410 protein-coding genes, 1 tRNA gene, 4 pseudogenes and 3 riboswitches (2 of these 418 running past the window's edge) are annotated in these 458,986 nt (G+C 72.2%); of the genes and pseudogenes, 184 read left to right on the top strand and 231 right to left on the bottom strand.

Annotated elements, in window-relative coordinates; genetic code table 11:
• On the bottom strand, positions 1-388 hold the 5' portion of the coding sequence (locus tag RI578_RS30265) for an Asp23/Gls24 family envelope stress response protein (RefSeq protein ID WP_121746326.1). It extends 80 nt beyond the left edge of the window; the window shows 388 of its 468 coding nt (coding positions 1-388); the start codon lies at positions 386-388; its stop codon lies off the left edge, out of view.
• A gap of 87 nt (positions 389-475) precedes the next feature.
• Between RI578_RS30265 and RI578_RS30260 the strand changes: the two genes are divergently transcribed.
• Positions 476-1,240: a nucleopolyhedrovirus P10 family protein gene (locus RI578_RS30260; protein WP_310874035.1), complete on the top strand. Its 765-nt coding sequence runs from the start codon at positions 476-478 to the stop codon at positions 1,238-1,240.
• 85 nt (positions 1,241-1,325) lie between these two features.
• Here RI578_RS30260 and RI578_RS30255 read toward each other — a convergent pair whose 3' ends face one another.
• From RI578_RS30255 to RI578_RS30245, 3 genes are all read right to left on the bottom strand, one after another.
• Positions 1,326-2,129, bottom strand: coding sequence for an enoyl-CoA hydratase/isomerase family protein (locus RI578_RS30255; RefSeq protein ID WP_310874034.1), 804 nt, complete (start codon positions 2,127-2,129; stop codon positions 1,326-1,328).
• A gap of 158 nt (positions 2,130-2,287) precedes the next feature.
• On the bottom strand, positions 2,288-2,509 hold the full coding sequence (locus RI578_RS30250; RefSeq protein ID WP_003976983.1) for a helix-turn-helix domain-containing protein: 222 nt from the start codon (positions 2,507-2,509) through the stop codon (positions 2,288-2,290).
• A 335-nt stretch (positions 2,510-2,844) separates the two neighbouring features.
• The gene (locus RI578_RS30245; RefSeq protein ID WP_310874033.1) at positions 2,845-4,443 is read right to left on the bottom strand and encodes an ABC-F family ATP-binding cassette domain-containing protein; all 1,599 of its coding nucleotides are present in this window, start codon (positions 4,441-4,443) and stop codon (positions 2,845-2,847) included.
• A 298-nt stretch (positions 4,444-4,741) separates the two neighbouring features.
• Between RI578_RS30245 and RI578_RS30240 the strand changes: the two genes are divergently transcribed.
• A complete protein-coding gene (locus tag RI578_RS30240) occupies positions 4,742-5,155 on the top strand; it encodes a VOC family protein (RefSeq protein ID WP_310874032.1) in 414 nt (137 codons plus the stop codon).
• A 249-nt stretch (positions 5,156-5,404) separates the two neighbouring features.
• Here RI578_RS30240 and RI578_RS30235 read toward each other — a convergent pair whose 3' ends face one another.
• From RI578_RS30235 to RI578_RS30225, 3 genes are all read right to left on the bottom strand, one after another.
• Entirely contained in the window at positions 5,405-6,838 is a 1,434-nt protein-coding gene (locus tag RI578_RS30235) for a hypothetical protein (RefSeq protein WP_383560639.1), read from the bottom strand.
• 179 nt (positions 6,839-7,017) lie between these two features.
• Positions 7,018-8,145, bottom strand: a complete 1,128-nt coding sequence (locus RI578_RS30230) for an alpha/beta fold hydrolase (RefSeq protein ID WP_310874030.1) — start codon at positions 8,143-8,145, stop codon at positions 7,018-7,020.
• Positions 8,146-8,774: 629 nt separating this feature from the next.
• On the bottom strand, positions 8,775-9,473 hold the full coding sequence (locus RI578_RS30225; RefSeq protein ID WP_310874029.1) for a class II aldolase/adducin family protein: 699 nt from the start codon (positions 9,471-9,473) through the stop codon (positions 8,775-8,777).
• A gap of 223 nt (positions 9,474-9,696) precedes the next feature.
• Between RI578_RS30225 and RI578_RS30220 the strand changes: the two genes are divergently transcribed.
• The 9 genes from RI578_RS30220 to cobI all read left to right on the top strand — a co-directional run bounded on the left by RI578_RS30220 (position 9,697) and on the right by cobI (position 22,547).
• Positions 9,697-10,935, top strand: a complete 1,239-nt coding sequence (locus RI578_RS30220) for an anion permease (RefSeq protein WP_310874028.1) — start codon at positions 9,697-9,699, stop codon at positions 10,933-10,935.
• Positions 10,936-10,969: 34 nt separating this feature from the next.
• Positions 10,970-11,191, top strand: coding sequence for a hypothetical protein (locus RI578_RS30215; protein ID WP_310874027.1), 222 nt, complete (start codon positions 10,970-10,972; stop codon positions 11,189-11,191).
• A 155-nt stretch (positions 11,192-11,346) separates the two neighbouring features.
• Positions 11,347-11,488, top strand: a riboswitch (cobalamin riboswitch).
• Positions 11,489-11,616: 128 nt separating this feature from the next.
• Positions 11,617-12,582 carry a cobalamin biosynthesis protein gene (locus RI578_RS30210; protein ID WP_310874026.1) on the top strand — a complete coding sequence of 322 codons (966 nt, stop codon included), beginning with the start codon at positions 11,617-11,619 and terminating at the stop codon, positions 12,580-12,582.
• Between the two features lie 31 nt (positions 12,583-12,613).
• Positions 12,614-14,122: a cobyric acid synthase gene (locus RI578_RS30205; RefSeq protein ID WP_310874025.1), complete on the top strand. Its 1,509-nt coding sequence runs from the start codon at positions 12,614-12,616 to the stop codon at positions 14,120-14,122.
• Entirely contained in the window at positions 14,119-17,772 is a 3,654-nt protein-coding gene (gene cobN / locus RI578_RS30200) for a cobaltochelatase subunit CobN (RefSeq protein WP_310874024.1), read from the top strand. The genes RI578_RS30205 and cobN overlap by 4 nt, the downstream gene beginning before the upstream one ends.
• On the top strand, positions 17,769-19,775 hold the full coding sequence (locus tag RI578_RS30195) for a putative cobaltochelatase (protein ID WP_310874023.1): 2,007 nt from the start codon (positions 17,769-17,771) through the stop codon (positions 19,773-19,775). Before cobN ends, RI578_RS30195 begins: the two co-directional genes overlap by 4 nt.
• On the top strand, positions 19,775-20,374 hold the full coding sequence (gene cobO / locus RI578_RS30190; protein ID WP_310874022.1) for a cob(I)yrinic acid a,c-diamide adenosyltransferase: 600 nt from the start codon (positions 19,775-19,777) through the stop codon (positions 20,372-20,374). Before RI578_RS30195 ends, cobO begins: the two co-directional genes overlap by 1 nt.
• Entirely contained in the window at positions 20,368-21,819 is a 1,452-nt protein-coding gene (locus tag RI578_RS30185) for a cobyrinate a,c-diamide synthase (protein WP_310874021.1), read from the top strand. The genes cobO and RI578_RS30185 overlap by 7 nt, the downstream gene beginning before the upstream one ends.
• Positions 21,816-22,547, top strand: a complete 732-nt coding sequence (cobI, locus tag RI578_RS30180; RefSeq protein WP_310874020.1) for a precorrin-2 C(20)-methyltransferase — start codon at positions 21,816-21,818, stop codon at positions 22,545-22,547. The genes RI578_RS30185 and cobI overlap by 4 nt, the downstream gene beginning before the upstream one ends.
• Positions 22,548-22,558: 11 nt before the next feature.
• Here the strand turns inward: cobI and RI578_RS30175 are convergent, their stop codons facing one another.
• Positions 22,559-23,287, bottom strand: a complete 729-nt coding sequence (locus tag RI578_RS30175; protein ID WP_310874019.1) for a ZIP family metal transporter — start codon at positions 23,285-23,287, stop codon at positions 22,559-22,561.
• Positions 23,288-23,373: 86 nt separating this feature from the next.
• On the opposite strand from RI578_RS30175, the gene cobM reads away from it, so the two are divergent.
• From cobM to cobC, 6 genes are read left to right on the top strand one after another with little or no spacing between them, the layout of a single operon-like run.
• On the top strand, positions 23,374-24,234 hold the full coding sequence (cobM, locus tag RI578_RS30170; protein ID WP_310874018.1) for a precorrin-4 C(11)-methyltransferase: 861 nt from the start codon (positions 23,374-23,376) through the stop codon (positions 24,232-24,234).
• Complete coding sequence (cbiE, locus tag RI578_RS30165) at positions 24,231-25,466, top strand: precorrin-6y C5,15-methyltransferase (decarboxylating) subunit CbiE (RefSeq protein ID WP_310874017.1); 1,236 nt, start codon at positions 24,231-24,233, stop codon at positions 25,464-25,466. Before cobM ends, cbiE begins: the two co-directional genes overlap by 4 nt.
• On the top strand, positions 25,463-27,145 hold the full coding sequence (cobJ, locus tag RI578_RS30160) for a precorrin-3B C(17)-methyltransferase (RefSeq protein WP_310874016.1): 1,683 nt from the start codon (positions 25,463-25,465) through the stop codon (positions 27,143-27,145). The genes cbiE and cobJ overlap by 4 nt, the downstream gene beginning before the upstream one ends.
• Positions 27,142-27,756 (top strand): precorrin-8X methylmutase, encoded by a 615-nt coding sequence (locus RI578_RS30155; RefSeq protein ID WP_310874015.1) that lies wholly within the window; start codon positions 27,142-27,144, stop codon positions 27,754-27,756. The genes cobJ and RI578_RS30155 overlap by 4 nt, the downstream gene beginning before the upstream one ends.
• On the top strand, positions 27,753-28,673 hold the full coding sequence (locus RI578_RS30150; RefSeq protein WP_310874014.1) for a sirohydrochlorin chelatase: 921 nt from the start codon (positions 27,753-27,755) through the stop codon (positions 28,671-28,673). The genes RI578_RS30155 and RI578_RS30150 overlap by 4 nt, the downstream gene beginning before the upstream one ends.
• Complete coding sequence (gene cobC / locus RI578_RS30145; protein WP_399061880.1) at positions 28,645-29,727, top strand: Rv2231c family pyridoxal phosphate-dependent protein CobC; 1,083 nt, start codon at positions 28,645-28,647, stop codon at positions 29,725-29,727. The genes RI578_RS30150 and cobC overlap by 29 nt, the downstream gene beginning before the upstream one ends.
• Before the next feature lie 1,431 nt (positions 29,728-31,158).
• On the opposite strand, the gene RI578_RS30140 is transcribed toward cobC, so the two are convergent.
• The 3 genes from RI578_RS30140 to RI578_RS30130 all read right to left on the bottom strand — a co-directional run bounded on the left by RI578_RS30140 (position 31,159) and on the right by RI578_RS30130 (position 33,944).
• The gene (locus RI578_RS30140) at positions 31,159-32,115 is read right to left on the bottom strand and encodes an SCO1860 family LAETG-anchored protein (protein WP_310874013.1); all 957 of its coding nucleotides are present in this window, start codon (positions 32,113-32,115) and stop codon (positions 31,159-31,161) included.
• Between the two features lie 186 nt (positions 32,116-32,301).
• Positions 32,302-33,399 carry an amidohydrolase family protein gene (locus RI578_RS30135; RefSeq protein ID WP_310874012.1) on the bottom strand — a complete coding sequence of 366 codons (1,098 nt, stop codon included), beginning with the start codon at positions 33,397-33,399 and terminating at the stop codon, positions 32,302-32,304.
• A 44-nt stretch (positions 33,400-33,443) separates the two neighbouring features.
• On the bottom strand, positions 33,444-33,944 hold the full coding sequence (locus RI578_RS30130) for a hypothetical protein (RefSeq protein ID WP_310874011.1): 501 nt from the start codon (positions 33,942-33,944) through the stop codon (positions 33,444-33,446).
• 169 nt (positions 33,945-34,113) lie between these two features.
• Here RI578_RS30130 and RI578_RS30125 point away from each other — a divergent pair, with 169 nt between their 5' ends.
• The 5 genes from RI578_RS30125 (at position 34,114) to thpD (ending at position 38,884) form a co-directional block, all read left to right on the top strand.
• Positions 34,114-35,244 carry an aminotransferase class V-fold PLP-dependent enzyme gene (locus tag RI578_RS30125; RefSeq protein ID WP_310874010.1) on the top strand — a complete coding sequence of 377 codons (1,131 nt, stop codon included), beginning with the start codon at positions 34,114-34,116 and terminating at the stop codon, positions 35,242-35,244.
• Between the two features lie 329 nt (positions 35,245-35,573).
• Positions 35,574-36,089 carry a diaminobutyrate acetyltransferase gene (ectA, locus tag RI578_RS30120; protein ID WP_121746344.1) on the top strand — a complete coding sequence of 172 codons (516 nt, stop codon included), beginning with the start codon at positions 35,574-35,576 and terminating at the stop codon, positions 36,087-36,089.
• Between the two features lie 131 nt (positions 36,090-36,220).
• Positions 36,221-37,492: a diaminobutyrate--2-oxoglutarate transaminase gene (gene ectB, locus RI578_RS30115; RefSeq protein ID WP_310874009.1), complete on the top strand. Its 1,272-nt coding sequence runs from the start codon at positions 36,221-36,223 to the stop codon at positions 37,490-37,492.
• Positions 37,493-37,582: 90 nt separating this feature from the next.
• Positions 37,583-37,981, top strand: a complete 399-nt coding sequence (locus RI578_RS30110; protein ID WP_121746346.1) for an ectoine synthase — start codon at positions 37,583-37,585, stop codon at positions 37,979-37,981.
• Positions 37,982-37,993: 12 nt separating this feature from the next.
• Positions 37,994-38,884, top strand: a complete 891-nt coding sequence (thpD, locus tag RI578_RS30105; protein ID WP_310875899.1) for an ectoine hydroxylase — start codon at positions 37,994-37,996, stop codon at positions 38,882-38,884.
• A 106-nt stretch (positions 38,885-38,990) separates the two neighbouring features.
• Here thpD and RI578_RS30100 read toward each other — a convergent pair.
• From RI578_RS30100 to RI578_RS30080, 5 genes and pseudogenes are all read right to left on the bottom strand, one after another.
• Positions 38,991-40,084, bottom strand: a pseudogene (locus RI578_RS30100) (aminotransferase class V-fold PLP-dependent enzyme).
• A 47-nt stretch (positions 40,085-40,131) separates the two neighbouring features.
• Positions 40,132-40,857 carry a DsbA family oxidoreductase gene (locus RI578_RS30095; protein WP_310874008.1) on the bottom strand — a complete coding sequence of 242 codons (726 nt, stop codon included), beginning with the start codon at positions 40,855-40,857 and terminating at the stop codon, positions 40,132-40,134.
• A 75-nt stretch (positions 40,858-40,932) separates the two neighbouring features.
• Complete coding sequence (locus tag RI578_RS30090; protein WP_310874007.1) at positions 40,933-41,436, bottom strand: GNAT family N-acetyltransferase; 504 nt, start codon at positions 41,434-41,436, stop codon at positions 40,933-40,935.
• Positions 41,437-41,473: 37 nt separating this feature from the next.
• Positions 41,474-42,082, bottom strand: a complete 609-nt coding sequence (locus RI578_RS30085) for a DUF1349 domain-containing protein (RefSeq protein WP_310874006.1) — start codon at positions 42,080-42,082, stop codon at positions 41,474-41,476.
• 4 nt (positions 42,083-42,086) lie between these two features.
• Complete coding sequence (locus RI578_RS30080) at positions 42,087-43,616, bottom strand: aldehyde dehydrogenase (NADP(+)) (protein ID WP_310874005.1); 1,530 nt, start codon at positions 43,614-43,616, stop codon at positions 42,087-42,089.
• A 130-nt stretch (positions 43,617-43,746) separates the two neighbouring features.
• On the opposite strand from RI578_RS30080, the gene RI578_RS30075 reads away from it, so the two are divergent.
• The 10 genes and pseudogenes from RI578_RS30075 to RI578_RS30030 form a co-directional block, all read left to right on the top strand.
• The gene (locus RI578_RS30075) at positions 43,747-44,520 is read left to right on the top strand and encodes an IclR family transcriptional regulator (protein ID WP_310874004.1); all 774 of its coding nucleotides are present in this window, start codon (positions 43,747-43,749) and stop codon (positions 44,518-44,520) included.
• Positions 44,521-44,523: 3 nt separating this feature from the next.
• Entirely contained in the window at positions 44,524-44,994 is a 471-nt protein-coding gene (locus tag RI578_RS30070) for a GNAT family N-acetyltransferase (RefSeq protein WP_310874003.1), read from the top strand.
• A gap of 77 nt (positions 44,995-45,071) precedes the next feature.
• Positions 45,072-46,076 (top strand): hypothetical protein, encoded by a 1,005-nt coding sequence (locus tag RI578_RS30065; protein WP_310874002.1) that lies wholly within the window; start codon positions 45,072-45,074, stop codon positions 46,074-46,076.
• A complete protein-coding gene (locus tag RI578_RS30060) occupies positions 46,073-47,395 on the top strand; it encodes a histidine kinase (RefSeq protein ID WP_310874001.1) in 1,323 nt (440 codons plus the stop codon). The genes RI578_RS30065 and RI578_RS30060 overlap by 4 nt, the downstream gene beginning before the upstream one ends.
• Before the next feature lie 65 nt (positions 47,396-47,460).
• Complete coding sequence (locus RI578_RS30055; RefSeq protein WP_310874000.1) at positions 47,461-48,123, top strand: response regulator transcription factor; 663 nt, start codon at positions 47,461-47,463, stop codon at positions 48,121-48,123.
• A 64-nt stretch (positions 48,124-48,187) separates the two neighbouring features.
• Positions 48,188-49,642, top strand: coding sequence for a penicillin-binding transpeptidase domain-containing protein (locus tag RI578_RS30050; protein WP_310873999.1), 1,455 nt, complete (start codon positions 48,188-48,190; stop codon positions 49,640-49,642).
• Positions 49,643-49,781: 139 nt separating this feature from the next.
• The gene (locus RI578_RS30045) at positions 49,782-50,348 is read left to right on the top strand and encodes a SigE family RNA polymerase sigma factor (RefSeq protein WP_310873998.1); all 567 of its coding nucleotides are present in this window, start codon (positions 49,782-49,784) and stop codon (positions 50,346-50,348) included.
• Positions 50,345-51,202 (top strand): hypothetical protein, encoded by an 858-nt coding sequence (locus RI578_RS30040; protein ID WP_310873997.1) that lies wholly within the window; start codon positions 50,345-50,347, stop codon positions 51,200-51,202. The genes RI578_RS30045 and RI578_RS30040 overlap by 4 nt, the downstream gene beginning before the upstream one ends.
• Before the next feature lie 115 nt (positions 51,203-51,317).
• Positions 51,318-52,151, top strand: coding sequence for a pectate lyase (locus RI578_RS30035; protein WP_310873996.1), 834 nt, complete (start codon positions 51,318-51,320; stop codon positions 52,149-52,151).
• A 244-nt stretch (positions 52,152-52,395) separates the two neighbouring features.
• A pseudogene (locus RI578_RS30030) lies at positions 52,396-53,493 on the top strand (glycoside hydrolase family 43 protein); the annotation flags it as partial.
• Here the strand turns inward: RI578_RS30030 and RI578_RS30025 are convergent.
• From RI578_RS30025 to RI578_RS29955, 15 genes and pseudogenes are all read right to left on the bottom strand, one after another.
• Positions 53,463-54,605, bottom strand: a complete 1,143-nt coding sequence (locus RI578_RS30025) for a dienelactone hydrolase family protein (RefSeq protein WP_310873995.1) — start codon at positions 54,603-54,605, stop codon at positions 53,463-53,465. The pseudogene RI578_RS30030 and the gene RI578_RS30025 sit on opposite strands and share 31 nt — an antisense overlap.
• Positions 54,589-55,716, bottom strand: a complete 1,128-nt coding sequence (locus tag RI578_RS30020; protein WP_310873994.1) for a pectinesterase family protein — start codon at positions 55,714-55,716, stop codon at positions 54,589-54,591. Before RI578_RS30020 ends, RI578_RS30025 begins: the two co-directional genes overlap by 17 nt.
• Before the next feature lie 85 nt (positions 55,717-55,801).
• Positions 55,802-57,133 (bottom strand): polysaccharide lyase family 1 protein, encoded by a 1,332-nt coding sequence (locus RI578_RS30015; RefSeq protein WP_310873993.1) that lies wholly within the window; start codon positions 57,131-57,133, stop codon positions 55,802-55,804.
• Between the two features lie 42 nt (positions 57,134-57,175).
• The gene (locus tag RI578_RS30010) at positions 57,176-57,976 is read right to left on the bottom strand and encodes a rhamnogalacturonan acetylesterase (RefSeq protein WP_310873992.1); all 801 of its coding nucleotides are present in this window, start codon (positions 57,974-57,976) and stop codon (positions 57,176-57,178) included.
• Positions 57,977-58,076: 100 nt separating this feature from the next.
• Positions 58,077-59,441, bottom strand: a complete 1,365-nt coding sequence (locus tag RI578_RS30005; RefSeq protein WP_310873991.1) for a sugar ABC transporter substrate-binding protein — start codon at positions 59,439-59,441, stop codon at positions 58,077-58,079.
• 63 nt (positions 59,442-59,504) lie between these two features.
• A pseudogene (locus RI578_RS30000) lies at positions 59,505-60,545 on the bottom strand (polysaccharide lyase family 1 protein); the annotation flags it as partial.
• Positions 60,546-60,578: 33 nt separating this feature from the next.
• On the bottom strand, positions 60,579-62,108 hold the full coding sequence (locus RI578_RS29995) for a family 43 glycosylhydrolase (protein WP_399063215.1): 1,530 nt from the start codon (positions 62,106-62,108) through the stop codon (positions 60,579-60,581).
• Positions 62,109-62,146: 38 nt separating this feature from the next.
• Positions 62,147-63,007, bottom strand: a complete 861-nt coding sequence (locus RI578_RS29990) for a PmoA family protein (RefSeq protein ID WP_310873990.1) — start codon at positions 63,005-63,007, stop codon at positions 62,147-62,149.
• Complete coding sequence (locus tag RI578_RS29985) at positions 63,004-64,161, bottom strand: Gfo/Idh/MocA family oxidoreductase (protein ID WP_310873989.1); 1,158 nt, start codon at positions 64,159-64,161, stop codon at positions 63,004-63,006. Before RI578_RS29985 ends, RI578_RS29990 begins: the two co-directional genes overlap by 4 nt.
• The gene (locus RI578_RS29980) at positions 64,158-65,057 is read right to left on the bottom strand and encodes a carbohydrate ABC transporter permease (RefSeq protein ID WP_310873988.1); all 900 of its coding nucleotides are present in this window, start codon (positions 65,055-65,057) and stop codon (positions 64,158-64,160) included. Before RI578_RS29980 ends, RI578_RS29985 begins: the two co-directional genes overlap by 4 nt.
• Positions 65,054-65,989, bottom strand: a complete 936-nt coding sequence (locus RI578_RS29975; RefSeq protein ID WP_310873987.1) for a sugar ABC transporter permease — start codon at positions 65,987-65,989, stop codon at positions 65,054-65,056. Before RI578_RS29975 ends, RI578_RS29980 begins: the two co-directional genes overlap by 4 nt.
• An 89-nt stretch (positions 65,990-66,078) precedes the next feature.
• Positions 66,079-67,827 carry an L-arabinonate dehydratase gene (gene araD, locus RI578_RS29970; protein WP_310873986.1) on the bottom strand — a complete coding sequence of 583 codons (1,749 nt, stop codon included), beginning with the start codon at positions 67,825-67,827 and terminating at the stop codon, positions 66,079-66,081.
• On the bottom strand, positions 67,824-68,732 hold the full coding sequence (locus RI578_RS29965; protein ID WP_121746370.1) for a dihydrodipicolinate synthase family protein: 909 nt from the start codon (positions 68,730-68,732) through the stop codon (positions 67,824-67,826). Before RI578_RS29965 ends, araD begins: the two co-directional genes overlap by 4 nt.
• Complete coding sequence (locus RI578_RS29960) at positions 68,729-69,397, bottom strand: GntR family transcriptional regulator (RefSeq protein ID WP_310873985.1); 669 nt, start codon at positions 69,395-69,397, stop codon at positions 68,729-68,731. The genes RI578_RS29965 and RI578_RS29960 overlap by 4 nt, the downstream gene beginning before the upstream one ends.
• A 194-nt stretch (positions 69,398-69,591) precedes the next feature.
• A complete protein-coding gene (locus RI578_RS29955) occupies positions 69,592-70,191 on the bottom strand; it encodes a TIGR03086 family metal-binding protein (protein ID WP_310873984.1) in 600 nt (199 codons plus the stop codon).
• 139 nt (positions 70,192-70,330) lie between these two features.
• Between RI578_RS29955 and RI578_RS29950 the strand changes: the two genes are divergently transcribed.
• Entirely contained in the window at positions 70,331-71,548 is a 1,218-nt protein-coding gene (locus tag RI578_RS29950) for an MFS transporter (RefSeq protein WP_310873983.1), read from the top strand.
• Between the two features lie 55 nt (positions 71,549-71,603).
• Here RI578_RS29950 and RI578_RS29945 read toward each other — a convergent pair whose 3' ends face one another.
• Complete coding sequence (locus RI578_RS29945; protein ID WP_310873982.1) at positions 71,604-72,770, bottom strand: hypothetical protein; 1,167 nt, start codon at positions 72,768-72,770, stop codon at positions 71,604-71,606.
• On the bottom strand, positions 72,767-73,756 hold the full coding sequence (locus tag RI578_RS29940) for a 5-dehydro-4-deoxyglucarate dehydratase (protein WP_310873981.1): 990 nt from the start codon (positions 73,754-73,756) through the stop codon (positions 72,767-72,769). The genes RI578_RS29945 and RI578_RS29940 overlap by 4 nt, the downstream gene beginning before the upstream one ends.
• Positions 73,757-73,951: 195 nt before the next feature.
• Between RI578_RS29940 and RI578_RS29935 the strand changes: the two genes are divergently transcribed.
• The 6 genes from RI578_RS29935 (at position 73,952) to RI578_RS29910 (ending at position 80,091) form a co-directional block, all read left to right on the top strand.
• A complete protein-coding gene (locus RI578_RS29935) occupies positions 73,952-74,761 on the top strand; it encodes an NAD(P)-dependent oxidoreductase (protein ID WP_121746375.1) in 810 nt (269 codons plus the stop codon).
• A 271-nt stretch (positions 74,762-75,032) separates the two neighbouring features.
• Entirely contained in the window at positions 75,033-75,803 is a 771-nt protein-coding gene (locus tag RI578_RS29930; protein WP_310875897.1) for a DeoR/GlpR family DNA-binding transcription regulator, read from the top strand.
• A 109-nt stretch (positions 75,804-75,912) separates the two neighbouring features.
• Positions 75,913-77,283 (top strand): sugar ABC transporter substrate-binding protein, encoded by a 1,371-nt coding sequence (locus RI578_RS29925; RefSeq protein ID WP_310873980.1) that lies wholly within the window; start codon positions 75,913-75,915, stop codon positions 77,281-77,283.
• Positions 77,280-78,224 (top strand): sugar ABC transporter permease, encoded by a 945-nt coding sequence (locus RI578_RS29920; RefSeq protein WP_310873979.1) that lies wholly within the window; start codon positions 77,280-77,282, stop codon positions 78,222-78,224. The genes RI578_RS29925 and RI578_RS29920 overlap by 4 nt, the downstream gene beginning before the upstream one ends.
• On the top strand, positions 78,221-79,105 hold the full coding sequence (locus tag RI578_RS29915) for a carbohydrate ABC transporter permease (RefSeq protein WP_310873978.1): 885 nt from the start codon (positions 78,221-78,223) through the stop codon (positions 79,103-79,105). The genes RI578_RS29920 and RI578_RS29915 overlap by 4 nt, the downstream gene beginning before the upstream one ends.
• Positions 79,102-80,091, top strand: coding sequence for a zinc-dependent alcohol dehydrogenase family protein (locus tag RI578_RS29910; RefSeq protein WP_310873977.1), 990 nt, complete (start codon positions 79,102-79,104; stop codon positions 80,089-80,091). The genes RI578_RS29915 and RI578_RS29910 overlap by 4 nt, the downstream gene beginning before the upstream one ends.
• Positions 80,092-80,107: 16 nt before the next feature.
• Here RI578_RS29910 and RI578_RS29905 read toward each other — a convergent pair whose 3' ends face one another.
• The 5 genes from RI578_RS29905 to RI578_RS29885 all read right to left on the bottom strand — a co-directional run bounded on the left by RI578_RS29905 (position 80,108) and on the right by RI578_RS29885 (position 84,695).
• Positions 80,108-81,916 carry an ABC transporter ATP-binding protein gene (locus tag RI578_RS29905; protein ID WP_310875896.1) on the bottom strand — a complete coding sequence of 603 codons (1,809 nt, stop codon included), beginning with the start codon at positions 81,914-81,916 and terminating at the stop codon, positions 80,108-80,110.
• A 74-nt stretch (positions 81,917-81,990) separates the two neighbouring features.
• Positions 81,991-82,425 carry a lasso peptide biosynthesis B2 protein gene (locus tag RI578_RS29900; RefSeq protein WP_310873976.1) on the bottom strand — a complete coding sequence of 145 codons (435 nt, stop codon included), beginning with the start codon at positions 82,423-82,425 and terminating at the stop codon, positions 81,991-81,993.
• Positions 82,422-82,676, bottom strand: a complete 255-nt coding sequence (locus RI578_RS29895; RefSeq protein ID WP_310873975.1) for a lasso peptide biosynthesis PqqD family chaperone — start codon at positions 82,674-82,676, stop codon at positions 82,422-82,424. The genes RI578_RS29900 and RI578_RS29895 overlap by 4 nt, the downstream gene beginning before the upstream one ends.
• Before the next feature lie 28 nt (positions 82,677-82,704).
• Positions 82,705-84,561, bottom strand: a complete 1,857-nt coding sequence (locus RI578_RS29890; RefSeq protein ID WP_310873974.1) for a lasso peptide isopeptide bond-forming cyclase — start codon at positions 84,559-84,561, stop codon at positions 82,705-82,707.
• A gap of 23 nt (positions 84,562-84,584) precedes the next feature.
• Complete coding sequence (locus tag RI578_RS29885; RefSeq protein ID WP_310873973.1) at positions 84,585-84,695, bottom strand: keywimysin-related RiPP; 111 nt, start codon at positions 84,693-84,695, stop codon at positions 84,585-84,587.
• A gap of 442 nt (positions 84,696-85,137) precedes the next feature.
• Here RI578_RS29885 and RI578_RS29880 point away from each other — a divergent pair, with 442 nt between their 5' ends.
• Positions 85,138-86,364: a TerD family protein gene (locus RI578_RS29880; RefSeq protein WP_310875895.1), complete on the top strand. Its 1,227-nt coding sequence runs from the start codon at positions 85,138-85,140 to the stop codon at positions 86,362-86,364.
• Positions 86,365-86,414: 50 nt separating this feature from the next.
• Here RI578_RS29880 and RI578_RS29875 read toward each other — a convergent pair whose 3' ends face one another.
• Positions 86,415-86,993 (bottom strand): helix-turn-helix domain-containing protein, encoded by a 579-nt coding sequence (locus RI578_RS29875; protein ID WP_310873972.1) that lies wholly within the window; start codon positions 86,991-86,993, stop codon positions 86,415-86,417.
• Between the two features lie 117 nt (positions 86,994-87,110).
• On the opposite strand from RI578_RS29875, the gene RI578_RS29870 reads away from it, so the two are divergent.
• On the top strand, positions 87,111-87,584 hold the full coding sequence (locus RI578_RS29870; protein WP_310873971.1) for a hypothetical protein: 474 nt from the start codon (positions 87,111-87,113) through the stop codon (positions 87,582-87,584).
• An 11-nt stretch (positions 87,585-87,595) separates the two neighbouring features.
• Here RI578_RS29870 and RI578_RS29865 read toward each other — a convergent pair whose 3' ends face one another.
• From RI578_RS29865 to RI578_RS29850, 4 genes are all read right to left on the bottom strand, one after another.
• A complete protein-coding gene (locus RI578_RS29865) occupies positions 87,596-88,612 on the bottom strand; it encodes a 1-aminocyclopropane-1-carboxylate deaminase (protein ID WP_310873970.1) in 1,017 nt (338 codons plus the stop codon).
• Positions 88,613-88,635: 23 nt separating this feature from the next.
• Positions 88,636-89,283, bottom strand: coding sequence for a GntR family transcriptional regulator (locus RI578_RS29860; RefSeq protein ID WP_310873969.1), 648 nt, complete (start codon positions 89,281-89,283; stop codon positions 88,636-88,638).
• Between the two features lie 144 nt (positions 89,284-89,427).
• Entirely contained in the window at positions 89,428-90,894 is a 1,467-nt protein-coding gene (locus tag RI578_RS29855; RefSeq protein WP_310873968.1) for a PhoX family protein, read from the bottom strand.
• A 342-nt stretch (positions 90,895-91,236) separates the two neighbouring features.
• Positions 91,237-92,664: a hypothetical protein gene (locus RI578_RS29850; protein WP_310873967.1), complete on the bottom strand. Its 1,428-nt coding sequence runs from the start codon at positions 92,662-92,664 to the stop codon at positions 91,237-91,239.
• 313 nt (positions 92,665-92,977) lie between these two features.
• On the opposite strand from RI578_RS29850, the gene RI578_RS29845 reads away from it, so the two are divergent.
• On the top strand, positions 92,978-94,807 hold the full coding sequence (locus tag RI578_RS29845) for an endonuclease/exonuclease/phosphatase family protein (protein ID WP_310873966.1): 1,830 nt from the start codon (positions 92,978-92,980) through the stop codon (positions 94,805-94,807).
• Between the two features lie 22 nt (positions 94,808-94,829).
• Here RI578_RS29845 and RI578_RS29840 read toward each other — a convergent pair whose 3' ends face one another.
• The 3 genes from RI578_RS29840 to RI578_RS29830 all read right to left on the bottom strand — a co-directional run bounded on the left by RI578_RS29840 (position 94,830) and on the right by RI578_RS29830 (position 96,631).
• Positions 94,830-95,534 carry an antibiotic biosynthesis monooxygenase gene (locus RI578_RS29840; RefSeq protein WP_310873965.1) on the bottom strand — a complete coding sequence of 235 codons (705 nt, stop codon included), beginning with the start codon at positions 95,532-95,534 and terminating at the stop codon, positions 94,830-94,832.
• Positions 95,535-95,714: 180 nt separating this feature from the next.
• Positions 95,715-96,212: a DUF3618 domain-containing protein gene (locus tag RI578_RS29835; RefSeq protein WP_310873964.1), complete on the bottom strand. Its 498-nt coding sequence runs from the start codon at positions 96,210-96,212 to the stop codon at positions 95,715-95,717.
• Positions 96,209-96,631, bottom strand: a complete 423-nt coding sequence (locus tag RI578_RS29830; protein WP_310873963.1) for a phage holin family protein — start codon at positions 96,629-96,631, stop codon at positions 96,209-96,211. Before RI578_RS29830 ends, RI578_RS29835 begins: the two co-directional genes overlap by 4 nt.
• Before the next feature lie 155 nt (positions 96,632-96,786).
• Here RI578_RS29830 and dapA point away from each other — a divergent pair, with 155 nt between their 5' ends.
• Positions 96,787-97,707: a 4-hydroxy-tetrahydrodipicolinate synthase gene (gene dapA, locus RI578_RS29825; RefSeq protein ID WP_310873962.1), complete on the top strand. Its 921-nt coding sequence runs from the start codon at positions 96,787-96,789 to the stop codon at positions 97,705-97,707.
• Here the strand turns inward: dapA and RI578_RS29820 are convergent.
• The 12 genes from RI578_RS29820 to RI578_RS29765 form a co-directional block, all read right to left on the bottom strand.
• Positions 97,692-97,922 carry a hypothetical protein gene (locus RI578_RS29820; RefSeq protein WP_310873961.1) on the bottom strand — a complete coding sequence of 77 codons (231 nt, stop codon included), beginning with the start codon at positions 97,920-97,922 and terminating at the stop codon, positions 97,692-97,694. The two genes, dapA and RI578_RS29820, sit on opposite strands and share 16 nt — an antisense overlap.
• A gap of 244 nt (positions 97,923-98,166) precedes the next feature.
• Complete coding sequence (dapD, locus tag RI578_RS29815) at positions 98,167-99,156, bottom strand: 2,3,4,5-tetrahydropyridine-2,6-dicarboxylate N-succinyltransferase (protein ID WP_310873960.1); 990 nt, start codon at positions 99,154-99,156, stop codon at positions 98,167-98,169.
• Between the two features lie 109 nt (positions 99,157-99,265).
• Positions 99,266-99,805 carry a TetR family transcriptional regulator gene (locus tag RI578_RS29810; RefSeq protein ID WP_310873959.1) on the bottom strand — a complete coding sequence of 180 codons (540 nt, stop codon included), beginning with the start codon at positions 99,803-99,805 and terminating at the stop codon, positions 99,266-99,268.
• Positions 99,805-100,125 carry a multidrug efflux SMR transporter gene (locus RI578_RS29805; RefSeq protein WP_310873958.1) on the bottom strand — a complete coding sequence of 107 codons (321 nt, stop codon included), beginning with the start codon at positions 100,123-100,125 and terminating at the stop codon, positions 99,805-99,807. The genes RI578_RS29810 and RI578_RS29805 overlap by 1 nt, the downstream gene beginning before the upstream one ends.
• Before the next feature lie 98 nt (positions 100,126-100,223).
• Positions 100,224-100,556, bottom strand: a complete 333-nt coding sequence (locus RI578_RS29800; protein WP_055416328.1) for a metal-sulfur cluster assembly factor — start codon at positions 100,554-100,556, stop codon at positions 100,224-100,226.
• Entirely contained in the window at positions 100,553-101,023 is a 471-nt protein-coding gene (sufU, locus tag RI578_RS29795) for a Fe-S cluster assembly sulfur transfer protein SufU (protein ID WP_030868583.1), read from the bottom strand. The genes RI578_RS29800 and sufU overlap by 4 nt, the downstream gene beginning before the upstream one ends.
• A gap of 17 nt (positions 101,024-101,040) precedes the next feature.
• Positions 101,041-102,297 (bottom strand): cysteine desulfurase, encoded by a 1,257-nt coding sequence (locus RI578_RS29790; RefSeq protein WP_310873957.1) that lies wholly within the window; start codon positions 102,295-102,297, stop codon positions 101,041-101,043.
• Positions 102,294-103,058, bottom strand: coding sequence for a Fe-S cluster assembly ATPase SufC (gene sufC, locus RI578_RS29785; protein ID WP_310873956.1), 765 nt, complete (start codon positions 103,056-103,058; stop codon positions 102,294-102,296). The genes RI578_RS29790 and sufC overlap by 4 nt, the downstream gene beginning before the upstream one ends.
• 7 nt (positions 103,059-103,065) lie before the next feature.
• A complete protein-coding gene (locus RI578_RS29780; RefSeq protein ID WP_279565804.1) occupies positions 103,066-103,383 on the bottom strand; it encodes a non-heme iron oxygenase ferredoxin subunit in 318 nt (105 codons plus the stop codon).
• Positions 103,380-104,564, bottom strand: coding sequence for a Fe-S cluster assembly protein SufD (gene sufD / locus RI578_RS29775; protein WP_310873955.1), 1,185 nt, complete (start codon positions 104,562-104,564; stop codon positions 103,380-103,382). The genes RI578_RS29780 and sufD overlap by 4 nt, the downstream gene beginning before the upstream one ends.
• A gap of 59 nt (positions 104,565-104,623) precedes the next feature.
• Positions 104,624-106,045 carry a Fe-S cluster assembly protein SufB gene (gene sufB, locus RI578_RS29770; protein WP_121746398.1) on the bottom strand — a complete coding sequence of 474 codons (1,422 nt, stop codon included), beginning with the start codon at positions 106,043-106,045 and terminating at the stop codon, positions 104,624-104,626.
• Positions 106,042-106,803, bottom strand: coding sequence for a metalloregulator ArsR/SmtB family transcription factor (locus tag RI578_RS29765; RefSeq protein ID WP_310873954.1), 762 nt, complete (start codon positions 106,801-106,803; stop codon positions 106,042-106,044). The genes sufB and RI578_RS29765 overlap by 4 nt, the downstream gene beginning before the upstream one ends.
• Before the next feature lie 160 nt (positions 106,804-106,963).
• Here RI578_RS29765 and RI578_RS29760 point away from each other — a divergent pair, with 160 nt between their 5' ends.
• From RI578_RS29760 to RI578_RS29745, 4 genes are all read left to right on the top strand, one after another.
• Positions 106,964-107,752, top strand: coding sequence for an AAC(3) family N-acetyltransferase (locus tag RI578_RS29760; protein WP_310873953.1), 789 nt, complete (start codon positions 106,964-106,966; stop codon positions 107,750-107,752).
• Positions 107,753-108,165: 413 nt separating this feature from the next.
• A complete protein-coding gene (locus RI578_RS29755; protein ID WP_310873952.1) occupies positions 108,166-109,089 on the top strand; it encodes an ABC transporter ATP-binding protein in 924 nt (307 codons plus the stop codon).
• A complete protein-coding gene (locus tag RI578_RS29750) occupies positions 109,086-109,862 on the top strand; it encodes an ABC transporter permease (RefSeq protein WP_310873951.1) in 777 nt (258 codons plus the stop codon). Before RI578_RS29755 ends, RI578_RS29750 begins: the two co-directional genes overlap by 4 nt.
• A 55-nt stretch (positions 109,863-109,917) precedes the next feature.
• Complete coding sequence (locus RI578_RS29745; protein WP_310873950.1) at positions 109,918-110,925, top strand: COX15/CtaA family protein; 1,008 nt, start codon at positions 109,918-109,920, stop codon at positions 110,923-110,925.
• Here the strand turns inward: RI578_RS29745 and RI578_RS29740 are convergent.
• From RI578_RS29740 to RI578_RS29730, 3 genes are all read right to left on the bottom strand, one after another.
• Positions 110,912-112,066, bottom strand: a complete 1,155-nt coding sequence (locus RI578_RS29740) for an amidohydrolase family protein (protein WP_310873949.1) — start codon at positions 112,064-112,066, stop codon at positions 110,912-110,914. The genes RI578_RS29745 and RI578_RS29740 overlap by 14 nt on opposite strands.
• Before the next feature lie 98 nt (positions 112,067-112,164).
• Positions 112,165-112,518: a hypothetical protein gene (locus RI578_RS29735; protein WP_310873948.1), complete on the bottom strand. Its 354-nt coding sequence runs from the start codon at positions 112,516-112,518 to the stop codon at positions 112,165-112,167.
• 98 nt (positions 112,519-112,616) lie between these two features.
• Positions 112,617-113,570, bottom strand: coding sequence for a heme o synthase (locus tag RI578_RS29730; RefSeq protein WP_310873947.1), 954 nt, complete (start codon positions 113,568-113,570; stop codon positions 112,617-112,619).
• A gap of 373 nt (positions 113,571-113,943) precedes the next feature.
• Here RI578_RS29730 and tkt point away from each other — a divergent pair, with 373 nt between their 5' ends.
• Genes tkt through pgl form a run of 5 tightly spaced genes read left to right on the top strand, consistent with a single transcriptional unit; the run spans position 113,944 to position 120,543 of the window.
• Entirely contained in the window at positions 113,944-116,031 is a 2,088-nt protein-coding gene (tkt, locus tag RI578_RS29725; protein ID WP_310873946.1) for a transketolase, read from the top strand.
• A 34-nt stretch (positions 116,032-116,065) separates the two neighbouring features.
• Positions 116,066-117,184, top strand: a complete 1,119-nt coding sequence (gene tal, locus RI578_RS29720; RefSeq protein ID WP_310873945.1) for a transaldolase — start codon at positions 116,066-116,068, stop codon at positions 117,182-117,184.
• A gap of 4 nt (positions 117,185-117,188) precedes the next feature.
• Positions 117,189-118,712: a glucose-6-phosphate dehydrogenase gene (gene zwf, locus RI578_RS29715; protein WP_310873944.1), complete on the top strand. Its 1,524-nt coding sequence runs from the start codon at positions 117,189-117,191 to the stop codon at positions 118,710-118,712.
• Positions 118,709-119,764, top strand: coding sequence for a glucose-6-phosphate dehydrogenase assembly protein OpcA (gene opcA / locus RI578_RS29710; RefSeq protein ID WP_310873943.1), 1,056 nt, complete (start codon positions 118,709-118,711; stop codon positions 119,762-119,764). Before zwf ends, opcA begins: the two co-directional genes overlap by 4 nt.
• Positions 119,761-120,543: a 6-phosphogluconolactonase gene (pgl, locus tag RI578_RS29705; protein WP_310873942.1), complete on the top strand. Its 783-nt coding sequence runs from the start codon at positions 119,761-119,763 to the stop codon at positions 120,541-120,543. The genes opcA and pgl overlap by 4 nt, the downstream gene beginning before the upstream one ends.
• 128 nt (positions 120,544-120,671) lie before the next feature.
• On the opposite strand, the gene RI578_RS29700 is transcribed toward pgl, so the two are convergent.
• The 5 genes from RI578_RS29700 to RI578_RS29680 form a co-directional block, all read right to left on the bottom strand.
• The gene (locus tag RI578_RS29700; RefSeq protein WP_310873941.1) at positions 120,672-121,511 is read right to left on the bottom strand and encodes a carbohydrate ABC transporter permease; all 840 of its coding nucleotides are present in this window, start codon (positions 121,509-121,511) and stop codon (positions 120,672-120,674) included.
• Positions 121,508-122,878, bottom strand: coding sequence for a sugar ABC transporter permease (locus RI578_RS29695; protein WP_310873940.1), 1,371 nt, complete (start codon positions 122,876-122,878; stop codon positions 121,508-121,510). Before RI578_RS29695 ends, RI578_RS29700 begins: the two co-directional genes overlap by 4 nt.
• A gap of 6 nt (positions 122,879-122,884) precedes the next feature.
• Positions 122,885-124,213 carry an ABC transporter substrate-binding protein gene (locus RI578_RS29690; protein ID WP_310873939.1) on the bottom strand — a complete coding sequence of 443 codons (1,329 nt, stop codon included), beginning with the start codon at positions 124,211-124,213 and terminating at the stop codon, positions 122,885-122,887.
• A gap of 35 nt (positions 124,214-124,248) precedes the next feature.
• A complete protein-coding gene (locus RI578_RS29685) occupies positions 124,249-125,913 on the bottom strand; it encodes an alpha-amylase family glycosyl hydrolase (protein WP_310873938.1) in 1,665 nt (554 codons plus the stop codon).
• 147 nt (positions 125,914-126,060) lie between these two features.
• A complete protein-coding gene (locus RI578_RS29680) occupies positions 126,061-127,332 on the bottom strand; it encodes an ABC transporter substrate-binding protein (protein ID WP_310873937.1) in 1,272 nt (423 codons plus the stop codon).
• Positions 127,333-127,442: 110 nt separating this feature from the next.
• Between RI578_RS29680 and RI578_RS29675 the strand changes: the two genes are divergently transcribed.
• From RI578_RS29675 to RI578_RS29665, 3 genes are read left to right on the top strand one after another with little or no spacing between them, the layout of a single operon-like run.
• Entirely contained in the window at positions 127,443-127,958 is a 516-nt protein-coding gene (locus tag RI578_RS29675; RefSeq protein WP_310873936.1) for a PadR family transcriptional regulator, read from the top strand.
• A gap of 8 nt (positions 127,959-127,966) precedes the next feature.
• Entirely contained in the window at positions 127,967-128,722 is a 756-nt protein-coding gene (locus tag RI578_RS29670) for an ABC transporter ATP-binding protein (RefSeq protein WP_310873935.1), read from the top strand.
• Positions 128,723-128,773: 51 nt separating this feature from the next.
• The gene (locus RI578_RS29665) at positions 128,774-131,275 is read left to right on the top strand and encodes an FtsX-like permease family protein (protein ID WP_310873934.1); all 2,502 of its coding nucleotides are present in this window, start codon (positions 128,774-128,776) and stop codon (positions 131,273-131,275) included.
• A 36-nt stretch (positions 131,276-131,311) separates the two neighbouring features.
• Here RI578_RS29665 and pgi read toward each other — a convergent pair whose 3' ends face one another.
• The 11 genes from pgi to uvrC form a co-directional block, all read right to left on the bottom strand.
• A complete protein-coding gene (gene pgi, locus RI578_RS29660; RefSeq protein WP_310873933.1) occupies positions 131,312-132,988 on the bottom strand; it encodes a glucose-6-phosphate isomerase in 1,677 nt (558 codons plus the stop codon).
• A 92-nt stretch (positions 132,989-133,080) separates the two neighbouring features.
• On the bottom strand, positions 133,081-133,416 hold the full coding sequence (locus RI578_RS29655; protein ID WP_003976875.1) for an RNA polymerase-binding protein RbpA: 336 nt from the start codon (positions 133,414-133,416) through the stop codon (positions 133,081-133,083).
• Between the two features lie 207 nt (positions 133,417-133,623).
• A complete protein-coding gene (gene secG / locus RI578_RS29650; protein ID WP_079160504.1) occupies positions 133,624-133,860 on the bottom strand; it encodes a preprotein translocase subunit SecG in 237 nt (78 codons plus the stop codon).
• Between the two features lie 137 nt (positions 133,861-133,997).
• Positions 133,998-134,774 (bottom strand): triose-phosphate isomerase, encoded by a 777-nt coding sequence (gene tpiA / locus RI578_RS29645; protein ID WP_310873932.1) that lies wholly within the window; start codon positions 134,772-134,774, stop codon positions 133,998-134,000.
• A 5-nt stretch (positions 134,775-134,779) separates the two neighbouring features.
• Positions 134,780-135,997 carry a phosphoglycerate kinase gene (locus tag RI578_RS29640; RefSeq protein WP_310873931.1) on the bottom strand — a complete coding sequence of 406 codons (1,218 nt, stop codon included), beginning with the start codon at positions 135,995-135,997 and terminating at the stop codon, positions 134,780-134,782.
• Between the two features lie 141 nt (positions 135,998-136,138).
• Positions 136,139-137,146 carry a type I glyceraldehyde-3-phosphate dehydrogenase gene (gap, locus tag RI578_RS29635; protein ID WP_310873930.1) on the bottom strand — a complete coding sequence of 336 codons (1,008 nt, stop codon included), beginning with the start codon at positions 137,144-137,146 and terminating at the stop codon, positions 136,139-136,141.
• Between the two features lie 227 nt (positions 137,147-137,373).
• Positions 137,374-140,328, bottom strand: coding sequence for a M14 family zinc carboxypeptidase (locus RI578_RS29630; protein ID WP_310873929.1), 2,955 nt, complete (start codon positions 140,326-140,328; stop codon positions 137,374-137,376).
• A gap of 191 nt (positions 140,329-140,519) precedes the next feature.
• Positions 140,520-141,512 carry a DNA-binding protein WhiA gene (gene whiA / locus RI578_RS29625; protein WP_210963217.1) on the bottom strand — a complete coding sequence of 331 codons (993 nt, stop codon included), beginning with the start codon at positions 141,510-141,512 and terminating at the stop codon, positions 140,520-140,522.
• A complete protein-coding gene (yvcK, locus tag RI578_RS29620; RefSeq protein ID WP_310873928.1) occupies positions 141,503-142,594 on the bottom strand; it encodes a uridine diphosphate-N-acetylglucosamine-binding protein YvcK in 1,092 nt (363 codons plus the stop codon). Before yvcK ends, whiA begins: the two co-directional genes overlap by 10 nt.
• Positions 142,591-143,607, bottom strand: coding sequence for an RNase adapter RapZ (rapZ, locus tag RI578_RS29615; protein WP_310873927.1), 1,017 nt, complete (start codon positions 143,605-143,607; stop codon positions 142,591-142,593). The genes yvcK and rapZ overlap by 4 nt, the downstream gene beginning before the upstream one ends.
• On the bottom strand, positions 143,604-145,697 hold the full coding sequence (gene uvrC / locus RI578_RS29610) for an excinuclease ABC subunit UvrC (RefSeq protein ID WP_310873926.1): 2,094 nt from the start codon (positions 145,695-145,697) through the stop codon (positions 143,604-143,606). Before uvrC ends, rapZ begins: the two co-directional genes overlap by 4 nt.
• A 379-nt stretch (positions 145,698-146,076) precedes the next feature.
• Here uvrC and RI578_RS29605 point away from each other — a divergent pair, with 379 nt between their 5' ends.
• Complete coding sequence (locus RI578_RS29605) at positions 146,077-147,027, top strand: hypothetical protein (protein WP_310873925.1); 951 nt, start codon at positions 146,077-146,079, stop codon at positions 147,025-147,027.
• A 63-nt stretch (positions 147,028-147,090) separates the two neighbouring features.
• On the opposite strand, the gene RI578_RS29600 is transcribed toward RI578_RS29605, so the two are convergent.
• Positions 147,091-147,516 carry a Rieske (2Fe-2S) protein gene (locus tag RI578_RS29600; protein WP_310873924.1) on the bottom strand — a complete coding sequence of 142 codons (426 nt, stop codon included), beginning with the start codon at positions 147,514-147,516 and terminating at the stop codon, positions 147,091-147,093.
• Between the two features lie 258 nt (positions 147,517-147,774).
• Between RI578_RS29600 and RI578_RS29595 the strand changes: the two genes are divergently transcribed.
• Together RI578_RS29595 and RI578_RS29590 are read left to right on the top strand one after the other, a co-directional pair.
• Positions 147,775-148,839: a LacI family DNA-binding transcriptional regulator gene (locus RI578_RS29595; protein WP_310873923.1), complete on the top strand. Its 1,065-nt coding sequence runs from the start codon at positions 147,775-147,777 to the stop codon at positions 148,837-148,839.
• Positions 148,836-149,744, top strand: a complete 909-nt coding sequence (locus RI578_RS29590) for a carbohydrate kinase (RefSeq protein WP_310873922.1) — start codon at positions 148,836-148,838, stop codon at positions 149,742-149,744. Before RI578_RS29595 ends, RI578_RS29590 begins: the two co-directional genes overlap by 4 nt.
• A 34-nt stretch (positions 149,745-149,778) precedes the next feature.
• On the opposite strand, the gene RI578_RS29585 is transcribed toward RI578_RS29590, so the two are convergent.
• Positions 149,779-150,642: a helix-turn-helix domain-containing protein gene (locus tag RI578_RS29585; RefSeq protein WP_310873921.1), complete on the bottom strand. Its 864-nt coding sequence runs from the start codon at positions 150,640-150,642 to the stop codon at positions 149,779-149,781.
• Between the two features lie 101 nt (positions 150,643-150,743).
• Between RI578_RS29585 and RI578_RS29580 the strand changes: the two genes are divergently transcribed.
• On the top strand, positions 150,744-151,310 hold the full coding sequence (locus RI578_RS29580) for a YceI family protein (protein WP_310873920.1): 567 nt from the start codon (positions 150,744-150,746) through the stop codon (positions 151,308-151,310).
• A 169-nt stretch (positions 151,311-151,479) separates the two neighbouring features.
• On the opposite strand, the gene uvrA is transcribed toward RI578_RS29580, so the two are convergent.
• Entirely contained in the window at positions 151,480-154,515 is a 3,036-nt protein-coding gene (uvrA, locus tag RI578_RS29575) for an excinuclease ABC subunit UvrA (protein WP_310873919.1), read from the bottom strand.
• A 223-nt stretch (positions 154,516-154,738) separates the two neighbouring features.
• Here uvrA and RI578_RS29570 point away from each other — a divergent pair, with 223 nt between their 5' ends.
• Together RI578_RS29570 and RI578_RS29565 are read left to right on the top strand one after the other, a co-directional pair.
• A complete protein-coding gene (locus tag RI578_RS29570) occupies positions 154,739-155,425 on the top strand; it encodes a maleylpyruvate isomerase family mycothiol-dependent enzyme (RefSeq protein WP_310873918.1) in 687 nt (228 codons plus the stop codon).
• A 48-nt stretch (positions 155,426-155,473) separates the two neighbouring features.
• Positions 155,474-156,130: an MBL fold metallo-hydrolase gene (locus RI578_RS29565; RefSeq protein ID WP_310873917.1), complete on the top strand. Its 657-nt coding sequence runs from the start codon at positions 155,474-155,476 to the stop codon at positions 156,128-156,130.
• 79 nt (positions 156,131-156,209) lie between these two features.
• Here the strand turns inward: RI578_RS29565 and aroQ are convergent, their stop codons facing one another.
• The gene (gene aroQ / locus RI578_RS29560) at positions 156,210-156,683 is read right to left on the bottom strand and encodes a type II 3-dehydroquinate dehydratase (RefSeq protein ID WP_310873916.1); all 474 of its coding nucleotides are present in this window, start codon (positions 156,681-156,683) and stop codon (positions 156,210-156,212) included.
• Between the two features lie 104 nt (positions 156,684-156,787).
• Between aroQ and RI578_RS29555 the strand changes: the two genes are divergently transcribed.
• Positions 156,788-157,834, top strand: coding sequence for an LD-carboxypeptidase (locus RI578_RS29555; protein ID WP_310873915.1), 1,047 nt, complete (start codon positions 156,788-156,790; stop codon positions 157,832-157,834).
• 216 nt (positions 157,835-158,050) lie between these two features.
• Here the strand turns inward: RI578_RS29555 and RI578_RS29550 are convergent, their stop codons facing one another.
• From RI578_RS29550 to RI578_RS29530, 5 genes are all read right to left on the bottom strand, one after another.
• A complete protein-coding gene (locus tag RI578_RS29550; protein WP_310873914.1) occupies positions 158,051-159,049 on the bottom strand; it encodes a TerC family protein in 999 nt (332 codons plus the stop codon).
• 254 nt (positions 159,050-159,303) lie between these two features.
• Positions 159,304-161,346 (bottom strand): TerD family protein, encoded by a 2,043-nt coding sequence (locus RI578_RS29545; RefSeq protein WP_310873913.1) that lies wholly within the window; start codon positions 161,344-161,346, stop codon positions 159,304-159,306.
• A 95-nt stretch (positions 161,347-161,441) separates the two neighbouring features.
• Positions 161,442-162,020 (bottom strand): TerD family protein, encoded by a 579-nt coding sequence (locus RI578_RS29540; RefSeq protein WP_121746441.1) that lies wholly within the window; start codon positions 162,018-162,020, stop codon positions 161,442-161,444.
• A 140-nt stretch (positions 162,021-162,160) separates the two neighbouring features.
• Positions 162,161-164,305: an excinuclease ABC subunit UvrB gene (gene uvrB, locus RI578_RS29535; RefSeq protein WP_310873912.1), complete on the bottom strand. Its 2,145-nt coding sequence runs from the start codon at positions 164,303-164,305 to the stop codon at positions 162,161-162,163.
• 40 nt (positions 164,306-164,345) lie between these two features.
• Positions 164,346-165,221: an MHYT domain-containing protein gene (locus RI578_RS29530; RefSeq protein WP_310873911.1), complete on the bottom strand. Its 876-nt coding sequence runs from the start codon at positions 165,219-165,221 to the stop codon at positions 164,346-164,348.
• Positions 165,222-165,514: 293 nt separating this feature from the next.
• On the opposite strand from RI578_RS29530, the gene RI578_RS29525 reads away from it, so the two are divergent.
• Both RI578_RS29525 and RI578_RS29520 read left to right on the top strand, forming a co-directional pair.
• The gene (locus RI578_RS29525; protein ID WP_310873910.1) at positions 165,515-166,414 is read left to right on the top strand and encodes a glycerophosphodiester phosphodiesterase family protein; all 900 of its coding nucleotides are present in this window, start codon (positions 165,515-165,517) and stop codon (positions 166,412-166,414) included.
• A gap of 80 nt (positions 166,415-166,494) precedes the next feature.
• Positions 166,495-167,049, top strand: coding sequence for a methylated-DNA--[protein]-cysteine S-methyltransferase (locus tag RI578_RS29520; RefSeq protein ID WP_310873909.1), 555 nt, complete (start codon positions 166,495-166,497; stop codon positions 167,047-167,049).
• Positions 167,050-167,077: 28 nt separating this feature from the next.
• Here the strand turns inward: RI578_RS29520 and RI578_RS29515 are convergent, their stop codons facing one another.
• A complete protein-coding gene (locus tag RI578_RS29515) occupies positions 167,078-167,506 on the bottom strand; it encodes a VOC family protein (protein ID WP_310873908.1) in 429 nt (142 codons plus the stop codon).
• 120 nt (positions 167,507-167,626) lie between these two features.
• On the opposite strand from RI578_RS29515, the gene RI578_RS29510 reads away from it, so the two are divergent.
• Both RI578_RS29510 and RI578_RS29505 read left to right on the top strand, forming a co-directional pair.
• Positions 167,627-168,535: a pseudouridine-5'-phosphate glycosidase gene (locus tag RI578_RS29510; protein WP_310873907.1), complete on the top strand. Its 909-nt coding sequence runs from the start codon at positions 167,627-167,629 to the stop codon at positions 168,533-168,535.
• Positions 168,532-169,455, top strand: coding sequence for a PfkB family carbohydrate kinase (locus tag RI578_RS29505; protein WP_310873906.1), 924 nt, complete (start codon positions 168,532-168,534; stop codon positions 169,453-169,455). The genes RI578_RS29510 and RI578_RS29505 overlap by 4 nt, the downstream gene beginning before the upstream one ends.
• Before the next feature lie 78 nt (positions 169,456-169,533).
• On the opposite strand, the gene RI578_RS29500 is transcribed toward RI578_RS29505, so the two are convergent.
• Positions 169,534-170,328: a methyltransferase domain-containing protein gene (locus RI578_RS29500; RefSeq protein ID WP_310873905.1), complete on the bottom strand. Its 795-nt coding sequence runs from the start codon at positions 170,326-170,328 to the stop codon at positions 169,534-169,536.
• A gap of 233 nt (positions 170,329-170,561) precedes the next feature.
• On the opposite strand from RI578_RS29500, the gene RI578_RS29495 reads away from it, so the two are divergent.
• The gene (locus tag RI578_RS29495) at positions 170,562-171,689 is read left to right on the top strand and encodes a magnesium and cobalt transport protein CorA (RefSeq protein WP_310873904.1); all 1,128 of its coding nucleotides are present in this window, start codon (positions 170,562-170,564) and stop codon (positions 171,687-171,689) included.
• Positions 171,690-171,747: 58 nt separating this feature from the next.
• Here RI578_RS29495 and RI578_RS29490 read toward each other — a convergent pair whose 3' ends face one another.
• Complete coding sequence (locus RI578_RS29490; protein WP_310873903.1) at positions 171,748-172,380, bottom strand: uridine kinase; 633 nt, start codon at positions 172,378-172,380, stop codon at positions 171,748-171,750.
• A gap of 163 nt (positions 172,381-172,543) precedes the next feature.
• Between RI578_RS29490 and RI578_RS29485 the strand changes: the two genes are divergently transcribed.
• Positions 172,544-173,023 (top strand): anthrone oxygenase family protein, encoded by a 480-nt coding sequence (locus tag RI578_RS29485; RefSeq protein WP_310873902.1) that lies wholly within the window; start codon positions 172,544-172,546, stop codon positions 173,021-173,023.
• Positions 173,024-173,191: 168 nt separating this feature from the next.
• Entirely contained in the window at positions 173,192-174,682 is a 1,491-nt protein-coding gene (locus tag RI578_RS29480; RefSeq protein ID WP_310873901.1) for a glutamate synthase subunit beta, read from the top strand.
• Between the two features lie 122 nt (positions 174,683-174,804).
• On the opposite strand, the gene RI578_RS29475 is transcribed toward RI578_RS29480, so the two are convergent.
• Both RI578_RS29475 and RI578_RS29470 read right to left on the bottom strand, forming a co-directional pair.
• The gene (locus RI578_RS29475) at positions 174,805-175,080 is read right to left on the bottom strand and encodes a DUF397 domain-containing protein (RefSeq protein ID WP_310873900.1); all 276 of its coding nucleotides are present in this window, start codon (positions 175,078-175,080) and stop codon (positions 174,805-174,807) included.
• Positions 175,081-175,941, bottom strand: a complete 861-nt coding sequence (locus RI578_RS29470; protein ID WP_310873899.1) for a helix-turn-helix transcriptional regulator — start codon at positions 175,939-175,941, stop codon at positions 175,081-175,083.
• Between the two features lie 223 nt (positions 175,942-176,164).
• On the opposite strand from RI578_RS29470, the gene RI578_RS29465 reads away from it, so the two are divergent.
• From RI578_RS29465 to RI578_RS29455, 3 genes are all read left to right on the top strand, one after another.
• On the top strand, positions 176,165-176,806 hold the full coding sequence (locus RI578_RS29465; protein ID WP_310873898.1) for an ATP-binding protein: 642 nt from the start codon (positions 176,165-176,167) through the stop codon (positions 176,804-176,806).
• On the top strand, positions 176,797-177,249 hold the full coding sequence (locus RI578_RS29460) for a hypothetical protein (protein ID WP_399061800.1): 453 nt from the start codon (positions 176,797-176,799) through the stop codon (positions 177,247-177,249). The genes RI578_RS29465 and RI578_RS29460 overlap by 10 nt, the downstream gene beginning before the upstream one ends.
• Before the next feature lie 173 nt (positions 177,250-177,422).
• A complete protein-coding gene (locus RI578_RS29455; RefSeq protein ID WP_310873896.1) occupies positions 177,423-179,372 on the top strand; it encodes an ABC transporter ATP-binding protein in 1,950 nt (649 codons plus the stop codon).
• 21 nt (positions 179,373-179,393) lie between these two features.
• Here the strand turns inward: RI578_RS29455 and RI578_RS29450 are convergent, their stop codons facing one another.
• From RI578_RS29450 to RI578_RS29430, 5 genes are all read right to left on the bottom strand, one after another.
• Positions 179,394-179,579: a hypothetical protein gene (locus tag RI578_RS29450; protein WP_121746457.1), complete on the bottom strand. Its 186-nt coding sequence runs from the start codon at positions 179,577-179,579 to the stop codon at positions 179,394-179,396.
• Positions 179,580-179,734: 155 nt separating this feature from the next.
• Complete coding sequence (locus RI578_RS29445) at positions 179,735-180,424, bottom strand: DUF899 domain-containing protein (RefSeq protein WP_310873895.1); 690 nt, start codon at positions 180,422-180,424, stop codon at positions 179,735-179,737.
• A gap of 153 nt (positions 180,425-180,577) precedes the next feature.
• Positions 180,578-181,951: an amidohydrolase gene (locus RI578_RS29440; RefSeq protein ID WP_310873894.1), complete on the bottom strand. Its 1,374-nt coding sequence runs from the start codon at positions 181,949-181,951 to the stop codon at positions 180,578-180,580.
• Positions 181,951-183,837 carry an FUSC family protein gene (locus RI578_RS29435; RefSeq protein ID WP_310873893.1) on the bottom strand — a complete coding sequence of 629 codons (1,887 nt, stop codon included), beginning with the start codon at positions 183,835-183,837 and terminating at the stop codon, positions 181,951-181,953. Before RI578_RS29435 ends, RI578_RS29440 begins: the two co-directional genes overlap by 1 nt.
• 249 nt (positions 183,838-184,086) lie before the next feature.
• On the bottom strand, positions 184,087-184,908 hold the full coding sequence (locus tag RI578_RS29430; protein WP_310873892.1) for a nucleotidyltransferase domain-containing protein: 822 nt from the start codon (positions 184,906-184,908) through the stop codon (positions 184,087-184,089).
• A 194-nt stretch (positions 184,909-185,102) separates the two neighbouring features.
• On the opposite strand from RI578_RS29430, the gene RI578_RS29425 reads away from it, so the two are divergent.
• On the top strand, positions 185,103-185,516 hold the full coding sequence (locus RI578_RS29425) for a RidA family protein (protein WP_310873891.1): 414 nt from the start codon (positions 185,103-185,105) through the stop codon (positions 185,514-185,516).
• A complete protein-coding gene (locus tag RI578_RS29420; RefSeq protein WP_310873890.1) occupies positions 185,513-186,007 on the top strand; it encodes a GNAT family N-acetyltransferase in 495 nt (164 codons plus the stop codon). The genes RI578_RS29425 and RI578_RS29420 overlap by 4 nt, the downstream gene beginning before the upstream one ends.
• A 49-nt stretch (positions 186,008-186,056) precedes the next feature.
• On the opposite strand, the gene pip is transcribed toward RI578_RS29420, so the two are convergent.
• Entirely contained in the window at positions 186,057-187,022 is a 966-nt protein-coding gene (pip, locus tag RI578_RS29415; protein WP_310873889.1) for a prolyl aminopeptidase, read from the bottom strand.
• 55 nt (positions 187,023-187,077) lie between these two features.
• Positions 187,078-187,791, bottom strand: coding sequence for a uracil-DNA glycosylase (locus RI578_RS29410; RefSeq protein ID WP_310873888.1), 714 nt, complete (start codon positions 187,789-187,791; stop codon positions 187,078-187,080).
• A 150-nt stretch (positions 187,792-187,941) separates the two neighbouring features.
• Here RI578_RS29410 and RI578_RS29405 point away from each other — a divergent pair, with 150 nt between their 5' ends.
• Positions 187,942-188,538, top strand: a complete 597-nt coding sequence (locus RI578_RS29405; protein ID WP_310873887.1) for an RNA-binding S4 domain-containing protein — start codon at positions 187,942-187,944, stop codon at positions 188,536-188,538.
• Between the two features lie 23 nt (positions 188,539-188,561).
• Here the strand turns inward: RI578_RS29405 and RI578_RS29400 are convergent, their stop codons facing one another.
• From RI578_RS29400 to rpsA, 7 genes are all read right to left on the bottom strand, one after another.
• Complete coding sequence (locus tag RI578_RS29400; protein ID WP_310873886.1) at positions 188,562-189,020, bottom strand: DoxX family protein; 459 nt, start codon at positions 189,018-189,020, stop codon at positions 188,562-188,564.
• An 80-nt stretch (positions 189,021-189,100) separates the two neighbouring features.
• Positions 189,101-189,787 (bottom strand): class I SAM-dependent methyltransferase, encoded by a 687-nt coding sequence (locus tag RI578_RS29395; RefSeq protein ID WP_310873885.1) that lies wholly within the window; start codon positions 189,785-189,787, stop codon positions 189,101-189,103.
• Positions 189,788-189,877: 90 nt separating this feature from the next.
• A complete protein-coding gene (locus tag RI578_RS29390) occupies positions 189,878-190,825 on the bottom strand; it encodes an acyltransferase domain-containing protein (protein ID WP_310873884.1) in 948 nt (315 codons plus the stop codon).
• Positions 190,826-190,917: 92 nt separating this feature from the next.
• Entirely contained in the window at positions 190,918-191,298 is a 381-nt protein-coding gene (locus tag RI578_RS29385; protein WP_121746472.1) for a tetratricopeptide repeat protein, read from the bottom strand.
• 101 nt (positions 191,299-191,399) lie between these two features.
• Entirely contained in the window at positions 191,400-192,005 is a 606-nt protein-coding gene (gene coaE, locus RI578_RS29380; RefSeq protein ID WP_310873883.1) for a dephospho-CoA kinase, read from the bottom strand.
• Between the two features lie 71 nt (positions 192,006-192,076).
• On the bottom strand, positions 192,077-193,015 hold the full coding sequence (locus RI578_RS29375) for a PAC2 family protein (RefSeq protein ID WP_310873882.1): 939 nt from the start codon (positions 193,013-193,015) through the stop codon (positions 192,077-192,079).
• Between the two features lie 176 nt (positions 193,016-193,191).
• Positions 193,192-194,706 (bottom strand): 30S ribosomal protein S1, encoded by a 1,515-nt coding sequence (gene rpsA, locus RI578_RS29370; RefSeq protein ID WP_310873881.1) that lies wholly within the window; start codon positions 194,704-194,706, stop codon positions 193,192-193,194.
• A 225-nt stretch (positions 194,707-194,931) separates the two neighbouring features.
• Between rpsA and RI578_RS29365 the strand changes: the two genes are divergently transcribed.
• Together RI578_RS29365 and RI578_RS29360 are read left to right on the top strand one after the other, a co-directional pair.
• Entirely contained in the window at positions 194,932-195,912 is a 981-nt protein-coding gene (locus RI578_RS29365; protein WP_310873880.1) for a methyltransferase domain-containing protein, read from the top strand.
• 69 nt (positions 195,913-195,981) lie between these two features.
• Entirely contained in the window at positions 195,982-198,687 is a 2,706-nt protein-coding gene (locus RI578_RS29360) for an ATP-dependent helicase C-terminal domain-containing protein (protein ID WP_310873879.1), read from the top strand.
• A gap of 60 nt (positions 198,688-198,747) precedes the next feature.
• Here RI578_RS29360 and RI578_RS29355 read toward each other — a convergent pair whose 3' ends face one another.
• Complete coding sequence (locus RI578_RS29355) at positions 198,748-200,583, bottom strand: lytic transglycosylase domain-containing protein (protein ID WP_310873878.1); 1,836 nt, start codon at positions 200,581-200,583, stop codon at positions 198,748-198,750.
• A gap of 252 nt (positions 200,584-200,835) precedes the next feature.
• Between RI578_RS29355 and RI578_RS29350 the strand changes: the two genes are divergently transcribed.
• Complete coding sequence (locus tag RI578_RS29350; protein ID WP_310873877.1) at positions 200,836-201,690, top strand: DUF4184 family protein; 855 nt, start codon at positions 200,836-200,838, stop codon at positions 201,688-201,690.
• On the opposite strand, the gene RI578_RS29345 is transcribed toward RI578_RS29350, so the two are convergent.
• Positions 201,638-202,024 (bottom strand): hypothetical protein, encoded by a 387-nt coding sequence (locus RI578_RS29345; RefSeq protein ID WP_310873876.1) that lies wholly within the window; start codon positions 202,022-202,024, stop codon positions 201,638-201,640. The genes RI578_RS29350 and RI578_RS29345 overlap by 53 nt on opposite strands.
• 193 nt (positions 202,025-202,217) lie before the next feature.
• Entirely contained in the window at positions 202,218-204,944 is a 2,727-nt protein-coding gene (gene polA, locus RI578_RS29340) for a DNA polymerase I (protein ID WP_310873875.1), read from the bottom strand.
• Positions 204,945-205,203: 259 nt separating this feature from the next.
• Between polA and RI578_RS29335 the strand changes: the two genes are divergently transcribed.
• The 9 genes from RI578_RS29335 (at position 205,204) to RI578_RS29295 (ending at position 215,390) form a co-directional block, all read left to right on the top strand.
• Positions 205,204-207,483: an FdhF/YdeP family oxidoreductase gene (locus RI578_RS29335; RefSeq protein ID WP_310873874.1), complete on the top strand. Its 2,280-nt coding sequence runs from the start codon at positions 205,204-205,206 to the stop codon at positions 207,481-207,483.
• Positions 207,484-207,561: 78 nt separating this feature from the next.
• On the top strand, positions 207,562-208,050 hold the full coding sequence (locus RI578_RS29330) for a hotdog fold thioesterase (protein WP_310873873.1): 489 nt from the start codon (positions 207,562-207,564) through the stop codon (positions 208,048-208,050).
• 235 nt (positions 208,051-208,285) lie between these two features.
• Positions 208,286-208,750, top strand: coding sequence for a hypothetical protein (locus RI578_RS29325; protein WP_310873872.1), 465 nt, complete (start codon positions 208,286-208,288; stop codon positions 208,748-208,750).
• A complete protein-coding gene (locus RI578_RS29320) occupies positions 208,747-209,346 on the top strand; it encodes a Tat pathway signal sequence domain protein (RefSeq protein WP_310875894.1) in 600 nt (199 codons plus the stop codon). Before RI578_RS29325 ends, RI578_RS29320 begins: the two co-directional genes overlap by 4 nt.
• Before the next feature lie 287 nt (positions 209,347-209,633).
• Entirely contained in the window at positions 209,634-210,872 is a 1,239-nt protein-coding gene (locus tag RI578_RS29315) for a branched-chain amino acid ABC transporter substrate-binding protein (RefSeq protein WP_310873871.1), read from the top strand.
• A gap of 120 nt (positions 210,873-210,992) precedes the next feature.
• Positions 210,993-211,925 (top strand): branched-chain amino acid ABC transporter permease, encoded by a 933-nt coding sequence (locus RI578_RS29310; protein ID WP_310873870.1) that lies wholly within the window; start codon positions 210,993-210,995, stop codon positions 211,923-211,925.
• A 5-nt stretch (positions 211,926-211,930) separates the two neighbouring features.
• Entirely contained in the window at positions 211,931-213,754 is a 1,824-nt protein-coding gene (locus RI578_RS29305) for an ABC transporter permease subunit (RefSeq protein ID WP_310873869.1), read from the top strand.
• Positions 213,755-213,759: 5 nt separating this feature from the next.
• Complete coding sequence (locus tag RI578_RS29300; protein WP_310873868.1) at positions 213,760-214,677, top strand: ABC transporter ATP-binding protein; 918 nt, start codon at positions 213,760-213,762, stop codon at positions 214,675-214,677.
• The gene (locus tag RI578_RS29295; RefSeq protein WP_121746487.1) at positions 214,674-215,390 is read left to right on the top strand and encodes an ABC transporter ATP-binding protein; all 717 of its coding nucleotides are present in this window, start codon (positions 214,674-214,676) and stop codon (positions 215,388-215,390) included. The genes RI578_RS29300 and RI578_RS29295 overlap by 4 nt, the downstream gene beginning before the upstream one ends.
• A 67-nt stretch (positions 215,391-215,457) precedes the next feature.
• Here RI578_RS29295 and RI578_RS29290 read toward each other — a convergent pair whose 3' ends face one another.
• A complete protein-coding gene (locus RI578_RS29290) occupies positions 215,458-216,114 on the bottom strand; it encodes an ANTAR domain-containing response regulator (RefSeq protein ID WP_121746488.1) in 657 nt (218 codons plus the stop codon).
• A 105-nt stretch (positions 216,115-216,219) separates the two neighbouring features.
• On the opposite strand from RI578_RS29290, the gene RI578_RS29285 reads away from it, so the two are divergent.
• Positions 216,220-216,292, top strand: a tRNA-Leu gene (locus RI578_RS29285).
• 66 nt (positions 216,293-216,358) lie between these two features.
• On the opposite strand, the gene pyk is transcribed toward RI578_RS29285, so the two are convergent.
• Positions 216,359-217,795: a pyruvate kinase gene (pyk, locus tag RI578_RS29280; protein ID WP_310873867.1), complete on the bottom strand. Its 1,437-nt coding sequence runs from the start codon at positions 217,793-217,795 to the stop codon at positions 216,359-216,361.
• A gap of 214 nt (positions 217,796-218,009) precedes the next feature.
• Here pyk and RI578_RS29275 point away from each other — a divergent pair, with 214 nt between their 5' ends.
• A complete protein-coding gene (locus RI578_RS29275; RefSeq protein WP_310873866.1) occupies positions 218,010-219,815 on the top strand; it encodes a 5'-nucleotidase C-terminal domain-containing protein in 1,806 nt (601 codons plus the stop codon).
• Between the two features lie 23 nt (positions 219,816-219,838).
• Here the strand turns inward: RI578_RS29275 and RI578_RS29270 are convergent, their stop codons facing one another.
• The 5 genes from RI578_RS29270 to RI578_RS29250 form a co-directional block, all read right to left on the bottom strand.
• The gene (locus RI578_RS29270) at positions 219,839-221,251 is read right to left on the bottom strand and encodes a SidA/IucD/PvdA family monooxygenase (protein ID WP_310873865.1); all 1,413 of its coding nucleotides are present in this window, start codon (positions 221,249-221,251) and stop codon (positions 219,839-219,841) included.
• A complete protein-coding gene (locus tag RI578_RS29265) occupies positions 221,248-222,627 on the bottom strand; it encodes an aminotransferase class V-fold PLP-dependent enzyme (RefSeq protein WP_310873864.1) in 1,380 nt (459 codons plus the stop codon). Before RI578_RS29265 ends, RI578_RS29270 begins: the two co-directional genes overlap by 4 nt.
• A gap of 139 nt (positions 222,628-222,766) precedes the next feature.
• Positions 222,767-225,265 (bottom strand): aminopeptidase N, encoded by a 2,499-nt coding sequence (gene pepN, locus RI578_RS29260; RefSeq protein WP_310873863.1) that lies wholly within the window; start codon positions 225,263-225,265, stop codon positions 222,767-222,769.
• A gap of 145 nt (positions 225,266-225,410) precedes the next feature.
• On the bottom strand, positions 225,411-225,797 hold the full coding sequence (locus RI578_RS29255; protein ID WP_310873862.1) for a chorismate mutase: 387 nt from the start codon (positions 225,795-225,797) through the stop codon (positions 225,411-225,413).
• A 44-nt stretch (positions 225,798-225,841) separates the two neighbouring features.
• Positions 225,842-226,315: a GNAT family N-acetyltransferase gene (locus tag RI578_RS29250; RefSeq protein ID WP_310873861.1), complete on the bottom strand. Its 474-nt coding sequence runs from the start codon at positions 226,313-226,315 to the stop codon at positions 225,842-225,844.
• Between the two features lie 138 nt (positions 226,316-226,453).
• Between RI578_RS29250 and RI578_RS29245 the strand changes: the two genes are divergently transcribed.
• Together RI578_RS29245 and RI578_RS29240 are read left to right on the top strand one after the other, a co-directional pair.
• Entirely contained in the window at positions 226,454-227,353 is a 900-nt protein-coding gene (locus RI578_RS29245) for a hypothetical protein (RefSeq protein WP_310873860.1), read from the top strand.
• A 75-nt stretch (positions 227,354-227,428) separates the two neighbouring features.
• Positions 227,429-228,064, top strand: coding sequence for an SIMPL domain-containing protein (locus tag RI578_RS29240; protein ID WP_310873859.1), 636 nt, complete (start codon positions 227,429-227,431; stop codon positions 228,062-228,064).
• Positions 228,065-228,087: 23 nt separating this feature from the next.
• Here RI578_RS29240 and RI578_RS29235 read toward each other — a convergent pair whose 3' ends face one another.
• Positions 228,088-228,813, bottom strand: coding sequence for a VWA domain-containing protein (locus RI578_RS29235; RefSeq protein ID WP_310873858.1), 726 nt, complete (start codon positions 228,811-228,813; stop codon positions 228,088-228,090).
• Between the two features lie 152 nt (positions 228,814-228,965).
• Between RI578_RS29235 and RI578_RS29230 the strand changes: the two genes are divergently transcribed.
• Both RI578_RS29230 and RI578_RS29225 read left to right on the top strand, forming a co-directional pair.
• Positions 228,966-229,901, top strand: coding sequence for a rhomboid family intramembrane serine protease (locus RI578_RS29230; protein WP_310873857.1), 936 nt, complete (start codon positions 228,966-228,968; stop codon positions 229,899-229,901).
• Positions 229,902-229,914: 13 nt separating this feature from the next.
• Positions 229,915-230,817 (top strand): chitosanase, encoded by a 903-nt coding sequence (locus RI578_RS29225; protein ID WP_310873856.1) that lies wholly within the window; start codon positions 229,915-229,917, stop codon positions 230,815-230,817.
• Between the two features lie 116 nt (positions 230,818-230,933).
• Here RI578_RS29225 and RI578_RS29220 read toward each other — a convergent pair whose 3' ends face one another.
• The 3 genes from RI578_RS29220 to RI578_RS29210 form a co-directional block, all read right to left on the bottom strand.
• Entirely contained in the window at positions 230,934-232,397 is a 1,464-nt protein-coding gene (locus RI578_RS29220; protein ID WP_310873855.1) for a glutamate synthase subunit beta, read from the bottom strand.
• Positions 232,390-236,934, bottom strand: a complete 4,545-nt coding sequence (gene gltB, locus RI578_RS29215) for a glutamate synthase large subunit (RefSeq protein WP_310873854.1) — start codon at positions 236,932-236,934, stop codon at positions 232,390-232,392. The genes RI578_RS29220 and gltB overlap by 8 nt, the downstream gene beginning before the upstream one ends.
• Positions 236,935-237,361: 427 nt before the next feature.
• Positions 237,362-238,093, bottom strand: a complete 732-nt coding sequence (locus tag RI578_RS29210; RefSeq protein ID WP_310873853.1) for a VIT1/CCC1 transporter family protein — start codon at positions 238,091-238,093, stop codon at positions 237,362-237,364.
• Positions 238,094-238,328: 235 nt separating this feature from the next.
• Here RI578_RS29210 and RI578_RS29205 point away from each other — a divergent pair, with 235 nt between their 5' ends.
• The 6 genes from RI578_RS29205 to RI578_RS29180 are packed head-to-tail and all read left to right on the top strand — an operon-like array spanning position 238,329 to position 245,793.
• The gene (locus RI578_RS29205; RefSeq protein WP_310873852.1) at positions 238,329-239,858 is read left to right on the top strand and encodes an ADP-ribosylglycohydrolase family protein; all 1,530 of its coding nucleotides are present in this window, start codon (positions 238,329-238,331) and stop codon (positions 239,856-239,858) included.
• Positions 239,855-241,201, top strand: coding sequence for an ADP-ribosylglycohydrolase family protein (locus RI578_RS29200; RefSeq protein WP_310873851.1), 1,347 nt, complete (start codon positions 239,855-239,857; stop codon positions 241,199-241,201). The genes RI578_RS29205 and RI578_RS29200 overlap by 4 nt, the downstream gene beginning before the upstream one ends.
• Positions 241,198-242,406, top strand: a complete 1,209-nt coding sequence (locus RI578_RS29195; protein WP_310873850.1) for an ADP-ribosylglycohydrolase family protein — start codon at positions 241,198-241,200, stop codon at positions 242,404-242,406. Before RI578_RS29200 ends, RI578_RS29195 begins: the two co-directional genes overlap by 4 nt.
• Entirely contained in the window at positions 242,394-243,752 is a 1,359-nt protein-coding gene (locus RI578_RS29190; RefSeq protein WP_310873849.1) for an ADP-ribosylglycohydrolase family protein, read from the top strand. The genes RI578_RS29195 and RI578_RS29190 overlap by 13 nt, the downstream gene beginning before the upstream one ends.
• Positions 243,749-244,972 (top strand): CoA transferase, encoded by a 1,224-nt coding sequence (locus tag RI578_RS29185; protein WP_310873848.1) that lies wholly within the window; start codon positions 243,749-243,751, stop codon positions 244,970-244,972. The genes RI578_RS29190 and RI578_RS29185 overlap by 4 nt, the downstream gene beginning before the upstream one ends.
• Positions 244,969-245,793 (top strand): CoA ester lyase, encoded by an 825-nt coding sequence (locus RI578_RS29180; protein ID WP_310873847.1) that lies wholly within the window; start codon positions 244,969-244,971, stop codon positions 245,791-245,793. The genes RI578_RS29185 and RI578_RS29180 overlap by 4 nt, the downstream gene beginning before the upstream one ends.
• Before the next feature lie 88 nt (positions 245,794-245,881).
• Here the strand turns inward: RI578_RS29180 and lgt are convergent, their stop codons facing one another.
• The 11 genes from lgt to hisI all read right to left on the bottom strand — a co-directional run bounded on the left by lgt (position 245,882) and on the right by hisI (position 254,897).
• A complete protein-coding gene (gene lgt, locus RI578_RS29175) occupies positions 245,882-246,895 on the bottom strand; it encodes a prolipoprotein diacylglyceryl transferase (RefSeq protein ID WP_310873846.1) in 1,014 nt (337 codons plus the stop codon).
• Between the two features lie 125 nt (positions 246,896-247,020).
• The gene (locus RI578_RS29170) at positions 247,021-247,794 is read right to left on the bottom strand and encodes a thioredoxin domain-containing protein (protein WP_310873845.1); all 774 of its coding nucleotides are present in this window, start codon (positions 247,792-247,794) and stop codon (positions 247,021-247,023) included.
• Between the two features lie 86 nt (positions 247,795-247,880).
• Positions 247,881-248,696, bottom strand: coding sequence for a tryptophan synthase subunit alpha (gene trpA, locus RI578_RS29165; protein WP_310873844.1), 816 nt, complete (start codon positions 248,694-248,696; stop codon positions 247,881-247,883).
• The gene (gene trpB, locus RI578_RS29160; protein ID WP_310873843.1) at positions 248,693-249,976 is read right to left on the bottom strand and encodes a tryptophan synthase subunit beta; all 1,284 of its coding nucleotides are present in this window, start codon (positions 249,974-249,976) and stop codon (positions 248,693-248,695) included. The genes trpA and trpB overlap by 4 nt, the downstream gene beginning before the upstream one ends.
• A gap of 104 nt (positions 249,977-250,080) precedes the next feature.
• On the bottom strand, positions 250,081-250,254 hold the full coding sequence (trpM, locus tag RI578_RS29155) for a tryptophan biosynthesis modulator TrpM (RefSeq protein WP_310873842.1): 174 nt from the start codon (positions 250,252-250,254) through the stop codon (positions 250,081-250,083).
• A gap of 22 nt (positions 250,255-250,276) precedes the next feature.
• Positions 250,277-251,086 carry an indole-3-glycerol phosphate synthase TrpC gene (gene trpC, locus RI578_RS29150; RefSeq protein WP_121746507.1) on the bottom strand — a complete coding sequence of 270 codons (810 nt, stop codon included), beginning with the start codon at positions 251,084-251,086 and terminating at the stop codon, positions 250,277-250,279.
• Between the two features lie 117 nt (positions 251,087-251,203).
• Positions 251,204-251,662 (bottom strand): DUF2752 domain-containing protein, encoded by a 459-nt coding sequence (locus tag RI578_RS29145; protein WP_310875893.1) that lies wholly within the window; start codon positions 251,660-251,662, stop codon positions 251,204-251,206.
• A gap of 98 nt (positions 251,663-251,760) precedes the next feature.
• Entirely contained in the window at positions 251,761-252,012 is a 252-nt protein-coding gene (locus tag RI578_RS29140) for an HGxxPAAW family protein (protein ID WP_310873841.1), read from the bottom strand.
• Positions 252,013-252,192: 180 nt separating this feature from the next.
• The gene (locus RI578_RS29135; protein ID WP_310873840.1) at positions 252,193-252,834 is read right to left on the bottom strand and encodes a TIGR02234 family membrane protein; all 642 of its coding nucleotides are present in this window, start codon (positions 252,832-252,834) and stop codon (positions 252,193-252,195) included.
• Between the two features lie 96 nt (positions 252,835-252,930).
• Positions 252,931-254,430 (bottom strand): anthranilate synthase component I, encoded by a 1,500-nt coding sequence (locus tag RI578_RS29130; RefSeq protein WP_310875892.1) that lies wholly within the window; start codon positions 254,428-254,430, stop codon positions 252,931-252,933.
• Between the two features lie 29 nt (positions 254,431-254,459).
• Complete coding sequence (hisI, locus tag RI578_RS29125) at positions 254,460-254,897, bottom strand: phosphoribosyl-AMP cyclohydrolase (RefSeq protein ID WP_310873839.1); 438 nt, start codon at positions 254,895-254,897, stop codon at positions 254,460-254,462.
• Between the two features lie 81 nt (positions 254,898-254,978).
• On the opposite strand from hisI, the gene RI578_RS29120 reads away from it, so the two are divergent.
• Complete coding sequence (locus RI578_RS29120) at positions 254,979-255,614, top strand: TIGR03085 family metal-binding protein (protein ID WP_310873838.1); 636 nt, start codon at positions 254,979-254,981, stop codon at positions 255,612-255,614.
• Between the two features lie 65 nt (positions 255,615-255,679).
• On the opposite strand, the gene RI578_RS29115 is transcribed toward RI578_RS29120, so the two are convergent.
• The 11 genes from RI578_RS29115 to hisD all read right to left on the bottom strand — a co-directional run bounded on the left by RI578_RS29115 (position 255,680) and on the right by hisD (position 263,556).
• Positions 255,680-256,966: an MFS transporter gene (locus RI578_RS29115; RefSeq protein WP_399061753.1), complete on the bottom strand. Its 1,287-nt coding sequence runs from the start codon at positions 256,964-256,966 to the stop codon at positions 255,680-255,682.
• Positions 256,959-257,546 (bottom strand): helix-turn-helix domain-containing protein, encoded by a 588-nt coding sequence (locus RI578_RS29110; protein ID WP_310873837.1) that lies wholly within the window; start codon positions 257,544-257,546, stop codon positions 256,959-256,961. The genes RI578_RS29115 and RI578_RS29110 overlap by 8 nt, the downstream gene beginning before the upstream one ends.
• A gap of 4 nt (positions 257,547-257,550) precedes the next feature.
• Positions 257,551-257,757: a hypothetical protein gene (locus RI578_RS29105; protein WP_310873836.1), complete on the bottom strand. Its 207-nt coding sequence runs from the start codon at positions 257,755-257,757 to the stop codon at positions 257,551-257,553.
• Between the two features lie 66 nt (positions 257,758-257,823).
• A complete protein-coding gene (hisF, locus tag RI578_RS29100; RefSeq protein ID WP_121746513.1) occupies positions 257,824-258,579 on the bottom strand; it encodes an imidazole glycerol phosphate synthase subunit HisF in 756 nt (251 codons plus the stop codon).
• A complete protein-coding gene (locus RI578_RS29095) occupies positions 258,576-258,980 on the bottom strand; it encodes a RidA family protein (protein WP_121746514.1) in 405 nt (134 codons plus the stop codon). The genes hisF and RI578_RS29095 overlap by 4 nt, the downstream gene beginning before the upstream one ends.
• Entirely contained in the window at positions 258,977-259,702 is a 726-nt protein-coding gene (gene priA / locus RI578_RS29090; protein WP_310873835.1) for a bifunctional 1-(5-phosphoribosyl)-5-((5-phosphoribosylamino)methylideneamino)imidazole-4-carboxamide isomerase/phosphoribosylanthranilate isomerase PriA, read from the bottom strand. Before priA ends, RI578_RS29095 begins: the two co-directional genes overlap by 4 nt.
• Before the next feature lie 2 nt (positions 259,703-259,704).
• The gene (gene hisH, locus RI578_RS29085; protein WP_383556988.1) at positions 259,705-260,355 is read right to left on the bottom strand and encodes an imidazole glycerol phosphate synthase subunit HisH; all 651 of its coding nucleotides are present in this window, start codon (positions 260,353-260,355) and stop codon (positions 259,705-259,707) included.
• Complete coding sequence (locus RI578_RS29080) at positions 260,346-260,510, bottom strand: hypothetical protein (protein ID WP_031031034.1); 165 nt, start codon at positions 260,508-260,510, stop codon at positions 260,346-260,348. The genes hisH and RI578_RS29080 overlap by 10 nt, the downstream gene beginning before the upstream one ends.
• Positions 260,511-260,513: 3 nt before the next feature.
• Positions 260,514-261,107 carry an imidazoleglycerol-phosphate dehydratase HisB gene (hisB, locus tag RI578_RS29075; RefSeq protein ID WP_210959041.1) on the bottom strand — a complete coding sequence of 198 codons (594 nt, stop codon included), beginning with the start codon at positions 261,105-261,107 and terminating at the stop codon, positions 260,514-260,516.
• A complete protein-coding gene (locus RI578_RS29070) occupies positions 261,104-262,234 on the bottom strand; it encodes a histidinol-phosphate transaminase (RefSeq protein ID WP_310873834.1) in 1,131 nt (376 codons plus the stop codon). The genes hisB and RI578_RS29070 overlap by 4 nt, the downstream gene beginning before the upstream one ends.
• Positions 262,231-263,556: a histidinol dehydrogenase gene (gene hisD, locus RI578_RS29065; RefSeq protein ID WP_310873833.1), complete on the bottom strand. Its 1,326-nt coding sequence runs from the start codon at positions 263,554-263,556 to the stop codon at positions 262,231-262,233. Before hisD ends, RI578_RS29070 begins: the two co-directional genes overlap by 4 nt.
• Before the next feature lie 211 nt (positions 263,557-263,767).
• Here hisD and RI578_RS29060 point away from each other — a divergent pair, with 211 nt between their 5' ends.
• From RI578_RS29060 to RI578_RS42745, 5 genes are all read left to right on the top strand, one after another.
• Positions 263,768-265,345, top strand: a complete 1,578-nt coding sequence (locus RI578_RS29060; protein ID WP_310873832.1) for an oxidoreductase — start codon at positions 263,768-263,770, stop codon at positions 265,343-265,345.
• 92 nt (positions 265,346-265,437) lie between these two features.
• The gene (locus RI578_RS29055) at positions 265,438-266,463 is read left to right on the top strand and encodes a hypothetical protein (RefSeq protein ID WP_310875889.1); all 1,026 of its coding nucleotides are present in this window, start codon (positions 265,438-265,440) and stop codon (positions 266,461-266,463) included.
• Between the two features lie 11 nt (positions 266,464-266,474).
• A complete protein-coding gene (locus tag RI578_RS29050) occupies positions 266,475-267,215 on the top strand; it encodes an LON peptidase substrate-binding domain-containing protein (RefSeq protein ID WP_310873831.1) in 741 nt (246 codons plus the stop codon).
• A 13-nt stretch (positions 267,216-267,228) separates the two neighbouring features.
• Positions 267,229-267,732 carry a Cys-tRNA(Pro) deacylase gene (gene ybaK / locus RI578_RS29045; RefSeq protein WP_310873830.1) on the top strand — a complete coding sequence of 168 codons (504 nt, stop codon included), beginning with the start codon at positions 267,229-267,231 and terminating at the stop codon, positions 267,730-267,732.
• 110 nt (positions 267,733-267,842) lie between these two features.
• Entirely contained in the window at positions 267,843-267,917 is a 75-nt protein-coding gene (locus RI578_RS42745; RefSeq protein ID WP_383525684.1) for a 50S ribosomal protein bL37, read from the top strand.
• A gap of 17 nt (positions 267,918-267,934) precedes the next feature.
• Here RI578_RS42745 and RI578_RS29040 read toward each other — a convergent pair whose 3' ends face one another.
• The 4 genes from RI578_RS29040 to RI578_RS29025 form a co-directional block, all read right to left on the bottom strand.
• Positions 267,935-268,642, bottom strand: a complete 708-nt coding sequence (locus RI578_RS29040) for an AAA family ATPase (protein WP_310873829.1) — start codon at positions 268,640-268,642, stop codon at positions 267,935-267,937.
• Between the two features lie 34 nt (positions 268,643-268,676).
• The gene (locus RI578_RS29035; RefSeq protein ID WP_310873828.1) at positions 268,677-269,501 is read right to left on the bottom strand and encodes an ABC transporter permease; all 825 of its coding nucleotides are present in this window, start codon (positions 269,499-269,501) and stop codon (positions 268,677-268,679) included.
• Between the two features lie 89 nt (positions 269,502-269,590).
• A complete protein-coding gene (locus tag RI578_RS29030; RefSeq protein ID WP_121746525.1) occupies positions 269,591-270,565 on the bottom strand; it encodes an ABC transporter ATP-binding protein in 975 nt (324 codons plus the stop codon).
• 143 nt (positions 270,566-270,708) lie between these two features.
• The gene (locus RI578_RS29025) at positions 270,709-271,929 is read right to left on the bottom strand and encodes an NYN domain-containing protein (RefSeq protein WP_310873827.1); all 1,221 of its coding nucleotides are present in this window, start codon (positions 271,927-271,929) and stop codon (positions 270,709-270,711) included.
• Positions 271,930-272,165: 236 nt separating this feature from the next.
• On the opposite strand from RI578_RS29025, the gene RI578_RS29020 reads away from it, so the two are divergent.
• On the top strand, positions 272,166-272,330 hold the full coding sequence (locus tag RI578_RS29020) for a hypothetical protein (protein ID WP_310873826.1): 165 nt from the start codon (positions 272,166-272,168) through the stop codon (positions 272,328-272,330).
• A 91-nt stretch (positions 272,331-272,421) separates the two neighbouring features.
• Here RI578_RS29020 and dnaE read toward each other — a convergent pair whose 3' ends face one another.
• Positions 272,422-275,961 (bottom strand): DNA polymerase III subunit alpha, encoded by a 3,540-nt coding sequence (gene dnaE / locus RI578_RS29015; protein ID WP_310873825.1) that lies wholly within the window; start codon positions 275,959-275,961, stop codon positions 272,422-272,424.
• 283 nt (positions 275,962-276,244) lie between these two features.
• Here dnaE and RI578_RS29010 point away from each other — a divergent pair, with 283 nt between their 5' ends.
• The 4 genes from RI578_RS29010 to RI578_RS28995 all read left to right on the top strand — a co-directional run bounded on the left by RI578_RS29010 (position 276,245) and on the right by RI578_RS28995 (position 281,035).
• The gene (locus tag RI578_RS29010; RefSeq protein ID WP_310873824.1) at positions 276,245-277,582 is read left to right on the top strand and encodes a DUF2252 domain-containing protein; all 1,338 of its coding nucleotides are present in this window, start codon (positions 276,245-276,247) and stop codon (positions 277,580-277,582) included.
• Between the two features lie 86 nt (positions 277,583-277,668).
• On the top strand, positions 277,669-278,376 hold the full coding sequence (locus tag RI578_RS29005) for a hypothetical protein (RefSeq protein WP_310873823.1): 708 nt from the start codon (positions 277,669-277,671) through the stop codon (positions 278,374-278,376).
• A 94-nt stretch (positions 278,377-278,470) separates the two neighbouring features.
• Positions 278,471-279,271 (top strand): DsbA family protein, encoded by an 801-nt coding sequence (locus RI578_RS29000; RefSeq protein ID WP_310873822.1) that lies wholly within the window; start codon positions 278,471-278,473, stop codon positions 279,269-279,271.
• A gap of 78 nt (positions 279,272-279,349) precedes the next feature.
• A complete protein-coding gene (locus RI578_RS28995) occupies positions 279,350-281,035 on the top strand; it encodes an alkaline phosphatase D family protein (RefSeq protein WP_310873821.1) in 1,686 nt (561 codons plus the stop codon).
• Here RI578_RS28995 and RI578_RS28990 read toward each other — a convergent pair.
• Positions 281,020-281,676, bottom strand: coding sequence for a dienelactone hydrolase family protein (locus RI578_RS28990; protein WP_310875888.1), 657 nt, complete (start codon positions 281,674-281,676; stop codon positions 281,020-281,022). The genes RI578_RS28995 and RI578_RS28990 overlap by 16 nt on opposite strands.
• Positions 281,677-281,736: 60 nt before the next feature.
• Here RI578_RS28990 and RI578_RS28985 point away from each other — a divergent pair, with 60 nt between their 5' ends.
• The gene (locus tag RI578_RS28985) at positions 281,737-282,861 is read left to right on the top strand and encodes a mechanosensitive ion channel domain-containing protein (RefSeq protein ID WP_310873820.1); all 1,125 of its coding nucleotides are present in this window, start codon (positions 281,737-281,739) and stop codon (positions 282,859-282,861) included.
• Positions 282,862-282,885: 24 nt separating this feature from the next.
• On the opposite strand, the gene RI578_RS28980 is transcribed toward RI578_RS28985, so the two are convergent.
• The 5 genes from RI578_RS28980 to RI578_RS28960 all read right to left on the bottom strand — a co-directional run bounded on the left by RI578_RS28980 (position 282,886) and on the right by RI578_RS28960 (position 287,545).
• Positions 282,886-284,472 carry a Na+/H+ antiporter gene (locus tag RI578_RS28980; protein WP_310873819.1) on the bottom strand — a complete coding sequence of 529 codons (1,587 nt, stop codon included), beginning with the start codon at positions 284,470-284,472 and terminating at the stop codon, positions 282,886-282,888.
• A gap of 89 nt (positions 284,473-284,561) precedes the next feature.
• Positions 284,562-285,047 (bottom strand): GNAT family N-acetyltransferase, encoded by a 486-nt coding sequence (locus RI578_RS28975; protein ID WP_310873818.1) that lies wholly within the window; start codon positions 285,045-285,047, stop codon positions 284,562-284,564.
• On the bottom strand, positions 285,044-285,988 hold the full coding sequence (locus RI578_RS28970) for an RluA family pseudouridine synthase (RefSeq protein WP_310873817.1): 945 nt from the start codon (positions 285,986-285,988) through the stop codon (positions 285,044-285,046). Before RI578_RS28970 ends, RI578_RS28975 begins: the two co-directional genes overlap by 4 nt.
• 112 nt (positions 285,989-286,100) lie before the next feature.
• Entirely contained in the window at positions 286,101-286,694 is a 594-nt protein-coding gene (gene lspA, locus RI578_RS28965) for a signal peptidase II (RefSeq protein ID WP_310873816.1), read from the bottom strand.
• A gap of 68 nt (positions 286,695-286,762) precedes the next feature.
• Entirely contained in the window at positions 286,763-287,545 is a 783-nt protein-coding gene (locus tag RI578_RS28960; RefSeq protein ID WP_310873815.1) for a TraR/DksA family transcriptional regulator, read from the bottom strand.
• A gap of 594 nt (positions 287,546-288,139) precedes the next feature.
• On the opposite strand from RI578_RS28960, the gene ileS reads away from it, so the two are divergent.
• Positions 288,140-291,295 carry an isoleucine--tRNA ligase gene (gene ileS, locus RI578_RS28955; protein WP_310873814.1) on the top strand — a complete coding sequence of 1,052 codons (3,156 nt, stop codon included), beginning with the start codon at positions 288,140-288,142 and terminating at the stop codon, positions 291,293-291,295.
• Positions 291,296-291,495: 200 nt separating this feature from the next.
• Here the strand turns inward: ileS and divIVA are convergent, their stop codons facing one another.
• The 16 genes from divIVA to rsmH form a co-directional block, all read right to left on the bottom strand.
• Complete coding sequence (gene divIVA, locus RI578_RS28950; protein ID WP_310873813.1) at positions 291,496-292,698, bottom strand: apical growth/hyphal branching protein DivIVA; 1,203 nt, start codon at positions 292,696-292,698, stop codon at positions 291,496-291,498.
• 55 nt (positions 292,699-292,753) lie between these two features.
• Positions 292,754-293,038: a YggT family protein gene (locus RI578_RS28945; RefSeq protein WP_007448661.1), complete on the bottom strand. Its 285-nt coding sequence runs from the start codon at positions 293,036-293,038 to the stop codon at positions 292,754-292,756.
• 80 nt (positions 293,039-293,118) lie between these two features.
• Positions 293,119-293,760 carry a cell division protein SepF gene (locus tag RI578_RS28940; protein ID WP_310873812.1) on the bottom strand — a complete coding sequence of 214 codons (642 nt, stop codon included), beginning with the start codon at positions 293,758-293,760 and terminating at the stop codon, positions 293,119-293,121.
• Positions 293,761-293,889: 129 nt separating this feature from the next.
• The gene (locus tag RI578_RS28935; RefSeq protein ID WP_310873811.1) at positions 293,890-294,609 is read right to left on the bottom strand and encodes a YggS family pyridoxal phosphate-dependent enzyme; all 720 of its coding nucleotides are present in this window, start codon (positions 294,607-294,609) and stop codon (positions 293,890-293,892) included.
• Positions 294,610-294,615: 6 nt separating this feature from the next.
• Positions 294,616-295,344 carry a peptidoglycan editing factor PgeF gene (gene pgeF / locus RI578_RS28930; protein ID WP_310873810.1) on the bottom strand — a complete coding sequence of 243 codons (729 nt, stop codon included), beginning with the start codon at positions 295,342-295,344 and terminating at the stop codon, positions 294,616-294,618.
• A complete protein-coding gene (gene ftsZ, locus RI578_RS28925) occupies positions 295,341-296,549 on the bottom strand; it encodes a cell division protein FtsZ (RefSeq protein WP_310873809.1) in 1,209 nt (402 codons plus the stop codon). Before ftsZ ends, pgeF begins: the two co-directional genes overlap by 4 nt.
• Before the next feature lie 286 nt (positions 296,550-296,835).
• Complete coding sequence (gene ftsQ / locus RI578_RS28920; protein WP_310873808.1) at positions 296,836-297,630, bottom strand: cell division protein FtsQ; 795 nt, start codon at positions 297,628-297,630, stop codon at positions 296,836-296,838.
• A 25-nt stretch (positions 297,631-297,655) separates the two neighbouring features.
• Positions 297,656-298,750 (bottom strand): undecaprenyldiphospho-muramoylpentapeptide beta-N-acetylglucosaminyltransferase, encoded by a 1,095-nt coding sequence (gene murG / locus RI578_RS28915; protein ID WP_210958995.1) that lies wholly within the window; start codon positions 298,748-298,750, stop codon positions 297,656-297,658.
• 6 nt (positions 298,751-298,756) lie between these two features.
• Complete coding sequence (gene ftsW / locus RI578_RS28910) at positions 298,757-300,127, bottom strand: putative lipid II flippase FtsW (RefSeq protein ID WP_310873807.1); 1,371 nt, start codon at positions 300,125-300,127, stop codon at positions 298,757-298,759.
• Positions 300,128-300,203: 76 nt separating this feature from the next.
• Positions 300,204-301,619 carry a UDP-N-acetylmuramoyl-L-alanine--D-glutamate ligase gene (gene murD / locus RI578_RS28905; protein WP_310875887.1) on the bottom strand — a complete coding sequence of 472 codons (1,416 nt, stop codon included), beginning with the start codon at positions 301,617-301,619 and terminating at the stop codon, positions 300,204-300,206.
• 11 nt (positions 301,620-301,630) lie between these two features.
• The gene (gene mraY / locus RI578_RS28900) at positions 301,631-302,722 is read right to left on the bottom strand and encodes a phospho-N-acetylmuramoyl-pentapeptide-transferase (RefSeq protein ID WP_121746548.1); all 1,092 of its coding nucleotides are present in this window, start codon (positions 302,720-302,722) and stop codon (positions 301,631-301,633) included.
• The gene (murF, locus tag RI578_RS28895) at positions 302,722-304,137 is read right to left on the bottom strand and encodes a UDP-N-acetylmuramoyl-tripeptide--D-alanyl-D-alanine ligase (protein ID WP_310873806.1); all 1,416 of its coding nucleotides are present in this window, start codon (positions 304,135-304,137) and stop codon (positions 302,722-302,724) included. Before murF ends, mraY begins: the two co-directional genes overlap by 1 nt.
• 49 nt (positions 304,138-304,186) lie before the next feature.
• Complete coding sequence (locus tag RI578_RS28890; RefSeq protein WP_310875886.1) at positions 304,187-305,707, bottom strand: UDP-N-acetylmuramoyl-L-alanyl-D-glutamate--2,6-diaminopimelate ligase; 1,521 nt, start codon at positions 305,705-305,707, stop codon at positions 304,187-304,189.
• Positions 305,708-305,923: 216 nt separating this feature from the next.
• Positions 305,924-307,891, bottom strand: a complete 1,968-nt coding sequence (locus RI578_RS28885; protein ID WP_310873805.1) for a penicillin-binding protein 2 — start codon at positions 307,889-307,891, stop codon at positions 305,924-305,926.
• Positions 307,888-308,436 (bottom strand): septum formation initiator family protein, encoded by a 549-nt coding sequence (locus tag RI578_RS28880; protein WP_310873804.1) that lies wholly within the window; start codon positions 308,434-308,436, stop codon positions 307,888-307,890. Before RI578_RS28880 ends, RI578_RS28885 begins: the two co-directional genes overlap by 4 nt.
• Before the next feature lie 60 nt (positions 308,437-308,496).
• Positions 308,497-309,453: a 16S rRNA (cytosine(1402)-N(4))-methyltransferase RsmH gene (gene rsmH, locus RI578_RS28875; protein WP_310873803.1), complete on the bottom strand. Its 957-nt coding sequence runs from the start codon at positions 309,451-309,453 to the stop codon at positions 308,497-308,499.
• A gap of 428 nt (positions 309,454-309,881) precedes the next feature.
• Here rsmH and RI578_RS28870 point away from each other — a divergent pair, with 428 nt between their 5' ends.
• The 4 genes from RI578_RS28870 (at position 309,882) to RI578_RS28855 (ending at position 315,660) form a co-directional block, all read left to right on the top strand.
• The gene (locus RI578_RS28870) at positions 309,882-310,430 is read left to right on the top strand and encodes a carbonic anhydrase (protein WP_310873802.1); all 549 of its coding nucleotides are present in this window, start codon (positions 309,882-309,884) and stop codon (positions 310,428-310,430) included.
• A 271-nt stretch (positions 310,431-310,701) separates the two neighbouring features.
• On the top strand, positions 310,702-311,763 hold the full coding sequence (locus RI578_RS28865) for an AAA family ATPase (RefSeq protein ID WP_383558652.1): 1,062 nt from the start codon (positions 310,702-310,704) through the stop codon (positions 311,761-311,763).
• The gene (locus tag RI578_RS28860) at positions 311,763-313,127 is read left to right on the top strand and encodes a DUF58 domain-containing protein (RefSeq protein ID WP_310873800.1); all 1,365 of its coding nucleotides are present in this window, start codon (positions 311,763-311,765) and stop codon (positions 313,125-313,127) included. The genes RI578_RS28865 and RI578_RS28860 overlap by 1 nt, the downstream gene beginning before the upstream one ends.
• 142 nt (positions 313,128-313,269) lie before the next feature.
• Positions 313,270-315,660: a DUF3488 and transglutaminase-like domain-containing protein gene (locus RI578_RS28855; protein ID WP_310873799.1), complete on the top strand. Its 2,391-nt coding sequence runs from the start codon at positions 313,270-313,272 to the stop codon at positions 315,658-315,660.
• A 239-nt stretch (positions 315,661-315,899) separates the two neighbouring features.
• Here RI578_RS28855 and RI578_RS28850 read toward each other — a convergent pair whose 3' ends face one another.
• From RI578_RS28850 to RI578_RS28840, 3 genes and pseudogenes are all read right to left on the bottom strand, one after another.
• Entirely contained in the window at positions 315,900-316,301 is a 402-nt protein-coding gene (locus RI578_RS28850; protein WP_310873798.1) for a spore wall synthesis complex protein, read from the bottom strand.
• Between the two features lie 278 nt (positions 316,302-316,579).
• Positions 316,580-317,407 carry a methyltransferase gene (locus tag RI578_RS28845; protein ID WP_310873797.1) on the bottom strand — a complete coding sequence of 276 codons (828 nt, stop codon included), beginning with the start codon at positions 317,405-317,407 and terminating at the stop codon, positions 316,580-316,582.
• Between the two features lie 586 nt (positions 317,408-317,993).
• Positions 317,994-318,584, bottom strand: a pseudogene (locus RI578_RS28840) (SAV_6107 family HEPN domain-containing protein); the annotation flags it as partial.
• Positions 318,585-318,818: 234 nt separating this feature from the next.
• On the opposite strand from RI578_RS28840, the gene RI578_RS28835 reads away from it, so the two are divergent.
• Positions 318,819-319,448 (top strand): TetR/AcrR family transcriptional regulator, encoded by a 630-nt coding sequence (locus RI578_RS28835; protein ID WP_310873796.1) that lies wholly within the window; start codon positions 318,819-318,821, stop codon positions 319,446-319,448.
• Between the two features lie 489 nt (positions 319,449-319,937).
• Positions 319,938-321,437, top strand: coding sequence for an NAD(P)/FAD-dependent oxidoreductase (locus RI578_RS28830; RefSeq protein WP_310873795.1), 1,500 nt, complete (start codon positions 319,938-319,940; stop codon positions 321,435-321,437).
• A 40-nt stretch (positions 321,438-321,477) separates the two neighbouring features.
• On the opposite strand, the gene RI578_RS28825 is transcribed toward RI578_RS28830, so the two are convergent.
• The 6 genes from RI578_RS28825 to RI578_RS28800 form a co-directional block, all read right to left on the bottom strand.
• Complete coding sequence (locus RI578_RS28825) at positions 321,478-322,476, bottom strand: hypothetical protein (RefSeq protein ID WP_310873794.1); 999 nt, start codon at positions 322,474-322,476, stop codon at positions 321,478-321,480.
• 70 nt (positions 322,477-322,546) lie between these two features.
• A complete protein-coding gene (gene metF / locus RI578_RS28820; RefSeq protein ID WP_310873793.1) occupies positions 322,547-323,470 on the bottom strand; it encodes a methylenetetrahydrofolate reductase [NAD(P)H] in 924 nt (307 codons plus the stop codon).
• 106 nt (positions 323,471-323,576) lie between these two features.
• Positions 323,577-324,233 carry a thiamine phosphate synthase gene (gene thiE / locus RI578_RS28815; RefSeq protein ID WP_310873792.1) on the bottom strand — a complete coding sequence of 219 codons (657 nt, stop codon included), beginning with the start codon at positions 324,231-324,233 and terminating at the stop codon, positions 323,577-323,579.
• 312 nt (positions 324,234-324,545) lie between these two features.
• On the bottom strand, positions 324,546-324,911 hold the full coding sequence (locus RI578_RS28810) for an Rv2175c family DNA-binding protein (RefSeq protein WP_055416498.1): 366 nt from the start codon (positions 324,909-324,911) through the stop codon (positions 324,546-324,548).
• Positions 324,912-324,988: 77 nt separating this feature from the next.
• On the bottom strand, positions 324,989-326,203 hold the full coding sequence (locus tag RI578_RS28805; RefSeq protein ID WP_310875885.1) for an FAD-dependent oxidoreductase: 1,215 nt from the start codon (positions 326,201-326,203) through the stop codon (positions 324,989-324,991).
• Between the two features lie 109 nt (positions 326,204-326,312).
• Entirely contained in the window at positions 326,313-326,663 is a 351-nt protein-coding gene (locus RI578_RS28800; protein ID WP_310873791.1) for a hypothetical protein, read from the bottom strand.
• 52 nt (positions 326,664-326,715) lie between these two features.
• Positions 326,716-326,827, top strand: a riboswitch (TPP riboswitch).
• On the opposite strand from RI578_RS28800, the gene thiO reads away from it, so the two are divergent.
• The 7 genes from thiO to fxsT all read left to right on the top strand — a co-directional run bounded on the left by thiO (position 326,825) and on the right by fxsT (position 338,754).
• Positions 326,825-328,057 (top strand): glycine oxidase ThiO, encoded by a 1,233-nt coding sequence (gene thiO, locus RI578_RS28795; protein ID WP_310873790.1) that lies wholly within the window; start codon positions 326,825-326,827, stop codon positions 328,055-328,057. (Overlaps the previous riboswitch by 3 nt.)
• Entirely contained in the window at positions 328,054-328,254 is a 201-nt protein-coding gene (gene thiS / locus RI578_RS28790; protein WP_121746565.1) for a sulfur carrier protein ThiS, read from the top strand. The genes thiO and thiS overlap by 4 nt, the downstream gene beginning before the upstream one ends.
• 2 nt (positions 328,255-328,256) lie before the next feature.
• Positions 328,257-329,054 carry a thiazole synthase gene (locus tag RI578_RS28785; RefSeq protein WP_310873789.1) on the top strand — a complete coding sequence of 266 codons (798 nt, stop codon included), beginning with the start codon at positions 328,257-328,259 and terminating at the stop codon, positions 329,052-329,054.
• 198 nt (positions 329,055-329,252) lie between these two features.
• Positions 329,253-331,199, top strand: coding sequence for a Stk1 family PASTA domain-containing Ser/Thr kinase (pknB, locus tag RI578_RS28780; RefSeq protein WP_310873788.1), 1,947 nt, complete (start codon positions 329,253-329,255; stop codon positions 331,197-331,199).
• Between the two features lie 192 nt (positions 331,200-331,391).
• A complete protein-coding gene (locus RI578_RS28775; RefSeq protein ID WP_310873787.1) occupies positions 331,392-333,317 on the top strand; it encodes a trypsin-like serine protease in 1,926 nt (641 codons plus the stop codon).
• Complete coding sequence (locus RI578_RS28770; RefSeq protein WP_310873786.1) at positions 333,314-334,330, top strand: MoxR family ATPase; 1,017 nt, start codon at positions 333,314-333,316, stop codon at positions 334,328-334,330. Before RI578_RS28775 ends, RI578_RS28770 begins: the two co-directional genes overlap by 4 nt.
• Positions 334,330-338,754, top strand: coding sequence for an FxSxx-COOH system tetratricopeptide repeat protein (gene fxsT, locus RI578_RS28765; RefSeq protein ID WP_310873785.1), 4,425 nt, complete (start codon positions 334,330-334,332; stop codon positions 338,752-338,754). The genes RI578_RS28770 and fxsT overlap by 1 nt, the downstream gene beginning before the upstream one ends.
• Here fxsT and RI578_RS28760 read toward each other — a convergent pair.
• From RI578_RS28760 to RI578_RS28745, 4 genes are all read right to left on the bottom strand, one after another.
• Positions 338,685-340,868 carry an aKG-HExxH-type peptide beta-hydroxylase gene (locus RI578_RS28760; RefSeq protein WP_310873784.1) on the bottom strand — a complete coding sequence of 728 codons (2,184 nt, stop codon included), beginning with the start codon at positions 340,866-340,868 and terminating at the stop codon, positions 338,685-338,687. The two genes, fxsT and RI578_RS28760, sit on opposite strands and share 70 nt — an antisense overlap.
• On the bottom strand, positions 340,865-342,064 hold the full coding sequence (locus RI578_RS28755) for an FxsB family cyclophane-forming radical SAM/SPASM peptide maturase (RefSeq protein ID WP_310873783.1): 1,200 nt from the start codon (positions 342,062-342,064) through the stop codon (positions 340,865-340,867). Before RI578_RS28755 ends, RI578_RS28760 begins: the two co-directional genes overlap by 4 nt.
• On the bottom strand, positions 342,027-342,197 hold the full coding sequence (locus tag RI578_RS28750) for a hypothetical protein (RefSeq protein ID WP_193776210.1): 171 nt from the start codon (positions 342,195-342,197) through the stop codon (positions 342,027-342,029). Before RI578_RS28750 ends, RI578_RS28755 begins: the two co-directional genes overlap by 38 nt.
• A 160-nt stretch (positions 342,198-342,357) precedes the next feature.
• A complete protein-coding gene (locus RI578_RS28745) occupies positions 342,358-342,678 on the bottom strand; it encodes a CU044_2847 family protein (RefSeq protein WP_310873782.1) in 321 nt (106 codons plus the stop codon).
• A 95-nt stretch (positions 342,679-342,773) separates the two neighbouring features.
• Between RI578_RS28745 and RI578_RS28740 the strand changes: the two genes are divergently transcribed.
• Positions 342,774-343,658: a deoxyribonuclease IV gene (locus tag RI578_RS28740; RefSeq protein ID WP_310873781.1), complete on the top strand. Its 885-nt coding sequence runs from the start codon at positions 342,774-342,776 to the stop codon at positions 343,656-343,658.
• A gap of 22 nt (positions 343,659-343,680) precedes the next feature.
• On the opposite strand, the gene RI578_RS28735 is transcribed toward RI578_RS28740, so the two are convergent.
• Positions 343,681-344,328: a sulfite oxidase-like oxidoreductase gene (locus RI578_RS28735; protein ID WP_310873780.1), complete on the bottom strand. Its 648-nt coding sequence runs from the start codon at positions 344,326-344,328 to the stop codon at positions 343,681-343,683.
• A 192-nt stretch (positions 344,329-344,520) separates the two neighbouring features.
• Between RI578_RS28735 and bfr the strand changes: the two genes are divergently transcribed.
• Positions 344,521-345,024, top strand: coding sequence for a bacterioferritin (bfr, locus tag RI578_RS28730; protein ID WP_310873779.1), 504 nt, complete (start codon positions 344,521-344,523; stop codon positions 345,022-345,024).
• 29 nt (positions 345,025-345,053) lie between these two features.
• Here the strand turns inward: bfr and RI578_RS28725 are convergent, their stop codons facing one another.
• Together RI578_RS28725 and RI578_RS28720 are read right to left on the bottom strand one after the other, a co-directional pair.
• Positions 345,054-345,287 carry a (2Fe-2S)-binding protein gene (locus tag RI578_RS28725; RefSeq protein WP_310873778.1) on the bottom strand — a complete coding sequence of 78 codons (234 nt, stop codon included), beginning with the start codon at positions 345,285-345,287 and terminating at the stop codon, positions 345,054-345,056.
• A 164-nt stretch (positions 345,288-345,451) separates the two neighbouring features.
• Positions 345,452-346,804 carry a class II 3-deoxy-7-phosphoheptulonate synthase gene (locus RI578_RS28720; RefSeq protein WP_310873777.1) on the bottom strand — a complete coding sequence of 451 codons (1,353 nt, stop codon included), beginning with the start codon at positions 346,802-346,804 and terminating at the stop codon, positions 345,452-345,454.
• Between the two features lie 163 nt (positions 346,805-346,967).
• Between RI578_RS28720 and RI578_RS28715 the strand changes: the two genes are divergently transcribed.
• The 3 genes from RI578_RS28715 to RI578_RS28710 all read left to right on the top strand — a co-directional run bounded on the left by RI578_RS28715 (position 346,968) and on the right by RI578_RS28710 (position 351,940).
• A complete protein-coding gene (locus RI578_RS28715) occupies positions 346,968-349,805 on the top strand; it encodes an N-acetylmuramoyl-L-alanine amidase (RefSeq protein ID WP_310873776.1) in 2,838 nt (945 codons plus the stop codon).
• A gap of 78 nt (positions 349,806-349,883) precedes the next feature.
• Positions 349,884-349,940 carry a trp operon leader peptide gene (locus RI578_RS42740; RefSeq protein ID WP_071528813.1) on the top strand — a complete coding sequence of 19 codons (57 nt, stop codon included), beginning with the start codon at positions 349,884-349,886 and terminating at the stop codon, positions 349,938-349,940.
• Positions 349,941-350,056: 116 nt separating this feature from the next.
• On the top strand, positions 350,057-351,940 hold the full coding sequence (locus tag RI578_RS28710; RefSeq protein WP_310873775.1) for an anthranilate synthase family protein: 1,884 nt from the start codon (positions 350,057-350,059) through the stop codon (positions 351,938-351,940).
• On the opposite strand, the gene RI578_RS28705 is transcribed toward RI578_RS28710, so the two are convergent.
• The 5 genes from RI578_RS28705 to RI578_RS28685 form a co-directional block, all read right to left on the bottom strand.
• Entirely contained in the window at positions 351,892-352,887 is a 996-nt protein-coding gene (locus RI578_RS28705) for a 2-hydroxyacid dehydrogenase (protein WP_310873774.1), read from the bottom strand. The genes RI578_RS28710 and RI578_RS28705 overlap by 49 nt on opposite strands.
• 114 nt (positions 352,888-353,001) lie before the next feature.
• Positions 353,002-354,030, bottom strand: a complete 1,029-nt coding sequence (locus RI578_RS28700) for a 6-phosphofructokinase (RefSeq protein WP_310873773.1) — start codon at positions 354,028-354,030, stop codon at positions 353,002-353,004.
• Between the two features lie 52 nt (positions 354,031-354,082).
• Entirely contained in the window at positions 354,083-354,760 is a 678-nt protein-coding gene (locus RI578_RS28695; RefSeq protein ID WP_310873772.1) for a response regulator transcription factor, read from the bottom strand.
• The gene (macS, locus tag RI578_RS28690) at positions 354,757-356,010 is read right to left on the bottom strand and encodes a MacS family sensor histidine kinase (RefSeq protein ID WP_310873771.1); all 1,254 of its coding nucleotides are present in this window, start codon (positions 356,008-356,010) and stop codon (positions 354,757-354,759) included. The genes RI578_RS28695 and macS overlap by 4 nt, the downstream gene beginning before the upstream one ends.
• A gap of 46 nt (positions 356,011-356,056) precedes the next feature.
• Positions 356,057-356,845 carry a lysophospholipid acyltransferase family protein gene (locus tag RI578_RS28685; protein WP_310875884.1) on the bottom strand — a complete coding sequence of 263 codons (789 nt, stop codon included), beginning with the start codon at positions 356,843-356,845 and terminating at the stop codon, positions 356,057-356,059.
• 178 nt (positions 356,846-357,023) lie between these two features.
• Between RI578_RS28685 and RI578_RS28680 the strand changes: the two genes are divergently transcribed.
• Both RI578_RS28680 and RI578_RS28675 read left to right on the top strand, forming a co-directional pair.
• Positions 357,024-357,827 (top strand): alpha/beta fold hydrolase, encoded by an 804-nt coding sequence (locus RI578_RS28680; RefSeq protein ID WP_310873770.1) that lies wholly within the window; start codon positions 357,024-357,026, stop codon positions 357,825-357,827.
• Positions 357,820-358,488, top strand: a complete 669-nt coding sequence (locus tag RI578_RS28675; protein ID WP_310873769.1) for a hypothetical protein — start codon at positions 357,820-357,822, stop codon at positions 358,486-358,488. The genes RI578_RS28680 and RI578_RS28675 overlap by 8 nt, the downstream gene beginning before the upstream one ends.
• Before the next feature lie 34 nt (positions 358,489-358,522).
• Here the strand turns inward: RI578_RS28675 and RI578_RS28670 are convergent, their stop codons facing one another.
• From RI578_RS28670 to RI578_RS28645, 6 genes are all read right to left on the bottom strand, one after another.
• On the bottom strand, positions 358,523-359,290 hold the full coding sequence (locus RI578_RS28670) for an endonuclease/exonuclease/phosphatase family protein (RefSeq protein WP_310873768.1): 768 nt from the start codon (positions 359,288-359,290) through the stop codon (positions 358,523-358,525).
• Positions 359,291-359,447: 157 nt separating this feature from the next.
• The gene (locus RI578_RS28665; RefSeq protein WP_031035803.1) at positions 359,448-360,401 is read right to left on the bottom strand and encodes an ROK family glucokinase; all 954 of its coding nucleotides are present in this window, start codon (positions 360,399-360,401) and stop codon (positions 359,448-359,450) included.
• Between the two features lie 54 nt (positions 360,402-360,455).
• Positions 360,456-361,010: a DUF5304 domain-containing protein gene (locus tag RI578_RS28660; RefSeq protein WP_310873767.1), complete on the bottom strand. Its 555-nt coding sequence runs from the start codon at positions 361,008-361,010 to the stop codon at positions 360,456-360,458.
• A gap of 57 nt (positions 361,011-361,067) precedes the next feature.
• Complete coding sequence (locus tag RI578_RS28655; protein WP_310873766.1) at positions 361,068-362,252, bottom strand: ArsA-related P-loop ATPase; 1,185 nt, start codon at positions 362,250-362,252, stop codon at positions 361,068-361,070.
• A gap of 182 nt (positions 362,253-362,434) precedes the next feature.
• Positions 362,435-362,875: an SRPBCC family protein gene (locus RI578_RS28650; protein ID WP_310873765.1), complete on the bottom strand. Its 441-nt coding sequence runs from the start codon at positions 362,873-362,875 to the stop codon at positions 362,435-362,437.
• Positions 362,876-363,040: 165 nt separating this feature from the next.
• A complete protein-coding gene (locus RI578_RS28645) occupies positions 363,041-363,838 on the bottom strand; it encodes a metallophosphoesterase (protein WP_310873764.1) in 798 nt (265 codons plus the stop codon).
• Between the two features lie 332 nt (positions 363,839-364,170).
• Here RI578_RS28645 and RI578_RS28640 point away from each other — a divergent pair, with 332 nt between their 5' ends.
• Positions 364,171-365,967 (top strand): AMP-dependent synthetase/ligase, encoded by a 1,797-nt coding sequence (locus tag RI578_RS28640; RefSeq protein WP_310873763.1) that lies wholly within the window; start codon positions 364,171-364,173, stop codon positions 365,965-365,967.
• A 102-nt stretch (positions 365,968-366,069) separates the two neighbouring features.
• Here the strand turns inward: RI578_RS28640 and RI578_RS28635 are convergent, their stop codons facing one another.
• Positions 366,070-367,212 carry a glycosyltransferase family 4 protein gene (locus RI578_RS28635; RefSeq protein WP_310873762.1) on the bottom strand — a complete coding sequence of 381 codons (1,143 nt, stop codon included), beginning with the start codon at positions 367,210-367,212 and terminating at the stop codon, positions 366,070-366,072.
• A 121-nt stretch (positions 367,213-367,333) separates the two neighbouring features.
• On the opposite strand from RI578_RS28635, the gene RI578_RS28630 reads away from it, so the two are divergent.
• Positions 367,334-368,572: a glycosyltransferase 87 family protein gene (locus RI578_RS28630; protein WP_310875883.1), complete on the top strand. Its 1,239-nt coding sequence runs from the start codon at positions 367,334-367,336 to the stop codon at positions 368,570-368,572.
• A 48-nt stretch (positions 368,573-368,620) separates the two neighbouring features.
• Here RI578_RS28630 and RI578_RS28625 read toward each other — a convergent pair whose 3' ends face one another.
• The 5 genes from RI578_RS28625 to RI578_RS28605 all read right to left on the bottom strand — a co-directional run bounded on the left by RI578_RS28625 (position 368,621) and on the right by RI578_RS28605 (position 374,041).
• Positions 368,621-369,814 carry a hypothetical protein gene (locus tag RI578_RS28625; protein ID WP_310873761.1) on the bottom strand — a complete coding sequence of 398 codons (1,194 nt, stop codon included), beginning with the start codon at positions 369,812-369,814 and terminating at the stop codon, positions 368,621-368,623.
• A 66-nt stretch (positions 369,815-369,880) separates the two neighbouring features.
• Positions 369,881-370,894 carry an NlpC/P60 family protein gene (locus tag RI578_RS28620; RefSeq protein ID WP_310873760.1) on the bottom strand — a complete coding sequence of 338 codons (1,014 nt, stop codon included), beginning with the start codon at positions 370,892-370,894 and terminating at the stop codon, positions 369,881-369,883.
• A gap of 214 nt (positions 370,895-371,108) precedes the next feature.
• Entirely contained in the window at positions 371,109-372,152 is a 1,044-nt protein-coding gene (locus RI578_RS28615; RefSeq protein WP_121747317.1) for a C40 family peptidase, read from the bottom strand.
• Positions 372,153-372,395: 243 nt separating this feature from the next.
• Positions 372,396-373,739 (bottom strand): NYN domain-containing protein, encoded by a 1,344-nt coding sequence (locus RI578_RS28610; protein WP_310873759.1) that lies wholly within the window; start codon positions 373,737-373,739, stop codon positions 372,396-372,398.
• Between the two features lie 62 nt (positions 373,740-373,801).
• A complete protein-coding gene (locus RI578_RS28605) occupies positions 373,802-374,041 on the bottom strand; it encodes a hypothetical protein (protein WP_031030820.1) in 240 nt (79 codons plus the stop codon).
• A gap of 157 nt (positions 374,042-374,198) precedes the next feature.
• On the opposite strand from RI578_RS28605, the gene RI578_RS28600 reads away from it, so the two are divergent.
• The 7 genes from RI578_RS28600 (at position 374,199) to RI578_RS28570 (ending at position 380,544) form a co-directional block, all read left to right on the top strand.
• Positions 374,199-374,972 carry a rhomboid family intramembrane serine protease gene (locus tag RI578_RS28600; RefSeq protein WP_310873758.1) on the top strand — a complete coding sequence of 258 codons (774 nt, stop codon included), beginning with the start codon at positions 374,199-374,201 and terminating at the stop codon, positions 374,970-374,972.
• Positions 374,969-375,250: an Lrp/AsnC family transcriptional regulator gene (locus tag RI578_RS28595; protein WP_055416531.1), complete on the top strand. Its 282-nt coding sequence runs from the start codon at positions 374,969-374,971 to the stop codon at positions 375,248-375,250. The genes RI578_RS28600 and RI578_RS28595 overlap by 4 nt, the downstream gene beginning before the upstream one ends.
• Before the next feature lie 80 nt (positions 375,251-375,330).
• The gene (locus RI578_RS28590; protein WP_310873757.1) at positions 375,331-375,651 is read left to right on the top strand and encodes a small secreted hydrophilic protein; all 321 of its coding nucleotides are present in this window, start codon (positions 375,331-375,333) and stop codon (positions 375,649-375,651) included.
• Positions 375,581-377,074 carry an ATP-binding protein gene (locus tag RI578_RS28585; protein ID WP_399061695.1) on the top strand — a complete coding sequence of 498 codons (1,494 nt, stop codon included), beginning with the start codon at positions 375,581-375,583 and terminating at the stop codon, positions 377,072-377,074. The genes RI578_RS28590 and RI578_RS28585 overlap by 71 nt, the downstream gene beginning before the upstream one ends.
• Positions 377,071-377,733, top strand: coding sequence for a response regulator transcription factor (locus RI578_RS28580; protein ID WP_310873756.1), 663 nt, complete (start codon positions 377,071-377,073; stop codon positions 377,731-377,733). The genes RI578_RS28585 and RI578_RS28580 overlap by 4 nt, the downstream gene beginning before the upstream one ends.
• Before the next feature lie 97 nt (positions 377,734-377,830).
• Positions 377,831-379,246 carry an SLC13 family permease gene (locus tag RI578_RS28575; protein ID WP_310873755.1) on the top strand — a complete coding sequence of 472 codons (1,416 nt, stop codon included), beginning with the start codon at positions 377,831-377,833 and terminating at the stop codon, positions 379,244-379,246.
• A 74-nt stretch (positions 379,247-379,320) separates the two neighbouring features.
• On the top strand, positions 379,321-380,544 hold the full coding sequence (locus RI578_RS28570) for a glycerate kinase (RefSeq protein ID WP_310875881.1): 1,224 nt from the start codon (positions 379,321-379,323) through the stop codon (positions 380,542-380,544).
• Here RI578_RS28570 and RI578_RS28565 read toward each other — a convergent pair.
• From RI578_RS28565 to RI578_RS28540, 6 genes are all read right to left on the bottom strand, one after another.
• A complete protein-coding gene (locus RI578_RS28565; protein ID WP_310873754.1) occupies positions 380,469-381,851 on the bottom strand; it encodes an aminotransferase class V-fold PLP-dependent enzyme in 1,383 nt (460 codons plus the stop codon). The genes RI578_RS28570 and RI578_RS28565 overlap by 76 nt on opposite strands.
• A gap of 162 nt (positions 381,852-382,013) precedes the next feature.
• A riboswitch (SAM riboswitch) is annotated at positions 382,014-382,130 on the bottom strand.
• 80 nt (positions 382,131-382,210) lie between these two features.
• On the bottom strand, positions 382,211-383,275 hold the full coding sequence (gene trpD / locus RI578_RS28560; protein WP_310873753.1) for an anthranilate phosphoribosyltransferase: 1,065 nt from the start codon (positions 383,273-383,275) through the stop codon (positions 382,211-382,213).
• Positions 383,276-383,418: 143 nt separating this feature from the next.
• Complete coding sequence (locus RI578_RS28555) at positions 383,419-385,056, bottom strand: cytochrome bc complex cytochrome b subunit (protein ID WP_310873752.1); 1,638 nt, start codon at positions 385,054-385,056, stop codon at positions 383,419-383,421.
• Positions 385,053-386,117, bottom strand: coding sequence for a Rieske 2Fe-2S domain-containing protein (locus RI578_RS28550; protein ID WP_310873751.1), 1,065 nt, complete (start codon positions 386,115-386,117; stop codon positions 385,053-385,055). The genes RI578_RS28555 and RI578_RS28550 overlap by 4 nt, the downstream gene beginning before the upstream one ends.
• Positions 386,114-386,923, bottom strand: a complete 810-nt coding sequence (locus RI578_RS28545; RefSeq protein WP_310873750.1) for a c-type cytochrome — start codon at positions 386,921-386,923, stop codon at positions 386,114-386,116. The genes RI578_RS28550 and RI578_RS28545 overlap by 4 nt, the downstream gene beginning before the upstream one ends.
• A 66-nt stretch (positions 386,924-386,989) precedes the next feature.
• Entirely contained in the window at positions 386,990-387,610 is a 621-nt protein-coding gene (locus tag RI578_RS28540) for a heme-copper oxidase subunit III (protein ID WP_029393865.1), read from the bottom strand.
• Positions 387,611-387,798: 188 nt separating this feature from the next.
• Here RI578_RS28540 and RI578_RS28535 point away from each other — a divergent pair, with 188 nt between their 5' ends.
• The gene (locus RI578_RS28535; RefSeq protein ID WP_310873749.1) at positions 387,799-388,200 is read left to right on the top strand and encodes a hypothetical protein; all 402 of its coding nucleotides are present in this window, start codon (positions 387,799-387,801) and stop codon (positions 388,198-388,200) included.
• Between the two features lie 89 nt (positions 388,201-388,289).
• Here RI578_RS28535 and RI578_RS28530 read toward each other — a convergent pair whose 3' ends face one another.
• The 4 genes from RI578_RS28530 to coxB form a co-directional block, all read right to left on the bottom strand.
• Positions 388,290-389,567, bottom strand: coding sequence for an Ig-like domain-containing protein (locus RI578_RS28530; protein ID WP_310873748.1), 1,278 nt, complete (start codon positions 389,565-389,567; stop codon positions 388,290-388,292).
• 129 nt (positions 389,568-389,696) lie between these two features.
• On the bottom strand, positions 389,697-390,095 hold the full coding sequence (locus tag RI578_RS28525; RefSeq protein ID WP_310873747.1) for a cytochrome c oxidase subunit 4: 399 nt from the start codon (positions 390,093-390,095) through the stop codon (positions 389,697-389,699).
• A complete protein-coding gene (ctaD, locus tag RI578_RS28520) occupies positions 390,092-391,828 on the bottom strand; it encodes a cytochrome c oxidase subunit I (RefSeq protein WP_310873746.1) in 1,737 nt (578 codons plus the stop codon). Before ctaD ends, RI578_RS28525 begins: the two co-directional genes overlap by 4 nt.
• The gene (gene coxB / locus RI578_RS28515) at positions 391,825-392,784 is read right to left on the bottom strand and encodes a cytochrome c oxidase subunit II (RefSeq protein WP_310873745.1); all 960 of its coding nucleotides are present in this window, start codon (positions 392,782-392,784) and stop codon (positions 391,825-391,827) included. The genes ctaD and coxB overlap by 4 nt, the downstream gene beginning before the upstream one ends.
• A 300-nt stretch (positions 392,785-393,084) precedes the next feature.
• On the opposite strand from coxB, the gene RI578_RS28510 reads away from it, so the two are divergent.
• Entirely contained in the window at positions 393,085-394,467 is a 1,383-nt protein-coding gene (locus RI578_RS28510) for an aminotransferase class V-fold PLP-dependent enzyme (protein ID WP_310873744.1), read from the top strand.
• Positions 394,468-394,488: 21 nt separating this feature from the next.
• On the opposite strand, the gene RI578_RS28505 is transcribed toward RI578_RS28510, so the two are convergent.
• Positions 394,489-395,463 (bottom strand): carbohydrate kinase family protein, encoded by a 975-nt coding sequence (locus RI578_RS28505; protein ID WP_121746605.1) that lies wholly within the window; start codon positions 395,461-395,463, stop codon positions 394,489-394,491.
• A 133-nt stretch (positions 395,464-395,596) separates the two neighbouring features.
• Here RI578_RS28505 and RI578_RS28500 point away from each other — a divergent pair, with 133 nt between their 5' ends.
• A complete protein-coding gene (locus RI578_RS28500; protein WP_310873743.1) occupies positions 395,597-395,809 on the top strand; it encodes a hypothetical protein in 213 nt (70 codons plus the stop codon).
• A gap of 113 nt (positions 395,810-395,922) precedes the next feature.
• Positions 395,923-397,455, top strand: a complete 1,533-nt coding sequence (locus RI578_RS28495) for a hypothetical protein (protein ID WP_310873742.1) — start codon at positions 395,923-395,925, stop codon at positions 397,453-397,455.
• A gap of 145 nt (positions 397,456-397,600) precedes the next feature.
• Here the strand turns inward: RI578_RS28495 and RI578_RS28490 are convergent, their stop codons facing one another.
• Entirely contained in the window at positions 397,601-397,957 is a 357-nt protein-coding gene (locus RI578_RS28490) for an iron-sulfur cluster assembly accessory protein (protein WP_053129615.1), read from the bottom strand.
• A 263-nt stretch (positions 397,958-398,220) separates the two neighbouring features.
• On the opposite strand from RI578_RS28490, the gene nadA reads away from it, so the two are divergent.
• Positions 398,221-399,405 carry a quinolinate synthase NadA gene (gene nadA / locus RI578_RS28485; RefSeq protein ID WP_310873741.1) on the top strand — a complete coding sequence of 395 codons (1,185 nt, stop codon included), beginning with the start codon at positions 398,221-398,223 and terminating at the stop codon, positions 399,403-399,405.
• A gap of 105 nt (positions 399,406-399,510) precedes the next feature.
• On the opposite strand, the gene RI578_RS28480 is transcribed toward nadA, so the two are convergent.
• The 5 genes from RI578_RS28480 to RI578_RS28460 form a co-directional block, all read right to left on the bottom strand.
• Complete coding sequence (locus RI578_RS28480) at positions 399,511-402,630, bottom strand: efflux RND transporter permease subunit (protein ID WP_310873740.1); 3,120 nt, start codon at positions 402,628-402,630, stop codon at positions 399,511-399,513.
• Positions 402,631-402,787: 157 nt separating this feature from the next.
• A complete protein-coding gene (locus RI578_RS28475; protein WP_121746610.1) occupies positions 402,788-403,471 on the bottom strand; it encodes a response regulator transcription factor in 684 nt (227 codons plus the stop codon).
• Entirely contained in the window at positions 403,468-404,697 is a 1,230-nt protein-coding gene (locus RI578_RS28470) for a histidine kinase (protein ID WP_310873739.1), read from the bottom strand. The genes RI578_RS28475 and RI578_RS28470 overlap by 4 nt, the downstream gene beginning before the upstream one ends.
• A gap of 226 nt (positions 404,698-404,923) precedes the next feature.
• Positions 404,924-405,208: a PspA-associated protein PspAA gene (locus RI578_RS28465; RefSeq protein WP_310873738.1), complete on the bottom strand. Its 285-nt coding sequence runs from the start codon at positions 405,206-405,208 to the stop codon at positions 404,924-404,926.
• Positions 405,209-405,228: 20 nt separating this feature from the next.
• Positions 405,229-406,020 (bottom strand): PspA/IM30 family protein, encoded by a 792-nt coding sequence (locus RI578_RS28460; RefSeq protein ID WP_310873737.1) that lies wholly within the window; start codon positions 406,018-406,020, stop codon positions 405,229-405,231.
• A gap of 271 nt (positions 406,021-406,291) precedes the next feature.
• Here RI578_RS28460 and RI578_RS28455 point away from each other — a divergent pair, with 271 nt between their 5' ends.
• The 3 genes from RI578_RS28455 (at position 406,292) to RI578_RS28445 (ending at position 408,865) form a co-directional block, all read left to right on the top strand.
• The gene (locus RI578_RS28455; RefSeq protein ID WP_310875880.1) at positions 406,292-406,930 is read left to right on the top strand and encodes a DUF3043 domain-containing protein; all 639 of its coding nucleotides are present in this window, start codon (positions 406,292-406,294) and stop codon (positions 406,928-406,930) included.
• An 83-nt stretch (positions 406,931-407,013) separates the two neighbouring features.
• Positions 407,014-407,715 (top strand): methyltransferase domain-containing protein, encoded by a 702-nt coding sequence (locus RI578_RS28450; protein ID WP_310873736.1) that lies wholly within the window; start codon positions 407,014-407,016, stop codon positions 407,713-407,715.
• 67 nt (positions 407,716-407,782) lie between these two features.
• Positions 407,783-408,865 carry a trypsin-like peptidase domain-containing protein gene (locus RI578_RS28445; RefSeq protein ID WP_310873735.1) on the top strand — a complete coding sequence of 361 codons (1,083 nt, stop codon included), beginning with the start codon at positions 407,783-407,785 and terminating at the stop codon, positions 408,863-408,865.
• A gap of 43 nt (positions 408,866-408,908) precedes the next feature.
• On the opposite strand, the gene RI578_RS28440 is transcribed toward RI578_RS28445, so the two are convergent.
• Positions 408,909-409,163 (bottom strand): hypothetical protein, encoded by a 255-nt coding sequence (locus RI578_RS28440; protein ID WP_310873734.1) that lies wholly within the window; start codon positions 409,161-409,163, stop codon positions 408,909-408,911.
• A gap of 183 nt (positions 409,164-409,346) precedes the next feature.
• Between RI578_RS28440 and RI578_RS28435 the strand changes: the two genes are divergently transcribed.
• The gene (locus tag RI578_RS28435) at positions 409,347-410,546 is read left to right on the top strand and encodes a bifunctional adenosylcobinamide kinase/adenosylcobinamide-phosphate guanylyltransferase (RefSeq protein WP_310873733.1); all 1,200 of its coding nucleotides are present in this window, start codon (positions 409,347-409,349) and stop codon (positions 410,544-410,546) included.
• Here the strand turns inward: RI578_RS28435 and RI578_RS28430 are convergent.
• Positions 410,535-411,272, bottom strand: coding sequence for a class I SAM-dependent methyltransferase (locus RI578_RS28430; RefSeq protein WP_310873732.1), 738 nt, complete (start codon positions 411,270-411,272; stop codon positions 410,535-410,537). The two genes, RI578_RS28435 and RI578_RS28430, sit on opposite strands and share 12 nt — an antisense overlap.
• A 161-nt stretch (positions 411,273-411,433) precedes the next feature.
• On the opposite strand from RI578_RS28430, the gene cobT reads away from it, so the two are divergent.
• Positions 411,434-412,507 carry a nicotinate-nucleotide--dimethylbenzimidazole phosphoribosyltransferase gene (gene cobT, locus RI578_RS28425; RefSeq protein ID WP_310873731.1) on the top strand — a complete coding sequence of 358 codons (1,074 nt, stop codon included), beginning with the start codon at positions 411,434-411,436 and terminating at the stop codon, positions 412,505-412,507.
• A gap of 440 nt (positions 412,508-412,947) precedes the next feature.
• On the opposite strand, the gene RI578_RS28420 is transcribed toward cobT, so the two are convergent.
• Positions 412,948-413,712 carry a hypothetical protein gene (locus RI578_RS28420; protein WP_310873730.1) on the bottom strand — a complete coding sequence of 255 codons (765 nt, stop codon included), beginning with the start codon at positions 413,710-413,712 and terminating at the stop codon, positions 412,948-412,950.
• A 60-nt stretch (positions 413,713-413,772) separates the two neighbouring features.
• Here RI578_RS28420 and RI578_RS28415 point away from each other — a divergent pair, with 60 nt between their 5' ends.
• A complete protein-coding gene (locus tag RI578_RS28415) occupies positions 413,773-414,555 on the top strand; it encodes an adenosylcobinamide-GDP ribazoletransferase (RefSeq protein ID WP_310873729.1) in 783 nt (260 codons plus the stop codon).
• Positions 414,556-414,563: 8 nt separating this feature from the next.
• On the opposite strand, the gene RI578_RS28410 is transcribed toward RI578_RS28415, so the two are convergent.
• Positions 414,564-415,346: an endo alpha-1,4 polygalactosaminidase gene (locus RI578_RS28410; RefSeq protein WP_310873728.1), complete on the bottom strand. Its 783-nt coding sequence runs from the start codon at positions 415,344-415,346 to the stop codon at positions 414,564-414,566.
• Between the two features lie 240 nt (positions 415,347-415,586).
• Here RI578_RS28410 and RI578_RS28405 point away from each other — a divergent pair, with 240 nt between their 5' ends.
• The 7 genes from RI578_RS28405 (at position 415,587) to RI578_RS28375 (ending at position 426,450) form a co-directional block, all read left to right on the top strand.
• A complete protein-coding gene (locus RI578_RS28405; protein ID WP_310873727.1) occupies positions 415,587-417,125 on the top strand; it encodes a leucyl aminopeptidase in 1,539 nt (512 codons plus the stop codon).
• Positions 417,126-417,526: 401 nt separating this feature from the next.
• Complete coding sequence (lpdA, locus tag RI578_RS28400; protein ID WP_193776216.1) at positions 417,527-418,915, top strand: dihydrolipoyl dehydrogenase; 1,389 nt, start codon at positions 417,527-417,529, stop codon at positions 418,913-418,915.
• 63 nt (positions 418,916-418,978) lie between these two features.
• On the top strand, positions 418,979-420,796 hold the full coding sequence (gene sucB, locus RI578_RS28395; protein ID WP_310873726.1) for a 2-oxoglutarate dehydrogenase, E2 component, dihydrolipoamide succinyltransferase: 1,818 nt from the start codon (positions 418,979-418,981) through the stop codon (positions 420,794-420,796).
• Between the two features lie 207 nt (positions 420,797-421,003).
• Positions 421,004-421,627, top strand: a complete 624-nt coding sequence (locus RI578_RS28390) for a GntR family transcriptional regulator (RefSeq protein WP_121746623.1) — start codon at positions 421,004-421,006, stop codon at positions 421,625-421,627.
• 430 nt (positions 421,628-422,057) lie between these two features.
• Positions 422,058-424,760, top strand: coding sequence for a pyruvate dehydrogenase (acetyl-transferring), homodimeric type (gene aceE, locus RI578_RS28385; protein ID WP_310873725.1), 2,703 nt, complete (start codon positions 422,058-422,060; stop codon positions 424,758-424,760).
• A 71-nt stretch (positions 424,761-424,831) separates the two neighbouring features.
• Entirely contained in the window at positions 424,832-425,872 is a 1,041-nt protein-coding gene (locus RI578_RS28380; protein ID WP_310873724.1) for a WYL domain-containing protein, read from the top strand.
• A gap of 56 nt (positions 425,873-425,928) precedes the next feature.
• A complete protein-coding gene (locus tag RI578_RS28375) occupies positions 425,929-426,450 on the top strand; it encodes a DUF4240 domain-containing protein (RefSeq protein ID WP_121746626.1) in 522 nt (173 codons plus the stop codon).
• Positions 426,451-426,493: 43 nt separating this feature from the next.
• On the opposite strand, the gene RI578_RS28370 is transcribed toward RI578_RS28375, so the two are convergent.
• Complete coding sequence (locus tag RI578_RS28370; RefSeq protein WP_399061669.1) at positions 426,494-427,330, bottom strand: peptidoglycan recognition protein; 837 nt, start codon at positions 427,328-427,330, stop codon at positions 426,494-426,496.
• Between the two features lie 244 nt (positions 427,331-427,574).
• On the opposite strand from RI578_RS28370, the gene RI578_RS28365 reads away from it, so the two are divergent.
• Positions 427,575-428,759: a MarP family serine protease gene (locus RI578_RS28365; protein ID WP_310873723.1), complete on the top strand. Its 1,185-nt coding sequence runs from the start codon at positions 427,575-427,577 to the stop codon at positions 428,757-428,759.
• Between the two features lie 3 nt (positions 428,760-428,762).
• On the opposite strand, the gene RI578_RS28360 is transcribed toward RI578_RS28365, so the two are convergent.
• Positions 428,763-429,257 (bottom strand): GNAT family N-acetyltransferase, encoded by a 495-nt coding sequence (locus RI578_RS28360; RefSeq protein WP_310873722.1) that lies wholly within the window; start codon positions 429,255-429,257, stop codon positions 428,763-428,765.
• A gap of 72 nt (positions 429,258-429,329) precedes the next feature.
• On the opposite strand from RI578_RS28360, the gene RI578_RS28355 reads away from it, so the two are divergent.
• Both RI578_RS28355 and RI578_RS28350 read left to right on the top strand, forming a co-directional pair.
• Complete coding sequence (locus tag RI578_RS28355) at positions 429,330-430,247, top strand: TIGR01777 family oxidoreductase (RefSeq protein WP_310873721.1); 918 nt, start codon at positions 429,330-429,332, stop codon at positions 430,245-430,247.
• A gap of 220 nt (positions 430,248-430,467) precedes the next feature.
• Entirely contained in the window at positions 430,468-431,871 is a 1,404-nt protein-coding gene (locus tag RI578_RS28350; protein WP_310873720.1) for an NAD(P)/FAD-dependent oxidoreductase, read from the top strand.
• A gap of 16 nt (positions 431,872-431,887) precedes the next feature.
• On the opposite strand, the gene RI578_RS28345 is transcribed toward RI578_RS28350, so the two are convergent.
• Positions 431,888-433,354, bottom strand: a complete 1,467-nt coding sequence (locus tag RI578_RS28345) for a regulator (protein WP_310873719.1) — start codon at positions 433,352-433,354, stop codon at positions 431,888-431,890.
• Between the two features lie 236 nt (positions 433,355-433,590).
• On the opposite strand from RI578_RS28345, the gene lipB reads away from it, so the two are divergent.
• The 4 genes from lipB to RI578_RS28325 all read left to right on the top strand — a co-directional run bounded on the left by lipB (position 433,591) and on the right by RI578_RS28325 (position 436,747).
• Positions 433,591-434,391: a lipoyl(octanoyl) transferase LipB gene (gene lipB / locus RI578_RS28340; RefSeq protein ID WP_310873718.1), complete on the top strand. Its 801-nt coding sequence runs from the start codon at positions 433,591-433,593 to the stop codon at positions 434,389-434,391.
• A 168-nt stretch (positions 434,392-434,559) separates the two neighbouring features.
• Positions 434,560-435,513, top strand: a complete 954-nt coding sequence (gene lipA, locus RI578_RS28335; protein WP_210958830.1) for a lipoyl synthase — start codon at positions 434,560-434,562, stop codon at positions 435,511-435,513.
• A 232-nt stretch (positions 435,514-435,745) separates the two neighbouring features.
• Entirely contained in the window at positions 435,746-435,961 is a 216-nt protein-coding gene (locus tag RI578_RS28330) for a hypothetical protein (protein ID WP_121746633.1), read from the top strand.
• An 81-nt stretch (positions 435,962-436,042) separates the two neighbouring features.
• Positions 436,043-436,747 (top strand): DUF4191 domain-containing protein, encoded by a 705-nt coding sequence (locus RI578_RS28325; RefSeq protein ID WP_210958828.1) that lies wholly within the window; start codon positions 436,043-436,045, stop codon positions 436,745-436,747.
• A gap of 123 nt (positions 436,748-436,870) precedes the next feature.
• Here the strand turns inward: RI578_RS28325 and RI578_RS28320 are convergent, their stop codons facing one another.
• On the bottom strand, positions 436,871-437,338 hold the full coding sequence (locus RI578_RS28320; protein WP_310873717.1) for an RDD family protein: 468 nt from the start codon (positions 437,336-437,338) through the stop codon (positions 436,871-436,873).
• Positions 437,339-437,591: 253 nt separating this feature from the next.
• On the opposite strand from RI578_RS28320, the gene glnA reads away from it, so the two are divergent.
• On the top strand, positions 437,592-439,001 hold the full coding sequence (gene glnA / locus RI578_RS28315; protein ID WP_121746636.1) for a type I glutamate--ammonia ligase: 1,410 nt from the start codon (positions 437,592-437,594) through the stop codon (positions 438,999-439,001).
• 221 nt (positions 439,002-439,222) lie between these two features.
• Positions 439,223-439,486 carry a hypothetical protein gene (locus tag RI578_RS28310; protein ID WP_310873716.1) on the top strand — a complete coding sequence of 88 codons (264 nt, stop codon included), beginning with the start codon at positions 439,223-439,225 and terminating at the stop codon, positions 439,484-439,486.
• Positions 439,487-439,627: 141 nt separating this feature from the next.
• Here RI578_RS28310 and RI578_RS28305 read toward each other — a convergent pair whose 3' ends face one another.
• Positions 439,628-439,942, bottom strand: coding sequence for a hypothetical protein (locus RI578_RS28305; protein WP_310873715.1), 315 nt, complete (start codon positions 439,940-439,942; stop codon positions 439,628-439,630).
• Positions 439,943-440,115: 173 nt separating this feature from the next.
• Here RI578_RS28305 and RI578_RS28300 point away from each other — a divergent pair, with 173 nt between their 5' ends.
• The 3 genes from RI578_RS28300 (at position 440,116) to RI578_RS28290 (ending at position 442,227) form a co-directional block, all read left to right on the top strand.
• The gene (locus tag RI578_RS28300) at positions 440,116-440,475 is read left to right on the top strand and encodes an arsenate reductase family protein (RefSeq protein ID WP_310873714.1); all 360 of its coding nucleotides are present in this window, start codon (positions 440,116-440,118) and stop codon (positions 440,473-440,475) included.
• Between the two features lie 58 nt (positions 440,476-440,533).
• Positions 440,534-441,430: a hypothetical protein gene (locus RI578_RS28295; RefSeq protein WP_310873713.1), complete on the top strand. Its 897-nt coding sequence runs from the start codon at positions 440,534-440,536 to the stop codon at positions 441,428-441,430.
• A gap of 98 nt (positions 441,431-441,528) precedes the next feature.
• Positions 441,529-442,227 carry a hypothetical protein gene (locus tag RI578_RS28290; protein ID WP_310873712.1) on the top strand — a complete coding sequence of 233 codons (699 nt, stop codon included), beginning with the start codon at positions 441,529-441,531 and terminating at the stop codon, positions 442,225-442,227.
• Positions 442,228-442,230: 3 nt separating this feature from the next.
• On the opposite strand, the gene RI578_RS28285 is transcribed toward RI578_RS28290, so the two are convergent.
• Positions 442,231-443,103, bottom strand: a complete 873-nt coding sequence (locus RI578_RS28285; RefSeq protein ID WP_310873711.1) for an alpha/beta hydrolase — start codon at positions 443,101-443,103, stop codon at positions 442,231-442,233.
• A gap of 97 nt (positions 443,104-443,200) precedes the next feature.
• Between RI578_RS28285 and RI578_RS28280 the strand changes: the two genes are divergently transcribed.
• The 8 genes from RI578_RS28280 to RI578_RS28245 all read left to right on the top strand — a co-directional run bounded on the left by RI578_RS28280 (position 443,201) and on the right by RI578_RS28245 (position 451,628).
• Complete coding sequence (locus RI578_RS28280; protein ID WP_310873710.1) at positions 443,201-443,659, top strand: MarR family transcriptional regulator; 459 nt, start codon at positions 443,201-443,203, stop codon at positions 443,657-443,659.
• A gap of 175 nt (positions 443,660-443,834) precedes the next feature.
• On the top strand, positions 443,835-444,866 hold the full coding sequence (gene glnII / locus RI578_RS28275) for a glutamine synthetase (RefSeq protein ID WP_310873709.1): 1,032 nt from the start codon (positions 443,835-443,837) through the stop codon (positions 444,864-444,866).
• 117 nt (positions 444,867-444,983) lie between these two features.
• On the top strand, positions 444,984-445,913 hold the full coding sequence (locus tag RI578_RS28270) for a DUF6891 domain-containing protein (RefSeq protein WP_310873708.1): 930 nt from the start codon (positions 444,984-444,986) through the stop codon (positions 445,911-445,913).
• A 333-nt stretch (positions 445,914-446,246) separates the two neighbouring features.
• Positions 446,247-446,873, top strand: a complete 627-nt coding sequence (locus RI578_RS28265) for a winged helix-turn-helix domain-containing protein (RefSeq protein WP_310873707.1) — start codon at positions 446,247-446,249, stop codon at positions 446,871-446,873.
• A gap of 69 nt (positions 446,874-446,942) precedes the next feature.
• Positions 446,943-447,977 carry an NAD-dependent epimerase/dehydratase family protein gene (locus RI578_RS28260; protein ID WP_310873706.1) on the top strand — a complete coding sequence of 345 codons (1,035 nt, stop codon included), beginning with the start codon at positions 446,943-446,945 and terminating at the stop codon, positions 447,975-447,977.
• Between the two features lie 52 nt (positions 447,978-448,029).
• Positions 448,030-449,307 carry a sensor domain-containing protein gene (locus RI578_RS28255; RefSeq protein ID WP_310873705.1) on the top strand — a complete coding sequence of 426 codons (1,278 nt, stop codon included), beginning with the start codon at positions 448,030-448,032 and terminating at the stop codon, positions 449,305-449,307.
• Positions 449,292-449,945, top strand: coding sequence for a response regulator transcription factor (locus RI578_RS28250; RefSeq protein ID WP_310873704.1), 654 nt, complete (start codon positions 449,292-449,294; stop codon positions 449,943-449,945). Before RI578_RS28255 ends, RI578_RS28250 begins: the two co-directional genes overlap by 16 nt.
• Before the next feature lie 144 nt (positions 449,946-450,089).
• Positions 450,090-451,628: a DUF1996 domain-containing protein gene (locus tag RI578_RS28245; protein WP_310873703.1), complete on the top strand. Its 1,539-nt coding sequence runs from the start codon at positions 450,090-450,092 to the stop codon at positions 451,626-451,628.
• A 71-nt stretch (positions 451,629-451,699) separates the two neighbouring features.
• Here the strand turns inward: RI578_RS28245 and RI578_RS28240 are convergent, their stop codons facing one another.
• Positions 451,700-452,131 carry a hypothetical protein gene (locus RI578_RS28240; RefSeq protein WP_310873702.1) on the bottom strand — a complete coding sequence of 144 codons (432 nt, stop codon included), beginning with the start codon at positions 452,129-452,131 and terminating at the stop codon, positions 451,700-451,702.
• A 132-nt stretch (positions 452,132-452,263) separates the two neighbouring features.
• On the opposite strand from RI578_RS28240, the gene RI578_RS28235 reads away from it, so the two are divergent.
• The 5 genes from RI578_RS28235 (at position 452,264) to RI578_RS28215 (ending at position 457,520) form a co-directional block, all read left to right on the top strand.
• Positions 452,264-452,773 carry a tetratricopeptide repeat protein gene (locus tag RI578_RS28235; RefSeq protein ID WP_310873701.1) on the top strand — a complete coding sequence of 170 codons (510 nt, stop codon included), beginning with the start codon at positions 452,264-452,266 and terminating at the stop codon, positions 452,771-452,773.
• A gap of 44 nt (positions 452,774-452,817) precedes the next feature.
• Entirely contained in the window at positions 452,818-454,749 is a 1,932-nt protein-coding gene (locus RI578_RS28230; protein ID WP_310873700.1) for a hypothetical protein, read from the top strand.
• Positions 454,750-454,818: 69 nt separating this feature from the next.
• Entirely contained in the window at positions 454,819-455,718 is a 900-nt protein-coding gene (locus RI578_RS28225) for a metal-dependent hydrolase (RefSeq protein WP_310873699.1), read from the top strand.
• Entirely contained in the window at positions 455,715-456,773 is a 1,059-nt protein-coding gene (locus RI578_RS28220; protein ID WP_310873698.1) for a PDR/VanB family oxidoreductase, read from the top strand. Before RI578_RS28225 ends, RI578_RS28220 begins: the two co-directional genes overlap by 4 nt.
• Positions 456,774-456,854: 81 nt before the next feature.
• Positions 456,855-457,520: a TetR/AcrR family transcriptional regulator gene (locus RI578_RS28215; RefSeq protein WP_310875878.1), complete on the top strand. Its 666-nt coding sequence runs from the start codon at positions 456,855-456,857 to the stop codon at positions 457,518-457,520.
• 1 nt (position 457,521) lies between these two features.
• Here the strand turns inward: RI578_RS28215 and RI578_RS28210 are convergent, their stop codons facing one another.
• Positions 457,522-457,878: a 5-carboxymethyl-2-hydroxymuconate Delta-isomerase gene (locus RI578_RS28210; RefSeq protein WP_310873697.1), complete on the bottom strand. Its 357-nt coding sequence runs from the start codon at positions 457,876-457,878 to the stop codon at positions 457,522-457,524.
• A gap of 65 nt (positions 457,879-457,943) precedes the next feature.
• Positions 457,944-458,986, bottom strand: the end of a protein-coding gene (gene pulA, locus RI578_RS28205; RefSeq protein WP_310873696.1) for a pullulanase-type alpha-1,6-glucosidase. It continues 4,375 nt past the right edge of the window; only the last 1,043 of its 5,418 coding nucleotides appear in the window; the start codon falls outside the window, past its right edge; its stop codon occupies positions 457,944-457,946.

The following is a 458,986-nucleotide window of genomic DNA, read 5'->3' as shown; positions in this document are numbered from 1 at the left end:
CCTCCAGGCCGGTCATCCGCTCCACCGCCGCCACCACGTTCTCCCGCACGTCCCCGGCGACGTCCGAGATCGACACGCCGTACTCGACGACGATCTCCAGATCGAGCGCGGTCTGCTTCTCACCGACCTCGGCCTTCACGCCGCGTGTCACTCCGGACTTGGTGCCGCCGGGCACCCGGTCGCGCACGGCGCCGAAGGTGCGGGACATCCCGCTGCCCATGGCGTGCACACCGGCGACGTCACGTGCCGCCATTCCGGTGATCTTCTCCACGACGCCGTCGGCGATGGTGGTGCGGCCCCGGTCGGCGGGGGCTCCCCCGCCGCGCCGGGTGCCCTGCCCACGCTGTGCACCGGTCTCGGTCGTTTCCTTCTCCGTCAAGTCACTCATCGCCGCAGTCCCTTCCGGTCCGTCCTTCTTCGACCACCGTAAGCACGGTTGCGCGATCCCGCGTCGTGGATGCGGCAGGCTGAAGGAATGACGACGGCGGACCGGTGGGCACGGACGGTGCGGGATCAGCTGGGGCTCGGCAGGTTGCTGCCGCTGGGCGGCCCGGGGGACGGCGCGTGGATCGCCGAGCGCGCGGCACGGGAGGTACTGCTGGCCGCCGCCCGGGACGTGACGGGCGCGCGTCCGGGCGGCCTGCGCATCGCGCCCGCCGGCCGGGACGACGCGCACGAACCGGCCGTACCGCCGCCGCCGAGTGCCCTGCCGCCCGGCCCGCTGCGGGTGACGGCCGACTTCGCGGCGACCGTCGATCCCGCGGCGACGGGCGAGCCGCTGCCGGCGACGGCCGCCCGGCTGCGCGCCGTGCTGACGGCGGCGGCGCGAGGGCTCGGTCTGACGGTGACCGACGTGGACCTGCGGGCGACGGCCCTGCTGGACGCGGCCAGGGAGCCGGATCCGGACGCGGCCATGGAGCCGGAGCCGGAACCGGCGCCTGGACGTGGGTCGCGGCGTCCCCCGGCCGCTCAGCCCGGCGACGGTGACGAGGGCCGCGCGGCCGGCGCCGCGTTGGCGGTCCCGGGCGTGGCCCGGCTGACGGCGACGCTGGGCCGTCCGGTGGACGTGACGGAGCTGCCGCGGGAACCGGCCGCCCTGGCGCGCCGCCATGTCCGGGTGGAGCTGGCGGTGGACGCGGACCACCGGGCCGTGGAGGTGGCCCGGCGGGTCCGCGCGGCGGTGTCGGAGGCCCTGGCGGACCGTCCGTCGGTCGCGGTGCTGGTGACGGCGGTCGGCTGAGCGGGCCCGTCCCGGGACTCTCCCCGAGCCACCCGGCCCGGCGGATCGTCGCGAGGGTCCCGAGCAGTCGTCCGCGGCGTCCGGACTACTCCCCGAGCCCGGCCAGGTCGCGCAGGCGGCGGGCCTGCGCGGCCCGCTCGGCGGCGCGCTGGGCCTCGTACTCCCGGTGCTGGGCGCCCTGGAGCAGCGCCTTGGTCTCGATGACGGCGTCGCGCGGCGCGGCGAGGACCGCCGACACCAGATCGCGCACGGCGCCGTCGAGCTGGTCCGCGGGCACGGCGAGGTTGGCCAGCCCGGTGTTCACGGCCTCCTCGGCCATGACGAAGCGGCCCGTCGCGCAGATCTCCAGCGCGCGGGCGTACCCGACCAGGGACACCAGGGGGTGCGTGCCCGTCAGGTCCGGCACGAGGCCGAGGCTGGTCTCGCGCATGGCGAACTGCACGTCCTCGGCGACGACCCGCAGGTCACAGGCGAGGGCGAGCTGGAAGCCGGCCCCGATGGCGTGGCCCTGCACGGCGGCGACCGACAGGATGTCGCTGCGCCGCCACCAGGTGAACGCCTCCTGGTACTCGGTGATGGTCGCGTCCAGCTCGGCGTCGCCGCCCCGCGCGAGATCGATGAACGACGGTTCGCCGTCGAAGCCCTCGGGGGTGAACGCCTGCCGGTCGAGCCCGGCCGAGAAGGACTTGCCCTCGGCCCGCAGCACCACGACTCGGACGGAGCCCGGCAGCAGCCGACCGGCCTCGGTGAGCGCCCGCCACAGAGCGGGGCTCTGCGCGTTGCGCTTGTCCGGGTTGGTCAGCGTCACCGTGGCGATCGCGTCGTCGACGGTGAGCCGCACGCCGTCCTTGTCGAGTACGGGAGCGGGGTCGTGGGCGTGCGAAGCCATGGGGTGCCTCCGAAAGGTGCGGTCGTCGTCCCCGCCGCGCGCCGGCTGCGACGCCGTACCACGGCAGAGCTAAGTGACTGCACAGTAACCACCCGGACGGTCGGACGACCGGCCGGGTGGCCACCTTCACTTTCGGAGTCGAGGGGCCGCCCGGAACATCAGGCCGATGTGGCCTTTTTGCCCCGGGTAGCCCCGCCACGCCCTCGGAGCGTGACACCCGACTCACTGAGCATGCGGTGCACAAAGCCATACGAGCGGCCGGTCTCCTCGGCCAACGCCCGGATGCTCGCACCGGCGTCGTACTTCTTCTTCAGGTCTGCCGCGAGCTTGTCGCGCGCGGCGCCGGTTACCCGGCTGCCCTTCTTCAGAGTCTCGGCCACCCGGTCCTCCTCATGGGAAGTGCGCTCTGGTCTCCTCATGATCACCCCTCCAGGGCTTCATGGCCACCCATTCGGCAAGGTCGATGAGACAAGGTTGTGACGACAGGAGCGAGTCCCCACATGCGGAATCCCTGATTCCAGAGGATCACGTCCGTACCGCCGAACGGGTTTTTCCGCGAAGTTCCAGGTCAGAAAGGCGTCGCGGCCGGACCCCCGGCGTCAGGGGGTCCGGCCGCGAAATCGATGTAGGACACACCTCGTGATGAGGAGATCTCACACAGATGGTGGATCACGGATCGGCCGAATGATCCATACCCAGTGGATCATCCATTCGATCAAGCCAGGGCGACGAGATCCGCGTAGTCGGCGCCCCACAGGTCCTCGACGCCGTCCGGAAGCAGGATGATCCGCTCCGGCTGGAGCGCCTCGACGGCGCCCTCGTCGTGGGTGACCAGGACGACCGCGCCCTTGTAGGTGCGCAGCGCGCCGAGGATCTCCTCGCGGCTGGCGGGGTCGAGGTTGTTGGTGGGCTCGTCGAGCAGCAGCACGTTCGCCGAGGAGACCACGAGGGTGGCGAGCGCGAGGCGGGTCTTCTCGCCGCCGGACAGGACGCCGGCCGGCTTGTCGACGTCGTCGCCGGAGAACAGGAACGAGCCCAGCGTCTTGCGGACCTCGACGAGGTCGAGGTCGGGGTTGGCGGAGCGCATGTTCTCCAGGACGGTGCGCTCGGGGTCGAGGGTCTCGTGCTCCTGCGCGTAGTAGCCGAGCTTGAGGCCGTGACCCTCGATCACTTGGCCGGTGTCGGGCTTCTCGACGCCGCCGAGGAGGCGGAGCAGGGTGGTCTTGCCGGCGCCGTTGAGGCCGAGGATGACGACGCGGGAGCCCTTGTCGATGGCCAGGTCGACGTCGGTGAAGATCTCCAGCGAGCCGTACGACTTGGACAGGCCCTCGGCCATCAGCGGGGTCTTGCCGCAGGGCGCCGGCTCGGGGAAGCGGAGCTTGGCGACCTTGTCGGACTTCCGCTCGGCCTCCAGTCCGGCCAGCAGCTTGTCCGCGCGGCGGGCCATGTTCTGCGCGGCGACGGTCTTGGTGGCCTTGGCGCGCATCTTGTCGGCCTGCGAATGCAGCGCGGAGGCCTTCTTCTCCGCGTTCTGCCGTTCGCGCTTGCGGCGCTTCTCGTCGGCCTCGCGCTGCTGCTGGTAGAGCCGCCAGCCCATGTTGTAGACGTCGATCTGGGAGCGGTTGGCGTCCAGGTAGAACACCTTGTTGACGACCGTCTCGACCAGGTCGACGTCGTGGGAGATCACGATGAAGCCGCCGCGGTAGGTCTTCAGGTAGTCGCGCAGCCAGACGATCGAGTCCGCGTCGAGGTGGTTGGTCGGCTCGTCGAGCAGCAGGGTGTCCGCGTCCGAGAACAGGATCCGGGCCAGCTCGATACGGCGGCGCTGACCGCCGGAGAGCGTGTGCAGGGGCTGGCCCAGCACCCGGTCGGGCAGGTTGAGCGCGGCGGCGATGGTGGCGGCCTCGGCCTCGGCGGCGTATCCGCCCTTGGTGAGGAACTCCGTCTCCTGGCGCTCGTACTGCTTGAGCGCCTTCTCGCGGGTGGCGCCCTGGCCGTTGGCGATGCGCTGTTCGTTGTCGCGCATCTTGCGGATCAGGACGTCCAGGCCGCGGGCGGACAGGACGCGGTCGCGGGCGAGCACGTCGAGGTCGCCGGTGCGCGGGTCCTGCGGGAGGTAGCCCACCTCGCCGGAGCGGGTGACGGTGCCGCCGGCGGGCTGGCCCTCGCCGGCGAGGACCTTGGTGAGGGTGGTCTTGCCGGCGCCGTTGCGGCCGACCAGGCCGATGCGGTCGCCCTTGGCGATGCGGAAGGTGGCGCTTTCGATGAGGACGCGGGCACCGGCGCGCAGCTCGATGCCGGAGGCGGAGATCACGGACAGACTCCAGGGCGGGTGGTTGGCGGGATGGGCGGCTGAGGACGTTTCCCGCCGTCTAATGCGCGAGGAGAATGGCCATGGGGCCAGTCTAACGGGGCCGTGCAACCGCTTTTGCCGGGATACGGAGTCCGCGGTCCCTTGTTCGGGGCTCCCGTGTTCGGGAGCGCGGGTCCGGGGCGTTGTCAGTGGGCGGTGCCAGACTGGGCGACAGGGCTGGATTCCGTGTTTTTCCGGGATTTGGGGATCTTCGCGGCATCCGCTCCTCCGGTTACCGGCTCACAAGGGAGTGATCGGCATGGCAGGCAACGACGGCGGGCGCCCGAGCGTCTACCCGACGCTGCTGTACGCGGACGCCAAGGCGGCGGTCCGGCAGCTCACCCAGGCCTTCGGCTTCACGGAACTGGCGGTGTACGAGGGCGAGGACGGCTCGGTGGCCCACGCCGAACTGGCCCAGGGCAACGGCGCGATCATGCTCGGCTCGAAGGGCACCGGCAGCCGCTTCGACGAGGCGATGAAGAACGCCGGTACGACGGGGGTGTACGTCGTGGTGGCGGACGTCGACGCCCATCACCGGCGGGCGGTGGAACACGGCGCGGAGATCCTCATGCCCCCGACGGACCAGGACTACGGCTCGCGGGACTACATGGCCCGGGACCTGGAGGGCAACATCTGGAGCTTCGGGACGTACGCGCCGGAGATCCGCGGGTAGCCTCCGGCGGTTCGCGGCGGGGTCGGTCGGCGCGGGGTCGGCGGTGTTCCGGGGCGCGGGGCGGGCGGCGGGCGGCCTCACGGGTCGGTGCACGGCCGCGATCGGTTCCCGGAGCCACGCACCGCGTAGTCGTCGCCCGTGGAAGCGTCCCCCCGGTTGTGGGGGGCCGGGGGACGTCTCGGGCGGTGGGGCCCCCGGGCGACCGGGGGCGAGGTGCCCCGGCCTCCGGCCGCGGGTGCCCGGGCGGGGTCAGCTGCCTCCGGTGTGGACCTGGAAGGCCGCCCTGCGTACCGCCTTGGCCAGGGCCGGGTCGGGGTGCGCGGCGGCGAGGGCGACCAGGACCTGCACGGTGCGGGGGTGGCCGACGGCCCGGACCTCGTCCAGCAGGGCCGGGACGGTGGGCTGCACCGCGGACTCCAGGTGCCGCACGAGCAGCGGGGCCTCACCGTGGTCGGCGACGGCGGCCGCGGTGTCGACCCACAGCCACGTGGCCTCCTGGCGGGTGAGGACCTCGTGGGCGTCCTCGGGGTCGGCACCGTCGTGCTCGGCCAGCCACAGCAGGGCGTACGGCCGCAGCGTCGGCTCGTCGAGGACGGCGCGGACATCGGGCTCGGCGGGGGCGCCGACGACGCGCAGCGCCTCGAAGGCGAGGCCGCGCAGCAGGGCGTCCTCGCCCCGGGCGCCGCCGAGCAGCTCGGCGACGGCGCTGCCGACGGGGCGGGCGGCGAGCCAGGCGCGGTACTCGGCGCGGGCGGCGTTCGGGCGGAGCTGGGCGCAGCCGCGGAGCATGTCCTCCGCCGACTGCTCGATGTTGCCGGCGGGGCTCTGCGCGGCGACGCAGATCTGCTCGAGCTTGACCCACACCGCCCAGCTGCCGAGCGGAGTGAGTGTGGCGTGTCCGTCGCCGCAGGTGAGGGCGCCGACGGAGGAGAGGGCGTGCAGGGCCCAGTCGAGGAGGGGGGCGAGCGGGGTGTCGGCGGTGGCGTCCGGGAGCGTCGCGGCGGCGGCCGCGGCGGTCTGCGGCGTTCCGGGTTCGAGACGGGGGCCGTAGGGCACTTCGCAGCGCTCGGTGCGCAGTTCGGTGACGCGCTGCTCCAGCAGGTCCAGGAGCTGCGCCACCGGGACGGGCCCGGCGGACAGCTGAAGGAAGGAGAGCACCTGGGGCATCGCGGAGATGACCTCGGCCACGGCGGCGGGCTCCTGCCCGTCGGGCTCGGGGTGGGCCAGCGACCAGGCGTCGAAGAGGGCGACCCAGCCGCGCAGTACGGCGCTGTCGTCGCGGTTCCAGGCGCGCAGCCGCCAGCCCGGGCGGGCGCTGCCGCCGTGCACCTCGACCAGTCCGGCGAGTCGGGCGGTGTCCCAGTCGGCGCGGACCTTGGCGGTGGTCAGGCCCAGTTCCCGGGCCGCTTGGGCAGCGGTCGGGTCGGAGAGGGTGGCCTTGCCGTCGGCGGTCGCGCTGCCGCGGCCGGGGCCGAGGGCGGAGTCGGCCCAGCGGGCGACACGGGCCGCGTCGGCCAGACCGGAGCGCGCCATTCTGGCCAGCTCCGACCGGGCCGGTGTGCCCTCCGGGGGTCGCGGCGCGGCGCGGCGCGGACGCCGCTGGTTCATCGCTGGAGGGGCGGCGGCCAGGGGTCGCGGGCGGACGAGTCGGAGCCTGGAGTCGCGCGGGATACGGGACGTCACGGGTGCAGTCTTCCGGTTGACGGTCCGAAAACCCAAACGGAATGCCCCGGCGGGCGTCCGGGGCGGCGGACGCACGGGGCCGGGACGGCGCCGGGGCATCGGAACAGGCCAGTGGTACGGCGCTAAACGGAACCGGAGCGGCGGGCGGTGGGCCGCGGTGCGGCGGGGCTGCTGCGGGGTCACACCAGTGGGGTCATGAAGCGGCGCAGGGTCTCTTCGTAGTCGTCGGGGGCGGCGTTCCACATGGCGCCGTGCGGGGCGCCCTCGACCGTGTGGAGGGCGACCAGGCGCGGGTGGGTGTCGGCGAGGCGGCGGGAGAGCCGCCACGGGGCCACCACGTCGTCGGGGCCGTGGAAGATCAGGGTCGGCACCGCCGGGCGGTGGAGGCCTGCGGTGTGGACGTCGCTGTCGGCGTGCAGTCCGGCGCGGCCCTGGGCGGCGCGGACGGCGAGCGGCAGCAGTGCGCCCGGGGTGCGGCGGGCGGCGGCCAGGGCGCGCAGGGTGGCCTCCCAGCTGAGCACCGGGGAGTCCAGCACGAGCCCCGCGATGCGCTCGCGTACGCCGGAGAGCGCGGCCGTGCGCAGGGCCATGGTGGCGCCGGTGGACCAGCCGAGCAGGACGACCTTGCGGGCGCCGTGGTCGACGGCGTAGCGGACGGCCGCGTCCAGGTCGCGCCACTCGGTCTCGCCGAAGTGGTGCAGTCCGTCCGGCGAGGACGGCGCGCCGACGTCGCCGCGGTAGGCGAGGGCGAGCACCGGCACGTGCCGGCGGCGCAGGGGGGCCATGAAGTTCATGGCGTGCTCGCGGGTGGCCCCCAGGCCGTGCGCGGCGATGATCCAGGTCGGGCGGGAGCCGGGCAGGAACCAGGCCGGGAGGGGGCCGAGTTCGCCCGGGACCTCCACGTCGGCGTACTCGAGGCCGAGGGCGGTGCCCGGGTTTCCGACGTACAGGTTCGGGGTGAACCACGCGCGGTCGCCGGCCGCGAGGGTGCCGTGTGTGACGCGTTCGAGGCGGCGGACGACGGTGTCGGCGCCGTGCTCGGCCGTGCCGAGGACCGGGCCGACCACCGCGTGCGAGCCGTCGCCGGCGAGGCCGTACCGGCCCGGGCGCAGCGCGGCCAGGTCCCGGGTGAGGGTGATCTGCCCGGCCGCGGTGCCGTGCACGGTGAGCCGGGGTTCGGTGGGCAGGGGCCGGCCGGGAGACGCCTTGAGCGCGGCGTCGCTGGCGAGCCGGCCGGCGGCGACGCTCGCTGCACCGGCCGCCAGGGCCGCGGTGACGGCGGCGGCCGTCGCTGTGACAGTGCGCATGGGGCCAGTCTCCTGTTGGAGTCCTTGGGCGGCCAGTGGGCGGGCGGCGGGGGGTGACGAGCCCCCGTCGGCCGCCCGGTCGGGCCCTGAGCCATGAGTCGGTCCCGCTGCCGGTACCCCCGAAGCAGCGCGGTACGCGCATCGCCGACGGCGGGTTCCGCCGCGGGGGCGTCGGCGGTGCGGTGCGCCGGGCGCCGGGCGCCCGGGGGCTCGCCCTCCCCACGCCGGAAAGCTCGGCTGCCGGCCGTCGCGCCGGCGATCGGTGGCCGGTGGCCGGTGGCCCGATCAGCTACCGGCGCCCGGCTGCCCGATCGGCGACCGACGGCCGACGGCCGACGGCTGACGGTCCGGTCGTTGGGGCGGCCTACGCCCTCCCGGACGCCCCCGACGCCGCGCCCCCGCCCACCCGAGGTCCCCCCGCCACCGACCACCGGCCCCCGCCCCCTGGCCACACGCGTCGACGACCGGCCGTCCCGTCGGCGCCCCGCGAGCCCGAAGCCCCGGGCCCAGCGGCCCGGCCCCCGCTCCCGTCACCGGACGTCCGCGAGCCCGAAGCCCCGGGCCCGGCGCCCAGCACCCCGCGCCCACCGCCGGACGTCACGCGGCCCCGCCCGGCAGCCAGCCGTTCGTCAGTCCCGCTCCCCGTACCCCCGTTGCCCGTACCCCCGGAGCCGTTCCGTCGCCTCCGTCAGTTGGTCGTCCGTCAGCAGTGACGGTGTGCGGCCCGGTACCGAGGAGGCGGTCAGCCAGAGGTGGCACATCCACTCCAGTTGGGCCGTGCGGTCGTAGGCCTGGTCGAGGGAGGTGCCGTAGGTGATCGTGCCGTGGTTCCGCAGGAGGCAGCCGGTGCGGTCGGTGAGGGCGTCGAGCATGTGGCGGGCGAGTTCTTCGGTGCCGTAGGCCGCGTAGGGGGCGACCCGGACGGGGCCGCCTAGGGCGGCGGTCATGTAGTGGACCGGCGGGAGTTCGGGGACCAGGAGCGAGACCGCCGTCGCGTGCACGGCGTGGGTGTGGACGACGGCCCGGGCGTCGGTGGCGCGGTACACGGCGAGGTGCATGGGCAGTTCGCTGGTGGGGACGAGCCTGCCGAGCACCTGCCGGCCGTCGAGGTCGACGCCGGTCGCGTCGGCCGGGGCCAGACGGTCGTACGGCACACCCGAAGGGGTGACCAGCACCGTGTCGCCCACGCGCACCGAGACGTTGCCGGAGGTGCCCACGACCAGGCCGTCCGCCACCGTTCGACAGGCTGTCGCGACGAGGGCCTCCCAGGCTTCCGCCCTGGCCCGTTCCTCGTCCGCGCCCACCCCTCCGACCCGCGAATACGTCACAGTCACCGTCTCCTTCGGGCACTTCCGCGCCCCTCACGAACCTCCGCCGACCGGCCTCGCGGCGATCCTGCCAGGCACGTATCCGGAGAGCATCGGGCCGGGCACGGAGAGGGAGGCGGCGGCGCCGGTTCCGGTCACCGTGACGCCCTGTCCAGTTCATCTTCCGTTCACTCTGGTTACCTACGTTCGTCCAGCCAATGACCTCGAACGATTGCCTGGGTAAATGGAAAGCTTCTCGCTGATCCTCGCGATTGTGGTGGTAACCGCACTCGCGTTCGATTTCACGAACGGTTTCCACGACACCGCGAACGCGATGGCAACGACCATTTCGACCGGTGCGCTCAAGCCCAAGGTGGCGGTGGCCATGTCCGCCGTCCTCAACCTTGTAGGCGCCTTCCTCTCGGTGGAGGTCGCCAACACGATCTCCAAGGGTCTCGTCGACGAGACCGGCATCCGTCCCGAGGTCATCTTCGCCGCTCTGGTGGGCGCGATCCTCTGGAACCTGCTGACCTGGCTGGTCGGGCTCCCGTCCAGCTCCTCGCACGCCCTCATGGGCGGTCTGATCGGTGCCGCGGTCGCCTCGGCGGGCGTCGGCGCGGTCAACGGCGACGCGCTCGTCACCAAGGTGCTGATCCCGGCGATCGCCGCCCCGCTCGTCGCGGGCCTCGCGGCGCTGCTCGGCGCGCGGCTGACGTACAAGCTCGGCCGCAAGGCCGACGGCAGGGCCGCCGCCAAGGGCTACCGCGCCGGGCAGATCGCCTCCGCCGGGCTGGTCTCGCTGGCCCACGGCACCAACGACGCCCAGAAGACGATGGGCATCATCACCCTCGCCCTGGTCGCCGGCGGCTCGCTCGCCCCCGACTCCGACCCGCCCATGTGGGTCATCCTCTCCGCGGGCATCGCCATCGCGCTCGGCACCTACCTCGGCGGCTGGCGCATCATCCGCACCATGGGCAAGGGCCTGACCGACCTCCAGCCGCAGCAGGGCTTCGCCGCCCAGACCAGCGCCGCGACGGTCATCCTGGCCTCCTCCCACCTCGGCTTCTCCCTCTCCACCACGCACTCGGTCTCCGGCGCGGTGATGGGCGCGGGCCTCGGCCGCAAGGGCGGCGTGGTGCGCTGGTCCACGGCCACCCGGATGTTCGTCGCCTGGGGCCTGACCCTGCCGGCCGCGGCCCTGGTCGCCGCGATCGCCGAGTGGGTCTGCGGCCTGGGTGACTGGGGCACCGCGCTCGTCGCGGTCTTCCTGGTCGCCTCCAGCGCCGCCATCTGGAAGCTCTCCCGGCGCGAGATCGTCGACCACACCAACGTCGTCGACGAGCCCGAGGAGGCCGGTGTGGTGACCACGGCGATGGCCGCCGTCTCCCCGCCCCCGGCGGGCGTGACCGAGGACCTGGCCGCGGCCGGTGCCCCGGGCTCCGCGTCCGACTCCAAGGCCCCCTCGGCCACCACCTCCGTCTGAGCCCGCGCCCCGGGTACGAAGGAAAGCGAACTCCATGAGCATCGACTGGGCAGCTCTCGGCTCCGTCTTCGGGGTCAGCCTCGTGGCCACCGTGGCCCTGGTGGGCCTGTTCACCCTCGGCATCGTCGGCCTCTCCCGCCAGGAGCGGGCGGCCGCACAGGGCGGCTCCGCGGCCCTCGCGGTCACCGGCGCGTACGCCTGCTTCGCGGCCTGCGCGGCCGCAGTGGCGTACGGCATCTACCTGATCGTCGCCTGAGCGACCACGCGCGGGCACCGCGCGCATCCCCTTGTGAGGCGGGGCGCGGGACGGACACCGACCGTCCCGCGCCCCGCCTCTTCTCGTGCCGGCGCACACCGCCCGTGTGTGGGGCTTCGCACACTCCCCCGCCGCAGGTCAACGCCAGGTTGACGGGTGTTCGCGGGCCGTGGTGGACTGCCGGAGCCAATACGGCGGCAGGAGAGGAAGCCCGGTGCGAATCCGGCGCGGTCCCGCCACTGTGACCGGGGTACAGCCCCCGGGAGCCAGGAACTCTCACCGCCGGTCTCTTCTAACCAGGGCGCGGACACCCTGAGTGAGGACATATCGCCATGCGCGGCTGCGGTTCCAGGCACAGCGGTCCCGGGTACACCGGTTCCGGGTACACCAGCGACACGCTCTCCCGCCCCACGGCCGGTTGAGCCGTGCGCGCCGAACGCGTCTTCGCGTACGGCGCCGCCGCCGGCCTTCTCGGTGACCTCCTCCTCGGCGACCCGCGCCGCGGACATCCGGTCGCCGCGTTCGGCCGTGCCGCCGGTGCCGTGGAACGGGTGCTGTGGCGGGACCACCGGGGCTGGGGCGCGCTGCACACCGCCGTGTGCGCCGGAGGCGCCGCCGCCCTCGGAACGGCCGCCACACGCGCCGTACGCCGCTCCCCCGCCGCCTCCGTCGCCCTGACCGGCGCCGCCACCTGGGCCGTCGTCGGCGGCACCTCGCTCGCCCGTGAGGCCCGCGCGATCGGCCGTGCCCTGGAGGCCGGCGACGTCGAGGCGGCCCGGACGCGGCTGCCGCACCTGTGCGGGCGGGACCCGCAGGCGCTGGACGCCGACGGGATCGCCCGGGCCGTCGTGGAGTCCGTCGCCGAGAACACCTCGGACGCGGTCGTGGGCGCCCTGGTGTGGGGCGCGGTCGGCGGAGTGCCCGGACTGCTCGGCTTCCGGGCCGTGAACACCCTGGACGCCATGGTCGGCCACAAGTCCCCCAGGTACCGGCGGTACGGCTGGGCCTCGGCCCGCCTCGACGACCTCGCGGGCTGGCCGGGCGCCCGGCTGACCGCCGTACTGACCACCGTGGCCGGCGGCGATCCGCGCGGCGCCGTACGGGCCTGGCGCGCCGACGCCGCACAGCACCCGAGCCCCAACGCGGGCCCCGTGGAGGCGTCGTTCGCGGGCGCCCTGGGCGTGCGGCTCGGCGGAACGCTCTCCTACGGCGGGCGGGTGGAGCACCGGCCCGTCCTCAACGGGGCGGCGGGACGCGCCGTCCGGGCCGGCTCCGGCGACATCGACCGGGCCGTCCGGCTCTCCCGGCGCGTGGGCTGGCTGGCGCTCGGCGTGTGCGCGGGCGCGCGGCTGATCGCGCGCGGGGCCGTCGGGAAGGGGCGTACGTCGTGAGCGGTCGCCTCCTCAAGAAGGGACGTACGTCATGAACGGTGGCCTCCTCGTCGCCGGCACCACCTCCGACGCCGGCAAGAGCGTCGTCACCGCCGGGATCTGCCGCTGGCTGGTGCGGCAGGGCGTCAAGGTCGCGCCCTTCAAGGCGCAGAACATGTCGCTCAACTCCTTCGTCACCCGCGAGGGCGCAGAGATCGGGCGGGCGCAGGCCATGCAGGCCCAGGCGTGCCGCGTGGAGCCGACCGCGCTGATGAACCCGGTGCTGCTCAAGCCGGGCGGCGAGCGCAGCAGCCAGGTCGTGCTGCTCGGCAAGCCGGTCGGCGAGATGAGCGCCCGCGGCTACCACGGCGGGCGGCAGCGGCAGTTGCTCGGCACGGTGCTCGACTGTCTGGCCGAGCTGCGGGGCACGTATGACGCGGTGATCTGTGAGGGGGCGGGCAGTCCGGCCGAGATCAACCTGCGCCGGACGGACATCGTGAACATGGGGATCGCCCGGGGTGCCGGGCTGCCCGTGCTCGTGGTGGGCGACATCGACCGGGGCGGGGTCTTCGCCTCGTGCTTCGGGACGGTGGCGCTGCTCGCGCCCGAGGACCAGGCACTGGTCGCCGGGTTCCTCGTCAACAAGTTCCGGGGTGACGTGTCGCTGCTGGAACCGGGTCTCGAGATGCTGCACGGGCTCACCGGACGGCACACGTACGGCGTCCTGCCGTTCCGACACGGGCTCGGCATCGACGAGGAGGATGGACTGCGCGTCTCCCTGCGCGGGACGGTGCGCGAGTCGGTCGTCGCGCCGCCGGTCGGCGAGGACGTGCTGCGGGTCGCTGTCTGCGCGATCCCGCTGATGTCCAACTTCACGGACGTGGACGCGCTCGCCGCCGAGCCGGGTGTCGTGGTGCGGTTCGTGGACCGGCCGGAGGAGCTGGCCGACGCGGACCTCGTGATCGTGCCGGGGACGCGCGGGACGGTCCGGGCGCTTCAGTGGCTGCGGGAGCGGGGGCTCGCGGACGCCATCGCGCGCAGGGTGGCCGAACAGCGGCCCGTGCTGGGCATCTGCGGCGGCTTCCAGCTGCTCGGCGAGCACATCGAGGACGAGGTCGAGTCCCGGGCCGGGCACGTGGACGGGCTCGGAGTGCTGCCCGTGCGGGTGCGGTTCGCCCGCGAGAAGACCCTCACCCGGCCGGTGGGCGAGGCCCTCGGCGAGCACGTCGAGGGGTACGAGATCCACCACGGGGTCGCCGAAGTCACCGGCGGCGCACCCTTCTTGGACGGCTGCCGGGTCGGCCAGACCTGGGGCACGCACTGGCACGGCTCGCTGGAGTCGGACGGCTTCCGGCGGGCCTTCCTGCGCGAGGTGGCCGCCGCCGCGGGCCGCCGCTTCGTGCCGGCCCCCGACACCTCGTTCGCCGCGCTGCGCGAGGAGCAGCTCGACCGGCTCGGCGACCTGATCGAACACCACGCGGACACGGACGCGCTGTGGCGGCTCATCGAGTCCGGCGCGCCGCAAGGACTGCCCTTCATTCCACCGGGAGCGCCCGCATGAGCACAGTGTTGTTGTTGTCGACCGCCGACACGGACCTCCTGGCGGCCCGCGCGTCGGAGGCCGCCTACCGGATCGGCAACCCGACCCGGGTCGACGTGACGGAGGAGCTGCCGGGGCTCGTCGACGGCGCGGACGTCGCCGTCGTACGCCTGCTGGGCGGCAAGCGCGCCTGGGAGGACGGGCTCGCCGCGCTGAAGGCCGCCGGCATCCCGACGGTCCTGCTGGGCGGCGAGAGCGTGCCGGACGCGGAACTGATGGCCGAGTCGTCGGTGCCGGCCGGGGTGGTGGCGGAGGCGCTGCGCTACCTCGTCGAGGGCGGGCCCGCCAACCTCACCCAGCTCGCCCGGTTCCTCTCCGACACCGTGCTGCTGACCGGCGAGGGCTTCGACGAGCCGGAGAAGATGCCGGAGTTCGGCGTCCACGGCTCACGGGCCATCGCGCAGGGCCGCCCGACGGTCGGCGTGCTCTTCTACCGCGCCCACCAGCTGAGCGGCAACACCGCCTTCGTCGACACGCTGTGCGACGCGATCGAGGCGCACGGCGCCAACGCCCTGCCCGTCTACTGCGGTTCGCTGCGCGGCGCGGACCCCGGGCTGTACGAGCTGCTGGGCCGGGCCGACGCCCTGGTCGCCACCGTCCTCGCGGCCGGCGGCACGCACGCCTCGCAGGCCTCGGCCGGCGGCGACGAGGAGGCCTGGGACATCGGGGCGCTGGCCGACCTGAACGTCCCGGTGCTGCAAGGGCTCTGCCTCACCTCCTCCCGCGCCGCCTGGGAGGCGTCCGACGCCGCCCTCTCCCCCATGGACGCGGCGATGCAGGTCGCGATCCCGGAGTTCGACGGGCGCCTGGTCACGGTGCCGTTCTCCTTCAAGGAGCAGGGGCCGGACGACGTACCGGTGTACGTCGCCGATCCCGAGCGGGCCGGGCGGGTCGCCGGGATCGCCGTGCGGCACGCGGCGCTGAAGCACAAGGCGAACGCCGACAAGAAGCTGGCGCTGGTCTTCACCGCGTACCCGACCAAGCACTCCCGCGTCGGCAACGCGGTGGGGCTGGACACCCCGGCCTCCGCGGTGCGGGTCCTGGACGCGCTGCGGGACGCCGGGTACTCCCTCACCGACTACCCGTCCGGCGGCGACGAGCTGATCCACCGGCTGATCGCCGCCGGCGGCCACGACGTCGAGTGGCTGACGGAGGACCAGCTGGCGGCGGCGCCCGCGCGGGTGCCGCTGGCCGACTACCGGGCGTGGTTCGAGAAGCTGGACCCGGAGCTGCGGGAGGGCATGCGCCAGGCGTGGGGCGAGCCGCCGGGTTCGCTGTACGTCGACGGGGACGACATCGTGCTCGCGTCGCTGCAGTTCGGGAACGTCGTGGTCATGATCCAGCCGCCGCGCGGCTTCGGCGAGAACCCGATCGCGATCTACCACGACCCGGACATGCCGCCGTCGCACCACTACATGGCGGCCTACCGCTGGCTGGACAACAGCTTCGGCGCCGACGCGATCGTGCACATGGGCAAGCACGGCACGATGGAGTGGCTGCCGGGCAAGGGCCTCGGGCTGAGCGCGGGCTGCGCGCCGGACGCGGTGCTGGGCGACCTGCCGCTGATCTACCCGTTCATCGTCAACGACCCCGGCGAGGGCACGCAGGCCAAGCGGCGCGGGCACGCGACGGTGGTCGACCACCTCGTACCGCCGATGGCGCGCGCCGACACGTACGGCGACCTGGCCAAGCTGGAGCAGCTGCTCGACGAGTACGCGCTCGTCTCCGACCTGGACCCGGTCAAGGCGCCGGCGGTCCGCGCGCAGATCTGGACGCTGGTCAAGGCGGCGGAGCTGCACCACGACCTGCACGTGGACGACCAGCCGGACGACGACGCGTTCGACGAGTTCGTCATGCACATCGACGGCTATCTGTGCGAGATCAAGGACGTGCAGATCCGCGACGGCCTGCACATCCTGGGCGGCGGCCCGGTCGGCGAGCCGCGTGTGAACCTCGTGCTGGCGGTGCTGCGGGCCTCGCAGGTGTGGGGCGGGCAGGCGAACGCGCTGCCGGGCCTGCGGGCCGCGCTGGCCGGGCACTTCGGGCTGGTGGAGAAGGAGCTGCTGGCCGAGCCGGGCGCGCCGGTGAAGGTGCCGGTGGAGCTGACGGACCTGGTCGAGGGGCCGTCCCGCAGCGCCGCCGACGCGATCGACCTGCTGGAGCAGCTGTGCCGGCGGATCGCCGAGGGCATGGAGGAGCGTGGCTGGGCGGTCGCGGAGAGCGCCCCGCTCGTGCGGGAGGTGCTCCGCACCGAACTTCCCGACGCCGTGGCCGTCCTGGAGTTCGCCTGCACCGAGGTCGTGCCGCGGCTCGCCCGGACGACGGACGAGATCGGGCACATCCTGCGGGCGCTGGACGGCGGTTACGTCCCGGCGGGTCCGTCGGGCTCCCCGACCCGCGGGCTGGTCAACGTGCTGCCGACCGGCCGGAACTTCTACTCCGTCGACCCGAAGGCGATCCCGTCCCGGCTGAGCTGGGAGGTCGGGCAGTCCCTCGCGGACTCGCTGATCCAGCGCTATCTGAGCGACACCGGCGAGTACCCGAAGTCCGTCGGCCTCACGGTGTGGGGCACGTCCGCGATGCGCACCCAGGGCGACGACATCGCCGAGATCCTGGCGCTGCTGGGCTGCCGTCCGGTCTGGGACGACGCCTCACGCCGCGTCACCGGCTTCGAGATCGTGCCCCCGGCCGAGCTGGGCCGGCCGCGCGTCGACGTCACGGTGCGCATCTCGGGCTTCTTCCGGGACGCGTTCCCGCACGTCGTGGGGTTGATCGACGACGCGGTGCGGGCGGTGGCGGAGCTGGACGAACCCGCCGACCAGAACTACGTGCGCGCCCACGCCGACGCGGACACCGCCGAGCACGGCGACCGGCGGCGGGCGACGGCGCGCATCTTCGGTTCCAAGCCGGGCGCGTACGGCGCCGGTCTGCTGCCGCTGATCGACGCCCGCAACTGGCGCTCCGACGCGGACCTCGCCGAGGTGTACGCGGTGTGGGGCGGCTACGCCTACGGGCGCGGGCTGGACGGGCGGGCGGCGCGCGGGGACATGGAGACGGCGTTCCGGCGGATCGCGGTCGCGGCGAAGAACGTGGACACGCGTGAGCACGACCTCGTCGACGCCGACGACTACTTCCAGTACCACGGCGGCATGGTCGCCATGGTGCGGCACCTGACGGGGACGAGCCCGGAGGCCTACGTCGGCGACTCGGCCACCCCCGACCAGGTGAAGACCCGGACGCTGGGCGAGGAGACCCACCGGGTCTTCCGGGCCCGCGTGGTCAACCCGCGCTGGATGGCGGCGATGCGGCGGCACGGCTACAAGGGCGCCTTCGAGATGGCGGCCACCGTGGACTACCTCTTCGGGTACGACGCCACGGCCGGGGTCGTGGACGACTGGATGTACGAGAAGCTCAGCGCCGAGTACGTCTTCGACCCGGAGAACCGGGACTTCATGAAGACGTCCAACCCGTGGGCGCTGCGCGGCATCACCGAGCGGCTGCTGGAGGCCGCCGACCGCGGTCTGTGGGCCGAACCGGACGCGGAGACGCTGGAGCGGCTGCGCGCCACCTATCTGGAGCTCGAGGGCGACTTGGAGGGCGACGAGAAGTGAGTACCCCGTTCCCGTTCACGGCCGTTGTCGGCCAGGACGACCTGCGGCTCGCGCTGCTGCTGAACGCCGTCTCCCCGGCGGTCGGCGGTGTGCTGGTGCGCGGCGAGAAGGGCACCGCCAAGTCCACGGCGGTGCGAGCGCTGTCGGCGCTGATGCCGGAGGTGGACGTCGTCTCCGGATGCCGGTTCTCCTGCGATCCGGACGCGCCCGACCCGGGCTGCCCGGACGGCCCGCACGAGCCGGGGGCCTTCGCGTCCCGGCCGGCGCGCATGGTGGAACTCCCCGTCGGCGCCTCCGAGGACCGGCTCGTCGGCGCCCTCGACATCGAGCGGGCGCTCGCGGAGGGCGTGAAGGCCTTCGAGCCGGGCCTGCTGGCCGACGCGCACCGCGGGATCCTGTACGTCGACGAGGTCAACCTGCTCCATGACCACCTGGTCGACCTGCTGCTGGACGCCGCCGCGATGGGCGCCTCGTACGTCGAGCGCGAGGGCGTGTCGGTGCGGCACGCGGCGCGGTTCCTGCTGGTCGGCACCATGAACCCCGAGGAGGGCGAGCTGCGGCCGCAGCTGCTCGACCGGTTCGGGCTGACCGTCGAGGTCGCGGCCTCGCGCGAGCCCGACCAGCGGGTGGAGGTCGTACGGCGCAGGCTCGCCCACGACGACGACCCGACCGCGTTCGCCGCGCGCTGGGCCGACGAGGAGGCCGCCGTACGGGCCCGGATCGTGGCGGCGCGGGAGCTGCTGCCCTCGGTGCGGCTCGGCGACGGGGCGCTGCGGCAGATCGCCGCGACCTGTGCCGCCTTCGAGGTGGACGGCATGCGGGCCGACATCGTGATGGCGCGGACGGCCACCGCGCTGGCGGCCTGGGCCGGGCGTACCGACGTACTGGCGGAGGACGTGCGGCAGGCCGCGCTGCTGGCGCTGCCGCACCGTCGGCGGCGCAACCCGTTCGACGCGCCGGGTCTGGACGAGGACAAGCTCGACGAGACGCTGGAGGAGTTCGGCGGGCCGGGCGAGGACGGCGACGACGATCCCGATCCGGGGCCCGGCGGTCCCGGTGGTGGGCAGCCGGAGCCCGACGACGCCCCGCAGGGCGATGGTGACACCGCCGCGCGGCCCGAGGCCGGTGAGGGCGGAGAGCCGCAGCCTTCCGGCGGCGGTGCCGGTGAGCAGTCCCCCGCGCGTGCCGCCGAGCCGTTCCGCACGAAGGTGCTGAGCGTGCCCGGACTCGGCGAGGGCGCCGCCGGGCGGCGTTCGCGGGCGCGGACCGAGCACGGGCGGACCACCGGGGCCCGCCGGCCCCAGGGTGCGCTGACCAAGCTGCACCTGGCGGCGACGGTGCAGGCGGCGGCGCCGCACCAGCGGGCGCGGGGCCGGTCGGGGCGCGGGCTGGTGGTGCGCCGGGACGATCTGCGGCAGGCGACGCGTGAGGGGCGTGAGGGCAACCTCGTGCTGTTCGTCGTGGACGCCTCCGGGTCGATGGCGGCCCGGCAGCGGATGAGCGCCGTGAAGGGTGCCGTGCTGTCGCTGCTGCTCGACGCCTACCAGCGGCGGGACAAGGTGGGGCTGGTGACCTTCCGGGGTTCGGCCGCCGACGTCGCGCTGCCGCCGACCTCGTCGGTGGACGCGGCGGCGGTCCGGCTGGAGTCGCTGCCGACGGGCGGGCGGACGCCGCTGGCGGCCGGGCTGCTGCGCGCCCATGAGGTGCTGCGGGTGGAGCGGCTGCGGGACCCGGCGCGGCGGGCGCTGGTCGTGGTGGTGACGGACGGGCGGGCGACGGGCGGCCCCGAGCCGGTCGCGCTGGCCGGGCGGGCGGCGCGGCTGTTCGCGGCCGACGGGGTCGCCTCCGTCGTCGTGGACTGCGAGTCGGGGCCGGTGCGGCTGGGGCTGGCCGGGCAGCTCGCGGGTGAGCTGGGCGGTACGGCGGTGACGCTCGACGAGCTGCGGGCGGACTCCATCGCCGGTCTGGTGAAGGACGTTCAGGGCAGCAGGAGGGCCGCGTAATGCCGCAGGGCAAGCCGAGTGTCGTACCGGACGACGGGCTGACGACGCGTCAGCGGCGGAACCGTCCGCTGGTCGTCGTGCACACGGGTGTGGGGAAGGGCAAGTCGACCGCCGCCTTCGGGCTGGCGCTGCGGGCCTGGAACCAGGGGTGGCCGATCGGGGTGTTCCAGTTCGTCAAGTCGGCGAAGTGGAAGGTCGGCGAGGAGAACGCGCTGCGGGTGCTGGGCGCCAGCGGTGAGGGCGGGTCCGTCGACTGGCACAAGATGGGCGAGGGCTGGTCCTGGGTCCAGCGCGACGCGCAGATGGACAACGAGGAGAAGGCCCGGGAGGGCTGGGAGCAGGTCAAGCGGGACCTCGCCGCCGAGACGTACAAGCTGTACGTGCTGGACGAGTTCGCCTACCCGATGCACTGGGGGTGGATCGACACCGACGAGGTCGTGTCCGTGCTCCGGGACCGGCCCGGGACCCAGCACGTCGTGATCACCGGGCGGAACGCCCCGGAGAAGCTGGTGGAGTTCGCCGACCTCGTCACCGACATGTCCAAGGTCAAGCACCCGATGGACGCGGGGCAGAAGGGGCAGAGGGGCATCGAGTGGTGACCTCGCCCTCCGTTCCCCGGCTGGTCGTCGCCGCGCCCTCCTCGGGCAGCGGCAAGACCACCGTCGCCACGGGGCTGATGGCCGCGCTCGCCGGGCGCGGGCTCGCCGTGTCGCCGCACAAGGTCGGGCCCGACTACATCGATCCCGGGTACCACTCGCTCGCCACGGGGCGGGTGGGGCGGAACCTGGACGCGTACCTGTGCGGGGCGGAGCTGGTGGCTCCGCTGTTCCTGCACGGGGCGCGCGGCTGCGACATCGCGGTCGTCGAAGGTGTGATGGGGCTGTACGACGGTGCCGCCGGGGAGGGTGAGCTGGCGTCCACCGCGCACGTCGCCAAGCTGCTGCGCGCGCCGGTCGTGCTGGTCGTCGACGCGTCGGCGCAGTCGCGGTCGGTGGCGGCGCTGGTGCACGGGTTCGTGAGCTGGGACCCGGAGGTGCGGGTCGGGGGTGTGATCCTCAACAAGGTCGGGTCGGATCGGCACGAGGCGCTGCTGCGGGAGGCGTTGGACTCCGTCGGGGTGCCGGTGCTGGGGGTGTTGCGGCGGGCCGCACGGGTGGAGACGCCGTCGCGGCACCTCGGGTTGGTGCCGGTTGCCGAGCGGGGCGTGGAGGCGGTAGAGGCCGTGGCCGCGATGGCGGCGCAAGTGGCCGACGGGTGTGATCTGGAGGCGTTGGTCGCGCTGGCGCGAGGGGCCGGGGCGTTGCCCTGTGCGGCATGGGACCCGGCCGAGGCGCTTGTTCCCTCGCCCCCGCCGCCCCTTCCCGTCCCGTCCCCGGGGGCTGCCGCCCCCGGACCCCCGCTTTCGGCCCTGGACGGGCCTCGTCCTCAGACGCCGGACGGGCTGAAGCGCGTCGCCGTTGCCGGCGGGGCGGCCTTCACGTTCTCCTACGCCGAGCACTCCGAGCTGCTCGCCGCCGCCGGGGCCGAGGTCGTCGTCTTCGATCCGTTGCGGGACGAGGAGCTGCCGGAAGGCACTCGGGGGCTCGTCATAGGGGGCGGGTTCCCCGAGGTGTACGTGTCCGAGCTGTCCGCCAACGAGCCGCTGCGCAAGGCCGTCGCCGAGCTGGCGTCGAGCGGTGCTCCCGTCGCCGCCGAGTGTGCGGGGCTGCTCTATCTGTGCCGGGAGCTGGACGGGCTGCCGATGTGCGGGGTGCTGGACGCCTCCGCGCGGATGTCGGAGCGGCTGACGCTGGGCTACCGGGACGCCGTGGCCGTCACCGACAGTGCGCTGGCCGTCGCGGGGACGCGGATGCGGGGGCACGAGTTCCACCGGACCGTGGTGGAGCCGGGGGCCGGGGCGGCACCGGCGTGGGGGATGCGGGCGCCCGAGCGGCGCGTCGAGGGATTTGTGGAGCGCGGTGTGCACGCGAGCTATCTGCACACGCACTGGGCGTCCGAGCCCGGTGTCGCCCGTCGGTTCGTGGAGAGGTGCCGGACGTCATGAGCAGCAGGCTGATCGGGGTGGGGGTCGGGCCCGGGGACCCCGAGCTGGTGACCGTCAAGGGGGTCAACGCGCTGCGGGCCGCCGAGGTCGTCGTCGTGCCCGTGATGGACACTGGGGAGCGGGGGCGGGCGGAAGCCACCGTGCTGCACTACGTGGGCGCCGAGAAGGTCGTGCGGGTCGTGTTCGCGCTGAACGAGCGCACCGACCGGGCCCGGCGCGAGGCCGCGTGGGACGCGGCCGGGGAGCGGGTCGCCGCTCTGCTGCGGGAGCACGGCAGCGTCGCCTTCGCCACCATCGGCGATCCCAACGTGTACTCGACCTTCACCTATCTCGCGCAGACCGTCGGCGACCTCGTGCCGGGCACCGTCGTGGAGACCGTGCCGGGGATCACCGCCATGCAGGACCTCGCGGCGCGGTCGGGTGCCGTGCTGACGGAGGGCACCGAGCCGCTGACGCTGGTGCCGGTCACCGCGGGGGCCGCCGTGCTCAAGGACGCGTTGAACGGGCCGGGCACGGTCGTCGCCTACAAGTTCGGCCGGCAGGCGGCCGAGGTCGCCGAGGCGCTGCGGGAGACCGGGCGGCTGGACGACGCCGTGTGGGGGTCGGCGCTCGGGCTGCCGGAGGAGTCCGTACGGGCGGCGGCCGAGCTGGACGGCGAGCCGCTGCCCTATCTCTCGACGCTCATCGCGCCCGCCCGGCGCGAGGGCGGGCGGGGCGGCAAGTTGTGAACCGGGGTTCGTCACTCCGCCACGCCCACCACCAGCCAGATGAACGCCGCGCCGGCGACCGTGCACAGCAGGGTCGAGCGGGCGGGATGCTCGTGGTGGGCCTCGGGGAGGATCTCGGCGGCGGCGAGGTAGAGCAGTACGCCGCCGAACAGGCCGAGATACGCGCCGAGTACACCTTCCGGGATCGAGAAGAGGAGGGTCGAGGCAGCACCGGCCACGGGCGCCACGGCGTCGGCGAACAGCATCGCGACCGCGCGGCGGCGGGCGTTCCCGTACAGGCTGGTCAGCGTGTAGGTGTTGAAGCCGTCCGCGAAGTCGTGGGCGATCACGGCCATCGCGACCGCCGCGCCCATGCCGCCGCCGACCTGGAAGGCCGCGCCGATCGCCACGCCGTCCATCGCGCTGTGCCCGACCATCGCGGCGGCGGCCGTCAGGCCCACCTGGGGCGAACGCTGCCCGAGCTCGTCGGCGCCGTGCGCGGCACGGCGGGCGGCCAGCAGGCGTTCCACCAGGTGCGCGAGCAGGAATCCGGCGACGAAGAGCAGCAGTGCCTCGGGCACGCCGAACACCTCGTCGCCCGCCGCCTGAAGCGCCTCCGGCAGCAGGTCGAGGCCGACCACGCCCAGCATCAGGCCGCCGGCCAGGCCCAGGACCAGGTGGCGCCGGTCGGTCACGCGCTGTGCCGTCCAGCCGCCGGCCAGCGTCATCAGGAACGCGCCGAGCGCGACGAAGACCGCCATGGGCCCTTGCTATCCGATCAGAGCGCGTATCCGTGCGCACGACAGCGACAACCGCAGTAAATATGCGTAGGAAAGGACCCCATCCCATGGCTTCCGTGGCTCCCGAGGCTTCCGTTGCCGGTGTTCCCGCGGCCGACGCCTCCCCCGGCAAGGTGACCATCGTCGGTGCCGGTCCCGGCGCCGCCGACCTGCTGACGTTCCGCGCCGCGCGTGCCATCGCCGAGGCCGATGTCGTGATCTGGGCGGCGAGCCTGGTCCAGGCGGAGGTCCTCCAGCACGCGCGCGAGGACGCGGAGATCCTGGACTCGGCGACGATGTCGCTGGAGGACGTCGTCGCCGTCTACCGGCGGGCACGCGAGGAGTGCCTGCGGGTGGCCCGCATCCACTCCGGCGACCCGGCGCTGTGGGGCGGCACGCAGGAGCAGCTCGACCGGTGCGCGGAGATCGGCATCGCGACCGAGATCGTGCCCGGCGTCTCCGCCTTCTCCGCGGTCGCCGCGCTCGCGCGGCGGGAGCTGACCATCCCGGAGGTCGCGCAGTCCGTCGTCCTCACCCGGCTCGGCGGCGGCAAGACGCCGATGCCGCCCGGGGAGGAGGTCCGCGAGTTCGCGAAGCACGGCACCACCATGGCGATCTTCCTGTCCGCGGCCCGCAGCGGCCAGCTGGTGCGGGAGCTGCTAGAGGGCGGCTACCCGACCGAGACCCCGGTGGTCGTCGCCTACCAGGCCACCTGGCCGGAGGAGCTGGTCGTGCGGTGCACGATCGGCACGCTGGAGGAGACGGTCAAGGAGCACAAGCTCTGGAAGCACACCCTCTTCCTGGTCGGCCCGGCTCTCGACGCGCACGGCACCCGCTCGCACCTGTACCACCCGGGGCACTTCCACGGCTATCGGAAGGCCGACCCGGAGGCTCGCAGGGAGCTGCGCACGCGGGGTGCGAGCACGTGATCACCGTGGTGGGGATGGGGGCCGGCGCGCCGCCCGGCGCGGACGTCGCCGCCGGTGCGGAGCTGGTCGTCGGCGGGCGGCGGCATCTGGACGCCGTACGGCTGCCGGAGGGGGCCGAGCGGGTCGTCCTCGGGGCGCTGGCGCCCGCCCTGGACACGGTCGCGGAGTACGTCGCGAAGGAGCGGGCGGTCGTCGTACTGGCCTCCGGGGACCCGGGGTTCTTCGGGATCGTGCGGGCGCTGGCCGAGCGATTCGGGCCGGAGCGGCTCGACGTCCGGCCCGGTGTCTCCTCCGTCGCCGCCGCGTTCGCGCGGGTCGGGCTGCCGTGGGACGACGCGGTGGTGGCCAGTGCGCACGGGCGGGAGCTGCGGACGGCGGTGAACGTGTGCCGCGCGCACCCCAAGGTCGCCGTGCTGACGGGGCCCGGGGCCGGTCCGGCGGAGCTGGGGGCCGCGCTGCGCGCCGACCCACGGGTCCTCGTCGTCGCCTCCGCGCTGGGGTCCGCCGAGGAGCGCGTAGAGCGGGTGACGCCCGCCGAGGCCGCCGTCCGTGACTGGGGGGCGGCGGTGAGCGTGGTGCTGTGCCTGGACGAGGCGCGGACGCTGGGGCCGGTGCGGACGGTCGCCGGGCCGCCGCGGCCGGAAGCCGCCGGGTGGGCGCTGGACGAGGCCGAGTTCGCGCACCGCGACTCGATGATCACCAAGTTCGAGGTGCGGGCACTGGCGCTGGCCCGGCTCGGTCCTCGCCCCGGTGACCTGGTCTGGGACGTCGGCGCGGGCTCCGGGTCGGTCGCCGTGGAGTGCGCGCGGCTGGGCGCCGCCGTCACCGCCGTCGAGAAGACACCGGACGGTGTCGCGCGCGTCCGCGCCAACGCCGCCGCGCACGGTGTCGACGTCCGGGTGGTGCACGGGGCGGCGCCTACGGTGCTGTCCGACCTGGACGACCCCGACGCGGTGTTCGTCGGCGGCGGCGGGCGCGAACTGCCCGTGATCGTCGCGCAGTGCGCGCGGCGGGCGCGGCGGGCCGTGGTCGTCGCCATGGCCGCGCTGGACCGGGTGCCGGCGGTCCGCGGGGCGCTGCTCGACGCCGGGCTGGAGTGCGACGGGGTGCTGTTGCAGTCGTCCCGGCTCGCGCCGCTGCCGGGGGACGTGACCCGGCTCGCGGCGACCAATCCCGTCTTCCTGCTGTGGGGCGTGAGGCCGCACAGCCGTACCGAAGGAGTTGCCCCTTGATCGGCCTCATTTCCGCCACCGCGGCGGGAGCGGCCGCGCGGGACCGGCTGGCCGCGGCGTGGCCGGACCGCACGCGCGTGTACGAGGGTCCCGTCGCGGACGCCGTACGGGCCGCGTTCGCCGAGTGCGAGCAGCTCGTGTGCTTCCTGGCCACGGGTGCCGTGGTCCGGCTCGTGGCGCCGTTGCTCGACGACAAGCGCACCGACCCCGGTGTGGTGTGCGTCGACGAGAGCGGGCGGTTCGCCGTGTCGCTGGTCGGCGGCCACGGGGGCGGTGCCAACGAACTCGCCCGTGCGGTCGGCGAGGTGCTGGGTGCCGAGCCGGTGGTGACGACCGCGACGGACGCCGTCGGGCTGGCCGGCCTGGACACGCTCGGGCTGCCCGTGGAGGGCGATGTCGCCGGGGTCTCGCGGGCGCTGCTGGACGGCGAGCCGGTCGCGCTGCGGTCGGAGGTGCGGTGGCCGCTGCCGCCCCTGCCCGTCGCCGGGGAGGGGGCGTACACGGTCCGGCTGACGGACCGTCTGGTGGAGTCGGCCGAGCGCGAGGCCGTCCTGCGTCCGCCGTCCCTGGTCGTCGGCGTCGGCGCCTCCAAGGGCGCGCCGGTCGAGGAGGTGCTCGGGCTGGTCGAGGCGGCGCTGCGGGACGCCGGGCTGTCCGCCGCGTCGGTCGCCGAGCTGGCCACCGTGGACGCCAAGGCGCAGGAGCCCGGGATCGTCGGCGCCGCCGAGCGGCTGGGCGTGCCCCTGGTGACGTACTCCGCCGGGGAGCTGGCGGGCGTGGAGGTGCCCAACCCCTCCGACGCGCCGCTGGCTGCCGTGGGCACGCCGTCCGTCGCGGAGGCGGCGGCGCTCGTGCGCGGCGGCGAACTCCTCGTGCCCAAGCGGAAGTCGGCGGCGAGCCCCGCCATGGCGACCTGTGCCGTGGTACGGCGGCCGGGGCGCGGGCGGCTCGCGGTGGTCGGGCTCGGGCCGGGCGCCCGGGACCTGGTCACGCCGCGCGCGCAGGCGGAGCTGCGGCGGGCGTCGGTGCTGGTCGGCCTCGACCAGTACGTCGACCAGATCCGCGACCTGCTGCGGCCGGGCACGCGCGTCCTGGAGTCGGGGCTCGGCGCCGAGGAGGAGCGGGCCCGGACGGCGGTCGAGGAGGCCCGGCGCGGGCACGCCGTGGCGCTGATCGGCAGTGGGGACGCCGGGGTGTACGCCATGGCCTCGCCCGCGCTGGCGGAGGCGTCCGACGACATCGACGTGGTCGGGGTGCCGGGCGTGACGGCGGCGCTGGCGGCCGGGGCGATCCTGGGGGCGCCGCTCGGCCACGACCACGTGTCGATCAGCCTGTCCGACCTGCACACGCCGTGGGAGGTCATCGAGCGGCGGGTGCGGGCGGCGGCCGAGGCGGACATCGTCGTGACGTTCTACAACCCGCGCAGCCGGGGCCGGGACTGGCAGCTGCCCAAGGCGCTGGCGATCCTCGCGGAGCACCGGGAGCCGGCGACTCCGGTGGGTGTCGTACGCAACGCGTCGCGGGCCGACGAGTCCAGCCGCCTGACCACGCTCACCGCTCTGGACCCGGCGACGGTCGACATGATGACGGTCGTGACGGTGGGCAACACCGCGACCCGGGAGATCGCCGGGCGCATGGTGACGCCGCGCGGCTACCGCTGGCAGGAGGAGCCGAAGTGAGCCGTGTCGTGCACCCCATCGAGCAGGAGTCCTTCCGGCGGCTGCGCGCCCGGCTGGACACCTCGCACTTCCCGCCGCTGACCCGGGCGGTGGTGGAGCGGGTCATCCACTCCGCCGCCGACCTGGAGTACGCGTCCGACCTCGTCATGGACGAGGGCGAGCTGGTCAAGGCGCACGCCGCGCTGCACGCCGGGGCGCCGGTCGTCGTGGACGTGGAGATGGTCGCGGCGGGGATCACCCGGCGCCGGACCGTGTGCCGGCTGAAGGACGCCGTCGCCGGTCCCGGGCTGACGCGTTCCGCGCACGCCATGCGGCTGGCGTACGAGCAGGTCGGGCCCGGCGCGCTCTGGGTGATCGGCTGTGCGCCGACCGCGCTGGAGGAGCTGCTCACCCTCGACGCCTCGCCCGCGCTCGTCGTCGGGCTGCCCGTCGGCTTCGTCGGGGCGGCCGAGTCCAAGGCCGCGCTGCGGGAGAGCGGACTGCCCGCCGTGAGCAACGTGTCCGAGAAGGGCGGTTCGGCGGTCGCCGCGGCCGCGCTGAACGCCCTGCTGTACCACCCCACTCCGTACGTCGATCCGTACGCCGATTCGCACTCCGAGGAGAAATCGTGACCACCCCCCCGCCCGCCCTGCTCATCGCCGGACACGGCACCCGGGACGAGGCCGGAGCCGAGGCGTTCCGCGACTTCGTGCGCGAGCTGGGCCGCCGCCACCCCGAACTGCCCGTCGCGGGCGGCTTCATCGAGCTGTCCCCGCCGCCGCTGGGCGAGGCGGTCGCCGAGCTGGTCGAGCGCGGTGTGCGCCGGTTCGCCGCGGTGCCGCTGATGCTGGTGTCCGCCGGGCACGCCAAGGGCGACATCCCGGCGGCGCTCTCCCGCGAGAAGGAGCGGCACCCCGGCATCTCGTACACGTACGGGCGTCCGCTGGGCCCGCACCCGGCGCTGCTGCGGGTGCTGGAGCGGCGGCTGGCGGAGGCGGTCGACCCGTCCTGGGACCCCGCCGAGGTGACCGTGCTGCTGGTCGGGCGCGGGTCGACGGACCCGGACGCCAACGCCGAGGTGTTCAAGGCGGCGCGGCTGCTGTGGGAGGGGCGCGGGTACGCGGCCGTGGAGACGGCGTTCGTGTCGCTGGCGAAGCCGGACGTGCCGGGCGGCCTGGACCGGTGTGTGCGGCTGGGGGCGCGGCGGGTCGTGGTCCTGCCGTACTTCCTGTTCACCGGCATCCTCCCGGACCGGGTCCGGCACCAGACCGAGGAGTGGGCCGCCGCGCACCCGGAGACGGAGGTCCGGTCGGCCGACGTGATCGGGCCGGAGCCGGAGCTGCTCGACCTGGTGTGGGAGCGCTACGAGGAGGCGGTGAAGGGCGATCTCCGGATGAACTGCGACTCGTGCGTGTACCGGATCGCGCTGCCGGGGTTCGAGGACAAGGTGGGACTGCCGCAGCAGCCGCACTTCCACCCCGACGACGACGGCCATCACCACCACGGGCACCATCACGGGCATGGACACGCACACTCCCATGCACACTGAGGCCGCCGGTCCTGATCTGCGGCACCACGGGGACACCGAGGTCCGCGACGACGGCTCCGCCCTGGTGGACCTCGCGGTGAACGTCCGCGCGGACACGCCCCCGGCCTGGCTGCGCGAGCACGTCGCCGCCTCGCTCGGCTCCCTCGCGGCCTACCCGGACGGGCGGGCCGCGCGGGCGGCGGTGGCGGCGCGGCACGGGCTGCCGGTGGAACGGGTGCTGCTGACGGCGGGTGCGGCGGAGGCGTTCGTGCTGCTGGCGCGGGCGCTGAAGGTGCGCCGGCCGGTCGTGGTGCACCCCCAGTTCACGGAGCCGGAGGCGGCGCTGCGGGACGCGGGGCACACGGTCGACCGGGTGCTGTTGCGGGAGGCGGACGGCTTCCGGCTGGACCCGGCGGCCGTCCCGGAGGACGCCGACCTGGTGGTGATCGGCAACCCGACGAACCCGACGTCGGTACTGCACCCGGCGGCCACGATCACGGAACTGGCCCGCCCGGGGCGGACGCTGGTCGTGGACGAGGCCTTCATGGACGCGGTGCCGGGCGAGCGGGAGGCGCTGGCGGGGCGTACGGATGTGCCCGGACTGGTCGTCCTGCGGAGCCTCACGAAGACGTGGGGGCTGGCCGGGCTGCGCATCGGATACGTCCTGGCGGCGCCTGAGACGATCACCGACCTGGAGCGCGCGCAGCCGCTGTGGCCCGTGTCCACGCCCGCGCTGGCGGCGGCCGAGGCGTGCGTGGCCCCCCGGGCCCTGGCGGAGGCCGCCCACGCCGCCCACCGCATCGCCGCGGACCGGGGCCATCTCGTCGCCGGGCTGGCGCAGTTCGCGGACGCCGGGCTGCGGGCCGTCGCCCCCGCCGAGGGCCCCTTCGTCCTCGTCCGCCTCCCGCACGCCGCCGCGGTACGCCACCGGCTGCGCGGCCTCGGGTACGCGGTGCGGCGCGGGGACACGTTCCCGGGGCTGGGCGAGGAGTGGCTGCGCCTGGCGGTACGGGACCGGACGACGACGGACGGCTTCCTGCGCGCCCTGGGGCGGACGGTGGCGGAACCGGCCTGACGAGGCGGCCGGCCCTGCCCCGGAGGCCCCCTCGACGCGCGCCGCCACGCCCGGCGCGCCTGCGCGGGCCCGGGACCCGCCCGACCCCGAACGCCCCGGGCAGGCCCCTGGCCCGCACGCCCGTGCGGTCACCGGCCACACGCCCGAGGCGGGCCGAGAGCCGCGCGACCGGGCCACATCCGGAGGCCCCCTCGACGCACGCAGCCACGCCCGGCGGGACCACCGGGGGCGGGGACGGAGCCCGCACAAGTCCGGCCCGCCCCGGCCCGGCGCGCCTGCGCGGGCCCGGGACCCGCCCGACCCCGAACGCCCCGGGCAGGCCCCTGGCCCGCACGCCCGTGCGGTCACCGGCCACACGCCCGAGGCGGGCCGAGAGCCGCGCGACCGGGCCACATCCGGAGGCCCCCTCGACGCACGCAGCCACGCCCGGCGGGACCACCGGGGGCGGGGACGGGGCCCGCACAAGTCCGGCCCGCCCCGGCCCGGCGCGCCTGCGCGGGCCCGGGACCCGCCCGACCCCGAACGCCCCGGGCAGGCCCCTGGCCCGCACGCCCGTGCGGTCACCGGCCGCACGCCCGAGGCGGGCCGGGAGCCGCGCGACCGGGCCACATCCGGAGGCCCCCTCGACGCACGCAGCCACGCTCGGCGGGACCACCGGGGGCGGGGACGGGGCCCGCACCGGTCCGGCCCGCCCCGGCCCGGCGCGCCTGCGCGGGCCCGAGACCCGCCCGACCCCGAACGCCCCGGGCAGGCCCCTGGCCCGCACGCCCGTGCGGTCACCGGCCACACGCCCGAGGCGGGCCGGGAGCCGCGCGACCGGGCCACATCCGGAGGCCCCCTCGACGCACGCAGCCACGCTCGGCGGGACCACCGGGGGCGGGGACGGGGCCCGCACCGGTCCGGCCCGCCCCGGCCCGGCGCGCCTGCGCGGGCCCGAGACCCGCCCGACCCCGAACGCCCCGGGCAGGCCCCTGGCCCGCACGCCCGTGCGGTCACCGGCCACACGCCCGAGGCGGGCCGAGAGCCGCGCGACCGGGCCACATCCGGAGGCCCCCTCGACGCACGCAGCCACGCCCGGCGGGACCACCGGGGGCGGGGACGGGACCCGCACAAGTCCGGCCCGCCCCGGCCCGGCGCGCCTGCGCGGACCCGGGACCCGCCCAACCCCGAACGCCCCGGGCAGGCCCCTGGCCCGCACGCCCGTGCGGTCACCGGCCACACGCCCGAGGCGGGCCGAGAGCCGCGCGACCGGGCCGCATCCCGAGCCACCGCCCCCCCCCCCCGGCGCGGCCTGCGGAGCCGCGCCCCCGTTCGGCTCCGGCCCCCCTCCACTCCGGCTCCGGGCCCGTAGCCCGCACCCGCCCAACCCCCGTCCGGCCCCTGCCGCCGCCCGCCCTGGCCCCCGGCAGGGTTCGCGCCGGCCTCCTGCGGTCAGCCGCGCCTGCGGCGGGTCATGACCAGGGCTCCGCCGCCCGCCAGGACCAGGGCGGCGGCGCCTGCGGCGATGTACGGGGTCGCCGAGCTGCCGCCCGTCTCGGCCAGGTCCGCCTCGGCGCGGGCGCCTTGGGCCTGCACGTCGGCCGCGGGTTCCGCGTCCGGCTCGGCGTCCTGTCGCGCGGGCGGCTCCTCGGCCTTCGCCGGCGGCTGCCCGGCCTCGGCCGCCGGGGCCGCCGGGGACTCGCAGGTCGCCTTCGCCAGGGTCACGGTGCCGTCGACCTCGGCGACGTTCAGGTCGAGGGGGTTGACGGACACCTTGAGTTCGAGCGCGGTGGCGGCGGCCGTACGGGACGTGGTCTGCGTCCTGGAGAGGTCGAGCCGTACCTCGCCGACGCCGGGCACCTTCACCTCCGTCGTCCCGCCGGTGGTCAGCGTGACCTTCTTGCCGAGGACCGTCACCGCGCCCAGCAGGTTCGCGTCGGCGACCGGCTTCTTCCCGGCCTCGCAGGTCGCCACGGAGGTGACCTGCTCGACCTCGACCACCGACAGCAGCGGCAGCCCGGGGACGTGGAGCCTGGCACGGGCGAGGTTGGTGTAGCCCTCGCTCTTCGCCGCGGTCGCCGTCGCCTTGGACTCGGCCACGTCGGCGCGCAGGACACTGAAGGGCTTGCCGCCGTCGACGCCGTCCAGCCGTGCGGTCAGCGCGGTCTTCTGGGCGGTCTCGGGCGCGTGCACCTCGTTGAGGGTGACCGCGAGCGGGACGTTCACGGTCTTGTTGAGCAGGGACACGTCGAGCCCGGTGCGCAGGACGGTGGCGCTCGCGCGGCCGTGGTCGCCGGTCGCGTGTGCGGTGCCCGCGCCGGCCAGCACGGCGGGACCGGCGGCCAGGGCCGTGGCCGCCGCGACGGTGACGAGGCGGCGTGCGGGCATGCGGAAGGTGTTGCCGTTCAAGGTGGTGGGACCCCCAGTGAGACATGCGTGCGGGACACGCATGAGCGACATGCTTGGGACCCGGAAAGAATGTCCCCGCGCACACCGAACCGTCAGCGATCCCGGGGCACTTCACCCCTTCGTGGGGTTTCCGCCTGCCTATTCGAATCTCCAGGCACGGTTGTTCCCCGACCTCACCCGCGTCGGCTAACCGACGACCCGCCCGTTCAGCACCACCCGGCGCGGAGCGGCGAGCACGCGCACGTCCGCGCGCGGGTCCTCGTCGAACACCACCAGGTCCGCCGGCGCGCCCTCGTCCAGGCCGGGACGCCCGAGCCAGCTCCGGGCGGCCCAGGTCGTCGCGGCGAGCGCCTCGACGGGCGGGATGCCGGCGGTGACCAGTTCCGCGACCTCGGCCGCCGCCAGGCCGTGGGCCAGGGAGCCGCCGGCGTCGGTGCCGACGAAGACCGGGATCCCGGCGTCGTAGGCGCTCCGTACGGTGTCGTAGCGGCGTTCGTGGAGCCGGCGCATATGGGCCGACCAGCGCGGGAAGCGGGACTCGCCGCCGTCCGCGAGCGCGGGGAAGGTGGCGATGTTGACGAGGGTGGGCACGATGGCGACGCCCCGCTCGGCGAAGAGCGGGATGGTGTCGTCCGTCAGGCCCGTGGCGTGCTCGACGCAGTCGATGCCGGCCTCGACCAGGTCGCGCAGGGAGTCCTCGGCGAAGCAGTGCGCGGTGACGCGGGCGCCCAGCCGGTGGGCCTCGGCGATGGCCGCCTCGACGGCGCCGCGGGGCCAGCAGGCGGACAGGTCGCCGAGGTCGCGGTCGATCCAGTCGCCGACCAGCTTCACCCAGCCGTCGCCGCGCCGGGCCTCCTGGGCGACGTAGGCGACGAGGTCGTCGGGCTCGACCTCCCAGGCGTAGTTGCGGATGTAGCGGCGGGTGCGGGCGATGTGCCGGCCCGCCCGGATGATCTTCGGGAGGTCCTCGCGGTCGTCGATCCAGCGGGTGTCGGACGGGGAGCCCGCGTCGCGGATGAGGAGGGTGCCCGCCTCGCGATCGGTCAGCGCCTGCTTCTCGGCGACGTCCTCGGGGACGGCCCCGTGCTGGTCCAGGCCGACGTGGCAGTGCGCGTCGACCAGGCCGGGCAGCGCCCAGCCCTCGACGGTGCGGACGTCGGCGGCCCCGGTGGGGCGGTCGTACGAGATCCGGCCGTCGATCACCCACAGCTCGTCGCGGACGTCCTCGTCCCGCGGCCCGACGAGCACCCGACCCTTCACGTGCAGCACCGTGCGATCGCTCATGTCCCGCACCCTAGACCGGCGCGGCGAGGTGTTCGAAGGCCCGGTCACCGGTCGCCCTCGCGATTGGCGGCGCGGGCGCGTAGCTCGGTCGTGTACCCGGCCGCGACGGCGCCCGCGACGGCGGTCAGGGCCAGGACGGCGACGCCGGGGTTGACGTAGCCGGGGATGTCGGCGGAGTCGTAGCCGTCGCCGTCGGCGGTCTCGCAGCGGAAGCCGAGGGGCAGGAGGGAGGCGTCGTAGTCGATCACTCGCCCGGACAGCTCCGGGGACCCGCCGGTACGGCAGGGCCGCAGCGGCGCGGAGCCGGTGCCGCCGTCCTCCGCCTCCATGACCGCGAACCCCACGCACAGCGCGCCCCAGACGTACAGCAGGGCGGCCGCCGCACCGGCACACCCCGCCAGCACGCGGAAGCCCCCGCCGGGGCGGACGGGCGCGGGAGCGGCCGCGAACGCCTCGGGGGCGGGGCCGGCGTACGTCCCGGGGCGGCGGGCGAGGACGACGGCGGTCACGACCGCGACGAGGACGAGCAGCAGGAGAACGGACACAGACCCGAGTCCACCAGGCAGACGATCATCATCGCTGTGGCGGAAGCCACAATTCCGGGCGTGGGGGTGTCGCAACGGATGCCCTCCGACGCGAGTGGCGGCAGGGGCCGTGGTTACTCTCGACTCCGTACGTGCCGTACACCTGCCCGTGAGCGAAGAGAGCAGCACAGTGACCCACCCCTTCCTGGACCTCGCCCCGCTGAGCGTCGGACGTTTCGCCGCGATCGAGGACCGGGTCGCGCGCCTGCTCGGCACCGGCCAGGACGTCGTGATCATGCAGGGCGAGGCGCTGCTGCCGCTGGAGGGCGCCATCCGCGCCGCCGCGGGGCCGGGCACCGTGGCGCTGAACGTCGTCACGGGGCCGTACGGGCAGACCTTCGGGAACTGGCTGCGGGACTGCGGCGCGACCGTGCACGACCTCTCCGTGCCGTTCCACACGGCCGTCTCCGCCGAGCGGATCCGCCAGGCCTTCACCGAGCACCCGGAGATCGACTTCGTGTCCCTGGTGCACGCCGAGGCGGCGACCGGGAACACCAACCCGGTCGCGGAGATCGGCGAGGTGGTGCGGGCGCACGGCGCGCTGTTCTACCTGGACGCCGTGGCCTCCGTGGGCGCCGAGCCGGTGCTGCCGGACGCGTGGGGCGTCGACCTGTGCGTCATCGGCGCGCAGAAGGCGATGGGCGGCCCGGCCGGCGTGTCGGCGGTGTCGGTGAGCGAGCGGGCGTGGGCGCGGATGGCCGCGAACCCCGGGGCGCCGCGCCGGTCGTACCTCTCGCTGCTGGACTGGAAGGAGCGCTGGATCGACGGTGGGCGCAAGGCGCTGCTGCACGCGCCGGCGCAGCTGGAGATGCTCGCGCTGGAGGCGTGCGTGGAGCGCATCGAGGCGGAGGGCCTCGGGACGGTGATGGCGCGGCACGCGTCGGCGGCGGCGGCCACGCGGGCCGGCGCGCTCGCCCTGGGCGGCGGTCTGGAGCCGTACGTGTACGAGGCCGAGGACGCGGCGCCGGTCGCGACGACGCTGCGGGCGCCGTCGGACGTCGACGCGTCCGAGCTGGTGGCCCGGGCCCTGGAGTCCGACCCGGCACTGCCGCTGGCCGCGGGCGGGGGCGCGCTGGCCGCGGAGATGATCCGCGTCAACCACTACGGTCCGGACGCGACGCGCGGGGCCGTGCAGGGCTGCCTGGCGGCACTGGGTGCCGCGCTGGCCGAGAAGGGACTGAAGACCGACCTGGAGGCGGCTCGGCGGGCCGTCGAGGACGCCTGGGACCGGCCGGCCGGACCCGACCTTTCGGAAGCATGAATTCAGCGGAATTCCCGAAGCTCACACAAACAGAATTAAGTAATTACACTCAGCACAGCTTCCCGTATTCTTCTGCCCGCTTTCCCGGGACCTAAACACAAAGATTTCGCGAACCTCGATCCTCGCATTTCGGGCACGTCTCCCACGGGTTACGCGATTGTGACCCGATACACATGCTGACCGTTTCGTGGCGTATGACCCGGTCAAACCCCCACATAACGCCGCTATCTCGCGCGGAAGCACGCGCCCGCGTGATAACACAGGACGCGTCCATACGTAACCCCCTCCGGCGATGCAATTTTGAATTTCGCTGGGTAAATTCAATTTGCATGACTGCCGCGCAAGCAGACCTGCAAATCGACCGTCCGAGAGTGGCCGACGGGGCCGCCCTGTGGCGGATAGCGAGGGATTCGAAGGTCCTCGACCTGAACTCGTCCTACAGCTATCTGCTCTGGTGCCGGGACTTCGCCGCCACGTCGGCCGTCGCCCGGGACGGGCACGGTGTGCCGGTCGGCTTCGTCACCGGGTACGTACGCCCGGACCGGCCGGACACGCTGCTCGTGTGGCAGGTGGCGGTCGACGAGGCGTACCGTGGTCGAAGGCTGGCCGCCGCCCTGCTCGACGGACTGGCCGCCCGGACCGTCGCGGAGTTGGGACTGACCACCCTCGAGACCACGATCTCGCCCGACAACACCGCTTCCCAGCGACTGTTCACCTCGTTCGCCGAGCGGCACGGCGCCCGACTTGAGCGCGAGGTGCTGTTCGACACGGACCTGTTCCCCGACGGGCCGCACGAGCCCGAGGTCCTGTACCGCATCGGCCCGCTGTCCGCGACCGCCGGCTGACCGACCGGCCTCCCGGACGGCCCGGCACCCCTGGCCGTCCGGCCCCCAGACTTCCCGGCCGGGACCGCACCGGTCCCCCGGACCCGTACGACCTTCCTCTCCCACCCTCACCCAACGAGGAGCGATTCGTCGTGACCATCACCCAGCCCGACCTCAGTGTCTTCGAGACCGTCGAGTCCGAGGTGCGCAGCTACTGCCGCGGCTGGCCCACCGTCTTCGACCGCGCGCTCGGCAGCCGCATGTACGACGAGGACGGCCACGAGTACCTCGACTTCTTCGCCGGAGCCGGTTCGCTCAACTACGGGCACAACAACGCCGTCCTGAAACGCGCCCTGATCGACTACCTGGAGCGCGACGGCGTCACGCACGGTCTCGACATGTCGACCACCGCCAAGCGCCGCTTCCTGGAAACGTTCCAGAACCTGGTGCTGCGTCCGCGTGACCTGCCGTACAAGGTCATGTTCCCGGGCCCGACGGGCACCAACGCCGTGGAGTCCGCCCTGAAGCTGGCGCGGAAGGTGAAGGGGCGCGAGTCGATCGTGTCGTTCACCAACGCCTTCCACGGCATGTCGCTGGGCTCGCTCGCCGTGACCGGCAACGCCTTCAAGCGGGCCGGCGCCGGCATCCCGCTGGTGCACGGCACCCCGATGCCGTTCGACAACTACTTCGACGGCACCGTCGAGGACTTCCTGTGGTTCGAGCGGCTGCTGGAGGACCAGGGCTCCGGTCTCAACAAGCCGGCCGCCGTGATCGTCGAGACCGTGCAGGGCGAGGGCGGCATCAACGTCGCCCGGGCCGAGTGGCTGCGCGCGCTGTCCGAGCTGTGCCAGCGCCAGGACATGCTGCTCATCGTCGACGACATCCAGATGGGCTGCGGCCGTACCGGCGCCTTCTTCTCCTTCGAGGAGGCGGGCATCACGCCGGACATCGTCACCGTCTCCAAGTCGATCAGCGGCTACGGCATGCCCATGGCGCTGACCCTGTTCAAGCCGGAGCTGGACGTCTGGGAGCCGGGCGAGCACAACGGCACCTTCCGCGGCAACAACCCGGCCTTCGTCACGGCGACCGCCACGCTGGAGGCGTACTGGGCCGACGGGTCGGCGATGGAGAAGCAGACCCGCGCCCGCGGCGAGCAGGTCGAGCAGCACATGATCGCCATCACCGAGGAGAACCTCGCCGACGTCAAGGAGTACCGCGGCCGCGGCCTGGTCTGGGGCCTGGAGTTCCACGACAAGGACCGTGCGGGCCGGATCGCCAAGCGCGCCTTCGAGCTGGGGCTGCTCATCGAGACGTCCGGCCCCGAGAGCGAGGTCGTGAAGCTGCTCCCGGCGCTCACCATCACGCCCGACGAGCTGGACGAGGGCATGAAGACCCTCGCGCGGGCCGTGCGCGAGACCGCCTGACACCACCATTGCTTCCGGCGCCTTCGGCCCGTGCGGCCGAAGGCGCCGGGGACCATTGCACACCCTTCACCTAGGAGGCATCGCAACACCGTGATCGTCCGTTCGTTCAAGGAGATCGAAGGCACCGACCGGCACGTGAAATCGGCGTCCGGCACCTGGGAGAGCAAGCGCATCGTCCTCGCGAAGGAGAAGGTCGGCTTCTCCCTGCACGAGACGATTCTGTACGCGGGTACGGAGACATCGATGTGGTACGCGAACCACATCGAGGCCGTCGTCTGCACCAAGGGCGAAGCCGAGTTGACCGACCGTGAGACGGGGAAGACGTACACCATCACGCCGGGCACGATGTACCTCCTCAACGGCCATGAGCGGCACACGCTCAAGGTCAAGGAGGACTTCCACTGCCTCTGCGTCTTCAACCCGCCCGTGACCGGACGGGAGGATCACGACGAGAACGGCGTCTACCCGCTGCTCACCGAGGAGGTGTGAGTCACCGTGACCATGACCACGAACGTCACCGATCTCTATCCCACCCGCGGCGCCACGGAGGTGGCGACTCCCCGGCAGGACCCGGTCGTCTGGGGCTCCCCGGACACGCCCGGTCCCGTCTCGGCCGGTGACCTGCAGTCCCTGGACCGCGACGGCTTCCTCGCCATCGACCAGCTCATCGGGCCGGACGAGGTCGAGGTCTACGCGCGTGAGTTGGAGCGGCTCACCACGGACCCGGACATCCGCGCGGACGAGCGCTCGATCGTGGAGCCGCAGTCCAAGGAGATCCGTTCGGTCTTCGAGGTGCACAAGATCAGCGAGGTGTTCGCGAAGCTGGTTCGCGACGAGCGGGTGGTCGGCCGGGCCCGGCAGATCCTCGGCTCGGACGTCTACGTCCACCAGTCCCGGATCAACGTCAAGCCGGGCTTCGGGGCCAGCGGCTTCTACTGGCACTCGGACTTCGAGACCTGGCACGCCGAGGACGGCCTGCCGAACATGCGGACGATCTCGGTCTCGATCGCGCTCACCGAGAACTACGACACCAACGGCGGTCTGATGATCATGCCGGGGTCGCACAAGACGTTCCTCGGGTGCGCGGGGGCCACGCCGAAGGACAACTACAAGAAGTCCCTGATGATGCAGGACGCGGGGACACCGTCCGACGAGGCCCTGACGAAGATGGCCTCGGAGTACGGCATCAAGCTGTTCACCGGCAAGGCCGGCTCGGCGACCTGGTTCGACTGCAACTGCATGCACGGGTCGGGCGACAACATCACGCCGTTCCCGCGCAGCAACGTGTTCATCGTGTTCAACAGCGTGGAGAACACCGCCGTCGAGCCGTTCGCGGCACCGATCCGGCGGCCGGAGTTCATCGGCGCGCGGGACTTCACTCCGGTGAAGTGACCCGCGTCTGAACTCGGGCAGGGGCCTTTTCGTGTGGGACGGGAGGCCCCTGCCCGATGTCGTCCCGGCCCGGCCGTCTCGGTCCGATCGTCTCGGTCCGGCCGTCTCAGTCCGCCAGTACGTCCAGCAACCGGTCGACGTCCGCCGCCGTGTTGTACACGTGGAACGCGGCCCGCAGATTGCCCGCCCGGTCCGAGACCTGGACGCCGGCCCGGCTCAGCTCGCCCTGCCGGTGGCCGAGTCCGGGCACGGACACGATCGCGGAGCCCGGCGCGGGCACCGGCTCGTGGCCGAGCGAGCGCACCCCCTGCCGGAACCGGTCGGCGAGGCCGGTGTCGTGGGCGTGCACGGCGTCCACGCCCAGTTCCTCGATCAGGGCCAGGGAGTGCCGGGCGCCGGTGTAGGAGAAGAGCGCCGGGCTCTCGTCGAAGCGCCGTGCGGAGTGCGCGAGTTCCTCGACGGGTCCGTAGCAGCTGTCCCAGGGATGCTCTCCCGACGCCCACCCGGCGAACAGCGGCGTGAGTCCGGCCGCCTCTCCCAGGTCCCCCGGTACGACGAGGAAGGCGACGCCCCGGGGCAGAGCACCCACTTGTAGGCCACGGCGGCCACGTAGTCGAAGTCGCCGGCGGCCAGCGGCAGCCACCCGTTGGACTGGGAGGCGTCGACCAGCGTCCGCGCGCCGTGCGCCCGGGCGGCGTCCCGCAGCGCCGCGAGGTCGGCGATCCGTCCGTCGGCGGACTGCACGGAGCTGACCGCGACGAGCGCGGTGTCCGGGCCCACCGACTCGGCGATCCGCTCCAGCGGCACGCTGCGCACCTTCAGGTCACCGCGCGTGTGCAGGGGGTTCACCAGGGAGCTGAAGTCGCCCTCCGCGGTGAGGACTTCGGCACCCGCGGGCAGCGAGGCGGCGACGAGCCCGCTGAAGGTGGCGACCGAGGCGCCGGCCGCGACCCGGGTGGCGGGCACCCCGACCAGGCGGGCGAAGGCGGACCGGCACGCCTCGACGTCGGCGAACATGTCGAGCGGCTGCCCCTCCGCCGCGGACGCCGCCGCGTCACGCATCGCGACGAGGGTCCGGGCGGGTAGCAGGCCGGTGCTGGCGGTGTTCAGGTACGTGGTCTTCGGGGCGAACTCGGCACGGACGAGGTTCTCGAAGCTCTCCATGGCACCACTGTGCGGCCCCTCGTCCTCCCCGTCCATCGCGTATTTCTACGCGGTTTCTCCAAGCAACGCTTATGCACGGGCTCTCACCTGGGGTTCTCGGCCCCCGGCACCGCACAGCCGTCGGGACCGCACGCCTCCGCGCCCCCGTCGTCGACCAGCTTCAGGGGCGTGCGCTCGCCCCACGCCTGGGTCAGCGCCCGGGCGAAGACCTCGGCGGGCTGGGCGCCGGAGACGCCGTACGCCCGGTCGAGCACGAAGAACGGCACGCCCGTGGCCCCGAGCCGCGCGGCCTCGTCCTCGTCGGCGCGCACCTCGTCGGCGTAGGCGGTGGGATCGGCGAGCACGTCGCGGGCGGCGTCCGCGTCGAGGCCGGCGGCCACGGCCAGCTCCACGAGCCGCTCGTCGTCGCCGAAGACGGAACGCTCGTCGGCGAAGTTGGCCCGGTAGAGCGCGTCCAGCAGCGCTTCCTGCCGGCCCCGCTCCTTGGCGAGGTGCAGCAGCCGGTGCATGTCGAAGGTGCTGCCGTGGTCGCGGCCCCGGGTGCGGTAGTCCAGCCCCTCGGCGGCGGCCTGCGCGCCGAGGTTGTCCTCACCGGCGTGCGCCTGCGCCTCGCTCATGCCGTACTTGGCGGTGAGCATCGCCAGCACGGGCTGGACGTCGCCCTTGGCCCGCCCGGGGTCCAGCTCGAACGACCGGTGGACCACCTCGACACCGGCACGGTGCGGGAAGGCCGCCAGCGCCTTCTCGAAGCGGGCCTTGCCCACGTAGCACCACGGGCAGGCGATGTCGCTCCAGATCTCGACGCGCATGTCTCGGCTCTTCTCCAGGTCGTACGGGTGCGGAGGCCCTCTCCACCACGTACGTGAACGTTCAAGCAGCGGGCCTCATTCCCTTGGTACGCGAAAACGCAGGGACAGGTGGTGGTCGCCCTCGGCGGGCGGGTTCTCCGGGTCGGGGAGCCAGCCCCGGCGGGCGTAGAACGCCTGGGCCCGCCGGTTGCCGACGTGCACGCCCAGGACGGCCGCCCGCCTGCCGTCGGCCCGCCACTGCTCGACGCAGGCCGTGTGCAGGGCGGTGCCGATGCCGGCGCGCCAGTGGTCGGGATCGACGTGGAACTGGAACAGCTCGACCGTGTCCGCCGGGCCCTCGCCGGGGACCCGGAAGGAGGCGATGCCGACCAGGCTTCCCCGCTGCACGGCGCACAGCACGTGCCCGTCGGCCCGCCCGGCGGCGCTGCGCCAGGCGGCGACCCAGTCGAAGCCGTCGTCGGGGAGCCCGTCCGGGTAGTACGTCGCCCGGGCCCGGGCGTGCAGGGCGGCAACGGTCTCCGCCTCGGCGGGCAGGACGGTACGGATCACCCGGCTTCCGGTCACACGTTCGTCGATCATGCAACGCAGGACGCGGGAGCCGGGCCTTCCGGTTGCGTCAGACGCCGTCGCGCAGGTCCGCCGGCCAGGCCGGGCGGAACTCCAGGTGGTCGTACGTCACCACGCACCCCTCCCCCGTCGGCGCCTGCGCCAGGAAGCCGACCAGCGCCGCGCCGGTCTCCTTCTCGTCGCCCAGGGTGAACAGCCGGACGAAGGTCCAGCGCTCGCCGTCGAGGGAGGCGTGGAAGGCGAAGGCCCGTCCGGTCCGGCTGACCCGCAGCCAGACGGAACTTCCCTGCACCGTGAAGGAGTTGCAGTCGTCGGAGTGCCCCCGGGTGACCACCGTGCAGACGGTGGGCACGTCCGGGGAGTACTCCAGGCACAGCTTGGCCCAGGCCCGCTCGCCGACGTGGACGTAGAGGACCCCGGCGTCGAAGGCGCCGTTGAACCCGACCGTGACCCGGGCGATCAGCTGGAAGTCCCCGTCGGGGGCGCCCAGCAGCCGGGGCGCGTCGGAGGCCGGCTCCAGTGCCTCCCCCGTCGGCGGCACGAACCGGTCCTGCCGGGGGCCGGCCGATCCGGTGAGGACGCCGTCCTCGTAGGACCAGCCGCCGTCGGGGCCGTGCGGGCGGAGGGGGAAGGGCAGTTCGGGAAGTTCGAGATGCATGTCCCTACCGCTCCAGAACCCCGTTGAACCGACGAGGCAGCCCCAGCGGATTCCCGTCCCGCAGCTCCGCGGGAAGCAGCGCCTCCGGCGTGTTCTGGTACGCGACCGGCCGCAGCCACCGCTCGATCGCGGTACCGCCCACCGACGTGGACGTCGAGGTCGTGGCCGGGTACGGCCCCCCGTGCTGCTGAGCCGCCGCCACGGCGACACCGGTCGGCCAGCCGTTGACCAGCACCCGCCCCGCGAGCGGCGTCAGCTCCGCGAGGATCTCCGCCCCGCGCCCCTCGCCCGCCGCCTCCTCGGCGGAGAGCTGCACGGTCGCCGTGAGGTTGCCGGGGAGCCGGGACAGCACGCCCCGCACCTCGGCCTCGTCCTCGTAGCGGGCCACCACGGTGACCGGCCCGAAGCACTCCTCCAGGAGCAGGTCGTGCTCGCCCTCCGCCGCCAGCCGCCCGGCCGGCACGGTCAGGAACCCGGCGGCGACGGTGTGCTCGCCGCCCGAGCCCGGCGTCACCGGGGAGTCCACGTCGGGCAGCGCCGCGCGCTCGGCGACGCCGGCGACGAAGTTGTCCCGCATGCGGTGGTCGAGCAGCACGCCGGCGTCGGTGTCGCTGACCGCGTCCGTGAGGGACTTGACCAGGCCGTCACCGGCGGCGCCCGCCGGCACCAGGACCAGGCCGGGCTTCACGCAGAACTGGCCGACGCCCAGTGTCATCGAGCCGGCCAGACCGGCGCCGATCGCCTCCGCCCGCTCGGCGGCCGCCGCCTCCGTGACGACGACCGGGTTCAGCGAGCCCAGTTCGCCGTGGAAGGGGATCGGGACCGGACGCGCGGCGGCGGCGTCGAACAGGGCGCGGCCACCGCGCACGGACCCGGTGAAGCCGGCCGCCGCGACCAGCGGGTGCCTGATCAGTTCGACGCCGGCCTCGAAGCCGTGCACCAGGCCGACGACGCCGTCCGGGATGTCGTGCCGGGCGGCGGCCCGGCGCAGCACCTTGGCGACCAGCTCGGACAGGGCCGGGTGGTCGGGGTGGGCCTTGACGACGACCGGGCAGCCGGCCGCGAGCGCGCTCGCCGTGTCACCGCCGGGGACGGAGAAGGCGAAGGGGAAGTTGGACGCCGAGTAGACGGCGACGACGCCGAGGGGCACCTTGTAGCGGCGCAGGTCCGGGACGGGCGGGGTCGCGGTGTCGTCGGGGTGGTCGACGACGACACCGAGGAACTCGCCCTCGTCGACGATGTCGGCGAAGGCCCGCAGCTGGTAGCAGGTGCGGGCGAGTTCGCCGGTGAGCCGGACCGGGCCGAGCGCGGTCTCCGCGTCGGCCGCCTCGACGAGGGTGCTCTCGGCCGCCTTCAGCTCGTCGGCGGCGGTACGCAGGAACGCCGCGCGGACGGTACGGTCGGCGAGCGCGTCCCGGGCGGCGTGCGCGGCGCGGACGGCGGCGTCCACCTCCTGGGCCGTGGCTTCCACCGCGACCTGTTCACGCTGCTTCCCGGTACGGGGGTCGACACTCCAGACTGGTGCTGCTGCCACCGCGGGTCCCTTCACGTGCTGTAGTGCTGTACCTGGGAACTCGTTCGATATACTGAACGCTGTCTCTACTGATGAATATGCTGTCGGAGACTATATCTTCAGCTTCTCGTCGAACGAAGGGGTCAGGGCGATGTCGGCTGTCGAGACGGGGGGCGGAGCGCAGGTCAAGTCCGCGGTGCGGACGGTTGAACTGCTCGAGTACTTCGCCGGACGCCCCGGTATGCACACCCTCGCGTCGGTCCAGGAGGCCGTCGGCTATCCCAAGTCCAGTCTCTACATGCTGCTGCGCACGCTGGTGGAGCTGGGCTGGGTGGAGACGGACGCGACGGGCACGCGGTACGGCATCGGCGTACGGGCGCTGCTGGTCGGCACGTCGTACATCGACGGCGACGAGGTGGTCGCGGCGGCGCGGCCGACGCTGGACCGGCTCTCCGACGACACCACGGAGACCATCCACCTCGCGCGCCTGGACGGCACCAACGTCGTCTACCTCGCCACCCGCCAGTCGCAGCACTACCTGCGGCCGTTCACCCGGGTCGGCCGCCGGCTGCCCGCGCACTCGACGTCGCTGGGCAAGGCGCTGCTGAGCACGTACACCGACGAGCAGGTCCGCAAGCTGCTCCCGGAGACGCTGCCCGCGCTGACCGAGCACACGATCACCGACCGGGAGAAGCTCATCGAGGAGCTGCGCCAGGTGCGGGAGCAGGGTTTCGCCGTGGACCGCGAGGAGAACACGCTGGGGCTGCGCTGCTTCGGCGTGGCGGTCCCCTACCGCACCCCCGCGCGGGACGCGATCAGCTGCTCGGTGCCGGTCGCGCGGCTGACGCCCGCGCACGAGCAGATGGTGAAGGACGCGCTGTTCGACGCGCGCGACCGGCTGACACTGGCCACGCGTAGGCTCTGATCCATGCACATCGCTCTGCGCGAGGTACACGACAGTGATCTGCCCGTCTTCTTCCGGCAGATGAACGATCCGGAGGCCCTGCGCATGGCGGCCTTCACCCCCGAGGATCCGGCGGACCGGGACGCCTTCGAGACCCACTGGAGAAAGATCCGGGCCTCGGTCGACGTCGTGCGGACGATCCTCGGCGACGGTGACGTCATCGGCAGCGCGGCGGTGTACGGGGAGCCGGGCGAGCGCGAGGTGACGTACTGGGTGGACCGGGCCTACTGGGGCCGGGGCGTGGCCACGGCGGCGCTGCGGGTCCTGCTGGCCGAGGTGCCGGACCGTCCGCTGTACGCGCGGGCGGCGGCGGACAACACCGGGTCGCTGCGGGTCCTGGAGAAGTGCGGCTTCGAGGAGAGCGCCCACGCCCGGGGGTTCGCCCCTGCCCGGGGCGAGGAGATCGACGAGGTCGTACTCCACCTCGCGGGCTGACCGGCTCCGCCGCGCGGCGGAGCCGGATCGTCGCCGCGCAGGAGGCGCCCGGGGTGCTCGCGCGGGAGCGTGGAGGCATGACGCAGACGCTCGCCTCCGCCCCCTCCCCGGCCGCCGCACACCCCGGCGCCACCCGGACCCGCCGGCTGCTGCGGGCGGTCGCCGTCCTCGCCTGCCTGCCGTACGTCGGGCTCAAGGTCGCCTGGATCGCGGGGAGTCGGGCCGGGATCCCGGAAGGCAGCGTCCTGCTGGACCACCGGGCCACCATGATCGCGGCCAACGGGCTCACCCTGCTGCTGGACAGCTGTGTGATCGTGCTGGCGCTGATGCTGACCCGGCCGTGGGGTCTGCGGGTGCCGGCGTGGCCGCTGGCGTTCCCGGTGTGGGTCGCCGCGGGGCTGCTCGCGCCGATCATGGCGGGGTTCCCGCTGCAGCTCCTGACGCGGGCGCTCGGCGGTGACACCGCCACCGAGTCCGGACCGGGGCGTGAACCCTTCCTCGACGCATGGGTGTTCGGCATCGTGTACACCGGGTTCATCGTGCAGGGACTCGCCCTCGGGACACTGTTCGTGCTCTACGCACGGGACCGCTGGGGGCGCCTGTGGCGCGGGCGGGTGTGGGAACTGCCGGTCGGCGTCGTCAGGACGCCGTACAAGGCCCTCGCCCTCGCCACGGCGGTCCTCGCGTCGTTCCCGCTCGCCGTCCGGCTGTACTGGGCGTGCGGCGGCACGGCGGGGCTCGGGGCCGGGGACCGCACCAGCGACTTCCGGGTGCTGGAGGGCATGCACGTCGCCTTCCTCCTCGCGGCCGTCGGCGGCACGCTGCTGCTCGCCTTCCACCGCGCCCGCGTGCTGCCGGTGACGGTGCCGCTGGCCGCCGCCTGGGTCGGGTCCGGTGCCGCGGCCTGCTGGGGCGGCTGGGTGCTGTTCGCCGCGCTGCTGCCGGTCGATGATCCCGCCGACCGCCCGGCACAGCTGATGATGCTCGCCTACGCTGGGCAGATGACCGTCGGTCTTCTCCTCGCCTCAGTCGGCGCCCACTTCCTCGCCCGGCGGTCGGCCACGTCCCGCACGCTGCCGTGACCGCTCTCGCCCGGCTCCTGTTCGGCCGGCGGGCCCGCCTGCGGTGGATCCACCTGATCCTCGGTGGCGCGCTCGCCATGCCGTACGTCCTCGTCGGCTCGGTCGTCGTCGGCCCGCTCGCCGGGGACGCGGACGTCTTCCGGTCGCTCTCCCTGCAACTGGCCTCGTTCGCCTTCGGGTTGCCGCTCGCCGCCGTCACCTCGCTGTTCCCGCTGACCCGCCCTCTGGAGTCCGGGGTCGTGCGGTGGCTGTGCGGGGTGGAGGCCGACCGGCTCGCCTACGGGCCCGCCCGCACGAAGGGCGAGAAGGGGCGCACGGCGACCTGGTTCACGCTGCACCTGGGGACCGGCGGGATCATCGCGGGGATGTCGCTCGCGGTGCCGCCGTTCGCGGCCGCGCTGATCGCGCTGCCCTTCGTGCCGGCCCTGCGCGACGAGCGGGCGGGCCTGCCGGGCGTCCTCCACCACACCTGGGCGCTCGCGCTCGCGCCGGTCGCGGGCGCCGCGATGCTGGTCGCGCTCGCCGGATGCGCCGCCGGGTGCGGCGCGCTGCTGGCCCGTTGGGCGCCCGCGCTGCTCGGCCCGTCCCCGGAGGACCGGGTCGCGGCGGCCGAGGCACGCGCCGCCGACCTCGCCGTCCGCAACCGGCTCGCGCGCGAGCTGCACGACTCCGTCGGCCACGCCCTGAGCGCGGTCACCCTCCAGGCGAGCGCGGCCCGCCGGCTCCTGGACACCGACCCGGAGTTCGCCCGCGAGGCGCTCGCCGCGATCGAGGACACCACGCGCCGCACGGTCGGCGAACTCGACGCCGTGCTGGGCGTCCTACGGGACGGCGACGCGCCCGGCACCGCGCCGGCGCCGACGCTCGCCGCCGACCTCGACGGCCTGCTGCGCCGCACCCGCGCGGGCGGACTGCGGGTGACGGCCACCGTCACCACCGACCCGGAGGCGCTGCCGCCGCTGGTCTCCCGCGAGGCGTACCGCATCGTGCAGGAGGGGCTGAGCAACGCGCTCAGGCACACGGGCGGGCAGGCCGCCGTGGCGCTGCGCGTCGACGTGCTGGACGATCACCTGCGGATCACCGTCGAGAATCCCCTCGGCGAGGCCGGCGGGACGGCGGACACGTCGCGCCGCCCCGGTGGCGGCCACGGCCTGCGCGGCATCGCCGACCGGGCCCGCCTGCTGGGCGGCGCGGCGGAGGCGGGCGACGTCGAGGGGACGTGGCGGCTCCACGTACGACTGCCGCTGAAGGGAACCGAAGGGAACCGTACGACCCCGCCCGGACGAGACCGTGAGACTTACTCGACAGACACCGCGTGACCCGCCAGGAAGACACCGCGCGACCCGCCCGAAAGACACCGCGTGACCCGCCCGAAGGAGACCGTGTGACCCGCCCGCCGATCCGGATCGTCCTCGCCGACGACGAGCGCATGGTCCGCGGCGCCCTGCGCGCCATCCTCTCCGCCGAGCCGGACATGGAGGTCGCCGGAGAGGCGGCCACCGGGGCCGAGGCCGTCTCCGTCGTACGGGAGACCCGGCCGGACGTGGTCCTCATGGACGTCCGCATGCCCGAGGTCGACGGCATCCGCGCCACCGAGCAGATCCTCGCCACGCTCGACGCACCGCCCCGCATCGTGGTCGTGACCACCTTCGAGAACGACTCCTACGTCTACGACGCGCTGCGCGCCGGGGCCGCCGGCTTCCTGCTCAAGCGCGCCGACGCCGACACCCTCGTCCAGTCCGTACGGCTGGTGGCGCACAGCGACACGCTGCTGTTCCCGGCGGCGGTACGGACGCTGGCCGCCGAGCACGCGCGCGCGAACCCCGCCCCGCCGGCCTGGGTGGCACGGCTCACGGAACGCGAGGGCGAGGTGCTGCGCCTGATGGCGACCGGGCTGACCAACGCGGAGATCGCCGAGCGCATGCGGGTGGGGCCCGCCACGGTGAAGACCCACGTCGCGTCGGTGCTCGCGAAGACCGGCACGCGGGACCGCACCCAGGCGGTGATCCAGGCGTACGAGGCGGGGTTCACCAAGCCCGTTTCATGAACGGAAGATGAGAAATCGGGGCGGACGGAACGATTCGCTCCCGCCCGTTCGTCCTCTCAGCGGGATGAACAAGACGATCAGGCGCGCCTCGGTCTTCACGCTGCTCCTGGTGTTCGCTCTGCTGATCAGGGCGACCTGGGTGCAGTTCTACAAGGCCGAGGCACTCGCGGACGACAAGGAAAACCGGCGGAACGCGATCGAGACGTACGCGGAGCCGCTCGGGAACATCATCGTGGCCGGCCGGTCGATCACCGGCTCGGCGCCGACGGAAGGCGGTGACCTCGCCTACAAGCGCACGTACGACAAGGGCAAGCTGTACGCGGCGGTGACGGGCTACGCCTCGCAGGCGTACGCGCCGACGCAGCTGGAGGGCATCTACCAGGACGTGCTCAACGGCACCGACCCGCGGCTGAAGACGGTGATGGACACGATCACCGGCACGCGGGCCGAGCCCGGCAACGTGGTCACGACGATCGACCCGGCGGTGCAGAAGGCCGGGATCGAGGCGCTGGGCGAGACCAAGGGCGCCGCCGTCGCGATCGACCCGGAGACGGGCCGGATCCTGTCGGTCGTGTCGACCCCGTCGTACGACCCGACGTCGCTGACCGACGCCAACTCCGCCGGTGAGGCCTGGGAGAAGCTCACCAGTGACCCCGACAAGCCGCTGACCAACCGCGCGCTGCGCCAGCCGCTGCCGCCGGGCTCGACGTTCAAGCTGGTGGTGGCGGCCGCCGCGCTGGAGGACGGGCTGTACGGGTCGGTGGACGAGAAGACCGACAGCCCGGACCCGTACACGCTGCCGGGCACCGTGACGGACCTGACCAACGAGAACCCGAACGCCCCCTGCGAGGACGCCACGATCCGCACCGCGCTGCAGTACTCGTGCAACAACGTCTTCGCGAAGATGGCCGTCGACCTCGGCCAGGACAAGCTGCGGGCGATGGCCGAGAAGTTCGGCTTCAACGACGAGTCGCAGGACGTGCCGGTGCGCGCCTACACGAGCGTGTACCCGAAGGACATGAACAGGTCGTCGACGGCCCTGACGGGCATCGGCCAGTTCGACGTGACGGCGACCCCGCTCCAGATGGCGATGGTCTCGGCGGCCCTCGCCAACGGCGGCGAGCTGGTCTCCCCGCACATGGTGTCGCAGATCACCGACAGCGGCGGCGACGTCCTGGAGGACCACACCGACCCGGGCTCGAAGCGGATCGTCTCCTCCTCCACCGCCGAGCAGCTCCAGTCGGCCATGGAGACCGTCGTCGACAAGGGCACGGGGTCGAACGCGCAGATCTACGGCGCGACCGTGGGCGGCAAGACGGGCACGGCCCAGCACGGCGAGAACAACAGCAAGACCCCGTACGCCTGGTTCACCTCGTACGCCAAGTCCGACACGTCGGACAAGGAGGTCGCCGTGGCGGTCATCATCGAGCAGTCCGACGCGGCCCGTTCCGAGGTCAGCGGCAACGGCCTGGCGGCCCCGGTGGCCAAGGCGATGATGGAGGCGGCGCTCAAGGGCTGACTCCCCCGGGCCGGTTCGGTCTGCCATACGGCGTTCGACGCACCGCACGGCCGGCGCGTCGAACGCTGCTACAGTTCCGGACCCGGGCCCGGCGCACGGCTGTTCGACGCCGGGGAAGCCGCTGCGAGGAGAGTCCGCCGTGGGGACAGTCGTCGACGACGCCGCCGCCGCGGAGTTCCACGCCTTCTTCGAGCGCCACTACGCCGAACTCGCCCGCCTCGCCCACCTGCTGACCGGTGAGCCGGACGCCGCCGACGACCTGGCGGCGGACGCGCTGCTGGCCCTGTGGCACCGCTGGGACCGGGTCCGCGCGGCCGACCGTCCGGTGGCGTACGCGCGCGGTGTCGTCGCCAACCTCGCCCGCACCCGCGTCCGCACCGCCGTCCGAGAACGCAGACGGGTCGCCCTGTTCTGGTCGCAGCGCGAGGAGAGGACGGAGGACCCGGACGTCGCCGGTGTGGTGGACGTCCAGGAGGCGCTGCGCCGGCTGCCGTTCCGCAAGCGGGCGTGCGTGGTGCTGCGGCACGCGTTCGACCTCTCCGAGAAGGACACGGCGCTCGCCCTGGGCGTCTCGGTGGGTACGGTGAAGAGCCAGACGTCGAAGGCGGTGGCCGAACTGCAGCGGTTGCTCGGCACGCAGTCGGTTCCGAAGCGGGTGCACGCGGCGATCGCGCGCAGCGGTGGGGCCGCGGGGAGGAACCGATGACCGGGCGGGGGGACGTGGACGAGGAACTGCGCGCCCGGCTGCACGAGGCGGCCGGGGCGCACGAGCCCGACCGGGCGCGCATCCTGGCCCGGGTCGAGCGCGGCATGGCGGGCCAGGGCCGGGACCGCCCCGGGCACTTCGGGGCGACGCGTCCGCCGTCGCTGGGCTGGGCGCGGGTGGCCGGTGCCACGGCCGCGGTGGCGGGCGTCCTGGCGGTCGGCGGCTACGCGGTCGCGTCCGCGCTCAAGGACGACGCTCCCCCGCAGCGTTCGGTCGCCACCTCGCCGACCCCCGCGCCGTCACCGGAGGCCGCCACCGGCCGGGCGCCCGCCCCGCCGGCCGGCCCGACGCCGAGTGCCCCGCCCGGGACGGAGACCCCGGACGCCCCCGCGTCCTCCCGGCCGCCGGCCGCGACCGGGAGCGCGACCGCCCGGCCGCCCGTCTCCGCCGTGGAGGACGGCCCGCTGTGGTCGGACGGCTCGGTGGACCCGCACAGCCACGAATTCTGGGCACAGAGCAACATCACCCTGAAGACCGGTGAACCGCTGACCGCGCTCACCGTCGAGCTGGTGGTGGCGCAGACCGGCGGGGTCACGTCCACCGGCGCCTGGCGGTCGCTGCAGGAGGAGGACTTCACGTTCACGGTCGAGGAGCGGGACGGTTTCCTCGTCCACCGGTGGACGCTCAAGCAGGGCCGAACGGTCCCGGCGGGCGAGTGGATGTTCGCCGGCCAGTACGACCACGAGCGCGGCGACCGGGACGCGGGCGGCGACCGCTACTCCGCGACGGCCACCGCCGGATCCGAACGGCTCTCGGTGCGGGGCGGCTTCGCACCCCGCGACGGGGGTTCGTGAAGAGCCGCGGCGTGAAGGGCGAGTCGTGAGAAACCTCTGAGGACGCGGCAACCCTTTCCTCACCGGTGGCGACCAGGAAGCGCGAAGATCCTCTCCCCACGCAAGGAACATGGGCATGACTGCACGAGCTGAACAGCGCGTCCGCCACCGCCGCCGGGTCACCAAGCGGCGGGCGGTGATCGCCGGAACCGCTGCCTTCGGCCTCACCGGTGCGGCGATCGTCACCACGACGATGCTGTCCACCGCGGGTGCCGCGTCGTCCTGGCCCGAGGACACCGGCAGCAAGCCCGTCTCGTCGACGATCCCCGTCAAGGGGACGTACGACGGCGGGATGAAGAAGTTCTACGGCACCGGCGCCCTGGGCGGCGACAGCCAGGACGAGGGCCAGGACCCGGTCTTCGAGCTGGCGGACGGCGCCACGCTGAAGAACGTCGTCATCGGCACCCCGGCCGCCGACGGCGTCCACTGCAAGGGCTCCTGCACCCTGCAGAACGTGTGGTGGCTGGACGTCGGCGAGGACGCCGCCAGCTTCAAGGGCACCTCGGCCTCGGCGGTCTACAAGGTGTACGGCGGCGGCGCGAGGAACGCCGACGACAAGGTGCTCCAGTTCAACGGCGCGGGCAAGCTCGTCGTCTCGAAGTTCCGGGTCGAGAACTTCGGCAAGCTGGTCCGCTCCTGCGGCAACTGCGGCAAGCAGTACCAGCGCACCATCATCATCAACGACGTGGACATCACCGCGCCCGGCCAGTCGATCGTCGGCGTCAACCAGAACTACGGCGACACGGCGGCCCTGCGGAACATCCGCGTGCACGGTGACGGCAAGAAGAAGATCGAGACCTGCGTCCGCTTCGAGGGCAACGACACCGGCAAGGAGCCCGAGAAGCTCTCCCCGGTCGGCCCGTACGGCAAGACGTGCGACTTCACCGCCTCGGACATCGCCTACGAGTGACCGCCGGGGCCCATCCCTGATCCGCCGGCCCGCCCCCCGGGCCGGTGCGCGCCGTCCGAGCCCCCACTCGGCCGGCCGTCGAACGCCCCCGCCGGTGACGACCGGCGGGGGCGTTCCCTTCCCGGGGCCCGGCCCGGCCCGGAACTTCCGCCCCCTGCCGTCCCGTTGACGTCCCGACTCCCACCGGTGACACTCCAAGGGCACACCATCCAACAGAACCCCTCAGACTCCCACAGGAAGTGTCATGCGCCGCCACACCGCCCGTCGCACGCTTCTGGTCCCCTTCCTCGCCCTCCTCCTCGCCCTGCTCGCCGCCCCGCCGGGCGCCGCCCACCCGGGAGGCCCGCCCGCGAGCCCCGCCGGGTCCCCCACGTACGCGGGATACCTCTTCGCCTACTTCACCGGCGAGGGCACCGCCGACGGCGAACAGATCCGCTACGCCCTCAGCCGCGGCAACGACGCCCTGCACTGGCGCGAGCTGAACGCCGGGAAGCCGGTGCTGACGTCCACCATCGGCGAGAAGGGGCTGCGCGACCCGTTCGTGATCCGCTCGCCCGAGGGCGACAGGTTCTACATGATCGCCACCGACCTGCGGATGTACCGGAACAGCAGCGGCAGCTGGGACGAGGTCCAGCGGCACGGCAGCAAGTCGATCATGGTGTGGGAGTCCACCGACCTGGTCCACTGGACCGACCAGCGCCTCGCGAAGGTGTCCCCGGACAACGCGGGCAACACCTGGGCTCCGGAGGCCTACTGGGACGACGAGCTGGACGCGTACGTCGTCTTCTGGGCGTCCAAGCTCTACGCCGACGACGACCCGGACCACACCGGTTCGACGTACAACAAGATGCTGTACGCGACCACCGAGGACTTCCGCACCTTCAGCGAGCCGAAGATCTGGAACGACCCGGGCTACTCGGTCATCGACTCGACGGTCGTCGAGCACGACGACACGTACTACCGCTACACCAAGGACGAGCGCGACCCGTCCTCCGGCTCGCCCTGCTCGAAGTTCATCACCGGCGAGAAGTCGACGTCCCTGACCGACACCTCGTACGACTTCGTCTCGGACTGCATCGGGCGCGGCGCGATGGACCGCGGCGAGGGGCCGACGGTCTTCAAGTCCAACACCGAGGAGAAGTGGTACCTGTTCGTCGACGAGTACGGCGGTCGGGGATACCTCCCCTTCGAGACCACCGACCTCGACTCGGGCGAGTGGACGCCGTCGGCCGACCACCAGCTGCCCGCGAGCCCGCGGCACGGCACGGTGATCCCGGTGACGCAGGCGGAGTACGACCGGCTGTTGCGCGCCTACCCGGCCGGTCCCGCGTCGGTCGTGGACGGCCGGTGACAGCAGATCGGCGTCGCGGTGGCCGACTCCAGCCATCGGAAGGCCTCGTCCTGCATGCGCCGCGGGAAGGCGTGGCCGACGTCCGGCCAGGTCTCGGTGCGCAGCCGGTCGGCGGCGCCCCGGGAGTGCCAGACGGCGCGCAGCCTGTCGTAGGCGGTGCGCACGCCCTCGGCGGTGAACAGGTGGTCCCGCTCACCGCCGAGGAACAGCATCGGCCTGGGCGCGGCGATGCTCGCCACGTCGGGGAGGTCGAGGTACCGGGCGAGTCCGGGGTGCAGCATGTGGAACGCCGACTGCCCGCGCAGGGCGTTGTTCCCGGGCACCATCATCTCCTTCAGCCCGGTCATCCAGCACACGCTCACCGCGGCGGCGACGGAGTCGCTGAGGGCGGCGGTCTGCCAGGCGCGGTAGCCGCCCATGGAGAAGCCGACGGTCGCGATCCGCCGGGCGTCCACGCGGTCGAGGGAGGCCAGGAAGCCGGCGGCGCGCTCGTCCTCGCGGGCCAGGAGCCCGGCGAGGGAACTGCCGAGGTGGAAGAGGCTGCCCGCCAGGGCCTGTTGCCGGGTGTAGGTGAGCGGTTCCCGGTCGCCCCAGCCCAGGGCGTCCGCACAGAGCACCACGTACCCGCGCCCGGCCAGTTCGTCACCGAGGAAGCGCCCGCCGAAGTGCCGGTCCGCCCAGTCCTCGGCGGCGGCGAGCCGGGAGTCGTCGTACCAGGGCCGGACCAGTTTCTCCTTGCCGATGTCGAAGCGGGAGCCGTGGTCGTGCAGGAGCAGGACGGCCGGGAAGGGCCCGGTGCCGTGCGGGGTGAGCAGGGCGCCGCGGACCCGTCCGTAGCGGGTGAGGGAGAGGGTGACCAGTTCCCGCGTGTATCCGTCGCCGTCCGAGCGGGCGGTGAACTCCGGGGCGTACGGCGTGTCGTCCTGCCGGTCGACGAGGAGGTGTTCCTCGACCGTCGCACGGGCCGCCCGCCGCCACGCCTCGAAGTCCCGTTCCGGTGAGGTGCCCCAGGCCAGCGGGAAGGTCAGTTCGTCCTTGAGCGCCGGATGGAAGCCGGGCAGCACACCGGAGGCGTCGTCGGACGGGTCACCTCCGGCGGTCATACGGCCGCCAGTCGCCGAGGTACGCCTCCCGGGTGTGCGACGCGGCCTCGGCGCGGGTGAGCCGGGGCCGGTTCTCCGGGACGGTGACCGCGGCGCCGGGGCCGGTGTTGCGGTACTCCCGGAACCGCTGCTCCTGCCAGGGGTGCGCGTCCCGCATGTTGGCGTAGGGGGCGACCGCGTCGATGCCCGCGCCGAGGTGGGTCTCGCGCACGGTGAGCATCGGGCGGGCGGTGGTGTCGGAGCTGGGCACCCAGGGGCGGGCCAGTTTGTAGTAGCCGTCGGGGGCCTCGCTGCTGACGCGGCCGCGCGTGACGAGGTAGCCGCGCGGGTTGGCGCCCGCCGTGGACGGCGCGAACACGAAGCCGTGGGGGGCGCCGGTCAGGTCGGTGCGGACCAGGGTGCGGAAGTGGCAGCCCTCGTACACGGCCGTCGCCCGGCCGAAGACGAAGTCGACGTCGCCCTCGGCGTAGCAGTGGGCGTAGTACTGGCGGGCGAAGAGCCCGAGGTCGCGGGTGTCGGCGTAGAGGGTGTCCTGGTGGCCGAGGAAGCGGCAGTGGTGGAACGCCGAGCGGTCGCCCTGGACCTTGATGGCGACGGCCTGGGTGCCGGTGAAGCCCGGGTGGTCGGCGCGCAGCCAGTCGTTGGCGAAGGTGATCCGGCGGGCGGTGAAGCCGTCGGCCCGCACGGTGGTGGTGGCGGAGCCGCTGGTGCCGTAGGTGCCGGAGCCGTCGGGTTTCGGGGTGCCGGCCGCGTTGTCGAAGACGATGACGGTGTCGCGCGGGTCCTCGGAGGCGCCGAGCCAGGTCGCCTCGGTGCGGTCGGCGTCGACGGAGACCGTCTCGCGGTAGGTGCCGGGGGCGAGGACCAGCGTCCAGCCGGGGCCCTCGGCGGCGGTCACGGCGGCCTGGACGGAGGTGAAGTCGCCGCGGCCGTGCGGGTCCACGTAGAGGGTCTTCGGGGTGCGGCGGGCGGCCGGTGAGCCGTACCGGCCGAAGGGGCGCGGGCGTGGCCGGGTGCCGGCGACGGCGGGGCCGGCCGCGAGGCCGAGGGCGGCGCCCGCGCCGGCGGTGGTCAGGAGGAAGCCTCTGCGGGACGGGGCGGGTCGGTGCATGCCGGTGCTCCTTCGGGTGCGCGTACGTGGCGGGGTGCGGGAGGGCCGGGGCGGTGCGGGCGCCCCGGCCCTCGGTACTGGGGCGTCAGCGCAGGCGGCCGGCGCCCGCGCCGTGGTCGACGACGAGGGGGACCGCCCAGGCCGGGAGGACCTTGGTGCGCAGGGTGGGCGTCCAGCCCGCGCCGGACCGCAGCGGCGTGTCCGGGTTCTCCGCGTTGTGCGCGGCGATCAGGTCGGCGGAGCGGCCGTTGACGCGGTTGTGCGCGGCGGTGAGCGGCGAGTCGTTCCACCGCTTCAGCACCTTGGCGGGGCTGACGCCGTCCGGCAGGGTGAAGGCGTTGTGCTCGGCGACGAGCTGGGACTCCTTGCCGACACCGAAGCTGTAGGCGTAGTCGTCGCGCGCCACGAAGTGGTTGTTGTAGACGTCGACCTGCCCGAAGCGCACCCGGGGCGCGCGCTCGACGAGGTCCTTGAAGAGGTTGTGGTGGAAGGTCGTCTTCAGGTGCCCGCGGTCGCCGGCTGCGGTGGACTCGCTGTCGCTGTTGCCGATCAGGATCGTCTTGTCGTGCTCGGTGAAGACGTTCCAGGAGGCGGTGACGTAGTCGGCGCCGCGCACGATGTCGAGCTGGCCGTCGTGCTGCTGGTACAGCATGCCGAAGTAGGTGGGCGCCGCGCTGTCGGGGTGCTCGCCGTCGGTGAAGGTGTTGTGGTCCAGCCACACGTGCGTCGAGCCGTACACGACGGCGCTGTCGTACTCGGAGTTCCAGTTGCCCTTGTCGCCGTCGGTGGGGTCCCACTGCGGGAAGCAGTCGACGGGGCTCTCGAAGGTCAGGTTGCGGACGATGACGTTGTCGACGCCCTTGATCTGGAGACTGGCGCCCTTGATACCGGCGTTCCGCCCGACGCCGATGATGGTGGTGTCGGCGGGGACGTTCGCCTTGATCGCCCGGTCCTGCTGGGCGGCGGAGGCACGGCGGAGTCCCTCGGGGCTGGCGTCGGGCTCGGCGCTCAGGTCGGTCTCCAGGCCCCAGTTCTCCGGGGAGTACTTCTCCAGGTAGGCGCCGAAGTCGTAGCCGGGCGCGGCGAAGGCGTCGCAGCCCTCGGAGACGGCGTCGATCGTGCCCTTCACCTTGATGATCCTGGGAGCGCTGCCGCCGGCGGCGAGGGCCGCCTTGAACTCGGCCCAGGTGGAGACGGTGTACACGTGCTCCGCGTCGGCGGCGGCCCCGCCGGTGGTGCCGGTGCCGTGGGAGGCCCAGCCGTCGTTGGCCGGCAGGGTCTGCCGGGCGGTGTCGCGGGGGTGGTGGCCGGGGCGGGCCTGCGCGGTGGCGGCGGTCAGGGTCAGTACGAGGGCGGTGCAGCCGACCAGCGCGGCGGCTCTTCGCGTGGCATGCCCATGCCATCCGGGTGTGTTCATGGTGCGGCTCTCCCTTTTCCGTGGTTCGGGGTGTGCTACGTGCTACGCGGTGGCCGACGCCGGCCAGTCGATCCAGGACTCGGGGATCTCCTCGTCCAGCCGGCGCACGTCCCGGCGCGCCAGGACCCGCGCGCGCGGCAGCTCCCGCGCGACGAGCCGGGCGACCGCGATCGCGCCGGGCGGGTTGAAGTGGGTGTTGTCCTGCTCGGTGGCGGTCCAGTTGAAGTACGCCTTGGTCCCCTCCACGCCGAGCCGCTGCCACAGCGCGAGCGACAGCGCCTGTACGTCGAGCAGCGCCACGCCCTCCTGTCGCGCGAGCGCCCGCATCGCCGCCGGGTACTCCCCGTGGCTGGGCCGCGCGTCGCCCGCCGCGTCGAACCGCCGCCGCTCGACGGGCGTGGCCAGCACCGGCCGCGCCCCGCGGGCCCGGGCGCCGTCGACGTACAGCCGCAGGTGGTCCTGGTACGTCGTCCAGGGCTCGGTGTAGCGGGCGGGGTCCTCCTTCTTCTCGTCGTTGTGCGCGAACTGGACGAGCAGCAGGTCGCCGGGCCGGATCGCGTCCAGGACGGCGTCCAGCCGCCCCTCGTCGACGAAGCTCTTGGAACTGCGCCCGTTCACGGCGTGGTTGGCGACGCCGAGTCCCTTGCGGAGGAAGAAGGGCAGCGCCATCCCCCACCCGGTCTCGGGCGCGGCGTCGGCGTACTTCTGCGCGGCGGTGGAGTCGCCGGCGATGTGGAGGGTGCGGGGGCGGTGTCCGGCGGCCTCGGCGGTGCCGGTGGCGGCGAACGCCAGGGGCAGAGCGGCGACGGCGGACGCGGTGACTTGTCTTCGGGTGAGTGACACGCCGGAGTGCCTTTCGAGAGGGGAGGAGTGACAGTTCCCCGCCGGGGACGGCCCGCGGCCCGCGAGCCACGGACCGTCCCACGGCGGGACCCGGGACCGGCTAGCCCATCTGCTCGTTCCACTCGGCCTGCGCCTCGTTGAGCTGCTCGGCCATCGTGTCCAGGAACGCCTTCGCGCTCATCTTCCCGAGCAGCACCTTCTGGAGGTTCGGCTCGTTGTCGGCCTTGGAGATCGTGTTCCAGTCCGGCAGGTAGTACGGCAGCTGGACGATGGTCGTGGAGCCGTCGTTCAGCGCCTCGGCCGCCAGCTTCGTCGGTTCCGCCTTCTGGATCCACGCGTCCTTCGCGGCCTCCGTGTGCGACGGCACCTGCCCCGCCGACTCGTTGAACTTCGAGTTCTGCTCGGGCGAGGTGGCGAACTCGATGAACTTCCAGGCGGCCTCCTTGTTCTTGGAGCTCTTGAAGACGCCGAGCCCGTCGACCGGGTTGGAGACCTGGACCCGCTTGCCGGAGGCACCGACCGGCTGCGGAATGCCGCGGAACTTGTCGACGCCGAGCGCCTTCACGTGGTCCTGGTAGGAGCCCAGGTTGTGGTTCAGCATGCCGATCGTGCCGGAGTCCCACTGGGCGACCATCTTGGCGAAGTCGTTGTTGACGTCGGCGGCCGGCGTGGCCTTCTTGTAGAGGGCCGCGTACTTCTCCAGCGCCTCGACGTTCTTCGGGTCGTTGACGGTGGTCTTCTTCTTGCCGGCGTCCCAGAACGAGGTGATGCCGGACTGCCCGTACATCGCGTCGAGCGCCTGCGCGATGGAGCCGGAGCCGCCGCGGATGGTGTACCCGAACTCGTTCTTGTCCTCGTCGGTCAGCTTCTCGGCGGCCTCGTAGAACTTGTCCCACGTCGTCGGCGCGTCCAGACCGGCCTTCTCGAACAGGTCGGTGCGGTAGTACAGGACACCGTTGTTCGCGGAGGTCGGCACCGAGAACAGCGTGCCGTCGCCGCCGCCGGCGGCCTTCAGGGACTCGACCATGTCCTTGTTGAGCTTGCCGCCGAGGGAGGACTTGGCGAGCCGGTCGTCCAGTGGCTCCAGGGCGTTCTGCGCCGAGAACCCGGCGAGCATCGCCGCGCCGACACCGCCGACGTCCGGCAGGCCGCCGCCCTGGATGGCGGTGTCCACCTTGGACTGGTACTCGGTGGCGGCGATCCCGACGTACTCCACGTCGATGTCCGGGTTCGCCTTCTCGAAGTCGGCGATGATCTCCTTCCAGACGGCCGTACGGATACCGCCGTTGTTGTCCCAGAAGACGATCTTTCCCTTGCCGCTGCCCTCGGCGCCCTTGTCGCCGCCCGCTCCGCTGCCGTCGTCACCGCAGGCGGTGGCGGTCAGCGCGAGCACGGCCCCCAGGGCTACGGCGGCGGAGGTCCGGCGCCCGCCTGTCCTTCTGCTGCTGCGATTGCTGGTCTTCATTGATCGGCTCTCTTCTTCTGGATCCGACGGAGCGGTGAACGGAGTGTGGGGGAGTCAGTGGGCACCGAGCTGCTTCTGCGGCCCGGAGAAGCGCTCGACCAGGGCCGGGACGGCGGCCGCCGGGTCGAGCCGGTAGTCGTAGAAGTCGCGCGGTTCGAAGGCGTCGCCCCACGCGTCGTGCCGGCCGGTCGTGCCCTTCAGGACCGAGCCGCGCTGCACCAGTTCCGCGGTGGCGTCCGCCTGGTAGGGGTGCTGGACCCCGTCGTAGTAGCTGTTCTCGATGACCATCCGCGTCGCGCCGCGCGCCCAGTTCCCGTACGTCCACAGCGGGTCGCCGTCGGCCACCTGGGCGGAGAGGTGGTTGTTGTACAGGTGCGCGTAGGCGCAGTTGTCGGCGGACGGATTGCGCTGTTTCGTGCCGGCGAACCAGTTGTGATCGATGGTGATCTGGGTGCGGACGTTGTCGGTCCAGCCGATGCCGAGCGCCTTGTTGTGGTTCTCGAACCGGTTGTAGGAGACGGTGATGTACTCGCTGTCCTTGCGGATGTCGAGCAGTCCGTCGCCCATGCGCGTGAGGCGGTTGTGGTCGATCCAGACGTGGTGGACGGAGTCCATCTGGATCGCGTCGAAGTCGGTGGTCTTGCCGTCCCAGTCGCCCTCGACGTAGCTGTCGCGGATGGTGAGATTGCGGATGATCACGTTGTGCGTGCCGGGGTTCAGGTGCAGCTCGCCGTGGACGATCTCGCCCGTGTCGCCGACGCCGATGATCGTCTTGTCGGAGCCGACCACGATGTCCGAGCCGAAGGGCGCGACGGCGATCGAGCCCGCCACCCGGATGACGTACGGCTCCTCGGCCGCCGCGTACTTCGCCAGCGCGGCCTGGTCGGTGACGGTGACGACCTCGCCGCCCGCGCCGCCGGTCGTGCCGCCGGCGAGGGAGGCGAAGCCGTGCGCCCTGTCGGCGAGGCGGGGTGAGCCCGTCTCGTGGGCCGGGGCGGCCTGTGCCTCGCCGGCCGTCCCGAGGGCCAGTGCGGCGACCAGACCGAGGACGGCGGCCAGGGTCCTGCCGGTTCCCGGCAAGCGCTTGCTACGGAGGTGCGTCATTGCGGCTCCCAACAGGCGTACGGGTGATGTGGGTCAGCGGGCTTCGATCCGGAACTGCGTGAAGGTGGCCGCGCCGGCGTCTCCCTGGCCGGTGGGCGCGAGCGCGAACAGGCCGAGCAGGGCGCCGACCCAGCGCCACGGGGTGGCGGCGAAGACCTGGCCGGTGGGGCGCGGCCCGTCGCCGAGGTCGTAGGAGAAGCGGCAGCGTCCGCCGGGGCCGGCCTCGATCCGCAGCCGTGCCCGGCCCTCGGGCGCGGGGCGGGGGTGGTCGGCGTCCCGGTCGGCCTCCGCCACCGACTCGGCGAACCGGTGCACCAGGTGCACGCTCCCGTCCGCGCCCCGCTGGAGCCCGATCCAGCGGTAGGCGTCGCCGAGCACCGCGAGCCCGGCCCGCGCGCCCGGCTCCTCGCTGCCCAGGCGCAGCTCCACCTCGATCACCGCGGGGTCGCCGGGCAGCCGCTGCGTGAGCACGTTCGGCACTTTGCGCAGGTCGTGCGCGTCGGCCGAGCGGACGCACGCCAGCCGCAGCCCGTCCCCGGAGTGCTGGGTGGCCCAGCCGTCACGGGGGTTGGCCGTCCACGACCACTGGCGGCCGAACCGTCCGCCGGGGAAGTCGTCGTCGGTCGCGGGCGCGGCGGGCGGCTGCGGTGGCAGCGCGGGGCGTGTGTGCTCGGTGACCGGGGCGCCGTCGTCGCCCAGGACCGGCCAGCCGTCCGTGCCCCACCTCATCGGCTGGAGGTGGACCACCCGGCCGTAGGCGCCGCGCTGCTGGAAGTGCAGGAACCAGTCCTCGCCGGTCCCGGTGCGGACCCAGCCGCCCTGGTGGGGGCCGTTGACGTCGGTGTCCTTCTGCTCCAGGACGACCTTCTCCTCGTACGGGCCGAAGAAGCCGCGGGAGCGGAAGGCGCCCTGCCAGCCGGTCTCCACTCCCCCGGCGGGGGCCAGTATCCAGAACCAGCCGTCGTGCTTGTAGAGCTTGGGGCCCTCCAGGGTGAACCAGCCGGGAAGGCGGTCGGCGTCGACGATCACCTTGCCCTCGTCGAGGACTCCGGTGCCGTCGGGGTGCATACGGTGGCCGGTGAGGCGGTTCTTGATCCCGGAGCGGGATTTGGCCCAGGCGTGCACGAGGTAGGCCTCGCCGGTCTCGTCGTCCCACAGGGGGCAGGCGTCGATCAGGCCCTGGCCGGCCTTGACCAGGTGGGGCGCGGTCCACGGGCCCCGGATGTCGGGCGCGTTGACCTGGAAGATGCCGTGGTCGGGGTCGCCCCAGAAGATCCAGAAGCGGTTGGCGTGGTGGCGCAGGGACGGGGCCCAGACGCCGCAGTCGTGACGGGGCGTCGCGAACGCCTCCGCAGGCTCCAGGCGGGTCAGGGCGTGCCCCACCAGGGTCCAGCCGACCAGGTCGCGGGAGTGCAGGAGCGGCAGGCCGGGGACGCGGCCGAAGCTGGACGCGGTCAGGTAGAAGTCGTCGCCGACGCGGAGGACGTCGGGGTCGGACCAGTCGGCGTTCAGGACGGGGTTGGTGTACGTCACCGGGGTCTCGGGGGTGGTCTCGGAGGTCACGGGGACGGTCTCGGGGGTCACGGGAGTGGTCTCGGGGGTCACGGGCTCACCGCCTTTCGTACGAGGGTGGCGGCGCCGTCGGCAGCGAGCCGGCCGTCGGCGACGACGGTGACGATCCGGCGGACGACGGTGTCGCCGGGGGCGACCGTCAGCCGTTCGTCGTAGGCGAGGGAGGAGCCGACGCCCGGGTACTCCTCGGTGCGCACGAACCACGGGTCGCGCCGGGTCTGCTCCGTGGCCCCGGCGAACACCAGCGACCAGGTGTCGCCGGTCAGGGCGAGCCAGTCGGCGCGGGTCCCGTGGATCTCCCGCTCGCCCTCGCGGTCGGCGGTGAACACCCTGGGGGCCGCGCTCTCCTTGCGGGCGCGCCAGAAGAAGCCGCCGTAGGCGGCGCCGGGGCGCCCGTTGGTGGCGGGGCTGCCGATGGTGAGCGGGTCCGGGGTGACGTTGGTGAGGGAGAACGTGAAGTCCAGCGCCCAGGCCGTGGCGGCGAGGCCGGTGGCGGTGAGTTCGGTGGCCGCGACGGTGCGGCGCTCGCGCAGCAGCTCGGTGCCGGCGGCGACCCAGCGCAGCTCCTCGACGAGGCCGTCGGGGTCGCGGAGCTGGAAGGCGATGTGCCGCTGGGCGCCGTGGTTGTCCAGCTCGGTCGGCCCCTGGTCGCGGACGTAGGTGCGCCCGCCCCAGAAGTTGTGCCCCTCGACGTCGGGAACGGCGACACCGACGCCGAGGTGATGGAGGTGGTCGGCAGGGCTGAACTCGGTGACAGCGGTGCCGGCCAGGGTGGTGACGGGGTGCAGGTAGGGGCGCGGGGAGAGCCGGGGCGGCAGTTCGGGCCGGGTGACGTACCGGGCGACGGGGCGGCCCGCCACCCGCAGCACCGGGGCGTCGTTGCCGGTCATCGGGTACTCACCTCGTATCGCGGGTGCTCCGTGCGCGGCGCCCAGGGCGCGCCCAGTTCGGAGTAGAGGGAGAGGGTGTCGGCGGCGGCGGCCACGAAGGAGTCGACGCCGGGGACCACGCGACGGCTCTCGCCGGGGACGCGGCGCCAGGCGGCGTCGGGCAGCGGCTCCGGGTCGGGGGCCAGGCGGATCGCCTCCACGACCCGCATGAAGGCGCCCGTCTCGTCGGGCGGGACCAGCAGTGCGGCGCCGGTGGTGAGGTGTTCGACCAGGTTCTCCAGCAGGTCGGTGCGGCCGTGGTGGTACTCCTCGGGGCCGTGGCCGCCGCGCTGGAGCAGGACGCGGTCCTGCTTGTACCAGAAGGTGATGCGGCCGCTGCTGCCGTGCACCAGGACGTACGGCTCGTCGGGCCGCTCCGCGCACAGGGTCGCGGCGACGGTGACGCGATGGCCTTGCGCGGTGGTGACGCGTACGCAGGAGGTGTCGTCGGCCTCGATGTCGTTGGCGTGCGCCAGCTCTGTCTCGATGCCGGTGACGTCCTCGGCGCGGGTGGAGCCGCCGAGCGCGAGGGCGGTGGCGACGGCGTGTGCGAGGGGGTTGGTCAGCGCCCCGTCGATCACGTCGGCGCCGTCCAGCCGCCGCCGCCCCGACCAGGGCGCCCGGCGGAAGTAGGCCTCGTCGCGCACCCACGCCCCGGCCCCGCCGATGCCCACCACCTCGCCGACGACCCCCTGGGCGATCAGCTCGCGGACGGCCGGCACGGCGTGCGAGCCCAGCGACTGGAACCCGACCTGGCAGGCGACGCCGGCCTCGGCGACCCCGTCGGCCATCCGGCGGAACTCGGCGTACGAGGGTGCCGGGGGCTTCTCGAGGAGCAGGTGCACGCCTTTGCGGGCGGCGGTCAGCGCGAGGTCGGTGTGGGTGGGGATCGGCGTGCAGATCACGGCGACCCGGGCGCCGGTGGAGTCGAGCAGGGCGCCGAAGTCGGCGGACTGCTCGGGGAGTTCTCCGCCGGCCTCCTCCTTGGACAGCGGGGTCAGCTCGCAGATGCCGGCCAGCCGGACCAGTCCGGCCCGCTCCAGGCGGCGGATGTTGGCGATGTGCCAGCGGCCGTGGCCGCGGGCGCCGGCGAGGACGACGGGAACCGGACTCATCCCTTCACCGCCCCCGCGCTGAAGCCGGTGATCAGCCACTTCTGGATGAAGGCGAACACCAGCACCACGGGCACGGCCGCGATGATGCCGCCGGCGGCGAGCGCGCCGAGGTCGACGCTGTCCGCGCTCATCAGGGTGTTGAGGCCGACCGGGATGGTCTGCTTGTCCTGGTTGTTGAGGAACATCAGGGCGAACAGGAAGTGGTTCCAGGAGTGCACGAAGGCGAAGGAGCCGACGGCGATCAGGCCCGGCCGCAGCAGCGGGAGGACGACGACCAGGAAGGCCCGCATCCGGCCGCAGCCGTCGACCCAGGCGGCCTCCTCCAGGGAGTAGGGCACGTTCTTGATGAAGTTGCTGATCAGGATCATCGACAGCGGCAGCTGGAAGACCGTCTCGGCGATGATGACGCTGCCCAGCGAGTTGATCATCTGGAGTTCGGCGAAGATCTCGAAGAGCGGGACCAGCAACAGCGCGCCGGGCACGAACTGGGAGCAGAGCAGGGCGAGCATGAAGGCCCGCTTGATCTTGAAGTCGAACCGGGCGAGGGCGTAGCCGCCGGCCAGGGCGACGAGCGTGGTCATCACCAGGGTCGCGAGCCCGACGTACACGCTGTTCTCGAAGAAGGTGCCGAAGCTCCGGTCGGTCCACACCTTCTCGAAGTGTTCGAAGGTCATCGGCCAGGGCACGAGCGAGGTGGAGCCGGCCGGGCGCAGCGCGAAGAGCAGGATCCAGTAGAACGGGATCAGGGTGAAGACCAGGTAGATGCCGAGCGGGAGATAGATCTGCCAGCGGGGGACCTCGTCCCAGGCGGGGCGGCGCTTCTTCGCCTGCCGCGGCGGCTCGTGGTCGGCCCGCGCGGGCGCGGGGGCGGGCGCGGTGGCCTCCTTGGTGATCACTTGTTCTCGCCTCCGAACTTGCTCAGCCGCAGATAGACGATCGAGCAGAAGAGCAGGATCACGAACGCGACCGTGGTGAGGGCCGACGCGTAACCGAAGTCGTGGGCGTCGACGCTGGTGTTGGCGATGTACAGCGGCAGTGTGGTGGTCACTCCCGCCGGTCCGCCGCCGGTCAGGGTGTAGAGCAGGTCGACGTTGTTGAACTCCCACACCGCGCGCAGCAGCGTGGACAGGATGATGGCGTCCTTCAGGTGCGGCAGTGTGATGTGCCAGAACTGCTTGATCCGGCTCGCCCCGTCGACCTCGGCGGCCTCGTACAGGTCCTTCGAGACGGACTGGAGGTCGGCGAGGATGAGGATCGCGAAGAAGGGGACGCCGCGCCACAGGTCGGCGACGACCGCCGCGGAGAACACGGTCGAGGTGTCCGACAGCCAGCTGGTGCCGTAGTCGCCGATGCCCATGTCGGCGAGGTAACGGGTGATGCCGGTCTGGGAGTTGTAGAGCAGCACCCAGATCGCGGAGGTCAGCACTCCGGAGACGGCCCACGGGGAGAAGACCAGGGCGCGCCCGATGCCCCGGCCCACGAAGGTCTGGTTGACGATGAGCGCCAGGGCCAGACCGAAGAGCAGTTGGAGTCCGACCTCGACGAAGACCCACTTGGCGCTGAAGACGAGGGTGTCCCAGAACATCGGGTCGTCGGTGAAGATCTTGACGAAGTTGTCGAAGCCCGCGAAGCCGTTCCGCCACGGCTTGGTGGGGTTGTACTCCTGCAGGCTGTAGTAGAAGACGCTGATGACCGGGTAGGCGATGAAGCCCAGCATCAGCAGGGCGGCCGGTGCGATCAGCAGGTACGGGAGCCTGCGCGGTGTGGCGGAGGCACGGCGCCGCCGGGGTGGCGCGGGCGGTTTCGCCACGGCTGCGGCTTGGGCCATGACAGTTCTCCGTTCTGGTACGTCGTGCTCGGGTCGTGCGGGAAGCGCTTTCTCCACGGGCAGGGGTGTGCGCGGTTCTGGCGTGCGGTTCAGCCGGCGTACGGGTCCTGCACCCTGCCCGGGCGGGCCAGGAACTCGAAGTCGCAGCCGGTGTCGGCCTGGGTGATCTGTTCGTTGTAGAGCGCGCCGTAGCCCCGCTCGTAGCGGGCGGGCGGTGGTGTCCACGCGGCCCTGCGGCGCTCCAGCTCCTCGTCCTCCACGTGGAGCCGCAGAGAGCGGGCCGCGACGTCGAGGGTGATCGGGTCGCCGGTGCGCACCAGCGCCAGCGGACCGCCGACGTACGACTCGGGGGCCACGTGCAGGACGCACGCGCCGTAGCTGGTGCCGCTCATCCGGGCGTCGGAGATCCGGACCATGTCCCGCACGCCCTGCTTGAGCAGGTGGTCGGGGATGGGCAGCATCCCGTACTCGGGCATGCCGGGTCCGCCCTTGGGTCCGGCGCCCCGCAGCACCAGCACGCTGTCGGCGGTGATGCCCAGGGAGGGGTCGTTGATGGTGCGCTGCATGGTCCGGTAGTCGTCGAAGACGACCGCGGGGCCGGTGTGCTTGAGCAGGTGCGGCTCGGCGGCGATGTGCTTGATGACGGCGCCGTCCGGGCAGAGGTTGCCGCGCAGGACGGCGACCCCGCCCTCGGCCGCGACGGGGTTGTCGCGGGGGCGGATCACGTCGTCGTGGTGGACGCGGGCGCCTGCGAGCTGTTCGCGCATCGTGTCGTGCGCGACGGTGGGCCGGTCCAGGTGGAGCAGGTCCGGGATGCGGGAGAGGAAGCCGGGCAGGCCGCCGGCGAAGTGGAAGTCCTCCATCAGGTACGTCTGTCCGCCGGGGCGGACGTTGGCCAGCACCGGCACGGTGCGGGCGATGCGGTCGAAGTCGTCGAGGGTGAGGGTGACTCCCGCGCGGCCCGCCATGGCGATCAGGTGGATCACGGCGTTGGTGGAGCCGCCGAGGCCGAGGACCGTGGTGACGGCGTCCTCGAAGGCGTCGGCCGTGAGGATGTCGCTCAGCTTGCGGTCCCGGTGGACGAGTTCGACGATGCGCAGTCCGGCCGCCGCCGCCATCCGGTCGTGTCCGGAGTCGACGGCCGGGATGCTGGAGGCGCCCGGGACCGTGACGCCGAGGGCCTCGGCGGCGGCGGTCAGCGTGGACGCCGTACCCATCGTCATGCAGTGGCCGGGCGAGCGGGCCAGGCCGCTCTCCAGCTCCTGCATCTCGCAGTCGCCGATGAGGCCGGCCCGCTTGTCGTCCCAGTACTTCCACATGTCGGTGCCGGAGCCGAGGGTCTCGCCGCGCCAGTGGCCGGGGAGCATGGGCCCGGCGGGCACGAAGACGGCGGGCAGGTCGACGCTGGCGGCGCCCATGAGCAGCGCGGGCGTGGACTTGTCGCAGCCGCCCATCAGTACGGCGCCGTCGACCGGGTAGGAGCGCAGCAGCTCCTCGGTCTCCATGGCGAGCAGGTTGCGGTAGAGCATCGGGGTCGGCTTCTGGAAGGTCTCGCTGAGCGTGGAGACCGGGAATTCGAGGGGGAAGCCGCCCGCCTGCCAGACGCCCCGCTTGACCGCCTGGGCGCGGTCGCGCAGGTGCACGTGGCAGGGGTTGATGTCGGACCAGGTGTTGAGGATCGCGATGACCGGCTTGCCGAGGTGCTCCTCGGGGAGGTAGCCGAGCTGGCGGGTGCGGGCGCGGTGGCTGAAGGAGCGCAGGCCGTCCGTGCCGTACCACTGGTGGCTGCGGAGATCCTCGGGGCGCTTGCGGCCGGTCTCGTCCGGTATGCCTGTCATATCGACCACCCCGCGGCGATGGCGGCGACCTCGGCGCGCTCGCTCTCGGGCAGCGGCTTGCTCGGCGGGCGGACCTCCCTGCGGCACAGGCCGAGGGAGGCGAGGGCCTCCTTGACCACGGTGACGTTGTTGGCGGAGCCGTTGGCGGCGCGCAGTTCCTCGAAGCGGCGGATCTGCTCCCAGACCTTCATCGCCGTCGCGTAGTCGCCGGATCGAAGCGCTTCGATCATGTTCAGCGAGACGGCCGGGGCGACGTTCACCAGACCCGAGGTGAAGCCGGTGGCGCCCGCGGAGAAGTACGAGGGCGCGTACGGCTCGGCCAGCCCCGCGACCCACACGAAGCGGTCGAGGCCGGCGTCGCGGGCGAAGGCGGCGAACCTGGCGGCGTCCGGGACGGCGTACTTCACGCCGATGACGTTGGGGCAGGCGTCGGCGAGTTCGGCGAGGCGGGCGCCGGTGAGCTGGGGGTTGCGGATGTAGGGGACGACGCCCAGCGCGGGCACGGCCTCGGCGATGGCGCGGTGGTAGTCGACCCAGCCGCCCTGGGAGACGTAGGGGTGGACGGGCTGGTGGACCATCACCATCGAGGCGCCCAGGTCGCGGGCGTGCCGGGCGGAGGCGACCGCGGTCGGCACGTCGTGGCCGACGCCGACCAGGATCTCCGCGCGGTCGCCGGCCTCCTCGATCGTCAGCTCGGTGACGAGGCGGCGCTCGGCCGGGGTGAGGGCGTAGAACTCGCCGGTGTTGCCGTTCGGGGTGAGGGTCGTGATGCCACCGTCGAGGAGACGACGCAGCAGGGCCCGGTAGGTGGCGGGGTCGACGGTGCCGTCCTCGGCGAACGGGGTCACCGGGATCGCCACCACGTCGGCCAGGGCCGTCCGCTGGGTCTCGAACGTCGCTGTCATGCCTGACCGTCCTCTTCCTGGGCCGCCGTCCCCGCCTCGGGGAAGGCCCGCTCGACGAACGACGCGATGTGCGCGTGCAGGGCGCGGGCGGCACCGTCCGCGTCACCGGCGAGGGCGAGGCGCAGGATCTCCTGGTGCTCGCCGGCCTCCCGTTCCCAGGAGGGATCGGCGGCCCAGGCGACGGCGGAGACGAGGGCCGCCTGGTCGCGGACCTCGTCGAGCATCCGGCCGAGCAGCGGGTTGCCGCACGGCACGTACAGGGCGCGGTGGAACTCCCGGTTGGCGAGGGACCGTTCGGCCGTGTCCGTGGCCTGGTCGGCCTGGGTCAGCGCATCGCGGGCGGCGTCCAGGGAGGCCCCTCGGCGCACGGCGCGCCTGAGGGCCTCGGGCTCCAGGAGCAGCCGGACGTCGTAGACCTCGCGCGCCATGTCCGCGTCCACCATGCGCACGGTGACGCCCTTGTACTGGCTCATCACGACCAGTCCGGTGCCGGCCAGCGTCTTGAGCGCCTCGCGCACCGGTGTCTTGGACACCCCGAACTGTGCGGCGAGGTCGGTCTCGACCAGGGCCTGGCCGGGCGTCAGCCGGCCGGTGAGGATGCGGCGTTTGATCTCCTCCAGCACGTACTGCGTGCGGGAGGGGATCGGCGTGGGCACAGAGGTCATGCGCGCCTCTCGGAATCTCGCGTCGGATGCGCGGGCCGGATGTCGCGTGCCGGATCCGGTGGGATCGCTCGCGTATCTGATCTCGCGTATCGCGTCTCATATATGACGTACGGAGTACGACGCGTTGAAGGTAAGAGGGGCGCGCGGCCACGTCAATGCTTCTGACAGAGGAAGTTGAGTTTGCGGTGCTGCACCTAGGCGGGGCGCGTCCAGCCCGGGTCGCGTCCGCTCAGTCCCACCGCCCGGTCCAGCAGCGGGGCGTCGTCGGGGACGGGGACGACCGGGCCGAACATGCCGGTGTCCCGGTCGGGCTCCTCGGCGGACGCGGCGAGCAGGCCGTACGCCACCTGGAGAGCGGCCGGGTCGGGCTCGTACTCCTGGCCGGTCGCGCGGGCCAGGTCCCAGCCGTGGATCACCAGCTCGTCGGCCACCACGGCACCGGCCACCTCGCCCGGCAGGTCGACGCCGCCGGCCCGGGTCATGCCGGTCCAGGCCCGCGGTGCGCGCCACGCCTCGGCAAGCTCACCGAGCGCCTTCGGCAGCTCCTCCCGCCAGCCGGGCCCGATGTCCGGCACGGTCGACTCGGGGCTGGTGTCGGTGGTGGCGCCCAGGTCCTTGCGCGCGGCGTCGCGGAAGGCGATGGCCAGGCCGGTCAGATGGCCGAGCAGGTTGCGGACCGCCATGTCCGGGCAGGGTGTCGGGTCCGCGAGCCGCGCGTCGCCCACGCCTTCGGCGAGGCGTGCCAGGACCCTGGCCTGCGGGCCGAGGTCGAGGGTGGTGGTGTCGTGGGTCATCGGTCGCTCCTCGGGACGCCTGGCCTGCTCTGTCGGAAGGTAGACCGATCACGCCCGCGAAACTCATCGGCCGCCGGGCCCGCTTCCAGGGCATCTGCCCGATGCCGGCCCGCCCGTCTTAGCTCCACGATGACCAGGCATGACGCCAAGGACCCCACATACGAGGAAGACGGCGCGCGGCGCCTGGCCGGTGGCCCGCGTCCTGCGCGACCGCGACGCGGGCCTGTATCTCGCCGGGGCGGTGGTGTCCGGCTTCGGCACCTCGGCGCTGTGGCTGGCCTCCGGCGTCTGGGTGAAGGACCTCACCGGCTCGGACGGGCTCGCGGCGCTGTGCATGCTCGCGATGTGGGCGCCGACACTGGCGGGCCCGGCGCTGGGCACGCTCGCCGACCGCGTCCGCCGCAAGCCGCTGCTGATCGCCACGAACCTGCTGTCGGCGGGCCTCCTGCTCGCCCTCTTCGCGGTGGACTCGCCGGACACGCTGTGGCTGCTGTTCGCGGTGCTGTTCGTGTACGGCGCGGCGGGCGTCGTCCACGACGCGGCCGAGTCGGCGCTGGTCGCCGCCGTCATCGACCCTCGCCTGCTCGGCGACTTCAACGGGCTGCGCATGACCGCGGGCGAGGGCATGAAGCTGGTGGCGCCGCCGGCGGGGGCGGGCGTCTACGCGGCGTACGGCGGCGCGAGTGTTGCGGCGCTGGACGCGGCGACGTTCGCGCTGGCCACGGGGTTGTACGCCGCCCTGCGGGTACGCGAGGCACCACCGCGGCGGCCTGCGGTGAACTGGCGGCGGCAGACGGCCGAGGGCGCCCGGTACCTGTGGGGGCACCCGCGCCTGCGCCCGCTCGTCGTCGCGGGCGGCGTCATGATGCTGTGCGCGGGCGTCTGCGGGCCCACGCTGTACGCCGTGGTCGACGCCCTGGGCCACTCCCCCGCGTACGCCGGTGTGCTGTACGCCCTCCAGGGCGCCGGCTCGGTGGCGGTAGGCCTGCTGGCCGGGCCCGCCCTGCGGCGACTGGGCGGGCGGCGGTTCGCTGCGGCCGGGGTCGCGCTGCTGGCGGTGGCGGTGGCGGCGCGGGCCGTTCCCCACGACGCGGTGGCCCTGGTCTCCAGCGCGGCGGCCGGAGCGGGGATGCCCGCGGTGCTGATCGCCGCCCTGACCGCCGTCCAGCACGAGACGCCGGGGGCGCTGCTGGGCCGGGTCACGGCGACGGCCAACTCCCTGATCTTCATACCGAACGTGCTCGGGCTGGCCGTCGGCGCGGCCCTGGTGGAACTGGCCGACCTCCGACTGCTGCTGCCCGCCCTGGGGGCCGTACTGCTGGCGACGGCGGTACCGCTCGCCCGACGACCGGCGTGACCTCACCTCGCCTGGGCACGCTCACCACCCCTCGGCACGCTCACCACACCCGCACTCACCGCTCCGCAAGCCCCGACCGCACCGCCTCCAGGTCGCCGTCCGACGCCAGCCCGGCGTGGTAGAGCCGCAGTTCCGTCGCGCCCAGCTCACGGGCGCGTGCCGCGTCCTCGGCGAGCGTGTGTGGTCTGCCGCCCATGCCGGAGACCACGGTGAGGTTGGCGGCGAGTACGGCCCCGGCGCGGTCCTGCTCGGCGAACGGCGTCAGCAGGCCCGCGCCCCCCGTGCAGGGCACGACCACACCGTCCGCGACGGACAGGATGTGCGCGGGGTCGACGCCGGCGTTGGCGCCGCAGTGGTACGAGACGGGGTCGGCGTGCAGCAGGACCCGGAAGCCGCCGGGCGCGGCGGCGCGTACGGCCGCGACCGCCGCCTCCTGGAGCGTGCGGGCGGTCTCGTCCCGCCACGCGCGCGTGGCGTTCGCCGGCGCCTCGCCGAGCAGCTTCTGCACGCCCGCCCAGCCCCCGTCCGACGGCGCCGCTCCCCGCCACACCGGTTCGAGCGCGACGCGTACGGCGGCGGCCAGTCCGTCGGGGTCGAGGCCCTGCCCGCCGTAGCCCGCCCGGCAGTCCGGGCAGAAGCACAGCGACATCAGGTACTGCCCGGCGTCCCCGAGGCCGACTCCGCCGGTCTTGTCGTGGGCGTGCAGGTGGGCGAGCCCGTACCAGCCGAGGGACTCCAGTTCGGTGCCGCGCGCCCCTGGCCGCACCGCCGCCTCGGCGGCCAGGGCGGTGAGGTACGCGCGCGTGGCGGGCTGCGCGATACAGGGCGCCCATGGGTAGCGATCGCCATAGGCGTTGACGACGGACGTACGCGGACGCTCGGCGCCGAGGCGGGAGTTGTGGGCGAGGACGACCCAGGTGTGCACGTCCAGGCCCGCGTCCGCGAGGGCGGCGGCGGCCTCGCCCCAGGCGTCGCCGGGCGCCCAGTCACCGGCCTCGTACGGGCGCGGGTCCCGTCCCTCCCAGCGGGCGTCGGGTGGGTAGAGGACGGCGGCGTACTCGGCGGTGATGACGCGGTGGCGCGGGTGGCGGGGGGTGAGGGCGCGGGTGGAGTGGTAGGCGGCGGCGAGCGTCACCTGCTCGACGCCGGTCCCGGCGATGCGCTCCGCCGCCGCCGGGTCCCCGTTGACGTCCCAGGGGTAGACGAACGCCGACGCCCTCACTTGCGGCCCTCCCCGTCCAGCAGCGCGTGACCCCGCTCGATCACCTGCGCGAGTTGCTTCACATGGCCCTCGGTCGGCTCCTGCAACGGCGGCCGCACCTCCCCCACGTCCAGCCCGCGCAGCCGTACGCCCGCCTTGACCAGGGCGACGGCGTACCCGCGGCCCTGTGCGCGCAGTTCGACGAAGGGGCGGTAGAAGCCGTCCAGCAGGCGGTGCGCGACGGCGTCGTCGCCCGCGCGGAGCGCCCGGTGGAAGGCGAGGGCGATCTCGGGGGCGAAGCAGAACACGGCGGAGGAGTAGAGGGTGACGCCGAGCGCGCGGTAGGCGAGCTGCGTCTGCTCGGCGGTCGGCAGCCCGTTGAAATAGAGGAAGCCGTCGCCTCGGGGCGCCTCGTCGTCTCCGGGACCCTCCCCGTCGCCGGGCACCTCGGTGCGCACGGCGCTGATGACCCGCTGCATGAGGTCGAGGTCGCCGAGCCCGTCCTTGAGTCCCACGATCCCGTCCGTGCGGGCGAGTTCGACCACGCTCTCCGGCGTGAACACGGCGTTGTCGCGCTGGTAGACGATCACCGGCAGGGAGGTCGCGGCGGCCACCTCCCGGTAGTGCCGCACCAGCCCCGCCTGCCCGGCGAGCACCAGGTACGGCGGCATGGCGAGCAGCCCGTCGGCCCCGGCCTCCTCGGCGAGGCGGGCGTAGCGCACGGCGAGGGCGGTGCCGTAGCCCGCGCCCGCCAGGACGGGCACCCGGCCCGCGGCCTCCTCGACGGCCGCCCGGACGCAGGCCTGGAACTCCTCCGGGGTGAGCGCGTGGAACTCGCCGGTGCCGCAGCAGGCGAACACGGCGGCGGCTCCGGCCTCGATCCCGCGGCGCGCGTGCGTGCGGTAGACGTCGAGGTCGACCTCGCCGTCGGGGCCGTAGGCCGTGACGGGGAAGAACAGCGGACCGCTGGGGGCGGTGAGCCGGGCGGCGAGAGGGGCTGAGGTCACGGGCGCTCCCCATTCCATATTCATGATCTGTGTCTATATTTCTGAACGCAACCACGCTAAGCCGCCTCGTGAACACCGTCAAGCAGGCGCCCCCTTGACGCGCGACCACCCGCTCTTTACCGTGTCCACACATATGAACTCCAGGTACGGATTCGTACAACTGTCGCCGCTTCAGGAAACCCAGGAGTCCCGAGGATGCCCGCTCCCCGCACCGTCCTGCTCACCGGCGCCGCCGGCGGCCTCGGCACCCTGATGCGGGACCTGCTCCCCGACCACGGCTACGAGCTGCGCCTGCTCGACCTGCGCCCGATCGAGGGCGAGCCGGACGCCGTGGTCGCCGACCTCGCCGACCGGGCGGCCGTGCGCGAGGCGGTACGGGGCGTCGACGCGATCATCCACCTCGCGGGCATCTCCCTGGAAGCCCCGTTCGAGAAGATCCTGAAGGCGAACATCGAGGGGACGTACAACCTCTACGAGGCCGCCCGCGAGGAAGGCATCGGACGTATCGTCTTCGCCTCCTCCAACCACGCCGTCGGCTACACCCCGCGCCCACAGGGCGACGACCCGCTCATCCCGGTCGACACCCCGCGCCGCCCGGACACCTTCTACGGCCTGTCCAAGTCCTTCGGCGAGGACCTCGCCCAGTTCTACTGGGACAAGCACGGCATGGAGACCGTCTCCGTCCGCATCGGCTCCTGCTTCCCCGAGCCGACCAGCGTGCGCATGCTCTCGGTGTGGATGAGCCCCGCCGACGGCGCCCGCCTCTTCCACGCCGCCCTGACCGCCGAGAACGTCGGGCACACCGTCGTCCACGGCTCCTCCGCCAACACCCGCCTGTGGTGGGACCTCACCTCCGCGCGGGCGCTCGGTTACGAACCGCGGGACGACTCCGAGCCGTACGCCGAGAAGCTCGTCGCCGAGCAGGGCGACCTCGACCCGGACAACCCGGCGCACGCCCGCCTCGGCGGCCACTTCGTGACCGACCCCCCGATCTGGCCGTACTGACCGGAACCGATCGATCAGGAGGCGGGCGGGCACCGAACGGGCCCGCCCGCCTCCGCACGCGGGCATCCGCACTGCCCGTTCTCACGCCCCGCCCCGCCGCGTGCCAGGTCCGAGACGGGCACCCGTCGGCCGGAACGGGCACAAGCGGGCAGTATCGGGTCCGCGACAGACCTGGTCAGTGCCGCACGGCCGCTGTAGAAATTCCCCCATGGCCCCCACGGGCCCGAACGGGCAAGGACACGGCGACGAGGCGGTGAGGCAGGTGTTCGGCATGGACACGAGGACGGCGGAGGAACGCCGGCACGAGATCGTGCGGCTCGCCCGCGCCACCGGCTCGGTCGACGTCACCGCGCTCGCGGCCGACCTGGGCGTCGCCAAGGAGACCGTACGACGGGACCTGCGCGCCCTGGAGGACCACGGCCTGGTCCGCCGCACCCACGGGGGCGCCTATCCCGTGGAGAGCGCCGGGTTCGAGACCACGCTCGCCTTCCGCGCCACCAGCCACGTGCCCGAGAAGCGCCGGGTCGCCGCCGCGGCGGCCGAGCTGCTCGGCGACGCGGAGACCGTCTTCGTCGACGAGGGCTTCACCCCGCAGCTCATCGCCGAGGCCCTGCCCAGGGACCGGCCGCTGACCGTGGTCACCGCCTCGCTGCCGGTGGCCGGCGCGCTCGCCGAGGCCGGCGACATTTCCGTCCTACTGCTCGGCGGCCGGGTCCGCTCGGGCACGCTGGCCACCGTCGACCACTGGACGACGAAGATGCTGGCCGGCTTCGTCATCGACCTGGCGTACATCGGCGCCAACGGCATCTCCCGCGAACACGGCCTCACCACCCCCGACCCGGCGGTCAGCGAGGTCAAGACCCAGGCGATCCGCGCCGCCCGCCGCACCGTCTTCGCGGGCACGCACACCAAGTTCGGGGCGGTCAGCTTCTGCCGGTTCGCGGAGGTCGGCGCCCTGGAGGCCATCGTCACCAGCACGCTGCTGCCCACGGCCGAGGCCCACCGCTACTCGCTGCTCGGGCCGCAGATCATCCGCGTCTGAGAAGCCGACTCCCTCCCCGCAAGCCCCGACCCACGCCCCTGGAGGACAGGCGCATGCCCTCCTCTGCCCCGTAACTCACCATTCCTCCCCATATATTCAGGAGCGATCCATGCGAACCCAGAGCCGACGGAGGCCGCGAGCCACGCTCGCCATGGCCGCCGCAGGGACGCTGCTCGCCCCGCTGCTCTCCGGCTGCTGGGTCGGGGCGGGCGGCGCCGGATCCGGCGGCAACGCCATCAACGTCCTGATGGTCAACAACCCGCAGATGGTCGAGTTGCAGAAACTCACCGCCGACCACTTCACCGAAGAGACCGGCATCAAGGTGAACTTCACCGTCCTGCCGGAGAACGACGTCCGCGACAAGATCAGCCAGGACTTCGCCAACCAGGCCGGCCAGTACGACGTCGCCACCCTCTCCAACTACGAGATACCGATCTACGCCCGCAACGAGTGGCTGCGACCGATGGACTCCTACGTCGCCGAGGACCCGGCGTACGACGAGCAGGACATCCTGGGGCCGATGCGCGAGTCCCTCACCGGCGACGACGGCAAGCTCTACGGCCAGCCCTTCTACGGCGAGTCGTCCTTCCTGATGTACCGCAAGGACGTGTTCGAAAAAGAGGGCCTGACGATGCCCGAGCACCCCACCTGGACCCAGGTGGCCGAGCTGGCCGCCGAACTCGACGGGGCCGAGCCGGGCATGAAGGGCATCTGCCTGCGCGGCCTGCCCGGCTGGGGCGAGCTGATGGCACCCCTGACGACGGTCGTGAACACCTTCGGCGGCACCTGGTTCGACCAGGACTGGCAGGCGCGGCTGGACTCCCCCGAGTGGGAGAGGGCGACGAAGTTCTACGTCGACCTCGTCCGCGAGCACGGCCAGTCCGGCGCCGCCCAGTCCGGCTTCGCCGAGTGCCTGAACAACATGACCCAGGGCAACGTCGCCATGTGGTACGACGCCACCTCCGCCGCCGGATCGCTGGAGTCGGCGAACTCCCCCGTCAAGGGCAGGATGGGCTACGCGCCCGCCCCCGTGGAGAGGACCGAGTCCTCCGGCTGGCTCTACACCTGGGCCTGGGGCATCCAGGATGCCTCCCGCAACGCCGACAAGGCCTGGAAGTTCGTCTCCTGGGCGTCCAGCAAGGAGTACGAGCAGCTGGTCGGCGACGAGATCGGCTGGTCGAACGTCCCGGCCGGCAAGCGCGCCTCGACGTACGAGAACCCGGACTATGCCAAGGAGGCCGCCGCCTTCCAGGAGATGACCCGGGAGGCCATCGAGGGCGCCAAGCCGAACGACCCCGGAGTGCAGCCGCGCCCCGCGCCCGGCATCCAGTTCGTCGGCATCCCCGAGTTCACCGACCTCGGCACCAAGGTCTCCCAGGAGATCAGCGCGGCCATCGCCGGACGCCAGTCCGTCGAGGAGGCCCTGAAGAAGTCCCAGCAGCTCGCCGAGAAGATCTCCGAGGAGTACGAGGGACGATGACCGCCACGACAACGGCCCCCTCGGCCGCACCCGACCACGCACGACCCACCGTCCGTCCGCCGTCCTCCCGGCTGCGGGCCTGGGCCACCCGGGCCCCCCTCCTCCCCGCCCTGATCTTCATGATCGTGGTCACCCAGCTGCCCTTCGTGGCGACCCTGGTGATCTCCTTCTTCGACTGGAACTCCCTCTACCCGGACGCCCGCACCTTCACCGGCTTCGGCAACTACGGCGACGTCCTGTCCGACCCGGCCCTGCGCAAGTCGGTGTGGACCACGATCCTGCTGACGGTGGCGGTGGTCCTGGCCAGCCTGGTCCTCGGCCTGGCCCTCGCCCTGCTGCTGGACCGCCGCTTCAAGGGCCGGGGCGTGGTCCGCACCCTGCTGATCGCCCCGTTCCTGGTGGTCCCGGTGGCGGCGGCCCTGCTCTGGAAGCACGTCCTCTACAACCCGGAGTACGGCCTGCTCAACGGCCTGCTGCACTACGTCGGCGGCCCGCAGCCGGACTGGGTCTCGAACACGCCGCTGCTCGCGGTCGAGGCCTCACTGGTGTGGCAGTGGACGCCCTTCATGATGCTCATCCTGCTGGCCGGACTGCAGAGCCGGGACCAGCAGCAGATCGAGGCCGCCCGGGTGGACGGCGCGAGCGACTGGCAGATCTTCGTCCACCTCACCCTCCCCCACCTGCGCCGCTACCTGGAGCTCGGCGCCCTGCTCGGCTCGATCTACATCGTCCAGAACTTCGACGCCGTCTTCACCATCACCTCCGGTGGCCTGGGCACGGCCAACCTGCCCTACACCGTCTACCAGAGCTTCTACCAGGCCCACGAGAACGGCCTCGCCTCGGCCGCGGGCGTCCTGGTCGTCATCGGCTCGATCATCATCGCCACCTTCGCGCTGCGCGTGGTGTCGTCCCTGTTCCGCGAGGAGGTCGGCCGCGCATGAGCGCCACCGCCGTACGACCCGCCGCCACCGGCACCACCGGCACCACGCCCGTACGAGCCCGCCGAAAGGCGGGTGCGGGTCTGGGCCTGGTGGCCTGGCTGGCCGGGATCGTCTTCTTCCTGCCCATCGCCTGGATGGCCCTGACCTCCTTCCACTCGGAGGAGGACGCGGCCACCAACCCACCGTCCTTCGCGGCCTCCCTCACCCTGGACGGCTACCGAGAGTTCTTCGGCGCGGGCGGCGGCGCCAGCCCCTGGCCCGCGCTGATCAACTCGGCGGTGGCGTCGGTCGCCTCCACCCTCCTCGTCCTCCTCCTGGCCCTGCCCGCCGCCTACGCCCTCTCCATCCGCCCGGTGAAGAAGTGGACGGACGTCCTGTTCTTCTTCCTCTCCACCAAGATGCTGCCGGTGGTGGCGGGCCTGCTGCCGATCTACCTGTTCGCCAAGAACACGGACATGCTGGACAACATCTGGCTGCTGGTCATCCTCTACACCTCCATGAACCTGCCGATCGCGGTCTGGATGATGCAGTCCTTCCTGGCCGAGGTCCCGGTCGCGATCATCGAGGCGGCCCGGGTGGACGGCGCGAGGCTGCCGACGATCCTGGCCCGGGTGGTCGCCCCGATCGCCCTCCCCGGCATCGCCGCGACGTCGCTCATCTGCTTCATCTTCAGCTGGAACGAACTGCTCTTCGCCCGGGTGCTGACGGGCGTGGTCGCCGAGACCGCCCCCGTCTTCCTGACCGGCTTCATCACCAGCCAGGGCCTCTTCCTGGCCAAGGTGTGCGCCGCGTCGCTCGTCATCTCCCTGCCGGTGCTCGCCGCGGGGTTCGCCGCCCAGGACAAACTGGTCCAGGGCCTGTCGTTGGGAGCCGTGAAATGAAGGCCGCCGTCATCGAGTCCGTGGGCCGTGCCGTCGTCGCCGAGGTCCCCGACCCGACGCCAGGGCCGCGCGAGGTCGTCGTGGAGGTCGCCGCCTGCGGCCTGTGCGGCACCGACCTGCACATCCTCCAGGGCGAGTTCGCGCCCAAGCTCCCCATCGTGCCGGGCCACGAGTTCGCCGGCGAGGTGGTCGGCGTGGGCGACCGGGTCACGGAGGTGGCGGTCGGCGACCAGGTCGCCGTCGACCCGTCCCTCTACTGCTACGAGTGCCGCTACTGCCGCACCGGCCACAACAACCTGTGCGAACGCTGGGCGGCCATCGGCGTGACGACGGCCGGCGGCGCCGCGAAGTACGCGGTGGCCCCCGTGGCGAACTGCGTGAAGCTCCCCGAGCACGTCCGCACCCAGGACGCGGCCCTGATCGAACCGCTCTCCTGCGCGGTCCGCGGCTACGACGTCCTCCAGTCCCGCCTCGGCGCCCACGTCCTGATCTACGGCTCCGGCACGATGGGCCTGATGATGCTGGAGCTGGCCAAGCGCACCGGCGCGGCCAGCGTCGACATGGTCGACCTCAACCCGGCCCGCCTGGAGACGGCCCGCGGCCTCGGCGTCTCGGCCTCGGCCGCGACCCCGGACGAACTGGACCGCCCCCAGGGCTGGGACCTCGTCATCGACGCGACCGGCAACGCGGCGGCCATCCAGGACGGCCTGGACCGGGTCGCCAAGGCGGGCACCTTCCTCCAGTTCGGCGTCGCCGACTACGCGACCCGCGTACAGATCGACCCGTACCGCATCTACAACCAGGAGATCACCATCACCGGCTCGATGGCGGTCCTGCACAGCTACGAACGCGCGGCGGAACTGTTCGCGAACGGCGTCCTCGACCCCGACGTCTTCATCAGCGACCGCATCCCCCTGGACCGCTACCCCGAGGCACTGGAGCAGTTCGCCTCCGGCGTCGGCAGGAAGATCGTCGTCACGCCCTAGTGGACGGCGTGCCGGTTCAGCACTCGCCGTCGTCCGAAGCCGGGCCACCGCCCAGGACGTGGGCGGTGGCCAGTTCCCGGTAGGCCGGGCTGGAGGCGAAGAGTTCGTCGTGCCGGCCGCCGGCCACCGTACGACCGTCCTCGAGGACGACGATCCGGTCGGCGTGCCGCACGGTGGCGAGGCGGTGCGCGATGACGAGCACCGCGCAGTCCCGGCTGACGGCGTTCAGCGTCCGGATCAGCGCCGTCTCGTTGACGGCGTCGAGGTGTGAGGTGTGCTCGTCGAGGAGGAGCAGTCGCGGCCGGGCGAGCAAGGCGCGGGCCAGGGCGACGCGCTGGCGTTCCCCCGCGGACAGGGTGCCGCCGCGGTCGCCCAGTCTGCCGTCCAGGCCCCCGGGCAGCCGCCGCACCACGTGCTCCAGCCGGGTCAGGCGTACGACACGGAGGACATCGTCGTCGGTGGCTCCGGGGTACGCGTAGGTGATGTTCTCCCGCAGGGTGCCCTCCAGGACGTGCGTGTTCTGGTCCACGAGGGCGATGCCCGCGCGGCACTCCCGGCGGCTCAGCTCCGCGGTCGGGCGGCCGTCGAACCGGATGGTCCCGGCGTCGGGTTCGTACAGGCGCGCGACCAGGGCGAAGAGCGTGCTCTTGCCGGCTCCGGAGCGGCCGACGAGTGCCACCAGTCCGCGCCGCGGCACGGTGAGGCTCGCCCCGCGCAGCACCGCCCGATCCGGGACGTAGCCGAAGCGGACGTCGGTCAGCTCCAGCGCGGGGGCCGGGAGACGCGGGGTGGCCGGTGGCGCGCCGGGGGCCGTGCGGCCGGGCGCCTCCGTGGACCGCTGGGCTTCCTGGGGCTCTTGGGGAAGGGCCAGGACTTCGTCGATCCGCACGCAGGCGCCCGTGCCGCGCTGGATCAGGCCGATGGCGCGGAACACCGAGGACAGCGGCATGACCAGGTACGACGCGTACAGCAGGAAGGCGACCAGGTCGCCGAGGGAGCCGGCGCCCCCGCTGCCGACCCGCATGCCGCCGACGACCAGGACGAGCAGGAAGGAACCCTGGACCGCGAGTTCGACGGCACTGCTCATGACCGCGGCCAGCTTCGCCGCCCGCACGCCCGACCGGTAGGCCGAGTCCACCCGTTCGCCGATGCGGCGCTCCTCGCGCTCCTCGGCCCGGTACACCCGTACCACAGGCAGGGCGCCGAGGGCGCGCTCCAGTTCGGCAGCGACGGCGCCCACGGAGGCCTGCATGTGCTGCGACGCCACCCGCATGCCCTTCAGGAGCGTGGTGACGACGGCCGCGGCGAGGGCGACCGTCAGCACGACGAGGAGCAGCAGCAACGGGTCCAGCCACAGCATCAGCAGCAGCGCCCCGGCCGAGACGAGACAGCCGGTGAGCAGGTCGACCAGTGCCTGGGACACGACGTCCCGCAACAGGGTGGTGTCGGCGGTGACCCGCGAGACCAGGTCCCCGCCGCGGTGCCGGTCCGCCTCGCGCATCTCCAGCCGAAGCAGCCGGGAGACGAGTCCGTGACGCACCATGCGGATCACGCCCTCGCCCATGCGGTCCAGCAGGAAGCGGCCGGCCGCTCCCGTGGCGGCCTCCGCGACGAAGAGTCCGCACAGCAGCAGCAGGAACGGCCACAGCAGCTCACCGCGGGCGCTGGAGTCCACGACGTGCTTGGCGACGAGCGGCTGGGCGAGTCCGAGCGCCGACGCGGCCAGGGTCAGCGCGGACGCCACCGTGATGCTGCGCCGGTGGCCGGACGTCAGGCGGAACAGGGAGGCGACCGAGCCCCGCGTCGTCCGGCTCGCGGACGGCACGCGGGACTCAGGTCCTCGGTCGCCGGGGCCGGGGCCGGGGCCGGGCGCAGCGTCGTCCGCGACGACCGTCTCGCTCACGTCCGCGTCCGCCGTGCCGGGGCCACCGTCACCAGCCGCGCGAAGTAGTCGTCCGGGACGCCCTCCCCCACCGGGCGGCCGTCGGCCTCGATCCAGGCGTGGGCGGAGAACGGCGGCACCTTGCGCACCCCGGTGCACCAGGTGGGCCAGGTGCCGTGCAGCCTGCAGAGCAGGGCCGCCCCCAGCGACCGCGGCAGGCAGCCGCGCGGCCCCGCGCAGCGCAGGCTCACCGCGCACAATGCCTCCCGGGCCGCCGCGGCCTGTGCGGGGGTGGCGGGCCGCCCGCCACGGCGTACCCGCTCCAGTACGGCGCGGATGTGCCGCGGCGGCAGGAAGGACAGGGCCAGCGCGGGGACGAGGACGAGACGGGCGGCCAGTCGCCGGGCGAGGGGGACTCCGGTGGGCCGGTCCAGGGCACTGGGCGTGGTCACGAGACCAGCCCCGCGGCCCGCAGGTCGCGCACCAGCGCCGTCACGTCCTGCTCGGCGCGGTCGCGGTCGATCTCGAACCGCGCGACCAGCGCCGCGGCGGCGGCCGCCTCGTCGCCGCCGTCCATGAGGGTGCGCACCACCAGTTCACCCGTGGGGTTGAGTTCCCAGTAATCCCCGGTGCGTTGGTCGAGCAGCACGGTTCCGTACTGGGTCTGCGCGGTGGAGACGTCGGTGTCGAATCGGAGCGTCATGGGAGCGGCACCTTTCTGCTGTCTCGCGTCATCCGGGGGCGGATTCAGGACGTGGGGCGCGGTCGCGGGAGCGCAGCCACACCTCGCCCGCGATGGTCGAGTAGAGGATCGCGTCGCGCAGGCCCGGCGCGGACGGCCGTTGCGCGAGCCGGCGCAGTTCACCGCCGTCCACCAGGCCGAGGTTCTCCAGCCGGGAGCCGGTCCACAGGGTCATCAGGTCGCCGCGGTGGCGACGCAGGCCGTCCGACGCGTCCATCGACGCCTCGGCCTTGTTGGCTCGTCGCAGGCACTCCTCGGGGACGACACCGCGCATCGCCTCGGTGAGCAGCGGTTTGTACCGCCACGGCGTGACCCGTTCGTCGGGCCGCACCGCGAGGCACGCCTCGATGACGCGGTCGTCCAGGTACGGTGACGCCATCGGAAGTCCCGCCCGGGCCGCCATCCGCTCCCACTGCCGGATGATGCGCGTGCAGGTGCGGATCAGCTCCAGGTCGGTGTGCAGGCCGCGGTCCGCGTGCAGCGACTCGGCCCGCGCGGCGGAGTCCAGCAGGGCCCGGCGGGCCAGCCGTTCCGTCTCGGCGGTCATCCAGGGGAACAGGCGGGGGGACATCCCCCAGCCGAGGCCGCCGGTCACCGAGGACTCGGGCATCGGATCGCGCAGGTGCCGGGCGGAGTCCGCCAGCCAGCGCGGGTAGGCACGGGAGTCGGCGAGGGCGCGCGCCGTCCCGCCGAGTGGCCAGTTCCACAGGGCCCGAAAGCCCCGCAACTGGCGCAGCGCGAACAGTGGGCGGGTCCGCAGCAGCCGGTGGTAGTACGCCTCCGAGCACCAGGCGACATGGTCGCCGCCGATGCCGGTGAGGTGCACCCGGCTGCCGCGCTCGGCGAGCCACGGCAGGTGCTGCAGGACGCGTGAGCGGTCCATCACCCCGATGGTCGGCTCGTCGAGCAGGTCGTCGACGCCGAGCAGGTCCGAGTAGACCAGGGCCGAGGCGTCCGCGTCCCAGACGACGTGGTCGACCTGAGGGAGGTGCCGCGCCGCCTGTCCGGCCCAGGCCAGATCGGTGTCCGCGGGGTCCCGTCCGGGCCAGGTCGCCGCCACCACGGACGCGTCGGAGCGGGCGGCCAGGAAGCAGACGGAGGTGGAGTCCAGCCCGCCGGACAGGTCGCAGCTGACCACGCCGCCCGCCCGGGTCCGGACGTCCACGGCCTCGGCCAGTGCCTCACGGACGGCCGGGGCACCCTGCGCGAGGGTGCGGGTGGGCTCCGGGGGCCGCCACCACCGTGTGGTACTGACCCTTCGTCCGTCGGCGGAGACGAGCAGGGCGTTCTCGGGGGAGACCGCCTCCACTCCCTGCCATACGGAGGTCTCGTACAGCGGGTGCGGCACCGGCCACAGGAGCCGGACCGCCAGCCGGTCGGTGTCCGGGCTGCTCCCCAGGGCCTCGGCGATCAGGTCCGCGCTCGTCGCGGCCACGTGGACACCACCGATGCGCGCGTGGAAGACGAGACGCAGCCCGGAGGCGGTGCCCTGCACCCGCAACCGCCCGCCGTGGGTGGCCACCAGGTGGAAGCTGCCCGGCAGGGACCGGGCCAGGACGTCGAGTTCGGTGAGGTCGCGCAGACGGGCGGCCCGGCGTTCGAGCTGTCGGCCGTCGGCCGGGCACCAGCCGACGGCGGCGAGGGCCGTCGCGCCCGCCCGGGCCGTGGTGATCTCCGCGCCGGACCACCGGCCGACCAGCCAGGGCCGGCCCGAAGCGTGGGGCAGGACGCGGGTTCCGGGGCGGCGGAAGAAGCGGGCCGCGGCGGCCGCCTCCTCGCAGTCTGGAAAGACCGCGAAGTGGGCATCGCCGCGACCCGGTTCCGCGCTCTCGTGCATGTCGGACATGCAGTCGCGCTACGTGCCGGCCGTCAGTTCTTGCTGAGGATCAGACGGTCGTTGCCGCTGCGCTGCAACAGCCCGGTCTTCTCGCGGAAGGACCCGAGCCGGACGAGTGTCGGGGCCTCGTACGTCTTCTCCATGCCATCACCTCGATGTGAGCGGTGCCGTCGGTCCTCCTTGCGGCCCGGCGGCGGGAACACCAGCTAGCGGGGCGGCGCACGGCACAGGCAAGACACTCAAAATAAGTCATATCGTCGGATTTTAAGGGGGTTGGTCCGGACGGCATACGCCCCGTCGGTCGCCCTCCCCGGAAATCAAGGGGGGTGGCGTAGGGAGGCGAACAGGCGGTGCACGCCCTCCGACCTGCCCGGCACGGTCGACGCACCGGACAGGGAGACCGCCGGAGCCGGGACGTGCGGTGCGGGGGCGCCGACCGGCGCACAGCGCACCGGGAACGCAACCGACGGGTCCGGGGTCCGGTCGGCAGACGGACCGCCCCCGCCGCCGGCCACCCCCGACCCGATTGGCCCCCGGGTAAGGGAACGGTAAAACGCCCTCGCTCGTTCACCCGGCATGACAGCTATGACCCCCGGCTCGAACATCCCCCTCTCCGCCGCCCGCGTGACGGTGGACGTCGCCGCGCCCGTGCGGCTCGACGTATCGGGCCTGCTGCTCACCGCCGACGGCAAGGTGCGCTCCGACGACGACTTCATCTTCTACAACCAGCCCACCGGCCAGGGCGTGACCTACCGCTCCGGCGGCGGCGCCGCCCCGGACGCGATCGTGGTCGACACCTCCGCCGTGCCGCCGGGCATCGAGAAGATCGTCGTCACCGCCAGCCCGGACGCCGCCGGGCAGTCCTTCCAGGGCATCGAACCGACCGCCACCATCCGCAACGCGGACGACAACTCCGTCCTCGCCACCTTCACGCCCCCGCAGCTCGGCACCGAGACCGCGCTGGTGATCGTGGAGGTCTATCTGCGCAACGGCGCCTGGAAGGCCCGCGCGGTCGGCCAGGGCTACGCGAACGGCCTGGCCGGCATCGCCACCGACTTCGGCGTCACGGTGGAGGAGCCCGCCGCCCCGGCCCAGCCCGCCGCTCCCGCGCAGCCCGCGCCCCCGGCACGGGCGCAGGCGGCCACCCCGCCGCCCCCGCCCGCCGCCGCGCCGACGATGCCCGCCGCTCCTCCCGCGGCACCGGCCGCCCCGGCGGCCCCCGCCCCGGGCGCCGGGAAGATCAACCTCGACAAGGGCCGGGTCAACCTCCAGAAGAACCAGACCGTCTCCCTGGTCAAGGGCGGCCGCCCGGTGCTGTCGCAGGTCAAGATGGGCCTCGGCTGGGAGCCGGCCTACCGCGGCAAGGACATCGACCTGGACGCCTCGGTCATCGCGTACGGCCCGCAGCGCAACCACATCGACAGCTGCTACTTCGGCAAGCTCCAGATCGTGGGCGGCGCGATCAAGCACTCCGGGGACAACCTCACCGGTGAGGGCGGCGGGGACGACGAGGTGATCACCGTCGACCTCGGCCGACTCCCGCAGGAGGTCAGCGGCCTGGTCTTCACGGTGAACTCGTTCTCCGGGCAGAAGTTCACGGAGGTCGCCAAGGCCTACTGCCGCCTCATCGACGCCGCGAGTGGCGAGGAGTTGGTCCGCTTCGACCTCACCAGCGCCGAGCCGCAGACCGGCGTGATGATGGCGAAGCTGATCCGCCAGTTCTCCGGCGAGTGGGAGATGACCGCCATGGGCGAGTTCGTCAAGTCCCGCACGGTCCGGGGCATGGTGAAGCCGGCGGCGAAGGCGCTGTAGCCCATCCGGACAGTGGGGCGCTCGCCACTCGGCGGGCGCCCCACCGCCCCTTACGCCCGCAGCCCGTCCCACATCAGCGACAGATACCTGCGGATCGACTCCCCGTCCTCCCCGCCCTCCCCGTCGGTCGCCCCGGCCGCCGTGGCCACCCCGTGCACCAGCCGCAGCACCTCGATCGGCTCGACGTCCCGTCGCAGCGTCCCCGCCTCCTGCGCCGCCCGCACCAGCCGCCCGGCCGCGCCCCGCAGGCAGTCGCCGCACGCCGTGTCCACCGCCGAGCCCCGGGCCGTGACGGCGGTGCCGAGCAACGCCCTCATCCCGCGGACCTGGATCATGCCGACGGCCAGCTCGTCCAGCCACTCCCGCAGCGCCTCGCCCGGCGCCCGGTCGCCCGCGACGATGTCCGCCCGCGCCGCGATCGCCTCGATCCGGTCGAGGTAGGCCGCCTCCAGCAGCGCCTGCCGCGTCGGGAAGTGCCGGTACAACGTGCCGGTCCCGACCCCCGCGCGCCTGGCGATGTCGTCCAGGGAGGCGCCTTCACCGTGCTCGGCGAAGGCCGCACCCGCGACCTCCAGCAACCGCTCACGATTGCGACGGGCATCCGCACGCATGGGCCTGACCTGCGCCATCCCACTACTCCCTGCACCCGGGGTCTTCCGCCGAACCCTACCGCCCGCCCGCGGGCCGCCGCCCGGCCCACCGAACGGAGGGAACCATTCCGCACCGGCCGGGTCTCCAGTCCAAGGATGACAGCCTTGTTGATGTTGCTGTTCGCGCTGTACGCGATCAGCGGTTGGGTGGCGGTCCTCATCGCCTTCGGTTATCTGCTGGGCGCGCTGGCGCGCACCCGGCCGGCGGACCTGATGCGCGACGAGGGGCCGCGGACGGTGCGACTGCTGTTCCCGACACCCGCCTACCTGCGCCTGGACCGGATCGCGACCCTGTGCCTGGTCCTCTTCGACCTGTGGGTCGTGTCCCTGATCCTGCTGCTCGGGCAGGACGGCATCTTCACCGAGGACTGGATGGGTTCTCCGGGCATGATGGACTCCACCGGCGCCTCCTTCCAGGACGACGCCGTGCACGGCCTGCTCACCGTGATGGGGTGGACGTGCGGTGTCACGGTCCTGTTCCGGTGGTGGACGGCCGCGGTGACCCAGCTGTGCCTCCTGTCCGCAGCGGCCTGGTGGATCGCCTCGTTCGAGACATGGTGGAGCGGCTGACGCCCCGCGGACTAGAACAGCGCGCTGTACGCGTTCAGCGCCGGCTGCCCGCCCAGGTGGGCGTAGAGGACGGTGGCGTCGCGGCCGATCTCGCCGCGGGTGACCAGGTCGACCAGTGCCGCCATCGACTTCCCCTCGTAGACCGGGTCGGTGACCATGCCCTCGGTCCGGGCGGCCAGCCGCATGGCCGCGAGCGTGGTGTCGTCGGGGACGCCGTACGTGCCCGCGTGGTACCGCTCGTCCAGCTCGACGTCCGCCTGGGTCAGTTCCGCCGACACGCCGATGAGCCGCCCCGTGCGGTGTGCGATCCGCGCGATCTGTTCCCGGGTGCGGTCGGGCCGGGCGGACGCGTCGACACCGATCACCCGCCGGGTCCGGCCGCCCGCCTCCTCCAGCGCGCGGAAGCCGGCGACCATGCCGGCCTGGGTCGAGCCGGTCACCGAGCAGACGACGACGGTGTCGAAGAAGACGCCCAGCTCCCGTTCCTGCTCGGCGACCTCGTACGCCCAGCCGGCGAAGCCCAGCCCGCCGAGCGGGTGGTCGGAGGCGCCGGCGGGGACGGCGTAGGGCTTGCCTCCCGCGTCCTCGACCTCCTTGAGCGCCTGTTCCCAGCTCTCCTTGAAGCCGATCCCGAACCCGGCCCGCACCAGCCGCACGTCGGCGCCGGCGAGCCGGGAGATCAGGATGTTGCCGACCTTGTCGTAGACGGCGTCGGGCCAGTCCACCCAGCTCTCCTGCACCAGCACGCACTTCAGTCCGGCCCGGGCCGCGACGGCCGCCACCTGACGCGTGTGGTTCGACTGCACCCCGCCGATGGAGACGAGCGTGTCGCAGCCTTGCGCGAGGGCGTCGGCGACCAGGTACTCCAGCTTGCGGGTCTTGTTCCCGCCGTAGGCGATGCCGGAGTTCAGATCCTCCCGCTTGGCCCAGAGCGTGGCCCCGCCGAGGTGTGCGGTGAGCCGTTCGAGCCGGTGCACGGGCGAGGGGCCGAGGAGCAGCGGGTAACGCTCGTACGAGGAAAGGGGCACGGTTGCTCCCGGATCGGTACGGATCAGTCGGAGTCGGCGAGTTCTGCGAGGCTCCGCCAGATGTCCGCCGTCACACGGAGCGCCGTCTCCGTGTCGCCGGCCGCGCAGGCCTCGATGAGCCGTTCGTGCAGCCCGGCCGAACGGCAGGTGCCGCCCTCGCCGAAGCGGCGGCGCTCCAGCCTGCGGATGAGCGGGGTGTAGCGGGCGACGGTGGAGGCGGCGGCCCGGTTGCCGGCGGCGCGGACGAGGACGTGGTGCAGTGCGTCGTCGGCGCGCAGGGCACCGTCGACGTCGCCGGCGCGGACGGCCGAGGCGAACCGCTCGTTGGCCGCGCGCATCGCGTCGAGGTCCGCCTCTCGGAGCCGGGGTACGGCGACGCGCGTGACCAGTTCGTGCATGGCGCCGACGACGGCGGCGGCGTCCCGCACGTCGGCGGCGACCACCGGGGTGACCCGGGTGTAGCTCTGCGGCTTGCTCTCCAGCAGCCCTTCGTCCACCAGCCGCGAGAACGCCTCGCGCACCGGGGCCCGGGACAGCCCCAGCCGCTCGGCCAGGTCGGCGTCGCGCACGACGGCGCCGGGTTCGATCTCCCCGGCGACGATGGCGTCCCGGATGGCTTCGCAGGCGCGGTCACGGAGCAGGGTGCGGGATACGGGGCGGATGGCGTCCACGACTGAAATGTTAGATGTCAACGCGCACCCGGACAAGGCTGCGGCCCGCACCTGCTCAGCACAGGTGCGGGCCGCGGTGGACCTCGGGGCCGGCGCTCAGGCCACTCGGGAAGGGCAGCGGCCAGGTCGTGTTGGTCCCCCGTTCTAACGCCGCTGCCGCTTCCACGGCCCAGTGATCGCCAGCAGGATGCCGGGGTCCTGGATATTGGCGTAGAGGGTCTTGCCGTCGGGCGAGAAGGTGACGCCGGCGAACTCGCTGTACTCGGGCTCCTCTTCGGATCCGACGTTCAGGTCGTTGCGGGCGATGGGGTACGTGCGCCCGCTGTCGGTGGCGCCGAAGAGGTGCTGGACGCCGTCGCCGTCCTCGGCGATGACGATGCCGCCGTACGGGGAGACGGTGATGTTGTCGGGGCCGTCGAAGGCGCCGTCCGCCGACGGGTCGGGGTTGACGCCGAGGAGGACCTTGAGGGTGAGGGTGCGGCGCTTGGGGTCGTAGAACCAGACCTGGCCGTCGTGCGGCCGGCCGGGGCTCTCGTCACGGGCGAAGGAGGAGACGATGTACGCGCCGCCGTCGGCCCACCACATGCCCTCCAGCTTGCGGGCGCGGGTCACCTGGCCGGCGCTGAACTGCTTGCGCACGGAGGTGCTCTTCGCGTCGCGGTCGGGGACGTCGATCCAGTCGACGCCGTAGACGGTGCCGGTCCTCGTCGCGCGGGAGAGGTCGTCGACGAACTTGCCGCCGGAGTCGAAGCACTTGAACGCCTGGAGGACCCCGGCGTCGTCGGCGAGGGTGCGCAGCCGGCCGCGGCCGTGCCGGAAGCCCTGCGGCGGGACCCAGCGGTAGAAGAGGCCGTTGGGGCCGGAGGCGTCCTCGGTGAGGTAGAGGTGGCCGCGCCTGGGGTCGACGACGACGGCCTCGTGGGCGTAGCGGCCGAGCGCCTTGATCGGCTTGGGGTCGCGGTTGGCGCGGCGGTCCTCGGGGTCGACCTCGAAGACGTAGCCGTGGTCCTTGGTCATCCCCTCCTCGCCGGCCTTGTCCTCGGTCTCCTCGCAGGTCAGCCAGGTACCCCACGGGGTGCTGCCGCCCGCGCAGTTGGTGGCGGTGCCGGCGATGCCGACCCACTCGGCGACGTGGCCGCCGCGGCGGACCTCGACGACCGTGCAGCCGCCGGCCGCGGCGGGGTCGTAGACGAGGCCCTCGGTGAGCGGGACGGGGTGGGGCCAGTCGTCGCGGTGGCCGCCGAGTTCGTGGTTGTTGACGAGGAGGGTGGTGCCGCGCGGGCCGTCGAAGGTGGCGGTGCCGTCGTGGTTGGACGGGGTGTACTCACCCGACTCCAGCTTGGTCCGGCCGCAGTAGGTGATGATCTCGTACCGGAACCCGGCGGGCAGGGCGAGGATGCCGTCGGGGTCGGGGATCAGCGGCCCGTAGCCGACCCCGCCGTGGTCGTGTCCGTGTCCGTGGCCTCTGCCGTGCTCCTCCCCCGCGCTCTCGGTGTCCGTGGAAGCGAGGGCGTTCGGGGCGGTGGCGAGGGCGCCGACGCTGCCCGCCAGCACGACCCCGGCGCCGGTGAGCGCGGAGCGACTGGCGAAGTCCCTGCGGGTGAGCGACATGGTGACTCCTGTGACGGTGGACGTGCCGGACGTGCCGTGGAGGGTGGCGGACCTCGGCCCGGCGACACGGTTCCGCCCGCGCCTGAACGGCGGTTGAACTACGCACGGCGCCCACGCGGCATCCCGCACAACCACGAACCCGCCCCCGCAACCGCGGGCACCTCCCGCCTATCCGCGGGCACCCTCCCGCCCAACCGCAGGCACTCTGCCACGTAACCGCGGGCATTCGTGCCGCCCAGGGCGGCACGGGTGGGCGCGGGCGGCACCCCGCAACGCCGGGTCGCGCCACCCACCCCCGCCCGGCTGACCGGCGTGGACCAGACTCCGCCCCGCGCCCCGGCGTCAGCCCCCCTGCTGCGACCGCGCCTTGAACGCCGCCTTACGCGCTTCCTTCGCGACCTTCTTGTCGGGATGCAGCCGCCCCATCGCCTCCAGGACGTCCGGCGTGGCCGGGTGCTCGACCCGCCACACCGTGTCGAAGAACCCGCTGTGCTGCCGGGCCAGCCCCTCCACCAGCGCACGCAGCTCCTCGGAGTTCCCCTCGGCCGCGAGCTGCGCCGCCACGGTGTCGATGGTCAGCCAGAAGACCATCTCCTGCGGCGGGGCGGGAACGTCCCCCGCACCGTGCTCGGTCAGCCAGACCCGGGCCAGGCCGCCCAGCTCGGCGTCGTCGAGGACCTCCCGCAACGCGGGCTCGGCCTCGGCGCCGACCAGGGACAGCGCCTGCTGGCAGCGCAGCCGGCGCAGGGGCGCGCCGGTGTCCGAGCCGCGTGCCGCCGCCAGCAGTTCCCGGGCCGCGACGAGAGCGCTACGGCCGGCCAGCCACAGCTCGGTCTCGGCGTGGGCCGCCGCCGGCGGGAAGGGGGCGGTGCCGTCGAGCAGCGCGTCGGCGCCCTTGTCGGAGAGGTCGCCGACGGCGGGTGCCTCGAAGCCGGCCTCCAGCAGCCGGGCGCGCAGTCCGTACAGCCCGAGCGGGGTGAGCCGCACCATGCCGTAGCGGGCGACGTCGGTCTCGTCGACGGGCGCCGCGGGCTCCTCGTCCGCGTCGGCCATCAGGGCCTCGTCGACCGGCTGGTACTCGACGAGGCCGATCGGCTCCAGCAGCCGGAACTGGTCGTCCAGCCGCATCATCGCGTCGGAGACCTGCTCCAGCACGTCGTTGGTGGGTTCGCCCATGTCGCTGGGCACGATCACGGACGCCGCCAGCGCGGGCAGCGGCACCGAGGCGTCGCCGGGGCGGTCCTCGCCGACGGTGAGCAGGTAGAGGTTGCCGAGCACGCCGTCGAGGAACTCCGCCTCGGCCTCCGGGTCCCAGTCGAGGGACGAGAGGTCGACCTCGCCGCCCTCGGCCATCGCGTCGACCAGGTCGTCGAGGTCGGGCACGCTCGCGTCGGCGAGCACCGCCTCCAGGGCGGTGAGCCACAGTCCGAGCACGTCCTGCGGGGAGCCGCTGGTGAGCAGCGCGACGTCCTCGCCCGCCGTGACGGTGCCCGCCTCCTCGTCGGTGATCTCGACGAGCCCGGTGTCCACGGCGATCCGCCATGCCTCGCTCGCGTGGGCCGCGGCGTCGTCCCCGCTCAGCCCGAGCTCCTCGGCCGCCGTCGGCAGCTGCTCCTCGACGAGCCCGCCCCCGGCGTCGACACGGGTGTCCGGACCGGCCCAGCGGGCCAGCCGGGCGGCCCGGGAGAGCACCGGCGCGGACAGCGCGTCGCGGGCCAGTTCCGCTTCGGGGCGCAGCCGTGCGGGCGGCAGGGTGGAGCTGTCTGACATCGGCTGTTTCTCCTCGCGCGCCTTGGCCGCCGTACGGCCATCCGGACGCCGTACGGCTCAACAGCTCAGCCTAGACGGGTTTCCACCCATGCCGCCCGGTTCATCTCCCCGACGGGTGGAGTACATGGCCGAAACCTTGACAACTGGCGTGGCCAAGCAGGAGATTGACGCGCGTAGAAAGCGGGGGGACAAGTGTTCACTCAGCTCCACGTGTGCCCTGCGACCCCTCGTGTCCCACCACCCTCGTCCCGTCGCGCCACACCCTCGCCCCACCCTCGTCCCGGCGCTCTTCCACGTCCCCGGAGGGATCACGTTGGCCAGCAAGTCCTCCGCGCGCCTCGCCGCGCTCACCGTCGCCGCAGTCTGCTCGGCGGCGTCCACGATCGTCCTCACCTCGCCCGCGCACGCCGACTCCGTGCGCGTCCACGACATCCAGGGGAGCACCCGGCTGTCGCCGTACGCCGGCGAGCAGGTCACGGACGTGGCCGGAATCGTCACCGGCGTCCGCGGCTACGGCTCCTCCAGAGGTTTCTGGATCCAGGATCCGCGGCCGGACGCCGACCCGGCCACCAGCGAGGGCGTCTTCGTCTTCACCGGCTCCACCCCGAAGGGCGTCGCCGTCGGTGACGCGGTCACCGTCTCCGGCACGGTCTCGGAGTACGTGCCCGGCGGCACCTCCTCCGGCAACCAGTCGCTGACCGAGATCACCCGCCCGGTGTTCACGGTCGTCTCCAGCGGCAACGCGGTTCCGGCCGCGACGACCGTCTCCGCCCGCACCGTGCCGCGCGCGTACGCCCCCGAGGGCGACGAGGCCGCGAACGGCTCGGTCAACGGCCTGCCGCTGCGGCCGGCGGAGTACGCCCTGGACCACTACGAGTCCCTGGAGGGCATGAACGTCCGGGTCGCCGACGCCCGCGTGGTCGGCGCCTCCGACCCGTACACGGAGCTGTGGGTCACGGTGAAGCCCTGGGAGAACACCAACCGCCGAGGCGGCACGGTGTACGGCTCCTACGACTCCCAGAACACCGGCCGGCTGCAGATCCAGTCCCTGGGCAAGCCGGCCGACTTCCCCGACGCCAACGTCGGCGACACCCTCGCCGGAACCACCGCGGGCCCGCTGGACTACAACCAGTACGGCGGCTACACGCTGGTCGCGAGCGAGATCGGCGCGCTGGAGAGCGGGGGCCTGGAGCGCGAGTCGACGCGCCGGCAGAGCAGTCGCGAGCTGGCGGTGGCGACGTACAACGTCGAGAACCTCGACCCCTCCGACGAGACCTTCGCCGCGCACGCCGACGCCATCGTGCACAACCTGGCGTCGCCCGACATCGTGTCCCTGGAGGAGATCCAGGACAACAACGGCGCCACGAACGACGGCACGGTGGCCGCCGACGCGACGGTCGGCAAGCTGATCGACGCGATCGTCGCGGCCGGCGGCCCGCGCTACGACTGGCGCGGCATCGACCCGGTCGACGGCGAGGACGGCGGCCAGCCCGGCGGCAACATCCGCCAGGCGTTCCTGTTCAACCCGGAGCGGGTCTCCTTCACCGACCGCGGGTCCGGCGACGCGGTCACCGCGACCGGGGTGACGAAGGTGCGCGGCAAGGCGGCGCTCACCCACTCCCCCGGTCGCGTGGACCCGGCGAACCCCGCCTGGGAGGACAGCCGCAAGCCGCTGGCCGGCGAGTTCGTCTTCCGCGGCCGCACCGTCCTGGTCATCGCCAACCACTTCAACTCCAAGGGCGGCGACCAGAGCCTGTCCGCCCAGTACCAGCCGCCCTCGCGCGGCTCGCAGACGCAGCGCCACCTCCAGGCGCAGGCCGTGAACACCTTCGTCAAGGCCGTCCTCTCCACTCAGAAGAACGCGGACGTCATCGCCCTCGGCGACATCAACGACTTCGAGTTCTCCAGGACCACGCGCATCCTGGAGGACGACGGCGCCCTGTGGTCGGCCGTCAAGTCGCTGCCGCGGAGCGAGCGTTACTCGTACGTCTACCAGGGCAACAGCCAGGTCCTCGACCAGATCCTGGTCAGCCCGTCGATCCGGTGGGGCGGGCGCCTGTCGTACGACAGCGTGCACGTCAACGCCGAGTTCCACGACCAGATCAGCGACCACGACCCGCAGGTGCTGCGGTTCCGTCCGTAACCGGCGTCCGGCGGGAGCGGGTTCAGCGGGGTACGAGGCCGAGGGCGTGGTCGTAGCGGTTGACCGTACTGCTCTTCAGGCCCGGCCAGTTGTGCACCCGCTCCCACCGTGCCGACGCCGAGCCGACGCCGTCGCCCGGTGCGGCGAGGGCGTCGACGTGGGCCTGGGCGCTCTCCCACTCGGCGTAGTTGAGGACGCGGGTGCCGTCGGTGCTGAGGTGGAAGTGGGCGGAGATGCCGCCGGGGTGCGGCTCCGGCTCGCTCGCCAGGGCCTCGAAGACGGCGTCCACCCAGGCGCGCTGCCGCTCGGGGTCGGGTCCCTCGAACTCGATGTCGACGATCACGATGCAGCCCGGGACGGGCGCCGGCCCGTCCTCGCGGGTGCCGCCGCGGTAGCGCCGGTACCTGCCGAGCCCCAGCCGCTCGATGCCGGGCACGGCGGTGTCGATCTCGTCGACGCGCTCCTGCCGGTGCGTCTTGACGAAGGCCTCGTACGCCTGCTCGCTCGCCCACTGCGAGTGGTGCAGCAGCGTGCTGCCGTCGTGGCCGGTGTAGACGTGGTAGCCCAGCAGGTCGTCGGCGGGCCAGGGGCGGCGCTCCCAGGTACGGGCGATGGCGTCGACCGTCTGCCGCTGCCGCTCGGGCGTGCCCACCCTCCAGGTACTGAAGAAGGGGGCTTGGACGTCGGAGCGGGCGAGTTCGGGGTGTGCGTCGGTACGGCGGGTCATGCCGGCCTCCACTGATCGGGGCGTCGGGTGCACGCACCACTCTCCGACCTCGACCAAGGTTGAGGTCAAGTGTCCTCCGGAAGGCACTCCGGCGCCGCTACGACGTACGTGACGAGCACCCCCGCCCCCACATGCGTGACGAGGGGCCCCGCCCCGGAGCCCCTCGTCACGCCCGCGCCCTCAGCAGTGCCCGTGACGGTGGCGGCGCCGCAGCACGCCCGCCGCGACCACCGCACCCGCCGCCGCACCGGCGACCAGCACCGCACGGGGATGCCCGAGCCCGGCCCGAACCGCACCGCGCGCCCGTCCCGGCACCCGCTGCTCCACGGTGTGCCCGGCCCTGTCCGCCTTGTCCTGCGCCGTACGGCCGGCCCGGCTCGCCCTGTCCTGCGCGGTGTGCCCGGCCCGGCTCGCCTTGTCCTGCACGGTGTGCCCGGCCTGTGCGGCGGAGCTGCGCAGCTGCACGGTCATGGCACCGGCCTTGTCCCGGAGGTCGGCGGCCCGGGCCTTGGCGCGGCCCTTCACATCCGCCTTCCCCGCCAGCTCCTCCACGGTGTCGCCGAGCTGGCCGCGGGTCTGTTCGATCTGCTGCCGCAGCTCGTCGGGCCCCTTGGCCCCGCCGATCGGCTGTGCGGTGGAGCCGCTCCTCGTGCCGTCACCGCTTGTCGCGTCGGTCATCGATGCGCCCTTTCCCTGATCTGGTCCACGTCGGCCCTGACGCTGCCGAGGGTCTCCTCGGGTTTCGGGGGCACGGCGCGGCGGAGCTGGGCGCGGCCCATCATGGCCAGTACGCCCGCGATCACGAAGAGCACCGCCGTCACGATGAGCGCCGCGGCCCAGACGGGCAGCGCCAGCGAGAGCGCGGCGGTGGCCGTTCCGGCCAGGGCGAACAGCCCGACGTACGCGATGGCGCCCGCGGCGCCCAGCATCCCGCCGCCACGCCCGGCCCGCTTGCCCTTCTCGGCCAGCTCCATCTTGGCGAGGGCCACTTCCTGGCGCACGAGCCGGGAGAGCTGTTCGGTGGCCTGACCGACGAGTTCACCCACGGAGTGCTGCTGCTCGTCGTGCACAGGCCTGGTGTGCATGGTCCCGGTCACGGTTCCGCCTCCTCTCGGTTCGGAGCACCCCGGGTACCCATGGCCGACCGGCACTACCCCTGCCCTCTCCCACTGCGGACCGCGCAGCACTCCTTACACATACCTCGTAGCAGATTTAAGTGGAGCTACACGATCTGCCCGCCGACACTACGTACATGACGACAGACGCCCGACCCCCCGCGCCCTTCGGCCGCGCCCTGTGCGCCATGGTCACGCCCTTCACCGAGGACGGCGCGCTCGATCTCGACGGCGCCCGGCGGCTCGCCGACCGGCTGGTGTCGCGGGGCTGTGACGGCCTGGTGCTGTCGGGCACCACGGGTGAGTCGCCGACCACCACGGACGCCGAGAAGGCGGCGCTGGTCACGGCGGTGCGGGAGGCGGTCGGGGACCGGGCGTCGGTCGTCGCCGGGGTGGGCACCGCCGACACCCGGCACACGGTGGAACTGGCGCTGGCCGCGGAGAGGGCCGGCGCGGACGGGCTGCTGGTGGTCACGCCGTACTACAGCAGGCCCCCGCAGGACGCCCTGGAGGCGCACTTCCGGGAGATCGCCGACGCTTCCGGCCTGCCCCTCGTCCTCTACGACATCCCCGGGCGCACGGGCACCCGCATCGAACCCGACACCCTCGTCCGCCTCGCCGGCCACCCGCGGATCGTCGCCGTCAAGGACTGCTCCTACGACCTCCTGGGCACCCAGAAGGTCCTGTCGCGGACGTCCCTGGCGTACTACGCGGGCTGCGACGAGCAGGTCCTCGCCCTGTACGCGGTCGGCGCGGCGGGGTACGTCAGCACGGTCGCGAACGTCGTGCCGGACCTGTTCCGGGCCGTCCTCGACGCCTTCGACGCGGGCGACACCGGGCGGGCCGCCCTGCTCCAGCGGCGGGCGATCCCCCTCGTCGAGGCGATGATGGCCGCGGGTCTGCCCGGCACGGTCACCGCGAAGGCCCTCCTCGGGGCACTGGGCCTGCCCGCGGGGCCGGTCCGCGCACCGCTGCGGCCCGCTGACCGCGAGACGACCGACGGGCTGTTGGCGGCCTACGAGGAACTGGTCGCCGCTTCCGATCAGCTCCAGGTGTAGCCGTCCCCGAGCAGCAGCGTGTGCTCCAGGACGTCCTCCGCCGGGTCGTCGATCTGCCCCACGTTGACGTTGAGGAGACCGACCCGGGGACCGTTGTGCGAACCGGAGGTGGTCTCGTCCGCCTGCGCGGCCCCCGCCGACCCCCAGCACACCAGCACCGCGGCGCCCGCCCCGGCCAGCCAACGCGCCACGGTCCTCGCCCGCTCGTTCGTCATACCAGGCTCCTCGTTTCGTCGGATCGGCGTCTGATCGGACACTTCGTCCACCCGTTCATCCGCCAAGACCACCGGAAGGTCACGGGAGGTCATCCGTACGTGCGGGGGGCGCGCGCAGCACGCGCCGTCACCGCGTTGGCGGAACACACCCCCGGAGCCGCGCCCGGAAACGACGACGCCCTCCCGACGGCCCGGCAGGGGCACGTCGAAAGGGCGGCTCGGCCGTCGGCGACCGGCTACGGCGTCAGTTGTGGCTGTGCAGGACGTCGTTCAGGCCGCCCCACACCGCGTTGTTCGGGCGGGCCTCGACCGTGCCCGTGACCGAGTTGCGGCGGAAGAGGATGTTGGAGGCGCCGGAGAGTTCGCGGGCCTTGACGACCTGGCCGTCGGGCATCGTCACGCGGGTGCCGGCGGTGACGTAGAGGCCGGCCTCGACCACGCACTCGTCGCCGAGGGCGATGCCGACGCCCGCCTCGGCGCCGACCAGGCAGCGCTCGCCGATGACGATCCGGACGTTGCCGCCGCCGGAGAGGGTGCCCATGGTGGAGGCGCCGCCGCCGATGTCGGAGCCGTCGCCGACGACGACGCCCGCGGAGATGCGGCCCTCGACCATGGAGGTGCCGAGCGTGCCCGCGTTGAAGTTGACGAAGCCCTCGTGCATGACGGTGGTGCCCTCGGAGAGGTGCGCGCCGAGGCGGACGCGGTCGGCGTCGGCGATGCGGACGCCCTTGGGGGCGACGTAGTCCGTCATGCGCGGGAACTTGTCGATCGAGGTGACCTGGAGGTGCAGGCCCTCGGCGCGGGCGTTGAGGCGCACCTTCTCGATGTCGTCCACGGCGACCGGGCCCAGCGAGGTCCAGGCGACGTTGGCGAGGTGGGCGAAGATGCCGTCCAGGCTCTGGCCGTGCGGCTTGACCAGGCGGTGGGAGAGCAGGTGCAGGCGCAGGTAGACGTCGTGCGTGTCGACCGGCTTCTCGTCCAGCGAGGCGATGACCGTGCGGACCGCGACCACTTCGACGCCGCGCCGGGCGTCCGGACCGACCGCCGCGGTCGCGCCGCCGCCGAGGAGTTCGGCGGCCTGTTCGGCGGTAAGGCGCTCGGTGCCGGACGGGCCGGGCTCAGCGGTCAGTTCGGGGGCCGGGAACCAGGTGTCGAGAACGGTGCCGTCGGCGGCGATCGTGGCAAGCCCGGCGGCCACGGCGCCGGTGGTGCGGGGAGCAGTCGTGTCGGTCATGAGGGCAACCTAACCGGCCGTCGCCCGCGGAAGCGAGCCGACCCCTCGGGCGTCTCGCGTGCCGGGCGGTACGGCACCGCGCGGGCGCCCGCTGCGAGGTCCGTCCCGGTCACCTACCGAGCACCCGCCCCAGCACGTCCCTCGCGTACTCCTCGTCGTACGGCGCCCCCGTCAGCAGTACCTGGAGGCAGATGCCGTCCAGCAGGGCCACCAGGGCGCGGGCCGTCACCGGGTCCGTGCGGCAGGAGAGGAGGTCGGCGACGCCCTCGGCCCACTCCGCGGCGACCGGGCGCAGGGCGGGGCGGCGCAGGGCGGCCAGGTACAGCTCGTACTCCAGCTCGACGCCGGTGCGGTCGCCGGCCAGCCACTCGCCGAGGACGCGGGCGAGTTCGGCGGGCAGGTCGGCCCGGGGGTCCGCCAGGGCCGGGTGCGCGGCGACCACCTTGGCGAAGCCCTCGTTCGCCTGGCGCAGGGCGGCGACCAGGAGCTCGTCCAGGGTCGCGAAGTGGTACGTCGTCGAGCCGAGGGGCACGTCGGCCTCGGCGGCGACGGTGCGGTGGCTGAGGCCGGCGATGCCCTTGTGTCCGACCACCCGGATCGCCGCGTCGATGATGCGCTGGCGTCGTTCCGGGTCGTAGCGGCGGGACATCAGTGCGCGCCGCCCAGGTTGAGGACGACCACGCCGATGATGATCAACGCGATGCCGGCGGCCTTGGTGACGGTCATCCCCTCGCCCATGAACACCACGCCGATCGCGGCGATCGCGGCGGTGCCCACGCCGGCCCAGATGGCGTACGCCGTGCCCACGGCGAGGACCTTCAGGGTCTGGGCGAGCAGCGCGAAGGAGAGCACGTACGCGAGCGCTGTCAGCAGTGAGGGACCCAGCCTGCTGAAGCCCTCGCTGTACTTCATGGCGGTGGTCCCGGCGACCTCGGCGGCGATGGCTCCGGCCAGGAGCAGATATCCCATGTGTACGAGCGTACATAACGTAGCCCCGAGAGGCTCCCCGGACACAGAAACGGCGACACCCGGTGGGTGTCGCCGTTTCTTTCGCGCAGTGGTGTGTCTCAGACGTTGAACCCGAGCGCGCGCAGCTGCTCGCGGCCGTCGTCCGTGATCTTGTCCGGGCCCCACGGCGGCATCCAGACCCAGTTGATCCGCAGCTCGTTGACGATGCCGTCCGTGGCGGACTTGGCCTGGTCCTCGATCACATCCGTCAGCGGACAGGCCGCCGACGTCAGGGTCATGTCGATGGTCGCGATGTTCGCGTCGTCGATGTGGACGCCGTAGATCAGGCCCAGGTTGACGACATCGATGCCCAGCTCGGGGTCCACGACGTCCAGCAGGGCCTCGCGGACCTCCTCCTCGGAGGCCGGCTTCATTTCCACGGTCTCACTCATGCCGTCGTCTCCTTCTCGGCGTCGGCGCCGTCCAGTGCCTGGGCCGTCGCGTCCTTCCAGGCCATCCAGCTCAGCAGGGCGCACTTGACCCGGGCCGGGTACTTCGAGACCCCGGCGAACGCGACCGCGTCCTCCAGGACCTCCTCCATCGCGTCGTCCGGCTCGATCCTGCCCTTGGACTGCATCAGCTCCAGGAAGGTCTCCTGGATCCGCTGCGCCTGGGCGAGGTCCTTGCCGACCAGCAGGTCGTTCAGCACGGAGGCGCTCGCCTGGCTGATCGAGCAGCCCTGGCCCTCGTAGCTGACGTCACTGATCGTCGTGCCGTCGTACTTCACGCGCAGCGTGATCTCGTCGCCGCACGTCGGGTTGACGTGGTGCACCTCGGCGTCGCCGTCCCTCAGACCACGCCCGTGCGGGTTCTTGTAGTGGTCCAGGATGACTTCCTGGTACATGGAGTCCAGCTTCATGCTCTTCGCTCGTCCCGTCAGCCGAAGAAGTTCCGTACGTGCTCCAGGCCGTCGACCAGTGCGTCGATCTCGGCCGGCGTGGAGTACAGATAGAACGACGCTCGCGTGGTCGCAGGAATTCCGTAGCGGAGGCAGACGGGGCGGGCGCAGTGGTGGCCGACCCGGACCGCGATGCCCTGCTCGTCGAGGACCTGGCCCACGTCGTGCGGGTGGATGTCGCCGAGCGTGAAGCTGATCGCCGCGCCGCGCTCCTCGGCCGTCGTCGGGCCGATGATGCGCAGGTCCGGGACCTCCAGCAGCCGCTTCACCGCGTACTCGGTGAGCGCGTGCTCGTGGGCCAGGACCTTGTCCATGCCGATCGAGTTGAGGTAGTCGATCGCCGCGCCGAGACCGACCGCCTGCGCGACCGGGGGCGTGCCCGCCTCGAACTTGTGGGGCGCCGGGGCGTACGTGGAGGAGTGCATCGAGACCGTCTCGATCATCTCGCCGCCGCCGAGGAAGGGCGGGAGGTCCTCCAGCAGCTCCTGGCGGCCCCACAGGACGCCGATGCCCGTCGGGCCGCACATCTTGTGGCCGGTGAAGGCCACGAAGTCGGCCTGGAGGGCCTGTACGTCCATCGGCATGTGCGGCGCGGCCTGGGAGGCGTCGATGCAGACCAGCGCGCCGACCTCCTGGGCGCGGCGCACGATCGCCTCGACCGGGTTCTGGGTGCCCAGGATGTTGGAGACCAGCACGAAGGAGACGATCTTCGTCTTCTCGGTGATGACCTCCTCGATGTTCGAGAGGTCCAGACGGCCGTCGTCCGTGAGACCGAACCAGCGGAGCTTCGCACCGGTGCGCTGCGCCAGCAGCTGCCACGGCACGATGTTGGAGTGGTGCTCCATCTCCGTGATGACGATCTCGGTGTCGGCGTCCACGCGGTAGGGGTCGTCGGCCCAGCCCAGCATGTTCGCGACCAGGTTGAGCGACTCCGAGGCGTTCTTGGTGAAGATCACCTCGTCGCGGGAGGGCGCGTTGATGAACTCCGCGACCTTGTCCCGCGCGCCCTCGTACAGTGCCGTGGCCTCCTCGGCGAGGACGTGCACACCACGGTGGACGTTGGCGTTGTAGCGCTCGTAGTACTCGCTGAGCGCGTCCAGCACCTGACGCGGCTTCTGGCTGGTCGCCGCGTTGTCCAGGTACACGAGCTTCCGCCCGTCGTGGACCTGGCGGTCCAGGATCGGAAAGTCCTTGCGGATCGCCTCGGTGTCGAGGAGGCCCGGCAGCTGTGTCACTCGGATGCGCCGCCCTTCGTGTATGCCTCGTAGCCCTCGGCCTCCAGCTTGTCGGCCAGCTCGGCGCCGCCCGACTCGGCGATGCGGCCGTTGGCGAAGACGTGGACGTGGTCGGGCTTGATGTAGCGCAGGATGCGCGTGTAGTGGGTGATCAGCAGGGTGCCGACCTCGCCCGACTCGTGGACGCGGTTGACGCCCTCGGAGACGACGCGCAGGGCGTCGACGTCGAGGCCGGAGTCGGTCTCGTCGAGGATCGCGATCTTCGGCTTGAGCAGCTCCAGCTGGAGGATCTCGTGGCGCTTCTTCTCACCGCCGGAGAAGCCCTCGTTGACGTTGCGCTCGGCGAAGGCGGGGTCCATGTTGAGGCGCTCCATGGCCTCCTTGACCTCCTTCACCCAGTGGCGCAGCTTGGGGGCCTCGCCGCGGACGGCGGTGGCGGAGGTGCGCAGGAAGTTGGAGACCGAGACGCCGGGGACCTCGACCGGGTACTGCATCGCGAGGAACAGGCCGGCGCGGGCGCGCTCGTCGACGGACATCTCCAGGACGTCCTCGCCGTCGAGGGTGACGGTGCCGCCGGTGATCGTGTACTTGGGGTGACCCGCGAGGGAGTAGGCGAGGGTCGACTTGCCGGAGCCGTTCGGGCCCATGATGGCGTGCGTCTCGCCCTGCTTCACGGTGAGGTCGACGCCCTTGAGGATCTCCTTCGTGGCGTTGTCGGCCTCGACGGTGACGTGCAGGTCTCGGATTTCAAGCGTTGCCATGGGTGCCTCAGGACTCCTGGGTGAGGGAGACGAGCACGTCGTCCCCTTCGATCTTTACGGGGTATACGGGGACGGGGCGCGTCGCCGGAAGACTGTCGGGCTTGCCGGAACGGAGGTCGAAGCGCGAGCCGTGCAGCCAGCACTCGATGTGGCAGTCGTCGACCTCGCCCTCGGCGAGGGAGACGTTCGCGTGCGAGCAGATGTCGTGGATCGCGAACAGCTCGCCCTCGGTGCGCACGACGGAGATCGGCGTGCCGTCGAGTTCCACCCGCTTCGGGGTGTCCTCCTCCAGCTCGCCCGCTCCACAGACGCGTACGAAGGTCATGCGACCGACGCCTCCAGCTCCTCTTCGATCTTGGCGAGCAGGCGCTCCTCGATGTCCGAGACACCGATCTGCTGGACCAGCTCGGCGAAGAAGCCGCGGACCACCAGGCGGCGGGCGTCGATCTCGGGGATGCCGCGCGCCATCAGGTAGAAGAGCTGCTCGTCGTCGAAGCGGCCGGTGGCGGAGGCGTGGCCGGCGCCGACGATCTCGCCGGTCTCGATCTCCAGGTTCGGCACCGAGTCGACCCGAGCGCCGTCCGTGAGGACGAGGTTGCGGTTCATCTCGTAGGTGTCGGTGCCCTCGGCCGCGGCCTCGATGAGCACGTCGCCGATCCAGACCGCGTGCGCGTCGTCGCCCTGCAGCGCGCCCTTGTAGACGACGTTGGACTTGCAGTGCGGGACGTTGTGGTCGACCAGGAGGCGGTGCTCCTGGTGCTGGCCCTGGTCGGTGAAGTAGAGGCCGAACAGCTCGGCCTCGCCGCCGGGGCCGGCGTAGGCGACGCGCGGGTGCAGCCGGACCAGGTCGCCGCCGAAGGTGACCACGAAGGACTTGAAGGTGGCGTCCCGGCCGATCAGCGCGTTGTGCTGGCCGACGTGCACGGCCTTGTCGTCCCAGTCCTGGACGGAGACGACGGTCAGCTTGGCGCCGTCGCCCAGGACGTAGTCGACGTTGGCGGCGAGCACCGCGTCACCGGTGTGGTCGATGACGACCACGGCCTCGGCGAAGGCACCCAGCTCGACGACCTGGTGGGCGTAGGCGGTGCCGCCCTCGCCGTGCACGGCGATGCGGATCGGCTCGGTGAGGACCGTCTCCTTGGGGACGGTGAGCACGCCGGCCTTCTCGAACGCCGAGTAGGCCTGGGCGGCGACCCGGTCCACGGGGGTGCCGGCCCTGCCGATGCGCGCGTCGTCACGGCCGACGGTCTCGACGACGACGCCCTCGGGCGCGTCGATGTCGACCTTCACGCCGTCGCCGGTGGCGACCGCGGTGCCGTCGTGCAGCCCGCGCAGCCGCTCCAGCGGCGTGAACCGCCACTCCTCCTCGCGGCCGTGCGGGACCGGGAAGTCCGCCACGTCGAAGGACGCGGGCGCGCTCATGCGCGTGGCGACGGTCGACTCGGCGGCCACCGCGATCTGGCCCGCGGTGGTGGACCCCACGGGGATGTTCTGAGCCTCAGCCATGGCTGTCGGTCTGCTCTCTTCCTACGTCAGAAATCTGGCGACTGCTTCGGGGGCGGGTCTTAACCGACCGCGCCTTCCATCTGCAGCTCGATCAGCCGGTTGAGCTCGAGGGCGTACTCCATCGGCAGCTCCTTGGCGATCGGCTCGACGAAGCCGCGCACGATCATCGCCATCGCCTCGAACTCGCTCAGACCGCGGCTCATCAGGTAGAAGAGCTGGTCCTCGGAGACCTTGGAGACGGTCGCCTCGTGGCCCATGGACACGTCGTCCTCGCGGACGTCCACGTACGGGTACGTGTCGGAGCGGGAGATGGTGTCGACGAGCAGCGCGTCGCACAGCACGTTCGACTTGGAGCCGTGGGCGCCCTCGCCGATCTCGACGAGACCGCGGTAGGAGGTGCGGCCGCCGCCGCGCGCCACGGACTTGGAGACGATGTTGGAGGACGTGTTGGGCGCCATGTGGACCATCTTGGAGCCGGCGTCCTGGTGCTGGCCCTCGCCCGCGAAGGCGATGGACAGGGTCTCGCCCTTGGCGTGCTCGCCCATCAGGTAGACGGCCGGGTACTTCATCGTCACCTTGGAGCCGATGTTGCCGTCGATCCACTCCATGGTCGCGCCCTCGTACGCCACGGCGCGCTTGGTGACCAGGTTGTAGACGTTGTTCGACCAGTTCTGGATGGTCGTGTAGCGGCAGCGGGCGTTCTTCTTGACGATGATCTCGACCACGGCGGAGTGCAGCGAGTCCGACTTGTAGATCGGAGCCGTGCAGCCCTCGACGTAGTGCACGTAGGCACCCTCGTCGACGATGATCAGGGTCCGCTCGAACTGGCCCATGTTCTCCGTGTTGATACGGAAGTAGGCCTGGAGCGGGATCTCGACGTGCACGCCCTTCGGCACGTAGATGAAGGAGCCGCCGGACCACACCGCGCTGTTCAGCGAGGCGAACTTGTTGTCGCCGACGGGGATGACGGTCCCGAAGTACTCCTTGAAGAGCTCCGGGTGCTCCTTCAGGGCCGTGTCGGTGTCCAGGAAGATGACGCCCTGCTCCTCCAGGTCCTCGCGGATCTGGTGGTAGACGACCTCGGACTCGTACTGGGCCGCGACACCGGCGACGAGGCGCTGCTTCTCCGCCTCGGGGATGCCGAGCTTGTCGTACGTGTTCTTGATGTCCTCGGGCAGGTCCTCCCAGGACTCCGCCTGCTTCTCCGTGGAGCGCACGAAGTACTTGATGTTGTCGAAGTCGATGCCCGACAGGTCCGAGCCCCAGTTCGGCATGGGCTTCTTCTCGAAGAGGCGCAGGCCCTTGAGGCGGAGCTTGGTCATCCACTCCGGCTCGTTCTTCTTCGACGAGATGTCGCGGACGACGTCCTCGTTGATGCCGCGCTTGGCAGAGGCGCCGGCCGTGTCGGAGTCGGCCCAGCCGTATTCGTACTTGCCCAGACCCTCGAGCTCAGGGTGAGCAGTCTCCGTGGGGAGAGTCATGCGGGGTTCCTCCCGGCCGTGCTTGCAGATGCGTTAGCGGTGTTCGTGGGCGCTTGCGCCGCGGGCGGCGGCGCGTGCGAAGTCTTCGGAATGAACGTGGTGCAGACCCCGTCGCCGTGCGCGATGGTCGCGAGCCGCTGTACATGAGTACCGAGCAGCTCGGCGAAAAATTCCGTCTCCGCCTCGCACAGCTGCGGAAACTGCTCTGCGACGTGGGCGACCGGGCAGTGGTGCTGGCACAGCTGCTCGCCCTGCTGGGGGTGGGGTGCGCTCCGCGCGGTAGCAGCGTACCCGTCCGCGCTCAGGGCCTTGGCCAGCGCTTCCGTGCGCTTCTCGGGCGGGACGGACTCGACCGCCTTGCGGTACGCGCCTCCCTGGGCGGCGATCCGGGCGCGGGCGAAGGCGGCGATCGCCTGCTCCCCGCCCTCCTGCCGGCCGATCCAGCGCAGGGCGTCCGCGGCCAGCTTGTCGTACGACTGGTCGAAGGCGTCCCGGCCGCAGTCGGTGAGCGCGAAGACCTTGGCGGGTCGCCCGCGCGTGCGCGTGCCGTAGATCCGCTGCTCACGGGCTTCGACCACGTCGTCGGCGACCAGCGCGTCGAGGTGGCGCCGGACGGCGGCCTGGGTGAGGCCCAGGCGCCCGGCGAGCTCGGCGACGGTCGACGGCCCGTGGTCCAGGACGGAGCGCGCGACACGGTTGCGGGTGGACCGCTCACCGGTCGCGAGTTCCTCCTGCGGAGCCTCGCCAACGTTTTTCACAACGCCATTGTTGCGTAATTCCTCCGGGGTCGGCAAGCCGCGTCCGGATCTTCGTACGGTGCCCTGCGTCACTTAGGTACACCTAACCTGACCTGCGGAAACGATCTTTGATCGATCAATCCGGTGGCGCGCGGGACCGGCCTGCGGGACACTCCCCGGCATGCCCACACCCCCTCCCACCGGCCCACTCGTCACCCGCGGCACGATCGCCGCCGGGCTGCGCGAGCTGGGTGTGCGGACCGACGACACCCTCCTCGTGCACTCCTCCCTCAGCTCCCTCGGCTGGGTCTGCGGAGGTCCGGTCGCGGTCGTCCAGGGACTGCTCGACGCGCTCGGCCCGGACGGCACGCTGGTGGTCCCCACCCAGACCGGCGACCTCTCGGACCCGGCCCTGTGGAAGAGCCCGCCGGTGCCCGAGGAGTGGTGGGCCACCGTCCGGACCGCGATGCCCGCCTACGACCCGCTGATCACGCCCTCGCGCGGGGTCGGGGTGCTGCCCGAGACCGTGCGCACCTGGCCGGGCGCCCTGCGCAGCGCGCACCCGCAGACGTCCTTCGCGGCCCTCGGCCCACGCGCCGCCGAGGTGGTCGCGGGGCACGCGACCGACTGCCGGCTGGGCGAGCGCAGTCCGCTGGCGACCCTGGAGCGGCTGGGCGCCCGGGTGCTGCTGCTCGGCACGGGCTTCGAGGCCTGCACGGGCTTCCACCTCGCCGAGTACCGGATTCCGTCCCCGCTGGTCGAGGTGGGGCGGCCGGGACCGGTGGGCTGGGAACGGGTCACCGAGGTGTCGATCACCTCCGACCGGTTCGACGAGCTGGGCCACGACTTCGAACGGGACCGGCCCGTCGTACGGGGACGGGTCGGTGCGGCCGTCACGCGGCTGTTCCCGCTGGCGGACGCGGTCGCCTACGCGGAGCGCTGGCTGCCGCTGCACCGCCCCCGCGAGTGACGGCCCGGGCGACCGGCCTCGAACGACGTGCCCGGTCGCCTGCCCGCCGCACCGGCACCGGTGAGCGGCCCGCGCGGGGGCCTCGCGAGCCCGGCACACCCCGCGAGGGACGGCTCACGAGCCTGAGCGCCGTACGCCGACGAGCGCCGCCCCCCGTACCCACCCGCGCCCGGACGCCACAAGCACCGCGCGTCCAACCCCCGCGGCAGCCCCTGCGTCCGCCCGCGTACGGCCACCTCAGTGCCGTAAGCCCACCCCCCGCGGCCGCCCGCACACGGCCCTGAGCGGCGTACGCCGTCCCGGTCCGCAAGCGTTCACCGGCCCCCACGAGCGCCCCCGTACGCCCACCCCTCCGGAGGAGATCCCGCACCCCCGCGCCTGAGTCCCCGGCCGCGTACCTAGACTCGTGACCCATGCGAAGCGAGCCCGTGGTCCAGGTCCAGGCCCTGGTGAAGCGGTACGGCACGAAGACCGCGGTGGACGGCCTCGACCTGGTGGCCCGGGCGGGTGTGACCGCCGTACTCGGCCCCAACGGGGCGGGCAAGACGACCACCGTCGAGACCTGCGAGGGTTACCGCAGGCCCGACTCCGGCACGGTGCGCGTGCTGGGCCTCGACCCGGTGGCACAGGGCTCCGAGCTGCGGCCCCGGATCGGCGTGATGCTCCAGTCCGGCGGCGTCTACTCCGGCGCCCGCGCGGACGAGATGCTGCGCCACGTCGCGAAGCTGCACGCCCACCCGCTGGACGTCGACGCGCTGATCGAGCGGCTCGGCCTCGGCTCGTGCGGCCGGACGACGTACCGCAGGCTCTCCGGCGGCCAGCAGCAGCGGCTCGCCCTGGCGATGGCCGTGGTCGGCCGCCCCGAGCTGGTGTTCCTGGACGAGCCGACCGCCGGCCTGGACCCGCAGGCCCGCCGCGCCACCTGGGACCTCGTACGGGACCTGCGCGGCGACGGCGTCTCGGTGATCCTCACCACGCACCACATGGACGAGGCCGAGCAGCTGGCCGACGACGTCGCCATCATCGACGCCGGCCGGGTCATCGCGCAGGGCTCGCCCGAGGAGCTGTGCCGCGGCGGCGCCGAGAACACCCTGCGGTTCTCCGGCCGGCCAGGACTGGACGTCGCGTCCCTGCTCAAGGCGCTGCCCGCGGACTCCGCGGCCGCCGAGCTGACCCCGGGCTCCTACCGCGTCAACGGCAAGGTCGACCCGCAGCTGCTCGCCACGGTGACCTCCTGGTGCGCCCAGCACGGAGTGATGCCGGACCGCATCTCGGTGGAGCGGCACACGCTGGAGGACGTCTTTTTGGAGCTTACGGGCAAGGAACTGCGCTCATGACGACGACGACCACCGGCACCTACACGCCGAAGCCCGGTGCCGCGCCGCTCGGCCGCATGATCGCGACCCAGGCCGTGCTCGAGACGAAGATGCTGCTGCGCAACGGCGAGCAGCTGCTGCTGACGGTGATCATTCCGACGCTGCTGCTCGTCCTGTTCAGCTCCGTGGACATCATCGACACCGGCGCCGGCGAGGCCGTCGACTTCCTCGCGCCCGGCATCCTGGCGCTCGCCGTGATGTCGACGGCGTTCACCGGGCAGGCCATCGGCACCGGCTTCGAGCGCCGGTACGGGGTGCTGAAGCGGCTGGCCGCCTCGCCGCTGCCGCGCTGGGCACTGATGACCGCGAAGACGATGTCCGTGCTGGTCACCGAGGTCCTCCAGATCATCCTGCTGGCGGTGATCGCCTTCGCGCTGGGCTGGTCGCCGCACGGCAACCCGTTCGCCGTGCTGCTGCTCCTGGTCCTCGGCACGGCCGCCTTCTCCGGGCTCGGGCTGCTGATGGCGGGCACGCTGAAGGCGGAGGCCACGCTGGCCGCCGCCAACCTGGTCTTCCTGCTGCTGCTCGTGGGCGGCGGGGTGATCGTGCCGCTGGACAAGTTCCCGGACGCGGCGCAGAGCGTGCTGGGGCTGCTGCCGATCTCCGCCCTGTCGGACGGGCTGCGGGACGTCCTCCAGCACGGGGCCGGGATGCCCTGGGGCGACCTGGGGATCCTCGCCGTGTGGGCGGTCGTGGGGCTCGCGGCGGCCGGGAGGTTCTTCCGCTGGGAGTAGGCGCCCGGACCGGAGACGGGACCCTAGTGAAAGCGTGCACAAGCGGCCGCCTACGATGGACGGCGTGCCAAACGTGACCCGTGCCGACGCCGCAGCCGCCGTGCGCAACCCGCTCGCCTTCATCGCCGCACGCTGGACCCCGGAGCCCCGGACGGTCCGCCGGGCGGCCCTCGCCGCGCTCACCATGGCGGTGCTCATCGTCGTCACCGGCGGTGCCGTGCGCCTGACCGGCTCGGGCCTCGGCTGCCCGACCTGGCCCAAGTGCACCGACGACTCGCTGACCACCACCAGTGAGATGGGCTTCCACGGCGTCATCGAGTTCGGCAACCGCCTGCTGACCTACGTGCTGTGCGCCGCGGTCGGCTGGGCGATCATCGCCGCGCGGTCGCAGAAGCCCTACCGGCGTGGCTTGACGCGGCTGGGCTGGCTGCAGTTCTGGATCGTGATGGGCAACGCGATCCTCGGCGGCATCGTGGTCCTGGTCGGCCTCAACCCGTACACCGTCGCGGCCCACTTCCTGCTGTCGACCGCGCTGATCGCCGTCGCGACCGTGATGTGGCAGCGCACCCGGGAGGGCGACGCGGCACCGCGCCCCCTGGTCGGCAAGGCCGTCCAGCAGCTGGTGTGGGCGCTGATCGCCGTCTCCGTGCTGCTGATCGCGGTCGGCACGGTGGTCACCGGGGCCGGTCCGCACGCGGGCGACTCCAGCGATGTCCCCCGGATGCCGCTCGACTGGGAGACGGTGAGCAAGGTGCACGCCGTCCTGGCGTGGGTCGTGGTGACGCTGACGTTCGCCCTGTGGTTCGTCCTGAAGGCGGTCGACGCGCCCAAGGGCCCGCTGGCCCGCACCCGCGATCTGTTCCTGGTGCTGCTCGCGCAGGGGGCCATCGGCTACGTCCAGTACTTCACCGACCTGCCCGAGGTCCTGGTCGCCCTGCACATGTTCGGCTCGTGCGTGATGTGGATCGCGGCGCTGAGGGTGCTGCTGGCGCTGCGCGAGCGGCCGGAGGAGACGGCCGGTGTGCCCGGCCCGGCGGCGGAGGCGACGCTCACACGGGCCTGAACGGGCTGACGTTCCCGGCGGGAGGCGCCGGTGCCTGCTCCAGGCCGTACACGCGTCCCGCGTTCCCCGAAGCGATCATCCCCGCCACCCGCTGCGCGTCCCCCAGGGACCACGCCCCCTCGGCCACCCAGGTGCCCAACACCCGTCCCAGGGCCTCGCGGAACAGCCGGGCGGCGACCACGTGCAGCTCGGGCAGGCCCTGGGCGCCGCTGGAGAACAGGATCTTGCCGAAGGGGGCCAACTCCAGGATCTCCGCGAGGACCGTCGCCGCGCGGGCGCCGGTGCGCACCAGGGCGGCGCCCGAGTCGGCGTAGACGTGCGGGAAGACGCCGGCGAGGTGGGCGGCGTGGCGGTGGTACGGGTAGCCGTGCAACAGGACCAGGTCGGTGCCGAGGCCGGCGGTGGCCCGCACGAAGTCCGTCAGCAGGACCGGGTCGGTGCGGTCGATGCGCAGGCCGGGCTCGCCGAGGCCCGCGTGCAGCTGGAGCGGCAGACCCGAGGCGACGGCGATCCACAGCAGGTGGCGCAGGAGTACCGGGTCGCTCAACTCACCGCCGACCTCGCGTCCCGTCAGCCAGCGGGCGGCGGCGCCGCGCACCTCCCCCGGGCCCGGCGGTTCCGGCGCGAGCGCCAGGCCGTGCCGTACGCCCGCGACGGAGGTGAAGGCGACCGCGTTCGCGGCGGCGCCGTGCACGGCCTCGGCGAGGTTGGCGAGGAAGGACTCGACGGTGCCGGAGGTGTCGGCGACCTGCTCGGCGAGCAGTTCGAGGCGCACGATCTCGTGAGCGTCCGCGTCCGCCGCGGACGCCATCTCGGCGGGGCCGGTGAGGTCGCCGGGCAGGCCCGCGTCGACCAGGTACGTCGTGATGCCGCTGCCGCGCAGCAGCCGGCGGTCGGCCTCCATGACGCCCAGTTCGCGGCGCCGGGCCAGATAGCGGGCGGGCGGGCAGTGCGGTTCCAGGCCCAGCAGGGGCGGGCACCAGCGGCGTACCGCGAAGCCGGTCTGGGTGTCGAAGAGGGTGGTGCCCGGCGCGGGCGGTCCCTCGGTGCGGGCCAGCCGGGCCTCGAAGGTGCCGAGGCCCAGCTCCGTTCTCAGGACGCCGTGGCAGTACTGGTCCACCAGGGACGGCGTTTCGATCATCCGGACTCCCCGTGCTGGGACCGTGCGCCGTGCGGCTCGTGGGCCTCGCGGCTCGTGCGCCTGACGGCTTCCTACGGTCCTAACGGGTGAACCCGGTCTCAGGTGTTGCTCGGGCCGCCCACCTGGATGCCCGCCATACGCGACCACTCGTAGGGGCCGGTCTCCACCTTGGCCGCGAACTCGCCGTCGAAGTCCTCGTGGACGGTGATCCCGGCCTTCTCCACGGCCTTCCGCGCCGTCTCGTAGGAGCGCGCGACCAGGTCGCCCCAGGCGCCGTCCGCGCCGACGAGCACGATCCGGGCGCCGCGCTCACCGAGGTAGGCCACCTGGCCCTCGGCGCCGCCGTGCGCCTTGGAGAAGGAGTCGATCCGCCCGGCCATCCGGGTCAGCCGGTACTCGGCCCACCGCTCGGCCCACCCGGCCTTCGTGTCAACCTGCTGCGTGTCTGCCATGACCAGGATGCTACCGACGGGTAGATCAAACGGCGACGGGCGGGGTGCGTGGCCTTGACCACGCACCCCGCCCGTCGGGGCCTTCTACAAGGAGCTGCTCAGCGCAGGAAGGGATCCACCGCGATCGCCAGGAACAGCACCGACACATAGGTGATGGACCAGTGGAAGAGCCGCATCTCCTTGAGCTTGCCGCCCGTCGCCTCGGACTTGGCGCGGTTCTGCAGCCCGTGTGCCTCCCACAGCCACATGCCGCCGGCCAGCAGGGCCACCGCCGTGTAGAACCAGCCGGTGTAGCCGAGCGGCGTCAGCAGCAGCGACACGACGACCATCACCCAGCTGTAGATGACGATCTGCCGGGCGACGACCTTGTTGGAGGCGATGACCGGGAGCATCGGCACGCCGACGCGCGCGTAGTCCTCCTTGACCTTCATGGACAGCGGCCAGTAGTGCGGCGGCGTCCAGAAGAACATCACCCCGAAGAGGATGATCGGCGCCCAGGACATCGAGTTGGTCACGGCCGACCAGCCGATGAGTACCGGCAGACAGCCGGCGATGCCGCCCCAGACGATGTTCTGCGAGGTGCGGCGCTTGAGGATCATCGTGTAGACGACGACGTAGAAGAGGAGCGCGCCGAGCGAGAGCCAGGCCGACAGCCAGTTGACGGTGAGGCCGAACAGCAGCGTCGAGACGATGGCCAGGGTGATGCCGAAGACGAGGCATTCCGCCGGGCTGACCATGCCGGTCACCAACGGGCGCTGCGAGGTCCGGTCCATCAACGCGTCGATGTCGCGGTCGATGTACATGTTCAGCGCGTTGGCGCCGCCCGCGGACAGGTAACCGCCGACACAGGTCAGCAGCACCAGCTTCAGATCCGGAACACCCTGCTCGGCCAGGAACATCACCGGAACGGTGGTGATCAGCAGAAGCTCGATGATCCGCGGCTTGGTCAACGCCACGAACGCCTTGACACGGGCCCCGAACGGCCGGTGACTCGGGCTCTGGCTCGTCCCGATAACCCCCGCAGGACGGGATTCAACGGCCGTCACGCACACCCCTGACAGAGACTCCCAGCAAGCCCGACCGTGTGAAGTGGCGGTAAAGGCTCGCGCGTACCACGCCACTTTAGACGTTGCCCATACCTCGGCCTTCGCGGGGGTGGGGTCGTGTTGAAGGGGGTGCTCCGACGTGCGTTCGGACGGTCGATTGAGCGGTCAGATGAGCGGCTCCGTATTCACTTGCCGAATGCGGTTTCGCCCAGTCGACAGGCGGATCCAAGAGAGTCCCGGCAGTCTGGATTCCAGCGGAAAAACGCACGTACTTACGGGGGTAGGCTCAACAACGGCCGGCCGACTCAGGACGCGCCGGCAGCCGGTGGGCGCCCACGTGCACCGGCATCCGACATGTGGAGAGGAGCCCTGACTCAGGGTGAGCACCAAGCCGACCACCACAGACCTCGAGTGGACCGAACTGGACCAGCGGGCCGTGGACACCGCCCGCGTCCTGGCCGCCGATGCCGTACAGAAGGTTGGCAACGGCCATCCGGGTACGGCGATGAGCCTGGCGCCCGCCGCCTACACCCTCTTCCAGAAGGTGATGCGGCACGACCCCGCCGACGCGAACTGGGTCGGGCGCGACCGTTTCGTGCTGTCCGCCGGCCACTCGTCCCTGACCCTCTACACGCAGCTGTACCTGGCCGGCTTCGGCCTGGAGCTGGCGGACCTGGAGTCCTTCCGCACGTGGGGCTCCAAGACCCCGGGCCACCCCGAGTACGGCCACACTACGGGCGTGGAGACGACGACCGGCCCGCTCGGCCAGGGTGTCGCCAACGCGGTGGGCATGGCGATGGCCGCCCGCTACGAGCGCGGTCTGTTCGACCCGGAGGCCGCCGAGGGCGAGTCCCCGTTCGACCACTTCATCTACTGCATCGCCGGTGACGGCTGCCTCCAGGAGGGCATCTCCGCCGAGGCCTCCTCCCTCGCGGGCCACCAGAAGCTCGGCAACCTGGTCCTGCTCTGGGACGACAACCACATCTCGATCGAGGGCGACACCGAGACCGCCGTCTCCGAGGACACCTGCAAGCGGTACGAGGCGTACGGCTGGCACGTGCAGCGCGTCGCCCCGAAGCCCGACGGCGACCTGGACCCGAACGCGCTCTACGACGCGATCGAGGCGGCGAAGCAGGTCACCGACCGGCCGTCCTTCATCGCCATGCGCTCGATCATCGCCTGGCCCGCCCCGAACGCCCAGAACACCGAGGCCGCGCACGGCTCGGCGCTCGGCGACGACGAGGTCGCGGCGACCAAGCGGGTCCTGGGCTTCGACCCGGAGAAGTCCTTCGAGGTCTCCGACGAGGTCATCGGCCACACCCGGCAGGCGCTGGAGCGGGGCCAGGCGGCCCGCGCCGTGTGGGAGAAGTCCTTCCAGCAGTGGCGGGACAACAACCCCAACCGCGCCGCCGAGTACGAGCGGGTCGCCAAGGGCGAGCTGCCCAAGGGCTGGGAGGAGAAGATCCCGGTCTTCGAGACCGGCAAGGGTGTCGCCACCCGCGCCGCGTCCGGCAAGGTGCTCCAGGCGCTCGGCGCGATCGTCCCCGAGCTGTGGGGCGGCTCCGCCGACCTGGCCGGCTCGAACAACACGACGATCGACAAGACGTCCTCCTTCCTCCCGGCGGACAACCCGCTGCCCGAGGCGGACCCGTACGGCCGCACGATTCACTTCGGCATCCGCGAGCACGCGATGGCCGCCGAGATGAACGGCATCGCGCTGCACGGCAACACCCGCATCTACGGCGGAACGTTCCTGGTCTTCTCCGACTACATGCGCAACGCCGTGCGGCTGTCGGCGCTGATGCACCTGCCGGTGACGTACGTGTGGACGCACGACTCCATCGGTCTGGGCGAGGACGGCCCGACCCACCAGCCCGTCGAGCACCTCGCCTCACTGCGCGCCATCCCGGGTCTGAACGTGGTCCGCCCGGCGGATGCCAACGAGACGGCCATCGCCTGGCGCGAGATCCTGCGCCGCTGGACGAAGGAGTTCGGCAAGGGCCAGCCGCACGGTCTGGCGCTGACCCGCCAGGGTGTGCCGACGTACGAGCCGAACGACGACGCGGCCAAGGGCGGCTACGTGCTGTTCGAGGCCGAGGGCGGCGACGCCGAGGTGGTGCTGATCGCCACCGGTTCCGAGGTGCACGTCGCCGTCGAGGCGCGCGAGCGGCTCCAGGCCGACGGTGTGCCGACCCGCGTGGTGTCCATGCCGTCCGTCGAGTGGTTCGAGCAGCAGGACCAGGGGTACCGGGACAGCGTCCTGCCCCCGTCCGTGAGGGCCCGTGTCGCGGTCGAGGCCGGGATCGGCCTCACCTGGCACAAGTACGTGGGGGACGCCGGCCGCATCGTTTCCCTGGAGCACTTCGGTGCTTCGGCGGACGGCAAGGTGCTCTTCCGCGAGTTCGGCTTCACTGCCGAGAACGTGGCCGCCGCTGCCCGGGAATCGCTGACCGCAGCCCAGCGCTGACGCTCACACACGACACGTAGGAGATGCATTTTCCATGACAGACGCACTCAAGCGCCTCTCCGATGAAGGCGTCGCGATCTGGCTGGACGACCTGTCGCGCAAGCGGATCACGTCCGGCAACCTCGCCGAGCTGATCGACCAGCAGCACGTCGTGGGCGTCACCACCAACCCGTCGATCTTCCAGAAGGCGATCTCGCAGGGCGACGGCTACGACCAGCAGCTCTCCGACCTCGCCTTCCGCAAGGTCACGGTCGAAGAGGCCATCCGCATGATCACCACGGCGGACGTCCGCGACGCCGCCGACATCCTGCGCCCCGTCTTCGACGCCACCGGCGGCAAGGACGGCCGGGTCTCCATCGAGGTCGACCCGCGCCTCGCGCACAACACCAAGGCGACGGTCGCCGAGGCCAAGCAGCTCGCCTGGCTGGTGGACCGGCCCAACACGCTGATCAAGATCCCGGCGACCGAGGCCGGTATCCCGGCGATCGCCGAGACGATCGGCCTGGGCATCAGCGTCAACGTCACGCTGATCTTCTCGCTGGAGCGCTACCGCCTGGTCATGGACGCCTTCCTGACCGGCCTGGAGAAGGCCAAGGAGCGCGGCCTGGACCTGTCGCAGATCCACTCGGTGGCGTCCTTCTTCGTGTCCCGCGTGGACACCGAGATCGACAAGCGGATCGACGCGCTCGGCACCGACGAGGCCAAGGCCCTGCGCGGCAAGGCCGCCGTCGCCAACGCCCGTCTCGCCTACCAGGCGTACGAGGAGATCTTCTCCTCCGACCGCTGGAACGCCCTGGAGAAGGCCGGCGCCAACAAGCAGCGTCCGCTGTGGGCGTCGACCGGCGTGAAGGACAAGGCGTACAGCGACACCATGTACGTCACCGACCTGGTCGCGCCCAACACGGTCAACACCATGCCGGAGGCCACGCTGGAGGCCACCGAGGACCACGGCGAGATCACCGGCAACACCGTCGCCGGCACCTACGAGCAGGCCCGCGCCGACCTCGACGCGGTCGAGAAGCTCGGGATCGGCTACGACGAGGTGGTCCAGCTGCTGGAGAAGGAGGGCGTCGACAAGTTCGAGGACTCCTGGACGGACCTGCTGAAGTCGACCGAGGCGGAGCTGAAGCGCCTCGCCCCCTCGGAGGGCTAAAACATTGTCAAGCAGCAACCCGCTGCGTGACCCCGCAGACCGACGGCTCCCGCGTATCGCGGGGCCGTCGGGTCTGGTCATCTTCGGCGTCACCGGCGACCTCTCCCGCAAGAAGCTCATGCCCGCCGTGTACGACCTCGCCAACCGGGGTCTGCTGCCGCCGGGCTTCTCGCTCGTCGGTTTCGCCCGCCGCGACTGGGAACACGAGGACTTCGCCCAGGTCGTGCACGACGCCGTCAAGGAACACTCGCGAACGCCCTTCCGTGAGGAGGTCTGGCAGCAGCTCAGCCAGGGCATGCGCTTCGTCCAGGGCACCTTCGACGACGACGAGGCGTTCGAGCGGCTGCGCGGCACCATCGACGAGCTGGACAAGGCGCAGGGCACGGGCGGCAACTTCGCCTTCTACCTGTCGGTGCCGCCGAAGTCCTTCCCGGTGGTCATCCAGCAGCTGAAGAAGCACCAGCTGGCCGACCAGTCGAGCGGCTCCTGGCGCCGCGCGGTGATCGAGAAGCCGTTCGGCCACGACCTGAAGTCGGCCGAGGAGCTCAACGCGATCGTCCACGAGGTCTTCGCCCCGGACCAGGTCTTCCGCATCGACCACTACCTGGGCAAGGAGACCGTCCAGAACATCCTGGCGCTCCGCTTCGCCAACACGATGTTCGAGCCGATCTGGAACCGGTCCTACGTGGACCACATCCAGATCACGATGGCCGAGGACATCGGCATCGGCGGCCGGGCCGGCTACTACGACGGCATCGGCGCCGCCCGCGACGTCATCCAGAACCACCTCCTCCAGCTGCTCGCGCTGACCGCGATGGAGGAGCCCGCCTCCTTCGACGCGGACGCGCTGGCCGCGGAGAAGACCAAGGTGCTCGGCGCGGTCCGGCTCCCCAAGGACCTGGGCCGGGACACCGTGCACGCCCAGTACGCGGCGGGGTGGCAGGGCGGCGCGAAGGCCGTCGGCTACCTCGAAGAGGACGGCATCGACCCGAAGTCGAAGACCGACACCTACGCCGCGATCAAGGTCGGCATCGACAACCGCCGCTGGGCGGGCGTCCCCTTCTACCTGCGTACCGGCAAGCGCCTCGGCCGCCGGGTCACCGAGATCGCGGTCGTCTTCCAGCGCGCGCCGCACTCCCCCTTCGACTCCACGGCCACCGAGGAACTCGGCTCGAACGCGATCGTCGTCCGCGTCCAGCCCGACGAGGGCGTCACCGTCCGCTTCGGCTCCAAGGTGCCGGGCACGTCGATGGAGATCCGGGACGTGTCCATGGACTTCGCGTACGGCGAGTCCTTCACGGAGTCCAGCCCGGAGGCGTACGAGCGCCTCATCCTGGACGTGCTCCTGGGCGACGCCAACCTCTTCCCGCGCACCGAGGAGGTCGAGCTGTCCTGGAAGATCCTCGACCCGATCGAGCAGTACTGGGACGAGCACGGCGCTCCGGCCCAGTACCCAGCCGGTACCTGGGGACCCGTCGAGGCGGACCACATGCTCGAACGAGACGGACGGAGCTGGCGCCGCCCATGAAGACGGACCTCACGGACACCACGGCCAGCAAGATCAACAAGGCGCTGGTGCTGGGACGCCGGGCGATCGGCACCCCGGCCATCGGCATGGTGCTCACCCTGGTCATCGTCACCGACGAGGAGAACGCCTACGACGCGCTGAAGGCCGCGAGCGACGCCGCGCACGAGCATCCCTCGCGCACGCTCGTGGTCATCAAGCGCGTCTCGCGCTCGCCCCGGGACCGTACGAAGTCCCGGCTGGACGCGGAGGTACGCCTCGGCGCCGACGCGGGCACCGGCGAGACGATCGTGCTGCGGCTGTACGGCGACGTCGTCGACCACGCCCAGTCGGTGGTCCTGCCGCTGCTGCTGCCGGACGCGCCGGTCGTGGTGTGGTGGCCGGTGAACGCGCCGCTGGACCCGGCCGGGGACCCGCTGGGCGCCCTGGCCCAGCGCCGGGTCACCGACACCTACGCCTGCGAGGAGCCGGTACGGGAGCTGGCCGCCCGCGCCGACGCCTACACGCCGGGCGACACCGACCTGTCCTGGACCCGCATCACGCCGTGGCGCTCGATGCTCGCGGCGGCCCTGGACCAGGTCGACTGCGAGGTGCAGGCGGTCGAGGTGGAGGGCGAGGAGTACAACCCGAGCTGCGAGCTGCTCGCGATGTGGCTCGCGGACCGGCTGGACGTGCCGGTGAAGCGCACCGCTTCCAACGGTCCGGGTCTGACGGCGGTCCGGATGGACACCGACTGCGGCCCGGTCGTCCTGGACCGGGCCGACGGGTCGCTGGCGAACCTGTCCATCCAGGGCCAGCCGGCCCGCGCGGTGGCGCTCAAGCGCCGCGAGACGGCCGAGCTGATCGCGGAGGAGCTGCGCCGCCTGGACCCGGACGACACGTACGCCTCGGCGCTGCGGTACGGGGTGGACCGGCTGAACGCGCCGGACGCCTCGGACGCCTCGGACAAAGGGGGCGCCGTCGCGGTCCCCGCTCCCGTCGAGACGGCTGCGAAAGCTCCCGCGAAGGACGCGGCGCAGGAGAAGACCCCGGTGAAGAAGGCGGCGGCGAAGTGAGCACTCCCCAGCTGGTCGTACACCGCGACAAGGAGCTGATGGCCGAGGCCGCGGCGGCACGGCTGATCACGAAGATCGTGGACGCGCAGGCCTCCCGGGGCAGCGCGTCCGTGGTCCTGACCGGCGGCCGCAACGGCAACGGCCTGCTGGCCGCGATCGCCGGGTCCCCGGCCCGGGACGCCGTCGACTGGGCCCGCCTGGACCTGTGGTGGGGCGACGAGCGCTTCCTGCCGGAGGGCGACCCGGAGCGCAACGTCACCCAGGCCCGCGAGGCGCTGCTCGACTCGGTGCCGCTGGACCCGAAGCGGGTGCACGCGATGCCGGCGTCGGACGGGCCGCACGGCTCGGACGTGGAGGCCGCGGCGGCGGCGTACGCGCGGGAGCTGGCCGAGGCGTCCGTCCCCGAGAACCACGCCGCGGTGCCGTCCTTCGACGTCCTGCTGCTGGGCGTGGGCCCGGACACGCACGTGGCGTCGCTCTTCCCGGAGCATCCGGGCGTACGGGAGACGGAGCGCATGGTGATCGGCGTCCACGGCTCCCCGAAGCCGCCGCCCACCCGCGTCTCCCTGACCCTGCCGGCGATCCGCGCGGCCCGTGAGGTGTGGCTGCTCGCGGCGGGCGAGGACAAGGCGAACGCGGTCGCGATGGCCCTGTCGGGCGCGGGCGAGATCCAGGCCCCGGCGGCCGGCGCACAGGGCCGCGCCCGCACCCTGTGGCTCCTGGACACGACGGCGGCTTCACAACTACCGAGGTCCCTCTACCCACCGGCATCGGCCTGACCAGCCCGTCCGGCGTTCGCGGACGAGGCCGTCCAGGCCGAAAGCGGGGGTCCGGGGGCGACAGCCCCCAGGAACGGGAACGGGAAGGGGCGGCGGGGGCGAAAACCCTCCCCGCCGCCCACCCCCCGTCACTTCACGGACCCCGCCATCACCCCCTGCACGAAATGCCGCTGGAACGCGAAGAACACCACCACCGGCACCACCAGCGACAGGAACGCCCCCGGCGCCAGCACATCGATGTTGCTGCCGAACTGCCGGATCTGCGACTGGAGTTCCACGGTCAGCGGCTGTGACGAGCTGTCCGCGAACAACAGCGCCACCAGCATGTCGTTCCACACCCACAGGAACTGGAAGATGGCGAGGCTGGCGATGGCCGGCTTCCCCACCGGCAGCACCAGCCGCGTGAAGATCCGCCACTCGTTGCCGCCGTCCATCCGCGCGGCCTCCAGCATCTCCTTGGGCATCTCGGCGAAGTAGTTCCGCAGCAGGAACACCGCGAACGGCAGCCCGTACGCCACATGGAAGAGCACGACACCCGGGATGGTCCCGAACAGGCCCAGCTGACCGAAGAGCTTGGCGACCGGCAGCAGTCCGATCTGCACGGGCACCACCAGCAACGCCACGACCAGCAGGAAGATCGCCTCGCGCCCCGGGAAGTCCAGCCACGCGAAGGCGTACCCGGCGAGCGCCCCGACGACCACGACGAGCACGGTCGTCGGCACGGAGATGAGCACCGTGTTCCAGAAGGCCTGGGTGATGCCCGAGTTGCCCAGCAGCGCGGAGTAGTTGTCGAGGGAGAGCTGGCCGGGGCTGGCCAGGGAGGTCCACCAGCCGCCCTTCGCCGTGTCCTCGGCGGACCGTAGAGAGGAGAGGAAGAGTCCGGCCAGTGGGGTCATCCACACCAGGCCGATGAGCACGAGGAAGGCCTGGACGATCCCGTTGCCCAGGTAGCGCCGGACGGCGTTCATCGCTGACTCCTCTTGAAGCGGCGGACGTTGAAGACCATGGCCGGGACGACGAGCAGCAGGAGCAGTACGCCCAGCGCGCTGCCGAGCCCCTGGTTGTTGCCGCCGCCGAACGACACCAGCCACATCTGCGTCGCGAGCACCGTCGCGTCCTCCTGCACGGGTCCGGGCGCGATGATGTAGACGAGGTCGAAGACCTTCATCACGTTGATCACGAGGGTGATGAAGACGACCGTCAGCACCGGTGCCAGCAGCGGCACGGTGATCCGCCGGAAGATCTGCCACTCGTTCGCGCCGTCCATCCGCGCCGCCTCCAGCGCGTCGCGCGGCAGCGACGACAGCCCGGCGCCGATCAGGACCATCGCGAACCCGGTCCAGATCCACAGGTACGCCCCGATGATCGCGGGCGTGACCAGCGCGGGCCCGAGCCAGGAGACGCCCTCGTAGGGCGGGGCGAAGTTCGACGCGGGCAGCTCGACGGCGTACGAGCCCTCGACCAGGTCCTCGAAGCGGAAGGAGCCGTCGGCCGCGGTGGTCGTGGTGGCGACCGTACGGCCGTCGCGCACGGCCTCGACCGTCATCTCGGGCAGCCCGTTCTCGCGCCGGTCGACCCGGCCCTGCTCCCCTCCCCCGCCGGGCGTGAAGTCCAGGTAGACGACACCGCTCACCTCACCGGCCGCCGCCTCGCGGCCCGCCGCGTCGTACGCGGGCTTCGTGCCGGACGGCAGGTCGTCGGGCAGTACGCCGACCAGGCCGAGCGCCACCGTGTCGCCGGGGGACACGCCCGCACTCGTCCGGTACGAGCCGTCCGCCGCCTTGACCAGGCCGCCACCGGTCTGTCCCTCGCGGGCGCGGGCGCCCGGATAGGTCGACGTACCGGCGAAGGCGTCGTGCACGCCGGTCACGGCGGCGTTGAGGACGCCCTTGTCCGGGTCGTGGTCGTAGGCGAGCCGGAAGATGATGCCGGCGGCGAGGAAGGACACCGCCATCGGCATGAAGAGGAGCAGTTTGAAGGCGGTGGCCCAGCGGACCTTCTCGACCAGCACGGCCAGGATCAGGCCGAGGCCGGTCAGCAGGGTGGGGGCGATCACGACCCAGATGGCCGTGTTGCGGACGGCCTTGAGGGTGGCCGGGTCGCTGAACATCTCGGTGTAGTTGTCGCCGCCCACGAAACGCGTGCCCGAGGCGTCGAAGAGGCTGCGCCCGACGGAGAACAGCACGGGGTAGACGACGAGCGCGCCCAGCAGGAGCAGTGCGGGCAGGACGAAGAGCAGGGCGACGGCCGCCCGGCGCCGCCGGGGGCGCCGTACGGGCGCCGGGCCGGGGGCGGCGGGCGGGCTCGCCTCTTTCACCAGGGTGGTCGAGGTCATGGCCGGTCAGTCCTTGTAGGCCTTGGCGGCCGCGGTCTCCAGCTGCGCGGCGGTGGCCTTCGGGTCGGACGGGTCACGCAGGAAGTCCTGGAGGATCTTCCACTCGCCCGTGCCCTTGGTACCGCCGAAGGCCGCCGGTGCCTGGTCGGACATGTCGAAGCGGACGGAGTCCCCGGCGTCCACGAGGGACTTGGCGGTGGCCCGGCTGACGTCGTTCCCGTAGGAGGCGAGGTCGAGCTTCTTGTTCGGGGAGAGGAAGCCGCCCGCCTCCGCCCACACGGCCGCGGCCTCGGGGGTCGCGAGGTACTCCAGGAGCGCCATGCCGACCTTGGAGTTCTTGCCGTCCTTCAGGACGACGGCCGCGTCGCCGCCGCTGACCACGGGCGCCTCGCCGCCCGCGACCGCGGGGAACGGGAAGAAGTTCGCGTCCTTGCCGATCTCCTTGCCGAACTGGTCCTTGGCGACCCCGGCGACGAAGTCGCCCTCGTAGACCATGCCGGCCTCGGGCTCCGGGCCGAAGACCTTCTCCACCGAGCCCGGGAAGTCGGTGTTCAGGGCGCCCTTCTGGCCGCCCTCGATCAGCTGCTTGTCCTTGAACAGCTTGCCGAGGGTGGTGAGCGCCTCGACCACGCTCGCGTCGGTCCACTTCAGTTCGTGGGCGGCGAGGGCGTCGTACTTCTCGGGCCCGGCCTGGGAGAGGTAGATGTTCTCGAACCAGTCGGTCAGCGTCCAGCCGTCCTGTCCGGCGACCGAGAAGGCGGCGAGCCCGGAATCGGAGACGGTCTGCCCGGCCTTCAGCATCTCGTCGTAGGTCTTCGGCGGCTCGACCCCGGCCTGGTCGAGCGCGTCGGGGCTGTACCAGACGGTCGACTTGTGGGCGGCCTTGAAGTACAGACCGTAGAGGGTGCCGTCGACGCTGCCGTACGACTTCCAGACATTGGCGAAGTTGGCGTCCACGGACTTCTGCGCCGTCTTGGACAGCGGCTTCAGCCAGCCCTTGCCGGCGAACTGCTGGAGCACGCCGACCTGCGGGACCATCACCACGTCGGGGGCGTTGCCGCCCTCGATCTTGCTCCCGACGACGGTGGAGACGTTGTCGCCGGTGGAGACGAAGGACGTCTTGGCGCCGGTCTTCTCGGAGAAGGCGTCCAGCACCTTCTGGAAGTTCTCCTGCTCGGTGCCGGACCAGACGCCGGCCACGGTGACGGACTGTCCGCCGAGCGCCTTGTCACCGCCGCCGGCCGTGACGGGTCCCGAGCCGCCGCATGCGGTGGCGCCGAGGGCGAGGACGAGGGCGGTGCAGCCGGTGAGCAGGGAGGTACGTCGTCGCATCATCGTTGATGTCCCTTCGAGAGTCGGGCAAGGAAAGGTCAGAGGTCGGCGATCCACCAGGCGGCGGTGGAGCCGGGCAGGACGCCGGGCGGGCAGGGGCCGCTGGTGAGCAGCGGGGTGCCGGGGACCGGCGCGGGCGTGGGTGCGGTGCCGAAGTTGACGGCGCAGACCAGGCCGTCACCGCGGACGAAGGCCAGGACGCCGGGCGGGGTCTCCAGCCAGCGCAGGGTGCCCTCGCCCAGCTGGGGCAGGTCGCCCCGGAGCTGGAGGCCGTCTCGGTAGAGGTGCCAGAAGGAGCGGGTGTCGGCGAGGGCGCGGTCGGTGGCGTACTCGGCGAAGTACTCCGGCTGCGGCAGCCAGGGCTTGGCGCTGCCGTCGCCGGAGGTGAAGCCGAACGGGGAGGCCTGTCCCGACCAGGGCAGCGGCACCCGGCAGCCGTCGCGGACGCGGGCGCGGCTGCCGGTGCGGTGGAAGATCGGGTCGGTGAGCACGTCGTCGGGCAGGTCGACGACCTCGGGCAGGCCCAGCTCCTCGCCCTGGTAGATGTACGCGGCACCGGGCAGCGCCAGCATCAGCAGCGCGGCGGCGCGGGCGCGGGCGGTACCGAGGCCGCTGCCGTCGGTGGCGGGTTCGCCGTAGCGGGTGACGGTGCGGACCTGGTCGTGGTTGTTGAGGACCCAGGTGACCGTGGAGCCGGTGCCGGCGATGTCCTGCATGGCCTCGGAGATGACCTTGCGGAAGGCGTCGGGGTCCCAGGGGGCGCCGAGCAGGTCGAAGAAGAAGGCCTGGTGGAGCTCGTCGGGGCGGACGTAGCGGGCGTGCTCGCGGGCGCTGGGGACCGAGACCTCACCGACCAGGAGGCGCTCGCGGCCGTCGCGGCCGGCGTACTCCTCGCACACCGCGCGCCACTGCCGCCACACGTCGTGCACCTCGGGCTGGTTCCAGGCGAGCGGGTTGACCGAGTCGCGGGTGCGGGCGTCGGCCTCCGGGTCCGGGGAGTCGGGCAGGTCCGGGTGCTTGTAGAGGCCGGCGGCCACGTCGATGCGGAAGCCGTCGACGCCCCGGTCGAGCCAGAAGCGGAGTATCCGGTCGAACTCGGCGGCGACCTCGGGGGTGCGCCAGTTCCAGTCCGGCTGCTCGGGCGTGAACATGTGCAGGTACCACTGGCCGGGGTGGCCGTCGGCCTCCGTCACCCGGGTCCAGGCCGGTCCGCCGAACATGGCGTGCCAGTTGTTGGGCGGCTCGTCGCCGTCCGGGCCGCGGCCGTCGGCGAAGTGGAAGCGGGCGCGGGCCGGGCTGCCGGGCTCGGCGGCGAGGGCCTCGCGGAACCACGGGTGCTCGCTGGAGCAGTGGTTGGGGACGATGTCCAGCAGCACCCGGATGCCGAGGCGCCGGGCCGATGCGACCAGCGCGTCGAACTCGTCGAGGTCGCCGAAGAGCGGGTCGACGCCCCGGTAGTCGGCGACGTCGTAGCCGTGGTCGTGCTGCGGCGAGGGGTAGAAGGGGCTCAGCCAGATCCCGTCCACGCCGAGCTTGCGCAGATACGGCAGCCCGGCCCGGACGCCGGCGAGATCGCCGACACCGTCGCCGGTGCTGTCGAGGAAGCTGCGGACGTAGACCTGGTAGATCACCGCGTCACGCCACCAGTGGTGCCTGTTCACCCCGTAGACCTGTCTGTAGAGCCGCCGTTGTTGTGCATGCATGTTAGGTAGCGGTGTCGCGAGGGTGTCAACGAACAGAACAGAAGCTACTGAGGGGTTGGGGGTTTATATGCCCACTTTTCACCGCAGCGAGGGCGCAGATGAGATGTCGACGTTACCTAACGCGTAACTATGGAGGGTGGAAAGAGTTCAGCGCCGCGAGATCGCGGCCAGCTCGCGCGCCAGCCGGCGCACCGCCGCCTCGGGCGTCTGCCGCCCGGTCATCGCGTCGCGCACGACCGCCTGCACGGCCAGGCTGACCTGGTCGTAGCGCGGGCTCTTGGGGCGCGGCGCGGCGGCGAGCACGCTCTCCCGCAGGGTCGGCAGGTACGGGAACGCCTCGGTGAGTCCGGGGTCCTCGTAGAGGTCGGCCCGTACGGGCGGCAGCGCGCCGCGGGTGAGCACCTGGCGCTGGACGCGCTCGCTGGTGAGGTACGCGATGAGACGCGCGGCCGAGTCGGGGTGCCGGGCATGGGTGCCGACGGCCAGGTTGGAGCCGCCGAGCACGCTCGTACCGGGCCCGTCGGGACCCGGCAGCGGCACGGCGCCGACCTTTCCGGCGACCTTCGAGTCCGCGGCGGAGGCGCCGACGTAGGCGTAGGGCCAGTTGCGCAGGAAGAGCAGGCGGCCGTCCTGGAAGGCCCGCTTGGACTCCTCCTCCTTGTAGGTGAGCGCGTCCTTCGGGATCCAGCCCTCGCGCACCCCGCGCGCCAGGAATCCGATGCCCTCGCGGGCCGCCGCCGAGTCCACGGTGACGCGTTCGCCCTCGTCGCCGAGGATGCTGCCGCCGGCCGAGTAGACGGCCTCGGCGGCGTTGACGGTGAGGCCCTCGTAGGGCAGGAACTGGCCCGCGTAACCGTCCAGTCCGTGCTTCGGGGCGATGGTCTCGGCGTACCGCTCCAGCTCGGCCCAGGTGCGCGGCGGCGGGACGCCCTCCTCGGCGAGGACGTCCTTGCGGTAGAGGAGGAGGCCCGCGTTGGTGACGTACGGGACGGCGTACAGCCGCCCGTCGTACGTCGCCGTGTCGACGACCGGCGGCAGGAAGGTGTCGAGCGGGAACCGGTCGTGGGGCAGCGGGCGTATCCAGCCCGCGGCGGCGAACTCGGAGGTCCAGTTGACGTCGATGTTGAGGACGTCGAAGCGGTGCCGGTCGCCGTCGCGCAGGTCGGTGGCCATCTGCGCGCGGGTCTCGTCGGCGGAGTCGGGCAGTTCGACGAGGGTGACCTGCTCGTCGGGATGGTCCCGGTTCCAGCCCTCCAGCAGCGGGCCGAGGTAGCCGGTGAGGTCACCGGCGGTGGCCAGGGTGAGCGGCCCGCGCCCGCTCTCGACGCCCACGTCGGCGCGGGCGCCCGAGGCGACGTAGCCGGTCAGGAGCACCATGAGGACGAGAAGGCCCCTACCGGCGGCGTGGATCCACCGCATAGGTTCCTCCCTGTACGCCCTCGTACACCGGTCAGGGGCCATGTATACCTGTTAGGTATGCGCGATACTAGGGCCTGGAGCACATGTGACCAGAAGGGAAGGACGGCTGAGTGCGCCTGCACCTTCTGGCCCTTCTGGCCCGCGGACCGGCCCACGGCTACGAGCTGAAGCAGGACCTTGAGCAACTGCTGGGCTCCGCGTACCCTCAGCCGAACGTCGGCCAGATCTACGTCACCCTCGGCCGCCTCGAGAAGACGGGACTGATCGAGGGCGAGGACATCGAGCAGTCGAGCCGGCCCAACAAGAAGGTCTACCACCTCACCGACGCCGGGCGCGACGAGCTGCGGGCCTGGTACGAGGAGACGGCGGACGAGCCGCGGGTGCGGGACGAGTTCTTCATGAAGCTCGCCCTGGCTCCGCAGACCGGGCTCGCCGACCAGATCACCCTCATCAACAAACAGCGGCGGCAGTACCTGAACACCATGCGGCAGCTCTCCAAGCTGGCCGCCGCCGAAGACCGCGACAACCGCGTCGCCCACCTCCTCATCGAGGGCGCGATGCTGCACCTGCAGGCCGACCTCGACTGGCTGGAACGGTGTCAGGAAGAGCTGGAGGAGCTGGAGTGAGTGCTGGCGTGAGTGCCGATCCCGCTCCCGTGTTGCGGGCCGAGGGCCTGGTCAAGACGCACCACGGCGAGGGTGCTCCGGCGCACGCCGTGCGCGGGGTCGACCTGTGTGTGCGGCGGGGCGAGTTCGTGGCGATCACCGGGCCGTCCGGCGCCGGGAAGTCGACGCTGCTGCATCTGCTCGGCGGGCTCCAGCGGCCGGACGCCGGGAGCCTCTGGCTGGACGGCGCGTGCACGGACCGGTACCGCGAGGCGCGCTGGGCCGTCGAGCGCCGGAAGCGCATCGGCATCGTCTTCCAGTTCTTCAACCTGGTCTCCGACCTGTCCGTCGCGGACAACGTCGAGCTGCCCGCCCTGCTCGCCGGGCTGCCGCCGAAGCGGGCGCGCGCCGAACGGGCGGAGCTGCTGGCCGAGCTGGGCCTCGTGGGCAAGGAGCGCAGCATGCCCGGTGAGCTGTCCGGCGGCGAGCAGCAGCGGGTGGCGCTCGCCCGGGCCCTGGTCAACCATCCGCCGCTGCTGCTGGCCGACGAACCCGCGGGCAGCCTGGACAGCAAGGGCACCCGCGAGGTGATGCGGCTGCTGTCCCGCTTCCACCAGCGCGGCCAGACCATCCTGCTGGTCACCCATGACGCCCGGCTCGCCAGCGCCGCGGACCGGGTGATCAGCTTCTTCGACGGGCGCATAGCCGACGACGCCGAACTGGACGCCGGTACGCCACCGCGCCGCCGGTCCGGGGCGTCCGCCGTGCTGGAACTCAAGGACTGACATGCGGGCGTACGACCACCGCGCGCACCGCTCACCGGAGGGCTGAGGCCCGTGCGAGCCACCCTGCGCTGGGCCCACTCCGATCTGCGCACGCACCGGGGCGAGGCGCTGTTCCTCGTCCTCGCCACCGCCGGCATCGTCGCCTCGCTGCTGCTGGCCACGGCCCTGTTCGGGTACGCGACCAACCCCTGGCAGCGCGTCTTCACACAGGCCCGCGGCGCCCACGTCTGGCTGCACACCGACAGCGCCGCCGATACCCGCGAACTGGCGGGCCTGGCCGGCGTCCAGTCCGTCGCCGGGCCCTACCCCACCGCCGACGCCACCGTCGCCGTACGCGGCACCCGCGCCTCCGTCGAGCTGCGCGGCACCGCCGAGGAGCCCGAGGTGGGGCGCCCGCTGCTCACCGCCGGGCACTGGCTCGACCCGGCCGATCCCGACGGAGTGGTCCTGGAGAGCCGCCTCGCCCGCGCGCTGCTGGCCCAGCCCGGCGACACCCTCACCCTGCCCGGCACCACGCGCACCCTGACGGTGAGCGGCATCGCCGACAGCCCCGAACGCCGCTACCGGCCGGGCGAGCAGCCGGGCCTGGTGTGGGCGCCGCCGGCCGCCGTGGCCGACCCGGGCGGCCAGGTGATCGGGCTGCGGCTGACGGACCCCGCGGACACCGACTACGCCGTGCAGCGTGCGGTGACCGTGCTGGGCGCCGGTGCGATCGGGCAGGTCTCCACCTGGCAGCAGGCCCGCGCGGAGGCCCAGGGCGACAACCGGCTGCTCGGCCAGGTCCTCGGCCTGTTCGGACTGGGCGCGCTGCTCGCCGCCGGGCTGGCCGTGCACGGGGCGATCGGCACCCGGATCCGCGGCCATCTGCGGGACATCTCCGTCCTGAAGGCGATCGGGTTCACCCCGGGCCAGGTCGTCCGGGTCTTCCTGCTCCAGCACCTCGCCTACGCCCTGCTCGGCGCGGTGGCCGCCGCCGTGCTCACGCAGGCCCTCGGCAGCCTCGTCCCCGGGCGGCTCGGGGACGCGGTCGGCGTGTGGCAGGGGCTGCCCGGGCACACCGTCGCGCTGTTCGCCGTACCGGCGGCCGCGGTGCTGTTCATCGGCGCCACCACCGGGCTCGCGGCCTGGCGGGCGGGCCGGGTGCCGCCGGTTCCGGTGCCGCGCCCGGCGGCGGCGCAGGGCGGCCGGCTGTCCGGCGCGGCACGGAGGGCGCTGGGGCTGCGGGTGCTCAGGGTACGGGTGCGGGGGCTTGGGGCGAGGGGGTCCGGTGAACCGGGTGTGCCCGGTGTAACCGGTGCGCCCGGTGTGTCCGGTAGACCGGGTGTGCCGGGTGCCACGGCGTCGCCCGGTGAACCCGGTGTGACCGGTGTGCCCAGTGCGCCCGGTGAATCGGGTGTGCCGGGTGCCACGGCGTCGCCCGGCGTGCGGGAAGTGGAGGTGCGGGTGCCGCCCGCGCTCGTCCTCGGCTGGCACAAGGCGTTCACGCGCCGCCCGCGCTCGCTCGCCACGGTCGCCCGCCTCACGCTGCCGCTGCTGCTGATCGTGGTGGCGATGAGCGCGTGGACCACCATCGACCGCTTCCAGAGCCGGCCCGAGCAGCTCGGTCTGCCCACCGCCCTCACCGTCCGCGCCGACGCCGGTCTCGGCGACCGCGGCACCCGCGCTCTGCTGGAAGGCGACCCCCAGGTCGCCGCCGCCTACCCGGGCGTCGAGGTGGCCGCCCTGGTGCCGGGCCAGACCGCGACCATCGCGCTGCGCGGGCTCGGCACCCGCGCGGACCCCTACCCGTACTCCCTGGCCGAGGGCCGCCGCGCGCACGGACCGGACGAGGCGGTGGCGGGGCAGGGCCTGCTCGACCTGCTGGAGGTGCACGTCGGCGACTGGGTGCGGATGACCGTCGGCGACCAGCCGCAGATCCTGCACATCGTGGGCCGCAGCATCGAACCGGAGAACGGGGGCCGGGTCATCTCCACGTCCCTCGACACCCTCCGGGAGAACGACCCGCGGCTGAGCCCGACCCTCTACCAGCTCCGCCTGCACCCCGGCGCCGACCCGGGCGAGGTCGCCGGGCGGCTCGCGGAGGCCGGGCACGGACGGCTCGACGTGCACTCCGTGACGAACCCCGCCGACGGGCTCTCCCCGCTGCGTGGAGTCGTCCTCGGCCTGATCGCCGTCCTCGCCCTCATCGGGCTGATCGAACTGCTCACCGCCATCGGCGGCACCGTCCGGGAGAGCGAACGGGACCTGCTCGCCCTCAAGGCGATCGGCCTGTCCCCGCGCCAGATCACCGGCATCACCGTCACGGCCACCGCGTGCACCGCCCTGGCGGCCGTGCTCCTCGCCACCGCTCTCGGGCTGCCGCTCGCGCACTGGCTGATCGACGCCCAGGGCGCCTCCAGCGGCATCGGCGCGGGGATCGCCCAGGCCCCCTCCCCTGTTTTCCTCACCCTCCTGGGCGCGACCGCCGTGCTCGGTGCCGCCGCGCTGGCCGCCGTACCGTCGGCACGGGCGGCCCGGCGCCGGCTCGCGGACACCCTGAGCGCGGTGGCCTGACCGGACGACCGGCCGGGCCACCGCACGCCCCGTCCTTCACCGCCGGCCGCGCAGCTCCCGGTAGGCGGCGACCAGCGCCTTGGTGGAGGCGTCCAGGCCGGGGACCGAGCCCGCCGCGGCAGCGGCTGACGAAAACGTCTCGGTGAGGGCGGGTTCGACGCGCTTGGCGAGCACCTTGCCGAGTTCGACACCCCACTGGTCGAAGGAGTCGATGTTCCACACCGCGCCCTGGACGAACACCTTGTGCTCGTAGAGGGCGACGAGCTGGCCGAGTACCGACGGGGTCAGCTCGCGGGCGAGGATCGTGGTCGTCGGGTGGTTGCCCCGGAACGTCTTGTGCGGGACCAGTTCCTCCGGCACGCCCTCGGCCCGCACCTCGTCCGGCGTCTTGCCGAAGGCGAGCGCCTGGGTCTGCGCGAAGAAGTTCGCCATCAGCAGGTCGTGCTGGGCCTTCAGCTCGTCGCTCAGCTCGGCCACCGGCTCGGCGAAGCCGATGAAGTCCGCCGGGACGAGCTTGGTGCCCTGGTGGATGAGCTGGTAGTAGGCGTGCTGTCCGTTGGTGCCGGGCGTGCCCCAGACGACCGGGCCGGTCTGCCAGTCCACTTCGCGTCCGTCCCGGTCGACGGACTTGCCGTTGGACTCCATGTCGAGCTGCTGGAGGTAGGCGGTGAACTTCGACAGGTAGTGCGAGTACGGCAGCACCGCGTGCGACTGGGCGTCGTGGAAGTTGCCGTACCAGATGCCCAGCAGGCCCATCAGCAACGGCACGTTGGACTCCGCGGGGGCGGTGCGGAAGTGCTCGTCGACGAGGTGGAACCCGTCGAGCATCTCGCGGAAGCGGTCCGGGCCGATGGCGATCATCAGGGAGAGGCCGATCGCCGAGTCGAACGAGTAGCGGCCGCCGACCCAGTCCCAGAACTCGAACATGTTGGCGGTGTCGATGCCGAAGTCGGCGACCTTCTCGGCATTCGTCGACAGGGCGACGAAGTGCTTGGCGACGGCCTTCTCGTCACCGAGCGCGTTCAGCAGCCAGGTCCGGGCGGAGGTGGCGTTGGTGACCGTCTCGATGGTGGTGAAGGTCTTGGAGGCGATGACGAACAGCGTCTCGGCCGGGTCCAGGTCGCGGGTGGCCTCGTGCAGGTCGGCGCCGTCGACGTTGGAGACGAAACGGACCGTCAGCTCGCGGTCGGTGAAGGCGCGCAGCACCTCGTAGGCCATGGCGGGGCCGAGGTCGGAGCCGCCGATGCCGACGTTGACGACGTTCCTGATGCGCTTGCCGGTGTGGCCCTTCCACTCCCCGGAGCGGACGCGGTCGGCGAAGCCGGCCATCCTGTCGAGCACGGCGTGCACCTTGGGGACGACGTTCTCGCCGTCGACCTCGATCACCGCGTCCCGCGGGGCGCGCAGCGCGGTGTGCAGCACCGCCCGGTCCTCGGTGGTGTTGATCCGCTCACCGCGGAACATGGCGTCGCGCAGCCCGAACACGTCGGTGGCGGCGGCCAACTCCCGCAGCAGCCGCAGGGTCTCGTCGGTGACGAGGTGCTTGGAGTAGTCGACGTACAGGTCTCCCACCCGGAGCGTGCAGCCGGTGCCGCGACCGGGGTCGGCGGCGAACAGCTCGCGCAGCCGCACCTCGCCGAGCTCCTCGCGGTGCTTGGCCAGCGCGGTCCATTCGGGCGTCTGGTTGAGCCTGGTACGGCCGTCTGCGTTCATGTCGGACTTCAGCCTTCTTCCTTCGGTGTCCCAGCTGTCCCGGCTGGTCCAACCTAATTGATCAGTACGGAAGAAGACCGACAGAGGGGGAACTAGATCTCGCCCCGCAGTTTGGCGAGCGCCTCGGCGAGAATCGCCTCGCCGTCCGCGTCGCTGCGACGCTCGCGCACATAGGCGAGATGCGTCTTGTAGGGCTCGGTGCGCGGCGGGTCCGGCGGATTGTCCCGGTCCTGTCCGGCGGGGAAACCGCATCGCGGGCAGTCCCAGGTCTCGGGGACCTGTGCGTCGCTCGCGAAGCTCGGCTGCGTCTCGTGTCCGTTGGAGCACCAGAAGGAGATGCGCAGGCGCGGCGCGGACTCGCCACGCTCGGCCTCGCCCATCGGCCCCGCCCCGACCCGGCTTCCCCGGATCGCGTTGCCACTTGCCACGGTCGTAACTCCCTGCGTGATGGTGCCGCAAAGCGAGTCGGCGTTCGCTTCGCTGCGAGCGCCTCAGTCTACGTAAGGCCCAACGCGCGTCCAGTGATTGGAGTTACAAGCCCAAGCGCCCAGACGCAAGCCCCATGATAGGCGGCGCCGTGCGGCGCGTACCGAACATGGGGCTTTACGTGCTCAAGTGCGGGGTGTGTCAGTTGTTCAGTTGTTCGCCTTCATCAGCAGGCCGAGCACCATGATGCACGCGAACCACAGCAGACCGACCACCACGGTGATCCGGTCGAGGTTGCGCTCGGCGACCGAGGAGCCGCCGACGGACGACTGCATGCCGCCACCGAACATGTCGGAGAGGCCGCCGCCCTTCCCCTTGTGCATCAGCACCAGCAGCATCAGCAGCAGGCTGAAGACGATCAGGGCGATCGAGAACCCCAAAACCACGGCTGGACCAACTTCCTCGGATTCGGATGAACGACGGGGGCACGGTGACAGCAGGCCACCATGCCCCCGCAAGGGTACGACGTATCGCCGCCGACGCATACTCACCGGTCGACCCGCTGATCGACCTGGTGGGCAGGCTACTGGTCGCGGAAGCGGACGATCTTGACGAACTCGTCCGAGTCCAGCGAGGCACCGCCGACCAGGGCGCCGTCGATGTCGGCCTGCGACATGATCTCGGCGACGTTGCCGGACTTGACCGAGCCGCCGTACTGGATGCGGACCTTGTCGGCCAGCTCCTGCGAGTACAGCTCGGCGAGCTTGCCGCGGATGGCCGCGCAGACCTCCTGGGCGTCCTCGGCGCCGCAGACCTTGCCGGTGCCGATGGCCCACACGGGCTCGTAGGCGATCACGACGGTCTCGGCCTGCTCGGCCGGGAGGTCCTTCAGGCCGCCCTCGACCTGGGCGAGGGTGTGGGCGACGTGGTTGCCCGCCTCACGGACGTCCAGCTCCTCGCCGACGCACAGGATCGGGGTGAGACCGTGCTTGTAGGCGGCCTTGACCTTGGCGTTCACCAGCTCGTCGGTCTCGGCGTGGTACTGGCGGCGCTCGGAGTGGCCGATCGCGACGTAGGTGCAGCGCAGTTTGGCCAGCATCGGGCCGGAGATCTCGCCGGTGTAGGCGCCGCCGTCGTGGGCGGAGACGTCCTGGGCGCCGTACTTGATCTTGAGCTTGTCGTGCTCGACCAGGGTCTGCACCGAGCGCAGGTCGGTGAAGGGGACGAGGACGGCGACCTCGACGGCGTCGTAGTCCTTGTCCGCGAGGGCGAAGGCGAGCTTCTGGACGTGGGCGATGGCCTCGAGGTGGTTGAGGTTCATCTTCCAGTTGCCCGCCATCAGCGGCGTGCGGGTGGTCATTGAGGTCAGTCCTCCAGTGCGGCGAGGCCGGGGAGCGTCTTGCCCTCGAGGTATTCGAGGGAGGCGCCGCCGCCGGTCGAGATGTGGCCGAATGCGTTCTCGTCGAAGCCGAGCGTACGGACGGCCGCGGCGGAGTCGCCGCCGCCGACCACGGTGAAGCCCGGGGAGTCGAGGAGGGCCTGGGCGACCGCCTTGGTGCCCTCGGCGTAGTCGGGGTGCTCGAAGACGCCCATGGGGCCGTTCCAGAAGACGGTGGCCGCGTCGGCGAGCTTCGATGCGTACAGCTTGCGGGTCTCGGGACCGATGTCCAGACCCTCCTGGTCGGCCGGGATGGCGTCCGCGGCGACGGTGGCGGGGTTGGCCGGGGCCTTGGTCTTCAGGTCCGGGAACTCGGACGCGACCAGGACGTCGACGGGGAGGACCAGCTCGACGCCGTTCTTCTCCGCGCGCTCCATGTACTCCTTGACCGTCGGGATCTGGTCCTCCTGGAGGAGGGAGATGCCGACCTCGTGGCCCTGGGCCTTGAGGAAGGTGTACGCCATGCCGCCGCCGATGAGGAGCCGGTCGGCCTTGCCGAGCAGCTGGTCGATGACGGCGAGCTTGTCGGAGACCTTGGCGCCGCCGAGGGCGACCACGTAAGGGCGCTGGACGTCGTCGGTGAGCTTCTTCAGGACGCCGACCTCGGTGGCGATGAGGTACCCGGCGTAGTGCGGGAGCTTCTTCGGCAGGTCGTAGACCGACGCGTGCTTGCGGTGCACGGCGCCGAAGCCGTCGCCGACGTAGACGTCCGCGAGGCCGGCCAGCCTGTCGGCGAAGGCGGCGCGCTCGGTGTCGTCCTTGCTGGTCTCGCCGGCGTTGAAGCGCAGGTTCTCGATGACCGCGACCTGACCGTCGGACAGACCGGAGACGGTGGCCTCGGCGGCGGTGCCGACCGTGTCCTCGGCGAAGGCGACGCCGGTGCCTTCGCCGAGCAGCTCACCGAGGCGGGCGGCGGCGGGGGCGAGGGAGAAGGCCGGGTCCGGGGCGCCCTTGGGGCGGCCCAGGTGCGAGGCGACGATCACGCGCGCGCCCGCGTCGGCCAGGGCCTTGACGGTGGGCACCACGGCGCGGATGCGGCCGTCGTCGGTGATGGTGGTGCCGTCCAGCGGCACGTTGAGGTCGGCGCGGACGAAGACGCGCTTGCCAGTGACGCCTTCGGAGAGCAGTTCGTCGATCGTCTTCATGCAGTGGGCTCCTGGGTTCTCGGATCGCTCGTGATCCTACGAGGGCTGGTCGCTGCGGACGCGACGCAGGGCCCGGGCAGCGCGGCCTTGCGCTGTCCGAGCCCTGCTACCGCATCGAGGTGCCTGCTGAGTCCGAGTCGATCAGAGCTGGTTGCCGACGAAGACCGTGAGGTCGACGAGGCGGTTGGAGTAGCCCCACTCGTTGTCGTACCAGCCGATGACCTTCACGTTCTTGCCGTCCTGGACCATGGTCAGGGACGAGTCGAAGGTGCAGGACGCCGGGGCGTTGACGATGTCCGAGGAGACGATCGCGTCCTCGGTGTACTCGAGGATGCCCTTGAGCTCACCCTCGGCGGCCTTCTGGAAGGCGGCGTTGACCTCTTCCTTGGTGACCTCGCGGCCGAGCTCCAGGACCAGGTCGGTGACCGAGCCGGTCGGGACCGGGACGCGCATCGCCATGCCGTCCAGCTTGCCCTTGAGCTGCGGGAGGACCAGCGCGGTGGCCTTGGCGGCACCCGTGGTGGTCGGGATGATGTTCTCCGCGGCGGCACGGGCGCGGCGCAGGTCCTTGTGCGGGAAGTCCAGGATGCGCTGGTCGTTCGTGTACGCGTGCACCGTCGTCATCAGGCCCTTGACGATGCCGAAGTTCTCGTCGAGGACCTTGGCCATCGGCGCCACGCAGTTGGTGGTGCAGGAGGCGTTGGAGATGACGTGGTGGTTCGCCGCGTCGTACTTGTCCTGGTTGACGCCCATCACGATGGTGACGTCCTCGTCCTTGGCCGGGGCCGAGATGAGGACCTTCTTCGCGCCGCCCGCGATGTGCTTCTCGGCGTCGGCCTTCTTCGTGAAGATGCCGGTCGACTCGATGACGATGTCGACACCCAGCTCGCCCCACGGGATGTCGGCGGGGTTGCGCTCGGCGAGGACCTTGATGGTCTTGTCGCCGACGGTGATGGTGTCCTCGGTGTGCGAGACCTCGTACGGGAGGCGCCCGAGGATGGTGTCGTACTTCAGCAGATGGGCGGTGGTCGCGGTGTCACCCAGGTCGTTGACAGCCACGATCTCGATGTCTGCACCCTGCTCCAGCAGCGCGCGGAAGTAGTTACGACCGATGCGGCCAAAGCCGTTGATGCCTACGCGGATCGTCACGAACCGATCTCCTCGTTGGTACGCCGGCCCGATGTGCCGGCGAGCTGTATTTGGGATGTCCCCGACCACCTCCGACCCTACCTCTCCGGGGCCTCGGGGGTGACATCGAGACGACCCATACCCGGCAGGGCGGTCCGTACCCGCCAGTAGGGGTACGGACCGCCCTCGGCCATGGGGACCGATCACCCGATTTCGCTACACCGGGTCAGTCCCCTGCGCCGCGGATTTCACTCATCCAGGGCACGCAGCGCCTGCCGGATCAGAGCCGTCCGGGCGGCCGGCTCGGTGAGGTGCTCCAGGCCGAAGCCCAGCAGGACCGTGTCGTCCGTGGTGACCGCGCCGTACGTCTGGAACAGGGTCCCGGTGCGGGCCCAGTCCTTCAGGACGGCGGGGCTGCCCGCGGGCGGCCCGGAGACCTCCCAGGCGCCGAGCGCGGTCTCGAAGCCCTCGGTCTCGGTCGCCGTGCCGCCGACGACCAGCGAGGCCTCGTCGGCGAGGACGCCGCGTCCGCCGCTGCCGGGGTCGGTGACGTAGGCGATCGACACCTCGACGGACTTCCCGGCGTAGGCACTCAGGTCGAACTCGACCTGCCGCCAGCCCCCGGAGGCGCCGGTGAGGCTGTTCCACTGCCCGGTGGTGCCGGTCGCGGTGCAGCCGTCGTCGGACAGCGTCAGGTAGTGCTCCAGCCAGGGGTGCTCACCCATGTAGAACCCGGCCGCGCACTCCGCCGGTACGGCCGTGCCGGTGGCGCCGCCCGTCTCGGGGAGCGTGGTCCAGTCGTCGGCGCCGGTGGTGTGCGCCTCGACCAGGGCGTGGTCGTAGCCGCTCTCGGTGTCCCACAGCAGCTGGGTGCGGAGCGTGGGCCGGTCGGAGGCGGCGACACCGGTGAGGTCGACGGTGCGGGTGAGCCGCTTGTAGGCGTCGTCGGTGTGGACGGCGGCGGCCATCCACTCCCCCGCGTAGGGCCCGTACGGGTTGACGGTCCCGGCGAACTTCCCGGCGCCCGCGCTCGCGAACTGCGGGTAGGTGTCGGTGGGCAGCTGGTCCGAGGTGACGCTGTAGGTTCCGGCGGTGTCCAGCGGGTTGCCGGGGGCGTCGCCGAGTGTGCCGGTGGTTCCGCCGAGCTTGCCGGAGCCGGTGAATCCGGTGGCCCCGGGGGTCGAGGTGCGGGTGTAGGCGCCCAGGTAGTACTGGCTGAAGTCGTTGGACATGGTGCCGTCGCCGAGGTCGACGCTGCCGCCGGCCCGCTCACCCGCCTCGATCAGCCTGCCGCCCTCGTTGAGGAAGGCACGCAGCTGGAGCTGGGTGGCGTTGCCGGGCACCGCGGCGCCGGTGTGGTGGACGACGGTGTGGAAGTGGCCGAGGACGCCGAGCGCGTCGGGCGCGCCCTGGGTGGCGACGTCCCAGACGGCCGCCCGCCGGCCGTTGGCCTTCAGGGCGTCGACGTACTTCTGGGTCTGCGTGACCTTCGCGCCCTCCTCGGCGACGACGAGGACGTCCGCGCGGGGCCGCTCGGCGATCGTGTACGTGAAGTGCTCGCTCTCGGTCCGCTTGCCGCGCTTCGTCTCGCCGGCGAACCAGACCTCGACCCGGTCGCCGCGGTCGCCGTCCTTGACCTTGGCCCGGTACTCGTCGAAGTAGAGGTTGTCCTCGCCGCCGTACGTCTCGCCGCCCCGCCAGGGCCGCAGCTTCATGTCGTGGACGCGTCCGCCGTTGACGCGGTACTTCAGCTCCTTGTCGCGCACCGACTTGCGTACGACGACGGAGACCTCCTGGTCGGCGCCGCGCGAGTAGGAGGTGGTGAAGGGGGCCGGGGTGAAGTCGGCGGCCTCCAGGCCGACCGCGGAGGACGGCCGGTCGGGGTGGGCGGCGCTCTCGGCGACGGAGAGCGCGAAGGGGATGTTCTTCGCGAACTCCTGCTGGATCAGTTTCTCGTCGTCGGGGAAGTTGAAGCCCGACTGGCAGTCGCCCGCGTTCCACTCGTCGTCGGGGTCCTGCTCGGAGATGGTCTGGCAGGTCGACATCTCCGGGGTGAACATCGCCACGCCGTTGACGTTGGCCGCGTGGCCGTCCGCCTCGCCGTTGGTGGTGTACAGCTCCGAGGAGACCTGCGGGTGGTAGCCGGGGATCGCGGGATTCTCGGGCGTGCCGGCGAGCGCCTCGTAGAGGACGTCGTCCGGGGTGTTCGTGGCCACCTGCCAGCCGACCCCGTAGAGGATCAGTTCGGCGGCGGAGTGGTAGTTGATGCCGTAGGTGAAGCCGATCCGCTTCTGGAAGGCGTCCAGGGCCTTGGTCTCGGGCTCGGAGTTGGGGCCGTCGCCGCGGTAGGTCTGGCTGGTGGGGTTGGGGGACGAGCCCTCGTCGTCGTAGCCCCACTTGTAGGCGAAGTTGCGGTTGAGGTCGACGCCGTCGCCGGTGCCGATGGCGCCGTCACCGTTGTTGTCGCGCAGGTTCTTGCGCCACAGCCGGTTGTCGGTGTCCTCGAACGTGTAGTCGTAGCCGTCGGGGTTGGCCGACAGGAGGAACCACAGTTCGGTGGAGTCGACCAGCTTCTTGATCCGCCGGTCCTTGTCGTACTTGTCCAGGTAGTGGTGCATCAGCCGCCGGGTCATCTCCGGGGTGATCCACTCGCGCGCGTGCTGGTTGGACATGTAGAGGACGGAGGGCTTGGAGCCGTCCTTCGACTTCTTCGCGTTCTTGGTGAGCTTGAGCGCGAGGATGTCCTGGCCGTTCACCGTCTTGCCGATGGAGACGACCTTGGTGAGGCGGGGGTTCTCCTGCGCGGTCCGCAGGATCTCCTCCTTGAGGCCGCCGCTGCCGCTGTACGGGCGGAAGACGCCCTCGGCGGCGTCCTCGACGCGCTTCTCGGCACGGGTGGAGAGGGTGTGCTCCTTGAGGTCGACGCCCTGCTTCTCCAGCTTCCCGGCCTGCTGGTCGGTGAGGTAGACCTCGACGGTGGCCGTCCCCTTGTCGGGGACCTGCTCACCGAGTTCGTGGCCGTCCTGGCCGGCGGCCAGCAGCAGGGGTACCTGCTCCTGGGTCACGTCGGCGCGGAAGACCTTCACCTCGTCGGTGTCCGCGGTCGCGGGGCCGGCGGGTTGTGCCTGGGCGATGGGCGCGAAGCTCGCTCCGCCGATCAGGAGCGCGCCGACGGCGAGGATCGATCTCGCTCTTCGTCTCATGAACCCCCCTAGGTGGGGCCTGTCCGACAGGCCTGCGTTCGCCACAGCAGCGAACAGATGCCAGGCTCATGACAGCTCATGATCGAGTCAAGAGCGCGGCAAGGACACGCGAAAGCCGGTGCCGGTCACCCAAGTGGGCGCCCGCACCGGCTCGTTGACGGCCCGTGTGCGGCGGGCCGACGCGTGTTCGGTCAGCCGACGAGGTTGTCGGCCAGCTCCTCCTCGCCGAGGTTGGCGTCCGTGCCGGGAATGCCGAGGTCCGAGGCCCGCTTGTCGGCCATGGCCAGCAGGCGGCGGATGCGGCCGGCGACGGCGTCCTTGGTCAGCGGCGGGTCGGCGAGGGCGCCCAGCTCCTCCAGCGAGGCCTGCTTGTGCTCCATGCGGAGCCGGCCCGCGGCGGCGAGGTGCTCGGGCACGTCGTCGGCGAGGATCTCCAGGGCGCGCTGGACCCGGGCGCCGGCGGCGACGGCCGCACGGGCGGAGCGGCGCAGATTGGCGTCGTCGAAGTTGGCGAGGCGGTTGGCGGTGGCGCGGACCTCGCGCCGCAGCCGCCGCTCCTCCCAGGCCAGCACCGCGTCGTGGGCGCCGAGCCGGGTGAGCAGGGCGCCGATCGCGTCGCCGTCGCGGACCACGACCCGGTCCACGCCGCGCACCTCGCGGGCCTTGGCGGGGATCGACAGCCGGCGGGCGGCGCCGACCAGCGCGAGCGCGGCCTCGGGGCCCGGGCAGGTCACCTCCAGGGAGGAGGAGCGGCCGGGCTCGGTGAGTGAGCCGTGCGCCAGGAAGGCTCCGCGCCAGGCTGCCTCGGCGTCGCAGGTGGCCCCCGAGACCACCTGCGGCGGCAGGCCGCGGATCGGGCGTCCCCGGCCGTCCACCAGGCCGGTCTGGCGGGCGAGCTGGTCACCGCCCGCGACCACCCGGACGACGAAACGCGAGCCGCGGCGCAGCCCGCCCGGCGCCATCACGATCAGCTCGGAACTGTGTCCGAAGATCTCCAGGATGTCCTGCTTGAGCCGCCGGGCCGCCCTCGCGATGTCCAGCTCCGCCTCGATCACAATGCGCCCGCTCACCAGGTGGAGGCCGCCGGCGAACCGCAGAATGGCGGAGACCTCCGCCTTTCTGCAGCAGGTCCGGGTGACGGGGAGCCGGGAGATCTCGTCCTTCACCGCTGCCGTCATCGCCATGGGCCGATCCTTCCATGCATCCGAAAAATACGGTCGTACGCGGCGGCCAGCAGCTCCGGGTCGTGCCTCGGGGTCCCGTCGGTCCGGGCGACCGGAGCCAGTTCGACAGCGGCGCCGAACCGTTTCGCGGCGTCGGTGAGCGAGTCACGGTCGGGCACGGCGGCCTCGTCGGCCAGCACCACGTCCAGGGCGAGTTTAGGGGCGTGTCGTCCCAAAACCTCCAAATGACGCTGCGGTGAGAAGCCCTCGGTTTCTCCGGGTTGCGGAGCGAGGTTCAAGGAGAGCACCCGGCGGGCCTTCGTCTCGACGAGCGCGTCCAGCAGATCGGGCACGAGCAGGTGCGGGATGACCGAGGAGAACCAGGAGCCGGGGCCGAGCACCACCCAGTCCGCGTCCAGGACGGCGTCGACCGCCTCCGGGACGGCGGGCGGGTCGTTCGGCACCAGGTGCACGGATTGCACCTCGCCGGGCGTGAGCGCCACGGTGGCCTGCCCGCGCACGGTGTCCACCTCGTCGGGCCGGTCCGGGTCGTGCCCTCTGACCAGGGCCTGGAGCTCCAGCGGCACGGCGGACATGGGCAGCACCCGTCCGTGCGCGCCGAGCAGCTTGCCGACCAGGTCCAGCGCCTGGACGTGGTCGCCCAGCTGCTCCCACAGGGCGACGATCAGCAGATTGCCGACCGCGTGCTCGTGCAGGTCGCCCTGGGACTGGAAGCGGTGCTGGATGACGCGGGCCCAGGTCTGGCCCCAGTCGTCGTCGCCGCACAGCGCGGCCAGCGCCTTGCGCAGGTCGCCGGGCGGCAGGACGCCCAGCTCGTCACGGAGGCGCCCGCTGGAGCCGCCGTCGTCGGCCACGGTGACGACGGCGGTGAGGTCGCCGGTGATCCGGCGCAGTGCGGCGAGCGAGGCGGACAGGCCCATGCCGCCGCCGAGGGCGACGACCTTGGGCTGGGCGCCCCGGCGGCGCGGCTTGCCGCCGCGCGCCTGTTCGGGCCGGGCGGCGCGGGCGTCGGCGGGCCTGCCGCCGCGCCCCTCGGGCACCACCCGGCGCAGCCTGCTCAGCCGCGGAGTACGTCCTGTCATTCCCGTCCCATGTCCCGGTGGACGACCACCGTCTCCACGCCCTCGGCGACGAGCCGGGCGGCGAGCTTCTCCGACATGGCCACGGACCGGTGCTTGCCGCCGGTGCAGCCGACGGCGACGGTCACATAGCGCTTGCCCTCCCGACGGTAGCCCGCGGCGATCATCTGGAGCAGCTCGGTGTAGCGGTCGAGGAACTCCTTGGCCCCGGGCTGGTTGAGGACGTACGAGGACACCTCCTCGTTCAGGCCGGTGAACGGCCGCAGCTCCGGCACCCAGTGCGGATTGGGCAGGAAGCGCATGTCCACGACCAGGTCGGCGTCGACCGGGAGGCCGTACTTGAAGCCGAAGGACATGACGGTGGCCCGCAGCTCGGGCTCATCGCCGCCGGCGAACTGGGCGTCCATCTTGGCGCGCAGCTCGTGCACGTTGAGGCTGGAGGTGTCGATCACCAGGTCGGCGTCGCCGCGCAGCTCGCGCAGCAGTTCCCGCTCGGCGGCGATGCCGTCGACGATGCGGCCGTCGCCCTGGAGGGGGTGCGGGCGGCGCACCGACTCGAAGCGGCGCACCAGTGCCTCGTCGGAGGACTCCAGGAAGACGATCCGGCGGGTGACGCCGCGGGAGTCGAGGTCCGCGAGGGATTCGCGCAGATTGTCGAAGAAGCGCCGGCCGCGGACGTCGACGACGACCGCGATCCGTGCCACGTTGCCCTGGGAGCGGGCGCCGAGCTCCACCATGGTGGGGATCAGCGCGGGCGGGAGGTTGTCGACGACGAACCAGCCCAGGTCCTCCAGACACTTGGCCGCCGTCGAGCGGCCGGCTCCGGACATGCCGGAGATGATCACCAGCTCGGGGATGGCCGCCTCGTGCGCCCCGGCTGTTTCCTTGCCCGTACTCACCTGTGCTCCGTCGTCCTGGCGCTGTTCGGAAGCGGCCGTCTGCGGGCCCGCCTCCTCGCCGGTCGTGCCGTGGGCCTGTTCTCGCCCCACTGTGGGCTGTGCCTCGTGCTCGGTCATCTCTCCTGCCCCCGTCGTTCGTCCGGGGTGCCCGCGGTCACGGGCTCCCCAGGGGCATCCGCCGTCGTCTCGGGTGCCCCGTCCTCGTCATCAATGATCTCTCCGGTCGCCGTGTTCACGGCGGGTGCGGCCGGGGTGGCCCGGGCGAGGGCCACGGCCACGGTCTCGGCCGTCTTGCGGCCTATGCCGGGTACCTCGCAGATCTGGTCGATCGTCGCCGACCGGAGCTTCTTCACCGAACCGAAGTGCTTGATCAGCGCCTGCTTGCGGGTCTCCCCGAGGCCCGGCACGTCGTCCAGCGGGCTGGAGCGGAAGCGCTTGGCGCGCTTGGCCCGCTGGTAGGTGATCGCGAAGCGGTGCGCCTCGTCACGGACCCGCTGCAGCAGGTACAGGCCCTCGCTGGTGCGGGGCAGGACGACCGGGTCGTCCTCGCGGGGCAGCCAGACCTCTTCCAGGCGCTTGGCGAGTCCGCAGACGGCGATGTCGTCGATGCCCAGCTCGTCCAGGGCCCGCTGGGCCGCCGCTACCTGCGGCTGCCCGCCGTCGACGACGACGAGCTGGGGCGGGTAGGCGAAGCGCTTGGGCCGGCCGTCGTCGTCCTTCAGGGCCGGGCCGTCCGTGAGCTGCTCGTCGCCGCCCGCCTCCGTCCCGTCCGCGCCGTCCTCCCCGTCCGCCCACTCGCCGGTCTTCTCCTTCTCGGCGAGGTAGCGGCGGAAGCGGCGGGTGATGACCTCGTGCATGGAACGGACGTCGTCCTGTCCGGCGAAGCCCTTGATCTGGAACCGGCGGTACTCGCTCTTCCGGGCCAGTCCGTCCTCGAAGACGACCATGGAGGCCACGACGTCGTCGCCCTGGAGGTGCGAGATGTCGTAGCACTCGATCCGGAGCGGGGCGCTGTCCAGGTCGAGGGCGTCGGAGATCTCCTCCAGCGCGCGTGAGCGCGTCGTCAGGTCGGAGGCGCGCTTGGTCTTGTGCAGGACGAGCGCCTGCTGGGCGTTGCGCTGGACGGTCTCCATCAGTGCCTTCTTGTCGCCGCGCTGCGGGATGCGCAGCGACACGCCCGACCCGCGGCGCTCCGCCAGCCACTGCTGGACCGGCTCCACCGGGTCGGGCAGGGCGGGGACCAGGACCTCCTTGGGGACCGCGTCCCCGGTCTCCTCGCCGTACAGCTGCTGGAGGGCGTGCTCGACGAGGGCGCCGGTGGTGATCTCCTCCACCTTGTCCGTGACCCAGCCGCGCTGGCCGCGCACGCGTCCGCCGCGCACGTGGAAGATCTGGACGGCCGCCTCCAGCTCGTCCTCGGCGACCGCGATCAGGTCGGCGTCGGTCGCGTCGGCGAGCACGACCGCGCTCTTCTCCATGGCCTTCTTCAGGGCCCCGATGTCGTCGCGCAGGCGCGCCGCCCGCTCGTACTCCATCTCGTCGGCCGCCTCGGCCATCTGCCGCTCCAAGCGGCGCAGATAGGTGCCGGTGCGGCCGGCCATGAAGTCGCAGAACTCGTCGGCCAGGTCCCAGTGGTCGTCCGGGGAGATGCGCTCGACGCAGGGCGCCGAGCACTTGCCGATGTAGCCGAGCAGACAGGGGCGGCCGGTCCGGGCGGCGTTCTTGAAGACGCCGGCGGAGCAGGTGCGCACCGGGAAGACGCGCAGCAGGAGGTCGACCGTGTCGCGGATCGCCCAGGCGTGTCCGTACGGTCCGAAATACCGCACGCCCTTCTTCTTGTGGCCGCGCATCACCTGCACGCGCGGGAACTCCTCGTTCATCGTCACCGCGAGGTAGGGGTAGCTCTTGTCGTCGCGGTACTTCACGTTGAACCGGGGGTCGTACTCCTTGATCCAGGAGTACTCCAGCTGCAGCGCCTCGACCTCCGTGGACACCACGGTCCACTCCACGGACGCGGCCGTGGTGACCATGGTGCGGGTGCGGGGGTGGAGGTTCGCCAGGTCCTGGAAGTAGTTCGCCAGGCGCTGGCGCAGGCTCTTCGCCTTTCCGACGTAGATCACCCGGCGGTGCTCGTCGCGGAACCTGTACACCCCCGGGGAGTCCGGGATCTCACCCGGCCTGGGGCGGTAGCTGGAGGGGTCGGCCATGACTCACACCCTACTGGCGGGGACCGACACTCCGGCGGGGCTGTGGACGACGGGCCGGGGTCCTGTGGACGACCGGAGAAGGGGCCGGAGGGAGACGGTCCGGGGCCGTTCGGTCACGCCGAGTGCCCTCGGGGCGGCGGGCCGGTGTGTTCTCGGCCAGGAGCGCGTCGCGGTCGGGTGTCAGGTGTTGTCGGGGCTTGGTCAACACGCTTCAATGCGGGGGGACTCGGGGCCCTGGAGCGCGGCGTACGGACATGTGAAGACCCTCTGTGCCGCAACGGGGGCGGCGGCCCCGACCCATCCCCTCGACGGATCCTCTCGACGGATCCGCGTCGAACGGTCTGACCAGCCGTTGTGGACTTCACAGAAAGGCCCCTGCATGCCGCACGCCACTCAGCACGCGGACGTCGCCATCGCGCAACTCGACTCGGCCCTGCGCGGCGGCCCCTTCCACGTCGCGCTGCGCGCCGCGATCGCCGCTCGCGGACTGCCGCTGCAGCGTGTGCAGCACCATCTGACGCGCCACGGGGTGAGAGTGGGCGTCACGAGTCTGAGCTACTGGCAGCAGGGCGCCCGGCGGCCGCAGCGCCCGGAGTCGCTGCGGGCCGTGCGGGCGCTGGAGGAGATACTCCAGCTGCCCGAGGAGTCACTGATACGCCTGCTCGCCGAGGCCGAGGAGGACACCTCGGCCAAGCGGCCCGCGGCCCGTTCCTACCGCTCCTACGTGGAGGCCTCGGGCGTACTCGACGGGCTGCTGGCCGAGCTGGACCATCCGCCGTCGGACGGCGGGGTGTACACCCTCGGCCACCACGAACTCATCCGGGTCGGGCCCCGCCGCGAGCTGGCGGGCCGCGAGTCGCACCACATCGTCCGCGCCCACCGCGACGGCGTCGACCGCTTCGTCGCCGTCCACCAGGGCGACCCGGGATGCGCTCCCGCGCGGATGACCGTCCACGCGCTGGAGAACTGCCGTACGGGACGCGTCCGCACCCACCACGACACCGGCGTACTCGTGACCGAGTTGCTCTTCGACACGCGCCTGCGGGCCGGGGACACCCACCTCTTCCGCTACGGCGTCGAGGACGGCACGGCGGGGGCCTCGCGCGAATACGTCCGCGGGTTCGGCTCGGCGAGCGGGCAGTACGCGCTCCAGGTGCGGTTCGACGCCGCGGCCCTGCCGGTGCGCTGCCACCGGTTCACCCAGCACTCGCCGGCGGCACCGCGCGGCGGCCGACAGGAACTGACCCTCAGCGGGCGGCACCGCTCGGTGCATCTCGTGGAGCCGCGGGTGCGGTCGGGGATGCTGGGGATCGGGTGGGAGTGGGAGTGAGCGGGGGGTAGCGGGCAGGGCCCTGGGGTGAGCGGGGGGCTGGGGTGAGCGGGCCCGTGCCGGTCAGGTCCCGGGGCTCGCGACGATGCGGCCCTGCTTCACCTCGACCGGCAGTTCGATGAGCGGCACGGTCGCCGGGGCGTGCAGCACATCGCCGGTGCGGGCGTCGAATTCGCTGCCGTGGCAGGGGCAGACGAGTTTCGTCCCCCGCAGCTTCTTGATGGGGCAGCCCGCGTGCGTGCAGACCGTGCTGAACGCCTTCAGGGAACCGTCATCGGCCCGGCTGACCACCACGTTCGCGTCCCGGTAGAGCTTGGTCGCGCCCTTGGCGACCTCGCCGTCCGTACCGAGGTCGACGGGTGCGGTCGGCCTGGCCGGCGCGGCACCGTCGTCGCCCGGCGAGCAGGCGGCCGGACCGAGTCCGGCGACGGGCGTGAGGGCCGCCGAGCGCAGGACGGTGCGGCGGCTCGGGACGGGACGGCCGGGCATGGGTTCTCCACTGGTCGGGGGCGTGCAGGGTGACGATATCCGGCGGCCGTGGCCGCGACCGAGGGTGGGTCGCACCGACGCGGTGGTATCCGCGATGGTCGCGTAAGCGCTTGCGCAAGCGTTTACGCGACCATCGCGGATGGGGTACGGTCCCGGCCAGTACACGCGGGGCGGCCCGCGATCCGCGAGTCGCGAGTCGCGAGTCGCGAGTCGCGATCCGGAAACGGACGCGCGGCAGTACGGGAAGGGGGCACGCAGATGGCGACCATGGCCGATGTCGCACGCAGCGCCGGGGTCTCCGTGGCGACCGTCTCGCACGTGCTCAACGACACCCGTCCCGTGCTGCCGCGCACCCGCCAGGCGGTCCTGGACGCCATCGAGGAGCTCGGCTACACCCCGAACTCCCTCGCCCGCTCCCTGGTGACCTCCCGCACCCGCTCCATCGGGCTCGCGGTGTCGGCGATCAGCAACCCGTACTTCACGGAGATCCTCCAGGGCGTCGAGGCCGCCGCCCTGGAGCACGGTTACGGCCTGCTCATCGCAGACCCCCACGACGATCCGGGGCACGAGCGCAAGGTCGTCCAGCTACTGCACGAGCGACGCGTGGACGGCATGATCGTCGCGCCCTCCGCCGATCCGCGCGACCTCGTCGCCTACCTCGGCCGCCACCGGGTGCCGGCCGTGTTCCTCGACCGGGTCCTGGACGTGCCGGAGGGCGAGGGGGCCCCGCGCTTCGACCAGGTGTGCGCCGAGAGCGCCGAGCCGACGACCCGGCTGGCCACCCATCTCTCCGGGCTCGGCCACCGCAGGATCGGGCTGGTCGCGGGGCGGCCGGGGCTCAGCACGACGCGGGAGCGGATCACCGGCTACCGGCACGGCCTCGCCGCCGCCGGGCTGCCCTACGACGAACGGCTCCTGGTCCACGGCGACTCCGAGGCGGCCGGCGGTGAACGGGCCGCGGCGGCCCTGCTGTCCCTGGCGGTGCCGCCCACCGCGCTGGTCACCGCCAACAACGCGATGACCATCGGCGCGCTGCGCGCCCTGCGGGACCGCGGTCTGTCCGTGCCCGGTGACCTCGCGCTGTGCTGCTTCGACGACTTCGCCTGGGCCGATCTCTTCTCCCCCCGGCTCACCGCCGTCACCCAGCCCAGCAGGGAACTCGGTGCCCAGGCCGTACGCCTGCTGCTGGAACGCCTCGCCGCACCGGACCGGCCGGCGCGGACCCTGCGGCTGCCCTGCACCTTCGTCCACCGCACCTCGTGCGGCTGCCCCGAGCAGCCCCGGCAAGCCTCCGCAAAGGCTCACGAAAGGAGTCTCCCGTGATCGTCGTCGCCGGTGAGGCACTGATCGACCTGGTACCGCAGGGCACGGGTGCCCTCGCCGCGTTGCGGCCGGCGCTCGGCGGCGGGCCGTACAACACGGCCGTCGCGCTGGGCCGTCTCGGCTCGCCCGCCGCCTTCTGCTCCCGGATGTCGCACGACGCCTTCGGCGAGGCGCTGCTGGACCGGCTGCGCGAAACCGGCGTGGACGTCACGCCGGTGCAGCGCGGGGCCGAGCCGACGACGCTCGCCGTGGCCTCGGTGGGGGCGGACGGCTCGGCCGCGTACTCCTTCTATGTGGACGGGACGGCGGACCGGCTGTTCTCGGTGCCCGCCGCGCTGCCGTCCGGCACCCGGGCGGTCTCCTTCGGGACCTGCTCCCTGGTGCTGGAGCCGGGGGCGAGCGCGTACGAGGAGTTGCTGCGCGAGACGGCCGCGCAGGGGGTGTTCACGGCGCTCGACCCGAACATCCGGGCCGGGCTGATCCCGGACCCGGACGCCTACCGGGCCCGGTTCAGGAGCTGGCTGCCGTCGGTGTCGCTGCTGAAACTGTCCGCCGAGGACGCCGAGTGGCTGGGCGGCACGCCCCGGGAGTGGCTGGCGGCGGGCCCGGCGGCGGTCGTGGTCACCCGGGGCGGTGCGGGTCTGACGGCGTACACCCGTGACGGGGGCGAGTACGCCGTGCCGGGCGAGCGGGTCGACGTGGTGGACACGATCGGCGCGGGCGACACGGTGAACGCGGCGCTGCTGCACGGCCTCGCGGTACGGGACGCCCTCGACGACGAGGCCGTGGCCGGTCTGGGGGCGGAGGGCTGGGCGGAACTGCTGGGGTTCGCCGCCCGCGCGGCGGCGGTCACCTGTTCGCGGGCGGGCGCGGAGCCGCCGTACGCCCACGAGGTGGCCGTCTGAGGCGCATCGGCGGGAGCTCCGGGCCGGGTGCGGCTCAGCCCGTCGGCCGTACGGCCCGCAGGGCGCCGGGGCGGCGGCCGTCGAGGTGGTCCAGCGCCGCGGCCGTGGCGTCGTCCGCGGGCAGGTGTACGACGATCCGCTGGCCCTCCTCGGGAAGCGCCAGCGTCTCGTACGACAGCCGCAGGGGCCCGGCCTCCGGGTGCTCGACGTGCTGGGTCCCGACGCGTCGCGGGGCTACGGCGAGGTCTGCGAACCGGTCGGCGAACGCCGCGCCCGCCGTCACCGTCAGTTCGTCGGCCAGCTCGGCCACGTACGGGTCGCGCAGCGGGGCCTCGTGCCGGAGCTGGGCGACCAGGTCGTCGGCCACGCGGTCCCAGTCGGGGTAGGCGGCGCGGGCCCGCTCGTCGGTGAACAGGTACCGGAGCAGGTTGGGCCGCTCGTCGTCGAGCAGCCCGAGCGGCCCGGTGAGCCGCGCGTAGCCGTCGGTGTGGGCGAGGACGTCGCCGATCCAGTTGAGCACCACGGCGGGGGTGGGCTCCAGGCGGTCCAGTACGGCCCGCACGGTGGGGCGCGCGCCTCGGCTGAGGGGCGGGGCCGCTGCGCAGAGCAGCGGGTCGCCGCCGTCGGCCTCCTTGGTCAGGCGGCGCAGCAGCATGCGGTCGCGCAGCGACAGGTTCAGCGCGTCGGCGAGGGCGCCGAGCACCTGGACGGACGGGTTGCGGTCGCGGCCCTGTTCCAGCCGGGTGAGGTACTCGACGCTCACTCCGGCGAGGGTGGCCAGTTCGGCGCGGCGCAGGCCGGGGGTGCGGCGGCGGGCGCCGGCGGGGAGACCCACCTCGATGGGGGTGACGGATTCGCGCCAGGTCCGCAAGAACGTGCCCAACTGGTTGTCGCTCACTTCTGGAACGTACCAATGTGCGCGGGCGAAAGGATGGCCCTGCGACTACCATGCTCGGGCCGGTCTCCCTGCGAGGGCACGATCGCCCCAGGGTTGAGGGCATGACGAATGACATCTCCAGCACCGCCACCGCCGCTCCCCTGCCGATCGCCCCCGGCCAGTGGGCGATGGACCCGTTCCACTCCGCCGTGAACTTCACCATCCGCCACCTGGGCATCGCCAAGGTGCGGGGGCGCTTCGGCGGCGTGCGGGCCGAGCTGTTCGTCGGGGAGCGGGTCGAGGACGTCCGGGTGTCCGCGACGATCGATCTGGCCTCCATCGACACCGGGAACGCCGACCGGGACGCGCATGTACGCGCCTCCGACCTGCTCGACGTGGCGAAGCGGCCGACGATGACCTACCGCTCGAGCCGGGTGCGGGGCGAGGGCGAGGACTGGACCATGGAGGGCGAGCTGACGATCGGTGACGTGACCCGCCCGGTGACGCTCGCCGTGGAGTTCGGCGGGCTGGGAGCCATGACCGCCGGCGGCGACGGCCGGCACGCCGGGTTCGAGGCGACGGGTGAGATCCGGCGCAGCGAGTTCGGCCTGGACTTCGCTCCGGGGCTGCTCGGGGAGGTGGTGAAGATCCAGCTCGACATGCAGTTCGTGGAGCCGGCGGCCGCCTGAGCGCGTCGGCCGCGCGAACGCCGCGCCGGGCCCCACGGGATCGTCCGTGGGGCCCGGCGCGGTCTCGGGTCAGGCCTAGGGGGTGTCGATTGGATCTTGCCGGGGTCGCGGGGCTCGGGCCGGTCGCAAGGCACCGTTGCCAGGAGCCGGCCTGATCCAAACGACACCCCTAGCTCGTCCGCGTCGTCTTCTTCGCGGCGGGCTTGGCGGCCTTCGTGGTGGCCTTCTTGGCCGCCTTGGTGGCGGTCTTCTTCGCGGCCGTGCCGGTGACCGTCTTGGTGGCGGTCTTCTTGGCGGTGGTCTTGGCCGCCACCGTCTTCGCCGCCTTGCGCGGGGTCTTCACCGTGACCGCGTCGCTGATCCGGTCGGCGTCGAGGACCTCCTGGAGGAACTTGCCGGTGTGGCTGGCGGGAACACCCGCGACCTGCTCGGGCGTGCCCTCGGCGACCACCAGGCCACCACCGGCGCCGCCCTCGGGGCCCATGTCGACGACCCAGTCGGCGGTCTTGATCACGTCGAGGTTGTGCTCGATGACGATGACCGTGTTGCCCTTGTCGACCAGGCCGGACAGGACGGTCAGCAGCTTGCTGATGTCCTCGAAGTGCAGACCGGTGGTCGGCTCGTCCAGGACGTAGACCGTGCGCCCGGTGGAGCGGCGCTGCAGCTCGCTGGCGAGCTTGACGCGCTGGGCCTCGCCGCCGGACAGGGTGGTCGCGGACTGGCCGAGCCGGACGTAGCCGAGGCCGACGTCCTTCAGCGTCTTCATGTGCCGGGAGATGGCGGGGACCGCCTCGAAGAAGTCGGTCGCCTCCTCGATCGGCATGTTCAGGACGTCGGCGATGGACTTGCCCTTGTAGTGGACCTCCAGGGTCTCCCGGTTGTACCGGGCGCCGTGGCAGACCTCGCACGGGACGTAGACGTCCGGGAGGAAGTTCATCTCGATCTTGATCGTGCCGTCGCCCGCGCAGTTCTCGCAGCGGCCGCCCTTGACGTTGAAGGAGAACCGGCCGGGCATGTAGCCGCGGACCTTCGCCTCGGTCGTCTCGGCGAACAGCTTGCGGACGTGGTCGAAGACGCCGGTGTACGTCGCCGGGTTCGACCGCGGGGTGCGGCCGATGGGCGACTGGTCGACGTGGACGACCTTGTCGACGAGGTCGTCGCCGTCCACGCGCGTGTGCCGGCCGGGAACGCTCCGAGCGCCGTTCAGCTCGCGCGCCAGGTGCGTGTACAGGATGTCGTTGACCAGGGTCGACTTGCCGGAGCCGGAGACGCCGGTGACGGCCGTGAACACGCCCAGCGGGAAGGACACGTCGATGTCCTGGAGGTTGTTCTCGCGGGCGCCGTGCACGGTGAGCTGCCGGGAGGGATCGCGCGGGCGCCGGATGTCGGGCAGCGGGATGGCCTTCTTGCCGGACAGGTACAGGCCGGTCTGCGACTCGGCGTTGTCGAGCAGCTCCTTGAGGGAGCCGCTGTGCACGACCTTGCCGCCGTGCTCGCCGGCGCCGGGGCCGATGTCGACGATCCAGTCGGCGACCTTGATGGTGTCCTCGTCGTGCTCGACGACGATGAGGGTGTTGCCCATGTCGCGGAGCCGGACGAGGGTCTCGATCAGCCGGTGGTTGTCGCGCTGGTGCAGGCCGATGGACGGCTCGTCGAGGACGTACAGCACGCCGACGAGTCCGGAGCCGATCTGGGTGGCCAGGCGGATGCGCTGGGCCTCGCCGCCGGAGAGGGTGCCGGCCGCGCGGTTCAGCGAGAGGTAGTCCAGGCCGACGTCGACCAGGAACCGCAGCCGCTCGTTGACCTCCTTCAGCACGCGCTCGGCGATCTTCTTGTCGCGGGCGCTGAGCTTCAGCTCGCCCAGGAAGTCCGCGCAGTCGCTGATGGACATCGCCGAGACCTCGGCGATCGACTTGCCCATGACGGTGACCGCGAGGACGAGCGGCTTCAGGCGGGTGCCCTCACAGGTGGGGCAGGGCACCTCGCGCATGTAGCCCTCGAAGCGCTCGCGGCTGGCGTCGCTCTCGGCCTCGCTGTGCCGGCGCTTGACGAAGGGGATCGCGCCCTCGAAGGCCGTGGTGTACCGGCGCTCGCGTCCGTACCGGTTGCGGTAGCGGACCTCGACCTGGGTCTTGTGGCCGTACAGCAGGGCCTTGCGGGCGCGCAGCGGGAGGCCCGCGAAGGGGATGTCCGTCCGGAAGCCCAGGGCGTCCGCGAGGGCACCGATCAGGCGGCCGAAGTAGTCCTTGGTGTGCCCGTGCGACCAGGGGTGGATGGCGCCCTCGTCGAGGGACTTGTCCTCGTCCGGGACGATCAGTTCCGGGTCGACCTCCATGCGGGTGCCGATGCCGGAGCAGTCGGGGCAGGCGCCGAAGGGCGAGTTGAAGGAGAAGGAGCGGGGCTCCAGCTCCTCGAAGGACAGGTCGTCGTACGGGCAGTACAGGTGCTCGGAGTACATGCGCTCGCGCTCGGGGTCGTCCTCGGGGAGGTCGACGAAGTCGAGCACGACCATGCCGCCGGAGAGGCCGAGGGCGGTCTCCACCGAGTCGGTGAGACGGCGCTTGGCGGTGTCCTTCACCGTGAGGCGGTCGACGACCACCTCGATGGTGTGCTTCTCCTGCTTCTTCAGCGTGGGCGGGTTGGAGAGCTGGATGGTCTCGCCGTCGACCCGCGCGCGGGAGTAGCCCTTGGTCTGGAGGTCGGCGAAGAGGTCGACGAACTCGCCCTTGCGCTCGCGCACCAGGGGCGAGAGCACCTGGAAGCGGCTGCCCTCCGGCAGTTCCAGGACCTTGTCGACGATGGCCTGCGGCGACTGGCGCGTGATCGGCCGGGCGCACTGGGGGCAGTGCGGCTTGCCGATGCGGGCGAAGAGCAGGCGCAGGTAGTCGTAGACCTCGGTGATGGTGCCGACCGTGGAGCGAGGGTTGCGCGAGGTGGACTTCTGGTCGATGGAGACCGCCGGGGAGAGGCCCTCGATGAAGTCGACGTCCGGCTTGTCCATCTGGCCGAGGAACTGCCGGGCGTAGGAGGAGAGCGACTCCACGTAGCGCCGCTGGCCCTCGGCGAAGATGGTGTCGAAGGCCAGGGAGGACTTGCCCGACCCGGACAGGCCCGTGAAGACGATGAGCGAGTCACGAGGCAGGTCGAGCGAGACGTTCTTCAGGTTGTGCTCGCGCGCGCCACGGACGATGAGACGGTCGGCCACGCCGGTCCGCACCTTTCTTGAGAGAAGTGACAGGGGCGAGGCCCCCGTCTTTCTCAGACTAGGGGGAGCCACTGACAACGCCGGTCGGATTCACCGGTTGTCAACAAACCCCGACTCCCCAGCATGCCCGACGCCGCATCCGACCATATAGCACGTGCATTCGATTTGCGGGTGTCGTCCATCGTCTTCACCCGAAGGTGTGGCGCGGTCTAGGGTCAGCACCATGATTGATCACGCGCATGACCTGGCGTCTGTACGTGACGCTACCGAGCGGCTGCTCACCGCGGTCGGGAAACTGGACAACGCGTCCGTGACGGAGTCGTCACGGCTTCCGGGCTGGACCCGCGGCCACGTCCTCGCCCACCTCGCCCGCAACGCCGACGCCCTGGTGAACGTCTTCGAAGGACGCCCCATGTACGTCTCCGGCGAGGCCCGGGACGCCGACATCGAGCGGGACGCCCCGCGCCCACTGGACGCCCAGCTCGCCGACGTGCGCGAGAGCGCGGCCCGGTTGCAGGACGCCTGGGCCGTGCCCGGGGACTGGTCGCGCACGGTGGAGCTGCGCAACGGGATCACCGACTCGGCCTCCCGGGTGCCGTTCCGGCGCTGGGTCGAGGTGGAGCTGCACCACGTGGACCTGGGCATCGGGTACGAGCTGGAGGATCTTCCTGCGGAGTTCACGGAGCGGGAGACCGAGTTCCTGGCCGCCCGGTTCGCCGGGCACCCTGACGTGCCGCCCACCCGCCTCACGGACGGCACGCGCGCGTGGAGCACGGGCCGGGAGGCGAGCGCCCCGGAGGTGACCGTCACCGGTCCCCCGGCCGACCTGCTCGGCTGGCTCGCCGGGCGTCGCGAGGGGACCGCGCTGTCGACGGAGGGCGGCCCGCTGCCGTCGCTGCCGCCGCTGTAGCCCGGGACGGCGGTCTGCGGGCCGCCTCCCGGCGCTAGGCTGGCGTACATGACGTACAGCGGACAGGTGCGGGTCGGCGGCCCCGCCGACGTGCACGAGCTCAAGGACCTGATGATCACCAAGGTCGCGGTCGGCCCGATGGACAACAACGCCTATCTGCTGCGCTGCCGGGCCACCGACGAGCAGCTGCTGATCGACGCCGCGAACGACGCGCACTCACTGCTCGGCACGGTCGGTGACGGCGGCCTCGCGTCCGTCGTCACCACCCACCGGCACGGCGACCACTGGCAGGCGCTCGCCGACGTCGTCGCGGCCACCGGCGCCCGCACGTACGCGGGCCGGCACGACGCCGAGGGCATCCCGGTGCCGACCGACGTCCCGGTCGACGACGGCGACACGATCCGGGTGGGGCAGGTGGAACTCACCGCGCGCCACCTGGTCGGGCACACTCCGGGCTCCATCGTCCTGGTGTACGACGACCCGCACGGGCATCCCCATGTGTTCACCGGGGACTGTCTCTTCCCCGGCGGTGTGGGCAACACACACGACGATCCGAAGGCGTTCGCGAGCCTGATCCATGATGTCGAGACCAAGGTCTTCGACGTGCTCCCGGACGAGACGTGGGTCTACCCCGGGCATGGCAAGGACACCTCGATCGGCGCGGAACGGCCGCATCTGCCGGAGTGGCGCGCACGCGGCTGGTGACCGCCGCGCGCGCCCGGTGCGACGCGTTCACGGGCCGCCGGTTCCCGGATTCCCGCCGTCGGCCGGCGGCCCGGGCGTCTCAGGTCCGGGCCTGTCCCGCCCCGGCCAGCGCCGCGATCCGCTCCACACCGAATACGTACCCCTGCACACCGCACCCCGCGATCACACCGTCGGCGCGCTGCGAGACGTAGGAGTGGTGCCGGAACGACTCGCGCTGGTGGATGTTGGAGATGTGGACCTCCACCACCGGCAGCCCGTCGCAGGTGTTGAGCGCATCCAGGATCGCGACGGAGGTGTGCGAGTAGGCGGCGGGGTTGATCACGATCCCGCAGTGGTTCAGCCGGGCCTCGTGGATCCAGTCGACGAGTTCGCCCTCGTGGTTGGACTGCCGGAAGTCCACCGTGCCGCCGTGCGCCGTCGCCGCCTTCACGCACAGGGCCTCGACGTCGGCGAGGGTGTCGGAGCCGTAGATCTCCGGCTGACGCTGACCCAGCAGGTTCAGGTTGGGGCCGTTGAGGATCATGATCGGGGCGTTGGCCAGGGTGCGGGGCACGGTTCCTCCGGTCCGTTCGGGGTGCGGCGGCCCTTGCGCGACCGCTGCTCGGACCCCGGTCTATCACGGTGCGCCGATGATCCGTCCGGCCGTACCCTCCGTGCATGACGCCGATCGCGTACCCGCCCAAGCCCTCGCCCGGCGACCGTGTCGCGGTGGTATCCCCCTCCTCCGGTCTGCCTGGACTCTTCCCGCTCCCCTACGAGTTGGGCCTGGAGCGGCTGCGCAAGGAGTACGGGCTGGAGCCGGTGGAGTACCCGGCCACCCGGAAGATGGGCTCGACGCCCGCTGAGCGGGCCGCCGACATCCACGCGGCCTTCGCCGACCCCGGCGTCAAGGCCGTGATCGCGTCGATCGGCGGCGACGACCAGATCACCGTGCTGCCGCTGCTGGACCGGGAGCTGATCCGGGCCAACCCGAAGCCGTTCTTCGGTACCAGCGACAACACGAATCTGCTCGCCTACCTGCGCAACACGGGCATCGTCGGCTACCACGGCGCGAGCGTCATGGTCGAGCTGGGACGTCCCGGTGCCATGCACCCGCAGACCGCCGACTCCCTGCGCGCGGCGCTGTTCACCTCGGGGCCGTACGAGCTGCGGCCCGCCGAGCGGTGGAACGACATCAACCGTGACTGGGCCGACCCGGCGACCTTCGACGAGGAACCCGGTTCCCGGCCCGGGTCGGGCTGGTCCTGGGTGAACGCCGACCGGATGGCCGAGGGCCGCAGTTGGGGTGGCTGCCTGGAGATCCTCGCCTGGCTGCTGATGGCCGACCGCGAGATCGCCCGCGACCCGGCGGAGTACGACGGCGGCGTGCTGATCCTGGAGACGTCCGAGGAGATGCCGAGCGCCACGGAGGTCTTCCGCACCCTGCGCAACATGGGCGAGCGCGGGCTGCTCCGCCGCTTCTCCGCACTGCTGATGGCCCGCCCGAAGACGTGGTCGTTCGAACGTCCCAACAGCCCCGAGGAGGCCGCCCGGTACGCGGCGGAGCAGCACGAGGCGGTACTCCGGGCGATGCGGACCTACGCACCCGAGGCCACGATCGTCTTCGACGTGGATTTCGGCCACACCGATCCGCAGGTCGTCATCCCGTACGGGGGCACCGTACGGGTCGACGGTCCCGCCCGGCGCATCACCGTCACGTACTGACGCTCGCCCCGTCTTCGTCTGCGTGTCTACGGGTTGACGGCGAGCTCCAGATACGCCGCGAACAGCACCAGGTGGACGCCTCCCTGCAAGGGCGTGGCCCCGTTCACCCTCGCTCTCGCTGCGGTGTGCACGCGGGGAGCGGCGGGCGGCTCTTGGCCGCCCGCCGCTCCCGGTGCAGGTCCCCCACCACCACACTCGGCTGGGGGTCGTACGTGGTCAGGCCTCGACGCTGTCCTTCGAAGCGTCGTCGTCCTTGGTGACCGCCGCTTCCGTCTCGGCCTTCTTGGAGGCCCGGAGGCTGGTGATCGTGGTGACGATCAGGACGGAGCAGATCACGCCGAGCGAGACCGGGATGCTGATCTCGGGGACGTGGACCCCGGACTCGTGCAGGGCGTGCAGCACCAGCTTGATGCCGATGAAGCCCAGGATCACCGACAGGCCGTACGAGAGGTGCACCAGCTTCCTCAGCAGGCCGCCGAGGAGGAAGTACAGCTGACGCAGACCCATGAGGGCGAACGCGTTGGCCGTGAACACGATGTACGGGTCCTGGGTCAGGCCGAAGATCGCCGGGATGGAGTCGAGCGCGAAGAGCACGTCGGTGGTGCCGATCGCGAGCATCACGACCAGCATCGGGGTCATGATGCGCTTGCCGTTCTCCTCGATCCACAGCTTGGTGCCGTGGTATCGGTCGGCGACGCCGAAGCGGCGCTCGGCCGCCTTGAGCAGCTTGTTCTCTTCGAACTCCTCGTCGTCCTCGCCGGCCCGCGCCTCCTGGATGAGCTTCCAGGCGGTGTAGATGAGGAAGGCGCCGAAGATGTAGAAGACCCAGGCGAAGTTGGCGATGATCGCGGCGCCCGCCGCGATGAAGACGGCCCTGAGCACCAGGGCTATGAGGACACCGATGAGGAGCACTCGCTGCTGGTACTGCGAGGGCACCGCGAACTTCGCCATGATCAGGATGAAGACGAAGAGGTTGTCCACGCTCAGGGACTTCTCGGTGATGAAGCCCGCGAAGAACTCGCCGGCCGGCTGTCCGCCGCCGAAGACGAGCAGGCCGATTCCGAAGAGGCCCGCCAGGGCGATCCAGACGGCCGTCCAGATCCCGGCTTCCTTGATCGATACGTCGTGCGGCTTGCGGCCGATGAAGAAGTCGGCCCCGATCAGGGCGGCAAGGCCCACGATGGTCAGGACCCACAGGGTCAGGGAAACTTCCACTACTACGCCTCCGGCAGTACGTCACACGGCAAATGTCAGCGTCGTCGCTGCCGGAGGTCTCTTCCACCCGGGTCCGGGACGCGTGACGCGTTCGGAGCCCACGGGCCGACGCCCCGGGATCTGGCCTGATCCGTATTGACGGGTACGCCGCACAGACAGGGAGTACTCCCCTCCGTACGGACGACAGTACCCCATTCCCCAAGGGATGGTAAAGAGATTCGCAAATTAAGCTCAAAACACCAGCTCGGAGGGGGTCACCGATCCCACGGACGGCGGGCTGCGGCGACCTGGGTGAGCACCTGCCGGAGCACCTGGCTGCCGGGCGGCGCGAGCGCGGGCTCGTACGTCCAGGCATGTCCGACCCACGGGTCGGCGAGGTGGTCGTCGGCCACCGGCGTCAGCCGGAGAAGCGAGCGCCACAGGGGGTCGAGCAGCGGCCCGTACCCGGCGGACTCCTCACGGTCGGCGACCATCATCAGGTGGACGCCCACGGCCGGCCCCTCGTCGGCGAGATAGCGCAGCTGGTTCACCGCGCGGTCGTCGAAGCCGTGCGGGAAGTCGTTGACGATCAGGAGCTGCTGGGAGGTGTCGAGGCCGGGCGGAAGCGCGTCGGGAGCGCCTCCGCGCAACGCCATCTGCACCAGGTCGACGCGCTGGGTGAGGCGGGCCAGCACGTCCGCCGTCCCGGCGGCGCCCAGGGCGGGCGGGGCCGCGAGCACTCCGGTCTGCACCAGCGGGGCCAGTGCCTGCGCCCCTGATCCGGCCGGGTCGATGACGTGCACGGTGAACTCGCCCGCCGGATAGACGGCGAGCAGCCTCGCCGCGTGCGCGACCGCCGCCTCCAGGCCCAGGCGCCGCATCTCGTGGGAGTCGGCGAACGAACCGTCGAGCGAGGCGGAACGCCCGCTGTCGATCCACAGGCCGCGCTCCAGCGGCAGCCGGACCAGCAGCGGGATGCGTATGCGGTCCGCCTCGGGGAGATGGAGGTCGCCCAGCCGCAGGGCCATGGGGATCTCCATGGGTACGCGGTAGGCGTGCCAGACGGGGTTGTCCCAGCGCGCGTAGGCCGCAGGCAGGGCGGGCTCGACCACATCCGCCTCGGCGGCGAGCTGAGCGATGTCCCGGTCCAGGGCCTCCCGGGCCTGGGACACGAGCTGGGTGTGCCGGGTGCGCGCCGCTCCCCTGGCGGCGTCGCCCTGACCGCCGATCCGGCTGCGCGGGTCGGACAGGACCTGGTCGAGTTCCTTCTCCATGCGCGAGTCGGCGAAGTCGACGGCGCTGCGGTACGCGGCCGTGGTGCGGGCCAGGTCCTCGAACATGCCCCACACCTGGTTGTAGAGCCGCTCCTCCATGGACCAGCCGGTGGCGTCGCCCGCGACGGGCCGCGCGGGCTGCCCGGGCGCGGCCGGGGGTGCGGTCGGTGGGGGCGGAGGCGGAGCGGCGTTCTGCCGGCGCGGGTGGCTGTAGTCGATCGGGCCGCCGCCGGTGGGCGCGGACGACTGGCCGGCGGTGGCGGAGTCCCCCGATCCGGCCGGGTACGGCCGCTGTGTGCCGTGCTGTGCGTGGACGCCGGGCGGCTGCGGGTCGGACACGCCCGGGGCGTCGTACGGGGACACCGGGGGCACGGTGCCGGGGGTGCCCTGGGATGCGGCGGCGCCGTGGTCCGTACCGTGCGTCGGGGTGGCGGCCTGCCGGGAGCGGTTGCCGTCGGCCGTCCGTGCCGGGGGCGCCGGTACCGAACGGGCCAGGCCGCCGGCCACCGCCTCCTGGATGCTTCGGGCGAGTTCGTGGGCCTGGGGCAGGCTCTGGTCGGTCAGGAGTTCGGTGAGACCGCCCGTGTAGCCCTGGCCGACGGCGCGCACCTTCCAGGCACCCTGCCGCCGGTAGAGCTCCAGCGCGACGACGGCCGACTCGGCCTCGAGGCCGGTGATGGTGTAGCTGGCGACCTCGTCACCGTCGAGGCCCGTGACGGCGACGAAGGGTGCGGCGACGGCTCCGAAGCGGCCCGGGCCCGTCCCGCCGGCGGGCAGGGCGAGCAGCACACTGACGCGGTGCACCGCGTCCGGCACGGCGTCCAGGTCCACCGCGAGGCGATGGTCGGCGGCTGCCTGCCGGGAGACCTCCAGACCAGGCAGGGCGGGCGTGCCCGGGTGGGCCACCCATTCCACGCCGTGGACCCTGCCGTTCTCGTCGCCGAGCGTTGCTCCGGCCACGATCGGTGTGCCGGCCGAGACCCGGATCTCGAGACGGGCCCGGGGAAGCGGGTGGTTCTGTCCCCGCGTCAGCTCGGCCGTCATCGCCTCTCCCCCTGTGTCACTCGTGCGTCACTCGTGATGTGTCGTGCGGCGACCGCCCGTCCTGCTCACGGGGCCGGCCGGTACCCGCCGGCCCGCTACAGGACCGGCAGGATCGCCGGCATCAGGTCCTGGAAGGTGCGGCCGTTGGCCGGGGAACCGATGGCGGTCATCGCCCAGCCCTGGCCCGCGCGGTGCACCTTCGCCATGATCTGGGCCGTGTAGGCGCCGCCGCCGGCCAGCGTGTAGCGGGCGAGTTCCTGGCCGTTGGTCTCGTCGACCAGGCGGCAGAACGCGTTCTGCACTTCCTGGAAGGTCTGGCCCGTGAAGGAGTTCACGGTGAAGACGATCTGGTCGATGTGGACCGGGACGCGCTGCAGGTCGACGAGGATCGCCTCGTCGTCGCCGCCCTGGCCGACACCGCCGACGAGGTTGTCCCCGGTGTGGCGCACCGAGCCGTCGTCGCTCACCAGGTGGCGGAAGAAGACGACGTCGACCGGCTGCTTGTCCGCGAACAGGACGGCGGAGGCGTCCAGGTCGATCTCCCGGGTGCGCGAGCCGAACAGGCCGCGCCGGGGAGCCGCCTGCCAGCCGAGACCCATGCGCACCGACGTCAGGCTGCCGCCGTCGCTCTTCTGCAGACTGATGGCCTGACCCTTGGTCATGTTGACGGTCACGCGCTGATCCCCTCTCGAACTGTCCCCTGTTGCCGCGGACCCGCGGTTGTCCAGAACCCTACGCAGGGACACTGACAGCGCCCCACCCAGGTCCGCACTTTGTGTCGGTCTTGCAACACAGCGCGTGCCCGGGCGGGCCGTCAGGCCAGACCGGCCTCCTTCATCTGACGCAGCTCCTTCTTCATCTCGGAGACCTCGTCCCGGAGCCGGGCCGCGATCTCGAACTGCAGGTCCGCGGCGGCCGCCCGCATACGGGTGGTGAGGTCCTCGATCTGTTCGGCGAGCTCCGCCGCGGGGCGGTCGGTCGGCACGGTTTCCTTGACCTTGCCCTTGCCCTTGGCCGCCTTGGCGCCGGCCGCCGCCTGGCCGCCGAGGGCGGGCACGGGGGCCTTGGCGGCCTTGCCGTCCTTCGACTGGCGGTAGCCCGAGCCGAGCAGCTGCTCGGTGTCGATGTCCTCGCGGGCGATCTGCGCGACGATGTCGTTGATCTTCTTGCGGAGCGGCTGAGGGTCGATGCCGTTCGCCTTGTTGAACGCGACCTGCTTCTCGCGGCGGCGGTTGGTCTCGTCGATCGCCCTCTCCATCGCCGGCGTGATCTTGTCGGCGTACATGTGGACCTGGCCGGAGACGTTGCGCGCCGCGCGGCCGATGGTCTGGATCAGGGAGGTGCCGGAGCGCAGGAAGCCCTCCTTGTCGGCGTCTAGGATCGCCACCAGGGAGACCTCCGGCAGGTCGAGGCCCTCGCGGAGCAGGTTGATGCCGACCAGGACGTCGTACTCGCCGGCGCGCAGCTCACGCAGGAGTTCGACGCGGCGCAGGGTGTCGACGTCGCTGTGCAGGTAGCGGACCTGGATGCCGAGTTCCAGGAAGTAGTCGGTGAGGTCCTCGGCCATCTTCTTGGTGAGCGTGGTGACCAGGACGCGCTCGTCCTTCTCGGTCCGCTTGCGGATCTCGTGCACCAGGTCGTCGATCTGCCCCTCGGTGGGCTTGACGACGACCTCCGGGTCGACGAGGCCGGTGGGGCGGATGATCTGCTCGACGGCGCCGTCCGAGCGGGAGAGCTCGTAGGTGCCCGGGGTCGCCGACAGGTACACGGTCTGTCCGATGCGTCCCTGGAACTCCTCCCACTTCAGTGGACGGTTGTCCAGGGCGGAGGGCAGCCGGAAGCCGTGGTCGACCAGGGTCCGCTTGCGGGAGGCGTCGCCCTCGTACATGGCGCCGATCTGCGGGACGGTGACGTGCGACTCGTCGATGACGAGCAGGAAGTCGTCCGGGAAGTAGTCCAGCAGGGTGTTCGGCGGGGAGCCGGGCAGGCGGCCGTCGAAGTGCATGGAGTAGTTCTCCACGCCGGAGCAGGAGCCGATCTGGCGGAGCATCTCGAGGTCGTACGTCGTGCGCATCCGCAGCCGCTGGGCCTCCAGCAGCTTGCCCTGCTTCTCCAGCTCGGTCAGCCGCTCCGCCAGCTCCTTCTCGATGTCGTTGACGGCCCGCTCCAGGCGCTCGGGGCCCGCGACGTAGTGGGAGGCGGGGAAGACGTACAGCTGCTGGTCGTCGCTGATGATCTCGCCGGTGACCGGGTGGAGCGTGGACAGGGCCTCGATCTCGTCACCGAACATCTCGATGCGGACCGCCAGCTCCTCGTAGACCGGGAAGATCTCGATGGTGTCGCCGCGCACCCGGAGGGTGCCGCGGGCGAAGGCCATGTCGTTGCGCGTGTACTGGATGTCCACGAAGCGGCGCAGCAGCTCGTCCCGGTCGTGCTCCTCGCCGACCCGGAGCGGGACCATGCGGTCCACGTACTCCTGGGGGGTGCCGAGGCCGTAGATGCAGGAGACGGAGGCGACCACGACGACGTCACGGCGGGTGAGCAGCGAGTTGGTCGCCGAGTGGCGCAGGCGCTCCACCTCCTCGTTGATCGAGGAGTCCTTCTCGATGTAGGTGTCCGACTGCGGGACGTACGCCTCGGGCTGGTAGTAGTCGTAGTACGAGACGAAGTACTCGACGGCGTTGTTCGGCAGCAGCTCGCGGAACTCGTTCGCCAGCTGGGCGGCCAGTGTCTTGTTCGGCGCCATCACGAGGGTGGGGCGCTGGAGCTTCTCGATCATCCACGCGGTGGTGGCGGACTTGCCGGTGCCGGTGGCGCCGAGCAGGACGACGTCCTTCTCGCCTGCTTCGACACGCCGGGCGAGTTCGGCGATGGCCGCCGGCTGGTCGCCGTTCGGCTGGTAGGGGCTGACGACCTCGAAGGGCGCCACCGTGCGTTCGATCTGGGAAACGGGCCGCATGGGTTCCACCGTACGACCCCGCACTGACAACGGGTCCGGATCAGCGGTTCTGCGGCGTTCGGGAACGCCGGACGAGCGGGCGGCGCGTGTGGTGGGCGGGGTGGTGCGGAGGGCGCCGGACCGTACGCGGTGCCTCGGGGTGGGCGGGGACGCCCGGCTTCCGCTCGACGGGGACTTCGGCGGCCCTCCCCGTGACCATCAGCGGGTCGAACATCACCACGACGCCGGCGAGGAGGAGGAAGGCCAGGGGGCCGATGAGCATGGGGGCGAGCAGTTCCGCGGCCGAGCCCCCGGTGGAGGGATCGGCCGTGCCGTGGAGGTGGACTTCGAGGGCGGCCATGCCCGTGTAGTGCATGCCGGTGACGGCCAGCCCCATGACCAGGCTGGCGCCGACGCTCCACAGGAATCCCCGGACCTGTCCGGCCGCCCACAGGGCGGCGGTGGCGGCGGCCATGGCTATGACGACGGACACGGCCACGGTGAACGTGTTGTACGTCAGCTGCCCGTCCAGGCGCATCCCGGCCATACCCAGGTAGTGCATCGACGCGATGCCCAGGCCGGTGATCGTGCCGCCGGTGAACAGGGCGGTTCCTCGCGCGCCCCGGTAGCCGACGATGAAGATCCCGATGCCCACCATCACGATGGCGACGGCCAGGCTGGCGAAGGTCATCAGCCAGTCGTAGCGGATCGGCGTGTGTTCGATCGTGAAGCCCATCATGGCGATGAAGTGCATGGTCCAGATGCCGGAGCCGATCGCCGCCGAGCCGAGCGCGAGCCACGCCGGGCGCCAGGACCGGGTGACCCGCATGGACCTGGTGGTGCAGCGCAGACCGAGGGCACCGCCGAGGCAGGCCATGAGGTAGGCCACCAGCGGTGTGACGAGTCCGTAGCTGAATCCCTCGACCGTGCCTTGCATATGTGCGGCTGCCCTTCCGCCTTCTCGCACCCCGGTTACGTCCCGGAATTTCCCTGATGTGCGCCCCCTCCCAGGACCGCGCGAACGGTCAGGGTCGAGGCAGAGAGTATGACTCCCACCGGAATGGTCGAACGATTCTCCGGCAAAGAATCACGGCCTTGACCCACTTGTGGGGCCCCGGTGAGCGGAGTTGAGCAACTCCATTCAGCCTGTGGCCATTCTGCACCCCTCTCCCGTTGACTCTCTGGTGTCACAGTGGTGCTGTCCGTGATCGCTCGACGCGAGGAGTACGCATGCACGCGCGCGCAGTTGCCGTCACGACCACCGCGCTCCTGGGAGTCGCCCTGCTCACTCCGCTCTCGCACGCCAGGACCGCCCAGAGCGGGGACGACGGTCCCTCGGTCGTCGCCCACCGGGGCGCCTCCGGGTACGCGCCGGAGAACACGCTGGCCGCCGTCGACAAGGCGGCCGAGATGGGCATCCGCTGGGTGGAGAACGACGTCCAGCGCACCAAGGACGGCGAGCTCGTCGTCCTCCACGACGACAATCTGCGGCGCACGACCGACGTGGAGGAGATCTTCCCCGACCGCTCGCCCTGGAAGGTGAAGGACTTCACCGCGGCGGAGATCGCGCGGCTGGACGCGGGGAGCTGGTTCGGGTCCGAGTACGCGGGCGCGCGCGTGCCGACGCTGAAGCAGTACGTGGACCGCGTGGAGCACAACCACCAGAAGCTGCTGCTGGAGCTGAAGAACCCCCAGCTGTATCCGGGCATCGAGCAGCAGACCCTCAAGGTCCTCGCCAACGAGGGCTGGCTCGACCGGCGGCATGTGGCCGGCCGGCTGGTCGTGCAGAGTTTCAGCGCGGACAGCGTCCGGACCGTCCACGATCTCAAGCCGGCCGTCAAGACCGGGTTCCTCGGCACGCCGCCGGTGTCGGACCTGCCCGAGTACGCGGAGTTCACCGACCAGATCAACCCCTCGCACGGCTCCCTCTCCATGAGCTACGTCTCCTCCGTGCACGCGTTCACGGGGCCGCACGGCAGGCCGATGGAGGTCCTCACCTGGACGGTCGACGACGCGGCCACCGCCCGGCGGGTCGCCGGGTACGACGTCGACGGCATCATCACCAACAAGCCCGACGTGGTGCGGGACGCCGTCGGCGAGGACGAGGACGAGGACTCGGCCGGCCGGTGATCACGGCACGCCCGGGGCAGGGGCCGGTCGCGTCCGCCGCTGCCCCGGGCGTTGTCAGTGGCCAGCCTTACCGTTGGCGCATGGACAGCCATGGGCAGTACGAACGGCAGGTCGTGTGGACCGTAGTCGGCACCGACATCGGTCCGCTGCTGCTGGCCGCCACCCGCGACGGACTGGTGAACGTCGTGTTCCACGCCACCGACGCCGCGCGCGACCGTGCGCTCGAAGGGCTCGCGGCCCGGCTGGGCACGGAGCCCGTCGAGGCGCCCGGCTCGCCGCTGCTGTCCGAGGCGATACGGCAGGTGGAGGCGTACTTCGCGGGCCGGCGGCGTGACTTCGACCTGCCGCTGGACTGGTCGCTGATCTCGGGCTTCAACCGGGAGGTACTGCGCGAGCTGGCGTCCGGCGTCCCCTACGGCTCGGTCGTCGGGTACGGCGACCTCGCCGACCGGGTCGGCCGGCCGGGCGCCGCACAGGCGGTGGGCATGGCGATGGGGGCCAATCCGCTGCCGGTCGTCGTGCCGTGCCACCGGGTCGTCGAGAGCGACGGCGGCATCGGCGGGTTCGGGGGCGGCGTGGGCACCAAGCGACAGTTGCTCGCGCTCGAGGGCGTGCTGCCCGAGCCGCTGTTCTGAGAGGTCGGCCGCCCGGGGCCCGGCGGGGCTACTCGTAGTGCCGAGCCTCGAGGATGTTGCCGTCCGGGTCGCCGAAGTAGAAGCTGCGCCGGGCCGGGCCTCGGGCGCCGTAGGAGTCGTACGCCAGTTCCGAGACCGCGATGGCCTGCTCTTCAAGCCGGGCGCGCAGTGCCTCGAAGTCGTGCGGTGACAGCGACAGGCAGATGTGGTTGACGGGATGGCCCGCGCTGCCGTCGGCGCCGGGGACCACTCGCATGCGTTCCGCCAGGGAGTGTGGCGCCAGGTCGAGGATGGTCTCGTCGTTGAGGCGCACGGAGGGGAAGCTCACGGTCCCGGCGGTGTACTCGGTGACTCGCAGGGGCTCCAGCCCCAGGGTCTTCTCGTAGAAACGGGCAGCGGCGACCGGGTCGCGCACCCAGAGGACGACATGGTCGAGACGTGTCGTGTTGTGCGTCATGGTGCCCAGGCTCGTGGTCTTCATGATGAGCCGCAAGACTGCGCCGGGGTCCGTGAGGGGTTTGGCCCGGTCCCCCGCCCGCCAGAGATGAGGGAGAACCGACGGACAGGAGGCAGGCGCGTGATGCTGATGATGTCGGAAGAGGTACGGACGGCGATCGACGCGCGTCACCCCGTGGTGGCGCTGGAGTCCACGATCATCGCGCACGGGCTGCCGCGCCCGCGCAATCTGCTGGTGGCGCGTGAGCTGGAGGAGGCCGTACGGCAGGAGGGCGCCATACCGGCGACCATCGCCGTGCTGGACGGGCGGCCCCATGTCGGCCTGGACAAGGAGCAGCTGGAGCGGGTCGCGAACGAGGACGGCATCCGCAAGCTGGGCCACCGCGACCTGCCGCTCGCGGTGGCCGCCGGAGCGAGCGGGGCGACCACCGTCTCGGCGACCGCCCAGCTGGCGGCCCTGGCGGGCGCCCGGGTGTTCGCCACCGGCGGGCTGGGCGGCGTGCACCGGGAGTGGACGGTGACGCAGGACGAGTCGGCCGACCTCGGCCTGCTGGCACGCACCCGCATCACGGTGGTCTGCGCCGGCGTGAAGTCCATCCTGGACGTGCCGGCGACCCTGCAGCGGCTCGAGACGCTGGGTGTCGCGGTGGCCGGTTACGGTACGGACCGCTTCCCCGGCTTCTACCTGTCCGACTCGGGGCATCCGGTGGACTGGACGCTGGACACCCCGGAGCAGGTGGCGACGGTCATGCGGGCGCAGGACGCGCTCGGCGGGCCGCGGTCCGCGCTCGTGGTCGCCCATCCCGTCCCCGAGGAGGAGCAGCTCGATCCCGCGCTGCACGCGCGGGTGCTCGCCGACGCGCTGCACGCCTGCGAGGAGGCGGGGGTCACGGGCCAGGCGGTCACGCCGTTCCTGCTCGACTACCTGGTACGGCACACCGACGGGGCCTCGCTGAGCGCCAACCTGGCTGCGGTGCGCGCGAACGTGCGGCTGGCGGCCCGCGTCGCGGCGGCCTGGGCCGAAGCATGACCACCGGGCCGAGCGGAGCGCTGCTGGTCGTCGGGGACGTCGTCACGGACGTCGTCGCCCGGCACCGGGGGCCGCTGTCCTCCGGCACGGACACGGCCGCCTCGATCCGCCGGCTGCCCGGTGGGGCGGGTGCCAACGTGGCCTGCTGGGCCGCGTACGGCGGGTGCCGGGACGTACGGCTGCTGGGGCGGGTCGGCACCGAGGCGGCGGCCTGGCACGAGCGTGAGCTGGTGACCCGTGGTGTACGTCCTCTTCTGGTCGTCGACGAGGCGGCACCGACGGGGACGGTGATCTGCCTGGTCGACACGGGCGCCTCGGCCGAGCGGACGTTCCTGACGGACAGCGGGGCGTCGCTGCGGCTCGGGCCCGACGACTGGTCGGACACGCTGCTCGACGGCGTCGCCCGGCTGCACCTGTCGGGCTACCTTCTGTTCTCGGAGTCGGGCCGCGCCCTGGTGCCGGTCGCCCTGGCCGCGGCACGCGCGCGCGGGGTGCCGGTCAGCCTGGACCCGGCGTCGGCCGGGTTCCTCACCGAGCTGGGCGTCGACCGCTTCCTGGACCTGATCGAGGGGGTGGACACGCTGCTGCCCAGCCGGGGCGAGGCATGCCTGCTCACCGGGCTGCCCGACGCGGCGGACGCCGCGGCCAAGCTGAGCCGGCTCGTCCCGCTGGTGATCGCCAAGCAGGGCGCGGAGGGGGCCCTGGTGGCCCGGTCCGGCACCGTGTGCGCGCGCGTCCCCGCCGACCCGGCGTCGCCGCGGGACAGTACGGGCGCCGGTGACGCCTTCACCGGCGCGTTCCTCGCCGCACTGCTCGCGGGCGCGGGGCCCGAGGAGGCGACGGCTGCGGGGTGCCGGGCGGGAGCGCGGGCGGTCGAACGGGTGGGCGGGAGGCCTCCACGGGCGACGGACCGGCCGTAGGCAGGTGTGGGGAGAGGGGAGAGAGGGACGCTGGTGTCGGCCGGGGCAGACGTCCCGGGCCGGCCGGGACCCGCTCCCCTACGCCTTGCGGCCCCACGCCGAGATCATCGGAGCCGTCGCGAGGTCCATCCCGCCGGACGCGATGTTCGCGAGGTGGCGGTCGATGTCCTCGTGGCCGGCTACCCCGGCGCCGACCAGCTGGTCGCGGACCTGACGGACCGTCGCGGACTCCAGGGCGGCACACGCGGGTGAGGTGACCGGGAAGTAGGCATCGGCCTCCACCTGGCGCAGCCCGGCCTCCCGCAGCAGACGCGGGAGCCGACGGCCGTAGGACAGGTCGGCGCCGCGCCGGGCCAGCAGTTGGCGGAAGCCGTGCCGCAGCCGGTTCGCCAGCTGCTGCTCGGGACCGTGCTCGTCGGGACAGAGCAGGGGCTGCAGCGCGGGGTCGGCGTCCTCGACCAGGAGGCGGCCGCCGGGACGCAGGGCCTTGACCATCGAGCGCAACGCCCTCTCCCGGTCCGGGACATGGACGAGCACGAGCCGGGCGTGCACCAGGTCGAACCCCTCCCCCGGCGGGTCCTCGGCGCCCACGTCGTGCACGCGCACCTCGACCGGAGGCCGGCCGGCCGGAGCGACCCGAGAGGTGTCGATGTCGGTCGCGAGGACCCTGCCGGTCGGTCCCACCCTTTTGGCCAGCCAGGAGACCACCGAGGTGCCTCCGGCCCCGACCTCCCAGCAGCGCCAGCCGGGTCCGGCGCCGAGCGCTTGGAGGTGCCGGAACGTCGTGGGGTCGAAGAGGGTGGTGAAGGCCTCGAAGCGCTCCGCCGCCTCGGCCTGCCGGTTGTCGAGGAGGTATCCGTCGGTTCGCGTCATGCGGCGATCATCCCAGTTGTCCGGCTTGCCTGAAGCGGTCGACGCTCCGGCGCGGCGGCCCTCGGGGGCGGCCGGGTCGATGTGGGTCAGCTTCCGAACGCCCTGTCCACAGCCGGGAACAAAGCGGAACGCTCCGTACCCACAGGCTCGTCCGCGGCTGACTCCGGCCTGGCAGACTGGCTCGCCAAGGCGCGGGAAGCACGGCGCGAGGGGACCCACGCGAGGAGACACGGATGACGATGGCAGGGAATCTGCGGAAGGTCACGGGCCTGGGAGGGGTCGGTGGCCTCCGCAAGGTGGCCCGGCTGGCCCGGCGGCGCCCGCGTGTGGACCTGAGCCATCCCGCCCGTTCCCCGCTGGGTTCCTCGGTGGTGAACTGCGTGACCTACCGGGACGGCGTCCGCACTCCCGAGGGCGGTGATCCGGTCGACGCGGTGAAGCGGATGCGGGGGCGCGGGGGCGGTTTCGTCTGGCTCGGCCTGCACGAGCCCACGGACCAGGAGTTCGCGGGTGTCGCGGACCTCTTCGACCTGCACCCGCTGGCGGTCGAGGACGCGATCGAGGCCCACCAGCGCCCCAAGGTGGAGCGGTACGGGGAGACGCTCTTCGCCGTGTTCAAGACGGTCTGCTACGTGGAGCACGAGGAGCTCACGGCCACGAGCGAGGTGGTGAGCACCGGCGAGATCATGGTGTTCGTCGGCCAGGACTTCGTGATCACCGTGCGGCACGGGCGGCACGGCTCGCTGGGACCGTTGCGGGAAGGGCTGGAGTCCGATCCCGCGCAGCTCGCCAAGGGGCCGTCCGCTGTGCTGCACGCGATCGCGGACCACGTGGTGGACGAGTTCCTGAGCGTCATCGAGGCGGTCCAGGCGGACATCGACCAGGTCGAGACGGAAGTGTTCGCGGAGCACGGCGCGCGGGTCGATCCGGGGCGGATCTATCAGCTCAAGCGTGAACTGCTGGAACTGCGGCGGGCGGTGGTACCGCTCGGCCGGCCGCTGGACGAGCTGGCCACACGGCCGGTCCGAGTGGTGGATCCGGAGATACAGGCCTATTTCCGCGACGTCGCCGACCATCTGCTGCGGGCCACGGAGCAGCTCGCGGCGTTCGACGAACTGCTCAACTCCATCCTCCAGGCGCACCTGGCCCGGGTGACGGTCGCACAGAACGAGGACATGCGGAAGATCACCGCCTGGGCCGCGATCATCGCGGTACCCACGATGGTCTGCGGGGTGTACGGCATGAACTTCGACCACATGCCCGAGCTGCGCTGGCGGTACGGCTACGGCCTGGTCATCGGCGTGATAACCGTCGCGTGCCTGGCACTGCACCGGGGCTTCCGGCGCAACGGCTGGCTCTGACGGCGGTCCGGGCCGCTCGGGCCGAGAAGCTCATGGTCTGCCGTGGCACGCCCCCGCGTCAGCCGTTCCACGCGGGATGCCGTGGATCGTCGGCGCGCACGAGGACGTCGGCGGTGCCGGAGGGGTCGGTCTCGACCTCGTAGCGCTCGAAGGCGGGCAGCGTCCAGTGCTCGGCCTCGGGGGTGCGGCGGCGCAGTGCGCCGGGGCCGAGGACCAGATGGACGCTCAGATCGAGGGGGAACCAGTGGCGCAGCAGGAAGGGGCCGTGCAGCAGCAGGGCGCCGCCGGGTGGGAGGCGGACGTAGGAGCTGCGGGTGGCGCGGTCGGTGACCGGGTCCCACAGGTCGGGCAGAACGCGCCCGTCGCCATCGGGCCCGAGGGGGTCGAAGACCTCGCGCCACAGAGCGCCGGTGTCGTGCCAGCCGTTGTAGTAGGACTCGACGTCCTGATGCCCGTACTCGAGGCGGAGGGAGGCGGGGCGCACGAAGCCCTCCGTCCCGACGACGAGGGAGGGGCGGCCGCGCACGCGCAGCGCCTCGGAGACCCGCTCCGCGAGGTCGCCGGGGCGGGCTGCCGGGGCGCCGTCGAAGGCGACGCGCGGCCAGGCGCTGCCGTCGGCGGGTTCGAGGTCGAGCAGGCGCTCGGCGAGCAGGTCGCCGAGCCTGTCCCAGGTGATCGCTTCCAGTCGCACCTGCCCATGATGCGTCAGCCACCGGTCCGCCCGCCTGGACGCTCGCGCATGCGCTCGCGCCGGTCGGCCATGGTCACCGTGCCCGTGCGGAGGTTGACTTGGGCTGATCGATGGCCGACGGTGCCGAGCGGGCATCGACGCGACGGGTGGGAGTTGACGCGACATGATCGACGGACCGTACTTCGTGCTGACAGTGCTGGGTGTGCTCGGGACCGGTCTGACGGCCGGCGCCTTCTGCGCGTTCTCGACCTTCGTCATGCGGGGGCTCGCGGCGCTGCCGCCCGCGCAGGGAGTCGCCGCGATGAACGCGATCAACACGGCCGCGGTGCGGCCGGCCTTCATGCTCGTCTTCCTGGGGACGGCGGTGCTGACCGCGGTGATCGCCGTGGTGACGTTCGTGCTGTGGCCGGACGGGGCCGCGGTGGAGCTGCTGCTGGGCAGCGCGCTGTACCTGTTCGGGGCGTTCGGGGTGACCGCGGCCGCCAATGTGCCGCGCAACACCGCGCTGCTCCGGCTGGAGCCGGGTACCGCGGAGGCGGCCGCCCAGTGGCCCTCGTACGTGCGCGAGTGGACGGCGTGGAACCACGTGCGTACGGTCGCCTCGGCCGCGGCGGCGTTGGCGTACGTGCTGGCCCTCGCCTGATGACCCGCCGCCGCCTCGCCTCGGGGGGGCGGGCGCCGCCACGGCCGGGACACCGTGGGCGCGGAGCCGTCCGGCGCTCTGCGCGCGGGGCGGGCGGGACGTATCGTGGGCCGGAAGAGCGCCGCCCCACGACGCACGGCCTGCCACCCGCACGCAAGGAAGACGGCCATGGCCGATCCCAAGGGTTTCCTGACCACGCCCCGCGAGGAGTGGCCCCGCAGGCCGGCCGAGGAACGAGTCCGGGACTGGCACGAGGTCCATGTCCCGGGGGCGCTGCTGCCGATCATCGGCGCCCAGGCCGACCGCTGTATGGACTGCGGCGTCCCCTTCTGCCACGAAGCCTGCCCGCTCGGCAACCTGATCCCGGAGTGGAACGACCTGGTCTCCCGGGCGGACTGGAGGGCGGCGAGCGAGCGGCTGCACGCCACGAACAACTTCCCCGAGTTCACCGGCCGGTTGTGCCCGGCACCGTGCGAGGCCGGCTGTGTGCTCGCCATCAACCAGCCGGCCGTCACCATCAAGAACGTCGAGTGCGCGATCGCCGACAAGGCCTGGGAGGAGGGTTTCACCCCGCCGCGCCCGCCGGACCGGCTGTCCGGGCGGACGGTGGCGGTGGTCGGTTCGGGGCCCACCGGGCTCGCGGCGGCGCAGCAGCTGACCCGGGCCGGGCACACGGTCGCGGTCTACGAGCGGGACGACCGGATCGGGGGGCTGATGCGGTACGGCATCCCCGAGTTCAAGATGGAGAAACGGCACCTGGCGCGGCGCGTCGACCAGATGCGGGCCGAGGGGACGAAGTTCCGTACGTCGACGGCGGTGGGGCGGGACGTGGCCGCCGGCGAGTTGCGGGCCCGCTACGACGCGGTGGTGATCGCCACCGGCGCGACCGCGTGGCGGGAACTGGCGGTGCCCGGCCGCGAGCTGGCCGGTGTCCATCAGGCGATGGAGTATCTGCCGCTGGCCAACCGGGTGTGCGAGGGCGACCTGGAAGGCTCCCCGCTGTCGGCCGCCGGCCTGCACGTCGTCATCGTCGGCGGTGGCGACACGGGCGCGGACTGTCTCGGTACCGCGGTGCGGGACGGGGCCGCGTCCGTGACCCAGCTGGACATCTACGCGCAGCCCGGCGGGGACCGCGACGAGGAGGCCGAGCCCTGGCCGACGTATCCGCGGCTGTACCGGCTGTCGGCCGCGCACGAGGAGGCACGTGACCTGCGGTTCGCGCCGGCGGCGGATGCCGACGCGCGGCTCTTCGCCGCGTCCACGCTCCGACTCACCGGTGACTCGCAGGGGCATGTGCGGTCGCTGCACCTGGTCGGTGTGGACGCCGGGCGCCGTCCGCTGCCCGGCACCGAACGGTCGCTCCGCGCGGACCTCGTCCTCCTGGCCCTGGGCTTCTCCGGGCCGGACCGGGAGGACGGGCTCGTCGAGGGGCTGGGGCTGGAACTGGAGCCCCGTGGCACGATCGCCCGGGACCGGGGGTTCGCGACCAACGTCCCGGGGGTGTTCGCCGCCGGGGACGCGGCACGCGGGCAGTCGCTGATCGTGTGGGCGATCGCGGAGGGGCGGGCGGTGGCGGCGGCCGTCGACCGCCACCTGTCGGGCGGCAGTACACGGCTGCCGGCACCGGTGGGCCCGTACGACCGGCCGATGACGGTCTGAACACACCCGCCGCTGCCCGGGTCGCGGCCTACGTATCAGTGCTCACGGGTGTTGCATGTTCGCAATAGGTGATCAACTAAGTGCCAAACAGCTTAAGAACAACAATCAACAGGGCGCACGTCTCAGGACAGCAGGAAGTCCGCCTCTCCCGCCTTGGCTCCCTCGATGAAGGCCGTCATCTCGGCGGAGGTGTAGATCAGCGCGGGGCCGTCGGGGTCGGTGGACTGACGTACCGCGATCCGGCCGTCGGCGAGCTTCATCGCTTCCAGGCAGTTGCCCCCGTTGCCGCCGCTCCACGGCTTGTGCCAGCCCTCGCTGCCCAGCTCACGGGCGGGCATGCCGTTGTAGATCCGCTCGCTGCGGGTCCGTGGCGAGCGCTGGGGTTTGATGCGGTTCATTCACAGCTCCTTGCGGAGATCCCGGAGGATCTCCTTCGTGCGATGTGCCGTGGCGGCCTGCGCCGCCATGCGGTCCATGACCTCGAGGTGGGTCGCCACCTCGGCACGCGCGTCGAGGTAGACGGCGCCGGTCAGGTACTCGCTGTAGACCATGTCGGGCAGTTCCGGCATGGCGAATCGGAACAGCACGAAGGGCCCGTACGTGCCCGGGTGCGGCCCGTTGGCGAACGGGGCGACCTGCAGCGTCACATTGGGCAGCTTCGTTGCCTCGAGCAGCCTGTCGATCTGGGCACGCATCACCTCCGGGCCCCCGACGGGGCGGCGCAGCGCGGTCTCGTCCATGACGACCCACAGCCTGGGCGCGTCCTTACGGGTGAGCAGTTCCTGGCGTTGCATGCGCAGGTCGACGTGGCGCTCGATGTCGTCGGGCCGGGTCTGCCCGATGGCTCCCGAGCGGAGCACCCCACGCGCGTAGTCCTCGGTCTGCAGCAGTCCGGGGACGAAGTGGGGCTCGTAGGAGCGGATCAGGACGGCCGCGCCCTCCAGGCTGACGTACATGGAGAACCAGCTCGGCAGGATGTCGTGGAAGCGCTGCCACCATCCGGGCTTGTTGGCGTCCTCGGCAAGCCGCACGAAGGCGTCGGCCTCGTCGTCCCCGATGCCGTAGGCCTTCAGCAGGAGCTGGAGGTACGGGATCTTGAAGGCGACCTCGGCCATCTCCATGCGGCGGACCGTGGCGGGGGCGACGCGCAGGATGCGGGCGGCTTCCTCGCGCTTGAGACCGGCGCGTTCCCGGAGGTCCAGCAGGCGCCGGCCGAGGACGACCTGGCCGACCGTCGGCGCGGACCGCGGCTCGCTCACCGCCCACCTCCTGAAGAGTCCCGAAAAGTCCCTGTGCCCTTGTGCGGACAGCCCGGCGGCGCCATTCGAAGACCTGTTCGAAAGCCTGGGCAGGCCTTCAAGGATCTGAAGTGGCGCCGCTCGACGTGCTGTTGCGAGCAGTGTGCCACGGCCGTCCAGACCGTCACACAGCACTCTGCATTTTTCAGAGTGACTCTTGCCAAGTGTTCACGGCGGGGCGATAGTGGCAAGCGTGATTCCGTCCGCGCCCTTAGGAACAGACGCCACCGCGGGCTCCCTGGGCCTCGGTGCCGCCATGGGAGCCGGCCCTTCGGGGACCGCCGCTGCCGAGCGCCGGTTCCGTTTCGAGCTGGCCGCTCATCCGGGTTCTCCCTCACAGGCCAGACGCCTGACACGGGCCCGGCTGAGCGGCTGGTCGGTGTGCGAGGACATCTGCGACACCGCGGCCCTGGTCGTCTCCGAGCTGGTGACCAACGCGATCGTGCACACCGCGAGCAGACACATAGTGTGCGAGCTGCACGACGGCACCGACCTGGTCCGCATAGCCGTGCGCGACGAGGGCTGCGCCCCCGGCCAGCCCCACCCCTCGGCCGATCAGCAGCCCGACGACGAGCACGGCAGGGGACTGCTTCTCGTGGACGCCCTGTGCGACGCCTGGGGCGCCCACGAACACGGCCCCGGGCTGCTGGTCTGGGCCGAGCTGCCGCGCAAGGCCGACGGGCCGCGCGACCCGTCGGAGCCCCACAACGACCTGGGCTGGGGCGCCCGCCCGAAGCCCGGCCCCGCCGACGGCACGGGTGACGAGGGCGAGGCGGAGGGACGCCGTCGAGAGGCGCGCCGCGGAACGGGGACCGAATGGCTATGAGGGCTGCGGCCGGCATCCGACCGCTCGGTCTGGACACCCTGGTCCGCCTGCAGCGCGGGCTGACCACCCACGGAGCGCCTTCCGCGACACCCCGGCGGCTGCCCGTGCCGGACGGCATGACCGCCCCGCTGGGCTGCGACGCGGTGGCGGTGCCCGCCCGCTTCGGCCCGCTGGTGCTGCCCCGGCTGCCGCGCGTGGGGTGCGTCTACGCCGACGACGCGCACTGGTGGTGGATCGTCCCGTCCGACTCCGACTACGCACTGGAGTGGCCCGCGCCCGCGCGGTACGCCACGGGCGCGGTCGTCCCCGACACCCCGGGTCTGCCGGGCCTCATCCACCGCCCGGACGGCACGGTCCCCTACACCCCGCCCATCCCGCTCTACCTGGCCCTGTGCCGGCTGACGAACACGACGCCGACGTGGTCGCGGCCGGTGAGCGCATAGGCGCCGCCGCGCCCTCCCGTCCCTCTTCGCTCCCCCGGCTCCGCCCCGCACGCCCCCTTCCGGCTTCCTCCGGCCGGGCGTGCGCCCGCGCGCTCCGGCCTCCCCCGTCCACGCCCTGCCCGTAGGCGTCCGGCCCCCGCGATAGTGGCCGTCCGTCCACGATGGGGAGGCAGATGGTGCGCAGGAAGGGCGGCACGGAGGCAGCCGGGGTGTCGGAGTCGGAGCGGCTGCTCTTCGGCGGTCCGCTGCGCTACGACATGGGGTGGAACCAGCACGCCGACGCGTTTCTGGAGCTGGGCTTCCGGGCGATGCTGACCCGGTTGCCGTCCCTGCTGTCGTCCAGCCTCCGGCTCGCCCGGCAGGCCGACCCGCAGGCCGCGCGGACCGTACTGGCCGCCGAGGTGGGCCGGGGTCTGGCACAGGCGGTCAGTCTGCTCGCGGTCAACAGCGTGCTGGCCGGACTGATGGCCGCCGGCCCCATCGAGGAACGTCTGCGCGGAGCGGTCCCGGCACTGGTCACCGTAGCGACGGTGATGCTGCTCGCGGCACTGCTGCGGGCGGCCTCCACGTACGCCACCGGACGGCTGGAACCCAAGGTGGAGCGGGTGGCCACCGAGCGGTACCTGGAGCGGGCGGCGGCCGTGGAGCTGTCCGCGATCGAGGACCACGCCTTCCACAAACTCCTGGACACCGCCCAGTACGGCGCGGCCTCCGCACGGCGCATGATCATGTACGGCACGCGCGTGGTGAACGCGATGATCTCGCTGATCGCGGCGGCCGGCGTCCTGACCGTGCTGCATCCGGCGCTGCTGCCGCTGCTGGTGACGATGACCCTGCCGAGCGCCTGGAGCGCGCTGACCCTGGCCCGCCGCCGGTACGAGTCGTTCCACGCCTGGGTGCAGCACGAACGCGCGGGGCGGCTGCTGGGCAGTCTGCTCATCGAACCGGCCGCGGCCCCGGAGATCCGGGTGCACGGCGTGGGCCCCTTCCTGCTGCGGCACTTCCGCGCCATGTCGGAGACCGCCGAGGCGGAGCAGGCCCGACTGGCCCGGCTGGCGGCGCGTACGGGGCTGATCGCGGCGGCGTGGACCGGGCTGGCCACTGCGGCGACGTACGCGACACTCGGCGGGCTGCTGCTGGGCGGAGCGATGTCCCTGGCGGTGGCGGGTACGGCCGTGATCGCCATCCGCACCGGCTCGCAGAGCCTCGGCACCCTGGTCGTGGAGGTCAACGCGCTCCACGAGGAGGCCCTCTTCGTCGGCGACCTGGAACGACTGCACGTGGAGGCGGCCGACCGGGCCATTCCGTTGGGCGGCGCCGCGCTACCGGAGGACCCGAAGGAGATCCGCTTCGAGAACGTCACGTTCCGCTACCCGGGTGACGCCACCCGCCCGGCGCTCGACGACGTGACGCTCTCCCTGCCGCTGGGCCGGATCGTGGCGCTCGTCGGCGAGAACGGCTCGGGCAAGACGACGCTGGTGAAACTGCTCGCCGGGCTGTACACCCCGGACCGGGGCCGGATCACGTGGGACGGCGTCGACGCGGCGACGGCGGACCGGCAGGCGCTCGCCGAACGCGTCGCGATGGTGGCGCAGGACTTCAAGCGGTGGCCGTTCACCGCGCGGGTGAACGTCGCGGTGGGGCGCTCCTCGACGCCGCTCGGCGACGACCGGGTGGCCGCGGCGGTCGCCGAGGCCGGGGCCGAGGAGGTGGTCGCGGATCTGCCGCGCGGCCTGGACACCCTGCTGGCCCGCAACTTCAGCGGCGGCCACGAGCTGTCCGGCGGCCAGTGGCAGCGGGTCGGGATCGCCCGCGCGGCGTACCGGCAGGGCCGCATCCTCATCGTGGACGAGCCGACGGCGGCCCTGGACGCCCGGGCCGAGCTGGAGGTCTTCGAGAAGATCCGCGCCCTGGCCGGCAGCGGGCAGACGGTCGTCCTGATCACCCACCGGCTGGCGTCCGTACGCCACGCCGACCTGGTGCACGTCCTCGACCAGGGCCGGCTCGTGGAGTCCGGGACACCGGACGAGCTGCTGGCCACCGGTGGCGTGTACGCGGAGCTCTACTCCCTCCAGGCGGAACAGTTCACCAGGGCGCCGGTGCCCGCCCCGAAGGCGGGCTGACGTCAGGGGCGCGCCGGCCCGTCAGGCGGCCACGTCACCGGCGGCGTCGCCGGCCCGGACGATGACCAGGAACATGTCCGTGGCGAGGTCCATGACGACCTCGGCGGGCAGGCCCTCCAGACGCCGCGCGTTCGCGAACTCCTCCGCCGGCCAGGAACCACGCGGTCCGCCGGCGGGAAAGCGTTCGAGCACCGTTCGCCCGTTCACCCTGCACCTCCATGTAGCGCTGTACTCGTAGAGTTAAACGCCAACCATGGAGCGATCGCCTCGCGGAGTGATGACACTGAGACATAGTTGACACTCGTTCACCGCAAAGTGTGAGCTGCGTCTCAGCCGTTCGGCCTCCTTCGCTACGGTGCGTGTCAGTCCTCGTACTCGTCGTGGTACCGGATTCTCTCGCTCCCCGCAGGCGCACCGAGAGCCGACGCGCGTCCCTCGGGTTTCTCCCACTGCTCCTGCCGACCGAGAGCGGTCAGGTCGAGCAGGCTGGTGGTCGAGCCGAGTCCGTCGAGGCCGCGTTCGTACGTCGAGTAGGTGTGGAAGACCCGGTCGCGGTCCCGCAGGAAGCAGCTGAGCCCGGGCCGCTCGACCAGCTCGCCCTCGTGTTCGAGGGTCACCTCGAAGTCGGTGTTGAAGTCGCTGACGTACGACGAGTACCAGGGCAGCGTCCAGCCCATCCGCGCCTTGAACGGAAGGATCCGCGGGTACGGCGCCCGGGACACGGCCGCGAACGACGTACCGCGCGCCCTGAGGTGCGCGAGGTGTCCGATCTGGTCCAGGAACGCCGAGCAGCTGCGGCAGCCGGCGTCCCACTCGGGCGCGAACATGAAGTGGTAGACGACGAGCTGGTCGCGTCCCTCGAAGAGGTCGAGCAGCGTGGCCTTGCCGTCGCCGCCCTCGAACACGTAGTCCTTGTCGACCTCCACCATGGGCAGCCCGCGCCGCTCGGCGTTGAGCGCGTCACGCGCGCGTGTCGCGGCCTTCTCCTTGGCCAGTAAGGCCTCGCGCGCCGCGCGCCAGTCCGCGCGGGTGACGATCTCGGGCAACGACATGGGATCCAGCTCCTCCTGTGCGAGACACGACGGTCCGTCGGAGGTGCTGACCGACGGGCGGAGCGGAACTCATCGCGGCTCGGCAAGATTTTTTCCGGCACGCCGCCGGGGCGCCGCGGGGGCGCCGCCAGAATGCCGCCGGCCTCGGTGTTTTCAGGTGTCGTACTCCTGGACGCGCCGGCCGTGACCGCGGTCGGTCAGGGCGGGCAGCCGCTCTCCGAGTTCCCGCACCACCGCGGGGACGTCGAGGGTCAGCAGCTCGCGGTCCCGCATGAGGACGCGCCCGTCGACGATCGTCGTGCGCACGTCCGCGGACCGCGCGCTGTGCACCAGGGTGGCGGCGAGGTCGTGCACGGGCTGGGTGTGCGGGCCGGTGAGGTCGACGAGGACGAGGTCGGCGCGCCGCCCCGGCGCGACGCGGCCGGCGGTGTCGCCGAGGCCGACCGCGCGGGCGCTCTGCAGGGTGGCGTGGTGAAGGGCCTGACGTGAGGTCAGCCAGCGGGGGTCGCCCTCGGTGGACTTCTGGATGAGGGAGGTGAGCGCCATCGACTCCCACACGTCCAGGGAGTTGTTGGATGCGGCGCCGTCGGTGGCGAGCCCCACGGGGATGCCGGTGTCGCGCAGGGCGCGCACGGGTGTGGTGGTAGGCCAGGCGAACTTGAGGTAGCCGCGGGGCGCGGTCGCCACGGCCGTACGGCCGCCCGCGCGCGCGAGGAGCGGCAGATCGGTCTCGACGATGCCGGTGCCGTGCGCGATGAGCACGTCGGTGTCGAGGATGCCGGTGCGTTCCAGGATCTCGATGGGGGTGGCCCCGTGCCGGGCCAGGCTGGTGTCGGTCTGGTCGCGGTTCTCGGCGGCGTGGAGGTGCACGGGCAGGCCGTGGTCACGGGCGAGTCCGGCGGTGGCGGCGAGGTCGGCGTCGGTCACGGTGTAGGGGGCGTGCGGGGCGAGGGCGGTCGTGATCCGGCCGTCCGCGGAGCCCCGGTGCCGCAACGCGAACTCCAGCGACCCCTCCCGCCCTTCGGGACCCTGCGAGGAGAAGTACGCCTGGCCCAGCAGCGCCCGCATCCCGCACTCGGCGACCACGGCGGCGACGGCGTCCATGGCGAAGTAGTGGTCCGCGAACGTCGTCACCCCCGCACGGATCATCTCGGCGCAGGCGAGCCGGGCCCCCAGCTCCACGTCGCGGTCGGTGAGGTTGGACTCGACGGGCCAGACGACGTCGTTGAACCACTCCTCGGTGGGCAGATCCTCGGCGAGGCCCCGCAGGGCCACCATCGGCGCGTGCGTGTGGCAGTTGATCAGCCCGGGGAGGGCGACCTGGCCGCGTGCGTCGATGCGGTCGACTGCCGCGAGGCCCTGGACGGCGGCGGCGGTCGTCACGGAGTCGACGACTCCGTCCCGTACGACGACGGCCGCGTCCTCCTGGAAGCCGATCCGCTCCCGGTCGTCGTGCACGAGGACGGTGCAGCCGGTGATGACGAGATCGGCGGGCTTCTCACGGCTCTCATGGGAAGAAGGCGTCATCACGCCAACGTACGGTGCCGCCCCACGCGCCCGCGCCGCTCCTCGAGTTCGTCCCGCAGTCCGGCGAGCCGGTCGGTGTGGCGGGGCGTGAGCCGGCCGGTGTCGTCGAGGTGCACGGCGCACGCGGTGGTGGTGTCGACGAGCCGTTCGAGGACGGCGGCGACCTCGTCCGCGCCCTCCGAATGCCGGGCGAGGGCGGGCAGTTCCGCGGCGGCGAGGGCGATCGCGGCGCGGGCCTCCGCGAGTGTGCGGTAGGCCTCGCGGCGCAGCGTCCACCGGGCGGCGCGGTCGCCGGACTCGCTCAGTACGTGGGCGAGGTAGGCGTGGGCCGCGGCGTCGGCGACGTCGATCCGGGCACGGATGCCGCCGCCCCGCTGTCCCGGCATCGGCAGATGCCCGACGACCAGGACGATCGCGCAGGCCAGCAGCGTCTCGCCGATGCGGCTGACGGAGGCCTGCGGTTCGCCGCCGACCATGACCAGCGCGAGGACGAGGACGGTGACGACGGTGGTCTGGGCGGCGAAGTGCCGCGCGGCGACCGGCACCAGGGCACCGCAGACGGCGACGAGCGCGACGAGCCCTTCCGGCCGGGGCAGCACGGCGGCGAACCCGGCGAAGACGAGTGCCCCCAGCACGGTCCCGGCCGCCCGGCACAGCACCCGGGAGACGAGCGGGCCGAGGTCGGGCTTGACGAGGAAGACGGCGGTGGCGGGCAGCCAGTACCAGTGCTGGTGGGACCCGTACCAGTGGCCGTGGTGCAGTACCTGGGCGACGGCGGCACTGGCGCCGAAGCACAGGCCGACGCGCAGCCCGTACTCCCTTCCGCCCGCGCCGAGGACGGTGCGGGCCAGGGAGACGACCGGCCGCCTGCGGGTGTGCAGGTCCCGGCCCCTGCCCCGGTCGAAGGCCTCCGCGGCGTGCAGCAGGGCGTCGTCCAGGGCGCGCAGCGCGGGTTCGGTGCGGGTGGGCGCGGGCAACGGTCCCGCGTGGACGCTGCCGCGGACGGCCGCCGCCAACCTCCGGGGCCCCTCCGAGGCCCGCGCGGGGACGGCCTGCTCGGCCCACGCGAGGGCGGTCGCGGCCTCGCCGAGAGGCAACGCGGCGGCGTACTGGGCGTGCAGCCGCCGTTCGGCCGCGGACGAGGCGTAGCGCCGCAGCCGGGGTCCGGCGAGCGCGTCCTGCGCGTGGTCGAGGGCGGCGGTGAGCGCGGCCCGGCGGGCGACGGCCTGCTCGGTGCCGGCCGCGTCCAGGAGCGCGGCCACGGCGTCGTAGACGTCGGCGACGGCCGCCCGCTCCCCGTCGAAGCGGAAGTCGAGGCGGGTGCCGGGGCGGAAGTCCCCGGTGAGGGAGCCGGGTGTGGGCAGGACCAGCCGCAGCGCGAGCAGCCATCCGGCGCCGGCGAGGAAGGCCAGCACGCTCTGCCACCCGGGGTCGGGCAACGGCATCCCGGCACCGACGGCGCTGGTGACGAGCAGTTGCGTACCGGCCCCGGACGCCACGGTCCCGGCGGCGCTGACCCCTCCGGCGACCAGTCCGAGCGTGGTCAGCACCAGGGTCAGCGGTACGGCTCCGAGGTGCTGCCCGGCGTACGTCCCGACGAGCAGCCCGACGGCCCCGGCGAGCGCGGGAACGCCGATGCGCCGCACGGAGGTACGGCGGCTGCCCGGCCGGTCGTTGATGCCGGCCAGCATGGCGGCGATGGCGGCGACAACCCCCAAAGAGGCCCGGTCGGCGAGCACGGCGGCGAGCAGCAGGGGCCCGCCGGCCAGCGCGCCCCGGGTCACCGCGCTCCAGGGCACGGGCCCGCGCTGGGCTCTCAGGGCGTGGGCGATCCAGGGCGGAAGCGAGAGGCCGACTCGGCGTGCGGGGCGGACGGTGCGGGACACGGGGCGCGGGGCTCCTGTCGTCTGGTCGAGGGCGGGGGTGAGCCTTCGGGCGACGGTGGCCGGGCTGTGTGGTGTCGGGCTGTGTGGTGTCGGGCGGTGCGGTGTCTGGCGGTGCGGTGGGTCGGTGTGTGGTGCCCACGCTAAGGCGTGTTCTTGGAGGACGGGGGACGGACGTGTTTCGGGGATGTGACGACCGGCCGGAACGGCGCGTTCTTTATGAACGCAATCGGGTCGTCCTCGTGAACGCGATCAGCTCGCGCCTCGTTCCCGCCCCTCGTGGCGGCCCTGGCCTCCCCGGGCCCCTTCCACGGCCTCGCGCAGGAGTGCCTCGGTGTCCGTGACCGACCGCGCCAGGGCCTCCGGCCCGGGTGTCAGCTGCGCCAGCAGCCCGTCGACCCCGTCGGCCCCGCCCAGCCCGGCCCGTCGCACCATCCCCTTCTCGTTGGTGACCCACTCCCCCCGTGCCGCCAGTACCGCGTGCGCCGTCTGGGTCGCGGCCAGGGCGATCGCGCCGGCGACCTGTGTGACGGCGCCCTTGGGCGCGTGGCCGGCCCTGGCGTAGGCGAGGGTGGCCGTGGCCGCGCCGTGCCAGCGCTCGGGGGCGGTGGCGCGGAGGGCCTCGGGGTAGGCGGGGCGGGGCAGTTCGCCGCGCAGCACCTCGTTGATCGCGAGCTCCGCGACCACGAGGTACGTCGGGATGCCCGCGAGGTGGAACATCAGCGGCTCGACGCCGAAGCGTCCCGCCTCCGCCTCCGCCACCTCGTGCTCGACCACGTCCAGGTCGCGGTAGTGCAGGTCGACCCGGCGTCCGTCGATCGTCAGCCAGGCGCCTCCGTTGAAGACACCGCCGCCCCATGCGCCGACCTCGGAGACCTCCCCCGCCCAGCCGAGGGCACGGACACCGTCCGGGTCGAAGGCGCCCCGGTAGTAGACGGCCAGGTCCCAGTCGCTGTCGGGCCCGTGGGTGCCCTGGGCCCGGGAGCCGCCGAGGGTCACCGCCCGGACGTCGGGCAGGGCGGCGAGGCGGTCGGCGGTGGTGTGGAGGAAGGCCTGGTCCGTGAGGGAGGGCACTGCTGCGGGCTCCTGACGGGTGGAAGCGGGGGCGGGCGGACGCCGGAAGCGTACGTGGAGGCCGACCGGCGGCACGAGGCAATTGTCGGTGGCTCGCGCTGTCGTTGGGCTGTCGATGGAGGGAAATTCGGATGCGAGGACGAGCCGCGGAACGGACGATCGGGAGGTCGACGTTCACCGTCCCAGGAGCCCACGTGATCCAGCGCACCACCGTGCCGGGCCTTTTCCCGCCGCCCACCTACTCCCATGCCTCCGTCGTCGAGGCCGGGACGAAGCTCGCCTTCCTCGCCGGGTCCGTTCCGCTCGACGCGGAGGGGAAGCTGGTCGGTGAGGGTGATCCGGTCCGGCAGGCCGAGCAGGTGATCGCCAACCTCACCGAGCAGTTGCGCTCCGTCGGGAGCGAGTTGAGACACGTTCTCTCGACCGACGTGTACGTGGTCAGCGGCGAGACCGCAGCGCTGTCCGCCGTCTGGGACGTCGTCGAGGCGTCCGGACTCAGCACCGGCCCGCACTCCTCGACGCTGCTCGGGGTGAGCTGCCTCGGGTACCCGGGTCAGCTGGTGGAGATCACGGCGACGGCGGCCGTGCCGGAGGAGATACGTCCGTGAACCGGGAGGGAGACGGGCCCGTCCTCCTGCGACGGGCGGCGGCCGCCGACGCGCGTGCGGCAGCCGGCGTCTGGCTGGCCTCCTTCACCGCCGCGCTGCCGACCGTGGTCCGGCCCCGCGCCGACGAAGAGGTCCTGGACTACTTCCACCACGTGCTGGTGCCCCTGCGTGAGACGTGGGTCGCGGAGGCGGCCGGCCGCGATGTCGTCGGCGTGATGGTGCTGGAGGAGGGGGAGCTGTCGCAGTTGTACCTCGCCCCGGACTGGCGAGGGCGCGGCATCGGGGACCGGTTCGTCGCGCTCGCCAAGGAACGCAGGCCGGAAGGGCTCTCGCTGTGGACCTTCCAGGTCAACGCGCCCGCGCACCGCTTCTACGAGCGGCACGGTTTCACGGCCGTGGAGTGGACGGACGGCGCCGGCAACGAGGAGCGGGAGCCGGACGTGCGGTACGTCTGGGAGCCGTGGGGCACGGGCTCGGCCGTGGGGTCGTAGGGCACGGGCGCGGCCGTGGGTGGACCGGCCGGACGTGCCCCACGGCCCGTCAGGCGTCGGCGCGTGCGTACCTGTCCGTCGCCGCCACCAGCACGTCGTCACCCATCGTTCCGGCGTCGTGCCCGGCCTCGTCCACGACCACCAGTTCGCTGTCCGGCCAGGCGTGGTGGAGCCGCCAGACGACGCCGAGGAGGTTGCCGAAGTCGAGGCTGCCCTGCACAAGGGTGCCCGGGATGCCCTTCAGCAGGTGCGCGTCCCGCAGGACGACGCCCTCGTCGTTGCCGTCGCCGAGGAAGTGATCGTTGCCCCAGTAGTGGGTGACGGTTCGTGCGAAGCCCATGCGGAACTCCGGGTCCTCGAACCGGGCGACCGAGCGGGGCGGCGCGGGGATGATCGCCGTCTCCCAGTCGGTCCAGGCGCGCGCGGCCCGGGCCCGGACTCCGGCGTCGGGCGACTCCAGCAGCCGGTTGTACGCGGCGGCCGTGTTGCCGTCCCGTTCGTCTGCCGGCAGTTCGGCGAGGAACCGTTCGTGGGCGTCGGGGAAGATCTTCCCCAACCCGCGCGTCAGAAGGGCCACTTCGGCGTTGGAGCCGGTCGCGACCCCGGTCAGCACCAGCTCGGTCACCACTCCCCGGTGCGTCTGCGCGTACCGCAGTCCCAGGATCGACCCCCACGACACGCCCCACACCAGCCACCGCTCGATGCCGAGGTGGACGCGCAGCCGCTCCAGGTCCGCCATGATGTGGGCGGTCGTGTTGACGCTCATGTCGGTCTCGTGGTCGCTCGCCGGAGGGACCGACCGTCCGGCGCCGCGCTGGTCGAGGAGCACGATCCGGTAGGCGGCCGGGTCGAAGTACCGTCTGAGATTGGGGCTGGTGCGGGACCCCGGTCCTCCGTGCAGCACCAGCGCGGGTTTGCCGTGCGGGTTTCCGCAGGTCTCCCAGTGGAGGCGATTGCCGTCACCGACATCGAGCATGCCGTGGTCGTACGGTTCGATCTCCGGATACAGGCCCATCGGGGCACCGTAACGCCGTCGGCCCGGGACGTTCACCCCCTTTACTCCGTGGGCCCTACGCCTTGGGCAGCCCCGCCGTCCCGGCCGCCGTGCGCAGCACGTCCCGGAGCATCTCGGGGGTGAGACGGCCGGTGAAGGTGTTGCGCTGGCTGACGTGGAAGCAGCCGAAGAGATCCAGGCCGGGCCCCTCCGAGGCGTCCAGCGTGACGTGCGCGCCGTGCGTGAAGGCGGGGCGGGGGCGGGGCACCGTCCAGCCCGCCCCGGCGAACGCGGGCAGCGCCGCCTGCCAGCCGAAGGCGCCGAGTACCACCACGGCCCGCAGCGTCGGCCGGAGCAGACCCAGTTCCTGGACGAGCCAGGAACGGCAGGTGTCGCGCTCGGTGGGGGTGGGCTTGTTGGCGGGCGGGGCGCAGTGCACCGGCGAGGTGACGCGCACGCCGTACAGTTCCAGGCCGTCGTCGGCGGAGACCGCGGTGGGCTGCGAGGCGAGACCCACGTCGTACAACGCCTGGTACAGCACGTCTCCGGAGCGGTCACCGGTGAACATCCGGCCGGTGCGGTTGCCGCCGTGGGCCGCGGGGGCGAGCCCGACGATCAGCAGACGCGCGTCCGGCGGACCGAAGCCCGGCACCGGCCGGCCCCAGTACGTCCAGTCGGCGAAGGCCGCCCGCTTGGTACGGGCCACCTCCTCCCGCCAGTCGACCAGCCTCGGGCAGGCCCGGCACCCCGCGATCCGCTGGTCGAGTACGGAGAGGCCGCTGGTGTCCATGCCTCCACCGTAAGACCACGGGCCCTGGTGCCCGGCTCTCGGCCCCCGGCCACGGGCGACCGCGACAGCGCCGGGACCGCCCCGGGGCCGCCGCCCCGGGACCGCGGAAATAGGAGTCCCTCTCGCCCGGCCGAACGGTAGGGTCGAGCCATGGCTTCCGAGCATGACGAGGGCAGGAACGGCGGGGCGGCCGACCCACAGGACACCACCGGGGCCAAGGCCGGCACGAAGGCCGCCGACAAGACCGCCGACAAGACCGACGGCACGGCTGCCGCGACCCTGTCCCCGGACCCGAAGACCGCCGCCGCGATCGCCGCCGCGGAGGCGGCCGGGCCGCAGAACGGCGGGAGCGTCCGCGTGGACAGCTGGATCTGGGCCGTCCGCCTCGTCAAGACCCGCTCCCTCGGCGCGACCGCCTGCAAGGGCGGCCATGTCCGGGTGAACGGCGAGCGGGTGAAGCCCGCGTACTCGCTGCGCGTCGGAGACGAGGTGCGCCTGCGGCACGAGGGCCGGGAACGCGTAGTCGTCGTGAAGCGGCTGATCCGCAAGCGCGTCGGAGCCCCGGTCGCCGTCCAGTGCTACGTCGACAACTCCCCGCCGCCCCCGCCCCGCGAGGCCGTCGCCCCGGCCGGCATCCGCGACCGCGGCGCCGGCCGTCCCACCAAGCGGGACCGTCGCGAGCTGGAACGCCTGCGCGGGCTGGAGGGCCTGAGCCAGGCCCGGCGGGATGCCGAGAACAGGCTCTGAACGCCCGCACCGGCCGCGGCTGGTCAGACCCGCCCGCGGCGTGCCAGTCGGAGCAGTTCCTCGTTGTGCCCGCGGCGGGCCCAGGCGATGACCAGCAGCGGCACCAGCAGGATGAGCGGTGTCGCGGCGTTCTCTCCGTCGAAGTAGGTGAGCTGGACGACGAACGCGCCCACCATCAGCGCGCTCAGGGCCGTCGCCGCCACCGACTGCAGCGCCGGAATGAACAGGGCGATCGCCCCGGCCAGTTCGAGGACGCCGATGGCGTACATGCCCGCGTTGCCCCAGCCCATCTCGGCGAAGGAGTCCGCCGCCGAGGAGTGCGCGACCAGCTTGGGCGCGGCGCTCGCGACGGCGAAGAACAGCGCGAGCAGCACCTGCACCGCCCGCAGGGTGATCCGGGCGCCGCGCCCCCGGGTCGACGTGGCGAGGTTCGCGGAGGGCGCGGAGATGGAGGAAGCCGTGGCGGCGGTGGTCTCGGACATGAAGGTCTCCTGAGCTGAGCGGTCCGTGATGCAGTCAGGTATTCAGACCGCTCGCCCGCCCGGAACTCATCGCCGATCCTCTACCTCCGGGCCACGGGAATCGCCCTCACCCATGTCCCGTCATCGGTCAGATACCGGTCCACGCCGAGTCCCGCCTCCCCCAGGGCCTCCTCGAACTGTTCCTTGGTCAGCGGCCGGGCCCGGAACGTCTGTGTCCAGACCGCGTCCGGGAACTCGTACTCCGCGTGCACCGCGTTGACGCCGTCCCCGACCGGCTCCGACGACACGATGCGCACGGTGAAGCCGCTGGGGTCCGTCCGCTCACGCGGCAGGTTGGTGTGGTAGTCCTCGCCCTCCCGTTGGATCAGTACACAGCCGTCCTCCGTGACGTGCCGGGCACAGGTGCGCAGCAGTCCGCGGCTCACCTCGGGGTCCCCGGTGTGCACGAGGAACGACGCCAGCATCACCACGTCGAAGCTCTCGCCCAGGTCCAGATCCTCGATCGGGCCGCGTATCGTCCGCGCCCCGCGCACGTGCTCCAGCATCTCGGCGGACTCGTCCACCGCGGTCACGGCGAACCCCCGCTCCAGCAGCGGATGGGTCATGCGCCCCACACCACTGCCCAGCTCCAGGATGTGCGCCCCCTCGGGCACGGCGGCGGCGACGATGTCGGGCTCGGCTCCGGCGGGCAGCCTCGAATAGAGCTCGACCGCGCAGCCGTCGGGCGTGATGGCTCCGGGGCCCGTCCCCTGGTGTCCCTCTCGCATTTTCAGCTCCATGCCCGTCCAACGGGCCGCCCCCGCACACCCGTTCCCACCCGGCACCGGTTCACCCGACCGAGTGAACGGAGCCCACCGTCAGAACGGGAACCAGCCGTGCCCGATGTACCAGTGGCCGCCCGCCCGCAGGTGGTCCCCGACGGCCCGTTCCAGCGAGGTGCGCCGCGGCAGCCCTTCGACGGACAGGCAGGGGTTCCCGAAGACGAAGCGGACAGTTTCCTCGTCGGCGGGCTCGGTGTCCTGGGCCGCCCGAAAGCGTTCCTGGAACCGGACGATGTTCGAGTCGGCCGCCAGGTACCGCTTCAGCCGCGGGTCGAGGAGCCAGGAGTGGCACGTCGCGGCACGGTACGGCTCCTCGGGAAAGTGCCGGCGGAAGAACTCCCTGGCGAGGCCGAGCGAGCGGTCGCAGGCGGCCGGTGTCAGCGGCCCGCGGTAGTCGGGGACGTGCAGGTTCAGGCAGGGCTCGCCAGGCACCGCGTCCATCCCGGCCGACCGCAGTACCGGCGCGGTGCGCTGCCCGATCGTGGCCCGTTCGAACTGCAACCGCCCCAGCTGGTACAGCTCTCCCCGGAAGTGGTGCACCAGCCACCGCGGGGCCCGCACCCCGCCCGTACCGTGCCGTCTGCGGTGGCTCGCCATGTTCCGTCCCAGGTCGGCGAGGGTGTGCCGGGTGGTCTCGGCCGGGATGCCGCGCTCCCGGTGGTAGGCGCGGGTGTACGGCAGCGCCGCGACGAACACGTACGCGGCGAAGTACCCGCCCAGCGCCCGAGGAGCCTCGGCCAGCCCCTCCCCGAAGCGCCGCATGTGCTCCGGGTCCGCGGCCGGCTCCCCGAGGTCCCGCACCAGCTCCTGGACACACTCCTCCAGCAGCCGCACCGTTCCGGCATCGCGTGTCACTCCGCCGCGCAGCCCCACCAGTGCGTTGATGTCCTCGTGCGGGACCGCCAGGTCGAGCAGTACGTCGGGCAGGTCGTCGGCCTCCGGCAGGTCGTTGGCCTCCGGCAGGGCAGGGCGGTTCTGTGGCACGGCTCGTCTCCCCCTCGTCGTCTCCCGGAGTACGTTTTCCACAGGAGTGGTGATCCGATGCGTACCGGGTTGGGGCCCCGAGGAGCTGACCGTCAGGAGTCGAACCGCGCCTGCTGCAGATACTCCGGATTCGGGTCCAGAGCCGCCGCCAGCCGGAAGTGCCGCCGGGCCTGGTCGGGGCAGCCACGGCGCTCATAGGTGCGGGCGAGTGCGAAGTGCGCGAACGCGTTGTCCGGCTCACGCTCCAGGACGATGGTGAACTCCAGCTCGGCCGCTCTCAGTTGTGCCGCCGCGAAGAAGGCACGCGCGCGCAGCAACCGAGCGGCGGTGCTCTCCGGATGCGCGGCGATGACCCCGTCGAGCAGTTTCACCGCGCCCCGCGGGTCCCGCGCCGCGAGCAGTTGCTCGGCGGCACGGAAGTCGATGACATCCGTCTCCGGAGTACGTCCGGTCGAACCGCTGGTCTCGGGCACGGCAGAGTCCTTCCCTCACTGAAAGGGATCAACGCCCGCGCGGGGACCGCTATTCCTGGGACGGGCGGGGCGACCGGAGCGTTGAGGAGGCGCCAGGGCGCTCAGCGCGGCGCGTGCGCCTTGCGGGCCAGCTCGGCCCACACCTCTGCCACGCGGCGCCGCAACTCGTCCAGCGGTACGTCGTTGTCGACGACCACGTCCGCGATCTCCCGGCGCTGCTCGCGCGTGGCCTGGGCGGCCATCCGCGCGCGTGCGTCCTGCTCCGTCATGCCGCGCAGCCGTACCAGCCTGTCGAGCTGGGTGGCGGGGTCGGCGTCCACGACGACCACGAGGTCGTACAGCGGTGCCAGCCCGTTCTCCGTGAGCAGCGGAACGTCGTGGACGACGACGGCGTCCTCGGCGGCGGCTTCTTCGAGGGCACGGGACCGGTCGGCGACCAGGGGGTGCACGATCGAGTTCAGCGCGGCCAGCTTCTCCGGGTCGGCGAACACGATCGAACCGAGTTTCGGCCGGTCCAGGCTGCCGTCCTCGGAGAGTACGTCCTCGCCGAACGCCTCCACGACCGCCGCGAGCCCCGGAGTACCCGGCGCGACGACCTCGCGCGCGATCCGGTCCGCGTCGATCAGTACGGCGCCGTGCTCGACGAGCAGCCGCGACACCTCGCTCTTGCCGGCGCCGATCCCGCCGGTCAGGCCTACTTTCAGCATGAGCGGAAGCCTAGGGCCTGCCGGTGACGGCCTTCCTACCGGGCGGCTCCTGACGGGCCGGGCCGAGAGCGTCAGGTGTCGCCCTCCCGCTCCGCCAGGAACCGTTCGAACTCGCGGCCGATCTCGTCCGCCGACGGGATCTCCACGGGCTCGGCGAGCATGTTGCCGCGGGTCTCGGCGCCCGCGGCCGCGTCGTACTGGTGCTCCAGGCCCTGGATGAGGGCGGTGAGTTCCTCGTCGCCCTCCTGGATCTGCCGGTCGATCTCCGTCTGGGTGCGGAGGGCGTCCGTGCGCAGGGAGTGCGCGATGCCCGGCAGGACCAGGCCGGTCGCCGCGGTGATCGCCTCCAGGACGGTCAGCGCCGCGTCCGGGTACGGGGAGCGGGCGATGTAGTGCGGGACGTGCGCGGCCACGCCCAGCACCTCGTGGCCGGCCTGCAGGAGCCGGTACTCGACGAGTGCCTCGGCGCTGCCGGGGACCTGCGCCTCCTCGAAGGGGCTGCTGTGGCCCGGCACCAGGTCGGCACGGTTGCCGTGCGGGGTGATGCCGACGGGGCGGGTGTGCGGGACGCCCATGGGGATGCCGTGGAAGTTGACCGCGAGGCGGACACCGAGCCGTTCGACGATCTGCCGCACGGCCGCGGCGAAGCGTTCCCACTCGACGTCCGGTTCGGGACCCGACAGCAGCAGGAACGGGGCCCCGGTGGCGTCCTGGACGACCCGCACCTCGATGGCGGGCTCCTCGTAGTCCGTCCAGGTGTCCCGCTTGAAGGTCAGCAGTGGCCGGCGTGCCCGGTAGTCCACGAGCCGGTCGTGGTCGAAGCGGGCGACGACCTGGTGGGGCAGCGAGTCGAGCACCTGGTCGACGATCTGGTCGCCGGTCTCGCCGGCGTCGATGTAGCCGTCGAAGTGGTAGAGCATGATCAGTCCCGCCGACTCCTGGGCGAGTGCCATGTCGACGACGGCCAAGCCCTTCGGCTCCCATGCGTACAAACCCTGCGGATCAAGCACAGTGACCGCTCCCCTCCTGGTGTTCGTACTGCACAACACGGGTCCCGGCCCGGGCATTCCCCGTCCGCGCTCCCGCCCGGCGTCGCCGAACGCGCCGAGGGCCCGCACCCCGGGAAGGGTGCGGGCCCTCGGTTCACGAGCTAACGCTCGATGAGGAGCTCCTGCTCAGCCTGCGTTCAGCTCTGGCCGCCGGCCAGCTTCTCGCGCAGTGCGGCAAGCGCCTCGTCCGACGCCAGGGCGCCGGAGTTGTCGCCGCCCTCGGAGGAGTACGAGCCACCGCCGCCGCCACCGCCGGTGGAAGCGGCCGGAGCCGCACCCGCGGTGTCGACACCCTCGGCAGCGGCCTTCTCGTCCGCCTCGCGGGACTTGATGACCTGCGCCTGGTGCTGCTCGAAGCGCTGCTGCGCCTCGGCGTACTGGGTCTCCCACGCCTCGCGCTGGGTCTCGTAGCCCTCGAGCCAGTCGTTGGTCTCGGGGTCGAAGCCCTCGGGGTAGATGTAGTTGCCCTGGTCGTCGTAGGACGCGGCCATGCCGTACAGGGTCGGGTCGAACTCGACCGTCGACGGGTCGGCACCGAAGGCCTCGTTGGCCTGCTTCAGCGAGAGGCTGATGCGGCGGCGCTCGAGGTCGATGTCGATGACCTTGACGAAGATCTCGTCGTTGACCTGGACGACCTGCTCCGGGATCTCCACGTGGCGCTCGGCCAGCTCGGAGATGTGGACCAGACCCTCGATGCCCTCGTCCACGCGGACGAACGCACCGAACGGCACCAGCTTCGTGACCTTGCCGGGCACGACCTGGCCGATCTGGTGGGTGCGGGCGAACTGCTGCCACGGGTCTTCCTGGGTCGCCTTCAGCGACAGGGAGACGCGCTCGCGGTCCATGTCCACGTCGAGGACCTCGACGGTGACTTCCTGGCCGACCTCGACAACCTCGGACGGGTGGTCGATGTGCTTCCAGGAGAGCTCGGAGACGTGGACCAGACCGTCGACGCCACCCAGGTCCACGAAGGCACCGAAGTTGACGATCGAGGAGACGACGCCGGAACGGACCTGACCCTTCTGGAGGGTCGTGAGGAACGTCTGGCGGACCTCGGACTGGGTCTGCTCCAGCCAGGCGCGGCGGGACAGGACCACGTTGTTGCGGTTCTTGTCCAGCTCGATGATCTTCGCCTCGAGCTCCTTGCCCACGTAGGGCTGGAGGTCGCGGACACGGCGCATCTCCACCAGGGAGGCCGGGAGGAAGCCGCGGAGGCCGATGTCGAGGATGAGACCACCCTTGACGACCTCGATGACGGTACCGGTGACGATGCCGTCCTCTTCCTTGATCTTCTCGATGGTGCCCCAGGCACGCTCGTACTGAGCGCGCTTCTTCGAGAGGATCAGGCGGCCTTCCTTGTCCTCCTTCTGGAGAACAAGGGCCTCGATCTCGTCACCGACGGCGACGACCTCGTTGGGGTCGACGTCGTGCTTGATCGAGAGCTCGCGGCTCGGGATGACACCTTCGGTCTTGTAACCGATGTCGAGCAGGACCTCGTCCCGGTCGACCTTCACGATGACGCCGTCGACGATGTCGCCGTCGTTGAAGTACTTGATCGTTTCGTCGATCGCGGCGAGGAAGGCTTCCTCGTTACCGATGTCGTTGACCGCAACCTGCGGGGTGGTGGCGGTGGTCTCGGTGCTGCTCGTCATGTGGGAAAGGGCTCCGGTACGGACATTGAAGTCGTAGGTACTGCTTACGCCGGGAGCCCGTTTCGCTCTGCAGAAGCCGGACAGCCAAGGAAGCGTCACCGAAACCAGGGGTGACACCTCGAGAACCGAGGGGACATACAACAGATGCGAGCGCGACCTGCTACGTCTGAGGTGCGCAGGCCCGCAGCGCAACTTGTAGCATACGGGGGCAGCCGGGCAGGGTCAATGCGCGAAGCCGCACACCCGGGGCAGATCGTCGCATACCCGGCACAAAAGCCGTCTCCCGAGGCCACGCTGGCCCACAGAGGCCCCCTTTGTGACACGCGGGACCGGCTGCGTGAAGAGCCGCAGACTAGTACGAGGGAGCCGGTCATCCAAGAGCCCGAAGCGTCCGAGGCGTCCGAAGCCACAGGGGCGGAGCCCGAGGCCACCCGGCGTGCCGCCGGTGTCACGGAGAGCTCCCGCGCCAACCGTGGCTGGTGGGACCGGAACGCGGACGAGTACCAGGTCGAGCACGGCACCTTCCTCGGCGACGACCGCTTCGTGTGGTGCCCGGAGGGCCTGGACGAGGTGGAGGCCGAGCTGCTCGGCCCGGTGGAGGATCTGAAGGGCAAGGACGTCCTGGAGATCGGGGCCGGGGCCGCCCAGTGCTCGCGCTGGCTGACCGCCCAGGGTGCCCGTCCGGTGGCCCTGGACCTCTCCCACCGCCAGCTCCAGCACGCCATGCGCATCGGCGGCTCGTTCCCGCTGGTCTGCGCCGACGCGACCGTGCTGCCCTTCGCGGACGGCTCCTTCGACCTGGCGTGCTCGGCGTACGGGGCGCTGCCCTTCGTCGCCGACCCGCGGCTGGTGCTGCGGGAGGTGCGCCGGGTGCTGCGGCCCGGCGGCCGCTTCGTCTTCTCCGTCACGCACCCGCTGCGCTGGGCGCTCCCGGACGAGCCGGGCCCCGAGGGGCTGACGGTGTCCACCTCCTACTTCGACCGCACGCCGTACGTCGAGCAGGACGACGAGGGCCGCGCGGTGTACGTCGAGCACCACAGGACGCTCGGCGACCGCGTCCGGGACGTGGTGACGTCGGGGTTCCGGCTGGTGGACCTCGTGGAGCCGGAGTGGCCGGACTGGAACACGTCCGAGTGGGGCGGCTGGTCGCCGCTGCGGGGCCACCTGATCCCGGGGACGGCGATCTTCGTGTGCGAGCGCGACTGAGCCGCACCCGTCTGTCGCGTGTCCACGCGCGCGTGGAAGGTCGTCCCGCCGGCGTACGACACTGGGGGCGTGATCCGTTACGACGCCCTGGACGCCCTGCCCGTACGCGGTGCCCTGCCTGCTCTGCACGACGCCCTGGAGGGGCACGGCACGGCGGTGCTGGTCGCGCCGCCGGGCACCGGCAAGACGACGCTGGTGCCGCTCGCGCTGGCCGGGCTGCTGGGCGAGGGGCCCGAGCGGCGTGTGGTCGTGGCCGAGCCGCGGCGGATCGCGGCGCGGGCGGCGGCCCGGCGGATGGCGTGGCTGCTGGGTGAGAAGCCCGGCGCGAGCGTCGGGTACACCGTGCGCGGTGAGCGGGTCGTCGGACGGCACGCGCGCGTGGAGGTAGTCACGACCGGCGTGCTGTTGCAACGGCTCCAGCGGGACCAGGAGCTGACGGGCGTCGACGTGGTGGTGCTCGACGAGTGCCACGAGCGGCACCTGGACGCGGACACGACGGCGGCGTTCCTGTGGGACGTGCGGACGGCGCTGCGGCCCGAACTGCGTCTGGTGGCCGCGTCGGCCACGACGGACGCGGAGGGCTGGGCCCGGCTGCTGGGCGGGGCACCGGTGGTCGAGGCGCGCGGCGTGTCGTACCCCGTGGAGGTGGTGTGGGCGCCGCCGGCGCGTCCGGTCCGGCCGCCGCACGGGATGCGGGTGGACCCGGTACTGCTCGCGCACGTCGCGTCGGTGGTGCGGCGGGCGCTGGCCGAACGGGACGGGGACGTGCTGTGTTTCCTGCCCGGCGTCGGAGAGATCTCCCGCGTCGCCGGGCAACTGGGGGATATCGGAGGCGTCGACGTGCTCCAAGTGCACGGGCGGGCACCCGCGGCCGTGCAGGACGCGGTCCTGTCCCCCTCGGCACGGCGCCGGGTGGTACTCGCGACCTCGGTGGCCGAGTCGTCTCTGACGGTTCCGGGCGTACGGGTGGTCGTGGACGCGGGACTGGCGCGGGAGCCCCGGGTGGACCACGCGCGCGGGCTGAGCGCCCTGACGACGGTACGGGCCTCGCGGGCGGCGGCGCGGCAACGGGCGGGCCGGGCCGGGCGTGAGGCGCCGGGGGTGGTCTACCGCTGCTGGGCGGAGGCGGAGGACGCCCGTCTCCCGCGGTTCCCGGCGCCGGAGATCAAGGTGGCCGACCTGACGGCGTTCGCGTTGCAGGCGGCCTGCTGGGGCGACCCGGACGCGTCCGGGCTGGCGCTGCTCGATCCGCCGCCGGGCGGGGCGATGGCGGCGGCCCGGTTGGTGCTGACGGCGGTCGGCGCGGTGGACTCCGCCGGCCGGGCCACCGCGCGGGGCGTACGGCTGGCCCGCCTGGGCCTGCATCCACGGCTGGGGCGGGCGCTGCTCGACGCGGGGGCGCCGGGGGCGGTGGCGTCGGGCGCGGGGGCCACCGGCGGGGGCGTCTCCGGCGGAGGCCCCGCAGGCGCGGGCTCCCGTGCGGCCGCCTCGCACGCGACCGCGCGGGGTGCCGGGACTTCGGACAGGGGTGCGTCGGGCACGAACACCTCCGCCGCGCGGGCCCCGGACGAAGACCCCTCCCACGAACACACCTCGGGCTCCGGCGCGGGCGACTCCCGCGCGATCGCGGAGGTGGTCGCTCTGCTCAGTGAGGCGCCGCCGCGGGAGTACGGGGACGATCTGGTGGCCGCGCTGCGGGCCGCTCGGCGTGGCGGAGACGCCTATGGGACGCGTTGGCGGACCGAGGTGCGGCGGCTGCGGGCCGCCGCGGAGAGCGCCGGTCGGCCGGCGCGGGACGGCACCGACGACAGCATCGCGGGGCTGGTGGCCGCGCTGGCGTTTCCCGAGCGGGTGGCCAGGAAGGACGGCGGTTCGTACCTGATGGTCTCCGGCACCCGGGCGGAGCTGCCGGAGGCGTCGGCGCTGCGCGGGGCGCCGTGGATCGCCGTGGCCGTGGCCGACCGGCCCGTGGGGAAAGGGCACGCGCGCGTGCAGCTCGGGGCGGTCGTCGACGAGGGGACGGCCCGGCTCGCCGCGGGGGCGTTCCTGGAGGAACGGGACGAGGTGCACTGGGGCGACGGCGACGTCGTGGCCCGGCGTGTCGAACGGCTCGGGGCCGTGGAGCTCACCGTCCGGCCGCTCGCCGGCGCCGACTCCGGTCTCGTACGGAACGCGCTCCTTGAGGGGCTGCGGCAGGAAGGGCTCGGGTTGCTGCGCTGGTCGGCCGACGCGGACGTGCTGCGCAAGCGGCTCGCCTTTCTGCGGCGGCGGCTCGGCGAGCCCTGGCCGGACGTCTCCGACGACGCGCTGCGCGCGCGGGCGGACGAATGGCTGGAGCCCGAGCTGGGCCGGGCCCGGCGGCGGGCCGACCTGGCGCGCATCGACGCCGGTCAGGCGCTGACCCGGCTGCTGCCCTGGGCCTCCGGAGAGGCGGCACGGCTCGACGAACTCGCCCCCGAGCGGATCGTCGTCCCCAGTGGGTCCAGGATCCGGATCGACTACGACGACCCGGGCCGCCCTGTCCTCGCCGTGAAGTTGCAGGAGATGTTCGGGCTCCAGCGCTCGCCCGAGGTCGCCGGGGTGCCGCTCCTCGTCCACCTCCTCTCGCCCGCGGGCCGCCCGGCCGCGGTCACCGCCGACCTGGCCTCCTTCTGGAAGGACGGCTACAAGGGCGTACGTGCGGAGCTGCGCGGCCGGTACCCGAAGCACCCGTGGCCCGAGGACCCGGCCGCGGCGGAGCCGACGCGGCACACGAAGGCGCGCCTCGGGAAGTGACGAGGGCGCCCGTCCGCCACGGCGGAGGGGCGCCCTCGGTCGTTCCCGCGCGAGTCGCGCCTACGCGTCCGGTTCGGTCGACGGATCGGTCGACGGCTCGGAGGGGCTGGGCGAGGCGTCGGGCGAGGCGTCGCCGGACGGGCTCGGCGACGGCTCCGGCTCGGCCTCGGCGACCTTCAGCTGGACGTTGAGCGTGGCGCCGCCCGCGGTGGTGAGGCGGAGCACGAACGTGCCGGCGGTCTTGTCGGCGTACAGCTTCGGCAGCTTCAGCAGGCCCTTGGCGTCGGTCGTCAGGCCGGTCAGGGTGCGGACGGTCTTGCCGTCCGCGTCCTTGAAGTACGGACCCTTGTCGTTCTCGGTCGGGTCGAGCACCGACTTGATGAGCGTGGCGGTGACGGCGACCTTGTCCGCGGCGGCGCCCTTGTGCGTGGCCTTCACCTCGACCCGGTCCGCGAACTCGCCGCCCGGCGTGCAGGTCAGCGCGGTGTCGTCGGTGCGGGCGAGGACGTCGGCCACGCGCTCGGTGACGGTGGCCTTGTAGTCGAGGCCGGCGACGGTGCGGCCGACGACGGTGGCGCGGACGGTGAACGCGCCGGTCTTCTCACCGGCCACCAGGGCGGGCGCGACGGCCACGCCGGAGGCGTTGGTGGTGACCGCGGCGAACTTGTCGCCGCCGGTGAAGGTGGCGTCGGTGTCGCCCAGGACGGTGAAGCGGATCCGTACCTTGCCGACGGCCTTTCCGGCCTTGGTCTCGGCGCGGGTGCTGATCTTCTTGTCGAAGGTGTCGCCCGCGATCGCCGTGAGGCCCGTCGTACCGGCGTTCTCCAGGTGGTGGACCGTGTCCGTGGGGGTTTCGGTCTCGGGCGGAGTCTCCGGGTCGGACGGGTCCGTCGGGCCGGGGCTCGGGGAGCCCGTGTCGGGGGACTCGGACTCGTCGGGCGGGGTGGGCTTGTCCGGCTTCTCGGGGCTGGGGCTGGGACTGGGCGTCGTCGTGCCGGGGGCCCGGGGTCCGGTGGTCGCGCCCGTTCCGCCGGGCGTGGGGTCGGGCCCGCTCAGGTCGGTGTCGTCGTCGCTGCGGCCGACGGGCAGGGTGCCGGTGCCGTCCGGGATCTCGTGGGTGCCCTTGCGGTAGTGCTCCAGCCAGGACAGGACCGTGTGCAGGTAGTCCTGCGAGTTGTTGTAGCTGAGGATCGCCCGGTTGAGGTCGGCCTGGACGGACAGGTCCCAGCCGTTGCGGCACAGGTAGTGGCCGGCGGAGAGGGCGGCGTCGTAGATGTTGTTGGGGTCCTCCTTGCCGTCGGCATTGCCGTCGCGGCCCGCCCAGGCCCAGGTGGAGGGGATGAACTGCATGGGGCCGACGGCGTTGTCATAGGCGCTGTTGCCGTCGTAGACGCCGTTGTCGGTGTCCTTGATGAGCGCGAAGCCGTTGCCGTCGAGCTGCGGGCCGATGATCCGGCCGAGGGTGTTGCCCTGGGCGTCGACACGGCCACCGCGGGCCTGGCCCGACTCCACCTTGCCGATGGCGGCGAGGAGTTGCCACGGCAGATTGCAGCCGGGCTTGGACCGGCGCAGCGCCGACTCGGCCTTCTTGTAGGCGTCGAGGACCGTCGCGGGAATGCCCGCCTCGGACGGGCCCCGGGAGGCGGGGGTGCCGATGGTGGGGGCGGGGCTCGGGCTGTCGAGCGGCGGCAGGTCCGTGTAGTACGGCGAGTTGCCGGTGGCGCTCTCCTCGGAGGACGTGTCGGACGTCGGCACCTTGTCGGCTGTGGTCTGTCTGCCGTGGGCGTCTGCCGTCACGTTGGGGGCCTGGGACGCGGACAGGGCCGCGACCGCGACCGCTGCGACGGTGGTGGTGACCGCCGCCTTGCGGAGCCTCCTGTCGAAATGCGCCGCCATAGAGTGACCCCTCCCGTGGACGCCCACGCGTCCGTCTCCGTCTGTCTTCACCGGTCTTCGGCTGTCGTGCTCGCCCGTGGTACCCGCCCTGTTGTGACGATCGGTCCGTGTCGACGGTTGCACCGCAACTTTCCCCGCGCGGTGTTCGTCTGTTCGACCAGTACGGTGCCGCAGGCGACCCTACGACAACTTGCTTTGCACGGGCACCCGTTCGTGCCCGATATTCACCAGTTGGCCATATCAGGAGTTCTCTTGCCGTTCACCCTCAGTCATGCGGTCGCCGTGCTGCCGGCGGTACGGAGCGACGGTACCGGTCGGGGGCCGCTGGTGCCCGCAGTGCTGGTGGCGGGTTCCTTCGCGCCCGACATGACCTACTACGCGGCGAGTTTCCTGTCCGGGGCCATGGAGTTCGGGGACGTCACGCACTCCTTCCCGGGCGTCTTCACGGTCGACGTGATCATCGCCTGGGTGCTGGTGGCGGTGTGGCTGCTGGTCCGCGAGCCGCTGGTGGCCCTGCTGCCGCGGGCCGGGCAGGGCCGCGCGGCCACCCTGCTGCGCTGCGGGGCGCCACGCGCGCGCGTACGGCCGTCCCTCGTGGCGCGGTGGTACGTGTCGGCGGTGCTGGGGGCGCTGACGCACGTGGTGTGGGACGCGTTCACCCACCTCGACCGCTGGGGGATGCGGGTGTTCCCGGTGCTGGGCCGGGAGGTGGCGGGCTCGCCGCTCTACTGGTACCTGCAGTACGGCGGTTCCGCGGTGGCAGCGGTCGTGATCGCCGTGTTCCTGGCGCGCGCACTGCGCCGGACGCCCCGGGCCGAGCCGCTCGGCGTCCCGGTCCTCTCGGTACGGGACCGGTGGTGGGCCGGGGCGGTGCTGGGCGGCTGTGCGGTGGCCGGAGCTGTGCAGCGGGCGACCCGGTGGTGGGACTACTGGGGAGCCACCGCGAAGCCCTGGGAGCTGATCCCGACGGTGTGCTTCGGGGCGGGCGCGGGACTCGTCCCGGGCTTGCTGCTGTACGCCGTGGGGGTCAGGGCGTGGCGTCCGGCTCCGGTCCTCAGTGGTTCGGCCGGCGTCGGTAGGGAGCCGAGCCGCCGGGTCCCGCACTGAGGGTGTCGGCGGTGGCGACGAACACGGTGAAGGTCTGTGCGGGACGTGACCGCGGCAGCAGGGTGAGGGCCAGCGCCAGGTAGCCGCGGGTCAGGTCGGCCCACAGACGCCAGGCGGGCGTTTCGCGCGGGGCCGCGGCGGTCGGGTCCCGGTGGACGAGTCTGCGGCGGAGGTCTGCCGCGGTGCGGCGCAGGGCCGTCGCGAGGGTGGTGGGGATGCGGCCGGTACTCGCGCCGGGCGCGACGACCGGGACCGGTGGGAGCGGCACGCGGTCGGGTCCGTCTGTGCTTGCCCGTGCCGGTGTCGTCCGGTGGTGGAGCATGCGTATACCCATGCCCGCATCCTCACGGAGGACGGAGGCGGGGGCGTTTCCGCGAGGGCCACCTGAGTGACGGGCCCTGCGGGGCGGGCGGATGAGTGACGGCCCTGCGGCGGGCGGAGGGCGCGGACGTGGGCCGGGCGGGGCGTCGTCGATGCCCGCCCGTACGCACGACCACGGCCCACGCCCGGCGCCCCGCGCCCGGTGGCTAGTGCGCCGCCGACTCCCAGTCCGCCCCCGAGCCCACCGAGACGCCCAGGGGGACGCTGAGCCGCACCGCGTTGGCCATTTCGCGGCGGACGAGTTCCTCCGCCGTCGCGCGCTCGCCGGGGGCGATCTCCAGGACGATTTCGTCGTGGACCTGGAGCAGCATGCGGGACGTGAGGCCGGCCTCGCGCAGCGCCTTGTCCACGTTGAGCATGGCGATCTTGACGATGTCGGCCGCCGTGCCCTGGATCGGGGCGTTCAGGGCCATGCGCTCGGCCGCCTCGCGGCGCTGGCGGTTGTCGCTGTTGAGGTCGGGCAGATAGCGGCGGCGCCCGAAGAGGGTCGCCGTGTAACCAGTCGCCCGTGCCTCGTCGACGACCCGGCGCAGGTAGTCCCGTACGCCGCCGAAACGCTCGAAGTAGGCGTCCATGAGGCCGCGCGCCTCGGCCGCCTCGATGTTCAGCTGCTGGGAGAGGCCGAAGGCCGAGAGTCCGTACGCCAGGCCGTAGGACATCGCCTTGATCTTGCGGCGCATCTCCGCGTCGACCGCGGACTGCTCGACGGAGAAGACCTGCGCGGCGGCGGTGGTGTGCAGGTCCTCGCCCGAGGTGAACGCCTCGGTCAGGCCCTCGTCCTCGGACAGGTGGGCCATCACCCGCAGCTCGATCTGGCTGTAGTCGGCCGTCATCAGGGACTCGAAGCCCTCGCCGACGACGAAGCCGCGGCGGATCGCGCGGCCCTCGTCGGTGCGGACCGGGATGTTCTGCAGGTTCGGGTCGGTGGAGGAGAGGCGGCCGGTCGCGGCGACCGTCTGGTTGAACGTGGTGTGGATGCGGCCGTCCGCGGCGATCGTCTTGATCAGGCCCTCCACCGTGACGCGCAGCTTGGCCTGCTCACGGTGCCGGAGCATGATGACCGGCAGTTCGTTGTCGGTCTGGGCGGCCAGCCAGGCCAGAGCGTCGGCGTCGGTGGTGTAACCGGTCTTGGTCTTCTTGGTCTTGGGGAGGTTCAGCTCGCCGAAGAGGACTTCCTGGAGCTGCTTGGGCGAGCCCAGGTTGAACTCGCGGCCGGCCGCCGCGTGCGCCTCCTTCACCGCCTGCTGGACGGCGCCCGCGAACATCTGCTCCATGGCCTGCAGGTGTTCCCGGTCGGCCGCGATGCCGTGCCGCTCCATGCGGGCCAGCAGCGCGGACGTGGGCAGCTCCATGTCGCGCAGCAGGTCCGCCGCGCCGACGTCCGCCAGGCGGCCCTCGAAGGCCTCGCCCAGGTCGAGGATGGCGCGGGCCTGCACCATCAGCGCCTCGGCCTCGGCGCCCTCGTCCGCCCCGAAGGCCAGCTGGCCGTCGGCCGCGGCGGCGGGGGCCAGCTCGCGGTGCAGGTACTCCAGGGACAGCGCGTCCAGGTCGAAGGAGCGGCGGCCCGGCTTGACCAGGTAGGCGGCGAGCGCGGTGTCCATGCCGACGCCGGCGACGCTCCAGCCGTGCTCGGCGAAGACGCGCATCGCGCCCTTGGCGTTGTGGAAGACCTTCGGCCGGTCCGCGTCGGACAGCCAGGCCGTGAACGCCGCCTCGTCGGCCTCGTCCGCCTCCGTCGGGTCGAACCAGGCGGCCTTGCCGTCGGGCGCGGCGAGCGCGACCTCGGCGACCGAGCCGGTGCCCAGCGCCCAGGTGTCGACCGTGGCGATACCGAGGGTCTGGGTGCCGTGCTCGGCGAGCCAGCCGGCCAGCTCGCCCGTGCCCAGCACCGTGCCGTCCAGCTCGACGCCGTCCGCCACGACCGGCGCGGCCTCGGCCTCCTCGGCCCCCGGGTCGACGGCGTAGAGCCGCTCGCGCAGCGACGGGTTGCGGATCTCCAGGGTGTCCAGGATCACCGCGACGCCCTTGCGGTCGTACGCCGTGCGCTCCAGGTCGGTGACGGCCTTCGGCAGCTCGACCCGACGCTCCAGCTCGGTGAGCCGGCGGTTGAGCTTGACGGACTCCAGGTGGTCGCGGAGGTTCTGCCCCGCCTTGCCCTTGACCTCGTCGACGCGCTCGACCAGGTCGGCGAAGGACCCGAACTGGTTGATCCACTTCGCGGCGGTCTTCTCGCCGACGCCCGGGATGCCCGGCAGGTTGTCGGACGGGTCGCCGCGCAGGGCCGCGAAGTCGGGGTACTGGGCGGGGGTCAGCCCGTACTTCTCGAATACCTTCTCCGGCGTGAAGCGGGTCAGCTCGGAGACGCCCTTGGTCGGATACAGGACCGTGGTGTGCTCGCTGACCAGCTGGAAGGAGTCCCGGTCGCCGGTGACGATCAGCACGTCGAAGCCCTCGGCCTCGGCCTGCGTGGCGAGTGTGGCGATGACGTCGTCGGCCTCGAAGCCCTCGACGGCGAAGCGCTGCACGTGCATGGCGTCGAGCAGCTCGCCGATCAGCTCGACCTGGCCCTTGAACTCGTCCGGGGTCTTGGAGCGGTTCGCCTTGTACTCGGTGAACTCCTCGGAGCGCCAGGTCTTGCGGGAGACGTCGAACGCCACCGCGAAGTGCGTGGGCGCCTCGTCACGCAGCGTGTTGGCCAGCATCGACGCGAAGCCGTAGATCGCGTTGGTCGGCTGGCCCGTCGCGGTGGTGAAGTTCTCCGCGGGCAGCGCGAAGAACGCGCGGTAGGCCAGCGAGTGCCCGTCCATGAGCATCAGGCGCGGGCGGGCGCCGCCGGAGGTGTTGTCGGTCTGCTTCGCTGCTGTCTCTGCCACGTCCCCGATCCTGCCACGGACCACTGACACTCGGCCCCGCCCTCAGCCTGCCGCGCCCCTACCGGCCCGGTCGTCCCGCCTGGCGCGGGTTCCCGGCCGTCCCGCCGGTGCGGGTCCGGTCACCCTGTGTCGCGGCGGCCCGAGTTGCCGGACGCGAGCATCGTTCCCGGCCGCCGCCCTTCGCCCGGCCTCCGTCGCTGTCACTGGGGCGTGCGAGGATCGGAGACGTACCTCACACGTGTACGCGAAGGAGCGCGCGATGGCCACCAAGCCGCCCAAGGGTGATCCGGTTCAGGACGCGCCCCAGGTCACGAAGGTCCAGCACGCGGCGGCCGGCATCCCGGCCATCGGCCACACCCTGCGCATGGCACAGCGGCAGATGGGCGTGAAGCGGACCGCGCTGACACTGCTGAGCGTCAACCAGAAGGACGGCTTCGACTGCCCGGGCTGCGCCTGGCCGGAGCCGGACCACCGGCACAAGGCGGAATTCTGCGAGAACGGCGCGAAGGCCGTGGCCGAGGAGGCCACCCTGCGCCGGGTCACCCCGGAGTTCTTCGCCGCGCACTCCGTCGCCGACCTCGCGACCCGCAGCGGCTACTGGCTGGGCCAGCAGGGCCGGCTCACGCACCCGGTGTACCTCCCGGAGGGCGGCGAGCACTACGAACCGGTCACCTGGGAGCGCGCCTTCGACATCGTCGCGGAGGAGATCGCGGCCCTGGACTCGCCCGACGAGTCCGTCTTCTACACCTCCGGGCGCACCAGCAACGAGGCGGCCTTCCTCTACCAGCTCTTCGCGCGCGAGCTCGGCACGAACAACCTGCCGGACTGCTCCAACATGTGCCACGAGTCGTCCGGCTCGGCCCTGTCGGAGACCATCGGCATCGGCAAGGGCAGCGTCCTGCTGGAGGACCTCTACAAGTCCGATCTGATCATCGTGGCCGGCCAGAACCCGGGCACCAACCACCCGCGCATGCTCTCCGCGCTGGAGCGGGCCAAGGCGAACGGCGCGAAGATCATCAGCGTCAACCCGCTGCCCGAGGCCGGCCTGGAGCGCTTCAAGAACCCGCAGACCCCCAAGGGGCTCACCACGGGCGCCGCGCTCACCGACCTTTTCCTGCAGATCCGCCTCGGCGGCGACCAGGCCCTGTTCCGGCTCCTGAACAAGCTGATCCTGGAGACGGAGGGCGCGGTCGACGAGGCCTTCGTCGAGGAGCACACGCACGGTTACGAGGAGTTCGCCGAGGCCGCCCGCGCCGCCGACTGGGACGAGACGCTCACGGCGACCGGCCTCACGCGCGCGGAGATCGGGGAAGCCCTGCGCTTGGTGCTCGCCTCGAAGCGCACCATCGTGTGCTGGGCGATGGGTCTGACCCAGCACAAGCACTCCGTGCCCACCATCCGCGAGGTCGTGAACTTCCTCCTCCTGCGCGGCAACATCGGCCGGCCGGGCGCGGGCGTCTGCCCGGTGCGCGGCCACTCCAACGTGCAGGGCGACCGCACGATGGGCATCTTCGAGCGCCCCGCGCCCGCCTTCCTGGACGCGCTGGAGAAGGAGTTCGGCTTCGCCCCGCCGCGCGAGCACGGCTACGACGTCGTACGCGCCATCCGCGCGCTGCGCGACGGCGAGGCGAAGGTCTTCTTCGCCATGGGCGGCAACTTCGTCTCCGCCTCCCCCGACACGGAGGTCACCGAGGCGGCCATGCGCCGCGCCCGCCTGACCGTGCACGTCTCGACAAAGCTGAACCGCTCGCACGCCGTCACGGGCGCGCGGGCGCTGATCCTGCCGACGCTCGGCCGTACGGAGCGCGATCTCCAGAGCGGCGGCGAGCAGTTCGTGACCGTCGAGGACTCCATGGGCATGGTGCACGCATCCCGCGGCCGGCTGGAGCCCGCGAGCACGCGACTGCTGTCCGAGCCCGCGATCGTGTGCCGACTGGCGCGCCGGGTGCTGGGCGAGGACAGCCGCACGCCGTGGGAGGAGTTCGAGAAGGACTACGCGACGATCCGCGACCGCATCGGGCGCGTGATCCCGGGCTTCGAGGACTTCAACGCGCGCGTGGCGCACCCCGGGGGCTTCGCCCTCCCCCACGCCCCGCGCGACGAGCGCCGCTTCCCGACGGCCACCGGCAAGGCCAACTTCACCGCCGCGCCGATCGAGTACCCCGAGTTGCCCGAGGGGCGGCTGCTGCTCCAGACGCTGCGCTCGCACGACCAGTACAACACCACGATCTACGGTCTGGACGACCGTTACCGGGGCATCAGGAACGGCCGCCGGGTCGTCCTGGTCAACCCGGCGGACGCCCGGAGGCTGGACGTCCCCGACGGTTCGTACGTCGACCTGGTCAGCGAGTGGAAGGACGGGGTGGAGCGGCGGGCGCCCGGCTTCCGTGTCGTGCACTATCCGACGGCCCGGGGCTGCGCGGCGGCGTACTACCCGGAGACCAACGTCCTGGTGCCGCTGGACGCCACCGCGGACACCAGTAACACCCCGGCCAGCAAGTCCGTCGTCGTCCGTCTGGAACAATCGGCGACCGACTGAGCGTTTGCTCAGTCGAGCCGACGGCCACACCGGCCGGCCGGCGACTCAGGCAGACGGAGTTACGAACGGAGCCGGCCCATGGGCGAGCAGCAGCAGGTGCAGTTCCCGCAGGAGGTCATCGACGAGTACGCCGCGCTCGGCGTCGACCTGCCCGCGCTCTTCTCCGCCGGGCACCTCGGGACCCGCATGGGCGTCCAGATCCTCGAGGCATCGGCCGACCGCGTCGTCGGCACCATGCCGGTGGAGGGCAACACCCAGCCGTACGGACTGCTGCACGGCGGGGCCTCGGCGGTGCTGGCCGAGACGCTCGGGTCGGTCGGCTCGATGCTGCACGGCGGCAGCACCAAGATCGCCGTCGGCGTCGACCTGAACTGCACGCACCACCGCGGGGCCCGCTCCGGCCTCGTCACCGGCGTGGCCACGCCGGTGCACCGGGGCCGGTCGACCGCGACGTACGAGATCGTGATCAGCGACGAGCAGGACCGCCGCGTGTGCACCGCCCGGCTGACCTGCCTGCTGCGGGACGTGAACCCGGGCGACGGGGCGCGGGCCGGCGCGGCAGGCTGAGCGGCACGCGGGCGGCCGGGGGCCCACTCCCGCCCGCACAACGCTGCCGACGCCCGCACAACGCTGCCGACGCCCGCACAACGCTGCCGGCGGCCGCACATGAGGCCACGTCTCCCTCCCGGCCGCGGGCCCTTGCCACCCACGGCGTCACTCCCGGCCACGGGCTTTCGCCACCCACGGCACCCCTCCCGGCCACGGCATTGCTCCCGGCCGCCCGGCGCCCTAACTTCAGGGCATGGGACGGGGAAGGGCCCCCTGGTCGGGGGCGGCGGCTCGGCGGTTCCGGTTCGCGCCCGGACTGCTCGCTCTCGCGCTGACACTGCCGACCGCCGCCCTGGCGGTTGGCTGTGGCAACTCCGGCGCCGAGAGGCCCGGTTCCGGCGACACCGCCCGAGCGACCGCGTCCGCATCCGCATCCGCATCCGCACAAGGCAGCCTCTCCCCCGAGGAGTTGTGCACGAGCGCCGTCGGCTACTGGGCACGCGAGATACTGGCCGGCAAGACCCCCTACGGCGACTACCAGTCGATGGGACTGTCCAACGCGCAGTACGACATCCTGCGGGAGGTCGTGGACGCCGCACAGGCCACGAAGCGCGACCAAGGCCCCCGAGCGGCCGAGAAGTTGATCGACCGTCAGGTAAGCGACTCCTGCGCCGACCAGTACCGCGCCGGCGCCCCGAGCGACGGCCCGTGGCAGTGAGCGGCACCGGCCCCGTCGAGCCGGGCGAGGGCACCCACGACCGGGGCGGCCCGGACACTCCCCGGCCGTCCGCCCGGCGCCGTGGGCGGCCCGCCCGGTACTACGACCGCCACCGCCGGGCGGTCCTCACCACCGCCGCGGCCGCCATGACCCTGGCGGGCGGCGGCTATCTGTACGCCGACCGACCGCAGCCTCCTCCCCCTCCCCCGCCGCCACACCCTTCCCAGGCGGTCGACCTCGACTACCTGGACGCGGTGCCCGCTCCCGGCGACGACTTCAGTTTCGCGGTGCGGCTGAGCGTGCGGTCCGGCCCGCCCGTCACCGTGACACGACTCGACCAGCCCTACGCCGGCATCTCGATGACCGCGTCACCCGCCGCGCCTTTCCAGACAAAGGCGCATTCCGCCCGCAAGATCATCGTCACTCTTCGGGTGACGGAATGCGAAAAAGCGCCGCGGAACCTCTCACTCCCTTTCCTGCATGTAACGCTGCGTAATGCGCGTGCAATACAAGCCCACAGTTTCATCCTCGGGACGCACTATGCGCAGGACCTCTCCCACGCCCTCGAGGTCGCCTGCAGCAACGAATCCAGGTAATCACCAAAACGCCCCAGACGCCTGAACGCGGGCCGCCGGTCCTGCAAGTTCTCACCATGCGGACAGGGCGAATCGGACGGAATTCCGCGGTTCTTCCCAGCCAGTACCGCTCTGCATTACCCCGTGTCATAACAAGAGCGTCACAGCATGAGTCAGACCCTCCTCCACGTTCCCCACACACGCTTAGAGTCACGGCCAGTCACCGCGCCGTCCGATTGTCACTTCGGCCCAGCGCTCGACTCGGCCGCCTCCACGGGGAAGTGGCTGTGCCAGGGAAAGGACTGATCGTGCGTCAACGTTCGCTCATCGCCATCACCGCCGCTCTGGCGGCGGGAGCACTCACCCTCACCGCCTGCGGCTCGCGCGACGACGACGGCGGCTCGGACTCCGGCAACGGCGACGGCGGTGGCACCACCGTCGTCATCGGCGTCGACGCCCCGCTGACCGGCGACCTGTCCGCGCTGGGCCTCGGTATCAAGAACTCGGCGGACCTCGCGGCCAAGACCGCCAACAAGGACAAGCACGTCGAGGGCATAACCTTCAAGGTCGAAGCCCTCGACGACCAGGGCCAGCCCTCCGTGGGCCAGCAGAACGCCAGCCAGTTCGTCGCCAACGACAAGGTTCTCGGCGTCGTAGGCCCGCTGAACTCCTCGGTCGGCGAGTCCATGCAGCAGGTCTTCGAGTCCGGCAACATGGCCCTGGTCTCCCCGGCCAACACCGGCCCCTCGCTGACCCAGGGCCCGGACTGGCGCACCGAGAAGAAGCGCCCGTTCAAGACCTACTTCCGCACCGCGACCACCGACGCCATCCAGGGTCCGTTCGCCGCGCAGTACGTCTTCAACGACTTCAAGAAGACGAAGGCCTTCGTCATCGACGACAAGAAGACCTACGGCGCGGGCCTCGCCGGCACCTTCACCGACGAGTTCAAGAAGCTCGGTGGCAAGGTCGTCGGAACCGAGCACATCAACCCGGACACCAAGGACTTCTCCGCGGTCGCCACCAAGGTCAAGAACTCGGGCGCCGACGTCGTCTACTACGGCGGCGAATACCCGCAGGCCGGCCCGCTCAGCAAGCAGATCAAGAGCACCGGCGCCAAGATTCCGCTGGTCGGCGGTGACGGCATCTACAGCGCCGACTTCATCAAGCTCGCCGGCGCCAGCGGTACCGGTGACCTGGCCACCTCCGTCGGCGCGCCCGTCGAGGAACTGCCCTCCGCCAAGGAATTCGTCGCCAACTACAAGGCCGGCGGCTACAAGGAGCCCTTCGAGGCCTACGGCGGCTACTCCTACGACTCCGCCTGGGCCATCATCGAGGCCGTCAAGACGGTCGTCGAGAAGAACGACGGCAAGCTCCCCGACGACGCCCGAGGCCAGGTCGTCGAGGCCATGCAGAACGTCTCCTTCGACGGAGTGACCGGCAAGGTCTCCTTCGACGAGTTCGGTGATGCCACCAACAAGCAGCTGACCGTGTACGCCGTCGAGAACGGCGACTGGAAGGCCGTGAAGTCCGGCACCTACACCGGCTGAGTCGTCCGACGAGACACCCGCACCACCAAGAGCCGCGCGGGGCGCTGTTCCACAGGCGCCCCGCGCGGACGCACACCCGGCCACATCCGTCGAACATCCGAACCTCTCGGAGGACATGCGGTGAACGAACTGCCGCAGCAGCTGGTCAACGGCCTGCTACTGGGATCCATGTACGGGCTGATCGCCATTGGCTACACGATGGTCTACGGCATCGTCCAGCTCATCAACTTCGCCCACGGCGAGATCTTCATGACCGGCGCCTTCGGCGCGCTCACGGTCTACATCTACATCCTGCCCGACGGCACCTCCATGCTGATCGCCCTGCCCCTGATGATCCTCGGCGCAGTGATCGTCTCGGTGACCGTCGCCATCGGGGCTGAACGTTTCGCCTACCGCCCCCTGCGCGGTGGCCCCCGCCTCGCCCCGCTCATCACCGCCATCGGCCTCTCCCTCGCCCTCCAGCAGGCGATCTGGGCCTGGTACCCCGACGCGAAGTCCGCCCGCACCTTCCCCCAGATCGAGGGCGGCCCCTTCCACATCGGCGGCGTCACCCTGCAGACCGGCAGCATCTTCCTGCTCATCGCCGCCCCCGTCAGCATGGCCTTCCTCGGCTACTTCGTCATGAAGACCCGCACCGGACGCGGCATGCAGGCCACCGCCCAGGACCCCGACACCGCCAAGCTGATGGGCGTCAACACCGACCGCATCATCGTGATCGCGTTCGCCCTCGGCGCCGTGTTCGCCGCCATCGGCGGAGTCGCCTACGGCCTGGAATACGGCCACGTCGACTTCAAGATGGGCTTCATCCTCGGACTCAAGGCCTTCACCGCGGCCGTCCTCGGCGGCATCGGCAACATCTACGGCGCCATGATCGGCGGTGTCGTCCTCGGCATCGCCGAAACCCTGGCCACCGCCTACATCGGCGACATCCCCGGCCTCGGCCAGTTCGGCAGCCAGTCCTGGGCGGACGTCTGGGCCTTCATCCTCCTCATCCTTGTGCTGTTGTTCAGGCCACAGGGCCTGCTCGGCGAGCGCGTCGCGGACAGGGCGTGACACCGATGACCACACAAACCACCGAGAAGACCCCGAACACCCCCGCCACCGGCGCGGCGACCGGCCTCATCGGCATCCCACCGCACCTCGGACGCGCCCTCGCCACCGGCGGCGGCCTCCTCACCATCGTCTCCACCTTCCTCGCCTGGACCTGGACCGCCGCCTTCCCCGGCGACCTCACCGTCTACGGCTACCCGGGCGGCCTCCAGGTCCTCGTCCTCATCGGCGGCGCCCTCACCACCCTCTTCGGCCTCTCCTCCTACGGCGTCAAAGGCCTCCGCTGGCTCACCCCCGCCGGCGCCGACGCCGCACTGAGGTTCGCCGCACTCGCCACCTTCGCGACCACCTGGTACACCGTCCTCGCCATCAGCCTCCAGCTCGGCGGCCTGGTCAACCTCGAACCCGGCGCCTACATCGCGGCGATCGTCACCCTCGTAGCCCTCCTCGGCGCCCTCGCGCTCCCCTTCGAGCGCCCCGCACCCGACCCCATCGACCCCGACGAAACCGGCTGGAGCCTCGCCAAGCACCGCGCGGGCCACGGCTGGCAGACCGTCAAGGCCGCCTTCGCCGCCGGCGAGCCCGGCCCCGTACGCGCCCTGCCCTCCTACGCCGAGATCCTCATCATCGTCGCGGTCCTCGCCGTCTGCCTCACCGTCTTCACCTACGGCATCGGCACCGAGTACGACGAACTCTTCGTCGGCTTCCTGATCACGGCCGGGTTCGGCTTCGCAGCCGCCCACAAGGCGGGCCTCATCCGCCAGGCCACCCGGATCACCGCACGGCACCAGACCATCACCATCTGGGGCGCCTTCGTCGCCGCGGCACTGTTCCCCTTCACCCAAACCGACGACCAGTACGCCACCATCGGCGTCTACATCCTGATCTTCGCCACCGTCGCCCTGGGCCTCAACATCGTCGTCGGCCTCGCCGGCCTCCTCGACCTCGGCTACGTCGCCTTCCTCGGCGTCGGCGCCTACGCCGCAGCCCTGGTCTCCGGCTCGCCCAGCTCCCCCTTCGGCGTCCACTTCCCCTTCTGGGCCGCCGTCCTGGTCGGCGCCGCCGCCTCACTGATCTTCGGCGTACTGATCGGCGCCCCGACCCTGCGGCTGCGCGGTGACTACCTCGCCATCGTGACCCTCGGCTTCGGAGAGATCTTCCGCATCGCCGTCCTCAACATGGACGGCACCTCCGGACCCGACATCACCAACGGCTCCAACGGCATCTCGGCCGTGCCGGACCTGAAGATCCTCGGATTCGACCTCGGCGCCCGGCACGACATCCTCGGCGTCACCATCGGCCGGTTCGCCAACTACTTCTTCCTGATGCTGATCATCACCGCCGTCGTCGTCCTCGTCTTCCGACGCAGCAGCGACTCCCGCATCGGCCGGGCCTGGGTCGCCATCCGCGAGGACGAGACCGCCGCCCTCGCCATGGGCATCAACGGCTTCCGCGTCAAACTGATCGCGTTCGCCGTCGGCGCCGCCCTCGCCGGCCTCGCCGGCACCGTCCAGGCACACGTCACCTACACCGTGACCCCCGAGCAGTACCTCTTCGCCGGTACGACACCGCCCAACTCCGCGTTCCTCCTCGCCGCGGTCGTCCTCGGCGGCATGGGCACCATCGGCGGACCGCTCCTCGGCGCCGCACTGCTCTTCCTCATCCCCAACAAGCTCCAGTTCCTCGGCGACTACCAGCTTCTCGCCTTCGGACTCGCGCTCGTCCTGCTCATGCGGTTCCGACCCGAAGGCCTCATCCCCAACCGGCGCCGCCAACTGGAATTCCACGACAAGGCCGAAGCGCCCGCAGTCCTCGGCAAGACAGGGGCCTGACCACCATGACCACCGACACCACCACCAAGGACAGCACCCCGGGCGCCCCTGCCCCCGGCGCCACCGTCCTCGACGCACGCGGCGTCACCATGCGCTTCGGCGGACTCACCGCCGTCAACGGCGTGGACCTCACCGTCAACAGCGGCGAGATCGTCGGCCTCATCGGCCCCAACGGCGCCGGCAAGACCACCTTCTTCAACTGCCTGACGGGCCTCTACATACCCACCGAGGGCGAAGTCCGCTTCAAGGGCCAGGTACTGCCCGCCAAGTCCTTCAAGGTCACGGCCGCCGGCATCGCGCGGACGTTCCAGAACATCCGGCTCTTCGCCAACATGACAGTCCTGGAGAACGTCCTCGTCGGCCGCCACACCCGCACCAAGGAAGGCTTCTGGTCAGCCGTCCTGCGCGGCCCCGGCTTCCACAAGGCCGAGGCCACCTCCCGCGAACGCGCCATGGAACTCCTGGAGTTCGTCGGCCTCGCCGGAAAGGCCGAACACCTCGCACGGAACCTGCCCTACGGCGAGCAGCGCAAGCTGGAAATCGCCCGCGCCCTCGCCAGCGAACCGGGCCTTCTCCTCCTGGACGAGCCCACGGCAGGCATGAACCCCCAGGAGACACGAGCCACCGAGGAACTCGTCTTCGCCATCCGCGACCAGGGCATCGCCGTCCTCGTCATCGAGCACGACATGCGCTTCATCTTCAACCTCTGCGACCGCGTCGCCGTCCTCGTACAGGGCGAGAAGCTCATCGAGGGCGACAGCGCGACCGTCCAGGGCGACGAGCGGGTCATCGCCGCCTACCTCGGCGAACCCCTCGCGAACGACCCCGGCGCCGCGGAAGCAGCCGAAGTGGAAGCCGCCGAGGCCCACGCCCAGGCCGACACCACCACGGACACCGCGGCCGGCAAGGAGAACGACCGATGACCGCACTGCTCGAGGTCGAGGACCTCCGCGTCGCCTACGGCAAGATCGAAGCCGTCAAAGGCATCTCGTTCAAAGTCGACGCCGGCGAAGTCGTCACCCTCATCGGCACCAACGGCGCCGGCAAAACCACCACCCTGCGCACCCTCTCCGGCCTCCTCAAGCCGGTCGGCGGACAGATCAAGTTCGGCGGCAAGTCGCTCAAGAAGGTCCCCGCACACCAGGTCGTCTCCCTGGGGCTCGCCCACTCCCCCGAGGGCCGGCACATCTTCCCCCGCATGACCATCGAGGACAACCTCCGCCTCGGCGCCTTCCTCCGCAACGACAAACCAGGCATCGAGAAGGACATCCAGCGCGCCTACGACCTCTTCCCCATCCTCGGCGAACGCCGGAAGCAGGCCGCGGGCACCCTCTCCGGCGGCGAACAGCAAATGCTCGCCATGGGCCGCGCCCTGATGTCCCAGCCCAAACTGCTCATGCTCGACGAACCCTCCATGGGCCTCTCACCGATCATGATGCAGAAGATCATGACGACGGTCGCCGAGCTGAAATCCCAGGGCACCACCATCCTGCTCGTCGAGCAGAACGCCCAGGCCGCCCTCTCCCTCGCCGACCACGGCCACGTCATGGAAGTCGGCAACATCGTCCTGTCCGGCAGCGGACAGGACCTCCTCCACGACGAATCGGTCCGCAAGGCCTACCTCGGCGAGGACTGAGCCGGTAGCCCTACGACGAGGCCCGCGCCCCCAGTGGGGACGCGGGCCTCGCGCACGCTCCGGGGCCTCAGCCCTTGGACGCCTTCTTCTCCTCGGCGTCCTGGATGACCGCCTCCGCCACCTGCTGCATCGACATCCGCCGGTCCATCGACGTCTTCTGAATCCACCGGAACGCCGCCGGCTCCGTCAGGCCGTACTCCGTCTGCAACACCGACTTCGCCCGGTCCACCAGCTTCCGGGTCTCCAGCCGCAGACTGAGGTCCGCGACCTCCTTCTCCAGCGCCTTCAGCTCCGTGAACCGCGAGACGGCCATCTCGATCGCCGGAACGACGTCACTCTTGCTGAACGGCTTCACCAGATACGCCATCGCCCCGGCGTCCCGGGCACGCTCCACCAGGTCGCGCTGCGAGAACGCGGTCAGCATCAGCACCGGCGCGATGCTCTCCTCGGCGATCTTCTCGGCCGCGGAGATGCCGTCCAGCTTGGGCATCTTCACGTCGAGGATCACCAGGTCGGGCCTGTGCTCCCGAGCCAGCTCCACGGCCTCCTCACCGTCACCGGCCTCACCGACGACGGAGTACCCCTCCTCCTCCAGCATCTCTTTGAGATCCAACCGGATCAGGGCCTCGTCCTCGGCGATGACAACACGGGTCGTCAGCGGAGGCACGTGCGACTGGTCGTCTTCGGGCACGTCTACGGGCTGGGGCGACTCGGGGGCGGTCACGTGGCGCTCCTTGTTCCGGGGCAGGCGGTACTGCTGACAAGAGCGTACCTAGCTGCGATAAGGTGGGGGCACGGCGGGTGACCGCCAACCTTTGTTTTACAGGACGCCTCGGTAGTCCAGCGGTAGAGACACGGTGCTCAAACCACCGACAGCGTGGGTTCGAATCCCACCCGGGGCACTTTTCCTTCATTTCTAAGGTCGACAACTCGGACGCCCACGTCAGAGCCAGGTACTGACGACCGGCCTACCGGGGACTGTCGTCCTCTCCGATGTGGTGCACTCGGACCAGGTTCGTCGTGCCCGACACCCCGGGTGGCGAGCCGGCCGTGATGACCACGACGTCGCCCTTCTCGCAGCGCCCGTAGCGGGTGAGGAGTTCGTCCACCTGGTCGACCATCGCGTCCGTGGAGTCCACGTGGGGGCCGAGGAAGGTCTCCACGCCCCAGGTCAGGCTGAGCTGTGAGCGTGTCGCCGGCTCGGGGGTGAAGGCGAGCAGCGGGATGGGTGAGCGGTAGCGGGAGAGGCGGCGGACGGTGTCGCCGGACTGGGTGAAGGCGACCAGGTACCTCGCGCCGAGGAAGTCGCCGATCTCCGCCGCCGCGCGGGCGACGGCGCCGCCCTGGGTGCGGGGCTTGTTGCGTTCGGTCAGCGGGGGCAGGCCCTTGGCGAGGATGTCCTCCTCGGCCGCCTCGACGATCTTGGCCATCGTGCGCACCGTGTCGGTCGCGTGTTTGCCGACGCTCGTCTCGCCGGACAGCATGACGGCGTCCGTGCCGTCGATGACGGCGTTGGCGACGTCGGAGGCCTCGGCGCGGGTGGGCCGGGCGTTGTCGATCATGGAGTCGAGCATCTGGGTGGCGACGATGACCGGCTTGGCGTTGCGCTTGGCGAGTTTGATGGCGCGCTTCTGGACGATGGGGACCTGTTCGAGGGGCATTTCGACGCCGAGGTCGCCGCGGGCGACCATGATGCCGTCGAAGGCGGCGACGATGTCCTCGATGTTCTCGACGGCCTGCGGTTTCTCGACCTTGGCGATGACGGGGAGGCGGCGGCCCTCCTCGTCCATGATGCGGTGGACGTCGAGGACGTCGCGTCCGCTGCGGACGAAGGAGAGGGCGATGACGTCGAAGCCGTTGCGCAGTGCCCAGCGCAGGTCGTCCTCGTCCTTCTTGGAGAGGGCGGGGACGGACACGGCGACGCCGGGGAGGTTGAGGCCCTTGTGGTCGGAGACCATGCCGCCCTCGATCACCGTCGTACGCACCCTGGGGCCGTCGACTTCGGTGACCTCCAGGCAGACCTTGCCGTCGTCGACGAGGACGCGTTCGCCGGGGGTGACGTCGGCGGCGAGGCCGGCGTAGGTGGTGCCGCAGGTGTGGCGGTCGCCGTGGACGCCTTCTTCGACGGTGATGGTGAAGGTGTCGCCGCGTTCAAGGAGTACGGGGCCTTCGGCGAAGTGGCCGAGCCGGATCTTCGGGCCCTGAAGGTCGGCGAGGGTGCCGACGCTGCGGCCGGTTTCGTCGGACGCCTTCCGGACACGGCGATAGCGCTCTTCGTGTTCGGCGTGGGTGCCGTGGCTGAAGTTGAAGCGGGCGATGTCCATGCCGGCATCGACCAGGTCCTTGATCTGGTCGTATGTGTCGGTGGCGGGCCCAAGAGTGCAGACGATCTTTGCTCGGCGCATGAGTCGAGCCTATGACTTACCGACCGGTAGCGAATTGGCCACGCATGACCACTCAACAACCTTTGAGTAAAGGGCTATTGACAAGTGTTGAATTGTGCGCCGGGCCGCTCCGATGAGCATTCGAATCGGCTCTCACCCTTGACAGGCGCCATGTTCAGGACAGAATCTACGCGCGTCGCCAATCATGGGCACGGGTCACCGAGGAGAGTCAGCCATGCCGTTGAACCGCCGGAAGTTCCTGAGCAGGTCCGCCGTGACGGGGGCGGGTGTCGCGCTGGCCGGCGCGGCGGCGGCTCCGGCGGCCGGGGCGGTCCCCGCGCACCGGGGCCGCGGGAAGCCGAAGCGGTACGCGCTGACGGTGCTGGGCACCACCGACCTGCACGGGCACGTCTTCAACTGGGACTACTTCAAGGACGCCGAGTACGCGGACGCGGCGGGCAACGCCCAGGGCCTGGCCCGGGTCTCCACGCTGGTGGACCAGGTCCGTGAGGAGAAGGGCCGCCGCAACACGCTGCTGCTGGACGCGGGCGACACCATCCAGGGCACCCCGCTGACGTACTACTACGCGAAGGTCGACCCGATCACCGCCGAGGGCGGCCCGGTGCATCCGATGGCGCAGGCGATGAACGCGATCGGGTACGACGCGGTGGCGCTCGGCAACCACGAGTTCAACTACGGCATCGAGACGCTGCGGAAGTTCGAGGAGCAGTGCGATTTTCCGCTGCTCGGGGCGAACGCGGTGGACGCGAAGACGCTGAAGCCGGCGTTCCCGCCGTACTTCATGAAGACGTTCCGGGTGAAGGGCGCGCCGCCGGTGAAGGTGGCGGTGCTGGGGCTGACCAACCCGGGCATCGCGATCTGGGACAAGGCGTATGTGCAGGGGAAGCTGGCTTTCCCGGGGCTTGAGGAGCAGGCGGCGAAGTGGGTGCCGAAGCTGCGTTCGATGGGCGCGGACGTGGTGGTGGTGTCGGCGCATTCCGGGTCGTCGGGCACGTCGTCCTACGGTGACCAGATCCCGTACGTCGAGAACGCGGCGGCCAACGTGGCCAGGCAGGTGCCGGGTATCGACGCGATCCTCGTGGGGCACGCGCACACGGAGATCGCGGAGCTGAAGGTCGTGAACGAGGAGACCGGGAAGACGGTCGTGCTGTCGGAGCCGCTGTGCTACGCCGAGCGGCTCGCCCTCTTCGACTTCGAGCTGGTCTTCGAGCGGGGCCGCTGGCACGTGGAGTCGGTCAAGGCGTCGCTGCGGAACTCGAACACCGTCGAGGACGACCCCCGGATCACGAAGCTGCTCACGGACGAGCACGCGAAGGTCGTGGCGTACGTCAACCAGGTGGTCGGCACGGCCACCGAGACGCTGACGACGGTGGAGGCGCGCTACAAGGACGCGCCGATCATCGACCTGATCACCAAGGTCCAGGAGGACGTGGTCAGGGAGGCGCTGGCGGGTACGGAGTACGCGTCGCTGCCGGTGCTGGCGCAGGCCTCGCCTTTCTCGCGGACGTCCGAGATCCCGGCCGGGGACGTGACGATCCGGGACCTGTCGAGCCTGTACGTGTACGACAACACCCTGGTGGCCAAGCTGATGACGGGTGCCCAGTTGCGGGCGTACCTGGAGTACTCGGCGGAGTACTACGTCCGGACGGCGGCCGGCGCGCCGGTGGACGTGGACAAGCTGACCAACGCGGGCGGCCGCCCGGATTACAACTACGACTACGTGTCGGGGCTGACGTACGAGATCGACATCGCGCGGGCCGCCGGGTCGCGCGTCAGGAATCTCGCGTACGCCGGGGCTCCGCTGGACGACGCGCGGCAGTTCGTGCTGGCGGTGAACAACTACCGGGCCAACGGCGGTGGCGCGTTCCCGCATGTGGCGTCGGCCAGGGAGCTGTGGGCGGAGTCGACGGAGATCCGTACGCGGATCGCCGAGTGGGCGACGGCGAAGGGTGTGCTGGATCCGAGGGACTTCGCGTCCGTCGGCTGGTCGTTGACGCGGGACGGTGTGCCGGTGTTCTGAGTCCGTTTCCGGCCGGGGCAGCCTCAGATTCCGTCCGCCAGTGGGGTGAGCGTCCGGTGTCGGCGCGCGGCCGGGATCCGGGGCTGTCCGTGTTCGAGGCCGAAGGTGGTGAAGGCGGTGCGGCCGGGCAGCGGGTAGGGCTCCTGTCCGGTCAGGTCGTTGAGGATGGTCGCGCTGCGCCAGGCGGCGAGGCCGAGGTCGGGGGCGCCGACTCCGTGGGTGTGTGTTTCGGCGTTCTGGACGTAGACCCGGCCGGTGACGGAGGGGTCGAGGACGAGGCGGAAGCGTTCGTCGACGCGGGGGCGTTCGTGGCTGTCGCGCCGCATGTAGGGATCGAGTCCGGCGAGGACGCGGCCGAGGGGGCGTTCACGGTAGCCGGTGGCGAGGACGACGGCGCCGGTGGTGAGGCGGGTGCGGGTCTGCTGCTGGGCGTGTTCGAGGTGCAGTTCGACTTTGGTGGTGGCGATGCGGCCGGCGGTGCGGACGTGGACGCCGGGGGTGAGGACGGTGTCGGGCCAGCCGCCGTCGAGGGTGCGCCGGTAGAGCTCGTCGTGGATGGCGGCGGTGGTGTCGGCGTCGATGCCCTTGTGGAGTTGCCATTGGGAGGCGACGAGCCGGTCGCGGACGGGTTCGGCCAGGCCGTGGAAGTAGCGGGTGTAGTCGGGGGTGAAGTGCTCCAGGCCGAGTTTGGAGTACTCCATGGGCGCGAAGGCCTCGGTGCGGCCGAGCCAGTGCAGTTTCTCGCGGCCGGGGGGCCGGTGGCGGAGCAGGTCGAGGAAGATCTCCGCGCCGGACTGGCCGGTGCCGATGACGGTGATGTGTTCGGCGGCGAGGAGTGTCTCGCGGTGGTCGAGGTAGTCGGCGGCGTGGACGACGGGGACGCCGGGGGCGTCGACGAGGGGTCTGAGCGGGTCGGGGACGTAGGGCTCGGTGCCGACGCCGAGGACGATGTTGCGGGTGTGGGTGCGGCCGAGGGCCTCGGCTTCTCCGTCGGCGTCGAGTTGGGTGTAGTCGACTTCGAAGAGGTCGCGTTCGGGGTTCCAGCGGACGGCGTCGACCTGGTGGTGGAAGTGGAGGGAGGGGAGGTTCTCGGCGACCCAGCGGCAGTACGCGTCGTATTCGGCGCGCTGGATGTGGAAGCGTTCGGCGAAGTAGAAGGGGAAGAGGCGTTCTCGGGCCCGGAGGTGGTTGAGGAAGGTCCAGGGGCTGGCCGGGTCGGCGAGGGTGACCAGGTCGGCGAGGAAGGGCACTTGGACGCGTGCGCCGTCGATGAGCAGGCCGGGGTGCCAGTGGAAGGCGGGGCGCTGGTCGTAGAAGACGGTGTCGAGGCCGGTGAGGGGGTCGGCGAGCGCGGCGAGGGAGAGGTTGAAGGGGCCGATGCCGATGCCGACGAGGTCGCGGGGGGCGTCGGGCGCGGGGTGCGGGGTGGTGTTCATCGCGGGGCGGGTCCTTCCGGGGGGTTTTCCACACGGGTCACGAGGGTCAGGAGGGCGGCCAGGTCGTCGGGCCGGGTGTGGGGGTTGAGCAGGGTCGCCTTGAGCCAGAGCCGGCCGTCGGCGCGGGCGCGGCCGAGGACGGCGCCGCCGGTGGTGAGCAGGGTGCGGCGTACGGCGGCGACGGCTTCGTCGGTGGCGTGGGCGGGACGGAACAGCACCGTGCTGATGGTGGGCGGGGCGTGCAGTTCGAAGCCGGGGTGGTCGTGGACGAGGGCGGCGAACCGTTCGGCGAGCAGGCAGACGTCGTCGACGAGTGCGCCGATGCCGCCGCGTCCCAGGGTTTTGAGGGTGACGGCGATCTTGAGGATGTCGGGGCGGCGGCTGGTGCGCGGGGAGCGGCCGAGGAGGTCGGGGAGTCCGGCGTCGGTGTCGTCGTCGGCGTTGAGGTAGTGGGCGCGGTGGTGGAGCGCGGCGAGGTCGGCGGCGTCCGCGACGGTGAGGAGGCCGGCGGCGATCGGCTGCCAGCCGAGTTTGTGCAGGTCGAGGGCGACGGTGTGGGCGGCGTCCAGTCCGGCCAGTTTGGGGCGGTGGCGGTCGCTGAGGAGGAGGCCTCCGCCGTAGGCGGCGTCCACGTGCAGGCGGGCGTCGTGGGCGGCGCAGCGGTCGGCGATGTCGGGCATGGGGTCGATGAGTCCGGCGTCGGTGGTGCCGGCGGTGGCGACGACGAGGTGCGGTCCGGGGACCTGGGTGAGGGCTTCGTCGAGGGCGGCGGGGTCGAGGGTGCCTGCGGGGGCGGGGACGACGACGGGTTCGGGCAGGCCAAGGAGCCAGGCGGCGCGGGGCACCGAGTGGTGGGCGTTGGCTCCGTGGATGAGCCGCAGGCCCGCGCCGTGCGCTTCGCGGGCGAGCAGGACGGCGAGTTGGTTGGACTCGGTGCCGCCGGTGGTGACGAGGGCGTCGGCGGCGCCGGTCTCCCGGGCCAGGGTGCGGGTGACGAGGGCTTCCAGCGCGGAGGCGGCGGGTGCCTGGTCCCAGGAGTCGAGGGACGGGTTGAGGACGCTCGCGGCGAGGTCGGCGGCTGCGGCGACGGCGAGGGGCGGGCCGTGCAGGTGGGCGGCGCACAGTGGGTGGCCGGGGTCGGCGGCGCCCTCGGCGAGGGCGGTGACCAGGACGCGGAGTGCCTCGGGTTCGCCGAGGTCGGGCAGGATCTCGCCGGCCGCGTCCGCCACCCGGGCGGCGACGGTGTCCGGGCCGCCCGCGGGCAGTGGTCCTCCGCGGGTGGCCGCGCCGGTGCGCAGCGCGTCGAGCACGGTGTCGAGCAGGGGCCGCAGGGCGTCGGGGCCGTGCGGGCCCGAGGCGAGGGGCGGCAGGCCCATGGCTGTCCTCCGGGCGCGGGGACGAGGGAGTTCCAGCTTGTACGCGGATGTGCGCGTACGCCCGGACAGCCCAAGATCACAACCCGAAAGGGGTATCCCGCGGCCGGTCCCCCGGGGTCGGGGACCGGCCGCGTCCGGGTCAGTGCGTGTCCGCTTCCCGTACTCGCAGGGCGCGGGCCAGGTCGTCGAGTTGGTCGGCGAGCTTGCGGCGCAGGGCGGGGATCGGGTCGGCGTCGGTCAGGCAGTCCTGGCCGAGGCGCAGGTTGTCGGCGTCGACGGCGTGGACGGGGAAGGCCCAGCGGCCGGCGGCGTCGGCGATGGCGGGGCCGCGGCGGGCGGCGACGGCGACCGCCTCGGCGTAGTAGCGCGGTACGTAGTCCCGTACGAGGTCGGCCTGTTCGGGCTGCCAGAAGCCCTGGGCGGTGGCGGTGAAGAGGTAGTTGGAGAGGTCGTCGGTGGCGAACATGGCTTGCCAGGCGCGGCTCTTGGCCTCGGGGTCGGGCAGCGCGGCGCGGCAGCGGGCGGCGCCCTCCTGGCCGGTGGCGCTCGGGTCGCGTTCGAGTTCGGCGGTGATGGCCCTCTCGTCGGTGGCGCCGAGGACGGAGAGGCGGGTGAGGATGCGCCAGCGCAGTTCGGGGTCGAGTTCGGGGCCGCCGGGGACGGTGCCGTCGGCGAGCCAGGCGGCGATGGTGTCGGGGTGGGCGGCGGTGGCGATGCGGTGGCGTACGGCGATGAGGCGCAGGCCGGGGTGGTCACCGTCCTCGGTGCGGCGGATGAGGTCGCGGCACAGGTCGGTGAGGGTGGCGAGGGCGGCGGGCCGCTGTTCGGGGGTGACGTAGCGGTCGGCGGCCTGGGCGGAGGCGAAGGCGAGGACGCCGTCGACGAGGGCGAGGTCGGTCTCGTACGGGAGGTGGGTGCGGGCGATGTCCAGGTAGGCGCGGGCGGGGAGTTCGCCGTCGCGGACGGCGTCGCGCAGGGCGTTCCAGACGACGGCGCGGGTGAGCGGGTCGGGCAGGCCGGACAGGCCGGTGCGCAGGGCTTCGAAGGACTCGGTGTCGAAGCGGATCTTGGCGTAGCTCAGGTCGCCGTCGTTGAGGACGACGAGGGCGGGGCGCTTGCCGATGGGGCGGGGTTCGGCCCGGGGTACGTCGAGGTCGAGGCGTTCGCGCAGGGTGAGCCGGCCCTCGTCGGTGAGGTCCTGGTCGTAGAGGCCGACGGCGATGCGGTGGGGGCGGGTGCCGGTGCGGTCGACCGTGAGCGCGCGGCTGCCGTTGTCGCCGGTGACGCGCGGGGCGAGGGTGTCGACGCCGGTGGTGCGCAGCCAGGCGTCGGCCCAGGCGTGCACGTCGCGGTCGGTGGCGGCGGCGAGGGAGTCGATGAAGTCGGCGAGGGTGGCGTTGGCGAACTTGTGCCGCTCGAAGTGGATGTTGATGCCGGCGAGGAAGTCCTTCTCGCCGAGCCAGGTGACGAGTTGCCGCAGGGCGGAGGCGCCCTTGGCGTAGGAGATGCCGTCGAAGTTGAGGAGGGCGGAGGCGGTGTCCTCGACGTTCTCGGGGGCGACGGGGTGGGTGGTGGGGCGCTGGTCGGCGTCGTAGCCCCAGGGTTTGCGGGTGACGCCGAAGTCGGTCCAGGTCTCGGTGAAGCGGGTGGCCTCGGCGGTGGTCTGGTAGCCCATGTACTCGGCGAAGGACTCGTTCAGCCAGATGTCGTCCCACCACCGGAGGGTGACGAGGTCGCCGAACCACATGTGGGCCATCTCGTGGGCGATGACCATGGCGCGGGTCTGCCGCTGGGTGTCGGTGACGGCGGACCGGAAGACGAACTCGTCGCGGAAGGTGACCAGGCCCGGGTTCTCCATGGCGCCGGCGTTGAACTCGGGGACGAACGCCTGGTCGTAGGAGTCGAAGGGGTAGGGCTCGGTGAACTTCTCGTGGTACCGGTCGAAGCAGCCGCGGGTGACTTCGAACAGTTCTTCGGCGTCGGCGTCCAGGTGGGGGGCGAGGGAGCGGCGGCAGTGGATGCCGAAGGGCAGGCCGCGGTGTTCGGTGCGCACGGAGTGCCAGGGGCCGGCGGCGACGGCGACGAGGTAGGTGGAGACCGGCGGTGTGGTGGCGGCCTTCCAGTGGCCTTCGCCGGTGTGCTCGGTGACGCCGTTGGACAGGACGGTCCAGCCCTGGGGCGCCGTGACGGTCAGGTCGAAGACGGCCTTGAGGTCGGGCTGGTCGAAGGCGGCGAAGACGCGCTGGACGTCGTCCAGGAACAGCTGCGTGTAGACGTAGGTCTCGCCGTCGGCGGGGTCGGTGAAGCGGTGCATGCCCTCGCCGGTGCTGGAGTAGCGCATGGCCGCCTCGACGCGCAGCTCGTGCTCGCCGGGGGTGAGGTTCTTCAGCGCCAGCCGGTTCTCGTCGAGGGTGTCCGGGTCGAGGGGGTGTCCGTCCAGGGTGGCGGTGCGCAGCTCGGCGGGCTTGACCTCGACGAAGGTGTCCGTGGTGTCCGTGTCGCCGCGGACGGTGAACCGGATGACGGTGCGGGAGCCGAAGGTCTCGTCCCCACGGGTCAGATCGAGGTCGATCGCGTAGTGGTGGACGTCGAGGAGCCGGGCACGGGTCTGCGCTTCGTCGCGCGTCAGTACGGACATGCACGACATGCTGCCTGATGCCGTCGGCAGCGCACAGAGGCGGATGGGTACGCGGATTATGTCCGGTCCGTACGAGGCCGCCGCGCCCCCGGCGTGCGCCCCCCGTGGGCGAGGGGCGCGGGGCAGCTCGGGACTCGGCCGGGACTCAGCCGGCGGCCGGGGCCTTGCCGTTGCCGTTCTCGTTGCCGTTCTCGTTGCCGTTGCCGTTGCCGTTGCTCTCCGCGATGCGCTCGTGGTGGTGGATCACCTCGGCGATGATGAAGTTCAGGAACTTCTCGGCGAACGCCGGGTCCAGTTTGGCGCTCTCGGCGAGGGCTCGCAGCCGGGCGATCTGCTTCGCCTCACGCGCCGGATCGGCGGGCGGCAGCTGGTGCCCGGCTTTGAGGTGGCCGACCTGCTGGGTGCACTTGAAGCGCTCGGCGAGCATGTGGACGACGGCCGCGTCGATGTTGTCGATGCTGTCCCGCAGCCGGGCCAGTTCCTCGCGGACGGCGGGGTCGACGGCACCGGTACCGGTGTGGCTGGTGGTCATGGGCGCCAACCCTACGGGCGGACCCCGGGCCGTCGCAGTCCGTCTCAGGCCCCGAGAACGCCGCCGCTGCCGCCCGCCCCGATCCGCTTGTGGAAGTACACGTCCTCGTGTCCGCCGGGCACGCCCTCGACGCGCCCCCGCTCCCGGAAACCGAGCCTCGGGTAGAAGCCGGGCGCCTGGAAGGTGTACGTGGATACGATCATGTCGGTGCAGCCGCGCCGGACCGCCTCCTCCTCCGCCGCCCGCATCAGCCGGCTCCCCCAGCCGGCCTGCCGCTGCTCCTCGCACACCCACAGCATGTCCACGGAGGCGAGGGTGCACCAGGTCCAGGCGGTGAGCCCGCCGACCAGGGCGCCCGACTCGTCGGTGACGCGCACGGTGAGGGGTTCGGTCCGCGCGCCGCCGGCGGCCGCGGTGTTGAAGGCGGTCAGCTCGTCGTCGAGCCGCTGTTCCAGGTCGTCGTCCGCGCCGCCCACGCGCAGGGAGGCGGCGGCGACGGAGTGCTGTTCGCTGGTCACGGTTCCGGATTGTGCCGTGGGCCGGAGCGCGGGGCGAACGGTTTGTGCCGGGCGCCGCGGGTGGCGGTGCGGCGCTGCCCGTACAGCGGTCCTCCTCGTACAGTGGGAGAAGGGTTCAGGCGTCTTGGGGGTTCAGACGTGGCGAACGGCGGACCGGTGGAGCACGGTTACCCGCACCTGGAGACGGTGCGGGCCGCCGTCACCGCGCTCTACAAGCGGCTGTCCTACGACACCGTGCAGACGTTCTCGGCCAGCGTGGCCCCGGCCGACGTGGCGTTCTGCGACACCGACGACCTGTACCTGGGCACCCAGCGGGTGGCCCACGAACTGGTGCGTCACTACCGTCTCCCCGACGCCCGGATGATCGTCTCCTTCCGGGAGATGACGCACGCGGCGAGTGTCGAGCTGGCGGCGGGGCCCGAGTACTTCATCGAGCTGAACGACCGCTTCCGCACCCATCGCCGGGACATCGGCGCGGCCCTCGCGCACGAGGTGATGCACGTGTATCTGCACCGCCTCGACCTGTCCTTCCCCGGCACCCGGGACAACGAGATCCTCACCGACACCGCGACGGCGTACCTGGGCGCCGGCTGGCTCCTGCTGGACGCCTACCGGGAGGACTCGGCGTCGTCCCAGAAGCTCGGGTATCTGACGCCGGAGGAGTTCGGCTACGTCCTGGCCAAGCGGGCGCTGGTCTTCGGTGAGGACCCGTCGGTGTGGTTCACGAGTCCGCAGGCCTACACGGCGTACGTCAAGGGCATGGCCAGGGCCCGCCGGGACGAGCAGCAGCCGCCGCTCACCGCGGCCGGCTGGGCGGGCCGCCGCCGCTACGCCCGGGACCGCCGCCACGCGCAGGACCCGCATGCCGCCCCCGTCCCTCCGGCGGAGGGCCCGTACTCCTTCACGCCGGGCGGGCGCGAGCCGCTGCGGGTGTCGTTCCCCTGTCCGACCTGTCATCAGCGGATCAGGGTGCCGGTGCGGGGGCGGGTACGGGCGCGGTGCGGGCTGTGCCGGACGGTGCTGGAGTGCGACACGTAGACCGGCACATGGACCGGGACGTGGACCGGGACATGGACCGGCACACGGACCGGCGAACGGTGCTTCAATGCGCGCATGACGGAGACGATCAGGGAGCCCTGGGGGCTCAGTGTGTTCGGTGCGGGCAGTGTGCGGGTCGAACCGCAGCTGGTGCGGGTGAAGCTGGCGGTGGACGTGCTGGAGCCCTCGCCGGACGGGGCCTTCCAGGAGGCGGGGACGGCCGTGACACGGCTGCGCGAGGTGCTGCGCCGGCACGGGATACCGGACACCTCCGTCTCGGGCTCCCGGCTCACGCTCAGCTCGGAGTACAACGGCTACGGCGGTGAGCGGACGTTCGCCGGCTACCGCTGTCAGGCCTCGTACTCCGTGGAGACCGGGGCGCTGGACGACCTCCAGCGGCTGATCGTGGACGCGGTCGAGGCGGGCGCGCACCGCATCGACAGCGTCGAGTTCGACGTGCACGACAAGCCGGCGATGCGCGACGAGGCCCGCCGCAGGGCCGTGGCCGCCGCGCGGCGCAAGGCCGACGTGTACACGGAGGAGGCGGGTGTGCGGCTGGGTCCGGTGGTGCACATCCAGGACGTGGACGCCGACTCCTTCGTCCAGTACCGCGGCCACGGCGGCGGGGGCGGCGGCTCGGCCGGGGACCTGGCGCCGGGGATGGTGGAGGTGTCGGCGGGTGTGGTGCTGGGATTCGCGCTGAGCCGCTGAGCCGCTGAGCCGCCGGCCCTGTCTCAGGCAGGCCGTACGATGCCCTGCGCGCGTGCGGCCACCAGCCACTTGGGGAACTCGCCCACCAGTTGGTCGTACAGCTCGGCGTCGGTCACCTTCTTCGGGTCGCGGCCCGCGTGGAAGAACCCGGCGTTGTCGACGACCCGTTTGCCCGGCACCGCCAGTTCGTCGAGCTTGCGCAGGTACTCGAACTGGCGGCTGCCCGGGTCGCCGAAGCCGACGAACTGCCAGAACAGCGGCAGCGGCGCCGCCTTGCACAGGTACCGCTCCGCGGCGAGCCGGTTGATCGGGCCGCCGTCGGTCTGGAAGACGACCAGGGCGGGGTGGTGGGCGCCGCTGTCGAGGTAGTGGTCGATCACGGCGTCCATGGCCAGGTGGTAGCTGGTCTTGCCCATGTGCCCGAGGCCGGCCACGATCCGCTCGATGCGGCCTTGGTGGTCGGCGAGCGCGATCTCAGTGACGGCGTCGACGTCCGTGGAGAAGAACACCACCGGCACGGTGCCGTCGTCGTCGAGGTGCGCGGACAGCCCGAGCACCCGGTCGGCGAGCGCCTGCACGCTGCCGTCCTTGTAGTACGGCTTCATCGACCCGGAGTAGTCGACGACGAGGTAGACCGCCGCCCGTGTCCCCTCCAGCCCGTGCTTGGTCAGCGACACCCCGGCGCTCTTGTACGGATCGACCAGCGCCGGCGCGGTCTCCCGCACCTTGGTGAGACTGATGGCGGCCATGCGGACTCCCCCGTCACCCCGTACGTACGGCATCTGGCTGCCGAGGTTACGGCACGGCGCACCCCGCCTCTCAGCTCGTCCACAGGCATTCGCTATTTTGTTCGCCGCCGACCCCACCGGCTCACCGTCCGTCCCGCCCCGAGGAGCCGGCCGTGGATTCCGAGTCCACCGTCACCACCTGCTACCGCCATCCCGCGGTGGAGTGCCACGTCCGCTGCACCCGCTGTGAGCGCTTCATCTGCCCGGACTGCATGCGCGAGGCGTCCGTGGGCCACCACTGCCCCGAGTGCGTGAAGGAGGGGGCGCGGTCGGTCCGGCAGGCCCGGACGATCGCCGGCGGCCGGGTGTCGACGACGCCCGTGGTGACGTACGTCCTGTTCGCTCTCAACGTCCTCGCGTATCTGGCGGAGGTGGTGCGGCCGGAGATCGTGGACCGGTTCGCCATGGTCGGCGCGCGGCTGGTCGGCCCGGACGGCGGCCACTACGCCGGCGAGGGCGCCCGCTTCGTCTTCGGGCCGCTGCGGGTGGAGGGTGTCGCCGGGGGCGAGTGGGAGCGGATGCTCACCGGCGCCTTCCTCCACGTCTCGCCGTTCGAGGGGACGTTCGGGATTCTGCACATCACGATGAACATGATCGCGTTGTGGCAGCTGGGGCGGGTGGTGGAGCTGATGCTCGGCCGGGTCCGTTTCGCCGTCCTGTATCTGCTGTCGGCGCTCGGTGGTTCCGTCCTGCAGCTGGTGTTCGACGACCCCTGGCAGTCCTCGGTCGGCGCGTCGGGCGCGGTCTTCGGCGTGGCGGCCGCGTACTACGTCCTGCACCGCCGGCTGGGCGCGGACATGGCGTCGGTCAACCGTTTCATGGGGTTGCTGCTGCTGTGGCTGGTGGTGTCCGCCGGGCTCACCTCCTGGCAGGGCCATCTCGGCGGACTGCTGGTGGGCGGCGCGCTGGCCCTGGCGTACGCGTACGCTCCCCGGGGCGGGCGCCGGGTGGCGGTGCAGGTGGGCGCGTGCGCGGGGCTGGTGGTGCTGCTGGCGGTGACGGCGGCGGTCAAGGTGTCGGAACTGACAGGCGGAGGTCTTCCCCTATGAGAGGTATTCCCCGATGAAACGTGCCGGTGTGCTGCTCCTCGCGGCCGTTCCCGTGATCGCCACGGGGGTGTACTTCGTGATGCCGACGGACTCGGCCGACGCCCCGGTGACGCCGCCCGTGGCCACCACCCAGTCGTCCCGCGAGGACGCCAAGAGCCGGGCGGAGGAGGAGCGGGAGGCGGACGACGCGCTGATCGCCGACCTGCCGCCGGGGCTCGCCGCCCCCGCGAAGAGGGAGCTGGCCCAGCAGCTGGTGTCCAGCGCCGAGAACTCGACGACCAAGTGGCGCACCTCCTACGGCACGATCGAGGACCTGGGCGACGGATGCGGCTACACGGCGGGCATCATCGGCTTCTGCACGGGCACGCACGACCTGCTCACGCTGGTCGAGCGCTACACGAAGTCCCACCCGGACAACGGCCTGGCGGAGTACCTGCCCGCCCTGCGCGAGGTCGACGGCAGCGACTCCCACGAGGGCCTCGACCCCGGCTTCACGGCCGCCTGGCAGGCGGAGGCGGAGCTCCCGGCGTTCCGTGCGGCCCAGGAGGAGGAGCGCGACCGCGTCTACTTCGAACCGGCGGTCCGCCTGGCCAAGCTGGACGGTCTCGGCACGCTGGGGCAGTTCGTCTACTTCGACGCGATGGTCTTCCACGGCCCCGACACGGACGCCGAGGGCTTCTACGGGCTGCGTGAGCAGGCCATGCGCGAGGCGAAGACGCCGGGGCAGGGCGGCGCCGAGAAGGCCTACCTGAAGACCTTCCTGGACGTCCGCCGGGACGCCATGCGGGCGAAGCGTCCGGGCATCGACACCTCCCGCGTGGACACGGCGCAGCGCCGGTTCCTGGAGGCCGGGAACATGAAGCTGGACACGCCGCTGGTGTGGGAGATGTACGGGGACACGTACCGGCTGCCGTAGCGACTGCCGTAGGGGCGCATGCGACGGCGCCTGCCCTTTGTCCGGTCGGGGACGGGGCAGGCGCCATCAGTGTTCCGCACGCCTTTGTGCGGGACGTTCTTCGGTTGTTCCGTCCGTCAGACCGCGAGGGCGCGGTCCGTCGGGCGGATCGGGGCCGGCAGTTCGCTGGCTCCGGTCAGGAAGCTGTCGGCGCCGCGGGCGGCCGAGCGGCCCTCCGCGATCGCCCAGACGATGAGCGACTGGCCGCGGCCGGCGTCACCGGCGACGAACACACCCGGCACGTTGGTCTGGAAGTCGGCGTCCCGGGCGATGTTACCGCGTTCGTCGAGCTCCAGGCCGAACTGGTCGACCAGTCCGTTCTCCCGGTCGGTGCCGGTGAAGCCCATGGCGAGGGTGACCAGCTGGGCCGGGATCTTGCGCTCGGTGCCCGGCTTCGGGGTGAGCTTGCCGTCGATGAACTCGACCTCGCTCATGTGCAGCCACTGGACGTTGCCGTCCTCGTCGCCCTCGAAGTGGGTGGTGGAGACGGCGTAGACCCGCTCGCCGCCCTCCTCGTGGGCCGAGGTGACCTTGTAGAGCATCGGGAAGGTCGGCCACGGCTGGCGCACCGCGTCCCGCTCCTCGCCCGGCCGGGGCATGATCTCCAGCTGGGTGACGGAGGCCGCGCCCTGGCGGTGGGCGGTGCCCACGCAGTCGGCGCCGGTGTCGCCGCCGCCGATGACGACGACGTGCTTGCCCTCGGCCGTGATCGGCGGGGCGACGTAGTCACCCTCCTGGACCTTGTTGGCCAGGGGCAGGTACTCCATGGCCTGGTAGATGCCCTTGAGTTCGCGGCCGGGGGCCGGCAGGTCGCGGGCGGTGGTGGCGCCGGCGGCGATGACCACGGCGTCGTAGCGCTTCTTGAGGTCGGTGGCCTTGAGGTCGCGGCCGATCTCGACGCCGGTGCGGAAGCGGGTGCCCTCCGCGCGCATCTGCTCGATGCGGCGGTTGATGTGCCGCTTCTCCATCTTGAACTCGGGGATGCCGTACCGGAGGAGGCCTCCGATGCGGTCCGCGCGCTCGTAGACGGCGACCGTGTGGCCGGCCCGGGTCAGCTGCTGGGCGGCGGCGAGACCCGCCGGACCCGAGCCGATGACGGCGACGGTCTTGCCGGACAGGCGCTCGGGGATCTGCGGGGCGACGTCCCCGGTCTCCCACGCCTTGTCGATGATCGAGACCTCGACGTTCTTGATGGTGACCGGCGGCTGGTTGATGCCGAGCACGCACGCGGACTCGCACGGAGCCGGGCACAGGCGGCCGGTGAACTCCGGGAAGTTGTTGGTGGCGTGCAGGCGCTCCTGCGCGGCCGACCAGTCCTCGCGGTAGGCGTAGTCGTTCCACTCGGGGATCAGGTTCCCGAGCGGGCAGCCGTTGTGGCAGAACGGGATGCCGCAGTCCATGCACCGGCTGGCCTGCTTGCTGATGATCGGCAGCAGGGAGCCGGGGACGTAGACCTCGCTCCAGTCCTTGACGCGCTCCTCGACGGGGCGGGTCTTGGCGACCTCGCGTCCGTGGTTCAGGAAGCCCTTGGGATCAGCCATTGGTCGCCGCCTCCATCATCTTCTCGGTGGTCTCGGTCTCGGAGAGACCGGCTCGCTCGGCGGCGTCCTTGGCGGCGAGCACTGCCTTGTACGTGCTGGGGATGATCTTGCTGAAGCGCTCCACGGCGGCGGGCCACTCGGCGAGCAGCTTCTCGGCGACGGTCGAGCCCGTCTCCTCCTGGTGCCGGCGCACGACGTCGTGCAGCCACTCGCGGTCGGCGTCGTCCAGCGCCTCGATCGCGCCCACGTTGCCCGCGTTGACGTTGTCGCGGTCGAGGTCGACGACGTAGGCGACGCCGCCGGACATGCCGGCCGCGAAGTTGCGCCCGGTCTCGCCGAGGACGACCGCGTGGCCGCCGGTCATGTACTCGCAGCCGTGGTCGCCGACGCCCTCGGAGACGACCAGCGCGCCGGAGTTGCGGACGCAGAAGCGCTCGCCGACCTTGCCGCGCAGGAACATCTCGCCGCCGGTGGCGCCGTAGCCGATGGTGTTGCCGGCGATCGTGGAGTACTCGGCGAGGTGGTCGGCGCCCCGGTCGGGGCGGACGATCACCCGGCCGCCGGAGAGGCCCTTGCCGACGTAGTCGTTGGCGTCGCCCTCCAGGCGCAGCGTGATGCCGCGCGGGACGAAGGCGCCGAAGGACTGGCCGGCGGAGCCGGTGAAGGTGATGTCGACGGTGTCGTCGGGCAGGCCCGCGCCGCCGAACTTCTTGGTCACCTCGTGGCCGAGCATGGTGCCGACCGTGCGGTTGATGTTGCGGATCGCGACCTGGGCGCGCACCGGCGCGGCGCCGGTGGCGTCGGAGGCGGCCAGCGCGTCCGACGCGAGCTTGATCAGCTGGTTGTCGAGCGCCTTCTCCAGGCCGTGGTCCTGCTCGACGGCCTGGTGGCGCACCGCGCCCTCGGGCAGCGCGGGCACGTGGAACAGCGGCTCCAGGTCGAGGCCCTGCGCCTTCCAGTGGTTCACGGCGCGGGTGACGTCGAGGGTCTCGGCGTGGCCGACGGCCTCCTCGATGGAGCGGAAGCCCAGCTCGGCGAGGATCTCGCGGACCTCCTCGGCGATGAACCGGAAGAAGTTCACGATGTACTCGGCCTTGCCGGAGAACCGGTCGCGCAGCGTCGGGTTCTGGGTGGCGATGCCGACCGGGCAGGTGTCCAGGTGGCAGACGCGCATCATGACGCAGCCGGAGACGACGAGCGGCGCGGTCGCGAAACCGAACTCCTCGGCGCCGAGCAGCGCGGCGATGACGACGTCCCGGCCGGTCTTGAGCTGGCCGTCGGTCTGGACGACGATCCGGTCGCGCAGGCCGTTGAGCAGCAGGGTCTGCTGGGTCTCGGCGAGGCCGAGCTCCCAGGGGCCGCCCGCGTGCTTGAGCGACGTGAGCGGGGATGCCCCGGTGCCGCCGTCGTGGCCGGAGATGAGGACGACGTCCGCGTGCGCCTTGGAGACGCCCGCCGCGACCGTGCCGACGCCGACCTCGGAGACCAGCTTGACGTGAATCCGCGCCTGCGGGTTCGCGTTCTTCAGGTCGTGGATCAGCTGGGCCAGGTCCTCGATGGAGTAGATGTCGTGGTGCGGCGGCGGGGAGATCAGGCCGACGCCGGGGGTGGAGTGCCGGGTCTTGGCGACCCAGGGGTACACCTTGTGGCCGGGCAGCTGGCCGCCCTCGCCGGGCTTGGCGCCCTGGGCCATCTTGATCTGGATGTCGTCCGCGTTGACCAGGTACTCGCTGGTGACGCCGAAGCGGCCGGAGGCGACCTGCTTGATCGAGGAGCGGCGCGCCGGGTCGTACAGGCGCTCCGGGTCCTCACCGCCCTCACCGGTGTTGGACTTGCCGCCCAGCTGGTTCATGGCGATGGCGAGGGTCTCGTGCGCCTCCTGGGAGATGGAGCCGTACGACATGGCGCCGGTGGAGAAGCGCTTGACGATCTCGGAGGCGGGCTCGACCTCGTCGACGGGGATCGGCTGCCGGTCGCTCTTGAAGCCGAAGAGGCCGCGCAGCGTCATCAGCCGCTCGGACTGCTCGTTCACACGCTCGGTGTACTTCTTGAAGGTGTCGTACTTGCCGGAGCGCGTGGAGTGCTGGAGGCGGAAGACCGTCTCCGGGTCGAACAGGTGCGGCTCGCCCTCGCGGCGCCACTGGTACTCGCCGCCGATGTCCAGCGCCCGGTGGGCGGGCGCGATGCCGCTGGCCGGGTACGCCTTGGCGTGGCGGGCGGCGACCTCCTTGGCGATGACGTCGATGCCGACGCCGCCGATCTTGGTGGCCGTGCCGTTGAAGTACTTGGCGACGAAGGCCTCGTCGAGGCCGACGGCCTCGAAGACCTGGGCGCCGCGGTAGGAGGCGACGGTGGAGATGCCCATCTTGGACATGACCTTGAGGACGCCCTTGCCGAGGGCGTAGATCAGGTTGCGGATGGCCTGCTCGGGCTCGCCGTCGACGGACTGGAGGAAGGTGCCCGCGCGGACCAGGTCCTCGACGGACTCCATGGCCAGGTACGGGTTGACGGCGGCGGCGCCGTAGCCGATGAGCAGGGCGACGTGGTGGACCTCGCGGACGTCGCCGGCCTCGACCAGCAGGCCCACCTCGGTGCGCTGCTTGGTGCGGATGAGGTGGTGGTGGACGGCCGCGGTGAGCAGCAGCGACGGGATCGGGGCGTGCTCGGCGTCCGAGTGGCGGTCGGACAGGACGATCAGCCGGGCGCCGTTCTCGATGGCGGCGTCGGCCTCGGCGCAGATCTCCTCTATGCGCGCGGCGAGCGCGTCGCCGCCGCCGTGCACCCGGTAGAGACCGGAGAGGGTCGCGGCCTTGAAGCCGGGCATGTCGCCGTCGGCGTTGATGTGGATGAGCTTGGCCAGCTCGTCGTTGTCGATGACCGGGAAGGGCAGCAGGACGCTGCGGCAGGAGGCGGCCGTCGGGTCCAGCAGGTTGCCCTGCGGGCCCAGGGAGCTGCGCAGGGAGGTGACCAGTTCCTCGCGGATCGCGTCCAGCGGCGGGTTGGTGACCTGTGCGAACAGCTGGGTGAAGTAGTCGAAGAGCAGCCGGGGGCGCTCGGAGAGCGCGGCGATCGGCGAGTCGGTGCCCATGGAGCCGATCGGCTCGGCGCCTGCCTTGGCCATCGGTGCGACGATGACGCGCAGTTCCTCCTCGGTGTACCCGAAGGTCTGCTGGCGTCGGGTGACCGAGGCGTGGGTGTGCACGATGTGCTCGCGCTCGGGCAGGTCGGACAGCTCGATCTCGCCGGCCTCGATCCACTCGGCGTACGGCTTCTCCGCCGCGAGCTGGGCCTTGACCTCGTCGTCCTCGATGATGCGGTGCTCGGCGGTGTCCACGAGGAACATGCGGCCGGGCTGGAGGCGGCCCTTGCGGACGACCTTGGCCGGGTCGATGTCGAGGACGCCGACCTCGGAGCCGAGCACGACGAGGCCGTCGTCGGTGACCCAGTAGCGGCCGGGGCGCAGGCCGTTGCGGTCGAGCACGGCGCCGACCTGGGTGCCGTCGGTGAAGGTGACGCAGGCGGGGCCGTCCCAGGGCTCCATCATCGTGGAGTGGAACTGGTAGAAGGCGCGCCGGGCGGGGTCCATGGAGTCGTGGTTCTCCCACGCCTCCGGGATCATCATCAGCACGGAGTGCGGCAGCGAGCGCCCGCCGAGGTGCAGCAGCTCCAGGACCTCGTCGAAGGAGGCGGAGTCGGAGGCGTCCGGCGTGCAGATCGGGTAGAGCCGCTCCAGGTCCGGGGAGGAGCCGAACAGGCCGGAGGCGAGCTGGGACTCGCGGGCGACCATCCAGTTGCGGTTGCCCTTGACCGTGTTGATCTCGCCGTTGTGCGCGACGAAGCGGTACGGGTGGGCGAGCGGCCAGGCCGGGAAGGTGTTCGTCGAGAACCGGGAGTGCACGAGCGCGATCGCGGACGCGAAGCGGCGGTCGGACAGGTCCGGGAAGAAGGGCTCCAGCTGGCCCGTGGTCAGCATGCCCTTGTAAACGATGGTCCGCGCGGACAGCGACGGGAAGTAGACGGCGGCCTCGCGCTCGGCGCGCTTGCGCAGCACGAAGGCGCGGCGGTCGAGGGCGATGCCCTGCGACTCGCCGTCGGCCACGAAGATCTGACGGAAGACCGGCATGGTCGACCGGGCGGTGGCGCCCAGCATCTGCGGGGCGACCGGGACCTCGCGCCAGCCGAGGACGGTGAGGCCCTCCTCGGTCGCGATCGTCTCGATCCGCGAGACGGCGTCCTCGGTGCCGTCCACCGGCAGGAAGGCGATACCGACGGCGTACGCCCCGGCCTCGGGCAGTTCGAATCCGGCCACCTCGCGGAGGAAGGCGTCCGGCACCTGGGAGAGGATGCCCGCGCCGTCGCCCGAGTCGGGCTCGGAGCCGGTGGCACCGCGGTGCTCGAGGTTGCGCAGCACGGTGAGTGCCTGGTCGACCAGGGTGTGGGACGCCTCGCCGGTCAGAGTGGCGACGAAACCGACGCCACAGGCGTCGTGCTCGTTGCGGGGGTCGTACATACCCTGCGCAGCAGGGCGAGCATCCATGAAGGACCGGTTCTGGCCATTCGCGGAATGCTGGGACGGCTGGCGCGGCGTACGCATCGGCTCTCCCGTCGTCGTCATCTGGCATGTGCAAGTGCCGAGGGACGACGTTGGCCCTCTGCTTGAGTGCAAAATTTCGTGCAGGTTACATGATGGAGCGGTTCTCGGGAACCGGGATAATCCGTTCCAACATGCGGACACCGAGGGGTTCGCGGCGGGGTGCCGCACCCGGCGGTGGAAGCTATGGAGACCGCGGCGGACAGATCGGTGTCCGTCGGCCCGAGGCACGGAGGGAGCTTCGTCGCTCACTCCGCCCATGCGCGGCGGGCCTCATTGCCCACAGCGCTTACGGCTCATGCCCGGGGATCACACACTCGAAACCAGCGAGTAACGGCTACTTATGCGGTCCGACGCATAAGTTCGAGCCGGGCTATCCTACGGCCGTTCCGAACAGGCTGCCCAGGACGTACGTCACACCGGCCGCCGCACCACCGAGGGCGAGCTGCCGCAGTCCGCTGTACCACCAGCTGCGCGCCGTCACCTTGGCCACCACCGCGCCGCACAGGAACAGCCCGGCCAGCGCGAGCACCACCGCGGGCCACAGCGCACTGGCGCCGAGCAGGAACGGCAGGACGGGGAGCAGGGCGCCCAGCGCGAACGAACCGAACGACGAGACGGCCGCGACCGACGGCGAGGGCAGGTCGCCGGGGTCGATGCCCAGCTCCTCCCGGGCGTGTATCTCCAGTGCCTGCTCCGGGTCGCGGGACAGCTGCCGGGCCACCTCGCGCGCGAGGCCCGGCTCCACGCCCCGCGCCTCGTAGAGCGCGGCCAGCTCGGCCTCCTCGTCCGCCGGGTGCTTCCTCAGCTCCCGGCGCTCCACGTCCAGCTCGGCCTCGACGAGCTCGCGCTGCGAGGCGACGGAGGTGTACTCGCCGGCGGCCATGGAGAAGGCGCCGGCGGCGAGCCCGGCGAGCCCGCTGATCACCACGGTCTGCTGACTCGCCGTGCCGCCCGCGACACCGGTCATCAGGGCGAGGTTGGAGACCAGGCCGTCCATCGCGCCGAAGACGGCGGGGCGCAGCCAGCCGCCGTTCACGTCGCGGTGGGTGTGGTTGTCTCGGTGCGCCTCGTGCAGCGGCGCCTCGGTCTCGATGATGACCATGAGAGTTCCCCCGGGGAAGCTAGTTTGGACCTGGTCTACTTCTCGACAACAACCAATCTACGCCGATCATTTCCGCCTCGCCAGCAAGGAAAGGCTGGGCTTACCTGCGGTTTTACCCTTGCGCGCTCATCCGTGATCTTGACCGCACAAATGTCGACCGGGTGACGCTGAGCCCTGTGAGGCTGCGCGGCACACCCCACCGGGGACAGATGCGCAAAGGGAGAGGAGCGGCCGCATGGCATCCACCGCCTGCATTCCCCCGGTCCCCGCGCCCGGTGACGCCGTCGGACTCCGCGAACGGGCCCGGGGCGCGCTGCTGGGACTGGCCGTCGGCGACGCCCTCGGGGCGCCGGCCGAGAACATGAAGCCCTCCGAGATCCGCGCCCGCTGGGGTCGCATCACGGGATACGTGGCCAGGAAGCCGGCCGGCACCGACGACACCGAGTACGCGATCTTCTCGGGCCTGCTGCTGGCCCGGTACGGCTCCGCGCTCACCCCCGCCCATGTCGAGACGGCCTGGCACGAGTGGATCGCGGACCGGGAGGAGGGCCCCTTCCGGGGCGCGGGCTTCAGCGAACGCGGCACCCTGGAGAACCTGCGCCGGGGCCTCGCCGCCCCCATCTCCGCGCAGCACCGCCACGCCTGGAGCGACGGACTGGCCATGCGGGCCGCGCCCTACGGCGTCTTCGCGGCGGGCCGTCCCGCCGAGGCGGCCCGGCTGGTGGCGATCGACGGCTCGGTCAGCCACGAGGGCGAGGGCATCTACGGCGGCCAGGCGGTGGCGGCGGGGGTCGCGGCGGCGATGGCGGGGGCACCGACCGTCGCGGTCGTCGCCTCCGCCCTGGCCGTCGTACCGGACGACTCCTGGACGGCCCGCTGCCTGCGCCGCGCGATGACGGCGGCCCACCGCGGCGAACGCGCCGTCCGCTCCGCGGTGGTCATCGGCGGCTACCCCTGGACCGACCTGGCCCCCGAGGCGGTCGCCCTCGCCTTCGGCGCGTACGCGGCGGCCGACGGCGACTTCACGGACGCGGTGCTGACGGCCGTCAACATGGGCCGCGACGCCGACACCACGGCAGCGGTGGCCGGCGCCCTGGCCGGCGCGACCCAAGGGGCCGCCGCCATCCCGGCCGAGTGGGCATCGGCCATCGGCCCGGCCCGCGGCAGCTGCCTGCCGGCGATGGCCGGACACCACGTCCTGGAGGTGGCGGACCTGCTGACGCAGGGGGCGGAGGAGGCGCAGCGCGGTACGGAGGCAGCACAGCGCGGTGCGGAGAAGGCGCAGCGCGGTACGGAGAAGGCGCAGCGCGGTACGGAGAAGCGGCAGCGCGGTACGGAGAAGCGGCAGCGCGGTACGGAGAAGGCGCAGCGCGGTACGGAGGCAGCGCAGCGCGGTACGGAGGCGGGGACGCGGGGGACGGAACCGGCGACGCGGAGTGGGGGGACGGGGGTGCCGAGCGCGGGACCGGCAACGCGAAGTGCGGAGACGAAGGCGCCGAGCACGAAATCGGCAACGCGAAGTGCGGACACGCAGACGCCGAGCACGAAACCGGCAACGCGAAGTGCGGACACGCAGACGCCGAGCACGAAACCCGCAACCCGAAGTGCGGACACGCAGACGCCGAGCACGAAACCCGCAACCCGAAGTGCGGACACGCAGACGCCGAGCACGAAACCCGCAACCCGAAGTGCGGACACGCAGACGCCGAGCACGAAACCCGCAACACGGACGGACCGCGGCGCGCCCACGGGGGTGGCGCCGTGAGCAGGGCACGTCCCGGCGGTGAGGAACCCGCCACCACGGCGTACGTCGCACCGCCCGGCGCGCCGGAGGACCCCGCGCCCACCGGGAGCGGGCACCGGCCGGGTCCCGAGCACGCCGTCCCGCCCCGCACCGCGCCGTGGGCCGAAGCCACCGCGCTCGGGGCCGCCGCCCCGCCCCGCCCGGCACCGCGGCCCGACCGCATCGAGGGTCTCCTCCTCGGGCTCGCCGCGGGAGACGCCGCCGGCTGGCCCGCCGCCCGGCACCGGGCCGCCCGGATGCCCGAGTGGACGCGCCGCCTCACCCGCGAGCTGGACACCTTCGCCGAGCAGAACGCGACCACCACCCTTCCCGTGCCCATCGCCCTGAACCAGCCCCCCGAGCCGCTACGCCTCGGCCCGTCCGACGACGCCGAGTGGGCGGCGTTCGCGGCGGAGGCGGTGCTGCGGGCCGGGGACGACAGCGCGCTCGGGGACCTGAGCCGGGAGCGCCGGATGCGGGCGGCGATCGACCTGACCTGGAACGCCGTCGCCAGTGAGGTGGCCGCGGCGACGGAACGCGCCCCGGAGGCCGAGTCGGCGGTACTGCCGCTGCGGGCCCGCATCTCGGTACGGGCAGGGCTCGGCAACCTCGCCACCGGCCTGCGCCCGCCCGCCACCGGCCACGACAACCCGCACTACTTCGACGACGCCGCCTGCGTCCGGGCCTGCGTCCTCGCCGTCGCCCACCCCGGCGCCCCGCGGCCCGCCGCCGACCTCGCCGAGTTCGACGCCCGCTACACCCAGGACGGCGACGGCGTGCACGGCGCGCGGGCCATGGCGGCGGCCGTGGCGTGCGCCCTCGACGGCGCGGACGTGCGCGCATGTGTGGACGCCGCGCTCGCCGAGCTTCCCGGGGAGACGGAGATCGGCCGCAACGCCCGCCAGGCACTGGCCGTGGCGGCGGACGCCGAGAGCACCTTCGCTCTCGTCCCGCTGCTGGAGCACCAGATCGTCGACCACGTCTACAGCTACGGCATCGCCGCCGCCGAGACCGTCCCGGTCGCCCTCGCCCTGGCCACCGCCGCCAGGGGCCGCATCGCGGAGGCGGTACCGGCGGCGGCCTGTCTGTCGAGGGTCGCGGACTCCGCTCCCGCGCTGGCCGGCGCCCTCACCGGCGCGCTGGGCGGCGGCACGTCGATCCCCGCGTCCTGGCGGGAGACCTGCCGCACCCTCCCCGGCTGCGTACTGCCCCGTCTCACCGGCACCGACCTGGTCGAACTCGCCGGACTCCTGCACGCCACGCAACCGTCCCGAAGTGAAGGACGCGAAGGACGGAAAGGACAAGAAGGGCGACACACGACATGAGGACACCCGGCACAGCGGACAACGGCACGGCGGACAACGGCACGGCGGACAACGGCACGCCGACCCTGGAGGAGCGCATCACCGGCGCCCTCGTCGGCGCGGCCGTCGGCGACGCGCTCGGCGGCCCGGTCGAGGGCTACTCCCCCGAGCAGATCCTCGAACGCCACGGCGGCCGCGTCCACGGCGTCGTCGGCCCCTGGAACGGCGACGCCTGGCGCACCGCCCGCCCCATCGCCCCGTACCACAAGGGCGACGGCCACGTCACCGACGACACCCTGATGACCCACGCGCTGGTCCGGGTGTACGGCACGGTCCGCGACCACCTCGACGCCTACTCGGTCGCCGAGCACCTGGTTCCGGACCTGATGACGAACCCGCGCTGGATCCCGGAACTGGAGGCCGAGGCGCTCCCGCTCCAGCGGGTCTTCCTGGCGGAGAAGTGGCTGGTCGCGAGGATCCACTACGGCCACGTGGACCCCCGCGAGGCGGGCACCGGCAACATCGTCAACTGCGGTGCCGCGATGTACATGGCCCCGGTCGGCCTGGTCAACGCGGCCCACCCGGCGGGCGCCTACGCCGAGGCGCTGGACGTCGCGGGCGCACACCAGTCGTCGTACGGCCGTGAGGCGGCCGGCGTCCTCGCGGCGGCGGTGGCCGCGGCGTGCGCGCCGGGGGCGACGCCGGACTCGGTGGTGTCGGCCTGTCTGTCCCTGGCGAAGGACGGCACCCGGGCGGCGATCGAGGCGGTCTGCGAGGTGGCCTCCCGGTACTCGGACTTCGAGTCGGCGCTCGCGCCGCTGCGGGAGGCGGTGGCCCCGTACGACACGGTGGGCCCCGACTACCGCGCGCCCTCACTGGCCGCGCGCCGCCCGTCCCGCGTGCACGCGATCGAGGAACTGCCCGTCGCCCTCGGCATGTTGCTGGTCTCCGGCGGCGACTACCGGCACGCGGTCCTCGGCGCGGTGAACTACGGCCGGGACTGCGACTCCATCGCCACGATGGCGGGCGCGCTGGCCGGTGCGCTGGGTTCGCCGGTCCCGGAGGACTGGGCGAAGACGGTCGCGGAGGCGAGCCGTCTGGACCTGTGGGAACCGGCCGCGACGCTCACCGCGGTGGCCCGGGAGGTCTTCGAGCGCGACGTGGCGCGACGCCGCCTCCACGAGCGGGCGTTCACCGCGATCGGAGGCGCGGGATGCTCCGACTGACCTGGGTCCAGCCCGAGGACCTGATCGGCCACGAACTGCGCCAGGCGGCGCAGGACGGCCGCGACCCGTCGGCGATCGCGGCTCGCTGGAGAGCGGCAGGCGGCCGCGAGGCCCCGGCCCGAGCGGGCACGTCCGCCCAGCCGGCCTCCCCTCGCCTCCGCCTGCTGGCGGAAGACCTGCTGGACGAACTGTCCGGCCTGCCGAGCCCGCTGGCGGACCAGGAACCGACCGAACTGGACCGGATCAAGGCCCTGTGTCCCGACTGGCCCACCCCCCGGCCCGAGGCCGTGTCCCCCGCCCGCCTGGAAGCGGCCTGGCTCGGCCGAGCCGCCGGCTGCCTCCTCGGCAAGCCCGTCGAGAAGCTCCCCCTGACCGGCATCCGCCTGCTCGCCGAGGCCGCCGGCAACTGGCCCCCGACCTCCTACTTCACCGCCCGGGACCTCCCCGCGGACCTCACCGCCAGGTACCCCTGGAACCGCCGCTCCGCGCCGACCTCCCTCGCCGAGCACATCGACGGCATGCCCGAGGACGACGACCTCAACTACCCCCTGCTGGGCCTCCTGCTCCTCCAACGCCACGGCAGGACGTTCACCACCGCCGACGTCGCCCGCGTCTGGCTCGACGAGCTGCCCGCAGGCCGCACCTTCACCGCCGAACGCCTCGCCTACCGCAACCTCCTCACCGGCCTCGAACCCCCGCACACCGCCCGCCACCGCAACCCCTTCCGCGAGTGGATCGGCGCCCTGATCCGCGCCGACGTGCACGGCTGGACCAACCCCGGCGACCCGGCCGCCGCCGCCGAACAGGCGCACCACGACGCGACCCTCACCCACACCGCCAACGGCGTCTACGCGGCGATGTTCGCGGCGGCCGTCATCGCCACCGCCGCCACCCGCACCCACGACGTCCACGCCTGTCTGCGCACCGGCCTCACGGTCGTACCGCCCGGCTCCCGCCTCGCCGAAGCCGTCCGCCACGGCGTCCAACTCGCCCAGACCCACACCGACTTCGACACGGTCGTGGACGCGCTCCACGCCCGCCACTCCCCCACCCACCACTGGGTTCACGTCGTCCCCAACACCGCACTGATCGCGGCCGCCCTCACCCACGCGGACGGCGACTTCACCGGCTCGGTCTCCCGTGCCGTGTCGGGAGGCTGGGACACCGACTCCAACGGCGCCACCGCCGGCAGCGTCGCCGGTCTCCTCGCCGGTTCTCCCGCCGCCCTGCCCGAGCACTGGACGGCCCCGCTGAAGAACCGCCTGGCCACCTCGGTGGGCGACTTCGACGGCACCGGCTTCGACACCCTCGCCCACCTCACCCACAGGGAGGCCACCCGCCCATGACCGCGCCCCCGCCCGTCGTGCCCCACGCCCCCGTCCACGCCCCGCTGACCGGCCTGCGCGTCCTCGACCTCGCCACCCTCTTCGCGGGCCCGCTCGCGGCCACCATGCTCGGCGACTTCGGTGCCGAGGTCGTCAAGGTCGAGCACCCCGACCGGCCCGACCCCTCCCGGGGCCACGGCCCGTCCAAGGACGGCATCGGCCTGTGGTGGAAGCTGCTGGGCCGCAACAAGCGCACGATCACCCTGGACCTGTCCAAGCCCGCCGGCCGCACCACCCTGCTGCGCCTCGCCGCCACCGCGGACGTCGTCATCGAGAACTTCCGCCCCGGCACCCTGGAGAAGTGGGACCTGGGCTGGGACGAGCTGTCCGCCGTCAACCCGCGCCTGGTCCTCACCCGGGTCACCGGCTTCGGCCAGTTCGGCCCGTACGCGCGCCGCCCCGGCTTCGGCACGCTCGCCGAGGCCATGAGCGGCTTCGCCGCGATGACCGGCGAACCGGACGCGCCCCCGACGCTGCCGCCGTTCGGCCTCGCGGACTCGATCGCCGCCCTGGCGACGTCGTACGCCGTGATGACCGCGCTCGCCGCGCGGGACCGCACCGGCGAGGGACAGGTCGTCGACATGGCGATCATCGAGCCGATCCTGACCGTGCTGGGCCCGCAGCCGACCTGGTACGACCAGCTCGGCCACGTCCAGCCGCGCACCGGCAACCGCTCCCAGAACAACGCCCCGCGCAACACCTACCGCACCGCCGACGGCACCTGGGTCGCCGTCTCCACCTCGGCCCAGTCGGTCGCCGAGCGCGTGATGCGCCTGGTGGGCCGCCCGGAGCTGATCGACGAGCCCTGGTTCGGGTCCGGCGCCGAGCGGGCCCGGCACTCCGACGTGCTCGACGCGGCGGTCGGCGACTGGATCGCCCGGCACAGCCGCGCCGACGTCCTCGCCGCCTTCGAGAAGGCCGAGGCCGCGGTCGCCCCGATCCAGGACGTGCGGGACGTGATGGCCGACCCGCAGTACCAGGCCCTCGACACGGTCACCACCGTCGACGATCCCGAGCTGGGTCCGCTGCGCATGCAGAACGTCCTCTTCCGGCTCTCCGCGACCCCCGGAGCGATCCGCTGGGCGGGCCGCCCGCACGGCGCGGACACCGAGGAGGTGCTGACCGAGCTGGGCCTGACCCCGGCGGATGTGAAGGAGCTGCGCGAGGAGGGCGTCGTATGACCGCACCCCCACTGACCTGGCTGTACGCCCCCGGGGACCGGCCCCGGGTGGTCGCCAAGGCGCTGGCCGCCGGTGCCGACGTCGTCGTGATCGACCTGGAGGACGCGGTCGCCCCGGACCGCAAGGAGTACGCCCGCGAGGCCACCGCCGAACTGCTCACCGAGCCGCAGCCGGTGCCGGTCCACGTCCGCGTCAACGCCCTGGACGGGCCGTTCGCCGCGGCGGACCTGGCGGCGCTGGCCGCGCTGCCGGGACTGTCCGGGCTGCGCCTGCCCAAGGTGACGTCCCCGGAGCAGATCACCGGCGTCGCGGCGGTGACCGGCGGGCCACCCCTGTACGCGCTTCTGGAGACGGCCCTGGGCGTGGAGCGCGCGTACCGGATCGCAGCGGCCCACCCGGCACTGCGCGGCATCGCCCTCGGCGAGGCCGACCTCCGGGCCGACCTGGGCGTACGCGGTGACGCGGGCCTGGACTGGTCCCGCTCGCGCGTGGTCGTGGCCGCGCGGGCGGCGGGGCTGGCGCCGCCGTCGCAGACGGTGCACCCGGACACCCGGGACCTGGAGGGTCTGGCCGCTTCCTGCGCCCACGGCCGGGCCCTGGGCTTCCTCGGCCGGGCCGCGATCCACCCCCGCCAGCTGCCGATCATCGAGCGGGCGTACCTGCCGACCGAACGGGAGCTGGAGGAGGCGGAGACGATCGTCAAGGCGGCCACCGCGCAGCCGGGCGCACTGGCGCTGCCGGACGGGCGGTTCGTCGACGCGGCGGTGGTGGCGACGGCCCAGCGGACCCTGTCACTGGCCCGGCGGCCCGCCCTGTCCTGACACGGGCGTCCCGACACAGGCGTCCCGACACAGGCCGAGGGCGCCCGGAGAGTTCCGGGCGCCCTCGGCGACGTGCGGCGGCGGGCCGTCAGCCCTTCTTGGCCGAGTCGGCCCCGTCCTTCACGTCCTTCACGCTCTTCCCGTCCGCCACGGTGCCGTCGTCACCGGCGTCCTTGTCGTCCCCGGCGCCCTCGGAATCCTTGGAGCCCTTGGAGTCCCCAGAGGCCTTGGCGTCGGCGTCCGTGTCCCCCTTCGCGCCGTCCCCGGCGTCACCGTCCGAGGACTCCGCGCCCGGCTCGACCACGGCCTCCCGGCCCGGCCGCATCCGCGCCGAGAGCACCATGTACACCACGGCCAGCAGGAACACGAAGAGCGCGGTCCAGTTGTTCAGCCGCAGACCCAGGATGTGGTGGGCGTCGTCGACGCGCATGTACTCGATCCAGAACCGGCCCGCGCAGTACGCGGCGACGTACAGCGCGAACGCCCGCCCGTGGCCCAGGTTGAAGCGGCGGTCGGCCCAGATGACGAGCAGGGCCACGCCGATGCACCACAGCGACTCGTACAGGAACGTCGGGTGGTACGTGCCGGGCACCCGCCCGTCGGCCGACGAGGTGATCTCCACGGCCCAGGGCAGGTCGGTGGCCTTGCCGTACAGCTCCTGGTTGAACCAGTTGCCCCAGCGGCCGATGGCCTGGGCGAGGGCGATGCCGGGGGCGACGGCGTCGGCGTAGGCGGGCATCGGGACGCCCCGGCGGCGGGCGCCGATCCACGCACCGACCGCGCCGAACGCGATCGCGCCCCAGATGCCGAGGCCGCCCTCCCAGATCTTGAAGGCGTCGACCCAGTCACGGCCCTCGCTGAAGTACAGCTGGTAGTCCGTGATCACGTGGTAGAGCCGGCCGCCGATCAGGCCGAAGGGAACGGCCCAGACCGCGATGTCGGCCACCGTGCCGGGCCGCCCGCCCCGGGCGACCCAGCGCTTGTTGCCGAGCCAGACGGCAACGAAGACGCCGATGATGATGCAGAACGCGTAGCCGCGCAGCGGGATGGGACCGAGGTGCAGCACCCCGCTGGACGGGCTGGGAATGAAGGCAAGTTCCATGGCAGGGTCGACGCTACCGTGTCGGGCGGTACCCGCGACGGGCAGCCCGGCTACGGGTCCGTAACGGGCGGACGGAAAGAGCACCGCGCGGACACCGCGCGGGCGCTCCGCCGCCCACCGTCACGCTACTTGTTGGCGTCCTGCACCAGCTGCTTCAGCTTCGCCGGTGTCATGGAGCGGTCCTGGTAGATGTTCTTTCCGTCCAGCAGCACGGTCGGCGTGCCGCTGAAGCCGCCGGTGCGGAAGGCCTCGTTGGACTTCTCCACCCAGCTGTTGTGCTTGCCGCCCTCGACGCACTCCTGGAAGAGCGCGGTGTCGAGGCCGTCGACCTTGCCCGCCAGGTCGATCAGCTTGTTCTCGTCGGCGAACGCGTCGTCGGTCTCCGCCGGCTGGTTGGTGAACAGCACGTCGTGGTACGGCGTGAACTTGCCCGCGTCCTGGGCGCAGGCGGCGGCGTTGGCCGACTTGCGGGAGCCGGTGCCGCCCATGTTCCCGTCGATGATCGTCGCCAGGTGGTACTCGACCTTGAGCTGCCCCGCTTCGGTGAGCTCGTGGATCGTGTCGCGGTACGCCAGCTCGAAGGCCTTGCAGGCCGGGCAGCGGAAGTCCTCCCAGATGACGAGCGTCGACTTGGCGCTGTCCTCGCCGACGGGGATCGCGAGGCTGTCCTTGCCCTGCGCGCCCGAGGGCGCCACGATCGGGCCGGCCGCCTCGCTGCCGTCGTCCTTGCCCGCGTTGGCGGCGACCACGCCGATCACCGCCGCGAGGCCCAGGACGCAGACCACGCTCGCCCCGACGATCAGCGCGCGCCGGCGCTTGTCCTTGGACTTCTGCTTCTCGCGCTCGGCCGCCAGCTTCTGACGGGCGGTGCGCTTTCCCTCTCGGTTCTTCTCGCTCACACCCCGCAGAACGAACCGGGGAGGCGCAGCGCGCCTCCCCGGTCCCAGGTCCACCCGTACGAGGGACCTGCGTCACGTGCCTGTCGTCACGCCTGTCCGCGCACGCCCTTCGCCAGGTCGGCGGCGAGCGCGCGGACGCCCTCCAGGCCGGCCGCGTCGTCGGGGGCGTCCAGCATGCGCTTGACGAACGCCGAGCCGACGATCACGCCGTCGGCGAAGCCGGCCACCTCGGCGGCCTGTGCGGCGTTGGAGACGCCGAGCCCGACGCAGACGGGGATGCCGGTGGTGGCGCGGGTGCGTCGCACCAGGTCCTCGGCCTGTGCGCCGACCGACTCGCGGGTGCCGGTGACGCCCATGAGGGAGGCGGCGTAGACGAAGCCGCTGCCGGCCGCGGTGATCTCGGCGAGCCGTGCGTCCTTGCTGCTGGGCGCGACCACGAAGACGGTGGCGAGCCCGTGCTTGTCGGCGTGCTCCCGCCACAGCGCCGACTCCTGGACGGGCAGGTCGGGCAGGATGCAGCCCGCGCCGCCCGCCTCGGCCAGTTCGGCGGTGAAGCGCTCGACGCCGTAGCGGTCGATGGGGTTCCAGTACGTCATGACGAGGATCGGCTTGCCGGTGGCCGCGTGGGCCTCCCGGACGGTGCGCATCACGTCGGCGATGCGCACGCCGCCGCGCAGGGCGATGTCGTCGGCGGTCTGGATGACCGGGCCGTCGAGGACCGGGTCGCTGTGCGGCAGACCCACCTCGACGACGTCGGCGCCGCCGTCGAGCGCGGCCTTGATCGCCTCGATGCCGCCGTCCACGGTGGGGAACCCGGCCGGGAGGTAGGCGATGAGGGCGGAGCGGCCCTCGGCCTTCGCGGCGGCGAGGGTGTCGTTCAGCAGCTGTACGTTCCCGCTCACTTGGCGTCCCCCTCGATCTCGGCGGTGCCGGCCTCGTCGGCGGCGACCTCGGCGTCGGTGTCGTAGAGCCCGAAGTAACGGGCGGCGGTGTCCATGTCCTTGTCGCCGCGGCCGGACAGGTTGACGACGATCAGCCCGTCCTTGCCCAGCTCCTTGCCGACCTCGATGGCGCCGGCCAGCGCGTGGGCGCTCTCGATGGCCGGGATGATGCCCTCGGTGCGCGACAGCAGGCGCAGCGCCTGCATGGCGGCGTCGTCGGTGACCGCGCGGTACTCGCCGCGGCCGGAGTCCTTGAGGTAGCTGTGCTCGGGGCCGATGCCGGGGTAGTCGAGCCCCGCCGAGATCGAGTACGGCTCGGTGATCTGACCCTCGTCGTCCTGCAGGACGTAGGACCGGGAGCCGTGCAGGATGCCGGGCTCGCCCGCGGTCAGGGTGGCCGCGTGTTCGCCGCTCTCGATGCCGTGCCCGGCGGGCTCGCAGCCGATGAGGCGGACGTCCGCGTCGGGGATGAAGGCGTGGAAGAGGCCGATGGCGTTGGAGCCGCCGCCGACGCAGGCGATCGCGGCGTCGGGGAGGCGTCCGGCCTGCTCCAGGAGCTGGCGGCGGGCCTCGACGCCGATGACGCGGTGGAAGTCGCGCACCATCGCCGGGAAGGGATGCGGGCCGGCGACGGTGCCGAACAGGTAGTGGGTGCGGTCGACGTTGGCGACCCAGTCGCGGAAGGCCTCGTTGATCGCGTCCTTGAGCGTGCGGCTGCCGGACTTCACGGCGATGACCTCGGCGCCGAGCATGCGCATGCGGGCCACGTTGAGGGCCTGGCGGCGGGTGTCGATCTCGCCCATGTAGATGGTGCAGTCGAGGCCGAAGAGGGCGCAGGCCGTCGCAGTCGCCACGCCGTGCTGGCCGGCGCCGGTCTCCGCGATGACGCGGGTCTTGCCCATGCGCTTGGTCAGCAGGGCCTGCCCGAGCACGTTGTTGATCTTGTGGGAGCCGGTGTGGTTGAGGTCCTCGCGCTTGAGGAAGACGCGGGCGCCGCCCGCTTCCGCGGCGAAACGGGGGACCTCGGTGAGCGAGGACGGGCGGCCCGTGTAGTGGACCAGCAGGTCGTCGAGCTCACGGGCGAACTCGGGGTCCGACTTGGCCTTGTCGTACTCGACGGCCACCTCGTCGACCGCCGCGACGAGGGCCTCGGGGATGAACTTGCCGCCGTACGCTCCGAAGTAGCCTTCGACGGTGGGTACTTGACCCTCCGGGTCGGGGATGAAGAAGTTGCTGGGCATGCGTGAACCTCACGGTGAGTCTGGTGTGGACTGATCGCCGTGGGGGCGGGGTCTGTCTGTCGGCTGCGGGCCGGATGTGGCTGGTCGCGCAGTTCCCCGCGCCCCTATAGGGCGCGCTGCCATCGGCGGCCGTTGACCTGCCCGGGTTCGTCTCCGATGACGTACCGCACCCGGCGGCCGTGCACCCGGCGGGCGGGCGCGCGGCAGCCTCGGGGCCGGCAGCCGCGCGCGAGGCGGGCGTACGGGTCCCGGGCGGCCGGGGTGAGCGGGAGGGTCATCGGGAGCAAGCCTACCGGGGTGTCAGCCGCGTCCGTGCCGCAGTGCCGGGTGCTCGCCGGCGGCCACCAGGTCGGAGACGGCCGTCTTCGGGTCGCGGCCGGTGACCAGGGACTCGCCGACCAGGACGGCGTCGGCGCCCTCGTTGGCGTAGGCGATGAGGTCGTGCGGGCCGCGGACGCCGGACTCGGCGACCTTGACGATGTGCGCCGGGATCTCCGGGGCGACCCGCTCGAACGTGCCGCGGTCGACCTCCAGCGTCTTCAGGTTGCGTGCGTTGACGCCGATGATCTTGGCGCCGGCGTCCACCGCGCGCTCGACCTCGTCCTCGTCGTGCACCTCGACGAGCGGGGTGAGTCCGATGGACTCGGCACGCTCGATCAGCGACTCCAGGGCCGGCTGCTCGAGGGCCGCGACGATCAGCAGCACGAGGTCGGCGCCGTGCGCGCGGGCCTCCCACAGCTGGTACGAGGTGACGATGAAGTCCTTGCGCAGCACGGGGATGTCCACGCGCGCGCGGACCGAGTCCAGGTCGGCCAGCGAACCGCCGAAGCGGCGCTCCTCGGTGAGGACGGAGATGACGGCGGCGCCGCCCGCCTCGTAGTCCGCGGCGAGTCCGGCGGGGTCGGCGATGGCGGCCAGCGCGCCCTTGGACGGGCTGGAGCGCTTGACCTCGCAGATGACCTTGACGCCGTCGCCGCGCAGGGCGGACACGCCGTCCTTGGCGGGGCGAGCCTTGGCCGCGCGCTCCTTGAGCTCGTCGAGGCTGACGCGCGCCTGCCGCTCCGCGAGGTCGGCACGGACTCCGTCGATGATCTCGTCGAGCACACTCACGCGAGCGGCCCCCTTTCAGACGGCGAAATGTGTGGTCACTGTGATGGTATCCGGAGCAGGACGACGGGCCCGCATCCGGTTGACGCCGGTCCCACTACCTGGACGTTCGCCAAGTGATCAAGGGAGGAGCCAGCCACCGAACGGCAGGTTCCGGACAACCGTGAAGACCAGCAGCAACGTCCCCAGCGTCCACAGGTGGACCGGGCCGAGGTCGACCCGCAGGGGCCGGCCGCGGGCCACGCGGATCACCCAGACGGTCCACAGCACGGCGAAGCCCAGATAGCCGAGGACGGCCGGCGCGTTGGCCTGCAGCGCGGTCAGCACGTCCCCGTGGACGAACGCGTGGGCGCTGCGCAGGCCGCCGCAGCCGGGACAGTAGATGCCGGTGAAGCGCAGCAGGGGGCAGACGGGGTAGTGGCCGGGTTCGTTGGGGTCGACGCTCCCCACGTACGCGAACGCGCCGACGACGGCCGCGAGCACGCCGGCGGGAACGGCCAGGCCCAGGAGGGAGGGCGCGCCCCGCGTCACGGTCCTGTTCTGCGTCGGCTTCCCGGTCTCGGCGTCCACGCACCGCATTCTGCCCCCGCCGGGCCGCACGCGCACGTGAGGGGCGGCCCCGGCACCCTCGTGCCGGTCCGCCCCTCGGGAGGTGCCGTTGGCCGCCGTGCCCGGTCTCAGCCCTTGGCGCCGGCCGGCTCGCGCTCGCCGGCGACCTGGTGCACGGGGTGGTTCTGCTTCGGCTGGCCGAGACCCATCATGCGCATGATGCCGCCCACGACACCGCCGAGGAGCACGACCACCATGCCGGCCCAGAAGCCCAGCGGCTGGGCCGCCACCATGAACACGCCCGCGATGCAGAAACCGATGAAGGCGATGATGACACCCGTCCAGGCGGCCGGGGTGTGACCGTGGCTGCTGCCCGACATTGCTTGCTCCTCGTTGCTGTTGTGCCAAGTCTGAGCAGGACGCTCGTGCCCATTGTCCCGCACGGGCGCGCGCGGTGTGAGCGGGGGTACTCCCCACGCGCCACGCGCGCGTGACGGCCGTCGGGCCCGGAGCGCGTGTCACGCCGGCGGGTGCCCGTGTGCGCGCGGGTGAACCGCGGGTCAGGCGCCGGTCGGGTCCTCGCCGCGGTCGAGGGCCTTCCAGAGGTCCTCGGGGCGGTCCGGATCGACGGTCTGCGGCTTGCGGCGCGGGCGCGGGGTGCCGTCGCGCTCGTAGCGGCCGGACATCGCGGGCCACAGGCGGCCGTAGCGCAGGGCGAGCAGCCCGGCCAGCAGCAGCAGGGCGCCGCCCACGGCCGCGACGTACGGCCAGGCGGTGTGGGAGAGGGCGTCCACGGTGGCCGAGGTGTCGCCGGCGGCCTTCGCGGCCTGGTCGTCCAGGGCGGAGCTGTCGGAGGCGCCGGCCAGGGCCGCGGCGACGGTGCCCGCGCCGCTCAGCGCGAGCAGGGCGGCGACGGCGAACCGGCCCGCGCGGCGGACGGCGAAGACGGCGACGAGCGCGGCGAGGCCCACTATGGCGAGCGCCGCGGGTACGCCCGTGACGTCGCTGCCCTTGGCGGTCAGGGGAAACGCGCCGCCGGCCACCGTCGCGGTGCCCTCCGCCCACTCCTGCCGGGTGGCGAGCAGGGCGACGGCCGCGCCGAGCGCGCCGCACAGCAGGGCGGCGGCGAGGCTCCGGCGGCCGGCCCGGGCGGGTCCTGCGGCTGGGGTACGGGGGTGAGGAACGGCTGTCACGTACTCCACTATCACCCGAACCCCGGGCGAACCGTCACCCGGGGTTCGGATTGGCGGGCGTGAGATCCGCCCCACCGCCCCGGCCTGTGCGGCTGCCGGATCGCCCTACCGCCCCAGCCGGTTGGCCGTGTGCACCGCCCGCAGCACCGCCGCCGCCTTGTTGCGGCACTCGGTGTCCTCGGCGACCGGGTCGGAGTCGGCGACGACACCGGCGCCGGCCTGCACGTAGGCGGTGCCGTCGCGCAGCAGCGCGGTGCGGATGGCGATGGCGGTGTCGGAGTCGCCCGCGAAGTCGAGGTAGCCGACGCAGCCGCCGTACAGGCCGCGCCGGGACGGTTCGAGTTCGTCGATGATCTGCAGGGCGCGCGGCTTGGGTGCGCCGGAGAGGGTGCCGGCCGGGAAGCAGGCGGTGAGGACGTCGAAGGCGGTGCGGTCCGGGGCGACGCGGCCGGTGACCGTCGAGACGATGTGCATGACGTGCGAGTACCGCTCGACGGACATGAAGTCGACGACCTCGACGGAGCCGGGTTCGCAGACCCGTCCCAGGTCGTTGCGGCCGAGGTCGACGAGCATGAGGTGCTCGGCGCGCTCCTTGGGGTCGGCGAGCAGCTCGTCGGCGAGGGCCTGGTCCTCCTGCGGGGTGGCGCCGCGGGGGCGGGTGCCGGCGATGGGGTGGACCATGGCCCGCCCGTCCTCGACCTTGACCAGGGCCTCCGGGGACGATCCGACGACGTCGAAGCCGTCGAGGCGGAGCAGGTACATGTACGGGGACGGGTTGGTGGCCCGCAGCACCCGGTACACGTCCAGCGCGCTCGCCGTGCACGGCGTCTCGAAGCGCTGGGAGGGCACGACCTGGAAGGCCTCGCCCGCGCGGATGCGCTCCTTGATGTCCTCGACGGCGTCCTGGAAGTCGGGGCCGCCCCACAGAGCGGTGTACTCGGGCAGCTCGGACGGCGGCAGCGCGGCCGGGGGCTGGGCCACCGCGCGGGTGAGGTCGGCCTCCATGGCGTCCAGGCGGGCCACCGCGTCGGCGTAGGCCTCGTCGACGCCCGTTTCGAGGTCGTTGTGGTTGATCGCGTTGGCGATCAGCAGGACCGAGCCCTCCCAGTGGTCCATGACGGCGAGGTCGCTGGTGAGCAGCATGGTCAGCTCGGGGAGCTTCAGGTCGTCGCGCTCCCCGGGGCCGACCTTCTCCAGGCGGCGCACGATGTCGTAGCCGAGGTAGCCGACCATGCCGCCGGTGAAGGGCGGCAGGCCCAGGTCGTGGGCGAGGTCGCGCGGGGTGTGCAGGGCCTCGACGGTGGCGCGCAGGGCGGCGAGCGGGTCGCCGTCGGTGGGGACGCCGACGGGCGGGGTGCCCTGCCAGTGGGCCTGTCCGTCCTTCTCGGTGAGGGTGGCGGCGCTGCGGACGCCGATGAAGGAGTACCGGGACCATTGGAAGGCCGCCCGGCCGTTCTCCGCGGACTCCAGCAGGAAGGTGCCGGGGCGTTCGGCGGCGAGCTTGCGGTAGAGCGCTACCGGGGTGTCGCCGTCGGCGAGGAGTTTGCGGCTGACCGGGATCACCCGGCGGTCGGCGGCCAGCTTCCGGAAGGTGTCGAGGTCCATGACGTCCATGTCGTCCATGTCGGCAGACCCTACTGATCCGCGCCGGGCGCGCCGGAGTCCGCGACGTCGACGCCGTCCACACCGGCCGCGCGGTCCGTCTCGTCCGTGAGGAGCACGTCGGCGTCGAAGCAGGTGCGGGCGCCGGTGTGGCAGGCGGCGCCGACCTGGTCGACCTTGACCAGGACGGTGTCGGCGTCGCAGTCCAGGGCGACGGACTTCACCCACTGGAAGTGCCCGGAGGTGTCGCCCTTGACCCAGTACTCCTGACGGCTGCGCGACCAGTAGGTGCAGCGGCCCGTCGTCAGGGTGCGGTGCAGTGCCTCGTCGTCCATCCAGCCGAGCATCAGCACCTCCCCGGTGTCGTACTGCTGGGCGATGGCGGGCAGGAGGCCGTCGGCGCCGCGCTTGAGACGCGCGGCGATCTCCGGGGCGAGCGGGCTGGGCCGCCGGGGGGAGCTGCTGGTCATGCGCCCATTGTGCCGCGCGGCACGGACACGCCCCGGCCCTGTCCATTGGGCGGACCCGGCCGGCCGCCGTAGGCTGACTGCATGTCGACTTTCGCCAAGCGTGAACGACTTCTGCTCGCGGACCTGTTGGAGACGGCGGGCCCGGACGCTCCGACCCTGTGCGACGGCTGGCGGACCCGTGACCTCGCCGCGCACGTGGTGGTGCGCGAGCGCCGGCCGGACGCCGCCGGGGGCACCCTGATCAAGCAGCTGTCGTCCCGGCTCGACCGGGTGATGGAGGAGTACGGCGCGAAGCCGTACGAGGAGCTGCTCCAGCTGATCCGCACCGGCCCGCCCCGCTTCTCCCCCTTCCAGCTCAAGCAGGTCGACGAGGCGGCGAACACGGTGGAGTTCTACGTCCACACCGAGGACGTGCGCCGTGCCCAGCCGGACTGGTCGCCGCGCGAGCTGGACCCGGTCTTCCAGGACGCCCTGTGGTCCCGCCTGGAGCGCGCCGCCCGCCTGATGGGCCGCGGCATCCCGACGGGCCTGGTGCTGCGCCGCCCGAACGGCCAGACGACGGTCGCCCACCGGGGTACGCCGGTGGTGACCGCGACCGGCGAGCCGTCCGAGCTGCTGCTGTTCGCCTACGGCCGGCAGAGCGCCGCGAAGGTGGAGCTGGAGGGCGAGAAGGACGCGATCGCGAGGCTGCACGAGACGAAGCAGCTGGGGATCTGAGGCGGCCGGGGACGGTTGCCCGGGCGGCAGCCCGGGAGGCCGGCGCGGGCCGCAGCCCGGGACCGCTACCCCGGCAGTTCGGCCCGCCGTACGCCCGGCGCGCACAGGGCGACGACCCCGCCGAGCGCGCAGACACCGGCGCTGACGGCGAAGACCGGGCCGGTGCCCCAGACGCCGATGGCGGCGGCGGACAGCGGCATGCTCAGCGGCGCGATGCCCAGGCTGACGATTCCGCCGACCGCGGTGACGCGCCCCAGGTAGGCGGGGTCGGCCTGGGTCTGCAGCAGGGCCCCGCACATGGCGCCGCTGAGCCCCGTGAGCAGCCCGACGACCACCGCGGTGCCGACGGCCACGGGCAGGCCGGGGGCCTGCGCCAGGGCGCCGATCGCGGCCGCGCCGGGGATGATGGCACCGGCGGCGACACACCCGGCGCGCGGCAGGCGCCCCCGCACGGTCAGCAGCAGGGCGGCGACTCCGGCCCCCGTGCCGAACCCGGCGAGCACCCAGCCCATCCCGGACGCGCCCCAGCCGCGTTCGTCCGCGAGCAGGGTCAGGCCGACGTTGAGGGGGCCGACGAAGCCGAGGTCGCCGAGGGCGATGGCCACCATCAGCGGGCCGAGGACGCGGTGCCGGCGGATGTAGCGGAGCCCGCCCACCAGGTCCCGCCACGCGGTGGCCTCCCCCGCGGCGGGCGCGCCGGTCGCGTCGTCGGGCGGCAGCTCGCGCATCCGTACGGAGATCAGCAGCGGCACCGACACGGCGATCAGCAGCCCCGCGAGCGCGAAGGCCGCCGCCGCGCCGCCGACCGCCACGCCGAGCCCGCCGAGCGGTGCGCCCACGACGGCGGCGAAGCGCACGGCGAGTCCGCGCATGCCCTGGACGCGGGCGAGCTGGTCCTTGCCGGTGATGCGGGCCGGGAGCGCCCCGACGGCGGGCAGGAAGAGGGCGTCGACCGTGCCGAAGACGACCGCGAGCAGGGCGAGTAGCCACAGCCCCGGGTCGGTCGCGAAGAGCAGCGCGGCGACCGCCAGGACCGTGGCGCACCGTACGGCGTCACTGCCGATGACGACCTTGCGCGGCCCGAACCGGTCGGCGACCACCCCGCCGCCGAGCATGAGCAGCGCACGGGGCACCGCGCTGACGGCGGTGACGAGGCCGGCCTGCGCGGGGGTGCCGTTCTGCACGGCGGCCCAGGACAACGCGAGGTAGAAGACCATGTCACCGACCATGGAGGCGGCGTAGGCGGCGACCCAGCGCAGGACGTTGGCGTCGCGGTGGGCGGGTGCGGTGGCGGTGGCGGTGGCGGTCCGGGGTATGCCCGTGTCCGGCACGGACGTGGTCCCCTCAGACACGGAACGGGAACCCGTACACGTGCAGCGCCACGTTCTCGCGCCCTTCGGTGTCGCCTGCCGCGTCGGCCGCGCGCCCCTTCTCGTCGTACTTCTTGGCCAGGGCGAGCAGTTCCTCGCCCAGTTCGGCCAGTTCGGCGGGGGTCAGCCGCAGCAGGGACTCGTTGTCGGGGGCGGCGGAGTTCCACTCGGGACCCCAGGTGGGGCGCTCGTCCAGGTAGCGGCGGTACATGTCGGCCCGCTGTTCGTGGAAGAGCCGGGTGGCCGCGAGGTGGGCGGCCGCCCGCTCGGGGGCGTCGCGGAAGTTCTCGTCGCGGATGCTCACGCCGTCCGAGGCGGGCTGCCACCAGCGCTCCCGACCGTCCGCGCTCTGCGGCTCCGCCTCCTCGACCAGTCCGTGCTCGGCGAGTTTGCGCAGGTGGTAGCTGACCAGGGAGACGGCCTCGTCGACCTGATCGGCGAGCTGCGAGGCGGTCGCCGTGCGCGCCACGCACAGGCCGCGGTACAGCTGCATGCGCAGGGGATGCGCCAGGGCTTTGAGGGTGCCCAGGTCGGTGATGGGGCGGTTCTCCTCACGGGTCATGGCATCACCGTAACCAGGAAAGGAAAGTTGCGCAATTTATTTTGCGCAACTTTCCTTTCCTAAAGAGCCGGGCCTCGGTTCTGAGCCTGACCTGCACACCTTCGATGAGTGCGTCGTGCGCGAGTCGCTCGACGGCGACACCGCGCTCCTGGGCCTCCGCTCGCAACTCGGCCAGCTCTTCCTCGGTGAACTCGATCGTGATCGCAGTCATACGGGCACGATAGAAGCGGATCCCGCACGCGATCCCACAGCCACCACCAAAGGACGACACCCCGAACTAGCGAACGGCGTGCCCCGCCCCCCGCAGCGTCTCCTTCACCTCTCCGATTCGCAGGTCGCCGAAGTGGAAGACGGACGCCGCCAGGACCGCGTCCGCGCCCGCCTCGACGGCCGGGGGGAAGTCGGCGAGGCGGCCCGCGCCGCCGGAGGCGATGACCGGGACGGTCACGTGCTTGCGGACCGCCGCGATCATCTCCAGGTCGTAGCCGTCCTTCGTGCCGTCCGCGTCCATCGAGTTCAGCAGGATCTCCCCCGCGCCCAGCTCGGCGGCGCGGTGCGCCCACTCCACCGCGTCGATGCCGGTGCCGCGCCGGCCGCCGTGGGTGGTCACCTCGAAGGTGCCCGCCTCGGTGCGGCGCGCGTCGACCGACAGGACGAGGACCTGACGGCCGAAGCGCTCGGCGATCTCACGGATCAGGTCGGGGCGGGCGATGGCGGCCGTGTTCACGCCCACCTTGTCCGCACCGGCCCGCAGCAGCTTGTCGACGTCGTCGGCGGTGCGCACGCCACCGCCGACGGTCAGCGGGATGAACACCTGCTCGGCGGTGCGGCGCACCACGTCGTACGTCGTCTCGCGGTCGCCCGACGAGGCGGTGATGTCCAGGAACGTCAGCTCGTCGGCGCCCTCGGTGTCGTACACCTTGGCCATCTCGACGGGGTCACCCGCGTCGCGCAGGTTCTGGAAGTTGACGCCCTTGACGACCCGGCCGTTGTCCACGTCCAGGCAGGGGATGACTCGGACCGCCAGGGTCATGAATCCACGGCTCCTCTATACGCTTCCACTTCGACTGACACCAGGACCCGCGAGTCGATGAAGCCCTGCACGACCAGCAGGGTCGTGACCGGGCGTACGGAGTCGAACAGCTCCTTGTGGGCGCGGCCCACCGCATCGACATCGCGCGAATGTGCCAGGCACACACGGGTCCGGATCACGGACTCGATGCCGAGCCCGAACTCACCGATCGCCTCGACCGCGGAGGCGAAGGCGACCTTGGTCTGTTCGTACGGGTCGCCCTCGCCGTACAGCATGTCGCCCTTGAAGGCGGTGGTGCCCGCCACGATGACACGATCACCCGCCGCCACGGCCCGTGCGAAACCGAAGGACTCTTCCCAGGGACTTCCGCTCTGCACGCGCCGTACGGCTTCGGATGTCATGACGCCACAGCCTCCAAGGCTTCTTCCAGGGTGAACGCCTTCGCGTACAGGGCTTTCCCGACGATGGCCCCCTCGACACCGGCCGGGACGAGACCGGCGATCGCGCGGAGGTCGTCCAGGGACGACACGCCGCCCGACGCCACGACCGGGCGGTCGGTCGCCGCGCAGACGTTCTTCAGGAGCTCCAGGTTGGGACCCTGGAGGGTGCCGTCCTTGGCGATGTCGGTGACGACGTACCGGGCGCAGCCCTCCTTGTCGAGGCGGGCCAGAGTCTCGTAGAGGTCGCCGCCGTCCCGGGTCCAGCCCCGGCCCCGGAGCGTGGTGCCTCGTACGTCCAGACCGACCGCGATCTTGTCGCCGTGCTCGGCGATGACCTTGGCGACCCACTCGGGGGTCTCCAGGGCGGCCGTGCCGAGGTTCACGCGCCGGCAGCCGGTGGCGAGCGCGGCGGCGAGGGTGTCGTCGTCGCGGATGCCGCCGGACAGCTCCACCTTGATGTCCATGGCCTTCGCGACCTCGGCGATCAGCTCGCGGTTGTCCCCGGTGCCGAACGCGGCGTCCAGGTCGACGAGGTGCAGCCACTCGGCACCGGAGCGCTGCCAGGCGAGGGCGGCCTCCAGCGGGGAGCCGTAGGAGGTCTCGGTGCCGGACTCGCCGTGCACGAGGCGGACGGCCTGGCCGTCGCGGACGTCGACGGCGGGGAGGAGTTCGAGCTTGCTCATCTCTACAGGGTCTCGATCCAGTTGGTGAGGAGCTGGGCTCCGGCGTCGCCGGACTTCTCGGGGTGGAACTGGGTGGCCCACAGGGCGCCGTTCTCCACGGCCGCCACGAACGGCTTGCCGTGCGTGGACCAGGTGACCTTGGGAGCGGCGATCAGCGGGTTGTGCGACTCCTGGGTCCAGTCGTGGACGGCGTAGGAGTGCACGAAGTAGAAGCGGGCGTCCGCGTCCAGGCCGGCGAAGAGCTGGGAGTCGGCCGGGGCCTCGACCGTGTTCCAGCCCATGTGCGGCACGATGTCGGCCTGGAGCGGTCCGACCGTGCCGGGCCACTCGTCCAGGCCCTCGGCCTCCACGTCGTGCTCGATGCCGCGCGCGAACAGGATCTGCATGCCGACGCAGATGCCCATCACCGGGCGCCCGCCGGACAGCCGGCGGTCGACGACCCAGTCGCCGCGCGCGGCCTTCAGGCCGTCCATGCAGGCGGCGAAGGCGCCGACACCGGGCACCAGCAGCCCGTCGGCGTTCATGGCCTTGTCGTAGTCACCGGTGATCTCGACGTCGGCTCCCGCGCGCGCGAGGGCACGCTCGGCGGAGCGGACGTTGCCGAAGCCGTAGTCGAAGACGACGACCCGCTTGGCGGTGGCGGTCAATTCCACACCTCCAGCCTCAGCACACCCGCGAAGAGGCACATCGCGGCGCCGATGGAGAGCAGCACGATCAGACCCTTGGGCATCTGCTGCTTCGCGAAGGAGTAGATGCCGCCGAGGAAGAAGAGGCCGACGACGATCAGGGCGGTGGACGTACCGTTCATGGGTTACAGCGCGCCCTTCGTGGAAGGCAGGATGCCGACGGCGCGCGGGTCGCGCTCCGAGGCGTAGCGCAGGGCCCGGGCCAGCGCCTTGAACTGGCACTCCACGATGTGGTGCGCGTTGCGCCCGTACGGCACGTGCACGTGCAGGGCGATCTGCGCCTGGGCGACGAAGGACTCCAGGATGTGCCGGGTCATCGTCGTGTCGTACTCGCCGATCATCGGCGCCATCTTCTCGGGCTCGGTGTGCACGAGGTAGGGGCGGCCGGACAGGTCGACGGTGACCTGGGCGAGGGACTCGTCCAGCGGGACCGTGCAGTTGCCGAAGCGGTAGATGCCCACCTTGTCGCCGAGGGCCTGCTTGAAGGCGGCGCCCAGCGCGAGGGCGGTGTCCTCGATGGTGTGGTGGGAGTCGATGTGCAGGTCGCCGTCGGTCTTCACGGTCAGGTCGAACAGACCGTGCCGCCCGAGCTGGTCGAGCATGTGGTCGTAGAAGCCGACGCCGGTGGCGATGTCGGTCTTGCCGGTGCCGTCGAGGTCGATCTCGACGAGGACCGAGGTCTCCTTGGTGGTGCGCTCCACGCGCCCGACGCGGCTCATCCGCTCTGCTCCTGTTCCTTCTTCAGTTCGCGTACCGCATCGAGGAACGCGTCGTTCTCCTCCGGAGTGCCCGCGGTCACCCGCAGCCAGCCCGGCACGCCGTTGTCCCGGACCAGGACGCCCCGGTCGAGGATCTTCCGCCAGACCTCATGGGAGTCCGCGAACCGCCCGAACTGGACGAAGTTCGCGTCGGACTCGGTCACCTCGTAGCCGATGGCGCGCAGTTCGGCGACGAGTCGGTCCCGCTCGGTCTTCAGCTGCTCGACGTACTTGAGCAGCGTGCCGGTGTGCTCCAGGGCGGCCAGCGCGGTCGCCTGGGTGACGGCCGACAGGTGGTAGGGCAACCGTACGAGCTGGACGGCGTCGACGACGGCCGGGTGCGCGGCGAGGTAGCCCAGGCGCAGGCCCGCCGCGCCGAACGCCTTCGACATCGTGCGGGAGACGACGAGGTACGGCCGCCCCTCCAGCAGCGACAGCAGGGAGGCGCCGTGGCTGAACTCGATGTAGGCCTCGTCGACGACGACCATCGACGCCAGACCCTGATCGGCACGCGCGCTCTGCGCCGCCTCGTACAGCGCGAGGACCGTCTCGGCCGGGACCGCGTTGCCGGTGGGGTTGTTGGGGGTGGTGATGAAGACGACGTCCGGGCGGTGCTCGGCCACGGCCCGCTCGGCCGCGGGCACGTCGATGGTGAAGTCGTCGTGGCGCGGGCCGGAGATCCAGCCGGTGCCGGTGCCGCGCGCGATGAGGCCGTGCATCGAGTACGACGGCTCGAAGCCGATCGCGGTACGGCCCGGTCCGCCGAAGGCCTGCAGCAGCTGCTGGATGACCTCGTTGGAGCCGTTGGCCGCCCAGACGTTGTGCACGTCCACGGCGTACCCGGAGGTCTCCGTCAGGTACTCGGCGAGCCTGGTGCGCAGCTCGACCGCGTCCCGGTCCGGGTAGCGGTTGAGGTCGCGGGCGGCCTCGCGGACCCGCTCGGTGATCCGCTCGACCAGCGCCTCGGGCAGCGGGTAGGGGTTCTCGTTGGTGTTCAGCCGTACGGGCACGTCCAGCTGGGGCGCGCCGTAGGGGGACTTGCCGCGCAGCTCGTCCCGTACGGGGAGATCGTCGATTCCGAACGTCACTTGCTCTCCGGGACCTTCCACTCGAACCGCGCCTTGATCGCCGCGCCGTGCGCGGGCAGGTCCTCCGCCTCCGCCAGCGTCACCACGTGGTGCGCGACCTCGGCGAGGGCGTCGCGCGTGTAGTCGACGATGTGGATGCCGCGCAGGAAGGACTGCACCGACAGGCCCGAGGAGTGGCAGGCGCAGCCACCGGTGGGCAGGACGTGGTTGGACCCGGCCGCGTAGTCGCCGAGCGAGACGGGCGCCCAGGGGCCGACGAAGATCGCGCCGGCGTTCTTCACGCGGTCGGCGGCGGCGGCGGCGTCGGCGGTCTGGATCTCCAGGTGCTCGGCGCCGTACGCGTCGACCACGCGCAGGCCCTCGGCCAGGCCGTCGACCAGGACGATCGCGGACTGGCGGCCGGCGAGGGCCGGGCGGATCCGGTCCTCGACGTGCTTGGTGGCCTCGACCTGGGGCTGGAGCTCCTTCTCCACCGCGTCCGCGAGCTCCACGGAGTCGGTGACCAGGACGGCGGCGGCCAGCGGGTCGTGCTCGGCCTGGCTGATCAGGTCGGAGGCGACGTGCACCGGGTCGGCCGTGGAGTCGGCGAGGACCGCGATCTCGGTCGGGCCGGCCTCGGCGTCGATGCCGATCTTCCCGGTGAAGTAGCGCTTGGCCGCGGCGACCCAGATGTTGCCGGGGCCGGTGACCATGTTGGCGGGCGGGCAGGACTCGGTGCCGTACGCGAACATCGCGACGGCGGTGGCGCCGCCGGCCGCGTACACCTCGTCGACGCCGAGCAGGGCGCAGGCGGCGAGGATCGTCGGGTGCGGCAGGCCGTGGAACTCCGCCTGCGCCGGGGAGGCGAGCGCGATCGACTCGACGCCGGCCTCCTGCGCGGGCACCACGTTCATGATCACGGATGACGGGTAGACCGAGCGCCCGCCGGGCGCGTACAGGCCGACCCGCTCGACCGGCACCCACTTCTCGGTGACCGAGCCGCCGGGCACCACCTGGGTGGTGTGGGTCGTGCGGCGCTGCTCGCGGTGGACGAGACGGGCGCGGCGGATGGACTCCTCCAGGGCCGCGCGCACGGCCGGGTCCAGCTCCTCCAGCGCGCGCGTGAGCGCGGCGGCCGGTACCCGGACCTGGTCGAGCCGGACACCGTCGAACCGCTCGGCGAAGTCGATCAGCGCCGCGTCGCCACGATGATGCACGTCCTCGCAGATCGGACGCACCTTCTCCAGGGCGACCGAGACGTCGAAGTCGGCTCGGGGCAGCAGGTCGCGCAGGGCGGGACCCTCGGGGAGGTCGTCGCCGCGCAGATCGATTCGGGAGATCACGGAACCAATTCTCTCAGACCCGCGTCGGACACCGTCCGCGCGTATCAATGGCTGATACAGAACGCGACGGGCCGTCGCGGCCACGGCGGGGCATCGGCGACCCGCCGTCAGTTCGTGGTCACTTTGAGTGTTCGGGGGGTCACCCAGTGGGCATGAACGGTTGTACGAAGAGTGAGCGACCGGCGAGTAGTTGGGGAGGGAGTGAAGCGCCGTGACCGAGGGGGCCGGCCACCGTGACGGAGAGCTGCCGGACGACCTGACCGCCACCGAGGCAGGCATGTGGCAGGCCTTCCGCAACGGCAGCGTGTACGACCTGAGCAGCGGGGACGCACTCGTCGACGACCCGCACGGCGGGCAGCCGTGGGGACCGGAGCGGACGGTGCGGGCCCGCATCGTGTGCTGGCTGCTGCTGGACGGTCCGCCCGCGCTGGCGGGCCGGGTGTCCTCGCTGCAGCTCGTGGGCGTGCGGATCAGCGACACGATGGATCTCGCGGGCGGCACGGTGGTGCCCTACGTCGAGTTGCGGGGCTGCCGCTTCGAGCGGGAGGTCCTGCTGCCGGAGAGCCGCTTCACGACCTTACGGCTGGTGGACTGCTACGTGCCCCGGCTGGAGGCGGCCCGGCTGCACACCGAGGGTGACCTGCACCTGCCGCGCTCCCGCTTCCCCGGCGGAATCCGCCTCACCGACGCGCGGATAGGCACCGACCTGCTGCTCAACCAGGCCGTCGTGCACCGCGACCGCAGTGGCCGTTCCATCGCCGCGGACGGCATGACCGTCGGGCAGGACCTCCAGGCCGAGATGCTGGAGTCGTACGGCGAGGTGAGTCTGCGCAGCGCCCAGGTCGGCGTGTCGCTGAGCCTGCGCGGCGCCCGGCTCCTCAACCCGTACACGCGGCACGCGCTGAACGCCCCGCAGCTGACCGTGGAGCGCACGCTGTACCTGACGCCGGCGGGCCTGGGCAGCCCGCTGCTGCGGGGCACGACTCCGGCACAGGGGACGCGGATCCAGCGGTTCGAGTGCGAGGGCGGGGTGCGGCTGGACGACGGGCGGTTCGGCGACGCCGTCGACTTCGAGCACGCCCGGTTCACGTTCACCGACGACCAGGAGCTGTCGCTGCGCCGCGTGCAGACGCCCGAGCTGCGGTTCCTGGGCGAGCGGCCGGCGCGCGGCCGGGTCGTGCTGTCGGGGGCGCGGGTGGTCAACCTGATGGACCGGGCGGACAGCTGGCCGGGCCCGGGCCGGCTGCACATGGGCGGCTTCACCTACGAGAACCTGGTGCCGCGAGGCCCGTTCCCGCTGGAGAAGCGGCTGCGGTGGGTGGGCGCCGCGACCGCCGAGTACAACCCGGAGCCGTACGAGCGCCTCGCCGCCGTGCTGCGGGCAGGCGGTGAGGACGAGGACGCCCGCGAGGTGCTGCTCGCCAAGCACCGCCGGCGCCGCGAGAGCCTGCCGATCGCCGCGAAGCTGGTCGGATACGCGCAGGACTGGACGGTCGCCTACGGTTACCGGCCGGGCCGGGCGGCGGTGTGGATGGCGGTGCTGTGGGCGGCCGGCTCGGTCGCCTTCGCACGCGCCGACCCACCACCGCTGAAGAGCGGCGAGCATCCGGACTGGAACCCCGCCCTCTTCGCCCTCGACCTGCTCCTGCCGGTCATCGAGCTCGGCCAGGTCGGCCACTGGCAGCTCCACGACGGCTGGCAGTGGCTGTCGACGGCCCTGATCCTGCTGGGCTGGATCCTGGCGACGACGGTCGCGGCGGGAGCGACCCGGCTGCTCCGGCGGAACTGACCGCCTGGGGGGCGCCGCGGGTGGGAACACAAACGGCCGAAGGCGGAGCCGAGCCGCACAACCATCACGAACCGTCGGCCGTCGTACTGGCCATGCTGCGCGCGTTCCTCCGGACGGCGGCCCGGGCCCGCTCCCGGACGTCACGGCCCGCCCAAGACGACGACGTGCTCCTCGACGCCCCCGACGACCGCCTCGCCCCCGCCCTGGTCGCGGCGGCCCAGGGCGAGTACGCGCCCGCGGCCGGCCTCCTCGCCGAAACCCGTGAGGACGCCGACTGGGAGCACCGCGACCGCTACGCGACCCGGCTGGCCGCCTTCGCCCGCTCACGCGCCGAATGGCTCGAGAACTGGCGCGCCACCGCCCCGGACGACCCCGACGCCCTGCTGGTCGCGGCCCGCCTGGCGGTGGACCGTCACTGGGACTCGCCGGCCCGCGCCGAACTGCTGCGCCAGATCACCCCCGCGGTCACCGCCGCCGCCGAGGCCGCCGGACGCGACCCGGTGCCGTGGCGGACCGCCCTGGACGCGGCACGGGGCGCACGCGCCGGACACGCCGAGTTCGAGCGGCTGTGGGCGCAGGCGGTCCGCCGCTCCCCGCACCACTACGGCTGCCACGTCGCCGCCCTGGAGTACCTGGCCGCCGCCTCGCCCGCCGCCCACCGCGAGTGCCTGGACTTCGCCGAGACGGCGGCGCAGGACGCGCCCGAGGACGCGCTCGTACGGGCGCTGCCGGTACGAGCGGCGTTCACCTGTCTGACCACGGACGACGACGGCGACGCGGCCGACGTGCACCGGGCCCGCCTGGACGCGGCGGCGGACCGCGCGATCGCCCTCTCGGCGGCCCACCCCGCGGCCGACCCGTGGCCGGCGGAGCTGCGGAACCTCCTGACGTACGTACTGGTACGCCTGGAGCGGCACCAGGACGCGGCGGAACAACTGCGTCTGACCGGCCCGTACGTCACGTCCTTCCCCTGGGCCCGGGACACGGACGACCCCCTCGGCCGCTTCCTCCAGGTGCGCGCGGACGTCCGCGCGGCGGTGGCCTCCGGGTCCGGGACGACAGGTTCAGGTCATCCACGAAGTGGGCACGGCGGTCGCGTCCGCCCCGGCGAGCATTAGGCTTCTGCGTCGTGACCACCGTCCGGCTTCCCCTCTTCCCCCTGAACTCGGTTCTGTTCCCGGGGCTGGTGCTCCCGCTCAACATCTTCGAGGAGCGCTATCGCGCCATGATGCGCGAGTTGCTGAAGACCCCCGAGGACGAACCGCGCCGGTTCGCCGTCGTGGCGATCCGTGACGGCTACGAGGTCGCCCAGACCGAGCCCGGCCTGCCCGACCCGACGACGACGCTGGAGCGCGGGCCGGCGGCCGGGTTCGGCACCGACCCGGTCAAGGCGTTCCACAAGGTGGGCTGCATCGCGGACGCGGCGACGGTCCGCGAACGCGCCGACGGCACCTTCGAGGTGCTGGCGACCGGCACGAACCGGGTCCGGCTGCTCTCGGTGGAGGCCTCGGGCCCCTTCCTGACGGCCGAGCTGGAGCCGCTGGCCGAGGAGCCCGGCGACGAGGCGGGGGCGCTGGCCGAGGGGGTGCTGCGGTCCTTCCGGCAGTACCAGAAGCGGCTCGCGGGGGCACGCGAGCGGTCGCTGACGACCGGCGCCGAACTGCCGGACGAGCCGGGCGTGGTCTCCTACCTGGTGGCCGCCGCGATGATGCTGGACACACCGACCAAGCAGCGTCTGCTCCAGGCCCCGGACACGGCGTCCCGCCTCCGGGACGAGCTGAAACTCCTTCGCGCCGAGACGGCCATCATCCGTACGCTGCCGTCCCTGCCCGCGTCGGAGCTGACGCGCGGCCCGACGAGTCTCAACTGAGGTACCGGCCCGCATGGCGAAGAAGTCGAAGAAGCAGCAGCAGTCCGGTGGCACCCCGGCGACGGTGGCGCTCGCGGCGGCCGGCGTGACGTACGCGGTCCACGCGTACGACCACGACCCCGCCCACCCGTCCTACGGCGAGGAGGCGGCCGAGGCGATGGGCGTCTCGCCGGAGCGGGTCTTCAAGACGCTGGTGGCGGACGTCGACGGCGCGCTGACGGTCGCCGTGGTGCCGGTGGCGGGCCAGCTGGACCTGAAGGCGCTGGCGGCCGCGGTCGGCGGCAAGCGGGCGGCGATGGCCGACCCGGCCCTGGCCGAGCGCACCACGGGCTATGTGCGGGGCGGGATCTCGCCCCTGGGCCAGCGCAAGAGGCTCCCGACGGTTCTGGACGCGTCCGCCTCGGACCATGCCACGATCTGCGTCTCGGCGGGCCGCCGCGGCCTGGAGGTGGAACTCGCTCCCGAGGACCTGGCCAAGCTCACGGACGCGGTCCTCGCCCCGATCGGCCGCGCCTAGGGGGTGACGTTTGGATCCTGCCGAGGTCGCGGTGCCTGGAGTCGGCCTGATCCAAACGACACCCCCTAGCCCCTCGACGGGCGCCCGGTTCTCGGCTAATCAGACAGGACATGTCGAAGAGAACCCGCAAACGCAGGTGGCGCATCAAGAAGCGCAAGGCCAACCACGGCCGCCGCCCCGCCTAGCCGGGCGGGCGGGCGGGCTACGGCGACTTCTCCCCGTACGGCCCCGCCGGGTACCGCTGAGGCGCGGGCCAGGGGTCGGGCTCCGGGTCCCGGGGCCCGAACAGACCCGTCAGTCCCAGGTGAACCACCAGCGCCGCCACCGACCACGCCAGCAAGGCTCCCTTGGCCCCCAGCTTCAGCGGCGCGGAGAACGTCACTCCCTTGCCGACGTCCTTCGCGTGGGCGATCACGTCCTGCGCGGGCCCCAGCCACACGCCGACCCGCCACGCCAGCAGCGACCCGAGCAGCCCGCCGACGCCCAGCGCCACCACCAGCGGCACACCGCCGCGCCGCCGCAGCAGGAAGACGACGACCGCGCTGAGTGCCCCGAACGCCAGCGCGAGCAGGGTGAACGTGCCGTCGACGGCGACCGCGTGCTCGCTCTCGGACTCCTTGAGGTAGACGACCCACTCGTCGCCGACCAGATCCCCGACCAGCGGCACGCTCGGTGCCAGCTTCCACCACAGCACGCCCAGCAGCACGCCTGAGATCGCCACCGCCACCACGGTCACGGCGGCCTGACGCACTTCGGTCAACATCCCGGGGCCGTCCTGTTCGCCGTGGTGGTCGTACGTGGCGCCGGACGCGGCGCCCACCGCGTGCGCGCCGACGGGCGGAGGCACCGGCCCGCCCTGGTACGACGAGCGATCGTTCGGGGGCGGTGGCGGAGTCAGAGGTGCGGTCACCCCGCCATCGTGCCAAACCCGCCTGTGCGGCGCGTCACCGGACGGCGGCCCGGCGGTACGCCCAGGTGGCGACGGCCAGCGAGATCACCCCGACCACGGCGCACACCGCGAGGTCACCGAGGACGAAGGCCCAGTCGGGCCGGTCGCCGAACGTACGCGCGAAGGCCTCTACTCCGTACGTGGAGGGCAGCAGGTCCCGCGCCAGGCGCACCGCCTCCGGCATCCGCTCGGCGGGCAGCACGCCCAGCAGCAGCGCCGCCGACATGCCCAGCTGGCCGAGCAGCGTGGCGAACTCCGGCCGGGGCGCGAGCAGGCCCAGCGCCGCGCCCAGCCCGGCGAGCGCGGCGCCGGCCAGCGGGATCACGGCCACCAGCACCCACAGATGCGTCATCGGCAGTCCGAACAGCAGGCACCCGACCACCGCCGTCACCACGGTCCCCGGCACGGTGAAGGACGCGTACGCGCCCGCCGCGCCCAGCACCACCGCGGCCGGCGGCACCGGCAGCGTCGCGTAGTGGTCGAGACCGCCGCTCGCGCGCAGCTGGCCGAAGTACTGGGCGAGGAGGTTCAGCGCGACGAAGGCCACGACGAGCACCGCCGACCCGGCGACCACGGCCTGCGCCTCACCGCCGCCGTCCACGACCCCGCGCATCAGGATCATGATGCCGATCGACTGGAAGGTGGCCACGAACAGCAGCGGGATGCGCGCGACCCGCGCCCGGGACAGCTGGGCCCGGTACACAGCCACCAGGGAGGGCCACAGCCGTGCCTTGGGGCCGAGCTCGGCCGCGCCGACGGGGCCCTGCTCCTCGACGGCCAGGGCACCGCCCGGCAGGACATCGGCGGGTACGACACTCACGTCGCGCTGCTCCCCTTCGGTCGGGTCGTTCGAAGCGGTCGTCCTGACGGGTACGGACGCGGCGGCCGGTGTGCTCACCGTTCGGGTGCTCAAGCCCTCACCAGTCCCTGTCGCGCGGCGCCGCCCAGCGCCAGGTACACGTCCTCCAGGCTGGGCGTGGCGAGGGTGAAGTCGTCCAGGGCGGCGAAGGCGGCGCCGCCGGTGACGGTGGCGACGACCGCGCGGGCCTCCTCGGGGGCGAGCCGCAGCGTCCAGCGGCGCCCCGACTCGGTGGCGCGGTCGCGCAGGGCGGCGACCTCCGGGACGTTGAGCGGTGCCGTCTCGCGCCACACCAGGTCGACGCGGACCTCTCCGGCGACCTTCTCCTTGAGCCCGGAGGGCGTGTCGCAGGCGATCACCCGCCCCCGGTCGAGGACGGCGACCCGGTCCAGCACGGTCTCGGCCTCGATGACGTTGTGGGTGACCAGCAGGACGGTGGTGCCGTGCTCGGCGCGCCGCCGGTCGACGGCCGCCCACACCGCGCGCCGGGCCACCGGGTCCATGCCGGTGGTCGGCTCGTCCAGGACGAGCAGCGAGCGCTCCCCCACCAGCACGGCGGCGAAGCAGGCCAGCCGACGCTGCCCGCCGGAGAGCTTCTTGATCGGGCGGGCGGCGAGCGGGGTCAGGCCCAGCTCGTCGAGGACGGCGTCCCGCTCGGCGCGCGCCTGCCGCACCTCCAGGCCGCGCAGCCGTGCGGTGGTCTCGGCGGCGAGCGACACGGTCAGCTCGTCCAGGGCACTGGACTCCTGCCCGAGGTAGGCGAGGATCCGCGCGGCCCGCTCCGGGTGGCGCACGATGTCGTGCCCGAGGATTTCCACGCTGCCGCGGTCGGGCCGCATCAGCCCGGTGAGCTGGCGTACGAGGGTGGACTTGCCGGCGCCGTTCGGCCCGAGCAGCCCGAAGATCTCACCGCGGCGGATCTCCAGGGTCACGTCGTCGGTGGCCCGCACCTCGGGAGTGGCGGGAACGCCGCGCCTGCCGCGTACCGCCGGATAGGTCTTGGTCAGTCCGCGCACCACGCACACGGCATCGCCACCGGGTCGAAGTGCCTGTGCCGCGCGCGTACTCACAAGGGACGAGACTACGGGGTCCGTCCCTCCGCCCCGCCCTCGGGTCCGCCCATAAGTGTCGATTCAGCCGGGGAAAGCCAGGGGGAGGGCGGAGGCTCTCACTCCGCCGCCGGGGTGCGCTCGGTCGCCGTCCGCACATCGATCTCCCGCCAGAACCCGGCCCGGATGGCGTACCGGTCGTGCTCGTCGATCTGGTCGTCCTTGTGGGCCAGCAACCCGAAGCGGGCCGCGTAGCGCAGCAGCTCCCCGTCGACGCGGTGCGGGATGCGCGGGTACATCCCGGAGAGCTTCTGCAGGTGGCCGTGGTCGCCGAGGCGCTCCAGCCAGCGGCGGGCGAAGACCTGCCCGACCTCGTAGGGGTCGCCGCCGACCGTGGTGATGTCCTCCTCGCGGTCGGCCCAGCGCTGCTCGGCCGTGGTCAGCTGGGCCAGCGTCGGCAGCGAGACGGCCTCGGGCGGCTCGGCGCCGGACCGGTCGACCCAGCCTTTGTCGGAGGACCAGCGCAGGGTCGCGGTCGGGGGGTGCGGGGCGGGGTGGGCGGCGCCGGGAGCGCGCAGGGCGGCGAGGTCCTTGGGGGTGGGGACGCCCTTGGCGGGCGGTACGCGCTCCTCGGTGCCGTTGCGGGCGGCGGCGCCGGTCGCGGTGGGGTGCTCCGGCTCCTGGGCGGGCCGTTCGGTGGCCGCGGAGAGGGCGGACTCGGGCAGCGGTGCGGAGAGGATCGCGGCGATCTCGGGACGGGGCACGGGCGGCGGCGCGCAGATCCCGCCGATCTCCTTGGCGCGCACGGCCTTGGTGATCCACGCCCGGTCCAGCACGCGTCGCTCGTCGGCCTCGGCGACCAGGTCCTCGGACTGGTTGTAGTCGCCGTCGGCGGCCTGCACGGCCCACAGGTGGACGGCGACGCCGTGCTCCTTGGCGGCCATCATGCCCGGCAGCAGGTCGCCGTCGCCGGTCACCAGGACGACGTCGGAGCAGGCGCGGTTGCGGGCCAGCTCGGTCAGTTCGGCGTGCATGGCGGCGTCCACGCCCTTCTGCGCCCAGCGGCCGTCACTGCGCGTGAGGGCGCCGAGCCGGACGGTGACCCGGGGCATGACGCGCAGGCGCCGGTGTTCGGGCTGCGGGACGCGGTCGGGGGCGCCGTCGAACCAGTAGATGCGCAGCAGGGGCTGCTGCGTGTCGGACTCGGCGCGATCGCGAAGCCCCTGGATGAGGGCGGCGTGATCGACGGTGATGCGCGAGCGTGAGGGCTCCCCGGCAAGAAGACTGGCGGCGGCCCCCAGCAGATACCCGGCGTCCACCAGGACGATGCAGCGGTCCACGCGATCCACCCTCTTTCCGGGAGGTTTGCTTCGGGCTTCCTTCGAGTCTGCCCGACCACGCGGAGGTTAACGGCCGGAACTCGATCTTCGGCGTGGCGTTTCGGCACAAGCCGCTCGCCCCCGCACCCCGACGAGCCGTGTCACGGACGGTAATTGCCCGATATGCGTTCTTTGTTGGCCTATGTGAATCTGGTTCCGGCCCTGGCCCCTAGATCCCCCACAGGAGGTAGATCACCATGGCCAAGAACAAGAACAACCGTGATCGTAAGCAGCCCCAGGCCGAGCGCGCCCAGCAGACCGCCGAGTCGGCCGTGATGGACCGCGAGGAGCAGCACGGCCCGCAGCTGACGCCCGGCGACATCGCCTCCCGCAAGCGGCAGAAGCGCTTCGGCCACAACTGACATCCGCGAACCGGGCCGCTACGGCCCCGCGGACACGAGGGGCGCACCCGGCACCGGGTGCGCCCCTGTCTCGTTCCGCCCGCTCGCGCGCTCAGCCCGCCAGACAGGACGGCCCGAGGAGCACCTTCAGGTCGCCGAACAGGGCCGGGTCGGGCTTCACCCGGTGCCGGTCCAGGCGCAGCACCGTCGTCTTCGTCGGCCCCTGGAGCCTGATCCGCACCTCGCTGTCGCCGCGGTGGTGCGTGAGGATCTCGCCGAGGCGGCTGACCATCGGCGGAGTGACCCTGGTGGCCGGGATGGTGAGGACCACGGGCGCGTTGGTGCCCGCGTTGGACAGGTCGGGGACCATCAGCTCCATCGCGACCAGCCGCGGCACGTCCTCCCGCTTGTCCAGGCGTCCCTTGACGAACACCACGGCGTCCTCGACGAGTTGCGTGGACACCAGCTGGTACGTCGCCGGGAAGAACATGCACTCGATGGAACCCGCCAGGTCCTCGACGGTGGCGATGGCCCAGGCGTTGCCCTGCTTGGTCATCTTGCGCTGGAGGCCCGAGATGATGCCGCCGATGGTGACGACCGCGCCATCGCCGAAGTCACCGCCGGTGAGCTGGGAGATGCCCGCGTCGGCCTTGTCGGACAGCACGTGCTCCAGGCCGAAGAGCGGGTGGTCGGAGACGTAGAGACCGAGCATCTCCCGCTCCTGGGCGAGCAGATAGGTCTTGTCCCACTCGTCCTCGCCGAAGACGACGTCGAGTCCGAAGCCGGGCTCGTCGGTCGCCTCCTCGCCCATGCCGCCGAAGAGGTCGAACTGGCCCTCGGCCTCCTTGCGTTTGACCGCGACCACGTTGTCGATCATCGGCTCGTACTGCGCGGTGAGGCCCTTGCGGGTGTGCCCCATCTCGTCGAAGGCGCCGGCCTTGATCAGCGACTCCGTCGTCCGCTTGTTGCAGACGACCGCCTCCACCTTGTCCAGGTAGTCGGGGAAGGAGGCGTACTTCCCCTTGGCCTTGCGGCACCTGATGATCGACTCGACGACGTTGGTGCCGACGTTGCGCACGGCGGAGAGGCCGAAGAGGATCACGTCGTCGCCCTGCGCGGCGAAGTTCGACATGGACTCGTTGACGTTGGGCGGCAGGACCTTGATGCCCATGCGCCGGCACTCGTTCAGGTAGACGGCCGACTTGTCCTTGTCGTCCTTGACCGAGGTGAGCAGGGCGGCCATGTACTCGGCGGGGTGGTTCGCCTTGAGGTACGCCGTCCAGTACGAGACCAGTCCGTACGCGGCCGAGTGCGCCTTGTTGAACGCGTAGCCGGCGAAGGGGACCAGCACGTCCCACAGGGCCTGGATGGCCTCGTCGCTGTAGCCCTTCTTGCGGGCGCCCTCCTGGAAGAGGACGAAGTTCTTCGCCAGTTCGTCGGGCTTCTTCTTGCCCATCACGCGGCGGAGGATGTCGGCCTCGCCGAGCGAGTAGCCCGCGATGATCTGGGCGGCCTTCTGCACCTGCTCCTGGTAGACGATCAGGCCGTGGGTGACCGCGAGGACCTCCTGGAGGGGCTCCTCCAGCTCCTTGTGGATCGGCGTGATCTCCTGGAGGCCGTTCTTGCGCAGCGCGTAGTTGGTGTGCGAGTCCATGCCCATGGGGCCGGGACGGTAGAGCGCGGAGACGGCGGAGATGTCTTCGAAGTTGTCCGGCTTCATCAGCCGCAGCAGCGAGCGCATCGGTCCGCCGTCGAACTGGAAGACGCCGAGCGTGTCGCCGCGCTGGAGCAGGTCGAAGGTCGTGGGGTCGTCCAGCGGCAGCGACAGCAGGTCGAGGTCGATGCCCTTGTTGGACTTCACCATCTTGACGGCGTCGTCCATGATCGTGAGGTTGCGCAGGCCGAGGAAGTCCATCTTCAGCAGGCCGAGCGACTCGCACTGCGGGTAGTCCCACTGCGTGATGGTCACGCCGTCGGTGTGCCGCACCCAGATCGGGGCGTGGTCGACGATGGGCTCGCTGGACATGATGACGCCGGCCGCGTGCACGCCCATCTGCCGGACCAGGCCCTCGACGCCCTTGGCGGTGTCGATGACCTTCTTCACGTCCGGCTCGTTCTCGTACATCGAGCGGATCTCGCCGGCCTCGCTGTAGCGGGGGTGCGTCGGGTCCGTGATGCCATTGAGGTCGATGCCCTTGCCGAGGACGTCGGCGGGCATGGCCTTGGTGAGCCGGTCGCCCATCGCGTACGGGTAGCCCAGCACGCGCGCGGAGTCCTTGATGGCGTTCTTCGCCTTGATCTTGCCGTACGTGCCGATCATGGCGACCTTGTCGGCGCCGTACTTCTCCGTCACGTACCTGATCACCTCGACGCGCCTGCGCTCGTCGAAGTCGATGTCGACATCGGGCATGGAGACGCGCTCGGGGTTGAGGAACCGCTCGAAGATCAGGCCGTGCGGGATCGGGTCGAGGTCGGTGATGCCCATGGCGTACGCCACGATCGAACCGGCCGCGGAGCCTCGGCCGGGGCCGACCGCGATGCCCTGGTTCTTCGCCCACATGATGAAGTCGGCGACGACGAGGAAGTAGCCCGGGAACCCCATCTGGATGATGACGTCCATCTCGTACTCGGCCTGCTTCTGGCGGTCCTCGGGGACCTGGCCCGAGAAGCGGCGCTCCATGCCGCGGCGGACCTCCTCCTGGAACCAGGTGACCTCGGTGAAGCCGTCGGGGATGTCGAACTTCGGCATGAGGTCGCGCTTCTCGAACATGCCGTCGACGTCGATCATCTCGGCGATCAGGCGCGTGTTGGCACAGCCCTCCTGCCAGGCGTCGGAGGAGTCGATGGCGTACATCTCGTCCGTCGACTTCAGGTAGTAACCGGTGCCGTCGAACCGGAAGCGGTCCGGGTCGGAGAGGTTCTTGCCGGTCTGGATGCACAGCAGGGCGTCGTGGGCGGTCGCCTCGTGCGCGTACGTGTAGTGCGAGTCGTTCGTCACCAGCGGCGGGATGCCGAGCTTCCTGCCGATCTCCAGCAGGCCGTCGCGGACCCGGTGCTCGATCTCGATGCCGTGGTCCATCAGCTCCAGGAAGTAGCGGTCCTTGCCGAAGATGTCCTGGTAGTCGGCGGCCGCCTGGAGGGCCTCGTCGAAGTGGCCGAGGCGCAGCCGGGTCTGCACCTCGCCGGAGGGGCAGCCGGTGGAGGCGACGATCCCCTCGGACCACTGGGAGATGGTCTCCTTGTCCATCCGGGGCCACTTCTGCAGCCAGCCCTCGGCGTACGCGTCGGAGGAGAGGCGGAAGAGGTTGTGCAGGCCGGTCTTGTTGGTCGCCCACATCGTCTTGTGGGTGTAACCACCCGAACCGGAGACGTCGTCCCGCTTCTGGTGCGGCTGGCCCCACTGGATCTTGCGCTTGTTGCGGCGGGACTCGGGGGCGACGTACGCCTCGATGCCGATGATCGGCGTGACCCCGGCCTTCTTCGCGGAGTGGAAGAAGTCGTACGCCCCGTGCAGGTTCCCGTGGTCGGACATGGCGATGTGCGTCATGCCCATCTCATTGCAGGCGTCGAACATGTCCTTCAGCCGCGCGGCACCGTCCAGCAGCGAGTACTGGGTGTGGACGTGCAGGTGCGTGAACGGCGGCTTGGACACGTGCGGCCTCCAAATCAGGGCTTTGGCGCGAAGCGCCTCGTTGAGGGGCGGTGGTCGGGCGACGGGAGGGCTGTGGGCTACGGGCTGCGGTCAGTCCGGGGGTCAGCGTCGAAGTCTATGCCTCGCCACTGACACTCCGAGGGCTTCCCCGCGTACCTTCGGGGGCGGGTCCGCGTGTCGGGGCGGGCCCCGGGCGCGGGCACTCCCGCACCTCTTCGAACGTTGGTCCGAGTGGAGGATCGCTCCACTCGTCACGCACCATCCGCACCAGGAGGCACCAGGCATGTCGGTCCCGCAGCTCAACGAGGAGCGCGGCGAGGAGATCCTCGCCGTCTTCGACACCGCCTTCGGCCAGCTGCTGGCCGCGGATCCGGCGGCGTTCCGCGTGAAGTTCCGGAAGATGGCGACCTCGGCCTTCGCGTTCTACCGCGGCACCGCATGCCTCTTTTACCACGATTTGACCATGGACCAGGAGTTCGGTGCGAAGAGCGGCGGCCCGTACCTGGACGACCGGACCTCCCGGGTCTGGATCCACGGCGACCTGCACGCGGAGAACTTCGGCACGTACATGGACTCGACCGGCCGGCTGATCTTCAACGTCAACGACTTCGACGAGGCCTACGTCGGCCCCTTCACCTGGGACCTCAAGCGCTTCGCCGCCTCCATCGCGCTGATCGGGTACGCGAAGGCGTTCAGCGACGAGCAGATCACCGAGCTGGTGCGGGTGTACGCGGGCGCGTACCGCGAGCGGATCCACGCCCTGGCCACCGGCGCCAAGAGCGACGAGGTGCCGCCGTTCACGCTGGACACCGCGGACGGGCCGCTGCTGGGCGCGCTGCGCGTGGCCCGCTCCCTGACCCGCTTCGGGCTGCTGGAGTCGATGACGGAGATCCGTGACTTCGAACGCCGCTTCGCCCCCGGCGGCGGCGCCATCGAGCTGGACGCGGCCACGCGCTACAAGGTGCTCGCGGCCTTCGACGGCTACCTGGAGACGCTCCCGGAGTCGTCCCTGGCCCGCCCCGACTCCTACCGCGTCAAGGACGTCGTCGGCCGCCGGGGCATCGGCATCGGCTCGGCCGGCCTGCCCTCGTACAACATCCTCCTGGAGGGCAACAGCGACGCCCTGGAGAACGACGTCGTGATCTACATCAAGCAGGCCCAGACCCCGGCGGTGTCCCGGTACATCACCGACGAGGCGATCCGGGACTACTTCCAGCACGAGGGCCACCGCACGGTGATCTCCCAGCGCGCCCTCCAGGCGCACGCCGACCCGTGGCTGGGCTGGACCGAGCTGGACGGCTCGGGCCAGCTGGTCGCGGAGGTCTCGCCGTACGCCGTCGACCTGGACTGGGGCGACATCGACGACCCGGAGGAGATCGCCGAGGTCGTCGCCGACCTGGGCCGGGCCACGGCCACCATGCACGCGGCGGCGGACGACCAGTCCGGGGAGTCCCTGGTGCCCTTCTCCACCGAGCGGGCCATCGACGCGGCGATCGCGGCGGACGAGGAGGGTTTCGCACCCCTGCTGGTCGACTTCGCGCACCGGTACGGCGCACGCGCGCGTGCCGACCACCAGACCTTCGTCGACCTGTTCCGCAACGGCCGGATCCCGGGTCTGTGACCATTCCGGTTCGATAACCGTCGGCCCTCTCACAGGAACCCTTTAGGGGTCCCTTACCGGACCCCATGACACACTCTTCTATCGCTATGGACATATCCGGAACCCCGCTCAGAGCCGTACGCGCGGCGCTGTTCACGGCACTCGTCGTGACGCTCAGCACCGCGTCGCACGTGCTGCTGTCCGGGGTCCCGCTGCCGCTGCCCACGGTGGCCGCGGTCGGCGCCGCCGTGTTCCTGATCGCGTACGCCCTGGCCGGGCGGCGCGAGCGCGGCTTCGGGCGGATCGCCGCCCTGCTGATCCCGCTGGAGCTGGCCGCCGACACGGTCTTCACCACCGGCCAGCACGTCTGCTACGGGCGGACGGGCGGCCCGGTCGCGGGCCCCCTGCGCTCCGTCGGCTTCGACGTGCTGTGCGGCGACGGGACGGGCGTCCACGCCGGCGTCGCCGCCCCGCTGACCCGGGTGACCGGCGCCGAGACCGACCGGCTGGCGACCGTGCTCGCCGACGCCGACCCCGCGACCGCCTGGCTGCTGCTCGGCGCGCACGTGGGCGTCGGCCTGCTGGCGGCGGCCTGGCTGCGGCGCGGCGAGCGCGCGCTGGGCCAGTTGCTGAGCGCGGTGGCCGCGACGACGTTCCGGCCGCTGCTGCTCGCCGTCGCCGCCGTGAGCGTGCGCCGGGCCCCGGCGGTGCGCCGCCCGGCGGCCCCGGCCCGCCGTACCACCGGCGCCCGCGAGCGGATCCTCACGCACTCCCTGGGGCGGCGCGGGCCGCCGTGCTCGGTCGCCTCCGTGTGACACACCACCGAGCGTGTGACGCACCTCCGAGCACCGGTAGCCCCCATACGTATCCGCACACCCCCGTGTGCGCGTCCCCGGAGAGATCATCACCATGAGCAAGCGGAACAGCCAGGCGGCGAAGTCGGCGGCCCGTGAGCGCCTGCGCCAGGAGCGCGAGCGCCAGGCCAAGCGCGACAAGGTCAAGCGGCAGGCCATCGTGGCCGCCTCCATCGTCGGCGTGCTGGCGATAGCCGGCGGCATCAGCTACGCCGTCGTGCAGATGAACGAGCCCTCGAAGTGGGAGAAGGCCGCCGACGCCAAGGTGACGGCCCCGGCCAACACCTCCGGCAAGAACGGCACCACGGTCACCCTCGGCGAGTCCAAGAGCGACAACGTCGTCCACCTCTACGAGGACCCGCGCTGCCCGGGCTGCGCCTCCTTCGAGCAGGGCATCGGCGAGGCCGTCAACAAGGGCATGGAGGACGGCACCTACAAGCTCTCCTTCACCATCGGCACCTTCCTCGACGGGAACCTCGGCGGTGAGGGCTCGAAGAACGCGCTCAGCGCGCTCGGTGCCGCGCTGAACGTCAGCCCCGAGGCGTTCATCGACTACAAGACGGCGCTGTACTCGGCCGAGTACCACCCGGAGGAGTCGACCGACGAGTTCGCCAAGGACGACTACCTGATCAAGGTGGCGAACTCGGTCGACGCCCTGAAGAACAACAAGAAGTTCCAGGACGCCGTCGAGAAGGGCACCTACGACGCCTGGGCGGTGAAGATGGGTGATTCCTTCCAGAAGGCCGAGGGCGTCGAGTCGACGCCGACCGTCAAGATCAACGACAAGGTGATCGAGACCCCGAGCACCGACGCCAAGTGGCAGAAGGCGCTCAAGGACGCGGGCGTCACCAAGTAACGAAGAACGGCGAACGGGCGGGCGAACTTTGGCGAGTTCGCCCGCCCGCGCGCTTACCGATCAGTAATCTGATCGCCCGTGACCAGTCGACACAGATCATCCGAGAGCACCTTCCCGTCGTCCGCCGACGGCGCGAACACCCGCACCCCGAGCCGCCGTACGGTCGTCAAGGCCGCGGCGGCCGGCGCCGTTCTGGCCGCCCCGCTCGCGGCGGCGCTGCCCGCCGGTGCCGCCGACGCCGCCCCCGCCTTCCTGCACGGTGTCGCCTCCGGCGATCCGCTGCCCGACGGCGTCCTGCTGTGGACCCGGGTGACCCCGACGCCCGAGGCGATACCGGGCTCGGGCCTCGGCCCGGACACCGAGGTGAGCTGGGTCGTCGCCCTGGACAAGGCGTGCACGAACATCGTCGCCAAGGGGACCACCACGGCGACGGCCGCCTCCGACCACACCGTCAAGGCGGACATCCGAGGGCTCGCGCCCGCCACGGACTACTGGTTCCGCTTCTCCGCCGGTCCCACCGACTCCCCCGCCGCCCGCACCCGCACCGCCCCCGCGGCCGACGCCGCCGTCACCGGTCTGCGCTTCGGCGTGGTCTCCTGCGCCAACTGGGAGGCCGGCCACTTCTCGTCGTACCGGCATCTCGCGGCCCGCGGCGACCTGGACGCCTGGCTGCATCTGGGCGACTACATCTACGAGTACGGCACCGGTGAGTACGGCACCCGCGACACCGTCGTACGGCCGCACGCGCCCGCCCACGAGATCCTCACGCTCGCCGACTACCGCGTCCGGCACGGCCGGTACAAGACCGACCCCGACCTCCAGGCGCTGCACGCCGCGGCGCCGGTCGTGGCGATCTGGGACGACCACGAGATCGCCAACGACACCTGGTCGGGCGGCGCCGAGAACCACACCGAGGGCGCCGAGGGCACCTGGGCGGCGCGTCAGGCCGCCGCCAAGCGGGCCTACTTCGAGTGGATGCCGGTGCGTCCCGCGATCGCCGGCACCACCTACCGCAGGCTGCGCTTCGGCAAGCTGGCCGACCTGTCGCTGCTGGACCTGCGTTCCTTCCGCTCCCAGCAGGTGGCGCTCGGCAACGGCGAGGTCGACGACCCGGAGCGCACCCTCACCGGTCGCGCCCAGCTCGACTGGCTCAAGGCGGGGCTGACCTCCTCCGACACCACCTGGCGGCTGATCGGCAACTCGGTGATGATCTCGCCGTTCGCCGTCGGCTCGATCCCGGCCGAGTTGCTGAGGCCGCTCGCCGAGCTGCTCGGACTGCCCAAGGAGGGCCTCGCCCTCAACACCGACCAGTGGGACGGGTACACCGACGACCGCCGGGAACTGCTGGCGCACCTGCGCGCGAACGCCATCCGCAACACGGTGTTCCTGACCGGCGACATCCACATGGCGTGGGCCAACGACGTGCCGCACAACGCCGCCACGTACCCGCTGTCCGCCTCCGCCGCCACGGAGTTCGTCGTCACCTCGGTGACCTCCGACAACCTCAACGACATCGTGAAGGTCCCCGAGGGGACGGTCTCGGCGATCGCGGCGCCGGTCATCCGGGCCGCGAACCGGCACGTCCACTGGGTCGACACCGACCGGCACGGCTACGGCGTGCTGGACATCACCGCGGACCGGACGCAGATGGACTACTACGTCGTCTCCGACCGCACCGATCCGGACGCCACGTCGAAGTGGGCCCGTTCGTACCGCACGCGCAGCGGCACACAGCGGGTCGAGCGCGTCTACGCGCCGGTCTGATCCACGTCGCCGGGAGCGTCCGCCTCCTGGAGCGAGTCGAGGAAGCCGAGCGCCACCCGCCAGGTGGCCTCGGCGGCCTCCTCGTCGTGGTCCGGCAGCTCGGGGTCGGTGTAGAGATGGCCGGCCCCGGCGTATCTGTAGACCTCGACGTCGGCGCCGATCCGGCCCATCTGGAGATACCAGGCGCTGAGCCAGTCGTCCGTCTCGAAGGCGTCCGGCTCGGCGACGTGCAGCTGGACCGGCAGGTCGTCCACCGAGGCGTTGGCCGCGATGTCCGAGGTGCCGTGCAGGAGGAGCAGCCCGCGGGAACGGTGGTCGCCGAGGGCGAGGGTCTGGGCGATGGAGGCGCCGAGCGAGAACCCGGCGTACACCAGTCCCCGCTCGGAATAGGGGGCGGCGGCCAGCACGGCCCGCTTCAGCAGCTCCTCCTTGCCGATCTCCTCCTGGTGGGCCATGCCCTCCTCGACCGTGTCGAACGTCCGGCCCTCGAAGAGGTCCGGGGTCCACACCTGGTGCCCGGCTTCGCGCAGCCGGTCGGCGGCCTGCCGCACCGCGGGCCTCGGGCCAAGGGTCGAGTGAAAGAGCACGATGTTCATGAGGCCATGGTGCCAGCCGGGTGTGACAACGCGGTGCGCGGCGATACCCGGGACGGGACGGAAGTCACAGGTTCACAGCGTGGCGGGGACGGTTACGTTCGAGGGATGGAGACCATACTCCGCCCCCTGATCGTGGTCGGCGGCTCCGTCCTGCTGACCCTGGTCATCGGATGGGCCACCGACCTGCTGCTGCGCAAGGCCGACGAACGGCACCCCGAGACGCCCCTGTGGGGGCTGCTGCGCCGTGCCCGCATCCCCTACCAGCTCTTCCTCTGCTCGGCGCTGCTGAGAGGGTCGTACGTCGAGGCCCAGGTGTTCCCCGACCACCGGGAGGGGGTCGGCCGAACGCTGACGCTGGTACTGATCGGCTCGGCGGCCTGGATGGTGATCCGGATCGCCGCGGCGATCGTCGAGACCTCGTACTCCCGCTACGCCCACGCCCACGCCGAGCGGAACCCGGCCCGGGTACGGCGGGTGCGTACGCAGGTGTCGCTGATCATGCGGGTGGTCTCGGCGGTCGTCGGCGTGGTCGCCGTGTCGTCGATGCTGCTGACGTTCCCCGCGATGCAGGCGGCGGGCGCCTCGCTGCTGGCCTCGGCCGGCATCCTCGGCATCGTCGCCGGTGTGGCCGCCCAGTCCACGCTCAGCAACATGTTCGCCGGGTTCCAGATCGCCTTCGGCGACATGGTGCGCATGGGCGACACGGTCGTGGTGGACGGGGAGTGGGGCACCGTCGAGGAGATCACACTCACCTTCCTGACCGTGCGCACCTGGGACGAGCGCCGGATCACCATGCCGGTGTCGTACTTCACGTCCAAGCCGTTCGAGAACTGGTCGCGCGGCTCCCCGCAGATGACCGGCACCGTCTTCTGGCACCTCGACCACTCGGCCCCGCTGGAGGCGATGCGGGAGCGGCTGCGCGACATCCTGCGCGAGTGCCCGGCCTGGGACGGCCGCGACTACAACCTGACCGTCACCGACACCACCCCCAACACCATGCAGGTGCGGGCCCTGGTGACGGCGAAGGACGCGGACGACATCTGGACGGTCCGGGTCACGGTCCGCGAGGGAATGATCCGCTGGCTCGCCGACGAGCACCCGTACGCCCTGCCGCGGGTGAACACGACGGACGCGGCGCTGCGCCCGTCCCGCGACGGCTTCCAGCGCCCCCGCCGCTCCCCGGACGGAGCCCCCCGCCGCTTTCCGGAACAGCCGTCGAAGAGCCTGTGACCGCGAGGACGTGCGCGGCCCGCCTCAGCGCAGGCTGCGCACGTCCAGCTGGCGCAGCACCCGGTCCACGATCTCCGGGGTGGCACCGGGTTCGCTGCGCGCGGCCAGCACCTCGTGGCGCGCGGCGCTCATCATCTCGCCCTGGATGCGGCGGATCCGCTTCAGCCGCCGGGCCCGCTGCTCCTGCGCCTCGCGCCGCTCCTCGTCGCCGACGTCGGGACTGATCCGCATACCGATGTCGAAGGCCCGCCGCAGCATCTGCTCGGACAGCTCCTCCGGGAGTTCCTCGACCGACTCGATCTCCCTGAGCCGCTGCTTCGCCGCCTTCGCCGCCCGTACGGCCAGCTCCTTCTCGTACTCCTTCTCCCGCTCGGTGTCCGCCCGCACCCCGAGCCGGCCCACCAGCCACGGCAGCGTCAGGCCCTGCAGCAGCAGTGTGACCATGATCACGCCGAACGCGACGAAGATGATCTCCTCACGGTGCGGGAAGGCGGATCCGTCGTCCGTCTTCAGCGGGATCGCGAGCGCCAGCGCGACCGAGGCGACGCCCCGCATCCCCGACCACCACATGACGACGGTCTCCCGCAGGGACATGGGGATGTCCTCGTCGTGGTCGCGTCTGGCGTGCAGCCGTTTGGTCAGCCAGGTGGCCGGCAGCAGCCACACCAGCCGCACCAGGATCACCACGCCGGCGATCGCCGCGGCCCAGCCGAGCAGTTCGGTCCAGCGTCCGGAGGCCGTGCGGATCGCGTTGTGCAGCTCCAGGCCGACCAGCCCGAAGGCGACGCCGGTGACGAGCGTGTCGACGACGTCCCACACGGTGTGCCCGGCGAGCCGGGTCATCACGTCGTCGGCGTCGAAGGCGTACTCGGCGAGGAACATCGCGGTGGTGAGCACCGCGAGCACCCCGGAGCCGTGCAGTTCCTCGGCCAGGACGTAGGAGCCGTAGGGCACCAGCAGCGTCAGGCCGATCTGCAGGGTGGCGTCCCCCAGCAGGCTCAGCAGCTTGTTGGTGGCCCAGCCCAGCGCGAGGCCGACCGCGACGGCGACGACGGCGGACAGCACCAGGTCGAGCCCGGCCCGCCACGGCGAGAAGGTGCCGCCGACGGCCGCGGCGATGGCCACGTGGTACAGGACGATGGCCGTGACGTCGTTGAACAGCCCCTCGCCCTCCAGGATGGAGACCAGGCGGCGCGGCAGCCCCAGTTGCCCGGCGACGGCGGTCGCCGCGACCGGGTCGGGCGGTGCCACCAGGGCGCCCAGCGCGAAGGCGGCGGCGATCGGCAGCCCCGGCACGACCGCGCTCGCCACGGCGGCCACGCAGGTCATGGTGACGAAGACCAGCGCGACCGCCAGCAGGAAGATCGGGCGCTTGTTGGCCGCGAACTGCCGCCAGGACGTGCGCCGCACGGCCGCGTAGAGCAGCGGCGGCAGCAGTGCGGGCAGGATCAGCTCGGGCGGGATGTCGACGTTGGGCACGAACTCGAGCAGCGCCAGGACGATGCCGAGGACCGTCATCAGCACCGGTGCCGGCAGCCCGAGCCGGGCACCGATCGGGACGCTCAGCAGGGCCCCGAGCAGCAGTATGAACAACAGGGCCAACTGATCCACGGTCAGCGCTCCGGTGGGGTCTCGGCGTTCAGACGGCGGGCCTCAAGCCTGCCACGCCACCGGCCCCACCAGCGCGTTCGGCGCCCCGGTCACAGGGCGCGGCGCATCGCGCGGTGGGGAATCCCGGCGTCGGGGAACTCGGGTCCGTATGCCTCGTACCCCAGTCGCTCGTAGAAACCCAGGGCGTGGGTCTGCGCGTGCAGGTCCACCGCGGTGAGTCCGCGCGCGCGTGCGGCGTCCTCGACGGCCCGCACCAGCGCGGCCCCGACGCCCAGTTTGCGGGCCTGCGCGGTCACCGCGAGCCGGCCGAGCGAGCCGACGGCCGGGTCGCCGTCACCGTTCTTCGCCGCGGCGGCCTCGCCGTGCAGCAGCCGGCCGGTACCCAGCGGTACGCCGTCCGCCCGGACCGCCAGGACGTGCACGGCGTCGGCGTCGTAGGCGTCGTACTCGATGTCCTCGGGGACCTTCTGCTCGACCACGAAGACGTCCTTGCGCACCGCGAAGCACGCCTCCCGGTCACCAGGATCCTCGGCCACCCGCACCGCGTAGGACAGCGCCCGGTCCGGGGCACTCATCCGTAGGTCTCCTCGCGGACCAGGTCCAGGGCCTGCTGGAGGTCGTCGGGGTACTCGCTGGCGTACTCGACCCACTGCCCGTCGCCGGGGTGCTCGAAGCCGAGCCGTACGGCGTGCAGCCACTGGCGGGTCAGGCGCAGCCGCTTGGCGAGCGTGGGGTCGGCGCCGTAGGTCAGGTCGCCGACGCAGGGGTGCCGGTGGGCGGCCATGTGGACGCGGATCTGGTGGGTGCGGCCGGTCTCCAGCTTCACGTCCAGCAGGGAGGCGGCGCGGAAGGCCTCGATGAGGTCGTAGTGCGTGACGGAGGGCTTGCCCTCGGCGGTGACGGCCCACTTGTAGTCGTGCTGGGGGTGGCGGCCGATGGGGGCGTCGATGGTGCCGCTGGTCGGGTCGGGGTGGCCCTGCACGAGCGTGTGGTAGCGCTTGTCGACCGTGCGCTCCTTGAACTGGCGCTTGAGCGAGGTGTACGCCCGCTCCGACTTCGCCACCGCCATCAGGCCGGACGTGCCCACGTCGAGGCGGTGCACGATGCCCTGCCGCTCGGCGGCGCCGGACGTGGAGATGCGGTACCCGGCGGCGGCCAGTCCGCCGATGACCGTCGGTCCGCTCCAGCCGGGCGAGGGGTGGGCGGCGACGCCGACCGGCTTGACGATCACGACCACGTCGTCGTCGTCGTGCACGATCTCCATGCCCTCGACGGGCTCGGCGACGATCTGCACGGGCGCGGGCGCCTGCGGCATCTCGACCTCGAGCCAGGCGCCGCCGTGGACGCGCTCGGACTTGCCGACCACCGATCCGTCGACCTGCACCTTGCCCGCCGCGGCGAGCTCCGCGGCCTTGGTACGGGAGAAGCCGAACATGCGGGAGATGGCGGCGTCGACGCGCTCGCCCTCCAGGCCGTCCGGCACGGGCAGGGTACGGATCTCGGGAATCGTGCTCACCCGTCGAGTATGCCGGACGGGCCGGACACTCCCGACCGCGCGCCCGGTCCCTGTGGACGGTCCGGCCATCGTGGACGGCCGGCCATCGTGGACGGCCGGCCATCGTGGGCGGTCAGTCCTTGTGGACGGTCCCGTCCGGGTCGAGGCCCCGGAAGGAGAGGATGACGATCAGGATGCCGCCGCACACGATCGCCGAGTCGGCGAGGTTGAAGACGGCGAAGTGCTTGGGCGCGATGAAGTCCACGACCGCGCCCTCGAAGACACCGGGCGCACGGAAGATCCGGTCGGTGAGGTTGCCGAGGGCGCCGCCGAGCAGCATGCCGAGCGCGATCGCCCACGGCAGGCTGTGGAGCTTGCGCGCGAGGCGGGCGATCACGACGATGACGGCCGCCGCGATCACCGTGAAGATCACGGTGAAGGCCTCGCCGAAGCCGAAGGCCGCGCCCGCGTTGCGGATCGCCACGAACCGCAGCCAGTCCCCGACGATCTCGATGGGCTCCTGGTGCTCCAGCTTGGCGACCACGATCATCTTGCTGACCAGGTCGAGGGCGTACGCGAACGCGGCCACCGCGAACAGCACGGCGACACGCCGCTTGCCCCGGGGGCGCTCCGGGGGCTGCTCCTGCTCGGCGTCGGGCCGCTCCTGCCCGTCCCCCGCCGCGTCCGGGGTGTCCGGCGTACCGATGATGCGCTCCGCCTCTGCCACGTGAGTCCCTCAGCCTAGGTACCTGACTGAGGACGAGGGTACGGCACGCCTTCCGTCCCGGCGGCTGATCAGTACCGTCGCTCCTGCTTCTGCTTGCACTCGACGCACAGGGTGGCCCTCGGGAAGGCCTGCATGCGCGCCTTGCCGATGGGGTTGCCGCAGTTCTCGCACAGGCCGTAGGTACCCGCGTCCAGGCGTTCCAGGGCGCGCTCGGTCTGGGTGAGCACCTCGCGCGCGGTGGCGGCCAGCGCCAGTTCGTGCTCGCGCGTGATGTTCTTGCTGCCGGTGTCCGCCTCGTCGTCGCCGGCACCGTCCCCGGAGTCCCGCATCATGCCCTGCAGCGACCGCTCCGAGGAGTCGATCTCGGTGCGCAGCCGGTCGGCCTCGGACTGCAGCTCCCCACGCGCCTCCTCGACCTCTTGCGGGGTCCAGGGTTCCTCGCCGGGGCGTACCGCGAGGTCGCCGGGGTCCGCGGCGCCGCGGGCCTTGGGAACGGCGGTCTTGGCCGCCGTGGCCGTGCCAGGAGTCTTCTTCGCAACCACCGTCGTGGCTCCCGTCTGCTCCGCGGCCTCGGCCGCGCCCACTTTCTTGGCCGTGCTCTTCTTCGCCGTGCTCTTCTTGGCCGCGGTCTTCTTCGCAGCGGTCTTCTTCGCAGCGGTCTTCTTCGCCGTGCCCTTCTGGGCCGCGGTCTTCTTCGCCGCGGACTTCTTGGCCGCGGTCTTCTTGGCCGCGGCCTTCTTCGCGGTGGTGCTCTTGTCTTCGGTGCTCTTCTTCGCGGCCGTCGTCTTCTTGGCAGCGGACTTCTTCTCAGTCGCCTCCGACTGCTCTACGGCGGTCTTCTTCGCCACCATGGCCGCGGCCCCTTCACATATTGTGATCTTGCGCGCGAATCGTGCTGGGACGATAAATCGACTTGGGCCCCGCGGCAACGGGGCACGCCGCCCGATTCGCCCGCCCACCGTGCGCCGCGCGGCGAGCATGCATGCGTTGTGCCCAGCTCCCCGCCCGGTAATCCGCCGGGCCGGCCCCCTGCCGGGCCCGCCGGGAACCGAATGCCCGGCCGCGGCATTCGGGTCACACCGGACCGCGAGGAGGCCGTACGGCACCCCCGCTCCACCCGGCGCCAAAACCGGTCGGCCGCTGTCCGCTCGGCGCCGTACACTGGGCGCAGCGAAAAGCGTGGATGGGGACGAGTAGCGGCGTAAGCGGCCCAGAGCGACCCGGGGACGGTGTGAGCCCGGGGGCGAGCGCGACGTGAAGATCACCCCGGAGCCGCCGGAAGAAAGCCGTGACGGAGAGGTCACGGCGAGTAGAACCGGCTCGCGACCCCAATGAGGGGGCTCATCGGCGCACACGACGCACCGGGGAGCCAAGGAGGGTGGTACCGCGGGAGCACGGCTCTCGTCCCTCCGACGGAAGGCAGCACGTCCGCCGGAGGAAGCTCGTTGAATACGCAGCCGCAGTACCGCCAGGTGCCCGCCCAGGTCGACCTGCCCGCGCTCGAACACGCGGTGCTCGACTTCTGGCGCGAGCAGAAGATCTTCGCCAAGAGCCTGGAGCAGTCCGAGGGCCGCCCCGAGTGGGTGTTCTACGAGGGCCCGCCCACCGCGAACGGCATGCCGGGCGCCCACCACATCGAGGCCCGCGTCTTCAAGGACGTCTTCCCCCGTTTCCGCACCATGCGCGGATACCACGTGGGCCGCAAGGCCGGCTGGGACTGCCACGGCCTGCCGGTCGAGCTGGCGGTGGAGAAGGAGCTGGGCTTCTCCGGCAAGCAGGACATCGAGGCGTACGGCATCGCCGAGTTCAACGCCAAGTGCCGCGAATCGGTGACCCGCCACACCGACGCCTTCGAGGAGCTCACGACCCGCATGGGTTACTGGGCCGACCTCCAGGACCCGTACCGCACGATGGACCCCGAGTACATCGAGTCCGTCTGGTGGTCGCTGAAGGAGATCTTCGACAAGGGCCTGCTGGTCCAGGACCACCGCGTCGCCCCCTGGTGCCCCCGCTGCGGCACCGGCCTGTCCGACCACGAGCTGGCGCAGGGCTACGAGACGGTCGTCGACCCGTCCGTCTTCGTGCGCTTCCCGCTGACCTCCGGCCCGCTGGCCGGTGAGGCCGCGCTCCTGATCTGGACGACCACGCCCTGGACCCTGGTGTCCAACACGGCGGTCGCCGCGCACCCCGAGGTCACCTACGTCGTCGCCACGAAGGGCCCGGAAGGTACGGAGAAGCTCGTCGTCGCCGAGCCGCTGGTCGGCAAGGCCCTCGGCGAGGGCTGGGAGACCACCGGCCAGACCTTCACCGGCGCCGAGATGGAGCGCTGGACGTACCAGCGCCCCTTCGAGCTGGTGGAGTTCCCCGAGCCCGCCCACTACGTGGTGAACGCCGACTACGTCACCACCGAGGACGGCACCGGCCTCGTCCACCAGTCCCCCGCCTTCGGTGAGGACGACCTCAAGGTCTGCCGCGCCTACGGCCTGCCCGTGGTCAACCCGGTCCGTCCGGACGGCACCTTCGAGGAGGGCCTCCCGCTGGTCGGCGGCGTCTTCTTCAAGAAGGCCGACGAGCAGCTGACGGAGGACCTGGACACCCGGGGCCTGCTCTTCAAGCACATCCCGTACGAGCACAGCTACCCGCACTGCTGGCGCTGCCACACCGCGCTGCTGTACTACGCGCAGCCGTCCTGGTACATCCGCACCACGGCGGTCAAGGACCGTCTCCTCCAGGAGAACGAGAAGACCAACTGGTTCCCGGACTCGGTCAAGCACGGCCGGTACGGCGACTGGCTGAACAACAACATCGACTGGGCCCTCTCCCGCAACCGCTACTGGGGCACCCCGCTGCCCATCTGGCGCTGCGAGGACGACCACCTCACGGTGGCGGGCTCTCGCGCCGAACTGACCGAGCTGACCGGCACCGACCAGTCCACCCTGGACCCGCACCGCCCGTACATCGACGAGGTCACCTTCGCGTGCCCGCAGGACGGGTGCGGCAAGACCGCCACGCGCGTTCCGGAGGTCATCGACGCCTGGTACGACTCGGGCTCGATGCCGTTCGCGCAGTGGGGCTACCCGCACAAGAACAAGGAGTTGTTCGAGAGCCGGTACCCGGCGCAGTTCATCTGCGAGGCCATCGACCAGACCCGCGGCTGGTTCTACACGCTGATGGCGGTCGGCACCCTGGTCTTCGACAAGTCGAGTTACGAGAACGTCGTCTGCCTCGGCCACATCCTCGCCGAGGACGGCCGCAAGATGTCCAAGCACCTGGGCAACACCCTGGACCCGGTCCCGCTCATGGACCGGCACGGCGCGGACGCCGTCCGCTGGTTCATGGCGGCCGGCGGCTCCCCGTGGGCGGCCCGGCGGGTCGGTCACGGCACCATCCAGGAGGTCGTCCGCAAGACGCTCCTCACCTACTGGAACACGGTCGCCTTCCAGGCCCTGTACGCCCGCACCACGGGCTGGTCCCCGAGCGAGGCAGACCCGGCGCCCGCCGACCGCCCGGTCCTGGACCGCTGGCTGCTCTCCGAGCTGCACGCGCTCACCGACCAGGTCACGCAGGCGCTGGACGCCTACGACACCCAGCGCGCCGGCAAGCTGCTGTCCGCGTTCGTCGACGACCTGTCCAACTGGTACGTACGCCGCTCCCGCCGCCGCTTCTGGCAGGGCGACAAGGCCGCGCTGCGCACGCTGCACGAGGTCGTCGAGACGGTCACCAAGCTCATGGCCCCGCTGACCCCGTTCATCACCGAGCGGGTCTGGCAGGACCTGGTCGTGCCGGTCACCCCGGGCGCCCCCGAGTCGGTGCACCTGTCCTCGTGGCCGGAGGCGGACCTGTCGGCGATCGACCCGGAGCTGTCTAAGCAGATGGTGCTGGTCCGCCGCCTGGTCGAACTGGGCCGTGCCACACGCGCGGAGTCGGGCGTCAAGACCCGCCAGCCGCTCAGCCGCGCGCTGATCGCCGTGTCGGGCTTCGACACGCTCTCTCCCGAGCTGCACTCGCAGATCACCGAGGAGCTGAACGTCGAGTCGCTCGCGTCGCTGAGCGAGGTCGGCGGCAGCCTGGTCGACACGACGGCGAAGGCCAACTTCCGTGCGCTGGGCAAGCGGTTCGGCAAGCGCGTCCAGGACGTCGCGAAGGCCGTCGCGAACACGGACGCCGCGGCGCTCTCCCTCGCCCTGCGCGAGGGCACTGCGTCGGTGGAGGTCGACGGCGAGACGGTCGCCCTCGCCCCCGACGAGGTGATCATCACGGAGACGCCGCGCGAGGGCTGGTCGGTCGCCTCCGACTCGGGCGCGACGGTGGCGCTGGACCTGGAGATCACGGAGGAGCTGCGCCGGGCCGGTCTCGCCCGGGACGCGATCCGCCTGATCCAGGAGGCCCGCAAGAACAGCGGCCTCGACGTCGCCGACCGGATCGCGCTGCGGTGGACGGCCACGGACGAGGCGACGGTCGCCGCCCTGACCGAGCACAGCGGTCTGATCGCCGACGAGGTCCTGGCGACGGACTTCGCACAGGGCGAGGCGGACGACGCGTACGGGGAGCCGTTCACGGACGAGGGCCTGTCCCTGGCGTTCCGCCTGCGCAAGCAGTAGTCAGTAGCCGCACAGCACCTGGGCCCGGCCTCCCTCCCGCGAGGGGTGCCGGGCCCAGTGCTGTCCACCGGTGCGGGCCGGGGGTGGGTTCGCTCGCCGGCGCCGGCCGGGTGCCGCTGCACGACAAAAGGGCGGGCCCCGGGTCAGAAACCCGGGGCCCGCCCTGAACGCTGCCGACGGCTACGCCGTACTACCGTTCGTCAGTTGTCGTCCTCGTCGATCAGGAACCCGCGCATCGGCGAGGGCGCCTGTCCCATCGGCGACGGCCCCTGCGGCCGCACCGGAGCCATCGGCTGGGTCATCGCCGGCGACATCTGCTGCTGACCGCCGTAGGACGGACCGTTCTGGCTCGGTCCGCTGCCCATCGACTGGTTGCCGCCGTACGACGGCGCACTCGCGCCGGCCGGAGCCATCGAGGGCGCCGGGGACGGCGGCAGAGAAGCCGTCGCGGGCGTACGCGGCGGGGCGAGCGAGTCGTCCGCCTGGGTCTCCAGCTGACGCAGCTGCGACTCCAGGTACGACTTCAGCCGCGTCCGGTACTCGCGCTCGAAGCCGCGCAGGTCCTCGACCTTGCGCTCCAGCGTGGCGCGCGCGGACTCCAGGGAGCCCATCGCGACACGGTGCTTCTCCTGCGCGTCCCGCTCCAGGGCGTCGGCCTTGGCACGGGCGTCCCGCTCCAGACCCTCGGCACGCGAACGCGCCTCGCCGACGATCTTGTTGGCCTCGGAACGAGCCTCGGCGATCGCCTGGTCGGCGGTCTGCTGGGCCAGCGAGAGGACACGGGCGGCGCTGTCGCCGCCGGGGCCGCCCTGACCGGGCATGCCGGGGCCACCGGGACCCTGCGGGCCGCCCATGGGGCCACCCATCGGACCGGGACCCATCTGGCCCTGCATCGGGCCGTGGCCACCCTGGCCCATCGGCCCGGGACCCTGACCCATCGGGCCGGGACCCTGCGGGCCACCCTGACCGCCGGGACCGGCGGGCAGCTGCGGAGCACCGCTGGGCAGCTGGGGCGGGCCACCCATGGGGCCACCCATCTGCTGCTGCGGCGGGCCCGATATGCCGGCGGGCACCGGAGCGCCGGGACCTCGCATGCCCTGCTGCGGCATACCCCCCTGCTGAGGGTGCTGCTGCTGGTGCTGCTGTTGCTGGTGCTGCTGCTGTTGTTGCTGCTGCTGGTCCTGCGGCGGTTCCGGGGGCTTGCGCATGTTCTGCTGATTCTGCGCAGCCGCGCGCGTCGCCGCGGCCAGTTTGGCGCGCAGGTCCTCGTTCTCGCGGAGCAGTCGGGTCAGTTCGGCTTCGACCTCGTCGAGGAAGGCATCGACCTCGTCCTCGTCATAGCCTTCTCGGAGGCGGACGGTCGTGAACTGCTTGTTCCGCACGTCCTCGGGGGTCAACGGCATCTCTTCACCTCAACGTTGTCGTCGGCATTCGGCAAGCCCGTATCTCTCACATCGATCACAGCCGGCTCACGATCGAGATCAGGATGTAGACGATGATCATCAGTACGAAGAAGGACAGGTCGAGCGCCACGCCCCCGAGACGCAGCGGCGGAATGAACCGCCGCAGAAGCTTCAACGGTGGATCGGTGACAGTGTAGGTGGCCTCCAGAACGACCACCATCGCCTTGCCGGGTTGCCACGAGCGGGCGAACTGGAAGACGTAGTCCATGACCAACCGGAAGATGAGCACGATGAGGAAGCACATCAGCGCGATGTAGACGACATCCAGGACCACGCTCATGACCTGTGCTTCCCTCTCCCCTGACCATCCCTCGGACCCGTTGTCGGATCCGCGTTCTTGCTCTGTACCGGTGGTGCGTCTCAGCTCTGGTTGAAGAACCCGCCCTCTGCGATGCGGGCCTTGTCCTCCGCCGTGACATCGACGTTAGCAGGAGACAGCAGGAACACCTTCTGCGTCACCCGCTCGATACTGCCGTGAAGACCAAACACCAAACCGGCCGCAAAGTCGACAAGTCGCTTCGCATCTGTGTCATCCATCTCAGTGAGATTCATGATCACCGGCGTGCCCTCACGGAAGTGTTCCCCGATGGTACGGGCCTCGTTGTAGGTCCGGGGGTGAAGCGTGGTGATCCGGTAGGGCTCTCGTTCGGACACGACCTTGGGCATGATGACCGGTGCGCTCTTTTCCAGGCTTGCGCGTTCTTGTGTGATGGATGCCACGGGCGCGATACGCGCCGGGCGACCCGATTCCGCCGCGAGCGAAGCGGCCCGGGGCACCGGCTCGCGCGGCGCGGGCGGTTGTACGACTCGTACCTCTTCGTCCCTTAGAGGCTGATGTGAACCATGCGACTGGTGCGCCGGTTCATGCCGCCGGTGGTCCCGCTCGGGCTCCGGGTCCAGTTCCGGTTCGAAGTCGTCATCGGGGTCGAACCCCCGGCCGTCGTACCCATCGTCCTCCACGAGGCCGAGGTAGACCGCCATCTTGCGCATCGCGCCGGCCATGCTCTGAGTCCTCCGCTCTGTGGTGGATCGGCTGACGACTGCCAATTGCCTGCGATCCACGAGGTCGTTGCGTCCGCCTTTCGGCGGTAATGACCATATTTTCTGCTGTGGTCCGACTTCTTGGCGACGTTACCCGAGCCTGGGTCGGACTCCGAGTACCGCAGTACCGACGCGCACATGTGTCGCTCCGGCGGCCACGGCCTGTTCGAGGTCCGCACTCATCCCTGCGGAGACCATGTTCGCAGCCGGATGGGCTCGGCGCACGTAGGTCGACAAATCCATGAGGTGCTCGAACGCCGCCTCTTGGCGTCCCGCGTACTCGCCGGTGAGCGGGGCCACGGTCATCAGTCCGTCGAGCCGCAGCCCCTCGGACCGGGCGACCAGGTCGGCCAACTCTTCGATTCCCGCGGGCGAGACGCCACCGCGGTCACCGCGCGCGTTCTCCCCCGCGTCGAGCGCGACCTGGAGGAGGCAGCCCACCTCGCGCCCGGCCCGCACGGCCTCCTTCGACAGGGCCGTGACGAGCTTGGCCCGGTCGACCGACTGCACGACATCCGCGTAACCGACCACGGACCGCACCTTGTTGGTCTGCAACTGACCGACGAAATGCCACGAAAGCGGCAGATCCGAGCATGCGGCGGCCTTCGGTGCCGCGTCCTGGTCGCGGTTCTCTGCGACGTGACGCACACCGAGTTCGGAGAGAATTCGCACATCGTCCGCCGGGTAGGTCTTGGTGACCACGATGAGGGTCACCTCGTCGCGGCGGCGGCCTGCGGCCTCGCACGCCGCGGCGATGCGCTCTTCCACTTTCGCCAGGTTCTCGGCGAGTTCCTGCTTACGGTCCGTCATGCCCCATCAGTCCAGCCAGACATAGCCCGCGAGCCGCCCGGTGGTGCGGTCGCGTCGGTACGAGAAGTGGTCCTTCGACTCCCGGGTGCACACCGGCGACTGCGCCCGGTCGCGCACCCCGAGGCGTTCGAGCTGCGCGTGCACTCCGGCGCCCACGTCGACCGCCGGTGTGCCCCAGCTCGTCACCGCGTACGCCGCCGGTTCGACGGCTGCCACCTCGGCGCGCATCTCCTCGGGCATCTCATAGCACCGGCCGCACACGGCGGGTCCGGTGCGGGCGATGATCCGGGCGGGGTCCGCGCCGAGTGCGGTCATGGCCCGTACGGCGGCGGGGACGACCCCGGCGACCAGGCCGGGCCGGCCCGCGTGGGCCGCGGCGGCGACGCCGGCGACGGGGTCGGCGAGCAGGACGGGCACGCAGTCGGCGGTGAGGACGGCGAGGGCGAGGCCGCGTTCGGCGGTGACGACCGCGTCGACCCGCGGGACCGGGCGGTCCCCCCAGGGTCCGTCGACCTCGGCGACGTCGGCCCCGTGCACCTGGTTCATCCAGACCACCCGGGCCGGGTCGACGCCCAGCGACTTGGCCGCCAGCTCCCGGTTGGCCGTCACGGCGCCGGGGTCGTCGCCGACCGCGCCGCCGAGGTTGAGCTCCTCGTACGGAACGGCGCTCACTCCGCCCCACCTGTCGGTGAAGCCGAAGTGCGCGCCGTTCACGGTGTCGCGCTGTCCTATCACTTCAGGAAGTCCGGCACGTCCAGTTCCTCGGCCGCGCTGTCCGAGTAGGTCCTCGACGGCGGGACCGGCGGCGGGGAGACCGGCGGCAGGTCGCTGACCGGCTCCTGCGCGGGCGCCGGCTCCGGCTCCTCCTTCGGCTTGACGCTGCCGAGCGAGCCGAAGGACGGACGGCTCTCGGTCTGCCGTGCCGGGGTGGGCTCCTCGCGCTTGCCCGAGGTGGAGGAGCCGAGGACGTTGTCCCGCTGCTTGGACGGCGGCTGGCCCCCGTCGAAGCCGGCCGCGATCACGGTGACCCGGACCTCGTCGCCCAGGGCGTCGTCGATGACCGCGCCGAAGATGATGTTGGCCTCGGGGTGGGCGGCCTCGCTGACCAGCTGGGCGGCCTCGTTGATCTCGAACAGGCCGAGGTCGGAGCCGCCGGAGATGGAGAGCAGCACGCCCCGGGCGCCGTCGATGGACGCCTCCAGCAGCGGCGAGGAGATCGCCATCTCGGCGGCGGCCACCGCGCGGTCGTCGCCGCGGGCCGAGCCGATGCCCATGAGGGCCGAACCGGCCTCGGACATGACCGACTTCACGTCGGCGAAGTCGAGGTTGATCAGGCCGGGCGTGGTGATGAGGTCGGTGATGCCCTGGACACCGGAGAGCAGGACCTGGTCGGCGGACTTGAAGGCGTCGAGCACGCTGACCTGGCGGTCCGAGATGGACAGCAGCCGGTCGTTGGGGATGACGATGAGGGTGTCGACCTCTTCGCGGAGCTCGGCGATGCCATCCTCGGCCTGGTTGGCCCGGCGCCGTCCCTCGAAGGTGAACGGGCGGGTGACCACGCCGATGGTGAGGGCGCCGAGCGAGCGGGCGATGTTGGCCACGACGGGCGCGCCGCCGGTGCCGGTGCCGCCGCCTTCTCCGGCTGTCACGAAGACCATGTCGGCCCCCTTGAGGACCTCCTCGATCTCCTCGCGGTGGTCCTCGGCGGCCTTGCGGCCGACGGCCGGGTTGGCTCCGGCGCCGAGTCCGCGGGTGAGTTCGCGGCCGACGTCGAGCTTGACGTCGGCGTCGCTCATCAACAGAGCTTGCGCGTCGGTGTTGATGGCGATGAACTCGACGCCCTTGAGACCGACCTCGATCATCCGGTTGATGGCATTGACACCACCGCCGCCGACACCGATGACTTTGATGACTGCGAGGTAGTTCTGCGGTGCTGCCACGTCGAAGGCCTCTCGCCTCGAGTTACGTGTCGTCGAATCGCCGGGGCACTGTGCCCCGCGACCCGGCGACTGATGCCGAATGGGACGGTCCGTAGCGCCGACCCGAACCCTAACGCTGAAGTTTAGGGTTACCAGTGTGTCTGTTCCTTGAAGTCTTCTGAACAGGACACTAAGTCGACAAGTGGCGCACGTTCAACGAACACGCCGAACCTCCCGTTTTTCTTTTCACCCTATGTGATCAGCCGTAGCGCTGCCCAACCAGGGTGCTGGCCTGCACATATACCCGTCAACTCCTCGATGACGCGGGGGCGGTGGGGACACTCACGTCGAAGTGCCGCGCATCGGGCGCCGCTTTCATCAGCGCGGTGAGCGCTCGCGCTTTCCGCACGCCCTGCTCACCGCTCCCCCACGCCACGGTCCGGTCGCCGCTCAACTCCAGCGAGATGTCGTCGTAGGAACGGACCTTGACGGTCCGTGTGTCCCGGGCGACCGCGGCCGGGAGGCGGCCGGCCACCCGCACCGCCTCCCGCACCAGGCGGTCCTCGTCGAAGCGGCGCAGGCTCGCCGCGGCGGAGCCGGACCGGGCGGGCTTCAATTCCAGCGTGGGAACGCCTTTCGGGGCCTGGGAAACCGTGGCGAAACGGATGCCTTCATCGTCCACTTCCACGAACTTTCGGCCCTTTTGCACAATCAGAACCGGAGTGCGCTCTGTCACTTTCAGGTCGATTCCGTGCGGCCAGGAACGTTCCACACCGACCTCGTCGATACGGGGCAAATTACGGCGCAGCCGCGCCTCGACCGCCTCGGTGTCCACGGAGATCAGCGGGTCCCCGACGGGCACGTCGGCCGCCTCGCGCACCTGAGCGGGCGTCAGTACGCGAGTACCGGAGACCGACACGCGTTCCACCCGCGTCCAGTTCGAGCCGTAGAGGAGCCAGACGGTCCCGCCCGCCACGAGCGCGAGAGCGACGATCAGGATGATGATCGTACGAAGACGGGGCGGGCCGAACCGGCGCGCACGGGGCGGGCCGGACGACTCCTGCTGGCGTTCACCGCGCTCGGCGGTGCTCGGTCCGGCCACGCTCCCTGCCTTCCGTCATCCCTGACTAGCGGTGCGCACGGGCGGCGATCGCCTCGTACACCATGCCGACGAGGAGGTCGTCGGCGTCCCGGCGGCCGAACTCGGCGGCGGCGCGGGACATCTCGTACAGCCGGTGCGGATCGGCGAGCACGGGGAGGACGTTGTGCTGCAGCCACTCGGGCGTCAGTTCCGCGTCGTCGACCAGCAGTCCGCCGCCGGCCTTGACCACCGGCTGCGCGTTGAGCCGCTGTTCGCCGTTGCCGATGGGCAGCGGAACGTAGGCGGCCGGGAGCCCGACGGCGGAGAGTTCGGCGACGGTCATCGCGCCCGCGCGGCAGAGCATCATGTCGGCCGCGGCGTACGCGAGGTCCATCCGGTCCAGGTAACTTACCGGGATGTACGGGGGCATCCCCGGCATCTGGTGCACCTGCGGCAGTTCGTTCTTGGGCCCGACCGCGTGCAGGATCTGGATGCCTGCCTGCTGGAGCCAGGGCGCGACCTGCTGGACCACCTCGTTGAGGCGGCGGGCGCCCTGCGAGCCACCGGTGACCAGCAGCGTGGGCAGGTTGGGGTCGAGCCCGAACATCGCGCGGGCCTCGGGACGGGCGGCGGCCCGGTCCAGCGTGGCGATGGAGCGGCGCAGCGGGATGCCGATGTAGCGGGAGTTGCGCAGCTTGCTGTCAGGGGTCGAGACGGCGACCTGCGCGGCGTACCGCGAGCCGATCTTGTTGGCCAGGCCGGGCCGGGCGTTGGCCTCGTGGACGACGATCGGCACGCCGAGCCGCTTGGCCGCGAGGTAGGCGGGCAGCGCGACGTAGCCGCCGAAGCCGGCCACGGCGTCCGCCTTGGTGCGCTCCAGGATCTGCTCGGCCGCCTTGATGGTGCCGCGCAGCCGGCCCGGGACGGTGATCAGCTCGGGGGTGGGCTTGCGCGGCAGCGGTACGGCCGGGATCAGCGCCAGTTCGTACCCGCGCTCGGGTACGAGGCGGGTCTCGAGGCCGCGTTCCGTGCCCAGGGCCGTGATCCCCACGGTCGGATCCTGCCTGCGCAGGGCGTCCGCGAGGGCGAGCGCGGGCTCGATGTGGCCCGCGGTTCCTCCGCCGGCGAGTACGACATGCACCGAAATTCACCGCTCTCCGGACGAACGCGCCGCCGAGGCGCGCCGTCGCATCGTGTTCCAACTCCGTGGGCTCCGCTTGGACCCGGTGCCCCCGGTTCCCCGCTTTCTACCAAAGCGAGGTTGCCGCAGCGCGAGCGCCGCCCGCGCACCGGGCTCGTCGCGGGCGAAGGCGATGAGCAGTCCGATGGCGAACATGGTCGGCAACAGGGCGGAACCCCCGTAGGAGAACAGCGGGAGGGGAACACCGGCGATCGGCAGCAGCCCGAGGACCGCACCGATGTTGATCACGGCCTGGGCCGTGATCCAGGTGGTCACGCCTCCCGCGGCATACCTCACGAAGGGGTCCTCCGTGCGTCCGGCCACGCGGATACCCGCATAGCCTAGAGCCGCGAAGAGGGCGAGCACCGACAGCGTCCCCGCCAGGCCCAGTTCCTCACCGGTGACGGCGAAGATGAAGTCGGTGTGCGCTTCCGGGAGTTGGCCCCATTTCTCCACACTCGCACCGAGCCCGGAACCGAACAGTCCGCCCGAGGCCAGGGCGTAGATGCCGTGCACCGCCTGCCAGCAGGAGTCGCCGGGGCCCGGGTCGGTGGCGCCGATGCAGTTCAGCCGGGCCATGCGGTTGGGGCTGGTCTTGATGAGGATGAAGCCGAGCAGCACGGCGACCGACAGCACGCCGGCGAACAGCCGCGTGGGCGCGCCCGCCAGCCACAGCAGGCCGAACAGGATCGCCGTCAGGATGATCGCCGTACCCATGTCGCCGCCGAGCATGATGAGCCCGAGCAGCATGAAGGCGGCCGGCACCAGCGGCACCAGCATGTGCTTCCACTGGGTCAGCAGTCTCTTGTCCTGCTTGCGGGCCAGCAGGTCCGCGCCCCACAGCACCAGGGCCAGCTTCCCGAACTCGCTGGGCTGGATCTGGAAGGAGCCGCCCAGCGCGATCCAGTTCTGGTTGCCGTTGACCGCCATCCCTATCCCCGGCACCTGCACCAGGATCATCAGGAAGACGGCACCGGCGAGGATCGGGTAGGCCAGCGCCCGGTGCAGCTTCACCGGCATCTTCATGGCGGCCACGAGCAGTCCGGCGCCGATCAGCGCCGCGAGGGCCTGCTTGCGGAAGAAGTACGACCCGGGCAGCGAGAGCTGGAGCGCGGTGATCTGGGAGGCCGAGTAGACCATCACCAGGCCGAGCACGGTGATCAGCGCGCTGCCGCCGAAGATCAGGTAGTACGCGGTCAGCGGCCGGTCCCAGGCGCGGCGCAGACGCAGGTACAGGCGGAGCACGGGGTTCTCGTGCGGCGGCCTCGGCGCCGGGGGTCGTTCGGCGGCCCGCTGCACGGGCGGACGTCCGGTACGGCTCTGGGGACTACCGGGCATCGCTGCCTCCGCTGTACGTCGGCATGGACCGTCCCACGCGTCCTCCCGAGGTCGCCCGGCGCAGGAGGCGGCCGGGTCAGGCGCCGAGTTCGCGAACGGCCTCCGCGAACGCGTCACCGCGCTTGTTGTAGTTGGTGAACATATCCATGGAGGCACAGGCCGGGGCCAGCAGCACCGTGTCGCCGGGCCGGGCGAGTCGCTGGGCCTCCTGGACGGCCTGGAGCATCGCACCAGTGTCGGTCCGGTCGAGGTCGACCACGGGTACTTCGGGGGCGTGTCGCGCCAGGGCTTCGCGGATCAGGGCGCGGTCGGCGCCGATGAGGACGGCACCGCGCAGCCGCTTCGCCGCTCCCGTGACCAGCTCGTCGAAGGTCGCGCCCTTGGCCAGCCCGCCGGCGATCCAGACGATCGACTCGTACGCCGCCAAGGAGGCCTCGGTGGCGTGGGTGTTGGTGGCCTTGGAGTCGTCCACGTACGCCACACCGTCGACGTCGGCCACGTGCGCGATGCGGTGGGCGTCGGGCGTGAAGGCCCGCAGCCCGTCCCGTACGGCCGCGGCGGGGACGCCGAAGGCACGGGCGAGGGCGGCGGCGGCAAGGGCGTTGGCGATGTTGTGCGGCGCCGGCGGGTTGACGTCGGAGATCTCGGCGAGTTCCTGGGCGTTCTTCTGCCGGTCCTCGACGAAGGCGCGGTCGACCAGGATGCCCTCCACGACGCCGAGTTGACCCGGCGCCGGAGTGCCGAGGGTGAAGCCGATCGCCCGGCAGCCCTCCTCGACGTCGGCCTCGCGGACCAGGTCCTCCGTGGCCTTGTCGGCGACGTTGTAGACGCAGGCGACGCGGTTGCCCTCGTAGATACGGCCCTTGTCGGCGGCGTACGCCTCCATGGAGCCGTGCCAGTCGAGGTGGTCGGGGGCGAGGTTGAGGACGGTGGCCGAGTGGGCGCGCAGGGATGGCGCCCAGTGGAGCTGGTAGCTGGACAGCTCCACGGCCAGGACGTCGTACTCCGTCTCGCCGGTGACCGCGTCCAGCAGGGAGACGCCGATGTTGCCGACGGCGGCGGTGCGCAGACCGGCCGCCTTCAGGATCGACGCCAGCATCTGGACGGTGGTGGTCTTGCCGTTGGTGCCGGTGACCGCGAGCCAGGGCGCTGCTTTTCTGCCGTCCCGGCCGCGCAGGCGCCAGGCCAGTTCGACGTCGCCCCAGACCGGGACGCCGGCCTCGCGCGCCGCCGTGAACAGCGGCTTGTCCGGCTTCCAGCCGGGCGCGGTGACGATCAGCTCGGTGCCCTCGGGCAGGGTGGCGCCGTCGCCGAGGCGCACGGTGACGCCGAGCGCCTCCAGCTCGGCCGCCTGCGCCCGCGCGCGCTCGTCGTCGCCGTCGTTGACGACGGTCACGCGCGCGCCGAGGCCGTGCAGGACCTTGGCGGCCGGGACGCCGGAGACGCCGAGGCCGGCGACGGTGACGTGCTTGCCCTGGAAGTCGAAAGGCACCGAGGAGGAGGTCACTTGTCCGCTGCCCATCCCGCGTAGAAGAGGCCCAGTCCGACGATCACACAGATGCCCTGGATGATCCAGAAACGGACCACGACAAGGACCTCGGACCAGCCTTTGAGTTCGAAGTGGTGCTGGAGTGGCGCCATCCGGAAGACGCGCTTTCCGGTGAGGCGGAAGGAGCCGACCTGGATGACCACCGACATGGTGATCAGGACGAACAGGCCACCGAGGATGGCCATCAGCAGCTCGGTGCGCGAGCAGATCGCCAGACCCGCCAGCACACCGCCGAGCGCGAGCGAACCGGTGTCGCCCATGAAGATCTTGGCCGGCGAGGTGTTCCACCACAGGAAGCCGAGACACGCGCCCATCAGGGCGGAGGCGACCACCGCGAGGTCGAGGGGGTCTCTCACCTCGTAGCAGGCGCCCGGGTTGGTCAGGGTCAGCGCGTTGGCGCAGGACTCCTGGAACTGCCAGACGCCGATGAAGGTGTAGGCGCCGAAGACCAGGACGGAGGCGCCGGTGGCCAGACCGTCCAGACCGTCGGTCAGGTTCACGCCGTTCGACATCGCGAGGATCATGAACAGCGCCCAGATGACGAACAGCACCGGGCCGATCGACCAGCCGAAGTCGGTGATGAACGACAGCTTGGTGGATGCCGGGGTGTTGCCGCGGTTGTCCGCGAACTGGAGTGAGAGCACCGCGAAGCCGATGCCGACGATGAGCTGGCCGGCCATCTTCGCCTTGGCCCGCAGGCCCAGCGAACGCCTCTTGACGATCTTGATGTAGTCGTCGAGGAAGCCGACCAGGCCCATGCCCACCATCAGGCCGAGCACCAGCAGGCCCGAGAAGGTCGGCCCCGCGTCCGCCTCCGGGTCCAGGTAGCTGGTGATCACCTTGGCCAGGAAGTAGGCGGCGACCGTCGCGAAGATGAAGGCGATACCGCCCATGGTCGGCGTACCGCGCTTGCTGGCGTGCTCGCGCGGGCCGTCGTCGCGGATGTACTGGCCGTAGCCCTTGCGGGCCAGCAGCTTGATCAGCAGCGGGGTGCCGACCAGCGTCAGGAAAAGGCCAATGACTCCCGCGAACAGGATCTGCTTCATCATCGGGCGGCAACCTCACCCTCGGCGCCGGTCTCGAGCAGCGCCGTCGCGACGCTCTCCAGACCCACCGAACGGGACGCCTTCACGAGCACGACGTCCCCCGGGCGCAACTCGCTGCGCAACAGTTCGACCGCCGCCTGTGCGTCGGACACGTGCACCGACTCCTCACCCCACGAACCCTCGTTATATGCGCCCAGTTGCAGCCATCGGGCTTCCCTGCCCCCGACCGCGACGAGCTTGCTGACGTTGAGCCGGACGGCGAGCCGCCCGACCGCGTCGTGCTCGGCGAGCGCCTCGTCCCCGAGCTCGGCCATCTTGCCGAGCACCGCCCACGTACGGCGCCCCTTGCCCATGGCCACCAGCGCACGCAGCGCGGCCTTCGTGGACTCGGGGTTCGCGTTGTAGGCGTCGTTGACGACCGTCACGCCGTCCGGGCGCTCGGTGACCTCCATCCGCCAGCGGGAGAGGGAGCCCGCCTCGGAGAGCGCGGTGGCGATCTCGTCTGCGGACATGCCCAACTCGTGGGCGACGGCGGCCGCGGCGAGCGCGTTCGACACGTGGTGCTCACCGTACAGGCGCATGGTCACATCGCTTGCACCGGAGGGTGTGTGAAGCCTGAACGAGGGCTGTCCGCTGTCCGTGAGTCGCACGTTCTCACCGCGAACGTCCGCTTCGCCGGACTCTCCGAAAAGGATCACCTTCGCCTTCGTTCGGGATGCCATGGCCCGTACGAGGGGGTCGTCCGCGTTGAGGATCGCGGCGCCGCCCTCCTCGGCCGGCGGCAGCGCCTCGACGAGTTCGCCCTTGGCCTGGGCGATCTGCTCCCGGCCGCCGAACTCGCCGATGTGCGCGGAGCCGACGTTGAGGACGAGGCCGATCTTCGGCGGGGTCAGCTCGCAGAGGTACCGGATGTGGCCGATGCCGCGGGCGCCCATCTCCAGGACGAGGAACCTGGTCTCCTCGGTGGCGGTGAGCGCGGTGAGCGGCAGCCCGACCTCGTTGTTCATGGAACCCGGCGTGAAGACCGTGGGCGCCTTGCGGCGCAGCACCTGGGCGATGAGGTCCTTGGTGCTGGTCTTGCCGGCGGACCCGGTGAGGGCCACGAGGGTGGTGCCGAGGCGCCGTACGACGTGGCGGGCGAGGGCGCCGAGGGCGGCCTGGACGTCGTCCACGACGATCGCGGGCACGCCGACGGGGCGGGAGCCGAGCACGGCCACCGCGCCCGCCTCGACGACCGCCGGCGCGAAGTCGTGGCCGTCCACCCGCTCGCCCACGAAGGCGACGAAGAGGCTGCCGGGCCCCGCTTCCCGCGAGTCCCGGACGACCGGCCCGGTGACCTGCACGGACGCGTCCGGTATGTCGTGCATCCGCCCGCCGACGACTTCTGCGATCTCGGCGAGAGAGAGGGTGATCACAAGTTCGTCCCCTGGATCAGGATCAGGATCGGCTGGATCATTCGGGATCTCATCCCTGGGTCTTCTGGATGGCTTCGCGAAGCACCTGGCGGTCGTCGAAGGGACGGACCACCCCGGCGATGTCCTGGCCCTGCTCGTGGCCCTTGCCCGCCACCAGCACGGTGTCGCCGGGCTCGGCCCGGGCGACGGCGGCGGCGATCGCGGCGGCCCGGTCCTCGAAGACCTGGACCTCGCCGCGCTCGTGCGCGGGCACGGACGCCGCGCCCTGGAGCATGGTGGCGAGGATCGCGAGGGGGTCCTCGGAGCGGGGGTTGTCGGAGGTCAGTACGGCGGTGTCGGCGAACCGGGCCACGGCGGCGCCCATCGGCTCCCGCTTGGTGGTGTCCCGGTCGCCGCCGCAGCCGAGCACGGCGTGCAGCTTGCCCTCGGTGACCTTGCGGAGCGCCCTGAGAACGGACTCGACCGCGTCGGTCTTGTGGGCGTAGTCGACCACCGCGAAGTAGGGCTGGCCCTCGTCCACGCGCTCCAGGCGGCCCGGCACCCCCGGCACCGCGGCGACGCCGTCGGCGGCCGTCTGCGGGTCGAGCCCGGCGGCGGCGAGGGCGACGATCGCGGCGAGGGTGTTCGCCACGTTGAACGGGCCGGCCAGCGGCGACTTGGCGGCGATCCGCTCGCCCTTGGGTCCGAGCACGGTGAACGTCGAGTCCAGCGGGCCGACCTCGACCTCGTCGGCGCGCCAGTCGGCGTCGGGGTGGCCCTCGGCGGAGTAGGTGACGACCGGGACGGTGGCCTCGTTCGCGAGGCGGCGCCCGTACTCGTCGTCGACGTTGACCACGCCGAACTTGCTGCGTTCCGGCGTGAAGAGCTGCGCCTTCGCCTGGAAGTAGTCCTCCATGCCGGAGTGGAACTCCATGTGCTCCGGGCTGAGGTTGGTGAAGACCGCGATGTCGAAGACGCAGGCGTCGACCCGGCCGAGCACCAGGGCGTGGCTGGAGACCTCCATGGCGACCGCGTCGGTGCCGCGCTCGCGCATCACCGCGAACAGTGCCTGGAGGTCGGTGGCCTCGGGCGTGGTGCGCTCGGACTTGATGCGCTCGTCGCCGATGCGCATCTCGACCGTGCCGATGAGCCCGGTGGACTTCGCCGTGCGCAGGCCGCCCTCGACGAGGTAGGCGGTGGTGGTCTTGCCGGAGGTGCCGGTGATGCCGATCTGGAGGAGATCGCGGCCGGGGTGGCCGTAGATCGTGGCCGCCAGTTCGCCCATCCGCGCGCGCGGGTCGTCGACGACGAGCGCCGGCAGCCCGGTGGCGGCGACGCGCTCGGCGCCGGCCGGGTCGGTCAGCACGGCGGCGGCGCCGAGGCCGGCCGCCTGGGTGGCGAAGTCGGCGCCGTGGAGACGGGCTCCGGGGAGGGCGGCGTACAGGTCACCGGGGCGGACGGCGCGCGAGTCATGGGTGATGCCCGTGACTCCGGCGGTGCTGTCCGGGGCGGTGACACCCAGCTGGTCGGCGAGTTCCGCGAGGGGTGTGGCGGAGATCCGCACCGGCCTGGGCGGTCCCGGGTAGGTCACGGGGTGGCCCTTCTGGGTGGTTTGGGACTGATCAGCGTGTGGCACGGCGGTGAGCGTACCGGGCGTACCCGCTTCCGGGCGAAGTGAGGTTGACGGACCGCTCTGGTTCCCGGGATCGGGGGTGATCGTTGTCACGGGTGGTTCCTGGTGGCTCGGTACTGAATCGGCGCTGGCTCGGTACTGGCTCGCTGCTGGTCGGGGTCTGCTCGGTCCTCGTCAGGGTTTGAAGGTCACCGGGAGGTTCGCGGGGTCGGCCCCGGTCGGCGGGACCTGAAGGGTCTTCAGGGCGAACTCCATGACCTGCTTGTAGATGGGGCCGCAGATCTGGCCGCCGAAGTAACTGCCCTCGGTGGCGTTCTGGATGGCGCAGTAGACGGTGACGCGGGGCTTGTCGGCGGGGGCGAACCCGGCGAACGACGAGGTGTACCCCTTGTACATGCCGGTGGCCGGATCCACCCGGTTGGCCGTGCCCGTCTTGCCCGCGACGCGGTAGCCGGGGATGCGGGCCTTGGTGCCGGTGCCCTCCTCGTCGTCGACGACGGACTCCAGCATCTGCGAGAGGGTCTTGGCCGTCTTCTCGCTGATCACGCGGGTCTTCTTGGGCTCGGGAGCCGGGGTGAAGCGCCCGTCGTCCTCCTTGGTGCCGCGCACGAGCGTGGGCTCGACGCGGACGCCGCCGTTGGCGATGGTCGAGTACACGGAGGCCGCCTGCAAAGCGTTCACGGAGACGCCCTGGCCGAAAGGAATCGTGTACTGCTGCGAGGTCGACCACTGGTCGGGCGGCGCGAGGATGCCCTTGGTCTCGCCGGGGAAGCCGAGCCCGCTGTAGCCGCCGAGGCCGAACTTGCGCAGGTAGGAGTGGAGCACCTTGTTGGCCTCCTCCTGGGTCTTGCCGAGTTCGCCGGTGGCCATGATGGTGCCGATGTTGCTGGACTTGGCGAGCACGCCGTTGAGCGTGAGATACCAGGTGGGGTGGTCGATGTCGTCCTTGAAGAGCCGGTCGCCGCGCTTGAGCCGGTTCGGGATGGTGAGGTGGGTCATCGGAGTGGCGGCTTTCTCCTCCAGCACGGCCGCCATCGACATCACCTTGGCGGTGGAGCCGGGTTCGAAGGCGTCCTGGAGGGCCGCGTTGCCCAGCGCGTCCGGGTCGGCGTTGGCGAGGTCGCCCGGGTCGAAGCCGGGCGAGTTGGCCATGGCGAGGATCTCGCCGGTGGCCGTGTCCTGGACGATGACGTAGCCGCCGTCCGCCTTGGACTTCTCCACCTGCCGGCTGATGGCGTGCTGGGCCGCCCACTGGATGTCGCGGTCGATGGTGAGTTCCACGTCGCTGCCGGGGACGGCGGGCGTCTCGGTGGAACCGGCGGTGGGTACCTGGCGGCCGCCGGACTGCGCGTAGCGGATCTTGCCGTCCTTGCCGGCCAGGGTCTCGTTCAGCTTCCGTTCCAGGCCGCCGCCGCCCTTGCCGTCCGCGCCGACCCAGCCGAGGATGCCGGCGGCGAGGTCGCCGCCCGGGTACACGCGCTTGCTGCTGGGGTCGGCGAAGACGCCCGCGAGGACGTTGACCACGGACTTGTCCGTCTCCGCCTTTTTGGTCAGCGCGGTCTTCAGGTCCTTGATCTGGTTCCAGACCTGCGGGGTCTGCCGGCGGGCGAGGCGGACGTAGCGCAGCTCCTTGTTCTTCGGGCGGAGCACGTCGACCAGGTCCTCCTGGTCCTCGCCGAGGATGGGCGCGAGGAGCGCTGCCGCCTGCTCGGGACCGTCGCCGACCTTCAGCTGCTCCCGGGTGAACATCGTGGGGTCGGCGGTGATGTCGTAGGCGTCCACGGTGCTCGCGAGGGCGACGCCGTTGCGGTCGGTGATCCCGCCGCGCTCGGCGGGCAGCGTGTGGACGACGTAGCGGTTCTGCTCGGCCTTGGCGGCGTACGTGCCGGCGTCGACGGCCTGCACCTGGAGGAGCCGTACGACGAAGGCGGACATCACCAGGGTCAGGGCGAGGCCGATCAGGCGCAGGCGCGGGCGGGGGCTGCCCAGCCGGATGGCGCGGGCCGCGGCCGGGCGGGGCGGGCCCGGTCGGCGGGCGGGCCGGGCGCCGGGGCCGGGCTGCCGCCGGCCGCCGGGGCGGACGGGCCTCGCGGGTCCGGGCACGCGGCGGCGCGGCGGTTCCCTGTCGGACACTTCCGTCACCTGCCGGGAGTCGGGGTCGGGGTGGTCGTCGCCGCCGGCGTGGGGGTCGTGGCCGTGGTGGCCGCGGTGCTGGGAGTGGGGGCCGGGTCGGGCGGCTCGGTACCGGCGGCGGAGGCGCCGCCGGTGGGTGCGGTCAGCGCCTCGGGGGCGAGGACCAGCGGGGCGGAGGCGGCCGTGGGCGCGGGGCTGGGCGAGCCCTTGACGGAGCCGTCGGGGGCGAGGAAGGCGGGATCGCCGCCGGGCACCATGCCCAGTTCGCGGGCGCGGCGCTGGAGGGCGCGGGGAGCGGAGTAGGCGTCGATGTCCCGCTGGAGCGCCTGCTCCTCGTCGGTGAGCTCCTTCGTCCGCTGTTTCAGGTCGTCCAGCTGGAAGGAGCCCTCACTCAGGGCGGAGTTCAGCACCAGGAGCCCGATGAGGCCGCCGCCCAGGAGGACCACCACGAGGAGGACGAAGGGCGCCCGGGCCGCCTGGCCGCGTGCGCCGCCCGGCGGGAGCAGCTGGGCGAGCCGGGCCGCCCTCCCCTTCAGTTCGGGTTTCCTACTCACTCGCCCTCCCCTCGGCCCGGGTGGACCGTCCGCACCCGTGCCTGGCCTGCCTCGCTCGGTTCACCCGATGGACTCCCTGATGCGCTGGGCGCCGCGCAGCCGTGCCGGTGCCGCCCGCCGGTTCTCGGCGATCTCCTCCTCGGTGGGAAGTTCGGCACCGCGCGTGAGCAGCTTGAGCCGTGGCGCGTAGCGTTCGGGGACCACCGGCAGTCCGGGCGGCGCGGTGTTGGCGGCGCCGGCCGCGAACACCTGTTTGACCAGCCGGTCCTCCAGCGAGTGGTACGACAGCACGGCGATCCGGCCGCCCACGCCGAGGGTCTCGACGGCGGCCGGGATCGCCCGCTCCAGGACGGACAGCTCGCCGTTGACCTCGATGCGCAGCGCCTGGAAGGTGCGCTTGGCCGGGTTGCCGCCGGTGCGCTTGGCGGCCTGCGGCAGCGCGGCCCGGATCAGCTCCACGAGGCGCGCGCTGTTGCTGAACGGCTCCTTCTCGCGCTCGCGCACGACCGCGGAGACGATCCGCTTGGCCTGCTTCTCCTCGCCGTAGGCCCGCAGGATGCGGACGAGTTCGCCCGGCGGGTAGGTGTTGAGGACCTCCGCGGCGCTCATGCCGGTCGTCTGGTCCATGCGCATGTCGAGCGGGGCGTCCTGGGCGTAGGCGAAGCCGCGGTCCGCCTCGTCGAGCTGCATGGAGGAGACGCCGAGGTCGAACAGCACGCCCTGGACGCGCGGGACGCCGAGCCGGTCGAGTACGTCGGGCAACTCGTCGTAGACGGCGTGCACCAGGGTGGCACGCGCCCCGTACGGGGCGAGCCGCTCGCCGGACAGGCGCAGGGCCTCCTTGTCCCGGTCGAGGGCGACGAGCCGGGCCTCGGGGAAGCGTTCGAGGAGCGCCTCGCTGTGTCCGCCGAGTCCGAGCGTGCAGTCGACGACCACGGCGCCCGGTTCCTCGAGGGCGGGCGCCAGCAGGTCCAGGCACCGCTGGAGCATCACCGGGACGTGTCGACTCTGGCTCAAGTGGGGCGGCCTCTCAGGTCCGGCGCGGCGTCACGCACCGCCGGGTCCCCTCCCGCTCGCTCGTGAAGGGGAGGCCTGCCGGCGCCGGAAGCGTCGGCCGGCCGGGAGCGGGAGGAGGCCGAGCCGTACGTACGCGCCGCGCACGTGGGGAGATCTGGCGGGACGTCGCCCAGGTCTCCGGGGATTTCAGTCCAGCAGGGAGAGCCTCGCCTCCCGCTTCGCGTCACTTTAGTCCACCCTGTCGCCCGGTCAATCAACCGGCCTGCGCGTCGCGGACGGCGGCGGGCACGAATCGGGGCGGGACCGTACTTCACTCGTGCGGAGGCACCCACAAGGGTCTGTGGAGTGGCTCACAACAAGGTTCGATGGCGTTCTTTGTCCCGCTTCACAGCGAGCCCGGCACAGAGGTGACCAGTAACGTCATGGTTATGACGACTTCTGCATCGGTTCCCGCGGACTCCGGGTCCGGCACGACCGGCACCGGCACCACCGTCGACGGGCTCGTCGAGGCGAACGCACGTTACGCCGCCGAGTTCTCCGACGCCGAACTGGCGGGCCGCCCCGCCCTCCAGACCGCCATCGTGGCCTGCATGGACGCGCGCCTGGACGTGACCGCGGCGCTCGGCCTGCGCAACGGCGACTGCCACGTCATCCGCAACGCGGGCGGCGCCGTGACCGACGACGTGATCCGCTCCCTCACCATCAGCCAGCGGGCGCTCGGCACCCGCAGCGTGGTCCTCGTCCACCACACGGCGTGCGGCATGGAGACCCTCACCGAGGAGTTCCGGCACGAGCTGGAGCTGGAGGTCGGCCAGCGCCCCGTCTGGGCGGTCGAGTCCTTCCGGGACGTCGACCAGGACGTACGGCAGTCCGTCGAGCGGGTCCGGACCTCGCCCTTCCTGCCGCACACGGACGACGTGCGCGGCTTCGTCTACGACGTGAAGACGGGCCGGCTCCGCGAGGTCGACCCCGCCTGATCCGGCCGCCCGCCCTGGTGATCCCGCCCTGGTGATCCCGTCGCGCAAGCAGCGCAAAGGCCGTAAGGCCCGACATATAGCGGCCAGTTGTCCACAGGCGAGTGACACGAATCGGTAACGGCAGCAAGAATGCGGGAAGTGGTGTCGTGCGGAACTTTTTCCGCACGGTGTCCGTGATTCGGGGTGGGCCGGTCCGCGGTGTGTGGCCGTCCCGGCAAGTTTGGGGTACCCCCGCTTCCCAGGGAGCGGGGGAAAGGCCGAGGAGGGCCGGGTGACGACCTATGACGATCAGGCGAGCCATGGGGGCGCCCCCGCGCGAGCGTATTCGAGCGTGGGGGATGATCTGACCGCTGTGGTCGAGCGGGTACGCGGTTCGGTGGAGAGCGTGATCGAGGGGAAACCCGAGGTCGTACGGCTCTCGCTGACCGTGCTGCTCGCCGAGGGCCACCTGCTGATCGAAGACGTCCCGGGGGTCGGCAAGACCATGCTGGCCAAGGCGCTGGCACGGTCCATCGACTGCTCCGTGCGCCGGATCCAGTTCACGCCGGACCTGCTGCCCTCGGACATCACCGGGGTGTCCATCTGGGACCAGCAGCGCCGGGACTTCGAGTTCAAGCCCGGCGCGATCTTCGCGCAGGTGGTGATCGGCGACGAGATCAACCGCGCCTCCCCGAAGACGCAGTCCGCGCTGCTCGAGTCGATGGAGGAGCGCCAGGTCACCATCGACGGCCAGACCTACGAGCTGCCCAGCCCCTTCATGGTGGTGGCGACGCAGAACCCGGTCGAGATGGAGGGCACCTACCCGCTGCCGGAGGCCCAGCGCGACCGCTTCATGGCGCGGGTCTCCATCGGCTATCCCAGCCCGGACGCCGAGCTGCAGATGCTCGACGTGCACGGCGGGGTGAACCCACTGGACGACCTGCAGCCCGTGGCGCACGCGCACGAGATCCTGAAGCTGATCGAGGCGGTCCGGGGCGTCCACGTCGCCGACCCGGTCCGGCGGTACGCCGTGGACCTGGTCGCCGCCACGCGCACCCACCCCGACCTCAGACTCGGCGCCTCGCCGCGCGCCACGCTGCATCTGCTGCGCGCGGCGAAGGCGTCCGCCGCCCTGAGCGGCCGGGAGTACGCGCTGCCGGACGACGTACAGGCCCTCGCGGTCGCCGTCCTGGCCCACCGCCTGCTGCCCACCGCCCAGGCCCAGCTCAACCGCCGCACCGCCGAGCAGGTCGTCCAGGAGATCCTGCAGCGCACACCGGTGCCCGCGGCACCCCAGCAGCAGACGGGCTTCGGCGCGTCCGCGTACGGCCAGCAACCGCCGCGGAGGCTGTGATGGACGCCGGGGGGACGGACCGGTCGGACGACGACCGGGGCGAGGGCGGCGGCTTCCGCACCGCCCTGACCGGTCTGACCACCCGCGGACGGTCCTTCCTGGCCGCCGGCATCGCCGCCGCGGTCTGCGCCTACGTGCTCGGGCAGAGCGACCTGCTCCGCGTCGGACTGCTGCTGAGCGTGCTGCCGCTGGTCTGCGCGACCCTGCTCTACCGCACGCGCTACCGAGTGGCGGGCAGCCGCCGGCTCACCCCCGGGCGGGTACCCGCGGGCAGCGAGGCCCGGGTGCACCTGCGCATCGACAACGTCTCGCGGCTCCCCACCGGTCTGCTGATGCTCCAGGACCGGGTGCCCTACGTGCTCGGACCGCGCCCCCGCTTCGTACTCGACCGGGTGGAGCCGGGCGGCCGCCGAGAGGTGTCCTACCGGGTCCGCTCCGACCTGCGCGGCCGCTATCCGCTGGGCCCCCTCCAACTGCGCCTGACCGACCCGTTCGGGCTGTGCGAGCTGACCCGCTCCTTCTCGACGTACGACACCCTGACCGTGATCCCGCGCGTGGAGGCGCTGCCGCCGGTGCGGCTGAGCGGCGAGGCACGAGGGTACGGCGAGGGGCGGCAGCGCTCTCTCGCGCTGGCGGGCGACGACGACGTGATCCCGCGCGGTTACCGCTACGGCGACGACCTGCGCCGCGTGCACTGGCGCTCCACCGCGCGCTACGGCGAGCTGATGGTGCGCCGCGAGGAGCAGCCGCAGCGCGCCCGGTGCACGGTGCTGCTGGACACCCGGGTCGTGGCCTACGAGGGCGCCGGCCCGGACTCGGCCTTCGAGTGGGCGGTGTCGGGCGCCGCGTCCGTGCTGGTGCACATGCTGGAGCGGGGCTTCTCCGTCCGGCTGCTCGCCGACAGCGGCGACTCGGTGCCCGGCGAGGGCTCCGACGGCTTCGCGGGCGCGAGCCAGGGCACGGCCGACGCGGCCGGGCTGATGATGGACACCCTCGCGGTGATCGACCACTCCGACGGCACGGGCCTGTCCCGGGCGTACGACGTGCTGCGCGGCGGGAACGAGGGGCTGCTGGTGGCGTTCTTCGGCGACCTGGACGAGGAGCAGGCCACGGTGGCCGCCAAGATGCGGCAGCGCAGCGGCGGTGCCGTCGCCTTCGTCCTGGACAGCGAGACCTGGGCACGGGAACCGGCGGACGTGCCCGGTCCGTTGGACAGGAGCGAGGAACGGCTGCGGATGCTGCGCGAGGCGGGCTGGACCGCCGTGAGCGTGCCGCGGGGCACCACCCTGGAGGAGATGTGGCGCCTGACGGACCACGAACGCACCGGCCTCGCGGCGGCGAGCGGCGGGGAGGGCACGCGATGAGCGGGAAGGCGCGGCCGGCGCGGTACACGGGGCAGGCGGCCAGGCCCCGACGACCCGCGCGGCAGACGGACCACGAGCACACCCGACAGGCGGACCACGCGCACACCCGCACCGCGACGGTCACGGGCCGGGAGGGCACGCGATGAGCGGGCGGGCGCGGCTGGCGCTGTGTGCGTGGGCGGCGACGCTGATGGCGGCGTGCGCGCTGCTGCCCCTGGTCGACCCGGCCACCTGGATCCTGCAGGCCGCGTTGCTGCTGGGGGTCCAGTCCGCGGTGGGCGCGGCGGCGCGCCGGGTGCCGCTGGCCCGGCCGCTGACCATCGCCGCGCAGGCCGTGGTCACGCTGGTGCTCCTGACCCTGGTCTTCGCCCGGCAGCACGCCCTCGCCGGGCTGATTCCCGGCCCGCAGGCCTTCCAGCGCTTCGCCGACCTGCTGCAACAGGGCGGCGACGACATCGCGCGGTACGCGATCCCCGCGCCGCTGGAGTCCGACGGCATCCGGCTGATGCTGGTCGGCGGCGTCCTGGTCATCGGCCTGCTGGTGGACACTCTCGCGGTGACCTTCCGCAGCGCCGCCCCGGCCGGGCTGCCGCTGCTCGCGCTGTACTCGGTGGCCGCCGGGCTGTCCGAGGGCGGCACCGACTGGCTGTGGTTCCTGGTCGCGGCGGCCGGCTATCTGATGCTGCTCCTGGCCGAGGGACGTGACCGGCTCTCGCAGTGGGGCCGGGTCTTCGGCGGCGCGCCACGCACCCCGGGCGGGGAGCAGGACGGCGTGGTCGCTCCCGTCCGCACCGGGCGGCGCATCGGCGCGTTCGCGCTGGGCATCGCCCTGGTGGTGCCGCTCGCCCTGCCCGCGATGAACGGCGGGCTGCTGGACAGCGCCAGGACGGGCGTCGGTTCCGGGACCGGGGGCGGCGGCACGATCTCCGCGGTGAACCCGCTGGTCTCGCTGCGCGACAGTCTCAACGTCGACGAGAACCGGCAGGTCCTCTCCGTCGAGACCGACTCCGACGACATATCGAACCTGTACCTGCGCATCGTGTCCCTGGACGACTTCGACGGCACCACCTGGAAGCCGTCCAAGCGGAACATCACCGCCGTGCCGGACGGCACGTTCCCCACGCCGATCGGCCTCGGCCCAGAAACCAAGCGCACGCAGACCCGCACCACCATCGCGGCCGCGGACTGGTACGCCCAGGACTGGCTGCCGATGCCGTACCCACCGAGCGGCGTGCGGATCGCGGGCAACTGGCGCTACGAACCCGTCGGCATGACACTGGTCGGCGATCACGGGCAGAACACACGCGGGCTCACGTACGAGGTGCGGAGCCTGAACGTGCAGCCGACGGCGGACCAGCTCGCCGCCGCGCCGCAGCCGTCCGCGGCGCTGAAGCGGGAGTACACCGAGCTGCCGGACTCGCTGCCCGATGTGGTCGCCCGGGTCGCCCGCGAGGTGACCGCCGGTGCGGCGAACCCTTACGAGCAGGCGGTCAAGCTCCAGGAGTACTTCGCGATCAACGGCGGTTTCGAGTACGACACCCAGGTCAAGGTCGGCAGCGGTTCGCAGGCGATCGCCCGCTTCCTGGAGGACAAGCAGGGCTTCTGCGTCCACTTCTCCTTCGCCATGGCGGCGATGGCCCGCTCGCTGGGCATTCCGGCCAGGGTGGCGGTCGGCTTCGCGCCGGGCTCCCCGCAGGCCGACGGCTCGGTCTCGGTGGGGCTGCGGGACGCGCACGCCTGGCCCGAGGTGTACTTCGAGGGCGTGGGCTGGACCCGCTTCGAGCCGACGCCGACCCGTGGCTCGACCCCGTCGTACACCCTGACGGAGACGCCGGGCAGTTCGGTGCCGGACCCCGCGCTGCCGTCCCGGAACGCGGAGACGGAGCCGTCGGCGGCGCCCTCGGCGAGCGAGAGCTGCACGGCCCAGGACAAGAAGCTGGGCGCCTGCGCCAGCGAGTCCGCGGCGGCCGTGCCGGTCACCGGCGGAAACGGGCCGAAGTGGTACGCGGTGCTGGCCTGGGCCGCGGGTGGGCTCGCGGTGCTGCTGTTCCCGTTGGCGCCGTTGCTGTGGCGGCTGCGTGTCCGGTCGGTACGGCTGGGGGCGCACGGCCGCACGGAGGCGGACGCGGGTCCGCACACTCTGGCGGTCTGGCAGGAGCTGACCGATACGGCATGGGACTTCGGGATCATGCCGGAGGAGTCGCAGACCCCGCGCAAGGCGGCGGCCCGGATCGTCCGGCTCGGGCAGCTCGACCCGACGGCCGCCGCGGCGGTGCATCGGGTGGCGGACGCGGTGGAGCAGGTTCTCTACGCGCCACGGCCCCGCCTGACTGCCGGTCTCACCGAGGACGTCCACCGGGCGAGCGCCGGTCTACGGGCCACCGTCAGCCGCGGCACACGGCTGCGCGCGCTGCTCGCCCCGCGTTCGACCGTACGGGTGGCCTGGACGCTGTCGGCCCGGTGGGCTGCCCTGAAACAGCGGGCAGCGGCGGCCCGACCGACGCTGCGGAAGCCGTCCGGACAGCAGGGCTGAAACGACGGCGCGGGGACACGGCTTGGGCGGGGGCCCGGTGGGCCGGTCGGCCTTGCTTCCGGGACCCGGGGCCCGGAGCACCCGGGCTCATGGGCTCATGGGCTCATGGGCTCATGGGCTCATGAGCTCCGAGTGGGTCGGGCCACGCCCGGGGCGGACATGGGTACGCGTGAGGGGGTGACCACCCGGTCGGTGGTCACCCCCTCACGCAGATGCCCTGGTGAGTGGCGGCTCGGGCGCTACTGGCCGCCCTGCTGCTCGTCCCTGCGCCGTTGCCAGCGCTCGTCGATGCGGTCCATCATGGAGCGCTTCTGCCGTTGCTGACGGCGCCCCTGCGGTCCGGCGGCGGCGGCCGGCTGCTCGCCCGGCTTCGGCGCCTTGCGCCAGCCGGTCACGGCGAGGACCGCGCAGCCCAGCATGACGAGGAAGCCCACCACACTGAGCCAGACCTGCTGGGCGACCATACCGGCCATGAGGAGCGCAATACCTACGAGGAAGCCCGCGACCGCCTGGTAGACCCGTCGCCGGGTGTACGTACGCAGCCCGCTTCCCTCGAGCGCTGTCGCGAACTTGGGATCTTCGGCGTACAGCGCTCGCTCCATCTGCTCGAGCATGCGCTGCTCGTGCTCCGAGAGCGGCACGGAGTCCTCCTCATCGTGCAGTCGCCGGGGCGACCCGGGGGGGTCCCTTCAGGATAGGCAGGGAATCGCCCCCGTGAAACCCGCCCCTCTACGCCAATTGGCCAACCGGTCTCCGTCATGGCCGTGCCGGCTCGCTGAAGTTCACATTCCCCAGCGGCCGACCCGTCATGCCGGGCGGTCTCCCTCGATCATACGGCGACTGGCCCCCGTTCGGGGGGCCTGTGGCGTACTCCATCTGCAGTCGCGTCCCTGATCAGGGCCTTACCCCACCAGGTGGCTCAAGCCTCTTGGGCCCCTCGTGTCTCACCGAGCACGTGAAGCTGTGTGGCCACGGAGTGGAACGCGGCGAGTTCGGCCGCCGCGGCCTCCAGCTTCAGCAGCGCCTCCATGGCGCCGGGCTCCGTGTCCACCAGTACGCCCGGAACGAGGTCGGCGAAGACCCGCACGCCGTGCACGGCGCCGATCCGCAGCCCCGCGGCCTCGACCAGTCCGGTGAGCTGTTCGGCGGTGAACCGGCGCGGCACGGGGTCACCCGTGCCCCAGCGGCCGTCCGGGTCGTCGAGGGCCTGCCTGGCCTCCGTGAAGTGGCCGGCGAGGGCGCGCGCGAGCACGGCCCCGCCGAGCCCCGCGGCGAGCAGGCTGAGGACGCCCTCGGTGCGCAGGGCGGTCACGACGTTGCGGATGCCCTCCGCGGGGTCGTCCACGTACTCCAGGACGCCGTGGCACAGCACCACGTCGTAGCCGCCGCGCTCGACCACGTCGAAGAGGCCGTGGGCGTCTCCCTGGACGCCCCGCACCCGGTCGGCGACGTCGGCCTCGGCGGCGCGGCGCTCCAGGGCGAACAGGGCGTTGGGGCTCGGGTCGACGACGGTGACGCGGTGGCCGAGGCCGGCCACGGGCACCGCGAAGTTGCCGCTGCCGCCCCCGGTGTCCAGGACGTCCAGTGCCTGGCGGCCCGTGGCCTTGACCCGGCGGTCGAGGGCGTCCTGGAGGACGTCCCAGACCACGGCGGTACGGAGGGCGGCTCGGGAACGCGAGGGCTCGGAGCGCGGCGACGCCGTTTGCGGGCGGGGTTGGGAGACGGGCGGGCGCATCGGGTCCGACACGGCAGTTGACTCCTCGGCGCGGCACCGCCTCGGGCACGGGCGGAGCGAACGGGCTGCCGCCCCGGCCCGGTGCGGGAAGGGGCAGGCTTCAGGCGCCTCCCACCCTATTGCCTCCGGTACGCCGACCGGTCACCCCGTGCCACCGTCCCCGCACGTGCCCCGCGGGGCCCTGCCCGGAGCTGCACCACGCGCCCGGCCCCGGAGTCGCACGACGCGCACCTCCGCCCGGAGGCGCACCAGGCGCCCCCGCTCGCAAATGTACCTACGCGCCCCACCCGGAGGCGGACCACACCCCCGCCCGAAGGCGCACCGCGCACCCCGCCCGGTGGCGGCGCCCGGTGGGCCGGGGTCGGCGCGCTCAGCCCGCGTCCGGCAGCTCGCGGGCCACGCGGTCCCCGCCCGACCGCTCCCTGCCCGGTCGGTCGAAGGCCGGACGGTCTGCGCCATGGCGGCCGGAATCGGAGCGCCCGGAATCGGGACGGTCGGCGTCGGAGCGCCCGGAACCGAGACGTCCGGGACCGGGGCGCCCGGAATCGGGGCGGCCGGAATCGGGGCGCCCGGAATCGGGACCGCCGGAATCGGGGCCGCCGGCGTCGGGGCGCCCGGCGTCGGAGCGGCCCGGCGCGGCGTCGCCGGGGGCGGCGTGGTCCGGGGCCGGGTGGTCCGTGTCGGGGCGGGGCTGGGGCAGGACCGGCTGGAGGACCAGCATCCGCTCCACGAGGCGCAGGAACATCGCCACGTCGCGTATCAGGTCGTCGGCGTCCCGGCGGTTGGCCGCGCCCTCGATGCCCGCCTCGGCCCGTGCCCGGCGCCGGGCGCCCGAGGCGAACAGCGCGCTCCAGTCGGAGAGCTCGGGCGCGATCTCGGGGAGCACTTCCCAGGCGCTGCGGATACGGGCCCGGGCGCGCGGGGTGGTCTCGGGGCGGCCTCGCGCGGCGAGCACCGCGGCGGCGGTGCGCAGGGCGGCCAGATGGGCCGTCGCGTAGCGCTCGTTCGGTGTCTCGAGGACGGTGGCCTCCTCCAGTCCGGCCCGGGCCTGGGCGAGCAGGTCGAGGGCGGCGGGCGGGGCGGTTGTCCGGCGGAGCACGGGGTGCACGTCGCTCGCCGGGCCGGTCAGTGAGGGTGCAGGGCCGGCTGCGCGGCGCCGCCGGGCGGCGGCTGCGGACGAGTGGGCCATGACGATCCTCCTGTCGTCTCCGTGACGGCACGCTCTGCCACGAGGCGCCGTATGTGCCCATAGTGAGGTATGCCACTGACAATCCGTTCTGACCTGGGCTTTCGCTTCGCTCGTAGGTTCGGTTCGGCTGCTTGCCCCGACCGGTCGGCGCACCGCGTCCGGCCGACCGCACCCGGAGCGGAGCCGTGCACCCTGCGGTGACACCCCCAGGAAGAGTGCTGTGACAATCGGGGCATGGAAAGCAGCAGCGCCACCTCGCAGGGCAGCAGCCGCCGCGAGGCCACCCGGCAGAAGCTCTACGAGGCGGCCGTCACCCTCATCGCCGAGCAGGGCTTCTCCGCCACCACCGTGGACGAGATCGCCGAACGCGCCGGGGTCGCGAAGGGCACGGTCTACTACAACTTCGCCAGCAAGTCCGTCCTCTTCGAGGAGCTGCTGCGCCATGGTGTCGGGCTCCTCACCGCGTCGCTGCGGGAGGCGTCGGAGCGGACGGCGCGGGAGGGCCGCGGCCGGGTCGACGCCCTGGACGCGATGATCCGCGCGGGGCTCGTCTTCATCGACCGCTACCCGGCCTTCACCCAGCTGTACGTGGCCGAGCTGTGGCGTACCAACCGGGCCTGGCAGTCCACGCTGCTGGTGGTCCGGCAGGAGGCGGTCGCGGTCGTGGAGGGCGTGCTGCGCGAGGGCGTGCGAAGCGGTGAGTTCAGCGAGGAGATCGACGTGCCGCTGACCGCCGCCGCGCTGGTCGGCATGGTCCTGGTGGCCGCGCTGGACTGGAAGTCGTTCCAGCCGGAACGCTCCCTCGACGACGTGCACTCGGCCCTGTCGCGGCTGCTTCAGGGGCGCGTGAGCGGCCGCCCCTGAGCCACCGCGTCCCGCCGGCCGAGCACGAAGAGCGCCGGTCCGTGGTGGCCGCGTCCCCCGCGGGCCACCGTCGGACCGGCGCCTTCTCCTGCTCCCCCGTACGTCCCCCCGTTGGAACCCCCGTTCTCGGTCGTTCCCCCGGGTTCCCCCGTGCCTCGCTCCCGCCGACCGCGGCCGGCGGAAGGAGCGGATCGCGGGCCCGGCTCCGTTCCGGCGCCCCGTGTCGCCGGTTCCGGAGCCGTGCCCCTCTCCGTGCCTCCACTCTCTCGTTCACGCGGGCGGAGTCCCATCCGCGCGCGTACTCATCTGGGCGGCTAGGTACGGGTACTCAGCCGTGCGCATCCCGGCTCACGGCGGCGCGTGTCCGGCCGGTCACCCGCGCGCCCGTCGCGGTACTCAGACCGGCCCCGTCGCCGGCCGTTCCCGCAGGTGCACGGCCCGGCGGCCCCTGGGACCGGTGGGTCGGCGGCGGCGGATAAAGTCCCTGGCATGGCACGGATTGCGGTGATCGGCGCCGGGATGGGCGCGATGGCGGCCGCCGCCCGGCTGGCCGTCGCGGGCCACCGGGTGGCGGTGTACGAACGGACCGGGACGTACGGCGGAGCCCTGCGCCGCGTCGAGCGGGACGGCTTCTCCTTCGACACCGGACCCGGTCTGCTGCCGCTGCCCGCGGTCTGGCGCGATCTGTTCGTGAAGACCGGCAAGGAGCCGCTGGAGTCCTGTGTCGAGCTGGTCCAGGTCGACCCGTCGTCACGGCACGTGTTCGCGGACGGGACGCGGGTGTCGCTTCCGAACGCGTCGCGGGCGGGCGTCGTCGCCGCCCTGGACGAGGCACTCGGCTCGACCGCCGCGCGGCGCTGGGGCGACTTCCTGGTGCGGGCCCGGGAGACCTGGGACCGGACGCGCCGCCCGCTCCTCGAGGAGCCGCTGTGGCCGAACTGGAAGGTGCTCGCCGAGCGCGAGCCCTATCCCGCGGTCCCGCACAAGCGGCTCCTGCGCACCCGCCGGGCCGGCACGCTCGCCGAGGTCGGCGCCTGGGAGCTGCGGGACGCCCGGCTCGCCGCCCTCCTGGAGAGCCACGCGCTCGCGTACGGCCTGGATCCCCGGACCGCCCCGGCGAACACCGCCGTCCTGCCGTACATGGAGTACGCCTTCGGTGTGTGGTACGTGCGCGGCGGCGGTCTGCGGGAGCTGGCGCGGGCGGTGTACGAACGGTGCCTGGCCCGCCGGGTCGAGTTCCACTTCGGCGCCGAGGTCACGGGGATCGCCGAGAAGGACGGCCGGGTGGCGGGCGTACGGCTGGCCGAAGGCGTGGTGGCCGAGGCGGAGTTCGTGGTCGCCGGTGTGGCACCCGGTGTGCTGGACCGCCTCTGCGGCGGGTCGGCGGTGCGGGGCGACGGCGAGGTGCCGCCGCAGCACGGTGGAGCGAGCCGGCTGACGGTGCTGCTGGCGCTGCGGGGCGGCCGTCCGGAGGGCACCGCGCACCGGACGGTGGTGCACGCGCCGGACCGCGAGGCCGAGCTGGAGGCGCTGTTCGGCCCGGCACCCGGCCTGCCCGCGCGCCCGACCGTCACGGTCCTGCGTCCCGAGGACCCGGTGCTGGTCCCGGACGCGGACCACGAGGCGGTCACCCTGACCTCGGTGGTGCCCGCGGGCGGCGAAGCGGACACCGAGGACCACGCCGAGCGCCTCGTCGAGGCCGCGGAGCGTGCGGTACCGGGTCTGCGCGACCGTCTCCTGTGGCACGAGGTGCGCACCCCTGCCGATGTCGCGGCGGATACCGGGGTCGCGGGTGGCGCGGTTCCGGTGCCGGCGCTGGCGGGGGCAGGCGGACGGCTGCTGCACCCGGCGAACGGCACGCGCGTGGGCGGGCTGTTCACGGTCGGCGGCTGGTCCCACCCCGGCGGCGGGCTGCCGCACGCGGGAATGTCGGGCGCGCTGGTCGCCGGACTGATCGTGGAGGGACCGGAGTTCCGGGGCTCCCAGTGAGCGGCAGGGGTCGGCCGGCCACCGAGCCACTGAGGCAGCGTCAGAAGCGGTACTGCTCGTCGTAGCCCTGACCCTGGCCCTGCGTCTGGCCGTTGCCCTGGTACGGATACGTCTGCTCGGGCGGGAGTTCGCCGCCGTAGGGGTCGTCGGTGCTGCGCTGCTGCGGCACCCACACCCCGCCGGCCGGGGTCTCGCCGCCGTATCCACCGGGCGTGCCGGTGGCGTACTGGTCCTGCGCGTAACCCTGCTGGCCGTACTGCTGTCCGCCGGTCGTGTCGTAGGAGCCGGTGTCGTACGACGCCCCGCCGTAGGTGTGGGTGCCGATGTACGGGTCGGAGTAGGCGGCGTACTGCTGCTGGCCGCCGCTGTCGTAGCCGTACCCCTGCTGTCCGTAGCCCGAGTAGTCGTAGGCGTAGGACTGGTCGGCGCCCTGCGTGGCCGCGGCCGGTGCCTGCTGGTCCTGGGCGTAGCCGGCGTCGGCGTACACGCCGTACGAGCCGGTGTCGTCCGGCATGGGCTGCGGCTCGTAGACGGCGGTGGTCTCCGCGGCCGTGGGGTCGGCGGGGCGGGCCGGGGTGAAGACGTCGTCGCGGTCGTAGTCGTCACGGCCGTATGTGTCGCCGCCGTAGGACAGAGCGTCCTGACCGGACGTATGGCCCTGCGCACGGTCGTCGTAGGCGTCGTGGTCGCCCCGACCGCCCTCGGCCGCCTCGAGCCCGGAGACCTCCAACGTCGGCTCCTGGCGGCCCCGTTCGGGACGGCCGCGCCTGCCGACGAGGCTCGCCGGGGCGTTGACCGCCCACCCGGCCTCGAAGCCGCGGCGGAACGACAGCGTGACGTAGGTCTGGCCGACGGCGAACGCGGCCGCGCCCAGCCCGATGACGATCACGTTCGACATGAGCACACCGGCCACGACGCCGACGAAGCCGCCGAAGGCGAGCAGCCGCCAGCGCAGCCGCGCCTTGTACTGCAGCAGCACCTCACCGAGCAGCCACAGCGCGACGACGCCGAACGCGATGTAGAGGACCGTCCAGCCCATGTACGCCCCTCTCCCAGTGGCCGATACCCAGTGGCCGTTACGCAGTGTGTCGCAAATACGTGCGGCCGGTCTAGGCCCGCGGTGGGTGGTGCAGGCCCAGGTTCTCGTAGATCTCCAGGGTCGCCGTGGAGTTGTTGAGCGTGATGAAGTGCAGTCCGGGGACGCCCTCGGCCAGCAGCCGCGCGCAGAACTCCGTGGCGAACTCGATGCCAATGGAGCGTACAGCGGTCGGATCGTCCTTTGCTGTGAGGATCCGCTCTTTCAGCTCGGCCGGGAACGAGGCGTTGCTGAGCTTTGGCAACCTCTCCAGCATCTTCACACTGGTCACCGGCATGACCTCGGGGATGACCGGGGTGTCGCAGCCGGCCGCGGCGACCCGGTCGCGCAGGCGCAGGTAGGACTCGGGCTGGAAGAACATCTGCGTGATCGCGTAGTCGGCGCCGGCCCGGCACTTGTCGACGAAGTGCGTCACGTCGGTGTCCCAGTCGGCGGAGCGCGGGTGCATCTCGGGGAAGGCCGCGACGCCGACGCAGAAGTCGCCCGACTCCTTGATGAGGCGGACCAGTTCGGCGGCGTAGGTCAGGCCCTCGGGGTGTGCGATCCAGTCGGCCGTCGGGTCGCCGGGCGGGTCGCCGCGCACGGCCAGCATGTTGCGGATCCCGGCGTCGGCGTACTGGCCGATGATGTTGCGCAGCTCGGCGACGGAGTGGTCGACGGCTGTGAGGTGGGCCACCGGGGTCAGTGTCGTGTCGGCGACGATCTGCTGGGTCTCCTTGACCGTCCCCGCGCGCGTGGAACCGCCGGCGCCGTAGGTGACGGAGACGAAGTCGGGGGCGACCGCCTCCACCCGCCGCAGCGCGCTCCACAGGTTCTTCTCGCCCTTGGCCGTCTTCGGCGCGGAGAACTCGAACGAGTACGTCGTCTTGCCGGACGCGAGCATGTCGCGCACGGTGCGTGCGCGATCAGTCCTGGTGGATGCGGTTCCGAGGGCCATACGGGCAGGTTAGCCAGGGGGCGGCGGTCACCCAACCGGATGCGGGATATTTGTCCGCATTGTCGAGTTGTTGTCCACCCCTTGGACACATGCCCCCGGCACCCGCCTACGCCTGCCGCAGTCGCTTCGTGAACTCGACCGCGGCGGCACCCGGGTCGTCCGCCGCGGTGATCGCCCGGACGACCACGACGCGCCGGGCACCGGCCTCCAGCACCTCGTCGAGGTTGCCGAGGTCGATGCCGCCGATGGCGAACCAGGGGCGGTCCGTGCCGAGTGCGGCCGTGCGCCGGACCAGGTCGAGGCCGGGTGCGTGGCGGCCGGGCTTGGTGGGGGTCGGCCAGCACGGGCCGGTGCAGAAGTAGTCCACGCCGTCCTGGACGGCGGCAGCGGCGGCCTCGGACTCGGCGTGCGTGGAGCGGCCGACGAGGACGTCGTCGCCGAGGATCGCGCGGGCGGCGGGCACCGGGAGGTCGCCCTGCCCGAGGTGCAGCACGTCGGCGCGGGCGGCGTGGGCGACATCCGCCCGGTCGTTGACCGCGAGGAGCTTGCCGTGCCGGGCGCAGGCGTCGGCGAAGACCTCGAGGTGCTCCAGCTCCTCCCCCGCCTCCATGCCCTTGTCGCGCAGCTGCACGATGTCGACGCCGGCCGCCAGCACCGCGTCGAGGAACTCGGGCAGGTCGCCCTGGCTGCGGCGGGCGTCCGTGCACAGGTAGAGCCGGGCGTCGGCGAGCCGGGCGCGGGCGGTCGCGGAGGTGTCGGGCATGCGGATGTCCCCCAGGTCGGTGGCGTGGGCCCGCGGCGGACCGCGCGGCCTTGGCTTGTGTCCCGAGGATACGGAGCGTGCCTCGCCACGGTCGCCTCGCGGCCCGCCGGAGCGGGGAGGCCGCCGCTCCCGGCCCCCCGGAACCGGGAGGCCGCCGCTTTCGGGGGCCGCCACTCCTGGGGCCGCAGGCTCCCCCTCGGCCCCGAGGAACACGGCGGCAGCGGGTCGCCGCCGTGGCGTACGGGACCGCGGACCGTCGTGGCCGCCGGGGGCCGTGGGGCGCGGCCCGTACGCCGGGCGGGGTCTGTCAGGTCAGACGGCGAGCGCCTGGGCGCGGCGCTTCACCTCCGTGCCGCGATTCTCGCTCAGCGCCTGGGCGGGCGTGCCGGGCAGGGTCTCGTCGGGCGTGAAGAGCCACTCCAGCATCTCCTCGGCCGTGAAGCCGTCGTCCCGCAGCAGCGTCAGGGTCCCGACCAGGCCCTTGACGACCTTGTCCTCGTCGATGAAGGCCGCGGGGATGTGCAGCGCGCGGTTCTCACCGCGCCGTACGGCGATGAGCTGGCCTTCCTTGATCAGCTGGCGTACGCGGGTCACCTCGACGCCGAGCATCTCGGCGATGTCGGGGACGGTGAGCCAGGCAGGCACGAGAGCATCGATCTTTGCGTCAATCTCGGTCACGTCTCAAGCCTGCCATCTGGCACTGACAGTCGGAAACCAGACCCGTCCGACCCGGGCCGCCGCACCCGGGCGGAGGGCTACACCGTCGCCGCCTTGAGCGGCCTCGCCGGGTCGGCCAGCAGCCGCGGGTCCATCGTCGTGCCCGCCTGGATCACGCGTTTGCCCTGGGCCAGGTCCCGGGGGCGGCCCACCGCCAGCAGGGCGACCAGGCGGTCCTGGCGCAGCCAGCAGACCGTCCAGGCGGGTCCCGAGGGGTCGCCGCGCCACAGGGCGGTGTCGGCGGCCGTGTGATGACCGGCGTACTGGACGAAGCGGCCGAACTGCTCGGACCAGAAGTACGGCACCGGGTCGTAGGCCACCGGGGCCTCGCCGACGGCGGCGCCGATGATGTTGGCGGCGACCGTGCGCGGGCCCTGGAGGGCGTTGTCCCAGTGGTGCACCAGCAGCCGCTCGCCGTAGCGGCCGGACGGGAAGGACGCGCAGTCGCCGACCGCGTAGACGTCCGGGACGGAGGTGCGCAGGCGGTCGTCGGCCAGGACGTCGCCGTGCGCGCCGAGGTCGATGCCGGAGCCGGCGAGCCAGGCGGTGGCGGGCCGGGCTCCGATGCCGACGACGACCGCGCCGGCGGGCAGCCGCGATCCGTCGTCGAGGACGACGACGTGGCCGGGCTCCCCGGGTCCGCCGGGCCCCCCGGGACCGCCCGTCTCGACGCGCTCCACGCGCGCGTGGGTGCGCAGTACGGCGCCCGAGTCGGCGTACCAGCCGGTCATCGGCGCGGCGACCTCGGCGGGCAGCGCACCGGCGAGGGGCCGGTCGGCGGCCTCCACGACGGTCACCGCGCAGCCCGCCTCGCGCGCGGCGGTGGCGAACTCGGCGCCGATCCAGCCCGCGCCGACGACCACGATGTCGTGCTGCCGGGCGAGCACCGGCCGCAGTCGTTCGGCGTCGTCCAGGGTGCGCAGCAGGTGCACTCCGGGCACGCCCTCCGCGCCGGGCAGCCGGATCGGTTCGGCGCCGGTCGCGAGGACGAGGAGGTCGTACGGCACGGGTCCGTCGGAGGTGTCCAGGACGTGCGCGCGGGGGCGGACGCCCAGGGCCTCGCAGCCGAGCCGCAGGGTGATGCCGAGTGCCTCGAAGTCGACGTCGAAGGCGGAGCCCTCGGCCGTGCCGAGCAGGACGGCCTTGGACAGCGGGGGACGGTCGTAGGGCTGGTGCGGCTCCGCGCCGATCAGGGTCACGGTGCCGGTGAAGCCCTGCTCCCGCAGGGCGACCGCGGTCTGCACGCCCGCCATGCCGGCGCCCACCACGACCACGCGGCGCTCCGCGTCCGCTCCCCGTTCCCGGGTCTGCTCCTGCGTCTGCTCGCTCACCTGATCACCTTAGACACCGACGATTCGTCAGTCAGTGCTCGTGCGCGGTGACCTGCTCCACAACGCTCGTCCCGCTGCCCCGCCGCGACTCCCACTCCCAGGTCTCGTCCAGGCGCACCCGCCCGTCCGGCAGCTCGGCGACGGTCGACACGCAGTGTCCCGACGACGTGCTTCCGTCGGTCTTGAGCTGCACGTACCGGAAGTCGAGGCGGTCGCCCTCCCTGGTGCCCACCAGACGTCCGCGGACGACGTCACCGCCCGCGTACTCGGCCCATACGGCGCCGTCCTGCTCGTGGTAGGTGAAGCGGGTGCGCGTACCCACCTGGCCGGGCGCCTGGTCGGCGACGGGGGCGAGAACGAGACCGTCGAGTGAACGCGCCACGGGCGGAGGCTCCCTTACAAGTGCGATGCGCTGCGGGCTAGGGTGGCCAACGTAAAGCACTCGCGGGAGCCCGGACGCACCGGGCTGAGAGGGAGGCTGGCGGCCTCCGACCGTACGAACCTGATCCGGGTCATGCCGGCGAAGGGAGGGGCTGGACGCCCATGTCGTCACCACCGACTTCTGCTTCCGTGTCCGGAGTTGCCGCGAGGGCCGCGTCGTCGCGTACGCCGGACGTCCTCGTCGTCGGCGGCGGGATCATCGGCCTGGTCACCGCCTGGCGGTCCGCGCAGCGCGGGCTCGCCACGGCCCTCGTGGACCCCGAGCCGGGCGGTGGGGCCGCCCAGGTGGCCGCCGGGATGCTGGCCGCCGTGACGGAGCTGCACTACGGCGAGCAGACGCTGCTCGCGCTGAACCTCGCCTCGGCCCGCCGCTACCCGGAGTTCGCGGCCGAGCTGGCCGACCTCACCGGCCACGACCTCGGTTACCGCCGGTGCGGCACCCTCGCCGTCGCGCTGGACGCCGACGACCGGGCCCACCTGCGGGAACTGCACGCGCTCCAGCAGCGCTCGGGCCTGGACTCCGAGTGGCTGTCGGGGCGCGAGTGCCGGCGCCTGGAGCCGATGCTCGCGCCGGGTGTGCGCGGGGGCCTGCGGGTGGACGGCGACCATCAGATCGACCCCCGGCGCCTCGCCGACGCGCTGGTGGCCGCCTGCGAGCGCGCGGGCGTCGTCTTCCACCGGGTGTGGGCCGACCGGCTCACCGTCGGGCGCGGCGGCGAGCGGGCGACGGGTGTCGTCACGGCCGACGGCACCGCGCTGGAGGCCGGGCAGGTGGTGCTGGCCGGGGGCAGCCTGAGCGGACGGTTCACGGGCGTCCCGGAGGACGTGCTGCCGCCGGTGCGGCCCGTGAAGGGGCAGGTGCTGCGGCTGACGATGCCGCGGGCGCACGGGCCGCTGCTGAGCCGGACGGTGCGTGCCGTGGTGCGCGGCAACCCCCTCTACCTGGTGCCCCGGGAGAGCGGCGAGCTGGTCGTCGGCGCCACCAGCGAGGAGCTGGGCTGGGACACGACGGTGACCGCGGGCGGCGTCTACGAGTTGCTGCGCGACGCCCACGAGCTGGTCCCCGGCATCACCGAGCTGCCGCTGGCGGAGACCCGGGCGGGTCTGCGTCCCGGGTCCCCGGACAACGCCCCGCTGCTCGGCCCGACCGGGCTGGCGGGCCTGCTGCTGGCCACCGGGCACTTCCGCAACGGCGTCCTGCTCACCCCGGTCACCGGCGACGCCATGGCACACGCCCTGACCACCGGGGAGCTGCCGGCCGAGGCCCGCCCCTTCACCCCCCGGCGCTTCGGCGCCGCTCCCGCACTCCAGCGACTCTCGGAGCAGCCCGCATGAACATCTCCGTCAACGGCGAGCCGCGCCAGGTGGCTCCCGGCACGGCCCTGGACGCCCTGGTGGGCACGCTCACCGCGGCGCCGTCCGGTGTGGCCGCCGCCCTGAACGAAACCGTCGTCCCGCGCGCGCAGTGGCCCGCCACCGCGCTGGCCGACGGCGACCGCGTCGAAGTCCTCACCGCCGTCCAAGGAGGCTGACCATGGCCGACGATCCCTTCGTCCTCGGCGGTACGTCCTACGGGTCCCGCCTGATCATGGGCACCGGCGGGGCGCCCAGCCTCGACGTGCTGGAGCGCGCGCTCGTGGCCTCCGGGACCGAGCTGACGACCGTCGCGATGCGGCGTGTGAACGCCTCGGTGCACGGGTCCGTGCTGTCGGTGCTGGAGAAGCTCGGCATCCGGGTGCTGCCGAACACGGCCGGCTGCTACACCGCCGGGGAGGCGGTCCTCACCGCCCGCCTCGCGCGCGAGGCCCTCGGCACCGACCTCGTGAAGCTGGAGGTCATCGCCGACGAGCGCACCCTGCTGCCGGACCCGATCGAGCTGCTGGACGCGGCGGAGACGCTGGTCGACGACGGGTTCACGGTGCTGCCGTACACGAACGACGACCCGGTCCTGGCGCGGAAGCTGGAGGACGTCGGGTGCGCCGCGATCATGCCGCTCGGTTCGCCGATCGGGTCGGGGCTGGGCATCCGCAACCCGCACAACTTCGAGCTGATCGTGGAGCACGCGCGTGTGCCGGTGATCCTGGACGCGGGGGCCGGTACGGCGTCGGACGTGGCGCTTGCGATGGAGCTGGGGTGTGCGGGTGTGATGCTCGCCTCGGCGGTGACGCGGGCGCAGGAGCCGGTGCTGATGGCTGCCGCCATGTGTTCCGCGGTGGAGGCCGGGCGGCTGGCGCGGCGGGCGGGGCGGATTCCGCGGCGGCGGTTCGCCGAGGCGTCTTCTCCTGCGGAGGGCTTGGCGGTGTTGGATCCGGAGCGGCCCGCTTTTCGGTAGCCCTGGGTTGTCCTGCCGTTTCGTCTCCCACCCACGCACCACCCGTTTCCAGTCGGACAAGAGGTGGGCGTCGCCCGTGGGGGTGCGTCGCCGTCGGCGGCCGGCCGCGCGTGGGAAGCGTCACAGGTGCGCTGCAGTACCGCCCCCGTTCGTCGGCGGCGACGCCGGGTGTCCGTGGTGGCTCGTAGACTCACCTGCGTGGACACGACCCTTCAGGACCCTCTCGTCGGGCAGGTGCTCGACGGCCGGTACCGCGTCGAGGCGCGGATCGCGGTGGGCGGGATGGCCACGGTCTACCGGGCCGTGGACACCCGCCTGGACCGCGTGCTCGCGCTGAAGGTGATGCACCCGACGCTCGCGACCGACGCCACCTTCGTGGAGCGGTTCATCCGCGAGGCGAAGTCGGTGGCCCGGCTCGACCACCCCAATGTCGTGCAGGTGTTCGACCAGGGGGCCGAGGGGGCGTACGTCTACCTGGCCATGGAGTACATCGCCGGCTGCACCCTGCGTGACGTGCTGCGCGAGCGCGGGGCGCTGCGGCCGCGGGCCGCGCTGGACATCCTGGAGCCGGTGCTGGCCGCGCTCGGGGCCGCGCACCGGGCCGGTTTCGTGCACCGGGACATGAAGCCTGAGAACGTCCTGATAGGCGACGACGGCCGGGTCAAGGTCGCCGACTTCGGCCTGGTCCGGGCCGTGGACACGGTCACCAGCACCACCGGGTCCGTTCTCGGCACCGTCTCCTACCTGGCGCCCGAGCAGATCGAGCACGGCGCCGCCGACCCGAGGGTCGACGTGTACGCCTGCGGCGTCGTCCTGTACGAGATGCTGACCGGCGGCAAGCCGCACGACGGGGACTCCCCCGCCCAGGTGCTCTACAAGCACCTGCACGAGGACGTGCCGCCGCCGTCGGCCGCCGTGCCGGGGATGGCGTACGAGCTGGACGAGCTGGTCGCCTCGGCGACCGCGCGCAACCCGGAGATCCGGCCGCACGACGCCGTGGCGCTGCTCTCACAGGCCCGCCAGGCGCGCGGGGCGCTGAGCGCGGACCAGCTGGACGCGGTGCCGCCGCAGGCGCTCGCCGCGGAGCACGACAACGCCGAGGACCGCACGAGCGTGATCCCGCGCGCGCTGACGATGCCCCGGCCGCTGCCCGTCAACGAGGACGAGGCCGAAGCCGGCGGCCACGGTGACGCCGGATTCCCCGCGGACGGGGTCAACCGCACCAGCCGGCTGGCGCCGCCCCGGCGCCGCCGGCCGGAGCTGCGGCGCGGCCCGCTGACGATCGTCGTGGCCGTACTGCTGGTACTCGGTCTCGGCACGGGCGTCTGGTACATCAACTCCGGCCAGTTCACCAAGGTGCCGCCGCTGCTGTCCAAGACCGAGGCGCAGGCCCGGGACCGGCTGGCGGACTCCGGGCTGGACGCCGGCACGGTCCGGCACGCCTACAGCGACACCGTGGAGCGCGGCAAGGTCATCAGCACCGACCCGGGGGTGGGCACCCGCATCCGGAAGAACGACTCCGTGTCGTTCACGATCTCCGACGGCCCCGACACCGTGAAGCTGCCGGACGTCCAGGGCTACAAGCTGGACCGGGCCCGGACCCTGCTGAAGGACGAGGGGCTGGAGCCGGGCATGGTGACCCGGGCGTTCAGCGACGAGGTCCCCAAGGGCTTCGTGATCTCCACGAAGCCGAAGACGGGCACCACGGTGCGCTCGGGCTCGGCGGTCGCCCTGGTCGTCAGCAAGGGCAGCCCCATCGACGTCCCGGACGTCACCGGCGACGACCTGGCCGACGCGCGGGCCGAGCTGACGGAGGCCGGCCTGAAGGTGAAGGTCGCCGAGGAGCAGGTGAACTCCGAGTACGACAGGGGGCAGGTCGCCCGGCAGACGCCGGACCGGGGCAGCCGCGCCGCCGAGGGCGACACGGTGACGCTCACGGTGTCCAAGGGCCCCGAGATGATCGAGGTCCCGGACGTGGTCGGCGACAGCGTGGACGACGCCAAGCGGACGCTGAAGGACGCCGGCTTCCAGGTGGACGAGGACCGCGGTCTGCTCGGGCTGTTCGGCGACACGGTGAAGGACCAGTCGGTCGACGGCGGGGACACGGCTCCCAAGGGGTCGACCGTCACCATCACGATCCGCTGACGAGGCGGCCCGCCGGCCGGGGGCGGGCGGGGCCGGCCGTCGCGCGCCGCGAGCGGTCGAACGAGCCGAACAAGTGGTCAACCAGCCCCGTATCAAGGGCTCTTGCCCTCTCTGCTTCCCACGGCGGGGACCGCTACTATGGCGGCTCCGCAGACGGTCGGGGCCTGCGGCGGCGGACGGGGGGAGGGCGTCTTGGGGGCGGAACCGGTCGTGCGGACGGCCGTCACCGACGACTGGCAGGTGAGCATCCTCGGCCCCGCCGGGAACCCGGTCGGCGGCGGTGTCATCGTCCCGCCCCGCTACGTTCTGACCTGCGCCCATGTCGTGACGTCGGCCATGGGCGGACGGCTCGGGGACGACCCGCACGCCACCGTCACGGTGACCCTCAGCAGCGGACTGAAGCTCACGGGCTCCCCGGGTGGCGGGCACCGCTACACCGGCGGGAGCCACCACGAGGACGTCTCGGTGCTCACCCTGCACGGCGATCTGGGGCAGGCCAACGGCCAGTTCCCCACCTCGCACGCCCACCTCTCCACCGGCGCCTATGCCGCCAAGCGGCCGATGCAGGTCTACGGCTACCCGCAGGGCCAGCCGCACGGAGTGTGGGCCGACTGCCTGATGGCCGGGCGGGGCGGCCCGGAGTCGGCGCTGATCCAGCTGAACGACGCGCCGGACACCGGCCGCAGGGTGGCCCGCGGATACAGCGGCTGCGGGGTCCGGGACGCCGCGACCTCCCGCGTCGCCGGGCTCGCCGTACTGCGCGACAAGTCGCCGGAGGCCGGCGTGACCTGGATGATTCCGCTGGAGCGGCTGGCCCGCGACTGGCCCCCCTTACGGGCGGCGCTGGCCCTGTCCGGCGACCGCCTGCCGCCGCCCGCCCCCGGGCCGCCGGACCCGGACGACGGCCCGTTCGACGACGAGGCCATGGACGACCTCTACCGGCTGCTGCTCGACGGCCGGCTCACGATGCCCGGGCTGGTGGCGCTGCGCGACGAGGCGCTCGGGCCGGTCCGCCGCCCGTGGCAGGGCTCCCCCGAGGACATCCTCGGCATCGTGCACGACCTGCGGCACATCGCCCAGGCGGGGCGGCCGGTGCCCCCGCTGCTGACCTTCGTCGCCGCGCTGTCCCGGCGGGTCCCCGGTCCGCGCGGACAGGAACTGGCCCGCTGGGTGCGCGGGCGGGCGGGGCACTGCACCCCGGCGGTCGATCCCGGACCGCTGCTGGAGCGCCGGGTGCGTCCCGGCGGGGCCGGCACCCGGTGGACCTACGCCACGTTCCGCGTCACCCCCGCGTCGCCGAGCCGGCACTATCTGCTCGATGTCTTCCGGCAGGACGAGGGCGCCCCGCGGGAGGCGGTGCAGCAGTACACCGAGGCGATGCGGCTGGGGCGGGTCGAACGGCTCGTGGTGGACGAGATCATCCGCATGCGCCGGGAGAAGGCCATCGACTCGCCCGACCTGTTCGTGGAGTTCGTCCTGCCCCGTGAGCTGCTGGGCAGGCCGGTCGACGGTCTGCCCATCACGACCCCCAGCGGCGCGGAGGTGCGTCTGGGGGTGGTGCACCCGGTCGCCGTGCGCAGCCTCGAGCGCCAGAACGCGTCGGAATGGGTCGACTGGGGGCATAACTGGTCCCGGAAGTGGGACAGGATGAAGGCATTGTCCGCACTCTCCGGAGAGGGCGTGGTCGCGGTGATCCCCGCCCGGAACCAGGACGGCTCGTCCTACGAGGCGCTGTTCTCCGCCCTGTACGCGGAGGACGGGCCCTTGGCGCTGGTCCTCGGGTTTCCTCCGCGGGTGTCCCGCAGGCGCGCCCCCGACGCGGAGTTCGACGCGGCCCTGGACGCGGGCGTTCCGGCCCTGGTCTGGGCCCACGACGAGCAGGACGGGCAGCCCGTCTCGTGCGACCTGCCGAACCGGTTGCGGGCCGCCGGGGTGCGCACCCTGCCCGAGGAGGTGCTCCGGGCCCGCCGCGGGGAGTGGTCGTCCCGGCCCGGCGCGGCCCGGCCGCGGGTCGGGGGCGGCCTGCGCCTGGGCTTCCTCTGGGACCCCTTCGACCGGCTGCCCCCGCACACCCCCCTGACCCCACCCGCTCCCGCTCCCGGAGGTGCCCCCTCGTGACCGAGCCCGGAACCCCGCAGCCGCCGGCGTGGTGGATCTACCGCGGTGACGGCGTCCCGCACAACGGCATCGAACGGCTGCCCGACCCGCCGAGCTGGCGTCCGCTGCAACAGGGCATGCCGCCCCAGGACGAGGCCGTCCTCCCGCAACCGGCCGACACCCGGCGGGGGCGGGTCTTCCAGGTGGACCACGGACTGGTCGACGCGGTCAACGCGGCCCTGCTGCTGCGCCGCCCGCTGCTCCTCACGGGCCGCCCGGGCACCGGCAAGTCCACCCTCGCGCACGCCGTCGCCTACGAACTCGGGCTGGGCCCCGTACTCCACTGGCCGGTGACATCGCGCACCACGCTGCAGGACGGCCTGTACGCCTACGACGCCATCGGCCGGCTGCACGAGGCCAACCTGCGGCGCGCGGGCCTGGAGACGGGCGGCGGCACCGGCGACATCGGCCGCTTCCTGCGGCTCGGGCCGCTGGGCACGGCGCTGCTGCCGCGCCACAGGCCGCGCGTCCTGCTCATCGACGAACTCGACAAGAGCGACATCGATCTGCCGAACGACCTGCTCACCGTCTTCGAGGAGGGCCGTTTCACCGTCGAGGAGCTGTTGCGGCTGCCGCCGGACCAGCGCACCGTCCCGGTGCGGACGGCGGACGGCGGGGCGGCGCCGGTGACGGACGGAGAGGTGAGCTGCTGGGCCTTTCCGGTCGTGGTGATCACCTCCAACGAGGAACGCGAGTTCCCCGCCGCGTTCGCCAGGCGGTGCCTGCGTTACGACATCGAGCAGCCGGGACCGGAGCGGCTGGCGGCGATCGTCGCCGCGCACCTGGGCGCCGACGCGCTGGAGGAGGCGGCGCCCCTGGTGGAGGCGTTTCTCGCGGAGCAGAGCAACGGGAGTGTCGCCGTGGACCAGTTGCTGAGCGCCATCCAGCTGGCGCGGGCGGGCGCCGACGAGGACCCGGAGCAGTGGCAGGACCTGCTGCGCACCCTCTGGCGGCACCTGGAGACGGGGCCCTGATGCCGTACGAACCGCCGGAGCGCCCCGCTCCGGACGCCCGGGAGATCGCCGAGGTCCTGTGGCTCGCGGCGCGGCTGGCCCGTGCGCCCCGGGACCCGCGGCCCGCCCGGTCGGCCTCGCGTACGCCCCGGCTGTCCGGGATCGCGGGCCAGCTGGAGCCGGGCTCGCCACGGCGCCGGCGCGGTGGTGGGGCCTCGGCGGACCGGCCCGGTCAGGCGCCGGACGACTCCTGGCCCGAGGGGGCCGAACCGGGCGCCGGGGGGCCACGGCTGCACGTGCGGAGCACCGGCGCGCCGGACGGCCGGACGAGCGACCCCGTGCCGGCGCTGCCGGTGCGCTCCCCGGGGGTGCGGCCGTTGGCCAGGACGGCGGAGCTGGCCAAGGCGCTGCGGCCGTTGCGGCGGCGTGCCGCGTCCAGGGTCCGGCACCGGCTGGACGAGGAGGCTACGGCCGACCGGGCGGCCGAGACCGACGTCTGGGAACCGGTGCTGGTCCCGGCGGAGGAACCCTGGCTGGATCTCGTACTGGTGGTGGACACCGGCGAGTCGATGGTGCTGTGGGACGGCGCGGTGGCCGAACTCCGCGCGGTGCTGCGCCGGGTGGGCGCCTTCCGCTCGATCACCGTGCGCTGGCTGGAGCACCTGCCGGGCGGCGCCGTGACGGTGCGCACCACCCCGCCGCCGTGGCCGGACGGTGCCCCACGCCCGGCCGCCGGCGCGGACCGGCGCCTGCACCGCTCCCCGCGCGGTGCCGTACTGGTCCTCAGCGACGCGATCGGTCCCGGATGGAGTTCGGGAGCGGTGGACCGGCTGCTGGCCCGCTGGGCGCGCGGCGGCCCGACGGCTCTGGTGCAGCCGCTCGACCGGCGCCTGTGGCACCGCACCGCTCTGCGACCGCTCCCCGTCGCCCTCAAGGCCTCCCGGCCCGGCGCCCCCAACGCGGATCTGCGCACGGACGCCGACCGTCCGGGGCTGCTGGTGCCCGTGGTCGAACTGGCCCCGGCGGCCCTGCAGATGTGGGCCCGGCTGGTCGCGTGCCCGGAGAGCTCGCCGTTCCAGGGGTACGCGGTACGGGCCGACGGCGCCGCGCGTCCGGAGCCGGGGCAGGGGCCGGCCGATCCGGGGCCCGCGGTGCGGGACGAGCGGCTGTCGCCGCTGGACCGGGTACTGGCGTTCCGCGCGGAGGCATCGCCGCAGGCCTTCGAGCTGGCCGGCTATCTCGCCGCCGCTCCCCTGTTCTTGCCGGTGATGCGCCTGGTGCAGCAGGTCATGGCGCCGCGCACGACTCCCTCGCACCTGGCGGAGGTCTTCCTGTCGGGCCTGCTGCACCCGGTGCCGCCTGGGTCTCGCCCGGCCGAGCAGACCGAGTTCGACTTTCCCGAGACCGTCCGGTCGCTGCTGCTGGGTTCGCTGCACCGGCAGGAGAGCCGCCGGGTGCTGACGGCCGTGTCGGGCTATCTGGCGGAGCACTCCTCGGCGCCGTACCGGTTCGCCGCCACGCTGACGGATCCGTCGCGTGAGCTGCCCTCCCGGATCAGCGTCGAGAGTCTGCCGTTCGCCAAGGTCGACGCGGCGGTCGCCGACGCCCTCGGGGGCGGCTTCGCCACCAGGGCGCGCGAACTGCGGGATCTCATCTCCCGGCAGCACCGGCCCGGGGGAAACAGTGACGCAAAGTCGCCATACGATTACGGTGTGACTGACACCACATCCACCAGTGGAGCCATCGAAGCGGCAGCCGGCCGCCCCCGTCCGGCCGGGCCCGGCACCCGGACCGAGGGGGCGTCCGCACCGACGGGGGAACAGTCACGGCACACCGCGGGAAGGGATCCATCCGTGGCCGAGTCCGCCTCTCACCCGGTCGGCGTCAACGGCCCCTCGAAAACCGCGCAGGCTCCGGCGGGCGAACTTCCGACGCTCACCCGTCCGATGCGTTTCGAGGAGACCGTGCCGCAGGTGTGGGGCCGGCGCATCCCGCCGCGGAACCACAACTTCACCGGGCGCAGCGAGCTCATCACGCAGTTGCACGACCGGCTGGCGGACCGGCGCGCGGCCATCGTGCCGCAGGCCTTCTTCGGCCTCGGCGGCGTGGGCAAGACGCAACTGGCTGTGGAGTACATCTATCGCTACCAGTCCCAGTACCAGCTGATCTGGTGGATCAACGCCGAGGATCCCGCCCTGGTCCGCTCGGCCATCGCCGCCCTCGCGCCGCACCTGGGCCTGGAGGCCGGGCCCAGCGGTGACGAGGCGCTTCCACTCGTCCTCGACGCGCTGCGCCGGGGCTCTCCCTACCGCAGGTATCTCTTGGTCTTCGACAACGCCGACCGGCCCGAGGACCTGGAGGAGTACTTCCCCTCCGGCGAGGGACACATCCTGATCACCTCGCGCAACCAGAGCTGGGCGGGCCACGCGCACCCCGTCTCGGTGGACGTCTTCTCCCGCGAGGAGTCGGTCCGCTTCCTGCAGCGCAGGGTCCCCGGCATGCCCGCGCAGGACGCCTCCCGCCTCGCGGAGGCACTGGGTGACCTGCCGCTCGCGGTGGAACAGGCCGGTGCCTGGCACGCGGAGACGGCGATGTCGGTCGACGAGTACCTGGAACTGCTGCGCGAGCACGCGGACCGGCTGCTGGACACCTCCGTCCCTTCGGGGTACCCGCACTCCGTGGTGGCGACCTGGAACCTGGCGATGGAGCGTCTCGCGCGGCGCAGCCCCGCGGCCGTCCAGCTGCTGCGGCTGTGTTCCTGCATGGCCCCGGAGCCGATCAGCTGGGCGATGCTGCGCAGTGCCGCGTTCGCGCCGCTGCCCTCGCCGCTCGCCGAGGCGCTGCGCGACCCGGTCGAACTGGGCCTGGCCACCCGGGAGATCGGCCGGCTCGCGCTCGCCAGGATCGACCACCGCAGCAACAGCCTCCAGATGCACCGGCTCGTGCAGGCGGTGCTCTTCAACCAGATGTCGGAGCAGGAGCAGGAGGACACCTACCACCTGACCCACGTGCTGCTGGCCGCCGCCGACCCGCAGGAGCCGGAGGACAACGACAACTGGCGCCGGTACTCCGAGCTGCGGCCGCACATCCGTCCCACCCGGGCCGTCGAGTGCGACCACCGGGAGGTGCGGGACCTGGTCATCAACGAGATCCGCTACCTGTACCTGCACGGCGACTACACCGGCGGCACGGAACTGGCCGAATTCGCTCGCAAGGAGTGGCAGCAGCGGCTGGGCGACGACCATCCGCAGACGATGCGGACCACCCGCTCCTACGCCACGCTGATCCGCAACTTCGGCCGCTTCGACGAGGCCCGGGAGCTGAACGCGGAGCTGCTGGTGCGGGCCCGCCGCGTGTTCGGCGAGGACCACGAGGAGACCCTCGCCATCGCCAACAGCAACGCGGCCGACCTGCGGGTGCTCGGTGACTTCGAGCAGGCGACGGAGCGGGACGCCGACACCCTGGAGCGGCTGACCAGGAGCTTCGGCCGGGACTACCCGCTGGCGCTGATGTCCGCCGCCAACCACGCGCTGGACCTGCGGCTGCTGGGCCGCTTCCAGGAGGCGCTGGAGCTGGACGCGGACACCTACCAGCGACGGGTGCGCATCTTCGGCCCGGACGACCCGGTCACGCTGGTGGTGGCGGCCAACTACGCCCGCGACCAGCGGGAGCTGGGCGACTACCGGGGCTCCACCGAGTCGCTGCGGGCGCTGTACCCGAAACTCCGCGACCGGCAGGGCCGCGAGCACCCCGCCACGCTCGACGTGGCGAAGAACCTCGCGGTCTCCCTGCGCGCGATGGGCGCCTACGAGGAGGCGTACGACCGGTCCTCCCGGACGGTGGAGCGCTACCGGGCCAGGTACGGCGAGGGCGACCTCAACACGCTGGCGGCGGTGGGCAACTACGCCATCGACCTGCTGCTGCGCGGCGAGCTGGAGGACGCCGAGCGGCTGGCGGCGCAGACCGTGGCCGGGTACGAGCAGTTGTTCGGCGCGGACCATCCGTACATGCCGATGACCGAGACGAACCACGCCCTGGTCCTCAGCGCGCTGGGCGAGCACGAGCGGGCGCTGTCCCTGAACCTCGCGGCCTACGAGAAGCTGGCGGCCCGCTTCGGTCCGGAGCACAACTGCACGCTGCGCTGCGGGGTCAACCTCGCCAACGACCTGCACACGGCGGGCCGCCACGAGGAGGCGGCGCAGGCCGACGGGCGGCATCTGGAGGCGCTGCGCTCCACCGTCGGGCCCGATCATCCGGTGACCCTGGTCTGCGGCGGCAACCTCGCGCACGACCTGGGGGCCCTGGGCCGGCGTGACGAGGCCGAGGCCCTGCTCGCCGACGTCCTGACCCGCTTCTCCCGGACCCTGGGCCGGGACTACCCGGTCGCCGAGGTGTTCGCCAGGGGCGAGCGGGCGTTCTGCGACATCGAGACGCCGGTGTTCTGACCGGGTCGCGCCTCGGCGACGGGTTCCTCCTCGGCCGCGGGCCCCACCTCGGCGACTGGACGCGCGTTGGCCACGGGCCCCACCTCGGCCACGGGCCCAACCTCGGCCGCGAGGGCCCCGCCAACCGCCGGCACCCCACCGGTAACGAAATCCCGGCCGACTGCGACGCCCGCCAGCCAGGACGCCAGCGTCAGCGGGTCGGGGGGCCGGGTCGCGGCGGGCTCGTCCGGTGTCGTTCCGTCCCGTGCGGTGAGGTGCAGGAAGAGGTGGTGGACGAGTTCGGTGCGGCGGACCAGGACATCGGCGCCGGGCAGCCCCTCCTCGACGGCCGCGGCGGCGAGTTCCGCCCACCGCTCCGCCCGGTGCGGGACGGCGGCCACCGCGTCCGCGGCCTCCCGCGCCGGCAGGGCCCGCTCGGCGCCCCGCTGCCGCGCCGCCCACCGCCCGAACTCCGGCCCCGGCCCCGCCACCGCACCGGAAGCCGCCCGTACGTCGTCCGCGGGCAGTGGTCCGGCCGGGCTGCCGGCCCGCCACAGCGCGGCCAGCCGCTCGGTTCCGGCCTCGTCGACGGCCGCCCAGCGCAGCCGCCAGACCGCCTCGTCACCCGCCTGCACCCGGGCGACCGCCCGCACCAGCCGCGCGCCCTCCTTCCCGCCCACGCCCACGCCCGAACCTGCGCTGCCGCCCACGCCCACGCCTGCACCCACGCCCTCGCTCCCGCCCGCGCCATCGCTCCCGCCCGCGCCCAGGTCCACGCCCGCACCCACGCTCCCGCCCACGCCATCGCTCCCGCACCCGCCCCCACCCCCGCCCCGCACGGTCTCCGCGAGTCGTTCGAGGAAGCGGGTGCCCAGTCCGGTGAGCCGGACGTGGGTCTCGGCCTCCGCCAGGCCGCGCTCGACGTGCGCCCGGGTCTGTGTCACGCGCCATGCCGCGTCGGCCTGTTCGGGCCCGTGCCGCCTGTCGCTGCGGTCCCGCCAGAACGCGAGGTCGCCGAGGTGGGCGTAGATGCCCTGGAGCAGTCCGCCGGGAGGTCGCGGGTCGGGTCGCCACGGCGCGTACAGCCAGGGGCGGCCTCCTGGTTCGTACAGGGCCACCAGGTCGGTCAGGGCGCTCAGTTTGCTGTGCTGGAACTCGTGCAGCAGCGTCAGCGCCAGCCTCTCGGGGTCGGCGGGCCAGGAGGTGAGCACGGTGCCGAAGGCGTGCCGTGAGGTGGCGGACGCCACGCCGCGCGCCGGGGCCGGCAGGGGCACGATGCCGTTGAGCCCGGCCGCGAGTTCCTCGGCGCGGCGCGGATGGCTCTCGACGAGCAGCTCCCAGGCCTGCCGCAGGAGTCCCTGCCAGGCCGCCGGCCCGGCGCTCGCCGTCTCCAGTGCGGGCAGCCCCGGTGCGGCGGTCTCCAGCGGCACCCGGAGCGTCAGCCCCCGGTGCCGGGCGTCGAGCACGGCGACGGGTTGCCAGCCGTGCCCGGTGCGGGACGGATCGCGCGGCAGGACCCGTTCGCCGCCGACGGTCAGCACGCGTACCCGGCAGCTGCCGGACGGCGCGGCCGAGGCGTCGGCATCGACGCCGCCCGCGGCCGGTTCACCGCGAACCGGGTTCCCGGGTGCGGGGCCGGGTGGGGCCGGGAGCCACTCGGCCGCGGCCGGTGCCTCGACCACGACCAGTGCCTCGCGCACCTCGCCGAGCCCGGTGACCGTCCCCAGCCCGGGCAGTCTCAGCCGCCCCTCCCGCACCGGCACGGCGATCCGGGACGGGTGGGCCGCGCGTACCGCGGCGAGGACCGCCAGGGCGGCGAGGTCCCGGGTGGCGCACCCGCCCCGGCGGTGCGCCGGGCAGTCGCGCAGCGTGTGGGCGGCCCAGGTGCCGAAGGCGGGGCCGTCGATCACCGCCCGGGTCACCTCGGGAGCGACGCGTTCGACGCCCGCCAGCAGGTCCGCGGCCGGCTCGGCGGCCCCGCCGCACGGACCGTCCAGGGCGCGTCGCAACAGCAGGAGGTTGCGGCTGCGCCGGGCGCGGCGCAGCAGCACCACCGCCGACCGCCCGCCCTCCCCCGCGGCGAGGGCGTCGAAGACGTCGTCCGGGAGAACGCACGGGTCGATCACGCCGATCACGCCGGCGCCGCCGTGCGGGCGAGCCAGCGTCTGATGTGCCCGATGAGCAGGAGCAGGTCGGCGCAGTAGACGGTCGGGGCACGGTAGCCGGAGCCGGGCCGGTAGCGGTGGCCGTACTCGCCGCCGCCGCAGACGGACAGCTCGGGGCAGCGCAGGCACTGCTCGGACAGGGCGCGTTCCCCGGCCTGCCGGGCGGCGAATCCCGGGTGCAGCAGGACCTCGTCGAAGGAGTTCCGGAAGACGTCGAGGCCGCTCTCGGAGGCGCCGTCGGGTCCGGTGCGCAGGGTGTCGTTCTGGTGGACCGCCCCGTCGGCCTCGACGAACACGGAGACGGTGCTGGTGATGCCCACCCAGTCGAGCCGGCTGTGGCCGCCGAGCACCGTGTGCAGCAGTTCGTCGAGGATCCGCACGGAGGTCTCCTTGTGCGGCGCCCCGGCCCAGCGGTCGAAGACGGCGGCCAGCCATCGCCCGTACGCGCCGGCCGGCGCGGGTGGCCGGGCGCCCCAGTGGCCGTGCGGCAGCAGGAAGTCGATCAGCGGCGGCCGGGTCGGCAGCAGCGACTCGTAGACGGCGACCGGGTCCGCGGCGGCGTCCACGGTGCACAGCAGGCCCGCGTACAGCTGCGGGTATGTGCCGGACAGCAGGTGCAGCCCCGCCATCACGTCGTCGTACGACCCACGGCCCGACGGTGTGCGGCGGTGCGCGTCGTGCGCCTGCCGGTCGCCGTCCACGCTGACGCCGACCCGCACCCGGTGCTCGGCCAGCGTGTCCAGCATGCGGGCGTCGAGGAGGGTGCCGTTGGTCTGGACGGTGAACTCGGCCTCGGTGCCCGTCTCCTGGAGGGTGTCCCGGACGGTGCGCACGGCCTCGGCGACGCCCTCGGGCCCGGCCAGCAGCGGCTCGCCGCCGTGCAGCACGATCCGGACCTGCCGCAGCCCGTGGCGCTCCGCGTGCTCCGCGATGCGCTGCGCCGTGCGGCGAAGGGTCGCCGGGCTCATGGCGAGGGGCTGACGGCGCCAGGTCAGGTCGCCGTGCTCGTAGATGACGCAGTAGTCGCAGGCGAGGTTGCACCGGCTGCGCGTCTTGAGGACGAACTGGCGCAGCGGGGCCGGCCGCCAGCCCTCGTCGAGGAGTGCCGCGACGTCGACCGCCGGTTGGTCAGGCGCTCGCCTGCCAGCTGGTGTATTCGTCGTCATGGGACTCCGCGGCCTCCGTCTGCAGCCGCTCCAGGGCCACCGCCAGTACGGAACCGGGAAGCGCGCGCAGTTGGTCGACGGTGAATCCGGCGATGTCCGGCAGTCCGCACTCGACCCCCGTGGTCTCTTCCATGCCTCGGCCCCCTCCTGCTTCCGGGACGTCCGGCATCCGGCCCCGCGCCACGGCACTCCGGCCGCAAGGGCATGGTAGGCGGATCCCCCGGGACGCGGGAGAGGGCCTCCGTCGCCCGGCGACGGATCCGGACACCCGGTCCCCCGGGCACGCCGGTCCGCTACCTCTCCCACACAGCACGCACGATCAGGTGTGCCTCTCCCGTCGCCTTGGCCACGATCGCACCCGCCTCCCCGCTCAGCTTCACCCCGAACTCCAGCTCCAGCCGTTGCGGGGCGACGTCGAGGGACGTCATGCGCGCGTGCGCCTCGGCGGCCATGCGCCGGATGCCGTCGAGGGCCTCGCCGAGCCCTTCCTGGGCATGCCGGACCACCGTGCTTCCGTTGACCGAGATCTCCTGAAGGCCGTACACGTCCTCGTCGACGGGTTCGACCAGGACCCGGCCGCCGTTCGGCAGCGCGAAGCTGACGACGTCCCCCATGTGCACCCTCCCCTGGCTCGGCAGCGCCGGTGCGCTGGTGCAGTCGTACCCTGATCCGGGGTCCGCCCACACGTCCTGGCATCCTTGGTCAGGTCATGAGCACCGCATCTTCTTCCTCCCGTATGCCGCGCAACCCCGTCGGCGGTCACGTCCCGGTGGCCGGCGGCCTGCACTCCGTAGGCCTGTCCTACGCCCGTGAGCTGAAGGCGGAGGCCGTGCAGGTCTTCGTCGCCAATCCGCGCGGCTGGGCCACGCCGGCCGGCAACCCGAAGCAGGACGAGGCGTTCCGGGAGGCCTGCGCGGCCGGGTCGCTCCCCGCCTACGTGCACGCCCCGTACCTGATCAACTTCGGTTCGCACACCGAGGCGACGGTGGAGCGGTCGGTGGAGTCGCTGCGGCACTCGCTGCGGCGCGGGCGGGCGATCGGCGCGCTCGGCGTGGTGGTGCACACCGGCAGCGCGACCGGCGGCCGCGAGCGGTCGGTGGCGCTGAAGCAGGTACGGGAGTACCTGCTGCCGCTGCTCGACGAGCTCACCCACGACGACGACCCGTTCCTGCTGCTGGAGTCGACCGCCGGCCAGGGCGCCTCCCTGTGCTCGCGCACCTGGGACTTCGGGCCGTACTTCGAGGCGCTGGACGCCCACCCGAAGCTCGGCGTGTGCCTGGACACCTGCCACATCTTCGCGGCGGGCCACGACCTGACCGGCCCGTCCGGCATGCACCAGACCCTGGACCTGCTGGTGGACACGGTCGGCGAGGGCCGGCTGAAGCTGATCCACGCCAATGACTCCAAGGACGTGGCCGGGGCCCACAAGGACCGGCACGAGAACATCGGCGCCGGTCACATCGGCGAGGACCCGTTCCGGGCGCTGATGACCCACCCCGCGACCGAGGGCGTGCCGCTGGTCATCGAGACACCGGGCGGCAAGGAGGGGCACGCGGCGGACGTGGAGCGGCTGAAGAAGCTGCGCGACGGCTGACCCGCGTGGGCCGTACGGGAGGTCAGAGCTCGGGGCCGTCCCCGGGCTCCTCCTGGTAGGAGTAGCGCTGCTCCTGCCACGGGTCGCCGATGTTGTGGTAGCCGCGTTCCTCCCAGAAACCGCGGCGGTCGGCGGTCATGTACTCGATGCCGCGGACCCACTTCGGGCCCTTCCAGGCGTACAGGTGCGGGACGACCAGCCGGAGCGGGAAGCCGTGCTCGGCGGTGAGCAGCTCGCCGTCCTTGTGGGTGGCGAAGAGGGTGCGCCCGGCGGCGAAGTCGGACAGCCGGAGGTTCGAGCTGAAGCCGTACTCCGCCCACACCATCACGTGGGTGACGGCCGGCGCGGGCGGGGCGAGGTCCAGGATCGTGGCGGCCGGAACGCCGCCCCACTCGGAGCCGAGCATGCTGAACTTCGTGACGCAGTGCAGGTCGGCGACGACCGTGGTGTACGGCAGGGCGGTGAACTCGTCGTGGGTCCAGCCGTGCTTCTCGCCGTCGGCGGTGGTGCCGAAGACCCGGAACTCCCAGCGCTCGGGGCGGAACTTGGGGACCGGTCCGTAGTGCGTGACCGGCCAGCCGCGCTGCAGTCGCTGTCCCGGTGGGAGCTCGAACCGCGACGCTCCTTCCGGACCGCCTTCTCCCGATTCGTGTCCCGCCGGCTGACCCATGCCTCCATCCTGACAGACCCGGACCGATGCCCCTGACCCGCCCCACTTACATTCGGGCAAACACACACAAGCACCAATAATCACGACTAAGCCTGTACTTACTTACTAAGTCGAGACTTACTGGACGATCTTCGATGCCGGTGCAATCATGCGGCGCAACACGCCAGTTCCCGTTCGAAGGAGCGTCAAGCGATGCAGGGCGACCCCGAGGTCATCGAGTTCCTCAATGAGCAGCTGACCGCCGAGCTCACGGCGATCAACCAGTACTTCCTGCACGCGAAGCTGCAGGACCACAAGGGCTGGACCAAGCTCGCGAAGTACACGCGCGCGGAGTCCTTCGACGAGATGCGCCACGCGGAGGTGCTCACCGACCGCATCCTGCTCCTGGACGGCCTGCCGAACTACCAGCGGCTCTTCCACGTGCGGGTCGGCCAGAGCGTGACCGAGATGTTCCAGGCCGACCGGGAGATCGAGGTCGAGGCGATCGACCGGCTGCGGCGCGGCATCGAGGTGATGCGGGCCAAGAACGACATCACGTCGGCCAACGTCTTCGAGGCGATCCTCGCCGACGAGGAGCACCACATCGACTACCTGGACACCCAGCTGGAGCTGATCGAGAAGCTGGGCGAGTCGCTCTACCTGTCGACGGTCATCGAGCAGGTCCAGCCGGACTCGTCCGGCCCCGGCTCGCTGTAGTCGGACCGCTCGCCACGGCCGGACCGGCCCTAGGCCGCTTCCGGGAGCTCCGCGAGGACCGGTTCACCCTGGTCGGCCAGTTGCCGGCGGGGGCAGGCGCCGCGGCCGAGCAGCGCCTGGATGCGCCGTACGCAGCCGCCGCAGTCGGTGCCCGCCTTGCAGGCGGAGGCGATCTGCCGGGGCGTGCAGGCGCCGGCTTCCGCGTGGCCCTTCACCTGTTCCTCGGTGACACCGAAGCAGCTGCAGACGAACACGCGGTTCACCTCCCGAGCGGGGTACAAGGTCGTGCCGTACCGACGACCGGGGGGCCCGACTGATCGGTGAGGCAAACCTAACCTTACCCATCACGCAAGGTCGGCAAAAGTGGAGGGGGCGCGGATCGTGTGTGACCCGCGCCCCATTCACCGACCCCAGCGGGGGCCGACCGTCACTGGTCCCGGTACATCTCCGCCACCAGGAACGCCAGGTCGAGCGACTGGCTGCGGTTGAGCCGCGGGTCGCAGGCCGTCTCGTAGCGCTGGTGCAGGTCGTCGACGAAGATCTCGTCGCCGCCGCCCACGCACTCGGTGACGTCGTCGCCGGTCAGCTCCACGTGGATGCCGCCCGGGTGGGTGCCGAGCGACTTGTGGACCTCGAAGAAGCCCTTGACCTCGTCGAGCACGTCGTCGAAGCGGCGGGTCTTGTGGCCGGAGGCCGCCTCGTAGGTGTTGCCGTGCATCGGGTCGGTGATCCAGGCGACGGTCGCGCCGGACGCGGTGACCTTCTCCACCAGCTCGGGGAGCTTGTCGCGGATCTTGTCCGCGCCCATGCGGACGATGAAGGTCAGCCGGCCGGGCTCACGCTCCGGGTCCAGCCGGTCGATGTACTGCAGCGCCTCCTCGGCCGTCGTCGTCGGGCCGAGCTTGATGCCGATCGGGTTGCGGATCCGCGAGGCGAACTCGATGTGCGCGTGGTCCAGCTGCCGGGTGCGCTCACCGATCCACACCATGTGCCCGGAGACGTCGTACAGCTGCCCGGTGCGCGAGTCGACGCGGGTGAGCGCCGACTCGTAGTCGAGCAGCAGCGCCTCGTGCGAGGAGAAGAACTCGACGGTCTTGAACTCCTCCGGGTCCGTGCCGCAGGCGTGCATGAAGTTCAGCGCCTGGTCGATCTCCCGGGCGAGCTGCTCGTAGCGCTGGCCGGAGGGCGAGGACTTCACGAAGTCCTGGTTCCAGGCGTGCACCTGGCGCAGGTCGGCGTAGCCGCCGGTGGTGAAGGCGCGCACCAGGTTCAGCGTGGACGCCGACGCGTGGTACATGCGCTTGAGCCGCTCGGGGTCCGGGATCCGGGCCGCTTCGGTGAAGTCGAAGCCGTTGACGGAGTCGCCGCGGTAGGTCGGCAGTGTCACGCCGTCGCGGGTCTCGGTCGGCTTCGAGCGCGGCTTGGAGTACTGGCCGGCGATGCGGCCGACCTTCACCACGGGCACCGAGGCGGCGTACGTGAGGACGGCGCCCATCTGGAGCAGCGTCTTCAGCTTGTTGCGGATGTGGTCCGCGGACACGGCGTCGAAGGCCTCGGCGCAGTCGCCGCCCTGGAGGAGGAACGCCTCTCCCTTGGCGACGGCCGCCATCCGGGCGCGCAGCTGGTCGCACTCGCCCGCGAAGACGAGCGGCGGATACGACTCGAGGTCCGCGATCACTGCGCGCAGAGCCTCGGTGTCGGGGTACTCGGGCTGCTGCGCCGCGGGCAGGTCTCGCCAGGTGTTGCCGGCGCTCGGGCCGGTCTTAGCGTTCACGGTCACCCCTCAACCCTACGGGGTCCTGTCACGCGGTTTTCGTACGGCTCGACAGGTGAGACGGCACCCCGGTGCGGGCGGCGGGGCGGGGATTGGTAACCTCACGCGCCTTTGAAGTTTGAATCACAGACATCTCACATACATACCGAGCGCATACCAGGGGTGGGACTTGAGCGCGGATCATCGCAGAGACCGCAAGAAGAAGAGACTGCTCGTCTACGGTGTCGCCTCGGTCGTCGCCGCGGCCACCACGGCCGGCACCCTGGCCCTGGCCTCGCCGAACCTGCTCGGCTCGGACGGCGCCAAGGCGGCCGCCGCCCCGGACGTCCGGCTGCAGGCCGAGTTCGAGCGGGCCGCGGAGGAGTTCGACGTCCCGCAGAGCGTGCTGATGGCGGTGTCGTACCGGCAGACGCGCTGGGAGGACCACGACGGGCTGCCGAGCACCACCGGCGCCTACAACGTGATGGGGCTCACGGACGTCGACCCCAAGGACCTCGGGGACGGCGACGCCGACGAGCGCGAGCACCAGCTCGAGCACATGAACCGCAGCGGCGACCCGGCCATCGAGAAGAACTTCGACGCCGAGAAGGCCCTCGCGAGCCTGCGCGAGAAGCCCGTCGACACGAGCGACCCGCGGCTGCACACCCTGGACGAGGCGGCCGAGCTGATCGACGCGTCGTCCGAGGAGGTGCGCAGCGACCCCGCCGAGAGCATCCGGGCGGGCGCCGCGCTCCTCGCCAAGTACCAGGAGGACGCCACCGGCTCGCTGCCCGAGGACCCCGGCGCCTGGTATCCGGCCGTGGCCCGCGCCAGCCAGGCGACCGACCACAAGGGCGCGGAGCTGTTCGCGAAGCGCGTGTTCGAGTCGATCAAGACCGGTGAGCGGCGCCTCACCGTGGACGGCCAGTACCTCACCCTGCCGGCCGACCCGACGGTGGAGCCCGACCGGGGCACCGACTTCGACCTCGCGGCCGCCTACACCGCCGAGGCCGCCGCGACCCCCGACTGCCCGACCGGCCTGAACTGCGACTTCCGCCCCGCCGCGTTCAAGCAGAACAGCAGCGACCTGGCGGACTGGGGCAACTACAGCATCGCGAGCCGCCCCGAGGCCGGCCACGAGATCAACTCCATCCTGCTGCACGACACCGAGGGCAGCTACGAGAGCGCCCTGGGCGTCTTCCAGAACTCCCGCACCTACGCCAGCGCGCACTACCTGATCCGCGCCTCCGACGGCCTGGTCACCCAGATGGTCGAGAACAAGAACGAGGCGTGGCACGCGGGCAACAAGTCCCTCAACATGCACTCGATCGGTATCGAGCACGAGGGCTACGCGATCAAGGACGGCAGCTGGTACACCGAGCCGCAGTACGAGTCCTCGGCGGCCCTGGTGAAGCACCTGGCCGGGAAGTACGACATCCCGCTGGACCGTGAGCACATCATCGGCCACGACGAGGTGCCGGGCGTCCTGGACGCCAAGGTCAAAGCCCAGCACTGGGACCCGGGCCCCTTCTGGGACTGGAACCACTACATGGAGCTGCTGGGCGCCCCGACCGGCGCCGAGGGCCCCGGCGGCCCGTACAAGGCCGGGCAGGTGATCCGGGTCGTGCCGCCGTTCACCACGGCGAACCAGCCGAAGCTCACCAACGGCGGGTCCGCGGTCGCCAAGCAGCCCGCGAACTTCACGTACCTGTACTCCTCGCCGACCACCGGCTCCGCCACCCTCACCGACCCCTACCTGGGCAGCCAGACCTGGACCGAGGGCTGGAACTGGGCCAACAAGGTCGTGGCGGGCGGCGAGTACGTCGTCGCCGAGGCCCGGCAGGACTGGACCGCCATCTGGTACGGCGGCAAGAAGGCCTGGTTCTACAACCGGGGCGGCCAGTTCGCCACCGCCGTCGGCACCCCGGATGTGATCACGCCGAAGGCGGGCGCCGGCACGGTCCCGGTGTACGGGCGCACGTACCCGGAGGACAGCGCGTACACGGACACCGGAGTGGACGTCCAGGACGAGAACACCGCGTCGCTGACCAAGTACGGCGTCCTCTCCGGGCAGAAGTACCCGCTGGCCGGGTCGGCCATCAACGGCTCGTACTACAACAGCGGCAACATCGACGGCTCGGGCGAGGGCTCCCGCACGGTGGTCGTGGGCGACACGGTCTTCCTCCCGATCCGCTACAACCACCGGCTGGCCTGGGTCCGCGCCTCGGACGTCCAGGTGGTCAAGGGCACCGCGCCGGACCCGGGCACGGACCGCTACGACATCCTCGGCCGGGACTCGTCGGGCGTGCTGTGGCAGTACCAGGGCACCGGCGGCGCGTCCTCCCCGTTCTTCGGGCGCTTCCGCATCGGCGGCGGCTGGGACGCCTACAACGCGGTGACCACGCTGACGGCGCTGCGCGCGGACGGCACCGGCGACGCGGTGGCCCGCGACAAGAGCGGGGTGCTCTGGTACTACAAGGGCAGCGGCGACCTGACGGAGCCGTTCGAGAAGCGCGCCCGGGTCGGCGGCGGCTGGTCCGTCTACGACACCATCACCGGCGCCCGGGACCTCACCGGTGACGGCAGGCCCGACCTGGCCGCCCGCGACAAGAGCGGCGTCCTGTGGCTCTACGAGGGCACCGGCAGCGCCTCCGCACCCTTCGAGAGCCGGAGCAGGATCGGCGGCGGCTGGTACGTCTACAACGCGCTGGCCGACACCGGCGACATCACGGGTGACGGCAAGCCGGACCTGGTCGCCCGCGACAAGAGCGGCGTCCTGTGGCTCTACGAGGGCACCGGCAGCGCCACGGCGCCCTTCGAGGGCCGGACCAGGGTCGGCGGCGGCTGGTACGTCTACGACGTGCTGAACGGCCCGAGCGACCTGAACCGCGACGGAGTGCCGGACCTGGTCGCCCGCGACAAGGACGGCGTGCTCTGGCTCTACCGCGGCACCGGCAGGGCCTCCGCGCCCTTCACCGACCGGAGCAGGATCGGCGGCGGCTGGAACACGTACAACATGATCGTCTGACGCCGCTCGGCGCCGCGGCACGTCCCGGGATACGGAACGTGCCGCGGCGCCGCGGGCGGATGCGCTAAGGTCAGCCGCATGTTCGCGCATTCGACCCAGAACTGGTGGTGGACCGCTCATCCGGCGGCCCACTGACTGCGCGTGACGAAAGACTTCGCGAAGGCCGCCCGAGGGGCGGCCTTCGGTGTTTTCGCGACGGGGCCGTTCCTCCCACCGAGAGTCTCGACGAGAGACCGAGAGGGACACCGATCATGACACCGCTCGACGGCCTCCTGGCCGACCCCCGCCCGTTCGCCCTGCTCCGCCGCCGCACCCCCGGCCGTGATCACGACACCGTGGAACTGCTGCTCGGCCCGGTGACGGAGCACGACAGACTCGCGGACCTGCCCGACGAAGGGCTGGCGCTCGTCCCCTTCCGGCAGATCCGCGAGCGGGGCTTCGACGTCCGCGACGACGGCACACCGCTGCTGGTGCTGACCCCCGAGGAGCGGCACGACATCCCGCTCGCCGACGCCCTCGCCGCCCTCCCCGCGCACGACGTCCGCGTCGAGGGCAGCGGCTTCGACGTCGACGACGAGGCGTACGCGGAGATCGTCGGGCGCGTGCTGGACGAGGAGATCGGGGGCGGCGAGGGCGCCAACTTCGTGATCCGGCGGACGTACGAGGGGCGGGTCCCGGGGTTCGGGCGGGCCGACGCGCTGGCACTGTTCCGGCGGCTGCTGGAGGGCGAGCGGGGCGCGTACTGGACGTTCGTGGTGCACACCGGGGACCGGACGCTGGTCGGGGCCAGCCCCGAGGTGCACGTGCGGATGTCCGGCGGCACGGTCGTCATGAACCCGATCAGCGGGACGTACCGCTACCCCGCCGAGGGCCCGACCCCCGAGCACCTGCTCCGCTTCCTCGCCGACGGCAAGGAGATCGAGGAGCTGTCGATGGTGGTCGACGAGGAGCTCAAGATGATGTGCACCGTCGGCGACATGGGCGGCGTGGTCGTCGGGCCCCGGCTGAAGGAGATGGCGCACCTCGCGCACACCGAGTACGAACTGCGCGGCCGCTCCTCACTGGACGCGCGGGAGGTGCTGAAGGAGACGATGTTCGCGGCGACGGTCACCGGGTCGCCGGTGCAGAACGCCTGCCGGGTCATCCAGCGGCACGAGGTCGGCGGGCGCGGCTACTACGCGGGCGCGCTGGCGCTGCTCGGGCGGGATTCCGGCGGCGCCCAGACCCTCGACTCCCCCATCCTCATCCGTACCGCCGACATCGACGCCGCCGGGCGGCTGCGGGTGCCCGTCGGCGCCACGCTGGTGCGGGGCTCGGACCCGGCGGGCGAGGTCGCGGAGACCCACGCCAAGGCGGCCGGGGTGCTGGCGGCGCTGGGCGTACGTCCGGCCCGGCCGCGCGCGGAGGCCGGGCGGCCGAAGCTGGCCGACGACCCGCGCGTGCGGGCGGCGCTGGACGGGCGCCGCGCCTCGCTGGCGCCGTTCTGGCTGCGGATGCAGGAGCCGTCGGACGCGCTGGAGGGGCATGCCCTGGTCGTCGACGCGGAGGACACCTTCACGGCGATGCTCGCGCACCTGCTGCGTTCGTCGGGGCTCACCGTGAGTGTGCGGCGCTACGACGAGCCGGGGCTGCGCGAGGCGGTGCTCGGGCACGAGGGCCCGGTGGTGCTGGGGCCCGGCCCGGGAGATCCGGCCGACCCCGCCGATCCCAAGATGCGCTTCCTGCGCGCCCTGACCGCCGAGGTGATCCGGGAGAACCGGCACGGTGTCCTCGGCGTCTGCCTCGGGCACGAGCTGATCGCGGCGGAGCTGGGGCTGGACACCGTCCGCAAGGAGGTGCCGTACCAGGGGGCGCAGACGGAGATCGACCTGTTCGGGCGGCGCGAGACCGTCGGCTTCTACAACAGCTTCACCGCGCGCTGCGACGACGAGACCGCAGCGGAGCTGGCCGCGCACGGGGTGGAGGTCAGCCGCGCCGACAACGGCGAGGTGCACGCGCTGCGCGGGCCGGGCTTCGCCGGGGTGCAGTTCCACCCGGAGTCCGTGCTGACGCTGAACGGCGCCGCGATCGTGCGGGAGCTGGCCGGTCAGCTGCGCGGCACGAGCACGTTCTCCGAGCGGCGGCCCTCCCGGTAGTCGAGGACGTTCTGCACCGTGGCGTCGACGATCTGGCCGACGGCGTCCTCGGTGTAGTACGCCTGGTGCGAGGTGACCAGGACGTTCGGGAAGGTGACGAGGCGGGCCAGGGTGTCGTCGGCGATGGCCTCCAGGGACTTGTCGAGGAAGAACAGGCCCGCCTCCGCCTCGTACACGTCCAGGCCCACGCCGGTGAAGCGGCCCGCGCGCAGCTCGCCGACGAGCGCGGCGGTGTCGATCAGGCCGCCGCGGCTGGAGTTGACCAGGACGGCGTCGTCCCGCATCGACTTCAGGGCGGCCCCGTCGATCAGGTGCCGGGTCTCCGCCATCAGCGGGAGGTGCAGCGTGACCAGGTCGGACCGGGCGAGCAGCTCGTCCTTGGGGACGTAGCGCATGCCCAGCTCCATGCAGGCGGGGTTCTCGGCGACGTCCCAGCCGAGCAGCCGCATGCCGAAGCCGTGGGCGATCCGGGCGAAGGCCTCGCCGATCTTGCCGGTGCCGAGGACGCCGGCGGTGCGGCCGTGCATGTCCCGGCCCATGAGCCCGTGCAGGCGGAAGTCGAAGTCCCGGGTGCGGGTGGAGGCCCGCACGATACGGCGGTTGACGGCCATGGCGAGGGTCCAGGCGAACTCGGCGACCGAGTACGGGGAGTAGTACGACACCCGGGCGACGGTCATGCCGAGCCGTCCCGCCGTGTCGAGGTCGATGTTGTTGAAGCCGGTGGAGCGTTGGGCCACCATCCGGGTGCCGCCGGCCGCGAGGATCTCCAGGACGCCCGCGCCGAGGTCGGCGTTGACGGACGTGGAGACGATCTCGTGGCCGGCCGCGATGGGGGCGGTGTCCTCGTTGAGGAAGACGTCGAGGCAGCGGATCTCGTCGTGGCCGTGGAAGGCCCGCTCGATCAGGGGCTTCTCGTCGGCCTGGACGCCGAAGGCCAGGATCTCCATGACCGCTCCCGTTCTGCTGGGCTCCGGGCTGCTGCTGGGCTCCGGGCCGAATATACGGCGCCGCGCCCGGAGCCGCCGGTCAGCGGTCAGCGGTCAGCGGTCAGCGGTCAGCGGTCAGCCGAAGAAGACACCGACCTCCTCGTACAGTTTCGGGTCGACCGTCTTCAGCCGGGCCGTGGCGTCCGCGATCGGGACGCGGACGATGTCGGTGCCGCGCAGCGCGACCATCTTGCCGAAGTCCCCGTCGCGGACGCAGTCGACGGCGTGCAGACCGAACCGGGTGGCGAGCCACCGGTCGAAGGCGCTGGGGGTGCCGCCGCGCTGGACGTGGCCGAGGACGGTGGTCCGGGCCTCGTTGCCGGTGCGTTTCTCGATCTCCTTCGCCAGCCACTCGCCCACCCCGGACAGCCGGACGTGCCCGTAGGAGTCCAGCGACTGGTCCTTGAGCACCATGTCGCCGTCGCGCGGCATCGCCCCCTCGGCGACGACGACGATCGGGGCGTACGAGGCCCGGAACCGCGAGGTCACCCAGGCGCAGACCTGCTCGGTGTCGAAGCGCTGCTCGGGGATGAGGATGACGTTGGCGCCGCCGGCCAGGCCGGAGTGGAGCGCGATCCAGCCGGCGTGCCGGCCCATGACCTCCACGACCAGCACGCGCATGTGGGACTCGGCGGTGGTGTGCAGCCGGTCGATGGCCTCGGTGGCGATGCCGACGGCCGTGTCGAAGCCGAAGGTGTAGTCGGTGGCGGACAGGTCGTTGTCGATCGTCTTCGGCACGCCGACGCACGGCACGCCGTACTCGTCCGCGAGGCGGGTGGCGACGCCCAGGGTGTCCTCGCCGCCGATGGTGATGAGCGCCTCGACGTCGAGCTTGGCGAGGTTCTCCTTGATGCGCCGGATGCCGTGCTCGTGCTGGAGCGGATTGGTGCGCGACGAGCCGAGGACGGTGCCGCCGCGGGGCAGGATGCCGCGGACGGCCGGGATGTCGAGTCGGACGGTGTCGCCCTCCAGCGGACCGCGCCAGCCGTCCCGGAAGCCGACGAAGTCGTAGCCGTACTCCTGCACGCCCTTGCGGACGACGGCCCGGATGACGGCGTTGAGCCCGGGGCAGTCGCCGCCTCCGGTCAGTACTCCGACCTTCATCACGTAACCCCTTTGCCACGGTGGGTGGTTGGGGCCACTGTCCCGCGAGGGGTCAGGCGTCGTCCAGACCGCGTTCTATCGCGTACCGCACCAGCTCCACGCGGTTGTGCAGCTGGAGCTTGCCCAGGGTGTTCTGGACGTGGTTCTGCACGGTGCGGTGGGAGATGACGAGGCGCTCGGCGATCTGCTTGTAACTCAGGCCCTTGGCGACCAGGCGCAGCACCTCGGTCTCACGGTCGGTGAGCCGGGGCGCCCCGGGCTCGCCGGTCTCCGCGGCCTGGGCCGGTTCGGAGGCGAGGCGGCGGTACTCGCCGAGGACCAGTCCGGCCAGTCCCGGGGTGAAGACCGGGTCGCCGAGGGCCGTGCGGCGCACCGCGTCCTGCAACTCCCCGGTGGAGGCCGACTTCAGCAGGTATCCGGTCGCGCCGGACTTCACCGCCTCCAGCACGTCGGCGTGCTCCCCGCTCGCGGAGAGCACGAGGACGCGCAGCTTCGGGTCGGCGCCGACGACCTCCTTGCAGACCTGGACGCCGGGCTTGCCGGGCAGGTTGAGGTCGAGCACGAGGACGTCGGGCGCGGCGGCCCGGGCCCGGCGCACCGCCTGGTCGCCGTCGCCGGCGGTGGCGACCACGTCGAAGCCGGACTCGGCCAGGTCCCGGGCGACGGCGTCGCGCCACATCGGGTGGTCGTCGACCACCATGACCTTGATCGGTTCCTGTCGCTCGGTCATCGGTCTGCCGCCTTCCCCCGCGCGGTGGTGCTGGTTTGCTGAGCTGCCTTGAGTGCCTTGGGTGCCTTCAGTTCGACCTCGGTGCCCTGGCCGGGCACCGAGACCAGCTCGGCCGTGCCGCCGAGTTCGCGCAGCCGGCCCCGGATCGACAGGGCCACGCCGAGGCGTCCCTCGCCCTCGGCCTCGGCGAGCCGCCCCTCCGGGATGCCGGGCCCCTCGTCGCGGACGGTGACGATCACCTCGTCCGGCTCGTCCTCGACCAGGATCCACGCGCGCGCGTCCGCACCGACGTGCTTGCGGACGTTGTCCAGGGCGGCGCCCACGGCGGCCGCGATCTCCCGGGCCGCGAGGGGGGCCAGCAGGACCGGCGCGCCCGGCTCGGCGAGGTTCACGAGGGAACCGGCGTACGGGGCGAGCAGGGCGCGCAGATCGACGGGCCCGTCGGGGTCGTCCCGCTCCGGTTCCTCCACCGCGCGTACGAGGGCGCCCTCGGCGGCGTCCTCCGACACCCGGGAGACGGGCACCAGACCGCCCGAGACCAACGTGCGCAGCGCCACCTCCTGCTCACCGGCCATCCGGCCCAGCTCGGCCGCCTCGCCGCCGATGACGGCGCCGCGCCGCTGCACCATCGCCAGCACCTGGAGCACGCTGTCGTGGATGTCCCGGGCGAGCCGCTCCCGCTCCCTGGTCGCCGCCTCGATCTCCAGGGCGCGGGCGAGGGTGCGCTCGGAGGCGCGGGCGACCTCGACGACGTAGCCGATGGCGATGGAGGCGACCCAGACGAGGATGACGTTGTGGACGGTGTCGCGGGCGGGGCTGCCGCGTTCGACCAGGTTGGCGACGGCGACGAGGGTGGAGGCGACGGCCGCCCAGCGCCAGCCGCCCTTGATGGCGAAGGCCAGGACGGAACCGGCGGTCCATATCGACGGCAGGGTCGGGCCGCCGTCCATGACCCGTTCGTGGGCGTCGGCGAACGGCGTGAGCAGGATGCCGGTCAGCGCGATGGTGAGGTCGGCGGCGAGGAACCGCTTGGTGCAGCTCGCCGCGCCCGCGACCTTGGGAAGGGTCGCCAGGGTCCAGACGAAGAGGACGGCGTAGTAGGCGACGGCGAGCCAGGGGCGGGCGAAGCCGGAGTAGGCGGTGGTGAAGAAGCCGATCGCGTACAGCATGGTGAGCACGCGGTAGCCGGCGAGCGCGCGCCACAGCGGCTGCTCGACCGACATCCTCATGACTCTCTCGCGCCTGGCCATGTCCCCCCGTCCCCGGCCCGTACGGTCCGCTGCCCGTCCCCGGCCGCTACCGGTCGTCGGCGGACCGCTCCTGCTCGGCCGCCGCCTTCTCCTTGGCGGTCTGTTCCTTCTCCGCCTGGGCGAGCGCGGCCTTCGCGGCCTTGCCCGCCTCCTTCTCGGCCTTCGCCGCCTCCGCGATCTGCCGCTTCATGGCGGTCGCGTACATGTCGACGTACTCCTGGCCGGAAAGCTTCATGATCTCGTACATGACCTCGTCGGTCACCGCGCGGAGTACGAAACGGTCGTGCTCCATGCCCTGGTAGCGGGTGAAGTCCAGGGGCTTGCCGATACGGATACCGGGCCGCATCAGCTTCGGCATCACCTGGCCGGGCGGCTGGATCTTCTCGGTGTCGATCATGGCGACCGGGACGACGGGTGCGCCGGTGGCGAGCGCCACGCGCGCGAGGCCGCCCGGCTTGCCCCGGTAGAGGCGGCCGTCCGGGGAGCGGGTGCCCTCGGGGTAGATGCCGAACAGCTCGCCCCGCTCCAGTACCTCTATGCCGCTCTTGATGGCGGCCTCGCCCGCGCCGCGTGCCCCGGAGCGGTCCACGGGCAGCTGGCCGACCCCCTTGAAGAAGGCGGCCGTCAGCCTGCCCTTGACCCCGGGGGTGTTGAAGTACTCGGCCTTGGCGATGAAGGTCACCTTGCGGTCGAGGACGGCCGGCAGGAAGAACGAGTCGGAGAACGACAGGTGGTTGCTCGCCAGAATGGCGGGGCCGTCGGCCGGGATGTGCTCCAGGCCTTCCACCCAGGGCCGGAAGGCGAGCTTCAGCGAACCCCCGACGGTGACCTTCATCGCGCCGTACAACAAGCGAGTGCCTCCTGTGTCTGTGGGTCAGACCCTATCCCGGGGCACCGTCAATGGCCCCGACGGCCCTGGTCGGTGTCAGTGCGGTCGCGTACGGTGAAGTACCCGCGAGTACCGCACCCGCCGTGCCGGCTGTGCCGGCCCCCTGACGACAGGAGACCGAGACGTGCCGGTCCTGCCCGGAGCCGAGCCGTTCCGCCACGAGGGCGGTGAGGTCGGCGTGCTCCTCTGCCACGGCTTCACCGGTTCCCCGCAGTCACTGCGCCCCTGGGCCCAGTACCTCGCCGCGCGTGGTCTGACCGTCGCGCTGCCGCTGCTGCCCGGGCACGGCACGCGCTGGCAGGACATGCAGGTCACGGGCTGGCAGGACTGGTACGCGGAGGTGGACCGCGAGCTGCGTGCCCTGCGCGAGCGTTGCGCGCGCGTCTTCGTGGCCGGGCTGTCCATGGGCGGCGCGCTGGCCCTGCGGCTCGCCGCCAAGCACGGGGACGCGGTCTCGGGCGTCGTGGTCGTCAACCCGGCGAACCGGATGCACGGCGTGGCCCAGCACGCCCTTCCCGTCCTGCGCCATCTGCTGCCCGCGACGAAGGGCATCGCCAGCGACATCGCCAAGCCGCTCAGCTCGGAGCTGGGGTACGACAAAGTGCCGCTGCACGCGGCGCACTCGCTGCGTACGTTCTTCCGTCTCGCCGACGGCGACCTGCCGCAGGTGACCCAGCCGCTGCTGTTGCTGCGCAGTCCGCAGGACCATGTGGTGCCGCCGGCCGACTCGGCCCGCATCCTCGGCCGGGTGTCGTCGACGGACGTCACGGAGATCCTGCTGGAACAGAGCTACCACGTGGCGACGTTGGACCACGATGCGGACCGGATCTTCGCGGAGAGCGTCGCGTTCATCGGCCGGCTCGCGCCCGGTTCCGTCGGGGAGCCGGAGCCCGGTCTCGGCAAGGAAGGGACGGCCGCAGGTGGCTGAGCACGACTCCGACCGCGAGGACCGCGAGGAGCGCGAGGATCGGGACCTGGAGCGGGAGCGGGAGCACCGCGAGGGACGGGAGCGCGCGGCGGACCGCGCGGCGCCCGAGGAGCAAGGGGTGCCCATCGACGAGGACGCCGCCTGGGCCGCGATCGTCGCCGGGTACGGGGACGAGCCGCCGGACCCGCCGGGCGCGAAGCCGTTCAAGTCGGTGGAGGACCTGGCGCTGCTGGAGCCGGAGACCAACGACGACAAGCCCGAGCCGGACCGCCCCGCGGCGGACCGCCCGGCCTCCGCCCGGCCCCTGGGCGGCTCCGTGGCGTTCGCCCCGGGCGTCGGCCCGCGCGACCACTCCCTGGCCGAGCCCTCGGACGACGATCCGGGCAAGGACGACGGTCTCGGCGAGGACGAGGAGGGTCACTTCGTACCGCCCGAGCCGCCCCCGCTTCCCGAGGGCGACCCCACCGCGAAGTTCGCCTGGCTGGGCGTGCTCGGCGGTCCGGTGCTGCTCCTGCTGGCGGTGGTGCTCGGCTGGGACATGACGTGGTGGCTGCAGACCCTCAGCATCGGCGGCTTCCTCGGCGGCTTCGCCACGCTGGTCATGCGGATGCGGACGGACGACGAGGACGACGACGATCCGGGGCGGGGCGCGGTGGTCTAGGGGTTTCGACCCGCAGGATCGCGCACGCGGCTTGTCAGCTCGCGGACGCGGCGGGTACGCGGAGAGCGGTCAGGACCGGAAGGTGGTCCGTGGCCGCCCTCAGATCGTCCTCGGCCACGCCGGGGAGCCCCAGCGGTACGCCGCAGCCCAGTACCTCGATGCCCTCCGTGACGAAGACGGCGTCGATGCGCCGGTCGGGGCCGGTGGCGGAGAAGGTGTACTCACTGCCCCAGGGCTCGGCCGTCCAGCAGTCCCGCAGGCCGTCGCCGAGCCGCCGGAAGGTGCGGCCGCCGGGGCGCTCGTTCAGGTCGCCGCCCGCCACGGCGTGCGTCACGCCCAGGCCGGCGAGCCGGTCGAGGAGCAGGCCGGCCTGCTCGTACCGCTCGCCCGCCTCCAGTGACAGGTGGCAGCTCAGGACGCCGAGGCGGGCCCCGCCGATGCGGACCACGGCGGTGGCGAGGCCGCGGCGGTGCCGGCCCGGAGTGAGCGGGAGCAGTACGTCCTCGGTGCGCTCGACGGTGGCCCGCAGGGAGCACAGCAGCGCGGGGCCGGCGGCGGGGGCGCCGCCGGAGAGGAGCACGAGGTCCGCGGCGCGGGCCAGGCGGGTGAGCTTCTTGCGCCAGCGGAAGAAGCGGGGGGCTTCCTGGAGGAGGACGAGGTCGGGGGCGCAGGCCTTGATGACGCGGGCGAGGGCGTCGGTGTCGTCGCGCATCGAGCGGATGTTGTAGCTGAGGACCCGGATGACGGTGGAACCGTCGGGTTCGGTGCGGGAGTTGGGGAGCGGCTGGAGGGACGTTGCCATGCGGTCAATTTACGGGACCGGGTGGTCGGGCGCCCAACAGCTCGGGGCGCGAGGTTCGTGGGCGACTGCCGGTGGTACGTGGCTTGTCGCGCCCGCGGGGCGGAGCCCCAAATGGACTCCGCCCCGCGCCCCTTGGGGACGTTGCAGCGTCGTACGCCTACATGATCGGGTCGGGCTCCCGGGCCAGGTCGGCCGCGCCGACGAGGCCGGCCTTGTTGCCGAGCTGGGCGGCGACCACGTCGGCTACCGGGCGCCAGTTGCCGCCGACCAGCCACCGCTTGTACGACTTGCGGATCGGGTCGAGCACCAGGTCGCCCTCGTCGGAGAGGCCGCCGCCGACGATGAAGGCGGACGGGTCGAAGAGGGAGGCCAGGTCGGCGAGGCCGGCGCCGGCCCAGCGGGCCAGCTCGCGGTAGGAGTCGACGGCGACCGGGCAGCCCTGGCGGGCGGCGACCGAGATGTGCTTGCCCTCGATGCCGTCGGGGGTGCCGTCGCCGAGCGCGAGCAGTACCTCGGCGCGCTCGGGGGTGGCGTTGGCGCGCTGCTTGGCGTAGCGCACGAGGGCGCGGCCGGAGGCGTACTGCTCCCAGCAGCCCTGGGAGCCGCAGCCGCACAGCAGGCCGTCCGGCACCATGCGGATGTGGCCGAACTCGGCGGCCACGCCGAAGTGGCCGCGGCGCAGCTTGTTGCCGATGATGATGCCGCCGCCGAGGCCGGTGCCGAGGGTGATGCAGATGACGTTGCGGTGGCCCTTGCCGCCGCCGAACTTGTACTCGCCCCAGGCCGCGGCGTTGGCGTCGTTCTCCACGACGACCGGGAGGCCGACGCGGGCCTCGACCTTCTCCTTGAGCGGCTCTTGGCGCCAGTCGATGTTGGGCGCGAAGTAGACCGTGGAGCGCTGCCGGTTGACGTAACCGGCGGCGCCGATGCCGACACCGACGATCTCGTGCCCCACGCGTGCGCCTTCCACCGCGGAGGCGATGGCGTCCACGATGGCCTCGGGCGTGGTGGGGGTCGGCACCTTGTGGGTCGAGAGGATGTTGCCTTCCTCGTCGACCACGCCGGCCGCGATCTTCGTGCCGCCGATGTCGACGCCGATGGTGAGTCCCATGAATCCCTCAGTTCGGTCGAGCCCCGCTAAGGCCAACCGTACCCGAGGGCGGTGTCAGTCCAAGTCGATGCGCTGGCCCGGGCCGGTGCCCTCGTCGCCGTCGTCGCGTCCGGTGTCGCTCGCGTCGTCACGCGGTTCGTCCAGGTCGCGGGGGTCGCGGGGGTCGTCCCGTGAGGCCCCGGCGGTCCAGCGGCGCTCCTGGTTCTGGACGGCGGAGCGGTAGGCGGCGAGGAGTTCGCCGCCGGCGGCCGCGAGGTGGTCGAAGACGTCCGGGTTGCGCTCGATGACCGGTTCGACGGCGGCCTTGGCCTGCTGGACGACCTGCCGGACCACCTGCTGGGCGGCCGGTCCGGCGACCTGGCCGAACAGCGGGGACTGGAGGCCGGACAGCTTGTCCGCGACGGTGTCGACGAGGCGGCGCAGCTCCTCGGCGGCCGAGCCGGGCGGCGGCCCGTACTCGGCCCGGCGGCGGGCCTTCTCCGCCTCCAGGTCCTCGGCGCACGCCGTCGCCCAGGCGTCGGCGTCGGCCGGTCGCGTTCGGCCGGCCTCGTCGACCGCGTCGGCCTCGTCGGGGCGGGGGGCCTCGGACGGGGGGAGCTCTTCGCTCATGACGGACTCCTGACTACGGTTCGTCCTTACGACGTTACCCGAACGGGTGCGGCGCGTTCAGCGGCTCCGCGGCCACAGCCTCGGGTCCGGCGCGAACCGGACGGCGAGCGTGCCGTCCCGCAGGGCGGCCCCGTCGACCGTGCAGCGGCGCAGCGCGGACGGCAGCGGGACGATCCGGCGGAACGGCCCGGCGGTGACGACCAGTTCGTCACCGCGGCGGACCAGGTCGAGTTCGTCGCGGGTGGCGCCGGGCAGCGGGATGTGCCAGACCAGCACGCCGTCGTCGGCCAGCCGGTCGGTGACGGGCCACTCGACCGGGGGGACGTCCCGGTTGACGTCCGGCGCGTCGAGCGCCGCGAGGTCGTCCCCGCCGCGCGGGTCCCGTCCGAGGTGGGCGACGGTGCGGATGTCGTACGCGCCCTGCCACTCCTCCAGTGTCTTGCGCTGCTGGGTGAGGGGGCCGATGAGCCAGCTGTCCGCCGGGGTGTCCTCGGGCAGGACGCGGTTGGCCACCAGCAGGTCGGTGCGCAGGCCCCGCAGGGCGAGGCCGAGGGTGGTGGAGCGGACGGCTTCGGCACCGGCCGGGCCCGGCTCGGCGACCAGCCGTACGACGGTGTTCCGGTCGGCGACGACGGCCTCGGCGGCGGCGAGTTCCAGGTCCCAGCGGGCGGCGGCCTCGTACAGCGCCTCGGCGGGCATGGGGACGCCGGCGAGCCGACCGAGGACGGGGCGCAGGGCGCGGGCCGCCTGCCGCTCGGGCGGGAGGAGACGGCGCAGGTAGCGGCGGAGTTCCTCGGGCAGGGCGAGCAGCGCGAGGGCGCGCGGCGCGGGCGGGAGGTCGACGACGAGGAGTTCGTGGTGATCGGGGCCCTCGGCGAGGGCGGCGTCGCGCAGGGCACGCAGCAGGGCGAGTTCGTCGGCGCCGGGCAGGGGGGTGAGTTCCTCGGGGTCGAGGCGGCCGGCGCCGAGCAGGTCGAGCGCGGAGGCGGCGCGTTCCTGGAGGGCGGTGAGGTCGTCCCGGAATCCCTTCGCGGCGTCGGGCCGCCAGGCGGTGAGGCGGGGTTCGACGGTGATCGGTGCGGGGCCGCCCGTGGGCATCCCGAGCACGGCGCCGAGGGTGTCGTCGCGGTCGGCGCCGAGGAGCAGGGTGCGGGTGCCCTGCCTGGCGGCGGCGAGCGCGGTGGCGGCGGCGACGGTGGTACGGCCGCTGCCGCCGGGGCCCGTGATCAAGATGGTGCGCATGGGGGTGAACGGTACCGGTGCCTCGGCGGCGCCGGGTGCGGGTCCCCGGGGGGGGTGCGGCCCGGCTTTGCGGGGTGCCCGGGGCCCGGGGCACCGTACGGCACGGCGCGGCCCGGCGTTGCGGGGTGCCGCTGCGCCCACCCGTGCCGCCCCAAGCGGCACGACTGCCCGCAGCTGCGCGGCTACTTCGGTCCCGACTCCACTCGCTTCTTCAGGCCCGCCAGCGCCCGGTCGATGATGACCTTTTCCGCCTTGCGCTTGATCATGCCCAGCATCGGGATCTTGACGTCCACCGTGAGCCGGTAGGTGACCTCCGTGCCCGTGCCGGCCGGGCGGAGCAGGTAGGAGCCGTCCAGGGAGCGCAGCATCTGGGACTTCACCAGCGTCCAGGACACCTCGTGCTCGCCGGTCCAGGTGTAGCCCAGCGTCTGGTCGTCCTTGATCGCCCCGGCGTCCATGACGAGTCGGACCTGCTCGGCACGCCCCTGCGCGTCGGTCGCGAGGACCTGCGCCTCCTTCACCTCACCGGTCCAGTCCGGGTAGCGGGCGAAGTCGGCGATCACCGCCATGACGTCGGCCGGTGCCGCCTCGATCGTGATGCTCGAGCTGGTGTGTTCCGCCATCGCTGTGGCTCCTCCAGATGCGGGCCGGTACTGAGGGTCGTCGTGCGCCGGGTCGTCGTGCGCCCGTGGCGCGCACGTGTGTGCCGCGTGAAGGCTATCGCGCACGGGCGGCGCCAATGTCACCACCTACCTGCGCAGGTCCGGCCGCCGGGACACCACCCCGGCTCACCACTCCAGCGCCCACGGCCGCCCCGTCGACGCGAAGTGCCCGACGTTCACGCACTCGGTCGCCCCGATCCGCATCCGCCGCACCAGCGGCTGGTGGACGTGGCCGAACAGGGCGTAGCGGGGACGGGTGCGGCGGATCGCGTCCAGCAGCGCGCGGCTGCCCCGTTCGAAGCGGCGCGCCACCGTGTCGTAGACCAGCTCCGGCACCTCCGGCGGGATGTGCGTGCACAGCACGTCCACCTCGCCGACGGCCTCGATCTTCGCGGCGTACTCCTCGTCACTGATCTCGTACGGCGTGCGCATCGGGGTGCGCAGGCCGCCGCCGACGAAGCCGAAGACGCGGCCGCCGATCTCCACCCGCTCGCCGTCGAGCACGGTGGTGCCGGGGCCGGCGTACTCACGCCACAGGGGCGGCATGTCGACGTTGCCGTAGGTGGCGTACGTCGGGGTGGGGAAGGCGGCGAACAGCTCGGCGTACTGCTTGCGCACCGCCCCCTCGATCAGCTCGCGCCGGTCCCCGCCGACGCCGGCCCAGAGCCGCGCCCCGAACTCCCGCGCCTCGGCGAAGCGGCGGGCGGTGCGCAGCTCGACGATGCGGTCGGCGTTCGCGGCGCCGAACAGGTCGGGGAAGATGCCGCGCGTGTGGTCGGCGTAGTCGAGGAAGAGGACCAGGTCGCCGAGGCAGATCAGGGCGTCGGCGCCCTCGCCGGCCCTGGCCAGGTCGCGGGCGTTGCCATGGACGTCGCTGACCACATGGACGCGTGTCCTCGTGTTACCGGGCGGTGTGGGTGCCATGGCGATCAAGCGTAAGCAGCGCGTGGCTCTCGTGAACAGTGGCGATCGGACCTGCGGTTACTGGCTGGTCGGTTGATCCGTCGACTACTGTGCGCAAAGGAAACCCCATCCGTGTGACGCAGCGAACATCTCGCGGGGACCCCCTGTCGGAGAAGGCATACCGACGGGTAACGTCCGGGCAGTCCAGTCGTGCTCTGGTTTTCAACATGTGAATCGGCATGTGATCCAACATGTGATCACCGTGTGATCTCCCGAGCACTTGCCCGAGCCTTGGACCGCACCGTCGCATCGCACAACGTCGTGGCGCCGGCGCCTTATGAGGAGCAGCAGTCTTGCGCGAGTTCAGCCTTCCGGCTTTGTACGAGGTCCCTGCGGACGGAAATCTGACCGACATCGTCCGCAGAAACGCCGCGCAGCACCCGGACGTCGCCGTCATCTCCCGCAAGGTGGCCGGCGCGTGGCAGGACGTGACCGCCCGCGACTTCCTCGCCGAGGTGCAGACCGCCGCCAAGGGCCTCATCGCCTCCGGCGTCCAGCCGGGCGACCGGGTCGGCCTGATGTCCCGTACGCGGTACGAGTGGACCCTGCTGGACTTCGCGATCTGGTGCGCGGGCGCGATCACCGTGCCGGTGTACGAGACCAGCTCGTCCGAGCAGGTGCAGTGGATCCTCAGCGACTCGGGTGCCACGGCGTGCGTCGTGGAGTCGGCCGGGCACGCCGCCACCGTCGAGTCGGTGCGCGAACAGCTGCCCGCCCTCAAGCACGTCTGGCAGATCGACTCCGGGGCCGTGGAGGAGCTGGGGCGCCTGGGCCAGGACGTCACGGACCGGGCCGTCGAGGAGCGCGGCTCGATCGCGAAGGCCGACGACCCCGCGACCATCGTCTACACCTCCGGCACCACCGGCCGCCCCAAGGGCTGCGTGCTCACCCACCGCAGCTTCTTCGCGGAGTGCGGCAACGTCGTCGAGCGCCTGCGTCCCCTCTTCCGCACGGGCGAGTGCTCCGTCCTCCTCTTCCTCCCGCTCGCCCACGTCTTCGGCCGCCTGGTCCAGGTCGCGCCGATGATCGCGCCGATCAAGCTGGGCTGCGTCCCGGACATCAAGAACCTCACCGACGAGCTGGCCGCGTTCCGGCCCACGCTGATCCTCGGTGTGCCGCGCGTCTTCGAGAAGGTCTACAACTCGGCGCGCGCCAAGGCACAGGCCGACGGCAAGGGCAAGATCTTCGACAAGGCCGCCGACACGGCGATCGCCTACAGCAAGGCCCTGGACACCCCCTCGGGCCCGTCCGTCGGCCTGAAGATCAAGCACAAGGTCTTCGACAAGCTCGTCTACAGCAAGCTCCGCACGGTCCTCGGCGGACGCGGCGAGTACGCCATCTCCGGCGGCGCCCCGCTCGGCGAACGCCTCGGCCACTTCTTCCGCGGCATCGGCTTCACGGTGCTGGAGGGCTACGGCCTGACCGAGTCCTGCGCGGCCACCGCCTTCAACCCCTGGGACCGGCAGAAGATCGGCACGGTCGGCCAGCCGCTGCCCGGCTCCGTGGTGCGCATCGCGGACGACGGGGAGGTGCTGCTGCACGGCGAGCACCTGTTCAAGGAGTACTGGAACAACCCGGGCGCGACCGCCGAGGCGCTGGCCGACGGCTGGTTCCACACCGGCGACATCGGCACCCTCGACGAGGACGGCTACCTCTCGATCACCGGGCGCAAGAAGGAGATCATCGTCACCGCCGGCGGCAAGAACGTCGCCCCGGCCGTCATAGAGGACCGCATCCGCGCGCACGCGCTGGTCGCGGAGTGCATGGTGGTCGGCGACGGGCGGCCGTTCGTGGGCGCGCTGGTCACCATCGACGAGGAGTTCCTCGGCCGGTGGTGCGCGGACAACGGCAAGCCGGCCGGTTCGACGGCGGCGTCGCTGCGGGAGGATCCGGATCTGCTCGCCACGATCCAGTCGGCGATCGACGACGGCAACTCGGCGGTGTCCAAGGCGGAGTCGGTGCGGAAGTTCCGGGTGCTGGAGGCTCAGTTCACGGAGGACTCCGGGCACTTGACGCCTTCGCTGAAGCTGAAGCGGAGTGTTGTGGCCAAGGACTACGTGGACGAGATCGAGGCGATCTACGCGAAGTAGTTGGGCGGGGGCGCCTATGGGGGTGCCCCCTTGTCGCCGTGGGCGGGTGCAGGCGCGTTGGGGCTTGTCGCGCAGTTCCTCGCGCCCCTTGGCGGCGCTGCCCTACAGGAGTGTTCTCAAGTTCTCCGCGAGCAGGTCCCAGCGCCACTTCTCCTCGACCCAGGAGCGGCCGCGTTCGCCCATCCTGCGGCGCAGCTCCGCGTCGCCGAGGAGGGTGACGACGCGGTCGGCGGTCTGCTCCGCGGAGTCACCGCGCACCACCCAGCCGGTCTCGCCGTCGAGTACCGCGTCCGGCGCGCCGCCCGAGTCGCCCGCGACCACGGGCAGGCCGGTCGCGGAGGCCTCCAGGTAGACGATGCCGAGGCCCTCGACGTCGAGGCCGCCCCGGCGGGTCCGGCACGGCATGGCGAAGACGTCCCCGGCGCCGTAGTGCGCGGGCAGCTCGGACCAGGGGACGGCGCCGGTGAAGTGGACGGAGGCGGCGACGCCGGTGTCGTGGGCGAGGCGGCGCAGCTCCTTCTCGTAGGGGCCGCCGCCGACGATCAGCAGTACGGCGTCGGGCTCGGCGGCCAGGATGCGGGGCATCGCCCGGATCAGGGTGTCCTGGCCCTTGCGCGGCACCAGCCGCGAGACGCAGACCACGACCGGCCGCTCGGTCAGTCCCAGCCGGGCCCGCACCTCCTCGCCGCCGCTGCCCGGGTGGAAGGTCTTCTCGTCGACGCCCGGCGGCAGCTGCACCATCCGCGCGGCGGCGTCCGGGGTGAGCGCGCCCGCGATCCGCGAGCGCGTGTACTCGCCGAGGTAGGTGATCGTGTCCGTGGACTCCCCGATCCGGCGCAGCAGTTGCCGGGCGGCGGGCAGCTGGGCCCACCCGGCCTCGTGGCCGTGGGTGGTGGCGACGAGCCGCTCGGCCCCCGCCTTCCGCAGCGCCGGCGCCATCAGCCCGAGGGGCGCCGCCGCCCCGAACCACACCGACGTGCACCCGTGCTCGCGCAGCAGCCGGACGGCCGTACGGGTCGCGCCCGGCGTCGGGAGCAGCATCGTCGTGCGGTCGCGTACGACGGTGAAGGGCTGCTCGGCGTCGAAGGCGGCGGTGGCCTCGGCGCCCTCGCGGCCGCGCTTCCAGGTGGAGGCGTAGACGACCAGCCGCTCGGGGTCCAGCCGTAGCGCCATGTTGTGCAGGAAGGCCTGGATGCCGCCCGGGCGGGGCGGGAAGTCGTTCGTCACGATCAAGGTCTTGCGCACGCCGCCGACCCTACCGAACCCGCCGCGCGGGCCGCGGGCCCGGCCGCCCCCCGGTGGCACACGCACAGGTGTCCGGGTCATCATGGCCGCGAAGCACGGCACGCGGACGGGCAGGGAGCACGTGGAGACGACGGACGCGAGGCGGTCGGCGGCGCGGCTGCTGACGGCCTGGGGCGCCACGCGGCTGGTGCTGCTGCTCTTCGTGCTGAAGGTGCTGGTCTTCCCCGGTCCGGACGTCACCAGCGACGTGTCCGTGATCTACCGGGACTGGTACGACGTCCTGCGTACCGGAACGTTTCCGCTGGACGACGTCACCTGGCAGTACCCGCCCGCGGCGGCCTTCGCGATCCTCTCCCCCGCGCTGCTGCCCTTCCTGGAGTACGCGACGGCCTTCTTCGTCCTGGCCTGTGCGGCGGACCTGGCCGTCCTCGCGCTGCTGTGGTGCGCGGGGCGCGGTTCCGGGCGCTCGTCGCGCGGGGCGTGGGTGTGGGTGGCGGGCGTTCCGCTGCTCGGTCCGACGGTGTACGCCCGCTACGACGTGATGGTCACCGCCGTCGCGGTGGCGGCGCTGCTGGCCGCCGGCCGGCATCCGCGCGTGGCGGGGGCCCTGGCGGCGCTCGGGGCGCTGCTGAAGGTGTGGCCCGCGCTGGTGCTCCTCGGGATGCGCGGGCGGGCGCCGTGGGCCGCGGCGGCGCTGAGCGGGGCCGGACTGGCGGCGCTGTTCGCGGTGACGATGCCGGGGGCGTTCGCGTTCCTGACGTTCCAGCGGGACCGGGGCACCGAGGTGGAGTCGCTGGGCGCGCTGGTCTTCCACGTCGCCCGGCACTTCGGCTGGGACGGCGAGGTGCTGCTCAACTACGGCTCGGTCGAGTTCCTCGGCCCGTACGTGGGCGCGGTGAGCACGGTCGCCCTGGCGCTGACCGCCCTGGCCTTCGGCTGGCTGCTGCTGTGGCGGCTGGCGGCCTCGCGCTTCGCGGCGCACACGGCGGCGGACGCGGCCTTCGTGGCGGTGCTGATGTTCACGGTCACCAGCCGGGTGATCAGTCCGCAGTACATGGTGTGGCTGATCGGCGTCGCCGCGGTCTGCCGGTGCTTCCGCGCGAGCCGCATGCGGGTGCCGGTCGCCCTGGTGCTGGCGGCGAGCCTGGTGACGGTGCTGGAGTTCCCGGTCTGGTTCGCGCAGGTCGTCGCGAGCGACCCGCTCGGCATCGCGCTGCTCGTCGTCCGCAACGGGCTGCTGGTCGCCGCGGCGCTCCTCGCGGCCCGCGCCCTGTGGCGCGACACGGCGCCGCGCGGGACGCCCGTGCCGACGCCGCCGCCCCGCGCCGCCCGCACCGGCAAAACACCGGCCTCGTCCTGAGCGGACGGCGTCCGCGCGGACCCGTGAGGCGACGGGAGCGAGGCGACCTCAGTCGAACTCCGCCCGCAGATACTCCCGCCACCGTGCCGTGAACTCCTCCGGCGTCGTCGCGAGCACCTCGTTCATCGCGTCCTCGACCGCGCCCGCGCGCTTCGCGTGCCCGCCCACGGCGCGGTAGAAGGCGTCCAGGCGGTCCTCGCCCCACTGGTCGGCGATCATGCGGCAGGCCAGCCAGCCGCCCTCGTAGGCGCGGGCCAGTTGGTCCGCGTCGGCGGTGAAGCCGAAGTCCTCGTCGGTCGGGAGACTCGCGGGCACCCGGCCCTCGGCGACCGCGCCGGCCATCTCGGGGGCGGCCTCGGCGGGGGCGCGGTCGCCGTCGCGGTAGCCGACCCAGTCCGCGTAGCCCTCGGACAGCCACAGCGGGGTGGCGGCGGTGGTGTCGGCGCGGGTGGCGACGTGGGTGGTCTCGTGGGTGAGCACGACCTGTTTGCCGAGGTCGCCGAGGAGCCCGTACGCGTCGGGATTGACGATGATCCGGTCCGCCGGTGCCTGCTCCCGGCCGCCCGTCTCGCCGGTGGTGACCGCCGCGATGCCCCGGTAGGAGGAGGCGGGCGAGCCGAGCAGGCCCGCCATCCCCTCCAGCGACTTCGGGACGAGTACGACGACCCGGCGGGCCCAGTCGCCGTCCCAGGCGTCCGACACGGCCGGCACCGCCCGGTCGGCGAGGTCGGCGTAGCGGCGCAGCGCCCCGGTGGACTGTCCGACGCCGAGCACGAGGCTGTGCGTGCCCCGGACGACCTCGACCGCGCCCTGGTCCCACGGCTGCTGGCCGGACCGCTTCGCGGGCCGGTCGGAGTCGACGGTCCACCGCCCGTCCGCCCCGTCCCGGCTCAGCCGCACGGTGCGGCCGGTGGTGACGGGGCCCCGGTCGTGGCCCTCGATGCGGTAGCGCAGCTCGACGTCGGCGGTGGCGGTGTCGCCGGTGCGGTCCACGCCCCTCACGCGGTACGACCAGGCGGCCAGCGGCACCTCGCCCAGGTTGTCGAAGCCGGCTCCGGTGCCCGTACGCGTGTAGGCGGCCCGGTCGTGGTCGAGGACGGCTTCCGCACGCCGGTCGAGTACCCGCTGCACCTCGGCCGGGACGGGGTCGGCGGCGGTCCGGCCGCCGCAGGCCACGAGGGAGACGAGCAGCAGGCACAGCGCCACCACCGAGGAACCCGACACCCGCCTTCGACCAGCCACCTCCCGATCGTACGGGCGGCCGGCCGGAGGAGGCAGCGGGCGGAGAACCCGGAGGGGTCCCGGAGGTCAGACCCTGGTGACCGAGGAGACCGGCATCATGCCGACCGGGTCGTAGCGCACCGGGGCGCCGGGGTAGGGCGCGTGGATCACCTGGCCGTCGCCGACGTACATGCCGATGTGGCTGGCGTCGTCGCGGTAGGCGACCAGGTCGCCGGGCCGGGCCTGGGCCAGGGACACCCGCTGCCCGGCGCCGGACTGCGCCTGCGAGGTGCGCGGCAGCCCGACCCCGGCCTGCGCGTACGACCACTGGGTCAGGCCCGAGCAGTCGAAGCCGGTGGGCCCGTTGGCGCCCCAGACGTAGGGCTTGCCGAGGGCGGAGCGGGCGGCGGCGACGGCGGCCGCCGCGCGGCCGGAGACGGGACCGGCGTCGCCGGGGGCGGACAGGTCGGTACGGCCGGAGCGGGAGCCGCGGTCGTAGGCGGCGCGTTCGCCGTCCGGAAGGGAGTTGAGCAGCTCGCGGGCCTTCGCGAGCTTGCGCTCCACGGTCTTCTTGTGGGCGGCGACGGCCTTGCGGCCCTTCTCCAGCTCGGTGAGCTTCCGGCCGGCCTCGGCACGGTCCTGGGCGAGGTCGCGCATGGCGCCCTGGAGTTCCCTGAGTTCACCGGCCTGGTGGCTGGTGATCCGGTCGAGCACGGAGGCCTTGTCCAGGTAGTCGTCCGGGTCGGCGGAGAGCAGCAGCGCCAGCGACGGGTCGATGCCGCCGGAGCGGTACTGGGCGCCGGCCAGCGAACCGAGCGCGTCCCGCATGGTGTTGATCCGCTCCTGCTGCCGGGCGATCGAGTCCTGCGCGGTGCTGACCTCCTCGCGCAGGGCGTCGGTGCGCGCGTCGGCCTTGTTGTAGGCCTCGGTCGCCTGCTCCGCCTCCGTGTAGAGCCGGTCCACCTCCGCCCGCCGGTCGTCGTGCGGGGTGGCCGTGGCCGGTACGGCGCCCAGGGCCGCGGCGGCGACGGAAAGCAGGCCGACGGCGGCGGTGGCGCCGCGGTCGAGCCCGGTTGGTGCAAGGCGGCGATGGAACCCCACGGGAAGCCGCACTCCTTCCGCTGGCGGACAGGGAAACGCGGCAGACAGTAACCCCGTGGCGGGGCACCGGCCAACGACCTCGGAGGCGCGCGCAGCACGACGCCCCGCCGCTGACGCAGGTCACCGGCGGGGCGGAGGTCAGAAGGCCGTACCGTGATTCGCCCGAACGGGCGGCATGGCGAGGGCGACTGAGGGGTTTACGGGAGGCGGCGGTTCAGACTCGCACGCCGAACATGAACGGGCCGCCGATGGTGTTCATCGACTCGTAGCGCACGACCGTGCCGGTGCGCGGCGCGTGCAGGACCTGGCCGTTGCCGGCGTAGAGGCCGACGTGGTGCAGGTCGTTGAAGAAGAAGACCAGGTCGCCGACCTGGAGGTCGCTCATCGAGGAGATGCGGGTGCCCGCGCCGGTCTGCGCCTCGGAGGTGCGCGGGATGCCGACGCCGGCCTGGGCGTAGGCCCAGGAGGTCAGGCCCGAGCAGTCGAAGGAGGAGGGGCCGGTGGCGCCGTAGACGTAGGGCGTGCCGATCTTGCTCTGGGCGGCGGCGAAGGCGGCGGCGGCCCGGCCGGAGGCGGGCTTCCCGCTACCGCCGGTCAGGACCTCGCGCTCGCTGCTGCGGGTGGCGCGCTGCTCCTCGGCGGCGAGGGCGGCCTTCTCCTTCGCGGTGAGCGTGTTGAGCAGCTTCTGCGCGGAGGAGAGCTTGCCCTGGACTTCCTTCTTCTTCTTGCCCAGTTCGGTGCGGGTGGAGGCGAGGTCCTTGAGCTTCTCGGTGGCCTCGGAGCGCTGCTGGGCGAGGTCGCGCTGCTTGTCCTGGATCTTCTTCAGCGCCTCGACCTGCTGACCGCTCAGCTGGTCGAGGGTGGAGGCCTTGTCCAGGTAGTCGTCCGGGTCGGCGGACAGGAACAGCTGGAGGGAGGGGTCTATCCCGCCGGAGCGGTACTGGGCGCTGGCCATCGAACCGAGGCCGTCGCGCAGCTCGTTGAGCTCCTCCTGGCCGCGGGCGACGTTGTCCTGGATGGTGGAGATCTCCTTCTGGAGCTTCTCCTGCTTCTCCTTGGCGCCGTTGTACTTCTCGGTGGCCTGCTCGGCCTCCGTGTAGAGCTTGTCGACCTTGGCCTTGACCTCGTCCTTGCTCGGCTTCTCACTCGGGGCGGCGTTGGCGGCCTGCGAGCTGAGAGCGACGGCGGCGGCGGCAGCGGTGGTGAGCACGGTCACGCGCGTGCGGCTCGGCTGCTTGGGACGACGGTGGGACGCCACGGAGACGAGCTCCTTCTTGAGAGGGATCACCCGTGCGAGGGTTCGAGGGCTGACCCTAGTGACCCACTCGTGATCAGTTCAAATCCTCCGTCGAAAAATCCCGGTTACGCACCGCATTCTTTGCCACAACTCACCTGCAGTGACCTTCACTTGACGCTACGTTGCGTGACGGTTCCGTCAATTCGGGCATAGAACACCTACGTTGCGGTTGCCACGAAAGTGAAGCAGGAGGTCGGCGCGGGGCTAGGAGAGCCGCTTGAGGAGCACCGCGGACGCCACCGGTCGTGCGCCGGCGCGCGCCACGCCGTCGGCGACCTCGCGGTCGGTGGAGACGACGATGACCGGCCGGCCCGGCGGCTCGGCCCGCACCAGCTGGCGGATCAGCTCGTCGGCCGTGACCCCGGGCTTGGAGAACAGCACCCGCACCCCGCGCGGCGGCGCGAGCAGCACCGGCGCCACCAGTTCGGCCCCGTCGAAGACGCAGGTCATCTCGGCGCCGGTCTGCGCGGCGAGCTGGGAGAGCTGGCCGAGGAGCCTGAGCCGCTGCTTCTCCAGCGGCATCTGCGGATAGCCGGTCTTGGTGACGTTGTAGCCGTCGACGACCAGGTGCGCCTGGGGCAGCGCCAGCAGCTGGTCGAGGATGGCGGGGTCGTTCTCGGACAGGGCGCGGGCGGCGATGTCCTTGGGCGTCATCCGGCCGGGTTCCACCGCGTCCACCGTCTCGGCGGGCCGCACCGACACCGGGGGCAGCGCGAGTTCCCGGCGCAGCCCCTGCGTGGCGTCCAGCAGGGTGTCCAGCAGCAGCCGCACCCGCATGTCCTCGACGCTGCGCCCCTCACGGGCCGCCTTGCGGGTGGCCTCCAGGGCGGCCTCCGCCTCCCCGAGCCGGGTCTTGAGCCGCCGGCTCTCGCTCTCGGCGGCGGAGACCTGTGCGTGCCCCTCGGCGCGGACCGCGTCCATCTCGGCCCGGACCTTGCGCAGCGCCGCCTCGCCGCGCTTGACGTCGCTGAGGGCCGAGCGCAGCTTGCGGTGCAGCGACTCGGACTCCTTCTTCGCCGCGTCCAGCTCGGCGCGCAGCCGCTCGGTCTCGGTCCTGGTGTGCTCCCGGGCCCGGGCCAGCTCCTCGTGCAGCCGCTCCAGCTCCGCGCGGCTCTCCTCATCGGCGCGCTCGGCGTCCGCGCGCTGCGCCTCCTCGCCGGCGGCGGTCACCAGCTTCACCCAGCCGTGCGGGCGCAGCACGTAGGCCGCGGCCGCCACGTCCAGCGGGTCCGCGGCGGGCGGCGGGGAGGCGGCGTCCAGGGCCCCGGCCAGTTCCGGCTGGGCCTCTCTGAGCTTCTCGCCGATGCGCTGGCGGAACAGGGGGTCGGTCTCCACGGCGGCGGCCATGGCGTTGCCGGCGAACTTGGCCCTGCGGTTCGGGGCGAACCGGGCGTACTGTCTCAGCTGGGCCGGCAGTTCGCCGAGAGTGAGTCCGCCGAAGCCGTCGGACACGATCTGCACGACCCTGCGGCGCACGCCGTCGGGCAGCGGCCGGTCGAGCACCTCGGCGGTGCCGTCGCCCGGCTCCCCGCCATGTGTCTCCACCATCCGTCACCCCAATGCCTCTGCGTGACCCCGTGCGGGGTCACCTCATGCGGGGGCCGCTCCGGTCAGGAGGCGGCACCCGGCCTGTCCACGAGTTCCACCTGGTCCACGGCGTTGCACCAGCGGCACCGCACCGACTCGATGGTCTCACTGAGCACCTCCCGCTCCTCGACCTTCGGCTCACCGGCCAGATCGAGGTGCACGTACTCGACGACCTTCGAGGCCCGGGTCACGTCGAAGCGGGTGAGGTTGCCGCAGAGGGTGCAGCGCCACCGCGTCGTGTCGGTCGGCAGGGGAACCGTCATCGTGGCTGTTCGCTCTCTTCCGGTGTCGGTGCCGCGCCGGGCTCCCCCGGTGCGTGTGGCTCGTAACCCTACGGCCTGGCGGGTACCCGACGCCCGCGTGTCCACGGCGGCGAGGCGGTCCGGGCGGTTGCGTCCCGTTACGTCATGCTCTGTGTCCATGATCCGTAACTGGAGCACGGCGGCCCTCACCAGGTCGGTGAAGACGGTCAGGACACCGGGCACGCCCCGCACGAGCCGGGGCCGGTCGGCACCGGTGACGTACGGGCTGATCACCCTGTGCTGTCTGCTGTTCCTGGTCAGCCCGGCGGCGGGCCTGAATCCGGTGTACGGCACCGGCGACGAACTGCTCGCCGCGCAGCGCGCCTACTTCCGGCGCTGGGGCGTGATCCCCGCAGAACTGTTCGAGGACTCCCCCGGATCGGCCCTCACCCCCGCCACGGCGCTGTTCGTCCACGGCAGCTGGGTGCACCTGCTGGGCAACATGCTCTTCCTCTACGTCTTCGGCGCGATGACCGAGGAACGGATGGGCAGGCTCCAGTTCGCCCTGTTCTACCTCGGCTGCGGCTACCTGGCCCTGCTCGGTTACGCGGGGGCCAACGCCCACTCCCAGCAGTCCCTGGTCGGCGCCTCGGGGGCCATCTCCGCGATCCTCGGCGCGTTCCTCTTCCTCTTCCCGCGCGCCCGGGTGACCAGTCTCCTGCCCTTCCTCTTCTTCCTGCCGCTGCGCTTCCCGGCCTGGGTCGTCCTGCCCTTCTGGGTCGGCCTCCAGTGGATGGCGGCGGGACGGGCCGGCGACGGACCGGGGGTGGCGTACCTCGCGCACCTGGTCGGCTTCGGGCTGGGCTTCGTCTTCGCCTGGGTGCGGTTCGGGCGTACCACTAGAGTGAAGAGCGTTCCAGTGGCGGCTTCCGAGGGAGACAAACAGCCGTGATCAGCGCGATCGTCCTCATCAAGACCAGCGTGGACCGGATCCCCGAGATCGCGGAGCAGATCGCCGCGCTGGAGAACGTCAGCGAGGTCTTCTCCGTCACCGGCACCTACGACCTGATCGCCATGGTGCGGGTGAACGAGCACGAGGACCTGGCGGAGGTCATCCCCGGCCGGATCAGCAAGATCCCGGGCGTGGAGGGCACGGACACGCACGTGGCGTTCCGGACGTACTCGCAGCACGACCTGGAGGCGGCGTTCGCCATCGGGCTCGACAACTAGCGTCCGGCGAGGACGCCGATGAAGAGTTCTTCATCCCGGACTCATCCGGGACGCGGGGTAGCGGGCGCAGGATCAGGGGCATGGTCTTCTCACGCCGGATGGCGGCCCTGGCGGCCGTCGTCCTGATCCCGCTCGGCATCGCGGCGACCAGCTTCGCCCTCACCGACAGTCCGCAGGAACCCAAGGTCCCGGCCAAGGTGGAGCTGGAGAGCGGCTCCCCCACCCCGACCCCGACCTCCCCCTCGCCCACCTCCTCCTCGCCCGAGCCGACGCCCAGCGACCAGGTGGTGACCCGGCCACCGGTGACCGACAGCGCTCCGGATGACGACGATGACGACGACCGAGGCAACGACGCCGGAGACGACCGGGGCGCCGACGACGGAGCCGGCGACGACGGCTGACCGCGAGCGCCGCCGGATCTCGGCCCGGGTCCGCATCCTGCTCTGGCTGCTGCTCGTGATGGCGGTCGCTCTCGCCTCGGTGGCCGCGACCACCCGCTCGATCCTGCTGCGCGACACCGACCAGCGGATCAACGGGCTGCTCGCCCAGGAGGCCGGCGAGTTCGCCAACTTCGAGGAGCAGGGCTTCGACCCGGAGACCGGCCTCCCGTTCACCGAACCGGAGCGGCTGCTCAAGGTCTTCCTGGAGAGGCAGTACGCCGACCTGGACGAGGAGCTGATCGGCCTGGTGGGCGAGGTGGGCAGCAGGCCCACCCAGATCATCCAGCAGCGCGAGATCCCGGTCGGCCTGCCCCTGCACAAGGACGCCGACGCCAGGCGCCGCATCTACGCCTCCCCCGACTCCACCGGCACCCTGGAGCGGCCGCACGGGGACATCCGCTGGGCCAAGGTCACCGTCGCCCGGTACGGCGGCGAACCGGCGGCCGCCTTCGTGGTCGCCTTCCATCCCGGGCGGGAACAGGCCCGCGCGGACGAGGTGTTCCGCGTCCTGCTCGCCATCTCCGGCGTCGCCCTGCTGATGACGACCGGCATCGCCTGGGTGGTCGCGGGCCGGATCCTCAAACCGGTCCGGCTGGTGCGCACCACGGCCGCGCAGCTCACCGAGCAGGACCTGACCCGGCGCATCCCGGTGCACGGCCACGACGACGTGGCCGCGCTCGCCGAGACCTTCAACGCCATGCTGGACCGGCTGGAACGCGCCTTCGCCACCCAGCGCCGGTTCGTCGACGACGCCAGCCACGAGCTGCGCACCCCGATCACCATCGTGCGCGGCCACCTGGAGCTGATGGGCGACGACCCGGCCGAACGCGAGGAGACCGTCCGCCTCGTCACCGAGGAGCTGGACCGGATGAGCCGCATCGTCGAGGACCTGCTGCTCCTCGCCAAGGCCGAACGCCCCGACTTCGTCACCCCCGAGCCGGTCCAGCTCGCCGAACTCACCGCCGACGTCTACGTCAAGGCCCGAACCCTCGGCGACCGGGAGTGGGTGCTGGACGGGGTCGCCGACCGCGAGGCCCAGCTGGACCCCCAGCGCATCACCCAGGCCATGGTGCAGCTCGCGCAGAACGCCGTGCAGCACACCACCACCGGCCAGACCATCCGCATCGGCTCCCGCGCCGACGGCACCCGTATCGAGCTGTACGTCGCCGACTCCGGGCCCGGGGTCCAGCCGCAGGACGCCGAGGTCGTCTTCGAGCGGTTCCGGCGCGGCACGGCCCGGCGCGGGGTGCGCGGCACGGGTGCCGGGCTCGGGCTGTCGATCGTCAAGGCGATCGCCGAGGGCCACGGCGGCCGGGTCGGCCTGCGCGCCACCGAGGGCGGCGGCGCCACCTTCGTACTCACTCTGGAAGAGGCACGCCCATGAACCGCATCCTCATCGTCGAGGACGAGGAGCGCATCGCCTCCTTCGTCGAGAAGGGCCTGCGCGCCAACGGCTTCACCACCACCGCCGTCGCCGACGGCGACGCCGCCTACGAGTACGCCCTCACCGGCGGCTTCGACCTGGTCGTCCTGGACATCGGACTGCCCGGCCGGGACGGTTTCACGGTCCTGCGGGAGCTGCGCGAGTCCCGGGTGACGACCCCGGTGATCGTGCTGACCGCCCGGGACTCCGTACGGGACACGGTGGCCGGCCTGGAGGGCGGCGCCGACGACTGGATGACCAAGCCGTTCCGCTTCGAGGAACTGCTCGCCCGGGTACGGCTGCGGCTGCGTACGGCGGCCAGGGCACCGGAGGTGACGGTGCTCAGGTCCGGCGACCTCTCCCTGGACCTGCGGACCCGCCGGGCGCGGGCCGGGGAGCGGCTGGTGGACCTGACGGCGCGTGAGTTCGTGCTGCTGGAGCTGTTCCTGCGGCATCCGGGGCAGGTCCTGTCGCGGGAGCAGATCCTGTCCCACGTGTGGGGCTACGACTTCGACCCCGGCTCCAACATCGTGGACGTCTACGTGCGTGCGCTGCGCAAGAAGCTGGGGGCGCAACGGGTGGAGACGGTACGGGGCATGGGGTACCGGCTGCCGGGCTGACGCACCCGGCGCACCGACGGGCCGACCGGCTTTTGTGTGAAGTTTCCTTCATGTCGGACTCATTGAGGGCTCACCGCCCGGGAGAACCCTCGATGACGTGACGTTGAACCTCCGCCTGGCGGCGGCCCTCTGCGTGGCGCTGTCCCTGTGCGCGCTGCTCGCGGTACCCGCGAACTTCCCCGCCCTCGGCGGTGACGCGCGCCTCACCCTCGCCGTGTTCGCGCTGGCCACGTGTGCCTGGATCGGTACGCCGATCGACGACACGTACATCGCGCTGGGCGCCGGACTCGCGCTGACCGCGACCGGCGTGATCAGCAGCGACACCCTCTTCGGCACCCTCGGCGACGACACGGTGTGGCTGCTGATCTGCGCCTTCGTGCTGGCGGCGGCGGTGGCCCGGACCGGACTCGCGGGGCGGGCGGCGGCGTTCCTGGTCGGCGGGGCGCGCAGCGTACGGCAGTTGGTGCATCTGACGACGGCCGCGCTGGTCGTGACGGCGTTCGCGGTGCCGGCCACGTCGGGCCGGGCGGCGCTGGCGCTGCCGGTGTTCCTGGCCCTCGCCAAGGCCCTCGCCGAACGGAAGCGACTGGTCGTGATGCTCGCGCTGCTGTTCCCGACCGTGATCCTGCTGTCGGCGGTGGCGACCCTGATCGGCGCGGGCGCGCATCTGATCACGGTGTCGGTGCTGTGGGAGGCGACCGGCGACCGGATCGGCTTCACCCAGTGGCTGCTGCTCGGCCTGCCGCTGGCGGTGACCTCCTCCCACCTGGCCGCCGAGACGGTCCTGTTGACGACGACCCGGCGCGCGGACCGCAAGGGCCCGGTCCACATCACCGCCGAGGAGATACAGCGGCACGCCGAGAGCCCGGTCACCGGCCCCTGGACGCAGGCGGAGAAGCGCTGCGCCGCGCTGCTGGCCACGGTGGTGACCCTGTGGTGCAGCGAGCCCCTGCACCATGTGTCGCCCGCGGTCGTGGCGCTGATCGGCGCGGTCGTCGCCTCCTCCCCCGCGCTCGGCACCGTACGGCTGAAGGACGCGCTGAAGACCGTGCCCTGGTCGCTGCTGCTGTTCATGGCGGCGACCATGGCGATGGGCGTCGCGCTCGCCGACTCCGGCGCGGCGAAGTGGCTGGTGTCGGGGCTGCCCGCACACGTCACGCCGGCCGTCTTCCTCGGGGTCGTGGTGGCGGTGAGCACGGCGGCCCACCTGGTCCTCCAGTCCCGCTCGGCCCGCTCCTCCGTCCTGGTCCCGCTGGTGATCGCCGCGGCCGCGGGCGCCGGGGTCAACCCGGTCGCCGCCGCGCTCGCCTCCACCGCCGCCGCCGGTTTCTGCCACACGCTCCCGGCCTCCGCCAAGCCGGTCACCCTCTTCTCCGACATCCCCGGCACCCCCACCTACACCCCGCGCGACCTGCTGCGGCTGTCCGCCGTCCTGGCGCCGCTGACCGCCGCCCTCGTGCTGTTCTTCGCCGCCGCCGTCTGGCCGCTGCTCGGCGTACCCGTGACCCGTTGAAGGAGCCCTCCATGTCCGCCACGTCCTCGATCCCCGCCGCGTCTTCCGTGCCCGCCGTGCCCGCCGTGCCCTCGCTGCTGAACCGTGTCGTCGTGGCCCCCAGCGGCTTCAAGGAGTCCCTGTCCGCGCAGGCCGCCGCCGACGCCATCGCGGAGGGTGTCCGCCGGGTCCTGCCGGACGCCGAGATCGACCGCATCCCGCTGGTGGACGGCGGCGAGGGCACCGCCGTCGCGCTGGCCGCCGCGACCGGCGGGCGGCTGGTCGCGCTGGCCGCCACCGGCCCGGTCGGCGAACCCGTCGGCACCCACTTCGCGCTGCTCGGCGCCCGGGACACGGCGGTGGTGGAGATGGCGGCCGTCGCGGGCCTCTCCCTGGTCCCCCGCGCCCTGCGCGACCCGGGTGCCACGACGACGTACGGCGTCGGCGAGCTGATCCGTGCCGCGCTGGACACCGGGGTGCGGCGCGTCCTGGTCGGCTGCGGCGACTCGGGTACGTCGGACGGGGGCGCGGGCGCGCTCCAGGCGCTCGGGGCCCGGCTGCTGGACGCGGACGGCTTCGAACTCCCGCACGGCGGCCGGGAGCTGAGCCGCCTCGCCCGCATCGACCCGTCCGGCCTCGACGCCCGGCTGAAGGACACCGAGTTGCTCGTCGCCTGCAACCCGTTCAACGTGCTGTGCGGCGAGCGGGGCGTGGCCCGGGTGTTCGGCCCGCAGAAGGGGGCGACGCCCGCGCAGGTCGAGGAGTTGTCGGCCGGCCTGGAGAACTGGGCACGTGTCCTCACCCGGGACCTCGGTGTCGTCGGCACCGACCTGCGCCACGGCCCCGGCACCGGCGCCTCCGGCGGGCTGGGCTCGGGGCTGGCCGCCGTCGGCGGGCGGCTGCTGCCCCGCTTCGACGTGCTGCTCGACCACCTCGACCTGGACGCCCGCCTCGCACGCGCCGACCTGGTGCTCACCGCCGAGGGCGCCCTGGACCACCAGACGCCGCGCGGCAAGGTCCCGGCCGAGGTCGCCCGCCGCGCCAAGCTCTACGGCCGTCCCGTCCTCGCCCTGGCCGGCACGCTCGGCGAGGGCGCGCACGAGGTGCCGGGGGTGGACGCCTTCCACGGCATCATGCCGGCGCCGATGGCCCTGGCGGACGCACTGCTGCGCGCCGCCGAACTCCTCACGGACGCCACGGAGCGGGCGCTGCGGATGATCCTGCTGGGGTCGCGGCTGCCGGGTCAGGCGGCCGTGCCGGCGGCCGCGGTACCGGCGGCGGACGTGTCGGGCACGCAACGCCCGTCCTCGGTCCGGTAGTTCCACCGGGCGCCGTCGTTCACCAGCTCCTTGACGGCGTTCACGAACCGCTCGACGTGCTCGTCCGGGGTGCCCGCACCGAAGCTCACGCGGATGGCGTTGAGGGACTTCTCCCCCGGCGCCGCCTCGGGGGCGCCGCACTCGCCCTGCGCCTGCGGGTCGCTGCCGAGCAGGGTGCGCACCAGCGGGTGGGCGCAGAACAGGCCGTCGCGCACCCCGATGCCGTACTCGGCGGAGAGCGCGGCGGCGAAGTGCGAGCTGTTCCAGCCCTCGACGACGAAGGAGAGCACGCCGACGCGGGGGGCGTCGTCGCCGAAGAGGGAGAGGATCCGCACCTGGGGCACCTCGGCGAGCCCGTCCCGCACCTTGCCGATCAGGTACTCCTCGCGGGCGACCAGCGTGTCGAACCCGGCCTCGGTGAGGGCCTTGCAGGCGGAGGCGATCGAGTAGGCGCCGATGACGTTGGGCGACCCGGCCTCGTGCCGCGCGGCGCTGTCGTGCCACTCCACGTCCACGCCGCCGTCGGCGCGCCGGGTGACCCTGCGGCTGGCGCCGCCGCCGGCGAGGTACGGCTCCGCCTCGCGCAGCCAGTCCGCGCGGCCGGCCAGCACACCGGAGCCGAAGGGGGCGTACAGCTTGTGCCCGGAGAAGGCCACCCAGTCGACGTCCAGGTCGGCCACGGAAACGGGGTGGTGCGGGGCGAGCTGCGCGGCGTCCAGCACGATCCGGGCACCGTGCGCGTGCGCGGCGGCGGCCAGTTCACGCACCGGCCACAGCTCGCCGGTGACGTTGGAGGCGCCGGTGACGCAGACCAGGGCGGGCCCGTAGGGCTCGCGGGCGGCGAGGGCGCGCTCCAGGGTCTCGACGGCCTGCGCCGGGGTGCGCGGGGCGTCCAGGTAGGTCACGTCGGCGTCCCGCCAGGGCAGCAGCGAGGCGTGGTGCTCGGTCTCGAAGACGAAGACCCGGCAGCCGGCGGGCAGGGCGGCGGCGAGCAGGTTCAGGGAGTCGGTGGTGGACCGGGTGAACACGACCTGGTCCCCTTCCCGGCATCCGAGGAACCCGGCGACGGTCTCCCGGGCGTTCTCGAACAGGTCGGTCGACAGCTGCGACAGGTACCCGGCCCCGCGGTGCACGCTGCCGTAGTAGGGGGCGTAGGCCGCCACGTCGTCCCAGACCCGCTGGAGCGCGGGCGCGCTGGCGGCGTAGTCGAGCGCGGCGTAGGTGACCTCCCCGCCGGTGACGAGCGGGACGGTGACATCACGGCCGAGAACGGGCAGCGGGGTGGCGACAGCGGTGGGTACGGACATGGCGGACTCCCGTGAGGACCAGCGCGCGGAAAGGCGCTGTGAAAGAGAAGAAGAAGGTGTGCGGAGGCGGGGCTCTGCGGCCCTATCGCATTCGCTGGTTCACGGGAGACTCCCTCGGACGACCCAGGACCCCTGGACCCACACTCTTCAAAGCGTGCGAGGGGTCCGCGCTTGCCGTGAACCTTGCTGTCCACGACCTGGTCTTCACCCGGGGCACCCCGCCACGGACGGAGGGTTGCCGGACAGTCGGCCGGGGCCTCATGACTGTCACTCATGACCTGACGAAAAACCTAGGGGAAATGATCGGCGCCCCGCAACCCGAGTCCGGATCGCGGGACGCACGTCACACGAGAAGGCGGCTACGCGTGGGTCGCCGCCACCCAGCGCTCCAGGGCCCGCCTGGCCGCGCCCGAGTCGACCGCCTCCGCGGCCCGGTCCATCCCGGCCCGGATCTGCTCGGTCAACGGCCCGTCGCCGGGCTCCAGCGCCACCAGGGCCGCCGCCGAGTTCAGCAGCACCGCGTCCCGCACCGGGCCCGTCTCGCCGGCCAGCAGGCGGCGGGCGACGTCGGCGTTGTAGGAGGCGTCGGCGCCGCGCAGCGCCTCCACCGGCACGAGCTGGAGGCCGACGTCCCGCGGGTCGAAGGTCTCCTCGGTCACCCGGCCGTCCCGCACGACCCACACCCGGGAGGTGGCCGTCGTGGTCAGCTCGTCGAGGCCGTCGTCGCCCCGGAAGACCAGGGACGAGTGGCCGCGTTCGGCGAAGACACCCGCGATGATCGGCGCCATCCGGGCGTGGGCGACCCCGATCGCCTGGGACTTCACCTTGGCGGGGTTGGTCAGCGGACCCAGGAAGTTGAACACGGTGCGGATGCCCAGTTGGCCTCGCGCCGCCGCCACGTGGCGCAGCGCCGGGTGGAACTTCACGGCGAAGCAGAAGGTGATGCCGGCCTCCTCGGCGACCTCCGCCACCCGCTTCGGCGTCAGCTCCAGGTTGACCCCGAGCTTCTCCAGGACGTCGGAGGCCCCGGACGCCGAGGAGGCGGCCCGGTTGCCGTGCTTGACGACCTTCGCGCCGGTACCGGCCACGACGATCGCCGACATGGTGGAGATGTTGACCGTCTTGGCGCCGTCGCCGCCGGTGCCGACGATGTCGACCGTCTCCCCCGGCACCTCGATCACGTTGGCGTGGGCGTACATGGTGCGGACGAGGCCGGAGATCTCCTCGACGGTCTCCCCCTTGGACCTGAGCGCCACCGCGAAGCCGGCGATCTGCGCGTCGGTCGCCTCGCCGCGCATGATCACGTCCAGCGCCCAGGCGGTGTCGTCCGCGGAGAGGTCCTGACCGTCCAGGAGTCCGTTCAGCAGGGCGGGCCAGGAGCGGCCCGCCGCGGTGTCGCCTCCAGCGGGGGTCACAGCGCTCATGAGCCGCTCCAGAATCGTGTGTATCGCGGAAAGGGAGTGTGGTCCCACGTGTGGTCCCACCCTATCCAGCCCCGGGCACGGCGAAGGGCCCCGTCCGCGGAACGGACGGGGCCCTTCGACCGTGGTGTGGCGACGCTGGAGGGTCAGTGGTGGCCGTGGCCGCTCGTGATCTCCTTGTACTCCTCGACGGTGGGCTTCGGAATCTGCGCGTCCTCGCCGTAGTAACCCTTGCTCAGCTTGGCGCGGAGCTTCTCCGTGCGCTTCACCTTGCGCCGGACGCCGTTCTCGTCGACCTCCGGGCCGATCTCGGCCGGCGTGTACTGCTCGTGCGCCGTGAGCGTGTGCAGCTGCTCCTGGCTGAGCGGCTCGTGCACCTCGATGAACTCACCGTGCGGCAGGCGCTTGATGATGCCCGACTCGCGGCCGTGCAGCACCTTGTCCCTGTCCCGGCGCTGGAGGCCGAGGCAGATCCGCTTGGTGACGATGAACGCGACGACCGGGGCGACGAAGAACCCGATGCGGACGAACCAGGTGATCGCGTTGATCGACAGGTGGAAGTGCGTGGCCCACAGGTCGTTGCCGCCGCCGATCAGCAGCACCATGTACCAGGTGATCCAGGCGACACCGAAGGCGGTCCGGGTCGGGGCGTTGCGCGGGCGGTCCAGGATGTGGTGCTCGCGCTTGTCGCCGGTGACCCAGGACTCGATGAACGGGTAGACCGCGATCGCCGCCAGGACCAGCGGGAAGATGACCAGCGGGACGAACACGCCCAGGACGAGCGTGTGACCCCAGAAGTTGATCTCCCAGCCGGGCATCACACGGATCAGGCCCTCGGAGAAGCCCATGTACCAGTCGGGCTGGGCGCCGGTGGAGACCATGTCCGGCCGGTAGGGACCGATGGCCCAGATCGGGTTGATCGTGGCGATGGCCGAGATGGCGGCGATCACACCGAAGACCAGGAAGAAGAAGCCTCCGGCCTTGGCCATGTACACCGGCAGCAGCGGCATGCCGACGACGTTCTTGTTGGTCTTGCCGGGACCCGCGAACTGCGTGTGCTTGTGGTAGAAGACCAGGATCAGGTGGCCGACCACCAGGCCGAGCATGATGCCCGGCAGCAGCAGGATGTGGATCGAGTAGAACCGGGCCACGAAGTCGTGGCCGGGGAACTCCCCGCCGAAGAGGAAGAACGAGATGTACGTGCCGACGATCGGCACGGACAGGATCGCGCCCTCCATGAAGCGGATACCGGTGCCCGAGAGCAGGTCGTCCGGGAGCGAGTAACCGGTGAAGCCGGTGAACATGCCGAGGACGAACAGCAGGAAGCCGAACAGCCAGTTGATCTCGCGCGGCTTGCGGAACGCGCCGGTGAAGAAGACGCGCATCATGTGCACGAACATGCCGGCGAGGAAGATCAGCGCCGCCCAGTGGTGGATCTGCCGGATGAGCAGACCACCGCGGACGTCGAAGCTGATCTCCAGCGTCGAGGCGTACGCCTCACTCATCAGCTGGCCCTGCAGCGGCACGTACGAGCCGTGGTACGTGACCTCGTTCATCGAGGGGTGGAAGAACAGCGTCAGGTACACACCCGTGAGGATGATGATGATGAAGCTGTAGAGGCAGACCTCACCCAGCATGAACGACCAGTGGTCGGGGAAGATCTTGCGCATATTGGCCTTGGCCAGGGAGTAGATCCCCAGCCGGCCGTCGGCCCAGTCGGCGACGCGCTCGCCGGCCGGTGCCTTCCCGCGAGAGCGGGGGGCTTCATTGGCTGTAGTGCTCATCCGCGCTCCCAGAAGGCAGGACCGACGGGCTCTTCGAAGTCGCCGAGCGCTTCGAGGTAACCCTCGTCGTTCACGCCGATGCGCAGCTGCGGCAGGGCGTGACCGGCGGGACCGAAGATCACCCGGGCGCCGTCGGCAAGGTCGAAGGTGGACTGGTGGCAGGGGCAGAGCGCGTGGTGCGTCTGCTGCTCGTACAGGGAGATCGGGCAACCGACATGGGTGCAGATCTTCGAGTACGCCACGATGCCCTCGTGCGACCACTCGAGTTCGCGCTTGTCCTTGATGGCCTCCGGCTCCAGCCGGATGATCATCAGGGCCGCCTTGGCGATCTCGGTCATGAACTCCTCGTCGTGCTCCTCCAGGCCCTCGGGCATGGCGAAGGTGAGGGAGCCCACCGCGACGTCCGAGGGACGCAGCGGCTCGTGGGTGTTCATGTTGACGAGCAGCTTGCCCTTGGACCACAGGGTGTGGCGGAGCTTGGTGCCGGGCAGCGGGCCGAGGTCGCGCAGCAGGACGACACCGGAGAGCGGCACCAGCGTGAGCGCGCCCAGCATCGTGTTGCGGATCAGCTTGCGGCGCCCGATCACGGACTCCTTGGCACCCTGCTTGAAGTCCGCGTGGACCTTGGCACGGGTCTCCGGGTCGGCCTCGATCGGGTGACGCTCGTCGGCGACCTCCTCGTCGGACATCAGGGTGCGGGCCCAGTGGACCGCGCCGGCGCCGATCGCGAACAGCGCGACGCCGAGCGTCATGCCGAGCGCGAAGTTCAGCGCACTGATGTGACCGAGCGGGAAGATGTAGACCGACTTGTCGACCGGGATCGCCACGAAGGAGGCGATGAAGCCGACAGTGGCCAGCATCGACAGCGTGAACAGCAGGGCGACCGTGCGCTCGGACCGCTTGGCGGCCCGCTCGTCGGTGTCCTGGATCCGGTGCTCGTGGGGCGGCAGACCCGGGTCGGCGAACGGGTTCTGCTCGTCCGCGGTGCGCACCGAGCCGTGCCCGTGCGGGGCGTCCTGCTCAGCGGGCAGGTTCTCTTCTGGAATGTCTTGGCTACTCATGACTTCTTGGCCTTTGCGGTCCGAGCGGCGACCCAGACGGCGACGGCGATCAGGGCGCCCAGTCCGAACACCCAGGCGAACAGACCTTCACTGACCGGACCCAGTCCGCCGAGGCTGAGGCCACCGGGCTCAACGGTGTCGTCGCTGTTGACCGCGTCCAGGTAGGCGATGATGTCCTTCTTGTTCTGCTCCGACATGGTGCTGTCGGGGAAGGAGGGCATGTTCTGCGGGCCGGTCAGCATGGCCTCGTAGATGTGCTTCGGGTCGACGTCCTCGAGGCTCGGCGCGTACTTGCCGTGCGTCAGGGCGCCGCCCTTGCCGGTGAAGTTGTGGCACTGCGCGCAGTTGTTGCGGAACAGCTCACCGCCCTTGGCGATGTCCGCACCCTCCGGGCCGTACTTCTCCTCCGACGGGATGGCCGGACCGGCACCCAGCGAGGCGATGTAGGCGGCCAGCTGGTCGATCTCGGCCTGCGAGTAGACGACCGGCTTTTCCGGGACCTGGGCGCCCGGCTGCTGGGCCGGCATACGGCCGGTGCCCACCTGGAAGTCGACGGCCGCGGCGCCGACGCCGACCAGGCTCGGACCGTCGGTGGTGCCCTGACCCCCGGTGCCGTGGCAACTGGCGCAGCCGACGGCGTAGAGCTTCTTGCCCTCGTCGATGGCGAGGGACTGGGCGGTTTCATCGGCCTGCGCCTTGTCCGCGGGTGCGAACACGGCGTACAGCCCCCCTGTGCATGCCAGCGCGAGGAGTAGGACGACGAGCGCCGCCAGCGGATGGCGTCGTCGTGCGGAGAGCTTTTTCACGGATTACCCCGGTGTCAGGATCTTCTGCGTCGATGCTTCTGGTATTGAGGCGGGTGCGCGCCGCGTCTACTTGATCATGTAGATCGTGGCGAAGAGGCCGATCCAGACGACATCGACGAAGTGCCAGTAATAGGACACGACAATGGCCGCGGTCGCCTGCTCGTGGGTGAACCTCCGGGCCGCGTAGGTGCGGCCGAGGACCAGCAGGAAGGCGATGAGACCGCCCGTCACGTGCAGTCCGTGGAAGCCGGTGGTCAGGTAGAACACCGAGCCGTACGGGTCCGACGAGAGCGAGAGGCCCTCGTGCTTGACCAGCTCGGTGTACTCGAACACCTGACCGCCGATGAAGATCGCACCCATGACGAAGGTGACGATGAACCACATCCGGAGCTTCTTCACGTCACCGCGCTCGGCCGCGAACACGCCGAGCTGGCAGGTGAGGGAGGAGAGCACCAGGATCGTGGTGTTCGTCGCGGAGAACGGGAAGTTCAGCGCGTCGGCCTTCTCGGACCAGAAGTCCGGGCCGGTCACCGATCGCAGGGTGAAGTACATCGCGAAGAGGGCCGCGAAGAACATCAGCTCGGAACTCAACCAGATGATGGTTCCGACGCTGGTGAGGTTCGGTCGATTGACCGACGGGTGCGCGTGCCCGGTTTCTACTGTCGTTGCTGTCGCCACGACCGACATTATGTCGGTCGCTTATCCCGCCCTCACCCCGGGGGGTGCCGTTCGGAGTGTCCGCCCCGTCTGTACTGCCCGTATGGCCCATCGAACGGCCCGTCGAAGCCGTGTCCGAACCAGTGTTGACGAGGTGTTCAAAGGAGTAGCATCCGGCGCGACGGGCTACGACTGTTTCACTGCGTATCGGAGGAAGCATGCAGCCGACCGCCACGGTGCTGGTCTACAGCGACGACTCCAACACCCGCGAGCAGGTGCGGCTGGCGACCGGTCGCCGGCCGGCTCCGGACGTGCCCGTGGTCGAGTTCCTGGAGTGCGCCACCCCGGCCGCCGCGATCAAGGAGCTGGACAAGGGCGGCATCGACGTCTGCGTCCTGGACGGCGAGGCGGTGCCCATGGGCGGCATGGGGCTGTGCCGGCAGATCAAGGACGAGGTCTTCCAGTGCCCGCCGGTGCTGCTGCTCATCGCCCGGCCGCAGGACGCGTGGCTGGCGACGTGGAGCCGCGCGGAGGCGGCTGTGACGCTGCCGGTGGAGCCGGTCGAGTTCGCGGGCGCGCTGGCCGCGCTGCTGCGGCAGAAGAGGCTGCAGGGCGTTTAGGGGCGCCTACTGGGCAGGGGCTGCGCGTCGTGTGGCGGAGTGCGGCCTGATCGTGGCTCGTCGCGCAGTTCCCCGCGCCCCTGGGTGGGTCACACCACCGTCGGCCGCAGCCGCGCCGCCTCCTGGGTGTTCGGGGCGTTGCCGGTGCCGGCCATCAGGGCGCTGCCCGTGCGCCATTTGTTCCAGTCCAGGTTCCAGTCACCGAAGCCGTTGCCGAAGGCCTCCATCGTCTCGCCCTCGGAGTTGACCACCTCGACGAGGTCGCCCTCCTGGACGACGCCGAAGAACCACTCGGCGTTGGCGGTGCTCATGCCGACGCAGCCGTGGCTGACGTTGGCCAGGCCCTGGGAGCCGACCGACCAGGGGGCGGCGTGCACGTACTCGCCGCTCCAGGTGACCCGGGTGGCGAAGTACACGGGCAGGTCGTACGACTCCGAGGAGCCCTCGGCGATGCCGACGGTGCTGCTGCGCATGCGTACGAAGGGTTCCTTGCCCAGGACGACCTTGACGCCGTTGCGGGTCTCGAAGCCGGGCTTGCCCGAGGTGACGGGGATCTGCTTGATCTCCTGGCCGTCCCGGTAGACCGTCAGCGTGTGCGCGGCGGCGTCGGTGACGGCCACGACGCGGTCGTCCGTGGTGATCTCCAGGGGCTTGGCGGTGCCGCCCCACATCCGGTCGCCGATCTTGATGCCGTCGAGGGTGCTGCGGACCTGGACGGTGGCGTGGGCGGGCCAGTACTCCTTGGGCCGGTAGTGGAGCTTCTTGTCGTCCACCCAGTGCCAGGCGCCCTCCACGGCCGGCGTGGAGTCCACCTTCAGGGCGCGTTCCACTATGGCCCGCTGGGCCGGGTCCGCGACCGGCTGGCTCAGTTCCGCGGTGACGGGCTGGCCGACGCCGTACGCGCCCGCCTTGGGCCCGAAGGAGACGTCCAGGGTCTTCTTGGAGCTGGGCAGTCCGGTCTCGAAGGTGAGGACCTTGCGGCCGGGCGCGCCGTCGCCGTCCTCGGTGCTCACCCGGACCGTGTAGCTGGCGCCCGCGGCCAGCGGTGAGGTGCTGTGCCAGCGGGCTCCGTCGGCGGAGAGTTCGCCCGCGACGTAGCGGCCCGCCGCGTCCAAGGCCGTGACGTCCGTGATGCGCCCGTCGGCGCCCTCGGCGACGACCTCCAGGGGTTTGTCGGGGTCGGCCTTCTTCCCGGCGTCCGTGGGGCCGTTGAAGGAGATCTGGCCGGCCGCGTCGTAGGGCGAGGCGGACAGCGGGTTGTCGTCGTCGCCGCTGCAGGCGGTGACGGACGCGCCGAGGGCCATCACCAGCAGGGTGCAGCCGACGACCGTACGCCCCCGCGCCTGGAAGTGAACCGTGTCGCTCATGACCTCACGCTAGGGAGCCACGTCAACGACGGCACGGTGGGTAACCCGGACGAGTGAGGCGGGTACGGCATACGAAGGAGCCCGGACGCTCCTGACGGAGTGTCCGGGCCCCTAGGCGCTCGGCGCGTGCTACTGGGTGCGGTTCTCACCGCGGTAGTACTCGAAGACCCAGCCGAACAGACCCACGAGAAGGATCGGTGCCGAGAAGTACATGATCCACCAGCCGACCGCCACGCCCAGGAAGGCGAGCGCTCCGCCGAACCCGAGCGCCAGCGGCTGCCAGCTGTGCGGGCTGAAGAACCCGATCTCCCCGGCGTCGTCCGCGACGTCCGCTTCCTTGTTGTCCTGGGCACCGGCGTCGACCCGCTTGGCCGTGAAGGCCAGGTAGAAGCCGATCATGATGGACAGGCCGAAGGCCAGGAAGAGGGCCGTGGTGCCGGCCGGCTCCATCGACCAGTAGCCGTAGACGATCGCGACGGCCAGGATGAAGACGCTCAGCCAGATGAAGAGCTGTCCCTGGATCTTCACTTCCCGGCCTCCTTGCCGCCGGCGAGGGTCTTCTCACCGTGACCGACGTTCTCGAGCTGGTCGATCGCCGAGACCTCCGGGTGGTGCAGGTCGAAGGCGGGGGATTCACTGCGGATGCGCGGCAGCGTGAGGAAGTTGTGCCGCGGCGGCGGGCAGGAGGTCGCCCACTCCAGCGAACGGCCGTAGCCCCACGGGTCGTCCACGTTGACCGGCTTGCCGTACTTGGCCGTCTTCCAGATGTTGTAGAAGAACGGCAGCAGCGACATGCCGAGCAGGAACGAGCTGATCGTCGAGATCGTGTTCAGGGCGGTGAAGCCGTCGGCCGCCAGGTAGTCGGCGTACCGGCGCGGCATGCCCTCGGCACCCAGCCAGTGCTGGACGAGGAAGGTGCCGTGGAAGCCGATGAACAGCGTCCAGAAGGTGATCTTGCCGAGGCGCTCGTCCAGCAGCTTGCCGGTGAACTTCGGCCACCAGAAGTGGAAGCCGGCGAACATCGCGAACACCACCGTGCCGAACACCACGTAGTGGAAGTGCGCCACCACGAAGTACGAGTCCGAGACGTGGAAGTCCAGCGGCGGCGAGGCCAGGATGACACCGGTCAGACCACCGAAGAGGAAGGTGATCAGGAAGCCGGTGGACCACAGCATCGGTGTCTCGAAGCTGAGTGATCCCTTCCACATGGTGCCGATCCAGTTGAAGAACTTCACACCGGTCGGGACCGCGATCAGGAAGGTCATGAAGGAGAAGAACGGCAACAGCACGCCGCCCGTGACGTACATGTGGTGCGCCCACACCGTCACCGACAGACCGGCGATCGCGATCGTCGCGGCGATCAGACCCATGTAGCCGAAGATCGGCTTCCGGGAGAAGACCGGGATGATCTCACTGACGATGCCGAAGAACGGCAACGCGATGATGTACACCTCTGGATGCCCGAAGAACCAGAACAAGTGCTGCCACAGCAACGCTCCGCCGTTGGCCGAGTCGAAGATGTGCGCACCGAACTTGCGGTCCGCCTCCAGCGCGAACAGGGCCGCGGCCAGCACCGGGAAGGCCAGCAGGACCAGCACACCGGTCAGCAGCACGTTCCAGGTGAAGATCGGCATGCGGAACATGGTCATGCCCGGCGCGCGCATGCAGATGATCGTGGTGATGAAGTTGACCGAGCCGAGGATGGTGCCGAAGCCGGAGAAGGCCAGACCCATGATCCACAGGTCACCGCCGATACCCGGCGAGTGCACCGCGTCGGACAGCGGCGAGTAGGCGAACCAGCCGAAGTCGGCCGCGCCCTGCGGGGTCAGGAACCCGCCCACCGCGATCGTCGAGCCGAACAGGTACAGCCAGTAGGCGAACATGTTCAGCCGCGGGAAGGCCACGTCCGGCGCGCCGATCTGCAGCGGCATGATCCAGTTCGCGAAGCCGGCGAACAGCGGCGTCGCGAACATCAGCAGCATGATCGTGCCGTGCATCGTGAACGCCTGGTTGAACTGCTCGTTCGACATGATCTGCAGACCCGGCCGGGCCAGCTCGGCGCGCATGAAGAGCGCCATCACGCCGCCGATCACGAAGAACGCGAACGACGTCACCAGATACAGCGTGCCGATCGTCTTGTGGTCAGTGGTCGTCAACCACTTGATCACGACGTTGCCGGGCTGCTTGCGCCGTACCGGCAGCTCGTTCTCGTACGAGTCCTCCGCTGCCGAGGCACCCTGGGGTTCGTTGAGGATGCTCACAGGTTGTTCGTCTCCCGGTTCTTCTCGTGGCTCGTCTGCGCGATGCCCGCGGGAACGTAACCGGTCTGCCCCTTCTTCACGAGGTCCTGGAGGTGCTGCTCGTAGCGCTCCGGGGAGACGACCTTCACGTTGAACAGCATCCGGGAGTGGTCGACACCGCACAGCTCGGCGCACTTGCCGAGGAAGGTGCCCTCCTTGTTGGGGGTCACCTCGAAGGCATTGGTGTGGCCCGGGATGACGTCCTGCTTCATGAGGAACGGCACCACCCAGAAGGAGTGGATGACGTCACGCGAGGTCAGGACGAAGCGGACCGTCTTGCCCTTGGGGAGCCAGAGGGTCGGGCCGGGGTTGCCGGTCTGCGGGTTCTCCGTGCCGGGGACACCGCAGTCGTAGGTGCCGCCGGCGTTCGCCGGGAAGTCCTCCTTGAACCGGTCCGGGATCGCGGCCAGTTCCTTGGAGGTCTTGGCGTCGCCGGTGGAACCGTCGACGCTCTCGACGTAGTTGAAGCACCAGCTCCACTGGAAGCCGACCACGTTGACCGTGAGGTCGGGCTTCTTCTTGAGGCTCATGAGCTCGGACTCGTCACGGGCGGTGAAGTAGAACAGCACCGAGACGATGACGAGCGGAACAATGGTGTACAGCGCCTCGATGGGCAGGTTGTACCTGTTCTGCGGAGGAACTTCGACCTTGGTGCGGGTGCGCCGGTGGAAGAAGCAACTCCACAGGATCAGGCCCCACACCAGCACGCCGGTGGCCAGCGCGGCTGCCCAGGAGCCCTGCCACAGGGAGAGGATCCGCGGAGCCTCTTCCGTGGTTGGGGTGGGCATGCCGAGGCGGGGGAAGTCCTCGTATGTGCAACCGGTGGCGGTCGCCAGGACCAGGCCCGCGGTCAGTGCCTGCAGCAGCTTCCGCCGCATCGGGCGCCGCGGCGAGCGGTCGGAGCCGTTGGGACTCACGTAGCGCCTTCCCGAGAGTCTCGCCCGCGCTGTTCGGCTGCGGCCTTCTCGCTGGTCGGTCGCCGCCCTGCGTCGGGCAGGGGTTTGATGTTTATGCGGACCAAACCCTAGCCGACGCCCTCCGGGGGGTCGCGGGGAGGGTGGCATACGCGCCGGGGGGCACCCTGAAAGGGTGGGGTCGGGCGCCTGCGGGGGGTGCGAGCTGGGGTTGTTCGGCGGCTGACGGTTCGTCGTGGTTGCTCGCGCAGTTCCCCGCGCCCCTTGGCGGCGCTTCCCTGCCGGACGTCATAGCGTTGCTGTGTGGCCTACTTCGACGCTGCTTCCGCCGTTCCTCTCCATCCCGTTGCCCGGCAGGCCCTTCAGGCCTCCCTCGACGAAGGGTGGGCCGATCCCGCTCGGCTCTACCGGGAAGGGCGGCGGGCCCGGATGCTGCTCGATGCTGCCCGGGAGGCGGCCGCGGAGGCCGTGGGGTGTCGGGCGGACGAGTTGGTGTTCACCCCTTCGGGGACGCGGGCGGTGCATTCGGGGGTCGCGGGAGCGCTGGCCGGGCGTCGGCGCGTCGGAGCCCACCTGATCGTGTCAGCGGTCGAACACTCCTCCGTATTGCATGCGGCCGAAGTGCACGAGGCCGGCGGCGGGACGGTCACGCAGGTGCCCGTGGCCCGGACGGGGGCGGTGGACCCGGCGGCGTACGCGGCCGCCCTGCGCGGCGACACCGCGCTGGCCTGCCTCCAGTCGGCCAACCACGAGGTGGGCACCGAGCAGCCGGTGGCGGAGGTCGCCGAGAGCTGCCGGGCGGCGGGCGTGCCGCTGCTGGTGGACGCGGCGCAGTCGCTGGCGTGGGGGAAGGTGCCGGGCGACTGGGCCATGCTCGCGGCCAGTGCCCACAAGTGGGGCGGGCCGTCCGGGGTCGGGCTGCTCGTCGTGCGGAAAGGGGTGCGGTTCGCGCCGCAAGGGCCCGGGGACGAGCGGGAGTCGGGGCGGGCGCCCGGTTTCGAGAACCTGCCCGCCATCGTGGCCGCGGCGGCGTCGCTGCGGGCGGTGCGGGCCGAGGCGGCCGAGGAGGCGGCCCGGCTGCGGGGGCTGACGGAGCGGATCCGGGCGCGGGTGCCGGCTCTGGTGCCGGACGTGGAGGTGGTCGGCGATCCGGTGCGCCGGCTGCCCGGCACCGTCACCTTCTCGTGTCTCTATGTCGACGGGGAGACCCTGCTGCACGAACTGGACCGTGCCGGTTTCTCGGTCTCCTCCGGGTCGTCCTGCACGAGCAGCACCCTGATGCCGAGCCACGTCCTGAAGGCGATGGGGGTGCTCAGCGAGGGCAACGTCCGGGTGTCGCTGCCGCCGGGGACGCCGCCCGAGGACGTCGAACGGTTCCTGGAGGTGCTGCCGGGCACGGTGGCCGCGGTGCGGGAGAGGCTGGGGGCGCCGGTGGCCACGGAGGCCGTCCCGGAGACCGGGGGCGACCTCGTCGTGGACGCGATCGGCCGGCGCTGCCCCATCCCGGTGATCGAGCTGGCCAAGGTCATCGGCGACGTGCCCGTCGGGGGCACGGTGCGCGTCCTGTCCGACGACGAGGCGGCCCGCCTGGACATCCCGGCGTGGTGCGAGATGCGGGGGCAGGAGTACGTGGGCGAGGAGCCGGCGGAGAAGGGAACGGCCTACCTGGTCCGCCGGTCGACCTGAACGGCACCCTCACCCGGCGATTCAGCCCAGGTGCGCCTGGACCTCCTCCGCCGCCTCGTCCCCGTACGCCTTGGTGAACCGCTCCATGAAGTGCCCGCGGCGCAGCTGGTACTCCTGCGTCCCCACCGTCTCGATGACGAGCGTCGCCAGCATGCAGCCCACCTGCGCCGCCCGCTCCAGCGACACTCCCCACGCCAGTCCCGACAGGAACCCCGCGCGGAAGGCGTCGCCCACGCCGGTCGGGTCGGCCTTGCGCTCCTCGTCCGGCACGCCGACCTCGACGGTCGGCTCGCCGACCCGCTCGATGCGGACGCCCCGCGCGCCGAGGGTGGTGACGCGGTGGCCGACGCGGCCGAGGATCTCCTCGTCCGTCCAGCCGGTCTTGGTCTCGATGAGGCCCTTCTCGTACTCGTTGGAGAAGAGGTAGGTCGCCCCGTCCAGCAGTATCCGGATCTCGTCGCCGTTCATCCGGGCGATCTGCTGGGAGAAGTCGGCGGCGAACGGGATGGACCGGGCGCGGCACTCCTCGGTGTGCCGGAGCATCGCCTCCGGGTCGTCGGCGCCGATGGAGACCAGGTCGAGGCCGCCCACCCGGTCGGCGACGGTCTTCAGCTCGATGAGGCGGGCCTCGCTCATCGCGCCCGTGTAGAACGAGCCGATCTGGTTGTGGTCGGCGTCGGTGGTGCAGACGAAGCGGGCGGTGTGCAGGGTCTCGGAGATGCGCACCGAGCCGGTGTCGACGCCGTGCCGGTCCAGCCAGGCCCGGTACTCGTCGAAGTCCGAGCCGGCCGCGCCGACCAGGATCGGCCGGGTGCCGAGCTGGCCCATGCCGAAGGCGATGTTGGCGGCGACGCCGCCCCGGCGTACGTCGAGCTGGTCGACCAGGAAGGAGAGCGAGACCGTGTGCAGTTGGTCCGCGACGAGCTGGTCGGAGAAGCGGCCGGGGAAGGTCATGAGGTGGTCGGTGGCGATGGAGCCGGTGACTGCGATGCGCACGGCGTGGACTCTCTCCTGAAGGGGAGGCGGGTTGACAGTTCACGCTACCCGGGAGAGCCCCGGGTCCGAAGCAGGCAAAACTACCCGGTAGTACAACTTTCTTCACGGTCCGGGACGTGCCTACGGTTCTGTTATGACGAACCTGACGAGGACCGCCGACCCCGCCCCGGCCGACCTGGACGGCGACCTGGCGTCGCTGCGCGGCGACTGCGCGCGGATGACCCCGCGCTGGGAGGCGCCGGCCCACGCCGCCACCCGTCCCGTCCCCGTCTCCCTCATCCACGGCGTGCGGGTGCCCCGGACGTCGGCACGGTTGCTGGACGCGATGTCGGACTACGGGGACTGAGGTCCGTCCGGCGACTTCGAGGCCGTTCGGGCGGCGCGTGACGTCGCCGGGAACCGGATCCTCCCCCACCGCGTCCCATCGCTGTCCCCAGTAACAGCCGAAGGAGCGATGCGGTGAACACCGAGCGACCCGACAACGACGACGCAGGCGCCGCCGACGAGGCCGGCACCGGGCGTCCCGCGCGGCGGCGTCCCCGGGCGGTCGCCGTCGCCTCCGTCGCCGCCGCCGTGCTGTTGGTCGGGACCGGCGGCGCCTATCTGGCGACGTCGGCCTCCGGCGGCGGCCCGGACGGCGGTACGGCCTCCGGGGCGTCCGGCGACGACACTCCCCCGCCGCTGGCCCTGGACGACCACGGGGCGCCGTCCCAAAGCGGCGGTACGAACGGCATCGCGCCCGGGGAGCCCAACCCGTACGGCGTCACCTACCGCGCCGACGGCTCGCTGCCCGACGGCCCCGGCTCGGCGCCCGTGTACCGGGCGAAGGGCGAGGTCACCGAGGCGGAGGTGGCCCGGCTGGCCGAGGCGCTCGGGGTCGACGGGGCGCCGCGCGTGCAGGGCGAGGCGTGGAAGGTCGGCAACGCCAACGACGGTTCGGGTCCGCTGCTGACGGTGAACACGCAGGCCCCGGGCACCTGGACGTTCCACCGCTACCCGCCCGGTACCGACAACTGCAAGAAGGGCGCCGTGTGCAAGGCCCCGTCCGCCGACGGGGACCCGGTGAGCGAGGCGGCCGCGAAGAAGGCGGCGGCGCCGGTGCTGAAGGCGCTGGGCCAGGACGACGCCAAGCTGGACGCGGGCCAGGTCATGGGCGCCCGGCGGGCCGTGAACGCCGAACCCGAGGTCGGCGGGCTGCCCACGTACGGCTGGACGACCGGTGTGGTCGTCGGCGCGCGGGGCGATGTGGTCGGCGGCAGCGGTCAGGTGAAGGCGCCGGTCAAGGGGGACACGTATCCCGTCCTGGGCGCGGAGGAAACGCTGGCGCTGCTGAACGCGCCGGGCGGCGGCTCCGGCGCCGGCATCGGGGGCTGCGCGAGCCCCGTACCGCATCAGGACGGCGCGGACACGCCCTGCGAGCCGCCGACGGGCACTCCGAAGAAGCCGGAGAAGCCGCAGCAGCCGGAGAAGCAGACGATCACGGTCGAGGACGCGGTGTTCGGGCTGGCCGCGCATCCGGTGCAGGGGCGGCAGACGCTGGTGCCGTCGTGGCTGTTCGAGGTGCGGGCGCCGGGCACGCGGGACGCCTTCACGGTGACGTATCCGGCGGTCGACCCGGAGTACCTGACCTCCGCGGCCCCCGCCTCACCGTCCCCGGCCCCGTCCGACGAGCCGTCCTCGGCGCCGGGTGAGCCCCGCGACGTCGAGGTGAGCGGCTACACGGCCGCGGGCGGGGAGCTGACCGTGCACTTCACGGGCGGGGTGTGCTCCGACTACGAGGCGAAGGCGAAGGAGAGCGCGGGCAAGGTGACCGTCACGGTGACCGAGACCCCGCATCCGGAGAAGGTCTGCATCCTGATCGCCAAGGAGTACGAGCGGACGGTGCCGCTCGACGATCCGCTCGGCGACCGGACGGTCGTGGGCTCGGACGGCGAGGAGATCCCGCCGCACAAGCCGGGCGCGCGGCTGCCGGCGCCGTCCGGGGGGCGGTGACGGCGATCCCGTAGCCGGGCCGGTGACGGCGATCCCGTAGGCGGGCAGGCAAGAGGGCGGCGGCCCGGGGTCGGTCCCGGGCCGCCGCCCTCTTACGACTGTGGCGTGTCCGCCGCGCGGCTTGATCCGCCGGACAGGCTCGGCTCTAGCTGAAGGAGTCGCCGCAGGCGCAGGAGCCCGTCGCGTTCGGGTTGTCGATCGTGAAGCCCTGCTTCTCGATCGTGTCCACGAAGTCGATGGTGGCGCCGCCCAGGTACGGGGCGCTCATGCGGTCGGTGGTGACCTTGACGCCGTCGAAGTCCTTCACCACGTCGCCGTCGAGCGAGCGCTCGTCGAAGAAGAGCTGGTAGCGCAGGCCGGAGCAGCCGCCGGGCTGGACGGCGACGCGCAGCGCCAGATCCTCACGGCCTTCCTGGTCGAGCAGGGCCTTGACCTTGGCCGCGGCGGCGTCGGTCAGGATGATGCCGTCGGTGACGGTGGTGGTCTCGTCCGATACGGACATCTACATCTCTCCAAGGTTGTACGGAGACTGCTTGCCGACGGTTCCAACCGGCGGGGCCGCGGATTCATTCCGGGCGGGCCCGTGTCTTCGTCCTCGGCCTTCCCTTCATGCTCGCACACGCGTCGGGCGGCGGACAGCGGCTGTGGACGGCGGCCCGGACACCGGGATTCACGTCACACCGACACTATGGGCATCGTCAAACTGACGTGAACCGGTTATGATATATAGCGTCAGTTCGACGAAAAGTAGAAAGGGTGCGTGTCGTGACCACCGCCCAAACCCAGGAGCTCGACGTACAGCCGTCGCCCCTCGCCCTGCTGCTGCTCGGCCGCGAGGCCGACCCGAGGAGCGAGCGCGGCGTGGAGTGCCCCGGCGACCTGCCCTCGCCCTCCGACCCGGACCTGGTCGCGCGCGCCCGCGCGGCCAAGGAGAAGCTCGGGGACAAGGTCTTCGTGCTCGGTCACCACTACCAGCGCGACGAGGTCATCCAGTTCGCCGACGTCACGGGTGACTCCTTCAAGCTGGCCCGGGACGCGGCCGCGCGCCCGGAGGCCGAGTACATCGTCTTCTGCGGTGTGCACTTCATGGCGGAGTCGGCCGACATCCTGACCTCCGACGACCAGAAGGTGGTCCTGCCCGACCTGGCCGCCGGCTGCTCCATGGCGGACATGGCCACCGCCGAGCAGGTCGCCGAGTGCTGGGACGTGCTGACCGAGGCGGGCGTCGCCGAGCAGGTCGTGCCCGTCTCGTACATGAACTCGTCCGCGGACATCAAGGCGTTCACGGGCAAGCACGGCGGCACCATCTGCACGTCGTCCAACGCCAAGCGGGCCCTGGACTGGGCCTTCGAGCAGGGCGAGAAGGTGCTGTTCCTGCCCGACCAGCACCTGGGCCGCAACACCGCGGTGCGGGACATGGGCATGACCCTGGAGGACTGCGTCCTCTACAACCCGCACAAGCCCAACGGCGGGCTGACCCCCGAGGAACTGCGCGCCGCGAAGATGATCCTGTGGCGGGGTCACTGCTCGGTGCACGGCCGCTTCAGCCTCGACTCGGTGAACGACGTGCGCGAGCGCATACCGGGCGTCAACGTCCTGGTGCACCCCGAGTGCCGGCACGAGGTCGTCGCGGCGGCGGACTACGTCGGCTCGACCGAGTACATCATCAAGGCCCTGGAGGCGGCCCCGGCCGGCTCCAAGTGGGCCATCGGCACCGAGCTGAACCTGGTCCGACGGTTGGCGAACCGTTTCGCTGCCGAGGACAAGGAGATCGTCTTCCTCGACAAGACGGTCTGCTTCTGCTCGACCATGAACCGCATCGACCTGCCGCACCTGGTCTGGGCGCTGGAGTCGCTCGCCGAGGGCAACCTCGTCAACCGGATCGAGGTCGACAAGGAGACGGAGGCGTTCGCGAAGCTGGCGCTTGAGCGGATGCTGGCGCTGCCGTAGGGGGGGGCGATTTCCCACCCCCCGCCCGTGCGGGGTGTTTCAAACGGCTCAGGTCCCGCCCGACCACCTTCGGTGCCGGGCGGGACCTGAGCCGTTCTCGCGGACTCAGACCTTCGCCGTCTCCGGCTCGTCCGAGGCCTGCGACTGGGGCGGCACGTCGCCGCCCCTCTTCGCCGCCCGCTTCTTCGCGCGCCGCTCCTTGCGCAGTTCCAGCATCGCGTAGAGCGTCGGGACCAGCAGCAGGGTCAGCAGGGTCGACGTGATCAGGCCGCCGATCACCACCACCGCCAGCGGCTGGGCGATGAAGCCGCCCTCGCCGGTGACGCCCAGCGCCATCGGGAGCAGGGCGAAGATCGTCGCCAGGGCGGTCATCAGGATGGGCCGCAGACGGTGCCGGCCGCCCTCGATGACCGCTTCGACGACGCCGTAGCCCTGCTTGCGGTACTGGTTGATCAGGTCGATCAGCACGATCGCGTTGGTGACCACGATGCCGATCAGCATCAGCATGCCGATCATCGCCGGGACGCCCATCGGGGTGCCCGTGGCCAGCAGCAGGCCGATCGCGCCGGTCGCCGCGAACGGGATGGACACCAGCAGGATCAGCGGCTGGGCCAGCGACCGGAAGGTGCCGACCAGCAGCATGAACACGATCGCGATCGCCGCGAGCATGGCCAGACCCAGGTTGACGAACGCCTCGTCCTGGTCGGCGGTGACGCCGCCGATCTCGGCCGTGGCACCGGCCGGCAGATCCAGGCCGTTGATCTCGGACTGGAGTTCCGTGCCCACCGCGCCGGTGTTGTCACCGGTCGGCTTGGCCGTGATGGTCGCGGCGCGCTGCCCATCGATGCGGGTCATCGACACCGGGCCGTCCACCAGCTCGACCGTGGCGATGTCGCCGAGCTTCGCCGGGCCCAGGTTCAGGGCCTTCAGCTGGGCCAGCGTCTCGGCCGACTGAGCCGACTTGATCACGACGTCGCGCTCGGTGTCGTCGAGGATCGCCTTGGCGGCCGGGGTGCCGCGCACCGCCTGGGCGACGGCCGCGCCGAGCGTCTGGTCGGTGAACCCGGCCTCGGCGGCCTTCGCGTTGGCCTTGACCGAGATACGCGGCACGCTCTGCGCCAGGTCGCTGGTGACGTCGGTGACGTCGTCGAGCCCGGCGACCGTCTTGCGGACCTCCTCGGAGGCGTCGCGGAGCACCTGCGCGTCGGCGGCCTTGACGACGACGCTCAGGTCCTGGCTGCCGAAGCCGTCACCGGCGGCGACCGTGGTGGTGCCGATGCCGTCGAGCTTCGCGAGCCCGTCCTCGATGTGGTCCTGGACGTCCTCGGCGGACGCCGAGTCCTCCAGCATCAGCTGGTACGAGGCCTGGTTGGTGTCCGTGCCGCCGCCGAAGGCGGCCATGAAGCCGGACGAGCCGATGGTGACCTGGTAGTCCTTGACGCCCTCGGTGTCGCCGAGCAGCTTCTCGACCTTCTCGGCCTGGGCGTTGGTCGCGGCCAGGCTGGTGCCGGGCTTCAGCTCCTGCTTGATGCTGAGGACCTTCTGCTCGCCCTGGTCGAAGAAGTTCGTCTTCAGCAGCGGCGCCATGGCGAACGTGCCGATCAGCACGACGACCGCGATGGCCACGCTGGTCAGGCGGCGGCGGGTGGCGAAGCGCAGGACGGGGACGTAGAAGCGCTGGAGGCGGCTCTTCGCCTCCTTCTCCTCGGCCAACCGGCGCGCCTCGTCCGCGTCCTCGGGGGTGCCCTTGGGCGGGCGCAGGAACCAGTACGACAGGACCGGGACGACCGTCAGCGACACCAGCAGGGAGGCCAGCAGCGCGGCGGTCACGGTCAGGCTGAAGGAGCCGAACAGCTCGCCGACCATGCCGCCGACCAGGCCGATCGGCAGGAACACGGCCACCGTGGTGAGCGTCGAGGAGGTGACCGCGCCGGCGACCTCTCGGACGGCCTTGAGGATGGCCTCCTGGCGCTCCTCGCCGTAGCCGAGGTGCCGCTTGATGTTCTCCAGGACCACGATCGAGTCGTCGACGACCCGGCCGATGGCGATGGTGAGCGCGCCCAGCGTCAGCATGTTCAGCGACAGGTCGCGCGTCCACAGGACGATCAGCGCCAGCACCACGGACAGCGGGATGGAGACCGCGGTGACCAGGGTCGAGCGGATCGACGCGAGGAAGACCAGGATGACCAGGACGGCGAAGAGCAGACCGAGCCCGCCCTCCGTGGTCAGACCCGAGATGGCCTTGGACACCGCCGGGCCCTGGTCGCTGACGACGGTGAGCGTCGCGCCGGAGCCGAGCTGCTCGCGCAGGTCGGGGAGCTTGTCCTCGACGGCGTTCGAGATGGCGACCGCGCTGCCGTCGTGGTCCATCGTGACGGCGACGGAGAGGCTCGGCTCGCCGTTGGTGCGGGTGAGGGAGTCGGCCTTGGCCTCCTCCTCCTTGACCGTGGCGACGTCACCGAGACGGACGGGCTTGTCGACGCCCTCGCCGGTGACCATCAGGTCCTGGATCTGCTTCAGCGAGGTGAAGCCGCCGCCGACCTGGACGGTGCGGTTGGCGCCGGCCTCGTCGAAGGAGCCCGCGGGGACGGTCGCGCCGCCGGCCTGGAGGGACTGGGCGAGGGCCTGCGGGCTCACGCCCGCCCGGGCCAGCTTCGCCTGGTCGGGCGTGACGGTGACCTGCACGTCCCGGACGCCGTCGACCACGACCTGGGCGACGCCGTCGATGTCCTTCAGCTCCGAGACGACCGTCTTGTCGAGCTGGTCGGCCAGCGCCTGCTGGTCCTTGTCGGAGGTGACGGCGAGGACGACGGTGGGGATGTCGTCCGTCGAGCCGGAGATGACCTGCGGATCCACGTCGTCCGGGAGCTGGGCGCGGGCCCGGTTGACGGCCTGCTGGACGTCGGCGACGAGCTGCTGGGTGCCGTTGCCGTAGTCGAAGGACGCCATGATGACGGCGTTGCCCTCACTGGCCGTCGCGGTGATGCCGGATATCCCGTCGACGGCTTCGAGGCTGTCCTCGATCGGTTCGACGACCTGCTTCTCGACCACGTCCGGCGAGGCGCCCTGGTACGGCGCCAGCACGGACACCATGGGCAGTTCGATGGTGGGCAGCAGCTGCTGCTTGAGCTGGGGGATGGCGATCGCGCCGAAGACGAGCGCGACGATCGACATCAGGCCTATCAGGGCCCGTTGCGCGAGGCTGAATCTCGACAGCCAGGACATGGATCAGGGTCTCTCTTCTGTGGCCGAGCGGAGGGGGACGGGGCACATCTGTACGCCCACCCCAACACCCTGGTCCATGAGTGACCCCGGTTCCCTAGGTCCCAGGTCCATTTCCTTATGCGGCGCATACTCCCGCCGCAGTACACCGGGGCGGAGGTCACTCCACCCTTGGACGTACCAGCCCGGATTCGTACGCGATGACGACCAACTGGGCCCGGTCGCGGGCGCCCAGCTTGGCCATGGCCCGGTTGACGTGCGTCTTCACGGTGAGCGGGCTGACCTCCAGCCGCTCGGCGATCTCGTCGTTGGAGAGCCCGCCGGCGACCTGGACCAGCACCTCGCGCTCGCGCACGGTCAGCGTCTCCAGCCGCTCGGCGCGGGCGGGGTCGCGGTCCTCTCCCGCCGTGCCCTCCTGGGCGAGGAAACGGGCGATCAGCCCCTTGGTGGCGGTCGGGGACAGCAGCGCCTCGCCGCCGGCCGCGACGCGGATCGCGCTGAGCAGTTCCTCGGGTTCGGAGCCCTTGCCGAGGAAGCCGGAGGCGCCCGCGCGCAGCGACTGCACCACGTAGTCGTCGACCTCGAAGGTGGTCAGTATGACCACGCGGACATGGGCGAGGGACGGGTCGGCGCTGATCATGCGGGTGGCGGCGAGGCCGTCGGTGCCGGGCATCCGGATGTCCATCAGCACCACGTCGGCCCGCTGCTCGGCGGCCAGCCGGGCCGCCTCCGCGCCGTCGGACGCCTCCCCCACCACCTCCATGTCGGGCTCGGAGTCGACCAGCACCCGGAAGGCGCTGCGCAGCAACGCCTGGTCGTCGGCGAGCAGGACACGGATCGTCATACGGGGCCCTCCGCGGCATCGGTGCGGTTCCTGACCGGAAGGATCGCATGGACCCGGAAACCGCCTCCGTAGCGGGGACCGGTGGTGAGGGTGCCGCTCACGGCGGTGACCCGCTCGCGCATCCCGATCAGGCCGTGGCCGCCGCCGTCGGCGGGTGCCTCGGGGGCCTCTCCCTCGCCGGCGCCGTCGTCGAGCACGGTGACCTCGATGTTCGGTCCCACCCTCACGACGCTGACCTCGGCCTTCGCCCGCGTCCCCGCGTGCTTCTGCACGTTGGTCAACGCCTCCTGGATGATGCGGTAGGCGGCCAGGTCGACGGCGGTGGGCCGGTCGGTGCCCTGGTCGGTGCGGGCCACCTCGACGTGCAGTCCGGCGTGGTGGAAGGTGGCGACGAGTTCGCCGAGTTGGTCCAGGCCGGGAGCGGGTTCGGTCGGCGCCTCCGGGTCGCCGGACTGGCGGAGCAGGCCGACGGTGGCGCGCAGCTCGCCCAGCGCGGAGCGGCTGGCCTCCCGTACGTGGGCGAGGGCCTCCTTGGCCTGGTCGGGCCGCTTGTCCATGACGTGGGCGGCGACCCCGGCCTGGACGTTGACCAGGGCGATGTGGTGGGCGACCACGTCGTGCAGGTCGCGGGCGATGCGCAGCCGCTCCTCGGCGACCCGGCGGCGGGCCTCCTCCTCCCGGGTGCGCTCGGCCTTCTCGGCCCGGTCGCGGATGGCCTGGACGAAGGCACGCCGGCTGCGGACCGCGTCCCCGGCGGTGGCGCCGATGCCGGTCCAGGCGAAGACGGCGAGGTTCTCCTGCGCGTACCAGGGCAGGGGTCCGGCCAGCATGGCGGCGCCGGTCAGCACCGTCATGGTGAGCAGGCCGACCCGCCAGGTGGTGGGACGGTCGGTGGACGCGGCGACGGTGAAGAGGGCGACGACGGCGGACATGACGACGGGCGCGCGGGGGTCGCCGGTGACGCTCTCGACGACGGAGACACCGCCGGTGACCGCGAGGACCACCAGCGGGGCGCGGCGGCGGAAGACGAGCGCCGCGGCGCCGACGGCCATGAGGACCAGGCTGAGTACGTCCGGGGTGCGCAGCCCCCAGCTGACGCCCTCGGGGCCGTGCGGGTCCACGAAGGAGCCGGCGACCATGCACACCAGGACGGCCGCGGCGATGGCCGCGTCCAGGGCGGAGGGGTGGGCGCCGATGGTGCAGCGGGCGCGGGCGAGGGTGCTCACGGCGTTTTACGGTAGCTGGAGTGGGCGTCGGTCCGGGTCGCACCGGGCGTGCAGTGGCCCTCGACCTGGGGGCTGCGCCCCCAGACCCCCGCGATCGGCCTGGACGGCCTCGTCCTCAAACGCCGGACGGACTGGAGGTGCCGCACGGAGTGGAGGTACTGGACGGACTGGAGGTACCGGACGGGCTGAAGGTGCCGGACGGGCTGGGCGTACCGACCGGTGTCCGTCAGGAACTCCCTGGGATCAGGCCGTCGTCGCTCAGTAGCTCCCGGACCTCCTCCAGGGTGGCGTCCGGGGACGGGAGGATGAGGTCGGACGGCTCCAGGGAGTCGTCCGGGACCGGCTCGCCCAGTTCGCGGACCTTGGCCAGGAGGGCCTGGAGGGTCGCGCGGAAACCGGGGCCGTCGCCGTTCTCCATCTCGGCCAGGAGCTCGTCGTCCAGCTTGTTCAGCTCGGTGAGACGGCCGTCGGCCAGCGTGAGCTGTCCCTCCCCCATGATCCGTACGATCATGTCGCCCTCCTAGGCGTGGGCTACTGCTTGTCGAAGCGCGGGGTGTCCTGCGGCTGCTGCTGGGGCTGCGCCTGGCCCTGGTCCTGGCCGCCCTCGATGGCCTGCCGGTCGGAGGTGCTGCCCCCGGACAGTTCGGCCTTCATGCGCTGCAGTTCCAGCTCTACATCCGTACCACCGGAGAGCCGGTCCAGCTCGGCCTGGATGTCGTCCTTGTGCATGCCGGACTGGTCGTCCAGGGCGCCGGAGGCGAGCAGTTCGTCGATGGCGCCGGCCCGGGCCTGGAGCTGGGCGGTCTTGTCCTCGGCCCGCTGGATGGCCAGGCCCACGTCGCCCATCTCCTCGGAGATGCCGGAGAAGGCCTCGCCGATGCGGGTCTGCGCCTGGGCGGCCGTGTACGTGGCCTTGATGGTCTCCTTCTTCGTGCGGAAGGCGTCCACCTTGGCCTGGAGGCGTTGGGCCGCCAGGGTGAGCTTCTCCTCCTCGCCCTGGAGGGTGGCGTGCTGCGTCTCCAGGTCGGTGACCTGCTGCTGGAGCGCGGCGCGCCGGGAGAGCGCCTCGCGGGCCAGGTCCTCGCGGCCCAGCGCCAGCGCCTTGCGGCCCTGGTCCTCCAGCTTGGACGACTGGGACTGGAGCTGATTGAGCTGGAGCTCCAGGCGCTTGCGGCTGGTCGCCACGTCGGCGACACCGCGGCGCACCTTCTGAAGCAGCTCCAGCTGTTTCTGGTACGAGTAATCGAGGGTCTCGCGCGGGTCCTCGGCCCGGTCAAGGGCCTTATTGGCCTTCGCGCGGAAGATCATCCCCATACGCTTCATGACACCGCTCATGGGCTTCGCGCGCCCCCTTCTGACCGACTCCAGCTCCAGCGACTGCAACAGAACCCACAGTACGGGCCCTGCATCCATTACCGCACTGTTCGGGGACGGATGCGCTCATCCCCAAGGACGACTGCGTGCGCTTCCGGTCCGGCGTAGGGAGTAGGTGCTCCCCGGGGTTGTCCGGAATGACCCGGTGCCCTGGGGTGTACGCAACGTCCCCTCTGTCCACTTACAGACGACCGGCGTTGCCGGATCGTTCCCCACCGGACTGGGGTCCACACCCCGGCACCACGTACCCTTGGGTTTTGTGTTCCGTAGCCGTGCCAAGGAAGAGAAGGCACCGAGCCTCGTCAAGACGCCGGTGACCGACTCCAATCAGCCCCGTGACCCGCAGGCCCCCAAGGGAAGGCCGACGCCCAAGCGCAGTGCGGCCCAGTCCCAGCGCCGCAGCGTCGCCAACACTCCGATGACGCGCAAGGACGCCGCCAAGCGTCAGCGCGAGGAGCGCCGGACCGCGATGGCGCGCCAGCGCGAGGCGCTGGCGAAGGGGGACGAGCGGTACCTGCCGGCCCGCGACAAGGGTCCGGTCCGCAAGTTCGCGCGCGACTTCATCGACTCGCGGTTCAACATCGCGGAGTACTTCCTGCCGATGGCCGTGGTCATCCTCGTGCTGAGCATGATCCGGGTGGCCTCGCTGCAGAACGTGGCGCTGCTGCTGTGGCTGGTCGTGATCGTGATGATCGTGCTGGACTCGATCGTCACCGGCTTCCGGCTGAAGAAGCGTCTCGCCGAGCGCTTCCCGGACGAGCGCCGGCGCGGCGCGGTCGCCTACGCGCTGATGCGCTCCCTCCAGATGCGCCGGCTCCGGCTGCCCAAGCCCCAGGTCAAGCGCGGGGAGCGGCCCTGAGCACGACGCCGTTCGCCGACGGCGCGGCCGATGCCTGGTCGGCCGTTCCCGGTGGTCTGCGGGACGTCGTACGGCAGGAGCTGGTGGCCCGGCAGCTGGACGAGCAGATAGCCGGGCGCTTCCCGGTCGGCAAGCGGCTGCGGGTGCTCGACGTCGGTATGGGCCGGGGCGCCCAGTCGCTTCGGCTGGCACGGGCCGGGCACCAGGTGACCGGCGTCGAGCGGGACGCCACGATGATCGCCGCGGCACGCGGCGCCCTGGCCGGCCAGCCCGAGGGCATCCGGGAGCGGATGCGGATCGTCGAGGGCGACGGCCGGGACACCGGCGTGCACTTCCTGCCGGGCAGTTTCGACGTGGTGCTGTGCCACGGGGTGCTCATGTACGTCGAGGAGCCCGACCCGCTGCTCGCCGGGCTGGCCCGGATGCTCGCCCCGGGCGGACTGCTGTCGCTCCTGGTGCGCAACGGCGACGCGCTCGCGATGCGCCCCGGCCTGCGCGGCGACTGGGCCGACGCGCTGGCCGCCTTCGACACCACCGTCTGTCGTGACGGTGACGGCATCGAGGTCCGCGCGGACCGGCGGGCGACGCTGACGGCCAAGCTCGCGAGCATCGGCGCCCCGCTGCACACCTGGTACGGCGTCCGGGTCTTCACGGACACGGCCCTCGACGACGCCCGGGTCCCGGACGGTCTGGAAACGCTGCTGGCCGCCGAGGAGCGGGCCGGCCGGACGGACCCGTACCGCCAGATCGCCGCGCTGCTTCATCTGTGCGGGGTGCGGGGGTAGTACCGCGCGGCGCCCGTTCGGGGGTTCCCCGGGGGCCGCGTCTCCGGTGCGCGGTGAGACTCGGGGCATGGACCCTTCCCGTACCCGTGTGCCACGGCTGCTCGGCCCGCTCGCCGTGCTGGCCTGCTCCCTGCTGCTCGTCGCCGGCTGCTCCGGCGGCGGGTCCGCTCCGGGCTCCCGGAGCGAGCGGGAGGGCGACACGGCACAGGCCGCGGCGCCGCGCGCGGCCAACGATCTGCAGGCCGACTACGAGCGGGTGATCAACGACGTACTCCCGTCGGTCGTGCAGATCCAGGCGGGCGACTCCCTGGGGTCGGGGGTCGTGTACGACGACAAGGGACACGTCGTCACGAACGCGCACGTCGTCGGTGACACCAAGTCCTTCCGGGTGACGACCGCCCGCAACGAGGACTCGCTGGCCGCGGAACTCGTCTCCTCCTACCCCGAGCAGGATCTCGCCGTCATCAAGCTGGACAAGGTGCCCGACGGCATGAGGGCGGCCCGCTTCGGGGACTCCTCGAAGGTCGGGGTCGGGCAGATCGTGCTGGCGATGGGCTCGCCGCTCGGGCTTTCCTCCAGCGTGACGCAGGGCATCGTCTCGGCGACCGGACGGACCGTCACCGAGGGCAGCAGCGGGGGCGGTACGGGCGCGACCATCGGCAACATGGTGCAGACGTCCGCGGCCATCAACCCCGGCAACAGCGGTGGCGCCCTGGTGAACCTCGACAGCCAGGTGATCGGCATCCCGACGCTGGCCGCGACCGACCCGGGCATGAGCGACAGCGCGGCGCCCGGGATCGGGTTCGCCATCCCGGCGTCGATGGTGAGGACGGTCGCCGACCAGATCATCGAGGACGGGCGCGTCACCGACTCGGGCCGGGCGGCGCTCGGCGTCACCGCCCGTACGGTCGTCGACGACGGCTACCGGCCCGCGGGCGTGGCCGTCGTCGAGGTCAGTGCCGGCGGGGCCGCCGACGAGGCGGGGCTGCGGCCCGGGGACGTCATCGTCCGGCTGGGCGACACGGACATCACCACGATCACCTCGCTGGCCGAGGCGCTGGCTTCGATGCAGCCGGGCGACCGGGCGAAGGTGACGTACACCCGCGACGGCGACGAGCGCACCGCCGAGGTGACGCTGGGCGAGCAGTGACGGAGGCGGGGCCGGTCCGCTCGGGACCGCCCCCGCCCGCGGGTCAGGCCTCCGGCTCCGCGGCCGCTTCGGCCGCTTCGGCCTCTTCGGCCTCTTCGGCGTGCAGGCTCATCGGGCCGTAGATCTCGGTGGCGTCCTCGAACAGCCGCACCTGGTCGGTCCCGCCCTCCTTGAGGTCCTTCCAGTACTCACCGATCCAGGACTCGGCGTCCCCTTGCGTGGTGAACTCCTCGGGCTGCACCGCGGGCTGGACCTCCGTCCCGCCGGCCGTCTCGAACCGCCACGTCCATGCCGCCATGTACGCCTCCAAGATGTGAGCACATGCAGAGCGGAAGCCGGATCTTGGTCCGGCCTCCGACCGCAGCCTATGCGCTGAGCCGGCTGCGCCGTAGAAGGCCGGGGGGACGGGAACGGGGACCGCCCGCGCCCCACAGGGGGCCTCGGGCGCGCACGTCGCCGGGTGACCGGGGAAAATCGGGGCGTGGACGTGACTCTGCTCGGCACCGGTGCCCCCGCGGGACTCCCCCGCCCCGACTGTCCCTGCGCGGCCTGTGCCGCCGCGCAGGGCACGAACGCGCGCGCGGCGACCGCGCTGCTGGTGGACGGGGCGCTGCTGCTCGACCTGACGCCCGGCGCCGCGTTCGCCGCCGCACGCGCCGGGCGCTCCCTGACCGGCGTCCGGCAGGTGCTGCTGTCGCACCCGCACGACGGGCCCGCCGTGGAGGTGCCGGCCGGGCTGCCGCAGCCGGGGCGGGTGCCGGACGGGCGGGAACTGGCGCTGCTGACCGGACACCGGGTGCGGGCGGTGGCGATGGACGCGCCGGGCACCGGGTACGCCGTGACCGGTCCGGACGGGCAGCGGCTGCTGTATCTGCCGCCGGGCGGCGCGCCGGCCGGTCTGGAGGAGCCCGCCGAGTCCTACGACCTGGTCGTCGCGGACGTCGTGGGGCGGCCGGACGCGCTGGCGAGGCTGCGGGCGGTGGGCGCCGCGGGGCCGACGACGGACGTCGTCGCCGTCCATCTGGACCACGACGTGCCGCCGGGCCCGGAACTGGACCGGCGGCTCGCGGCGGCCGGAGCGCGGGCCGTGCCGGACGGGACGACGCTGGTGGTCGGCTCCTACGAGGACGTACCCGACGTGCCGCGCCGCACCCTCGTACTGGGCGGGGCCCGGTCGGGCAAGTCGGTGGAGGCCGAGCGACGGCTGGAGGCCTTCCCCGACGTGCTGTACGTCGCGACCGGGGGCTCCCGCAACGGGGACACCGAGTGGGCGGCGCGGGTCTGCGCCCACCGGGAGCGGCGGCCGGGCTCGTGGCGCACCGTCGAGACGTGCGACCTGGTGCCGCTGCTGAAGGACGACGGGCCGGCGCTGCTCGTCGACTGTCTGTCGCTGTGGCTGACGGACGCGATGGACGCCGTCGGGGCGTGGGACGACGCGGAGTGGGCGGACGGCGGCGAACGGGCCCTGCGGGACCGGGTGCGGGAGCTGACGGAGGCGGTGCGCACCACTCGCCGCACCCTCGTCGCGGTGTCGAACGAGGTGGGCTCGGGCATCGTGCCCGCCACCGCCTCGGGCCGCCGCTACCGGGACGAACTCGGGCGGCTCAACGCGGCGTTCGCGGCCGAGTGCGAGCAGGTGCTTCTGGTGGTCGCGGGCCAGGCACTGCTGCTACGGGGCTGAGGCGTCCTTGCGCGCGATGACGCGGTGGGTCCGCACGCCGGTGAGCACCGTGCAGCCCTGGGCCACCAGTTCCGCGCGCAGGCCCGCCGGGTGCGAGGTGCCGGGGAGGGCGAACAGGCGGCGCGGGTCCGCCACGTCGACGAGCAGATGGCCGCCGGGGCGGAGCACGTGGAGGGCGGCGCGCAGTTCGGCGCGGGGGTCCGGGACGCGTTCCAACTGCTGGAAGAGGCTCACCACGTCGTAGCGGGCGCGCAGCCGGGCCGCGATGTGCGGGTCCGTCAGCCGGCCGACGAACGCCTCCTCGACGCGCTCGACCGCGCGGGCGCGCAGGACCCGGTGGGTGGGGTCCAGGCCGTCGAAGGAGGTGTACGGGAAGTACGCGCGCGCGGTGCGGGGGAAGTCGGCGTCGCCGGTGCCCACGTCGAGCCAGCTCTCGGGGTCGGGGCGGCGGCGGAGCAACGCCCGCGCGGCCAGGCCGTGTCTCAGCCGCACCCCGGCCCGGACCAGTGGGTGTTCGGACCCGGGTGTGAACGGGGGGTTGCGGAAGACGTGCCGGCAGTCCAGGCAGCGTTCGAGGACGGACCGGCGCGGGTCCTCGCGGCGCGGGCGGGCGCGCAGCCGCCGGGAGCCGCACCAGGGGCAGTCCGCACGGTGCGGCCCGTACCGGGGCACCGGAGGGACCCGGGGGACGGGAGGCGGCACCGAGGGGGCGGAGGGTGCGGTCATGAGCGGCTCCCGACGCGAGACGAGGACACAGCAGGACGACGTACGACAATTACTGCGAAACGTTACGTAGGTGATCGCGATCCGGGGCGCAACGACGCAGCTCGGGCGCGGTGCGCACGGGCCCGCCGTCGCGGTCCCCGGCGGCCGGTACTGTTCGACGAATGAGCTCGCTGAATCTCGACGACTTCACCGATCTGATCGAGCGCCCCGACGGCGGGGTGCGCCGCGACGCCGAGGCCCGCCGGGAGCGTCAGGTCGTTCCGCCCGGATCGCTGGGCCGCCTGGACGACCTGGGCGAGTGGCTGGCCTCGGCGCAGTCCGCCGTACCGGTGCGGCCGCTCGAACGGCCCCGGGTGGTGCTCTTCGCCGGTGACCACAAGGTGGCCGAGCTGGGCGTCTCGGCGCGGCCCGCGGGCGGCGCCGGCGAGCTGGTGCGCGAGGTCCTGGAGGGCGGCCGCCCCGTGTCCGTGCTCGCCCGGCGCCTCGGCGTGCCGGTGCGGGTCGTCGACATGTCCCTGGACTGCGAGCCGGAGACGCTGCCGGCCGACGTCGTGCGGCACCGGGTGCGGCGCGGCGGCGGGCGCATCGACATCGAGGACGCGCTGACCCTGGAGGAGGCCGAGGCCGCCTTCCGGGCCGGGATGGCGGTGGCCGACGAGGAGGCCGACTCCGGTACGGATCTGGTGGTGCTCGGCGATGTGAGCGTGGGCGGAACCACGGCGGCGGGCGTGCTGGTCGCCGCGCTGTGCGGGACCGACGCGTCGGTCGTCACCGGGCGGGGCGGGCTGGCGATCGACGACCTGGCCTGGATGCGCAAGTGCGCGGCGATCCGCGACGCGCTGCGCCGCGCCCGGCCGGTGCTCGGGGACCAGTTGCAGCTGCTCGCGACCGTGGGCGGCGCCGACCTCGCCGCGATGACGGGCTTCCTGCTGCAGAGCGCGGTGCGGAAGATGCCGGTGATCCTGGACGGCGTGGTGACGGTCGCCTGCGCGCTGGTCGGGCAGCGGGTCGCGTTCCGGGCACCCGACTGGTGGCTGGCCTCCCACGACAGCGGGGAGCCGGGCCAGGCCAAGGCGCTGGACCGGATGGCCCTGGAGCCGCTGCTGTCCCAGGGCGTGACGGTGGGTGAGGGCGCGGGGGGCCTGCTGGCACTGCCGCTGGTCCAGGCGGCGGCGGCGCTGGCGGCGGAGCTGCCGGAGGTCTCCGACGGTGAGGTCGTGGTCGACGCTCAGTGAACGGGCGTCACCTGCGCACCCGGCGTTGACGCGGGGCGGGGGTGGGCGACGCGGCCCGGCGCTACGGGGTGCCGCTGCGCCCACCCGTGCCGCCCCAGCGGCACGACTGCCCGCAGCTGGGGCGACGTACGACTGCCCGTAGCTGGGGGCGACGTACGACTGCCCGTAGCTGGGGGCGACGTACGACTGCCCGTAGCTGGGGGCGACGTACGACTGCCCGCAGCTACGCGGGCGGGGGAAACCGGTAGCCGCGTACGGCGCGAAGGGGACGTGTCGGGGGGTGTTCGCCCGCAGCGGTTGGCGCGTCAACGCCGGCACTTCTGCGGCCGACCGATTCCGCGCCGTTCCGAGGACGGACACCCCCCGGCGCGGCCCCGACCCACACGGAAACGATCCGCGCTACGCGCACCCCCACCCAACCCCACAGGCCGCCGCAGGCATCACCGGCGGTCCGGGGCCGGGCCCGGGTCCGGGTCCGGGCGGCCGCCGATCCAGTCCTGGAAGGCGCGGCGGGGCCCCGACCACCGGCGGTCGTGGTGGTAGGCCCGCAGGCGGGCCCTGGCACGGGCGCGCGGCCGGCGGCCGTAGAAGCGGCGGGCCCACAGCGAGTCCGGGCGGGCCAGGCGGACCGCGCCGATCAGAGCGACAAGGGGAACGATCACCCCGAAGATCGCGATGCGGGCCTTGCCCTTGGCCAGGGCGAGGAGCGAGAAGAAGAAGTTCCCCGCGACGGTCGCGATGACGTTGGCGCGGTCCTGCAACTCGTCCTCGGACATGCCGTCGACGCCGAACGGCGTGAATCCGGCGAGCAACAGTCCGACAAGGGCCGCGGTGACCGCCACGACCTCCACGCTCTGCCGCCCCGCCTCGGTCCAGTAGACGTCGTCGAGGTGCAGGATCAGCGCGAACTCGTCCAGGACGAGGCCCGCCCCGACACCGAAGACCACCGCCGCGAGGGCGGAGCCGAACCCGTGCCGGCCCCCCGCGACCGCGCCGAAGCCTCCGACGACGGTGAGGACGATCCCCGGGACGACGTGGTGGATGTGCACCCCGCCCGCCTTGACGTTGCCGAAGGGGCCCTTGCCGGCCCGGATGAGCCGGGTGATGACCCGGGTGATCACGAACGTCAGGACGAAGGCCGCCAGGGCGAGGAGCAGCGGCAGCTTGCCCGGTTCCATGATGTTGCGCTGCCACCAATCTCCCATATGCGAACTTTATCCACAGCCCGCGCCGGTGCCCTGGTGACCGCCGGGTAGTCTGCGCCGGTGCTCAGGACCCCCTCCCCCGACGGCCTCCGTTTCGCCTTCGGCACCCTCACCGTGTTCCCGGTCAAGGTGACCCGCTGGGACCGGGAGGCGGCGCGCGGCGGCATGCTGTGCGCGCCGCTGGCCGGACTGGCCGTCGGCCTCGTCGCCGCGGCGGCCGGGCTCCTGCTGCTGTTCCTGGGCGCGGGAAGCCTGCTCGCCGCGGTCGCCACGGCCGCCGTACCCGCGATGCTCACGCGCGGCCTGCACCTGGACGGGCTGGCCGACACCGCGGACGGGCTCGGCAGCGGGAGGCCCGCCGAGGACGCGTTGCGGATCATGAAGCAGTCGGACATCGGGCCGTTCGGCGTACTCGCCCTCGTGTTCGTGCTGTTCGCCCAGGTGGCCGCGCTGGCCCAGGCCTACGACGGGTCCTGGGCGCGGGGCGCGCTCGCCGCCGTGGTCTCGGCGACCGCCGCCCGGCTGGCGCTCACGCTCGCCGCCCGGTCCGGGGTGCCCGCCGCCCGCCCGGAGGGACTGGGCGCGGCAGTCGCCGGAGTGGTGCCGATGGGTGGCGCGGCGGCGGTCACCGCCGTCGTCACGGCGGCCGGGGCGGCGGCGGGCGCGCTCCTCGGGCCGTACGACGCGGTCCGTACGGCGCTCGCCGTGCTGTGCGCCGTAGCCGTCGCCGAACTGCTCCTGCGGCACTGCGTCCGCCGCTTCGGCGGGGTCACCGGCGACGTCTTCGGCGGGGTCGCGGAGACGGCGGCCACCACCGCCCTCGTGGTGCTGGTCCTCGGCTGAGCCCGGGCTCAGCAGGCCTCGCGCCACACCCCCAGTTCGTACTTCTTCAGCATCGAACTCAGCCTCAGCTCACGGGACTCGGCGCAGAAGCGGTCGGTCGGCAGCTCGTACTCGACGTGGAAGACCGCCTTGTCCGCGTCGATGAACGGCTGGTTGTCGGCGCATTCGCCGTACTGGGCGCACTGTTCGTTGACCGCGAAGTCGAAGTCGTCCACCAGCTCGGGGATCTGGTCCAGGTCGTTCTTCAGGCCGACGGCCATGCCCCGGTCGTGGGCGAGCCTCGCGATCAGCCGGTTGTAGCGGAGCTGGTCGTCGGCGGTGAGCGGGAAACCGGTCTCGTTCTTGTAGCCGTCCATGTTGTCCGGCTCGACCGCGTCGAAGCCCTTCTCGCGGCACATGTCGATGCGCTCGGCCATCAGCGGCTCCAGGACGTCCGTCTCGCGGATGTCCAGCCAGCGCTCCCCCTCCCAGCCGTTGCCCTTGCCCAGCACCGACTCGGGGAACTTCTCCGCGTCGGGGCGGAAGTCCTCCCAGGCGCCGGTGGACAGGTAGCAGATGACCTTGCGGCCGTCGTCGTGCAGCGCGGCCACGGTGGAGCCGGTGTGGTCGAACCCGTCTATGTCGTAGACCGGTACGTCGACAGACGTGTCGAGCCTGCCGCTGAGCTGCCACTGCCAGGCGGTGCCGGGCCGGGGCTGCCAGCGGTCGCCGGCTTCCGGCTCGTCGTCGGGGGACGACGAGCAGCCCGCGAGCAGCAGGAGAAGGGCTATCGACAGGACCGGGCGTCTCACGGGGCGTGCTCCATGGTGTGGGCTGGCGCGGTGGCGTACCCCAGGAATGATCTCCCATCCCGGAATCCGCGGCCCCGCGGGAGGGAGCGGGGCCGGGCGCGAGCGTAGGCTCGTGCCGGGTGTTTGCCTGCCCAGGCAAAGACCTCATCGCAGGAGGGATCTAGGGTCGGTTGTCGGGCCCGGTCGACCCACCCGCATTCGGCCATACAAGACTTCATACGGAAGCGAGAATTCACCACCGTGACTGCTCTCACTCTCTCCACCGCCGCGGCGCCCGGCCTGCGGGCCGACGCGATCGTGATCGGTGTCGCCAAGAACGCCAAGGGCCTGGTCGTCGCACCGGGCGCGGAGGCCGTGGACAAGGCGTACGACGGCCGGCTCGCCGGCGTCCTGGAGACCCTCGGTGCCGGCGGCGCCGAGGGCGAGGTGACGAAGCTGCCCGCTCCGTCCGGCTTCAAGGCGCCCGTCGTGGTGGCGGTGGGCCTCGGCTCCGAGCCCGAGAAGGACGCCGGTTTCGACGCCGAGGCACTGCGCAGGGCCGCCGGCGTGGCCGCCCGCGCCCTGGCCGGCGCCAAGAAGGCCGCCTTCGCCCTCCCGCTCGCCGAGGCCGCCGACGCCGGCGTCGTCGGCGAGGGCGTGCTGCTCGGCGCGTACTCCTTCGACGCCTACAAGGAGTCGGGCCGTCAGGGACAGGACGCCGCCAAGGCCAAGAACGGCAAGGCCCCGCTGGCCGAGGCCGCGCTGCTCGGCGGCAAGCCCCGGGACAAGGCGTACAAGGCGGCGATCGAGCGTGCCGTCGCCGTCTCCGAGGAACTGAACCGCGCCCGCGACCTGGTCAACACCCCGCCGAACGAGCTCGACCCCGAGGCGTTCGCGGCGGTCGCGCAGGCCGCCGCGAAGGAGCACGGCATCAAGGTGCAGGTGCTCGACGAGAAGGCGCTCACCAAGGGCGGCTACGGCGGCATCCTCGGCGTCGGCGCCGGCTCGGCCGCCGGCCCGCGGCTGGTGAAGCTGTCGTACACGTCGTCCAAGGCGACGAAGTCGCTCGCCTTCGTCGGCAAGGGCATCACCTACGACTCGGGCGGCATCTCGCTGAAGCCGGCCGGGCACAACGAGACGATGAAGTGCGACATGGCCGGTGCCGCCGCCGTGTTCGCCGCGGTCGTCGCCGCCGCGCGCCTCGGCCTGGAGGTCAACGTGACCGGCTGGCTGGCGCTGGCCGAGAACATGCCGTCGGGCTCCGCGACCCGCCCGGGCGACGTGCTGCGCATGTACAGCGGCAAGACGGTGGAGGTGCTCAACACCGACGCCGAGGGCCGGCTCGTGCTCGCCGACGCGCTGTGGGCGGCCTCGCAGGAGAAGCCGGACGCGATCATCGACGTGGCGACCCTCACCGGCGCGATGATGCTGGCGCTGGGCAGCCGGACGTACGGGGTCATGGCGAACGACGACGCGTTCCGCGCGGCGGTGCACGAGGCCGCGGAAGAGGTCGGCGAGCCGGCCTGGCCGATGCCGCTGCCCGAGCACCTGCGCAAGGGTATGGACTCGGCGACCGCCGACATCGCCAACATGGGTGAGCGGATGGGCGGCGGCCTGGTGGCCGGCCTGTTCCTGCGCGAGTTCGTCGGCGAGGGCATCACCTGGGCGCACCTGGACATCGCGGGTCCGGCGTTCAACGAGGGCGGACCGTTCGGGTACACGCCCAAGGGCGGGACCGGGACGGCCGTGCGGACGCTGGTGCGGGTCGCGGAGCTGACGGCTGCGGGCGATCTGGGCTAGGGCGCCTGAGAGCCAGGGGGTGCGGGTGATTCGGCGGCTGCGCGTCCGTTGTGACTGGTCGCGCCCACGCGGCGGAGCCGCAGATCAAACACGGCCCCGCGCCCCTGGCGGCGTGGCCCCTCCGTGGGTGACCGACTGGCCCGGCCGGTCGCGCCCACGCGGCGGAGCCGCGGATCAAACACAGCCCCGCACCCCTGGCGGGCGTCACCTCCTCCGGCGGCACAAGGGAACGTGGGGTGTCTCACACCCCGGCCCGGCGTCTCGTATGGAGCCGACAAGTGCGAAGATGGGGCTCGGCAGGACAGGGCCCACCTCAAGGGCCGAGAACAAAGAGCGGCCGGACACCAGCCGCCGACCGGTCACTGGAGACCGGCGTGGCGCACATGCATGGAGGACGTGACGTGGCGAACGACGCCAGCACTGTTTTCGACCTAGTGATCCTCGGCGGCGGCAGCGGTGGTTACGCCGCGGCGCTGCGCGGGGCACAGCTGGGCCTGGACGTCGCCCTGATCGAGAAGGGCAAGGTCGGCGGTACCTGCCTGCACAACGGCTGCATCCCCACCAAGGCCCTGCTGCACGCGGGCGAGATCGCCGACCAGGCCCGCGAGAGCGAGCAGTTCGGTGTGAAGGCCACCTTCGAGGGCATCGACATGGCGGCCGTCCACAAGTACAAGGACGACGTGATCTCGGGCCTGTACAAGGGCCTGCAGGGTCTGATCGCCTCGCGCAAGGTGACCTACATCGAGGGTGAGGGACGGCTGTCCTCGCCGACCTCCGTCGATGTGAACGGTCAGCGCGTCCAGGGCCGCCACGTCCTGCTGGCGACCGGCTCCGTGCCGAAGTCGCTGCCGGGCCTGGAGATCGACGGCAACCGGATCATCTCTTCCGACCACGCCCTCACGCTGGACCGCGTGCCGAAGTCCGCGATCGTCCTGGGCGGCGGCGTCATCGGCGTCGAGTTCGCCTCCGCGTGGAAGTCCTTCGGCACCGACGTCACGATCGTCGAGGGCCTCAAGCACCTCGTGCCGGTCGAGGACGAGAACAGCTCGAAGCTGCTGGAGCGCGCCTTCCGCAAGCGGGGCATCAAGTTCAACCTGGGCACCTTCTTCGAGAAGGCCGAGTACACCCAGGACGGCGTCAAGGTCACCCTCGCCGACGGCAAGGAGTTCGAGGCCGAGGTCCTGCTCGTCGCCATCGGCCGCGGCCCGGTCTCGCAGGGCCTGGGCTACGAGGAGGCCGGGGTCGCCATGGACCGCGGCTACGTCCTGGTCGACGAGTACATGCGGACCAACGTCCCGACCGTCTCCGCCGTCGGTGACCTCGTCCCGACCCTCCAGCTCGCGCACGTCGGCTTCGCCGAGGGCATGCTGGTGGCGGAGCGGCTGGCCGGCCTGAAGACCGTCCCGGTCGACTACGACGGTGTGCCGCGGGTGACGTACTGCCACCCGGAGGTCGCCTCCGTCGGCATCACCGAGGCCAAGGCCAAGGAGATCTACGGTGCGGACAAGGTCGTCGCCCTGAAGTACAACCTGGCGGGCAACGGCAAGAGCAAGATCCTGAAGACCGCGGGCGAGATCAAGCTCGTCCAGGTCAAGGACGGTGCCGTGGTCGGCGTCCACATGGTCGGCGACCGTATGGGCGAGCAGGTCGGCGAAGCCCAGCTGATCTACAACTGGGAGGCGCTGCCGGCCGAGGTGGCCCAGCTCGTCCACGCCCACCCGACGCAGAACGAGGCGCTCGGCGAGGCCCACCTGGCGCTGGCCGGCAAGCCCCTGCACTCCCACGACTGACCTCCCTCGGTCATTGGGCGCGACGACACAGACTTCCGCAATTCGTAAGGAGCAACCGAAACCATGGCGGTTTCCGTAACCCTTCCGGCGCTCGGCGAGAGCGTCACCGAGGGCACCGTCACCCGTTGGCTGAAGGCCGAGGGTGAGCGCGTCGAGGCCGACGAGCCGTTGCTCGAGGTCTCGACCGACAAGGTCGACACCGAGATCCCGGCACCCGCCTCCGGCGTGCTGTCCTCCATCAAGGTCGCCGAGGACGAGACCGTCGAGGTCGGCGCCGAGCTGGCGCTGATCGACGACGGTTCCGGCGCCCCGGCGGCCGAGGAGGCCCCGGCCGCCGAGCAGGCCCCGCAGGCCGAGCAGGTCGCCGAGCCGGCCCCCGAGCCCGCCCCGGCCGCCCCCTCCACCGAGCAGGCCGCCCCGGCGCCCGCTCCCAGCGCCGACGCCGCAGCCGGCGGCGGTTCCGCCGAGGGCACGGACGTGGTCCTGCCCGCGCTCGGCGAGTCCGTCACCGAGGGCACCGTCACCCGCTGGCTGAAGTCGGTCGGCGACTCGGTCGAGGCCGACGAGCCGCTGCTGGAGGTGTCCACCGACAAGGTCGACACCGAGATCCCGGCGCCCGCCTCCGGCACCCTGCTGGAGATCGTGGTCGGCGAGGACGAGACCGCCGAGGTCGGCGCCAAGCTCGCCGTCATCGGCGAGGCGGGTGCCGCTCCGGCGGCCGCCCCGGCCCAGCAGGCCCCGGCCGCCCCCGCGCAGCCCGAGCCCGCCCAGGCCCCGGCTCCGCAGCAGGCCGCCCCGGCCCAGCAGGCCCCCGCCGCTCCGGCGCCGCAGGCCCCCTCGGCCCCGGCTCCGCAGCAGCAGACCACCCCGGCGCCCGACCCGGCCCCGTCCGCCCCGGCGCCCGCGCCGGCCAAGGCTGCCGCTCCGGCCGCCCCGGCCGCCGCCCAGCCGGTGGACGACGGCGCCTACGTCACCCCGCTGGTGCGCAAGCTCGCCGCCGAGAACGGCGTCGACCTGTCCACCGTCAAGGGCACCGGCGTCGGCGGCCGCATCCGCAAGCAGGACGTCGTCGCCGCCGCCGAGGCGGCCAAGGCCGCCGCTCCGGCTCCGGCCGCCGCCGCGCCCGCCGCGAAGAAGGCCCCCACCCTGGAGGCCTCCCCGCTGCGTGGCCAGACCGTCAAGATGCCGCGCATCCGCAAGGTCATCGGCGACAACATGGTCAAGGCGCTGCACGAGCAGGCCCAGCTGTCGTCGGTCGTCGAGGTCGACGTCACCCGCCTGATGAAGCTGCGCGCCCGTGCCAAGGACGCGTTCGCGGCCCGTGAGGGCGTCAAGCTCTCGCCGATGCCGTTCTTCGTCAAGGCCGCGGCCCAGGCGCTGAAGGCGCACGCGCCGATCAACGCCAAGATCAACGAGGCCGAGGGGACCATCACCTACTTCGACACCGAGAACGTCGGTATCGCGGTGGACTCCGAGAAGGGCCTGATGACCCCGGTCATCAAGAACGCCGGTGACCTCAACCTGGCCGGCATCGCCAAGGCGACCGCCGACCTGGCGGGCAAGGTGCGGGCCAGCAAGATCAGCCCGGACGAGCTGGCGGGTGCGACCTTCACCATCAGCAACACCGGTTCGCGCGGCGCGCTGTTCGACACGATCATCGTGCCGCCGGGCCAGGTCGCCATCCTCGGCATCGGCGCCACGGTCAAGCGCCCCGCCGTCATCGAGACGGAGGAGGGCACGGCCATCGGCGTCCGCGACATGACGTACCTGACCCTGTCCTACGACCACCGTCTGGTGGACGGCGCCGACGCCGCCCGCTACCTGACGGCGGTCAAGGCGATCCTGGAGGCGGGCGAGTTCGAGGTCGAGCTCGGCCTGTAACCCGCCGCCAGTGGGCCTGTACGGTGCCCCCGCCCGGAGCTCTCCGGGCGGGGGCACCGTCGCGTTCCGGCGGCGGCGCGCTGTGTAAGTCTCGTCTCACCTGCGTAAAAGCGCCCCCGTGCGCCCTTCCCGCCCGCCGCGTCGGCCGTATTGTCTAAGCGTCAAACGCCCCAGGGGGCCGAAGGGGCCCCTCCCGAAGGAGCTCTCATGACCGCGCCCGTCGTCCACTCGCTGCGCGAACAGATCCGCGAGCACATCCTGGAAGGGATCATCAGCGGACGCTGGCAGCCGGGCGAGCGGATCGTGGAGCGCCGGATCGCCACCGAGCTGGAGGTCAGCCAGACGCCGGTGCGGGAGGCGCTGCGCGAGCTGGAGTCGCTGCGGCTGATCGAGTCGGCGCCGAACAAGGGCGTGCGGGTGCGCAATCTGACCGCCGCCGACCTCGAGGAGAGCTACCCGGTCCGGGCCGGCCTGGAGGCGATCGCCGCGGAGCTGGCGGCGGACCGGCTCGCCGAGGACTGCTCGGCCCTCGAACCGCACGTCGCCGCGCTGTACGCGGCCGACCGGGTGTCCGACGGGACGGCCCAGGTGCGGCACACGGTCGGCTTCCACCGGGAGCTGGTGCGGGCCGCGGGCAACTCGGTGCTGCTGCACACGTGGGAGGGGCTGGGCATCGAGGTGTTCACGGCGCTGTCGATACGGTGGCTGGGGACGGTGCAGCAGTCGTACGCGGAGGAGCACGAGGAGCTGGTCGCGGCGTTCCGTCGCCGGGATCCTCGTATCGCGGACCTGGTCAAGGCCCACGTCCTGGGCTGCGCCCCCCGCGCCTAGGTTTTCGCCCCCGCCGCCCCTACCCTTCCCGTCCCTGGGGGCTCCGCCCCCAGACCCCCGATTCGCGCAGTTCCCCGCGCCCCTAAAAGGGGCGCGGGGCTGTATCGATATGCGGCTCCGCCGCGTGGGCGCGATCAGCCACGACGCAGCCGCACCCGCCACACCCCCGAACCACCCGAGCTCTACGGCGCTCACCTGCACAAACACCCACCAGCACAGGTCACTCCGTGCCATCGCCGAAGGCACCCCGTGCCGACTTTCTCGTAATCGAGAGGTTTTGCCCCTCAACCCTTTGATCGATCATCGATCAGGGAGTTACAGTCACGGACGGGCTTCCACCCAAGCCCAGCGCCCTGTCCTGCCAAAGACCTAGGGCACCCCCGAACCCTTGACGATGAGGGAACCCCCTTCGACTGAGGAAGGCGGCGACATGACCGACCCCAAAGCCATCCAGCCGAGCGAGCTCGACCAGCTCCCGGACCGCGACCCGGAGGAGACCGCCGAATGGCAGGCCTCCCTGGACGCCGTCACCAAGGCGGCCGGGCCGCACCGTGCCGCGTACCTGATGCGCCGCACACTGGAGCGCGCCGAGGGCGCCGGCATCGCGCTGCCGAAGCTCCTCGAGACGGACTACGTCAACTCCATCCCGACCGCCGACGAGCCCGCCGTGGACGGCGACGAGGCGTTGGAGCAGCGGATCACCGCCTGGAACCGCTGGAACGCGGCGGCGATGGTCACCCGCGGCAGCAAGCACGGCGTCGGCGGCCACATCGCCACCTTCGCCTCCGCGGCCTGGCTCTACGAGACCGGCTTCAACCACTTCTTCAAGGGCAAGGAGGGTGACGGCTCCGGCGACCAGCTCTACATCCAGGGCCACGCCTCCCCCGGCATCTACGCCCGCGCCTTCCTTGACGGCCGCCTCAACGAGGAGCAGCTGGACAACTTCCGCCGCGAGGCCGGCGGGAACGGTCTGCCGTCGTACCCGCACCCGCGGCGGCTGCCCTGGCTGTGGGAGTTCCCCACGGTGTCGATGGGCCTGGGCCCGATCTCCGCGATCTACCAGGCTCGGTTCAACCGCTACCTGACCAGCCGCGGCATCAAGGACCTGACCAACTCCCACGTGTGGGCGTTCCTCGGCGACGGCGAGATGGACGAGCCGGAGTCCACCACCGCGCTCACCCTCGCCGCCCGCGAGGGCCTGGACAACCTGACCTTCGTCATCAACTGCAACCTGCAGCGTCTCGACGGTCCGGTCCGCGCCAACTTCAAGATCGTGCAGGAGCTGGAGGCCCAGTTCCGCGGCGCCGGCTGGAACGTCGTGAAGTCGCTGTGGGGCACGGCGTGGGACGAGCTGTTCCAGCTCGACACCACCGGCGCGCTCGTACGCCGCCTGCGCGAGGTACCCGACGCGCAGGTGCAGACGTACCAGACGCGCGACGCCGCCTACATCCGCGAGGACTTCTTCGGCAAGGACCCGCAGCTCGCCGAGATGGCGAAGCTGCTGTCCGACGACAAGATCCTCGAGTGCTTCCACTACTCGCGCGGCGGCCACGAGTCCCGCAAGGTCTACGCCGCCTACCGCGCCGCGCTCGCCCACAAGGGCGCGCCGACCGTGATCCTGGCCCAGACGGTCAAGGGCCACACCCTCGGCACCGGCTTCGCCTCCAAGAACGCCAACCACCAGATGAAGAAGCTCTCGGTGGACGAGTTCAAGGACATGCGCGACCTGCTCGGCCTGCCGATCAAGGACAGCGACTTCGTCGACGGCGTGGTCCCCTACGGCCACCCGGGCGCCGACTCCCCCGAGGTCCGCTACCTCCAGGAGCGTCGCGCCGCCCTCGGCGGTCCGGCCCCGGCCCGCCGCGTGCACCCGGTCGCGCCGCTGCCCGCGCCCGCCGAGAAGGCCTTCGCGTCCTTCGACAAGGGCTCCGGTTCGCAGAACGTGGCCACCACCATGGCCTTCGTCCGCCTGGTCAAGGACCTGGTCCGGGACAAGGAGACGGGCAAGCGCTGGGTGCCGATCGTCCCCGACGAGGCGCGCACCTTCGGCATGGAGAGCCTCTTCCCGTCCCTGGGCATCTACTCGCCCAAGGGCCAGACGTACGAGCCGGTCGACCGCGACCAGCTGATGTACTACAAGGAGGCCAAGAACGGCCAGATCCTCAACGAGGGGATCACCGAGGCCGGCTCGATGGCCGACTTCATCGCCGCCTCGACGTCGTACGCGACGCACGGCGAGACGATGATCCCGTTCTACATCTTCTACTCGATGTTCGGCTGGCAGCGCACGGCCGACCAGATGTGGCAGCTCGGCGACCAGCTTGGCCGCGGCTTCCTGGTCGGCGCGACGGCCGGCCGGACCACGCTGACCGGTGAGGGCCTCCAGCACGCGGACGGCCACTCCCCCGCCATCGCGGCGACCAACCCGGCGTCGCTGACGTACGACCCGGCGTTCGCCTACGAGGTCGCGGCGATCGTCAAGGACGGTCTGCGCCGGATGTACGGCGAGGCGGCCCCGGGCGAGGACCCGAACGTCTTCTACTACCTGACCGTCTACAACGAGCCGATGCCGCAGCCGGCCAAGCCGTCCGCCGCCGGTGTGGACGAGGGCATCGTCAAGGGCCTGTACCGCTTCAACACGGCGGAGTCGGCGGGCCTGGCCCCGGCCGCCAACGCCCCGCGCATCCAGCTCCTCGGCTCCGGCACGGCGATCCACTGGGCGCTGAGGGCGCAGAAGCTGCTCGCCGAGGAGTGGGGCGTGTCCGCCGACGTGTGGTCCGCGACCTCCTGGACGGAGCTGCGCCGGGACGCCATGGACGCCGACGCGGCGCTGCTGCGCGGCGAGGAGCGGACGCCGTACGTCCGCCAGGCGCTCCAGGGCGCCGAGGGCCCGGTCCTCGCGGTCTCCGACTACATGCGCCAGGTCCCGGACCAGATCGCGCAGTGGGTCGAGCAGGACTACTCGTCGCTCGGCGCCGACGGCTTCGGTCTGTCGGACACCCGTGAGGCCGCCCGCCGCCACTTCGGCGTCGACGCCGAGTCCATCGTGGTCGCGGCCCTGGCCCAGCTCGCCAAGCGCGGCGAGGTCAAGGCGACGGCCGTGAAGGAGGCGCGCGAGCGCTACGGCCTGTAAGGGCCGGCACGAGCCGACAGGAGGCCCCCGCCCCGGCGGGGGCCTCCCGCGTTCTCCTGCATGATGTGGGCATGCGCGCTGCCCGCCTCATCAAGATGGTGCTGCTCCTCCAGTCCCGCCCGGCCATGACCGCCGCCGAGCTGGCCGAGGAACTGGAGGTGTCGGAGCGGACCGTGACGCGGGACGCGCAGGCGCTGTCGGAGGCGGGCGTACCGGTGTACGCGGAGCGGGGCCGGGCCGGGGGCTACCGGCTGATCGGCGGGTACCGCACCCGGCTGACCGGACTGGCGCGGGGCGAGGCCGAGGCGCTGTTCCTGTCCGGGGTGCCGGGGGCGCTGCGCGAGATGGGCCTGGAGGACGCGGCGTCGGCGGCCCGCCTGAAGGTGTCGGCCGCCCTGCTCCCCTCCCTCCGGGACGCCTCCCGCACGGCGGCGCAGCGGTTCCACCTGGACGCGCCGAACTGGTTCCGGGAGCCCCGGACGCCCGAGCTGCTGCCGGCGGTCGCGGACGCGGTCTGGGACGACCGGACCGTCACCGCACGCTACCGGCGCGGGGAGGACGAGGTCGTCCGGGAGCTGGAGCCTTACGGGCTCGTGCTGAAGGCGGGCGTCTGGTATCTGTGCGCGAGGGTCGCGCGGGCGGCGGGCGGCGGGGCCTTCCGCGTCTACCGCATCGACCGGTTCACGGCGGTGGACGCGGGCGAGGAGCGCTTCGCGCGGGACGACGACTTCGACCTGCCCACGTTCTGGGCGGAGCGGGCGGAGCAGTTCGCGCGGTCGATCCTGCGGGCGGAGGTCGTGGTGCGGCTGTCGGCGAAGGGCGTGCGCGGGCTGCCGTACGTCCTCGACGCGCGGTCCGCCCGGGAGGCGCTGGAGGCCGTGGACGCGCCGGACGCGGACGGATGGGTGACGGTGACGCTGCCGGTGGAGTCCGAGGAGGTCGCGCACACCCAGCTGAGGGGGCTGGGGCCGGAGGTGGAGGTGCTGGCGCCCGAGGCGCTGCGGGAGCGGTTCGCCCGGGAAGCGCGGCGACTGGCCGGGTTGTACGGCGACGGGGCGTCCGGGGACGAGATGGACGAGATGTACGGCGACGCGCACCGGGCCGGCACATAACGATCCGCTCCACTCCACGTGCGTACCACCCCTCCAGGACCGATGCTGGACCCGTGATGGACGAGACGGAGTTCTGGGAGCTGATCGACGCCACCCGGCAGGGTGCCGACGGCGATCCCGAGGACCAGGCCGACCTGCTCGTGGAGCGGCTCCTCGGGATGGACCCGGACCTGGTGCTCGACTTCGCCCGCCATTTCGAGGCCCGCTACAACCGCGCCTGCACCTGGGACCTGTGGGGCGCCGCGTGGGTGCTGCTCGGCGGTGCCAGCGACGACGCCTTCGACTACTTCCGGTGCTGGCTGATCGGCCAGGGCCGCGAGGTGTACGAGGGCGCGGTGCACGAGCCCGACTCGCTCGCCGAGTTGCTGGACGACTTCGACGAGGAGCTGGACGGCGACGGCGAGGAACTCGGCTATGCGGCCGACGAGGCCTACGAGCAGCTCACCGGCACCGTCGCCCCCGATCTCGGCATCGCGCCCGCGCCCGCGGAGCCGCTGGGCACCGCGATCGACCTGGAGAACGACCGGGCCGTCGCCGAGCGGTTCCCGCGCCTGTGGGAGCGGTTCGGGCAGGACTGACGCACCGCCTCCGGTCGGCGGTGCTACCGGCTCGGCGCGGGTGTCAGCCTGCCCGGTCCTGGAGTCGCGCCGCCCGGTCCCTGATGTCCGGAAGGCGGGCGGTGAGGGCCGCGCCCGGGCAGTTGGTCTGGTAGCCGTCGTCGTGGCCCGCGACGGCGGGCAGGGTGGCGGTGGCGCCGACGGCGTACCGGCTGAGGCCGTTGCTGGAGACCAGGCTGGCCTTCCCGCGCGGGTCGGTGTCGGTGCGGCCGAGTTTCCAGGCGGCCAGCGCGGCGATCGCGTCGGTCAGCGCGTCGGGCACGGGCACGCCCGCGGTGAAGGTGCCGAGGGCGGCGATGCCGGTGGTGCGGTGGTTGAAGCCCTGGGTGTGGGCGCCGGTGACGGGCCGGTCGATGCCGCCCGCGCGGCCCTCGTAGATGATGCCGCAGCGGTCGACGACGAAGTTGTAGCCGATGTCGTCCCAGTCCCGGGCGCCGGTCTGGCCCGTGTAGACACCCCGGAGGATGGCCGGCACGTCGGCGCAGTCGTAGCCGTTCGGCGTGTCCGTGTGGTGGACGAAGACGGCGAGGACCTTGTCGTCGTAGCGCGGGGGCGGCTGCGCGCGGGCGGCGTCGCCCAGCCAGACCGACCGGGGCACGACGGGCGGCCGGGGCGCGGCGTGCCGGTCGGCGGCGGCCGGCCGGGCGTGCGTCGCGGCGGCCCGTTCCACACCGCTCGCGCACAGCGCCAGCGCGGCGACGGCGGCCAGACCGGGCAGGCAGCCGAGCAGCGCCCGTGCCGCGCCCGGCATGCGGGCGGCGGCACCCGGTACGCGGGCCGCGCGCGGTACGGGAAGCGCACGCCGTTCCCGGGCCTCGCGCGGTCCTCGGAAGACACGCATGGTCCCACTGTCCGGCGGATCCGCTCCATCCGCGATGTGTGCTGTGCCACCCGATGGAACCATCGTCCTGGTCCACGACGTTTTCCGGTTGATCGCACACACTCGCGGTCACTCGCACACCCGTCGGCGCGCACGGGTGGCGGTTTCTCCGACAGCCGCGCGTCCCAGGCTGATCACCGGGCCCGTCCGGCACGTACTCAGGGTCCCGGGGTCCGCAGAGGGTCCGGACGGAAAGGCGGCTCGCGTGGACCTGCTCGACATCCTGCTGGCGCTGGTGGTGCTCGCCTACGCCGCGGCCGGCTACCGGCGCGGTCTGGTGGCCGGTTGTGTCTCGCTGGCCGGTTTCGTGGGCGGTGCGGCGCTCGGCGTGTGGATCCTGCCGTGGGTGATGGATCTGGTGGCGCCGGGTTCGACGGCGGCGACGGTGACCGCCGTGGTCACGGTGCTGCTGCCGGCGGTGGTCTGCCACGAACTGGCGGGGCGGCTCGCGCTGCGGCTGCGCCGGGAGCTGGACGCGGGGCCGCTCAGGGTGGCCGACGGGGTCGGCGGGGCGGTGGCCAACGCGGCGGCCGCGCTGGTCGTGGCGTGGGTGGCGGCGAGCGTCCTGGCGGCGTCCTCCTCCTCGCTGCTCACCTCGGCGATCCGGGACTCGACGCTGCTGGGCGCGGTGCAGCGGGCGATGCCGGACACCACGCCGGCGTGGTTCTCCGGGGCGACGTCCGCGCTGACCGAGGCGGGTTTCCCGCAGGTATTCAACCCCTTCGAGAACGAGTCGACCGCCGAGGTCGCCGAGCCCTCCGGGGACAGCGTCACGGCGGCGGCCACCAACGCGGCCAAGCTCAGCACGGTGAAGGTCGAGGGCGTCGCCGGCACCCAGGGCCGGGAGGGCAGCGGCTTCGTCTACGCGCCGGAGCACGTGATGACCAACGCCCACGTGGTGGCCGGCATCGACGACCCGACGGTGCGGGTCGGCGGGGTCGGACCCGCGTACGAGGCGCGGGTGGTGCTGTTCGACCCGAGCGAGGACGTGGCCGTGCTGTACGTCCCGGACCTGTCCGCGCCCGTCCTGCGGTTCGACGACGACGCGGGGCGCGGCGACCCCGCGGTGGTCGCGGGCTACCCGCAGGACGGCGACCTGGACCTGCGGGCGGCGACGGTGGCGAACCGGATACGGGCGACCGGGCAGAACATCTACAGCGACGCGAACGTCACCCGGGAGATCTACTCGATCCGCTCCACGGTCCGCCCCGGCAACTCGGGCGGACCGCTGCTGACCACCGACGGCCGGGTGTACGGCGTGGTCTTCGCCCGCTCCACCTCCGACGCCCGGACCGGTTACGTGCTGACGGCGGACGAGGTGGCCGACGAGGCGCGGCGCGCGGCGGAGGCGACGGAGGCGGTGGACACGGGCGAGCCGGTCACGTCGTGAGCGTCAGGGGCCGGTCAGCGACCGCCCCATCAGCACGTCGTCGACGTACTCGCCGTCGAGGTGGAACTCCTCCGGCTGCACGCCCTCCACGACGAAGCCCTCGGACTCGTAGAGCTTGCGGGCCGCAGTGTTGTGGCCGAGGACCCGCAGGGTGATGCGCCGGGCGCCCAGGCGGCGGGCCTCCGCCACGGCGGCCCGGACGAGCGCGCGGCCGGCGCCGTTGCCGCGGGCCGCGTCGGAGACGGCGAGGCCGCGGATCTGGCGCACGTGGGAGTTGGCGGCCAGGGGCGTGGGGAAGCCGAGTCGGACGTAGCCGACGACGGCGCCGCCGAGTTCGGCGACCAGGTGGTCGGCGGGGCCCGAGCGCTCGCTGAAGAAGGCCTGGTCCGGTTCCGGCGGAGGCGAGACGGCGTGCTGGTAGGACCAGGTTTCGAGGTCGAGCAGGCGCAGCGGCTGCTCGTCCTCGGACCTGGCCCGGCGTATGTGCGGAGCTGGCATGACGGTCACTGTACGACGCCGGACCGGAGAGCGGTCCGGGGTTTTTCCCGGGTCACGCGGCAGGATGGGCGCATGGACGATGGACGCAAGGACAGGGGACGTTCCCGCGTCGCGGTGGCCGGTGCGTCCGGCCTCATCGGCAGCGCACTGGTGCGGTCCCTGACCGCGGACGGGCACGACGTGGTGCGCCTGGTGCGCCACGTGCCCCGGAACGCGGACGAGGTCCGGTGGGATCCCGAGGACGGACGCGTGGACGCGGCCGGGCTCGACGGGTGCGACGCCTTGGTCAATCTGGCCGGGGCCGGGGTGGGCGACCGCCGCTGGACCGACGCGTACAAGACGCGCATCCGCAGCAGCCGGGTGCACGGCACGACGGCGCTCGCGGAGGCCGTCGCCTCGCTGGAGCGGCCTCCGCGGGTCTTCGTGAACGGCAGCGCGATCGGCTTCTACGGGGAGACCGGCGACCGTGCCGTCGACGAGAGCGCGCCCGCGGGCGAGGGTTTCCTGCCGTCCCTGTGCGTGGAGTGGGAGGCCGCGGCGGCCCCGGCCCGGGAGGCGGGCGTACGGACGGTGTTCGTGCGGACCGGGCTGGTCGTCGCCCGCGGGGGCGGGGCCTGGGGGCGGCTCTTCCCGCTCTTCCGGGCGGGGCTCGGCGGGCGGCTGGGCGACGGGTCCCAGTACTGGTCCTTCGTGGCACTGCACGACGAAGTGGCGGCGATCCGGCACCTGCTGGATCGCGACGACCTGTCCGGCCCCTTCAACCTGACCGCCCCGCACCCGCTGACGAACCGTGAGATCACCGCGGCCATGGGGCGCGTACTGCGCCGCCCGGCCCCCTTCGCGGTGCCCGCCCCGGTCCTGCGCGCGGCGCTCGGCGAAATGGCCGGTGACGTCCTGGGCAGCGCCCGGGTCCTGCCGGCCCGCCTGCTGGACTCGGGTTTCCGCTTCGCGTTCCCGGAGATCGACGGGGCGATCCGGGCGGCGCTGTGAGGTGAGGGCGGTCCCCGCCGCTTCCCGACCGTGTGCCGATCACGTGACGACCGCATGAGGCCATGCCGCGCCCGTATGCGACCGCCGTGCGACCGTGCTCTGTCTCCGCGCGACTCCCCTTGACCGTTTCCGGCCCTAACCTCGACTCGAACTCGGGTATCCCTCAAGCCGGTTGGGGGCATGACGTCTCCAGCGGCCGCGCAACCTCGAGGAGGGGCACGTGCTTGAGCCCGCGTACCAGGCGGACGTCGTCGTCGTGGGGGCCGGGATCGCCGGACTCGCCGCGGCGCATCGGCTGACCAGCGCAGGAGTGACGACCACGGTCCTGGAGGCCGCCCATGGCGTGGGCGGCCGGATGGCCACCGAGAAGGTCGACGGCTTCCGGCTCGACAGAATCGGACAACTGCTGTCCACGGCGTATCCCGAACTGCGCCGCACCCCCGGGCTCGACGGCCTCGCGCTGCTGCCCTTCGCCCCCGGGGTGCTGCTGCACAGCGAGGGCCGTCACCACCGCGCGGGCGCCCCGGCGGGCGCACGGGGCGCAAGGGGCGCACTCCATGCGGTGCGCGCCCTCGCGAGCGCCCCTCGGTCCGTTCCCGCGCCCCGGCGCCCAACCAACGCGCCCCGAGCGTCCGGGAGTCCCGCGATCGTGCCCCGCCCCCGGGCGGGCGCCCCGCTCGGCACCGCCGTCGACCAGGCCCGGCTCGGCGCCGCGCTGACCCGCCTGGCGAGCACCCCGGTCGAACGGCTGCTGGCCCGCCCGGAGCTGCCCGCCGCCCAGGCGCTCGCGGTGCGCGGGCTGCCGGCCCGCACGATCGACGGCTTCCTGCGCCCGCTGCTCGCCGCCCTGCTGTGCGACCCGGACCTCACGACTTCCAGCCGGTGCGCCGACCTCGCGCTGCGCGCCTTCGCCGGCGGGCGGCTCGGGCTGCCCGAGGGCGGCGCCGAGGCGCTGCCGGAGCTGCTGACGCGGGCGCTGCCGCCCGGCACCGTGCACACCGGCGTCCGGGTCACGTCGGTCGCCACCAACGCCGTGGCCACCGCGGAGCACGGCGTCATCCGCTGCCGGGCCGTGCTGGTGGCGACCGACGCCCGCGCCGCGGCCGAGCTGCTGCCGGGGCTGCGCGTCCCGGACTTCCATCCGGTGACGGTCGTGCACCACACGACCGACGAACCGCCGACGACCGGCGCCTGGCTGCTGCTGGACGCGGACCGCGGCGGCCCGGTCGCCCACACGGCCGTGGTCAGCCACGTGGACCCGTCCCGCGCGCCGGCCGGACGCGCCCTCGTCTCCTCCACGGTGCTCGGCCCTCCCCCGTCCGACGTCGACACGGCCGTACGCATCCACCTGTCCCGCCTCTACGGCATCCCGACCACGCGCTGGGAGACCCTCGCCGTGCACCACACGCCCGAGGCGGTGCCCGCGATGCGCGCACCGCACGACCTGCGCCGGCCGGTACGGCTGCTGGCCGGCCTGTACGTGTGCGGCGACCACCGCGACACCAGCACCGTCCAGGGCGCGCTGCACTCGGGCCACCGGGCGTCCGCGGCGATCCTGACGGACCTGGGGGCGGGCCGGCCGATGCACAGCGCCGACCCCCTGCCGACGGCCCGAGCCGCCTAGCCGACGCGCGCCCCGGCTACCCCAGTGCCGCCACCTTGTCCCGGTACCCCCGTACCGGCGCGGCGTCCCGGTACGGCTCCAGGCGCCGTTCGAAGTCGCGTACGTACTCCGTCGCGCGCACCGACCGCATCTCGGCCGCCTGCCCGGCCGCCTCGGCGGCCAGCTGGCAGGCCTGGTCGAGTTCGCCGAGGCCGAGGCGGGCGGTGGCGAGGACGATCCGGCAGAACAGCCGGCTACGGGCGTAGACGGGGGCGCGCAGTTGCAGCGAGCGTTCCGCGTGCTGGGCGGCGGCGCGGAACTGCTGCAGATCGCGGTGGCAGTGCCCGAACTCGTCGGCGAGCTGCGCCTCGTCGAAGAAGCGCGCCCAGTGCGGCACCTCGTCGCCGGGCCGGGCGGTCTCCAGCGCGCGCTCGGCCCTGACCAGCGAGGCGGTGCAGGCCCGCACCTCGCCGAGCAGGCCGTGCGCCCGCGCCTCGGCGGCGTGCAGGAGCGTCTGCACGACCGGCGGCGCGGAGGTCCCCACCCCCTGCTGTGCCACCCGCGCGAGCTGCACGGCCTCCCGCCCGTGGCCCAGGTAGACGGCCTGGCGGCTCATGGTGACCAGCACGTACGAGCCGTACGCCCGGTCGCCGGCCGCCTGCGACAGCCGCAGCGCCTGCACGAAGTAGCGCTGGGCGAGACCGTGCGCGGCGATGTCGTACGAGGTCCAGCCCGCGAGCCGGGTCAGGTCGGCGGCGGCGGCGAACAGCCGGCGGCCGGTCTGCTCGCCGTAGGTGCCGCGCAGCATCGGCTCCAGTTCGTGCTCCAGGTAGCGCACCAGGGCCTGGCGGGCGTGTCCGCCGCCGTACCGGTCGTCCAGGCTGCGGAACAGCTCGCCGACCGAGCGCAGCGCGGCGAGGTCGCCGCCGGTGACCTTCTGGCCGGGCCCGCGCTCGGCCGGGGCCCGCCGGCGGGAGGGGTCGAGCGGGACGGCGATCCGGGGGGTGGTCGCCGGGCGGCCCTGCGCGGGGATGCGTACGGGCACCTCGACGCGGGCCACCTTCTCGTCGGCGCGGCCGATCAGCCAGTCCCGGCTGGGCACGACGAGGCCCGCCGGGGTGAAGGCGATCTTGCGCAGTTCGGCGTGGCTGCCGGAGTCCTTGCGCCACAGCCCGCCGACGATGTCGACGGCCTCGTCCGGGGAGGCGGCGAACTCAAGCCCCGCGTAGACGGGGGCGCAGGCGTCCAGGCCGAGGTCCTGGGCGGTCAGGCGGCGGCCCAGACGCCGGGTGAAGACCTCGGCGATCAGGGCCGGGGTGGTGCCGCGGGGCTGCTGGCCGCGCAGCCACCGGGTGACGGACGTCTTGTCGTATCTCAGGTCCAGGCCGTGTTCGAGTCCGAGCTGGTCGACGCGACGCGCGAGACCCGCGTTGGAGAACCCCGCTTCGGCGATGAGCGCGGCGAGCTGGCGGTTGGGGGTGCGCTGCGCGGGTCGTTCCGTCATGGTGCGGTGCGGTCTCCTGCCTTCCGGGCCGTTCGATGTGCCCGGAGCGCCTGTGAGCAGCCCTTATGGCCTCGTGAACGGCGTGAATGTAGCGGAGAGTGAGCACCCGATCGCACACTTCGACCGGCATTCATCCGATCGTGTGAGGATTGCCCGCCCGGCTGACGACGGCCGGACGGTCGTACAGTGGCGTGGGCACGGTTCGTGCCTTACGACCTTCCAGGGAGGCACTTGCCGTGAGTGAGCTGCGGTTCGTCCGAATGGGGTTCGGTGCCGAACGCGTCGAGTACCAGGAGGCGTGGGACGAGCAGCGCCGGGTGCACGCCGCGCGGTTCGCCGACGAGGTCCCCGACACGGTGCTGCTCCTCGAACACCCGCCGGTCTACACCGCCGGCCGGCGCACCGAGGACAGCGAGCGCCCGCTGGACGGCACGCCGGTCGTCGACGTGGACCGCGGCGGCAAGATCACCTGGCACGGTCCGGGCCAGCTGGTGGGCTACCCGATCCAGAAGCTCCCGCGCCCGGTGGACGTGGTGGCGCACGTGCGGCGGCTGGAGGAGGCCCTGATCCGCACCTGCGCGGAGTTCGGCCTGGAGACCACCCGGGTCGAGGGCCGCAGCGGGGTGTGGGTGCTGGGCGACCCGCTCGATCGGCGCCCGGCGCTCGGCGGGCTGTCCCTGGACTTCGACCCCCGGCTGACCGACGAGGAGTTCGACCCGCGGATGAACGGGCCCGAGTACGCCCCGTCCAACGCCGGCCAGCGCCGCGAGGACCGCAAGATCGCCGCGATCGGCATCCGGGTCGCCAAGGGCGTCACCATGCACGGCTTCGCCCTGAACGTGAACCCCGACAACAAGTGGTTCGACCGGATCATCCCCTGCGGCATCCGCGACGCGGGCGTCGCCTCGCTCGCGAACGAGCTGGGCCGCGACGTGACCATCGAGGAGGTCCTGCCGGTGGCCGAGCGCCACCTGCGCGACGTCCTGGAGAACGCGGAACTGAAGCCGCGGGTGATCGAGAAGACCCCGGCAGCGTGAACTCCGGGCATATTTCCAGCCCGTCCGGCGTTTGAGGACGAGGCCGTTCAGGCCGACAACGGGGGCCTGGGGGCGGCAGCCCCCAGCGAGGCCAGCACCAACGCCGACCAACAAATCAACGGGCGTACCCTGGGGCACGCCGAAGAATCAAACGCTAGGGAGCCGGTCGTGTCCGCAGTCGCACCCGACGGACGCAAGATGCTGCGCCTGGAGGTCCGCAACAGCCAGACCCCCATCGAGCGCAAGCCCGAGTGGATCAAGACCCGGGCGAAAATGGGCCCCGAGTACACCAAGATGCAGAACCTCGTGAAGAGCGAGGGCCTGCACACCGTCTGCCAGGAAGCCGGCTGCCCCAACATCTACGAGTGCTGGGAGGACCGCGAGGCGACCTTCCTCATCGGCGGCGACCAGTGCACCCGGCGCTGCGACTTCTGCCAGATCGACACCGGCAAGCCCGAGGCGCTCGACCGCGACGAGCCGCGCCGGGTCGGCGAGTCCGTGGTCACCATGGACCTGAACTACGCGACCATCACCGGCGTCGCCCGTGACGACCTGCCGGACGGCGGTGCCTGGCTGTACGCCGAGACGGTGCGCCAGATCCACCAGCAGACGGCCGAGCGCGCGGACGGCCGCACCAAGGTCGAGCTGCTGGCCCCCGACTTCAACGCGGTGCCGGAGCTCCTCCAGGAGGTCTTCGCCTCCCGCCCCGAGGTCTTCGCGCACAACGTCGAGACGGTTCCCCGCATCTTCAAGCGCATCCGCCCCGGCTTCCGCTACGAGCGCTCCCTGAAGGTCATCACCGAGGCCCGCGACTACGGTCTGGTCACCAAGTCCAACCTGATCCTCGGCATGGGTGAGACCCGTGAGGAGATCAGCGAGGCGCTGAAGCAGCTGCACGAGGCCGGCTGCGAGCTGATCACCATCACGCAGTACCTGCGCCCGTCGGTGCGCCACCACCCCGTGGAGCGCTGGGTCAAGCCGCAGGAGTTCGTGGAGCTGCAGCAGGAGGCCGAGCAGATCGGCTTCTCCGGTGTGATGTCGGGCCCGCTGGTGCGGTCGTCGTACCGGGCCGGACGGCTCTACCGGATGGCGATGGAGCAGCGTAACTCCACCACCGTGTGAATTCACGCACAAGTCACTACTCGCCAGTAATGGCCGATACGTCGCGGTCCCGACCGTCCTCGCAGATGAGGACACCGGTCGGGGCCGCGACGCCGTTCCGGCCCCCGGCATCGCGGCTTCATGTCCGTTTGACCGGGGGGTCACGCCCTGGTAACACCAATCAGTGACCCTGAAATCACAGCACGTACACCCGTCTCCGTGCCCGGAGCCGTACCGAGGGGGGACCTCCACGATGCAGGCCGCGCCCGTTCGCGCCACCGCCGTTCGCGCCACCGCCATCCCGTCCTTCACCACCGCCCTGCGGGCCGTCGAGTCGCTGCTGATGAGCAGTGGTCAGCGCACCGCCCGGCGCAACGCCTGGACCTCCGTCCTGGAGGACCGCCGTCGCGCCAAGGACCGGATCGAGACGGAGCGCGTGCTGCGGCAGTCCGTCGCCGGCCGCCCCTGATCCCGATCCCGCCGCCGTCCCGTCTCCCCGCGCCGGGCACTGCCGTCGTCGGCGCTTTCGGGGGCACGTAGACTTCGTGCCATGGCGAGGAAGGAACCTGCAGCGGACGCTGCGAATCCCGGGCGACTGAAGCAGATCGCTCTGACCTACAAGATGACCCGCAAGGCCGACAAGAAGATCGGTCTTGTACTCGCGGGTGTCGGCATCGTCGTTTTCGGTGTCCTCCTCGCGATCGGTTTCTTGATCGGTCACCCCATCTACGCAGGCATCCTGGGCGTGCTGCTCGCCTTCCTCGCGACGGCGATCGTCTTCGGACGCCGGGCCGAGCGGGCGGCCTTCGGCCAGATGGAGGGACAGCCCGGCGCCGCGGCGGCCGTGCTGGACAACATCGGCCGGGGCTGGACGACCACCCCCGCGGTGGCGATGAACCGGAACCAGGACGTGGTGCACCGCGCGGTCGGCAAGGCCGGCATCGTGCTGGTCGCGGAGGGCAACCCGAACCGGGTGAAGTCCCTGCTCGCCGCCGAGAAGCGGAAGATGAACCGCATCGTCGCCGACGTGCCCGTGCACGACCTGGTCGTGGGCACCGGCGAGGGCCAGGTCGAGCTGAAGAAGCTCCGCACGACCATGCTCAAGCTCCCCCGCGTCCTGAGCGGCCCGCAGGTCACGGTGACCAACGACCGGCTGCGCGCCCTGGGCGACCTGATGAGCAACATGCCGCTGCCCAAGGGCCCGATGCCGAAGGGCATGCGCATGCCCCGGGGCGGCAACCCCAGGCAGCGTTGACCCCGTAGGACTTCGAGACGCCGTTACGGCGATGGGGCGCCCGGATCACTCCGGGCGCCCCATCGCCGTAACGTACGCGTCGCATCAAACCGTACGCGTCGCGTCAGATCCGTACGCGTCGCGTCAGATCCGTACTTCCACGGTGCGCGCCAGCCGGTCGTGCAGGCCCCGGCCGTCGCGGTCCCAGATCAGCGCCGGGAGGGCCACGCACAGCAGGGCCGAGCGCAGCAGGCCGCGCAGGGGGCTCGGGCGGCCCGTGCCCAGGTCCAGCACGCGCAGGCCGAAGAGGCGCTTGCCCGGGGTGAAGCCGACCGTGCCGACGGTCAGCACGCTCAGCACGAAGAAGATCAGCAGGGCCCAGTTGCCGGTCGCCTGGTCGTAGCCGTCCGTGATCAGGCCGTATGCGATCAGGAGGCACAGGGCCCAGTCGACGGCCAGGGCGCCGATCCGCCTGCCCGGACGGGCGATCGAGCCCGGTCCGTCCTCGGGCAGACCGAGCTGCTCACCCCGGTATCCGAGATCGGCGCCGGCCTCTTCGATGGCCGCGCGCGGCCCGGAAAGCCACGATCCGATTGCTTGCCTGTTGTCCACCCGTCCACGGTACTGCGCCCGTATATGACCGCCGGACGGAGGGTGGGCGCGGAGGCCGCGGAGCGGCGTACGGCGGGGTGTGGCGGGCCCGGATGAGGCCTACGCTGGAACGGAGCCGGTTAACTTCTGCGAAACAAATGGGTCACGCCCGAGAAATCACCCGTCCCTAGGGTCGAGGAAGCGTGTGCCACCCGCACTGGCCGCACGAACGATCTACCACCCCGGCGGGACGGTCGGGAGTAGGAGGAGCTGGATGTTCCAGAACGCCGACGAGGCCAAGAAGTACATCGCCGACGAGGACGTCAAGTTCGTCGACGTCCGGTTCTGCGACCTGCCGGGCGTCATGCAGCACTTCACGTTGCCCGCCGCCGCGTTCGACCCCGATGACGAGCAGGCCTTCGACGGATCCTCGATCCGCGGCTTCCAGGCCATCCACGAGTCGGACATGTCCCTGCGCCCCGACCTGTCCACCGCGCGTGTCGACCCGTTCCGCCGGGACAAGACCCTCAACATCAACTTCTTCATCCACGACCCGATCACGGGCGAGCAGTACTCCCGCGACCCGCGGAACGTGGCGAAGAAGGCCGAGGCGTACCTGGCCTCCACGGGCATCGCCGACACGGCGTTCTTCGGCCCGGAGGCGGAGTTCTACGTCTTCGACTCGGTGCGTTTCGCCACCAGGGAGAACGAGTCCTTCTACCACATCGACTCCGAGGCCGGCGCCTGGAACACCGGTGCGCTGGAGGACAACCGCGGTTACAAGGTCCGCTACAAGGGCGGCTACTTCCCGGTCCCGCCGGTCGACCACTTCGCCGACCTGCGCGCCGAGATCTCCCTGGAGCTGGAGCGGTCCGGCCTCCAGGTCGAGCGCCAGCACCACGAGGTGGGCACCGCTGGCCAGGCGGAGATCAACTACAAGTTCAACACGCTGCTCGCCGCGGCCGACGACCTCCAGCTCTTCAAGTACATCGTGAAGAACGTGGCGTGGAAGAACGGCAAGACGGCGACCTTCATGCCGAAGCCGATCTTCGGTGACAACGGCTCGGGCATGCACGTCCACCAGTCGCTGTGGACGGGCGGCGAGCCGCTCTTCTACGACGAGCAGGGCTACGCCGGCCTGTCCGACACCGCCCGCTACTACATCGGCGGCATCCTCAAGCACGCCCCGTCGCTGCTGGCCTTCACCAACCCGACGGTGAACTCCTACCACCGCCTGGTGCCGGGCTTCGAGGCGCCGGTGAACCTGGTGTACTCGCAGCGCAACCGCTCGGCCGCGATGCGTATCCCGATCACGGGCTCGAACCCGAAGGCCAAGCGCGTCGAGTTCCGCGCCCCGGACGCCTCCGGCAACCCGTACCTGGCCTTCTCGGCCCTGCTGCTCGCGGGCCTGGACGGCATCAAGAACAAGATCGAGCCGGCCGAGCCGATCGACAAGGACCTCTACGAGCTGGCTCCCGAGGAGCACGCGAACGTGGCGCAGGTCCCGACCTCCCTCGGCGCGGTCCTGGACCGCCTGGAGGCCGACCACGAGTTCCTCCTCCAGGGCGACGTCTTCACGCCGGACCTGATCGAGACGTGGATCGACTTCAAGCGCGCGAACGAGATCGCGCCGCTGCAGCTGCGTCCGCACCCGCACGAGTTCGAGATGTACTTTGACGTGTGATCGACGCCCGGGCCGGCTCAGGCCGGACCGGGTCGTCCGGCGCCCCTGTCTCCTGCTCGTCAGCAGGGGCGGGGGCGCCGTCGTTGTCCGGCGGCTCGCCGGCCCGCAGGCCCGCAGGCTCATTGGCTCGTTGGCCGAAAAGCTTCACAGGGAGGAACGGGCCCAGGATCATGTTTACTGACACGGTTGTTCGAGTCAGGGGACGGGGAGAGGGACCGGACATGTCCGAGCGGGACGACGAAGAGCGCGAGTTCGACATCAAGTGGGCGGACGGTGCCGAGCACAAGGAACCCTCCGCACGCGCCAGGATGCTCGCCGCGCGCTGGAAGGAGAACCCGCCCGGACCGGTGCCCTTCCGCGCCGACCCCGAGCACGTGGGCCGCTCCGGACGCCGGTCGTCGTGGGTGTCCACCGCCGTGGTGCTGGGTTGCGTGGCCGCGCTGATCGTCCTGATCGGGTACGCCAACTTCCGGACGTCCTACTAGGTCGCCCACCGGGCACTGTCAGCCCGTCCGGCGCTCGAGGACGAGGCCGTTCAGGCCGAAGCGGGGGGCCTGGGGGCGGCAGCCCCCAGGACGGCGACCAGACGCAGGGCACCGCGAAACGAACGGCACCCTGCGCCCCGCTCACCGCGAGTACCGCATCAGCGCCCGCACCATGTGGCACGTCGTGTCCGACGGCGGGTGGACGCCGATCGTCTCGGCAGCGCTCCGTATCCTCTCGTTGCGCGCCTGGTTCGGCAGGTAGACGCCGGAGTCGAGCAGGGCGATGGCGAGCCGCATCGCCTTGAGCCGGCGGTTGTGCGAGACGTACCACTCGCGGGGACGGCCCGCCGGCAGCGGACGCTTCTCCACGGGTTCGTAGGGCAGGTCGAGCAGGACGGGCCGCTTGGCGGTGGACTGGGTGGGCAACGGCTTCGGCTTCAGTGCGGCAGCGGGCACGAGCATCCTCCTGTCGCGGTCAGGGCGCCGTCCGGACCTCCCGGCGACACCCTCGAACACTGCTTCTATTTTACCGCCCACCACTGACAAAAGGCCCTGGCCACAAGGGCTTTCGGGGCCACTGTGGCGCACGGGGTGAACGGGTTTTCGCGCCCTCGGGCTACGGTGTCGGCATGGAGATCTGGATCAACCCGGCCTGTTCGAAGTGCCGCAGCGCGGTCAGCCTGCTCGACGCCGAGGGTGCCGACTACACCGTCCGCCGCTACCTGGAGGACGTGCCGAGCGAGGACGAGATCCGCGAGGTGCTCACCCGTCTCGGCCTGGAGCCGTGGGACATCACCCGCACCCAGGAGGCCGCGGCCAAGGAACTGGGTCTGAAGGACTGGCCCCGTGACGAGGCGTCACGCGATCGCTGGGTCACCGCGCTCGCCGAGCACCCGAAGCTGATCCAGCGTCCGATCATCACGGCGGACGACGGAACGGCCGTCGTGGGCCGCACCGATGAGGCGATTCGGGACGCTCTGTCCCGTTAGGCAACGCCTTGTCGGGCGCCGGGACTCAGGGCTGTCCGCGCTGTTACCCTGCGCCGCCATGACCCACGATGATCAAGGACCGCAGCACGGAGCGTACGGGCAGCACGGATCGTACGGACCGTACCCGCAGCACACTCAGCACGGGCAGCACACGCAGCCCGCTCAATACGGGCCGCACGGCCCCGCGACGGCTGCGGCCTCCTGGACGGCCGAGCAGCACCGAATACGCAGACGCCGCCGCACCCGGTTCGCGGTTCTCGCGGCGACCGGCGGCGTCCTCGTCGTGGCCATCGCCGCCGGCACCCTGATGTACACCGGCGGCAGCGGCGACGACGACCGGGCCGCGCCACCCGCCACGGCGACCGCCACGGCCGCCGCCGACCCCTCCGTCACCGCCGCCCCGCCCTCCGGCGCGCCCTCCGCCCTGCCCTCGCTGCTGGCCCGCCCGGTGGTGCGCCCGGAGCAGGCCTTCCCGGAGACGAACGTGCGGCTGTCCGACGGCTCCCGGTACAAGCGCGTCGACCTGGTCACCACCACCGAGTGCGCGCAGGGCATGTCGCCGCAGCTCGCCGCCCTGGTCGACCAGGGCGAGGGCTGCCTGCGGCTCACCGCGGCCCTGTTCACGGACGCCGAGCGGCGCTCGCAGGTGAGCGTGACCGTGGCGAGCTTCGTGCGCGCGGAGGATGCCGGGACGGTGTTCGCGATGGCCTCCATGGACCCGGTGACGTACCAGACGGTCTCGCTCGACCCGCCGCCCGAGGCGGGGCTGCCGACGGTGCCGCCCGGGTCGGCCGGCGTCTTCAGGCGGCTGATGACCGTACGGTCGGTGGTGTTCGCGAACGGCCAGTGGGGCGACGGGTCGGAGGCCGGGGAGGCCGCGCTCACCCGGCAGACGGAGGGCCTGCTCCGGTACGTGAACGACCACGTGGTGGCGTACGAACAGGGCGGTGTGTGACGCAGGTTACCCGTGCGCATCGACGCGACCGCTGAGTAACTCCGTTCGGTATCTCGTACATAGCGGCGTACGCTCCCCTACCTCTTCAGGAGGCGCGCATGTCGCGCAGGAGAACTCTCGGCACGAAGAAGAAGATCGCGCTGCTGGTCAGCGCGGCGGCGGTGGCCGGCGGTGGGGCGTTCGTGGCGGCGAACGCCTCGAACGCCTCGCAGACCACCCAGAACGCGCAGACGAAGGCCGCCCAGGACTCCTCCGTCTGCCAGGGCCTGGCCACCGCGCTCGGCAACAACCAGCGGTTCATCGACGGCCAGCGGGCCGATCCCGACGCCCAGTCGGAGGCCCGGATCGCCAACCGCGAGGCGGTCATCGCGGAGATAGGGCGCAAGCAGGCGGCGTCCGGGTGCGCGGTTGGGGAGTCGGCTCAGGACTCCCAGGCCCCGCAGCCGCCGCAGGACGGCCAGGAGGCTGGTCAGGACGCCGGGCAGGAGGAGACGGGCCAGGACGCCGGCCAGCAGGCCGGGGACCAGGCCGGAGGTGCCGCACAGGCCGGTGAGCAGGTCTGCGACGGCTCCACCGTCACCGTCTCCGGCGAGGGCGGCGCCCCTGCCGCGTCCAGCAACGAGTTCCCGGTGGGCACCAAGCTCAAGGTGACCAACCTCGACAACGACAAGTCCACGACGGTGGAGGTCGATTCCGTCTCGGGAAGCTGCGTACTGCTCAACAACGCGGCGTTCGAACAGGTCCGGGAGCAGGGCAAGTTCCTGATCCGGCGGGCGCTGATCGAGAAGGTGGGCTGAGGCTCAGCCACCCGACGGAGCGAGGAAACCGCCGAGGCGGCGGCCCAGTCCGGGCGGGGCACACTGCGGCAGCGCGTGGTGGGACACGTCCGGCAGGACGGCCACCTCCACGCGCGGCAGCAGCGCCCGCGCCCGGGCCGCCACCTCGGACGGGTCATGGGTCCTGCTGTTCCCGGCCAGGAGCAGCAGGACCGGCAGATCCAGTCCGCGCAGCGCGTCCGGCGCCGGACGCGGTCCGGTCACCGGCCCGCGGCCGGGGAAGCCGACGGCGGCCTCCTGGAGGGCCGCCCAGTCGGGGTCGAGGGGAGTCGCACCGGTCTCCCACTCCAGGAAGGCGCGGACCCGGCGGGGCGTGGGCCGCAGCAGCATCGGCAGTGCGCGCAGCAGGTAGGCCGCCTTGAACCCGGCGAAGCACTGGGTCGGGTCCAGGAGGAACAGGCGGCGTACCCGCTCGGGTGCGTGCAGGGCGTGGTGCAGGGCGATCCAGGCGCCGTAGGAGTGCCCGCCGAGGTCCGTCTCGTCGATGCCGAGGCCGTCCAGGAGCGCGTCCAGCCAGCCGGCGAGGTCGGCGACCGTACGGGGGTGGCGGTCGCCGGCCGGCGTGCTGCGCCCGGGGGCGCCGATCAGGTCGACCGCGTGGAGGCGGTGGGTGCGGGACAGTTCACCGGCCTGGGCGTACCAGGAGGCCGAGGTGGCCGCACCGCCACCGGGGAGGAGGACGAGCGGCGGGCCGTCGGCCGGGCCGGTCACGTGGACGTGCGTCACGCCGAAGGGCGTGGGGACGGTCACCGGCTCGGGCCGCGTCGGCCACCTGGCCATGACCTTGTCGTACGCGGCATGGAAACGGTCGGCGTCGTACGTGTCGCGAGCGCTCATGAGCGGGCCCCCTGCTTCTCGGTCTTCCCTCACGCCCAGTATTCTCTCGCTCAGCGAGATATTTGTTGAGCGAGATGATAGCCGGAGGCGACGCCCCATGTCCGAGCAGGGACCGGAGATGGAGATCGTCCATCTGCTGCGCGCGGTCGCCGTCGAACTGGGCGCGCACAGCGCGCGGTTCGCGCAGCGCAACGGCATGCACCCCACCGACGTCCGCGCGCTGATCGCGCTCATGGACGCGTCGCGGGCGGGTGAGGGGATGACCGCCGGGCGGCTGGGCGCCGCTCTCGGCCTGAACTCGGCGGGGACCACGGCCCTGGTCGACCGGCTGGAACGGGCCGGCCATGTGCGGCGGGTGCGCGACGAGCGGGACCGGCGCAGGGTCACCGTCGAGGTGGACGAGCGGGCGGTCACCCTCGGTCGGTCCCACTTCGGGCCGCTGATCGGTCAGGTGGTGGAGCTGCTGCGGAGTTACGACGAGCGGGAGTTGGCGGCAATCGGCTCCTTCCTGACCGGCGTGCGGGAGGCGGCGGCCGGGGACGGGCGGGAGTCGTGACGGGATCACTGAGAGACGCGCCACACCGGCACCAGGTAACACGGGGTTCACATACGGGCAACGGACGGGAAATCGCCTGTTGGCACGCTGCTCCGCAGTAGACGCGACGCCCCGCTTGCCCCGGCGCCGCAGCACCCGCAGTGCGCCCAGACCCACCCCCGAAGGATGTGTCCCCGTGACCTTCAAGGCCGAGTACATCTGGATCGACGGCACCGAGCCGACGGCCAAGCTCCGTTCCAAGACGAAGATCATCACGGACGCCCCCGCGGGCCTGGACGCCCTGCCGATCTGGGGCTTCGACGGCTCCTCCACCAACCAGGCCGAGGGCAGCTCCTCGGACTGCGTGCTCAAGCCGGTCTTCTCCTGCCCCGACCCGATCCGCGGCGGCGACGACATCCTGGTGCTGTGCGAGGTCCTCGACACGGACATGACCCCGCACCCGACCAACACCCGCGCCGCGCTGGCCGAACTCTCCGAGCGCTTCGCCGCGCAGGAGCCGATCTTCGGCATCGAGCAGGAGTACACCTTCTTCAAGGGCGCCCGCCCGCTCGGCTTCCCCGAGGGCGGCTTCCCGGCCGCGCAGGGCGGCTACTACTGCGGTGTCGGCTCGGACGAGATCTTCGGCCGTGACGTCGTCGAGGCGCACCTGGAGAACTGCCTGAAGGCGGGCCTGGGCATCTCCGGCATCAACGCCGAGGTCATGCCGGGCCAGTGGGAGTTCCAGGTCGGCCCGCTGGCGCCGCTGGAGGTCTCCGACCAGCTGTGGGTGGCCCGTTGGCTGCTCTACCGCACGGCCGAGGACTTCGAGGTCTCCGCCACCCTCGACCCCAAGCCGGTCAAGGGCGACTGGAACGGCGCGGGCGCGCACACCAACTTCTCCACCAAGGCGATGCGCGAGGGCTACGACGCGATCATCACCGCCGCCGAGTCGCTCGGTGAGGGCTCCAAGCCGATGGACCACGTCAAGAACTACGGCGCCGGCATCGACGACCGCCTCACCGGCCTGCACGAGACCGCCCCGTGGAACGAGTACTCCTACGGCGTCTCCGACCGCGGTGCCTCGGTCCGCATCCCGTGGCAGGTCGAGAAGGACGGCAAGGGCTACATCGAGGACCGCCGTCCGAACGCCAACGTCGACCCGTACGTGGTGACCCGCCTGCTGGTGGACACCTGCTGCACGGCCCTGGAGAAGGCCGGCCAGGTCTGATCCGGCCCCGCCCCGCTCCGCCCGCAGGGGCGTCCACCGCGACGGTGGGCGCCCCTTCGCGCTGCCCGCGAACCGCGCGGTGACCGCGTTGTCAGTGGTGCGTGGCACCGTGGGGGCATGGAGATCGACGGGGACCTCGCCATCAAGGCCGAGACGGAGAACGGGCAGACGCACGCGCGGATTCCGGCGGCCCGGCTGCGCGATCTGGTGGCACGGATCGGCGGCACCCGAGACCGGTTCCTGATCGTCCAGCGGATACCGGACATCCCCGACGTGTTCGCACAGGTGTGGCACGAGGAGGGCGGGGACTACCGGCTGGAGCACCGAGCCGCCGGGCACCTCTTCTTCGGGACGGATCTCGACGACCCCGGCCGGGTGGCGGATCTCCTGACCGACTGGGCGCGCGAGCGGCCCGGCTGGGACACCGGCGTCGACTGGGAGCCGATCGACCTCGGGCCGCAGGAAGAGGTCCCGGAACTGCCGGACGACGTCCGGGAGAAGGTCGAGCAGTGCGTGCGGGAGCGCCTGCGCTGCGGTTACGACAGCCGGCGGGTGCTGGCCGAGATCGCCGAGGACCACCTGGTCGGCGGTGAGCACGGAGAGCGGCCGGTGTCGAAGGACCAGGCATGGCGGCTGGTGGACCGGCTGTGGCTGGAGCGGCTGGCGGAGCAGGAGGCGTGGGGCGCCGTGACCACCGACCCCGACCGGCTCACCCGGGTCTTCGAGACCCTGGACGCCGCCGGCATCACCGCCCGGGAGAACTTCACCTGCTGCCGCGGCTGCGGCACGACGGAGATAGGCGCCGAGCGCGAGGGGGCGCGGGGCTTCGTCTTCTTCCACCAGCAGAGCACGGAGGCTGCGGCCGAAGGGTACGGACTCGCCCTGCACTACGGCGGTTTCGACGGCTCCGAGGACACGACCACCAAGGTCGGCCACGAGGTCGTGGCGGCCTTCACGGCAGCCGGGCTGTCCACGGAGTGGAACGGCGATCCGGGCAAGGCCATCACCGTCACGCCACTGGACTGGCGCAAACGCCTGGTGGGATGACCGGACCGACCTCGGCTCCGTGCCGCGGTGGCGTCCACGCAGTGAGAGGGGGCTCCCGGTCGCGGACCGGTGTCTGCTTCAATGGGCCCATGGCCAGCCTCCGGAAGAACGCAGTGACGGGTCGCCATGACCTCGAGCCCTTCTGGCCTTCCCGTCAGCACGACGACTTCGACCGGGTGTGTTGCCGCGCGACGACCGCGCCGGCCCGCTAGAAAGCCGTACACCCAGGCCTTCGGCCGGCGCGCACGACGTACGTCTCCGCGACGCGCCCGATCACGAACTCGCGCCCGTCGCCCCTCCCGACGAACCCTCGCGCGAAAGAGCTGACGTCTCATGGCGACTCCCCGTTCCCTGTCCACCGTCACCCTCGACTCCCCCGCCCCGGCCACCGCCCTCGCCGGCCCCGGCGCTCCCCGGCACCGGTTGCGTGCCGTCGACCGGGACGAGGTGGTGAACGTCGCGGACCTCCTGCCGCCGGGCGCCACCTGGCTGCCCGCTCCCCCGCACACGCTGCCCGCGCTGCCGGGCCGGCCGCCGATGGTCGGCTACCTGGTGCTCGTCCCGGCCGACCAGCAGCCGCCGTTCCCGCCGGCGGGCGGATCCGCCCCGGCACCGAAGGACACCGGGGACGGTTCCGGGGGCCACGGCGGCGACGGCCAGGAGGGCGACCCGCTCGTACGCATCGACACCGCGCGGCGCACCGCCGCCGTGGACGGACGTGAACTCGACCTGACCTACCTGGAGTTCGAGCTGCTCGCGCATCTCGTCGCGCATCCGCACCGGGTGCACACCCGCGACCGGCTGGTCACCACGGTGTGGGGGTACGGACACGTGGGCGACGGCCGCACCGTCGACGTGCACGTCGCCCGGCTGCGCCGGAAGCTCGGCGCCGAACACCGGCGGACGATCCAGACCGTGCGGCGCGTCGGCTACAAGTACACGCCGCCCAGCGGACGCTGAGCCATCGCTGCCTCTGCTGTCGGCAGACAGGCGTTCCCTCCGGTCGCCGCGCCGGGCACAGTGAACGGCATGAGGCTACTGGTGCTGGGCGGTACGGAGTTCGTGGGGCGGGCCGTGGTGGAGGCGGCGCTCGGGCGCGGCTGGGAGGTGACCGTCTTCCACCGAGGACGGCACGCGGCACCGCCCGGAGCGCGGTCGCTGCACGGCGACCGCACCGCGTCCGACGGGCTCGCCGCCCTGGCCGACGGCACGTGGGACGCCGTCGTCGACACCTGGTCGGCGGCGCCGGGCGCGGTGCGGGACGCGGCGCGGCTGCTGCGGGGCCGCGTCGGCCGGTACGTGTACGTGTCGAGCTGCTCGGTGTACGCCTGGGCCCCGCCCGCCGGATACACCGAGGACGCCCCGCTCGTCGACGGCGCCTCGGCGGACGCCGGGCAGACCGACTACGCCCGGGACAAGCGGGGCGCCGAGCTGGCCGTCCTGGACGCCTTCGGCGCGGACCGTTCGGTGCTCGTCAGGGCCGGGCTGATCCTCGGCCCGTACGAGAACATCGGGCGGCTGCCGTGGTGGCTGAACCGCGTCGCGCGCGGCGGCCCCCTGCTCGCGCCGGGCCCGCGGGACCTCCCCCTCCAGTACGTCGACGTCCGCGACCTCGCCGACTGGACCCTCGGAGCGGTGGAGCAGCAGCTGAGCGGACCGTACAACCTGGTCTCGCCGCCGGGGCACACCACCATGGGCGACCTGCTCGACGCCTGCGCGACGGCCACGGGCGGAGCGGCGGAGCCGCGCTGGACCGCCCCCGAGACCATCCTGGCCGCCGGCATCGAGCCGTGGGGGCAACTGCCCGTGTGGACCCCGCCGGGCAGCGACCTGCACGACGCCCTGCACAGCGCGGACGTCTCCCGGGCGCTGGCGACGGGACTGAGCTGCCGACCGGTCGGCGCCACCGTCGCCGACACCTGGACCTGGCTGCAAGGCATCGGCGGCACGGCGCCCCGGCGCCCGGACCGGCCGCCGGTCGGGCTGGACCCCGAGACGGAGGCGAAGGTGCTCGCCGCCGACCGGAGCGGGCCCCGCGAAGGTGTACCTGACACCACCCCCTGACCGGGGGGTTCGGCCCAGTGACCCGAGCCGTAGCCTCGGCGAGACTGACGGCATGAACATCGAGACGAAGAGCGACGGCCGGCGCACCGACGGGGCGACACGGACGCGGGGCGTGGCACTGTCGGCCGTGCGGGGACTGGCACTGACACCGATCTCCCTGGTCGGCTCGGTGCTGTGCTTCTGCCTGACCCTTGTCTCCGTCGTCCTCGTCCCGATCGGGATCGGCCTCGTCACCACTCCGTGGGTGCTCACGGGCGTGCGGGCGTTCGCGGACTGGCGCCGGCTGCTCGCCGCCGAGTGGGGCGGGGTGCGGATCCAGCGGGCGTACCGGCCACTGCCCGCGAACGCCAATCCGTGGGCACGCACCTTCGGAATGCTCGGCGACCCGGCGACCTGGCGGGACTTCCTGTGGCTGCCGGTCGACATGACGGCGGGCTTCACCACCGCGCTGCTGGCCTTCGTGCTGCCGCTGTACCCGTTGGAGGGGTTCGCGATCGCGGCCGGGCTGTGGCGGGTCCTGCCGGACGGGTACTGGTACGGCTTCGTCCGGGTCACCGACCAGACCTCGGCCTTCTACGCCGCGGGCCTCGGCGCCGTGCTCCTCCTCGTCGCGCTCTGGCTCACCCCCCGCATGCTGCACGCCCACTTCCGGCTCACCGGCGCGGTCCTCGGCTCCGGCCAGGGCCAACTCGCCGAGCGGGTGCGCGTACTGACCGAGACCCGCCGTGACGCCGTGGACACCTCCGCCGCCGAACTGCGCCGCATCGAGCGCGACCTGCACGACGGGGCGCAGGCCCGGCTGGTCGCCATGGGCATGGACCTGGGCACCATCGAGGCCCTGCTGGAGAAGAACCCGGAGAAGGCCAGGGAACTGCTCGCGCAGGCCCGCCAGTCCTCCGCCGACGCCCTGACCGAACTGCGGGAACTCGTACGCGGCATCCATCCGCCGGTGCTCGCCGAACGCGGCCTGGGCGACGCCGTACGGGCCCTGGCGCTGCGGCTGCCCGTCGCCGTCGAGGTCGAGGTGGACCTGCCCGGCCGCGCGGAGGCACCCGTGGAGTCAGCCGGATACTTCGCGGTCAGCGAGATCCTCACCAACGCCGTGAAGCACTCCGGCGCCGACCGCATCTGGATCGACATGCACCACACCGAGGGCCATCTGCGCATCGCCGTCACCGACAACGGCAAGGGCGGAGCGGTGATCGGAGCGGGGTCGGGCCTGGCCGGGGTGGAGCGCCGACTCGGTACATTCGACGGCGTCCTGGCCGTCAGCTCGCCCGCCGGCGGTCCCACCATGGTCACCATGGAGATCCCTTGCGCGTTGTCCTAGCCGAAGACCTGTTCCTGCTGCGGGACGGCCTGGTCCGGCTCCTGGAGGCCCACGACTTCGAGATCGCCGCGGCCGTCGAGACCGGCCCCGAGCTGTCCCGGGCGCTGGCCGAACTGGAGCCGGACGTCGCCGTGGTCGACGTACGCCTGCCGCCCACGCTGACCGACGAGGGCCTGCAGTGCGCGCTGGAGGCCCGCCGTAAGCGGCCCGGGCTGCCGGTCCTGGTCCTGTCCCAGCACGTGGAGCAGTTGTACGCGCGTGAGCTGCTCGCCGACGGCAGTGGCGGGGTGGGGTACCTGCTCAAGGACCGGGTCTTCGACGCGGAGCAGTTCGTGGACGCCGTACGGCGGGTCGCGGCGGGCGGTACGGCGATGGACCCGCAGGTCATCCAGCAACTGCTCACCCGGCGTGCGGCGGAGGACCAACCGCTGGAACGGCTGACGCCCCGGGAGCTGGAGGTGCTGGAGCTGATGGCGCAGGGGCGGACCAACGCGGCGATCGCGGGCAAGCTCGTCGTCACGGAGCGGGCGATCGCGAAACACACGGCGAACATCTTCGCGAAGCTGAGCCTGGAGGTCTCGGACGACGACAACCGGCGTGTACTGGCGGTTCTCGCGTATCTGGACCGCGGCCGCTGACCCCGTCGCCGATCCCACCAGTCCCACAGGACCCAGCAATTTCCGAGACGACTGAACACCCCTGGGACGGCCTCCGTATGGAAGGGAGCCGCTTCACTCCTGTCGGGCGCCCTCGATGCCCCGCAAGGAAGTCAGAGGAGTTCCATGGGACGCAACACAAGAAAACGCCGTACGCCGCTGGCCACCAAGGTCGTAGCCGGGGCGGCGGCCCTGGCGGTCGGCGGGGGCGGGCTGGTCTGGGCCAACTTCTACGCCTCGGCGCACGAGGAGAATCCTGCGCACAACCGGACGAGGTCCGCCGCCGCGCAGGTGGCGACGATCGACTGTCCCGACGTGGGCCAGCAGCTCTCCGACGTGCCGGACCGGGCGCGCGGGGAGGTCGACGGCGAACTGGCCACGATGGACAGCCAGATCACCGACGCCTACAAGCGCCTCGCCACCACGCGGCGCGCGCAGGCGGGTGACTCGCAGTTCGTCCAGAACGCGATTCTCGGCCCGCTGAAGGACCGCCGGAAGGCGATCATCGACCGGATCCAGCTGGAGATCAACCGGGCCGGCGGCCAGGCCGACGACAATCTGGACGAGCTGGCCCAGTGCCAGGGGCAGCCCCCGGAGCAGCCGCAGAACGGCGACGGCCAGAACAACGGTGACGGCCAGGACGGCGACGGTCAGAACGGCGACGGCCAGGGTGACGGTCAGAACGGTGACGGTCAGGGTCAGGACGACGGCCAGAACCAGGACGACAACGGCAACGGCGTCGCGGGCCCGGTGGCCGACGACTTCATCGACATCAACGACGTCGAGCCCAACAGCCGCAACAGCCAGAACGGCCTGGCCGCCAACGGCGACGGCGGTTCCACGGGCACCTTCACCACGGACTGCGGTGTCAACGAGAACGACCTGTTCAACAGCGACAACCTGATCGCCGCCCCGGGCGTCGACAACGGCGCGCACCACGTGCACGACTATGTCGGCAACCAGGACAACGACGCCTTCTCCAGCGACGAGGACCTGGCGAACGCCGACACCTCGTGCCAGAACCAGGGCGACAAGTCCACCTACTACTGGCCGGTGCTGCGGCTCCAGGACGGTACGGAGGAGTTCGACGCGAACGACCTGGGCGGTGGCGCGGACGGCAACGTCGGCAAGATCCTGAAGCCGGCCCAGGCCGAGCTGAAGTTCGTCGGCAACCAGCGGAGCGACGTGGTCGCCATGCCGAAGTTCCTGCGCATCATCACCGGTGACGCCAAGTCCTTCACCAACGGCGACGCGAACGCCAACAGTTCGTGGAGCTGCACCGGCTTCGAGGACCGGCAGGTCACCGACAAGTATCCGCTCTGCCCCGAGGGCAGCCAGGTGGTGCGCACGTCCAACTTCCAGAGCTGCTGGGACGGCCAGAACATCGACAGCGCCAACCACCGTGACCACATGGCGTTCGTCCAGGCGGACGGCAGTTGCGGGAACGGCTTCCAGGCCATTCCCCAGCTGCAGGTCCGTCTGGTGTACGACATCCCCACCCCGACCATCGAGAACGGCTCGGTGCAGAACCCGTACGCCGTGGACAGCTTCCCGGAGCAGCTGCACAAGCCGATCACCGATCACAACGACTTCATCAACGTCATGGACGAGGACCTGATGAACGAGGTGGTCGACTGCATCAACAGCGGCGAGGACTGCCAGTAGTCCTGCCGAGAGCGGGTGAGAGGGCCGGTGGCGGCATTCGCCACCGGCCCTCTTCGCGTCGCCCGCAGGGGTCAGCCGCCGTGTCCGCCGTGCTCCGCCGGGTGGCTGCCGCCGCCGTGCCGCGTGCCCTGCTCCAGGGTCCCGCCGAGCCGGCCGCGCAGGTCCGCCACGACGTCCTGGTGGCCGACGGCGACCCATTTGCGGCCGACGAGGTAGTAACCGCCGTAGTCCTTGGCCGTGTTGATCCACTCGCGCTGGCCGCGGTCGGTGGAGAAGGTGGCGAGGACGTACTTCTCGTCGCCCTTCTCGCAGAGCGCCTGGCGGATGGTGTCGGCGTCGGTCTGCATGTTCGGGGCGCACTTCACCTCGGCGGCCAGGTGCTCCAGGCTGCCGGTCGCCGTCTCCGGGACGGCCGCCTCGCCGTTCCCGTCGGAGCCGCAGCCGGTCAGCGCCAGTACCGCCGCCGCTCCGGCCAGCGCGAGCATCGGTCGGGTCAGCCTCATGTGTTCCTCCGGTCCGTTCCGGCGACATGCCGCACGGAGCCCCGGCGAGGGCTCTCGTCATCGATACGGCCGCGAGGCGCGAAGTACTCAGCGATCCTGGTGCCCCGAGCACGCCCGTGCGAAAGTGGCGCCGTGGACCAGGACTGGGAAGACCGAGTGACCGCCGCGTGGTCGACGTTCGACGACTACGCCGAGGACGACGCCGCCGCCTTCCGCGCGGTGATCGACGCCCTCGCCGACGAGCTGCCCGCGGACAGTCCCCTCGGCCTGTTCGAGCGGGCCTGCGCCTGGGACTCCACCGGCCACTCCGACCGGGCCGTGCCGCTGTACCGCGAGGCGCTGGCGCGCGGCCTGGGCGAGGTCAGCGGCTACAAGGGCCGCCGGGCGAAGATCCAGCTCTCCAGCTCCCTGCGGAACACCGGTCACCCGGAGGAGGGCGTCAAGCTGCTGTCGCCCGAACTGCTCGCGCCGTCCGACGAGTTGGACGACGCGGTACGGGCCACGCTCGCGCTCTGCCTGTCGAGCATGGGTCGCGACCGTGAGGGCCTGTCGCTGGCGCTCGGCGCGCTCGCGCCCCATCTGCCGCGCTACCAGCGCGCGATGGCCGCCTACGCACGGCAGCTGGTGGAACCCGAGGAGTGACCCGGACACGGTGACCAACCACCGATTCGCTCGTTCTGCTGAACGTGCAGTCACAGGATGTCGCCCCGCGCCCCGCACCGTCCTCAGCCTCCTCGGCCGACCCGGTCGTCGACGTCGAGCAGGCCGAGGCCGCGCTCGTCGAGCACTATCCGCGCCTGGTCCGGCTCGCCTATCTGGTGCTGCCGCCACGCCTCGGCCGGAGCCGCCGCGTCCTGACCGCGCACGCCCTCACCCAGCGCGCGCTGCCCCGGAACCGGACGACGACACCCGTGATCCCGGCCCAGTCGACCGGCCGCGGGGTCGACCCCGGCTACGCCCTGGTCCGGCTGCGGGTCGTCCGTACGGCGCTGGAGGCGGGCCTCCCGCTCAGGCGGCGCGCGTGGCCCAAGCGCTCCCAGCTGCCGCCGCTGCTGCCCCAGGTGCGGGGGCTCAAGCTCTTCCCGCGCTCGGGCGGCGCCGACGAACTCGCCCTCGACCAGCGGCTCTCCGCCCTCTCCGCGCCGGGCCGGGCGGCCTACGTGCTGCGGGGCCTGGAGAAGCTCCCCGACGACGACGTACGGCAGCTGCTCGTGGCCGCCGGGGTGGCCGACGCGGACGCCGCGCTGCGGGAGGCCGACGAGGTGCCCGGCCAGTACGCGCTGCTCGGCTCCCCCGAGTTCGACCCCTGCTCGCTGCAGGCCCGCCCGACCGACCTGATGCGCCGCCGGCAGCACACGAAGGCGGCGCTGGTCGCCGGGGCGGCCCTGGTGGTGTGCGGGGCGTTGCTGGGGTTGCCCGGTGAGGGCTGGGGGCCGGACGGCGCCGCCGCCCCGCCGTACGCGCAGAACCCGGCGGCCGAGGCCGCCCTCGACCCCGGCAGGCTGACGAAGATCGCCGCCGCCGCGTGGGAGACGTCCGCGCGCACCGACTTCTCGGTGTGGCCGGCCCGCGGTGACCTCACCGGTGACGAGGAGCTGCTGCGGCGCGCCCTCGCCGTCTGGGCCCGGCCCGGCGAGGAGGTGGGGGTCTCGGCGACACCGGGCACCCCGACCGGCGGCCCGTCCGGCCCGCCCCAGCTGCTGTACGCCGGGACCGTCGACAACGCGCGCGTGGTGATCCTGCACGACGGTCTGCGCATCGCCAGGTACGCCGAGCCGAAGGACGGCACGGCCGGGGCCGCCCTGGACTTCGCGCGCACCGACGGCGCCGGCCGGGCCGAGGCGAACGCCGTGGTCCTGGGCCGGGCCGACGGCAACGTCCGCTATCTGACGGCGCCCTGGGTGACGAAGGCGGCCGGGCGGGACCTCACCGACCCGGACTCCGACGCCCGGGACCTGACGCTGACCGACGGCGTGACCTCGCCGGTGGCCAGCCCCGTGCAGCAGCAGTCGGGGGCGTGCGCGTCCTGGGACGTCCTGGAGCTGACCGACGGCTCGGACACCCGCCTGGTCACCGACCTCGGCGAACTGGTCCCGGCCCGCCTCACCACCGGGCGCCCCGGCTCGGCGAAGGACGCCTCCGGCGCCGAGGCGCTGGGTACCTGGGCGCCGTACGCCTGCTCGCTGGGCGCGGTGCGAGGGCAGGGCGTGCGGTCGGTGAACGCCTGGGAGTTCGCGACGCAGCCGCTGCCCGATTCCAGCGGGTCGGCCGCGTGGGTGTGCACCCGGGCCGAGACCTGGCGGGGCGACGGGGCCCGGGTGATGGCCCAGTTCCGGACGCCGGGCGGGGCGCGGGGCGCGGTGGCGGCGAAGGCACAGGGCGTGCCGGCCTGTGGCGAGCGCGACCCGCACGTGCTGGCCGGGGTGCTGTGGAAGTCGGAGGGCGGGCACTGGTACCTGCTCGCCGCCGGCGACCGCGACACGGAGTCGGTCGAGGCGTCGGGCGGGATCAACGACTCCGCCGACGGCAACCTGCTGACGGCGAAGGCCGAGCAGGGCGCGCAGGCCGAGCTGAAGGGCACCCTGGAGAACGGCCGGACGATCGGCGGACTTCGCTAGCTGACACCAGCGTCAACAAGTACCCGCACGAGGGTTCCCCGGAGCCCTACCCGTCAGTACATTGACGCCATGTCTAATACGCATGTCCCGCTCAAGGCACGGAAGGTGTCCTTCGCCTGGGAGGACACCCCGCTGCACTGGGTGCCGGGGGACCCGTTCACGACGCACACGATCAATGTGCTGCACCTGCTGCTGCCCGCCGGGGAGCGCTGGTTCGTGCACGTCTACAAGCAGGTGCTGCCGTACATCCGGGACGAGCGGCTGCGCGAGGACGTCATCGGGTTCATCGGGCAGGAGGCGATGCACTCCCAGGCCCACGACGAGGTGCTGCCGCACCTGAAGGACCAGGGGCTCGACCCGACGCCGTACACCGCGCAGGTCGACTGGCTCTTCGAGAAGCTGCTCGGCGACCGCACGCTGCCGCCGGGCCGGCCGCGCCGGTGGTGGCTGATGGAGCGGGTGGCGCTGATAGCGGCCATCGAGCACTACACGGCGTTCCTCGGCGACTGGGTGCTCAACGCGGACGCGCTCGACCGGCGCGGCGCCGATCCGACCATGCTGGACCTGCTGCGCTGGCACGGCGCCGAGGAGGTCGAGCACCGCTCCGTGGCCTTCGAGGTGTTCCTGCACGTGGACGGGGGCTATGCGCGGCGGGCGCGCACCTGGGCGACCGCGTTCGCGGCGCTGGTGTTCCTGTGGCAGCGCGGGGCCAGGTACTTCATGGAGAACGACCCGACGCTCATCGACGGCCGCGCCACCTTCCGGGAGTTCCACCGGCGCGGCCGACGCGGTCTGCTGCCCTCGACCGGCGCCGTGGCCCGCTCCGTGCCGCGCTATCTGAGCCGTGGCTACCACCCGTCCCAGGAGGGGTCGACCGAGCAGGCCGTGGCCTATCTCGCCGCCTCCCCCGCCGCAGTCGCCGCCGTCGCCGCCGTCGCCGCCGAGAAGTCGCAGGAGGGTGCCGTATGAAGCCCAAGCCGATGACCCTGGTGCTCGCGGCCGGTGCCGCGCTCGTCGTCCGCCGGGCGCTGCGGCGCCGTATCCAGGCCTCGCCGCTGTGGCCGATGCCCGCGCTGGACCCGCCGGTCTCCGGGCGGCCCCGCTCGCGCGCGCTGACGCTGCTGGTCACCGCGCACGAGCGGATAGCCGACGGGGTGGTCCGAATCCGCCTGGAGGGACACGACCTGCCGCGCTGGGAGCCGGGCGCCCACCTGGACCTGGTGCTGCCGTCGGGGCTGGTGCGGCAGTACTCGCTGTGCGGCGACCCGGAGGACACCTCGTCGTACACCGTCGCCACGCGGCTGGTCGAGGACGGGCGGGGCGGCTCGCGCGAGGTGCACGAGCAGGTGCAGGAGGGCGTGGAACTGGAGGTGCGCGGCCCGCGCAACCGCTTCCCGCTGGTCGATGCCCCCGCCTACGCCTTCGTCGCCGGCGGCATCGGCATCACGCCGGTCCTGCCCATGGTGCGGGCCCTGCCGGAGGGCACCGAGTGGCGGCTGCTGTACGGCGGGCGGACGCGGGCCTCGATGCCGTTCCTGGAGGAGATCGAGAAGCTGGACCCGGACCACGAGAGGGTCACCGTCGTCGCCGAGGACGAGGACGGACGTCCCGGGCTCGACGCCTTCCTGGCGGACCTCCCCGAGGGCACGGCGGTGTACTGCTGCGGCCCGGAGGGCCTGATGGCGGCCGTCGAGGAACGCCTCCCGGAGGGCACGGCGCTGCACCTGGAGCGGTTCGCGCCGCGTACGACGGCCGGTGGCGACGGGGAGTTCGAGGTCGAGCTGCACCGCAGCGGGCGCACGCTCACCGTGGACGGGGACACCTCGGTGCTGACCGCCGTGCGCGCCGAGCTGCCGAACACCCCGTACTCCTGTGAGCAGGGCTGGTGCGGGACCTGCCAACAGAAGGTGCTGGAGGGCGAGATCGATCACCGGGACGAGCTGCTGACCGACTCGGAGCGCGGCGACTCGATGCTCATCTGCGTGTCCCGCGCCCGGGGGACACGGCTCGTGCTGGACATGTGAACACCTGCGCCCGGTCCGGCCCGTTCGGGGGCCGGATTCGATCGGTAAGGTGTTCGTATGACTACCGGGGTACGCCGCAGAATGGGCGTCGAGGAGCGGCGGCAGCAGTTGATCGGCGTCGCGCTCGATCTGTTCAGCCGCCGCTCGCCCGACGAGGTCTCCATCGACGAGATAGCGTCGGCGGCGGGCATCTCGCGCCCGCTGGTCTACCACTACTTCCCCGGCAAACTCAGCCTGTACGAGGCCGCGTTGCAGCGTGCCTCGGACGATCTGGCGGCCCGGTTCGTGGAGCCGCACGAGGGCCCGCTGGGCGCGCGGCTGCTGCGGGTGATGGGCCGCTACTTCGACTTCGTCGACGAGCACGGCCCCGGTTTCTCGGCCCTGATGCGCGGTGGCCCGGCGGTGGGCTCGTCCACGACCAACGCCCTCGTGGACTCCGTACGGCAGGCCGCGTATGTCCAGATCCTTTCGCACCTGGGCGTCACCGATCCGCCCGCGCGCCTGGAACTGGTCGTCCGCTCCTGGATCTCGCTCGCCGAGTCGACGGCGCTGATCTGGCTGGACGGGCGCCGCATCCCGCGCGCCGAGCTGGAGACCCAGCTCGTGCACGACTTCGCCGCGCTGACGGCGGTGAGCGCCGCCTACGACGAGGAGATGGGCGCCCTGCTGCGCCGCGTCATCGAGGACGAACCGGCCGACGGCCCCTTCGGGGACCTGGTCGGCCGGCTCATCGGGCTCGCGGGCTAGCTCAGCTCTCGAACTTCCGGTACGACGGGTCCAGGTCGCGGACCTCGGCGGAGGCGTGCAGGGCGAGGCCGTCGCCCGGCTTCACGTGCTGCCGCAGCAGTTCCAGGACGGCCTCGGTGAGCCGGGCCTTGGTCTCTTCGGTGCGGCCCGCGAGCAGACCGAGGGTGACGTGCACGACGGCGTGCCCCTCGGTGTCCGGGCCGACCGTGGTGTCCTCGCCGCGGCGGAACTGCGTCTTGCACGCCGGCGGCTTGGCGGCCGCGATCTCTACGACGGCGGTGTGCAGCGCCCGCGCGAACGCGGGCCGGTCGAAGTCGTCCGCGAGCTGGGCGGAGTAGTCGACGGTGATCTGCGGCATGAGCCCTCCCGGTGCGTGAACAGCAGGGCTCACCCTAACCGCAGACCACCGCCGTCCTACGGCCGTCAGCCGGTGCGCTCGAAGACGGCGACCGTACGGCCCGGGACGGTGAACGTGCCGGTCCCGGCCGCGTACGCGGACTTCTTCACCACCGGGTCCGCGCCCGCCGCCTGCACCGGATGCAGCCGGTAGCCGGTGCCGGCCGCCGCCTCGATCCGCTGCTCCCGCTGCTGCGGGGTGGCGTTGAAGACGACCACGAGGTCACCGAGGAGCATGGTGATCACGCCGGGCGTCTCGTCCTTCCCGGAGAGCGGGAAGGAGAGCCGGGACTGCACCCGTTCCGCCGTGCCGAGGGAGAAGTCCTGCTCGCTCGTACGGATCTTCAGCAGGTCCCGGTACGCCGCCGAGGCGCCGGTGATCTGCGGGCAGCCGACCTCGACCGTGCCGAGCAGGGGCTTGGCGTACGGCCACTTGTCCTCGTTGTCGGCGGCCGGGGGCAGGCCGCGGCCGAAGCCGTTGCCGTCGGCGCAGTTCCAGTGGATGGCGTTGAACCAGTCGCCGCTGTCGTAGGAGTTGCGGTCCAGTGACTTGGAGCGCAGCAGGTCGGTGCCGGCCTGGGAGAGCGCCGGGCCCTGCGAGAGGGAGGCGGTCGCCATGGCGAGGACCTGCATGCGGGCCCGGTCGTCGGCGCTCACGGTCGCCGGCAGCTTGAAGGCGAGCGCGTCGAAGAGGGACTCGTTGTCGTGCGCGTCGGCGTAGGCGAGGGCGTCGCCCGGTGCCTCGGCGTATCCGGCGGGGGCGCCGTTGTAGTCGACCTCGGAGCCCTTGACCTCCTTGCCGTCGGTGTCCGTGAAGGTGTAGCCGGCGAGATTGCCGGTGAGGCCGACCTTGACCAGGTCCTGGTAGTGCAGCAGGCGGGCCCTCTGCTCGGCCTCGGTGCCGTTGGCCGCCGAGCCGTTGGGCTCGGTGAACAGGCCGGAGGCGAAGCCCTGGACGCCGGGGTCCTCGTCGAAGGGGCCGCCGCCGCGCACGGCGTCGCGGGCGCGGTCGGAGAAGGTCGCGATGCCGGTGCCGGCCATGTTCTTCTGGGTGGCCTGCGTGAAGCGGG

This window comes from Streptomyces sp. BB1-1-1 (assembly GCF_031597775.1).
Classification (GTDB): Bacteria; Actinomycetota; Actinomycetes; order Streptomycetales; family Streptomycetaceae; genus Streptomyces; species Streptomyces thinghirensis.
Note: the sequence above shows the minus strand (reverse complement) of the source record. Positions and strands in the feature narration are given on the sequence as shown.

Excerpts from the sequence above, each read along its gene's own strand:
- RI578_RS29570 (WP_310873918.1), top strand. The coding sequence starts at position 154,739 with ATGATTGATCACGCGCATGACCTGGCGTCTGTACGTGACGCTACCGAG.
- RI578_RS28530 (WP_310873748.1), bottom strand. The coding sequence starts at position 389,567 with ATGAGCGACACGGTTCACTTCCAGGCGCGGGGGCGTACGGTCGTCGGC.
- RI578_RS29300 (WP_310873868.1), top strand. The coding sequence starts at position 213,760 with ATGACCACCGACACCACCACCAAGGACAGCACCCCGGGCGCCCCTGCC.
- RI578_RS30260 (WP_310874035.1), top strand. The coding sequence starts at position 476 with ATGACGACGGCGGACCGGTGGGCACGGACGGTGCGGGATCAGCTGGGG.
- dapD (WP_310873960.1), bottom strand. The coding sequence starts at position 99,156 with ATGACCGACACGACTGCTCCCCGCACCACCGGCGCCGTGGCCGCCGGG.
- RI578_RS28310 (WP_310873716.1), top strand. The coding sequence starts at position 439,223 with ATGTCCGAGCGGGACGACGAAGAGCGCGAGTTCGACATCAAGTGGGCG.
- RI578_RS28270 (WP_310873708.1), top strand. The coding sequence starts at position 444,984 with ATGGAGATCGACGGGGACCTCGCCATCAAGGCCGAGACGGAGAACGGG.
- RI578_RS28255 (WP_310873705.1), top strand. The coding sequence starts at position 448,030 with ATGAACATCGAGACGAAGAGCGACGGCCGGCGCACCGACGGGGCGACA.
- RI578_RS29495 (WP_310873904.1), top strand. The coding sequence starts at position 170,562 with ATGACGATGGCAGGGAATCTGCGGAAGGTCACGGGCCTGGGAGGGGTC.
- RI578_RS29455 (WP_310873896.1), top strand. The coding sequence starts at position 177,423 with ATGGTGCGCAGGAAGGGCGGCACGGAGGCAGCCGGGGTGTCGGAGTCG.
- uvrB (WP_310873912.1), bottom strand. The coding sequence starts at position 164,305 with ATGCGGCCCGTTTCCCAGATCGAACGCACGGTGGCGCCCTTCGAGGTC.
- RI578_RS29630 (WP_310873929.1), bottom strand. The coding sequence starts at position 140,328 with ATGAGACGAAGAGCGAGATCGATCCTCGCCGTCGGCGCGCTCCTGATC.
- RI578_RS29985 (WP_310873989.1), bottom strand. The coding sequence starts at position 64,161 with ATGAGTCCGGTTCCCGTCGTCCTCGCCGGCGCCCGCGGCCACGGCCGC.
- RI578_RS29225 (WP_310873856.1), top strand. The coding sequence starts at position 229,915 with ATGAAACGTGCCGGTGTGCTGCTCCTCGCGGCCGTTCCCGTGATCGCC.
- RI578_RS29240 (WP_310873859.1), top strand. The coding sequence starts at position 227,429 with ATGACGGAGACGATCAGGGAGCCCTGGGGGCTCAGTGTGTTCGGTGCG.
- cobI (WP_310874020.1), top strand. The coding sequence starts at position 21,816 with ATGAGCAGCAGGCTGATCGGGGTGGGGGTCGGGCCCGGGGACCCCGAG.
- metF (WP_310873793.1), bottom strand. The coding sequence starts at position 323,470 with ATGGCCCTCGGAACCGCATCCACCAGGACTGATCGCGCACGCACCGTG.
- RI578_RS29910 (WP_310873977.1), top strand. The coding sequence starts at position 79,102 with ATGAAGGCCGCCGTCATCGAGTCCGTGGGCCGTGCCGTCGTCGCCGAG.
- RI578_RS28375 (WP_121746626.1), top strand. The coding sequence starts at position 425,929 with ATGGACGAGACGGAGTTCTGGGAGCTGATCGACGCCACCCGGCAGGGT.
- RI578_RS29690 (WP_310873939.1), bottom strand. The coding sequence starts at position 124,213 with ATGATGCGACGACGTACCTCCCTGCTCACCGGCTGCACCGCCCTCGTC.
- RI578_RS30040 (WP_310873997.1), top strand. The coding sequence starts at position 50,345 with ATGACCGGGCGGGGGGACGTGGACGAGGAACTGCGCGCCCGGCTGCAC.
- RI578_RS29695 (WP_310873940.1), bottom strand. The coding sequence starts at position 122,878 with ATGACCTCGACCACCCTGGTGAAAGAGGCGAGCCCGCCCGCCGCCCCC.
- RI578_RS28960 (WP_310873815.1), bottom strand. The coding sequence starts at position 287,545 with ATGGTGGCGAAGAAGACCGCCGTAGAGCAGTCGGAGGCGACTGAGAAG.
- pepN (WP_310873863.1), bottom strand. The coding sequence starts at position 225,265 with ATGTCCGTACTGACGCGCGACGAAGCGCAGACCCGTGCCCGGCTCCTC.
- gltB (WP_310873854.1), bottom strand. The coding sequence starts at position 236,934 with ATGGATGCTCGCCCTGCTGCGCAGGGTATGTACGACCCCCGCAACGAG.
- thiO (WP_310873790.1), top strand. The coding sequence starts at position 326,825 with ATGTCGTCACCACCGACTTCTGCTTCCGTGTCCGGAGTTGCCGCGAGG.
- tal (WP_310873945.1), top strand. The coding sequence starts at position 116,066 with ATGACAGACGCACTCAAGCGCCTCTCCGATGAAGGCGTCGCGATCTGG.
- RI578_RS29685 (WP_310873938.1), bottom strand. The coding sequence starts at position 125,913 with ATGCATGCACAACAACGGCGGCTCTACAGACAGGTCTACGGGGTGAAC.
- RI578_RS30025 (WP_310873995.1), bottom strand. The coding sequence starts at position 54,605 with ATGACCGCCGGAGGTGACCCGTCCGACGACGCCTCCGGTGTGCTGCCC.
- RI578_RS28750 (WP_193776210.1), bottom strand. The coding sequence starts at position 342,197 with ATGGAAGAGACCACGGGGGTCGAGTGCGGACTGCCGGACATCGCCGGA.
- RI578_RS29480 (WP_310873901.1), top strand. The coding sequence starts at position 173,192 with ATGGCCGATCCCAAGGGTTTCCTGACCACGCCCCGCGAGGAGTGGCCC.
- RI578_RS28705 (WP_310873774.1), bottom strand. The coding sequence starts at position 352,887 with ATGGAGATCCTGGCCTTCGGCGTCCAGGCCGACGAGAAGCCCCTGATC.
- rpsA (WP_310873881.1), bottom strand. The coding sequence starts at position 194,706 with ATGACGAGCAGCACCGAGACCACCGCCACCACCCCGCAGGTTGCGGTC.
- RI578_RS29295 (WP_121746487.1), top strand. The coding sequence starts at position 214,674 with ATGACCGCACTGCTCGAGGTCGAGGACCTCCGCGTCGCCTACGGCAAG.
- RI578_RS28945 (WP_007448661.1), bottom strand. The coding sequence starts at position 293,038 with ATGAGCGTGGTCCTGGATGTCGTCTACATCGCGCTGATGTGCTTCCTC.
- RI578_RS28835 (WP_310873796.1), top strand. The coding sequence starts at position 318,819 with ATGGAAAGCAGCAGCGCCACCTCGCAGGGCAGCAGCCGCCGCGAGGCC.
- ybaK (WP_310873830.1), top strand. The coding sequence starts at position 267,229 with ATGGCGAAGAAGTCGAAGAAGCAGCAGCAGTCCGGTGGCACCCCGGCG.
- RI578_RS28825 (WP_310873794.1), bottom strand. The coding sequence starts at position 322,476 with ATGGGCTGGACGGTCCTCTACATCGCGTTCGGCGTCGTCGCGCTGTGG.
- RI578_RS29920 (WP_310873979.1), top strand. The coding sequence starts at position 77,280 with ATGACCGCCACGACAACGGCCCCCTCGGCCGCACCCGACCACGCACGA.
- RI578_RS29485 (WP_310873902.1), top strand. The coding sequence starts at position 172,544 with ATGATCGACGGACCGTACTTCGTGCTGACAGTGCTGGGTGTGCTCGGG.
- thpD (WP_310875899.1), top strand. The coding sequence starts at position 37,994 with ATGACCACGAACGTCACCGATCTCTATCCCACCCGCGGCGCCACGGAG.
- RI578_RS29185 (WP_310873848.1), top strand. The coding sequence starts at position 243,749 with ATGACCGCGCCCCCGCCCGTCGTGCCCCACGCCCCCGTCCACGCCCCG.
- RI578_RS28500 (WP_310873743.1), top strand. The coding sequence starts at position 395,597 with ATGACGAACCTGACGAGGACCGCCGACCCCGCCCCGGCCGACCTGGAC.
- uvrC (WP_310873926.1), bottom strand. The coding sequence starts at position 145,697 with ATGGCCGACCCCTCCAGCTACCGCCCCAGGCCGGGTGAGATCCCGGAC.
- RI578_RS28755 (WP_310873783.1), bottom strand. The coding sequence starts at position 342,064 with ATGACGACGAATACACCAGCTGGCAGGCGAGCGCCTGACCAACCGGCG.
- RI578_RS30205 (WP_310874025.1), top strand. The coding sequence starts at position 12,614 with ATGAACGGTGGCCTCCTCGTCGCCGGCACCACCTCCGACGCCGGCAAG.
- RI578_RS29335 (WP_310873874.1), top strand. The coding sequence starts at position 205,204 with ATGGCCACCAAGCCGCCCAAGGGTGATCCGGTTCAGGACGCGCCCCAG.
- coaE (WP_310873883.1), bottom strand. The coding sequence starts at position 192,005 with ATGCTGAAAGTAGGCCTGACCGGCGGGATCGGCGCCGGCAAGAGCGAG.
- RI578_RS29755 (WP_310873952.1), top strand. The coding sequence starts at position 108,166 with ATGCGAAGCGAGCCCGTGGTCCAGGTCCAGGCCCTGGTGAAGCGGTAC.
- RI578_RS30175 (WP_310874019.1), bottom strand. The coding sequence starts at position 23,287 with ATGGCGGTCTTCGTCGCGCTCGGCGCGTTCCTGATGACGCTGGCCGGC.
- trpM (WP_310873842.1), bottom strand. The coding sequence starts at position 250,254 with ATGACCCTCCCGCTCACCCCGGCCGCCCGGGACCCGTACGCCCGCCTC.
- RI578_RS29400 (WP_310873886.1), bottom strand. The coding sequence starts at position 189,020 with ATGTCCGAGACCACCGCCGCCACGGCTTCCTCCATCTCCGCGCCCTCC.
- RI578_RS29915 (WP_310873978.1), top strand. The coding sequence starts at position 78,221 with ATGAGCGCCACCGCCGTACGACCCGCCGCCACCGGCACCACCGGCACC.
- RI578_RS30095 (WP_310874008.1), bottom strand. The coding sequence starts at position 40,857 with ATGCGCGTCGAGATCTGGAGCGACATCGCCTGCCCGTGGTGCTACGTG.
- RI578_RS30215 (WP_310874027.1), top strand. The coding sequence starts at position 10,970 with ATGAGCATCGACTGGGCAGCTCTCGGCTCCGTCTTCGGGGTCAGCCTC.
- RI578_RS30220 (WP_310874028.1), top strand. The coding sequence starts at position 9,697 with ATGGAAAGCTTCTCGCTGATCCTCGCGATTGTGGTGGTAACCGCACTC.
- RI578_RS29515 (WP_310873908.1), bottom strand. The coding sequence starts at position 167,506 with ATGACGCACAACACGACACGTCTCGACCATGTCGTCCTCTGGGTGCGC.
- RI578_RS29895 (WP_310873975.1), bottom strand. The coding sequence starts at position 82,676 with ATGACGCTCCGATTCGACACCGACGTCTCCACCGCGCAGACCCAGTAC.
- pyk (WP_310873867.1), bottom strand. The coding sequence starts at position 217,795 with ATGCGCCGAGCAAAGATCGTCTGCACTCTTGGGCCCGCCACCGACACA.
- cobM (WP_310874018.1), top strand. The coding sequence starts at position 23,374 with ATGGCTTCCGTGGCTCCCGAGGCTTCCGTTGCCGGTGTTCCCGCGGCC.
- RI578_RS30050 (WP_310873999.1), top strand. The coding sequence starts at position 48,188 with ATGAACAAGACGATCAGGCGCGCCTCGGTCTTCACGCTGCTCCTGGTG.
- RI578_RS28645 (WP_310873764.1), bottom strand. The coding sequence starts at position 363,838 with ATGGCACCCACACCGCCCGGTAACACGAGGACACGCGTCCATGTGGTC.
- RI578_RS29750 (WP_310873951.1), top strand. The coding sequence starts at position 109,086 with ATGACGACGACGACCACCGGCACCTACACGCCGAAGCCCGGTGCCGCG.
- RI578_RS29885 (WP_310873973.1), bottom strand. The coding sequence starts at position 84,695 with ATGGAGAAGACGTACGAGGCCCCGACACTCGTCCGGCTCGGGTCCTTC.
- RI578_RS29855 (WP_310873968.1), bottom strand. The coding sequence starts at position 90,894 with ATGTCGCTCACCCGCAGGGACTTCGCCAGTCGCTCCGCGCTCACCGGC.
- RI578_RS28285 (WP_310873711.1), bottom strand. The coding sequence starts at position 443,103 with ATGAGCGCTCGCGACACGTACGACGCCGACCGTTTCCATGCCGCGTAC.
- RI578_RS29275 (WP_310873866.1), top strand. The coding sequence starts at position 218,010 with ATGCCGTTGAACCGCCGGAAGTTCCTGAGCAGGTCCGCCGTGACGGGG.
- RI578_RS28740 (WP_310873781.1), top strand. The coding sequence starts at position 342,774 with ATGAGCACCGCATCTTCTTCCTCCCGTATGCCGCGCAACCCCGTCGGC.
- RI578_RS29800 (WP_055416328.1), bottom strand. The coding sequence starts at position 100,556 with ATGAGTGAGACCGTGGAAATGAAGCCGGCCTCCGAGGAGGAGGTCCGC.
- sufD (WP_310873955.1), bottom strand. The coding sequence starts at position 104,564 with ATGGCTGAGGCTCAGAACATCCCCGTGGGGTCCACCACCGCGGGCCAG.
- glnA (WP_121746636.1), top strand. The coding sequence starts at position 437,592 with ATGTTCCAGAACGCCGACGAGGCCAAGAAGTACATCGCCGACGAGGAC.
- RI578_RS29330 (WP_310873873.1), top strand. The coding sequence starts at position 207,562 with ATGGGCGAGCAGCAGCAGGTGCAGTTCCCGCAGGAGGTCATCGACGAG.
- sucB (WP_310873726.1), top strand. The coding sequence starts at position 418,979 with ATGGCGGTTTCCGTAACCCTTCCGGCGCTCGGCGAGAGCGTCACCGAG.
- RI578_RS28695 (WP_310873772.1), bottom strand. The coding sequence starts at position 354,760 with ATGACCGAGCGACAGGAACCGATCAAGGTCATGGTGGTCGACGACCAC.
- divIVA (WP_310873813.1), bottom strand. The coding sequence starts at position 292,698 with ATGCCGTTGACCCCCGAGGACGTGCGGAACAAGCAGTTCACGACCGTC.
- RI578_RS29810 (WP_310873959.1), bottom strand. The coding sequence starts at position 99,805 with ATGTCCCGCCGCTACGACCCGGAACGACGCCAGCGCATCATCGACGCG.
- RI578_RS28430 (WP_310873732.1), bottom strand. The coding sequence starts at position 411,272 with ATGACCGCACCCTCCGCCCCCTCGGTGCCGCCTCCCGTCCCCCGGGTC.
- cobC (WP_399061880.1), top strand. The coding sequence starts at position 28,645 with ATGGACACGCACACTCCCATGCACACTGAGGCCGCCGGTCCTGATCTG.
- araD (WP_310873986.1), bottom strand. The coding sequence starts at position 67,827 with ATGACAGGCATACCGGACGAGACCGGCCGCAAGCGCCCCGAGGATCTC.
- cobO (WP_310874022.1), top strand. The coding sequence starts at position 19,775 with ATGCCGCAGGGCAAGCCGAGTGTCGTACCGGACGACGGGCTGACGACG.
- RI578_RS28370 (WP_399061669.1), bottom strand. The coding sequence starts at position 427,330 with ATGCGTGTCTTCCGAGGACCGCGCGAGGCCCGGGAACGGCGTGCGCTT.
- RI578_RS29145 (WP_310875893.1), bottom strand. The coding sequence starts at position 251,662 with ATGCGGTGCGTGGACGCCGAGACCGGGAAGCCGACGCAGAACAGGACC.
- RI578_RS29010 (WP_310873824.1), top strand. The coding sequence starts at position 276,245 with ATGTCGGTCCCGCAGCTCAACGAGGAGCGCGGCGAGGAGATCCTCGCC.
- RI578_RS28855 (WP_310873799.1), top strand. The coding sequence starts at position 313,270 with ATGAGCGGGCGGGCGCGGCTGGCGCTGTGTGCGTGGGCGGCGACGCTG.
- RI578_RS29020 (WP_310873826.1), top strand. The coding sequence starts at position 272,166 with ATGGCCAAGAACAAGAACAACCGTGATCGTAAGCAGCCCCAGGCCGAG.
- RI578_RS29180 (WP_310873847.1), top strand. The coding sequence starts at position 244,969 with ATGACCGCACCCCCACTGACCTGGCTGTACGCCCCCGGGGACCGGCCC.
- RI578_RS29355 (WP_310873878.1), bottom strand. The coding sequence starts at position 200,583 with ATGGCGGCGCATTTCGACAGGAGGCTCCGCAAGGCGGCGGTCACCACC.
- RI578_RS28325 (WP_210958828.1), top strand. The coding sequence starts at position 436,043 with ATGGCGAGGAAGGAACCTGCAGCGGACGCTGCGAATCCCGGGCGACTG.
- RI578_RS29580 (WP_310873920.1), top strand. The coding sequence starts at position 150,744 with ATGACGAATGACATCTCCAGCACCGCCACCGCCGCTCCCCTGCCGATC.
- RI578_RS28860 (WP_310873800.1), top strand. The coding sequence starts at position 311,763 with ATGGACGCCGGGGGGACGGACCGGTCGGACGACGACCGGGGCGAGGGC.
- thiE (WP_310873792.1), bottom strand. The coding sequence starts at position 324,233 with ATGCCCGACACCTCCGCGACCGCCCGCGCCCGGCTCGCCGACGCCCGG.
- RI578_RS29530 (WP_310873911.1), bottom strand. The coding sequence starts at position 165,221 with ATGCAAGGCACGGTCGAGGGATTCAGCTACGGACTCGTCACACCGCTG.
- RI578_RS28345 (WP_310873719.1), bottom strand. The coding sequence starts at position 433,354 with ATGACGGAACGACCCGCGCAGCGCACCCCCAACCGCCAGCTCGCCGCG.
- RI578_RS28940 (WP_310873812.1), bottom strand. The coding sequence starts at position 293,760 with ATGGCCGGCGCGATGCGCAAGATGGCGGTCTACCTCGGCCTCGTGGAG.
- RI578_RS28475 (WP_121746610.1), bottom strand. The coding sequence starts at position 403,471 with ATGACGATCCGTGTCCTGCTCGCCGACGACCAGGCGTTGCTGCGCAGC.
- RI578_RS28295 (WP_310873713.1), top strand. The coding sequence starts at position 440,534 with ATGACCCACGATGATCAAGGACCGCAGCACGGAGCGTACGGGCAGCAC.
- RI578_RS29950 (WP_310873983.1), top strand. The coding sequence starts at position 70,331 with ATGACGCCAAGGACCCCACATACGAGGAAGACGGCGCGCGGCGCCTGG.
- hisF (WP_121746513.1), bottom strand. The coding sequence starts at position 258,579 with ATGACCCTGGCGGTCCGAGTCATCCCCTGCCTGGACGTGGACAACGGC.
- RI578_RS28540 (WP_029393865.1), bottom strand. The coding sequence starts at position 387,610 with ATGTCGGTCGTGGCGACAGCAACGACAGTAGAAACCGGGCACGCGCAC.
- RI578_RS30035 (WP_310873996.1), top strand. The coding sequence starts at position 51,318 with ATGACTGCACGAGCTGAACAGCGCGTCCGCCACCGCCGCCGGGTCACC.
- RI578_RS29835 (WP_310873964.1), bottom strand. The coding sequence starts at position 96,212 with ATGACCGACGCGACAAGCGGTGACGGCACGAGGAGCGGCTCCACCGCA.
- sufU (WP_030868583.1), bottom strand. The coding sequence starts at position 101,023 with ATGAAGCTGGACTCCATGTACCAGGAAGTCATCCTGGACCACTACAAG.
- RI578_RS28605 (WP_031030820.1), bottom strand. The coding sequence starts at position 374,041 with ATGACGGTTCCCCTGCCGACCGACACGACGCGGTGGCGCTGCACCCTC.
- RI578_RS28585 (WP_399061695.1), top strand. The coding sequence starts at position 375,581 with ATGACGACGACCGAGGCAACGACGCCGGAGACGACCGGGGCGCCGACG.
- RI578_RS29140 (WP_310873841.1), bottom strand. The coding sequence starts at position 252,012 with ATGTCGGGCAGCAGCCACGGTCACACCCCGGCCGCCTGGACGGGTGTC.
- RI578_RS29545 (WP_310873913.1), bottom strand. The coding sequence starts at position 161,346 with ATGACGGCCGAGCTGACGCGGGGACAGAACCACCCGCTTCCCCGGGCC.
- RI578_RS28465 (WP_310873738.1), bottom strand. The coding sequence starts at position 405,208 with ATGATCGTACGGATCATGGGGGAGGGACAGCTCACGCTGGCCGACGGC.
- RI578_RS29195 (WP_310873850.1), top strand. The coding sequence starts at position 241,198 with ATGAGGACACCCGGCACAGCGGACAACGGCACGGCGGACAACGGCACG.
- priA (WP_310873835.1), bottom strand. The coding sequence starts at position 259,702 with ATGAGCAAGCTCGAACTCCTCCCCGCCGTCGACGTCCGCGACGGCCAG.
- RI578_RS29255 (WP_310873862.1), bottom strand. The coding sequence starts at position 225,797 with ATGACCACCAGCCACACCGGTACCGGTGCCGTCGACCCCGCCGTCCGC.
- RI578_RS29210 (WP_310873853.1), bottom strand. The coding sequence starts at position 238,093 with ATGGTCATCATCGAGACCGAGGCGCCGCTGCACGAGGCGCACCGAGAC.
- RI578_RS28420 (WP_310873730.1), bottom strand. The coding sequence starts at position 413,712 with ATGGGAGATTGGTGGCAGCGCAACATCATGGAACCGGGCAAGCTGCCG.
- macS (WP_310873771.1), bottom strand. The coding sequence starts at position 356,010 with ATGGCCAGGCGCGAGAGAGTCATGAGGATGTCGGTCGAGCAGCCGCTG.
- RI578_RS29130 (WP_310875892.1), bottom strand. The coding sequence starts at position 254,430 with ATGGACCTCGACACCTTCCGGAAGCTGGCCGCCGACCGCCGGGTGATC.
- RI578_RS30065 (WP_310874002.1), top strand. The coding sequence starts at position 45,072 with ATGACGCAGACGCTCGCCTCCGCCCCCTCCCCGGCCGCCGCACACCCC.
- RI578_RS28550 (WP_310873751.1), bottom strand. The coding sequence starts at position 386,117 with ATGAGTAGCCAAGACATTCCAGAAGAGAACCTGCCCGCTGAGCAGGAC.
- RI578_RS29055 (WP_310875889.1), top strand. The coding sequence starts at position 265,438 with ATGCTGCGCGCGTTCCTCCGGACGGCGGCCCGGGCCCGCTCCCGGACG.
- RI578_RS28805 (WP_310875885.1), bottom strand. The coding sequence starts at position 326,203 with ATGGCGGGCGTGCAGACCGCGGTCGCCCTGCGGGAGCAGGGCTTCACC.
- trpD (WP_310873753.1), bottom strand. The coding sequence starts at position 383,275 with ATGAGCGCTGTGACCCCCGCTGGAGGCGACACCGCGGCGGGCCGCTCC.
- RI578_RS29565 (WP_310873917.1), top strand. The coding sequence starts at position 155,474 with ATGACGTACAGCGGACAGGTGCGGGTCGGCGGCCCCGCCGACGTGCAC.
- rapZ (WP_310873927.1), bottom strand. The coding sequence starts at position 143,607 with ATGACCGAGCACGAGGCACAGCCCACAGTGGGGCGAGAACAGGCCCAC.
- RI578_RS29805 (WP_310873958.1), bottom strand. The coding sequence starts at position 100,125 with ATGGGATATCTGCTCCTGGCCGGAGCCATCGCCGCCGAGGTCGCCGGG.
- RI578_RS29605 (WP_310873925.1), top strand. The coding sequence starts at position 146,077 with ATGCCGCACGCCACTCAGCACGCGGACGTCGCCATCGCGCAACTCGAC.
- RI578_RS28700 (WP_310873773.1), bottom strand. The coding sequence starts at position 354,030 with ATGAAGGTCGGAGTACTGACCGGAGGCGGCGACTGCCCCGGGCTCAAC.
- RI578_RS29745 (WP_310873950.1), top strand. The coding sequence starts at position 109,918 with ATGGACGGCGTGCCAAACGTGACCCGTGCCGACGCCGCAGCCGCCGTG.
- RI578_RS29935 (WP_121746375.1), top strand. The coding sequence starts at position 73,952 with ATGCCCGCTCCCCGCACCGTCCTGCTCACCGGCGCCGCCGGCGGCCTC.
- RI578_RS28975 (WP_310873818.1), bottom strand. The coding sequence starts at position 285,047 with ATGAGTGCCCCGGACCGGGCGCTGTCCTACGCGGTGCGGGTGGCCGAG.
- RI578_RS29505 (WP_310873906.1), top strand. The coding sequence starts at position 168,532 with ATGACCACCGGGCCGAGCGGAGCGCTGCTGGTCGTCGGGGACGTCGTC.
- RI578_RS29960 (WP_310873985.1), bottom strand. The coding sequence starts at position 69,397 with ATGACCTCTGTGCCCACGCCGATCCCCTCCCGCACGCAGTACGTGCTG.
- RI578_RS29120 (WP_310873838.1), top strand. The coding sequence starts at position 254,979 with ATGTCGACTTTCGCCAAGCGTGAACGACTTCTGCTCGCGGACCTGTTG.
- RI578_RS29850 (WP_310873967.1), bottom strand. The coding sequence starts at position 92,664 with ATGTCAGACAGCTCCACCCTGCCGCCCGCACGGCTGCGCCCCGAAGCG.
- hisB (WP_210959041.1), bottom strand. The coding sequence starts at position 261,107 with ATGAGCCGCGTCGGGCGCGTGGAGCGCACCACCAAGGAGACCTCGGTC.
- RI578_RS30135 (WP_310874012.1), bottom strand. The coding sequence starts at position 33,399 with ATGAGCGATCGCACGGTGCTGCACGTGAAGGGTCGGGTGCTCGTCGGG.
- RI578_RS29105 (WP_310873836.1), bottom strand. The coding sequence starts at position 257,757 with ATGACTGCGATCACGATCGAGTTCACCGAGGAAGAGCTGGCCGAGTTG.
- RI578_RS29890 (WP_310873974.1), bottom strand. The coding sequence starts at position 84,561 with ATGTCCGACATGCACGAGAGCGCGGAACCGGGTCGCGGCGATGCCCAC.
- RI578_RS28935 (WP_310873811.1), bottom strand. The coding sequence starts at position 294,609 with ATGACGGACCGTAAGCAGGAACTCGCCGAGAACCTGGCGAAAGTGGAA.
- RI578_RS29875 (WP_310873972.1), bottom strand. The coding sequence starts at position 86,993 with ATGGCGCAGGTCAGGCCCATGCGTGCGGATGCCCGTCGCAATCGTGAG.
- RI578_RS29700 (WP_310873941.1), bottom strand. The coding sequence starts at position 121,511 with ATGAACGCCGTCCGGCGCTACCTGGGCAACGGGATCGTCCAGGCCTTC.
- RI578_RS28265 (WP_310873707.1), top strand. The coding sequence starts at position 446,247 with ATGGCGACTCCCCGTTCCCTGTCCACCGTCACCCTCGACTCCCCCGCC.
- RI578_RS28260 (WP_310873706.1), top strand. The coding sequence starts at position 446,943 with ATGAGGCTACTGGTGCTGGGCGGTACGGAGTTCGTGGGGCGGGCCGTG.
- RI578_RS28655 (WP_310873766.1), bottom strand. The coding sequence starts at position 362,252 with ATGCGCACCATCTTGATCACGGGCCCCGGCGGCAGCGGCCGTACCACC.
- RI578_RS29365 (WP_310873880.1), top strand. The coding sequence starts at position 194,932 with ATGCGCGAAGCCGCACACCCGGGGCAGATCGTCGCATACCCGGCACAA.
- RI578_RS28665 (WP_031035803.1), bottom strand. The coding sequence starts at position 360,401 with ATGGGACTCACCATCGGCGTCGACATCGGCGGCACGAAGATCGCGGCC.
- RI578_RS28390 (WP_121746623.1), top strand. The coding sequence starts at position 421,004 with ATGACCGCGCCCGTCGTCCACTCGCTGCGCGAACAGATCCGCGAGCAC.
- RI578_RS28660 (WP_310873767.1), bottom strand. The coding sequence starts at position 361,010 with ATGAGCGAAGAGCTCCCCCCGTCCGAGGCCCCCCGCCCCGACGAGGCC.
- RI578_RS30255 (WP_310874034.1), bottom strand. The coding sequence starts at position 2,129 with ATGGCTTCGCACGCCCACGACCCCGCTCCCGTACTCGACAAGGACGGC.
- RI578_RS29955 (WP_310873984.1), bottom strand. The coding sequence starts at position 70,191 with ATGACCCACGACACCACCACCCTCGACCTCGGCCCGCAGGCCAGGGTC.
- RI578_RS29345 (WP_310873876.1), bottom strand. The coding sequence starts at position 202,024 with ATGGGTATACGCATGCTCCACCACCGGACGACACCGGCACGGGCAAGC.
- pgi (WP_310873933.1), bottom strand. The coding sequence starts at position 132,988 with ATGAACGCAGACGGCCGTACCAGGCTCAACCAGACGCCCGAATGGACC.
- tpiA (WP_310873932.1), bottom strand. The coding sequence starts at position 134,774 with ATGACCACCCGCACGCCGCTGATGGCGGGCAACTGGAAGATGAACCTC.
- RI578_RS29500 (WP_310873905.1), bottom strand. The coding sequence starts at position 170,328 with ATGACGCGAACCGACGGATACCTCCTCGACAACCGGCAGGCCGAGGCG.
- whiA (WP_210963217.1), bottom strand. The coding sequence starts at position 141,512 with ATGGCGATGACGGCAGCGGTGAAGGACGAGATCTCCCGGCTCCCCGTC.
- RI578_RS30015 (WP_310873993.1), bottom strand. The coding sequence starts at position 57,133 with ATGAACACACCCGGATGGCATGGGCATGCCACGCGAAGAGCCGCCGCG.
- pip (WP_310873889.1), bottom strand. The coding sequence starts at position 187,022 with ATGGGCCTGTATCCGGAGATCGAACCGTACGACCACGGCATGCTCGAT.
- RI578_RS28590 (WP_310873757.1), top strand. The coding sequence starts at position 375,331 with ATGGTCTTCTCACGCCGGATGGCGGCCCTGGCGGCCGTCGTCCTGATC.
- RI578_RS29095 (WP_121746514.1), bottom strand. The coding sequence starts at position 258,980 with ATGACATCCGAAGCCGTACGGCGCGTGCAGAGCGGAAGTCCCTGGGAA.
- RI578_RS29475 (WP_310873900.1), bottom strand. The coding sequence starts at position 175,080 with ATGAACCGCATCAAACCCCAGCGCTCGCCACGGACCCGCAGCGAGCGG.
- RI578_RS29405 (WP_310873887.1), top strand. The coding sequence starts at position 187,942 with ATGGCTTCCGAGCATGACGAGGGCAGGAACGGCGGGGCGGCCGACCCA.
- RI578_RS29640 (WP_310873931.1), bottom strand. The coding sequence starts at position 135,997 with ATGAAGACGATCGACGAACTGCTCTCCGAAGGCGTCACTGGCAAGCGC.
- RI578_RS29265 (WP_310873864.1), bottom strand. The coding sequence starts at position 222,627 with ATGGGCCTGCCGCCCCTCGCCTCGGGCCCGCACGGCCCCGACGCCCTG.
- RI578_RS29440 (WP_310873894.1), bottom strand. The coding sequence starts at position 181,951 with ATGACGCCTTCTTCCCATGAGAGCCGTGAGAAGCCCGCCGATCTCGTC.
- RI578_RS28210 (WP_310873697.1), bottom strand. The coding sequence starts at position 457,878 with ATGCCGCAGATCACCGTCGACTACTCCGCCCAGCTCGCGGACGACTTC.
- RI578_RS28215 (WP_310875878.1), top strand. The coding sequence starts at position 456,855 with ATGGGCGTCGAGGAGCGGCGGCAGCAGTTGATCGGCGTCGCGCTCGAT.
- RI578_RS29220 (WP_310873855.1), bottom strand. The coding sequence starts at position 232,397 with ATGGCTGATCCCAAGGGCTTCCTGAACCACGGACGCGAGGTCGCCAAG.
- RI578_RS28440 (WP_310873734.1), bottom strand. The coding sequence starts at position 409,163 with ATGGCGGCATGGACGTGGCGGTTCGAGACGGCCGGCGGGACGGAGGTC.
- RI578_RS28330 (WP_121746633.1), top strand. The coding sequence starts at position 435,746 with ATGCAGGCCGCGCCCGTTCGCGCCACCGCCGTTCGCGCCACCGCCATC.
- RI578_RS29965 (WP_121746370.1), bottom strand. The coding sequence starts at position 68,732 with ATGACAGCGACGTTCGAGACCCAGCGGACGGCCCTGGCCGACGTGGTG.
- RI578_RS28735 (WP_310873780.1), bottom strand. The coding sequence starts at position 344,328 with ATGGGTCAGCCGGCGGGACACGAATCGGGAGAAGGCGGTCCGGAAGGA.
- RI578_RS28460 (WP_310873737.1), bottom strand. The coding sequence starts at position 406,020 with ATGAAGCGTATGGGGATGATCTTCCGCGCGAAGGCCAATAAGGCCCTT.
- cobT (WP_310873731.1), top strand. The coding sequence starts at position 411,434 with ATGAGCTCGCTGAATCTCGACGACTTCACCGATCTGATCGAGCGCCCC.
- RI578_RS29000 (WP_310873822.1), top strand. The coding sequence starts at position 278,471 with ATGAGCAAGCGGAACAGCCAGGCGGCGAAGTCGGCGGCCCGTGAGCGC.
- RI578_RS28670 (WP_310873768.1), bottom strand. The coding sequence starts at position 359,290 with ATGGCAACGTCCCTCCAGCCGCTCCCCAACTCCCGCACCGAACCCGAC.
- RI578_RS28785 (WP_310873789.1), top strand. The coding sequence starts at position 328,257 with ATGGCCGACGATCCCTTCGTCCTCGGCGGTACGTCCTACGGGTCCCGC.
- ftsW (WP_310873807.1), bottom strand. The coding sequence starts at position 300,127 with ATGCCCGGTAGTCCCCAGAGCCGTACCGGACGTCCGCCCGTGCAGCGG.
- RI578_RS30005 (WP_310873991.1), bottom strand. The coding sequence starts at position 59,441 with ATGAAGACCAGCAATCGCAGCAGCAGAAGGACAGGCGGGCGCCGGACC.
- RI578_RS30090 (WP_310874007.1), bottom strand. The coding sequence starts at position 41,436 with ATGATCGACGAACGTGTGACCGGAAGCCGGGTGATCCGTACCGTCCTG.
- RI578_RS28490 (WP_053129615.1), bottom strand. The coding sequence starts at position 397,957 with ATGTCCGTATCGGACGAGACCACCACCGTCACCGACGGCATCATCCTG.
- RI578_RS30230 (WP_310874030.1), bottom strand. The coding sequence starts at position 8,145 with ATGCGCACTGTCACAGCGACGGCCGCCGCCGTCACCGCGGCCCTGGCG.
- sufB (WP_121746398.1), bottom strand. The coding sequence starts at position 106,045 with ATGACTCTCCCCACGGAGACTGCTCACCCTGAGCTCGAGGGTCTGGGC.
- yvcK (WP_310873928.1), bottom strand. The coding sequence starts at position 142,594 with ATGACAGGACGTACTCCGCGGCTGAGCAGGCTGCGCCGGGTGGTGCCC.
- RI578_RS28245 (WP_310873703.1), top strand. The coding sequence starts at position 450,090 with ATGGGACGCAACACAAGAAAACGCCGTACGCCGCTGGCCACCAAGGTC.
- RI578_RS28380 (WP_310873724.1), top strand. The coding sequence starts at position 424,832 with ATGCGCGCTGCCCGCCTCATCAAGATGGTGCTGCTCCTCCAGTCCCGC.
- RI578_RS28555 (WP_310873752.1), bottom strand. The coding sequence starts at position 385,056 with ATGAGCACTACAGCCAATGAAGCCCCCCGCTCTCGCGGGAAGGCACCG.
- opcA (WP_310873943.1), top strand. The coding sequence starts at position 118,709 with ATGAAGACGGACCTCACGGACACCACGGCCAGCAAGATCAACAAGGCG.
- RI578_RS28745 (WP_310873782.1), bottom strand. The coding sequence starts at position 342,678 with ATGGGGGACGTCGTCAGCTTCGCGCTGCCGAACGGCGGCCGGGTCCTG.
- RI578_RS29820 (WP_310873961.1), bottom strand. The coding sequence starts at position 97,922 with ATGACGAACGAGCGGGCGAGGACCGTGGCGCGTTGGCTGGCCGGGGCG.
- RI578_RS29190 (WP_310873849.1), top strand. The coding sequence starts at position 242,394 with ATGCTCCGACTGACCTGGGTCCAGCCCGAGGACCTGATCGGCCACGAA.
- RI578_RS29780 (WP_279565804.1), bottom strand. The coding sequence starts at position 103,383 with ATGACCTTCGTACGCGTCTGTGGAGCGGGCGAGCTGGAGGAGGACACC.
- RI578_RS29555 (WP_310873915.1), top strand. The coding sequence starts at position 156,788 with ATGACGCCGATCGCGTACCCGCCCAAGCCCTCGCCCGGCGACCGTGTC.
- RI578_RS28870 (WP_310873802.1), top strand. The coding sequence starts at position 309,882 with ATGACGACTTCTGCATCGGTTCCCGCGGACTCCGGGTCCGGCACGACC.
- RI578_RS29990 (WP_310873990.1), bottom strand. The coding sequence starts at position 63,007 with ATGACCGGCAACGACGCCCCGGTGCTGCGGGTGGCGGGCCGCCCCGTC.
- RI578_RS29305 (WP_310873869.1), top strand. The coding sequence starts at position 211,931 with ATGACCACACAAACCACCGAGAAGACCCCGAACACCCCCGCCACCGGC.
- RI578_RS29395 (WP_310873885.1), bottom strand. The coding sequence starts at position 189,787 with ATGCGAGAGGGACACCAGGGGACGGGCCCCGGAGCCATCACGCCCGAC.
- RI578_RS28565 (WP_310873754.1), bottom strand. The coding sequence starts at position 381,851 with ATGTCCGTACCCACCGCTGTCGCCACCCCGCTGCCCGTTCTCGGCCGT.
- RI578_RS28360 (WP_310873722.1), bottom strand. The coding sequence starts at position 429,257 with ATGCCAGCTCCGCACATACGCCGGGCCAGGTCCGAGGACGAGCAGCCG.
- RI578_RS29205 (WP_310873852.1), top strand. The coding sequence starts at position 238,329 with ATGGCATCCACCGCCTGCATTCCCCCGGTCCCCGCGCCCGGTGACGCC.
- bfr (WP_310873779.1), top strand. The coding sequence starts at position 344,521 with ATGCAGGGCGACCCCGAGGTCATCGAGTTCCTCAATGAGCAGCTGACC.
- RI578_RS30085 (WP_310874006.1), bottom strand. The coding sequence starts at position 42,082 with ATGCATCTCGAACTTCCCGAACTGCCCTTCCCCCTCCGCCCGCACGGC.
- RI578_RS29235 (WP_310873858.1), bottom strand. The coding sequence starts at position 228,813 with ATGGCCGCCATCAGTCTCACCAAGGTGCGGGAGACCGCGCCGGCGCTG.
- RI578_RS28610 (WP_310873759.1), bottom strand. The coding sequence starts at position 373,739 with ATGGTGGAGACACATGGCGGGGAGCCGGGCGACGGCACCGCCGAGGTG.
- RI578_RS28445 (WP_310873735.1), top strand. The coding sequence starts at position 407,783 with ATGGACCCTTCCCGTACCCGTGTGCCACGGCTGCTCGGCCCGCTCGCC.
- RI578_RS29595 (WP_310873923.1), top strand. The coding sequence starts at position 147,775 with ATGGCGACCATGGCCGATGTCGCACGCAGCGCCGGGGTCTCCGTGGCG.
- RI578_RS30240 (WP_310874032.1), top strand. The coding sequence starts at position 4,742 with ATGGCAGGCAACGACGGCGGGCGCCCGAGCGTCTACCCGACGCTGCTG.
- RI578_RS28355 (WP_310873721.1), top strand. The coding sequence starts at position 429,330 with ATGGACGATGGACGCAAGGACAGGGGACGTTCCCGCGTCGCGGTGGCC.
- RI578_RS29925 (WP_310873980.1), top strand. The coding sequence starts at position 75,913 with ATGCGAACCCAGAGCCGACGGAGGCCGCGAGCCACGCTCGCCATGGCC.
- RI578_RS28280 (WP_310873710.1), top strand. The coding sequence starts at position 443,201 with ATGTCCGAGCAGGGACCGGAGATGGAGATCGTCCATCTGCTGCGCGCG.
- RI578_RS29110 (WP_310873837.1), bottom strand. The coding sequence starts at position 257,546 with ATGACCCGTGAGGAGAACCGCCCCATCACCGACCTGGGCACCCTCAAA.
- RI578_RS29445 (WP_310873895.1), bottom strand. The coding sequence starts at position 180,424 with ATGTCGTTGCCCGAGATCGTCACCCGCGCGGACTGGCGCGCGGCGCGC.
- RI578_RS29930 (WP_310875897.1), top strand. The coding sequence starts at position 75,033 with ATGGACACGAGGACGGCGGAGGAACGCCGGCACGAGATCGTGCGGCTC.
- RI578_RS30070 (WP_310874003.1), top strand. The coding sequence starts at position 44,524 with ATGCACATCGCTCTGCGCGAGGTACACGACAGTGATCTGCCCGTCTTC.
- RI578_RS29325 (WP_310873872.1), top strand. The coding sequence starts at position 208,286 with ATGGGACGGGGAAGGGCCCCCTGGTCGGGGGCGGCGGCTCGGCGGTTC.
- RI578_RS28225 (WP_310873699.1), top strand. The coding sequence starts at position 454,819 with ATGTCTAATACGCATGTCCCGCTCAAGGCACGGAAGGTGTCCTTCGCC.
- RI578_RS28220 (WP_310873698.1), top strand. The coding sequence starts at position 455,715 with ATGAAGCCCAAGCCGATGACCCTGGTGCTCGCGGCCGGTGCCGCGCTC.
- fxsT (WP_310873785.1), top strand. The coding sequence starts at position 334,330 with ATGCCGTACGAACCGCCGGAGCGCCCCGCTCCGGACGCCCGGGAGATC.
- RI578_RS29410 (WP_310873888.1), bottom strand. The coding sequence starts at position 187,791 with ATGGACACCAGCGGCCTCTCCGTACTCGACCAGCGGATCGCGGGGTGC.
- RI578_RS28480 (WP_310873740.1), bottom strand. The coding sequence starts at position 402,630 with ATGTCCTGGCTGTCGAGATTCAGCCTCGCGCAACGGGCCCTGATAGGC.
- RI578_RS29680 (WP_310873937.1), bottom strand. The coding sequence starts at position 127,332 with ATGCGGTGGATCCACGCCGCCGGTAGGGGCCTTCTCGTCCTCATGGTG.
- RI578_RS29005 (WP_310873823.1), top strand. The coding sequence starts at position 277,669 with ATGGACATATCCGGAACCCCGCTCAGAGCCGTACGCGCGGCGCTGTTC.
- RI578_RS28580 (WP_310873756.1), top strand. The coding sequence starts at position 377,071 with ATGAACCGCATCCTCATCGTCGAGGACGAGGAGCGCATCGCCTCCTTC.
- RI578_RS29270 (WP_310873865.1), bottom strand. The coding sequence starts at position 221,251 with ATGAACACCACCCCGCACCCCGCGCCCGACGCCCCCCGCGACCTCGTC.
- aceE (WP_310873725.1), top strand. The coding sequence starts at position 422,058 with ATGACCGACCCCAAAGCCATCCAGCCGAGCGAGCTCGACCAGCTCCCG.
- RI578_RS29460 (WP_399061800.1), top strand. The coding sequence starts at position 176,797 with ATGGCTATGAGGGCTGCGGCCGGCATCCGACCGCTCGGTCTGGACACC.
- RI578_RS29760 (WP_310873953.1), top strand. The coding sequence starts at position 106,964 with ATGCCCACACCCCCTCCCACCGGCCCACTCGTCACCCGCGGCACGATC.
- RI578_RS29600 (WP_310873924.1), bottom strand. The coding sequence starts at position 147,516 with ATGCCCGGCCGTCCCGTCCCGAGCCGCCGCACCGTCCTGCGCTCGGCG.
- trpB (WP_310873843.1), bottom strand. The coding sequence starts at position 249,976 with ATGCCCAGCAACTTCTTCATCCCCGACCCGGAGGGTCAAGTACCCACC.
- dapA (WP_310873962.1), top strand. The coding sequence starts at position 96,787 with ATGACGACAGACGCCCGACCCCCCGCGCCCTTCGGCCGCGCCCTGTGC.
- RI578_RS29520 (WP_310873909.1), top strand. The coding sequence starts at position 166,495 with ATGGACAGCCATGGGCAGTACGAACGGCAGGTCGTGTGGACCGTAGTC.
- RI578_RS28710 (WP_310873775.1), top strand. The coding sequence starts at position 350,057 with ATGACACCGCTCGACGGCCTCCTGGCCGACCCCCGCCCGTTCGCCCTG.
- mraY (WP_121746548.1), bottom strand. The coding sequence starts at position 302,722 with ATGAAGCAGATCCTGTTCGCGGGAGTCATTGGCCTTTTCCTGACGCTG.
- RI578_RS28300 (WP_310873714.1), top strand. The coding sequence starts at position 440,116 with ATGGAGATCTGGATCAACCCGGCCTGTTCGAAGTGCCGCAGCGCGGTC.
- RI578_RS29525 (WP_310873910.1), top strand. The coding sequence starts at position 165,515 with ATGCACGCGCGCGCAGTTGCCGTCACGACCACCGCGCTCCTGGGAGTC.
- lgt (WP_310873846.1), bottom strand. The coding sequence starts at position 246,895 with ATGGAACTTGCCTTCATTCCCAGCCCGTCCAGCGGGGTGCTGCACCTC.
- RI578_RS28600 (WP_310873758.1), top strand. The coding sequence starts at position 374,199 with ATGATCCGTAACTGGAGCACGGCGGCCCTCACCAGGTCGGTGAAGACG.
- RI578_RS30020 (WP_310873994.1), bottom strand. The coding sequence starts at position 55,716 with ATGCACCGACCCGCCCCGTCCCGCAGAGGCTTCCTCCTGACCACCGCC.
- RI578_RS29975 (WP_310873987.1), bottom strand. The coding sequence starts at position 65,989 with ATGGCCCAAGCCGCAGCCGTGGCGAAACCGCCCGCGCCACCCCGGCGG.
- RI578_RS28830 (WP_310873795.1), top strand. The coding sequence starts at position 319,938 with ATGGCACGGATTGCGGTGATCGGCGCCGGGATGGGCGCGATGGCGGCC.
- RI578_RS29840 (WP_310873965.1), bottom strand. The coding sequence starts at position 95,534 with ATGACCCGCCGTACCGACGCACACCCCGAACTCGCCCGCTCCGACGTC.
- RI578_RS28985 (WP_310873820.1), top strand. The coding sequence starts at position 281,737 with ATGGAGACCATACTCCGCCCCCTGATCGTGGTCGGCGGCTCCGTCCTG.
- RI578_RS29880 (WP_310875895.1), top strand. The coding sequence starts at position 85,138 with ATGACCCCCGGCTCGAACATCCCCCTCTCCGCCGCCCGCGTGACGGTG.
- RI578_RS28685 (WP_310875884.1), bottom strand. The coding sequence starts at position 356,845 with ATGAAGGTCACCGTCGGGGGTTCGCTGAAGCTCGCCTTCCGGCCCTGG.
- sufC (WP_310873956.1), bottom strand. The coding sequence starts at position 103,058 with ATGGCAACGCTTGAAATCCGAGACCTGCACGTCACCGTCGAGGCCGAC.
- RI578_RS28290 (WP_310873712.1), top strand. The coding sequence starts at position 441,529 with ATGTCGCGCAGGAGAACTCTCGGCACGAAGAAGAAGATCGCGCTGCTG.
- RI578_RS29080 (WP_031031034.1), bottom strand. The coding sequence starts at position 260,510 with ATGAACGGTACGTCCACCGCCCTGATCGTCGTCGGCCTCTTCTTCCTC.
- cobN (WP_310874024.1), top strand. The coding sequence starts at position 14,119 with ATGAGCACAGTGTTGTTGTTGTCGACCGCCGACACGGACCTCCTGGCG.
- RI578_RS28240 (WP_310873702.1), bottom strand. The coding sequence starts at position 452,131 with ATGAGGCTGACCCGACCGATGCTCGCGCTGGCCGGAGCGGCGGCGGTA.
- RI578_RS30075 (WP_310874004.1), top strand. The coding sequence starts at position 43,747 with ATGTCGGCTGTCGAGACGGGGGGCGGAGCGCAGGTCAAGTCCGCGGTG.
- ectA (WP_121746344.1), top strand. The coding sequence starts at position 35,574 with ATGACTGCCGCGCAAGCAGACCTGCAAATCGACCGTCCGAGAGTGGCC.
- RI578_RS28535 (WP_310873749.1), top strand. The coding sequence starts at position 387,799 with ATGCAGCCGACCGCCACGGTGCTGGTCTACAGCGACGACTCCAACACC.
- hisI (WP_310873839.1), bottom strand. The coding sequence starts at position 254,897 with ATGACCAGCAGCTCCCCCCGGCGGCCCAGCCCGCTCGCCCCGGAGATC.
- RI578_RS29735 (WP_310873948.1), bottom strand. The coding sequence starts at position 112,518 with ATGGCAGACACGCAGCAGGTTGACACGAAGGCCGGGTGGGCCGAGCGG.
- thiS (WP_121746565.1), top strand. The coding sequence starts at position 328,054 with ATGAACATCTCCGTCAACGGCGAGCCGCGCCAGGTGGCTCCCGGCACG.
- RI578_RS29870 (WP_310873971.1), top strand. The coding sequence starts at position 87,111 with ATGACAGCCTTGTTGATGTTGCTGTTCGCGCTGTACGCGATCAGCGGT.
- RI578_RS28650 (WP_310873765.1), bottom strand. The coding sequence starts at position 362,875 with ATGGCGGAACACACCAGCTCGAGCATCACGATCGAGGCGGCACCGGCC.
- RI578_RS29740 (WP_310873949.1), bottom strand. The coding sequence starts at position 112,066 with ATGATCGAAACGCCGTCCCTGGTGGACCAGTACTGCCACGGCGTCCTG.